We start from the raw sequence: 461373 nt of genomic DNA, 5'->3' as shown, positions 1-461373 counted from the left end.
CGGAATCTTTGGGGGCGGTAAATCCTCAGGTTCCGACCGCGCTGGCGGCGGTGCCAGCGGTGGGCCTGGTGCTGTCGGCGTCGGGCTGATCGCGCTGGTTGCCCTGTTGGTCTGGATCGGTTCCGGCATCTACATTATCGAGCCAGCTGAGCGCGGCGTGGTGTTGCGCTTCGGCGCCTATGCTGATACCACCCAGCCAGGCCCTCACTGGCATCTTCCGTTTCCCATCGAAAATGTCTACAAGGTCAATGTTGATCAGATCTCCTCGTTTCCCCACAAGGCACAGATGCTTACCCGGGATGAGAATATCGTCGATGTGCAGCTGACGGTGCAGTCTCGCATCCAGGATGCTGGGGACTATCTGTTCCAGGATCAGAATCCGGAGAAGACCCTGCGAGATGCGGTTGAGACCGCGGTGCGTGAGATTATCGGTAAAAGTAACCTCGACTTCATTCTCACCGAGGGCCGTAGTGCGATTTCCGACCGTATCAAGAGTGCCGCGCAAGATATGGTCAACAATTATAAGACCGGCCTCGAGATCACCAGTGTCAACATTGAGGCTGCGAAGCCGCCGGAGCAGGTCAAAGCGGCCTTCGATGACGCCATCAAGGCGCGTGAGGACAAGGAGCGTCAAGAGAACCAGGCCGAAGCCTATGCCAACGAGGTGGTGCCGAGGGCGCGTGGTGCGGCAGCCCGTCAGCTGTCGGATGCCCAGGCTTATCGCGAGCGGGTGATTGCCGAGGCGATCGGTGAAAGCAGCCGTTTCCTGGCCGTGCTTGGGGAGTATAAAAAGGCCCCGCAGGTCACCCGTGAACGTCTCTATATCGATGCGGTGGAGCAGATGTTGTCACAGACCAGCAAGGTGATGCTCGACAGTGAAGGGAGTAACAGCCTGATGTATCTGCCGCTCGACAAGATCATCCAGAGTGCTGGCGACGGGGCTGCTGCACCTCAGTACAAGCCTTACAAACCTGCCGCCACACAGGCGCCGCCGGCTAGGCGGGATGTCCGCGAAAACAGCCGTGGCAGGAGGGTCCGCTAGTGAAGAACATCAAGATACTGCTGCCCGCCGCCGCCGGCTTGGCGGTCCTGATCTACGCCTTTACGTTCACTGTCAACCAGTGGGAGATGGCGCTCAAGCTGCGCCTGGGTGAGATCATCGACAGTGATTACGAGCCCGGCCTGCACTGGCGGGTGCCGATTCTCAACGACGTGAAGAAGTACGATGGACGCATCCAGACCCTGGATGCGCGCCCCGAGCGCTTCCTCACCCTTGAGAAAAAGGACGTGATCGTCGACTCTTACGCCAAGTGGCGTATCGCCAACGTGGCACAATTCTATCGCTCCACCGGCGGTAGTGATGCCAAGACCTCGCGGTTACTGGCGGCGCGGATCAATACCAGTCTGCGCAATGAGTTTGGTAAACGCACCATCCAAGAGGTCATCTCCGGTGATCGCACCGAGATCATGTCCCTGCTGACCAAAGATGCCGACGCCAAGGCATCAGAATTGGGTGTCGAGGTAATCGATGTGCGGGTCAAGCAGATTGATCTACCGCCGGAGGTTTCCGAATCGGTTTACGGCCGTATGAGTGCCGAGCGTGAGCGGGTGGCGCGGGACCTGCGTGCCAAAGGCGCTGAGGCGGCGGAGCGGATCCGCGCCGACGCCGATCGCCAGCAAGTAGTCATTCAGGCCGACGCCTATAGAGAGTCGGAGAAGCTGCGAGGCGAGGGCGATGCCAAGGCGGCGCGGATCTACGCCAATGCCTATCAGGCAGACGCTGAGTTCTATGCCTTCTATCGCAGCCTCAACGCCTATCGCAACAGCTTTAATAGCCGTGCTGATGTGATGGTGTTGCAACCTGACTCCGACTTCTTCCGCTATCTGAAGAGTCAAAAGGGGAAATAGACAAGCGTCGGACGCTTTGGGAAAATATGCAGCGGCCCGCCATCTGGCGGGCCTAACACAGGCCGGGAGTACCCGGTTTTTTTATGGGGCCACTGAATCAATCGGCATGAGCTGAATTGTGGAGCCGGATCATCCGCTGCAAGGTGGAAATCGCAGGTAATGGCCGCGCTATTGCCAGGATTTTGCCCCTAGGAAATGCCCTTTGGGTACAACGCAGCAGTGGTTGGTTTGGGAACAAGGCAGCCGCGCGCGATCTGTTCAAAGGTTCCTCGATAAAAGGTGCGACTGTGGATTATTTGTGGCCGGCACTCGCGTTGCTGCTGGTGCTTGAAGGGCTCTGGCCCTCCCTCGCTCCCGCAAGCATGCGCCGGATGTTGTTAAGTATTGCGCAGATGGATGACCGCTCGCTGCGCATCAGCGGCCTGATCAGTATATTCAGTGGTCTGGCCCTCTCTTTCTTCGTGATATGAGCGATCCAATGCAAAACGAAAGCTGGATACTGCCTGACGGCATCGAAGAGGTGCTTCCGCCGGAAGCGGCGCTGGTTGAACGGCGGCGCAGGCAACTGCTGGACCTGTTTGCCAGCTGGGGTTACGACTACGTGATCCCGCCGTTTGTGGAGTTTCTCGATGCCCTGCTCACCGGAACCGGCAGTGACCTCGATCTGCAGACCTTTAAGCTGACCGATCAGCTGAGCGGTCGCACTCTGGGTATCCGTGCCGACATCACCCCCCAGGCGGCGCGCATGGATGCCCACAACATCGGTCGCGATGAACCGACCCGCCTCTGCTATCTCGGCAGCGTGCTGCATACCCGCTCCGACGGTTTTGCCGGCAGCCGCAGTCCGCTGCAGATCGGCGCCGAACTCTATGGCCACGCCGGGGTGGAGAGCGACGTCGAGATTCTGCGTCTGATGATGCAGACCCTCGAGCTGACCGGCCTCGAAGAGGTCTATCTCGACCTGGGGCATGTGGGGATCTACCGTGGATTGGCGCAACAGGCTGGGCTGAGCGAGAGCCAGGAGCGGGCACTGTTTGACGCTCTGCAGCGCAAGGCGCTGCCCGAGGTGGCGGAATTGCTGGCTGATTTCCAGGTGGATGCAGAAGTCGCTGCGATGCTCGCGGCGCTCGGCGAACTGAATGGCGATGTTACCCTCCTGAGTCGCGCCCGGCACCTGCTCAAAGCTGCCGACCAGTCGGTGCAGCAGGCGCTCGACTATCTACAGCGCATGGCCGATCAGATCGCCATCTGGCTGCCGCAACTGCCGATCCATTTCGACTTAGCGGAACTGCGCGGCTACCACTTCCACACTGGGGTGGTATTCGCCGCCTTCGTGCCTGGTAGTGGCAGGGAGATAGCTCGCGGCGGTCGCTACGACCGGATCGGCAAGGTGTTTGGTCGAGCGCGCCCGGCCACCGGCTTCTCCACCGACCTGAAGACCCTGATCCGCCTGGGCAACTCTGCAGATGTGCCACAGCCAGAGGCGATCTTCGCCCCCTGGTCTGATGATCCGGCGCTGGCGGCCGAGGTAGAGCGGTTGCGTGTCGCAGGGCAGCGGGTGATCAGCGGTCTGCCGGGACAACAGGGTGGTGCGCAAGAGATGGGTTGCATCCAAGAGTTGCGGCTCAGTGACGGTCAGTGGCGGCTGGTTAGACTCTAGGCTGGTCCCGCGCAGGGTTAGCGCCAGCTTTCCAAATTTTAACAAAAACGGGTATAAAAGCCCCTCAATCGATCCAATGAGAACTGAGAGCATGGGAAAGAACGTCGTAGTTATCGGTACCCAGTGGGGTGATGAAGGCAAAGGCAAGGTTGTCGACCTACTGACCGACAAGGCATCCGCCGTAGTTCGTTTTCAGGGCGGTCACAATGCGGGCCACACCCTGGTGATCGATGGCGAGCAGACTGTGCTGCACCTGATTCCTTCCGGTGTGCTGCGCGAGGGTGTGCGTTGCCTGATCGGCAACGGTGTGGTGCTCTCACCTGTGGCGCTGCTGGAAGAGCTGGAGATGCTGGAGAAAGCTGGCGTGCCAGCCCGTGAGCGCATGGGTATCTCCGAGTCCTGCCCGCTGATCCTGCCCTACCATATCGCCCTCGACGGTGCCCGTGAAAAGGCCCGCGGCAAGAAGGCGATCGGCACCACCGGGCGTGGTATCGGCCCGGCCTATGAGGACAAGGTCTCGCGCCGCGGTATCCGCCTGGGTGAGATCTTCGACGAGGCGCACATCGCCAGCCGCCTGAAAGAGGTGATGGACTACCATAACTTTGCGCTGAAGAATCTCTTCAACTTCGACACCGTGGACTATCAGCAGGTGCTGGATCAGCTGCTGGCCCAGTCCGAGCAGCTCAAGCCGCTGGTTGAAGATGTCACCGGTACCCTGCATCAGCTGCGCCGCGCGGGCAAGAGCGTGATGTTCGAGGGCGCGCAGGGTGCGCTGCTCGACATCGATCACGGTACCTACCCCTATGTGACCTCCTCCAACACCACCGCCGGCGGCGCTGCTTCCGGTAGCGGTGTCGGGCCACGCTACCTCGATTATGTGCTGGGCATCGTCAAGGCGTACACCACCCGAGTCGGCGCCGGGCCTTTCCCCACCGAGCTGTTCGATGAGGATGGCGAGCACCTGGGGGTCAAGGGCCACGAGTTTGGCGCCACCACCGGCCGCAAGCGCCGTTGTGGCTGGCTCGATGTGGTGGCGCTGAATCGCTCTCTCGATATCAACAGCGTCAGCGGTATCTGTATCACCAAGCTCGACGTGCTCGACGGCATGGAGCGGGTGAAGATCTGTGTTGCCTACAAGCTCGATGGCAAGGAAGTGACTACCCCGCCGGTGGGCGCCGACCGCTTCGAGCAGTGCGAGCCGATCTTCATCGAGATGCCCGGTTGGCAGGAGTCCACGGTTGGTGCCGTCAGCTACGACGCGCTGCCACAGGCGGCTCGCAACTATTTGGCGAAGGTCGAGGAGCTGACCGAGACCCCCATCGACATCATCTCCACCGGACCGGATCGCAACCAGACCATCATCCGTCGTAACCCCTACGAGGTCTGAGTGAGACAGCCTGCCACGGCAGCTTCGGTTGCCGTGGCGATTGGCTAGACCGCAGCTCGGTTTGTCTTACCTCCCCTCTGACAGCCATGTCCCCGCGCCTGCAGCGACTGCCCTACCATCGCGACAGCGCCAAGCTGTTCGCCGAAGTGCGGCATCTGCCCTGGGCGGTGTTTCTCGATAGCGGCCGGCCCATGAGCCAGCAGGGGCGCTACGATATCATCGCGGCAGACCCTTGCCTCACTCTAACCACACGGGGTGGGCAGACTCGGATCAAGGAACGTGACTCGACCCAGACCTCCAACGCTAATCCCCTCGAACTGCTGCGTGAGCAGCTCAACTCCTCTGCCAGCTCGGCCATCGACGGGCTGCCCTTCTGCGGCGGCGCCATTGGCTATTTTGGTTACGATCTGGTGCGACGCTTTGAATCCCTGCCGTCTCTCGCTGAGGATGCGGAGGGGCTGCCGGAGATGCAGATCGGCCTCTACGACTGGGCGCTGGTGGTGGATCATCATGCTGAGTCGAGCTGGCTGCTGGGGCAGGGGCGGGACACGCGGACAGAACAGCGCTGGGATGAACTGGTGGCGTTGTTTTCCAACCCGAAGCCCGCAGAGGCAGGCGGCTTTCAGCTCACCGGCCCACTCAGTTCGAACCTGACTCGGGCGGAGTATCAGCAGCGTTTCGAGCGTATCCAGCGCTACATCCATAATGGCGACTGCTATCAGGTCAATTTTGCGCAGCGTTTCGAGGCGCTAGCCGAGGGCGATCCCTGGGCGCTCTACCTCAGGTTGAGACGCACCAACCCGGCCCCATTCGGCGCCTACCTACAGCTGCCCGACTCGACTCTACTGAGTTCCTCACCGGAGCGCTTCTTACGGCTGCGTAGGGATCGGGTCGAGAGCGCACCGATCAAGGGCACCAGCCCGCGCTTTGCCGACCCTGAGGCGGACCGCCGATCCAGACGGCTGCTGCAGCAGAGTGAGAAAGATCGGGCTGAGAATCTGATGATCGTTGATCTGCTGCGCAATGATCTGGGGCGGGTCTGCCGGCCCGGCAGTATCCGGGTGGAGCGACTGTTCGAGATCGAATCCTTCGCTCGGGTGCATCACCTGGTCAGCCAGATCGAGGGACGGCTGGCAGCAGGCCGGGATGCGCTGGATCTGCTGCAGGCCTCGTTGCCTGGCGGCTCGATCACTGGTGCACCAAAGCTGCGGGCGATGCAGATCATCGAGGAGCTGGAACCGCACCGCCGTGGTGTCTATTGTGGCGCCATCGGCTACCTGGGGTTCGATGGGGCGATGGATACCAATATTGCGATCCGCACCATGGTCTGGTCCGACCAGCGTATCCGCTTCTGGGCCGGTGGTGGTATCGTCGCCGATTCTGAGGTCGATGCGGAGTATCAGGAAACCCTGTACAAGGTCGCGCCGCAGATCGAGTTGCTGCAGGAGCTGAGCTGAAAGAGAGCTTTGCTGCAGTGACAGGATACAGGGAGAGAGTCGAGATGAAATATTTGGCGAGGTGGATGGTGCTCTGGAGCCTCGTTTCGGGGCCACTGCCAGCCGCTGAGCTGTGGGTGACTCTGGAGAATGTGCGCAGCAGCGAGGGCAAGCTGCTGGTGGCGCTGCACAACAATGCGGAGACATACGCCACAGACAGCGACTTTGCCAGCGACGGGTTTCAGGCCTATGCCTGGCAGGTGGTCGAGCCGCGGTCGCCCGAAACGCGGCTGCACTTCGCCGATATACCGGCCGGGCGCTATGCGGTGTCGGGTTTCCATGATGAAAATGGTGACCGCCGGCTTAACCGTCAGATTTTTCCGCTGACCGGTATGCCCAGCGAGCCCTATGTCATCTCCAACAATGGTGTGCTGATGTTTGGCAAAGTGCGTTTCGAGGATGCCCTGTTCGAGATCAGAGAGCCGCGCACCGAGATCCGTATCTCTGTGGCGCAGCATTTGGAGAGGCTTCGCGACGCACTGCTCAAAGAGCGGGAAGAAAATTCTGTCGAACCGTCACAGATTCACTGAAAAATGTGACTATCCCTGAGGATTTTGTGGCTTTGCCGGCTCTCTCTTGAGCTAAGGTCGGCTTGGCAGGATAATGCCGCGCTTTGTGGCCACTCTGGCCGAACCCTGCATGATAAGGGCAGATAATGAAGATTGGTGTTCCAAGAGAGAGCCTGGCCGGGGAGACCCGGGTGGCAATCACCCCCGATGTGGTGAAAAAACTGACTGGCAAGGGTTTTGAGATCCTGATCGAAGCAGGTGCAGGCGAGTCGGCGCATTTCCCAGATGATGAGTACAGCGCTGTCGGCGGCACGCTGGTCTCCAACGCCGAGGCGTTGGCAGCAGAGATCGTGGTCAAGCTGCGCAAACCCTCCGCGAAGGAAGTGGCGGCGATGGCGGATGGCGCCATCTACATCGGCCTCGTCGAGAGCTGTGGCGAGGATGAGAGCATCAAGGCGATGCAGGCGAAGGGGATTCGGGTGCTGGCGATGGAGCGGATTCCCCGCACCTCCCGCGCCCAGTCGATGGATGCGCTCTCTTCCCAGAGCAATATCGCCGGCTATCGGGCGGTGATCGAGGCGGCCGCCCACTACGGCCGCTTCCTGCCGCTGATGATGACCTCTGCCGGCTCCGCCAAGCCCGCCAAGCTGGTGGTGCTGGGGGCCGGTGTGGCCGGCCTGCAGGCGATCGCCACCGCGCGCCGTCTGGGTGCCGATGTGCATGCCTACGATGTGCGTCCCGAGACCAAAGAGCAGATTGAATCCCTCGGCGCCAAGGCGATCGAGCTGGATATCGGTGAGAGCGGCTCCGGTGAGGGCGGCTACGCCAGGGAGCTCTCTGACGAAGCGAAAGCGAAACAGCAGCAGGCACTCGCGGATGCGCTGGCCAAGGCGCATGTGATCATCTCCACGGCGATGATTCCCTGCCGACCGGCGCCGGTGTTGATTACCGAGGAGGTGGTGAAACGGATGCGCGCCGGCTCGGTGATCGTCGATCTGGCCGCTGCTAGCGGTGGCAACTGTCCGCTGAGCGAGGCGGATCAGGTGGTCAAAAAACATGACGTGATCATCGTCGGCCACACCAACTATCCGGCGATGGTGCCCTCCGATGCCAGCGCCTTCTACGCCGGTAATCTCCGCAATCTGTTGGATATCATGGTGGAGCAGGGCGAGGCGGGGCTGCAGCTGAAGGATCTCGATGAGGACGAGATCACCGAGGCGATGCAGCTCCGGGCCGACGCCTGATTCAGTTTTTACCCGCGCCCGGTGGGCGCAGAACGGGAGCACTCCCAATGCCTGATACACTGGTTTCACTCTATATATTCGTACTCTCCTGCTTCATCGGCTACTACGTGATTTGGGGCGTCACCCCGGCACTGCACACCCCGCTGGTGGCGCTGACCAACGCTATCTCCGGCATCATAATTGTCGGTGCGCTGCTGGTCACCGGCCTGGAGAGCGCCAGCACCAGCGCCGAGATTATCGGCTTCTTCGCGGTGCTGCTGGCATCGATCAACGTCTTCGGCGGCTTTCTGGTGACCAACCGGATGCTGGCGATGTTTAAGAAAAAAGATAAGTGAGGCGCTAGATCATGGAACTCTCTGTGGACATTCAGGCGCTGGCCTATCTGATCTCGGCGGTGCTGTTTATCCTCGCCCTGAAGGGGCTGACCCATCCCGCCTCGGCGCGCCGTGGTAACTTCCTCGGCATGGCCGGCATGGCGATCGCCATCGCGGCCACCCTGATGGGCGGCGAGGTGCAATCCTACGGTTTTATCATCGCCGGTGTGGCGGCGGGCGCGCTAATTGGTGGTGTACTGGCGATGCGGGTGGAGATGACCGCGATGCCGCAGTTGGTGGCGGCACTGCACAGCTTTGTCGGTATGGCAGCGGTGCTGGTGGCGATCGGCACCTATCTCAACAAGGCGGCGGCCGGACAGCTCAACCCGGTGCTGATGGGCGAGCTCTCCGCCGGCATCATCATCGGTGCGATCACCTTCTCTGGCTCGGTGGTAGCGTTTGCCAAGCTGCAGGGGCTGGTGAGCGGTGCGCCGGTAATCTTCAAGGGGCAGCACGCGCTGAATGCGCTGCTGGCGATCCTCACCATCGGTTTGGGTATTCACTTCGGCATGACTGAGAGCATGCTCTCGTTGTTCATCATGACCGCGCTGGCTTTCATTCTCGGTTTCACCCTGATCATCCCGATCGGCGGTGCTGACATGCCGGTGATCATCTCGATGCTTAACAGTTACTCGGGATGGGCGGCGGCGGCCACTGGTTTCACCCTGCACAACAATTTGCTGATCATCGTCGGTGCGCTGGTCGGTTTCTCCGGCGCGATCCTCTCTTTCATCATGTGCCGGGCGATGAACCGTTCCATCTTCAACGTCATCTTCGGCGGTTTCGGTTCGGATGACGCTGGCGGCGACAGCGCGGCGGCCCAGGCGGTGCAGAAGGGCGTGAAATCTGCTTCGGTTGAGGATGCGATCTACTGGATGGAGGATGCCAACCGCGTCATCATCATCCCCGGTTACGGCATGGCGGTGGCCCAGGCGCAGCACGCCCTAAAGGAGATGATGGAGCTGCTGGAGGCGAAAGGCGTGGAGGTGAAATTCGGCATCCACCCAGTGGCGGGGCGCATGCCTGGTCACATGAACGTATTGCTGGCCGAGGCCGACATCCCCTACGAAAACGTGCTGGAGATGGACGAGATCAATCCCGAGTTCCCGACCACCGACGTCTGCCTGGTGGTAGGCGCCAATGATGTGGTCAACCCGGCGGCCAAGACTGACTCTTCCAGCCCGATCTACGGCATGCCGATTCTTGATGCCGAGAAGGCGCGTCAGGTCTACTTCCTCAAGCGCTCGATGCGCCCCGGCTACTCCGGTGTCGACAACCTGCTCTTCTACCAGGACAACACCTCGCTGATCTTCGGCGATGCCAAAGACACCATCGAAGGCATGGTTGCGGCGCTGAAAGGGGGTGGGCACTGACCCCCTACGGTCTGTTGGCAGATGAAAAAGCGGGCTTCGGCCCGCTTTTTTTATTGCTATTATTTGACCTGTCGTTAACAGGGAACGCACCTGAACGGGCGCTGCCACAGCGAACATGGATCGATCACTGAGGAGAGGTCATGATGACTGCCCGCACACCCTTTGCCCATACCCACCCCGACCACCCAGAATCGTTTGAGCAGTGGGAGCGATTGTTGGGGGAGGGAGGCCACCTGGAGGCGGTGGCCCAGCGCGCCGAGGCGTTTGCCGCCCAGGCCTTCTCGGAGGGGGCGGCGTTCTGGCCCGTGCTGGCGGCCTTGATGGGCCGCTGGCACGATCTCGGCAAGTTTTCTGACGATTTCCAGGGCTACCTGCGGGCAAGCGCCACCTCGGGCGGTGACAGCCATACCGGTGAGGTCAGAGGCAAAGTCGATCACACCTCGGCGGGTGCGCAGCACGCCATGACGGTGTTGCCACCCCCCCTCAGCGCACTGCTTGCCTATCCCATCGCTGGCCACCACGCTGGGCTGCTCGATGGCCTTGCCACTGGGGCCTGTCTGAAGGCCCGACTGACCAAGAGCGTTCCTGACTGGCGGCACAGCGCCCCGGATGAACTGCTTGAGGCACCCGCGATTGGACTGCCAAAGATTCTCGGAACCACGCGGGAGGAGCTCGCCTTCAATCTCGCTTTTGCCACCCGGATGCTCTTCTCCTGCCTGGTGGATGCCGACTTCCTTGCCACCGAAGCGTTCATGAACCCGCAGCAGGCGGCGCAGCGTCCCAGCGGTCAAATGGATTTCACGGCACTCGATCGACACCTTGCTGATCACATGCGGCAGCGATTCGGTGATGCCAGCGGGATGGTCGCCGAGGCCCGTGCCGAGGTGCTGGCCGCCTGCATCAAAGCAGCCGAGGGCCAACCCGGACTCTACTCGCTGACGGTGCCCACCGGCGGCGGTAAGACCCTCGCATCCCTCGCCTTCGCGCTACGCCACGCCGCGTGCAACGGACTTGGTCGGGTGATCTACGCCATCCCATTCACCAGCATCATCGAACAGAATGCCGAGACCTTCCGGGAAGTCTTTGAGGCATTCGACGCCGACTTGGATGAACTGATCCTCGAGCACCACTCCAACTTCGATCCCGACAGGGAGACCGTCCGTTCCCGTCTGGCCAGTGAGAACTGGGATGCGCCGCTGGTCGTTACCACCAATGTGCAGCTGTTCGAGTCGCTGTTCGCCAACCGCACCTCCCGTTGCCGCAAGCTCCACCGCATCGCCGGTTCGGTGATCATCCTCGACGAGGTGCAGACCCTGCCGGTGACCCTGCTCGAACCCTGTCTCAAGGCGCTGCGGCTGTTGGTGGAGCAGTACGGCTGCACCGTGGTGCTCTGCACCGCCACCCAGCCAGCCATCGAATACCGGGATGAGTTCAAGATCGGCCTGCCCAAGGCGACGCCGATCATCGCTGACGCCCCGGCCCTCTATCGGCGGTTGAAACGGGTCGAGGTGCGGGATGCTGGCACTCTCGATTGCGCCCAACTCGCCGAACGCATGATGAAGAGCGAGCAGGCGCTCGCCATTGTCAGTACCCGCAAGCACGCCGCTGATCTCTACAGCGCATTGAAGGGGATGGCGGATACGGAGGGCTGCTTCCATCTCAGCGCGGCGATGACCCCCAACCACCGTAGTGCCCGACTCGATACCATCCGTCAATGCTTGAAGGAGGGGAGACCTTGCCGGGTGGTCGCCACCCAGCTGATCGAGGCCGGGGTGGATGTGGACTTCCCGGTGGTTTGGCGTTCGCTGGCTGGTCTCGACTCCATCGCCCAGGCCGCCGGACGCTGCAACCGGGAGGGCAAACGGGAAGGTGCTATCACCTGGGTCTTTCGGCCCGATGAATCGGAACCCCGATTCTGCGGTCGGTGATCAGCGTCTGCGTGCGCTAGGTACATATTGAGCGGGTTGCCGTATTTGCCGGAAGACATTCATACAAATATGCCTGACGGAAGAACCAATCATATCATTGAGAGTTGGCAGAATAATTCGATGGATAATAGCCATTCTAACCACAGTCATATCATTGCTCACCGACGCAGCAGCGATGGAAAACTCCAGTTATTAGAGACGCACTTGGAAGAAACTGCTGCCATCGCTGCCAGTATCACCGCGAAGATCGGGCTGTCCGAAGTAGGAGAGTTATTAGGGCTGCTGCACGATGTCGGCAAGTACAGCGCCAAGTTTCAGGGGTATATCCAGTCGGCAACCGGAATGATTGATCCTGATGCCGATTACTTTTCTGACTTTAGAACTCAAAAAGGGAAGATCGACCACTCAACTGCCGGAGCGCAGTGGGTGTGGCAGCGGCTGGGGCGCTATGGGGATCGGGGCAGATTTTGTGCCCAGATATTGGCAACCTGCCTTGCGTCACATCATAGTGGGTTGATCGACTGCCTGAAGCCGGAAGGGGAGGATGGGTTTAAGCGCCGTATCGACAAACCCGACCAGGATACTCATCTGAGTGAATGTCAGAGTAAGGCCGCCACCGACTATCTCAAGCACTTAGAACGCTTGGCAGATAGACCGCTGCTGATGGCAATGCTTGGCAAGTTACAACAATTAGGAGCAGGTAAGCAGCACGGGCAATCGATCTCTGAGACCATCAAACACTTCTATGTTGGCATGTTTACCCGCTTTCTGTTCAGCGCCCTGATTGATGCAGACCGTATCAACAGTGCCGACTTCGAACATCCTGAGAACCAAGGATTACGCAACAACGCCCCCATCGAATGGGAGGTTGCCATCAACCGCACGGAGGCGGCGTTGAATGAATTACCCGTTCGCAACCGGATCGATGAGATCAGGCGGGATATCTCCGACCGTTGTCGTCAACGTGCAGAGGAGCCACAGGGCATCTACAGCCTCACCGTACCGACCGGCGGCGGCAAGACCTACGCCAGCCTCCGCTATGCGCTGCACCACGCCAAAACCCATAAACTGGACCGGATCATCTATGTGATCCCCTACACCTCCATCATTGAACAGAATGCCGAGGCGATTCGTGAGCTAATTGAGTGTGGTAGTGATGCGCGTCCCTGGGTTCTGGAACATCACTCCAATCTGGAACCCGAGCAGCAGACATGGCACAGCAAACTGGCTGCCGAAAACTGGGATGCGCCAATCGTGCTGACGACCATGGTGCAGTTCCTGGAAGCCCTGTTCAGTGGCGGTACCCGTGGGGCGCGCCGCATGCACCAGCTTGCCAACAGCGTTATTGTCTTCGACGAGATCCAAACCCTGCCGGTCAACTGCACCCACCTATTCTGTAATGCAATTAACTTCCTGACCACCTATACCCGCACCACCGCCCTGCTTTGTACCGCCACCCAGCCGCTACTCAATCAGCTGCGTACCCCCGAAAAGGGGGGGCTGTCGATACCGCCGGAAAATGAGCTGGCCGGTGATCTTTCACAACTGTTTGCGGAGTTAAAACGGGTTGATATCAGCAATCGGGTGAGAGACAAGGGCTGGAGCGCCGAAGAGATCAGGGATCTCATTCTAGAACAGTTTTCCGAACAGGGTAACTGTCTGGTGATCGTCAATACCAAGGGGTGGGCAAAACGGCTCTACCAACTGTGCCGTGAGCAGATAAGTGATACCGATACACTCTTTCACCTCAGCACTCACCAGTGTCCTGCCCATCGTAAGGAGCTACTAGGCAAGATCAGAAAACGGCTCGATGATGACAAGCCAGTGGTCTGTATCAGTACCCAGTTGATGGAGGCAGGGGTCGATGTCGATTTTGCCAGTGTGATCCGATTTCTGGCTGGGCTCGACTCTGTTGCCCAGTCTGCCGGTCGCTGTAATCGCAACGGCAGGTTGAAGTCGGCAACGGTTCATGTCATCAACCCCGCTGATGAGCCAATCAACAGGATGGCTGATATCAAGGAGGGACGCGATCAGGCACTGAGGATATTTAATGAATTCAGTAACGATGAGCTGCTCACCCCGCCGGTGATGAGCCAATATTTTTACTACTACTTCTTCAGTCGTGACAAGGTAATGTCCTATCCGCTGACATCCAGGCAAGCGGGGCAACAGGAAAGTCTGCTTAACCTGTTGGCTGACAATAAAAATAACAGTATGGGTGGGCGATTAATAAGGTTAAATCAATCCTTCATGACAGTGGGTAAGGCTTTCAAGGCCATTGATGCCCCGACAGAAGCGATCATTGTCCCCTATGGTGAAGGGGAACTGCTTATCGCTGCTTTGTGCGGTGTCTCAATCGAATACGACCCCAGAGAGTATTATCGACTGTTGAAAGCGGCACAGAAATATAGTGTCAACCTCTTTCCCAATGTTTTACAGAAACTGAGGGAGCAGGAGGCCATTCATGAGATACAGCCAGGTGAAGGGATCTTCTATCTGGACGAGCGGTATTACAGCGAAGCATTTGGGGTGGCAACCGAAGAGGTTGCAGTACTCGGATTTTTGAATGTTTAAGGAGGATCAACTTGGATAACAAGATCAGTTTCAAGGTTCATGGCCGTTATGCGCTATTTACCGATCCCATCACTCGGGTTGGGGGAGAGAAGTGCTCCTATCACCTGCCCACCTATGAGGCCATCAAGGGCATCATCAAGTCGATCTACTGGAAGCCAACCCTGATCTGGGTAGTGGATCGGGTGCGGGTAGTGAAACCGCTCAGAACCCAGACCAAGGGGATGAAGCCGATTCGTTATCATAAATCGGGCAACGACCTCTCTATCTACACCTTCCTGCATGACGTGGAGTATCAGGTTGAAGCCCACTTTGAGTGGAACCGCCACCGTCCCGAACTGGAGGTTGACCGTATAGCCCCAAAGCATTTGGCGATTGCCAAACGGATGATCGAGAAAGGGGGGAGACAAGATATCTTTCTCGGCACCCGCGATTGCCAGGGATATGTGGAGCCATGTGAGTTTGGTGAAGGAGTGGGAGCCTATGATGAGATTGATGAATTGGGATTTGGCCTAATGTTTCACGGTTTCGACTATCCAGACGAGACCGGCAAAGATGAGTTGCATGGTCGTTTTTGGCACGCCACCATGAGACGTGGTGTTATCGACTATCCCGCGCCATCACAATGTGATGTGCGGCGCTTTATTCGCCCCATGCAGGCAAAGACCTTTGTATTAAATGAATCTCACAAGGGGGTTGAGCAAGAGGAGTTGGAACGATGAGCTGGATGGCGAAGTTGTATGAGACTTACGAAGCGGCCATGCAGCTGGATCTGGATGGTGATGCCAAGCTGATGCCCATTAGCCACACCATACAGAATGCCCACATCAAGATAGTGATCGATGGGGAAGGAAACTTTTTACGTGCCGAGGTACTGGAGAAGATCCCCATAATTATACCGGCCACTGAGGCATCTGCCGGAAGAAGTGGAACCAAACCTCCTCCCCATCCTTTGGCAGATAAACTGCAATATGTTGCCAAGGATTATCCAAAATTTGGAGGAAAAAAATGGTTTGATTTTGATAGCTATCAACAACTGCTCTGTGAGTGGTGTGAGTCTGAGTATTCACACCCGAAGTCACAAGCCGTCTACCGTTATATCTCCCAAGGAGAGGTTATTAAAGATTTGATCGAGGCGGCTGTGCTCTTTGTTGATGAAGAGGGCTTGCTGCTTGAGCAGTGGGAAGGAGAAGGAGAGATACCAAAAATATTCAAGGTTCTTCCGAAGACAAAAAAATTGACCGACCAGGGGACTGCCTTAGTGACATGGAGTGTTGAGATTGCAGGAGATGCGCATGCAAATACTTGCGATGATCAGTCACTTCAGCAGAGTTGGATTAACTATGAAACCTCCCGAGGTGGTTTGGAAGGCCTCTGTTTTATCAGTGGAGAGCGGCAATCAGTGGCGTATAGTCATCCAGCAAAGCTCCGCCACTCAGGTGACAACGCCAAACTGATTTCAGCCAATGACCTGACTGGCTTTACTTTTCGTGGGCGGTTTACCGATACAAAAAAGAGTATTGAGCAGCAGGGTAACCAAGCAGCCAGCATCGGCTTTATGCCGACCCAAAAGGCCCACAATGCACTGCGTTGGTTGATCGCGCGTCAAGGATTTCATAACGGAGAGCAAAGGTATGTGACATGGGCAGTATCGGGCAAGCCGATCCCCAAGCCGACTGAGAGTAGCTGGAATTTGATGAGTGAAGAGCTGGTGCTTGAGGATGAGCTACCTCTATCGGAGGCTGATAATGCGCCAGACCATACACGCAACCTTGGCGCAGCCTTCGCGGGCCAACTCAACAAGTACATGGCAGGTTATCGGGCCAGGTTGAATCCCACGGAAGATATCGTAGTGATGGGGATCGACTCTGCCACGCCAGGCCGGATGAGTGTGATCTACTACCGGGAACTGATCGCCAGTGAGTTCCTTGATCGATTAACCCGTTGGCATTCCGAGTTTGCCTGGCATCAGCGCCATAAAAGAGAGCTTCCCGCATCGGGAAATCGAAAGCCAAAGACAGAGACCATCTGGCCCATCTGCTCTCCTGCACCCAGAAATATCGCAGAGACTGCCTATGGGGTCACTCTGACGGATGAACTGAAAAAAAGTGTCGTGGAGCGCATCATGCCCTGCATCATCGATGCGGCACCATTTCCACATGATCTACTGGATAGCTGTGTTCGCCGTGTCAGCAATCGGGTCAGTTACAAGTCCGACGATTTCTGGCGTTGGCAGCAGGATCTGGGTATCACCTGTGCCCTCTATCGCGGCTATTTCATGCGCCATCCAAAACCAAATCTGAGAAAGGAGTACTCCATGTCATTAGAAGAGAACAATCACAGTCGTGATTACCTGTATGGCCGGCTATTGGCGATTGCTGAATGTATCGAAGAGATTGCGCTTTCGGTAGGAGGCGAGAATCGCACCACCACGGTAGCTCGGCTGATGCAGCGGTTTGCCGACCGTCCCTATAGCACCTGGCGCAATATTGAGTTGGCACTACTCCCCTATATGCAGCGACTACAGGTATCCAGAACCGAATTTTTGGTAGATATCAAAAGGGAGCTGGATCGTGTATTGGCTGCCTTTGCAACCGATGACTTTACCAGTGAAAGGCCATTATCAGGTGAGTTCCTGCTGGCCTACCATTGCCAGCGGCTGGAATTTCCCAATAAGCAAACCCAATCAGATTCAAACAAGGAGAGCAACTAAATGAGCAGTCTGACCAAAAAAATAGATTTTGCCGTGATCTTCACTGTCAAAAATGCCAATCCTAATGGCGATCCACTCAATGGTAATCGACCCAGAACCGACTATGAGGGGTATGGCGAGATCACCGATGTCTGTCTCAAACGCAAGATCCGTGACCGCCTCCAGAGTGATGGACAGGCAATCTTTGTGCAGTCGGATGAGAAGAAGACGGATGGAATGCCCAGCCTGAAGGCAAGAGCTGAATCGGATGAACATGGATTAGGGAAGGATAGCTTTAACGTAAAAAAAACCACCCCTGATGAGACTGCGCGTCGCGCATGTGAAAAGTGGCTCGACGTGCGTACCTTTGGACAACTGTTTGCTTTCAAGAGCGATGCCAAGGACGGAGTTTCGATCCCCATTCGTGGCCCGGTATCGATTCAGTCCGCCTTTAGTGTGGAACCCGTCAGTATCACTAGCACCCAGATCACTAAAAGTGTGAGTGGAGAAGGGGATGGCAGCAAGAAATCCTCCGACACCATGGGTATGAAACATCGCGTCGATAGTGCCACTTATGTCGTCTACGGTAGCATGAATCCACAACTGGCCGAGCGCACAGGCTTCAGTACTGAAGATGCTGAGGCCATCAAGACGGTACTACCACGCCTGTTTGAAGGGGATGCCTCCTCCGCCCGGCCCGAAGGGTCGATGGCTGTAGAGAAGCTGATCTGGTGGCAACATAACTGCAAATCGGGTCAATACTCATCGGCAAAGGTACATCGCACCTTGCAAGTCAATTCCGATGCCAGTTATCAGTTGACCAATCTGGAGGGACTGGTTCCCGAGGAGATCGACGGCTTTTGATTGGGACTTAGGAGGTGCTACCGGGTGCTGTTCGATGGCGAACCTATTGACGATGTGGTCAAACCTGGAGGGTTCAAGGATTTGCACTAGCCTGATCTTTGTCGCCGAGTTGTGTTACTGGGCTTGCAAGCGCGGCTTGGAGCGGAAGGTCGGGTTGCTGCTGGGGGCGATAGAAGTTATTTCATTCGAAAAGCCTTGTGATCATATCTAGGCTGTGTTGCGGACAACCCTTGAGCGTAGCAGGTTGTCTATTGGAGAGAACGATATGCTGATTGCTGCCCTGGCGTTGGCACTTGGATTGACCGTCGCCACTTATTACGGCAGGGAATTGAGGCAAGTATCTGGCCTGCAAGTAGAAGCTTTTCTGGAGTAAAGCCCTGTGCGTGATACGGATATCGACCTGCTGCCCCTCTCGGCCTTACAACACCTGGCCTACTGCCCGCGCCAGTGTGCCCTGATCCACCTGGAGCAGAGCTGGCAGGAGAACCGCTTCACCGCTGAGGGGCAGATCCTGCACCAGCGTGCCAACAGCGGTGAGGCGGAGAGCCGGGGTGATCTGCATATTGCCCGTTCGTTGCGTCTCCACTCCCGCCAGTTGGGGCTGAGCGGGATCGCTGATGTGGTGGAGTTTCATCAGGCGGAGGAGGGGGCGAGGCTAGCGGGTCGGAAGGGGTATTGGCGGCCCTGTCCCGTGGAATATAAGCGGGGGCGGCGCAAGCGCGATGACTGGGACCGTATCCAGCTCTGTGCCCAGGCGCTCTGCCTTGAAGAGATGTTTGACACACCGGTTTCAGAAGGGGCGATGTTCTACGGCAAGGCGCGCCGCCGGGAGCGGGTGCCAATCGATGCGCCGTTGCGGGAGCAGACTGCGGCACTCGCTGAGCAGCTGCACACCCTCTGGTCCGCCAGAAAGACCCCACCCCCTGAGCCCGGCCCCAAGTGTGACCACTGTTCGCTGGTTGAGCTCTGTATGCCCCGGCATGGCTCGGCCAGCGTCTATCTGCAACGGATGCTCGATCTGCCATGAAAAAACTGCTCAATACTCTCTATGTCACCACCCAGGGCGCGTGGCTGGCCCGCGAACGGGAGAATGTGCTGGTGCGGATCGAACAGGAGACCCGCCTGCGGTTGCCGATCCACACCCTGGGCGCCATCGTCTGCTTTGGTCAGGTTTCTGCCAGTGCGCCGTTGATGGGGCTCTGCGCTGAACGTGGGGTGGGCTTGGCCTTTCTTACCAAGCGCGGGCGATTTCTGGCGCGGGTGCATGGGCCAGTTTCGGGCAACGTGCTGCTGCGTCGAGAACAGTATCGCCAGGCTGATGATGATGCAGCCACGGCTCGTATTGTCTCGGTGCTGGTCGCCACCAAGATCGCCAACAGTCGGACTGTCTTACAGCGCGCCTTGCGTGATCGTCCAGATGGTGAGGGTGTCGCAGGGTTGCAGGCAGCGGTGACGCATCTGGCCAGCTTACAGCGCAGTGTAGTGGGGCGGGGTGATGGCCTCGACAGCCTGCGTGGCACCGAAGGCGCTGCAGCCCGCGCCTATTTTGGTGTCTTCGATGATCTGATAACCCATTCCGATCCGGCCTTTCGTTTCGATGGGCGCAGCCGGCGGCCGCCCCTCGATCCGCTCAATGCGTTGCTATCGTTCCTCTACACCCTGTTGCGCCATGACATAGCCTCCGCGCTGGAGGTGGTTGGTCTTGATCCGGCCGTTGGCTACCTGCACCGTGATCGACCGGGGCGCCCTGGTCTTGCCCTCGACCTGATGGAGGAGTTGCGCGCCTTTCTTGTCGATCGACTGGTGCTTAGCCTGATCAACCGGCGTCAACTCAAACCGGCAGGCTTCACAACCAGTGAGGATGGGGCGGTGATGATGAACGATGAGACCCGCAAGGCGGTGCTGGTCGCTTACCAGGAGAGAAAGGCCGATCGGTTGCGCCACCCCTTTCTGGATGAGGAGCTTGAGATTGGTCTGATTCCCCATATCCAGGCGCGCCTTTTCGCCCGCTATCTACGTGGTGACCTCGATGCCTATCCCGCCTTCATCTGGCGCTGAAGTGGAGAGCTGTCATGATGGTACTCATCACCTATGATGTTCGCACCGAAACCCCAGATGGCCCCCGTCGCTTGCGCCGGGTTGCCAAGGCTTGTCAGGATTATGGCCAGCGGGTCCAATACTCCGTCTTCGAATGTCTGGTGGACCCGGCCCAGTGGGTGCAGCTCAAACAGCGCTTGATCGAAGAGATCGATACCGACCAGGACAGCCTGCGCTTCTACTATCTCGGTGCCAACTGGAAAAGGCGGGTGGAACATATCGGCGCCAAAGCCGGCTATGATCCAGAAGGCCCCCTGATCATCTGATCCTCCTGCGCGAACCCCAAGCGGACAGATAATGCCTGGCAGGTTCGCGCGGCTCTTTAAACAAAGTGAAAACAGAGCGTTATTGATGATGAGCGGATGCGTGCCTGAGCAAGAGAGTGAGAGTGCACCAGAAAGTAACAGCTTCGCGGAAATGTATGGTAAAAACCTTACTGCTCCAATAGTTACTGTGGAGCAGTCGCCCCCCCTGCGGGGGCGCGGATTGAAACACTCTGCACGATGAGATCAACGTCCCACCGCAGGTCGCCCCCCCTGCGGGGGCGCGGATTGAAACACAATAATTTTAGATTCGATAACCGCATCGCGAAGGTCGCCCCCCCTGCGGGGGCGCGGATTGAAACGCTTTAGTCGGGTCTTGCTCTACCCGCCAAGCACGTCGCCCCCCCTGCGGGGGCGCGGATTGAAACAGGCCTGGTGCATTGGCTATAGGGAGTCTGGGAAAGTCGCCCCCCCTGCGGGGGCGCGGATTGAAACCTTCCCATTCTCCCCCTCTTCTCTCCCATTGTGGGGTCGCCCCCCCTGCGGGGGCGCGGATTGAAACATTGGCCCCGCAAGGCGTGGTGCAGACTGGATTGGTCGCCCCCCCTGCGGGGGCGCGGATTGAAACTTCCCGAAATCCTGGGTCGAAAAAGACCCAAGCGGTCGCCCCCCCTGCGGGGGCGCGGATTGAAACCACGAACATCTCCAACAGGTTTACTCGCCTATTGTCGCCCCCCCTGCGGGGGCGCGGATTGAAACATCACATTCCGCCAATGGTCGAACACTAGGCGCGTCGCCCCCCCTGCGGGGGCGCGGATTGAAACATGATCCGCTGGATCACCTTGCCATTGGCCACCAGTCGCCCCCCCTGCGGGGGCGCGGATTGAAACACGCATCGAGAATATCGATTACAATTCTCCACTAGTCGCCCCCTGTGGAGGCGCGGATTGAAAACCATACAAGGTCCAGTGGGCATGGCGTTATGCGGCATGAAGATTCACGCCAGAATGACTTCGACTAAGGTGAAAAAGTGGTCGCAGCGTGTAACCGAGAGTAGCGATGCTCTCGATCTCGAGCCAGGCGTATTCACGTACGATGACCCGAGGCGGATAGCTGAATCCCTTAAACGCTCCGCTGAGCGCAGTCGACGCCGCAAGGCCGATCCGTTTCGCTCTGCGATGTCGATGCTGGCGTTCTACATCAATCGGGCAGGGGTTAAGCTTCCGACGGTTCAGCGAAATCGACTCGAGGAGGCCAAAGACGAACTGCGGGACCTCTTCGGAAAGCCACGCCAGAGGATCCGAGCATCGCATCGCGAGCGAAGATAAGCTGCGCCGCTTCGAGATCGATGAATGTACATCACCGTAAAAATCCGCCTAACAGGCAAATGCACTCGGACGTCAAAAAGCTCCACTGCGCTCCACTTTTTGACGCCACTGAGCCCAAACGTTAGGCACAAACAATATAATTAATAATATGACATTAGATCCAACGCCATCACTTTTAGAAAATTTATACTGGATAACATTACTTGCAGTTATTGTTTCGTCGGCTTCAGGTGTTCTTAAAGCTGGCTTTAAACAGTTTGACTTATTTGGTGTAATTATTATTGCTATTGCTACAGGATTGGGGGGCGGTTCATTACGTGACATGCTTCTTGGTCGAGATGTATTCTGGATCAATGATCAAATATTTTTTATTGCCTCGCTTGGTAGTGCGGTCACTATTTTTGTGGCGGCCAGACTAATATTGGTGTCGCCTAAATATTTTTTAGTTGCTGATGCTGCAGGCTTAGCTACATTTGGTGTTGCGGGAACGTTGGTTTCACTTATGGTTGGAGCGCCCCCGCTTATTGCAAGTTTTATGGGAGTAATGACAGGAACTATGGGTGGTATTTTTCGTGATGTACTATGTAATGAAACACCCGTCGTATTTCTAAGCCCGCTTTATGCGACAGTATCCTGGGTTGGTTCTTTGTTGTTTATCGGGCTCTTGCATTTCGATCAAGAGATAACGGTAGCAGCAATTATTTCTGGACTAAGTATATTTATATCACGGCTGTTGGCAATGTATTATAAAGTCAGCCTGCCTAGATTTCGCTTCAAGTCTTAAGGTGGATACACAAAAAAGTAAATATTTATTAGAAATGCGCCTAACAAATAGCTCCAGCGGACAATTTAAAGCGGCACTTGTTTTGTTGTCGAAAAAATGTGCCACTTTAAATTGCCGCTGAGCAGGCGTTATGCTGTTTGAGGTTTATGTAGTAACTGAGAGCGAATAAACGGCGCTTGTTTATCATATTTAATTAACTCGATATGCACGGCCAATTTTCAATGGCATAGTGTTGTTTACTGTTCAAGGAAGAAAAGGGTAGTTAAAGGAATAGTGAGTTTCTTTTGTCGTCAAACTCGTGTCATGACGATTATATTCGCCTAAATTAGGCAGCATTCATTAAAACTAATAGGAGATATAAAATGAAGTATGCATTTGTAATGTTATTGGTCATCGGTAGCTTGTCGGTTGCCTCAACATCCTCATATGCTGCAGAGAGAATAAGTGATTTATCAACTAAGCAGATAGAAAAATTTAATGCTCCAACGCAGGCAGCAGAAAAGAAAAAGAAAAAAAAGACTGACCTTAAAAAGAAGTTTTGCTGTAAGAGCCAAAGCGGACATGCTTGTTATGTTTTTGGTAAGGCTAGCTGTTCAGGTTGTATGAGCTTCTGTAGTGGAGATACAGTGATAGACACTAACCCAAAACAAAAAATCTAATTGAGTGGAATAATCTTAGAGGATTAATGTTTCAGCTATGGTCTAGCTAGGCATAACAATGTGGTACAGCCGATCCACCTTTGCGGTGATTTTTTGTGCTATTCAAGCACAAAAAATCACCACTCTGGTAGCCGGCTGAACTATGTTGCTAGGTGAACTGTAAGAGCAGGGGAGAATATTAATGTTAAACGTAAAACTAGACGAAATCGAAAGTATTGCAATTTTCGAACCTGATGGTGAATTGTCTGAAGCAGACTTCAAGTATGCCGCCAGCATAATTGATCCATATCTAGAAAAATCAGGAAAATTAAATGGCATCATTATCCATGTAAGGTCATTCCCCGGTTGGGACTCATTTTCAGCATTGATAACGCATATGAGATTTATAAAGGAGCATCATAAAAAGATATCTCATGTGGCCTTTGTAACGGACTCGCCAATAGGTGTACTTGCCGAGCATATTTCTAGTCACTTTGTCAGTGCGGAAATCAAGAGTTTTACCTTCGGTGAATTAGAAAAATCAGTGAAATGGATATCAGGTGATAATGATGAGTAAATCACCATACAAGCGCATCAGCCGCAAGCGTAGGTCGCGCCCCCCTGCGGGAGCGCGGATTGAAACTCCGCTTTTGTGCCAGGGGCGGAGTCAAACTGCGCAAAAAATGGCGGAAAAGCGATGGGGCTGGGCGACCCCTTCAAAACAAACCTCGGGTAAGAAAGCCATTGACCACCAGCATCAGCAGTATCAGGCCGATGCCGAGCAGGGTGAAGCCGAACAGGTGGGAGACCCGGTTCCAGGTTTTGGAGGGCGGCGCCACCAGGTGTTTCTCTAGTTCGCCTGATGCCTTTAGCCGTTCGTACTCTTCGGGGCGCTCTTCCTTCAACTCTTCCAGATCCCAGGAGCCGGTGAACATCACCGTGTCGAGCGGGAATTTGGCGGGGCGGAAGTGGTTGTTAAAGAAGTGCACCACGAACAGGGTCATCACCGCCAGGAACGCCTCCAGACCGTGGGCCAGGGTGGCGACGTTAAAGATCCAGCCCGGTAGTACCTGGCCGATTGATTCGGCGAACCAGAGCAGGATGCCGGAGACACCGATCACCAAGGCGCCCCAGTAGACCGCCCAGTAGTCGAACTTCTCCCAGTAGGTCCAGCGGTCGAAACGAGGCTGCTTGCCCTTGCCAAAATACCAGCGGAACTGCCCCTTCATATCCTCCCAGTCCCTCCAGCGGGGCAGCAATGAGTCGGGGCCGAACCAGTCAAACTCCTTGTCCTTGAGCAGCCGCATCAAGACCACCGCGGCATGGCCAAAGATGGTCAGCAGGAAGATCACCCCGGCCCAGTGGTGCAGATCGTTGAGCAGCTCGGGGCCGCCGAAGAGTGGCACTACCATCATCGCCCAGCTGGTGTTGGGGTACATCACTACCATGCCGCTGAAGACCAGCGACATTAGCGACAGGGCGAGCATCCAGTGGTTGACCCGCCAGTACCAGCTGAAGCGGCGGAAGTGGACGCCACTGTTCGGCTTTTTGTGCTTCACCCGTACCGGATAACTGAAGGAGCCATCCCGGCGATAGATCACCGGGCGTTCTTTCTTCTCACGCCAGAACCAGAGCACCGAGTGCAGGTAGAAGAAGAGGATGACGATGATGATCAGTGCCCCCATGCCTTTGCCGATGAGCCACATGGCTGGGTATTTCTCGAAGTTGCGGGTGGTGGCGTGGGGGTCGTACTTGGCGAACTGTTCATTGGCCTTTTCGTGGCACTTCTGACAGGTCTTCACGCGATTAGCGGGGTTGACCGGTGATCTTGTCTCGCTGACGTGGGTGATCGTATGGCCCTCATGGCAGTCGACGCACTTAGGCGCATCCTGATTGCCGTGCCAGGCCAGCTGACCGTGAGGGCTGGTCATGTAGCCGTCCAGCTCCGCCGCGTGGCATTCGCCGCAGTTTTCGGTTACCACCCGGTGGGCCGGGGTCTTTTCCATGTCCGATACCTGGTGGGAGGAGTGGCAGTCAGCGCAGGTGGCGGAGTCGCCTTTCCAGGGGGTCTTCAGCGCTGCCCCATGCATCGATTGACGGTACTCTTTCAACTGCTTTTCATGACAGGCGCCGCACATCTCTGGCGAGTTGAGTCGATAGGTGCTGGCGCGACTGTCGTCGGAGGGAAAGACGTAGTGCGCGGTATGGCAGGTGGCGCAGGTGGCATTGTTGGCAATGCTTGTGTCGGCGTGGGCCGAGAGGGTGTATTCGCGGGTATGGGTAACCACGCGGGGTGGTTCGGGAGCGAGCCAGGCAGCCCGCTTGCTGGGAACCCAGTCGCCTTTGATGGTCTGGTGGCAGCTGACACAATCCACCGTCTGCAGGCCATCCTTGCGATGTGGCAGCTTTTCCACATCCGCGTGGCAATCGGTACAGGCGAGATGACCATGCACACTCTCGCCCAGTGCGTCGGGGTCCACATGCAGCAGGCGCTTGCCCGCCGCACCATGGTCGTCCTGGGGTACGCTGTAGCCTTTCTGCGCATGGCACTCTTGGCACTCGGTGTCAGGGAACGGCTTTGCATGCAGGGCAAAACTGCACAGGAACAGCAGCAGCGGGATAAGGCTGGAACTACGCATGGAAGATCTCGATCAAGAAGTGATGATGGGGCTTGTTGCAGGGCCGCTAGCGACCCTCCAATAAACCCTCTCGTCCGCCTCCCGATGGGTGTGCAGACGAGAAGGAAGTGCTTAATGACGCTTACTTCTTCGTGCTCTTGTTGAGCATGAAGCCGTGGTTGTCATCATCGCTAGGACGCCAGAACTTGGGCGGCTGCTTGCCGAGATACCAGCGGTGCAGCTCCGACTCCAGGGTGACATTGAGCAGCTTTTCCACCTCATCGGCCCCCTTGGTATTGCCTTCGGTGCGAGCCTCGCGGATGCGATCCTTGATCTGGGGAACCATCTCGATGTAGAAGCGGTGGGCCATCTCGAACATGCCTTCCCAGTGGGCATAGTCGGGGGCGAACATGGCGGCGCCGTGACGGGCGCGGCGGCCCTCGTGGTGCCACAGGTAGAACCAGGTCCACTCCACCTCTTCGTTGAACTTGGTCTTGTCGAGCAGGCCATGCTTCAGCATTGCAGTCACCAGTGCCTTGCCGGGCTTGGCGAATTTCTCATTGTAGAGTTCGACAAAACTGTCCAGCTGCTCGAAGTGGTTCTCCACGGTGCTGCTGCCGTGGCAGTTGAGGCAGACGTTCTTCATGTCCTTGCGGCGCTGCAGCCAGGGTTTGACCTGCTTGCCCTCTTTGATCGCCTTGGCGTCGATCTTGGTGGAGATGGGGGCGCGCAGGTTCCAGGAGATACGCTCTCCGATGTCGTGGCTGATCGGCAGGTCCGGGGTGGCGGACATGTGGCAGGTGGCGCAGGTGGGGGCGGCGGTGTAGTCCTCGCCGACCACCCACTTGGCGGAATCCATGTTCATCTCATCCTCGTGGGCGCGGAAGGCGACGCCGTGGGCCGACTCCTCATAGATCTCCTTCTGCGGATGGTCGGGACCAAGGTGGCAGCGACCGCAGTTGTCGGGGTGGCGGGCCTGCTCGGAATCGAAATTATGGCGCAGGTGGCAGGCGGAGCAGGAGCCCTTGGAGCCGTCCGGATTGATCCGGCCGATGCCGGTGTTGGGCCAACTGGCGGCGTTGAGGCTGCCGTCGGGATTCACTCGCACGATGGAGCCGTGACAGCCGGCACAGCCGATGGTGGTGACCGGTGAACTGCCATTCAGCAGCGGACCGCCCTCGACCACCTCTGCCAGGCGGTTGTCCAGGGAGCCAAGGATATTGCCGGCGGAGGCGTGGTGACTCTTGCTGAACTCCTCCACCTCCTGTTCGTGGCACTGGCCGCAGTCCTTCGGTGAGACGATCACCGAGATCACAAAATCCTTGTGCATGATGGCATCCTTATCGCCCTTATCGGCCTTGTGGCACTCATAGCAGCCCACATTGGCGCCGTAGTGCTTGGAGTGACCCCACTGGTCGTAGATGCCAGCGGTCTTCTCCTTGTGGCAGGAGGCGCAGGTGGCGCTCTCTTTGCTGAGGTGCTTGAAGCCTTTGGAAATTTTCAGCGGGGCCTCTTCCCTGGGGGCCGTGCCGGTCGCCTTCTGTTGATGTGGTTGAGACTGACGGGCCTGCGCCTGCGCCTGCGCCTGTGGGTAGTAGGGCTGTTGCCAGCCATATTGGGGCTGACCGCCATAGGGTCCGTTCACAGCAAATAGTGTAGGTGCCCAGACAAATAGCAACAGGGGTGTAACTGCCACTATCTGTCTGAGCGCCCGGATCGGGTTTCTGTTCATTGTTTTGATGCCTCCACAGGGCGAAAAAAGATCCTGAAAAAAACTGGATGGGGTTAGCTCCGCAGAGCATATAGCAAAAAATATGCCATTCACTTGATGTCGAGTGACTGCATAACAACCGGCTGGTTTTAAAGGTTTTTTTCGGGGTATTCGATTCACTTAGGAAACGCATCAGCCACAGGATGCCTGATCATGGTGCCGTCTGGTGGCGCATGCCCCATAGCAGGGCAGCATTCGCTGGAGAACAAATGCCGCTCTTTCTGCTGCCCGCGACATTGGGCATCAGGGTGGCCAGCAGCTAATGAAATCAACTGGTGAGGAGGGAAAGCATCGCCTCTGCATGAGCCGGATAGCCCGATTATTGGAATAGCAGGCAACGACCGAGCTAGCCGATTCTCCCTTGAGCTGTCATCCGCAAAAGGAGGCAAAAAGTGGACTAACAGACAGGGGTGCGGCGTGATGCTGTCGAGCGCCTTAGTGCAATGATCGCATTGCCAGATATGACTTATGATCTATACTTGCCGATTTTTTAAGTAGGAATGAAATGATTATTTCGGCGGACTCCAGAAATCAAGCCGAGCTGAAGCAGCGACACACGGTTTTTGTGCATCAACTGGAGCTCTTCTACGATGCGGTGAAGCTTACGCTGACGGCCCACGTGGTGAATGGCACCATGTTGCTGTTGTTTCTCCAGGGTGCCGTGGCGCAGGATCTGCTGCTGGGCTGGTATGCCGGGCTGCTTATGCTGCTGCTCTACCGGGGCTATACGCTTTACGGCTACCGACATGAGACCGACAGGGTGCTGCATGCACGGCGCTGGTATTGGCACGCCATGATCGGCGTGGCGTTGGCAAGTCTTGTCTGGGGGGCAGCGGGTTATTTGCTGTTTACGCCGGGGGATCTCTATCATCAGGCCCTGCTTGCCTTTGTTATTGCCGGCATGACCGCGGGTGGGATCACTGTGCTCGCCTCGTTCAGCGAGGCAGCGTTGCTTTTCATTTCGATCGTCCTGATCCCGTTTGTGTTTCGTCTGTTCCAGGCCGGCACAGAGGATTCGATGCAGATGGGGGCGCTAGTTGCCCTTTTTCTTCTGTTGCTGATGATCTCAGCCAGGCGCATCCATCAGACGGTTGTCGAGGGGCTGAATCTGCACTATCAGCGTCAGCAGGCGGAGGAGACGATCATCCGCCAGGCTTTTTATGATGAGCTGACGGAACTGCCGAATCGCCGCATGCTGCAGGATCGTCTGTACCAGGATGTGGCGCGGGCGATACGGCATGGGGTCAATGGTGCTGTGCTGTTTCTTGATCTGGATAATTTCAAGCATATCAATGATTCACTCGGTCACTCGGTCGGGGATGAACTGCTGATCAAGGTCGCATCCCGCTTGCGACACCATCTCAGGGAGGAGGATACCGCTGCGCGTCTTGGTGGGGATGAGTTTGTGGTGTTGCTGACAGATCTGGAGGGGGATGAGGCGCGTATCTCAAGTCGGGTGATGCAGGTGGCTGATCAGGTGCGGATGGCACTTGCCAACCCCTTCGAGATTGCTGGACATGAATTGCATGTCTCAACCAGCATCGGTGTTGCGATCTATCCGGCGGATGCAAAAAACGTGGATGATCTGCTCAAGCATGCGGATACGGCGATGTATCGTGCCAAGGAACGTGGCCGTAATCTGGTGCAGTTCTTTCTGCCGAGTATGCAGGTGGCGGTGAATGAGCTGCTTGCGTTGGAGCATGACCTGCGCAAGGCAATTAGTAGCAGTGGCCTGTTGCTTTACTATCAGCCTCAGGTGCATCGGGATGGGCGGGTCTTCGGTGCGGAGGCGCTGCTGCGCTGGCAGCGGGAGGATGGCAGTATGGTCTCACCGGCGGAGTTTATTCCGGTAGCGGAGGAGACTGGGCTGATCTATTTGATCGGTGGCTGGGTGCTGGAGGAGGCCTGTCGAAATCTGGCTGAGCTGAGCAGCATGGAAGCGGGGTGTGATCTGGTGAGTATTGCGATCAATGTCAGCCCGAAACAGTTTCGCCAGAGAGACTTTGCCGGTCATGTGGTGGCGACGTTGAAACGGTTTGGAGTCGATCCTGGGCGGCTTGAGCTGGAAGTCACAGAGAGTGTGTTGGTGACCGACTATCAGGATACGGCCGAGAAGATGCGCCAGTTGCGGGAATTGGGAGTGCGCTTTTCGATTGACGACTTTGGCACCGGCTACTCATCTATGGCCTATCTGAAGAATCTGCCGCTGGATGCGATCAAGATCGATCAGTCGTTTGTGCGGGATCTCACCACCGATCCCAGCGATGCCTCGATCGTCGAGACCATCATTGTGATGTCGCGCCATTTGGGACTGAAGGTAATTGCAGAGGGGGTGGAGACAGAGCAGACCCTTGAGGTTCTCAAGGCGTATGGCTGTGACAACTATCAGGGTTATCTGTTTGGACGTCCCATGCCATTCGAAGCATTCAAGCAGCGGCTGACGGAGGAGTCGAATACCTCTGTTGATAGAGGGGGCGGCTAGCGTCCTGTGAGGTGTGTTTCCAGTTAGCTCCGGATGAGCCTGGGTGATTCCAAGTTACAGAAGACCTTTGTTGCGCAGAATGGCATCCAGTTCGCCCTCCACCGGCTCCACTCTGGTGCGCCTTTTTCTTGGTTCCGCGATGATTGCCTGTTTCTGCTCGTTGGTTGGCAGTGGTCCATAGATCATCGGGTCCAGGGTTGAATCTTCGATGAATTCCTGTGAATGCTCTTCCATTGGATACCCCTCGTAAACTTGGAATGTATCTAGATTCTGCTTCCTTGTTCGCTTTGCAACTGCGACGCAGTTCTCCTTCTCTGCCTCTTTACTGAGTCGATTCCATGCACCTGGCTCTAATTCAAGCACCTCTCATATGCCGGATTCCGCACTATTTCAGATCGAAAGCAGTTTGGATTTTTTTCCGGTTTTACTCCTGTGTCGCCAGCTGATGCCGAGAATGGTCAGCAGGACTGCAAAAAAGGCGACCGGCGCAGGTTCGGGAGGACGCGGAGCATAGACGAAGAGGGCTGAATGGGACGTTGCCCCCTCCTGAGTGATGATCACCATCTCTCGCCCCTCTCCAACTATTGCAATCTGTGGCCTAGTGTCGGGATCGTCAGGCATGCGATTATCCGACTGCTGCTGCGAGTATGTTGCTGTTGCCGCCGCTGGGTCGCTCTTCTCCCTGTGCAACGACGACAGACTCGGCTGCTGTGCTCGTGCGATGCCTTGCGGTGTGTTGTTGTCGGCGATCACCTGCCAGGAACTACTCAGTAGCACCAAGATCAGGCCCGTTTTGATTATCTGTTTCATGATTGTCAGAGTTTTTGTTGTATCGATCAGGATGCAGATTTCTAATTCTTTCCAGCTCTGCCCTCTACTCAAATCATTGAGCAAGAAGCGTGCACAAAATCGGAAACCGGTAGAGCACAGGTGATGCGGTGAGGTTAGAGATTTAGTTGAGGGATGGGTTGTAAATTTGATCGACACAAAAACCGAATCGGCTTCGTCTGGCGCAGTCAGTTTGGGGTGGGCTCTATATTTTTATTCCCGTCCTGTCTCCTGGAATTAAGGGCTTACTGAAATAATAGGAATTATTATTTTGATTGATGGGGTGCTCTCATGCTGTAAAGCTAGCCGACAGCATTTATTTCTGGCGGTCAGGCGTGTTGCGGGTCGCCTTGGGGATAAGCGCCCCATCGTTTTCTGCCCGATTGGCGAAGTGGTCAGATAGAGGATCTAGGGCTGGTGCCATGAGTCACACCAATCAGATTTGGATCATGCATGTAGACATGGATGCCTTCTTTGCCGCCGTCGAGCAGCGGGATAATCCCGACTATCGCAATCGTCCGGTAGTGGTCGGTGCGCGTCCCGGCGGGCGCGGCGTGGTGGCGACCTGTTCCTATGAGGCACGGCGTTTTGGCGTCCATTCCGCGATGCCGATCTCCGAGGCTTGGCGGCGCTGCCCAGGGGCTGTCTATCTGCGGCCCGATATGCGCCGTTATGCGGCAGTCTCGCGCCAGATCATGCAGATGCTGGGTGAGATATCACCGCTTGTTGAGCCGGTCTCCATCGATGAGGCCTATCTGGATGTCTCCGGTCAGGAGCGCCTGATCGGCCCGCCCCAGGAGATTGCTCGCCAGGCCAAGGCGAGGATTCTGGAGGCTGTCTCGCTCAGCTGTTCGGTCGGTGTCGGCCCAAACCGGCTGATCGCCAAACTCGCATCCGAGTCCGGTAAGCCCGATGGTTTGACCGTGGTGGGGCCGGGTCAGGTGGAGGCCTTCCTCGATCCACTGCCGGTCTCGGAGTTGCGCGGGGTCGGTAGGCGCACCGGGCGTATCCTTGACAGGCTGGGCATTGCCAAGGTGCGCCAGCTGCGCGGCTATCCGTTACAGATGTTGATCCAGCATTTGGGTGAAAAGGCAGGTAGAAGCCTTTATGCCCAAGCTCGAGGGATGGCGTCGCACCGGGTCGGAGTCCGGTCTGCCAGAAAGTCGATTTCGAAGGAGACAACCTTTGCTGAGGATGTGCGTCAGCAGTCGCTGCTGCGATCACGACTCCAGCGGCTATCGGCAGAGGTAGGGCGGTTGGCTCGCTATAAGGGGTTGTCGGGGCAGGTAGTAACTCTGAAGCTGCGCCTAGCAGGTTTTGAAACCCACACTCGGCAGCGGTGTCTGGTGAGTCCGGTGGACACCGATGACCTGATCTTTGCTACCGCCTGGCAGCTCTATCAGGAGAGTCAACTGGTAGGCAGGCCGGTGCGCCTGATCGGTGTCGGCCTGAGTGACTTCGAGCATGGTCCGCAGAGCGAGGATCTGTTCGAGGCGACGCCGGAGCGTCAGATGGTCCGCCAGCGACGTAAGCAGGTTTTTAAGACCCTGGACGAGGTGGCGGCAAAATTTGATAGCACGTTGCTCACCCGCGGATTTTATGGGAAAGGGAAATGAGCCTGCAGATCGACAGCCATGCCTCGATCGACCAGATCCCGGTGGATGCCTGGAATACGCTGGTAGAGGACAACAACCCCTTTCTGCGGCATGAGTTTCTGGCGGCGCTGGAGCACCATGGCTGTGTCGGCCCCGAGTTTGGTTGGCAACCCGCGCATCTGGCGCTTTGGGATGGGGGATGCCTGATCGGCGCTGCTCCGCTCTATCTGAAGCAGAACTCCTATGGTGAGTTTGTCTTTGATCACGCTTGGGCCGATGCCTACCAGCGCAGTGGCCGGCGCTATTTTCCGAAACTTCTGGGCGCCATCCCCTATACACCGACTGGCGGTCAGCGCCTGCTGATCTCCGCTGAGTGCGATGCGGATATGGTGCGCAGGAGACTGGCAGATAAGCTCGTGGAGCTGGCAGAGCGGGGCGGCAGATCATCCGTCCATTTGCTGTTTCTGCAGGATGCGGACCGGAAGGCACTCGATGGACTGGGCTGGATGGAGCGCCTGGGGGTGCAGTTCCACTGGCACAATCGTGGCTATGCTGAGTTTGAAGATTTTCTTGCCAGCCTCACCTCAAAACGACGCAAGAACATCCGTCGCGAGCGGCGGCTGGTGCAACAGGCTGGCCTGGAGCTTGAGTTGCTACACGGCGATCAGGTCTCTGAGTCGGCCTGGCAGCGCTTTGCCGGTTTCTACGCCAAGACCTTCGAAGACCGCTACAGTCTGCCCACCCTCAATGCCGGCTTTTTTGCAGAGGTGGGGCGCAGCCTGGGACGGCAGGTGGTGCTGGTGCAAGCCTATGAGATGGGGGAATGCATCGCTGCGGCCCTGATGTTTCGCAGTGATTCAACCCTCTACGGTCGGCACTGGGGCAGCATTCGGGATTACGACAGCCTGCACTTTGAGGCCTGTTACTACCAGGGCATCGACTATTGCATTCAAGAGGGGCTGCAGCGATTCGAGCCTGGAGCGCAGGGTGAACATAAGATCTGGCGCGGCTTTCTGCCGACCCTTACCTACTCGAGGCACTGGATCGTCGATCCGGTGTTCCGCGCGGCCATCGAGGATTTCCTGCAGCGTGAGCGGATCACGGTGCTGGATTACAAGCGCAGTCTGGAACAGAGCTCTCCCTACCGGTAATAACGCTTCCTTTCAGGGAACGATTTCAGCCTAAGCAGGGTCGATAGAATATTGATCGGCTCTTAATAGGCCAGATGAAATTGATCTGGATCAAATAAAAGTTGACTATTTCCCTTGGTTACTGCTATCGTCTTTACCAAGCAAATTACTCAGGAATTATCCTTTGTGGATTAGAGGTGAGTGAAATGAGGTTGTCTACTAAAGGCCGTTATGCGGTAACTGCGATGCTGGATCTGGCCCTGCACGGCTCGAATGGTCCGGTAACATTGGCGGAGATCTCTGAGAATCAGGGTATCTCTCTCTCCTATCTTGAACAGCTGTTTGCCGCGTTGCGTGCTAAACAGTTGGTCCGCGGTGTACGTGGTCCGGGGGGCGGCTACTATCTCGGCCGGGAGGCAGACGAGATCTCGATCGCCAACATCATCTGTGCGGTGGATGAGTGGGTCGAATTTACCCGCTGCGGTGGCCGGCAAAACTGCAGCAGTGGCAGCCGTTGCCTGACCCATACCCTGTGGGATGAGTTGAGTAGCGAGATTTTTGATTTTCTGACCAAGATCAGTCTTGGTGATCTGATTCGGCGTGGCACCGAGAAGGATCAGAAGGGCGAAGGCGGACGGAAATTCAGCCTGGTGGATGGGACTGACTCCCAAGCCGCCTGAGACCAGTCGGCATCTTTCTGAAGGTTGGTGAGGCGGGACTCTGCATGGAGTCCTGCCTCGCTTTTTCAGCATACGGAATGGGGATTGGGGATTCCGGCCAAAATCCGCTATCATCCGCCAGCCTATTCAGATAGCCGCCGCTCATGGAATCTCTTCGTACGATCGCTGACTTTATCCGCTGGGGTGCCAGTTGTTTCAACCAGGCCGGATTGTTTTTCGGCCATGGCACCGACAATGCGATCGATGAGTCGGCCGCCCTAGTTCTACATGCCCTGCATCTGCCGGGGGAGTTGTCGGAAATCTGGTTGCAGACACAGCTGACCGCCGAAGAGCGGCAGCGTGTCACTGCGTTGCTGCAGCGGCGCATCGAGGAGCGAATCCCGGCCGCCTATCTGACGGGAGAGGCCTGGTTCGCCGGGCTGCGTTTCCATGTGGACCCGAATGTGCTGGTGCCCCGTTCCCCGGTTGCTGAGTTGATTGAGCAGAGGTTTGCGCCTTGGATCGGAGAGGGGCAGCTGGAGCGACTGCTCGATCTCTGCTGCGGCAGTGGCTGCATCGGCATTGCCAGTGCCGTTTATCTGCCGGATGCCCAAGTCGACCTGGCCGACATCTCAGAAGCGGCGCTGGCCGTCGCCGAGAGAAACCTGCATGAATATGAGCTGGAAGGGCGAGTTCGGACTATTCGCTCCGATCTGTTTAGCGGCCTCAAGGGGCAGCGCTACGACGTGATCGTCAGCAATCCACCCTATGTCAGCAGCGAGGAGATGGTTGGGCTGCCGCCGGAGTACCGGCATGAGCCACATCTTGGCCTGGAGACAGGGGAGGAGGGGCTGGAGATTGTGGCTAAAATATTGCGTGAGGCCTCCAGTCACCTGCAGCCATGGGGTATCATCATAGTCGAGGTGGGCAGCAGCGCAGAGACGCTGATGGCGCGTTTTGTCGATGTTCCGTTTACATGGATCGATTTTGAGCGAGGCGGTGATGGGGTTTTTATCTTTACCGCCGAAGAGCTGGCGCAATATCAAAGCTGCTTCACCTAGGCGTGCAGCCGGATAACAGAACCCGGCATGCGCCGGTCATCCATTATTTTTAAGAGTTGGGGGCTTCAATGGCACTGCAACGTGCGCGCAGCGCAGAAGAGTTCGTCGAGTGGATCAAGCAGGCGATGTTCGAGGTGGAAGACCTGCGTGCCTGCTACGAGTACCAGATGGAGGAGTTGGGTCGCTATCCCGCCTTTCTTGATCCGCTTGAAGAGGGAGTGAAGGGACTCTACCAGCTGATGGTCGACGGAGAGTACCGCTTTGGACGGGAGGATCTTCCATTCATCGAGATTGCCAATAAACATGCGGATGATATCCCCTTCAATACCCTGCTTAGGCAGATCAACGAAACTCACAGAAAAGGTATCGACGTGGATGCCCCCTGAGGGGTGCCATGCATACTGAGACTATGCCGATGGATCAATCAATCATCTTCGACCTGGATTTGATCGCCAAATACGACCAGGCTGGACCGCGTTATACCTCCTACCCCACCGCTGTGCAGTTTCATGAGGGGTTCGGTGAGGCGCAGTACCGGGCGCTTGCACAGGCATCCAACGCCAGTGGCCAGCCGCTCTCACTCTATTTCCACATTCCGTTTTGCGACACTGTCTGTTTCTACTGCGCCTGCAACAAGGTGGCGACCAAAGACCGCAGCCTGCCAGCCCAGTATCTGCAGCGTGTCTATCGCGAACTGGAGATGCAGGGACAGCTGTTCGATCGCTCCCGACCAGTCGAGCAGCTCCATTGGGGCGGTGGCACGCCGACCTTCATCAGCCACGCTGAAATGCGTGAGCTGATGGACGAAACCCGGCGCAATTTCACCCTGCTGGATGATGACAGCGGCGAATATTCCATCGAGATCGATCCCAGGGAGGCGCAGGGCGATACCATCAAGCTGCTGCGTGAACTGGGCTTCAACCGGATGAGCCTCGGTGTGCAGGATTTTGACCCCAAGGTGCAGAAGGCGGTCAACCGGATTCAGTCCAAGCAGGTGACCCTGGACGTGCTACAGGCGGCCCGGGATGAGGGCTTTCGCTCGGTCAGTATTGACCTGATTTACGGTCTGCCTTTCCAGAGTCCGGAGAGTTTTGAGAAGACCCTGGATGAGATCCTGGAGGTCGATCCTGATCGACTCTCGGTCTTCAACTATGCGCATCTGCCGGAACGCTTCAAGCCGCAGCGCCGCATCAACGAGGTGGATCTGCCGCTGCCGCAGGCGAAACTCGACATCATGCAGATGAGCATCGAGAAGCTGACCGCGGCCGGTTATGTCTATGTCGGCATGGATCACTTTGCCAAGCCCGATGATGAACTGGTGATCGCTCAGCAGGATGGCACTCTCTACCGCAATTTTCAGGGCTACTCAACCCATGCGGATTGTGACTTGGTGGCGATTGGTGCGACCTCGATCGGCATGGTGGGGCCAAGCTATGCGCAGAACATGCGCACGCTGGATGAGTACTACGATCGCATTGATCAAGGGCGTCTGGCGGTATTTCGAGGCGTGGAGCTGAGCACGGATGATCAGTTGCGGCGCGATGTGATCACCCGCCTGATCTGCCACTTTACGCTCGATTTTGCGTCAGTGGAGTCCCGCTGGAGGATCCGTTTCAGCGACTACTTTGCGGCCGAAATGACGAATCTGCAGGGCATGGCGAACGATGGATTGCTAGAGATCGCGGCAGATGGTATCCATGTGTTGCCAAAGGGACGGTTGCTGATCCGCAATATATGCATGCGGTTTGATGCCTACCTAAGCTCGAAAGAGTCGATGGGCAGCTTTTCCAAGGTTATCTGATCCCGCTGAAATGACCGGAGGGATTGTGCGTTCCAGGGAGGGAGCAGAGTTGGAGTTGTACGGGAACAAACTTGCCGAGAGAATAAAATATCACCCAGTAAACGGCCCCTGTTCACATTTTTTGTCTATTCTTGTTTGCAGACTTACGCATCTGCGTGGGATCATTGGCGCGCTGCTAATGCGCTAGATTCCTGTTGCGGTCCGTAAGTATCTCAACTCAAGCAGCACATCGGTAAACGGAACTAATAACCATTAAAAAGAGGCCGTATGTTCGACGAGAAATCTCGTGAAATCAGTCGGTTGTTGTTTCTTCTGGACATCCTGCTGACGCTGTTCATTTTTGTTGTTTCGGTCCGGCTTTATCCCCTCATCACTGCAGGCGACACAGTAGACGATATGCGTCACTTTGCCCTGCTGCCGCTTATCTGGGTGCCTCTTCTCTATTCCCTCTCGGTCTTTGGAGCCTATCGCGGTCTGCGGGTGATCTCCATCCCTTCCTATGCATGGAAGGTCATAAAGGCGATGGCAATTAGCCTGGCAGTGCTGTTAGGCATGCTGTTCCTGCTGAAGATGACGTTCGTCAGTCGTCAGGTGATCCTGACCTTTGCCGTGATGAATCTGGTGATGCTGGTGGCGGTTCGGGCCGGGTTGATCTGGTGGTATTTCCGCCATTCGGTGCAGCGGGGAGAAAACTGTCTCAAGGTGCTGATCATCGGCATCGGAGGCCGTGCCCAGCGCTTGACCGAGATGCTCGACCGCCATACGGAGTGGGGTATCGACATCATCGGTTATCTCGACACCGATCCCGACCACGTTGGTAAGGAGATCATGGGCAGCAAGGTGCTTGGCACTGTGGCTCAGGTCGGTGATGTGTTGAACGGCCAGGTGATCGATGAGGTGATCCTGGCGGTGCCGCGCAGCCGCCTCAGCCATATGGAAGAGATCGTCAACGCCTGTGAGGAACAGGGTGTGCGCTTCCGCTTCATGGCCGATGTCTTCGACCTTGAAGTGGCACGCACGCGTCTGGTCGAGCTCGATGGCATCCCACTGCTCACCTTCGATCCGGTGGCGCAGAATGAGGGCATGCTGCTGGCGAAGCGTTTCATGGACCTGCTGCTGGTGCTGGCGGCGATGCCGGTTGTGGCGCCGGTGATGGGCTTGGTGGCCCTCGCCATCAAGCTTGATGATGGCGGTCCGGTGTTTTTCAAGCAGGAGCGGGTAGGGCTGCGCAAGCGCCTGTTTCCTATGTATAAATTCCGTTCGATGGTGGTGGATGCCGAGGCTAAACTGAAAGAGATTGAACACCTGAACGAGGCTGAGGGCCCGATCTTTAAGATCGAGAAAGATCCCCGCATCACCCGGGTCGGGCATTTTATCCGCAAGACGAGTCTCGATGAGCTTCCGCAACTGCTGAATGTACTGCGCGGACATATGAGTCTGGTGGGGCCGCGTCCAATGTCACAGCGCGATGTGGGACTCTTCGAGCGGGGTATTCAACGCAAGCGTTTCAGTGTCAAGCCGGGCCTGACCTGTCTCTGGGCGATCAAGGGCCGCAGCAGGCTGACCTTTGAACAGTGGCTGGTGCTCGACCTGCAGTATATCGATGAGTGGTCCTTGTGGCTCGATCTGAAGATTCTGTTGTTGACTGTGCCCGTGGTCCTGAAGGGTAGTGGTTCAATGTAATGGGCGACCGTTCGGACGCTCCCAATTAATTCTTAACAACCTATATAAACTCTAATGAATGCAGAAGCTACGGTTGATCTTTTTGGAATTCCGGTGGCTACGGTCAATATGTCGCAAGCGCTCGATCGGGTGCATCAGGCGATAGAGACACATCAGCCGCTTCAGATCGGTGTGGTGAACGCGGCCAAAGTGGTCAATATGGGAAAAAATCCCGAGCTGAAAGAAGCGGTGCTTTCGTCCGATGTGATCTTCGCCGATGGTGCGGCGATTGTGCTGGCAGCCAAGGTGCTCGGTCATCCCCTGCCTGAGCGGGTGACCGGTATCGATCTGATGTTTGGCATGTTTGAGCGTGGCAAGGATCTTGGCTACCGGGTCTATTGCCTCGGTGCCACGGAAGAGGTTTCGAAGCAGGTGGAAGAGAACATCGCCCGCGACTACCCGGGATTGATCCTGGCAGGCCGCCATCACGGCTACTACGGCGAGGACGAAGAGCAGGCCATCGCTGAGGATGTTCGTGACTCCAAGGCCGATATCCTGTTGGTGGCCATGACTTCGCCTAAGAAGGAGAAGTTTCTAGCTAAGTGGATGGACTTCATGAATGTGTCTGTCTGCCATGGTGTGGGCGGGTCGTTCGATGTCTATTCCGGCAAGGTGGAGCGGGCGCCGGAGATGTGGCAAAAGTATGGACTTGAGTGGCTCTATCGCGTCAAACAGGAGCCTGGCCGGCTTTGGAAGCGCTACCTCTTCACTAATATCGAGTTTCTGTGGCTGCTGCTTAAAGAGCGGTTGTTTCCCAAAAAGCGGTAGGTGTGAGTGCAGCAGATAATTTCTGCTTGAGGATGGAATCAAAGATCTTGCAAGCGACCAAAGAGGCGTGCAGGGAAGAGAGGCGGTGGATTGCAAAACGGGCCTCTAAGAAACCGATTTAATGTGAGGAGAGAGATACGTGAATTCTGGATCGAACGGTGGGGCTGCCACCGGCAAGCGCAATCTGATCTACATCATGTCACCGAGCTATGCGGGCTCGACCCTGTTGACATTCCTGTTGGCTACCCACCCAAAGATCGCAACCATCGGAGAGCTGAAGGCGACCTCGATGGGCGATCTGGATGTCTACAATTGCTCCTGCGGTAAGCTGATTAAGGCGTGTGGTTTCTGGGGAGACGTGCAGAGAGGCATGGCTGAGCGTGGGCGTTCTTTCTCTCTGGAGCAGTTTGGCACCAGTTTCGAATCCGATTCTGGGCTCTGCAACAAACTGATGCGCGCGGCAGTGCGTGGCGGTCTGTTTGAAACCGCCAGGGACATCGGATTTGGCTTGATGGGTGGTTGTCGTAAGGAGCGGGATGAGATCCTGATGCAGAATCGTGAGATCATCGATCTGGTCATCGATCTTCAGGAGGGAGACACCTTTCTTGATGGTTCGAAAGACCCGGTCCGTCTGAAACTGATGCATCAGAGTGGGCTGTGGAATATCAAGGTGATCAATTTGGTGCGCGACGGCCGGGGAGCCACTAACTCGATCATGAAACACTACGGTGTTGACATGGAAGAGGCAGTCAACTCCTGGGTTTTTACCTCAAAGGAGATGCAGCAGACCGCGGCCCTGTTCAGGGAAGATGAGATCTTCAACATGAAGTATGAAGATCTTTGCCGTGATCCCGACAGGCTGTTGAGCGAGATCTATCGTTTTGTCGGTGTCGATCCGATGCTTGGCAGTGAGGATTTTCGTGGTACCAAGCAGCACATTTTGGGTAACGCCATGCGTCTGAATTCCACTGGCGAGATCCGGCTCGATGAGAAATGGAAGGAAAAACTGACCGAGGCAGAGCTGGAGATCTTCGGGCGTATTGGCGGTGAGATGAACCGCTTCCTGGGATACCAGTAACCCCTTCTGTTTTCCCGGTATGGAACAGCATTCTCTGCTCCATGCCGGGGCCATCAGCGATTCTTCAGTGCCTTGATCGCCTTTGCATGGCCTTGGGCGGCCGCCCGCTGGATCCACTGCATCGCCTGCTGGTCGTCTTTTTCCACCCCAAATCCGTGATGATAGAGATAGCCAAGGGTATATTGGGCGCGGGCGTCACCGGCCACGGCGACCGGGAAGAGCAGATGGAAGGCGCGTTCATACTCCTTCTTTTTATACGCTTCTTCGACCTTCTCCATCACCCAGTCGGGGTTGTTGAGTTGCTCCTCCTGTTGCGTTGTACTGCTGCATCCAGCGAGCAGCAGCAGACTCAGTGGGATTGCAGTGAACAGGCTTGTTGCGTGTGTTGCGCTTTTCATCTTGATTTAAGTGTTAGCCGACAAGTTGGTTGAGGTCAAAGATGGGCAGCAGAATGCCCATGACGATTACAGTTACGATGGCGCCCATTACTAGGATCAGGATCGGCTCGAACAGGCCGAGAAGCGTCGAAATGAGCGACTCGATCTCCTTCTCCTGAATATTCGCTGAGCGCTCGAGCATGCCTTCCAGATTGCCGCTCGATTCGCCACTGGCCAGCAGGCTCAGGGTCAGCGGAGGGAAATAGCCGGTCTTCTCCAGCGCCGTGTGCAGGCTACTGCCCTCACGAACACGTAGCGAGGCCTCTTCGACTGCAGCGCGCATCGGCAGGTTGGTGACTACCTGGGAGGCGATTCGCAGTGCATCCAGAATCGGTACGCTGCTCGCTGCCATGATGCTCAGGGTGCGGGAGAAACGTGCCGCATTGGCGCTGCGTGTCAGCCTGCCGAGCAGGGGGATGTGCAGGATGATCTTGTGCCAGGCGAGACGCGCGGCGGGGCGTTTCAGGGTTATGTTGACCGCCAGTCCAAGCAGTAACAGCAGCACCAGAATGGTGAGTCCATGGTCGCGGAAGATGTCACTGGTGGCGATCAGGAGCTTGGTGATCAGCGGCAGTTCCTGGGCCATATTGTCGAACATGCGGGTGACTTGAGGCACGATGTAGGTGAGCAGACCGGCGACGATCAACACTGCGACGATGGTGAGCAGGGCTGGGTAGAAGAGCGCTAGAACGGTCTTTTGATGCATCTGCTGGCGCATCTCTGTGTAGTCGGCCAGACGCTCTAGCACCAGGTCGAGATGCCCCGACTCCTCACCGGAGGCGACGGTGCGAATATAGAGTTCCGGAAAGATGCGCGGGAATTCACTGAGGCCGTCGGCGAGGCTTCTGCCTTCTAGTACCTTGGCCCGGACCGCGAGCAGAATGTGCGAGATATGGCGTTTCTCCGACTGTTTGGAGACCGTCTTCAATACCTGTTCAACCGGCAGGGCCGCTCTCAGCAGTGTCGCCATCTGCCGCGTCAACAGTGCCAGCTCCATCGGGCTGATGCCCCGCTGCAGGGTAAAACGACGGCTCTGGGTGGCACTGGCACTGGCGCTGGCGGTGCTGACAGAGAGCGGGGTGAGGCCGCTCTCGCGTAGTTGCTGGCGGATCTGGCGTGGGCTATCGCCCTCCAGCATTCCCCGTTTCTCTTTTCCGGATCCATCGAGGGCTATGAATTCAAAGGCATCCAAGATCAGCTCTCCTGGGTGACGCGGATGATCTCGTCGATAGTGGTATCACCTTCGAGTACCCTCCGCATGCCGTCCTGACGGATGCTGGAGCAGGATTTTCGTACGTGCTCGAGCATCTCCTGTTCGCCTTCCCCCTTGTGGATCAGGTGGCGCAGGGTCTCGTCAACCAAGATTAACTCGTAGATGCCGGTGCGCCCCAGATAGCCCTGATTGCGGCAGTGCTCGCAGCCTTCGGCAGTATAGATGGTCGCCTCCTGATCGTCGCTCAGACCGAGCAACTTCCGCTCCTGCTGCGTCGGGGTGCCAGGTTTCTTGCAGTGCTGGCAGAGGGTGCGGACCAGCCGCTGTGAAAGTACTGCCAGTAGGCTGGAGGAGAGCAGAAAGGGCTCCACGCCCATGTCACGTAGCCGGGCGATGCTGCCGATGGCAGTGTTGGTGTGCAGGCTCGACATCACCATGTGACCGGTGAGACTCGCCTGCACTGCAATCTGCGCGGTCTCCAGATCGCGGATCTCACCCACCATCACCACATCGGGGTCCTGGCGCAGAATGGCGCGCAGCCCGCGGGCGAAGGTCAGGTCGACCTTGGTATTGACCTGGGTCTGACCGATGCCATCGAGATTGTACTCGATCGGGTCTTCCACGGTGACGATGTTGCGGGTCTGGGTGTTGAGCCGAGTCAGGGCCGCATACAGGGTGGTGGTTTTACCGGAACCGGTCGGTCCGGTGACCAGGAAGATGCCATGGGGGCGCTTGATTACATCCGGGTCGATCTGCTGCAGCATGGCGGATTGCATGCCTAGCTGGCTGAGATCGAGTTTGCCTGCCTGTTTGTCGAGCAGACGCAACACCACTCGTTCGCCATAGCTGGAGGGCAGGGTGGAGACGCGCACGTCCACCGGACGGTTGCCGACCTTGAGGGAGATGCGGCCATCCTGAGGCACGCGCTTCTCGGCGATATCGAGTTGTGCCATGACCTTGATGCGGGAGATCAGATAGGGGGCGACATTGCGCGGAGGATGCAGCACTTCGCGCAGTAGCCCGTCGACGCGGAAACGCACCACCAGGCGGTGCTCGTAGGGTTCGATATGGATATCCGACGCCTCCTCCTTGATCGCCTCGGTGAATAGCGCGTTGATCAGGCGGATGATCGGCGCGTCATCCTCGCTGTCGAGCAGGTCCTCTGGCTGGTTGAGGGCACGGGCGGCATCGTCCAGATCCAGGTCGTCGCCCATGGTCTCCATGATCTTGGTGGACTGGCCGGAGCCCGATTCGTAGAGCATCGAGAGTTTCTTGTCGAACTCCTCCTCACTGATCTCCTGCATGACAAACGGCTGTCCAAGATAACGGCGCAGCTCGTTGAATATGCTAACCGGGACCCCCGCCTTATGGAGTACCCGGGTCTGCTGCACCAGTGCGTCGACAGTCACCAAAACTCCCTGGCGACGGGCGAAGATGTAGGGGATTTCGTCTGGTCGTTGGGGCGGGGTGGGAATCAGCCGACTGGGTGCGTCGACTGATTCGCTTGCCTCTTCCAGGGGGTGGGTCTCACTCATTATTGCTGAGTCGCCAGTTATTGGGCACTGTCGCTATCCTGATCCCCAAACGGGTAGGGCAGCGCGTTGAAACGGTCAGGCAATACAGGTGCTTCCTGATCCGGCATCAGATTGACCCCCCGTTGACGCAGATCCATCTGCTGGGCGCGGAAATAGTTGTATTTGTCGCTGGTGACCGATGCGTGGGTCGCTGCGTCGCGTACGATTATCGGGCGCAGAAAGACCATCAGGTTGCGTTTCACCTTGATGGTGTTTCTGGCACGGAATAACACACCGACCCCGGGGATATCGCCGAGCAGCGGCACCCGCTCATCGACCTGCTGCAACTGCTCGTCGATCAGGCCGCCGAGCACGATGGTATGGCTGTCTTCCACCATCACCACGGTCTTGATGGTGCGCTTGTTGGTGACGATATCGGTGGTGCCGGCGCTGGTGGTGGGGTCGATGCTCGACACCTCCTGTTCGATGCTCAGCTGAATCGCGTTGCCCTCGTTGATCTGTGGTGTGACTCGTAAGGTGAGGCCCACATCCTGACGCTGGATGGTCTGGAACGGGTTGACCGAGGTGCTGGAGGCGCCGGTGGAGGCATATTGGCCGGTGAGGAAAGGTACGTTCTTGGCGACCACAATCTCGGCCTCCTGGTTGTCCAGGGTCAGGATGCTCGGGGTGGAGAGGATGTTGGATGAGCTGTCACTCTCCAGTGCCCGGATCAGCATGGCGAAATCGACGCCAGAACGGGTGAACTTCCCCAGCCCAATCAAGGTGCCTGAAGGAATGGATGGAAGCACTCCTGCGGCGGCTGCACCTGCGATATCACTGATCTTCGGCGTGCCAAGGTTAATGATGCCCACCGGCGCTGTGTTGCCGGAGGGTGAACCGTCGACGATCCACTGCACGCCCAGATCCTTGGTCTTGTCGAAGGAGACCTCGGCGATGATCGCTTCCACCAGCACCTGGGCGCGGCGGATATCGAGCTTTTTGATGATGCCCTGCAGGCTTCTGAAGATGTCGGGTGGCGCGGAGATGATTAGCGCGTTGGATGACTCGTCGGCCTGGATATTGACCGATGTCTTCTTCGCCTTGGGAGTGCCAGCCTTGCGGTTCTGGTCGATCGAATCGCTAACGCCGGTCAACACGCTCACCATGTCTTTGGCGTTGGCATAACGCAGATAGATGACCTGGGCGTTGCCCTCATTCTCGAACGGGGTGTCGAGGTGTTCGATGACCACCCTGGCGCGCAGCCGGGCAGTGCGCCCACCAGTCAACAGGAGGCTGTTGGTGCGTTCGTCGGCGACCATCTTGATCGGGGTGGCCCCGCCCTTTGCCTGATTGCCCTGCAGGCTGGTGAGAATGCGTACCACCTCGGCGGCCGATGCGTGTTGCAGGGTAATCACCTCCACCGAATTGTCACTTACCTTGTCGATCTGCGAGATGATCTTCAGCAGACGGTCAACGTTCTGGCGGCGGTCGGAGATGATCAACACGTTGGTGGTCGGGTAAGCGGCAAGGTGCCCCTGTTGCGGGATCAACGGGCGCAGGATCGGCACCAGCTGCGCGGCTGCGACATTCTTCACCTGGATGATGCGGGTGACCATCTGGTCACCGGGGAGAACCTCAAGACTCTCGGTCGGGATGCCAACCTGTTTGGCCTTGACGTCGGGTACGATCTTGACGACGCCGCCAGCAGGAACAGTGGAGAAGCCATGTACTTCGAGGATCGAGAGGAAGACTTGATAAAACTCCTCTTTCTCCATCGCGTGGGCAGAGATCACGGTGACTTTGCCTTTGACCCGCGGATCGACGACAAAGTTGGTGCCGGTGTGTTCAGAAACCGTCTTGATTAGCGCATTGATGTCGGCATTGTTGAGGTTGAGCGTGATGCGGTCGGCAAACACGCTGCTGCTTTGCAAAAGCAGTGTCAGTAAGACAAAGCTAAGCAGCCAGCCCAGAGTTCGACTTTTGGGGTTCGGATGTGGTCCCGGAGCATTCATGTTCATGAATCATATCCACTGTGATTGCGGCTCTGAAAGCGCCCGCAAAGGAGCGCGGAATCGATCCGCTCGAGTGTAATAATTCCTTTAATCATCAGTGTGTTATGCATGACGTGTGTAATACTGACAAATGGTAGCAGAAAGCAAAACTGGCGTATATGTCGTGGATGGGATGACGGTCGCGGTTAAGTATGGAGCAGTTACGCATTTCTGGATTCTCTGAATGAATCTGGACAAAACAGATTGGAGGTAAAAATTTGTCACTTTGAGGTGTTAATCGCATCGTCGCTCAACGACATCCTGTCACCGCGACACTTGCCAGCTATTGCGACCGACAGCATGGATGCAGGAGGTAGAGCCACGCATGGAGCGGTTGTCGAGATTAACAACGAAAAAGCGGCAGATTTTGGACCCAAGATGCGAGTTCATGATTCGTTCAGAGGCTCCCTAGAGCTGACCGCTGTATTTTATATTGACGCCGCCGCTGCCGTCTTGCTGGCCCAGCGCCCGGATTGCCTGTACCAGGCCGGGGTCGGCGGAACCCTTGGGTAGCATGCGGACCGATATCTGGTAGTTGCCGTCGGCATTGAGTGCTGCGTTGCCTTTGACACTCAAGGGCCCCCCAAGATCCCGGATGGTGGTTTTGATGTCTCCCTCCCTGGAACTGATGTTGAACTCGATGGAGCCGATCGCGGCCGTGACGGGGCTTTTGACGCCTGCACTTTGCCAGCGGATGGTGCCGGTTACGGCGTTGGGACGGCCCTGCTCAACTCGTACGCCATGCAGGTCGAGATCAACATCCCCGGCTGGCTGAATAAAACGTTGCTGCATCATGCGGGCCACTAGTTCAGCCTTGATCATCCCCTTCAGCTTGCTGATTATCAGGTCGCCATTGATCGCCAGACCAGCGGTGCCGGCCAGTTGTTGACCCTGGCCGCGTAGGTTGAAACGGTAGAGCAGGCTGCCCTGCAGCAATCCCCGTGGTGAGAGGCGCCACTTTACGCCGCCGAGGTTGGCGCCATTGTAGGCGAGCTGGCGGGCCTCTCCCGACCAGATGGTACCGCTGATGCCGCCCATCACCAGTGGCATCTCGGCACTGCTGGCTGCCCAGCCCCAGGCGTGTCTGGCTGGGACGTTGGCCAACAGAAATGCCAGATAACAGAGCAGCCCCAGCAGGATCAGACCGGCCTTGCCCTTCATGGAGCGGACCTCTCCAGGCTGATACGGGCGTTGATCCGTCCTGGTTTATCTTTGCTGTCGATATTCATCGAGACGACCTGAATACGATACTGCTGCTGCAGCAGTCCGAGCCAGCGCAGCATGGCGTCGAAAGCTGCATTCTCCATCCAGACCTGTACCCGGTTGTCACCCTGGGGTTTGATCTGATCGATCTGTTTGCGCAGGCGATTCTGTGTGGCAGTACGGTCGACCAGGGTGAACAGGGATTCGTTGGTCTTCACCGAGGCGTTGGCGGGCTGTGCGGCGCGCAGCTGTGCAACCTCACTGACGGCCGACTGCAGCCAGGCGAGGGTGGCGCGTTGACTCTCGAGCTGGGCCTGTTTGCGCTCTAGCTTGCTGATGAACGGAGTCCAGACGAGCAGATAGATTAGCAGGATCAGCAGCGAGGCGCCTCCTGTCAACAGGGCTAGGCGCTCACGCGGGGGTTTTGCGTAGAACCAGCGGATCATGAGCCACCCCGGGTGATGCGCAGATGGGAGGTTACTTCATTTCCTTTGGCGTTGGCAGAGCGGATCTCTACCGCAAGTCCCTCGTTTTCGAGCCGCTTCTTGAGCGCCTCGATCGCCTGTATTTCCCGGGTCGAGAGCTGAATGTCGAGTTGACCATCACGGTAGCTGATGCCTCGCAGCTTACTGCCGCGGCTCTCTTTGATGGCCGATGCGGGGGCGATGAAGAGACTGAAAAAGTCGGCCTGGTTGGTGCTCTGGGTGGTGCGCAACTCTTTCAGTTTCTGCTCGGTCTGAGCCTTCGCATCTACCAGCCGTTTGGTTTCTGGAAAGGTGGAGTGAAATAGCTGGCTGATCTGTTGTGACAGCTGGCTGTTTTCCTGATCTATCTTGATGAAGTCGAGCACAGAGAGGGTGACCTGGAGCGTAAGAAAAACCATCAGCAGTACGGCGGCTGAGATCCAGGGCTTGAGCAGCTGAACCCCGGCATCCACATGGCGGTATTCGCCCTGCAGCAGATTGAGCAGGCTGCGGGGATCCAACCCCTTGGCCATCAGCTCTATCAGGTTGCCGTCGAAGGCGGTGGTGGTGGCAGGGTAGTCGAGCTTGCTCAGCGCCAGGTCGTAGTAGGGCGCAGAACTCAGATTGGGCGGCTGGATGAATTCGATCTGTTCCGGCGCGGCATCCTGGTGTTCTTCGAGGCTGAGACGCAGTAGCTCAGCAAAGTTGATCGGGTCGGCGCCGAAGCCGGTGTTGAGGCCGGTACGTACCAGCACCTGGTCATCATCGAGATAGACGGTCCAACTGCCAGGCGTGTGGGGTAGGCCGAGGAAATCGGGATAGAGGTAGCTGGGTTCGATGCCCGCGTCTTCGAGACTCTCCAACCAGTAGTCCATCTGCCGCTGGGCCACTACGGCGACCTTGATCTGCTTGCCATCCGCACGAGTATCGATAGCGAAGTGGAGTGTCGCCACATCCTCGATCAGCGCGTTTTCGATGGCATAGGGGACCGCCTGCAGCAGGCGCTGACGATTGCTAGTGGGGGCATCCATCTGCGCTAAGGTGATTTCAGCGGAGGGCACAAAAACGATGACTTGACGGCCTTTGGCCTGAACTGCGGCCTCGGCCAGGCTGCCGTTGCCAGCTGGTCCCTGGGGTTGCTCCTCCCCGGTGTATAGGGGGCGCCAGCTGGCCTGGAGCTCTTCTTGGCCGTGGAGGTGGATGACGAGTGTTTCTGCCACTAGAAAAGCCCGATAGCGCGTTGCAGGACGCGCGTGCCCTGATCGTCCCTAGTAAAAATGGTCTGCAAAGTCTGGCTCGATGTATCCATGCTCACCGTGGTCTTGAGAAGGAAATAATGACTGGAAACATCGACCAGTGAGGCTATTTCTTCAAGTTGATTGTTATTATCGCCCAAAATTGATTTGAGTCTATCTTTGAAAGCCTTGATGGTCGTGAACGGATCCTCTTTTCGCCCTTCGCTCAGGCTCTTGGAGGAGGATTCATCGAGATTGTCGCTCAGGGCACCAAGCAGGATGGGATCAGCGGTGTTGACGTTGAGCTTGCTAGCCGTGGGCAGGGTGGTGACGTAGGGTTCCAGCTTGTCGTAGATCTCCGGAGTGACACCCGCAATCAGACGCAGCTCGGTGACCGAGGCCATCTGGCTGTTGGGAGTGCGGTAGGGGGGCTCTCTGCCGAGATATTCATTGTCTTCGGCACCATCGGGAAAGCTGGGATTGATGTCGGCATCGATCCAGTCGGCAACTGCCTGGGCGATGCCGGGCTCAAGCCCCAGTGCCTGCAGCAGGCGTTTGAAGTAGGCGAGTTGACGGGCGAATTCGGTTTTTGAATCCTCGTTGGCTTCGGCCTCGAGATAGAGGTTGTTGAGGTTGAAGCGCGCCTGCAGGTCGATGATCTTCGCCTCGATCTGTCCGACGTCGATTGCTGTGGCCGGCAGCTCCTTGGCCCAATCCTCATCCAAACCATCATATTTATCGTGTTTGGCATCCTCCTCCTTGTCACGAATCAGCTGCCCCTTGGCCCAGGCCTCGCTGCCGAGGGTTAAGAAGTAGCGCTGATCGGCGTGTAGTACGTTGGCGGTGCGACGGGTGCTGATCTGCATTTTTTCGGTCATGGCGATGGCGGTGATCGAGGCGAGTGAGACAATCACCAGGGCAGTGATCAGCGCCACTCCACGTTGACTGCGGGGGGGTGCAGGAGTGTGTTGCATCACCGACCCTCCGCTGCTGGTTGCTTCGCCGGTAGTTGTTCTGAGATTCGGAACAGCCGGCGGATCGGGCCCCATGCCTCGAGTTCCAGTTTGAGTTCGATGGCCCGTGGGAGTTCGGGGACGGGCTCCGTTCGGGGCAGGTTGCCGGTGTCGGGCCACTCCGTGTGTAGTTTTAGCTGGTGGTCGAGGAACCTGAGTTCGATCTTCTTGACCCCGGAGAGCAGCTCAGTACGCACCGGCTTGTCCTCCTGGGAGCGGTCCAAGGTCAGCCATCTCAGGCGGTAGAGCTTCTCATCCTCCAGTTGATAGGCGATCCGCTGCAGGCTGCTGCGGGGCAGCTTTAATGGGTTGGCAAAGCCGCCGCGGGTGAACTCGACCAGGTTGTTTTCGCCGAGCGAACTGCTGCGTAGGGGAGGCTGGGTATCGCCGTGTTGGTCACGGATGCTGCGCGCCACCACCTGTTCCAGGTCCTGACGAATCAGCGCCAGCGCCAGCTGCGCTTTGGAGAGGCGATCCAGGTGGGCGCGGGTCGACTCCTCGATGTTGAGCACGCTCTTGATGCCGCCGTATGCGATGATCGAGACGAAGGAGAAGACGGCGATGGCGATCAGCAGTTCCAACAGGGTGAAGCCGCGCACTGCGGTTGTCTGGGGCCGGGGGGGCATCTCTGTAGGCTATTCCGGTTGCCCTAGAAAACTGACCAGCCGGGTGACCGGGTTGTCATCCTGCTTGTCGCGGAATACTGAGATCTCCACCAGTCGCACCCGGTCGTCTGGGGTGGCCTTGATGATGCGCTGCCAGTGCCACTCGTGGTGCCCCATCTCCTCGCTGCCGCTTTTTTTGCCATGCGAGGGCCAGGTGCCTGAGATCTGCAGTTCGGTGATCTGGTTGGCAGCTACCCAGTGGGCGAGAGTCTTGTCCCTCAGATGGGTGGTGTTGGCGGCCTGGTTGGCGGCAACCTTGATCGCCGAGCCGAGGGCGATGGCAAGGATTGCCAATGCGATCAGCACCTCGAGCAGAGTAAAGCCTTGCTGAGCTGTCACAAGCCAGCGTCGCTCAGAGCGCGGGGGTGTGCTGGAGATCGATGCTGCCATTTTCGCTGCCCTCGATGTAAAACCTGTCATCGGTTGCTTCAGAGATAAAGGTGATGTGAAACGGGGTGATCTCGCCGCTGGGAAGGATCAGGATGCTCGGTGCCAGTTTCTCCTCCTTTTTTTCTGCTGGGCGATAGTCGCTGTCGAGGGCGATGCGGACCTCATCCGGCAGCGAGCGTTTGCGGAACACGCTCTCGGTGCTGGCCTGCCACTTGTCTTTTTGCCGGCGAAGAAACTGGTAGCCGTCGTGGTCCACCGCGATGCCGATCAGTGCGTTGCTCAGCAGCGCCTCTTCGCTGGCGAGCTGCGCCAGGCTGGCGAAGCGGCGCGCTTCGGTCTTCAGGATCTCTTCTGGAGATTGGCCGCTGAAGGAGATGGTGATCTGGCTGACGATGATGCCGATGATTACGATCACCACCATCACTTCCAGTAGGGTGAAGCCCCTGATAGCGGCTCCGCCCGGCAGGGTGAGGCCGCCTCGCTGGAAGTGGCTGGTGGTCACTGCTCCAGATTCCAGTTTCCTATGTCATCGTCTGTGGACTGCAGATCGAGGCCGGAGGAGTAGATGTCAACCGCGCCATGGGAACCCGGGCTGAGGTAGAAGTAGTCGTTGCCCCAGGGGTCTTTCGGCAGGCGGTCCAGATAGCCGCCTTGCTTCCAGTTGCGCGGCTCAGGCGCGCCGGAGGGTTTGCTGACCAGCGCCTCCAGGCCTTGGTCGGTGCTGGGATAGAGCATATTGTCCAGGCGGTAGAGATTGAGGGCCGCCTCCAGGGCGCGGATGTCATTTTTCGCCTTGGTGACACGCGCCTGCTCCGGGCGATCCATGATTTTGGGGACAACGATCGCAGCCAGGATGCTGAGGATAACCACCACCACCATGACTTCGATCAGGGTGAAGCCAAGACCGGAGCGGATCGGGGTGTTGCCGTGAATCGTGCGTTTAACGGGTGCCAATGTCATGTTCCCTCTATGGGCCAGTTGTGTTGATGATCCATCCCCTGTGGAATGGTTGCGGGATAGAAGCAGGGCCTGCTTTGGAGCGGCATGCCGCTACAGGAGCTGGCTGCAAAGACTAGCAGAGTCAGCAACCCCATTTCCATTGGTGAATTGTGACGGGGTTTTTCCTATAGTTATCCGGGGTTGGGAACTCTTGTAACAGAGCACTGTTTAGGGCTTATTTTTTTGTAAAATCAGTGGCATGGCGGGTCAGTTTCGCTAATCCTGGATGCTGCTGGAGGGTTGTAGGGGATTACGGTTTGCGCGGATGCTGTTTCGAAAGCTTTAGTCTTTGGCTGGGCGGCCGACAGCAGGCGGAGATGCCTGGATAGACGAGATGATGTGAGTCGAGTGTGGATATAGGGACGATCGGATACTCTTTTGCTGCGTTGCTGTTTTTTCTTCTGAGTGTGCTGTTGTTCACCAGTTGGCGTGGCAAGCTAGAAGGCGCGTTCCTGCTCTCTGCGGTTTTTATTACCGCTTTGTGGCATGTTTCGGCGGTGATCTGGCTGCAGCTGGGAGGCGTCTGGTCGAGCAGCGCCTATGTTTTCCTCGAAAATGCGAGGAATATTGCCTGGTTTATCTTTCTCTTCAGACTGCTGGTTCCGTTCAAAATGCAGGCGGGCAGAGACGCCCGGTTGTTCACTTTTCTACCTGGACTGGTTTTGATCGGCGCCAGCCTGATGCTGCTGCTGGAAACAATCAATGTGCTGCTGATTGCCGCGCAACAGGGGCCACTGATCGCCGATTTGGAACTGCCGAATCATCTGGGTCTGGCGATCATTGGCCTGATCTTGATCGAACAGCTGTTCCGCAATACCCGCCTAGAACAGCGCTGGAAGCTGAAGTATCTCTACTTCGGTATCGGTTCGATCTTTGCCTACGATTTCCTGCTCTATGCTGATGCATTCTTGTTTACTCATGTGGACCAGGATCTGTGGAATGCGCGGGGCTATGTCAACGCCCTGGTGGTGCCGATGCTAGCAGTGGCCGCGGCGCGCAATCCCGGTTGGTCGGTCAAAGTGTTTGTCTCCCGCAAGGTGGTGTTTCATACCACCGCCCTGGTCGGGGCCGGCATCTACCTGCTGTTTATGTCGGCGATCGGTTACTACATCCGCTATTATGGCGGGACTTGGGGTAAGGCCGCACAGATGGTCTTCTTCTTCCTGGCGCTGGCGACTCTGGTTGCGCTGCTCTTTTCCAGCCATCTTCGCTCCCGCACTAAGGTCTTCTTGAATAAGCACTTTTTCAGATACAAATACGATTATCGTGAAGAGTGGTTGCGAATCATTCACACCCTTTCGGATGGTGAGCCGGGCACGCAGATCCGTGAGCGGGTGATCAAAGCTCTGGCCGATCTAGTTGACTCCGGAGGCGGACTGCTCTGGATGCGCGATGAGTCGGGTAGTTTTCAGAGTGTCAGTCATTGGCAGGCGGCTGAGTGTCACGCCACTCTCAGCGCTGATAGTTCTCTGGCGAATTTTTTTAAAGACCGCGATTGGATTGTCGATCTTGATGAGTACGCAGGCTATCCCGATCTCTACGAAAATCTGCAGCTGCCGGGCTGGCTTGAAGAGATCCAATATGCCTGGCTGTTACTGCCGATACGCCATCACAGTGAGTTGATCGGATTTATGGTGCTGATCCGGCCACGGGCGCCACGCCAGATCAACTGGGAGGACAGGGATCTTTTGAAGACTGCATCGCAGCAGGCGGCGAGTTATCTCGCATTGCTGAAGGCATCGGAGGATCTGGCTCGGGCGAACCAGTTCGAAGCCTTTAACCGTCTCTCCGCGTTTGTAGTGCATGATTTGAAAAACCTGGTGGCCCAGCTCGACTTGGTGGTTACTAATGCGGCCAGACATAAAAATAACCCGGCCTTTATGGAGGATGCCATCAATACCGTCGATCATGCGGCGACCAAAATGAAACGCCTGCTGGCGCAGTTGCGACAGGGGCGTTTCAGCAAGAGCAGTTCGCGAGTGTTTCCGTTGGCAGAGGCTTTGCAAGAGGCGGTCAGAGGGCACTCCGGCTTTCTGCCCGTGCCTGAATTGCAGGTGAGTGGGGAGGCGGGGCTGGTGGTGGCCGATAAGGATCGGCTGAGTGCGGTGATCGGTCACTTGATCAAAAATGCTCAAGAGGCGACCGCCGATGATGGTTTTGTGCGCCTTGAGATGGACGAAAAGGGTGGAGAACTGTGGGTCACGATCAGTGACAACGGCTCGGGAATGGAGGCCGGTTTCATCCGTGACAGGCTGTTTCAGCCCTTTGAGACGACAAAAGGTAACGCGGGAATGGGCATTGGTGTCTATGAAAGCCGAGAATTTATTCGCAGTTTGGGGGGAGTGATCACAGTTGAGAGTGAGGTGGGAAGAGGAACAGTATTCACGCTTAGGCTTCCTGTGCATAATGTCCAGCCGTCCCCGGACGGCATGCGATCGGGCGCAGTGGCGGAAGTTTAGGGACCTGAAGCGAATAGGGAATCGAGATGTTAAGACCACTTCTAATCGTTGAGGATGATCCGGGTCTGCAGAGTCAGCTGCGCTGGTGTTTTGATGGCTATGACGCCAAGATTGCTGGAGACCGGGAGTCAGCCATTGCGGCGCTGAGGCGTTTCACTCCCCCGGTGGTGACCCTCGATCTGGGGTTGCCGCCCGATCCTGCCAACGTCAGCGAGGGGCTGCTTACACTGAAACAGATCCTCTCCCTCGCACCCCATACTAAGGTTATCGTGGTGACCGGCAACGATGACCGGTTGAATGCGCTGAAGTCACTCGAATTTGGCGCCTATGACTTCTACCAGAAGCCGATTGACCCGGAAGTGCTGAAGGTTATTATCGATCGGGCCTATCAGCTCTATGAGTTGGAAGCGGAGAATCGTGCCTTTTCCGCCCAGCAGAGGATGACCCCACTCGATGGGGTGATTGCATCGAGCACCGAGATGATCTCCGTCTGCCGGGTGATCGAGAGGGTGAGCCCAACCGATGCAACAGTGCTGCTGCTGGGGGAGAGTGGCACCGGCAAAGAGGTGTTGGCGAAGGCGGTCCATGATCTGAGCGACCGTTCGGAGAACAAGTTTGTTGCGATTAACTGCGCCTCGATCCCTGAGACTTTGTTGGAGAGCGAGCTTTTTGGCTACGAGAAGGGCGCCTTCACCGGAGCAGCCAAGCGTACCCTTGGCAAGATAGAGACCGCTACCGGTGGCACCCTGTTTCTGGATGAGATCGGTGACATGCCGATTGGCCTGCAGGCGAAGCTGCTCAGGTTCCTCCAAGAGCGAGTCATCGAACGAGTGGGTGGACGTGAAGTAGTGCCGGTCGACGTGCGCGTAGTCTGTGCCACCAACCGTAATCTGGAGGAGATGATCCAGAGCAGCGAGTTTCGCGAGGATCTCTTCTATCGAGTCAGCGAGATCACCATCAATATCCCGCCGCTGCGTGAGCGTGAGGGGGATGCGGTGATGCTGGCTTGGGCGTTTCTGGCGAAATTTGCATCGCAGAATTCGAGCAAGGTGCGCGGCTTTTCCAAAGAGGCGCTGCAGGCGATCGAGAGCTACTTCTGGCCGGGCAATGTGCGTGAGATGATGAATAAGGTCAAGCGGGCGGTGATCATGGCTGAAGGGTCGCAGATTACCCCAGAGGAGCTGCAGTTGAGTAGTGGCGGTGAGAATCTCCTGCCGTTTAATCTGCGTGAGGTGCGCGAGCGGGCCGAAGCCAAGGCGGTGGAGCGCGCATTGAACTATGTTGAAGGGAATGTCTCGAAGGCGGCCGAGTTGCTTGGGGTGAGTCGGCCGACACTCTATGACCTCGTGAACAAGCATGACCTCAAATAACCTTGCCGAAACCGGTGCGAGGTTTTTTTGGAACGGGCAGGCACTGTTGCTGGTGTCTGCTCTGCTGGTGCCGTTTGTTGCTTATTACCCTTCCCTGGAGCGGCTGGTTGAGCTCTGGTCGGATAAGGGCTCTGTCCTCTCCCACGGCTTTCTGCTGTTTCCCATCTCACTCTATCTCTTCTACCAAGCGCTTCGGCAGACGGCGCCGGGATTGCGCATCCAGCCCAGCCTGCTGGGTATTTCGTTCCTGCTGGGTGCGACATTGCTCTGGCTGCTGGCCGGGCTGGTCTACATCGAGTCGGTGCAGCAGGCGGCGTTCGTGTTGGTTCTGCTCGGGGTTGTTGTGAGTCTGCTGGGGGTGCGGCAGGCGCTCCCGTTCTTCTTTCCGATTCTGCTGCTGCTGAGTGTGGTGCCTGTCTGGCAGGTATTGACCCCCTATCTGCAGACCGCGTCGGCTATTGTCTCGGCACAGCTGCTTGATGTAACTGGTTTCACCACGGTGCGCGAAGGCTATCTGATTCTTATCCCTGACGGTGTTTTCGAAGTGGAAGAGGGGTGCAGTGGACTCAAGTATCAGCTGACGGCGGTTACTATCGCGTTTCTCTATGCCAAAGTGAACGGTTTCAACCTCAGGCAGATGTTGATCTACGCCGTGATCGCCTCGGGGATGGCATTCCTAGCGAATATTGTGCGTATCTATAGCGTGGTGGCAATTGGCTACTTTACTGGCATGCAAAACCCCGTGGTGCAGGATCACGATACCCTGGGGTGGGTCGTGTTCGCCCTCTTCATCTTCGTACTGCTGGTCTATCTGGGACGCCTGTTTCCGCCACAGGCGGAGAAGAAAGCTGTAGATCCAGAGGCTGATGCACCGGTTGCCCTGACGCGATGGCCTGTGCTGGGTGGCGTGGTACTGGTCAGTATGCTCGGACCTCTGCTGGCCTTGGCCTACAGTGTTTCAGCAGAGACTGCGGACAGCCTTCGCTGGCGGCTGCCAGAGCAGGTCGGTGACTGGCAGTTGCAGGCCCGCCGCCTGACTCAGTGGCAACCGAAGTGGCAGCAGGGCGATCTGGTGCTCCAAGGGCGTTATCTGTCGCATCAGGATAGCGTGGATCTGTTTATCACCCACTTTGAAAAGCAGGCACAGGATAAAGAGGCGGTTCACGTCGACAACAAGATTTTCAGTGGAGAAAGGTGGGCCCGTGTGTCACGCCAGCAGCGGCAGGTTGTGCTGGCGGATGGCAGTCACCTGCCAGTGGAGGCGTCGCTGATCAAAGGCGGCGGGCAGGCCTCGCAGCGTCTGGTGTGGCGATGGTATGGTACCGCGGGGCACCGGGTGGCCAGTGGCAGCAGAGCCAAGCTCTGGAATCTCTATGGAACCTTGACCGGGTCGCCGGCTATCTCAGTCGTGCTTGTCAGTACACCGGTGACGTCAGAGCAGCAGGATGCTGAAGCCGTGCTGATGGCGTTTTTGTCGCAGTTTGTGACAGATGTAGAGACAGCACTTTCCCGTTGACCCTGAAGACAGACTCGATTTTGATGGACCCACAATCGCTTTTAGCCAGGGGAAGTTAGCAAGATGAAGTATAAAAACCTCATGCAGATGCGCGGCAGGCCGGTTGCACTGGCGGCTGTGGTTTTGCTGGTTTTTATCACTGGATGTAGCGGTGGAAATGAAACGGAGCGGATGGCAAAGGCTGGTGAGCATCTGCAGAATGATGAGCCTGCCAAAGCGATCATCGAGCTGAAAAATGTCTTGCAGAGCAACGCCTCGAATGATCAGGCGCGCGTTATGTTGGCCGACTCTTATCTCGCAGTCGGGGATGGGAAGTCAGCGGAAAAAGAGCTGAAGAGGGCGGCCGAATTGGGTGTTCCAGAGTCAGATCTACTGTCTCGAAAGGCACAGGCGCTACTCGCGCAGCATCAGTATGACAGAATTCTGGAAGAGCTGGATCCACAGCAGATCTCCGGAAGTGACAGGAAATATCTGTTGGTGGCGTATGCTGAGGCCCGTTTGGCAAAAGGGGAGGAGGCTGAGGCGGCGTCCCTGCTGGAAGCGGCGTTGGGTATCGATCCGGCCTTTCCCAAGGCATTGGTCGGCATGGCGCGGATCAATGTCATGCGGGAGAATCTGGAGACGGCTGTCACACAGTGCCAGAAGGCCGTATTGCAGGATCCAGGCTTCACTGAAGGTTATCTCGTGATGGGGGCGATCCATTTTCAGCGTCAGGAGTTTGATACGGCTGAGATCGCCTTTGAGAAGGCGATGGAGTCGCTGGCGAGCTCATTTTTCTCCAAGCAGCATTTCGCTGCTCATGTCTCGTTGATCCAGACCCTGCTGGCAGAGAAGAGGCTTGAAAAAGCCGCGACGCGGATAGCGGCGTTTCGAAAGATCCTCCCGGAACATCCGATCGGAGCCTATTTTTCCGGCCTTCATCACTTTATGGTGGAAGAGTATGAGGCGGCTGAGGGCGAGTTGAAACAGGTCATAAGCGCTTCGCCAGATCATCTTCCCACCCTGCTGCTGCTTGGCTCTGTTCATTTCGCCAGACAGAACTATGAACAGGCAAATGCCTATCTTAGCCAGTATGTGAATAAAGTCCCCAATCACCTGCAGGCAAGAAAACTGCTGGGTATGACACGCCTGAAACTCAACCAGCACGAGAGTGCTCTGGAGGCACTTGAGCCCGCACTGGATAATGCCGGTGGGGATGTGGAAATCCTGAAACTGATCGGTAATGCCGCCAGCCGTTCGGGGGATCACCTCTCAGGCACCCGGTATCTGGAACAGGCGGTGAAGGCTGATCCGGGAAACAGCGCGATTCGAGAGGAACTTGCCAAGGCCTATCTGCGCAAAGGCTCAATTGACCAGGCGATCGAGGAGTTGGAGACGCTGTCGGATGCCGATCTGCCAAAAAATCGGCTGATGCTGATCTATGCTTATCTGAGAAAAAAAGAATTCAGTGAGGCGATTAAGCTGACCGACGAACTGATCGCTGAAACTCCCAACTCGCCGATGTTGACGACCCTAAAAGGCAGTATTCATGTGATGCAGGGTAAACGGTTGACAGGACGTAGGCAGTTGCTACAGGCCCTGACATTCGAGCCAGGCTATCTTCCAGCCCATTTCGCGCTGGCCCGGTTTGAGCTTGAGGGGGGTAGCTTGGGGAGTGCAAAGAAGCGATTCAAAAAGATTCTTGAGCTGGATGCCAGGAACGTGACTGCCATGCTCGGCCTGTCGCAGATTGCTGATAAGCAGGGAGACCAGCAGCAGGCGGAGCAGTGGGTGGAGCGGGCGAGAGAGGCAGATCAGAACGCAACTTTACCGCGCTATATCCTGGCAAGGCACTATCTAAAACGAGGCGAACGCAGCAAAGCCAATGCGATTCTTGGCGAGCTCGAACGTATCAATCCGGACAACCCTGTCTTCCTCCTGTTGATGGGCAATTCGAAGATGCAGGCCGGTGACTATGCCGGTGCTTCCCATTATCTTTCGATGCTGGTCGATAAGAGCCCACAGTCGATCTCAGGCTATCTGGGGTTGGCCGGGGCGGAGCAGAGGATGGGGCGGCTCTCCAGCGCCAAACACGTACTGGAGAAGCTGCTAGAGATCCAGCCCGACAATGTCAGAGGCAAAGTTATGCTGGTGTCGAATGAGATCAAGGCTGGCAATACTCAAGAGGCGGAACAGCTGGCAAAGTCTCTGCTGCAGAATGAACGCTCCAGATACTGGGGGTACCTGTTGCTGGGTGATCTCTATCTGAAGAATGGTCAATATGAGCAGGCGGAGCTGAATCTAAGCGAGGGACTGGGGCAGTTCAATACCTTTGCAATCGCCGAAAAACTCGCCAAAACTCATCTGTTGCGCAACAACAAACAGAAAGCTATCGATGTGTTGATGAGTTGGAAGAAACAGCATCCTGATGATGTAAAAGGGGAGCTGGGGCTGGCATCCATCTACCAGAGCAGTGGTGATAACGTCAAAGCTCAGGCGATGTATGAAGAGGTTCTTCAGGCCGATGGGAACAATGTGATTGCGCTCAACAATCTGGCATTACTTGTGGCGTCATCCGATCCCCAGAAGGCTCTCAATTTCGCCGAGCGAGCCTATAATGCTGCCTCTGGGAATGAAGCGATTGCGGATACTTATGGCTGGCTGTTGTTCAGGTCGGGAGAGCGGGATAAGGGGAGGGAGATCATTGAGGAGATCGGGAAGGCGACGCAGAATCCCGCTATCCTTTATCATTACGCAGAAATTTTGTATGAATCTGGCAATATCGAGCAGGCAATCCGGGCGTTGAACCGGGCCCTGGATAGTGCCGCTCTGTTTCCGGAACGAGAGACCGCGCTCAAACTGAAACAACGTCTAATGCGGCAATGAGAAAGGATTCGAAGCGTTCGGGAAGAATGGGAGAGCAAGCCCAGCTTCATTGAGTCATGGGGTTGTTAATGCAGCGAAATATGAGAGGCCTTAGCGGGCGGGGGTAGCAAGATGAAAAAAAGTTATCAATATACAAAAAATGTCCTGTCGATGGTGCTGGTTAGCGTATTGGCAGCCATTGTTCTGGCAGGATGTGCGAGTGCCGGCGGAACTGTGCAGAAGGAGGCGCCGGTCAGTATAACCAGGGTGGGTGCGGAGGCGCCGAAATACCTGATTGGTCCGGGCGACAGCCTGAAGGTTTTTGTCTGGGGGGATCCAGAACTATCCTCTGAAGTGATTGTGAGGCCGGATGGCTTGATCACAACGCCTCTGGTCGAAGATATGCAGGCAAGCGGTAAGACGCCAACCGAGTTGGCGCGAAATCTCGAGGGAAATCTCTCAAAATTCATTAAGAATCCGAAGGTTACGGTTACTGTGACTAACTTTGTTGGTCAGTATACAGAACAGATTCGTGTGGTTGGACAGGCTGCCCAGCCGCAATCGCTGCCGTATCGGGAACATATGTCGCTGCTGGATGTGGTTATTGCCGTTGGTGGTTTGACTGAGTTTGCTGCCGGAAACAAGGCAAGTATCGTGCGCAGGATTAATGGCAAAACGGAACAGTTTCAGGTACGACTGGATGATCTGGTGCGGGATGGTGATATTTCAGCAAATGTTGAGATGTTGCCTGGAGATGTACTGATCATTCCAGAAACTTGGTTTTGATCGCAAAATTAGTGGGCCGGCGCGCTGGAAAGGCGCCGGTGCTCCAGCAAAGATAGCGTGAAAAATGGCGTCGGGCTTCTGCAGGTTCTAAAATAGAGGCGTTTTACCGTAAAAAGAGTGAGATGATTAATGGTTAGCAGTATTGAAAAGGCGGTAGAGCGGCTGAATAAGGCCAGGGTTACTGAGGAGGTCGGGGAAAAAGAGCCGACGATCACTACTCTAGCAGAGGACTCCGCTAAATCCACACTGGTTGCGGAGGGTGTCGGAATTGGGGTGGATGGAAAGGATGAGAGTGGTGGCTATGCGGAAGAAGCTTCCTATTTCTCGGAGGTCGGAGCGGATGATGACCCTCTGGCAGCCTCCCAGAGTGAATTGGTTGAGAAGGAGCCGTTCACGATCGATTTTGAGGGCAAGGAGCATCTGGGTTATCTCACCCCGAACAGCGACAACCAGGTTGTCTGGGAGGAGTACCGGGTTATCAAACGTCCCCTGCTGATAAATGCTTTTGGTAAAGGCGCCGCACCGGTTGAGCGGGGTAACATCATCCTGGTGACAAGCTCTGTACCTGGCGAAGGTAAGACCTTCACCTCGTTCAACTTGGCAATGAGTATTGCCACTGAACTTGATTCAACCATCCTGATGGTGGATGGGGATGTGCTGCGTTCTTCACTCAGCAAGCTGGTTGGAGCGGAGGATAAACCGGGCTTGCTGGATGTTCTGGAAGATCCTGACGTTGAGCTGGGCGATGTGATCCTTGGTACTCAGATCCCTAAGTTAAAGATCCTGCCAGCCGGGACCCGCCACAAACACTCAACGGAACTGTTGGCCAGTGACAGCATGGATAAGCTGATTGCGGAACTTGGTGAGCGTTATCCTGACCGAATCGTGCTGATTGATGCTCCTCCGATGCTGGCCACCACCGAGGCGTCAGTTTTGACCATGAAGGTTGGACAGATCGTCATGGTGGTGGAAGCGGGAAGAACTCCGGTAGAAGCGGTGAACGAGTCGATCGAGCGGATCGATGCGAATAAAGTGCTCGGTTTGGTCTTGAACAAAAGCAGAGTAAAATCCGGAAGCCAGTACTACGGTGGTTATTACGGGTCTTACTAGATGCAAGCAGAGCCATGAGAAAAAATAAAATCTTCACAAGAAAGCAACTTGCGGTCCTATGCGGCTTCAGTGCGCTGTTCGCTGAAAATGCGCTGGGGCTGAATTGGGATATCAATCCCGCACTCTCGGTGCGTGGTTCATATACCGACAATATTGCCTTGACCCCCTCCGATCAGGCGGAAAGTGACTTTATTGTTGAAGTGATTCCAGAATTGGCTGTGTCCGGCTTGGGGCGTGCTTTAAGCCTGGATCTCAATTATCGAGCGCAGCTTCTGAAATATATGGACCACACTGACTCGGATACTGTGCGGCATCAGTTGCTGGCAGACGGCACCGCTATGCTGGTTGAGGATCTGTTTTATATCGACGCACGAGGCAGCTACACTCAGAGACCGGAACACTCTGGTCAGGCCTATGATCCGGATAACATAGGCATCAGCCTGGGTAATATCAATGTGGCGACCGTCACCCTCTATCCTTACCTGAAACGCAGATTTGGAAACACGGCCAGCGGACAGATCGGCTACCGCTATCGGCGGGTGGAATACGACAACGATGTGGGAAACGATCAGGATACAAAAGAGATCCTCGCCTCCCTGGAGAGCGGTACCCGCTTTACTAAGCTAAAATGGGGGCTGAATTACAGCCACAGACGCTTTGAGCCCGAAGACCGTGTTCGCTCAAACTTTGAGCGATTTGTAGGCGACATCCGCTATCCGGTGTTCAAACGTATGTATGCTATCGGAAAGTTGGGCTACGAGCAGAATGAATATACGACCCAGAATGCCTCTGACGAGAAGGAGGGGGCATTGTGGGGTGTGGGCTTGGGTTGGGCGCCTTCTGTGCGGACAACCATGGAGTTCATCGCAGGTAGGCGTTATTTCGGTGACACTAAACAGATGATGGTTGTGCATCGGGCAAGACGATTGACCCTATCCGCAAACTACGACGAGGATTTTGATAGCAACGCCACACTGGATGCAGATGCGCCGGTGTTTGATGATCAGGGCAATCCCATTTTCCCCGGCGAAGGTGGCGACCTCAATACAGAGATCTTCTTGAAAAAGACCCTTGCCGCAGAGGCCACCTACTCTTTCCCGCGTTCCTCACTTGGCGGGCGTATCTTCGATCGCAAGCGTGAATACACCGCTGATGGCACTGAACAGGACGTGTATGGTGCCGATGTCTATTATGATTGGGGCTTGGGTGGGCGCACCTCTGGGCGTGTTGGTGTCTATTACCGCTACAATTCATCACGAGTGGATGACAAGTATAATGACTACTACGGCCTGCTATCTGTGGAACATAAGTTCGCGCCTTCGCTTGTTGGAATCGGAGAATATACCTTTCTCAGGCGTGATTCAGACAACCCGCTCGGAAGTTACAAGCGTAATCGCATAGCGGCGACGATGAAGTTCTTGTTTTAAACCCAGCCAGTTTGTAAAGAGGCGATTGAATGATTCGTCTCAGCAGGGGAGGCGTGGGGTCGATATGACTCCACGCCTCTGTCAGTTCAGGGCATCAGATCTTGAATGTTTTCCGAATGGAGTCGACGACCCTCGATGCGGTATTCCCGTCCCAGAGATCAGGAGCTGAGCCTTTCCCCGCCTTGCCAGCAAGGATCTCGTTGGTCTTATCTTCCACCTCCTCAAGTTTGCAGAGCTGATTGGTGCCCTGGGTGATGGTGATCGGTCGTTCGGTATTGGGTCGTACCGTCAGACAGGGAATGCCGAGGTAGCTAGTCTCCTCCTGCAGGCCACCAGAATCGGTAATTGCGATCCGGCAGTTGAATACCAGATTCATGAAGCTGATGTAGTTCTGTGGCTCTAGCAGTTTGACCGCCGGGTTGTTTGAGATGGTCTCGATCAGACCACTGGTTTCAAGGTGTTTGCGAGTGCGGGGGTGGATGGGGAAGACGATTGGCAGTTTCTCCGCCACGTTGTTGATCATGTCGCAGAGTGATTTCAGCGACTCGGGGCTGTCCACATTGGCGGGGCGGTGCAGGGTGATGACCGCATAGTTGCCCTTCTCAAGATCGTGTTTTTCGTATGTTCCATCCGTCTCGATCTTGTCGCGCATCATCTCCAGAGAATCGATCATGATGTTGCCGACCCGTACGATCTTGTGTGCCTCCACGCCTTCGTGTTGGAGGTGTTCGTCGCCATCGGGGGACGGGGTCCAAAGCAGATCGGCGAGCACGTCGGTGGCGAGACGATTAACCTCTTCCGGCATGCTGCGGTCGAAGGAGCGCAGCCCTGCCTCTAGGTGCGCCACCACGGGGCGGTTGAGGCCTGTGACGGAATCGAAATCCGAGAGACTGTAGACCACCTTGGTGGCAGCCAGGGTGCAGGCGATAGTGGAATTGACATCGCCTACCACTACCACCATGTCCGGGCGCTTCTCCATCACCACCTGTTCATAGGCAATCATAACCCGAGCGGTCTGTTCGGCATGGCTACCGCTTCCTGCGCCGAGATGGATGTGGGGCTCAGGCAGACGCAGGTCCTGAAAAAAAGCGTCGGACATATTCAGATCGTAGTGTTGACCTGTATGTACGATAGCTACATCTGCCCAGCTCTCCTTGGACAGCGCATGATAGAGCGGTGCGATCTTCATGAAGTTGGGTCGGGCCGCTGCAATCAGGTGTATGGTCCTTTTCATATGTCTGGATTCTCTGTGTTATCAGGGGGAGCAGCGATTATTGCCAATCGGGCGAAGCGAAAGCAACCGCTTGCAGGGAAGCGTGAAAGGTTTCACAAAAGCAGCTGGCTGCATCTGAACATAGGCTATCCTGCTGTGGGTGGCAGCAGCCTGAATCCGATCAGCTCAGCTGAAAACAGTGGAGGCGTTCAAAGGATCGCGAAAAGCGCCGTTAAGGAGGGTAGAAACAGCATCAGGTGGGAATGGTATCCTAAAATCATCCAATAAAGCAGAGGGATCCCTGTTCGCGTCAATGCAAACAAGAATTATCAAAAAGTGGCGTGAGTTCAACTCATTGGAAAATGAGTGGAACGGAATGCTGAGGTCATCCCAGGCAGACAGCGTTTTTCTGACCTGGGAGTGGCTCACGGCCTGGATAGCCTCAGCCGGCAAAGAGTGCGAGCCATTCATTGTCACAGTGAGGGATCAGGCGGGGCGTCTGGTGGGGGCAGCCCCTCTCTACTGCTCCAGCTCAATCCTTGGTGGTTGCATCCACTATCGCACCCTGTTGCCGATGGCTGATTACGCCACCGGTTTTGAGTATCCCGACTGGATCGTCACCGGCGCTGATCAGGCTGGTGTCAGTCAGGCAATCGCCACTGCACTGAACCAGGCGCGGGCGGACTGGGATCTGCTCTGGATGGCCAGGCTCGCGGGCTGGAGTGGTGCCCTTAAACGCATCACCTCGGCTTGTGAATCGGCAGGACTGCTCTGGCGCTCCAGGGAGCGTGAGTTCAGTCTGATCGATCTTCCCGCCAGTATGGAGGCCTTCGAGCGTTCCCTCTCCAGTAACCGGCGCCAGCAGCTGCGCCGCAAACGCCGGCGTCTGCAGCGTGAGAAGGCGGTGGTGACCACCCGTTGTCAGAGTCACGATGAGCTGCCGGAGTACCTAGAGGCGCTGTTTGCGCTCCACCATCTGCGCTGGGCGCCACTGGGCGATCCCGGATGTTTCATCCGCAAGCCGGCTGAAGCCGCCTTTTATAGTCAGTTTTTGCCGATGGCGCTGGATGCTGGCTGGCTGGCGATGTACGCCCTCAGGCACCAGGGCGAGATCCGGGCTGTGCAGGTAGGATACAATTACGGTGGGATGTTCCACCAGATGCAGGAGGGCTTCGACCCGCAGTTTTACCCCGGCATTGGTAATGTGCTGCGTGCGGAGGTGATTCAGGCTTGCATCGATGAGGGGATCAGTGCCTATGACTTTCTTGGCGGCCACACCGAACATAAAAGGCGTTGGAATGCCCATCTGCGAATCGGTTTCGACCTGCTGATCGGTAACGCTAACCTGAAGAGTCGCCTGCTGCAGACAAACCAGATCTGGCCCACCGGACGCTTTCTGCGGCTGGCTGGACGGGATCGACGCCCTGGAGAGAGATAGGTAGGGGAATGGTGGGCGCAACAGGGATCGAACCTGTGACCTCTGCAATGTGACTGCAGCGCTCTCCCAGCTGAGCTATGCGCCCTCGAACAAGAGCGCGGCATTCTAATCGGCGATGGTTGGGGTGTCAATGCCGCTGCCGATTCGGCTGGTCTCTGGTAGAATCCCCGCTTTTTCCATCTTTGGTTAAAGTGACGAGATGACCATCCGTACCCGATTTGCTCCCAGTCCCACCGGCTACCTCCATGTGGGCGGTGCCCGAACCGCACTCTTCTCCTGGCTCTACGCCCGCAAGCACGGCGGCAAGTTCGTGCTGCGCATCGAAGACACCGATCTTGAACGCTCCACTGCTGAGTCGGTGAACGCAATCCTTGAGGGCATGACCTGGCTCGGGCTTGAGTACGATGAGGGCCCCTTCTACCAGACCCACCGCTTCGAGCGCTACAATGAGGTGATCGGAGAGTTGATGGACAAGGGTTTGGCGTATCGCTGCAACTGCTCCAAAGAGCGCCTCGAGCAGCTGCGCGAAACGGCGATGAAAAACAAGCAGAAGCCTCGTTACGATGGCCACTGTCGGCATCGGGAGGTCTCTGCGGATGAGCCCCATGTGATCCGCTTTCGCAATCCCCTGGAGGGCACCGTGGTGGTCGACGACATGATTCGTGGCCGGGTTGCCTTCAATAATAGTGAGCTGGACGACCTGATCATCCGCCGCACCGATGGCTCCCCCACCTACAATCTTACCGTGGTGGTGGACGACATGGACATGGAGATCACCCACGTGATCCGCGGCGATGACCACCTCAACAACACCCCGCGCCAGATCAACATCCTGCGAGCTCTGGGTAAGGGGTCGCCGAAATATGGCCATGTGCCGATGATCCTCGGTGACGACGGCGCACGCCTCTCAAAACGTCACGGCGCAGTCAGTGTGATGCAGTATCGTGAGGACGGCTTCCTGCCAGAGGCGCTACTCAACTACCTGGTGCGTCTCGGCTGGTCCCACGGCGATCAGGAGATCTTCTCCATCGATGAGATGATCGAGCTATTCGAGATAGACGCGGTCAACAAGGCCGCCTCCAGCTTTAATACCGAAAAGCTGCTCTGGCTCAACCAGCACTACATCAAAGAGGATGACCCCAAGCGGGTCGCCCACCTGCTCAGCTACCATATGGGGGCGTTGGATATCGATCCTACCGAGGGTCCCGACCTGGTGGAGGTGGCCGAGGCCCAGCGGGAGCGCGCCAAGACGCTGGTCGAGATGGCCGAGATCAGCGCCTTCTGCTACAGGGATTTCGACGCCTACGATGAGAAAGCGGCGAAGAAACACCTGCGTCCGGCGGCACAGGAGCCGCTGGAGCGGATGCGCGAGGCGCTGCAGGCTCTGGAAGAGTGGAGCGAAGCAGCACTGCACGAACAGGTCGAGAAGGTCTCCGAGGCGCTCGAGGTGAAGATGGGCAAAGTGGCCCAGCCGCTGCGGGTCGCCCTAGTGGGGCGTGCCGCCTCACCAGGCATCGATGTGACCCTGAAACTGGTGGGCAAAGAGGCGACCCTGCGCCGTATCGATCGGGCGCTGGCCTATATCGCTGAACGGGCTGCCCAGGCCTGATCGGGATTACGGGCAGAGGGTAGCTCCGGCTAAGCCGGAGATGGCTGGCAGAGGCTGGTCCTGTAAGCACAATCAGAGAATTTTCGCTCTATGACTACATCCGAGAACAAAACGCCTACCAACTTCATCCGTCAGATCATCGATGCTGATCTGGAAGCAGGCAAAAACGCAGGCAGGGTACACACTCGCTTTCCCCCAGAGCCCAACGGCTACCTCCATATCGGCCACGCCAAGTCGATCGTGCTCAACTTTGGTATCGCCCAGGACTACCCGGGCGGCCAGTGCAACCTGCGTTTCGATGACACCAATCCGCACAAGGAGAACATTGAGTTCGTCGAGAGCATCCAGCAGGATGTGCGTTGGCTCGGTTTCGACTGGGAAGATCGACTCTTCTACTCTTCGGACTACTTCCAGCAGTTGTATGATTTTGCGGTGGAATTGATCAAGGCGGACAAGGCCTACGTCTGCGACCTGAACGCGGAGCAGATGCGCGACTACCGCGGTACCTTGAAGGAGCCGGGCAGACCCAGTCCCTATCGTGATCGTTCGGTGGAGGAGAACCTGGAGCTGTTTGCGCGCATGAAGGCGGGCGAGTTTGCCGATGGCGAACGGGTGTTGCGGGCGAAGATCGATATGGCATCGCCCAACATGAATATGCGGGATCCGACCCTCTATCGGATCCGCCATGGCGTGGTGCACCACCAGACCGGTGAGGACTGGTGCCTCTACCCGATGTACGACTTTACCCATCCGATCTCCGATGCGTTGGAGGGGATCACCCACTCCCTCTGCACCCTGGAGTTTGAAGATCACCGGCCACTCTACGACTGGGTGCTCGACAACATCACCATCCCCTGTCATCCCCAGCAGATCGAGTTCTCACGACTCAATCTGGAATTCACGGTGATGAGCAAGCGCAAGCTGACCCAACTGGTGGCAGAGGGCCATGTGGAGGGATGGGACGACCCGCGCATGCCCTCCATTGCTGGTTTGCGCCGCCGCGGCTATACCGCCGCCTCGATCCGCGACTTCTGTCATCGTATCGGTGTCACCAAGTCCGACAATAAGGTGGAGATGGGGGTGCTGGAGAACTGCATCCGTGAGGATCTGGACAAAAACGCGCCGCGCCGTTTGGCGGTGATGCATCCACTGAAGCTGGTGCTCGAAAACTACCCGGAAGGGAAGAGTGAGGAGCTGGAGGCGGCCAACCACCCCAAGGATGAGTCGATGGGCAGCCGCATGATCCGTTTTACCCGCGAGATCTACATCGACCAAGCCGATTTCCGTGAGAGTGCCAACAAAAAGTATAAGCGGCTGGTGAGTGGTGGCGAGGTGCGGCTGCGCAACGCCTACGTGATCAAATGCGAAGAGGTGATCAAGAATAATCAGGGCGAGATCGTGGAGTTGCGCTGCAGCTACGACCCCGAGACTCTGGGTAAAAATCCGGAGGGCCGCAAGGTGCGCGGCGTGGTCCACTGGGTCTCCGCCGAATACGGCGTGAAGGCCGAGGTGCGCCTTTACGACCGGCTCTTCAGCAAGGCCAATCCTGACCAGGTAGAGGAGGGCGGGGCGTTCACCGACAGCCTAAACCCCGATTCCCTGCGTACCCTCACCGACTGCTATATCGAGCCGGCTCTGGCGAAGGCAGCTCCGGGTGAGCGCTTCCAGTTTGAGCGTGAGGGCTATTTCTGCCTCGATCGCCAGGATGCCTCAGCAGAGCGGCCGGTATTTAACCGTATTGTCACGCTGCGTGACTCCTGGGCTAAGATTGAGCAGCAGGGTAAAACCTGATTGTTGGTGCACTAGGGGCCGGGACTGCCCACCCACGAGTTAGGGTTTTTACTGACAGTTCGGTGCAGATCGGAGAGAAAATTTGCATTTGTGCCGGAATCTGCTATTTCTAGGCTCCAACGGAAGCGAAGTTTAGTCGGCATCAGACCGATACGTACCGTTTTTTATACCTGTCTCTGTCGGTTGGAGTGGGTCCAAGCGCTGTCGATAGCCGGGCCTTCTCCATCGATTGATAGCATTGAGGAGAATGTTATGAGTGAGAAAAGTGCGCACCTGTTTTCCAATATCTGTACGTCCTGCATGACGGCGGCCTTGATCGCCGTTGCAGCGGTGACTGGGGCTACCCTGCTGTGGGTGATGATGCTCTAGGAGCCAGACCCCGCCAGCCCTTGTATAACGGCCCATCTAAGGGCCGTTTTTCGTTTAAAGAGACAGCTGGATCGGCTCTAATTTTGCAGACTCTATTGGTCTCCAATCAGGCAGAAAAAACAGTAGACAAAACCCGAATCTTCCCCTAATATTCGCACCTCCTTCGGGGCCATAGCTCAGCTGGGAGAGCGCAACACTGGCAGTGTTGAGGTCGGCGGTTCGATCCCGCCTGGCTCCACCAAATTGAATGCGAATGCCCGGATCAATTCCGGGTGTCTCGTTTCAGACTCTCAAAAACGATAGCGATCAATTCGATCCTTCCTCAATTGGCGTTTCTGAATTGCGATGCATTGGATAGACATTCTCATCCTTATTGTTGTCGCCATCTCTGCCATTATCAGCTTGGTGCGCGGTTTCGTCAGCGAAGCGCTCTCTCTTGCCACCTGGGTGGTGGGATTTTGGGTGGCCTGGCTGTTCTTCCGTCCGCTGGCGGTACAACTAGAACCCTGGATTGATGTGCCCTCTCTGCGTTTGGGCGCCGCCTTCGGTCTGCTACTTATCGTCACCCTGCTGCTCGGCGCAATCCTCAATCGATTTCTTGCCTTGTTGGTTGATTCCACTGGTTTGACCGGTACTGATCGTATGATTGGTATGCTTTTCGGTATCGCCCGGGGCGTGCTAATGGTGGCTATCCTGGTGTTGCTGGCCGGCCTGACCCCGCTGCCGGGAGATGGTTGGTGGCATGAGTCGTCGCTGATTCCCTACTTTGAAGAGATGGCGTTGTGGATGAAGCAGAACCTCCCCGACGACATCGCCCGCTATTTTAGTTATTAAAGGGGGCTCCGAGAGGCGCGCAATATCGCTATAATCGGCCCTTCTTGTTTGACGGAGTAAAAGGTATGTGCGGTATCGCCGGGCTTGTCGGTAAATCGGCAGTCAATCAGTCGCTGTACGATGCATTACTGGTCCTGCAACACCGTGGACAAGATGCCGCGGGGATCGTCACCTGTGAAGGCGGCAACCTGCATCTGCGCAAGGCGAACGGATTGGCGCGGGACGTCTTCCATACTCGTCACATGATCGACCTGCGTGGCAACATAGGTATTGGCCATGTGCGTTATCCGACCGCTGGCTGCTCCTCCTCAGCTGAATCCCAACCCTTCTATGTCAACTCCCCTTATGGCATCACCCTGGCCCATAACGGCAATCTGACCAATGCAGAAGAGCTGAAGCAGGAGCTGTTCCGGGATGACCTGCGTCATATCAACACCGACTCCGACTCAGAGATCCTGCTGAATATCTTTGCCCATGAGCTGGAGGCACAGAACACCAGGCGCTTGGCACCTGAACATATCTTTAAGGCGGTGGCCGGCGTGCACCGACGCTGCCGCGGTGGTTATGCGGCGATCTCCATGATCCCCGGGGTGGGTATCCTGGCATTCCGCGATGCCTTCGGTATTCGTCCGGTGGTCTATGGCAAGCGCGAGACTGAGTTGGGCACCGAATATATGATCGCCTCTGAGAGCGTTGCACTGGATGTGCTCGGCTTTGAACGGGTGCGGGATCTGGCTCCGGGCGAGGCGGTCTTCATCAGCAAGGATGGCGAATTGCATACCCAGCAGTGTGCGGAAAACCCGGTAAGCTCGCCCTGCATCTTTGAGTTTGTCTACTTTGCCCGTCCCGATTCAATCATCGACAACGTCTTCGTGCACAAGGCGCGTTCACGTATGGGCAAAAAGCTGGCGAAGAAGATTCAGCGGGAATGGGTGGAGCACGACATCGATGTCGTGATCCCGATCCCGGACACCAGTCGCACCGCAGCGCTGGCGCTGGCCAATGAGCTGAAAGTGCGCTACACCGAGGGCTTCATCAAAAATCGCTATATCGGCCGCACTTTTATCATGCCCGGACAGACGGTGCGCAAAAAATCGGTGCGCCAGAAGCTCAATGCCATCGACCTTGAGTTCGAAGGCAAGAATGTGATGCTGGTGGACGACTCCATCGTGCGCGGTACCACTTCGAAGCAGATCGTGCAGATGGCGCGGGATGCCGGCGCCCGCAAGGTCTATTTTGCCTCGGCAGCGCCGCCGGTGCGTTTCCCCAATGTTTATGGCATCGATATGCCGGCCGCCACCGAGCTGGTGGCCCACGGTCGGACGGTGGAAGAAGTGCGCGACATCATCGGTTGTGACGAGTTGATCTATCAGGATCTGCAGGATCTGATCGAGGCGGTGCAGAAGAAGGGCAAGACTGATATCGAACGCTTCGACACCTCAGTCTTCGACGGGGAGTATGTGACCGGCGACGTATCGAGCAGCTACCTCGATCAGTTGGAGCAGAATCGAAGCGACGGGGCGAAGTCAGAGCGTGAGGATTCAGTCCGTTCGGTCATCGGTCTGCACAACAATGCTTGAGCTTACCGGCTAACGGCCACCCTCGCCGGAGACCTTCTGCAGAACCCAGTCCATCCCCCGGGTTGATAGCAGTCGTTTCAGTGTGCCAAACAGATAGGTGGGGACGGTGACGTAGTAGCGGGGGCGGGGGTGCCGGCTCTCCAAGGCATGAAATACCCGCTTTAGCACCGCCTCCGCCGGTAGAGTGAATGGGGCGGTTGGCCCTTCCTTCAGCAGTCGTGCCTCCATCGCTAGGTAGTTGCTGCGATGAAACGATCTATCGGCATCGATGTTGCGCTGCCATGCCTTGTAGGCATTGTTGCGGAATCGACTCTCGATCGGCCCGGGCTCGATCAGGCTGACCTGGATGCCGCTGCCGCGCAGTTCCAGGCGCAGGGTGTCTGTCAGCCCTTCCAGGGCGAACTTGCTGGCATTGTAGGCGCCACGGTAGGGCAGGGCTATTAGTCCTAAAACCGAGCTGTTCTGGATGATGCGCCCCTCGCCCTGTCTGCGCATCACCGGGATCACCCGGCAGGTCAGTTCATGCCAGCCGAACAGGTTGGTCTCAAACTGTTGGCGCAGCACCTCCCGCGACAGATCCTCCACCGCGCCAGGTTGGCCATAGGCGCCGTTGTTGAACAGCCCGTAGAGTTTGCCGTCGCTGCTCTGTAATAGCTCCTCAAGGGCGTTGGCGATGGAGGCAGAATCATCCAGATCGAGCTGCAGACTCTCCAGCCCCAGCTCTTGCAGACGCGCCACATCCGCTATTTTTCGTGCGCTGGCAAACACTCGATAACCGCGCTGCTGTAGCCCCTGTGCAACACAGAGGCCGATTCCACTGGAGCAGCCGGTGATAAGAACACTCTTTCTTTTCTGCATCTGCAGAGCTTACCGCACTTCGCAGCACTTTCGATGCCTTCACACCCTACTGACCCCAGCTTGCCAGCCGCAGGGAATTAAAGTTTCGGCTGGCCTGTCCGCTACCTGGAACGAACAACAGAGTGCCAATGGCTCTGTGCGAAAAGCCGGGTATCGGCGACAGAAAAGAAGCAGAAATACTGTTTTGACGACATCTTGAGTTGGAGAGTATCAGGTGGATATCGCAACACTTGTTGGTTTACTCGGAGGATTTGGCATCATCATCGCGGCGATTGCTACCGGTGGTGACGTGATGTTGTTTGTCAACGTACCCTCAATTCTGATCGTGGTGGGCGGCACCTTTAGTGTGACGCTGATGCAGGTCTCCCTGGGGGATTTTCTGGGCTCTTTTGCGATCGGAATGAAGGCATTTTTCTACAAAACCGATGATCCCAAAAAGCTGATCGAAGAGGCGGTGCAGCTGGCCGATGTGGCACGCAAAAATGGTCTGCTGGCGCTGGAAGGGCAGGAGATCAGCAACGATTTTCTCAAGCAGGGGATCGGACTCTGTGTCGATGGTCACGATCCCTCCCTGGTCAGCAAACTATTGAGCAAGGATATCGAGTTGACCATTCAGCGCCACGAGGTGGGGCAGACTATGTTTACCAACATGGCGATCATGGCGCCGGCGATGGGCATGATCGGTACCCTGATCGGTCTGGTGCAGATGCTTGCCAATATGTCCGACCCCGCCAGTATCGGCCCGGCAATGGCAGTGGCTCTATTGACGACCCTCTATGGGGCGGTGATCGCCAACGCCTTTGCACAACCAATTGCCGATAAGCTGGCCCGCGCCAGTGCCATGGAGAAGACCAACAAGTCTCTGATCATCGAGACCATCTCCGGGATCCAGGAGGGTATGAACCCGCGGGTGTTGGAGCAATTACTAAGCACCTACCTGCCTTCCAGCAAACGTCCCTCTGGTGACAAGTAGGGCAGGGGAGTATACAGATGGCTGAAGAATGCCCGAAATGTGAAGCCGGCCTGCCTGCCTGGTTGGCCACCTTTGCTGACCTGATGTCGTTGCTGATGTGCTTTTTTGTGTTGTTGTTGTCGTTCGCAACCATTGATGCCGTGCGTTTCAAGAAGATGGCGGAGTCGATGAAGGATGCCTTCGGCGTGCAGCGTGAGATCCCGGCCAATGAGATCGTCAAGGGCGTCAGCGTGATCAAACAGGAGTTCAGCACGGGTAAGCCTGAGCCCACGGTGATCGACGAGATTCGCCAGATCACCACAGATGAGGAGCAGGAGAACCTGGAGGTCAACGAGAGTAAGGAACAGGCCGAAAAGGATGTCGAAGTCGATCAGCAGATGCGTGAAGCGGTGCTGGAGCAGATCGAAGCCGAAGTCAAAGAGCAGGCGGAAGAGCTGAAGATGATGCTGGATAAGGAGATCGATGAGGGGATGCTTGAGGTTGAAACAGAAGCGACCAAGATTATCATTCGAATCCAGGAGAAAGGCTCTTTTGGGTCGGGCAGAGCGACTCTCAACCCTGGATTCTTTGACGTGATCTCGAAGATCACCAAAGTCATCGCCGCCACGCCGGGGAAAGTAGTGGTGGCTGGCCATACTGACGATATCCCCATCTCCACTAAGCGTTTCCGTTCCAACTGGGAACTCTCTTCCGCCCGCGCGGTAACGGTGGTGCATGCGATGTTGAGCAATCACGGCCTCGACCCCTCCAGGGTCTCGGTTGAGGGGCATGCGGATTCGTCCCCCTTGGTCCCCAATGACTCCTGGGCGAATCGGGCCAAGAACCGGCGTGTTGAACTGATCATCGAGCGGGGGAGTGACAGTGATCTTGGCGTGCAGACGATAGATGCCATCCGGTAAGCCGCAAGCCAGTTATGATCGGGGTGCCCATCGAATGGCGGACTATTTCAGCAACCTAACCTAGGTTAAGGGAGTCGATTGATGTCGATTGATGTCGATTGAGAGACAGGGTGGCAGGCCGAGTGAGCGCCGGCGGTTTTTTCGCATTGATGATTCGGTACAGATGAGTTACCGGGTGGTGCAGCAGGGCGAGCTGCAGGGACAGATGAGGGAGCTGGGGCAGCATGTCGACAGCAGTTTCACCGTGATGACCCGGATGCAGGCGATCGATCGGCATCTCTCCGCCGCGCTGCACCGTATCGAACTCAGAGATCCAGATGTGGCCGACTATCTGCGGGCGTTGGATGAGAAGATCGAGTTGCTGGGGCAGAGCTTTCTGGCGGAGGAGACGGAGTTGCTGGAACAGCCGGCCAAGCCGATCAGCCTGAGTGCAGGAGGGATCTCCTTTGGGACCTCAGAAAGCATGGAAATCGGTGCCTTGCTTGAAGTAAAACTGCTGTTACTGCCATCTTTTACCGGGATCATCACCTTTGGTGAGGTGGTTGGCTGCGATGCAGGTGAGGCCAATCAAGACTATGCATTCCTGCTCAGAATAAGCTTTTCCAGCATCCGTGACAGCGACCGTGACGCCTTGATTCGGCATATCCTGCGCCTCCAGAGTCGTATGCTCAGAGAGCGGCGTGAATCGCGGGAGCGGGCGGAAGGGTAGTGTGATGCAGCGGCCATCAAAAGACGAGATCAAGATTGCCTTGCGGATGGCGGAGAAGGTCAGGGAGCGAGAGGGTGTTGGCGCACCGCTTGCCCGCTATCTGCTCTACCTTCATCATCGAAATGAGCGGCTTGAGTCGATCTACGAACACCTTGAGCGCTATCTGCGCTTTGGGCAGCCGGAGAATGAACATGCCAGGTTGATCTGTCTGATCGAAGAACTCAGAGAGGAGTCGCGCAAAGAAACCGAGGAAAATGGAGGGGAATTTGGTCTCGAGTAGCGAGCCTGCTGCTTTCATGTGCTAAAATTTGCCGAATTTTTCGATGTGCAACCCCTCTTGTCGATACAGGTGTTGCCAGTAACTCGGGAGAGAGCAAAATGCCGATCTATGAATATCGTTGCGAAGCCTGCGGCCACGAACTGGAAGCGCTGCAGAAGATGAGCGATGCGCTATTAACCGACTGCCCCGAGTGTGGTCAGCCCGCCCTGAAGAAGCAGCTCTCCGCCGCCGGATTCCGTCTAAAAGGAGGGGGCTGGTACGAGACAGACTTCAAGCAAGGCAGCAAAAAGAACCTCCATGATTCGGGTAAAAAGGAGTCCAAATCCGTCTGTGGCGGCGGTTCCAGCTGCTCCAACTAAGACTTTACTGAGATGCTCTTGCTGCGACGCTATCTGGTAGCGGGCCTGCTGGTCTGGTTGCCGCTGGTGGCCGTGTACCTGGTCGTCCGCACCTTGGTTCGCTGGATGGACAGCAGCCTGCTGCTGCTGCCACTGCAATATCGCCCAGAAACCCTTCTCGGTACGACGATCCCTGGTCTGGGGGTGCTGCTTTCCCTGCTGATCCTATTATTCACCGGGCTGGTGGCGGCAAACCTGTTTGGACGCAAGTTGGTCCGTCTGTGGGAGCGGCTGTTGGCTCGCATTCCTCTGGTCCGCTCAGTCTATTCCGCGGTCAAACAGCTAGTGGAGACCATGTTCTCCGACAATGGCGACTCCTTTCGCAAGGTGGTGTTGGTGGAATTTCCCCGACGCGGTCTCTGGACCCTGGGTTTTCTTACCAGCGCCGATGTGGGGGAGGCGCAGCAGAAGACAGGGTGCGAGGTGCTGAATGTCTATATCCCGACCACGCCCAACCCCACCGGTGGTTACTTCGTGATGGTGCCGAAAGAAGAGGTGCAGGAGCTCGAAATGAGCGTGGATGACGGGCTCAAGATGTTGCTCTCCATGGGAGCAATTGTACCGCCCCCCGCCAAGCCCGAGGACGAGCTTGCACAAGCCGAGGCCAAGCCGTAACATCCCCGCTTTTTACCGGGCACTATTCCCGGATCAAGTCTTTGATTTCAGGAAGGCATTTCATGCGCAGCCACTATTGCGGCGAGCTCAGCAGCTCGCATATCGATCAGGAAGTAGAAATTTGCGGTTGGGTTCATCGTCGCCGCGACCATGGTGGAGTGATCTTCATCGACCTGCGCGACCGGGAGGGGTTGGTGCAGGTAGTCTATGATCCCGACCGCTCGGAGATCTTTTCTATTGCCGAGCATGTGCGCAACGAGTTTGTGTTGCGGGTGAAGGGCCGCGTGCGCCCGCGCCCGGAGGGCACCGTCAATCCCGATCTGCCTACCGGCGAGATTGAAATCCTCGGTCTTGAACTGGAGGTGCTGAATCGCGCTGAGACCCCACCGTTCCAGCTTGATGAGCACGAAAACACTTCCGAAGAGGTGCGCCTGCGCTACCGTTATGTGGACCTGCGTCGCCCTGAGATGCTGGAGAAGATTCGCATTCGCGCCCAGGTCACCCGCTCACTGCGTCGCTTTCTCGATGAGCGGGGCTTTCTCGACATCGAGACCCCAATGCTGACCAAGGCGACCCCTGAGGGTGCCCGCGACTATCTGGTGCCGAGCCGTACCCATCCTGGGCAGTTCTTTGCATTGCCGCAGTCGCCGCAGCTCTTCAAGCAGCTGCTGATGATGTCGGGCATGGATCGTTATTATCAGGTGGTGCGCTGCTTCCGTGATGAGGATCTGCGGGCCGATCGTCAGCCTGAGTTCACCCAGCTCGATATCGAGACCTCCTTCCTCAGCGAAGATCAGATTATGGATCTCAACGAGGAGATGATTCGTCAGCTGTTTAAGGAGGTCCTTGGCACCGATCTGCCTAATCCCTTCCCGCGCATGACCTACGATGAGGCGATGGAGCGCTATGGTTCTGATCGCCCCGACCTGCGAGTGCCGCTGGAGTTGATCGACCTGCGCGATCTGATGCAGGATGTGGAGTTCAAGGTCTTCTCCGCTCCGGCCAAAGATCCCCACGGCCGGGTTGCTGCGCTGCACGTGCCCGGTGGCTGCAAGCTCAGCCGCAAGGAGATCGACGCATACACCAAGTTTGTAGGCATCTATGGCGCCAGGGGTCTTGCCTACATCAAGGTGAACGAGGCGGCCAAAGGCCGAGATGGGTTGCAATCGCCGATCCTTAAGTTCCTCACCGATGCCGCGGTGGAGGGCATCATGCAGCGCACCGGTGCCCAGGATGGCGACCTGATCTTCTTTGGTGCCGACAAGACGAGCGTGGTTAACGAGGCCCTCGGGGCCCTGCGAGTCAAGGTCGGTGAGGATCTGGGCCTGATGGAGGAGGGCTGGCGGCCGCTCTGGGTGGTCGACTTCCCGATGTTCGAGTGGGACGACAACCATGATCGCTGGACCCCGCTACACCACCCCTTCACCTCCCCCAAGCTCGACCAGCTGGAGCTGCTGGAGAGCGATCCAGGTGGTTGCAAATCCCGCGCCTACGACATGGTGCTGAACGGCGTGGAGCTGGGTGGCGGCTCTATCCGTATCCATCTGCAGGAGGTACAGCAGAAAATCTTCAAGTTGTTGGAGATCAGCGATGAAGAGGCAGAAGAGAAATTCGGCTTCCTGCTGACCGCGCTGAAATATGGCTGTCCGCCCCACGGTGGCCTGGCGTTTGGCCTGGATCGGCTGGTGATGCTGCTGACCGGATCCAGCTCGATCCGTGAAGTCATGGCCTTCCCAAAGACCCAAACGGCCGCCTGCATGATGACCTCGGCGCCCTCTGAAGTGGGCATGGACCAGCTGCGGGAGCTCTCGATTCGTGTGCGTAAACCGCAGAGCGAGGATTCTACTGCCTGAGCATCGCTTCAAGCGGCCGGAGTCGGTGCTGGTGGTGGCCTACACTATCGGTGGCGAATTTCTGTTGCTGCGTCGCCGCTCACCGAGTGCTTTCTGGCAGTCGGTGACGGGCAGCCTGCGTTGGGGGGAGTCGCCGCTGCAGGCGGCACGGCGTGAACTCTATGAAGAGACCGGCATCATGGCCGGTTCGCTGTTGAATGATCTGCGGCACACTGAACGATTCTCCATCGTCCCGCCTTGGCGTAGCCGCTATTCAGCCAATGCCCGATTCAACACAGAGCATTGGTTTTCTCTCCTGCTTCCAGCGCGCCGAATGCCCATACTCAGTGCAAATGAGCATGATGACTATGTTTGGTTGCCGGCAAAAAGAGCACAACGCAAGGTCAGTTCCTGGACTAACCGGGCAGCGATTGAAGTGACTGCGGCCAGCCTTTACGCGCAAAACTTCAGGAAGGTTATTTCGGTTTAATACGTGCAGCGGAATGGCAGGGAAGCAGTAAAAGAGGTTATCCGATGAGTTGGGATGAGCAGTCTTACCTCCTTCGGGCCCTTCCTGGCCGTCTGCCAGGTATGAGTCTGTTCAAAGTGAATGCAGTAACACGAGTTCAAGAACCGCGAGGAGAGGCCCATCGCACATCAATGATGCTGCCAAACAAGTGACAGAAGGCTGGCGTAGCAAGCATTACCATGCGTTTACCCGCAATGGGAAGCCACGGCTAGTTTTGATGGTCGATAGAAACTACGGCGGCACAAGTCGGGACCGATCGCCACGCGCTACTCTATTGCGGAACTGCAAAATCTAATCGATACAGCAAATAGCGTGTGCGAAACAGACTTTAGAAAAAGTCCCGCACTGGTGTCCAGAAAAGAGCAAGCGGCTAGCGGATCCTGCTAACTGTTTGCTCTTGCTGCGAAGATATGGCGCGCCCGGAAGGATTCGAACCTCCGACCACCTGGTTCGTAGCCAGGTACTCTATCCAGCTGAGCTACGGGCGCTCTTGGAACAAAGATGGCTTGCACGAATCGCTGCAAAGTCACCTTTAACGGGAGGCGGGATTATGCAAAAATCCTGGCATCTATGCAAGCCTGTTTTGCTTCTCATCGGGCAGGCCTTGTGTTGATCGTCGGTGGGTGACAGTTCGCTCTTTGGAGTGTGCTCCAGCTAAGGACGCCAGTCATGACCTGAACTGGGCGGCGTGAAGGATGACTCTATTCACACCCGTGACCGACCAATGCCGTGGCCAGATTCGTGTAGACGGCAACAGCAAAGGCTGAGTCTGATAATGACGCTCCTATGGTGAGCTGTTGCCGTTCCCCCCTTCCTCATGCCATGGCAAATCTCAGGGTAAGTTATGAAATACAAGGTGATGTCGGGACTGTTGCCGGAAGGGAGGATACCTCCTTTGAATTTGCCGCTTCGATGTCCCTGAAACCGTCATCGTGAGTCCGTTCCAAACTGTTACAGTTGCAAACGATCCAGCGGGCTGTTCACACCCTTTCCACCGCGCCGCAGGACATGGGTGTAGATTTCCGTTGTACTGACATCAGCGTGGCCTAGTAAATCCTGTACGGTTCGGATATCGCTTCCCTGCTCAAGCAGGTGAGTCGCGAAGGAATGCCGGAAGGTGTGGGGTGTTGCCCGCTTGTTGATCCCTGTCTTCAGCAGCGCCTGCCGCACGGCTTTCTGTATAACCGACTCGTGCAGATGATTTCTGCGTGTTACACCGGTTCGCGGGTCAGTTGAGAGTCGGCTGGCGGGAAAAACGTATTGCCAACGCCACTCACTCTCTGCGGATGGATATTTGCGTGCCAGCGCTACGGGCAGAAACACTTTACCGAAACCGTCAGCAAGATCCGACTCATGCAGCTTTTGTACCCTGGCAAGGTGCTGGCGTAACGGATCAACCAATGAAAGCGGCAGGGGGACCGTTCTGTCCTTGCCGCCTTTACCTTGGCGCACGGAAATTTGTGAATAGGCGAAATCAATGTCCATCACACGAAGACGCATGCACTCCATCAGTCGCATACCCGTACCGTAGAGTAAAGCCCCCATCAATCGTGACTTGTCGGGCATGGTGCGTAGCAATTGCTCAACCTCTGAAGTCGTCAGAACCGTGGGTAGGCGACGCTTGGGACGTGCGCGTACAAAACGATCCATCTCGTCCAGTGAACGGCCAAGCACATTTTTGAAAAGAAAGACCAAGGCATTGAGCGCCTGGTTCTGAGTTGAGGCGGCAACACTCCGTCGCACAGCCAGGTAGTCGAGAAAGCGGGCAACAGTATCAGCAGACAACTGATCATCAGCACACCAATCAGAAAAAGCCAAGAAGCGGGCCACCCAATCCGCGTAACTTTGCTCGGTGCGAATCGACAAGCTCCGCACCCTCACCGCCGTGATATAGCGCTCGTAACCCCCTGGATTACGCCTATACCATTCAGCTAAAAGACCTCCCCGCTTGGGTCTTATATCGATCTCTCCGACAGCATCAGTTTGTGACCTCGCCAGTGTTGGGTGATCAGAACTGAGCGATTCAGCTGCTGCAGCCCAATATATCCAATCAACCCCTGCACATAAGCCGTTATTGACTTGACGGCAAAAAAGGATTTTCAAAGCATCGATTATCTGCCGAAATCGAAAGGCCTCAAAGCCTGGTTTACGGCCTACATTTTCGAGATAGGCTGCCACGTGAGACGGATTATGTGTCTTAAGGCGCACATCATGGTGATATCGAATATAATTTTCGACATGCCTCTGATACCAAGGGCGCGCCTTGGGTGATACACCTGCCTTTGTAAGATTTCTCTGATAGTTACGCCAGAAATTCGCATACCGTGAACTGTTGTTCAGCCGGTTTTTATGAGGCATCCTAAGCCCTCCATGGCAAGGATTTTAATTCTATAGACTATAAGCTAGTCTATGGCCACCTATTTCGCAATAGGCTGCCACAGTCCATCTCAGAAAACGCTGCCGCAGCCCATTTCAATGTTAGGCTATAAAAAATAAAATGGCAGAAAAAAACACATCAATATTTTTTAGTATCTTCATACTATCAATAGCTATATTCGCTATTGGTGGCGACCCTTGGAGTTCTGATTTATTAGGCGCCGTATTTGAAAAACAGACAAAAAATTATATTTTAGTAGCATCAGGAATTATATCAGCAATATCTTTTATACTTTACTTGTCAGAAAAAAATAAATTCAAACGCTCAATAAAAAAGATAGGTAATGAATACTATTCAAACACTGTGGCCAGCCATATTGAGAGAGAAAACATTAATCCAGAAGTAATAGAAAAAACCATACAATTTGGTTCATCTATAAAACGGAATGACATTATAAAATACTCTTGGGTAAATCCTGAAGGATCTAAATATTTAGTTATTACAAATCTAAAAGGTGTAATACTAGAAGTATCATGTTAATTTTACAAAAAAGCCTAACAAGTAAATTAACGCTGACCATTTTTTCTTACGGCCTAAAAGGCAGGCCGCAAGAAAAAACGTCAGGTTATTAAAGCGTTAGGGCAATAAATAGAGAGGGAAACATGGCCATAGTAAGAAAATTGGATCCAATTACTCTTGAAAGAGAGTCAAAGCATACGGAAGTTAATGCGACATACACTGTAATACATTCGGAAGATGGCGATTACCTTCAAATCGACACTTACGGGTCGATTGATAGGCAAGAAATTGGAAAAAAGAGTCAATCAATTCGTTTGTCACCGTCAGCATTAAAGCAGCTTGAAGGTATTCTTGAAAAAATAAGGTATTGAAATATCGTGGAACAATTTCTGACGTTGTTAAGAGAAGTTGAAATAAATAGGGGCATCGCAATTCTCGCTGTAGTGGGCTTTGGCGTATATGCTCTTATTAGAGTATTTGGCCATATGAAGGAAGGTTTCGGTATATTCAATGTACGGATTACTGGCATAGTTATTGTTGCAACATTTGCCAGTATTCTTGCTGTCCTTAACCCAGACGCCGGAAGTGCGGCAATCGGAATACTTGGGGCTATAGCGGGGTATCTGTTGGTTATGGTTCCGCCCCAGATGCACCAAAAATAAATAATAATAGCAGTAATGTAAATAGCCCTAACAAGGCAAATTAACACGGACTGCCAAAAGCTGCGTCGCTTCGCTCTGCAACTTTTGGCATCCGGTTATTTGCAACGTTAGAATTTCAAGCACTCAGGAGGATATACATGCAGCCAATCACACAACCTCAAAGCCAAAAATTTCAAGTGGCACTATCTTTTGCTGGAGAGGATCGAGCATTTTCAGAGGCCGTGGCTAAGGGATTAAAAAGGAATGGCATTTCCGTATTCTATGACAATGATTGCCAGGGTGAACTTTGGGGTGCTGATCTTCCAGTTAAACTCAGAGAAATTTACAACAAGGAAAGCCAGTATTGCATGCTATTCTTGTCCGATCATTATAAAAAAAAGATGTGGACTAATTACGAGAGACAACAGGCTCTTGAAAAGGCTATTTCAACATTTGGTTCCGAGTACGTATTACCAATAAGAGTTGATGGGTATGAAGGAGAAATACCTGGGCTATCAAATCATATTGGTTACGTGAATGCTGCCAGTAACGACCCTGAAAAGATTGTCAATCTATTTTTAGAAAAACTTGGGGTTAAAGAAAATAATGAAGAGACGGAAGTTAACAAAGAAAAAGAATGGGTTCTGGTTTTAAGTGGTAAAGTTAGCGACGTAGATAAAACAAAAGCGGAAGCTATTATAAAACACTTACAATCAATCGTCAGTGACTCAGATCTTACATTGGTTAGAATTGAAGAAGGTTCAATTAGGTTAGTGGTAAAAGGTAGCAATCACGGACTGCTCGCAGCGTTAGCATTGTTCAAAAAAGGCTTACTGCAGGATATAGATGGATACAAAGTATTATCAGTTGATAATAATTCAGAAAAAATAAAAACGAGAGAATTGAATGTTAGCGGTAAAAATATCAAAACGGACAGGGATGGGTATATTGTAAACTTAAATGAATGGGTGCCGGGTTTTGCTGAAATTACAGCGCATGAGGATGAATTAGAGTTAACAGACGAGCACTGGGAGGTTATTAACTTTCTGAGGGAGTACTATGAGGAATACCAAATCCCACCAGCTGTTAGTTTTTTGACTAAAGCCATCGATAAAAAGCTATCCGAAAAAGCCAATGATAAAAATGGTCTGTTCCCTAAAGGAGGAGTTGAGCAAGCCTTAAAGTTAGCTGGAATCCCTAAAAAGGAACTTATAAAACATTCTAACAAGTAGCTCCAGCGGACAATTCAAAGCGGCACTTGTTTTGCGTTCGCAAAAACGTGCCACTTTGAATTGCCGCTGAGCAAGGCGTTGGGCAACCAAGGCATCGCCATAGAATAAGCCGTGCAAGGCAACAGAGAATTAAGTTTAAGTTGGGTAGAGTCGGAGAGGTTTTGAGCCCAGACTATTCGGCATCATGGCGGATAGGTGGTTAATAGGGTCTGTCCCTGCCGAAAGATCATCTCGCCTTGCAAGGCTCAGGCCGGATGCGGCTTCGTCGCCATTGCAGAAGTTGGCTGCACGTGCCTACAGGGAAATGATAGGCTTTTGGGTGTGAATAATGGTGCAGGCTGCAAGGAAAGCGGTTCAAACTTTCCACTGGAGAAACGGCACGCCATCAGAGCGGTGGAGCATTGTGAATCATAGACACAGGCCAGCACAGAATTGTGCCCAACAATGGGCTCCAGTGGACGTCAAAAAGCTCCGCTCGTACCTCGCTCCACTTTTTGCCGCCACTGAGCCAAGACGTTAGCTGAAAGACAAATATTGATGATCGATGAACAAACGCATCAGGCACCCCAAGCTCAGTCAATTCAAGTCCATAATTTGTCACGCGCTTATGCGAGAAAATTGGTTGCCAAATCCAAACGGGTGTAGAGTCAAAGTCCGTACCGCGCTGAAGCGGGAAAGTTGATAGCCATCCAAAACAGGTGGTGCATCGAAGGCAACTCAGCCGCTGATGCGGGGCAGAGTTGGTAGCCATCCAAACAGGTGGCAACATCAAAAGCACATCAGCCGCTGATGCGGCCAGAGTTGGTCGCCATCCAAAATAGGTGGCAGATCAAAGTCTGTCATACGCTGAAGCGGGATAACTGGTTGCCAAATTCAGCAGGAGAAGGGCGAGGGATGGCCACACAATTTCAATATCATGGCAAAGAAAGCAGCTAACAAGTGGCTGCAGTGGACGCCAAAAAGCTCCGCTCGTTCCTCGCTCCACTTTTTGCCGCCACTGAGCCAAGACGTTAGCTGTAAGACAAATTTTTAGTGGTGAAGGAACACGTGCATTAGTCAGCCGAAATGTAGTCAATTTAAGCCAAGAATTTTTCATGCGATTATGTTGATAAAGTAAGTCGCAAAACCAAAGCGGGTGTAGAGTCAAAGCTCGTGCCGCGCTGAAGCGGGGCAGAAAGTGCCATCCTGAACAGGTGGAGCATCAAAAGGCACAACAGCCGCTGAAGCGGAGAAAGTTGGTAGCCATTCAAAACAGGTGGCAACATCAAAAGCACATCAGCCGCTGATGCGGGGAGAGTTGGTAGCCGTCCAAAACAGGTGGCGCGCCAAAGGCCCAGCCGCTGAAGCGGGGCAGAGTTGGTAGCCATCCAAAATAGGTGGTAGATCAAAGTCTATCATGCGTTGAAGCGGGATAGCTGGTTGCCAAATTCAGCAGGAGAGGGGCGAGGGATGGCCACACAATTTCAATACCATGGCAAAGCAAGCAGCTAACAAGTGGCTGCAGTGGACGCCAAAAAGCTCCGCTCGTTCCTCGCTCCACTTTTTGCCGCCACTGAGCCAAGACGTTGGGCAACCAAGGCATCGCCATAGAATAAGCCGTGCACGGCAACAAAGAATTAAGTTTAAATCGGGTAGAGTCGGAGAGGCTTGGTGCCCAGACTATTCGGCATCATGGTGGATAGGTGGTTAATAGGGTCTGTCCCTGTCGAAAGATCATCTCGCCTTGCAAGGCTTAGGCAGGATGCGGCTTCGTCGCCATTGCAGAAGTTGGCTGCACGTGCCTACAGGGAAATGATAGGCTTTTGGGTGTGAATAATGGTGCAGGCGGCAAGGAAGCCGAATTGAACCTTCCGCCTCAGAAATTTGGTGGCAAAGTCATGGTGCAAGCTGAAAGGAAATCGGATCAAGCCTTCCGCCTCAAAAAAGTTGAATCCTCAGGGAAGTGGAGAATTTTGAGTTATGGACACAGGCCAGCACAGAATTATGCCCAACAATGGGGCTCCAGTGGACGTCAAAAAGCTCCGCTCGTTCCTCGCTCCACTTTTTGTCGCCACTAAGCCCAAACGTTATGCATTATAAAGATAGACCTCAACATGATTTCGAAAGATATTAGAAGATACACTGACCTACCATCAGTCCTTTACATGCTGAGAAATAAGAAGTTAACCCTGCTGGACCCTTCAAGCTGGGACGACAAAAATGATTCTTATTTTCTAGAGGTCTATAAAAAAAGAAAGAAGCTCTCATCTGTTTATGCACTTTGTTTCACCGAGAAAAATGAGACGTACCATCACTGGAGTGTATTTTGTTCTAGAGAAAATGGCGTTTGTGTCGTATTTGACAGAGATAAGTTAATTGGGCATCTCAACCAACAAGCGGGAATTACCTGTGGGCCGGTTAATTACAGAACAATTGGTGATACTGGTTGGCCAGATTTAGAGATAGATGATTTACCGTTTTTAAAGCGGTGGGCATTCAGGGATGAGTCGGAATTCCGAGCTGTTTACTCTGGAGATGCTGAATCAGAAGAAACAAAAGACATCTCATTACCTCTTTCTTGCATTAAAAAGATATCGGTTAATCCTTGGGTCCCAGATCAGCTATTTTCTGCCATAAAAGAAACAATTAAGGAAATTGAAGGCTGCAGATCTCTTGCTATTGGAAAATCTCAACTTATAAACAATAAGAGCTGGAAGCGTTACGGAAACATAATTGCATAACAATGCAAATTCACTCAGACAGTTTAAAGAGTTGCTTTGTTTTGCGTAAGTCGCTGCGCTCCATCCTACGCAAAACAAGCAACGCTTTAAACTGCTGGTGATTTGCGGCGTTGGGCAACCAAGGCATCGCCATAGAATAAGCCGTGCACGGCAACAAAGAATTAAGTTTAAGTCGGGTAGAGTTGGAGAAGCTTGGAGCCCAGACTATTCGGCATCATGGTAGAGAGTTGGGCAATTTGGTTGGTGTCTTAACGAAAGATCATCTCGCCTTGCAAGGCTCAGGCTAGATGCGGCTTCGTCGCCATTGTAGAAGTTGGCTGCACGTGCCTATCGGGAAATGATAGGCTTTTGGGTGTGAATAAGGATGCAGACTGGAAGGAAATCGAATCAAGCCTTCCGCCTCAGAAAAGTCGAATCCTCAGGGAAGTGGAGTATTTAGAGTTATGGATACAGGCCAGCACAGAATTATGCCCAACAATGGGGCTCCAGTGGACGTCAAAAAGCTCCGCTCGTTCCTCGCTCCACTTTTTGCCGCCACTAAGCCCAAACGTTAGAGGTATGAAGCTATGGAAGAAATTGAGATGAAAGCAAAAAAGGAGTTTGATATTTCTTCTTCTGAGCTTTCAAAAAGTTCACCTATGAAGTCCTTAGATAATTTTTATCAAAGACTTGATGAAATTATTGCCAAGACACTAAATGAATCTCAAAATGGGATAGCTTGTGGAAAAGGATGTATATACTGTTGTTACTATAAAGTAGAGGCCAAACCTGTTGAAATATTTAAAATAGTTCAGTTCGTAAAAAAACGGTTCAAGCCTGAACAGATACAGGCAGCGCTGAAACAAGCCAATAAAAATGTAATAGAAGCTAAGCCACTCACTTATAAAGAGCATTTAGCCACCAATCAGCAATGTCCATTTTTAGTAGATGGTGAGTGCTCAATATACAAAGTAAGGCCATCGAAGTGCAGGAATTTTCATGCTATAAATGTTGAATTATGTAAAGAGTCATATGAAAAACCAACGGATTTAAGCATCCCTAATAGTTATCATGAGCTGCTTCATATGCGTACCAATGGAGCGACTCTTGGGTTTGAAAAAGCTGTAGAGGTAAATGGGTTTGACTCAACTACATATGATTTAAACAGTGCATTAATAGAAGCATTCAGGAATCCAAGCCTTCTAAAGCGTTATGGAAAAGGAAAACGTGCATTCATAAAGGCAAAAAAAGTTGAGTTACCAGAGTAAAACACCTCTAACAATCAAAATTCACACGGACAGCAAAAAGCTCCGCTCGTTCCTCGCTCCACTTTTTGCCGCCACTGAGCCAAGACGTTAGCTGTAAGACAAATTTTTAGTGGTGAAGGAACACGTGCATTAGTCAGCCGAAATGTAGTCAATTTAAGCCAAGAATTTTTCATGCGATTATGTTGATAAAGTAAGTCGCAAAACCCAAGCGGGTGTAGAGTCAAAGCTCGTGCCGCGCTGAAGCGGGGCAGAAAGTGCCATCCTGAACAGGTGGAGCATCAAAAGGCACAACAGCCGCTGAAGCGGAGAAAGTTGGTAGCCATTCAAAACAGGTGGCAACATCAAAAGCACATCAGCCGCTGATGCGGGGAGAGTTGGTAGCCATCCAAAATAGGTGGTAGATCAAAGTCTATCATGCGTTGAAGCGGGATAGCTGGTTGCCAAATTCAGCAGGAGAGGGGCGAGGGATGGCCACACAATTTCAATACCATGGCAAAGCAAGCAGCTAACAAGTGGCTGCAGTGGACGCCAAAAAGCTCCGCTCGTTCCTCGCTCCACTTTTTGCCGCCACTGAGCCAAGACGTTGGGCACATAAATCACGAAAAGGTGAAAGCGCATGGATCTCTTTGGGTTAACTCGAGAATCTAAGATAGAACGGTCTGGAGTTAGGCAGGTATTTACACCTCATCAGCCAATTCAGTCACTCGACTTGTTTTTTGGAAGACAGGAGGTTGTGAAAAAGATTATTGAGCATATAAACACCCCAGGCCAGCATGTACTGCTATATGGTGATAGAGGAGTTGGAAAGAGCTCTCTAGCTAATATATCAACCCAGCTTCTTATTAAAAATCTCATACAAGGTAAGCTATTTACTAAGCGTTGTGATTCAAAAGACTCATTTGCATCAATAGTTGAGCAACCATTAGCGGACCTTGGTGTTGAGGTAAATCTAACCTCCTATTCGAAAAGCCATAGACAAAGTGGAAAGGCAGGCCTCAGCATCCCAATCGCCAGTGCGGGCGTATCTAGCGATAGAACAGAGTCTAAGAACTATATGGTATCTCCATGCACTCCATCAAAAGTAGCCGACTTACTTAAAGACAGTTCTGGATTGCTATATATTGATGAAGCTGACCAGATAGCCAGTGTAGAAGACAAAGTCTCATTGGCAGAACTAATTAAGCTATTAAGTGACCACGGATCAAAATTCAAAATATTCGTTGTCGGGATCGCACAAACTGGCGAGGATCTTACCGGTGCCCATCCATCGGCACAAAGATGCCTGAAAGAAACAAAACTAAGGAAAATGGATGATAGAGAAATTCGGGAAATTATCACCGGCGGCTCAAAAAAGCTATTTATAACATTTGAAAACAACGTCATATCATCGATTGTTAAACTTAGCTCTGGTTACCCACACTTTGCTCATCTGCTGTCATTAAAGTGCGCAGAAGAGGCAATAGCAAAAGACAAGACGACTATAAGCAGGGATGACTTGGCTACAGCAATAAATTCAGCAGTTCAAGATGCTGAAGGTACATTGTCAAGGAAATATGAGGCTGCTATTAGATCCCATTCTACAGACATGTATCGTATTGTGTTATTTGCAGCATCTCGACTAGGAAGAAGAGAGTTTACAGCGGCAATGTGGCGTTCAGAAATCCAGGAATTGACAGGTGATTGTGTTTTACAATCTGAACTGAATAATTATCTAAACCGACTTGTGTCCGATGACGAATCATCAATCATAACTCGCATGGCAAAAGGGGTTTATAAATTCGTAGATCCAAGAATGCCAAGTTACGTGCGAATAGCAAATAAGGATATTGCCCAACAATAAGCTCCAGCGGACACTCGTACCTCGCGCCGCTGAGCTTTGTCGTTAGCTGCACGAGAAATCATAGAACAATGAAAATCTACGGCTATAAAGATGAAGGTCTTGATATTGAGCAAATTGTCCCAGCAGAACTTGCCGAAATTACCTTAGTTGCAAGCCCTGATGAACTAAGAATGATTGCATCATTTTTAAAAACAGCGGCTCAAGAAATGGAAAGAATGGGAGAAGCATATGATCATGAGCATCTCTCTGATAAAAATGAACCTTATTTTGATAATTCACCACATTTTGTAGTTGCTCGTGAAGAGTAATGGTATTTACACCAATTAAATGTCGCTAGTAGTTGGTTGTTACAAAAAAAATGAATTGTATAAAATATAAAAATGGTAACCTTGTAAAAGTTGGTGCATTTGTGCGTGTAATATATATTGATGAATCAATTATTAAGACTTTAGCTGTAGAAGAAAATGAAGATGTAAAATCAATGCAAAATGAAGTCTTAGAAGTTTATGAGATTAATGAATATGGCCAGGCATGGGTAGAGAAATATTGGGATCTAGGCAATGGCAAAACAGAGAGTCATAGTCTTGGTCTTTGTTCGCATGAATTAGAGCTTGCAAGTAAATGCAGCTAACAAGGCCCATCCAGCGGACAGCAAAAAGCGTCACGCCTTTTGCTTGCGCAAAAGCCGCGCCACTTTTTGCTGCCGCTGATGGGCGGCGGTTATGAGCAATACAACTGACATCACAATGGAGCAACTGAATGGAACCGGTCTTTATTGATTTTCATATACATACGTCAGCTAACCCAGAGAATCTGAATGATTCTTATGACCTTGATACTCTGAAATCAAAAATTGAAGAAATAGCTAGTGGTTCCAGCTATTTAATATCTCTTACTGATCACAATACCATCAACAAAACTGCGTACCTAGAAGCAATCCAGAAAATTGAAAACATTCTTCTTGGTGTTGAATTACATGTAAGAAACTATGAAAGCGCCTCCCCATATCATTGCCATATATTGTTCAACCTCGACAGAATCGAATCAGTTGTTATTGATAAGCTGAACGAAAAACTTAATGAACTATATCCTAAAAAAGTTGTTTCTAATAACGACCATACCATCCCAAAACTAGAAGATATAATGAACTCATTTGATGAGTTCGAGTTCATTTTGCTACCACATGGAGGTCAAAATCACGCCACCTTTGATATATCAATTCCATCTGGGGTGCAGTTTGACAAAACCCTTGAGAGGAGCGTCTATTACAATCATTTTGATGGTTTTACCGCGAGAAGTAATAGAAGCCTGGAGAGAACACACGACTATTTTAGCCGCTTAGGTATAAAGGACTTTGTCAACCTTGTTACCGCAACTGATAATTATAACCCTACTATCTATCCGAATTGTAAAGCAGGAAGTGAGGCATCTGAATTTATTCCTACATGGATGTTAGCAAGTCCTACATTTGACGGGCTGCGTATTTCCTTGTCTGAGTCCTCGCGCCTTAAGTATGGCGAAAAGCCTGATTCATGGGCTGAGTGTATTCAACATGTTTCACTAAATAATGAGAATATTGATATTGATGCCAGTCTCACACCAGGGTTAAATGTTGTGATAGGCGGCTCTTCTAGTGGTAAATCGTTGTTTGTGGATTCGGTATATAGAATGATTGTGGGAAGTATTGAAGGAAGTATTTATAAAAATACAAAGTATAGCGTTCGAGATATGACTGTCCATAATCCCGCCGGACAGCATCCGCATTATTTGGATCAAAACTATATTAGCAAAATATGTGACCCTAAAAATGATGAATACAATATTGATGATATATCAATTCTTAAGAGTGTATTTCCATCTGACAGAGATGAAAAGTTGGCAATTGCAAATGGGCTAGCTGAGCTGGGTTCTCAATTAAATAGGCTTGTTCAATCAGTAAAAGAAATTGAAAGCCTTCAGGATTCACTAAAAAGGATTCCAAAGTTATCACACCTGATCGTCACGGAAATAATTCAAGGTAATCCTATACGCCCTATGCTGGCGGATGATAATGTTATTGAGTCAATAGAATATGCAGAAGCTAAGTACATACGAGATATTCGAGACTTGGATAGAATTGATATATTTCTTTCGTCCAACCCTTTAGTGAAACACGACAGCACACTAGTTGATAAATTAAAAGAAGAGCTTTTAGAGGCGCATAAAATTTCAAAGTTTGAGTATCGTGTTCGTAAAGTAATTAACGAGAAAAAGGAAGAGATAGATAACGCCCAAGAACATGAGAATCGAGAAATCGCAATAAAAAGACAGCAGTTTGAGGAGTTATTGGATTCGATTAGAAAGTACATTAGGAACGAGCATGTATTTAGAGAGTCCCTTAATGCGATATCGAAATTCAAGATCATAATTACTACCACAGAAATCGAGTCTATGGGGCACAAACTGTTCATAGATAATGAGTTTGAATTAACCAAAGAGAAATTTCTAGAAGTAATAAATCAAATGCTAAAGCCTGCTTTTTGCCTGACATCATTTGATAAAATTACACCAGAATCGTTATTTGAAAATAGATTCAGAAAAAAATCTCCAAAGGTTATCGATTATGATGACTTTGAGAGACGGGTGAAATCAAAATTCGAAGGGATGAATAAGAAAAAATACAGAATTATAACTAAAGAAGGAAAGGACTTTGATAGCTTAAGTGCTGGTTGGAAGACCTCAGTAATATTGGACCTGATTCTTGGGTGGGGTAGTGACAATGCACCACTTATAATTGATCAGCCAGAGGATAACCTTGCTACAGGATATATAAATCACGGACTCCTTAAGGCCATAAAGGAATGCAAAAGCAGGAAGCAAATTATACTTGTCTCACATAATGCGACAATCCCGATGCTTGGAGACGCTCAAAATATTGTCATGTGTAGAAATGATTGCAATAAAATATCCATCCGTTCTAATCCCTTGGAAGGAAAAATAGAAGGGGTAGGCGTTGTGGATCTGATAGCTGAAACCACTGATGGTGGAAAGGCATCAATAAAAAAGCGAGTAAAAAAATACAACCTTAAGAACTTTAGGGGGTCAAATGAAACTAGTATTCAGTAAGGATGAAGCTCATCAGATTGTAGTATTTAATTGTTTTGATGGTGAGAAAAAGGAATTTTCATATGTTGATATGATTAAGGTGTTAATTCAATCGCAGCATCTAGAGGAGCCAGAAGTATCAGAAGGATTTTCTGAGGCAGAAGTCAATAGCATTAAGTCTATGGTTTCGTTTATCAACAAAGAAGTTTCGTTAATAGATCAAAGTAATGATGCAGAAAGCTCATAACAAAAGCATTGAGAGGGACGCATATTTCTCTCGCTACGCTCGCTACATCTGCGCCCCTCATGCTAAGCGTTATGCACAAAAAATGACAATGAAAGGAGTATAAAAATGGAACGATATAGCGATATAGATCGTGATTCTGGGGTCGTAGCATATGAAAATGGCACGGACTATATTCGCGTGCAATTCAGTGATGGATCTATATATCTTTATACCAATCGAAGCGCTGGACAGAAACACATTGAAGAGAGGAAAGCATTAGCATCTAGCGGAGACGGATTAAATGCCTACATTAATGATCACGCAAGAAAATCATACGAAAGAAAAGAAAGATAAGAGGTGATTTAGCAATGGTAACACGTGAAGACATGATGGATTGGATAGTTGTCTGTTTAAAGTCTAGAGGAGGCAAAGGGTGGCCCAAGGATGTTTCAAAGTACATTTGGGACAACTATGAATCCCAACTAAGAGCTTCAGGTGATCTTCTTTATACTTGGCAGTACGATGTCAGGTGGGCTGCACAAAAGCTACGTAACAGTGGAGTTCTAAAGCCAGTTCATGGCCGTCGTGACCTACCATGGGAATTGGCGTAAAAATGCATAACAAGGCGCTGCACCGGAATTTTGTTACGCTGCGCTTCGCAAAATCCCGTGAGCTGGTCGTTATGTACAAGGATAAAAATGAAAAAGAAAATAATTACAATTCTAGTTTTAACAATATCAGGGTGCGTATCCACTCCAAAAGATCCTCAACGTTCTATGAGTGCTGAATACCATCAGATAAAAGAAAATACATTTCAACTTAAAGCAATTGCACCATTTCCTATTCTTCGAGAATATGCAATTTGCAAAGCTATAAAGTTTGCCGAAATAAAAGATGTAAAAGAGGCTGCTATCGCTCCCCCTACTGAATGGGGAAAGTCACAAGAAGTATTACCTAAGGGTTGGGGGGAGTTTAATACAACAGTTTATTTATCAAAACCCAAAGCCACAACAAATCCATTTCTAAACGTTAAAAAATTAGCCTCTATTTGTAGGAAAAACTGGGAATGGTATCGATAACAATGTACATAACAAGGCGCATTAAGTCGGACATTTTTAAGCCACGCCGCTGCGCTCTGTGGCTTAAAAATCCCGCTTATGCGCGACGTTAGCAATCAATAGGAATCGTGTGCCATATTTAATCGAAGAACATAAGCACAGATACGCTTCTTGGGCTGCTAGCAGAGCATCAAGTGTTAAAGGTTGTCGCTTCACTGTTTTACAGGGGAAAATGTTGCTAGAGAAAATAGGTATGATTTCTTTGGTAAATGATCCCGATAAATTACCAACATCAAATGAAATCGATGAAAAGCATAGAGAATGGCGGCTTTCAATTATTTCCGAAGCTAAAAAAATGGGCTTACTATTTACCCATGGTGTAGCTGCAAAACTAATAAATATGTATTTAAAAACTATTTTTGTGTGCGGGGGCTACAACTCTCATCAAAATGTAATTGCTTTGCATCCTCCTATTGATGCTGTGTTATTAAAATCACTTAGGTTGAATAATATTGGTGGGTATAAGACAGAGTGGAGAAAAGCTGAAAAAGCAAAATGGTCTAAGTTTTCATCAGAAGAATACGAAAGTGTTATAAAGTACATCAAAGAGCACATGAATGAAGAACCTTTGTGGTTAATTGAAGAGTACTGGCAAGGGTATCAATAAAAAATTGCTAACAAATAGCTCCAGCGGACAGTTTAAAGCGTCACTTTTTTTGCATTCGCAAAAACGTGCCACTTTAAACTGCCGCTGAGCAAGGCGTTATGCTCGTAATAAGTAAGGCGCATCAATGTACATAGTGTTAGACAGTAATATATGGTTGTCTGAGCTGGGGCTTAATACAGCCAAAGGAGCTGCAACCAGGTTTTACATAAAGCAAAAGCAAGCCAAGTTAGTGTTGCCGGAAATAGTAAAGGAGGAAGTAGAACGGAATCTTTTTAACTCTCTTGTTGCGTATTCTAATGACATTCAGAAAAACCATAGACAACTTCTTACGGTTTTTGGTCAATTAAAAGAGGTCGTACTTCCAAGTGAGAATGATATTAGAACGAAGGCGAAAGGTTTATTTGATGAAGTGAAGGTTGAATTACATGAGATTCCTTTTACATTAGAAAGCGCGAGGTCATCTCTAAATAAAATAAATGATAAAAAGCCTCCAAGTGACAAGAATCAGCAGTTTAAGGACGGAGTTATTTGGGCAGATTGCATGAGTCTGCTTAATGAAGACGATGTATATTTGGTAACAGAGGATAAAGCGTTTTTTCGTGATAGAAATTATAAAAATGGTCTTGCAGGCAACCTCAGAGAGGAAGCAGATTCATTTCCAAAAGAAATACGAATATACCCATCATTGTCTGGGTTATTAGAGGAGTTAAAGACAGATGTAAATATTGACAATGATGCTTTGGTTTCTTGTTTTACTAAAACAATTGCGGATTCAATGAATTCCATTCTTGATCGCAATGGGTTTTCTATATCATCTGAAGCCACTGTAAATATTTCACCTTTTGTAACTGAAGATCCAGATAAGATATACATCGAATTTGAAATCAGTTTTGAGTGCGCAGATACAAGAGACGAAGTAAGGACGGATGGAATGCTTCTATTAAAAGGGGATGGATATTATATATCTGATAGAAAAGAATTTCATGAGCTCAGAAATAGAGGTGAAGAGTTGAGTTTTAATGATGGGAGCGAAGAGAGAAAAAATGTGAATCATGTAATTCTTGCAGGCTATATTGTTATAGGTCATCGAGATGTGGAACACTCTATCAGATATAAAATTGACCAATAAGCATAACAAGGCAAATGCACTCGGACGGCAAAAAGCGCCGCTCCTTCGTCGCTATGCTTTTTGCCGCCGGTGATTTGCAGCGTTAGCTGAAATAATAAAGGAGTCATTATGAAAAATTATACAGCCATCATGGTCGGAGGTATTTTATTGCTAATCATTTCTAATTCGCTATTTGCCGAGGATAATAAATATATTGAAAAGACAGAAGATAGCATCCATACAATTGAATCAAATAAGCAATCAATAATTCAGCAGGCAAAAATATGCATCATAAAACACGTCAAAAATGATTCTGTTGTACTAATAGGCACTTCAAGTGGAGTGTCTGGCCTATTTGGCGTGGGTAAAAGACGGGAGTCAACAACAGTGATTCCGCAAGGAGAGGTGGTTAAGTTTATAGATAAAGAATCCGGCATAATATTCGCAAATAGTCGTATCAACATTAAGGCAGATATGATTCAGTATTCTGTCCAATCCACAATTAATCTCTATGCAAAAGATAATAAGTTTAAAATTGCACATACTGAAATAATGTATTTGCAAAAAGATGTTGGTTACGGTAGTCCAGACGAATATAAGAAGCTACCAAAGAAAGGACATTGGGGTAGTTCTTTAGTAGAAACGGCAGTTAATGGTCTAAATTCTCTTACAAAAGAAATCGTGTCTTGTATTAAATCACCGGTTAGTACAGATTGGTAAGTAAAGGACAGCTAACAATTGAATTAAGACCGACCCATAAAAGCGCTGGCGCGCTTTTATGGGCGGCTTATTCTTGTCGTTATGCGATATAAGAAATGAGCCCTTATGGATAAAACAGCTTATGTACTAATCGGTGTGGTTCTTGGTGTTTTTCTCAATGCCATTAAAGAATGGTGGTTTAAGAAAGGTACGAACAAAAAAGAACTAGAATATTTGGCTATTCGTATTTCGTGCATTCTTGATACATTCGTAAACGGTTGTGCTGATGTGATAGCTGATGATGGTCTTTGTTATGGTCAACCAGATAAAGATGGATATCGGTCAATACAAACTAAAACGCCAGATTTTGACCCTCTTTCAGTCGAAGTAGAGTGGAAATCGCTAAAAGCCGAAATCATGTATGAGGTGCTTAACTTCCCTAACCAAATACAATCGGCAAATCATAAAATATCTGGTGCCTTTGAATATGCGGCATCGCCTCCAGATTACGAAGAGGGGTTTGAAGAGCGTCAATTGCAATATGCAACACTGGGGTTAAAAGCATATAAACTAGCTACGAAGCTCAGAACCATAGGAAATTTACCTGCACAAGCAACACCCGGCAAAGATGAGTGGAATCCAATTCAATTTATGGAGCAAAAGATCAAAGATATTGAAAAATTACAAAAAGAACGCTCATCACGAAATCAGGCTCTTATGCAAAATTTAAACACAAGCGCATAACAATGGGCTACACCGGACAGTCAAAAGCTACGCGGCTTTCCGCTACACTCCAAGCCACTCCGCTTTTGCCTTCCGGTGAGCCCAAGCGTTAGAAGGAAAAAGGAAATATATGGACTACCGACAGTTATCTAATCTTCTTATTAAAGTCTCTGGAATCGTCATAGTTGTTTTTGCAGTTACAGCGATACCTGGACATATAAATTCATTTTTGCATCAAGGCCAAGATACGTTGGCTAAATTTGCTATGTGGGTAATATTTCCATTAATCGCCCCTGTTATTATCGGGTTATTAATGTGGTCATTTCCAGGAACTATTACAAATAGAGTATTCGATAAAAGTATAGAATCATCAGAATCAAATAGGGCGGCTGAAGAGATTGAACGAATAGCGGTTACTATACTTGGCCTTATCTTGTTGTTTTTTGCATTATCTGATCTGGCTTTCAATTTTACATATGTTTATTTTACAAACAAAGAAAACGCTGGGGTTATAACATCATTCAGAATTAGTCCTGAAGATTGGGGCCATATTGTAGGCACTATAGTAGAAATAGCTTTTGCGCTTACAATTTTACTAAAATCTAAAGGAGTAATTCTATTAATTAAACGGTTGAGGGCGTAGCTGAAATGTCTTCTAACAAATTACTCAACTCGGACGCTTCGCGTCCTCAGCGGCGTTTAAATTTTGCACTTCGATTTAAGGCTGTCATGATTTCTAGGTTCAGTGTCAGCGCCGGTTAGTAAAACGTTAGCTGAAAGACAAATTATTGATGATCGATGAACAAGCGCATCAGGCACCCCAAGCTCAGTCAATTCAAGTCCATAATTTGTCACGCGCTTATGCGAGAAAATTGGTTGCCAAATCCAAACGGGTGTAGAGTCAAAGTCCGTACCACGCTGAAGCGGGAAAGTTGATAGCCATCCAAAACAGGTGGTGCATCGAAGGCAACTCAGCCGCTGATGCGGCCAGAGTTGGTCGCCATCCAAAATAGGTGGCAGATCAAAGTCTGTCATGCGCTGAAGCGGGATAACTGGTTGCCAAATTCAGCAGGAGAAGGGCGAGGGATGGCCACACAATTTCAATATCATGGCAAAGAAAGCAGCTAACAAGTGGCTGCAGTGGACGCCAAAAAGCTCCGCTCGTTCCTCGCTCCACTTTTTGCCGCCACTGAGCCAAGACGTTGGGCAACCAAGGCATCGCCATAGAATAAGCCGTGCACGGCAACAAAGAATTAAGTTTAAATCGGGTAGAGTCGGAGAGGCTTGGAGCCCAGACTATTCGGCATCATGGCGGATAGGTGGTTAATAGGGTTTGTCCCTGTCGAAAGATCATCTCGCCTTGCAAGGCTCAGGCCGGATGCGGCTTCGTCGCCATTGCAGAAGTTGGCTGCACGTGCCTACTGGGAAATGATAGGCTTTTGGTTGTGAATAATGGTGCAGGCTGCAAGGAATTCGAATTGAATCTTCCGGCTCAGAAAATTTGGTGGCAAAGTCATGGTGCAGGCTGAAAGAAAATCGAATCAAGCCTTCCGCCTCAGAAAAGTCGAATCCTCAGGGAAGTGGAGAATTTTGAGTTATGGACACAGGCCAGCACAGAATTATGCCCAACAATGGGGCTCCAGTGGACGTCAAAAAGCTCCGCTCGTTCCTCGCTCCACTTTTTGTCGCCACTAAGCCCAAACGTTGGGCAACCAAGGCATCGCCATAGAATAAGCCGTGCACGGCAACAAAGAATTAAGTTTAAATCGGGTAGGGCCGGAGAGGCTTGGAGCTCAGACTATTCGGCATCATGGCAGAGAGTTGGGCAATTTGGTTGGTGCCTTAACGAAAGATCATCTCGCCCTGCAAGGCTCAGACCGGATGCGGCTTCGTCGCCATTGCAGAAGTTGGCTGCACGTGCCTACTGGAAAAGGATAGGCTTTTGGGTGTGAATAATGGTGCAGACTGCAAGGAAGTCGAATTGAACCTTCCGCCTCAGAAAATGGTGGCAAAGGCATAGTGCAGGCTGAAAGGAAAGCGGATCAAGCCTTCCGCCTTAGAAAAGTCGAATCCTCAGGGAAGTAGAGTATTTTGAGTCATGGATACAGGCCAGCACAGAATTATGTCCAACAATGGGGCTCCAGTGGACGTCAAAAAGCTCCGCTCGTGCCTCGCTACACTTTTTATCGCCACTAAGCCCAAACGTTAGCTGTTAATAAATAGGGGGATTATATATCTCACTTTGTGGATATTGGAAGCTTAAAAGAGAAATTATTTATACTTAATAATCTAGCCTTGTCAGGCGAATTGTTTTCGGTGCGTTATTTTATCGGAGAGAGTGAACTCCAGAGGCATTATTCCGATTTAGACTACCATCACTTTACAAAGTCAATTGTGAGTAATTATGCAATCGAACTTGCCGTTAAGTTGAGAAATGCCGCGGAAATGCTGCAAGAAAGAGGTATATCATACGTAAATGATAAAAACATTATGTGTTACGGAGCTGGGCAGCATGCTTTCTCTAAAAAGAAAGAGCGTGATCTTTTTTGGGTTTGCAACAAAATAATACATGCCAAAATATTTAGAATAGATACGGTTGGATCAAGAAAATATAAAGGTAATTTTAAATGGTGGGGCGGTGATTTAACGTTGGCTGGAACATTGATGGGTAAGAAGCAGACTCCGTGGGAGTTTTTCTTTTCAATACAGAGCTGGTGTGAATCGGCGATAATATTCATTAATTCATGCGAAGCATCTTTGTGTTCTATAAACGAGCAGTCTGAAGATCGTGCAACATACAGCTAACAATCACATTCACACGGACAGCAAAAAGCGCCGCTCGTTCCTCGCTCTGCTTTTTTCTGCCGGTGATGCATGTCGTTAGGGTTCAAAATGAAAGAAAGCATGTGCAAACTAGGAATCATATTGCTTCTTCTGTTACTCGCCTCATTTGCGGTATCGTCAGCAGAGCCACTAGAAACTATTCTTGCTGTCTCTCCAGATAAGGCGGTAGAAAATGCCTTGGCTCGAGGTGATAAGAGCTTAATTAAGGTGCCTAGTTGTTTTGAAATGGTCCCTGGTTATATGGGAGGCCCACCAATCCACCGTGCAAAACTTATATGGGGGTCGTGCGAAGAGTTATTTGGAAAAGAAAATTATAAAAAAATAAAGCTACTGGAGGCCTGGGCAAAAGAGTATAACCAAATATTGTCTAAGCGTTTAGGTGAGTGCAATGAAAAACCCTAACAAAAGCATCGAATTGACGCGGGGTTCTTTGGCTCTTTTTAGTTCGCTGGTTATTTTAAACACATTGCTTAAAACAAGTTTAGTGGTTTATCCCCGCGCAACTCATGCAAAACGTTGGGCAACCAAGGCATCACCATAGAATAAGCTGTGCAAGGCAACAGGGAATTAAGCTTAAATGGGTAGAGTCGGAGAGGCCTGGAGCCCAAACTATTCGGCATCATGGAGGATAGGTGGTTAATAGGGTCGGTCCCTGTCGAAAGATCATCTCGCTTTGCAAGGCTCAGGCAGGATGCGGCTTCGTTGTTAGTGCAGAAGTTGTCTGCACGTGCCTACAGGGAAATGATAGGCTTTTGGGTGTGAATAAGGGTGCAGGCTGCAAGGAAATCGAATTGAACCTTCCGCCACAGAAAATTTGGTGGCAAAGTCATGGTGCAGGCTGGAAGGAAATCGCATCAAGCCTTCTGCCTCAGAAAAGTCGAATCTTCAGGGAAGTGGAGTATTTTGAGTCATGGACACAGGCCAGCATAGAATTATGCCCAACAATGGGCTGCAGTGGACGTCAAAAAGCTCCGCTCGTTCCTCGCTCCACTTTTTGCTGCCACTAAGCCCAAACGTTAGCTGTAAGACAAATTTTTAGTGGTGAAGGAACACGTGCATTAGTCAGCCGAAATGTAGTCAATTTAAGCCAAGAATTTTTCATGCGATTATGTTGATAAAGTAAGTCGCAAAACCCAAGCGGGTGTAGAGTCAAAGCTCGTGCCGCGCTGAAGCGGGGCAGAAAGTGCCATCCTGAACAGGTGGAGCATCAAAAGGCACAACAGCCGCTGAAGCGGAGAAAGTTGGTAGCCATTCAAAACAGGTGGCAACATCAAAAGCACATCAGCCGCTGATGCGGGGAGAGTTGGTAGCCGTCCAAAACAGGTGGCGCGCCAAAGGCCCAGCCGCTGAAGCGGGGCAGAGTTGGTAGCCATCCAAAATAGGTGGTAGATCAAAGTCTATCATGCGTTGAAGCGGGATAGCTGGTTGCCAAATTCAGCAGGAGAGGGGCGAGGGATGGCCACACAATTTCAATACCATGGCAAAGCAAGCAGCTAACAAGTGGCTGCAGTGGACGCCAAAAAGCTCCGCTCGTTCCTCGCTCCACTTTTTGCCGCCACTGAGCCAAGACGTTGGGCAACCAAGGCATCGCCATAGAATAAGCCGTGCACGGCAACAGGGAATTAAGTTTAAATCGGGTAGGGCCGGAGAGGCTTGGAGCCCAGACTATTCGGGATCATGGCAGAGAGTTGGGCAATTTGGTTGGTGCCTTAACGAAAGATCATCTCACCCTGCAAGGCTCAGGCCGGATGCGGCTTCGTCGCTATTGCAGAAGTTGGCTGCAAGGGCATACAGGGAAAGGATAAGCTTTTGGCTGTGAATAATGGTGCAGGCGGCAAGGAAATCGCATTGAACCTTCCGCCTCAGAAAATTTGGTGGCAAAGTCATGGTGCAGGCTGAAAGGAAATCGGATCAAGCCTCCCGCCTCAGAAAAGTCGAATCCTCAGGGAAATAGAGTATTTTGAGTCATGGACACAGGCCAGCACAGAAATATGCCCAACAATGGGGCTCCAGTGGACGGCAAAAAGCTCCGCTCGTTCCTCGCTCCGCTTTTTGTCGCCACTAAGCCCAAACGTTATGCATTAAATTTAAGGAAATAATTTATGAAAAAACTATGCTTTGTGATAATGGGATATGGAAAAAAAACCGATATATATTCTGGTGAAACTTATGACCTGGATAAAACCTATTTGAATATAATAAAGCCAGCAGTTGAAGAATCTGGCTTGGACTGTGTTAGAGGTGATGAAATTCAAGATTCTGGGTTAATAGATAAAAATATGTATGCACTTTTGCTTCAGGCAGAATTAGTAATTGCAGATATAACTACTTACAATCCCAACGCTATTTATGAATTAGGAGTTAGGCATGCTGCTCGACCATTTTCAACAATTATTATAAAAGAGACTCACGATTCAATTCCATTCGATTTGAATCACAACAAGATTTTCCACTATGAACATATGGGAGATGATATTGGGGCGACAGAGGCACAAAGATGTGTAAAAGACTTAAAATTATTAATTGAAAGTGTAGTAAATAATGAAGAAACAGATAGTCCATTTTTTCAATATATTTCTTCAATTAAACCATATGTTTTACCCAGAGAAGAATTCAATTACATAATACAAGAATTAGCAGACAAGGAGAAACATATCTTTGCAATTGTTGAAAAAGCAAAAAATGAAATGGCTTCAAGTAATTTTATTGAAGCAAAGAAATTTTGGTTAAAAGCACTTAACAAAGTTGAAAACGAACCTTATTTTATTCAGCAATATGCTCTTTCAACCTATAAGAGTAAAGAGCCTTCCGAACGAACAGCATTGCAGGACGCTCTCAATATTATTTTCAAACTTGAACCCGATAGCACAAACGATCCTGAAACATTGGGGTTAACTGGAGCAATTTATAAAAGGTTGTGGTTATTAGATAAAGACGTGGAATATTTAAACCGTGCTATTGATTATTATCGCAAAGGGTTTCAAATAAATAATGATTATTACACAGGTGAGAATTATGCACTATGTTTAGATTTTAAGGCGTTATCAGAAAGCAATGATGATGAAAAAATATATTACAAAGTTGAAGCAAAAAAAACTCGTGAGAAAATAATTTTTCTTATAGAAGAAATGTTAGAGCAGGATAATTTTGAACAAAGGAATGATTTAAAATGGATTTATGCTACATATTCGATTTGTTTGCTTGCTCTAGGAAAAGAGCGCGAAGAATATGAAAAATTATTCTATTCGAAACTTGAAGCCGATTGGGAGAGAGAGACATATGAATCATCAAAGAAGCACATTATTAAATTAAATAAATAGGAGGAATTGTTATGGCAAAAACCTATAATGTATTCATTAGTCATTCTTGGGTACATATTGACGATTTAAAAAAATTACGAACACTTCTTAATAATAGAGGCTATTTTGATGTTGAATTTGAAGAAGCCTCACCTGATGAACCAATTGATTCTGAAAACGCGGAATACATCAAAACAAGATTGCGTGAAAAAATCAGAAATGCCAATATTGTATTGGGTATTGCAGGAATTTATGCTTCTCACAGCGATTGGATTGAATGGGAATTAGATACGGCAATAAAAAACGATATTCCAATTGTGGGTGTCATACCAAGAGGGCAAGAAAGAATATCTCAAGTAGTTTATTCTAGGTCGAAAGAAGATGTAAGATGGAATACAGAAAGTATTGTTGCTGCTATAAGAAAATGGGCTAATTAGAAACTATGAAAGCATAACAATCACATGCACTCGGACAGAAAAAAGCTGCGCTCGTTCCTCGCTCTGCTTTTTCTGCCGGTGATGTGAGACGTTATAACCAAAAATGAACATGGATACATTTCTTGAATTACTAAAGTTAGGAATAGTTGGCCTTATTGCCGGTTTATTTTCGGCCTATATTGCAACTCGTGAACACCGCAATAAAAAATGGTGGGAACTGAGAGTTGTAGCATATCAATCTGTAATTGAAGCACTGTTAGATTTAACGCACTACTATAATCGGAAATATAAGGCAGAAATGGAGAATCGAGAGCTAAGTAAAGAATACGAAGCTGAGTTAGATAAATTCTGGGATGAAAGTTATCATAAAATCAGGAAGGCTTCAGACAGCGGTGTATTTCTATTTTCTAATGAAGTAAATCAAGCTTTAAAGGAATTTGTTGATCTAAAAAATATAGATCATCATACTTACTTTGAGTATTTAGATAGCAATCTATCTGTAGCAGAAAAATGCCTAAAAACAGTTGTCTCATCAGCTAATAAAGATCTTAGAGTTAAAGATACATGGTTATAAAAAAGCACTGGAAGTAACTTCATTTATTGGGTAATAGCGAATAGAATGCAAACATTAAGCTGTCAAGCAAGTACTCAATTGTACCCAGTACAGCATCAAATAAATATAGTTATAACAATCAGCTACACGGGACGTGCTGACGCACGCCCGTGAGCTGCACGTTAGGCAATGCATAATATTGTGTTAGATTAATTGTAACTGGAGGTATTGGGATGCTGAGATTGGTCGTACTTGTTTTGTCAGTGATTGTTTCATCGCAAATATATGCAGGAAAAGGATCGGTTGTCGATGAATTAAAGAGTCAAAACGTTTCAATGTTCGATTTGGGGATTGCCAGAGCAAATCTTGTCCTAATGCTTATGGGGCGTGACTACAAAGGGGAGCATATAGGGGATACTAAATTTGATTACTCATCTATCAATTTAATCGGTGATAAAAAGGGTATTAGGCTGGATATTGAAGGGCTAGGTAAATCAAAATATATTGGCAAGAAACAATGCCTGGCTGCAAAAAGTGTTATCGAAAATGAGCAACGGTTAATGAAGATATTGAAGCTTGCATGGCCGTCAATGACTAATGATAAGTATATGGAGCTTTTGAAAACCATCAGTATCAGAGTAAAGCTGATCGCTAAGGAAAATAATGATTTTACTAAAGAGTGTTGATTGGGGTGGCATGAAGGAGAGATTGCATAGCCATTCGGGTAGATTCGCCTAACAATGCGCTTCACTCGGACCCGGCAAAGCGGCGTCCATTTTGTGCCATTCCGCTGCGCTCCATTCTTGCACAAAATGGCCCCCGCTTCGCCGGTCCGGTGAGCTCTGTCGTTGGGCAACCAAGGCATCGCCATAGAATAAGCCGTGCAAGGCAACAGAGGATTAAGTTTAAATCGGGTAGAGTTGGAGAGGCTTGGTGCCCAGACTATTCGGCATCATGGCGGATAGGTGGTTAATAGGGTCTGTCCCTGTCGAAAGATCATCTCGCCTCGCAAGGCTCAGGCTAGATGCGGCTTCGTCGCCATTGTAGAAGTTGGCTGCACGTGCCTACAGGAAAATGATAGGCTTTTGGGTGTGAATAATGGTGCAGGCTGCAAGAAAGTCGAATTAAACCTTTCGCCACAGAAAATTTGGTGGCAAAGGCATGGTGCAGGCTGCAAGGAAAGCGAATCAAGCCTTCCGCCTCAGAAAAGTCGAATCCTCAGGGAAGTAGAGTATTTAGAGTCATGGATACAGGCCAGCACAGAATTATGCCCAACAATGGGGCTCCAGTGGACGTCAAAAAGCTCCGCTCGTGCCTCGCTCCACTTTTTGTCGCCACTAAGCCCAAACGTTAGCTGAAAGACAAATATTGATGATCGATGAACAAACGCATCAGGCACCCCAAGCTCAGTCAATTCAAGTCCATAATTTGTCACGCGCTTATGCGAGAAAATTGGTTGCCAAATCCAAACGGGTGTAGAGTCAAAGTCCGTACCGCGCTGAAGCGGGAAAGTTGATAGCCATCCAAAACAGGTGGTGCATCGAAGGCAACTCAGCCGCTGATGCGGGGCAGAGTTGGTAGCCATCCAAACAGGTGGCAACATCAAAAGCACATCAGCCGCTGATGCGGCCAGAGTTGGTCGCCATCCAAAATAGGTGGCAGATCAAAGTCTGTCATACGCTGAAGCGGGATAACTGGTTGCCAAATTCAGCAGGAGAAGGGCGAGGGATGGCCACACAATTTCAATATCATGGCAAAGAAAGCAGCTAACAAGTGGCTGCAGTGGACGCCAAAAAGCTCCGCTCGTTCCTCGCTCCACTTTTTGCCGCCACTGAGCCAAGACGTTAGCAGCTGAGAATTAAGGTGGGCAGCCAAGGATAGAAATTTGAAGATCGATTATATAGAGGTAAAAAAATTCAGATCAATTGATCAATGCCGCATTACATTTAATTCTGTAAATGCCATTGTTGGCCAAAATAACAGTGGTAAATCTGCTGTCATAAGAGCAATGAACGCATTTTTTAATCCAGAAACGGAAATTGAATATTTCTATCAAGGAAAGCATAGTTACACAAACAACTCTACCCCAAGAATAACATTAGGCTTCTCTGATGTTTCAGGTACTGATAATCTAGATAGATATTCTAAAAATAATGAACTGGAAGTTCAGTTTAGCTTTACAAATAAAAATAAAATCACATACAAATACAAAAATAATAATGCATATTCTGTCGCTCCTGATGGCTTAATAGATGACATTAAAAAGAAGATTGCATTTGTTTACATCCCACCAAACAGAAGCCCAGAACAGCTACGGTGGGAAGAAAATACATTGATAAAAGAGCTTATAGAAGAATATCTTAAAATTGAGACTAAAAAGAGAGACACACTTACTCCAAAATTTAAAAGTGCTGCAAATTACTTGGAGTCAGGTGCGCTTAAGAAAATATCAAGAGATGTTGAGAGCTATTACTCTCTTCGGCATAAATTCAACTTCTCACTAAATTTTGACAGACATGCTAATTTTTTGTCCTTTATAAATGGAATTCAAATGCATGTTAATGAACTTGGCGTCAACCATCATCTGGATGATTGTGGGACAGGGCTTCAAAGCTTAACAATTATTGCATTTCACCGGGTGTTAGCAAATCTAAGGCATAGAAATATAGTTTTAGGGCTTGAGGAACCAGAAACTAATCTTCATCCACAAGCACAGAGAGAATTAATAAACTCAATAATTGAGGACTCAGAGAAAAGTGGAATTGCTCAAATAGTAATAACGACTCATTCAACCGTAATTATCGACAATATTGAACATGAGAGAATTTCACTCGTTAGGAAAATACCGGATGATAGAAGAGGGTTTAAGTCAAAGTTGTTTAAACTTAACGATACATTCTTTCATGATCATGGGCTCGAAGAATTCAAATACTATCAGTTTCATTTGTATCGTAATAGTGACTTTTTTTATGCAAACTATGTGATATTGGTAGAAAGTAAAAACGATGCTGAGGTCATTAAGCATTTGGCTAGAAGGGAGTCAATCAACTTAGATTTGTATGGGATAAGTATAATAAACATAGATGGTGTTAAAAATCTTGCTTATCCATTGTATATAGTTAGAGACTTGGGTATACCATACCTTGCAATTCTTGATAAAGACTACTTCCTACCATACCTGAATGATAAATTGGATTTAAGTAGAAATGTTCAAGGCCTTCCCAAGTACAGGGCAGAGTATAAGAACAATAATCTCCTCGAAGAACTTATTGAAACACAAAGAGCACGAGATCAGATTTTATCTAAACTAAATAGCAATCATACGGCGGCTATGGATCTTCTTTTGAGGTATAAGTTAATATGTATGAATTATAATCTAGAAATGGATTTATTATGCTCTGACAAAGCTGTTGAATTGATGTCCCAATATTTGGGGCTGACGGAAGAGCAAAGTAATCGAAAGTTTTTGTTAGAAGAGCGCAAGAAAACAATTAAGGCTATTGACTCAATGCTCTATGTATTAGAACGATTGGATAATAGAAACCTGCCTAATTCATACAAAAAAATAAAGAAAGAAATTATTGAAATTACGAAGCGCTGCTAACAAGTCGCTCAACCTGACCCAGAATGCGCTGCTCGTTTTTGGATGCTTTCAGCTTACCAAAAACAATCATCCCATCCTGGTCAGGTTAGCTTGGCGTTAGCTGTAAGACTAATTTTTAGTGGTGAAGGAATACGTGCATTAGTCAGCCGAAATGTAGTCAATTTAAGCCAAGAATTTTTCATGCGATTATGTTGATAAAGTAAGTCGCAAAACCCAAGCGGGTGTAGAGTCAAAGCTCGTGCCGCGCTGAAGCGGGGCAGAAAGTGCCATCCTGAACAGGTGGAGCATCAAAAGGCATAACAGCCGCTGAAGCGGAGAAAGTTGGTAGCCATTCAAAACAGGTGGCGTATCGAAGGAAAATCAGCCGCTGAAGCGGGGAGAGTTGGTAGCCGTCCAAAACAGGTGGCGTGCCAAAGGCACCAGCCGCTGAAGCGGGGCAGAGTTGGTAGCTATCCAAAATAGGTGGTAGATCAAAGTCTATCATGCGCTGAAGCGGGATAGTTGGTTACCAAATTCAGCAGGAGAGGGGCGAGGGATGGCCACACAATTTTAATACCATGGTAAAGCAAGCAGCTAACAAGTGGCTGCAGTGGACGCCAAAAAGCTCCGCTCGTTCCTCGCTCCACTTTTTGCCGCCACTGAGCCAAGACGTTAGGCATGTCAAAAATTAGAGAATGATCGTGAATATTATAAAGTCATTAATGATCGGAATCTTGTTGTGCATTTATCAACAACCATATGCAAATGATTTATATAAATGCCCAATATCAATTAAGAATGAAACCACAGTATATTGCGTATCAACATTACAGCTTCTTTCGTCTCCAGGTGATTATCACAATAAATTAGTCAGAGTAACTGGCTTTCTAAATCTTGAATTCGAAGGCAATGCACTTTATCTTCATAAAGAAGATTATGATCAAATGATATTAGAGAATTCAATATGGATTGATAGGTCAGGCATTAAACAACCTTATTTTAATAAGGAATATGCAATAATTGAAGGCAGGTACTTAGCAGGCAAGCGAGGCCACTTTGGCATGTTCTCTGGCGCCATAACTGAAATTACAAGAATTCAAAAAAGTCTTTCTCGTACTGAGATAGAGAGTATGCACAGTGGCAAGTAATTTGCCTAACAAAAAGCTCAACACGGACGCTGCGCGTCCTCAGCGGCGCTTGATTTTCGCGCTTCGTAGAAGGCTCACCTGGCTTTCAAGCTCAGTGTTAGCGCCGGTTAGCTAAACGTTAGAGGTTACAAAGGACGTACATGGCGTCACAGTCGCTCACCAAGTTCTATAGGAACATCTCTGATGTCCATAAGCTTGCTGAAGCGCACAGCAAACTAAATCCGGGTGGTTTAGGCCGCCGATCACTTGGCCATATCACCCGTAGCGGAGTGGTTATGCTTTGTGCTGCGTGGGAAGTATACTTTGAAGATATTGTTACGGAAGCTGTGCGGCATATAACTGGAGCGTTAGATACCCCTTCGCAATTACCACCTTCTGTTCAGAAAAAATTAAGCTCTCAAGTTAAAGCTGACTCACATGAGCTAAAACCTCTTGAATTGGCAGGGGAAGGTTGGAAAGAACTCTTACTCCACTACGCTAGAAAAGAAGCATCAAGTATTAATACACCAAAAAGTCATGTACTTGAGTTATATGCCAAGCATTTTATCGGTACCGACGGTATTTCATCCGCTTGGCATGTCGGCCCGGATCGAGTTAATCATATCGTATCAATCAGGGGCGAAATTGCGCATCGAGGACGTGATGCCGAATACATACCTATTCTTGATTTAAAGCTCTATACCAAAGAAATTGTGCGCACTGCTGTTGAAACGGACAATCATATATGCTTGCACATCAAATCAGCTACAGGAGCAAAAAGCCAGCCATGGCGACGAAAAACTGTCCCAGAGTAAAAACCTCTAACAATGCCGTAAACTCGGACGTATTTTTCGTTCGCTGCGCTCACTATAAATACGCCGGTTACGGCTGGCGTTATACCAAAAAGAAAAAGGAGAAGTGAATGCACAAGTACCTTTGTATTTTATTGTTGATGGTATTGCTATCTGTATCAAATGCATATGCAGGGTTTGGAAGTTATGATAATCCTTATAGCACTGATAGTGTAATAGCCCCAATTCAAATCAAGGGTGAGGGATTATTTAATTTAGTAATTTCGATTCAATTTCTTAATGAGCCATATGAAAAGAAGCCCTATGAATCAGATGAATATAAAAAATTTATTAAAAGGCTAAATATAGAATGGAGTGGTGTAGCATTATCGCAAGCCCTACAAGCCAAAGAGCAAAATATTAATGATCTAGATATATTAAAATCTAATATAGAAGCAGAGATAAATAAGTTAGCCAACAAACTTAAAAGTAAATATTCATTAAATAGTAATGTAGAAGTTGTCTTTTCTCTATCGAGGTTTTATCTTCTAAAGCCAAGAGATAACTAATATCATGGTATAACAAGGTAAATCAACCTGACATTTTGTTCGCTAGCGCTCTCAAAATGACAGGTTATTTACGACGTTGGGCAACCAAGGCATCGCCATAGAATAAGCCGTGCACGGCAACAAAGAATTAAGTTTAAATCGGGTAGAGTCGGAGAGGCTTGGTGCCCAGACTATTCGGCATCATGGTGGATAGGTGGTTAATAGGGTCTGTCCCTGTCGAAAGATCATCTCGCCTTGCAAGGCTTAGGCAGGATGCGGCTTCGTCGCCATTGCAGAAGTTGGCTGCACGTGCCTACAGGGAAATGATAGGCTTTTGGGTGTGAATAATGGTGCAGGCGGCAAGGAAGCCGAATTGAACCTTCCGCCTCAGAAATTTGGTGGCAAAGTCATGGTGCAAGCTGAAAGGAAATCGGATCAAGCCTTCCGCCTCAAAAAAGTTGAATCCTCAGGGAAGTGGAGAATTTTGAGTTATGGACACAGGCCAGCACAGAATTATGCCCAACAATGGGGCTCCAGTGGACGTCAAAAAGCTCCGCTCGTTCCTCGCTCCACTTTTTGTCGCCACTAAGCCCAAACGTTATGCGTAAAAATGAATTAATACAGATAAGGAGAGTGATATGTTTTCATTCTTAAAAAGAAAACGAAAAAAAGATATGGAATTAATGCAATCAATGTTTGCTGATGCCAGTTTTCGCGATTCTCTAGACAAAATTCTTTCCAGCTATCCTGTTGATATTCTAGAAAATAGTGAAGATAAATTGGTTAACGAAGTAATTGCCGTCTCCAAGTTGATCGCGGAAGAGGCAGTTAAACGAAGCGGAAGAACATTATCTAAGCTCACTGATGATGAGATGTATACTTGTATGCTAATCGCATTCGTGGCATCCGATCATGTTTCAAGACTCGCTGAAGTAAGCTTTGAGGTTGTGAGCACAGTTGCATGTGCTGTTCTAGCTGTGCATAGAAGTCCCGAAGAAATAGGGCAATTAACTAATGAAGTAATTAATGGTCATAACCAAATGGCTAGCGACCCAAGTCAAGTCAAAGCTCTCCAAGCTATTGGAAATCAGGTATCAAAGTTTTTCTCTACTGCCGATGAGACTTATTTGAACAAACTAGCCGAACTATATACTTTACTGGTAAAGCATTTAAGCTAAAATGCATAACCAAGCGCTGCACCCGACGCTCCAGTCGCTACCGCTCCTTCTGCTCGGGTGAGCGCAGCCGTTAAGTGCAATAAATATGTAGCCATGTCTGAGAGCAAAAACCAAGACAACGGAGATGTCAAAGCGCTGAAAGTAGCGGCGCCACGGTTCTGCCAGGATTGCGGGTTGTCATTGGTCATGCTTGATACCTGGTGTACTAGTCGTGCTTGTCCCGATTGTGGCAAAGAGGTCTATTTCATCCGTCCAGGTGAAGACGGAGGAATAAAGGTAGAAGCCGGAGAAAAATTCCACGTTCCTCAGTTGACGATGTCGTTAGACCCCACCGCTGGGATGCAGTTTACTCGGTATGGGCTTCAAGGATTTTTGAAGCAACTTTTCTTGGAGCAGAAGATTTCCTCTGAGGCAGAACTCGTTAGGCATTATAAGGATACGGAGCGCAGGCTCGATGCCGATTTGAATGGCTTGGATTGTATTAGTCATTGCGATCTCGAAACCGCCGAGGGAGTAGAGGAAGCGGTAAAAATACTGCAATCAAATGGGTTGATCGAGCATCAATTCAATCTCCTACGATCCGGCTTGCTGAGAGAGGCATACACCGCAGTTGAGGAAGGTGATGCACCACGGGCAGCATTGGCGGCACACCAAGCCAATGTTTTCAAAGAGTACTCCTTATTGGAGCACCATCACTTGAAAGAAATCCTGTGGCTTGGCTACAGATGCTATCAAGACATGGTGAAGAATGAAGGCTTAACGGAAAACGCGGCGAAAGAGCAGAAGCTAATGAATGGTGTGGTCAAGAAGCTCCGCGAATATGGTGACGAGTTTCTTTATGCTCTTAGTCACGATGGTCGAGAAATTGGCCCACGAGTTTCTGTATCCGGAGTTGCAGAGAAGAGCCTCAAAGCTCTCATAGAACACGAGCTTCAGCATCGTGAACAAGAACGCGCAGAAATCCACGCCAAGGAAGAACTCAAAATCAAAAAGATGGCAAACAGTATCAAGCTTTGGGGCTTCCTCTTTACGCTTGCTAATGCTCTCATACTCGCGCAGTATAAGGATTGGCTGGGATAATCAGTGCCCAAAAAGAGCACTTAACAAGGCAAATTCACTCGGACAAAATAAAGCTGCGCCGCTTCGCTCTGCAACTTTATTTTTCCGGTGATTTGCAGCGTTGGGCACAATAGGCATCGCACGGAACAAGCACCGTGCACGGCAACAGGGAATTAAGTTTAAGTCGGGTAGAGCCGGAGAGGCTTGGAGCCCAGACTATTCGGCATCATGGCGGATAGGTGGTTAATAGGGTCGGTCCCTGTCGAAAGATCATCTCGCTTTGCAAGGCTCAGGCAGGATGCGGCTTCGTCGCCATTGCAGAAGTTGGCTGCGCGTGCCTACTGGGAAATGATAGGCTTTTGGGTGTGAATAATGGCGCAGGCTGGAAGAAAGTCGAATTAAACCTTTTGCCACAGAAAATTTGGTGGCAAAGGCATGGTGCAGGCTGAAAGAAAATCGAATCAAGCCTTCCGCCTCAGAAAAGTCGAATCCTCAGGGAAGTGGGGTATTTTGAGTCATGGGTACAGGCCAGCACAGATTATGCCCAACAATGGGGCTCCAGTGGACGTCAAAAAGCTCCGCTCGTACCTCGCTCCACTTTTTGACGCCACTAAGCCCAAACGTTGGGCAACCAAGGCATCGTCATAGAATTAAGCCGTGCAAGGCAACAAAGAATTAAGTTTAAATCGGGTAGAGTCGGATAGGCTTGGATCCCAGGCTATTCGGCATCATGGCGGATAGGTGGTTAATGGGGTCTGTCCCTGTCGAAAGATCATCTCGCCTTGCAAGGCTTAGGCAGGATGCGGCTTCGTCGCCATTGCAGAAGTTGGCTGCACATGCCTACAGGGAAATGATAGGCTTTTGGGTGTGAATAATGGTGCAGGCGGCAAGGAAGCCGAATTGAACCTTCCGCCTCAGAAATTTGGTGGCAAAGTCATGGTGCAAGCTGAAAGGAAATCGGATCAAGCCTTCCGCCTCAGAAAAGTTGAATCCTCAGGGAAGTGGAGAATTTTGAGTTATGGACACAGGCCAGCACAGAATTATGCCCAACAATGGGGCTCCAGTGGACGTCAAAAAGCTCCGCTCGTTCCTCGCTCCACTTTTTGTCGCCACTAAGCCCAAACGTTGGGCAACCAAGGCATCGCCATAGAATAAGCCGTGTACGGCAACAGGGAATTAAGTTTAAATCGGGTAGGGCCGGAGAGGCTTGGAGCCCAGACTATTCGGCATCATGGAGGATAGGTGGTTAATAGGGTCGGTCCCTGTCGAAAGATCATCTCGCTTTGCAAGGCTCAGGCAGGATGCGGCTTCGTTGTTAGTGCAGAAGTTGTCTGCACGTGCCTACAGGGAAATGATTGGCTTTTGGGTGTGAATAAGGGTGCAGGCTGCAAGGAAATCGAATTGAACCTTCCGCCTCAGAAAATTTGGTGGCAAAGGCATGGCGCAGGCTGAAAGGAAATCGAATCAAGCCTTCTGCCTCAGAAAAGTCGAATCCTCAGGGAAGTGGAGTATTTTGAGTTATGGACACAGACCAGCACAGAATTATGCCCAACAATGGGGCTTCAGTGGACGGCAAAAAGCTCCGCTCGTTCCTCGCTCCACTTTTTGTCGCCACTAAGCCCAAATGTTATGTTGCAATAAATACTGGTGTCTAAATGGATGACAACAAAAATGATTGGAGGATGCAGTTAATAACAAGTCTTGCTGAAGACTGGACATCACCTTGGTCAGGTCAAACAGCTCCAAAAGGGAGTCAAATAACTCTTTGCTCGGTTATAAAGCTAAATAAAAAAAAGAATCTAACAATTGCAGTACCGAATGCTACTGCACTATGCCTTAATATATCTAAACGTTCTTGGAAATTATCAAGGGAAATACGTACTAAATCGGGAATTGATAAATCACAAAAATCACAAAAATCACAAAAATCACAAAAATCACAAGTTAGTTTTGAGTCTTATTCTCAGGAATTTGACTATATAGAAAGTGTAATGGAGTCAATTGTAATGGCTTTTACTGCAATGGAAGCTTTTGTAAATGAGGTTATTCCAGATGATTTTAAATATCACACACATAGGAAAAGTGAAATTATTATTGAGGAAATGGATAAAACCCAGATAGAAAGGTGGCTTTCTATAGAAGAAAAATTTTCTACTGTTTTACCTGAAATATTACAAACGCCATCTCCCAAAAAATTGCGGTGCTGGCAGGGATTTAAAAAATTAAAGAAAATTCGAGATAGAATAATTCATATGAAGGCGGCGGATAGAAAATCATCCGGGCCGGAAACACCCACGCTTTGGCATGAGTTATTTAATGTTGAGCCGCTATTTTCTCAAGCAAAAGATATAATTGATTATTTTGTTAAGTCTATGGAGTCAAAGCCAAGATGGCATGGGGAGTATAAATGATCAGCAACATAACAAGCGCATCCAGTGGATCCTCAAAAGGTTCACGATTTTTGCTTACGCAAAAAATCGCGCCCCTTTTTCGTTCCACTGATGCGGACGTTATGTCAATATCGAAATAGAGTACGCACTAGAAGGGGCTAATAGTTTTGAGTAATCTTGATAAACTGAAGAAAATAGATTGGAAAAGCGTTGATTGGCAGAGTGAGCTGAAGCAGAACATAAACTCTATCGACTCATTGAAACATTACATTGACTTGTCAGAAGATGAGGAGGAGATGCTGCGGGAAGTAGTAGGTCAGCATCCAATGAATATTCCTCGATATTACTTGAGCTTGCTCAATGAATATGACACCAATGATCCCATCCGAAAATTGGCACTCCCCAGTGAAGATGAACTGATTGTGGCTGGCTCTATGGGAGAAACAACTAAAGATCCCTATGGTGATGATAAACATAATAAGGGAAATGGTGTTCTACATAAATACCCTTATTCTGCACTGATAGTAGCAACAGATTATTGCTCTATGTATTGCAGGCATTGTTTTAGGAAAGCCATTGTTGGGCTACCTAACGATAAAACGGTTGAGAATTTCCAGCGTGCAGCAACCTATATTCGTGAGCACAAAGAGATAACTAACGTAATTATATCTGGAGGCGACCCCCTTCTAATAAACACGCGAAGGATCAAAAAGATACTAGAAAGTCTAGTAGATATTGATCATGTTAATTACGTTCGTATAGGCACAAGAACACCCGTTGTTTATCCTATGCGATTCTTTGATGACGATCTTCTGAAGTGTTTTGAAGAGTTTAATAAGCATAAGACCCTTTATCTTCCTACACATTTTAATCACGCCAATGAGATTACCAATATAGCTAAGGAAGCTGTATTGCGTATACGTCAAACTGGAGTCACTGTTAATAATCAGGCTGTACTTTTAGAGGGTGTTAACGACAGTGCTAGTGATATTGAGAATTTGATGAATGGTCTAGTTACTATTGGCGTAAACCCTTACTATCTATATCAGTGCATGCCCGTTTCAAGGGTAAGACACCATTTTCAGGTTCCTCTGAAAAAGGGAATCGATATTGTTGATGAAGCCAAGTTGCGGCTTGATGGGTATGCAAAACGATTTAAATTTATTATGGGTCATGACATTGGAAAGATTGAAATATGCGGGCGAATTAGCGATAAGTTGATCTTGAAACAAATTCATTCGAGACCAGAAGAGCCTGAAAATGCTAGCCGCATGATGGTAATGGCCTTAGATGATAAGGTAGGCTGGTTAGATGATATGCGTGAAATTAGTTTATAGCGAATATTTGACATAACAAAAGCAATTAACTCGGACAGTCCTACGCGGTGTTTATTTTGTGCTAAAAGAGGATAGCACAAAATAAACACCACTACGGCCTGCCGGTTATTGCTGGCGTTATGCGCCAATTACATACTTCAGCACCTTCGTGTGGTTGAAGGGTTTGAGGTTATGGCATAAAATGGATACACAACTGTGTATCCAAATGGTGGAATAATGACAAAATCGGCTGCACTTCGGATTAGGATAGAACCCTCACTACATCGACAGTTTATCACGACTTGCAAGGCGCAGGATGTGAAAGCATCTCAGGTGCTAAGGGATTTTATGCGCCAGTTTGTAGCTCAAAACGCTGAAGGAAAGCAAATTCAACTGCTCAAGGAGGATAAAAAGTGAAACTAAAAAAAGAATACTCATTTTACGAATTCTTTGCTGGCGGTGGCATGGCCCGTGCTGGTCTGGGCGACCGGTGGGAGTGTCTTCTTGCAAATGATTTTGATCATAAGAAATGTGCTACATACAGCATTAATTGGGGTGGAGAGCAACTTAAGCCAGGTGATGTCCGTCTATTAAAACCCAGCGATCTCCCTGGAAATGCTGATTTAGTATGGGCGTCATTTCCTTGTCAGGACTTGTCGATCGCTGGAGGTGGTGCTGGACTCAAAGGTGAGCGTTCAGGTACATTCTGGCCCTTCTGGAAACTTATAAAATCTATAGCAAATGAGGGGCGGGCACCAAGTGTTATTGTCCTTGAGAATGTCGCTGGAGCGGTTACTTCACATGGTGGAAAAGACTTTTCAGCAATTTGCAAGGCACTGACGGACGAGGGTTATAGGGTTGGGGCGGTCATTGTTGATGCTGCTCTGTTCGTTCCCCAGTCTAGGCCTAGGCTGTTTATAATTGCTGTTCGATCTGATATAAAAATCCCGAAAGAGATTGTTGGTGATAATCCTATGCCTATGTGGCATACCCGTTCTCTCAAGGTGGCGTATAGTAAACTGACAGCAAGGATAAAGGAGAATTGGATATGGTGGCATTTTGATGCGCCAGCAGAGAGAACAATAACCTTGTCTGATATCATAGAAGAAAACCCATCGGGGGTTATGTGGCACACAAAAGAACAAACATCTCAGCTCATAAACATGATGAGCGATCTAAATTTAGAAAAATTACAGAAAGCTAAGCGGCTTGGGCGTAGAGTGGTCGGTACTGTCTATAAGAGAACTAGGCGAGATGTAGCAGGGATAAAGGTTCAGCGCGCAGAAGTGAGGTTCGATGACGTTGCTGGTTGCCTCAGAACTCCAGCGGGGGGCTCTAGCAGGCAGTTGATTATAGTAGTTGATGGCAGCAAAGTAAGATCGCGCCTAATTTCAAGTCGTGAGACGGCTAGACTTATGGGGCTGCCTGACAGTTACATTCTTCCAGAACGCTATAATGAAGCTTACCACCTTACTGGTGATGGCGTTGTGGTTCCTGTGGTTCGGCACCTTGCTGAGAGGATTATTGAGCCAATAATCAAAAAGCAAATTCGGGCAAGCAAGGAGGCCGCATGAGTGTTATACCGTGTGAGCAGAACAAGGATCTTCGAGAAAAAATTAAAGAATATGCGGAAACTTTAAAAACAGAAGCTCACACGCTCGGAAGCCACGGGTTAACAGAGGCCGAATTTTATAATAGCGGTCTTTTTCGCGGGGCGATTGAGCGAATCCGTGGACAGTTTTCTGCAACGATGCGCGAGAAAAGAGAATTCGTTAAACACATCCTAAATTATATGCAAGACCGTGGCTACATCGCGGACTGGGAATCCGCTGGGGAAGCAAATCGCCACGATTATTCCGTCAGTCTTAACTCTGGAAAGACAGCAATAATTGAACTGAAAGGCTGTCTTGATGGTAATAATACCAATATTTTTGAGCGCCCACCACACGCCAACGAATTTGTTGTTTGGAGTGTTTGCACTAACACAGGTGCAGATCCGAGGCACAATGCTTGGTCAGGAATACATACTCGCCTAGGTGCAGAGATTATATTTAGAGAACAGCGAGTAGATGGTGTTATCATATGGGATATGGTTTGCGGCACTATCGGTCGGCCATGTCCAAAGATAGTAGATGGCAACAGGCAGCCAACAAATGTTGGTCCATTTACACTTCCCCCTCCATGCATTTACCTACTTCCACCAACAATACCAAGCCCGCGAAACAATCCGCACCCACCAGCACAATCAATTAATGATGTAGAAATCCTAACGGCATTTCATAGTTGCTTTGGAGGGAAAAACGAGGAATTGTTCACGGTTACCTTCGACGTCAGCTACCGGGGTACAGATACCGTTCGAACAACAACGATTGAGCAAAACGGTGTTTTGATGAAACAGTCGGAGCCAACTGCTATCCGGCGAGCCTAATGCAGGAAACAGCAGAACAACGTAGCCGTATCATGCGGTGTGTAAAAAGTAAGGATACAAAACCTGAATTAGTTGTACGAAAAATTTCTCATTCATTAGGTTACCGTCATCGCCTCTATCGAAAAGATCTTCCCGGCAAACCGGACCTAGTTTATCCTTCACGAAAGAAAATTATATTTGTGCATGGTTGCTTTTGGCATGGGCATAAGTGCAAAAGAGGGGATAGATTACCTAAAAGTAATCGTGAATACTGGGTAAAAAAGATCAAGTCCAATATGGAAAGGGATAAACTTCATATTGAAGAGCTGAATAATCAAGGGTGGTCTGTATTAATTGTATGGGAGTGTGAAGTGAAAAATCTACAGGTCCTAACACAGAAAATAGCAGAGTTCATTGATGGATGACGCGCATAACAATCACATGCACTCGGACAGCAAAAAGCGCCGCTCGTACCTCGCTTTGCTTTTTGCTGCCGGTGATGTGGGTCGTTATGTTTCAAAATGAGGTAACGAGATGACTATTCCTGATTCTGTATTGGAAGAAATTCGAGCGAGGGCTAAAGAATCCTGGCCTGACGACAAGGACATGCGGGAATATTCTGTAAAAGAGGAAATCGATGGTTATCGACAATTTCAATCGATTGATTTCACGGGTATTACAGAAAAACAAAAAGAACAAATCATCGAATCTGCACAAGAAATGTACGAAGGCTGGGATGAAGTAGCGTCAGAAATAGAAGACGAAATTGAAGCACTGAAAGAGTTAAAGGAATACGAGCATCCCAATATCGCAAAAGAATTGCTCAATCAGTGGAGGAAAGAGGCTGAAGAAGAAAACGAAAGGTACTTCAGACTTCAACTTGAAGAAATAGAGAAAAGAGTACGGCAACACGAATCTATCAAAAACACTAGAAGAGAGATTGATCCATTAAAGCAGATACTAATCGAACTAGAAGATATAGTTGGTAACGAGTGTTACAACGGCAATATACAGAATTATAGTAGTTGGGGTGAACTTGAGAGCGAAGGTCGCTCTTTTCGTTATCCAGTCAAATTCTTTGATGGGAAAAAAGAGCACAAAAAATGGAACGTCACTAAAGATATTCCAAGCGAAGAACTGATAACCGGATACTATCCGTTTGGGGCTAATGAGTTAAACATCTATCGCGCCCTGCATAAAGTATTAAAACATCTTGAGAAGAATTATGGCTTTAAGCTACCAAAAACATAACAAAGGGCTCCAAGGGACGCTCCGCTTCGCTGCGCGCCCCTGAGCCCAAGCGTTATACGTAAAATGCGCATCTGGAAGAATAAAACATGATCTTAGATTGCTCTTCCCCTGAATCAGCTAAAAAGTCACTATGTAAAATATTTGATGTCACAGAGCCGGAATTCTTGACATTAATAAGATCAGTAAAGCCATATGATAGCGATTTCCAGCCCCCACAAGATGTTATCTACGATCAAACCTGTGAACAATTTGGAGCACCCAGTTCCACGCTAAAAGTTGCTTGGTTCCACGGCACAAGAGTAGAAGACCATAACTCATTTTATAAACATGGAATTCTACCTAAGACCGCTGCAATAAAATTCATAGAACCCAGACTTAAGGAATTGGCAGTAGATCTCGAACATTCAGGAAATAATCCATTTTCAACTTCACTTATGGGCAAGCAAGGCGAACATGATGAGGGGCCATTTGCATTTTTGATAAAGGATGTGGCCATTCATGCACCAGGAGCACATCATAGTTACGTTAATGCACCTGAAATGGTCGAAGATATTGCGGGCACATTACTTGGTGAGAACTTTGCTCAATTAGTTGCTAGTTACCAGAAAATTACTACGTCATATGTAGTCACTTTTATTGCTGACTCCAAGGGGTATGAAATACCTTATGCGTTATGGTATCTGAAGCTTATAGAGGATGGAGAATCGGAAATCGAGGCAGCTAACGCTGCAAATACCTGTTTCTGTGGAGATGGAAGCATTATTTCACCCGAGCAAATACAAAATGTCGAGCATATATAAAACGTATAACAAGGCAAATTCACTCAGACTGCAAAAAGCTGCGCCGTTCGTTCCTCACTATGCAGCTTTTTGCATCCGGTGATTTGCGACGTTGGGCAACCAAGGCATCGCCATAGAATAAGTCGTGCACGGCAACAGAGAATTAAGTTTAAATCGGGTAGAGTCGGAGAGGCTTGGAGCCCAGGCTATTCGGCATCATGGCGGATAGGTGGTTAATAGGGTCTGTCCCTGTCGAAAGATCATCTCGCCTTGCAAGGCTTAGGCAGGATGCGGCTTCGTCGCCATTGCAGAAGTTGGCTGCACGTGCCTACAGGGAAATGATAGGCTTTTGGGTGTGAATAATGGTGCAGGTTGCAAGGAAGCCGAATTGAACCTTCCGCCTCAGAAATTTGGTGGCAAAGTCATGGTGCAGGCTGAAAGGAAATCGCATCAAGCCTTCCGCCTCAGAAAAGTTGAATCCTCAGGGAAGTGGAGAATTTTGAGTTATGGACACAGGCCAGCACAGAATTATGCCCAACAATGGGCTGCAGTGGACGTCAAAAAGCTCCGCTCGTTCCTCGCTCCACTTTTTGTCGCCACTAAGCCCAAACGTTAGCTAAATCAGAGAGCAGCTATGCCCATAATAATCAGAACAGCTTTCAATAATCAGGAATGGAGCGGTCATTGCCAACAAGCGGACCGAGACCGAAGACTGTTTCAATGCAAAAATGACGTTGTTAAGACGGGATATAAAATAAATAAAAAAGGCGTATGCCAAGCTACTTGCTGGGAATCAACATTATGTGAGAAATATTGGTGGCAAAGTGCTGTAGGCGAGTTCAGCGATAGGGCCGAAGGAAAAGCATATTTTGTCTATAGAGATACCGACAGTACATTAGTATTGTGGGGGCGTTCAACAATCACGGAAAGAGACGGCAGCTTCATTTACTTCAAGAAATTCAAACCGCTTGACGAACATAAAAAAATCAAAGGTATTACCTATAAAGAACTTGAAAGCATTGGTGTACCAAGCTGGGGGGCTGGAACGTTTAGGTACATTAATGAGAAAACAGCAAGTGTGCTAGACGCAATAATAAAAGAAGGTAGTTACTATTTCGACGATCCGGCAGAGCCATTCTCTGATATTGAAGGCAGAAGAAATCTTAAAAAACATTTGAAGCTAGAAAGGTCATCACGCTTAGTTAAGGAGTTCAAAGCTTCACTATCCAATTACAAATGTGAAGTATGTAAATTCGATTTCGGTGAGAAATATGGTCAGTTAGGTTACGGCTTTATCGAGGCGCATCACAATAAACCATTAGCCTCATTAAAACGACAAACTGTAACAACCATTAATGATTTGTCAGCGGTGTGTTCAAACTGCCATAGAATGCTACATAGAAGTAATCCGCCAATTGGTATCAAAGAGTTGGCGCAACTAATCGAAGAAAATAGCTAACAAAACCATCCAGCGGACGCGCCAAAGGCGCGCGCCGCTGATGGTTGGCGTTATGTGTAAGAAATGAAAATTTACATCGCGCTTGCAACGTTAGCCATTTGCTCATTTTTCGTTGCGTATACTTTGCCAACAGATGAGATGCTAAAAGGCATTTACGCTTCTCCTGGTCTGTTGGCACTTTTTGGCGTGCTTTACCAGGTACTGCGCGATCAAAGTGCGCATGAACGAAACCTAGAAATCCAAAAGCGCCAGCAAGTATTCAATATTGGTGCCACATCCCACATGGCGAATGTCGCGTTTGATAAGCATGTGGAGTTCTGTGAGAAATATATGCAAGAGGTACACGAAACGGTGTCAACGCTGTTTCGTGAAGGGCCAACGGATAAAGCACTAAGCCATGCAGGGAATTTCCATACTCTCAGGCAAGAATATGCAGCTTGGTTAACGGATGATATCAACGAAAACCTTTTTCCATTCGAGCAGGCCCTAAGAAGCCTCGGAGCTGGAGAGCATTTCATTCGCCAAACTACTGGGGCTCCACAATATCAAGAACAACGTTCGAAGCACATCGATAAAGTTTACAAGGACTTTTCGAAAATCTTAACCATCGAGGAAGGCGCAGAGCCAGATCCAGTTGTAGCTACTGAGGTAGTTAAAAAGAAGGTGCGGGATATCCTCGATATTGAACAGCTTGTGCAATTAAGAAAGCGCCTGATCGAAGAGGCCAACAATGCAATCAACACATAACAAGGCAAATTCACTCGGACGCCAAAAAGCACCGCTTCGCTCTGCTTTTTGGCGCCGGTGATTTGCGTCGTTAGCCAATAAAAACCAATGGTCGATGACAAAGATATAGAGCTCCTGTCCTATTACCTTGCGGCTCATGAAAATAAGGCAACAGCAGCAGAAGTGAAGCAACACTTGGGATATAAATCCATAGGTGATGTCAATCTGCATGTTGTCAGGCTGGCAAAAAAGGTTGCTAGTGAATTTTCATACCAGCCCACGATTAGAAAAAATGGACAAAAAAGGTGGTGGCCCTGTTTATTTGAAGGGGAAGATACAAAGCATGGCTTTGTGTGGACATTAAGAGGTGAAATTAAAGAATGGTTTCTATCAAACTACACAGAACAAGTATTTTATAAAAAAGTAAAAGCATCGCTTGATGGTAATAGTAAAGAAAGGAATCAGAGGTTATTAAAGGCAGAAAAGAAACCCAAAAGAATAGAAAAAAAGGTATGGGATTTCATAAGAAACCCTGATGTGGTAGCCGAAGTATTATATTTAGCAAACGGTATATGCCAAGCATGCAAATGCAAAGCGCCATTTCTCAGAAAATCTGATGGCACACCATATTTAGAGGTACATCATAAAATTCCGCTTTCACAGGGTGGCGAAGATACAGTGAAGAATTCAATAGCTTTGTGCCCAAACTGCCATAGGAGAAAACATTTTGGCTAACAAGCGGCTAAACTCGGACCATCAAAAGCGGCGTGGCCTCCGCTGCGCTACAGCCACTCCACTTTTGGTGGCCGGTTAGCCTTATCGTTGAGGCTGTCGGAAAACCCCTACAAATGTAGAATACGAGCATACTAAGTCAAACTGGGAGAAAGGGAGAATGGCTCGTTACAAGGACTACAATTATGATCAAATGAAAATGATCCCGGTCTCCTTTGAGCGTCAGATCCTGCCGGGCAGTTTTGAATATTCCCTCGCTTACCTGATCGATAATGAACTGGATTTATCCGCTTTCGATCAATACTACTGCAATGATGAAAACGGTCGCCCGGCCTATGATCCAAGGGTGCTGTTGAAGATCATCATTCTGGCCTATTCCAAAGGGATTACCAGCAGCCGCCGGATCGAACGGCTGTGCCGTGAGAACATCATCTTCATGGCGCTGTCGGCGGACCTGCAACCCGATCACAGTACACTGGCAGATTTTGTCTCACGTTCCCCCGAGGCCGTTGCTGATCTGTTCAGTCAGATTGTCCTGATGTGTGATCAGCTGGGACTGATCGGCAAAGAGATGTTCGCCATAGATGGCTGCAAACTACCCTCCAATGCCTCAAAGGAGTGGAGCGGCACCCATACGGAGTTAAAGAAAAAGCGGCAGAAAATCGATCGTGCGGTAAGGCGCATGCTGCAACGCCATTGTGAGCAGGACAGCGCAGAGCAATCCCCCGGCATCCAGAGGCATGATGAAGCCGAACAGATCAAGAAACTGCGCGCCGTCTCGCGCAAGATCAAACGCTTTCTGGATACCGAGCCGGAGCGCACAGGGGTGAGTGGACGGGAGGTCAAAAGCAATATAACCGACAACGAAAGCGCCAAGATTAAGACCAGCCATGGCGTGATACAGGGCTACACCGGAGTGGCAGCGGTCGACAGCAAAAACCAGGTTGTCATATACGCCGAAGCGTTTTGGCAGGGCCAGGAGCATGGACTGCTTAAACCTGTTATCGAAGGCATCAGAGATACCTTCAATGACAGCAAATCGAAAAGCACCCTGAAAAAGACAAAAATCACTGCCGACTCCGGCTACCATAACCGCGAGATGCTCGAATACCTCGAAGCCGAAGGCGTCGATGCCTATATCGCCGATACGGGCTTCCGCTCACGCGATCCGCGCTTCAAGGATCATAAGGAACCCAGGGAGAGAAACAGACGCAAGGATAAAGAACGCTTTACGCGGAGTGAATTCATCATTGATCGAAAAAAGCGGACCTGCCGCTGCCCTGCGGGACATGCCCTGTGGCTCAAGGCGAAGCGGGCCCGCATAGGTCATCATCTGTTCATGCAGTTTCAGGCCTATGAAAAGGACTGTAATAATTGCGGACTGAGGAAGCGCTGCCTCAGAAATGAACAACAGCACACCCCGCGACAGATCAATGTTGCACTAGACATTACCCAGGAGCAGAAGGCGGGAGTTATCGAACGGATGAAGCGCAAGATTGACAGCCCAGAGGGACGACATATCTACAGTCAGCGGTTGGGTACTGTAGAACCGGTGTTTGGTCACATCACCGATGCCGTTGGCATCAAGCGATTCAGTCTCCGAAGCAAGCGCAAGGTGGATGGGCAGTGGAAATTGATGATGATGTTACATAACATCCTGAAGATTCACCGATATGGATGGGAATGGGCGTAAACCGAAGGACAGAGTGCGAGATTAATCTGCTCAGAGACAGAATTACGGACTAATCAAAAAAACAATGAATGAGCGCTGTCAGAAATAATCTGAACAAAAGAGTGTTTGTCTGAATTTGGTTTTTCGACAGGCTCGTTGGGCAACCAAGGCATCGCCATAGAATAAGCCGTGCACGGCAACAAAGAATTAAGTTTAAATCGGATAGGGCCGGAGAGGCTTGGAGCTCAGACTATTCGGCATCATGGCAGAGAGTTGGGCAATTTGGTTGGTGCCTTAACGAAAGATCATCTCGCCCTGCAAGGCTCAGGCCGGATGCGGCTTCGTCGCTATTGCAGAAGTTGGCTGCAAGGGCATACAGGGAAAGGATAAGCTTTTGGCTGTGAATAAGGGTGCAGGCGGCAAGGAAATCGCATTGAACCTTCCGCCTCAGAAAATTTGGTTGCAAAATCATGGTGCAGGCTGAAAGGAAATCGGATCAAGCCTCCCGCCTCAGAAAAGTCGAATCATCAGGGAAGGGGAGTATTTTGAGTCATGGACACAGGCCAGCACAGAAATATGCCCAACAATGGGGCTCCAGTGGACGGCAAAAAGCTCCGCTCGTTCCTCGCTCCGCTTTTTGTCGCCACTAAGCCCAAACGTTAGCTGAAAGACAAATATTGATGATCGATGAACAAACGCATCAGGCACCCCAAGCTCAGTCAATTCAAGTCCATAATTTGTCACGCGCTTATGCGAGAAAATTGGTTGCCAAATCCAAACGGGTGTAGAGTCAAAGTCCGTACCGCGCTGAAGCGGGAAAGTTGATAGCCATCCAAAACAGGTGGTGCATCGAAGGCAACTCAGCCGCTGATGCGGGGCAGAGTTGGTAGCCATCCAAACAGGTGGCAACATCAAAAGCACATCAGCCGCTGATGCGGCCAGAGTTGGTCGCCATCCAAAATAGGTGGCAGATCAAAGTCTGTCATACGCTGAAGCGGGATAACTGGTTGCCAAATTCAGCAGGAGAAGGGCGAGGGATGGCCACACAATTTCAATATCATGGCAAAGAAAGCAGCTAACAAGTGGCTGCAGTGGACGCCAAAAAGCTCCGCTCGTTCCTCGCTCCACTTTTTGCCGCCACTGAGCCAAGACGTTATGCCCATAAGGAGAAGTTTCGGTGGAAAAGATAGATTATAAAAAAGAATTCAAGCATCTATACAAGCCGTCAGCTAAAAAAGTTGAAGTTGTAGATGTGCCAACAATGAATTTTCTTATGATTGATGGAGAGGGTGATCCCAATACATCAAAATCATTCCAAGATGCCATTGAGGTTTTATATCCTCTTTCATATACGCTGAAATTCACGGTTAAAAAAGGAAAGATAGGGATTGACTATGGGGTGATGCCCTTGGAAGGGTTGTGGTGGGCAGATGATATGTCTTCTTTCAGTGTAGGCAATAAAGATGAATGGAAATGGACACTTATGATAATGCAGCCTGACCTTATTACAAAAGAAATGGTTCAGGAGGCAATAGAACAAGTGAAAACAAAGAAAGACCCTGTATCTTTGCCCCTAGTAAGGTTTGAGTTCTTTGATGAAGGTAAGGCAGCACAAATAATGCATATAGGTCCATTCTCTGAGGAAGGGCCGACTATAGAAAAAGTACACTCATTTATTGAAGAAAATGGAAGCCAGAGAAGAGGCAGGCATCACGAGATATATTTGAGTGATATTAGGCGTGCGGCCCCTGAAAAATGGAAAACAATTATCAGGCAGCCAATGTCATGAAATGGCATAACAATAGCATCCAACGGACCCGCAAAGCTACGCGCACTTTTTGTGCAAGTCGCTGTCGCTCCATTTTTGCACAAAAAGACGCTCCGCTTCACGGTCCGCTGATGCTAGGCGTTAAGTTTTCGAAAGGAAAGAATTGGAACTGTTTAAATACCTACCCCCTGAACGAATCGATGTATTGGAAAACATCAAAATTCGGTTTACCCAAGCTTATGCATTAAACGATCCTTTTGAATCTTTTCCAGCCATAGTCCAAAAAGACAGGGCGTGGTACAAGCGTCAATTTTTAAAGCGCATTGAAAATGAAGCGAACCAGTATGCTTTTCGTAATAAAGTAAAAAGGAAGCAGTACATTAGAGCCAGAAAAAAAGAATTTGAAAATTTCTATCAATGCTATACAGATGAAAAATGGCTTTTCGAGCAAGCCCAATCAGTGATCCGGTTAGACTCGGTAGTTCAAGGATATCTAAGCCTTAGTGCTACAAATAAGAGTATTCTTATGTGGTCGCATTATGCACAGAATCATGAAGGGTTTGTTATAGGCTTTAGACGTGAGCATGAGTATTTTAACTACGGTCTAATGAAGGTTAAATATAAAGATAAAAGGCCCTTCCTTGACCCAACACAGCCTAAACAGGATGCCAGTCTTTTTTACACAAAAAGTACTGATTGGAAATATGAAGAAGAGTATCGGAAATCTATAGGGTTTGTAACACCTATTGAACTGGAAAACGGTAATACGCTATTGCCATTTCCAGAGGAGCCGCCAGACGTTGGTGACGAGTCACTTCATGCTATAAGGTTATTCGATTTTCCAAAAGATTGCGTGTCATCCATTATTGTCGGATGGAAGTCCAGTCCCAAGCTGCTTTCTGAAATTGAAAAAAATCTTAAAAGGCATCAATTAGAAAGTGTTGCTATATATAGTGCGACGCCTCACAAGTTCCGGTACGAAATGGAAGTGCATGAAATATAAAAACTTAACAAATAGCTCCAGCGGACAATTCAAAGCGGCACTTGTTTTGCTTTCGCAAAAACGCGCCGCTTTGAATTGCCGCTGAGCATGGCGTTGGGCAACCAAGGCATCGCCATAGAATAAGCCGTGCACGGCAACAAAGAATTAAGTTTAAATCGGGTAGAGTCGGAGGGGCTTGGTGCCCAGACTATTCGGCATCATGGGATAGGTGGTTAATAGGGGCTGTCCCTGTCGAAAGATCATCTCGCCCTGCAAGGCTCAGGCCAGATGCGGCTTCGTCGCCATTGTAGAAGTTGGCTGCATGTGCCTATCGGGAAATGATAGGCTTTTGGGTGTGAATAATGGTGCAGGCGGCAAGGAAGTCGAATTGAACCTTCCGCCTCAGAAATTTGGTGGCAAAGTCATAGTGCAGGCTGAAAGGAAATCGGATCAAGCCTTCCGCCTCAGAAAAGTCGAATCCTCAGGGAAGTGGAGTATTTTGAATTATGGACACAGACCAGCACAGAATTATGCCCAACAATGGGGCTCAAGTGGACGGCAAAAAGCTCCGCTCGTTCCTCGCTCCACTTTTTGTCGCCACTAAGCCCAAACGTTAGGCCTTACAAAACAAAAAGTGCAATAGAGTGAGATCAAAATGAATATTGGTTTAGCCCTTGGAGGTGGCTCTTCTCGTGGATGGTCACATATAGGTGTTATTAGCGCACTGGCTGATCAGGGAATTGTGCTCGATATTGTTTGTGGTACTTCCATAGGCTCATTAGTTGGTGCATCTTATGTATCAAATAACCTTGAGAAGTTGGAAGAATGGGCGTGCTCACTGACCAAGTTTGGGACCGCTAGGTTTTTTGAAATTAACACATCACTGAATGGTTTCGTTAATACAAAAAGGCTGCACCATTTTTTAAATGAATATGTGGCTAGTGATAATTCAGTAATAGAGGATCTTGATAAACAATATGCCACTGTGGCAACAGATTTAGAATCTGGCAGAGAGGTGTGGTTTACGAAAGGTTCAGTGTTAGAGGCAGTTTGGTCATCCATTTCACTACCTGGCCTCTTTCCGGCAATTAAAAACAATAATAAGTGGCTTGTAGATGGCGGATTAGTCAATCCAGTTCCTGTTTCAGTCTGTCGAGCATTAGGTGCAGATATTGTTATAGCAGTAAATTTAAATGGTGATATTGTTGGGAAACATTTTCAAAAACCAAAAGATAAAATAAAACAAGATACGGGTGTTGTAGACAAAATCACCGATTTAGTCACAGAATATACAGCTTCGGTATTTTCAACAACAAAAGTTGAAGATAAACCACCGAGCTTGTTTGAAGCTATCGCTGGCTCAGTCAATATTACGCAGGACAGAATTACAAGGAGTCGCATGGCTGGAGACCCTCCAGATATTTTACTTTCTCCAAAGCTGTCACATATTGGTCTATTGGAGTTTTATCGAGCAAATGAAGCTATAAATGAGGGAAAAGAATGTGTCCAAAGAATGCTGCCAGAAATACAGTACGTATTAAGTATGGCCTAACAAGACAATTCAACATGGACGCATTTTTCAGTCGCTTCGCTCCTTACAAATGCACCAGTTAATTGCAACGTTGGGCAACCAAGGCATCGCCATAGAATAAGCCGTGCAAGGCAACAGAGGATTAAGTTTAAATCGGGTAGAGTTGGAGAGGCTTGGAGCCCAGGCTATTCGGCATCATGGAGGATAGCTGGTTAAATAGGGTCGGTCCCTGTCGAAAGATCATCTCGCCTTGCAAGGCTCAGGCAGGATGCGGCTTCGTCGCCATTGCGGAAGTTGGCTGCACGCGCCTACTAGGAAATGATAGGCTTTTGGGTGTGAATAATGGTGCAGGCTGCAAGGAAATCGAATTAAACCTTTCGCCTCAGAAAATTTGGTTGCAAAGTCATGGTGCAGGTTGAAAGGAAATCGAATCAAGCCTTCCGCCTCAGAAAAGTCGAATCCTCAGGGAAGTGGAGTATTTAGAGTTATGGATACAGGCCAGCACAGAATTATGCCCAACAATGGGGCTCCAGTGGACGGCAAAAAGCTCCTCTCGTTCCTCGCTCCACTTTTTGTCGCCACTAAGCCCAAACGTTAGCTGAAAGACAAATTATTGATGATCGATGAACAAACGCATCAGGCACCCCAAGCTCAGTCAATTCAAGTCCATAATTTGTCACGCGCTTATGCGAGAAAATTGGTTGCCAAATCCAAACGGGTGTAGAGTCAAAGTCCGTACCGCGCTGAAGTGGGAAAGTTGATAGCCATCCAAAACAGGTGGTGCATCGAAGGCAACTCAGCCGCTGATGCGGGGCAGAGTTGGTAGCCATCCAAACAGGTGGCAACATCAAAAGCACATCAGCCGCTGATGCGGCCAGAGTTGGTCGCCATCCAAAATAGGTGGCAGATCAAAGTCTGTCATGCGCTGAAGCGGGATAACTGGTTGCCAAATTCAGCAGGAGAAGGGCGAGGGATGGCCACACAATTTCAATATCATGGCAAAGAAAGCAGCTAACAAGTGGCTGCAGTGGACGCCAAAAAGCTCCGCTCGTTCCTCGCTCCACTTTTTGCCGCCACTGAGCCAAGACGTTCAGCGTCAGTATTAGAGTCACAGATTAGGGAATAAAATGAATAGAAAATTATTTGAGTTGGCTTTAGACAAAACAAGATCGTCAGATTGGGAATATTTCGAAGAGCTTAGTTCTGGCTTTCTAGCGTCAGAGTTTACATCTCTTAGGACTATGGCATCTCCAAATGGTGATGGAGGACGAGACTCTGAATTATTTTCGTCGGATGGGGCTACATATGTAGCTGTTCAATATTCAGTGGCTAAAGACTTTGATCCCAAAGTGATGAGGACTATAAAGTGGCTTGAAGAAAATTTCGATCAAATAAGAGTTTTGATCTATTGTACAAACCAACAAATTGGTGCGAAAGGCGATGCATTAAAACAAAAATGTATCGGCAAGGGGGTTTCATTAGATATACGTGATAAAAGTTGGTTTTTGGAAAGGTATGAACTAGATGATAATAAATATAGTTGTGCTTCTCAGCTAGTTGATGTCATTGCAAGGCCATTTTTGGAGTCTGAGTCAATAATTGAGAAATCTAGACCTGCATTAACTTCAATAGAATCTAAAGTAGCCCTAACTTATTTAGGTATGCAGTGGGAAGATGAGAATACTGATAAAGGGTTAACGAAGGTAGCTTTTGAATCACTTGTCAGAGCAGCCTTAAGGAATACAAGTTCAGAGAATAGAATGGCGCGTATAGAAGTGCATAAAAACGTTGTTGAATTTATACCATCAAGTGACCCAGCTGAGATTGAGAAGTGTGTTAATTCTGCACTCAATAAGCTAAACAAAAAAGTTATACGGCATTGGATTAAAGAAGATGAATTCTGTCTTACTTATGAAGAGGTAAATCGAATACAAGAACGAGTTGCAGAGACTGAATGCGAAGAAGTAGAGTTTTCTAATGAAGTTGAGAGGTTGGTTGGAAATGAGAGGGAGGACAGCGACCACATAAATGATGAAAACATTCAGGAAATTTCGAATAGGATATTGAGGATTATTGATCACTATTTAATTAAATCTGGAGAATCATTTGCCTCTTCTGTACTGCATGGTGATATTTGCTTAAATGATCATAATACGCTGAATAATTGTATCTTCTTAGATATAAATGACTTCCCATCATCGGAGAGCTATCTTGTTCATTTTCCTGATATTGCTTTAAATGTAATAGCAAGATTATTAAGCTCTGACTTATCTGCGGTTAAAACACATCTAAAAAAGATATCCGATACATATACCCTTTATTCATTTTTACGAGAAACACCTGACGTTCAGAAAGTAACTAAAAAAATATTTAGTCACGGTAAAATTTGGTTGGATACAACTATCGTATTGTCTTTATTAGTTGAAACATTCTATAGAGATGAGCAACACAAAAAATATTCGGATATTGCCCACTCTTTAATAGAAAGTGGCGTTGAGTTATGCGTTACGGATGGGGTAGTTAGAGAAGTATTGCAACATATTAATATTTCGTTAACTTGCTCAAGAAGAAGTTTAAGTCAGTGGAACGGAAGAATCCCTTTTTTGTATTATCATTATGTTGAGCAGGGGTACTAGCCTCTAAAGTTTGCGTCTTCCATAGAAGTTTTCCATGGGAGATATAGACCAGAGGATGATATTGAAGAGTACCTTAAGAATAATTTTAGTATTGTAGTTGAGCCTTTAGCCGATGCAGTTCAGTTAGTAGATGAAGATACAAGATTTCGTATAGAAACATTATGGTCTGAAGCTCATAAACACAGGCGCAGCGAAGCTAACAATGGCAATTTCGATGACGCCATAACTGAAGCGTTAATAAAACATGATGTTGAGAGTTATGTCGGCGTAATTGGAATGCGACAAAATGAACCAGTATCAGAGCTAGGTTATGAGCACTGGTGGCTTACAATTGATAGCTTAGCTTGGAAAATCAGAAATAAACTCAAAGAAGAGTTTGAACGTCCACCTTCATCCCCATTAATGTCATTGGGTTTTTTAGCTAATAGCCTGTCTTTTGGTCCTTCTAGGAAAAATTTTAGTAGAAATCAAGAACAATTACTTCCTCTTTTTTTGAGGCTGATGCATCAGAATATATGCCTAGAGAATTAATAGAAATAGCAAATAGAGTTCGCGAAAAAAATGAAGATCTGCCTGAACATGTTATTCGAAGAAAGGTGAGAGATACTTGTGATCGTATGAAAAGGCGATACGGGAAAGTAACACAAGGCGCAGTAGACGCTGAACAAGGCGCTGCACACGGATAAATTACTCGCTGCGCTCCTAATTTACCGGTGAGCAAGGCGCTAGCCTCATAAGGAGAAAGAATTGGGCTGGGAAATAATATCAGGTGCCGTTATCGCTCTATTAGCCGTTCTAGACTCACGTCGTGAGAATGAACAGAATAGAGTCAATGAATCTCTACAAGCATTAGGTGATGCATATTATTCCACGGTTACTTACTACGACACCGACTTTACAAACAGCAGCGCTAAACGACACGAGCAGTTGCTGTTAGCGCAAAAATGGGACAGAGTCGCGAATCTAACTAGACAATTCGACAGCAATATCGCAAGCCGCTTCAGCCTTAAAAGTCGTTTTTGGCAAGACGGTGAGGCGTGGAGTAGCTCTAAAATTAAAGGCGCAAAAATAAGCTTAGAAAATATTAGAAGAGATGTAAGATTTTTACTTATACCTAAACAGAAAAAAGGCTAACAAATTCATCCAGCGGACAGTCAAAAGGTTCACGATTTTTGCATCCGCAAAAAATCGCGCCCCTTTCGCCTGTCGCTGATGAGGGCGTTATGTGCAATTGAGGGTTAGTAGTGGTATCTAAGTTGAGCAATATGAACGGATTCAGAGTCAACTTTGTAAATGATTCTGTGTTCATCATTTATCCGCCTAGACCAGTAGCCGGATAAGGCATGCTTAAGTGGCTCTGGTTTACCGATGCCCTCGAAAGGTGAGCGTTGAATATCTTTTATTAGTGAGTTGATGCGCTTAATCATTTTTTTATCGACCTTTTGCCAATATAGGTAGTCATCCCAGGCATGATCGGCAAAAATGAGGTTCATTCGCTTAATTCTCTTGGTTTTCCATTGCCATTCTCAATTTGAGAAATAGATTCGATAAGCCTCTTCATGTTCTTGGGGCTACGAAGAAGGTATGCTGTTTCCTCTAGAGATTCATAATCTTCAAGTGAGAGCATGACAACCGATCGTTCATTTTTCCTAGTAATAACAACAGGTTCGTGGTCATCACATATGCTTTCCATAGTTTTGGCTAGGTTCGAGCGGGCAGCAGTATAGCTAAGGGCTTTCATTGTTACGCATCCTAATGTGGTACATGTACTTAATATTGTACGTCATGGCATTGCACATAACAAGGCAATTTCAGTCGGACGCCAAAAAGCTCCGCTGCGCTCCACTTTTTGTCGCCGCTGAATTGCGACGTTGGGCACAATAGGCATCGCACGGAACAAGCACCGTGCACGGCAACAGGGAATTAAGTTTAAGTCGGGTAGAGCCGGAGAGGCTTGGAGCCCAGACTATTCGGCATCATGGTGGATAGGTGGTTAATAGGGACTGTCCCTGTCGAAAGATCATCTCGCCTTGCAAGGCTCAGGCCAGATGCGGCTTCGTCGCCATTGTAGAAGTTGGCTGCATGTGCCTATCGGGAAATGATAGGCTTTTGGGTGTGAATAATGGTGCAGGCTGGAAGAAAGTCGAATTAAACCTTCCGCCTCGGAAAATTTGGTGGCAAAGGCATGGTGCAGGCTGAAAGGAAATCGAATCAAGCCTTCCGCCTCAGAAAAGTCGAATCATCAGGGAAGGGGAGTATTTTGAGTTATGGACACAGGCCAGCACAGAATTATGCCCAACAATGGGCTGCAGTGGACGTCAAAAAGCTCCGCTCGTTCCTCGCTCCACTTTTTGTCGCCACTAAGCCCAAATGTTATGCTTACAAACATCTCTCTTGCGCCGCAAAGAGCGATGTTGATCTTTCAAGCGGCAATTAAAAAATAGGAGTATCGTCTTGAAACGGACAATTGTTTTCGTTTGCGCAATGGTGGCATCTGGCAGTGTGTTTTCTGAGGGTAAATCACATTGGGGATATTCAGGCCATGAAGGGCCGAATCATTGGGCATCTTTGAGTGCTGACAATTTTGCTTGTTCTGGGAAAAACCAGTCACCGATCAATTTGTCTGGTTTTATTGAATCTGAACTTATACCTATTGCATTTAATTATAGTAATGGTGGCTATGAAATCCTAAATAACGGTCATACTGTTCAGGTTAATTATAAAAAAGGCAGCAGTATTAAAATCGACGGAACCACATTTAATTTATTACAGTTCCATTTTCACGCGCCTAGTGAAAACCATATCAACGGGCATTCCTATCCTTTGGAAGCACATCTTGTTCACGCAGACAATAACGGGAATTTGGCTGTCGTCGCAGTCATGTTTAAAGAAGGTGCGGCAAACAAAGGTTTAACAAAAGCTTGGGCAATGATGCCAAAATATGAAGGAGATAAGCATTTATTGTCCGCAATGGTCCCTGTCGATGATATTCTGCCGAAAGAACGTGATTACTATCGGTTTAACGGCTCTTTGACTACTCCACCATGCTCTGAAGGTGTGCGTTGGCTGGTAATGAAACAAGAAGTCACTGCATCAGAAGAACAAATCAATGCATTCAAGCATGTGCTGCATGAACCAAATAATAGGCCATTGCAAGCCATCAATGCCCGGGCCATACTAAAATAAATTGCATAACAATCACATGCACTCGGACAGCTAAAAGTGTCGCACGGTTTGTGCATTCCGCTACGCTTCATTTTGCACAAAACGTCGCCACTTTCGGCTGCCGGTGATGTGAGTCGTTAGCTGTACTGATACAAGAAGGCATAAATGAGTAACTTAAAAGAATCTGGTTATAAAGTACTGGCAATAGTTGAAGATATAGGTTTATTAATTATTGCTTTATCAACAGTAATTGCTATTGGTTTTGAAGTTATACAAATGTTTGAAGCCATGAAAGTGACACTGGCAGATCTTTTGTTACTTTTTATATATCTTGAAGTTTTAACAATGATTGGTATATACCTTAAAACAGGACAGCTACCTGTCCGTGTTCCACTTTATATTGCTATAGTAGCGATAGCACGATATGTGATTCTTGACATGAAGAACCTTGATACACTAAGAATGCTTGGTCTCGCAGGTGCTGTACTCCTTATTTCTATATCTATATTAGCTATTAGATATGGTCATAATAAGTTTCCATATAATGATAAAAAAGACAGCTAACAATCACATAAACGCTGACCACATTTTCTTACGGCCTAAACAAATAGCTCGTAAGAAAATGTGGCAGGTTATGTAGGCGTTATATGTAGAAAGAAAGCACGAGGGGAATTTTGCGGTTGAAAAAACTAAATCATCTGTTTGACAACAATTTGGCATGGGCAACATCAATCAAAGAGAAAGATCCAGAGTTTTTCACGCGCTTATCAAAGCAGCAGGCCCCCGAGTACCTGTGGATTGGCTGTTCAGATAGTCGAGTCCCAGCCAATCAAATAACAGGTTTACAACCTGGCGAGGTATTTGTTCATCGTAATATTGCAAATGTTGTCGTTCATACAGATTTAAATTGTCTGTCCGTAATACAGTTTGCTGTTGAGGTGCTAAAGGTCAAGCATATTATTATTTGCGGCCACTATGGGTGTGGTGGTGTAAAGGCGGCGCTGGAAAATCACGAGCATGGACTTATCGATAATTGGTTGCGTCATATTAAGGATGTCATACGCTTCAATTCTGGACAATTTGATGGGCTTGAGCATAACGAGAAGTTAGATTTGCTCTGTGAGCTCAATGTAAGAGAGCAAGTTACAAACATTTGTAATACAACTATTGTCCAGAATGCATGGAAACAAGGAAAAGAGCTTTCTATTCATGGTTGGATTTACAGTATTGAAAATGGGATTCTTAAAGATTTAAGTGCCTGCGTTACATCAAAAGACGTATAAGTTTGCATATAACAAGCGACTGTGGTCCAAATTCAACCTATTAATCCATATTTTCATTCCATTTCTGTTGGTCCCGGACCATGGCGTTGAGGATAACGATCAGCTTTCGGATGCAGGCCGTGATGGCGACCTTTTTATGCTTGCCTTGGGCAACCAGGCGGTTATAAAAACGCCGTAGAATGGGATTACACTGAATCGAGGACAGGACGCCCATGTAGAGCACAGTTCGCACACTGGCTCTGCCACCGCGGATACGACGCTTGCCACGCAAACGCCCGCTGTCACGGTTGAAAGGGGCAACGCCAGTCAAGGCAGCTATCTGCTTTGGCTTAAGTCTACCCAGCTCTGGCAGGTCAGCGAGCAGGGTATACAGAGTGGTTGGCCCCACCACTGGCACAGAAAGCAGAATCTCTCGGGTCTTGGCCCACTCAGGCGCCGCCCTGACAGCGGCTTCGAGCGTGGCATCGATTTTTTCGATCTGCCGGTTGAGGTGCTGAAGATGGCGGTGGATATCAGGCAACAGGGCTTTCGGCATGATGGTGAGGCGATTCTTCTCCATCGTGGCCATCGCGACCAGTTGCCGGCGCCGCACCAGCAAATCCTTGATCTCACGACTCTTTGTGTCGACCAGTTGTCGCACAGGCAGTTTTACGATGGCGTCGAAGTCAGCGATAAGGCGAGCATCGAACGCATCGGTCTTGGCCAACAGGCCGATCGCACCGGCATAGCGTCGGACCTGAAGTGGATTGGCGACAACGACAGGCAAGCCGACCGTGCTCGCTGCTTCGACAAAGTGGCGCTCGTAGCGTCCCGTCGCTTCGATGACGCCCGCTCGATCACATCTGATTGCAGCGTTTGAGCGAGACGCTTCGCGCCTTGGGGTGTATTGGGCAAGCTGAAAGCCGTGTCCAGTTTGCGCACATAGACATCGAGCCGGTCTTTACCGACGTCAATACCGACATTGATACCCGAGAGATTGGCTGTGGTCATGGTAGAAACACCTCCGCCTTGCTAAATTCGGGCTATGGGCCCATTCGACTGTTCGAGTTATCGATCGAATCGGAGTCGCGCCACACGCTTGTTAACTGTCTCGGCGAGGCCATCATCGGGCTAGGACTCCGATAACCTGCGGCTACAGGTTATGGGCCTAGTCTAACTCGCTTATAGGGATGTGTTTTAACCATACAAGGTGCATCCAGCGGATTTCCAAAAGCGTCACTTATTTTGCTTACGCAAAAGCGTGCTACTTTTGGCAGTCGCTGATGCACGACGCTAGGTGGCACAAATGGATTCATCGACAGTCTTCCTGCTAGCGGCCGATACAATCCTGCTGCTCCACATGCTAATCGTCGCCTTTATTGTGATTGGTTTGGTTCTTATATTCATCGGTAAGGCTCGTGCATGGTCTTGGATCCGCAATCCTTGGTTTAGGTTAATGCATCTTGTAGTGATTGGTGTGGTCGTCATTCAGTCGTGGCTTGGCGTTATATGTCCGCTCACTACAATTGAAATGGCGCTACGTTCACGGGGCAGCGATACCATATATTCCAGTTCCTTCATGTCATACTGGATAGAAAATATTTTGTACTATCAAGCGCCACCATGGGTCTTTGCCATATGTTATATGATATTCGGTGCTGTAGCCTGTGCTAGTTGGTTTTGGATCCGTCCGCGAGGTTTTACTAAATCTACAAGCCACCATGCCACCTAACAAATCGTTAAATCAGATAGGTGTAAAAACGCGCCTCCTGGTTAACTCAACTGTTAGACGACATTAACAATAAGTTGAAAGAGATAGGTGGATGGCAAATATGAAGCCAGTTAATTCCCTAATAAATGGCCGGTTCGCCTTCTTTCAGGAATTTCTGAAACATCCTCTTCAGGTTGGGTCGATCATTCCCAGCTCTCGTTTCCTTGAGCGGCGTATTTTGGAGGCCGCCGCGATCACTTCAGCTAAGACTATCGTAGAGCTGGGTTCCGGCACAGGAGGTACAACTCGAGCGATACTGCGCGCGATGCCGCAGCATGCCAAGCTCTTGAGCATAGAAATTAACTCGCATTTCCACTCCTTGGTTAGCAGCATTGAGGACGACCGACTCATTGCACACTTGGGTAACGCGTGCGGGCTGAAGGAAATCATTTCGAAGTATGGACTAGGTGCTCCGGAGGCCGTAATTTCTGGTATTCCCTTTTCCACTATGAACCATAGTGAAGGATCTCAAGTTATCGAGGCGATTTCATCTCTGCTCGCCCCAAACGGACGCTTCGTGGCGTATCAGGTAAGCAAGCGTGTCGCCTCCCTGTGTCGGCCCTTTTTAGGATCAGAGCAGATTATGGTGGAACTTCTCAACATCCCGCCAATGCGTGTCTACAAGTGGGAGAAGAGCAGTACCTAACACCTAAAATCAACACGGACGCAAATTTTTCGGGCTCAATTTGCACCGGTTATTTGCTACGTTGAGGCTGTCGGAAAACCCCTACAAATGTAGAATACGAGCATACTAAGTCAAACTGGGAGAAAGGGAGAATGGCTCGTTACAAGGACTACAATTATGATCAAATGAAAATGATCCCGGTCTCCTTTGAGCGTCAGATCCTGCCGGGCAGTTTTGAATATTCCCTCGCTTACCTGATCGATAATGAACTGGATTTATCCGCTTTCGATCAATACTACTGCAATGATGAAAACGGTCGCCCGGCCTATGATCCAAGGGTGCTGTTGAAGATCATCATTCTGGCCTATTCCAAAGGGATTACCAGCAGCCGCCGGATCGAACGGCTGTGCCGTGAGAACATCATCTTCATGGCGCTGTCGGCGGACCTGCAACCCGATCACAGTACACTGGCAGATTTTGTCTCACGTTCCCCCGAGGCCGTTGCTGATCTGTTCAGTCAGATTGTCCTGATGTGTGATCAGCTGGGACTGATCGGCAAAGAGATGTTCGCCATAGATGGCTGCAAACTACCCTCCAATGCCTCAAAGGAGTGGAGCGGCACCCATACGGAGTTAAAGAAAAAGCGGCAGAAAATCGATCGTGCGGTAAGGCGCATGCTGCAACGCCATTGTGAGCAGGACAGCGCAGAGCAATCCCCCGGCATCCAGAGGCATGATGAAGCCGAACAGATCAAGAAACTGCGCGCCGTCTCGCGCAAGATCAAACGCTTTCTGGATACCGAGCCGGAGCGCACAGGGGTGAGTGGACGGGAGGTCAAAAGCAATATAACCGACAACGAAAGCGCCAAGATTAAGACCAGCCATGGCGTGATACAGGGCTACACCGGAGTGGCAGCGGTCGACAGCAAAAACCAGGTTGTCATATACGCCGAAGCGTTTTGGCAGGGCCAGGAGCATGGACTGCTTAAACCTGTTATCGAAGGCATCAGAGATACCTTCAATGACAGCAAATCGAAAAGCACCCTGAAAAAGACAAAAATCACTGCCGACTCCGGCTACCATAACCGCGAGATGCTCGAATACCTCGAAGCCGAAGGCGTCGATGCCTATATCGCCGATACGGGCTTCCGCTCACGCGATCCGCGCTTCAAGGATCATAAGGAACCCAGGGAGAGAAACAGACGCAAGGATAAAGAACGCTTTACGCGGAGTGAATTCATCATTGATCGAAAAAAGCGGACCTGCCGCTGCCCTGCGGGACATGCCCTGTGGCTCAAGGCGAAGCGGGCCCGCATAGGTCATCATCTGTTCATGCAGTTTCAGGCCTATGAAAAGGACTGTAATAATTGCGGACTGAGGAAGCGCTGCCTCAGAAATGAACAACAGCACACCCCGCGACAGATCAATGTTGCACTAGACATTACCCAGGAGCAGAAGGCGGGAGTTATCGAACGGATGAAGCGCAAGATTGACAGCCCAGAGGGACGACATATCTACAGTCAGCGGTTGGGTACTGTAGAACCGGTGTTTGGTCACATCACCGATGCCGTTGGCATCAAGCGATTCAGTCTCCGAAGCAAGCGCAAGGTGGATGGGCAGTGGAAATTGATGATGATGTTACATAACATCCTGAAGATTCACCGATATGGATGGGAATGGGCGTAAACCGAAGGACAGAGTGCGAGATTAATCTGCTCAGAGACAGAATTACGGACTAATCAAAAAAACAATGAATGAGCGCTGTCAGAAATAATCTGAACAAAAGAGTGTTTGTCTGAATTTGGTTTTTCGACAGGCTCGTTAGATTTGGAAGAGATGAAAAAACATACAAAAGCTATCACTGGTGCAGCATTTACATTAATTATGTCTTTTGCATGTTCTGTTATGTCAAATCAAAACAACAAAGAAATGGATAACAAACATAGGCATCAAACTTCAGCCGGCTTTCAAAATTATCCCCCTGTGCAAACAGCCGCACCTAAAGGCACTTTTTTTTATCTGCGTAGATTTTGGGATTCAGTTTTTCTCCCAGATGTCCCAGATGGGCATGTGCTACCTGAATTTGAAGCTTTGCAACTTCTAAATTCTGTTGAAGGCGACCGAGTAACCTGGTTAGGCCAAGCGAGTTTTCTTATTAGAATTGCAGGAAAAACAATCCTGACAGATCCTTTTTTAACGGATTTTGCTAGTCCCATTTCTTGGGCTGGCCCCAGGCGGTTTGTACCGCCTGGGATCCCTTTAGATAAACTTCCATCTATAGATATTGTGATTGTTTCACATAACCATTACGACCATTTAGATGATGAAACCGTTAACTCCTTAGCAAATAAAGATGCAATTCAAGTAGTGGTACCCTTTGGTCTAAAATCGTTTTTTACTGAGAGAGGGTATATAAACGTAACAGAATTAGACTGGAACGATCAGATATCCATTGGCAACATAAAGTTAATTGCTTTACCTGCTGTTCACGATTCCGCGCGAAGTACAGACGATCAAAACAAAACATTATGGGCATCATGGGTAATACTAGGCCCTAAAAATAAAATTTACTTTATTGGTGATACCGGATATTCAAATACTATTTTCAAACAGATTGGCAGCCGATATGGCCCATTTGATTATGCAATTATACCAATAAGCGCTTATGAACCAAGGAAATTGATGTGGATGTCACATGTTACTCCTGAAGAAGCAGTTACAGTGGGGAAGGAAGTTGGCGCAAATACCTTAATAGCATCACATTGGGGGACTATTAATTTATCTGATGAACCGCCGTGGGAACCACCAAGGCGTTTTAGCAGAGCAGGATTGTATAATGGATTCGCCGAGGAAGAACTATGGGTTATGAAAATTGGAGAAACCAGACCTCTTTAACAAAAAATTATACCTTAGCGATCATGGCAAACGAAGCATCTTTCAATCCAAGAAAATAATATTGATAGGCTATTTATTAACAAAAAAATCTAACAATCACATGCAGCGGACAGCAAAAAGCAGCGCTCATCGTACCTCGTCGCTCTGCTTTTTTCTGCCGCTGATGTGAGGCGTTAGGCGGTTAATATGCCTGGCGTCTAGCATGTTATTGAGAGGGCTTTGGGAGAACATAGAATGAAAAATGCAAAGAAGTTAGTTTATGTGGGCATAGCAATGGCCTTGGTGATATTGACTGCAGGGTGCGTGAAATAGTCACGTAAGGGTTATAAAGAAATGCAATTCTCTGCATCATGTAAGTCCTGTGAGAAGCTAGACGGCTTCGTCTCACCAAGTCAGATTAATGATGAAATTCGCAAGATGGTGGGTAAATACAAAGGCGTAGGGGAAGCTGATAATGTTGCTATTCAAAAGTCTAGAGGAGTTGTCGAGACCTATCTGAGGCCAGATTTTATTGATGGAGGAGATTGCCCAGAAATTGATAGTGAAAAATGGGCAATTGACTATTCATACAAACGCAAGCGTCCAGCATTACATAAAGGAATTGATATCCCTCAACCAAGAGGAACACCAGTGAGGGCTATCGCCAACGGTGTTGTTGTGGGTAAATTCTTAAATGAGTTTAATAGAAAAGGTATCGAAATAATTTTGAGGCATACTCCAGAGCAGACAGGTCTGCCATTTTGGACGTATTCACAGTACACTCATCTCCAGGAGATGCCAACGTTGTCAATTGGTACGAATGTCAAGATGGGAGATGAGATTGGAAAAACGGCAAATACTGGAAAGATGGGAAGAAGAGTGCGTCGTGATGCGTTACACTTTGCCGTTCTCTACAGCAAGTACCCAGAATGGTCTAATGATGGAGTAGTGGTAACACCAAAAGACGGATATTTTATGGATCCGAATGCGTTTTATCGTCTTGATCCACCGTATGAATCACTATCCTTGGCAAAGCTACTGGGTGATCAAAAATGGGTACCAATACCTTACATGAATGCTGATGGAATATTGGCACCATCTGACACTAAGCGTATTTGGCCGTATGTTTGTAAATAGTACAAACTTAATAGTTGAATTACGTGGAATGGCCTAACAAGAGAAATAAACTTGAATCACAAAAGGCTGACGTCTTTTGTGATTCGGTTATTTGCAACGTTATGTGTGATTTTAAACTGAGGGTATTTATATGTTCATGATTGAGTATAAAGATATCGGCTGGTGGTATTGGTTGGTAACAGCAGGACTGCTTACATATGGTGTGTTGGGAGAGCCGATAGGATTTATGCTTGCTATAGGCCTTACTGTGTTTCAGTTATTTCACTTCGTGCTTCGAGAACGTAGTATTACCGCCTTTCCTATTCAAGTGCGGTTTTGGTATCTAATTCTTCTTCTTGTTGCGTTACCAGAGCCACTGCAATTGATATATTGGATCCCAACCATAGGTACGTGGGCACAGATAATATTTGGTTATTGTACTATGGCGCGCTGTGTTTCCCTTTTTCCATGGAATCGTAGTGAACAATTTTCACTTGATTTGCTAAAGAAAACATTCTTTTCTCGTCCAGTTCGAGGAAGTATTAAACAAGGTTTTGCAGCCTCTAAGTAAATTATAAGTTACACATAACAAGCAACTGTGGCCCTAAGTCAACCTATTAAGCCATATTTTCATTCCATTTACGTTGGTCCCGGACCATGGCATTGAGGATAACAATCAGCTTCCGAGTGCAGGCTGTGATGGCGATCTTTTTATGCGTGCCTTGGGCAACCAGGCGGTTATAAAAACGCCGTAGGATAGGATTACACTGAATCGAGGAGAGGGCGCCCATGTGCAGCACAGTTCGCACACTGGCTTCTGCCACCACGAATACGACGCTTGCCACGCAAACGCCCGCTGTCACGGTTGAAAGGGGCAACGCCAGTCAAGGCAGCTATCTGCTTTGGCTTGAGTTTACCCAGCTCTGGCAGGTCAGCGAGCAATCGATAATCTTGTCAGCGCCTTTGTCCCATCTGCTTTTCTGCACTCTCCAGCAGCGCTTCATTGAGTTGGATAAATGATTCGTGCTTCAGCTTGCGCCTCGCCTGACAGAAGGCCGATGCCGTGATCCGGGGGAGTGGTTTCCCGTCGCCTATGGTTTCAAAAAACTGGTCCAGCTCGTCTTGGGGTGTGCTCTTTCGAAAGTTCAGCATTAACGGAATCAGATGCTCAAAGGGAAGGGACCGTTTCCGCGTGAAATCTGTTCGGCGCTTCCCGGCGAAACGCATCAGAGCCAATAAGTGTCTTTATCGGCCTATAGATCTTCTCAAATGACCTTCAGGATAATTCTCTTTTCCATTGTCTCCGAGATGGGATTGTGATGCATTTCCAGCTCTCGATTGCTTGTGATAAGTTCGAATTATTATAATAAATACAGTGACTTGCGTGATAATTTAATGGCGCAGATATCTAATCTGTTATCCGTTTTTTCTTCTCCCGCGGTATCCCAAATCGCTGCCGTCTCTCCCATAGCGCCTTGCGACTGATGCCGAGCTGGCGGGCCATCTCGGTCTCGGTCATCTGGTCCTGATTTTCCAGCACGAATTGTCGAAAGTACTGCTCCAGTGAGAGTTGCTCGCCGCGCTGGTCTGACTTGCGCCGCCGGGTGGCGACTTGGTGGTCGATGGCTAGCAGGTCGGGGGTGATGGTCTCCCCATCGCACAGGATTACTGCCCGTTCGATGGCGTTGGCGAGTTCCCGTACATTGCCGGGCCAGTGGTAGCGCTTGATTGATGTCAGTGCGTCCCGGCTGAGGTTGATGCGGGGTTTGTTGAGCTTTTTGCACGTCTTGTCGAGCAGAAAACGGGAGAGCGCCTGGATGTCGTTGCCCCGTTCGCGCAGCGGTGGCAGCACCATCTCGACCACCCGCAGGCGGAAGTAGAGGTCGCTGCGAAAGCTCTGTTCCTGCACCAGTTGGCGCAGATCCTGGTGGGTGGCGGCGACGATGCGCACATCGAGCCGGCTTGTCGGGTCTGACCCGGCGGCGTAGTTGTCACTACTCTGCAGCAGGCGCAGCAGGCGTGCTTGGGCCGTCTGCGGTAGTTCGCCGACCTCATCGAGAAATAGGGTGCCGCCATTGGCCTGCTTCAGCAGCCCGGGTTGACTACCATTACCGCCCTGCAGATGGCCAAATAGTTCACTTTCAATCAGATGTTCGGGGATGGCGGCGCAATTGAAGGCGATGAAGGGGGCCTGGTTGCGTCGACTCTGTTCGTGCAGGGCGCGGGCGACCAGCTCCTTGCCGGTGCCCGACTCACCCAGGATCAGCACCGTGGCATCGGTGGGGGCGACCTTTTCGATGCGCCGGCAGACATCGCGCATTGCATCGCAGCTGCCGACCATCCCTTTTACTGGGTAGTGCTTCTCCATCTCCGACTTGAGGATGGCCTGCTGGCGCTGCTGCTGGGACTGCCGCAACAGCCGGCGCACCAGCAACAGCAATTCGTCATGGTCGAAGGGTTTGGCGATATAGTCGGCAGCGCCCTGTTTCATCGCCTCAACCGCTGAGCGCACGCTGGCGTAGCTGGTCATGATCAGCACCGGCACCTCATCGGCGTGCTGGATGATCTCGGTACCCGCCGCACCGGGCAGGCGCAGGTCGGAGATGATCAGGTCGAAGCCGTTCAGATCAAGGGCCTCGGTCTCCTCCACTGAGCCGGCCTCGGCTATCTGGAAACCGTGGCGCTCCAGCAGGCGTCGCAAGGCAGTGCGGATCACCGCCTCGTCTTCAATGATCAGTATCTGCGGCATGGATACTCTCCGCCTGTTTCGGTAGTTCGATGATCACCCGTGTGCCTACGCCGGGCTGCGAGTCGAGCTCGATGCTACCGTTGTGATCGCTGATGATCTTGTAGGCCATGGCGAGGCCAAGGCCGGTACCTTCGCCGACCGGTTTTGTGGTGAAGAAGGGTTCGAAGATGAAGGCCTGCTGCTGCTCGTCGATACCGCAGCCCTGATCCAGTATCTCGATGATGACGCGTTTACCGTTCTCCCGCGCCAGCAGTTCCACCCGGTCGCCGGGGACGGAGGCATCACAGGCGTTACTGAAGAGATTGACCAGCACCTGGGAGAGGCTCTGGCGGTCGCCAAACAGTGCCAGGCCTGCCGGTGCGGCGTTGAGACACTCCACCTGGCGGCCGTTGCGGGTGAGCCGCACCAGCCGGATCGCCTCATCCACCACCTCGCGCAGTGGAAACTGGTGGAAGTTTTTGCCCAGCGGGTCGCTGCGGCTGAAGTTCATCAGGGTCTGGATGATAGTGCTGATGCGCTGGGTCTGACGCAGGATCTCCTCGATGCTCTCGTCGATCAGCTCGGGCTCCCGCTCGTGGCGCAGATTCTGTGCCAGCGAGGCGATGCCGGTGACCGGGTTGCCGATCTCGTGGGCGACGCCGGCGGCAAGGCGGCCAATGGAGGCGAGTCGGTCGCTGTGCTCCAGCTCCGCCTCCAGGGTCTCCAGATTAGTGAGATCCTCCAGCAGCATCACCTGGCTGGTGCGTGCCTGCTCAACTGGATGATCGGCCGGTACCGGTGAGGGGATGGTCGCCTTGTGCAGGTTGAACCAGCGGGATTTGCCTTGATGTTTCACCTCCATGTGGTGGATGTGCAGATCCTGGGCGCTGGCAAAACCGCTCAGCAGGTTGCCCCAGGGGGCAGGCAGCCGGTGTAGGGTGACACCGACTGCATCCTTGGCGGGCAGGTCGGTCATCACCTCCATCGCCAGGTTCCAGATCACCACACTGTGCTCACGGTCGACGGTGCAGACGCCGAGCGGCAGGTCGAGCAGGATCTGGCGCTGGTAGCGGCGCAGGTTGTCGAGGTCAGCGGTCATGCCCTGCAGGCGGGAGCGCGACTCCTCCAGCCGCTCCTCCACATAGCGCATCGAATCGGCCAGTGCGGTCTTGGCATGGGTATCCAGGCTGAGGCGGCGATTGATGATGATGTGGGCCAGCTGTGGCCCAATCAGACCGGAGAGGTTGCGTTCGATGCGCTCGCGCAGTTGTCGAAGCTCTGCCGGGCGGGTCTCGGTAGGCGACATGCCAAGGTCGCTGAGGGCCTGCTGCACCTCTTTTTCTGCAGCCTCCCAGCCTAGAACCAGGGAGAGTTCCTGGGTGAACTGCTCGGTGCTGCTGGCACTGACCACGCCGCTTAAGGGAGTGAATGACTCGGTACAACAGGCGCCGGCGGCATCGCGTTCACCACGGCTCTGCCGGGTGAGCAGGGAACCGGTGACAAACAGCAGCAGATTGAGACTGATTGAAAAGAAGCTAGAGAACTCCCACTTTGACAGGCCGGTGATTGTCTGCATGGTCGTGATGTCGATCTCGGAACGGATGAAACCGGATGCATCGAGCAACGGCACCAGCAGGGTGATGCCCCATACCAGCATGCCGCCCATCAGACCGGCGATGAAGCCGTTGCGGTTGGCGCGTTTCCAATAGAGCAGGCCGATGATGCCGGGTAAAAACTGGGCCACTGCGACGAACGAGATCAGCCCCAGTTCCACCAGTCGCTGGTTCTGTTGTAAGAGGACGTAGAAGGCGTAGCCGGCGAGGATGATGGCGCCGATTATCACCCGGCGTGAACTCTGCAGCCAGCGGTAGAGATTGACCTGGGGATAGGGGTAGACCCAGGGCAGCAGGATATGGTTGAGCACCATTGAGGAGAGCGCCACAGTGGTGACGATGACCATCGCGCTGGCGGCGGAGACACCGCCGATGAAGGCGAGAGTGGGCAGCCAGCTGGTGCCACTGTCGAGGGTGATGCCGAGTACGAAGTAGTCCGCATCCAGGCTGACGCCAGCGCGGCTGCCAGCCCAGAGGATCGGTGGGATTGCCAGGTTGATCAGGAACAGGTAGAGCGGAAAGGCCCAGCTGGCGGTGCGGATCGCCCTGGGGTCAAGGTTCTCAGCAAACAGCATATGGAACTGGCGTGGCAGCAGGAAGGCGGCGGCGAAGGCGAGAAACAGCAGGGTCAGCCAAGGGCCTTCACGGACCGGCCGGTAGAGGCTGTCGACGGCCTGCGGGTTGGCCGCCAGCCACTGATTGAGCTCACCGGGTCCGGAGAAGATGCCAAACAGAGCGAACAGGCCGATAGTGATCAACGCCAACAGTTTGACCAGTGATTCGAAGGCGATTGCTACTACCAGCCCCTGGTGTTTCTCTCGGGGAGAGACGTGGCGTGCACCGAATAGGATGGCAAACAGGATCAGGGTGAGACAGAAACCAAACGCCAACACCTGGGGGGTGGCCTCCTGAGTCAAGATCCGCATCGACTCGGTCACCGCGCGAATCTGCAGCGCGATGTAGGGCAGGGTGCCGATCAGCATGAACAGGGTGACTAACACGCCGGCCAGCTGGCTGCGGAAGCGGAACGCAAACAGGTCGGCCAGTGAGGTGAGCTGATATTCCCGGGTCAGGCGAAGAATCGGTTGCAGCAGTACCGGCGTCAGGGCAAAGGCAAGGGTGACGCCGATATAGATGGTGAGGAACAGGTAGCCTTCGGACTGGGCAAAACCGACGCTGCCATAGTAGCTCCATGAGGTGGCATAGACACCAAGTGAGAGTGCGTAGACCAGTGGGTGGCGAATCAAGCGCTCCGGGATACGGCCGCTGTCTGCGGCGTAGGCGACCAGGAACAGCAGCAGCAGATAGATGAAACCGGCACCGAACAGGATGCCCAGCTCATGGGTCATCAGGGGTTCGCCTCTGTAGCAGGGCGCCGAACAGGATCACCAGCAGCCAGATCAGATAGGGTATATACCAAGGTGAGTCGCTGCCGGTCCACCAGCTGAGGACCGGACCGCTGAAGAGGGTGCAGGCCAGCAGAAACAGGATCAGGGTTTTATCGTAGCCTGGGCCGGGAGGAGGGCGGATGCTCATCCCGGAAGCCTAGCATTTGTTACCTATAGTAACAACGATCGGAAAATCAGATGCTTTTTGCCTGTGGGGGACTGAATGTTGACTATACATCAGTAATAACCACAATTGTTTGCAGCTTCAATCGGTATGACAATCGGCAGGTCATCCAATCATTCAGAGCGGAAGGGAGTCCGGTGGAGGAGATATGCGCTTGAGTCGTACTGTCCGCTATATCGTTTATGCCGGTTTGCTCTGCTTTGCGACATTTCCAGCTTGCAGCGACACTCTGACCTGGGTTGGTTGTGGCATTACTAAAAAGGCCTTTATGGCCGAGTTGAGCAAAGCCTATCAACGGGAGACTGGAACAGAGATCCAGCTTTCCGGCGGAGGCGCTACAAAGGGCATTCGTCAGGTCGCTGCCAACAAGGTTGATATAGGTGGCAGTTGCCGCAATAAACTGTGGGGGCATCCGGCGGAGAGATCGGTTCAATTCCACCCCGTTGCCTGGGATGCGCTGGTGGTCATCACCCATAAGAAGAACCCGGTGAACGATATATCACTGGAGGATCTGAGAGCAATCTACAAGGGTAAAATCACCAACTGGAAGCAGCTGGGTGGAACTGACCAGCCAATCGAGCTGTTGATTCGGAAGGGCAAGATATCAGGTGTGGGCCACGCTATCCGGGAGTATCTTTTTGCTGCGCCTAACATGGAGTTCGCCTCTGACAACATATTCCCCTCATCAGGTCCGTTGGAACAGGCGGTTGGAAACAATCTCAACAGTCTGGCAATCACCGGTGTCAGTAGCGCCAGGAAACGTAATGTTAAAATCCTCAAACTGGAAGGCAAATTCCCCAGCTATGAAAATATCAAATCGGGAGCCTATTTGCTTTATCGACCGCTCTATCTGGTAACTAATCTCAGGGGCACAAACCGCGCTAAGGTGATGAAGTTTATCCAGTTCGCCAACAGCCCGTTAGGTCGGGAGGTCATCCGGCATAATGGAGTTGTGCCCTACATGGATGGGCTCCACCTGGCCGGCAAACTACACCAGCAGCAACGGGCCAGTCGGAAGATGCGACTTGATAAGCTGAGGCAGGATGAAAACTAGCCCGTTTAGCGGAGGGCCAGGCCTATATGTAGCTTGGGCTGCTTGCGCAGCAGAGGCGAACGGGCTGCGTCCATATAAAGGGGTTTCTTGTGGAGTAAGCGTCAAGCTTTGTTCTTTGCCAGCATCTGGCGTAGCTTGACGGCCAGTTCAGTGGGTTCGAACTTTGGCACATAGGCATCAGCACCGACACCGCGTCCGAGTTCCTGGTTAGCGTCGGCAGAGAGTGACGAGTGCATGATGACCGGAATATCGTTCAATCGGGAGTCCTCCTTGATCTTTTTGGTAAGCACGTAACCATCCATCTCCGGCATCTCGACGTCGGTAAGAATCAACTGGATATAGTCGCTGCTTTTATGCCCCGTTGCCTCTGCCCGATTGGCAATTTCACGTATTCTTGCCCAAGCCTCCGATCCGTTGGCGGTGCTGATGTACTTGATCCCCATATGATCGAGCGTGCGGATGATCTGGTCCCGGGCGACCACCGAGTCATCGGCGAACAGGATGGTAATGCCTTCCTCTTCCATTCTTGGGATGCCTTCGAAGAGCTCTTCGCTCTGACCGAATCCGGAAGTCTGAGCGAGTACCATCTCCACATCCATGATCATCACCAGCCGACCATCCTTCAGCTCGGTAACTGCGGTAACCAGTCCGCCATGCTGCTGTACCATCATCGGCGGCGGTACCCTGACATTCTCCCAGGCGAGTCGTTCGATGGTGTCAACCGAGTGGACCAGAAACCCCTGCACGTTTTTGTTGTATTCGGTGATGATCAGGATGCCGGGTTTCTCGTCAGTCTGTACGCCACAGAATTTTGGCAGGTTGATGACCGGAATCATGTTGCCACGCAGACTGACCATACCTTCTACCGAGGGGGGCATCTCAGGGGCGTGGGTGATCTGAGGTACCAGCATCACCTCGCGAACCTTGAAAACATTGACACCAAATGTCTCTTCGCGTCCGGTGTTTGCGTCGTGCCCGAGGCTGAACAGCAGCACTTCAAGCCGGTTGGTGCCCGCCAAGCGGGTTCTGTCGTCCACGGATTTGATGAATGTTGCCATCTGCGTTCACTCGGTAATGGATGGACCAGTCCTTTGATGCCTGCAATACGGCACCCTCAAAAGACTGCTGATCACCGTTTATAGCGGTCGTTTTTATTCAGGCTTTAGGATATTTTTGACTGATGGAGCAGACTGCGCTCTCCTTGCTGGCGCAGCTATGCTTCAATCTATGTGGTGGTCTGCCCTGACATTTTCTGATTGTAACCAAGGTAAGCAAAGATGAATCCCGAGAAGGTGTTGTTCGGTTTTTTTATCGTTCTTTCGTTGACACTTAATTTCGGTTTTTTTGTTGGGGAAATTGACAATCCCGCCCACCACCATGTCTATGAGCTGTTTGCTGTGATCGTGGTCAACCTGATCGCCACCGTGCTCAAGTTTGGCGACCGTACGCAGATGGGGGCGGTGTTGCTTGCCACAAGTCTGGCGGCGCTGCTGCAGCTGTTTGCAGGGGCGCTGGTCTGGGGGATTGCGGCTCATGTGACTCATGTTGGTTTGACGCCGACGGTAATGGCGAGCATCGTCTCGCTTTCGGGGGGGGCGTTACTGGCAAATGTTGTGTCGGTGGTGCTGTTAGTGATCGAGACGGTAATGCTGCGGCGCTGAGCCCGGGTCTACGCTATGAACAGCATTTTTTTCCTGGTGATGCGGCGCATGCGTGCGCCCTTGCTGGCCCTCATCTTTACCTACTCGGTGGCGGTGTTGGGGCTGGTGCTGATACCTGGCCAGGATGCCGAAGGCAACCTTTGGCATATGGATTTTTTTCATGCCTTCTACTTTGTCAGTTTCATGGCAAGTACTATCGGTTTTGGCGAGATCCCCTACGAATTCACCGATGCGCAACGGCTCTGGGTGACCTTCGCGATATTTTTTACCGTCATCGTCTGGCTCTACTCTATCGGTACCCTGCTCACTCTGTTTCAGGATGCCACTTTCCATCAGGCACTGATTGAACGGCGTTTTGCTCGTCGGCTCCGGCAGATGCGGGAGTCGTTCTATCTGGTGTGCGGTTATGGCGAGACCGGTAGTGCGCTGATCAAGGCATTGACCGAACGAAACCAGCAGGCGGTGGCAATTGACATCAGGCAGGAACGGGTCAACCTGCTGGCGCTGGAGAATCTGCGTCAATATGTGCCCGCCTTGTGTGGCGATGCACGTCTGCCGCTACATCTGACAGAAGCGGGACTTGATCATCCGCTCTGTTCCGGGGTGGTGGCGATTACCAACTCCAATGAAGCCAACCTGAAGATCGCTATCACCGCCAAGTTGCTACACCCTGACATTACCGTCATCTGCCGGGCCGACTCTCACGACATTGAGGCCAACATGGCCAGTTTCGGTACTGATTCCATTATCGACCCGTTCGACACTTTTGCCGTCCACTTTGCCACCGCCCTACAGTCCCCCGCTCTCAACCTGTTACAGGAGTGGCTGACTTCGGTGGCTGATGCCCCGCTTGGGGAGCCGATCTATCCGCCGCGGCATGGGCTCTGGGTGGTGTGCGGGTATGGTCGTTTTGGTAGGGCAGTCTTCGATCAGCTGCGCAAAGAGGGCATGGAAGTGGTGGTGATTGAGGCTACTCCCAAGAAGACCGGGGAGCCGCCAAAGCCCTTCGTGATAGGGCGCGGTACCGAGGAAGAGACTCTGAGAGCGGCGGAGATCGAACGCGCAGTCGGTATCGTTGCCGGTACCGATAACGATGCCAACAACCTGTCGATCATCATGACCGCGCGGGCGCTCAATTCTGATTTGTTTGTCATCCTGCGACAGAATCGCAAGGACAACGAAGCCCTGATCAAGGCGGTGAAGGCCGATATGGTGATGCACTCGAGTGCAATCATCGCCAATCGCATCCGGGTGTTGCTCGGTACCCCGTTGCTCTACGAGTTTGTGCAACTGGTGCTCTACGAAGAGGATAGCTGGGCCTGCGAGCTGGTGAGCCGGATTTCGGCGCTGGTCCAGCATCGGGTGCCGGATGTTTGGGAGTTGGCGATCAACCAGGAGCAGGCCTATGCGGTCGAACTGGCGTTGCGTGAACATCAGCGAGTCAATCTGGCAGAGATCATGCGCGATCCGGGCAAACGTGAACAGAGGCTGAGGTGTATTCCCCTATTGCTCATCAGGAATGATCAAAGGATCATGTTGCCTGCCGAATCACAACGGCTCGAGCCGGGGGACCGCCTGCTGTTTTGTGGCTCGGGAGGTGCCCACGACCGGATGGAGTGGACCCTGCAAAATGAACACGCCCTCAGCTATGTGCGTGTTGGTGAAGCGCCGCTCCAGGGGTGGCTGTGGCGCTGGATCCGCAACAGGAGAGAGGTATGAATCCGCTGCTTGAAAGGCTACTACAGGATCATCGCAACCTGACCCGACTGCTCGATCTGCTGGAGCGCAAACTGGATGCTCTGTCGGACGGTCAGGATTCCAATTTCGATCTGGAGATCGAGCTTCTCGACTACATTGAGCACTACGCCGATTCAGTCCACCATCCAACAGAAGACGTGATCTTCAGGGTGGCCCGAGGGAAGGCGGGCAAGTTGCGCAGTGTATTGGACCGTCTGAGCGAACAGCATGGTGAGCTGGTCGCCTTTACCCACCGTTTTCGGGAGACCCTGGAGGGGGTGATCCAGGGTGAGGTGGTGACGCGCGAAGAGTTGGTGATCCGCGGGCGGGAGTATGTGGCGCTACAGCACCAGCATATCGATCTGGAGGAGCGAGTGGCGTTTCCCGGCCTGGAGGCGTGTATGAACGATGAGGATTGGCAGCGGGCTGCTGCCAGGGCGCTGATTCCGGATGATCCACTGTTTGGCTATCGGGACTACAATCGTTTTCGCAGCCTGATCGATTTCCTGTCGGCGAACGATGTCTCCGGTTGATTTGCATGGCCAACTGGCTCAGGCGGGCGGTTGTCAGTCGTGTTGAGTGACGCCGGGAATCTCCTCCGCCATCAACGGCAGTGAGTAGAGATAGCCCTGTACAATCCGGCAGCCAAACTCCTCTAGCAGGGCCTGTTGCTGCTTTGTCTCCACCCCTTCGGCAACCACCTTAAGATCAAGGATGTTGGCCAGGCTGATGATCGCCTGCACGATGGCCGCGCGGTTCTGCTCGGTCTCCATGCCATGGATGAACGAACGGTCGACCTTTAGAGTCTGCACCGGAAAATTACGTAGATGTTCTAGTGAGGAGTAACCGGTGCCAAAGTCGTCGATGGCGAGTTTGACCCCCATGTCGGCGAGCTGGCCGAGCAGTTCGATGGTGTGCTCCATATCCTCCATCAGGCCGCTTTCGGTGATCTCCAGCTCCAAGCTGCTGGCGGGAAGTTGGTACTCTTTAAGGATTGCAGCGATCGTTTCGGCCAGGTTGGGGGAGACGAACTGGCGCGGCGAGATGTTGACTGCCACCCGCTCTATCCTTACCCCCAGTTGCTGCCAGGCCTTCAATTGCCTGCAGGCCTGACGCAACACCCATTCGCCCACCGGGATGACTAGCCCCGTCTCCTCCAGCACATGCAGAAAAAGATCCGGTTTGAGTATCTCGTGTTCGCTGCGCCTCCAGCGCAGCAGTGCCTCAACTGATTTGAGCCTGCCGGTTTTGATGTCGACCTGGGGCTGATAACGCAGTTCGAAGGCCTGGTTCTCCAGGGCGCGTCGCAGGCCGTGTTCAATGTTCATGAACTCGGTGGCGAGGGTGTTCATGTCGTCGGTATAGAACTCGAAACCGTTTGAGCGGCGCTCTTTTGAGCGGTACATGGCGGTGTCGGCATTGCGAATCAGGGTTTCCGCGTCCGACGCATCATCGGGATAAAGGCTGATGCCGATGCTGGTGCCGGAGAAGAGTTCCAAGCCGCCGATGTTGAAGGGCTGCTGAAACAGGGAGGTGATACGTTCTGCTTGGGTGATGAGGTCATCGGTCTGCTCAATTCGGGGGATGATCAGGGTGAACTCGTCGCCGCCGAAGCGGGCGATGGTGTCCTCCTCCCGTTTGTGGCTCTGCAGCCGCGCCGCTACAGCCTCGAGCATCTGATCGCCAATCTCGTGACCGAGGGTATCGTTGATGTTTTTGAAACGGTCCAGGTCGAGAAAGAACAACGCCATGCGGTTCTGCTCACGCCGCGCGCTACGGATTGCCTGTCTCAGACGGTCGATGAAGAGTGCCCGGTTGGGCAGGCCGGTGACCAGGTCGTAGTAGGCGAGATGATGGATCTGCTGCTGCGCCACACGGTATTCGGTCAAGTCCTGCGCCACCAGCACCATGCCTTGGTGACCGGTGTTGGGGTCGAGCATGGAGGCGGAGAGGAGGATAGGAACCTGTTTGCCATCGCTTGCCTGCAGAGTGCATTCGTGGGCGCTGACTTCGTGCGATTCTTCCAAGTATTCTGTCCAGCTGCTGTGTTTGTCGAGACTATAGGGGATGATTTGCCCGATGGATTGGCCGATGGCCTGCTGGCTGGTGTAACCACTGAGTTGGCTAAAGGCCCGGTTGATGCGGGTGATCCTGCCCGCGAGGTCGGTGACCAGCAGCAGATCCCGCATACTGTGGAGGATCTCATCCATATATTCTTTCGAAATGGTGGTGCTCTGCAGATGCTGCCCCATCTTCTCTAAGGTGCGGGCTAGGCTGCCGATCTCGTCGTTACGATCGATGTGGCTGACGGCGCTATAGTCGCGGGACCCGATACGCTGGGCGAGCTTTTCCAGCCGTCCAATTGGCCGGCTCAGCCGATAGGCTATCAGCAGTCCGGCGAGGATGCTGGCGGCACCTAACAGTAGCAGCAGCATCCAGATAGAGTTGAGGTTACGATCGATATGGGTGCGGCTGATCAGCTCGAGACGGCTCTTCGAATCACGCACCACCTTGAGCATCTGGCTCAGGGAGAGATCGATATAGATGCCGCCCAGCAGCTGGTTTTTCTCCAGGCTGATGGGGGCGGCGATACTCAGGCGGTCCGCCTCTAGGTGGGTCAGCGGCGCCTGCGACTGCAGGGCCTGGAAGGCGAGTGGTTCACTCATCAGCTGGCCGAATCGCGGCAGTGTCTCCTCGCCATCGTGGACGATCCGGCCTTTCTCGTCGAATACCAGGGTCCGGATCACATCGGGCTGGCTGTTTGCAGTCTGCAGGAGCTGACCTATGCCCTCCATATCGAGTTCGTAGAGGGGGTTGATCAGGCTCTGCGCGAGGATTCCGGTGAGGGTCAGCCCCTGGTGTTGCAGTTGTTTGATCTGTGCCCGTTTGAGGGTGGAGGCATTGGCCTCCTGATAGTCACCGATTGCGTCATCGAACTGGTAGAGCAGCACGCTCGAGACTGAGAGTACGACACCGATGACCAGTGCCAGAAGTGTCAGCGAATATTTTGATTGAAGCTGAAGCCCTTTCAATGGAGGTTTCCGCGTGCCACGGCTGAATGTTCTCTGACATGATCCAGTATGGCTTGGGTCTCTGCGCTGATTTCGTCGAATTTGGCGGTTTGCTGGTAGGCATTCAGGACAGCCTCGGCGGCGGCATCCCGGTGGGTATTTTTCAATATCTCAATCAGGCGTTGTTTGATCGATGTGTCCAGACCCGGTCGAACCAGTTCAAAGCCCCGTGGCAGGTCTGATGAGCGATGAAAGATACGCAGATCTTTTTTGAAGACAGGGGGGGTGTGGTCAGGCGTGTTCCAGTCGAGGTTGTTGTAGGCACCCACATCTGCCAGGCCTTTGTGCACCCAGGTGGCGATGTTGATCTCACCTTTGGCGAAGGCGTAGCCAACCTTGTCAGGCGCCGGATGTTGGCGCGGGTTGCTGAGCAGTTCAAGTTCCAGGCCGGCCTCTTGCAGTATGCCTGCGGGAATGTAGAAGGCAGTGGTGGAACCCGGATCTTCCAGCGCCAGACGCTTGCCTTTCAGGTCTTCTAGGTTGTGGATATCGCTCTCTTTGCGGGTGATGAAGACGGTATGGTAGCCGGGCACGCCTTTCTTCCATTTGCGCAGGATGATCTCGGCCCCGGCCTGCTGCTCGAAGAGGATTGAGGAGAAGAGGGTCTCGGTGACCCAGTCGACCTTGCCCTGCTGCAGATAGCGAATCATCTGCGCGTTGTTTTTTGCCATTAATACTCGGGTCCGGGTGATGCCCAGGTCGCGCATCTTTTTGCCGACATAATCGACCATCGGCTTGAGGCGGGTGAAGTGCTTACGCGGGCTGTCGCTGACTTTGCCGATCACCAGGGTCTGTGCCCTCAGGTTCTCTGCCTCTGCGAGCACAGGGGGGGCGGTGGCGCACAACAGCAGAGCCGCCAGAGCGATCACTCTGGCGGCTCTGATGGGTTTGCCTGATGCACTAAAAGTCATACTGGCCCCGTAGCTGGAATATTTTTGGATTGTTGTTGAGTCCACTTGCATCCGGGTCTGTGTCGACAAGTATATAGTTTGCCATGAAGCGGGTGTTGGGATTGATATACCAGTTGAGTCCAAAAGTGGTGTTGGACTGCCGGCCGCCCTGGATGTCTTGATCATCTAGGTCAAGGTAGCTGTGGCGCAGTGCCAGCTCCCAGGCGCCACGGCCTTCCCCCCAACCGAAGTTGCTGCGTGGTGTGATGCGCTCGAAACGGGCCTGCTTGATGTCGTAGTTGCGGGATTCACCGGTGATGAACCAGCTGCCGGCGATGTAGTAGCCGTGGAAGTTGAGTGGCTCAGCGTAGTCTTCAATATTGATACGGGTACGCAGGTATTCACCCTGCAGCGAGAAGGGACCATAGACGGCGGCGGCCTCTAGGGCGAGGCTGTGGCTGTGGTCGATATGTTTGATCTTGCCGGTATCGAGCAGATAGTTCGTTTTATCGACGATGTGAGACTCTGGGTGAGTGCGGATGCGCCAGCTCGCCTCTGTGTCTGAGTCGCCGCCAAAGTTGCGGTAGTCGGCACTGGCACCGAGATGGATCACCCGGCCCTTCTCTGGCAAGGGCGCCCAGACACCGCGCAGGCTGCCGCCCCAGCCCTCGTCATCCAGCTTGTCATCAGCATCGTTGGGGCCCTCGCCGAAGATACCGCCGGCCAGATACCAGTGAGTGTCGTGGCTCTCCATTCCGACGCCAATATTCTTGCCTGGTGCAAGTTCGTTGATCAGGGAACGCTCCATGAAGGTCTGGTGGGCAGAGGGGGTGGCCTCTTCGAGGCTGAAGGGCTGTTTGAACAGGCCGCCTCGGATCAGCGAACGACCGAGGCTGCGGTAGCCGAGCCAGGCGTCTTTTAGACCAATATCCTCGCCGGCAAAGTCGGCCTCCAGCCCATACTCCCAGGCACCATAGAGGCTGCCTTCCAGGCCGATACGGGCGTAGCGGATCTCCGCGCCATCGCCCAGGTCGCTCTGATCTGAGCTGTAGAAGGCGGCATCGGCGGCGATCTGGGCGGTCAGTTCCAGGCTCGATTCGCCGTCATAGGCCTCGGCCTTGATCGATCCGCCGCGGGTGGAGAGCCGGACTTCCCCGGTCTCGCTCGGCGCTGGCTCTGCCATCATCGGGGGTGAGACGGGGGAGGGGCTGCTACTCGGTGTTGCTGGTGGCTCTTCCGCCTCCATGGCGGCCTTGAGTTGCTGAAACTGGGCCTCAGTGAGGCTGCCGTTCTGTTTCAGCATCTCCATCAGCATTAACATCTGTTTTGGGCCGGATAGAGCCGGGTTGGAGAGGGCGAGCCCGAACGCAAGTAGTAACAGGGGGAGGTGTCGTTTCAATTTTTTCATGCGCAGCAAATCTGCAGGAGGATGTGACAATTTTACAAGGATCAACTGGTGATGAAAGGGAATGGAATTCCTTTTGGTTGCTGAGAATCGCCAATCGGGCATAGGTGATGCCCTGGAGGGAGAGGCGTCCATTCTCGACTACCTCAGCGTTGGCTCAGGACCAACCGGGTGGCGGAGAGGTGGTCGTGCCAGGCGAGTTTGTTGGGATCGACAAGAATCCAGAGAAAACCGAGCCCAAACGTGACTAGCGAAAAGAGGGCAGCCAGGTGGCGTCGCAGTGCATCCCGCCAGGTCGGAGGCAGGCCGTCGGAACGCACCAGACGCAGTCGCCAGGCGCGCATGCCCAGGGTCTGTCCGCCATGGACCCAAAATCCAGTGAAGAAGAGGAGGGGGATGATCTCCCATAAAAACAACTGGAAAAACAGTAGTGCATTGCCCTCAGGCATGCCCAGTGGGAGGGTGATCAGGGTGATCGATAGCATGATCAGGGCAAGCAACAGGAGACTGTCGTAAAACATCGCACCGAGACGCCTGAGAAAGCCGGGAAGGATGGCATTCTCGATATCGATGGGGGCTGGGTCAGTCATAGGCATTTCCGGAGAGGATTTGCGGTTAGTTTATCCGATCACCAAATGAAAGGCCCTAGGGAAATGGTGGAAAGCTGGTAAAAACTCTATTTTCGACCATACTCCACTGGAGGATTAGGGGGGTGGTTCCTAGGGAATTCCCTGTAGATTAAAGGCAATCGTCCGAATTTTTTGCCAGTGCCAGCTGCTTGATAATTCTTCACCAGAAATCTGGCCAGCTGACCCATTGCCACCAGGAGGACGTGAAGTGGAGCATCGTTGCAATCAACGTAAACCCATGTCGATTAACGTGGTATTAAACTATCGGAACCTTGGCCTTGTGACCGGAAGGACAAGGAATTTGAGTTTGGGTGGCATGTTCATCGATATTGGTGTTATCAAATTATCCAGAAACGCTGTGGTGGAACTCTCATTTCCAGTGGCTTGTGGTTCTGGTACACAACAATGCAAAGCCAAGGCTCTTGTGGTGCATCATGGGAGCGATGGTGTCGGTCTGATGTTCTGCGAGATGGATTCGAAGGTCAGGCAGATGTTGCGCATGGTTCTGTTTGGTTATGCGACCGTTTCCCAACGCGCCTACCAGACGTCATATGGCACACAGCAGGCTGACAGTGTGACTCGGGCTATCTCCTGAGCAATCAGCACAAAAGTTTTTGAAGCGCTAAGAGTTTTTTCCCAGGGAATCGGCCTGGAATCTCCGGATGAGGCACTCGGCAGTGCCTCTTTTTTTTGCCTTCGAAAACTACTTCTTCCGTCTTGGTCCTATCTCTCTGCGTGATGTTTTATCTTCGTCCGTCTCAATCTAGTAAATGATTGTACGCTCGCTGGCCAGGATACGCGGTTTCTGGGACTATAAGCGGGGAAAATAAGAATATTGTGAGGGTTCTTTTCCTACTTTGATTGACGGGAATGTTAGCTGGACCAATCGAAACCGATGCCCGATAGAACTCCCCGGTGGTACCGTCCCTGGATTGAACGAGTTCCCCTTCCCTGGATGTCAGTTCTGGTGGGACTGCTGTGCGGTTTGATCGTCTGGTTGGTGCTGGATCCACTGCAGAGCCGGGCGCTGGGTGAAATCTTCCAAAAAGAACTGCAGCAGCAGTTAGAGCAACGCGCCAGAGACAGCCGTCATCGCTTTCAGCAATATCTTGGGCAGTGGCGTCTGACGGCGACGGGATTGGCACAGAATTGGCGTCTTGTCGAGTATGTAAAAAGCCCTGCTTGGGCACAGGAAAGGGAGAAGCCGAAAACCTATCTCAACCGGCTGCCCGCCTGGATGGCGCCTGCTCCTGTCTCCTTGGGCGCCGTCACTCCAAGTCAGATTGTACTTCTTGACCAGGATCTCGAACCGCGGGAGATTTTTCACCGGCAAGATCTGCCATTTCCGCTGGAGCGTGCGGCAAGCCGCTATCCGGGTGGTGATGGGGCACTGCTCACCACCTTGTGGAAGGCCCCCTTTCTGCTGGTTTGGGCGGGGGTGGCGCAACCAGTCGAGAGTAAGGCCGCGATCCTGATGTTGATCATCCCCCTCGATACGATCTTTCTGCTCGACTCCCAGCAGGCGGTGGCCGACGATGAGACCGTGGTGGCACTGCTCGAGGGGGACCAGCAGCGGATTCTCGCCTCTAGTGATCAGACAAAAGTGACAGCCAACATGCTTTTGGAGCAGTTGCGTAGCCGCTATCTGATCACCTCGCAGTCGATTACTGATTTTGCCGACTGGGACCAGAACGTGCAGTTCTCTACCTTCGTTTCAAGGAAGCGGGTGGAGGCGACGGCAGAGCGCATCCTCTCTACCGAGCGTCGGGAACGTTTCCTGGGCGCGCTTGCCTTTGTCGGCGTGTTCTCACTGCTCTTTTTTCTCGTCTCAATGCGCCTGCACCGGCTGTTGAATCGAATCGCGAGTTTCGGGCGACGTGCCTTGGGCATCAATCAACCGGTCAGCGAGAAGGGTAATCAGCTGCTGTTGCTGGAGGCCTGGATCCCCGACTTTTTTGCCCTGGTGAGCGAGGCGGTGGAGCAGGCACGGTTGCGCCATGAACTGCAGATTAGGGAGTCTGAAGCGCTCAAGAGCGCTTTGCTCGACTCCTCCCTCGATTCCATCGTGACGGTGGATTGCAGCGGCATGGTGGTGGAGACCAATGGCACTGCAGAGCGCACCTTCGGCTACACTCGTGAACAGATGCTGGGGGAGTCGCTTGGGGTAAAGCTGTTCCACCCGGATGATCGCCAGCAGTTTGGCAAGCTGTTGCAACGCTACAACCAGTCAGCTGAACTGGTGGCGGCGAGCGCCCCATTGCAGTTGCGGGCCTTCGATGCCCAGGGTGATGAGATGCCGGTGGAGACGGTGGTGATGCCGATCCTGCTTGAGCACACTACCTTGTTCACCGTCTATATTCGCGATATCAGCGCCCGCCGCCGGGCCGAGCGGGAGATCGAAAGCCTTGCCACGTTCGCCAGTGACAACCCGAGCCCGGTGTTGCGGGTGAATCGCCGTGGGGTGATCACTTACGCCAATGCCGCCAGCGCACCCTTGCTCGCCTATTGGAGTCTCGAACCACAACAGACCCTGCCGCTCTACTGGCGCAATCTGGTGCTGGAGACGCTTGAAGAGGGAGGGGTGCGGGAGATAGAGCTGAGTGGCGACGAGCAGATCTTCTCGCTGCTGCTGGCACCGTTTAGCGAGCAGGAGTATGTGCATATCTATGGGCGTGACATCACTCAGGTGCGTAATGCGGAACAACAGAGCCGCCAGCATCAGTCGGAACTGGTGCATGTTTGTCGAGTCAGTACCATGGGTGAGATGGCGACTGGCCTGGCCCATGAACTGAATCAGCCTCTCGCCGCCATCGTCAACTTCGCCAGTGGCTGTGTGCGGCGCCTGCAGGCTGGGATAGGTGGTGAGGCGGAGCTGGTGGATGCAATGGCGCAGATTACAGTTCAGGCCGAGCGTGCCGGAGAGATCATCAAACGTCTGCGCAGCCTGGTCGGTAAGAACGCCAGCGAGCACACTCTAGTCAATCTGAATGACCTGGTGATCGAAGTGGCCTCGTTCATCGAGTACGATGCAGCAAAAAAAGGGGTGGATGTGCGACTAGCGCTGGAGCAGGGAGGCCTGCCGGTACGGGTTGATCTGGTGCAGATAGAACAGGTGCTGCTCAATCTGATGCGTAACGCCATGGATGCGATGCAGCAGACAGAGGCTGATCAGCGCATTCTGGTGCTCTCCACGAGCAGGTTGAATGTGCGGGAGGTCGCTGTGATGATCAGCGACACAGGGCCCGGCATTCCTCCGGAGGTTATGGAGAAGCTCTTCGACCCCTTCTTCTCCACCAAACAGAGCGGTATGGGCATGGGGTTGGCGATCAGCTATAGGATTATCGAGGATCATAATGGCAGCATTCGTGTCACCTCTGAAAAGGGTAAGGGAACCCTCTTTTCCGTGCAGCTGCCGAGCAATCCAGATTTAAAGCTTCCGGGGTTATAAGTATGAGTTCTGAGCCGACAGTATTTGTGGTGGACGATGACCAGGCGATGCGTAACTCATTGAAATGGTTAATCGAGTCGGTGGCGATGAAGGTGGAGACCTTCGCCTCGGCCAATGCCTTCATCGAGAGCTACTATCCAGGACGTTCAGGCTGCCTGCTGCTGGATGTGCGCATGCCGGGGATGAGCGGCCTGGAGCTGCAGGAGTATCTGCAACGTAACAGCATTCCGATCCCGGTAATCATCATCACCGGCCATGGCGATGTACCGATGGCAGTGCGGGCGATGAAGGCCGGTGCCCTCGACTTCATCGAAAAGCCCTTTAACGACGAACTGTTGCTGGAAAGCATCCGCCACGCCATCATCTTTGATGAAAAACAGCGTGATATACAGGCGCAGCGATCCGAGGTGGCGGCCCGTCTGGCGCGTCTCACCCCCCGCGAGCACGAAGTGATGGAGATGGTGACAACCGGCAAGGCGAACAAAGAGATCGCCAACGCTCTAGGTGTCAGCGCCAAGACGGTGGAGGCGCATCGCGCCCGGGTGATGGAGAAGATGGCCGCTCGCTCCCTCGCTGAGCTGGTGCGCATGGCGATGATCGCCAGTTTTTCTGCTGCCAACCCGGCGTAGTGAGGCCGGATTTGCAGCAGGCAGAGGCGAAGGCAAAGTTCCACAGCGAACCCCGGCAACAGCTCGCCTGGGGCTTCTACGATTGGGCCAACTCCGCCTTTGCCACCACTGTGATGGCAGGTTTTTTTCCGATTTTTTTCAAGCAGTACTGGGCCTCCGGCCTGAGCGCCACCGACAGCACCTTTCAGCTCGGCATGGCCAACTCCATTGCCAGTCTGCTGGTGGTCTGTATGGCGCCACTGCTTGGCGCCATCGGCGACCAGGCAGGAGCGAAAAAACGTTTCCTGCTCTTCTTTGCCGTCATGGGTATCATCATGACTGGTGCGCTACAGTTGGTGGCGGCGGGTAACTGGGGCATGGCGCTGCTGCTCTATGGGCTCGGCATCCTTGGTTTTTCTGGTGGCAACATCTTCTACGATTCGCTGCTGGTGGCGGTCTCCGATAACCGTGACTACGATCGGGTCTCGGCGCTGGGTTTTGCGTTGGGCTACCTGGGCGGTGGCCTGCTGTTTGCCTTTGATGTGGTGATGACACTCCACCCGGAGTGGTTTGGTCTGGCCGATGCGGCCGAGGCGGTGAAGCTCTCCTTTGTCAGCGTGGCGGTCTGGTGGGCGCTGTTCTCGGTGCCGCTGTTCCTGTTTGTGCCTGAACCGCAGCCCTTGCCGGCCAGCACCAATTCACTGCTGGCTGGCTTCCGCCAGCTGGCAGAGACCGTGCGCAAGCTCCGTCAGCTGCGTATCACCTTTCTCTTCCTGCTCGCCTACTGGTTCTACATTGATGGCGTCGACACCATCGTGCGCATGGCGGTGGACTACGGTCTCTCGGTCGGTTTCGATGCCAACAATCTGATGGTCGCGCTGCTGCTGACCCAGTTTGTTGGCTTTCCAGCGGCGATCCTGTTTGGCCGGATCGGCCAGCGCCATGGTCCTCGCCAGGGCATTCTGATGGCGATTTTTTGCTATCTGTTGATCCTACTTTGGGCCTATCGCATGGATGAGGTGTGGGAGTTCTACGCTCTGGCGGTGGCGATCGGTTTGGTGCAGGGTGGTATCCAGGCGCTCTCACGCTCGCTGTTCGCCCGCTTGATCCCGCCCGGCCAGTCCGGTGAGTTCTTCGGCTTCTTCAACATGCTGGGCAAATTTGCCGCGGTACTAGGGCCACTGCTGATGGGTTGGGTCGGCGTGCTCACGGGTGACCCCCGTCTCGCCATCCTCTCGGTCTCTCTGCTCTTCATCATCGGCGCGCTGCTGCTCAGTAGGGTGGATATCAAAGCCGGAGAGACTGCCGCCCGCAATCTATAACTGCGACCAGAGCCAAAAGGAGTGATCTGCCTGCTATGGTCTTACTCTTCGATTGAAAACTCGATTCGTTCACGCAACTTTTCGAGGGCTTTATGCGCGCAGGCGGCATCTTTTTCGCCACCAGGGGCGCCACTGACACCGATTGCCCCCAGGTTGTATCCACTGGCGGTGATTTTGACGCCGCCCTCCATCACGATCAGCCCCTCGATGTGATTCAGCTCCTGCTGGATGTCACGGCGGGACTCTCTGAAGGGGCCGCTATCAACCCATGCCATAACGCTCAGGTTGGCCTTTCGTTCAGCAATTTCCAAGGTGAATCGTGAAGCAAGGTCATCGCGCAGTGCAGCGCGGATTAAACCAAATCGATCCACAACTACGGCGCTGACATGATAGCCATCAGCCCGGCAGGCCATGATCGCCTGATTCGCCAAATCACGGGCCAACTCCATGCCGATGCTTCGATTGGAGATGATATCAGCAGCCTGTCCGGATTGACTGAGTAGCAGCATCATAAAGAACGCATGGAGTTTCATGGCGCTATCCTCCATTGGAAATCTGATGGATCGACATGACCACCCGTGGGTCGCCAGGTAGATCACCTGTGGCCTGCTGATCCTAACATTTCCAAGATAGCGATACGCTTGGTTTGCCACTGAATCCAAGGGGCAATCGGGCCGACTTCGGGGCTAAAATCGGCGTAAAATAAGCTCTTTTAACAGTCACCTTTGCAACCATGCCGCAGGATCTCTCAACCGACCGCCTCTATGCCAAGCCTCAGCAGGGCAGCGGCGACTTTGTCTTCGACCGCCAGGTAGCACAAGTCTTTCCCGATATGATCAAGCGCTCAGTACCGGGCTACGGGACCATTATCAACATGATCGGCACCCTGGCGGTGAGCTGCGTCAGTGAGGGCAGTCGCTGTTACGATCTGGGCTGTTCGCTGGCGGCGGCGGCGTTGGCGATGCGTTCTGGGACGGCTGGACGTGATTGCCAGGTCATTGCGGTGGACAACTCTGTTGCGATGCTGGAGCGGGCGCAAGAGCTGCTTTCGGCTAGCGAAGAGGGGCGAGACATCGAGCTGGTCTGCGCCGATCTGCGTGATATCGAGGTGCGTGACGCATCGATGGTGGTGCTCAACTTCACCCTGCAGTTTCTTCCTTTGGATGTTCGCGAGGGGCTGCTGCGTTCGATCTGGCAGGGGATGCGGTCGGGTGGTGTGCTGGTGCTGTCAGAGAAGATCGCCCTGGAAGATCCACAGAGCCAGGCGCTGTTTGTCGAGATGCACCACGGCTTCAAGCGTGCTCAGGGCTACTCCGAGCTGGAGATCAGCCAGAAACGCAGTGCGCTGGAGAATGTGCTGATTCCCGAGACGCTGGCGACCCATCGGAAGCGTCTGCAGCAGGTCGGTTTCGAGCGGGTCGAGGTCTGGTTCCAGTGCTTCAACTTCATCTCCCTGCTGGCGGTCAAATGAGGCACGATTGGGCCTGGATCGAACCGCTGCTGGAGACCCCGCTGGGGCGCTGGCTGGCACAATTGCCCGAGCAGGTGGAGGCGGTCTGGCGGGAGCGCTCCCACGGCGATATGGGCCGCTGGCAGCAGGCCATCGCAGAACTGCCCGATCTGAAGCTGTCAGGCTGCGAGCTGGATCGAGCCGCAGTGACGGCGGGCCGACCAGAGGATTGCGACGCGGCCAGCCGCGCGCAGATCGAGCCGCTGTTGCAGCAGCTCCACCCCTGGCGCAAGGGGCCATTCGAGATCTGCGGTCTGCCGATCAACACCGAGTGGCGCTCCGACTGGAAGTGGGATCGGCTCAAGGATCAGATCGAACCGCTGGCCGGGCGACTGGTGCTCGATGTGGGCTGCGGCAACGGCTACCACTGCTGGCGCATGGCTGGGGCGGGCGCACGTCAGGTGATCGGCATCGACCCGACCCAGCTGTTCGTGATGCAGTTCGAGGCGATGCGCCACTTCCTCGGCCGCAGCTATCCGGTCGAGGTTCTGCCCCTGGGAATTGAGGATCTGCCGGCCAATCTGCAGGGGTTTGATACGGTCTTTTCGATGGGGGTGCTCTACCATCGGCGCTCACCGTTCGAACATCTCTCCGAGTTGAAGGGGGCCCTGCGAAAGGACGGCCAGTTGGTGCTGGAGACCCTGGTGATCGAGGGTGGGGCAGGAGAGGTGCTGGTGCCGGAGGGACGTTACGCGAAGATGCGCAACGTCTGGTTCATCCCTTCGCCTGCGACCCTGGAGAGCTGGTTGCGGCGCGTCGGCTTCAGGCAGATCCGCACCCTGGATGTGAGCCCGACCACCACCGAGGAACAGCGCGCTACCGGCTGGATGCGCTTTGAGTCGTTGGCGGATTATCTCGACCCGGCAGATTCAACACGGACCGTCGAGGGGCTGCCAGCGCCGAGACGTGCGGTAATTCTCGCTCTCGCCTAGTCGGATAGTGTCATAATCGCCCATTCTGTGTGCTGTGAGTCACATGCATTCATGCCGATAAAAAAGGAAGATAATGACTACTCGACTGCTGATCACCCTCGATTACGAACTCTTCTTTGGTCAGAGAGTGGGCAGTGTTGAGCACTGCATGATCCAGCCCATCAATAAGCTGATCCAGATACTGGATCAGCACGGCGCCCGTCTCACTCTGTTCGTCGATGCGGGCTATCTCGATCGCCTGCAGCTGTTCTCTGGTGAGTGCCCGGAGCTGCAGCGTGACTACCAGCAGGTCACTGAGCAACTGCGCAGTCTGGTCGAGGCGGGTCACGAGGTGCAGCTGCACATCCATCCTCACTGGGAGGATACCGAGTATCGGGATGGTAATTGGCAGATCGATACCAGTCGCTATCGGCTGCATGACTTCGACCGGGAACAGGCCCACGAGTTGGTGGGGCGCTACAAACAACGGCTGGTAGAGATCGTTGGTGATCGCATCTTTGCTTATCGGGCCGGCGGCTGGTGCATCCAGCCGTTTGCGCCGCTGGCCGACGCGCTGCACCAGCATGGAATCTGGCTCGACAGCACGGTTTACGATGCGGGCTATTCGCCGGATGAGATCCGCGGTTTCGATTTCCGTCAGGCGCCGCAGAAGGAGCAGTGGCGCTTTGATGAAGATCCGGTGGTGGAGGATCCACAGGGCCGGTTCGTTGAGATCCCGATCACCGCCTGCCGGGTGCTGCCGAGCTTCTATTGGAAGATGGTCTATATCAAAAAGTTCGCCAAAGGTGGTGAGTTCAAGAGCTTTGGCGATGGTCAGTCGATGGTCTACAACGCAGCCCACTACTGGAAGCTGCTGAGTCGTAGCAGCAACACCGTAACCTCCATCGACGGCGCCAAAGCGGGCCTGCTGGAGCGGGCCTACCGCTGCCTGAAGGCATCGGGCGCTGCCGACATCTTCAATGTGATGGGACACCCCAAGGCGCTGACCCCCTACTCACTGAAAAAGCTCGATGCCTTTCTCGCGGCCCATCCTGAGCTTGAGGGTTCGACCTTTCAGGATTTCATCCATCTCAAACCCTAAGCGGCCCTGCTCCACATCCCTTCCGACGGGGAGGCTTGGGGCGGTAGTGGGGGAGTTAGAATGGCATGAATTTGCCCATGCTGCCCATGACGGGGGAGATAGTATGGGACATGGCGCCGACATCACGGGTCATGACACCGACGCTGCGGTTGAGGTGGGTCATATTGCCGTTCATGCCCTTGACCTCTTTTTTGATGTCGCCCATCTCACTATTCATGTTGCCCATCTTCTCATCGACGCTACCGATGTTGCCGTTCATGTCGGCCATGTGGTTGTTCATCGTCACCACATTACTCGACATCACACGGGTATCGCCGCTGATGCTGGAGATATAGCCGCGCATGTGGTGCATGTCGTCTGACATGCTGGTCATGGAAGTCTCCATCACGTGCACCACGTAGAAGAGATAGACCATGCAGGCTGTTGCGATGATAGTGCCGGGTACCGAAAGAAACTTGATGCGGCGGATCTTGTACTCCTGCTCCTGCTCGATCGCCTTGAGCTTTTCCTCCAGCAGGCGCTCCCGTTCCTTGGATTCCGCATGCACCTCATTGAAGGCGTCGGTGAGACGGGCGGTGAACTCATGGATGATCTTCTCCTGCGCCTTGCCGCTGTCGCGGTTCTCCTTGTGCATGCGGTCGAAGATGGAGTGGAGCAGACCGGGCAGCAGTCGGCTCTCGCTGCTCTTTTCATTGTTGCTGTCAGCTGCCTCTCTGCTGTCGGAAACGCCTTCTGCCTCGGCAGTCGTCGATTCCTTTGTTTTCTTTGTCATTTCGTTCCCCGATCTCGATGAAAAAGTGTAAGAAAATCCGACATTAAAGTATATACCATTAGAGTATCGAAAAATACTTAAATGATTGTGGAATCGGATTCACAGAAGCAGGGGGTGCTGCAGCGTAAGGGCAAAATTCTGGACGGAGATCCGGTTTTTACTCGGCCAATCTGGTCTTTTTATACCAACTCCCAGGCAACCCTGTAGTGGGATCGAGCGGGAGCAGTCATTAAATCAAGGAGATATTTTTATGCGTATTCAAGCTTTTTCGCGTCATATTTCAGCTTTTGGTCTGCTGACAGCTTGCCTTAGTGGCAGTGTCTATGCCGACTACACCTACAATTGCCAGAATCAGGGGCTGGAGCGGCGTGTGGAAGTGCACTACTTGGAGGAGAAGGGGTATCCGCCCTGTGAGGTACGCTACTATAAAGACAGCGAGGTGCCGGGCGAGATGCAGGTGCTCTGGAGTGCCCAGGCCGAAGGCGGCTATTGCGAGGTGAAGGCCGAGGCCTTCAGTCAGAAGCTCGAAGGCTGGGGTTGGAGCTGCAGCGATAGCGGCGATATCTAAGCGCTGATGGCACTGAACGGCCGGGGGACTCCCCCGGCCGTTTTCTTTTTAGAGCGGATAGAGCTCCTTGATAGCGCCCTCATTCTTCGCCTCTACCTGGGCGTATAGGTTGTTCAGCGCCGCCTGCAGCGCCTCCTCGATCACCGGGTGATAGAAGGGCATGCGGATCAGATCCCCCACAGTGAGTCCTTGGGTGATGGCCCAGTTGAGCAGGTGCGCCAGGTTTTCGCCACGTACCGAGATCATCTCGCTACCCAGCATCTTCCCGCTTGCCTTGTCGGCATAGACCCGGATCACTCCCCGATTCTGCCCCATGATCATGGCGCGGCCCACCGGCGCCAGCTTGACCTCGCCGATGGCGGTAGTCGCCAGATCCAGCTCGTCGTAACGGGCGCCCGCCAGACAGATGTTGGGGTCACAGAAGTTGATCGCCAGCGGCAGCTTGCGCTTGAAGCCCTGCACCGAATCGCTGGCGGCGTTAAAGCCGGCAATCTTGCCCTCGTCTCCTGCCTCGTGGAGGATTGGCCGCTCACCGTTGAGGTCGCCAGCGATGAAGATGTGGGAGTCGCCGCACTGCATGGTGTTGCGGTTGAACAGCGGGATGCCGCGCTCGTCCAATTCCAGGCCGCTGTTCTCCAGCGCCAGCCCCTGCAGGTTGGGGGTACGGCCGATGGCGCAGAGCACTGTGTCGACGACGACAGCATTGTCGCCGGCGCTGACCCGCAGCTTGTCCCCCTCCTCGCTGATCTCCACAGGTTGGCCCAGGTGGATGTCGAAGCTGCGCTGCATGATCTCCAGGGCCGTCTTCACCACCTCGGGATCGGTGGCGCCGCCGATGCTCTCAGCCGCGTCGAAGCCGGTCACTTTCACATCCAGACGCGCCAGCGACTGGCCCAGCTCCAGGCCGATCACGCCGAGTCCGACCACCGCTAGCGATTCCGGCAGGTCCTCCTGCTCGAAGAAGCTGTCAGTGGTGATCACCTTATCGCCGAAGGCCTGCCAGGCCTCGGGTACCACCGGGCGCGAACCGGTGGCGATGACGATCTTGTCGGCTACCACCCGGTCGCCATTGTCCAGTTCCAGGGTGTGGGGATCGACGAATCGGGCATAGGCCTCGATGAACCGCTCGCCCATGTTGTCGGTGCTGTTGGAGAGCACCCGGTCGACAAAGGTGTCGCGCATGTCTTGCACATGCTCCATCGCCTCCGGCAGGTCGATCTTCAACTCCTCGTGGCCGTCCACTCCGTAGCGCCCCAGATGGGTGCGGCGGTGGTAGTCCTCTGCCACCTGGATCAGCGCCTTGGACGGCATGCAGCCGACCCGAGCGCAGGTGGTGCCTGGTTCGCCACCGTTGATCAGGACGAAACTTTTGCCGGCGGGGCCGACCTTGCTGGTTGCGTTGAGACCGGCGGTACCGGACCCGATGATGGCGACATCGACTCTCTTCTCTGCCACTGGGAGACTCCTGAAAAGCTGTGAAAGCGGGAGAGTTTAATGGTTGTAGAGGGGGATTACAGCCTGTCTGCGGGTGCGGTTTCCCGGCAGGGGCCGGAAACGATAACCGTTGATCAGCTCTGGCTCAATTTTTTCGGATGGAGCAGTGGTGGCTGCAGGGCTATTTGCCCAGACCGGCATGACGAGCTGCGGAGGCGGTGGCAGCAGGGGTGGTGGGGGGATGTGCAGCCGCTCAAATATGGATGCCCGGTTGTTGCCAGCGGCCTTGAAGGCGAGACAGAAAAAGGCGTGAGCTTGCAAGGATAGGCTCAGAAGAGCGAGCAGAAGCAGGGTTCTCATGCAGATTATTCTGGTCCGCAATCTGGGATTTCTCAAGAACAGGCCTCTTTCGCTGGTACGCAAGTGGTTAGTTGCGGTAGTGTCTGTGCTCTCCCTGCGGAGACGGAAGAATCTAAAAAACCTATGGAGACCCCCATGAAACTCGTTGCATCGTTGCTGTTCCTGCCAGTTGTGGCCCTGGCTGCGCCGTCGGACCACCAGGCCCAGATGGATCAGATCTTTAAGATGGCAAAGTCACGTATGTTGCCAATGCTGGAGCAGTCGGTGCCCGCCATGGAGCGTACCCGCAACTGTCTGCAGGCGGCAGAGAGCAAGGATGATTTCATTGAGTGCACCACCATCATGCGTGACCTGCAGCAGAAGATGATGCAGAACCTCGCGCCGCAGGGTGCCCCGCATCAAAAGCGGCCGCCGAAAGAGGAGTTTGACGCCTCCAAGATCGAATGGAATGCTGAGACCAAGGCACAGATGCTGACGGACATCACACAGTCGGTCGAACAGGGCAAGGCCACCAAAGGCTGCCTTGAGAGAAGCAATAGCGCCTCCGAGATGGAGAGCTGCATGGAAAAGACGGGCCTCTCCCGTGATCAGAACTAACGCATCGCGTTGACCCCCCACTCATACTGATGGTCGTCGACCTCTTCAACGCCCCTCAACGCCTCCTTTAGCGGGGGCTGCGCGTAGCGGCGCAGGTGTTTGATCACCCCTGCGTCGCTGTCGCCAAAATCCGCCTCAAACCAGTCATAGATGCTGGAGACGACCAGCTTGCCATCGACTACCTCGGCGCCTCGCGGGTGGTTGATAAAGGCCAGCGCGGCCGCATCGAGCAGGCGTTTACTGCTCTCCCTGGTAAACGCTACTGGCTGTAGGTTGGGGCAGCCCAGCGAGGCGCAGTTGAGCGCATAGTGGAGCCGTGGATCGCGCCAGATCGGGCGCAGGATGCGGTGCTCAATGTCGTCCAGTGAGACCTCCTGCCCCTCAATCTTGAGCAACTTCTTACCCCAAGGGCCGTTGCTAAAAAGACCGGGAGAGATGTCGATATTGAGAATGCTCTCCACCGGATAGTGCTCCAGCACCACCGTCACCGTGGTGGCGTTGTAGAGATTGATCCAGTAGGCGCGCTGCGCAGCCCGGCTCAGTTTGGACACCGTGACCTGCTGCAAGCCCTGCAGATAGCCCTTGAGCTGTGCCCGGTCTGCTGCTGTCACCGCCCGGTAATCGAAGCGGTTGATCCCCCCCTCATTGATCTGCAGATAACGTCCCAGCAGCTCATCCCAGGGCTGGTGGTCCAGCGCCTGCTGATTCGACTCATCATGCGCCTGCCAGACTGGCCAAAGCTCCGCGCTGGGCGCGGCAAAGACACTGCCCGTCAGCAACAGAAGGGCAAAAATCAGACTCCGCAGGATCATGCTGTCGTTCCTCAGTTAGCGGGATGGCTCCAGGATACTACGCAAACGGCAAGCCCCTGGATTCATGTGTGGGAGTGCCGATGGCGGCGCGAACAACGAACTTGAGTCGGACATCCCCGCCTAAAGCTGGGCCTACAAGGTGGTGTATCCCGGTGTCGAGTCAATCGTTCGCGCTGCCAGCGGCGCTCCTGTATCTTGGATGATTCTGAACCCACGCCCATCACCATCGTCCTGTTTTCCATGCGTAGATATCCTCTCTGGCCTCTTTTACTATCGCTGTTGCTGATCGCCGTCTCTCCGGCGGCCGGTGCTGATCAGCCAGGGCGGGCCCACGCAGCAGATGCCGACTACCTGCTGGCCCTGAGCTGGCAGCCGGCTTTTTGTGAGACGCATCGAAATAAACAGGAGTGTCGCAGCCAACAGGTTGGCCGCTATGACGCCTCCCATCTCTCTCTGCACGGACTCTGGCCGCAGCCTAAGAGCAAGGTCTACTGTGGTGTCAGCAAAAAACTGCGTAAGCGTGACAAGCGGGGGCGTTGGCAGGGGTTGCCGAGGCTGCAGCTCAGCACGGCGACCCGCGAAACACTTGAACGGGTGATGCCGGGGAGCGCCTCCTTTCTGCATCGTCATGAGTGGATTAAACATGGCAGCTGCTACGGCACGGCGGAACGCTATTTCAAGGATTCCATGGCGCTGCTGAAGGCGATCAACCGATCCCTGGTCGGGCGGCTGTTTCGTGAAAAGATTGGTGATCGGCTCTCGTTGGATCAGTTGCGGCAGGCGTTTGACCGGGCGTTTGGGGCGGGCAGCGGCAGGCGGGTGGTGATGAAGTGCCGCAAGGGGATGATCACTGAGCTGAGGATCGCGCTGCGGGGGGATCCTTCGGCAGGATCTCTGGCTGAGCTGATCCAGGCTGCGCCAGTTTCCAACGGCAAAAGCTGTCGCAAGGGCAGGGTGGATGCGGCGGGGTTCTCCTCTGGTGCCGGCATGGACGCAGCGCATCGTCGTTAAAGGCCTACAGGCTGAGGTCTGGCCACTTTCCAGTCACACGGCTGTGTGAGAGAATTCGGCTCTTTTCAAGAGCCAGACAGACTGCCCGCGTGGCCAACGTGGTGCGTGTCCCCAGATAGCCGCCCATGACACAAGATTTCAGCGCTGATCGTGACGCCCGGCTATTGCTGCTTTGGCTGCTGACTCTGCTGGTCGGCTTTTTTCTCAACCTGCATGCGGTGCCGCTGTTCGATCTCGACGAGGGGGCCTTCAGCGAGGCGACCCGCGAGATGTTCGAGCGGGGGGATTTCCTCTCCACCTACCTCAACGGGGTGCCACGCTACGACAAGCCGATCCTGATCTACTGGCTGCAGGCGGCCAGTGTCTCCCTGTTCGGCCTGAATGAGTTTGCCTTTCGTCTCCCCTCGGCGCTGGCTGCCAGCCTCTGGTCGTTGGCGCTGGTGCTGTTTGGCCGTCGCTATTTCGGTCAAGGCGCAGGTCTTGCTGCCGGCATTCTGCTGGCTGGCTCCATCGGCGTTACGCTGATTGGCAAGGCGGCCACTGCCGATGCGCTGCTCAACCTCTGTCTGACCCTCTCGATGCTCAATCTCTACCGATTTTTTGAGAGCGAACAGCATCGCTATCTGCGTCTTGCTGCGCTTGCTGCAGGGTTGGGGTTTCTTGCCAAGGGACCGGTCTCGCTATTGATCCCCGGTGCGGTGGCGCTGCTATTCAGCCTGTCGAGCGGCCGGCTGCGTCAGCTCGGTGCGATGCTGATCGACTGGCGTGCCTGGGGATTGTTCCTGTTGGTGGCGGCCCCCTGGTATTTGGTGCAGTATCTGCAAAACGGCATGGGCTTTTTCGAGGGCTTCTTCTTCACCCACAACAGTGGCCGTTTCAGCGATGCGATGGAGGGGCACCAAGGCGGGTTCTGGTTCTATCTGCCGGTGCTGCTACTCGCCACCCTGCCGTTTACCCTGCCGATCGCTGGCGGGTTGGGGATGGCGGTTAAGAGGTGGAGTGAGCCACTGCCGCGATTTCTGTTGATCTGGTTTGGCTTTGTCTTCCTCTTCTTTTCCTTTTCCGCGACCAAGCTGCCCCACTACTTGATCTACGGGCTTACGCCGCTGTTTCTGCTTGGCGGGGTCTGGCTGAGCGGCAAGCGCCTCGGCACGGCGGCTTTTCTGCCACTGCTGCTGCTGTTGGGTCTGTTGCTGGCGCTGCCGGGCCTGCTGGATATGGCGCTGCCACAGATCAAAGACCCCTACGCTCAGGCGGCCCTGGCCGAGCCTGAGCGGCACTTCACCAGTGCCTACTATGGCGGGATCGGTCTGGCGTTGGTTGCGGCGATCGGGTTGATGTTGTTTCGCCGCCGTTTAGGCGAGTTGAGCCTGCTCGCCACCGGCCTGCTGGCGGTGTTTGCCCTCTCCGGGGTGTTCCTGCCGGTATTTGGTCAGATCCAGCAGGGGCCGGTGAAACGTGCCGCGGAGCTGGCCCGAGGCCTGCCGGGCGAAGTGATCATGTGGCGCGCTAAACTGCCCAGCTTCAGCGTCTATCGGGAGGCGGTCACGCCCACCCGGGAGCCCAGGGCAGGCGACCTGGTACTGACAAAGCGCCACCATCGTGCCGATCTGCCTCCCCACACTCTGCTGTTTGATGAGGGTGGCATCGTCCTGGTGAAAATCGATCCGGAGATCCCCCATGAGTCGACTCAAGCTGCGCCACCCACTGGTCTGGATGCTGCCTCTACTGAGCGCCGGCGCGGCGCTGCTAGTGTGGCAGGGCCCGCTCAATCGCGAACTGTTGCTGCTGCTGAACCGGCTGGGACAGGGCGACCCGGTGCTCTGGACCTCGATCACCATCCTCGGGGATGGCCTAGTGGGGCTGGCGTTGCTGCTGCCGCTACAGCAGCGCAACCCACGCCTGGCCTGGGTCGCGATCCTGGCGGGGCTGATCGGCGCACTGCTGGTGCATCTGCTGAAGCCGATGCTGGACGCACCGCGGCCACCGGCGTTGCTGTCAGCGTCGGAGCTGCTGACAATCGGTCCTGCGTACCACAGCCACTCCTTTCCGTCGGGTCACAGTGCGACCATCTTCGCCCTGGCCGGCGTGCTGAGCCTGGCGTGGTTAAAGCACCCGCTACGGGTGGTTGCACTGATTGCCCTGGCGACTCTGGTGGGGCTGTCACGCAGCGTGGTTGGGGTGCACTGGCCGGTGGATATCCTGGCTGGCGCCAGTCTGGGATGGATCGCCGCTATCCTGGCTACTCGCCTCGCCGAGCGCTGGCGCTGGGGCGAACAGGAGCCTGGTCGCAGTCGGCTTACCGTTTTCCTGCTGCTGTGCGCCCTTGCACTGCTGCTGATCGACCATACTGGTTACCCTATGGCGCTCGCCTTCCAGCAGGCGATTGCCTTGATCTGCCTGCTCGCCGCGTTGTTGATCGGGGTGCGCGCCGCGCCGCGCGTTGAAGGCGCAGCGGGGGCCGATTGACGAATGACAGGGCAGAGCACAAACGCAGCAACCCGCATGCAGCCGGAGTCTGGCCGCGGCCGCAGCATGCTGCTGTGGGGAGTGCTATTTGCGGTCTTGCTGGCGGCGGTGGAGTACTGGGTCGGTTGGGCACGAATTCTCGCTGCCTGGCGTGCGCTCAGCCCGATCCAAATCCTGCTGGCGGCCGGCTTGGTGGTGATCAGCTACCTGATGCGTACCCTGCGCATCCATCTCCACTTCCTGAGCGCAACCGGCGGGCGTTTCGCACTGAGCCTGCGCATGGTGCTGCTGCACAATCTGTTCAACAATCTGCTGCCGATGCGTGCTGGCGAGCTCTCCCTGCCGCTGCTGATGAAACGCTACTTCGGCGTGCGTCGGGCCGAGACGGTGGGTGCGCTGCTCTGGTTCCGTTTTCTCGATCTGCTCACTCTCAGCCTGATTGGTGTGGCGGCGCTGCTGTTGTGGCTCGACACTGCCTTCGCCCCGGCTTTGCTGATCGCACCGCTGATGGCGTTGCTTGCTCCCTGGCTGGTGCCCCGGTTGATCACCTGGTCGGCGCGGCGGCTGCCGGAGCGTTGGTCGGAGCGGCTACAGGCGCTGCGCAACGGCTTTCCGCAGGCGCGCCGACAGGCGCTGATCAACATCCTCTTCACCCTGCTCAACTGGAGCATCAAGCTGGGGGCCTTCGCCTGGATTCTCTTCAGTCTGGCTGAGACATCTGCAGGTGCCGCCTGGCTGGGGGCCATCGCCGGCGATCTGAGCAGCGTGCTGCCGATGCAGGGGGTTGCCGCTGCCGGTACCTTCGAGGCGGGGGTGATGGCGGTGCTGGTGCCCACCGGCACCGGGGCAGAGCAGGCCCTCAGCGCGGCGATCAACTTGCACCTGTTTCTGCTTGGGCTGTCGCTGCTCTCTGGGGCGCTGGCGCTGCTGTTGGGGAGGGAGCATGTCACCTGATCAGTCGCTGATTATCTGGATCAACCAGGGTTGGGCCAGCCCCTTTCTCGACTGGCTGCTGAGCTGGGTTTCAGATAAATACAGCTTCTCTTTTCCACTGTTGCTGTTGTTGTTGTGGACGGCGGTCAGCCGAGAGCTCTCAGCAGGCTTGCGCTGGTGGCTGGCGTTGATCCTCATGGTTGCCCTGGGGGATGCCCTGGGGGCGCAGCTGAAGGATCTGTTTGCCCAGGCGCGCCCCTGTTTCTCGTTTTTCGAGCCGCTGCGGTTGATCGAGGGGGGGCAGTGCGGAGCGAGCCTGAAGGGGATGCCATCGAACCACGCCCTTAACTCCTTTGCGGCGACGGCATTTCTCTTTGTCACCCGACCCGCCTGGAAGGGGTGGCGTCTGTTTCTGTTAGTGAGCGCAATTCTGGTGGCGTTGTCGCGTATCTATTTGGCGAAGCATTTTCCCAGCCAGGTGGTGATGGGCGCGGCGATTGGTACTCTCTGGGGCCTCGCCGCCGCCTGCCTCTACGACCGCATTCGCTGTCGTGGTTCCGATTGATTTTGACTGTGATGACATTGTGATGAATGAAAAAGAAAAGCAGGGCGATGCCAGTCGGGCACCACGCCTCTCCGTTGTGGTGCCGATGTATAACGAGATCGAAAATGTGGCGCCGTTTTTCAACGACGTGCACAAGGCACTGGAGCACTACTGCGGGGAGTGGGAGCTGGTGCTGGTGGACGACGGCAGTAGCGATGGCACCGGCGAGGCGTTGCGTCAGGAGGCGATTAGCTCCGGGGGCCATGTGCGAGTCATCAGCCTGCAACGTAACTTTGGCCAGACCGCGGCGATGCAGGCGGGTTTCGATGCCGCCAGGGGAGAGGTGATAGCCACTCTCGATGGCGATTTGCAGAACGATCCGGCGGATATCCCGCGGCTGGTGGAGCGGTTGGTGGCGGAGGATCTCGATCTGATCCAGGGCTGGCGGCAGAAGCGCAAGGATGATCTGATTCGTAAGATCCCGTCGCGCATCGCCAACCGGCTGATCGGTCGTATTACCGATGTGACCCTGCACGACTACGGCTGCAGCCTCAAGGTCTATCGTGCCTCGGTGATCAAGGGAGTGCGGCTGTTTGGCGACATGCACCGCTTCATTCCGGCTTGGATGTCGATGTACACCTCCTCGTCGCGCATCACCGAGGAGGTAGTCAACCACCGGGCGCGCATTCATGGCGAATCTAAGTATGGGTTGGGGCGCACTTTCCGGGTGATCATTGACCTGATCTCGGTCTACTTCTTTCTGCGCTTCCTCAGCCGACCTGGCCACTTCTTTGGCCGTATCAGCATGTTTTTCGGTGGTCTGGGCGGGTTGATCCTGGGCTATCTCGGCGTGCTCAAGATCGGTTTTGGGGAAGATATCGGCACCCGGCCGTTGCTGCTGATTGGCATCCTATTCATCCTGGTGGCGGTGCAACTGATGACCACCGGCGTGCTCAGTGAACTCAACTCCCGCACCTACTTCGCCACTGGCGATACCCGCTCCTATACGGTGCGCCGTGACAGCGGGGGCGGGCTGGCGGATAAGCCAAAAGATGACGATTGAGCGACACGATCGCTGGTGGCTGCTACTCCTGGTGGTGGCGCTGGTGCCGCTGCACGCGCTGCTGATCTGGGCTGCCAACATCGAACTGAACTTCGATGAGGCTCACTACTGGGAGTGGTCGCAACATCTCGATTGGAGCTACTACTCGAAGGGTCCGCTGATCGCCCTGGCGATCGCACTGCCAAGCGAACTGTTCGGGCAGGGCGACTGGCAGGTGCGGCAGATGGCCTGGCTCAGCCACGGCCTGTTGCTGGTGCTGTTGTTCCATTTTGCACGGGATCTCTGGCAGAGTCGTGCGGCGGGCTGGTGGGCGGTGCTGCTCGGACTCAGCTCGCCGCTCTTCTTCATGCTCGGCAGCGTGATGACTACCGACAGCCTGCTCTTCCCCTTCTGGACCTGGGCCCTATGGGCGGCGGTGCGCGCCTTGCAGCGGGGGCAGAGCCACGCCTGGTACGAAATGGGGATTGCGGTCGGCATCGGCGCCCTGGCCAAGTTCAGTATCGCGCTGCTGCCGACCCTCATCGCGTTGTTGATGCTGACGCGAGCCGAGTGGCGACAGCAGTTTCTCAAGCCCCACCCTTGGCTTGGTGCGCTGCTGGCGCTGGCCATCGTCTCGCCGGTGCTGATCTGGAACAGCCAGCACGACTGGGTGATGTTCCGCCACGAGCAGGGCCATATGGCGGGCGGGGGCATTGGCAACTTTTTTGAGGTGCTGCTGGGCCAGCCGCTGGCACTCTCACCCCTGCTGGGGCTGGTGATGATTGCCACTCTGGTGCGTCGGCCGCAACAGCCCGAGGCCTGGCTGGTGCGCAGCCTGACGTTGATGCTGATGGTGTTTTTCCTCTGGAAGTCATTCGGCGGCAAGGTGCAGCTCAACTGGCCTGCGCCGATCCACATCGGTGTGATCGTGCTGTTTGCGGGCTATGCGGGGGAGTGGTTTGAGCGCCACCGACGCTTTATGGTCGCGGGGCTGCTGGCCGGCATGCTAGTCTCGATCCTGGTCCCCTTTCCGCAGCTGTTTGGTCTGCCGCTGCACAAGAGCTATCTGAAGAAGACCCAGGCCTGGCGGGAGTCGATAGCGACCCTGGCAGCGCAGGCGGGGCCAGTCGATTTCCTGATCGCCTCCCACTACCACCTGGCCAGTGAACTGGCCTTCTACTGGCCGCAACGGCTGCCGGTCTATCCGCTGCCATCTGGCGGTGGGCGGTTTACCCAGTACCATCTCTGGCCTGGGTTGGAGCGGGAGCAGGGGCGAAGCGCCCTCTATGTCACAGATTATGCGGGCCTGGCGCCTGCACTGCTGCAGGCGTTTGCCGAGTGCAAGTCGGTTGGGAGTGTACCGGCCGTCACCGCTGGAGGTGGCGTGGTGCGCACCCTGCATGGTTGGCGCTGCCGTGACTATCGGCATATCGACTGGCCGCAGCCGAGCCGGTATTAATATTAATCCGGCAACATAAAACAGAGACTTTGGTTTCAAATGTAGATGGGTTGAGCGCGCGAAATCCATCACTGTGTTGCTGGCCAAGCCAGCTGCCAAGCCAGGCGTTTCGCGGTAGTATCGGATGGTCTCCGCGGTTGAGAGACAGCAGTAATACTGGATGCAGCTTATCCATGACACGCCCGACCCTCTCCACCTTCTGTTTGTTGGCCGGCCTGCTGATCGCTGGCCCCGGCCACTGCCTGCCGCCACTGCAGCTGTTCATCGATCTAACCGCCCCCGGCGGCACCCTGCGCCCGCCAGCTGGCACCTATCCTGGTCCGATCGTGATCAACAAGCCGATCACCCTGGATGGCCAGGGCCAGGTCACTATCGATGGTGACGGGCAGGGCACGGTGCTGAGTGTGCAGGCGGACAATACCACCATTCGTGGTCTGCACCTGATCAACTCAGGTGATTCCCACGATGCTATGGACGCCGGCCTGTTGCTGAAGGCGAACCATGTGCGGATCGAGCAGAACCGGATCGATGAGGTGCTGTTTGGCATCGTTGTGCAGCAGGGCAACCACAACACCATCCGCGAGAATCGCATCGCCTCGCTCCCCCGTGAGCCAAGCCTGCGTGGTGAGGGGCTGCGGCTCTGGTACAGCCGTGATAACCTGATCGAGAGCAATCAGTTCAGCCAGGTGCGCGATCTGGTGCTGACCAACTCGCCGGCCAACCGGATCATCGGCAACACCCTGCGCGACAGCCGAATCAGCATGGAGTTTATCTTCTCTCCGGACAACGAGGTGCGGGCCAACCAGATCATTGGTAACGATACCGGCATCGTCGCGATCTACTCGGATCGCCTGAAGATCGAAGAGAACCGCATCGAGCAGATCCGCAACACCGGCAGCTCGGCCCTCGCCATCAAGGAGAGTTCCCAGGTGGTGATCGCCCGCAACCAGATCCTGCACAACGCGGTCGGCCTCACCGCCAACTCCCCCACCGATCCAGAGAACATCCTCTACCTGCGCAACAACCACTTCACCTACAACACGGTGGCGATGTACTTCTATGGCGAGAAGGGGGGGCATCTGATCCACGACAACTACTTTGAAAACAACCTCACCTCGGTGGCGGTGAGCGCCCCGATCAGCGCTCGTTTTAACGACTGGCGGGGCAATCACTGGGAAGGTTATGAAGGCTTCGACCAGGATGATGACGGCTTTGGCGACACGCCCCACGATATCCGCCTCTATTCCGACCGGATCTGGATGGACCGCCCCACCACCGGCTTCTTCCGCGGTTCGCCGGTGATGGAGGTGATCGACTTCATCGAGCGTTTGGCACCGTTTTCCCAGCCGGAGTTGATTCTCAGCGATCCGGCACCGCGGACCCGGTAGGGGGCGCGTATGTTGGGATTCGCGACTGCTCATCCCAACCTACTTGGCTGGCTAGCTATCTGTCGTTTGCCTTCACTACCACCTTACCGCCCTCGCCATTCAGACCGGCAGAAAGGGTGAAATCGACCTGCTCATGGGTCGGTTGCCAGCTCTTGCCGTCGTAGCTGAGCCACTGTTTATAGAGATAGAGTTCTCGCTGCAGGCTGACTTGGGTGTTAGCGCCAGCCTTCTGTTGCAGCATTGAGCCGTCGATCACCAGCTCTACCGGAAAGGTTTGGCCGGCAGGGATGTGCAGCACATAGTCAGGGCTGTCGGGCGTGCCGCTGCCGATCTCTACAACGGGCAGTTTCGCCATCTCGGCGCTGCTGGGCGGTGCCATTGAAGCACAGCCGCTGATTCCCAGTGCCAATAGCATTGTGCTCAGTACCATCTGTTTCATCTGTCATCTCCTGATTTGAGTGGTGTCGATCGGTCTGATCAACGCTGGCAGAGTCCATTCGAAGTTGTGCTCTGTGTTTCAGAGTAATACACTCTGAAACACAGAGCAAGAATCAGATTGGAGGTATCAGTGATGGAGAAACAGAGCCATCCCGAGCAGTTGGATGCGATCTACAGCATGATCTCGAGGGGCCAGCAGAGTGTGCGTATGGACCCCCATACGCTGTTGATCTGGGGGGCGCCGGTGGCTTTCTTGCCATCTTTACCGATCTGCTGATCACCGATGCGCGTTTCCCGGAGCAGTGGTCCCAGGCGCTGGCGGTATTTCTGCTGGTGGGAGGTGTGCTGACCACGGCGGGGCTGTTCGACTATCGTTTCACCCGCAGGCTGCGCTGGCGGCAGGATCGGACCTTATCCTTCGTGCAGCGCCAGCTCACCAAGGTGTGGTGGATTCTGATGGGGCTGGGGGTGCTGATGTCCGTGGCCACCCTGTTCTACGGCGGTGGCTACATGATCTTCGCCGCCTGGATCTTCCTGGTTGGCCTGGCGCTGGTGATCCACGGGCTCTTCTCTGAACAGCCGCTGGAGTGGTATGGGGCCTCGATGATGTTGGCGAGTGTGTTGCTGCTGGCGCTGCGGGTCGACTATCAGCTCACCCAGTGGCTCGCAGCGGCGCTGTTCGGGGTCGGGCTGCCACTACTGGGGCTAATCCTGCGCTATCAGCCGCAGATGCGGCGTCTGATGGCTCTATCGGCCCTGGTGGGGTGGGGGCTGCTGGTGTGTCTGATGGCGGAAGCGGGTTATCAGATGACCCGGGGCTCCTTCGATCCCCAGGCTGAGCCTATCCGGCTGGCCGATTTTGCGGTTGATCAGGTCAGAGGCGAGCAGATTGTTAGCCTGCCGGTTGGCTCTCCGGTGCCGCTCTATCTGATCTGGGAGGGCAACCTGTTGCAGAGCAGTGAGTTGGAGCCGATTCCGCTGCGCTTGAGCCAGCCGCTGGAGATCCTGATGAGAGACGGGGTGCCCGAGGGGCACTACCGGATTGGCGGTGGTGAGTGGAGGGAGATATCGTATAATTTCCGCGTCCCCAGACTGACTATCCAGGCACTCATCGACAAGGAGACAGGGCCGAGAATCGACACCTCTTTGCGGGTCGAGATCGGCGAGTAGCGCTCTGCATGAGCATCCACGAACAGTCTCAACCCGCCCAGCTCGACCGGCTGCTGCATCAGCCGGTGCGCACCCGCATCGCCGCCTATCTGGCCGGGCGTGATGAGGCCAGCTTTACCGAGATTAAGAAGGCGCTTGGCCTTACCGACGGCAATCTGGAGGCGCACATGAAGAAGCTGGTGGCGGCGGAGTACATCCAACCCCACAAGCTGGACGATTCTCCCCGCAGCCAGACCATCTATGCCCTGACTGAAACTGGCCGGGCGGCGTTTCGCCGCTATGTGGAGGCGCTGGAGCAGTTGATCGCTCTGAGTGGTCTGCCAGGGTAGAGGCTCCCTAACATGCGGTTTCAGATAAATTATCCCGATCAATAGCCGCTAACGTGACTAGATCAACTTAGAGGGAGCTACATTTGGTGTCGTACGAGTTTTTGCTGTCCAAAAATCAACTTCGCCAAGCTTATAAAACGATTAAAGGGATGAGCGTCCCGAACATGCCGGACGTTGTGGTTAAGGTCAACCAGGAAATTGGACGGCAAAATACCAGTCCCCATAAGGTGGCGGAACTGATCACGAGCGATATTGCGCTAGCAGGAAACGTTCTAAAATTAGCCAACTCCCCTCTTTATCGCCGCAGGGCGGAGATACAATCAGTTGAGCATGCCACTATGATGCTTGGACTGACGAATCTGAAGAACTTGGTTATCGCTTCGGCCTTCAAACGCGCTTTGGCGAACAACAATGCTGACTATCGACAGATAGAGGAAGACTCACAGATCATTGCACACTGTGCTTCAGGAATTGCGGCTATGGTCGACGATGTCGCACCGGAGGACGCCTACCTTAGTGGTTTGTTTCATGACGCAGGCATGATGCTGCTGGCGCAGAAATTCGGGAATTATCTGGGGTTTATGGAGAAATGGGAGGATGATCCCATCGGAGTGATCGCCGCAGAGGAAGAACAATTCGGAACCAATCACTGTGTTGTGGGATTTATGTTGGCTAAGCACTGGGAACTGCCCGAGTCGGTCTGTTATGCAATTAGCCAACATCACTTGAGATGCTGTGATCACATAGAAGATCCGCACCTGCGTGGGCACATTGCTGTCTTAAAGCTTGCTAACTATCTCCTGGCAAGCACCGTTACTATCAATACTGTTGATGATATGCCGGACAATTGGGTGGTATACCGAGAGACGGCGATCAAGGAACTCGCGCTCGATCACGAATCCGTAAATGAAATACGTTCACTCTGTTCCCTATAGTAGGCTTGGCCTGTGACCTTGAGTTCTGCTAGCAGATGACGTGCCAGCAATGCCGGGAGGCGTTGTAAAATAACCTTTACCCCTTGTGGCAGGCTGATGTCGCGCTCCAGTAAGATCCCGCGGTAGAGTTTGACAAAGGCTGGCGTCACATCTGGACGCTCTCCGTGTCAGAGACTCCTTAACGAATTATTCACATATGTAACGGTAGACTACTGTCCGAATGCTCCGCATCTTTAGGTGTGGTGTATCACGAATAGTGAAGTTGTTGAGAAGGTTATATGACACAAGATTTTGCACACGGCCTTGCCCTGAGGCTGTTTCCGTTCCTGCGCTGGTGGCCGCAGGTTGATTCCACGACGTTGCGCAGCGATCTGCTGGCTGCGCTGACTGGGGCTGTGGTGGTGCTGCCCCAGGGGGTGGCTTTTGCATCCATTGCTGGGATGCCGCTGGAGTATGGCCTCTATGCAGGGATGGTGCCGGCGATTATCGCCGCCCTGTTCGGTTCCTCGCGCCACCTGGTGTCGGGGCCGACCACGGCGGCATCTATCGTTCTCTTCTCTGCCTTGAGTGTCTATGCGGAGCCGGGCAGCGCCGATTATGTCACCCTGGCCCTGACCATGACCCTTATGGTGGGGGTGCTCGAGTTGGTGCTTGGACTGGTTCGTATGGGGGCGCTGGTCAATTTCATCTCCCATTCGGTGATAGTCGGCTTCACTGCCGGCGCGGCGATTCTGATTGCGGCCAAGCAGCTGAAGAATTTCTTTGGGGTGGAGATGCCGAGAGGCGGCCATCTGCATGAGATCCTCTATCACTTCTGGCAGCAGATCCCCTCAATCAATCCCTATGTGCTATCGGTGGCGGTGATCACCCTGCTCTCAGGGCTGGCGGTGAAGCGCTGGTTTCCCCGCTTCCCCTACATGATTGCGGCGATGCTGGCCGGCGGCCTGACGGCAGCATGGTTGAATCAGCTGTTCGGCGCCGATGTTACCGCGATCAAGACGGTGGGCGCCCTGCCGCAGAGCCTGCCGCCTCTCTCTAGCCCCGATCTCTCGTTTCAGACGATCCGTGATCTGGCCCCCTCTGCGCTGGCGGTGACTCTCTTCGCCCTCACTGAAGCGGTCTCCATCGGCCGTTCCATCGCCGCCCGCAGCGGCGACCGTATTGATGGCAACCAGGAGTTTATCGGCCAGGGGTTGTCTAATATCGTGGGCAGCTTCTTCTCGGGCTATGTGGCCACCGGCTCTTTCAACCGTAGTGGCCTCAACTATCAATCGGGCGCGAAGACACCCCTGGCTGCGGTATTTGCTGGCCTGCTGCTGGTAGTGATCGTACTGCTGGTGGCCCCTTATGCGGACTGGCTGCCCAATGCGGCTATGGCCGGCATCTTGTTCATGGTTGCCTGGGGTCTAATCGACTTCAAGGAGATCCGGCATATCCTGAAGGGCAGCCGCCGGGAGACGGCGGTGATGGTGGTTACCTTCTTAGGCGCCCTGTTCCTAGAGCTGGAGCTGGCAATCTTCGCTGGCATCCTGCTGTCGCTGGTGCTCTATCTGGAGCGGGTCTCCCGCCCCCGTATCGTCAGCCGGGCCCCCAATCCCATGCTCTACAAGAATGCCTTCTCTAGTGATCCGGGGCTACCCCAATGCCCTCAGCTGAAGATCCTGCGCATCGACGGCTCGCTCTTTTTCGGTTCGATCAACCATGTGCAGGATGAGTTTGAACGCATTCGTGAACAGTCACCGGCCCAGACTCATCTGGCGATCGTGGCCAACGGCATCAACTTCGTTGATATCAGCGGCGCCCAGGCGCTGGCCGATGAGGCGCGAAAACGGAAGGGGATGGGCGGAGAGTTTTATATGATTCACGTCAAGCAGGGGTTGTGGGATGCTCTGGAGCGCTTTGGTGCTCTCGATGTGATCAATCCGAACCATATCTTCCAGTCCAAGACGGACAGCATTCGCGCCATCTACCAGAAACTGAATCGGGAGATCTGCAGGGGCTGCGACAAGCGGATCTTCCGGGAGTGTAATGATGTCTCAAAGTAGACAAAATGGTGCTGTGCTGGTTGGCGGGATGAACAAGGGGGGGGCTAACTGGCCCGAGGAGGGAAATGTATATTCTGGTGATCGAAGACAATCCGGACCTGGTGGCCAATCTCTACGATTTTCTTGAGCCACGGGGTTATGTGGTAGACGCGGCAGGCAGCGCCAGGGGTGGTTTGCATTTTGTTCAGGAGAAGGTCTACGACGCCATCATACTGGACCTGACGCTGCCGGACATGGATGGCCTGGAGGTCTGTAAGCGTTTGCGCGATTCCGGATGTGACACCCCGGTGTTGATGTTGACCGCCCGCGATACCCTGGATGACAAGCTGGAGGGGTTCGGCAGCGGGGCAGACGATTACCTGGTGAAGCCCTTCGCCATGCAGGAGCTGGATGCCCGCCTGAAGGCCTTGGTGCGGCGGGTGAGCGGTGATCAGTCCCGCGAGTTGCTGCGGCTGGCCGATTTGGCGTTCGATCCTGCCACTCTGCAGCTGGAGCGGGACGGCCGCTCGATCTCCCTGCCGCCGATTCCGCTGAAGATCCTGGCCCTGCTGCTGCGGCAGTCGCCCCGGGTGGTCCCACGGCGTGAGATCGAGCGGCGCATCTGGGGGGATACGCGCCCCGACAGCGATGCCTTGCGCGCCCATATGTCAGTGCTGCGTGCGGCGATCGATAGGCCTTTCGACAAACATTTGTTACGTACGGTACACAGTATCGGCTACCAACTGATCGCACCCGATGAGATTCAGGGCTAGCCTGCGCTATCGTGTCGCCCTGGCCTTTACCCTGCTGGGTATGCTGGTGAGTGTGGGGCTGGCCGGTTCCCTCTATCTACTCGCCATCGATATGGAGGCGCGGCTGATCGCTGAAACGCTCTCTGCGGAACTCGAAGATTACATGGTGCGCTTCGAGGCCGACCCCAGGGCGCTGCCTCCCGCGAGTACGATGATTCATACCTATGTGTTCCTGCCCGGCACGATGGGCGTGCCGGAGGCGTTGCGAGAGCTGCCAGCCGGCCTGCATCAGGTGCATATGGAGGGCAAGGAGTACTACGCAGAGGTGCGGCTCAACGACGAGCGCCATTTCATCGTCTTGTACGATGCCGAACAGATCCGGCATCGGGAGAACCAGTTCGAGCTGTTCCTCGGTATCGGTATGCTGGTCATGACGCTGGCGTCGGCGCTGCTCGGTTTCTGGCTGGCGAGGCGGGTCATCTCTCCTGTGAGGGAGTTGGCGACGCGCGTCTCCACGCTCTGTCCTGAGGCGCATGGCGCGCCACTGGCCGGGGATTTTCCGCATGACGAGGTGGGCACCCTGGCCAGTGAGTTCGACGCCTATCTGCAGCGGTTGGCCGCCTTCATAGAGCGTGAACAGTCGTTTACGGCCGATGTCAGCCATGAACTGCGCACGCCGCTGGCGGTCATTGAAGGCGCGGTCGACGTGCTGCTTGAAGATCCCGGTATGGATGCAGCCCGGCGTTCCCGGGTCGAACGCATCGCCCGCTCTGCTCACGATATGTCTGAACTGGTCACGGTGCTGCTACTGTTGGCCAGGGAAGAACGGGGCGATAGGGTGGCGGAGTATGACTGTGCGGTAGGCGAGATGCTGCAGCAGGTGGTGGAGGAGCATCGGCACCTGTTGCATCGTAAATCGCTGGAGATAAAACTGGATATCCAGGCGCAGATGAGTCTGTCAGTCGCCTGTCCCATGTTGCGTGTGGTACTCGCCAATCTTATCCGCAATGCCATCGCCTATACCGATCGGGGGCAGGTGCATGTCTCTCTGGATGGAGCGGGTATATCGGTGAAGGACACCGGCATTGGCATCTCTGAGCAACAGATGCAGCGGATATTCGACCGCTACTATACCGGTCCGACCGGCGGTGAATGTATCGGGCTCTCCCTGGTGAAACGCATCTGTCGGCGCTACGGCTGGAGTATCGATATAGAGAGCCACGAGGGGCTGGGCACCATCTTCCGGCTCTCGTTCTGAGCCGCATCGAGAGGGTGGAGGGTAGTTTGCCGGGATCGCCGATCGGTCCGGGAATCCGGTGATGCTCTCCGCTTGCCTGCCAGCCTTATCTACCCGCCTATCACGAATCCTTAGCATCCCCTTAGCCTTTTCTTAACGTTCATATAGCTAGCATAAAGTCGTCTTCTTGCCGCTGGTGCGGCGGGATTGAGCGGATTTTTGCTGGGCTGACAAAGGAGGAAAGGTCTTGATCTCACTTGCCGATGAGGAGCGCATGGTCGCGCAGGCCAAGGGCCTGGATCGCAAGCAATGGATTGCGGCCGCGATATTCGCGGTTATTGCCCTCTACATGGCAAAGGTGGTGCCTAGTATCGAGATCGCCTGGGTTAGCGGCCTGCTGCTCTTTACCATCTATCTATTCGCCTTTGAGGTGGTGGGAGTGGATGTGGCCGCCACCACGGTGATGGTGTTATTGGGGCTGACCTCTCTGCTGGCGCCCGTCATGGGGCTGGCACAGGGTCTGGTCGACACCCAGCATCTGTTCGATGGCTTCTCCTCCAATGCGGTGATTTCGATCATCGCGGTTATGATCATCGGCGCCGGTCTCGACAAGACCGGTATCATGAGCCGGGTGGCCAGCTTCATCCTGAAGGTCGGTGGCAGCGGTGAGGCGCGCATCATCCCCATCATCTCCAGCACCGTCGGTGTCATCTCCTCGTTTATGCAGAATGTCGGCGCCGCCGCGCTGTTTCTGCCGGTGGTCTCACGTATCTCTGCCCGTTCCGGGCTGCCGATGTCACGCCTGCTGATGCCGATGGGGTTCTGCGCCATTCTCGGCGGCACCATCACGATGGTGGGATCGAGTCCCCTGATCCTGCTCAACGATCTGATTCTCACCTCCAACCAGGCGCTGCCAGCGGAACAGCAGATGACGACCTGGTCGCTCTTCTCCGTCACCCCGGTGGGGCTGGCCCTGGTGGCGACCGGCATCATCTATTTCGTATTGGCCGGTCGGTTTGTGCTGCCGGCTAGCGGGAACGAGAGCAGCACCAGTGGCTCCGATCCGATGAAGTATTTCCAGGATGTCTACGGCATCAACTATTCCCTATCGGAACTGGTGGTGCCGGACACCAGCCCTCTGGTGGGTAAGCGACTGGATGATGTGGAGACCAAATACCGGGTGCGGGTGATCGCCAGTAAACGTCTTGGCGAGGAGACCCGAGTCGGTCCGGGCACCCTGGCCCGCACCACCGAGATCCAGAGGGGGATGGTGTTGGGGCTGGTGGCCGACCCCTGTGATCTCGACCACTTCATCGAAAAGTATGCTCTGAAACAGCGCCAGGGGCTGCGCAGTTTCGCCGAGGCCCTGGCTCCCACCAAGGCCGGTATCGCTGAGGTGGTGATACCGCCCGGTTCCAGTCTGATCGGCAAGAGTGCCCGTGATGTCTGGATGCGCAAGAGTTATGGCCTGGCGATGGTTGGTCTGCACCGCAACGGCAAGACGCTGCATGAGGGCGATGAGATCCGCAACACCCCCTTTCAGGCCGGCGACACTCTAGTGGTGCATACCGCCTGGGATGCCCTGACCCGCATCGAGAAGGACCGCAACTTTGTGCTGGTGACCACCGAGTATCCCCATGAGGAACTGCGTCCGCAGAAGATCGGCTATGCACTGTTGTTCTTTTCTGTTGCTCTGGGACTGGTGTTGTTCACCGATCTGCGCCTCTCGGTGGCGCTGCTCACCGGCGCTATAGGCATGGTGCTCTGCGGGGTGCTCAGCATCGAAGAGGCCTACGAGGCCGTGAGCTGGAAGACGGTGTTCCTGCTGGCCTCACTGATCCCCCTAGGGTTGGCGGTCGAGACCACCGGTACGGCAAAGTGGATCGCCGAACAGGTGCTTGAGGTGGTGGGGCAGATGCCGACCTGGGTGATCCAGGCGGCAGTGGCGCTGCTGTCGACCTTCTTTACCCTGGTGATGTCGAATGTGGGTGCCACGGTGTTGTTGGTGCCGTTGGCGGTGAATATTGCCATCGGCGCGGATGCCGACCCCGCCGTGTTCGCCCTGACCGTGGCCATCGCCACCTCCAACTCCTTTCTGATCCCGACCCATCAGGTCAATGCCCTGATCATGGGGCCAGGTGGTTACCGTGTGCCAGACTTCATGCGCGCAGGCGGCATCATGACCCTGCTGTTCTTGGTGGTGATGATGCTGATGATGAATGTGGTCTTCTGATGGAGTGGTGGGTTTGGTCTTGAAGTCTCTCATCTTGAAGTCGGCCGGGCGCTCAGTGAGGTATCAAGTATTGTCCACTTCAAGCGGAGTGCATGGGTGATGGACAAGAGATTCAAACGACTACGCAAGCCGTTGATCCTGGCGGCAGTGGTGATCTGGATTGGCTATGTCTTTCTGGCCAATGGTGCAGGAGCGGGTGTTATGACAATGATTTTTCTGCTGCTGATGATCACAGCTATGAACATCGAGTTTTGAGACGGCCGGTACCGGATGATGCGTGCGCAGTGTGCGTGGAACTCGGCAACCGTTCCTGGCAGTGCCGTTGGTGTGCTGCTACTGGTTGATTCATCGGGCCTGTTTTTTTATCGCCGGAATCCGCGGAGAGAAGCATGTTGAAAGGCATCAAAGAGATATTGAAGACGATGGGCGAGGCGTTGACCTATGCGGATGCTGGGGAGATGCTCCTTGCGGAACAGAAGGCCGAGGTGCTGGCCCGTTCCACGCGATTCATTCCGGGCATAGCCGATACAGTGCAGCCCAGTGTGGTCTTGGCCGGCGATGAGGTATTTGGCCCCGTGGCGGTGGAGCGTGCGATTGCCTTGTGTCGTGAGAAAAATGCGATGCTGGATCTTCTTTACGTCTCGCCACAAGGTGGTACGGCAACCATCGGTCTGGCGGAGGTGTTGACTCGCCTGGAAGGGGAGATCGATCTGGATTTCCAGGTGACGCGCCGGCATGGTGATCTGCTCGTCGAGCTAGACAACCATCTTCGCACACGCCAAGCGGTTCATGAGGTCGTGCTTGATGTCAGCGAAGGCCTTCGCTCTCGAGCCGAAACGTACCGGCGCACCGAACAATGGCCTCGAACCTCGAGTCGCCCGGAAGTGGTGCTGACGGACGATGCGGTCCATGTCTGATGGTTGAGGGCGCCGTGAATTCATCCTTGAAGGCTTGATGGCTGCATCCCTGCTGCCGATACCTCGGCAATCAGACAGATCACCACCAATCATTTGGTGGCCGGGTCGATAATCTCCCAGCCAGCGGCTTGTGATGGATGTCACGCCGCCGTACTCAATCCCTGTCAACCGATCTCCTTCAGCTGCGTTGTTCTGACTACAGGCGTCGATCCGGTCGCCTTTGAGTCAGTTCAAACAGAGGAGAACTGTTGTGGATAGCAAAGATTTCAGTGTTTTTAGGGCAGGTGGCGCGGCGTTGCGGCGCTTCCTGCAGTTGGGTTCACTGCTGGCAGCGATCGGCTTTGCCGCACTGCTGGGTGGCTGTGGTGGTGGCTCGGTCGAAGGGGAGAGCGGTGATGTCTGGGTTGGTCTGACCGATGCGGCGGGCGACTTTGCCACCTACACGGTTGATGTCACCGCCATCACCCTGACCAAGGCGAATGGCGAGGTGGTGGAGACCCTGCCGCTACAGACCACTGTTGACTTTGCCCAGTATGTCGATATGACCGAGTTTCTCACCGCCGCCACCGTGCCCTCGGGCTTCTATGTGGCGGGCACCCTGTCGCTCGACTATAGCAACGCAGTGATCCAGGTGGAGAACGCGGCGGGTGAGATCGTTGATGTGGATCGGCTGATCGACAGTGACGGCAACCTGGTTACCAGTCTGGATGTAGAGGTCAAGCTGGAGGAGCACAACCGGCTGCTGATCGCCCCTGGCATCCCCGCCAATCTGACCCTCGACTTCGACCTCAACGCCTCCCACCGCACCGAGTTCGGCAGTGAGGTGGTGACCACCATCGAGCCAGTGCTGATCGCCGAGGTGGATGCCGAGCGGCCCAAGCCCCATCGGGTGCGTGGTCCGCTAAAGCAGGTCAATGAGGCCGCCGGTAGTTACACGGTCGTGATGCGTCCGTTCCATCATCGTCTGACCAATGACGAACGTTTCGGCACCCTGCAGATAGAGACCACCGACACCACCCAGTTCGAGATTGATGGCCAGAGCTATACCGGCACGGCAGGGCTGAGCGCACTGGCGGCGATGCCGACCTTCTCTGCCACCATCGCGGTGGGTGATCTGAAGTTTGGCCCGCGCCGCTTCGAGGCAACCGAGGTCTATGCTGGCTCCAGCGTGCCCGGCGGCGACAGCGACGTGGTCACTGGTGATGTGGTCGCACGTAGCGGCGACATCCTCACTGTCAAAGGTGCAACCCTGGTGCGTAGCGACGGCAGCGTGATCTTCCGCGACCAGGTGAGCGTGACCCTGGGTGACAACACCCAGGTGAAGAAGCAGCTCTCCAGCGGCGACTTCAGCAAGGATGAGATCTCGGTCGGCCAGCGGCTGCGGGTCTTTGGCACTCTTACCGAGACCACCCCCGGCGCCCTGACGATGGATGCCAGCGAGGGTCTGGTACGGATGCACCTGACCACCCTGCGCGGCACTGTTGCCGAGAACAGTGTGGACGGCTTCGCCATGGTGGTGGACCGCTTCAGCCATCGCAAGGCCGAAGCGTTCGACTTCAGCGGCACTGGCATCACAGCGGAGCAGGATGCCGATCCCAACCACTACGAGATTGATACCTCGAGCCTCAACACCTCCAGCTTTGCCATCGCCGCAGCGATGCGGGCACGTGGCTTCGTCACCCCCTTTGGCAGTGCCCCGGCCGACTTCACCGCCCAGACCCTGGAGGATCTCTCGGCCCTGCCGGCGGTACTGGTGGTGAGCTGGGATCCAGCCAGCGCCGCCGGGGTGAGCATTGTCGACCAGAGCCTACTGCTCAACCTGGAAGGGGTGGGGCGTTTCCACCACATCAGCCAGGCCGGTGCGCGCATCGATCTGCTGGGGCTGGAAGGTGACTTCATGGTGGTCCAGGGCTCCAATGAGGTGGGCCTCTACTCGATCGTCCAGCCCGATGGACCGGTGGCACTGCACACCAGCTTTGCCGCGTTCCTCGCTGATCTGCAGTCGCGCCTCGACAACGGTGTCGCAGTGCGGCGGCTGCTGGCCCCTGGCAGCTATGTTGGGGAGATGAGCCATGCAGCGCGGCGGATGATCATCCAGGTCGAATAATCGATTTCATGTTGGGAGTCAGCGGGCGGCTCAGGCCGCTCGTTTTTTCTGCCTATGGAAGACGCGCAGCACCGCCGCATCAAATCCCGCAACCTTTGTTCCGTAATCGTGATTCGAAGCTGGTGAAGAGTCTGCTTCCGGGTTAGATTTGAAGCATGGAGCAGGAGATCAGGCAACAGTTGGAACAGCGCCTTGGCAGGCTGCATGCTCGCCTGCGGCTGGGTATTGAGGAGGAGACCAAGCCCAGGGTCTTCGGCAACGGCATCAACTTTTTCCACCCGGAGAACTGGTATTCGGTCCACTCGCTGATCCGTAACAGCCTGCGCCTGGTGGGGCTCTATCGCCGGGGACTGCGCAACACCCTCGATATCCAAGTGCGCCGTCACGAGGTGACGATCAAGGGACTGTCGCCAGAGTTCGACGGCTACACCCTGCTGCAGCTGAGCGACATCCATGCCGATATCTATCCCCCGGCGGTCCACGCGATGGTTGAGACGGTGCGGGAGCTGGAGTACGACGCCTGCGTGCTCACCGGCGACTACCGGGCCCAGACCCATGGGCCGGTGGAGGCGGCAATCGAGTGGATGGGTGTGCTGATGAGCGGGTTGCGCCAGCCGGTTTACGGGGTGCTGGGAAACCATGACAGTGTCACCATGCTACCGGCGCTGGAGGCGATGGGCATTCGCATGCTGCTCAATGAACATCAGTTCATCGAGCGGGGGGAGGCGCGAATCTATCTGGTGGGAATCGATGACGCTCATTACTTCCGAGTCGACAATATTGAGAAGGCGGCCCACGCGATCCCGCTGGAGGCGGTCTCGATCCTGCTCAGCCACACCCCGGAGATCTATCGTCAGGCAGCCCATGCTGGGTTCAATCTGATGCTCTGCGGCCATACTCATGGTGGCCAGATCTGTCTGCCGGGCGGTATTCCCATCACCCTCGATGCCAAGTGCCCGCGCTACATGGGCTCAGGTCCCTGGGACTACAATGGCATGCGTGGCTACACCTCCGTCGGCACCGGTAGCAGCATAGTCAACGTGCGCCTCAACTGCCCGCCGGAGGTAACCCTGCATCGGCTGCGGGCCGCCCTATAGACAGGTCGGACCGCGTCCGACATCATCCTTCCATTATGCGCGGTGGCCACGGGACGCCCTAATAGGGGTGGCGCCGGATGTGCAACCAGAACAGCACCCTGGAGAGCAGCAACTCGGTGATGAAGAAGAGCACAACCAGTAGCGCCAGCTGTGTCAGCGGTAGCTCGATCAGCAGCCGACAGGCGAGTAGCGGAAGCAGCGATTCGGGGATCTGATCCAGGCCCAGCGCCATGCTGCTCGAGGGCATCCCCAGACGCCGCTTGATGAAACTGGAGCTGATGTCACCGAGCATCGCAAACAGGGCAATGACCAACCCGAGCAGCCAGCCCAGACCGAGCAGCAGTGATACCAGTGGTGTCAGCAGCAGTGCTGCGATGACGCCACGCCAGGTCTTGGAGGGACCGAGCAGGGGTTGGCCGCTGGCGAGCCTGTGGCCTCTATCGATCGGGTGGTTGAAGCCCGAGTGCAACAGCTCCCGCGCCAGCAGCGGGGCACCGTTGGTCGTTAGCAACAGCAGTAGCAGCAGGAGTTGGTCGGTTGTGATCCACATAGGCAGGCTCCTTATGGGACAGTCTAACCGGACGGCCTGACAAGTCTATCGGGACAGGCCCGTCCCCCTGTCTGCTGACTGTAGATAAAACTGATCCTGAACAATGACCTACAGGTGGATTATGTTAGTCTGACTCAGTCATATGCGTGCAGTTGAGGCGGGGCCTGCAAGATGAAAGCTGTTTTCTACCGGATATCGCTGATTGTTTCTCTATTGATCCTTCCGCTGTCGTTGCTGGCTGAGCCCCTACCCTGGGAGGGCCTGATGCAGGATGGCAGCCGAATCTCCATCGACCCGCAAACCAACAAGGCGAGTCGCAGCGCGCAAGGCGAGAGTCAGCCGCTCTGGGACGGGGTGCACCAGCTCGACAACGGTGCGGTGATCATCGTGCGTGACGGGGTGGTGGTGATGGATGCGGAGTTGTTGGAGTCCCATGAGCGACAGCAGCGGGAGATGGAACAGGTGGCCTGCATGCAACTGGTGCGTAAGGTATGCGGGATCCACAATGAGTGCCAGAAGCATCCCGCCTGTGATCCGGCAAGGCAGCTGCTGTCCCTGGAGAAGGAAGAATTACGCAACCGCGGGCTCAACCCGATTTGGCAGGGTGTGGAACTCGACAGCCGTCGCCTCTGTCTGGATGCGCTTAACAACGAGAACTATTTCCAGGTCTGCACCAAGCGGCGCAGTACCAACCGGAAGAGCCCCTGTCAGGCGCTGCAGAAGCAGGTCTGCGGCAGCCGCGGCCAGTGCGCACGCACCCAGGCTTGCGATGCGGCGCGGCAGCTGCTCGGCATGGAGCGGGAAGAGCTGGTACAGGTGCCGAGCGGGTTGACCCAGAGTGGTGCCGAGTGCCGTGAGGCGATGGAGGAGGGGCGTTTCTTCAAACCCTGTGAGTAGCCTCTTTTAGTGTCACAGTTGGCTGCATGGCAAAAAATAAGCCGTGCAGCCGGCGGCAGCTGCTATGCCCTTCGGTAGATGTTGCTTCCCTCTTTGATCGACTCCAGAACCTGAAGCTCTCTGATTTTTACTGGCTCAACGGCCATCGGGTCGGCGGAGAGTGCCGTTATGTCTGCCAGCTTGCCTGCTTCCAGGGTGCCCTTGCGAGCTTCCTGAAATTCTGCCAGGCGGCATCTGCGGTAATCGCACGCATCGCTTCAAACGGTGTAAAGCGCTCTTCCGGCCCCAGCTCCTTAGCGCTGGTAGTGACCCGGTTGACGGCGCTCCAGGCAACATTGCGCATTTCGATGCCGGTGATCGGCGCATCGTGATGCAGGGTGATTTTTAAGTTGCGGTCGAAAGCCGAGCGGGCGGGGTCGATGCGCGCCGCCCCATGCCGAGAAATGCGCCAGCGGCTGCGCTGCCCTTCAGGAATTCACACATTCACGCTGGGTCAACTCCAGCCCCGCGTTATCCAGCATGTCGATGAGAGTCGAGTTACAGGCGCAGCCGTAGTGAATATGCTCAGATATGGGGTTTCCCTTTGTGATTCTTGATTCCAGAGGGCTATTTTACACCTCACCCCGCCTTGATCTCATGCTGGCTGGACGGGGTGGCCTCACCCCCGACCGTAGGCGGCATTCTCCAGGCGGCGGATACGCTCCTCCAGGGGCGGATGGGTGGCGAACAGCTGCGCTAGGTTGCGCCCGCTGAGGGGGTTGACGATGAACAGATGGGCCGAGGCGGGGTGGCTTTCCGCCTCCGGCATCGGGATCCGTTGGCTCGCCTGCCCCAGCTTGCGCAGGGCGCTAGCCAGCCACAATGGGTTGCCGCAGATCGCCGCGCCCTCGGCATCCGCCACATACTCACGGGAGCGGGAGATCGCCATCTGGATCAGCGAGGCGGCGATCGGCGCCAGGATCATCATCAGGATCGCCGCAAACGGGTTGCTGTTCTCCCCGTCGCTACTGCGCATGCCAAACAGCATTGCGAACTGTGCCATGTTGGCCAGCATCGCGATCGCCCCGCCGATGGTGGCGGCAATCGCCATGGTCAGGGTGTCGCGGTGTTTGACATGGGCCAGCTCGTGGGCCATCACCCCAGCCAGCTCCTCGCGGCTCATCATGCGCAGCAGACCGTGGGTGGCGGCCACCGCCGCGTGCTGCGGATCGCGTCCGGTGGCGAAGGCGTTGGGGGCCTGCTCTGGCAGTAGGTAGACCTTGGGCATTGGCATCCCAGCGCGGCTGGAGAGCTCACGCACCACATCATAGAGCACCGGCGCTTCGGCGGGGCTGGCAGGCTGGGCGCGATAGATCTTCAGCACCAGCTGGTCGGAGTACCAGTAGGAGGCGAAGTTCATCACTGCGGCCAGGATCAGGGCGATCACCAGCCCGGTCTGGCCGCCCATTGCCTGTCCGGCCACCAGTAGCAGCCCGGTCAGCGCCGCCAGCAGCAAGGTTGTGCGGATTCCACTCATAATTCTGTGTTTGCTCCATTCGACTGAGGCTTGGATTCGTAATAATGTGGGCCGCCCTAATCCTTTTCAAGTGGGCGACACGGCGAGTTCAGGCCCGGGAGTATGAAGATTCATGAAAGATTCGGTGAAGGCCTATTACGGCCAGGAGCTGCAGGGCAGTCACGATCTCAAGACCAATGCCTGCTGCACCGATGCGCAGATGCCACAGCGGCTGCGCAAGGCGCTGGCGAATGTGCACGACGAGGTGATGGCGCGCTACTACGGTTGCGGCCTGGTGGCGCCCGACCTGCTGCAGGGGATGCGCATCCTCGACCTGGGCAGCGGCTCCGGACGCGACTGTTACGCGCTGGCGCAGATGGTCGGTGAGAGCGGCTATGTGCTGGGGGTCGACATGACTGAGGAGCAGTTGGCGGTGGCGAATCGCCATCTCGACTGGCACCGGGAGCGTTTTGGCTATGCCCGCAGCAATGTGGAATTCCGTCTCGGTCACATTGAACAGCTTGATATGCTGGGTCTGGAGGATGAAAGCTTCGATATCATCGTCTCCAACTGTGTGATCAACCTCTCCCCCGACAAGGAGGCGGTGCTGCGCGAGGCCTACCGGCTGCTCAAGCCTGGCGGCGAACTCTACTTCTCCGATGTCTACGCCGACCGCCGCGTGCCCCAGGCGCTGCTCGAAGACCCAGTGCTCTACGGTGAGTGCCTGAGCGGCGCGCTCTACTGGAACGACTTTCAGAACCTGGCGAAAAAGGTGGGCTTTGCCGACCCGCGGCTGGTGGAAGACAGGCCGATCACCATCGACAACGCCGATATCGAGCAGAAGATCGGCCACATCGGCTTCTGGTCGGCCACCTACCGGCTGTTCAAGCTGGAGGGGCTGGAGCCGGCCTGCGAGGACTACGGCCAGGCGGTGGTCTACAAGGGTGGCATCGAGGGCAGCGAGGAGTCGTTTCTACTCGACGGCCACCATCTGATCCAGAAGGGCAAGATGTTCCTGGTCTGCGGCAACACCTACCGGATGCTCAACGAGACTCGCTTCCGCGATTATTTCGACTTCTATGGGAGTTGGCAAACCCACTTCGGCATCTTTGACGACTGCGGTAGCAGCACCCCCTTCGGTGAAGGAGAGGCGGGTGATGGTGGCTCCGGCGGGGGCAGTTGTTGTTGAGCCGATAGTGAGCCGGGCCTATCTTTGGGCGGCGATCGTTGCGCTGGCGCTGTTTCTGCTGCTGTGCAGTTGGCTGACCTGGCAGCAGGCCCATGCCTACGAACGGGAGACGCTCTATATCGTGCAGCAACTGGAGGCCGGCAACCGGCTGGAGTCGGTGGGACGGGAGTGGCTGGAGACGCTGACCTTGGGACTCTACGACAGCAGCGAAGCGGAGTCGCAGCAGACGCAGGGGTTGTATCAGCACAAGCAACTGCAGCAGGCCTACAAGGAGTCGGTAGAATGGCTACTGGCAGCCTTTGTTCTCACCGCGGCAGGGCTGTTTCTGCTCAGCTGGCTGCTGAATCGGCGTTGGATCGACCTGGGTTACACGATGCTGATAGTGGCGTTGCTCTCGCTGCTGGTCGGACTGACCACACCGATTCTCTCGGTGGAGGCGAGTAAGGAATTGCCACTGCTGGGAGAGACGGTGTTCCAGTTCAAGTCGAAGGGCATCCTTTCCACCATCGGCGCGCTGTGGCAGAACGGCAATCTGTGGTTGGCGTTGCTGCTGTTTCTGTTCAGCGTGGTATTGCCGTTTCTCAAGACCTTGCTGGTGACCATTACCCTAGTGGAATTCAGAGCACCACCTGATCCGTCGCGGCCTGCACTTCAGCCACCAGATCGGTAAATGGTCGATGGCGGATGTCTTCGTGGTGGCGATCCTGGTGGCCTACTTTGCCAACAGCGGCCAGGACCTGACCGAGGCCGAGGTGCAGGTTGGGCTAGTCTACTTTGCCGCCTATGTGGTGTTGTCACTGCTCGGCACCCAGCTGGTGGTGCGACAGCTCGCCGCCACCAAGCTGGGCTGATCCTTGGTGGCTATCAGTCGCCTTGAGATTGGTACAGCGGTTGTGGAACGAGGCTTCGGTTAGTCTGGCCGCTCGCAGCTGGCTTGGTTAAGTCAGCGCATTATCGTGTCCCTGCGTCAACGCTGTTTATGCATTCCGCTCCATGATGTCTTATTCCAATCCCGGCAGTCTATGAAAGGTTTGGATAAACGCATCTAACCTGCGGGTAATCTATTGCCAACGCTCCTGGGAATGCTTCTGAGTTTGATATCGTGGCCTAAATGCGCTAAACTCGCCTAGTTCTGCGGCGTTCTTGCCCTCCTTAATGTTTCTTCCTGCCGATAGTTGCCGCATTCAAGATCAGGTGGCGTAGTTTCCACTGTAATCATCGCGCACCGCCAAATGCGCTAGTTGTTCGATGTGCGGCGAAGTGGCGAATGTCGATATTTCTGCACAAGGATGCAGAGAGAAAAAGCATACGCAACGCTACCGCAACCGGAATGCTAATCGTATGGATTGTGGCGTATCCATATGCAACGGAATTGACCCTTCAACGGATGCTAAACGGAATATCGAACATGTGTAAATGGCTGCAAGGATCCTGAGAAGAATTCGAGTAGTGGATCAGGGAGGCCGCCGGGGCGGACCTTCGCTGGTGCGTTAGCCCACGGGATGCCAAAGCCAACAGGGAGAGGGTTGCCAGCCTCGTTCCGAATGATATCAGAAGTAACGGGGGTATTTTCCCCGATAAAGAATACCTTTATCGAGAGAGCGTGAAGGAGACAAAAAATGATGTGACCAGGATCAAGATTACAGGTGTTTGGCGCCGGAAACTGTGCCCGTTTTTGAACCAGAGATTGCAGTGAACCACTCACTCAGCGAGGGCCGATTATGACTGATTTTAACCGCTCAACCACCGCACTTTTGCTTGCCGCAGGGACGGGAAGCCGCCTGCGGCCATTGACCCAAAATGCGCCAAAGTGCCTCACCGAGGTCGGCGGCCGCCCGATCCTCGATCGTTTGATTCACAACCTGCGGGCAAAGGGGATTGAGCGGCTGGTGGTGGTAGTTGGACACCAGGGCGACCAAATCCGTGAATTTCTGCGTCACAATGCGGGCGGCATACGGGTCGATTACGTTTTCAATGCCGAGTACCGAACCACCAACAACCTCTATTCCCTGTGGCTGGCCCGGCAGCAGGTTCAGGAACCGTTCCTGCTGTTAGAAAGTGATCTGGTTTTTGAGGCTGAGATGCTGGACGGCATGCTCTATCCGGACAGAATCGCAATTTCCCACCTTCGTCCCTGGATGAATGGCACTACGGTGGTACTTGGCTCCGAGAGTCGGGTTACGGCTTTTCGCCCCGACTGCGGCGAATGCGATATGCCCCGGTATAAGACGGTGAACATCTACAGTCTGTCGATGAAGACTTGGCAGACGATGGAAGAAAGGTTGAGTGGCTACGTTTCGGATGGCAGGCTTGGCGTGTATTACGAGACCGTATTCGCGGACATGGTCGCCGACGATTCGCTCGCGTTCGAAGCGGTCTTCTTCAACGCAGACCGGTGGTACGAAATCGATACTCTGGTGGACCTGGACGAAGCGGAAAAGCTGTTTGGCGCTCCCAGTCCCGCTACGGACCGTTCCCTTGTCAGTCTCGAGTCGATGGCCATTCATGCCTGAGATCGACCACGCTGCGGTCAGTCGCTATTGGGCCGGGGTTAGATCATCGATCCTCGGGCCATATAGGATGGATGACTTCGGTTTTCCGGTGGGTGCGGGCCATTTTCGTTTCCGAGCGGAATCTCGGATCGTTTGGCGGCTACTCCAGGGTGTGAATCCGAATGGCACGGTTCTCGACCTTGGATGTGGTGTTGGATATTGGGCCGCAGCATTCGCTCGATGCTTCTCCCGCGTAGTCGCCGTCGAGGGTAGCGGCGCACTCTACCAGGCATTGGAGGCGCGATCCGCCGCCTACCCGAACATTCGTCCGGTACTCGGCAATGTCCTGTCGTTCGAACCCGATGCTCACTACTGCCTGATTTTTCTCGGTGGCCTGCTCATGTACCTTGATGAAGAAGACGTGATCGCCCTGTTGGGGAGGCTGGTTGCAAGCCTCGAGCCGGGTGGGATCATTCTGTGTCGCGAGTCCACTGTCCGGGGGGGAACCGAGACGTATGCGGGTGACTATCCGGTTGTCTACCGATCCATGCAGAATTACAGGCGGATCTTCAGGCAATGCGGATTGACGGTTCGGCATGCCGAACGGAATGAACCTTACGTCCTCATGCAGATGGGGTGTGAACTGATCAAAAAATGGAAGGGACTCGTGCCGGAGTCGGCTCAGATGCTACAGATTGTTGGCCCTTTGACCTATTGGGTGATGCGACTGGGAAATCCCTGGTTGAATCGTTTACCCAAGGCACTGGAAATCCCGTTCCCGAAGCTGGAAAACCATTTTTTCGTACTTGAAACGGAGGCAGCCTGAACATTCATAAGGCGCGGTTATTTTCGCGGCTTGGCGGGCTAACTAAATTCACCCTGATGTGGAGGTAAAGATGGAAAAAATGCAGAAAAACTTCCTTTACCGGAACCTAGCCAATGTGACATCGATTCTCGGTGTACTGCCTCTGGTATTACTGTTCCTTGATGACGGCTACCGTTACGTCATCCCGTTAATCATCTTCAATAATGTCATGGACGACCTCGATGGCGTTCTGGCCGGCAAACTGAATATCCGGAGCCGCTTCGGCGCCGATCTTGATAACGTTTGCGACGCTGTCGCTCACGTTGCCTTGGCGCTGGCGGTTGGCGCGCATTTCGGCGGCATGATCCTGATTGCAAGTGCAATCGCGGCGGGTTCGGTCATCATCCGCGCCACTTCCCGGCTCAATCCCGAAGCTGTCTCCGGGGGAGGGTCGCCGACTAATGAACTCATGCGTCACCTGCTGTTCATTCTGCTGCTTGAACAACCCTTAGGGTTCGAGCCTGGGAGTTTGCTAATCCCGCTGTTTCTGCTGCATACCATATCAATGCTCGTGCCCTACAAGATGCCCGCGCTCATCCGGGGGTGGTCCAAGTCGGTCATTGCGATTGGCACGGTCAATGTGACGCTGATAGCCGCATGGCTCATTCCGTCAGCCACGTTGTTTATCGCGGGGGCCTTCGTCGTGACCTATATGTATTCCTTCATCGTGGAAGGGGCCCGCTGGCTAAGGCGCTCTGAATGAACCTGGGCGAAGCAGATTGGGATTCAGAAAAGTGTCGGATGCTGGACCCAAGGTGCGAGTTTACGATTCGTTCAGATGGCTCCCTAATCCTCTTTTTCCATCAGGGATTTGAGGGCGGCAAACGGATTGTGGCTCGACTCTTTTGCACTACCTGATGAGGACTCACCGCTGCCGTCACTGTCGAGATAGCGGGAGTGTTCGTTGTCGTGGCAGTAGAGGCAGAGCAGCTCCCAGTTGCTGCCGTTCGGTGGGTTATAGTCGTGGTCGTGGTTTCTATGGTGCACGGTCAGCTCATGCACGTTGGCGCGGGTGAATTCGCGCCGGCAGCGGCCGCAGATCCAGGGGTACATCTTCAGCGCTTTTTCCCGGTAGCCCTGCTCGCGCTGTTCGCGGTTGTTGCGGGCCTCGGCGACGATCTGGTCGAGCTTATTGTGGTCTGGAGTCTTGTCTGCCATGGATTGTGGTCCTCCTGTGGCCTCTCTCTTTGTTTATAACGCGGCAATTAAACATGGCACATGTATAGGTCGTGCCGTGCCCGACATTATCCTTGATTGCAATCGATTATACGCGGCGGCCAGGGGGCGCCCTATATCTCTTCCTCGGGGTCGGCCCAAGCCCTGGGTTTGAGGTATTTGGTATAGAGTTCGGCCTCTTCAGTGCCGGGCTCCGGCTGCCAATTGTACCGCCACTTCACTGCGGGCGGCATCGACATCAGGATCGATTCGGTTCGTCCGCCCGACTGCAGTCCGAACAGGGTGCCTCTGTCGTAGAGCAGGTTGAACTCCACATAGCGGCCGCGCCGGTAGAGCTGAAAATCCCGCTGCCGCGGTCCATATTCAGTGGCTTTGCGCCGTTCGACGATGGGCAGATAGGCCTCGATATAACCGTCGCCCACACTTTGCATGAACTGGAAGCATCGTTCAAAGCCCCACGCGTTCAGGTCATCGAAGAAGAGCCCACCGATGCCACGCGGCTCCTGGCGGTGTTTGAGGTAGAAATAGTCGTCGCACTGCTGCTTCAGGTGCGGGTAGAGGTCGCTTCCAAAAGGTTCGCAGATAGCTCTGGCGCTCTGGTGCCAGTGGTGGCAGTCCTCCTCATTGCCGTAGTAGGGGGTCAGGTCAAAACCACCGCCGAACCACCAGACTGGATCGGCGTCTTCGTGCTCCGCGATGAAGAAACGCACATTGGCATGGGAGGTGGGGAGATAGGGGTTCTGCGGATGAATGACGATGGAGAGGCCCATCGCCTCAAAGGCGCGTCCGGTTAGCTCCGGGCGGTGGGTGCTGGCGGAGCCCGGCAGCTGCTTGCCGCTGACATGGGAGAAGTTGACGCCGGCCTGTTCAAACACTGTCCCATCCTGCAGTACACAGCTGATGCCACCGCCCCCCAGCCCGCCATCGCCCTCCCGTTGCCAGGCATCGGGGACAAATCGGGCAGTCTCTCCGGTCTCCTCCAGCGCGCGGCAGATCTTCTGCTGCAGGCGTTTCAGATAGTTGCTGACACTCTCTTTATCGATAATCTCGTGAGGCATACTGGATCTCTTGCTGACAAAATATCTGGATACCCCATCTGTTTCGCCCATGTGCTCTGCTGGAGGGGGTGAGGTTTGAATAGACCATTGTCTTTTATATTCAGGTGCATCCTCCCATCTTTTTTGTGTGGCAGGGCAGATTCGCTAAGCCGCTGCCTGATTCCCGCTGGGATGGAAGGTGAAAGGGGGCGAGGCATTGGGTAAGCTAGGCCGGTTTTTGCATTTGTGGAGAGAATCGATGGCAGAGTTGCAAGCCCTGATCTTTGACGTGGACGGAACCCTGGCCGATACCGAGCGGGATGGCCACCGAGTGGCCTTCAACAAGGCGTTTGCCGATGCTGGGCTCGACTGGGATTGGTCAGTGGAGTTGTATGGTCAGCTGCTGGAGGTTACCGGCGGCAAGGAGCGCATCCGCTTCTATCTGGATCACTTCAACACGGGATTCGAGCGTCCCGATGACCTGGATAGTTTCATTGCCGATCTGCACAAGAAAAAGACCGCTCACTACACCAACATGCTGGCCGAAGGTGCCATTCCCATGCGCAGCGGCGTGAAGCGGCTGCTGCAGGAGGCGCGTGAGGCCGGGCTGCGACTGGCGATCGCCACCACTACCACTCCGGCCAATGTTGGTGCGCTGCTGCAGCACAGCCTGGATGCGGATGCTGAGGGTTGGTTCGAGGTGATCGCCGCTGGTGATATCGTGCCGGCGAAGAAGCCCGCCCCTGATATCTACAGCTGGGCAATGCAGCAGATGGATATCAGCCCGGACGTCTGTGTTGCCTTTGAGGACTCTGAAAACGGCGTCAAATCTGCTGTCGGCGCAGGCATCAACACGGTGCTGGTGACCACCAATGACTACACTGAGGATCACGACTTCAACGGCGCCGAACTGGTGCTGGATCAGCTCGGTGAGCCGGGTGATGGTTTCCGGGTCATCAGCGGCGATGCGGGTGGTGCCGATCATGTCGATCTGGCGCTGCTGCGCCGCTTCCACGCCGGAGCCTGAGCAGTGGTACAGATCGCTGACCGGATGGCACGCATCCAGCCCTTCTATGTAATGGATCTGCTGGCCCGTGCCCGTGGCCTGGAAGCTCAGGGGCGCTCGATCATCCATATGGAGATCGGCGAGCCTGACTTCCCCACTCCGGCACCGATCGTGGCGGCGGGGCAGGCGGCGTTGGCCTCTGGCGAGACCCACTACACCCCGGCCAAGGGATTGCCGGCGCTGCGCGAGGCGATTGCCGGCTTCTACCGTCACCGCTATGGGGTGGAGCTGGATCCACAGCGAGTGATCGTCACCCCTGGCTCCTCAGGTGCCCTGCAGCTGGTGATGAGTGTGCTGGTCAATCCTGGGCAGAGCGTGCTGATGGCCGATCCGGGCTACCCATGTAACCGTCACTTTGTGGAGCTGGTTGAGGGCACGCCGTTGGGCATCCCGGTGGGAGCTGATACCGGCTATCAGCTCACCGCCGAGCTGGTGGAACAACACTGGCGCGAGGATAGCTGCGCGGTGCTGGTCGCCTCACCCGCCAACCCCACCGGCACCCTGTTGTCGCAGTCGCAGCTGAAGGCACTGCACCGTACGGTGCAGCGGCTTGGCGGGGTGTTGATCGTCGATGAGATCTATCAGGGGCTGGTCTACGATGGGGAGGGCGGCACTGCGCTGGCGCTGGCGGACGACCTGTTCGTGCTCAACAGCTTCTCCAAGTTCTTCGGCATGACCGGCTGGCGGCTCGGCTGGCTGGTGGCCCCTGAAGCGGTGGTCGATCCCCTCGACCGGTTGGCGCAGAATATCTTTCTCGCCGCCCCGACCCTCTCGCAACATGCGGCTTTGGTGGCTTTCTCGCCAGAGGTGATGGAGATTCTCGAAGTGCGCCGGCTGGAGTTTCAGCGGCGCCGCGACTTTCTACTACCGGCGCTGCGCGGACTGGGGTTCGACCTGCCAGTGACCCCCCAAGGCGCCTTCTATCTCTACGCCGGCTGTGAGGCGATCAGTGATGACAGTGCCGCGCTGGCGGAGCGACTGCTGGGGGAGGCAGGGGTGGCGGTGACGCCGGGGCTCGACTTTGGCTTCAATCGCCCCGAGAGTCATCTGCGCTTCGCCTACACTACTGGCCTGGAGCGGCTCGAGCAGGGAGTCGAGCGGTTGCATCGGTTCCTGCTATAGGTCGGGCCGCGCCCGACACCATTCTTGTTTTCAATCGACGACAGGCGGCGGCCATGGGCCGCCCTATGTCTTGCCAAGTTCAGATCTCGCGCAGCCCCTCGGAGGGTTCGATGCGTGCCGCCCGGTAGCCGGCGATGGCGGAGGCGAGGATCGCCGTGCCGGCGGTGATGCCCAGGGCGACCAGCAGGTGCTCCGGCAGCAGTCGGCAGACGCTCTCGCCGTTCTGCATCTGTGGCGCGAAGCGGTCGTTGATCAACCAGGCGACGCCGAAGTAGATCAGCACCGCGCTGAGCCAGCCGAGCAGCGCGGTGAAGATCGACTGGAGCATCGGAAACCAGACGATGTCGCCGGTACGAAACCCGACCAGCCGCAGCACGCTCAACTCCTTGCGCTTGCGATCCACATTGGCCCACAGGCTGGCGCTGAGGGAGAAGGCGAAGCCCACCAGGCCGATCACCGCAATTAGCCAGAACACCAGGCTCAGATTCTTGTCCATATCGCGCACGATCTCGATATCTGCGGCGCGGGTGCGAACCTCGATGCCCTGGCTCTGGAAACTGTTGCTGAGTGGCTCCACATCGTAGATCGAGCGGGCATAGAGGCGGAAGCCGGGATAGGTGCGCTGATCGGGGTTGCTTTGGTTACCGGACCAGCCGAGCGCCGGGACCGCATGGCCGTCGCGGAAATCCTCCATTGACTCCAGCAGATAGACTGGGGCAAATGCGCCGTCGCGGCCAAATGCCCCGGCACGGGCGATATCCACCACCGTCAGGTCTACGTGCACTCGCTCGCTCTTGCCACGGAAGCGCCGTGCCAGGCTGCCGCTGATAGTGTCGCCCTTTTTGACCTTGAGCTTGCGCGCCGCCGACTCCGAGAGCACCAGTTGGCGCAGCGTGTCGGGGGTGTCCAGACTCTGTAGCAGTGGGTCGCCGCGCTCGGTGGGGATCATCTCCACGGTGACGATCTGCGGCGCATTCTTGCTCTTCAGCTGCAGGGTGGCGGCAATGGAGCGGGTGCGCGGCACGATGAAGGCGACCTGCGGGCGTTGGCGCAGGGTCTCGATCCAACTGCGATCGTAGTGGCCGCTGCCGATCGGGCGGATCTCGCGGTTGCGTGGGTCATCGATCAGCTGATCGACCATGCTGCCGACGATGCCAAACTTTAGCCCGAACAGCACCAGCATCGGTCCCAGTACGGCGGCCAGGGCGAGGACAAAGAAGCTCGACATCTGCCATTCGTTGCGGTAGTCGCGGCTCGCCAGCCAGAGGATGTTTTTGAAACGTTTCAACATGGCATTAACCAGTGACCACGGTCTCGGTGGTCCTGCCGCTCTTGCTGCGGCGGGTGTGGTGGGAGAGGTGGCGCAGGCCGAGCCGGTTGATATGGCGCCAGGCGTGGCTGGCGACGATCACCGTGATGTGCAGCTCCTCTACCAGTTCGATGAACAGCGACATGATCTTCTCCGCCGCGATTGGGTCGAGAGAGGCGGTGGGTTCGTCGGCGATGACAATGGAGGGGCGATGTGCCAGGGCGCGGCCGATCGCCACCCGCTGACGCTCGCCCACCGAGAGTTGGTGCGGCAGTTTGTTCAGATGGCGCTTGATGCCTAGGTCATGGGCTAGCTCCTCCACCAGGTCGTCATCGGGGAGCTGCAGCAGGCGCCGCGACAGGCCGATGTTGTCGCGCACCGTCAGGTAGGGCAGCAGGCCGCCGGTCTGCATCACGTAGCCGATGCGCTGGCGGCGCAGGTCGCCGAGTTGGTTGAGCTGGTGTTTGCGCCAGTGTTCGGCCACATCCAATGGTGTGCTGCCACGCTCCGCACGGAAGCGGAAGGAGCCGCTCTCGGTTGGTTGCAGGATCATCGCCAGCATGTCGAGCAGGGTGCTTTTGCCGCTGCCGCTCTCGCCGATCACGGCGACCTTTTCACCCAGCGCGATCTGCAGGCTGGGCACCTTGAGCCGGAACCGGCTGCCCTCAACTTCGCGGGTCTTGACCACGTCGCGCAGGTGATAGATCAGGGTTCGCTCGCCGTTCTGGCGGCTGGTCGGGTTGGGGTCTTGTTGTTGATTCACTAAGGGAGCATTTCGATGGCCAGGGGGAACACCGAGTCGCCGTCGATGGGACCGCCGTCTAGGGAGACCCAAAGGTCGGTGTGGTCGTGCAGCACCTGGTAGTAGTTGATCTTCTCTTCCAGCCGGTGGATGAACTCCAGCTGTTGCTGGGCCGGCCAATCCTGCCAGTTCTCCAGCGACAGGTCCATCACCTCGCCGGTGTAGGGCAGATCCTCGATATATTCGCGCATGAAGCCCATGTCGGCAAGGTTGCCGGCGCGGGCGCCACTGACCCGGGTGGTGCTGCCAAGCTGCTGCGGGTCGCGGGCGATGGTGGCGGCCAGGCTCTTCAGGTCGTTGAGGAAGTTGCGTGGCGACAGCAGCCCCTCTTCGGCAGTCTCCAGTACCTGACGCATGATGCTGTGCAGATCGCTGAGCTGATCGCGGCTCAGCAGCACCCGGATATCGAGGGTCTGGCGCGTCGGGTCGCTGAGATCCCGGTCTACCAGCCAGGCGTTGAACAGATTTGGTATCTGCTGTTCCTGATCGCGCTGCAGATAGCGCATGCGCAGCGCATAGCCGAGCTTCGCCACCTTTGCCTGGAATTCGGCCAGCTGGCTCTGATCCTCGTCCGGCTCTGCTCTCTGCGCCATTTCCACAGGGGGCTGGATCGGCTGCAGCTGGCGCCCGGCGGCGGCCATGGCGGCGATCTTTACCTGATCGGTGATTTGGTGGGCGAGGGAGTCCAGCACCCGACCGAAGCGCTGCACATCGCCGGTCTTGACGCCAAAGTAGAAGCTGCCGATGCCGGGGTAGTGGGAGAGGTCGCGGTATTTCTGCTCCGCCTTGGCATGGTTGGCGTAGGGGGTAGGGGTGAGTAGGTGCAGCACCGACAGGGCGATGCCCTTGTTGCGCGCCAGCCGGTTGAGGGACTCGGCGCTGAGGCCGGTGCCGGAGAGCGGGTCGCTGGCTTCACGTGGGCCGGCATCGGTGATCAGTACCACGTAGCGGGCATCCTGACCCCGCCAGTCGATGCTGTCGATGGCGTCGTAGACCCCGGCGTAGCTATCTTCGATGAAGCCCTTGCTGGAGGCGGTGGCCGCCTTCAGCGACTCAACCGCGCCAAAGAAGCCAGCGGCGTCTTTGCCCTGCTCCAGATCGACATAGACTCGCGAACGGTACTCCAGCTCTGGCACCGCATCGGTGCTGTCACGAAACGCCACCAGGCCGAAGCTGACATCGCCGGTGAGTTCCTCGCGGGTGATCACATCGTAGATCTTGCGCACCGCCTTGCGGGTGCGATCGATGTAGGGGTCCATGGAGAGGGTGGAGTCGATGACAAACACCACGCCGGAGCGGAACCGGCGTAGCGGCGCAGCTGGTGTAGCCGGCTGCTGTGGTTTGGGCTGGGCCTGTTTGCGTGACTCCAGGGGCACGCTGGAGACCTGCAGCAGGCGCGCCGGTTCGCTACCCAGGTAGATATCCTCGTGGCTGCGGATCGGCACCAGGTAGAAATCCTGCAGGATGTCCACATGGTTGCTCGGCTGGATCGCGATCACCGGTGAGTCGGCGGGCAGCTGGCCGCTCTCGGCTGCTGAATAGAGTTCGCGATAGACGGCTGGATCGTCCGCTTCGATCAGCTGCTTCAGCTCATTATTGTCGCGAAATAGCAGTACCCGGTCGTGGCCCAGCGGCTCACGGAAGGCAACGGTGAGACCCTGATTCCAGGGGATCAGTTCGTGCTCCCGGATCCAGCCCCGCAGATCGCCGTGGCGGTTGATACCGACCTGCAGCCACTGCTGGCCGGCCTGTTCGCGGCGCTGATAGATGTAGTAGGCAGTGAAAGGTTTGGTGGGCTCGCCGATGTCTGCTCCCGGGCTCTGGAAGATCAACGCGCCGGGTTTGTTGAGCATGCGCTGGTAGAGCGACTGTTTGCCCGGCATCAGCAGCGGGCGGCTGTTCTCCGCAGCGACGTTGGTGACAAACAGGCAGAGGATGAGGACAAACGCACTGAATCGCATAGCTATGGACAGATCCTAACGCCAGTTCAACAGCAGCCGGCGGGCATTGCCATCACCCTCGGCGGCGGCCTGCTCAATGTGTGAGCGCAACACGGCCAGCCGTTCTTCCGCTTGCTCCACGCCGCTCTGCCGTGCAAGCGAGTACCATTTGAATGCCTGTAGCGGGTCGGGTTCCTGGATTGGCGTACTGCCGGTAGTGAAGTGGGCCGGATCGTGAAGTTCGCCGAGCAGCATGGCGGAGGGGCCATGGCCGTTGCGGGCGTTGAAGAAGAGCAACAGATAAGCGTCGGTGACCCGGCCCTGCTGCTGCAGCTCTAGGGCGCGGTTCAGTAAGCTGTCGGCATCCAGCTGCTGTTGGCCATTGCGCAGGGCGGCAATCAACGCCCGGGCGATCTCGCCATCCGCTTGTTGTGCAGGTATTTCGAGACGCGCGGAGGAGACCGCTGGCGTAACCGGCGATGGGGACTCTGCAGTGCCTGATGGGCTGGTTGCGCCCGCCTCACGATGGATCGGAGCGATCGGCGACGGGGGTACGATGCCGCTGTCGGTCTGCTCACTGTCGGGGGTGGAGGTGAGCCAGATCAGCGTTAGCAGGATCACCGCGATACCGATGGCGAGGCGGATGCGCCCATTACCCTTCAAACCCGGGCTGCCCGCAAAATCCTGCGGAATTCTCGATTCGGATGTCGTCATTCTGTGCCGGCGGTAGTGCTGCCGACGGATGCTCAAAGCCGCCGGTAGATCGGGTGGGCAAGCCACTCTTGCTGTCGTCTTGGACGCCCAATTTGACCAGAACGCCCCATGAAAATCCACCACTAAGGCGGGGCTTCCAGACCAAACAGCTGCTCGGTGTTGCACCGGGTCTGCTGTGCGATCTGTTGCGGATCTTCGTTGTTCCTGAGTTGTGCCAGAGTCTGCAGCACCAGCGGCAGGTAGGCGGGTTCGTTGCGCTCGCCACGATGTTGGCTGAGCGGCTGATCGGGGGAGTCGGTCTCCAGCAGGATCGACTCCAGTGGCAGGCTCTGCACCAACCGGCGCAGCTTGTTCGCCCGCTCATAGGTAATAGGCCCGCCGAAGCTGAAGCTGAAGCCCATCTCGATCAGCCGGTGTGCCTGCTGCTTACTGCCGGAGTAGCTGTGGAAGACACCGTGCAGGCCGGGAAATTGCTTAAGGGTGTTGATGCAGGCCTCCACTGCCCGCCGGGCGTGGATGATCACGGGCAGTTGGTAGTGGTGAGCCAGCTCCAGTTGGGCCTCGAAGTAGAACTGCTGCAGCCGGGGCTGCGGATTGTCGATGAAGAGATCGAGGCCGCACTCGCCGATCGCCACCGGCCGTTCCTGTCTGACCCACTCCGCCAGCTGCTCGAGGTGTGACCGCTGATGTTCTGCAACAAACATTGGATGCAGGCCGTAGGCGGGGTGTAGCCCTGGATAGTCGCGGCAGACCTGCAGCTGGCGTGGCCACCACTCGGCCTTGATACCGGCGATGATCTGACTGGTGACGCCGGCAGCGTGGGCGCGCTGCAGTGCTGCCTCCCGATCGCCATCGAAACGCTGGTCGTCGAAGTGGCTGTGGGAATCGATTAGCCGCGGCTGAAGACCCATATATCTCCCTGGGAAAGGGTCTGATTAAAGCGGTAGCCGTCCTGGTCAAACTGCTTGATCGCCTGCGGATCGTGAAGACGATTATCGATGATGTAGCGGCTCATTACACCCCGCGCCCGCTTGGCGTAGACGCCGATCATGCGGTAGCTGCCGTTTTTGTACTCCTTGAACTGCGGGGTGATGATGCGTCCCGCTAGCAGCTGCGGCTTGATCGACTTGAAATATTCGTTGGAGGCGAGATTGATCAGGATATCATCGCCCTGTTCGGCCAGATCCTGGTTGATCGCCTCGGTGATCTTGCTGCCCCAGAAGGCGTAGAGATCCTTGCCGTTTTTGTTGGGTAGTTTGGTACCCATCTCCAGCCGGTAGGGTTGCATTAGGTCGAGCGGGCGTAGCACCCCGTAGAGGCCGGAGAGGATGCGCAGGTGTTGCTGGGCGAAGTCGAGACCAGCCTGTGACATCGACTCCGCATCCAACCCGGTATAGACGTCACCCTTCATCGCCAGCGCCGCCTGTTTGGCATTTTTCGGGGTGAAATCCCTGTGCCACTCGTGGTAGCGCTCGAAGTTGAGATTGGCCAGCTTCATGCTGAGCTTCATCAGCTCCGCCAGATCCAGCGCCGAGTAGTTGCGCAGGATGTTGATCAGCCGCTGCGACTCGTCGAGAAAATGTGGGAGGCTATGGTGTTCGGTTACTGGGGGGGTGGTGTAGTCGAGGGTCTTGGCGGGGGAGATGACAATCAGCATGTTTTATTTTGATTTGGTGATTTTATGCCCCCATGATCGCTATAGCTGTACAGAAAAACAACCGTAATTCTAGCATGGGTATAGTGAGCTAGAGCCTGACCAGACCCCATGCTAGGCTTGCCGCTGTCTTGCAGAACAAGGTGACAGGGTGGACCGGGACAAACGCATACAACAGCTGCTGGATCTGGTGGGGCGGCTCTATGCCGAGACCGGCGAACTGAGCGAGTCCGATGGTGATCTGCAGCTCTGGTACAACCGGGGGTACGCCAATGGCATGATCCAGGTGCTGCGAGAGCTGGGGGCGGCGGATCAGATTGCAGCGCGGGTCGAGGCCGATACCGCCGACCGGCTGGCCGGTCAGGAGTTTCTGCCTTGGGGCAAGGCCTATTTGCATGGCTTCGAGATGGGTGACAGAGAGACCCGGGAAGTTTTGTAGTGCAGGAATCGAAGCGATGAAGATTGTCTCATTCAACACCAACGGCATCCGTACTCGCGAGCACCAGCTGCAGCAGCTGAAACAGCGTCATGATCCGGATGTGATCGGTATCCAGGAGAGCAAGGTCCAAGACCAGGACTTCCCGCTGGAGATGACCAGCGCGCTGGGTTTCAACGCCGCCTACTTTGGCCAGAAGACCCATTACGGCGTGGCGCTGCTCTCGAAGCAGGCGCCGTTGTCGCTGCAGAAGGGCTTCCCCGGCGACCCGGTGGACGCCCAACGGCGCATGATCATCGGCCGTTTTGCCACTGACAAGGGCAATCAGGTGACGGTCATCAATGGTTACTTCCCGCAGGGTGAGAACCAGTCTCACGAGGTCAAATATCCGGCTAAGCGCAAGTTCTACGCCGATCTGCTCGTCTATCTGCAACAGCATCACAGCCCAGACGACAATCTGCTGGTGATCGGCGATATGAACATCGCACCGCTCGACCTCGACATCGGCATCGGTCCGGACAACGCTAAACGCTGGCTGAAGAGCGGCAAGTGCTGTTTTCTGCCAGAGGAGCGGGAGTGGCTGCAGCGGCTCACGGATTGGGGCCTGCACGATACCTTCCGCGGCCACTATCCCGAGGTGGATGACCGCTTCAGTTGGTTCGACTACCGCAGTCGCGGCTTCGACCGCGAACCCAAGCGCGGTCTGCGCATCGATCTAATCCTGGCCAGTGCCAGCCTTAATGCCGCTTGCAGCGATGCCGGCATCGACTATGAGATCCGTGGCATGCAGAAGCCTTCCGACCACTGCCCGATCTGGGCCGAATTTGATATCTGATCCGTGGCGGTTGCGCGCTTCCGTTTCTACGAGGAGCTCAACGACTTTCTGCCGGTGGCCCAGCGCAAACGGGAGATCGAACTCCGATTCGAGCCTCCCGCTCCGGTGCGCCACCTGATCGAGGGGCTGGGGGTGCCCCACACCGAGATCGAGATCATCCTGGTGAATGGTGAGTCGGTGGGGCTGGAGCGGCAGATCGAGGATGGCGACCGGGTCAGTGTCTATCCGGTGTTCGAGGCCCTTGACGTGACGCCGCTGCTGCGGCTGCGCCCGCACCCCCTGCGCGAGCTGCTGTTCTTGGCCGATGCCCATCTCGGCAAGCTGGCTCGCCATCTGCGTATGCTTGGTTTCGATACACTGTTTTTCAACGACCTCGGCGACCGGGAGCTGGCCGAGCTAGCAGGCCGGCAGCGGCGCATCCTGCTGAGCCGGGATCGCGCCCTGCTGATGCGCGGCACGATTAGCCACGGCTCGCTGATCCGCAGTACTGACCCCAGGGAGCAGCTGCGTCAAGTGGTGCAACGCTTCGATCTGGGCCACTGCCTGAAGCCCTTCAGTCGCTGTATGGAGTGCAATGAACTCCTGCGGACAACAGACAAAACGATGGTGCTGAAGCAGCTGCCGCCCGGCGTGGCGGAACGCTATGATGCGTTTTTACAGTGCAGTGGGTGTGGCAAGGTCTTCTGGAAAGGTAGCCACTACCGCGAGATGCGGCGTTTCATCGACGACCTGGTTGACCAGCCGCGAGAGTAGAATGTGGCTCTTTCATGGGCCAACCAGACGACCAACAGAGGAGATCTTATGGATCTGCGACAGTTTCTGATCGTGTTTAGCGTAACCCTGAGCCTGGTGAGCCCGGCCCGGGCTGACCAGGAGTGCGTTCGAAAGGTGTTTCGTGACTTTTGCCTCGGCGGCAGCCTGGCGCAACAGTTGGAGCGTCAGCCGACGAAGAGTCCATTGCGCCGCAAGGGTGAGCGGGCCGGAGCGATCTATACCCAGGAGCGGGAGCGGATCTACGTGATGGCCTACAAGGGGCAGATCTATAAAGTGCTGCGTACCTTCGATCCGGCTACCTACTCCACCTATCGGGATCTGCAGCGGAGCCTCGCAAGGAAATATGGCAAGTCGGAAGAGAAGAGTCAGTTTCCCGCCAGGATTCGTGGCCGGGCGGCCCGCATCGGCGCGGCCCGCCGCGGCGAGGGGGAGTTCCATGAAGTCTGGTCGCCGGCGGGAAAGGCCTGGCGGGTGGAGCTGAGCTGGTCGCGCAAGTTGGGGGTGGCGCTGGCCTATCTGGTCAACGAACTGGACCGTCAGCAGAAGGCTAACCACGAGATCGATCTCTGAGCCTCCAGGGGATCGCACCCCAGGTCATCCCTTGCGAAGTGGATGCGGCACCTTGCGTTCGCCCTCTGGTGCGGCGAGTCACTGGCTGGGGCTGCGGGTAGAAAAGATCTGCACGTACATCTTCGTCACCCTATTTGAACGTTGCAGGATCTTGTCGGTGGTTGCAAAGACGGTGACAGGAAGTCCCCCCTTCTTGATGTCGAGGAAGAAGCCTCTGACAACTTTCCACAGGTTGGTGATGCGCACCAGTTCGGTATTGATCGCCTTGGTGTTCGACTTTTCCACCTTCAAGGCGTGCAGGCTGGCCTCGAACAGATCGACCGCCTTGGTCAGCTGGGTGACCGAATTCACGTCACGAAAACCCAGTTGATAGGCGATGTAGTATTTGGCAATGCGTTGCGAAAGCATGCGTTGCCGACCGGCGAGGTTGACGATCTTGGATGTCTTGATCTTGGATGTCTGCTCGAGTTTCTTTACGATCTCGTTGGAGACCTCCAACAGCGTCTCGCTGAGATCCAACACCAGTGCGCCGTTGTCTTGATTGTAGGGTTGGCTGCAGAGTTCAGCATACTCATCATATGCCAGATCGATATAGGTGAGCAGATCCTGTATGGCTGGATCTTTGATCTCCTTCCTCAGGCTGGCGTGGTTACTCTTGAATAACTTCAGGCTGTCCCGCATCTGTTGCCGCGCCTTATCTGGGCGACTTCCCTTGCCCAGAAAAAAGTAGGCCTTGGCGATCTTCTGCGAGAGCATACGTTGCATCCCCGCTCGATCGATCAGGCTGGTTACTGAGGGTGTCTCCTCCGCGTGCGAGGCAAATGGCAGCGCAAGCAGCAGTACAAGACAAAAGAGAGAGGTGGACTTGAGGTTAGTCTTCATTGTTACTTCCTAATGACGAGACATAGAGCGGGGGTTATTTTTCGGCATACATTTTTGTGGCGTTGTTCATCGCGTCGAGAATTCTGTTCGAAGAGCGCAGGATGAGGGATGGAATGAATTTATCGCTGTTTGTTTTTGCGGATAAATCAAACCATTGGAATGCCTTGTTTGCGATATTGAGCTGTTTCTTGATGTCGGGAGTGGTCAGGCTGGAGTGCTCCAGTTTTGCATGGTTTGCCTTGAATTCATCGACAGCCTGTTTAAATGCGGGGGCGAAATCAAATCCCTCTATTCGCCAGCTGCGCAGCATGTAGAGGCTCGCCATGCGCTGGGAGAGCATGCGTTGGCGGCCGGATCTGTTGACGATCTCTGCGCTCTTGTCTGTCGATGCGGCAGCAATCAGAGAGACAAGCCTGTGCGATGCGTCGAGCAGGCGATCCATCTCATCGCGCAGGCTGGCCGCCTGATTGCGATCGGGGGTTGCAGTGAGTACCGGCTTGAGTGCATGCCACTGTGTGGTGACCGCCTTCAACGCCTTGTTGACTTCATCGTTAACCGGAAAGGCCGTGAGTTCTTGCAGGTGTCGTTCAAAAAGGGCGATGGTCTCTTTCAGATCTGCCCCAGGTTGCTGGTATTTGATGCCCTGACCGATCAATGCGTAATCCATCAGCATGCGTTGAGTGAGCATTCGCTGCATACCGGCCTTGTTGATCGCATCAGTCGAATCCTTAATCGCGGCCTGGGTCGACTGGGTGAAGAGGAGTATGCCGGCGGTGAGCCAGGCCATGAGTAAGAAGGGGCGAGAAAACATGTTGGATGTCATTGGAAATACGCTACCTAGCATTGAAGGGGAGCCACTCATGGACGTTCCCATTGTCCTTTGCAACTCGGCTGGTCATCACTCAGCGGGTGAACTATCGAACGTTAGGGAGATCGATGCTCAGGGACAGGGGTGTTGCGGTTCTGGGGATGGTGAAATTATCAACCTGCTTCCAGTGATATAACCCAGCTCATAGGAAGATGCAGGCCTTGATCAGCAAGAACATCTACGACTACTACGATGCGCGTCCTCTTGGTAAGAGGTTGCTAGCATACGCAGTGCCTAACCTCATCAATGTGACATGGAACCCAAATATCGGTGACGGGAGCGGGTTCAGGCTTGTGGTCTTTGATGTATAAGCGGGAGGAATAGGGCTCTTCTAATTCTTAATGGGTAGGCGTCGATGCATTGTGGGTAGTGGTCCGCAGATGAGGCTGTCGTTTTGCTGACGAGGCTCGATTTACAAAGGTCGTTTTGTCTTGCCCAACAGACGCTCCCCTTCAGCTGACACTGCCTCCAACTTTACCTCGATGATGCGATTCTGCAGCGCTGCATCGGCCGGGGCCTCGATCTCCACCCGTAGGTAGTTGGGGGTATAGCCGAACCAGCCGCGGCTGCCATCCCCCTCCACCAACAGCGGCACCTGCTTGCCAAGCTGCCGTTCCAGCATCTCGCGCTTCATCTGTTCGCCCAGTTGGTGCAGTTGCTCGCTGCGCTGGCGCTTGATCTCCCGCGGCACCGGATTGGGCCGCCCCGCCGCCTTGGTGCCGCTGCGTGGGGAGTAGGCGAAGATGTGCAGATGGCCGAACCCCATCTGCTCGACGAAGCTGAGGCTCTGCTGCCACTCCGCCTCTGTTTCACCGGGGAAGCCGACGATGATGTCACTGGTGATGTTGAGATCGGGCACCTGCTGGCGTCCCTCCTCAACAAGCTGGCGGAACTCGTTGCTCTTGCAGCGGCGCGCCATGCGTCGCAATACAGAGTCGCTGCCGCTCTGCAGCGGCAGGTGCAGGTGGGGCATGAAACGGGGGTTGTCGAAGCGCGACCAGAAGTTGTCGGGCAGATCCCAGGGCTCCAGAGAGCCAACCCGCAGCCGCGGGATCTCACTATCCGCTAGCACCCGGTCGATCAGCTGCCCCAGGTCGGAGTCGATGTCGCTGCCGTAGCCGCCCAAGTGGACGCCGGTCAGCACCACCTCCTGGATCCCCTCGCTGTGCAGCCGGTTGATCTCGGCGATCACCTCTTCGGCGGGGCGGGAGCGCTCCTCGCCGCGGGCCAGGGTGACGATGCAGAAGGTGCAGCGGTAGCGGCAGCCGTCCTGCACCTTGATGAAGGCACGCTGACGACCGCGTGCGAGCAGCCCGCCGGACTCTTCCTCGGTGACGCTCTGCGGCATGATGTTGAGATCCAGCTCGCGTTGCACGATCTGCACCAGCTGCTCCTTGTCCTGGTTCGGCACCACCAGATCGACCCCGTCGGCACTGGCACTGGCGGTGGGATCGAGGGAGGCGTAGCAGCCGGTCACCACCAGCCGCGCCTCGGGATTCTGCCGGTGCGCACGCCCCAGCAGTTTGCGTGACTTGCGCACCGCCTCTTCGGTCACCGCGCAGGTGTTGACCACCAGCAGGTCGGCCTGCTCTGGATCCTGTGTCAGGCTGTGGCCGAGACCACGGAACTCCCGGCTCCAGCTCTCCAGCTCCGCCTCGTTGAGACGGCAGCCCAGGGTTTTTAGATGTACGCGCATGGATTGGTCGTGTCGCAGTCAAAGAGCGGGCAACTTATCGGGCTGACCGGCAGGTTTCAAGTCTAAACGCATTTAATAAGGTATATTCCCCGCCATGGAGACACTGACACAACTTCCCATCTGGCAGCAGGCCGGTCTGGCTCTGGCGCTGCTGTTTCTGTTATTGCTGGCGGTGGCGCTGCGCTGGCTGTGGCGTCTGCTGCAACACCAGCTCGATCTGCTGCACGATCGCGAAGCCCGCGACCGCCAGCTCGATGAGCGGCTGCGCGAGCTGGAGCGATCCTTGTTGCGGGAGCAGAGCCAGCTGGGCCAGCATCTGGCGGAGCGTATCACCAAGGGTGCCCTAGCCCAGCAGCGCACCCTGCATGCCCTGCAGCAGCAGATGCTGGAGCGTACCGACCGTTTCTCCCAGGGCGTAGAGCGGCGTTTCGCCGAGATGCAACAGCGGCTCACCGAGGATGCGGGGCGTCTGCGGGTGGAGCTGCTGGAGCGTTTCGAGGGGCTGCAGACCCAGGTCAACCGGGAGTTGGCAGATGGCCGGCTGGCGCAGCAGGAGAAACTGGGTGAGCTGCGCGAGGCGCTACAGCAGGCGTTGATTCGCCACCGGGAAGCGTTCGACGAACGTCAGCTGGAGGCGATGAAGGCGCAGCAGGAAGCGCTGCAGCGGGGCATGACCGAGCTGCGCAAACAGGTCACCGAGGCGTTGCTGCAGCACGCCGACGACCTGGGCAAACGGGTGCAGGGGCTCACCGAAACCACCGACCAACGTCTCAAGGAGATCAGTGGTCAGGTGGAGAAGCGCCTCAGCGAGGGCTTCGAAAAGACCACCGAGACCTTCAGCCAGGTGCTGATCCATCTGACCCGCATCGACGAGGCGCAGAAGAAGATCACAGAGCTCTCCAGTAGTGTGGTCAGCCTGCAGGAGGTGCTCTCCGACAAGCGCTCACGTGGCGCCTTCGGTGAGGTGCAGCTCAACGCCCTGGTGCGTAACGTGATGCCCGAGTCGGGCTTCTCGCTGCAACATACCCTGAGCAACGGCCGCCGCGCCGATTGCCTGCTGTTCCTGCCAGACCCCACCGGCAATGTGGTGATCGATGCCAAGTTTCCGCTGGAGAGCTACCAGCGCATGGTGGATGACACGCAACCCGAGTCGGAGCGGCTGCAGGCGCAGCGTCAGTTCCGCCAGGACATCAAGAAACACATCGATGACATCGCCAGTAAATACATCATCGAGGGCGAGACCTCCGACGGCGCGGTGATGTTTATCCCCGCCGAGGCGGTGTTCGCCGAGATCCACGCCCACTTCCCTGACCTGGTGGAGGAGGCGTTCCGGCGCCGTGTCTGGCTGGTCTCGCCCACCACCATGATGGCGATCCTCACCACCGCCCGGGCGGTGCTGAAAGACGCCGCCACCCGTGAGCAGGTGCATATCATCCAGGAGCATCTGCGCGAGCTGTCGAAAGACTTCGGCCGTTTCCAGAGCCGCATGGACAAACTGGCGACCCACATCTCCCAGGCCCACACTGACGTCAACAACGTCAACATCTCCGCGCGCAAGATCACCGGTCGTTTTGAGAAGATCGAGCGGGTGGAGCTGCAGGATGAGGCCAAACCGGAGTTGCCGATCTTCAAAGAGTAGTGCTGAAGATGTTCGATATAATCGAGGCCGATCTGGCCGATGCCCACCAGGCTGAGGCCTTTCTGCAGCTGATGAACAGCTATGCTCTCGATCCGATGGGCGGTGGCACACCACTCACCGACTACGCTTGGGAGAATCTGGTGGCGGCGATGCGCGCCCGCAACGACGCGTTGAGCCTGCTTGCCTTTATCGATGATGAACCCATCGGCCTGATTAACGCGTTTGAAGGTTTTTCCACCTTCCAGTGCCGACCACTGCTGAACATCCACGACATCATTGTCATCCCGCGATTTCGCCAGCAGGGGGCCGCCCGTCAGATGCTGCAGAGACTCGAACAGATCGCCATTGAACGGGGGTGCTGCAAACTGACTCTGGAGGTGCTGGAACGCAACCTGGCGGCACGGGCTGTCTACAACAAATTCGGCTTCTCCCCCTACGAACTCGATCCGCAGATGGGCAAGGCGATGTTTTGGGAGAAGCAGTTGTAGTGCGTAGCTGTGTAGGATTGGATGAATGGAGCAGCGGCGATGAGCTCCCTCTCATCGCCGCTGCTATCGCTGTTTCAGCTACTGGTTACGCCAGCCTCTCGGGCAGGGCCCTGGGGCGTTGGGCGCGTTCCCCCAACGGTTGGCCCGCATCTGCGCGCGGTAGCTATCCATTTCCGTCGCACTGATATAGCCGTCGCCATCCTGATCCATCATCTGGAAGGGTGAGGGACGGTTGAGGTTGCGCATCGGATAGCCGAGCTGGGCCCGCTCTGCGCGGCGTTGGGCACGAACCTCTTCGAACTCCTGTTGGCTAACGTAGCCGTCACCATTGAGATCGAAATAGACATAGGGCGGTGGGCCCGGATTGAATGCCAGTGCGCTGCCAATACCGAATACTGCCAGGGCGGATGCTGCTGCTAATTTGGTCACACGCTTCATGACTGCTCTCCTGTGGTACTGCTTGGATCAGCCACCCGGCTTTGCCGGAGTGGCGAGGGGTCCTTTCCCTCTAGCTTTAGTTTCCACAACCGGGATGAATTGAAGCTGAAAATGTGTGTCGGATCAGTGATGCAGGGCGAGGCGCACCAGGATCTGCAGGCCGCCTAGCAGGGAGGAGCGGAGGAAGCGGATCTCGCCGCCGTAGAGCTTGACGATATCGCGCACGATGGCGAGCCCGAGTCCGTGGCCCTCCATGTTTTCGTCGATGCGCACACCGCGCTGGGTGAGCCTGTCCAGGTCGGCAGCGGAGACACCAGGGCCGTCGTCCTCAATGGTGATCTGGAAGATCTCCGTATTGGCGCTGAGCTCGCAGCGGACTTGTTGTCTGGCCCACTTGCAGGCGTTGTCGAGCAGGTTGCCGAGTAGTTCTAAAATGTCCTCGCGGTCTAGCGGCAGCGGCGATTGGAAGGCATGGCTGCAGTGGATATCCAGCCTCTTCGCGGAGTGGAGCAGGCGCAGGCTGGTGATCAGCGCGTCCATCTCAGCCGCCGCATCGAAGCGCTGCCCCGGGGTGCCTGCGCCGGCTAGGCGGGCGCGACGCAGCTCCCGTTCGGTGATGCGCTGGATGCGCTCGGCCTGGGTCTGCAGCTGCTGGCGCTGCGCTTCGAGGCTGGAGAATCGGTTTGATTCGATCTCCCGCTGCAGCAGGCTGAGAGGGGTCTTGATGGCGTGGGCGAGATTGCCCAAGGCATTGCGGGAACGTTCCAGGCGCTGGCCGAGCAGTGCCAGGATGCGATTGAACTCCTGCACCAGGGGCTGCACCTCGTCGGGCACCGACTCATTGAGCTGGCTGATCTCGCCGCGCTCCAGCCGCTTCATGTCCTGCGGCACCTGGTCGAGGCGCTGCAGCGTGTGGCGAACCACCAGGCGCTGCACCAGCAGCAGCAAGGCGATGGCGGTAAGCGCGGCAAACAGGAAGTTGCGCTGGTAGCGGCCGATCTGTTGGTTGATCTCGCTCAGGTCTTCGGCCACTGCCAGGGTCAGCTGCTGACTGCGCTTCTGATAACCGGCCACCCGAACCAATAGCGGCTGTTGCTCTGGCCCGTTGAGATAGAGTATCTGTACTTCACCCTGGGCAAGGTCCGGGATCTCTAGGGTCTGGTCCCACAGAGAGCGGGATCGGATCATCTCTTCGCCCTCGATCTGCACCTGAAAATAATGGCCGGAGAAGGGCTGCAGATAGACCGGGGTGAGGCGGCCCATGCGTATCTTTTTGTGGCGCGAGGGGTGGTTTAATGCGCGCAGCACCGATTCGGCATCATGTTCGAGGCGGGTGCTAACATAGGATTCTGCCACTTGCTGCAAGGCGTAGCCGCCCCCCCAGATCAGGATGCCGGCCAGCAGCAACAGCGAGAGAAATAGCCCGAGTTGCAGGCGCGACTCCAGAGAGTTCATGCCGGATCGTCCACGAAGATATAGCCCTGGCCGCGGCGGGTCTCGATGCGCGCCTTGCCGAGTTTGCTGCGCAGCCGGCGAATATAGACCTCGATCAGGTTGCTATCGCGGTCGAAGTCCTGGTCGTAGACGTGCTCGGTGAGCCGGGTTTTGGAGACGATCTGGCCGGGGTGGAGCATGAAGTAGTGCAGCAGGCGGTACTCGGTGCCGGTGAGGTCGATGCGGCTGCCATCGGCTAGCTGTACCTGCTGCAGCGCTTCATCCAGCAGCAGACCGGCGGCCTTCAGTTGGGGGCCGGGCCGCCCTTCGCTGCGTCTGATCAACGCCTTGATGCGCTCCAGCAGCTCCTCGACGTGGAAGGGTTTGCCGAGGTAGTCGTCAGCGCCGGCCTTGAAGCCGTCCACCCGCTCATGCCAAGCGTCGCGGGCGGTCAGGATCAGCACCGGCACGCTGTTGTCGCGGCTGCGCCAGTTGTGTAGCACCTCCAGCCCCGGCCGCCCTGGTAGGCCCAGGTCGAGCACCACGATGTCGTAGGGCACCTCATCGCCGAGGAACTCGCCATCGATGCCGTCGCGGGCCAGATCCACGGCGAAGCCGGCACGGGAGAGTTCGGGTTGCAGTGTCTCGACCAGTTCGTAATCGTCTTCTACCAGCAGTAGGCGCACGTCTAATTCTCGATCTTTTTCTTGATCATCTCGCCGCTGGCGGCGTCGAAGTAGAACTCCCAGACCCGCCCCTGCTCATCGAGCAGTTCGAGTTCATAGACCAGACGCCCCTGCTTATGTTCGAGTTCCACTTCGAGGATCTGGCCCGGCTGCTGCAGACGTTCAAGGATGGTTTTTAGTGGCAGGATCTCGCCAGCCTGTTTCAGCCGCAGCGCCTCATCGTGGTCGGAAGTGAAGGCAGGGGTGAGTCCGCCAAGCAAGACCAGAAGCAGGAGAGTGCGCGTCATCAATCGTCCCATCGGCCGAAGCCGGGAATATTTACTTGATGTTCGTCGAAGGATCCGCTCTCCGCTCTGGAATGGCAAGCCAGGCAGCTGCCGCAGTGGCTAATGTTTGCCTCTCTGACAATAGCTGCTCTGTTAGTGGTGCTGATCTCATGCCGGTCGTTGAACTGGGTAATGCCGTCGGCCCGGTAGAGATCGATCAACTGCGTCAGCTGATCTGCATGAAGTATCTGGCTCGAGAGCAGTAGGGTCAGGCTGAGAGTGCTCTTTAGCATCAACTGGCCCTTCGCTTGTAGCCGGTGATCATGGCGCGCACCAGATTCTCATTGTGGAGCCGGCTGGCGAACAGCACGCCCGCCAGATGCAATCCGACTAGCAATAACGAGAGGTGGGCGAGGAGTTCGTGCAACTCCTCCAGTGCCTTGGCCAGGAACCCTGGGGTGCCCGCCATCAGGCTGGCGAGCGGTCCGGAAAACTCCGCTGCTCCATACAGCAGCAGGCCGCTGAACGCGGTTCCTGTGAGGCAGAGCAGCAGCGCCACCACCATCGCACCACCAGCCGGATTGTGTCCCAGATAGCGCTTGGCACGCAGTGCCAGCTCATCTTTGAGATAGCGGATCACTATCTCGGGGCGGTGTACAAAGTCGCTGAATCGCGCGTGGCGCGGGCCGATGAAGCCCCATACCAGCCGCACCAGGATTAATCCCAACAGCGTATAGCCGGCCCAGCTGTGGAGGCGCATGAAGTGGTCTTCGGTGATGTAGGCGATGGCGAAGCTGCCCGCCAGGCCCCAGTGGAACAGCCGCACCAGTGGGTCCCACACCTTTATCTCGGGTTCGTTGTTCATGGATCGGATCCCTTCTTGCTATTTGAGATCCAGGGTAGCGGGCAAAGCTGAAATGAAGCTGAATGCGCGCGGGATTACTCCACTCTCACCGTGGCCGGTTGATTTGGGATTGGAAATTGATCCCATCTCCTCTCGTGCAGGGGGGGTAAGGCACGGGAGGGCCGTCCCAATCATGATTTAGTGGGAACGCCTATCCTGTAAGTAGAGAGGGTGGATCTATCTGATGAATGACATCGATAAAGAGGCTTTGACAAGGCAAAAGCTGCTTGGAATGCATCTGCGGATGCCCCCCGTCAGGGTCATGCGGAGTCGTAGAGAGATCGATTAGGGACATCCACAGACAGGGATGTTGAGACAGGGTCGTGAGGAGGGAACACAGAATGACAAATCAACAGCGAAACTTGTTTGGGTTTTCGATGTTCAGTGCTCTGTTGCTTCTTTTGGCCTTGATGCCGACCCAGCCGGTTGGGGCTGCGTGGGAGGTGTGCCGCACAGAGTTCAGCTTTGACTCAGTGCCAGATAAGGTCAAAGCGGGGAGCGCTCTCAGAGTAGTACTCAGGGTGACCAACAAATGTAAACCAGATAATCCAGATCTTAGCTATCTAAGGTTCATCAGGGTTGATGTGGTTGGAAACAGGTGGATCTGGGGGAAGGTCGATCGGGGTTCCAAAACGGTTGAATATGAGATGCTTGCAATCAGAGGCGGCATCAGCAAAAAGTTTGTGGTCGATCTGACCGTTGGGAACGGACCGGGCGGTGAGGCGATGGTGCTAGCCTTTGCCAACGTATACAACAACCGTAGTCCCAGTGAGGGGACGTTGCTGAAAATCGGTACCAAGATCGAGATTATTGGGAAGCCACCCTGGACTGAAAAGATCAAGAAGATTGTCGACTCGATGTTTTAGTCGTCTGGATAAGCAGGATCTCCCGTTACTCTCACAGAGTGTCTGCGAGGGTTATTTCACTTGCCATCGCGCCTGGATGGGCCGGCCCCCTGGCCCATCCAGCGTTCGAGATCATGACTTCTTTGACTTACGAGGTTTTTTGTCGCGGTTGCCCCTCTGATCCTTCCTGATTTTACTGCCACGCTTGAAGTTCGGCTTGGGCTTGCGTGGCGGTTTTTCAGCACCGCCGCCGATTCTGAATGGCGCAATCTCCAGCTTCTGTCCACACACCCGCACCTTGCGCAGCAACTGCAGGATCTCTTTCGGCATCCCCTCCGGTAGGTCGATGGTGGAGAAGTCGTCGTGGATCTCGATATGGCCGATGTAGCTGCTCTCGATGTCGGCTTCGTTGGCGATGGCGCCGACGATGTTGCCGGGTTTGACCTCGTGCTGATAGCCGACCTCGATCCGGTAGCGCACCATCTCGATCTCGGGGAACTCCTTCAGCGGCTTGGGCTCGGCGGAAATGGGTTTTTCGAAGCGGGGCTCGCGCTGGCGTGGTTTGTCGAAGTCCCGTTCCCTCGTATCGCGCTGTCGCTCCGAACGCTCTGGGCGCTCGCGCTTGTGGGGTTTATCCACCAGCAGCAGCGGTTCGTCGCCCTGCAGCAGTCGCGCTACGGCGGCGGCCACATCCAGCGGGTCGGCGTCGGACTCCTGCTGCACCGCGCTGACGATCTGGTAGTAGAGGTCCAGGTCGTCGCCGGCCAGGGCGTCGCTGATGCGATCCTTGAAGCGCTGCATGCGCTTCTCGTTGATGTCGCCGGCGGAGGGCATCTGCATCCGTTCGATGGGCTGGCGGGTGGCCCGCTCGATAGTGCGCAGCAGGCGCCGCTCCTTGGGTGAGACAAACAGGATTGCATCGCCAGTGCGGCCGGCGCGGCCGGTGCGGCCGATGCGGTGCACGTAGGATTCGGTGTCGTAGGGGATGTCGTAGTTGATGACGTGGCTGATGCGCTCCACGTCGAGGCCGCGGGCGGCCACGTCGGTGGCGACCAGGATGTCGAGGCGGCCTGCCTTGAAACGCTCCACCGTGCGTTCGCGCTGTTTCTGCGGGATGTCGCCGTTGAGCGCCTCGCTGGCGTAGCCGCGCGCCTCCAGCTTCTCTGCCAGCTCCACGGTGGCGATCTTGGTGCGCACGAAGACCAGCATCGCGTCGAAGCTCTCGCACTCCAGGATGCGGGTCAGAGCGTCGAGCTTGTGTAGCCCGCTGACCTGCCAGTAGCGCTGGCGGATGGTCGTGGCGGTGGAGGTCTTGGCGGCGATCTTGATCTCCGTCGGGTCGTTCAGATGGCGCTGCGCCACCTTGCGGATGATCGACGGCATGGTGGCGGAGAAGAGCGCGATCTGGCGTGTCTGTGGAGTCTGTTCGAGTATCCACTCGACGTCGTCGATGAAACCCATGCGCAGCATCTCGTCCGCCTCGTCGAGCACCAGGGCGTCGAGATTGTCGAGCTTGAGGGTGCCGCGGCGGATGTGGTCCATGACCCGGCCGGGGGTGCCGACCACCACCTGTACGCCGCGCCTGAGCTGGCGTAGCTGGTGATCGTAGGGCTGGCCGCCGTAGATCGGCAGTACGTGGAAGCCCTTAATGTGGCGGGCGTAGCTCTGCATCGCCTCGGCCACCTGAATCGCCAGTTCGCGGGTCGGCGCCAGCACCAGGAATTGCGGGGTCTTGCGCGACAGATCAATGCGTGACAGCAGCGGCAGGGCGAAGGCGGCGGTCTTGCCGGTGCCGGTCTGTGCCTGACCGAGCAGGTCTTTCCCCTCCAACAGCGGTGGGATGCTCGCCTGCTGGATCGGCGAGGGGGACTCGTAGCCCACGTCGGCCAGGGCCTGCATGATCGGCTCGGAGAGGCCTAAGGAGTCGAAAGGTATGGGGCTGTCAGTGCTCATCGGCGGGGTCACCTAGGAAAAGTGGGCAGGCGACGGTTTGGAGCCGGGCCAGCGGAAAAACGAGCAACTATAGCATAATTTAGTCGTTGCCTGGCCCGGCAGAATTATTTTGTGGGAATCGGGGTCTTCCTGCCGCCATCGTCGAGACAGACAAAGCTGACCTGGGTGGTGAAGACCGGCTGCTCCGAGCCGGTGTCGAGGTCGTCGGCAAAGACCTCCACCCGGTAGCGGCAGGAACTTGTACCGCGCTCCACCTCGGTGGTGTCGAAACGCAGGATGGTGCCCTTGCAGATCGGTTTGTGGAACTCCACCCGGTCCATGCCAATGGTGACAAACTTGCAGCCGGGGTGGTCGAGGGTGGCGGCGATCCAGGCATATTCGTCGACCCACTTCAGCAGGTTGCCGCCGAATAGGTAACCGTAGTGGTTGAGGTGCTCCGGCAGCACCAGCTTGTGGTTCTCCACTGGACCCGGCCTGTTCAGGCTATGTCCGGCTGCATCATCTCCGGCGGTAGCGGGACGGGTGAGTTCTGATGCACCAGGATGCGCCAGCCGTCCGCGCCCTTGCGGTAGGTATTGGTGGCGTAGACCGACTGTTTTTGCGGCTGGCCGGGCATTGCGACCCGTTCTTCGATGAGGTGGATCGCCAGATCGCCGCTCTCGATCCAGCTGAGGTGCTTAACCTCGATGTCGAGTTTCATCCCGTCACCGATGATCGCCTGCCAGGCCTGATGGATGGCGCTGGGGCCGTGCTGGGCTGGCATCATTGGTAGCAGGCAGAGGATCTCCTCCGATGCTTCCCAAACCGCCATCATCGCCTCCAGATCGCCCTCGTCGATGGCGTCATAGTAGGCGTCTTCCGCATCCTGTGGGGTATCGAATGGTGCTGTCATGGTCTCTCTTTCTTAGTGGGTCGGGCGGGGCCGATGATTACATCGGCGGTTTCGCTATTCAAGCGTGTGGTCAGGAAAGTTATGGCGGTTGTTGAGGGGGGGAGTCGTTTAAAGTCTCTGTCTGTCACGCCGATTAGCATGGCTATAGTCATATTACAAAATTATACAGAGGGGCGATCATGCGACAGGTGGGCATAGGCGCGAAGATCGGCGGCGGTTTCCTGGTCGCTGGTCTGATCCTGGCGGCAAGTGGTCTGGTTGGCTACTGGGTAATCAGCAATCTTTCATCAGCGCTGGCTGAGATCACCGGCCCGGTATGGAGTTCGATGGAGAGTGCCAATGGGGCGATCCGCGGTGTGCAGAAGCAGCTGATCGCAGTAGATCAGATTCTGGCGGGCAGGGACTCGGCACAACGTACTGAGATGGCAGAGGCAGAACGGTTGACCCTGGAGGCGATCGTCCGGCTCAAGACCAGCGGGCGGATTGCACCACAGCAGCTTCAGGCTTTGGATGGTGAAATCGAGGTGTTTGTCCAGGCCCGTGAAGAGCTGATCAGGATCCACAACGCCTTTCAGTCCGCAGAGGCGGCGCTGTCTGCCAATGCAGCTGCATTTCAGCGTCTGCTGGTGGATGTGGAGCGGCTTGCCAGCCAGCAGATGCTGGAGCGGGATCTGAACAGCCGCAGCGAAGAGGAGCTGGGCGAGTTTGAGGAGGGAGATGACAGAGCGCCAGATGAGGGGGAGGGAGATCCCAGAGCGGTGGTGAGTGCAGCGGGAGAGGCGCGCCTGGCAGTGCTCTCGCAGCTCGACCTCTATCGTCGGTTCAAACAGAACAGCCCACCGCAGGATCTGGACCGGCAACTCGGTGTGATCGGTGAGGATCTGCTCTATGCGCTGGAGCAGATCAGCGAGGACCAGCTTTTCAGCCAACCGATCAGGAGCGGTGAGAACGTTGGGAAGAGTCACAGCCAGTTGCTGATGGAGCAGCTGCAGGAACACCGGGAGCTACTCTCTGCCTCAATTGAGCGGTATGCGGTACGTCGCCAGGCCCACCGCGACTATACCCAGGTGGCAGAACATTTGATGCAGACGGTGGAGCAGATGACCGCCGACAACCGTGCCCAGGTGGAAGTGGAAACGGGTGAGTTGCAGAGGCTGGTCTCCACCGGCGCAAACAGCATAATCATCGCCATCCTGCTGGGTCTGCTGGTGGCGGTGCTGGCCTTTATGCTCACCCTGCGGGCGATTGTCAGGCCGATCCGGGAGGTGCGGGACCAGCTCGGCAGTCTCTCTCAGGGTGAGGGCGGTCTGAATGTCACCCTGAGCGTCAAAGGCAGTGATGAGACGGCCCAGCTGGCTCAGGGATTCAACGCCTTTACCAGCAAGCTGCGCGATATGATCGCCGGGGTGCAGGAGTCGATGAACCGCCTGGTTAGCACCACCGACGATATCTCCCGGATTGCCGACAAGGCAGGCGAGGCGGTCCGCTACCAGCAACAGGAGGTGGCATCGGTGACCAATGCTGTGGCCGAATTGACGGGCAGTCTGCAGGAGGTGACGGCCAATACCTTCCAGGCCGCTGAGCGTGCTGGTCTGGCCGATAAGGAGACCAGCCAGGGGCGGGCTCTGGTGCAACAGACCCTGTTGTTGATTCAGGTGGTAGCGACAGAGGTGGAGCAGGCGACCCGGGTGGTCAATGAACTGGGTGAAAAGAGCGAGTCGATTGGTGGGGTGCTTGATGTGATTCGCGGCATCTCGGAGCAAACTAACCTGCTGGCGCTGAATGCGGCGATCGAAGCAGCGCGTGCCGGTGAGCAGGGTCGGGGATTCGCTGTGGTCGCCGATGAGGTGCGTGGACTGGCGGCCCGCACCAATGACTCGATCAGCGAGATCCAGGTGATGATCGATCAGCTGCAGCAGGGTACCAGCCAGGCGATCAAGGTTATGACCCAGGCCCGCAGTCAGACCCAGGCCTGCGTTGAACCGGCGAATCAGGCCGATACTCGGCTGGACCAGATCGCCGGCATGGTGCGCTCGATCACTGAACTCAACCGCGGTATCGCCAATGCAGCAGAGGCCCAGCATCTTACGGTGGTCGGAGTGGAGAAGAATCTGGCGGGTATCAACGAGGTGGCTGCCAACACCTCATCCAGTGCAGTGGAGTTGACCACCTCGACCCAAGTATTGAGCCAGCTTGCCGACGAGTTGCAGGCGCTGGTGGGTGAGTTCCGAGTATAGTTTGCGGCTATGAGATTCTATTTCGCCTACGGCTCAAATATGTCGCTGCAGCGGATGACTGCCCGGATCCCCGATGCGCACTCTTTGGGGATTGCATGTCTGCCAAAACACAGCCTCAAATTCCACAAGAGTGGTCGGGACGGCTCCGGCAAGTGCGACGCCTATCATACTGGGGTGGCGTGCGATTATATCCTGGGCCATCTCTATCAAATCAGCCGCGAGGCGGGGCAGACCCTCGATCTGTATGAAGGGCGAGGCAACGGGTATGAGCGGAAATCAGTAAGACTCATCGTTCCGGGAGCTGGTGAGTTGGAGGCCTTCACCTACTACGCAACGCAGATCGATGCAGGACTAGCACCCTTTGACTGGTACAAACACCATGTGGTGATTGGTGCTGAAGAGGCGAGGCTGAGTGAGGATTATCGGCGTGAGATTGCTGTGCTGGCATCTGTGCCTGATCCGGATCTGGAATGCCACCGGCGGGAGATGGCGATCTACGTAGGGTAGCGTGCCTGCCTGGACCGCCGTAAGGTTTCAGCACTGCTCCCAGGCGAGTCCGTGAAAACGCCAGCCGCCGACTGAGCTGCGGTGATGGTGCTCGTCGAGTTCCCCCTCGAACCCTTCCTCGACATGAAACACGCGGCTGAAGCCGCCCTCCAGCAGCGTCTTGCCCGCTTCCAGAGAGCGCTTGCCGCTGCGGCAGATGAGGATCACCGGCGCGCAGCCGTCGTCGATGGTGCAGACGCTGCCACCCAGCAGCAGCTTGCGGATGTCGGTGACGAAGTGGGGGTTCTCAGTCCAGTCCGGCTCGTCGATCCAGGGTACATGAACCGCGCCGACGGGGTGGCCGACAAATAGAAACTCCATGCTGGAGCGGATGTCGACCAGCACCGTGCGGGGATCGTCCTGAATCATCTGCCAGGCTTGTTGAGGGGTGAGGCCGTGTGGGGTATCGCCGGTCACTAGGGGTTCCTCCTGCTGTTTCTGCAGATGCTAGATGGTTATCACATAAATACAACACCAGTTCACTGGCAGCGAAGCTCTGCCTGAGCATTGCAGGCAAAAACCTTTATCAATTTATCTGCGGATTGGCCCTGTCCTTCCCAATTTCACACTGTTTTTCAGTGGCTTCTATTTTCCATGAATTAAAGTGACAAGGCCTCCAGCCGCTCTCTACATCTGTATCAGGCCGATTGGCGGCCTGTTTTGCATAAACCGCCAATCACGGGGTGGGTAGGTATGAAACAACGAGTTGGCTGGGTCTTTCTCATCCTGGTCTCTTTGCTGTTGGGGGCATCTATGGCCCCTGCGGCGGCCAAACAGAAGCCGGGGGAGCAGGCAGATGTGCGCATTCTCATCGATATCTCCGGTAGCATGAAGCAGAACGATCCGCACAATCTGCGTCGTCCGGCACTGCGTATGCTGGTCGGGCTGTTGCCGAAAGAGACCCGTGCCGGTGTCTGGACCTTTGGCCAGTACGTCAATATGCAGATCCCTCTTGGTCAGGCCGATAAAGCCTGGAAGCGGCGGGCCCGCGCGGAGTCGAAAAAGATCGCCTCGCCCGGACAGCGCACCAATATCGAAGAGGCCTTGCACCGGGCCACGGAAGACTGGAGTGGTCCGCCGACTCTGTTTCGACGCAATCTGATCCTGCTCACCGACGGCATGGTTGATATCTCCCGTGACAGTGCGAAAAACCACGCCTCCCGTGAGCGGATCCTGCAAAAAATCGTACCCAGACTACAGCAGCTGAAGGTCAGCATTCACACCATTGCCCTGTCGAAAAACGCCGACCACGAGCTGATGCAGGCGCTGGCCCAGACCACCGGGGGATGGTATGAGCAGGTGGACAATGCAGAGCAGCTGAAGAAGGTCTTTCTGCGTATGTTTGAGAAGGTTGGCAAACCGGATACGGTACCGTTCAAAGACAATAAATTCTCCATCGACGACTCCATTACCGAAGCCACCGTGCTGGTATTTCGTAAACCGGACGCCAAACCAACCCAGGTGATCCCCCCCTCCGGCAAGGCCTTTGGTGCCAGCAATCTGCCCGACTCGGTCAGCTGGCACCAAGATGAGGGCTACGACATGTTCACCATCACTAATCCCGAGGGTGGCGAATGGCGTGTGCGTGCCGAGGTCGATCCCGACAACCGGGTGATGGTGGTGACCGACCTAAAAATGCAAACGAACGAGCTGCCGAATCGACTGGTGCAGGGGGTGACCCTGCCGCTGGAGGTTAGCTTCACCGACCATGATCGTCTAATCAAGAAACAGTCTTTCCTGAAGGTAGTCAACATCAGCGCCATGCAGCGCGATGAAGAGCGTGAACATGAGCCACGCCCACTGTTGGATGATGGCGTAGGAGCAGATAAAACCGCTGCAGATGGCTACTTTTCCCTCGCCTATGGCGGTGAGGATCTGCAGCCAGGGATGGGGGAACTACTTCTGAACGCCAAAGGACGCACCTTCGTGCGTGAAAAACGGATCAGCTACGAGGTGGTGTCACCGCTTGATATCAAAGTCACCAAAGGCGCCGCGCAGGGTGAGATGGAGCTACAGATCCTTCCTGATAAACGGCTGCTCAGGCCGGACGGGGTAGAGATCGAGGCCTGGCTGGAGTCTTCGGAGGGGGAACAACTTCCGCTTGCGCTGACAGACGCCGGTGAGGGGGTTCGCTCAGGCAGTTTCAACATTATGAGTTTCAGCGGCCCCCATAAATTGATGATCAAGCTGAAGGGGCAAACAGTTGCGGGGCATCCAGTGGACTACTTCGATGGGCCGATGGAGGTGGAGGGCATCAAGCCTCCGCCGGCAGAATCCAAGCCCGAACCGGAACCTGAGCCAGAACCCATATCCAACCCTGCACCGGCGCAGATGGAGCAACTAGTTGATGAGCCCGAGCCGGTAGAACCAGCAGAGCCTAGTCATGAGCCGGCCCCGCAGACCCAGGCAGAGCCAGTGGCGCAAGAAGCGGAGGAAGAGGAGGAGACCGACTGGATCTCAAGCTCAATCTGGCTCGCTGTCATCAATCTGCTGGTTCTGGCACTGGGCGGAGGGGCCTTCTGGTGGGTGCGACGTAACAGGCAGGATGAGGTGACGCTGGTTGATGAAGGAGCAGCTGGCGTCTTGCAAGAGTAGGATTCAGGGAGAAATACCTAATGATCGAGTTAAGCGGCCTGACCGTACTCATCCTGGGAGAGGTGCTGCTGGCGCTGTTTATTCTGAGTGGGGTGCTGATCACCCTCACAATTCTCAGACGAAGTCGAATCCGTAAGGCCGTACAGGCACTAGTTGCCAAGGTCACATCTAGCAAGGAACCGCGCCAGAAGCGCCTGCGGGAATTACTTGGCGGCAGCTATCAATATCAGGGCGAGGCGCTGGATCAGACGGTACACGACCTGAGCCGGTATGAGATGCAGCTCTATCAAAATTTGATCAATGGCTACCTGAAGCAAGACAACATAGCGCTTGAACAGATCGATGTGGATGTAGAGAACCTGGTGCTGGGCTACCAGCAACTCAAGCTGCCGAAAAACTTAGTGGCGGGACAAGAGGGCGTGGCTGAGGGTGGCGACTCATTTGACGAAAATGCAGAGATCCATCGTCTGAAAGAGGAAAATGAACGTCTTTCGGCAGAGCTGCGTGTCACCATGGATACCATGGGAAAGATGCTTAGTGAATACTCATCGATGTTTTCCGGTGGGGCTGACAACGCGGTGGACAAGCAGCAGCTGATGAACATGTTCCAGGGGGAGCCGGCGGAGGGCGAGCCGATGGATGAGGCGCCTGCAGCAGATAGTGAAACTGTTGAAGTCGAAGCGGTAGAGGCTGAGTTGCAGGATGAGGAGCTGGCCGTGGAGATTGTCGAACCTGAACTTGAGTCTGAACCTGAGCCCACTGATTTGCCTATTGGTGATGACGGGCCTGTCGAATCGGTTGAGGCAGTCGAGATCGATGTGGCACTGGAGGAGGTGGGCATAGGAGAGGAGGAGAACACCGCCTCCATGGTGGGGGTGATGGGCCATGTCGATATCGAAATCCCGGATGTAGGGGAGACGCTCGAAGATGAGGTGTTTGAAGCCGGCTCACTGGAGGATGAGTGGGCCAAGATGCTGGAGGACGAGGCTAACACGGCCAGCGTTGCTGATCTGGATATCCCGATCGAGGATGAAAAGCCCAAACAGTAGTGGCTCGGCGGCTCTCAGCTAGCCGCTCCGCCAATCCTGGCAGAACGCTGCTGCAGCCGCACGCTATCTTTTAGCGCTGCCAAGCCTTGCCAACACCGGCCGCCCGGCCTTTGCCATAGCCCTTCCCTTTTCCTGCGATGCTGCCTTTGCCGATTGCGATACCGCGGCCGGAAACAGTGCCTGAGCCCTTTTTATGGCGGATAGTGCCATTCTGGTCGCGATAGACGACCACACCTTTACCACTGGCGGTGCCGGTGCCTTTGAATACACCTGAACCCTGTGCGGCACCATAGCCTTTGACCCAGCCTCGGCCTTGAACTTCACCCGCCGTCGCGGTGGTAGTGATCGATAGAGCGGTTAACAGGCTGATGAGAGCGAGTTTTGTAGTCTTCATGTTCATGGTCTTTCCTTTCTGAAATCTGATCTGTTGATTGGGATGGCCGTTTCCGGTCCTCTCAACCTAAACAACGCAGCATTGCTGGATCGGTTGACATCAGATTTGTGGTGAATGAACAAGATTCGCTTAGATAGGGCAGACCAGTTGCCCCAGCTTCTCGGTCAGTTTCATGTTTTCGGAGTAGTCCACCGGCACATCGACCACCACCAGCGTATCGTCGGCAAACGCCTGCTGCAGGGTTGGCAGCAGTGTCTCTGCACTCTCCTCCCGATAACCCTTGGCACCGAACGATTCGGCGTATTTGACGAAGTCGGGATTGTTGAAGCTGATGTGGCCGGTGCGCCCAAAGTGGCGCTGCTGGTGCCATTTGAGCAGCCCATACTCGTTGTCGTGCCAGATCATGATAACGATGGCGATCTGGTGGCGCAGTGCGGTCTCTATCTCCTGGGAGTTCATCATAAAGCCGGCGTCGCCGGTAATCGTTAGCACCCGTTTGTCCGGATGGACCATCTTGGCGGCGATGGCGCCGGGGACACCTATGCCCATGGAGGCAAAGCCGTTGGAGATGATGCAGCGGTTGGGGCGCTCGGTGCGGAACAGCCGCGCTACCCACATTTTGTGTGCGCCGACGTCGGAGATCAGAACATCGTCAGCATCCAGCGCCTGTCGGGTATCGTAGAGGATGCGCTGGGGTTTGAGCGGGAAGCTCTCATCGTCGGCAAAGGCGTCCAGCTCGTTGATGATCATCTGCCGCAGCGTGCCGCTCTGCGGTGATGTCTGGGGCGTCGCCAGTGCGCCGATCCGCTGCAGCGATTCGCCAATATCACCGATCACCCCAGCCTCGAGGATGTAGTGGGCATCCACCTCGGCGGCGCTCTGGTCGATATGGATCAGCTGCTTGTCCGCGTTGGGGTGCCACAGGTGAGGGTGGTACTCTCCACCATGTCAAAGCCGATGCAGATCACCAGATCGGCGCGGGCAAAGCCGCAGGCCACATAGTCGTTGGCTTGCAGACCGACGGTGCCGAGGCTGAGCGGGTGGGAGAAGGGGATCACCCCCTTGGCCATGAAGGTCTGTGCCACCGGGATCTGCAGGGTCTCGACGAATGCCACCAGGGCCGGGCTGGCAGCGGCGCGGATCACCCCGTTGCCGGCCAGGATGATCGGTGCCTTTGCGGCTGAGATCAGGGCGGCGGCCTGTTCGATCTTTGCCTGGGGGGCGATGGCGGCATCGCCGCCTGTACCTTGAGCGGTGCCACCATCTCGCTGCCGGCGATGTTCTCCGGGAAGCTGATAAAGGTGCCGCCGGGTTTCTCCGCCTGGGCCTCCTTGAACGCCTTGCGCACCAGCTCCGGGATGATCTCCGGCTCCTTGATTTCACTCCAACAGCGCATCCATCAGATCCAGATTCTCTTCGCCAGGGATGCCGAAGATCATCTCGACCCCCTCATTCTCCAGGCATTCAACCAGTAGTTGTGCGGCGCTCGGCATAGTGACTCCTGACGTTTTGGTTTTTTCCGTTGCAATGGTGAGTCGAGGCATTTATTGGCACTCCAAGCCTATACGTATCTTTTCCAGCTGTTGGATGCACTTCTCTCCATCAGATGCAATGGGTGTGTAATGAAACCGAATCACCCCATGAACCGTAGCAGCTAAGGTATTTGAATGGTGATATCGATAAGGGGAAAGCGATGACGGCTGACTTCGTCTATTGGCTGTTTACCGGCATGGGCTGGCTGGCGGGGCTGGTGTTTCTGCTACTTGGTGTGATGTTCGTACGTGACCTGACTCAGACCCACAGCAGCGTGCGGCGCAACTTTCCGCTGGTCGGGCGGATGTGCTACTTTTTGGAAGGCCAGGGGGAGTTCTTTCGCCAATACTTCTTTGCCCACGACCGCCAGGAGCTGCCGTTCAACCGCGCCACCCGCAGTTGGGTCTACCGCAAGGCGAAGGGGCTGCCTGGCACCATCGGCTTTGGCTCGACCAACGACCTGCGTGAGCCAGGCTCGATCATCTTCGTCAACTCCCCCTACGCGATCCTCGAATCGGATCTGCACTGCGCCCCGGCGCTGGTGATTGGTCCCCAGTGTCGCCACCCCTTTGTCGTGCAGCATATCGTCAATATCTCCGGGATGAGCTTTGGCGCCCTCTCCAGCCGGGCGGTGGAGGCGCTCTCGATCGGTGCGGCAGAGGCCGGGGTCTGGCTGAACACAGGTGAGGGGGGGCTCTCCCCCTAGCATCTGAAGGGCGGCTGCAGCCTGATCTTTCAGATCGGCACCGCCAAGTTCGGTGTGCGCGACGCCCAAGGGCAGCTCGATGAGGCGCGTCTGCGGGAGCTGGCGGAGCTGCCGTAGGTGCGGGCCTTCGAGCTGAAACTCTCCCAGGGCGCTAAGCCGGGCAAGGGCGGGATACTGCCGGGCAGCAAGGTGACCGCCGAGATCGCGGCGATCCGTGGCATCCCCGAGGGAGAGGATGCGATCAGCCCAAATCGCCACCAGGAGATCAGTAACCCGGATGAGCTGCTGGATGTGATCGAGCGGGTGCGCCGCATCACCGGCAAGCCGGTGGGGATGAAGACGGTGATCGGCAGCGAGATCTATCCGCAGCAGCTGGTGGCGGCGATCTTGCGCCGCGGTGTGGTGAGCGCGCCGGACTTTATCACCCTCGATGGCGGTGAGGGCGGTTCAGGCGCCGCGCCCCAGGCGTTGGCCGACCACGTCGGCTTGTCGCTGAGCGAGTCCCTACCGCTGCTGGTGGATGTGCTCTATCAGGCCGGTTCTGCAGGAGCGGATTCGGATCATCGCCTCGGGCAAGCTGGTGACCTCAGACCGGGCCGCCTGGGCGCTCTGTGCCGGTGCCGATTTTGTCGTCAGTGCGCGGGGGTTTCTATTCTCACTGGGCTGCATCCAGTCGCTGCAGTGTCATCAGAATAGCTGTTCCACCGGCATCACCACCCAGAACCCACGGCTGCAGAAAGGGCTGGTGGTGGCGGAAAAGGCGAAACGGGTCGCCAGCTACGCCACCCAGATCAACCAGGAGCTCGACATGCTGGCCCACTCCTGTGGCCTCAGCTGTGCCCATGAGTTCCAGCGCAACCATGTGCGGATCGTGCAGACTGCTGGCCACAGCATCCCGCTCGACCGGCTCTACCCCTACCCGCAGCCCGATCCTGAACGATTTATTGAGCTGGCTAGTAAATAGATAGCTCTACAGGGGTGGCTTTAGTCGCGACATTTGACTGATTCTGAGGCTGTCTGGTTGCTATCTTTCGATTTGATTTTGGACAGTGCCACTTCGGCCCGGCTCACCTACAATGCCTGAATCCAGTTCAACCCGGCAGTCTCAATGGCAGTGAAAAAAGATCGTGTTTTATGGTTGTCTGTAGGGGTGCTGCTGACCGCGCTGGTCGCAGTGGTGGTCTACAAAGTTTGGCCGATCCTCTACCCTAAGGCTCAGTTCTCTGCGCCGCTCGATCCCGGCTGTGACCTTCGCGCCGGTCCCTGTGTATCCTCCCTGCCTGGCGGCGGTAGCATCAGCTTCGTTATCGAACCCCGTGAGATCCCGCTGGTGCGGCCGCTGCAGCTGCAGGTGACGCTGCAGGGCATCGAGGCGGAGCGGGTCGAGGTTGATTTCAAAGGGGTCGATATGAACATGGGGTTCAACCGTCCACAGCTCAGTCGGGTGGCGGAGGGGCGCTATAGCGGTAAGGGCATACTGCCGGTCTGTGTGCGGGATGCGATGGAGTGGGAGGCCACCGTGCTGGTGACCACCGACGACGGCCTGCTGGCAGCACCCTACCGTTTTATCACAGTCAAACCGGGGCAAATCTTCTGAGATAGAGGCTTCTTAGTCAGATTGCCCCCAAAACCCACATCATGGTAAGAGACCCGGGTTAAAAGCCCCCGCGACCGGGGGGAAAGGGTGCAAACCCGCTGTCCCATTCATCAGGCCAAAAACGATTGTGCGTGATTTGGCAGTCGATTACGCCTTTGCTGCAGAGTGTTCTTCGCCACTCGTATTTTATGAAGTGCTTTTCGCTTGCCTTGGAACGCGGCTTGAAGTGCACGGTTCTGACCGGTGAGTATTCCGACTCGCCAAACCCGGTGCCAGGTGCGGTTTCAAGCGTGTCTGCCCCCGATCTACGAAGCGCGCGGCGCTTCTCCTGTCGGCGGGGATAGTTGTCATATGCAATGTCAGGCTTTTTGCCCTTGAACACGGCAACTGCAATGACGCCCATCGCCGTGCGGTCGCCCCAGGCATCAGCATATGAGTCGTCGATGCTGGTGAAATAGAATCGATTGACCCGTTTTTTACTGGTGCGCCAGCCCTCATACTCTGCCTGTTGATAGGGGCCAAGAACATACATGCGTTCGTGGGGTTTCAGGTTGGATTTTTTCCCGGAGATGATGTTCCTGCCGTCGACCGTAATGACGAGTCCGATGCGTTCATCACTATTGTTGGTGACACGGATAGCGTAATTTTTTCCCTTTCGGGCTTCCAGGTAGGCGCGATGTGTCTTCCCGTCGTCATCAATTTCATATTTAGGGAACTCATGGCCATAATCGGAGACGATCTCAACATCGATCTTGTCATCCTGCCAGACTGGTCGTGCTTCAACAGCAAACGCAAACAGAAAACCAGCCGTTGCGAGCAGTGCTCCACTCAGTTTTTTCATCACTGTCTCCCATTGTCTTATTAAGTTAGTCAGGTTGAGATAACTCATCTTCTGTTTACAGACTAAGGGGGTTTAACTGAATGAAAGCTGAATGCAGGCATGTCGATTTCTGGGGTTGGCACGGGCGCAGGGCGGCCGGGGCACTATAGGCTGTCGCGTTGGCGAGTCGAATTTTGGGGCTGGGATGTCCCAAAATTTTTTACGGGGTAGCGACACGCTCGCTCTGTTGCGAGTCAGCATCATGCTGCAGCTTTTTCAGGCCCTGGGAGATTTTCTCTTGCTGTGCCTGTTCGTTACGGGTGACATACTGCGGTTGCAGGGCATCCAGCATGGTGCGGATGACATAGAGAATAGTCTTGGAGGCGAAACCGGCGGCGAAGGCAACCAGGGCGGTGGTGGCCCCGGTCTCCAGCTTCATAGAGTAGACGGCGATGACCGCAATCACGGGCGCTGAGAGTACCTGCATGATCTCGAATACCCGCTTGTCCCGAACCTGTAGGCAGTGTTCGTCTTCCAGGCGCTTTGCATCGGACTGCAGTTTGCTGGTGTCGGTCTGCTGCAGTTGACTCAATATTCGACTCAGTCTTTGTGCCGCCTCCTGCAACGGCTGCAGGCCTGCAGTACTGCTGTTTTCCGCCACTCTGTCCGCCACTTGCGCGGTTTCCTGTATCCCCTTGCTGTGACGGATCTCAAGTCCGGAAGCCAGGTTCGCCAACTCTTCTGCCTCCTGCTGCAGCGAATCGGGTTCGAGTCTTCCTGCCGCATTGAGCATCGCGGTGTAGTGGTTTGTGGCGTCCGCCAACTTCGAAACAAGCGGATGCTTATTGATGATCGCTGTCACCTCCTGCTCCACCCGCCAGGCGTTGTGCTGGATCTCCGGCACCCGCCGGGTCATGCTCACGGCTCCTCCGATGAGAGCGAAAATCAGCACATAGAGGGGGACCACGATACCGCTTTCGATCTGTGTCCAGCTTGACTCCATCGTGGGTTGAAGGTCGGGCGGCGGATTGCACTGCTCGAACTGATCCTGACACTGCCCCAGTTTTTGCTCTCTTGCAGGCTGTTCGGTAATTCCCTGGGCCACCTCTCTGCATGCCTCTCGCTCCGCCACACACTCTTTACTGAGGGCGAAGTTTTGGCAACCAATGTAATTCTCGACACAGGCACTGGCGGCCTCCTCTGAGAGTGTTGTGTCCTGTACCGGCACGCCCGGCATCGGGGTCATAAAACCGCCGATGTTCAGGACCCATTGACGGTTAAGGCTTCCGACATTTGGCTCTTTCTGGCACTGAACCACCGGCCTGCCTCCCCTCATACGATTTTTATTCCATATCCCCCATGGAAACATGGCAGCTGCTGATGAGATTTCAGCAGGGTGCTGTGTGCCGGTGGGGGAAGCTGGGCATTCTCAGGCTGTGTTGAGAGTCGATGCTGGCTAGCCAGCACCCGGCGCTGGTGCCGGGTGCTGCTTCGGCCGGTCAGGGCGGCACTGGAGTGCCAGCTCAGAGAGCGCGGATCTTCTCTGCCTGTGTTTCTAGATCAGCCAATGCTCTGCGCGCCACCTCGAGTTTATCCCGTTCCTTCTGCACCACCGCCTCTGGTGCCTTGTCGACAAAGTTGGGGTTGGCGAGCTTCTTGTCGGTGCGTTCCAGCTCAGCCTGGAGCTTGCCCATCTCCTTCTCCAAGCGCGCCAGCTCCGCATCCTTGTCGATCAGGCCGGCCAGTGGGATCAGCACCTGCATCTCGCCGACCAGGGCGGTGGCAGACTCAGGGCCGGCATCGCCCTCATCCAACCGGATGATCGACTCGGTCCTGGCCAGAAAATCAAGGTAGGGGCGGGCCGCCTCGGCCCAGGTTGCATCCTGCTCGCTGGCATTGGCCAGCAGCACCGGCACCTTTTTTGAGGGGGCGATGTCCATCTCGCCCTTGATCTTGCGGATGCCGAGGATGAACTGCATCACCCACTCCATCTGCTGCTCCGTCTCAGGGTCGACCAGCGCTTGGCGAAAGCTGGGGTAGGGCTGGAGCATGATGGTCTCTCCATCCTTGCTGGTCAGTGGCGCGACCTGCTGCCAGATCTCTTCGGTGATGAAGGGCATGATCGGATGGGCCAGGCGCAGCAGGGCCTCGAGCACCCGCACCAGGGTGCGGCGAGTGCCGCGCTTGGCGGCCTCCGATGTGGTGTTGCTGTTGAGCACCGGCTTGGTCAGCTCCAGGTACCAGTCGCAGTAGTGGTTCCAGGTGAACTCGTAGATCGCCTGAGCGGCGTGGTCGAAGCGGTAGTTTTCGATCGCCTCGGTGACGCTCTGTTTGGTCTGCTGCAGCCGGGAGAGGATCCAGCGATCGGCCACCGAGCGCTCCAGTTCGCCTCCCGATCGTGGTAAAGACTGGCCACAGTCCTCTCCCTCGGTGTTCATCAGCACGTAGCGGGAGGCATTCCAAAGCTTGTTGCAGAAGTTGCGATAGCCCTCGATGCGCCCCAGGTCGAACTTGATGTCGCGGCCGGTGGCGGCCAGCGCGGCGAAGGTGAATCTCAAAGCATCAGTGCCGAAGCTGGGGATACCGTCGGGGAACTCCTTGCGAGTCTGTTTTTCGATCTTCTTCGCCAGTTTTGGCTGCATCATGCCGCTGGTGCGTTTCTCCACCAGCGCCTCCAGCTCGATGCCATCGATGAGGTCGATCGGGTCGAGTACGTTGCCCTTCGACTTGGACATTTTATCGCCGTGGGAGTCGCGCACCAGACCGTGCACATAGACCTCGTGGAAGGGGACCTGCCCATCCATGAACTTGAGCCCCATCATGATCATCCGCGCCACCCAGAAGAAGATGATGTCGAAGCCGGTGACCAGCACGTTGGTGGGGTAGAATGCCTGCAGGCGCTGGGTATCCTCCGGCCAGCCGAGGGTGGAGAAGGGCCAGAGCGCCGAGCTGAACCAGGTGTCGAGTACGTCCTCATCCTGGCGCAGCGGGTAGTCGGCGTCGAGGCCGTGCTGGTTGCGCACCTCAGCCTCGCTACGGCCAACGTAGACGTTGCCTTCGTCGTCGTACCAGGCGGGGATGCGGTGCCCCCACCAGATCTGGCGGGAGATGCACCAGTCCTGGATGTTGCGCATCCACTCGTAGTAGGTGTTCTTCCAGTTGTCGGGTACGAATTTGATGTCGCCCTTCTCGACGGCCTCGATGGCGGGCTTCGCCAGTGGGCCGACCTTGACGTACCACTGGTCAGTCAAAAAGGGTTCGATCACGGTGCCGGAGCGGTCGCCGCGGGGCACCATCAGCTTGTGGTCGTCGATCCGCTCTAGCAGGCCGCTGGCTTCCAGGTCGGCGACGATCTGTTTGCGCGCCAGGTAGCGGTCCATGCCGATATATTTGGTGGGGATCAGCTCGCCTTCCTCCACCTCATTTTCGCGGATCGCTGCGTCGCTGGTGAAGATATTGATCAGGCCGCCGTGGGGCTGTTCGCTGATCGCGATCTCGTCGCGGTGGCGCAGCCAGACAGCGTAGTCGTTGAAGTCGTGGGCCGGGGTTATCTTCACGCAGCCGGTGCCGAACTCGGGGTCGACGTGCTCCTCGTCGGCGATGATCGGAATCTTGCGCTCGGTCAGCGGCAGCTCCAGCAGCTCGCCGATCATGTGCTTGTAGCGTTCATCGTTGGGGTTCACTGCCACCGCGCAGTCGCCCAGCATGGTCTCGGGGCGGGTGGTGGCGACGATCAGGTGGCCCTGGCCGTTGGAGAGGGGGTAGCGCATATGCCACATGTGGCCGCTCTCCTCCTCATTGAGCACCTCCAGGTCGGAGACTGCGGTGTGCAGCTTGGTGTCCCAGTTGACCAAGCGTTTGCCGCGATAGATCAGCCCCTCTTCATAGAGGCGCACGAAGACTTCTTTGACTGCTTCGGAGAGCCCGTCATCCATGGTGAAGCGCTCATGCTGCCAGTCGAGGGAGGAGCCGAGACGTCGCAGTTGGCGAGTGATGTTGCCGCCGGACTCCTGGCGCCACTCCCAGATACGGTCGATGAAGGCGTCGCGGCCCAGGTCGTGGCGGGTCTTGCCCTGTGCCTCCAGTTGGCGCTCCACTACCATTTGGGTGGCGATGCCGGCGTGGTCGCTGCCGGGCTGCCAGAGGGTCTGGTCCCCCTTCATCCGGTGGAAGCGGATCAGGGTGTCCATGATCGTGTTGTTGAAACCGTGCCCCATATGCAGGCTGCCGGTGACGTTGGGCGGCGGGATCATGATGCAGTAGGCGCTGTCGCCTTCGGCTGCGGGGGCGAAGTAACCGCGCTCTTCCCAGGTCTGGTACCAGCGTTGTTCTATGGCGTGGGGGTCGTAGGTCTTGTCCATGGTGTGTATCAGATGGTTCGGCCAAAAAAGGCGGCTATTATAGCCCCATGAGTTGTGGGAGGGGGGAGAGTAATCTTTATCCGAGATAATGGGTGTCAGATGGATTTGGTTTTCTCTTTAAAAAAGAGCTTGGCTGTTCCGGGACGTCGTCTGGGTTTGTCACTGCTGGCGTTGCAGCTCGCGTTGCTGAGCGGGATTGATTCGACGGTTGCAATGGGTCTGCTTCTGGTTCATCTTGGTTTTTTCCTGCTTTGGCAGCCGCTGTTGCGCCGCGATGTGGATTGGCAACTGCGGGATCTGCTCTATCTGCTACCCATTCTGATCTGCTTTGTTACACCAGCCCGACCTTTCGCGGCAGAGCTGTGGTTATTGTTGCTGATTGGCCTGGTCAGTGGGCGGGTGTTTTCCAGCCGCAGTGAGCGCCTGTTGCTGTCGGCTGCGCTGGTTGTGTTGCTTGTCGATCTGCTGTTGGTGTTGCTGCCACTGACGCTGTTTCCCGCAAATTTTTCAGCTGCTGAGTACCGTCTCTTTATCTTTCTGGGCTTCATTCCGATTGTCTGGATGGTGCTGTCGCCATCGTGGGGTGGGGACAGTGCTGGCCGTACCGACTTTTTCCACTCCATGCTGTTTGTTTTGCTGGTGTTGGCGCTGGGGATGGGGGCGGCGATGGTGCATCTGCTCAGCGGCATCGAATATCACTTTGGGCTGGCCGGTGCGATGCTCGGTATCGGTTTGCTGATGTTTGCGCTTAGCTTCTTCTTGCGCTCGGGTGAGGGGCTCTCCCAGCTCTGGGAGAGCTATATCTTCAATCTTGGAACCCCGTTTGAGTTATGGCTCTCCAACCTGGCCAATATCGCCTCCCGCCCCAATATCGAACCTGAAACCCTGCTCACTGCGGGGGCTGAAGAGGCATTGAAACTCGGTTGGGTGGAGGGTGTGAAAGTCACCCGGGAAAACGGTGATCAGATGGTTGGCAGGGCCACCGATTTTGTTTCAATGGTGGGTGAGCAGGATATTGGCATCCACTTCTTTTTCCATCAGGAGGTCGGACCAGGCCTGCGCTACCATACCCGGCTGTTGCAGAAGGCCCTGATGTTTTTCTATCTGGCCCACTCGCGGGAGAAACGGCTCTCTGAACAGGCGCATCTGCGCGCCATCTACGAGACCGGTGCACGTCTGACCCACGACATAAAGAATATTCTGCAGGCGATGAATACTGTTGCTGCCTTGGCCGAAGAGGCGCGCCATGACTGTGATGGTGAGGCGTTGGCAGTGGTCTCGCGTCAGCTGAAAGCACTTGGAAAAAGACTACATACGACACTGGATAAGCTGCGGGCACCTTTGGTTCAACAAGAAGATTGGGTAGAAATCCAGAGTTGGTGGGAGCGTTTACAGCTGCTCTATACTGGCCGTGATGCCGAATTTTCTGCACATCTGGAAGTGAGGCGCAAGGTGCCCGCCACGGTGTTGACCTCGATCAGCGAGAATCTGCTGGAGAACGCCCGGCTCAAGCGGCTCAGTGAGCCGCAGCTGATGATCCGCATGGAGCTGCACAATACCCGTGACGAGGGGTTTCTGCTCAGAGTCTGTGACAGCGGTGCCGCAGTGCCCGAGGCGGTGGTTGCAAGCCTGTTTAACGGGCCGGTTGCCTCGGACAATGGTTTGGGGGTGGGGCTCTACCAGTCCGCCCGGATCGCTCAGGTCCACGGTTTTAAGCTGGAGTTGGCGGAGAATCGCAACGGACGGGTCTGTTTTACCTTGAAGGGAGCGGCTGAGAAGGGGGAGGCCGGTGGAGATTAGCCTAACAAAAAATAGGGCGGGCCATGCCCGCCAGGTGTAATCGACTGAAATTATGGGTAATGTCGGGTGCGGCCTGACCTATAGATGTGCTGATCTTCCAGACAACGCAAAGCCCGGAGATTCCCGGGCTTTGCGTCTACAATAGGGGATCAAAGGGTGATGAAGACATCGAGCCTCTGGTTTTTGTCATAGCTGCTACCGGAGCCGCCGTAGCGGGCCATATCACCGGAGGTGGCATTGCCATCGTCCAGCTCATCATCCATGCGCTGTGCGATGTCGCCGGGTAGGCTACGCATCAGGATCTTCAGTTCGTTGCGGCCATTCGCCCAGTTACCGGTGGAGATGGCGTCGATCAGGCCTCCGTAGGGGTGTTGACGGCGCAGGGCCTTGCCCTGGGCGCTGACATCACCACCGATCATGCCGGCCAGCATCAGATGCTGCCAGACTAGGCAGGACTCTTCGGTGTTTCTGTCGCACCAGCCACCGCTCACAGTACCATCGCCATTGCCATTTCTTACGGTCACGCCACTGGGTGCCTGAAAACTGGTGGTCGCCTTGTTGAAATCGCCGGGCAGGGCCTTGTAGCGATCCTGAAAGGCGTAGACCGCCGCCCGATAGGAGTCGATCTGCTGCACGAAGTTTTTGTATTTGGCGTTCTGAATCATCTCCTGACCCTTCAGGATGCCGCCGATCAGCAGGCCGATGATGACCAGGACGATGGATATCTCCACCAGGGTAAAGCCGTTCTGTTTTTTCATTTTCTTGGACCTCTCGATTGGTAGTAGTCAAGTGTGTTATTGCAGGCTGCGTGCCAGATGGGCGAGTAGGCGAAATTGGTCATAAAAAAGCTTGAAAACGGGCCTGCACGGGAGATGTCACGGAGTTATCTCTTCGAGGTGCCAACGCAGTGTTGAAATATCGACAATAGGCTGTGCATTCCTCAACAGCTGTTGAGGCTTCAACGTCTGGGATCAGCTCAGGGCAGCTGCCCGGCAGTGACGAGGCGGTGGTAGAGCACTTGGGGCGAGATCCAGAGCAGCAGGTCGTCGAAGCGCTCTGAACTGGTCAGGTCGGCGTAACCGCGGGAGCAGAACTGGCGATCGCTGTTGTCGATGTTCTCGCGCTCATGACGACCGGGGGAGCGGGTGCCGTTTTTACCGATGGAAAAGATCACAAACGGCGCGGTGCTGCTGATCACGCTGCCGGCGGGACAGTTGACCGCCTGACAGATCTGCAGATCGGGATTGAGAAACTGCATCTGCACCGCCCGCATATCGCCGGGGGTGGTGAAGTCCGCACTTGATGCGCCACCGACATCACTCTGGGTGACGCTGTAGCGCAGGGGAGAGTTCCATTGATCCAGCAGCAGACCGTTGCTGTCGACTGTGCCGGAGAGCCCGAGAGTTCTGACCGGCACATAGCCGTGGGATTGGCTGCAGTTGCCGCCGCCGACTGGGGCCTGCTGTCCATTGCTGCCGAGGGTTGCTGGGCAGGGCAGGTAGCCGTTGGCCATGGCAAAACCCACCAGCGCGTCACGCACCGTGAGCAGCTGGTCTTCGGTCTCGTGGCGCGCCTGGGTTTCGCGTTGCGACATCAGTGAGATCAATGCCCCACCCATCAGCAGACCGATGATCACCATGCCGAGAGCCAGTTCGATCAGGGTAAAACCGCGTTGCGCTGAGACCTTCATGGCCGCTCTCCTGATTGCTATGGAAGGATGACACGTAGTGTGTCGTTGCCACCGGGTGGGCGCAGGTCGAAGCGGCGGTTGCCACTCTGGCCATTCTCCCCTTCGAAATAGTCGCTGAGAGTGGCGGAGGGGCGGCGCCCGCTAAGGTCGATACCGGCGAGCAGCAGCAGCCCCTGTTTGTTGTCTCTTCGGCCGGGCAGGTTGGCCACCTCAAGGCAGTCGACGCCGGGGGAGCAATTGGTCGCGGCGCTGGCGAAATAGCTCAGCCAGTGCCAGTTGTTGGCCTGGAACCAGGGTGGCAGGGAGGCGCCGGCGGCGCAGCCACTGCCCCAGTTGGCCGGCAGCACACTGTCGATGGGCAGCAGCCCCTCTGAGGTGCCTGGCTGACTGTCGAACAGCGCCAGCCCGGACGGATCAGTAAATGGCACCGCATCAGGAAAGCGGCTGCAACCGGCTACATAGTCGCGTAGGCGTAGCGCGATCTCTGCGGCCACGCGGCGCTCTACCTCCTGCATCAACTCACGGCGGGTGATGGCGATCAGCCGGTCATTGAGGCCGGTGGAGGCTGGGCGGGCCTGGGTGAAATCGGCGTCGCTGTCGCGGTTCTCCCCCTCCAGGTGAGCGGAGCGGGCCCGATCGGCATTGCCCATTACCGCGCTACTGCGCTGTTGTTGATCCAGCACCGGCCCGGGGGCGATCACCAGCGCAACGATATCCCCCTGGCCATCCAGCCTCAGAGCGCCCGAGGTGTCGCTGTTGAGCGGGACGCTGGCCAGCTCGGTATAGGCCGGACTGGGCAGATACCAGAGAGTGGCGTTGCTGCTATCGATCAGTTGCGCCACCCCCAGCTCCCGCCAAGGTAGCCAACCAGGGCGCATGGTTCCGCCCGATTCACTGCGACAGCGGCTGCCGTTGTGGTCTTCGGGGTTAGTGATGCGGCCGTCGCCGTTGTAGTCGGGGCAGGGCAGGGCGCCGGGACGGCTATGCATCACGGCGTAGCCGATTAGCGCCTGCTTGGCCTGCTGCAGCTGTTCCAGGTTGGTGTTGGCCCGGTGTAGGCGAAACCGGTCGATGGAGAACTTGCCGACTACCGCCATTGCCAGCGCCATGGTCAGGGAGAAGATCAGCAGCAGGAAGGCCGCGCCCTGTTGGGGTCGGCGCAGGTGGTTCATAGTTGGCTACCTGTAGTTTCGGTGGCATCAATGGTGGGGACGGCTTGTGTCTTGCTGTGTTCCATTATGGCGGCCGTTGTCTGTTTCGCGTCTGCCTGCGCTGGCAGTGGTTGCGCTGTCGGCAGATCAATCGCTTCCACCACCCGCTGCTGCTGTAACAGCCACACCTGCCCAGGTTTCAATCGCTTAATCGCTGTGCCGTACTGTAACGGGATAGCGCCCTTATCCCGGTCGGCGTGGCGATCCTGCACATCAATGCCATTTGAGAGCCGACTGGTTTTGAGCGTCGAATGGTCGTTTACCCAACTGATATTGCGCTGATGCGGACGGAATACGGTCCCTTTCAGATGAATCGCCGGAGGGGGTTCAACAGCAGCTTCTGTGAATGGCCCCGCGTTGGGCTGTCGCAGCAGGTTGTCGAGTTGATAGCGTTGCTCCGCTGAGGTGAACAGCCGGCCGAAGCCGTTTTGGCGTTCCTCGGCCCAGCTGGCTGCCGGTGCGGCAAGCAGGAGCAGCAGGATTGTCAATCTAGGGCGCCATGCTCTCATCGACGACTCCAGTTGCTGCTTCAAAGTTGATCGTTAACCACTCCAGATCGCAGGCGGCACGAATATTGATCAGGTCGGTGCGATTGGTTTTGATGGGCCGATCCCGTTCGGCGCGCTGCAACTGACAGCTGCGTACCAGAAAGAGCCCCGTTACCTGCCGCTGCAATCCCTGCAGGAAGCGGAACAGCTGCTCTTCGTGCAACAGGCCGAGTTGCAGTTTCATGCGGCTGCCAAACAGGGGGAGCGACTGGATCAGGTCACTCGCCGATGGTGGCTGGAAGGGGGTGCGGCTTGCCAGTGAGTAGGTGACCTGTGGGATACCCTGGGCGATGGCGGTCTCACGTATCTGTTCGATCCAGGCCAGCCGCTCTTCCTCGCCGATGACTCCCTGCTGCTGCAGGCTGCTATAGCGATCCTGGTAGATAGCGGCCAGCTCCAGATTGCGGCGCGCCTCGCGAATCCTGGCCATCGCCTGATGCAGCGCGGTACGGACCTCAGCGGTCTCGCTGTTGATCTCACTGGCATACCAGATGGATGCGCTGATGATCAGGAATGAGAGTAATACCAGGCTGAGCAGGGCGGCAAAGGAGAGACGGTATCGGCGCAGGTAGTTGGAATGGATCATGACTCCACCTGCTGAGAGAAGCTGATAAGGATCTCGAACTCCCGGTCCTTATCCTGGTCATTGTTGCCTACTGCCTTGACTCCGGCACGGCCGGAGACCTGGCCGCTGGAACTGATGTCAACCGGCAGCTGGCGCACCGCGATATCCTCCACATGGGCCTGGTGGGAGAGTCGGTTACGCAACAGCTCGATCAGATCAAGCTGGCGACGGTAGTTCTCCGCCTCGCTTTTGATGATGCCTCGCATCAGCAGGTTGTGGACCAACCGGCCACTAACCTCTTGCGCCATGCTCTCGTCTGCCATGTCATCCATGCCCATCTCGTCGATCATCCCCAGCATGCCGCCCGGCTGCTGCCTGTTGTCCATATCATCGCCGCCCAGTGAGTTGTCACTACCTGTGGCCTGCGGCACTTCGTCTCCCAGCAGCCAGCGCAGGCTGGTGATCTGGATCTCCTCCAGGTCTGGTCTTTCCAGTACTCTGGAGACGGCTGCCAGCGCCTGACCAGGGAGGGCGGGATAGCTGTGCTGCCGGAAGCTGTCGAACCACTCTACCGAATGGCGCATGCGGGCCGCCTGCCCCAGTTGCTCCTCAATACCGCCATACTGCTTTTTAAAATGGCTATCGGCTTGCTGAGTGCTATGCAGCAACTGCGGAATCTTGGCGTGGTCGATGAGGGCCTCAACTACCTGATACTGGGAGAAGCCGAGGGCGATGCAGAATAGTCCCATGGCAGCCGCTTTGAGCATCTGTCCGGCCTGGTAGCCGTAGTAGTCCTGTAGGCCCGGCGGGTCAAGATAGGGCTGACTGCGTTGGGGAGCACGGGAGCAGAGCCAGGTGAAGAGTACGTTGCACAAAACCGACTCATCGGTGTTGATGCCAAATAACTCATACACTTCGGAGACCGATGCGATCACTGGGTCATGTAGATCAGATGCCTGTATCTCCTCGCGCAAGAGCCTGGCCCACTCGTCGCGTAGTAGTGCCACCGGACGCAGTGGTTCGCCGTTCTTGATGAAGTGCCGCGAGGCGAGAAAGGCACGGGTGTGCTGCAGCTCTTGCTGCAGGAAACGGCGGATCTCTGCTTTCCCACCTCGGGGCACTGCCGCCTGCCGGCTGAAGTAGAGTTTGCCGTTACGGAAGAAGCTCTGGCGCAGGGTTGAGGGGGCCTCCTGGCTGAGCAGCAGCACGTTCTCCCGTTTGAGTTTCAGCTGCTCGATCAGGCCGCGACTGAGTTGCGGCACCGACCAAATCCCCAACAGCGGGGTGGCGGTCTCACGGATCGCCAGCAGCCAGGGGGCCATCAGCTCGGGGTTGGTGAGGCCGGAGTAGAGTACAAAATCCCGTTTGCCGCTGTCGCTGCGGCGCACCTCCAACAGGGAGTGGTGGAGAAAAGGCGATTGGTCGAACATGCGCAGGCCGTTGTTGCGGCAGTAGCGGCGATAGTCCCGCCCCCGCAGATGGGGTTGCTCACGCTGCTGGAACTCCTCCTCGATCAGGTCCACCAGCAGGCGCACTGGCTGACGCCCAAGTCGTTCCAGATAGTCCCGGAAGGCGATTATCCCCTCCGGGGTGGGGGGGAAGGCAAACTGACACAGTTGCCGCGCCCCTTTCCAGTGGAACACTGTCATCATGTAGCCGCTGAAGAAGAGTACCGGGCGCATGCTCATCCTATCTTGGCGATGGTGTCGTAGATCGGGCCGAGCACACTGACCATCACCCAGCCCATGATCGCCGCCATCGCGATGGTCAGCGCCGGGGAGATCGCCGGTTCGATCTTGGCGATGGTCTCGCGGATGTCGCGGGTGTAGAAGTAGCTGACGTTATCCAGTGCCTTGTCGAGCGCGCCGCTGCTCTCGCCAACCCGCAACATGCGCACCACCAGTGGCGGGAAGAGATCCATGCGTTTGTAGCTTTCGGCGATGCCGACCCCCTCGGCGATCTGCTGTCGGGCACCGCGCAGCTTCTCCTCCAGCACCCGGTTCTGTACCAGCGACTCGCTCAGCTGCATCGCCTCCAGTACCGAGATGCCGGAGCTGTACATCAGCGAGAAGCTCTGTGCCAAGCGTCCCAGCTTGATCTTCAGGTTGAGCGGGCCGAATAGCCAGAAGCGCAGTGACAGCAGGGAGAGCAGATAGTCGAAGCGGCGGTTCAGGCGACGGGCTAGGCGCACCGCCAGTGGCAGCCCGAGCAGCAGCCCAAGCAGAAACGGCCAGTTGGCGATGATGAAATCGGAGGTGGCGATCAGTGCTTGCGTGTGGGGCGGCAGTTCACCGCCGATCTCACGGATGAAGGGCACCAGGCGGGGTACCAGATAGCCCATCATAAAGCCGGTCACGCCGAGCAGCACGCTGCCGAGGATCAGCGGATAGATCATGATCTTTTTGGCGTGGGAGGCGAGTTCATCCTGCCACTTGAGCGACTCGGTGATCTGCTCGAGTAGGGTGTCGAGGCGCCCCGACTCCTCGCCGACTCGGATCAGGCTGATAAACACTCGGTCGAACAGCTCCGGGTGCAGCTCGAGTGCCTGGGAGAGGGTGCTGCCGCCCTCGATGGCGTCGATGACATTGCCCAGCACATCCTTGAAGTAGGAGGCGGCAAGGCTGTCACGCACATCGTGGATCCCCTCCAGCAGCGGCACCCCGGCGCGCACCAGCTGTTCCAGGGAGAAGACAAAGTCGATCAGCAGGCGGCGCCGGTTACCGCCCAGGCCAAAGCGTTTGCGCCCGTGGTTGCGGCTGCGCCGGTGGGAGAGCAGCTCCAGGTGCATCTTGCGTACCCGCAGGTCGAGATCCAGCTCGTTGGCGGCGCTGATCCGGCCCTTGTGGATCCTGCCCTGGGGGTCGATGGCGCGGTAGTCGTAGCTCTGCATCGCTCAGCCCGTCTTATGCATGGTGGATCGCGGCTTCTGGCTCCGGGCTGGTGTGGCTGGGCGCTGCTCTGGAGTGAGATCCATAGCTGCTGCTATGGATTGAGTGACGAATCTGTTGGTAGCAGATTTGAACAGCCGCAGGCTGGCCCGAAGGGTGGAGCCCAGGGGTGGGCGGAATAACAGCAAGCCCAGGCGTGCCAGAACAAGCCAGAACCGTGATAGGCCAGAACCGCTCACACCTTGGATGAGGTAATGTAGAGTCGTATTTTCTCCAGTGTTCATAATGTTTTCTCCGGTTCTGGCCGCCACCGTGCATAAGGCGGGCTCACTCCAGCCGCTTGGTGAGGTCGGCAACGCGGGACAGTTCGTCGAGGCTGGTGACGCCTTCGAGAACACGGCGGATACCGTCCTCGGCCAGGGGAATAAAGCCGTGACCGATGGCGTAGCGCTCCACCTCACGGTAGGAGGCGCTGGCTGCGACCAAGTCATCGATCCCATCGTCGAAGCGCAGTACCTCCATCAGTGCCAGGCGTCCCTTGTAGCCGGTGTTGTTGCACTTGTTGCAGCCCGTGGCGCGGTGGATCTGCACCGCCTTATCGCTGCTGATGCCGAGCAGTCGCTGCTCTATCTCGCTGGGTTGGTAGCCCTCCTTGCAATGCTCGCAGAGGCGCCGGATCAGCCGCTGGGCGACGATACCGATCATGTTGCCCGTCATTACCTGGGGGGTGACGCCGATGTCGAGCAGGCGCGGGATCGAGCGGGCGGCGGAGTTGGTGTGCAGGGTGGAGTAGACCTGGTGGCCGGTCATCGCGGCCCTGAACGCCATCTCGGCGGTGTCCTGGTCGCGGATCTCGCCGACCAGGATGATGTCTGGGTCCTGGCGCATCAGCGAACGGATGCCGGAGGCGAAGTCCATCCGCGCCACCTCGTTGACCGAGGTCTGGCGGATCATGCTGATCGGGTACTCCACTGGATCTTCCAGGGTCATGATGTTGACCTCCGGGGAGTTGAGATGATTGAGCATCGAGTAGAGGGTGGTGGTTTTGCCCGAGCCGGTGGGGCCGGTGACCAGGATGATCCCTTCCGGGCGGGCCATCATCAGTTTCAGCGTGGTGTGGCTGTCGTGGCGCAAGCCGAGCTTGTCCAGCGGTACTATGCCCTTGGCCCGGTCGAGGATACGTAGCACAAAGTTTTCGCCGTGGGTGGTGGGCTGGGCGGAGACCCGGAAGTCGATGCGGTGGCCACGGATGGTCATCGAGATGCGGCCGTCCTGGGGGGCGCGGGTCTCAGCGATGTTCATCCCCGATATCACCTTCAGGCGCACGCTGATCGGCGACCAGAAATCCTTGTGCAGGCTGCGGATCTGGTGCAGCACGCCGTCGATACGGTAGCGTAGCCGCAGGAACTTCTCTTCCGGGTTGAAGTGGATGTCTGAGGCCCCGCGTTTCACCGCGTCGGCGATGATCGCATCCACCAGCCGCACCAACGGGTGTTCATACTCCTGCGCCTCCTCGGCCAGTGCCTCGTAGTCCACCGTGCCGGTCTCGATCTCGCGCAGGATGCCGTCCACCGACAGCTCGTGGCCGTAGAACTGGTCGATGGCGAGTAGTATCTCGCGCTTGCCGGCGATCATCGGGGTGATGCGCAGCTGACGGGGGATCTGTACCCGCAGCCGATCGAGCACCACCAGGTTGTTGGGGTCCTCCATCGCCAGGGTGAGTGTGCCGTTCTCCTGGTCCAGAGTGATCGGCAGCACCCGGTTGCGCAGCGCGGTCTCGCGGTCGATCAGCGCCAGCGCCTCGGCGTCGGGGATGATGCTCGAGAGATCGACACTGCGCTCGCCAAAGATCTCGCCGATCACCTCGGTGAGCACCGCCTCGGAGATGAAGCCGAGGGAGATCAGGATCTGTCCGAGAGGCTCGCCGCGGTGTTTTTGCTCCTTGAGGGCGATCTCCACCTGATCGGTGGTCACCAGCCCCTGTTCGACCAGCTGGATGCCGAGAGGCTTGGCCTGTTTTTTCGGCTGGTTGGCGGCCGTTACCATGGCAGCACTCCTGCCGGATCGATCTGTGTCAGACGCTGTTGTGCGGCGGCGTTGGTGAAACTGGCCGGTCGGCTGCGTGCCAGTTCGAGTGCCTTGCGGTAGTAGTTGGCTGCGTGGGTTATTTTTCCCAGATGATCGAGGGCGACCGCGAGATTGAAAGCATAGTCGGGGTTGTCGCGGCTGCGGCTCCAGGCGTCGAAATAGGCCTGCTGGGCGCGCCGCCACTCCTGCCGGGCGGCGTGACGGCTGGCCAGGGCAAAGTGCAGGCGTGGGTTGTCGGGCTGCTGTTCAGCGAGCCGGCGCAGACGTAGCTCCAGGCCCGGGTCTCTGCTGCGTGGTTCCAGCAGGGCCAGTGCGGCCAGCACATCGGCGTCGTGGGGATCGTGGCGCAGCAGCTGCTGGTAGTGGGCCTCGGCGCTCTCCAGGTCTCCCCACTGCAGGGCCAGTGCGGCCAGTCCGAGCAGGGCATCGCGGTTGTGCGGCTCTTTCTGCAGCAGCTTGCGGTAGAGTCTCTCGGCCTGTTTTGTTTGGCCTTGCTGTAGAGCCTGGTAGGCGGAAGCTGCCGGTGAGCGGTGTGCTGTGCGTCGCTGAGTGCGTTTGATGATGATGCGGCTGGGCAGACCAAACCCCGGATCCTCCTCTATTTTCTGTTGGATGGCGGGTGGAGTGGGGCTGGTCTTATTGGGCTGGAGTGTGGCGCTCTCGGGGCTGCTGCTGCCGATGAGATTGGTTGGTTTCACCAGGCTTTTGTTGGTATCGCTTCTGAGGTTGCCGGTGGACAGCGGGTGGCTCTCCTGGCTGGAGCTAATTGGCGGTTCGTCGGCAAGGGGGGAGGTGAGCGCGGCGCTGCTCAGAGGATTATCCTGGAGAGGTTCGGTCAGCGTGGGGGAAAAGGTTCGAACCTCGTTGCTAATCAGCGACTGCTGCAGGTAGTACCAGTAGCCTGCGGCTATCTGCAAGCCAATCACCAGCATCGCGATGAGTATCAGCCAGAGATGGCGATGCTGGCGATTGCGCCGGCAGCCCTGCATCAACTGCTGCAGGCTTTGTGGATCGAGTGGTTCGGTGGTCTCCTTTTTTTCGGCCGGCGCCTCATCAGCTGGCCTGGTTTCGGGGGGCTCGATCTGCTTGTTCTCTTCAGGCTCGATGTTGATCTCTGGTGGTTGGGGCAGTATCAGCTCATCGCTGCCATGGTCGAGCCGATCGGCAAGGGCGTTAGCAAGGTCGTCTTCGGGGGGAGCGGCTGGCGGGAGCTGAGTCTGCTCGGTGGGCTCTAGATCCAGCACCAGTGGCTCGGATTTGGGTACCGCATGGGGCACATCGACGAGCTTTCTGGTGCCCTGGGAGTTCTCTTCGGAGGCCTTGTTGAGCGCGTCGAGCAACAGACTCATAGGGCTTCACCTGGTTCACGGTCGGCAGCCGGCAGCAGGTCTTGGGTCATCGTCCTGAAGGGTTTTAGGTCGCCCTGCAGGCTCGCCTTGTGGATCACTGTGGGGCGGATGAAGACGACCAGTTCGGTCTTTGAGACCTGTTTGTCGTGGTAGGAGAAGAGATCCCCCAGCAGTGGTATCGATGTGACACCGGGCAGGCTGTTCTGTGAGTTGTCGATGGCGTCCTGCATCAGCCCGCCGATGATCGCCGAGTCGCCGCTACTGACACGCAGCACTGTCTCCATCTCGCGCAACTGGATCTCTGGCACACGGTTGATCACATTGGCCTCGTCCAGCTCCTGGTTGCGCATCTCGACGAAGCCCAGGATGCGCGAGATGGTGGGACGGATGTTGAGCATCACGGTGTCGAACTGATCCACATAGGGGGTGACAGTGAGCACCAGCCCCTCTGGCACAGTGTTGACCGTGGTTTCGAAGGTGCGGGTCTTGGTCTTGGTCTCCTGGTCCTCCTCCACCTCCACATCGGTGATCATGTAGACCCGCTGGTCAGTGACGCGCAGCACCGCCGGCTGGTTGTTGAGGGTCATGATCTTGGGGCTGGAGAGCACTTTGACCTTGCCGAAGTTTTCCAGCGCCTTGAGGGTGAGGTTTAACGGGTCACCATTGATATTGCCGCTGAGAGTGAGGCTGGCGAGTGGCGCCTGCAGCAGGTTCTGACCGATCATCGCTGAGTTGATGCCGATGTCGCTGCCGATCAGGCTCCAGTCGACGCCGGCCTGGAAGTGGTCGCTCAGTACCACCTCGGCGATGGTGACCTCAATCAGCACCTGTCGTCTGGCGCTGTCGAGTACCTGGGTCAGGAAGCGCTCGATTTCCTGGTGCTTCTTGGCGGTTGTGCGCACCGCAATCATGCCGGTTTCAGCGTTGATGATGATGTTGGGTGAGCCGAGGCTGACGCCCCCGGATTCGCTACCGCTGCCGCCGGATGGATTTTTATCTCCGATGATGGCGGTGAGGTTGACGAACAGGCTCTGCCAGAATCGATTGCTCACCTCTCCCTTGAGCTGGGTGTTGGAGGTATTGCCTTCGCCTTCGCCGCCCTCGCCCCCGGCCACCTTGCTGGCCACCTTGGTGGAGATCTGGATAGTGTTGCTGCTCTGACGCGACAGGTTGACATAGTCAACGATATAGCTGCGCAGGAAGGGAGTGTCTTGCATCACCCGCAGCACATCGTCGTCTATCTCATAGCGCACCGCGCTGAGGCGGGTGATGCGGTCGAGGATGCGCGGTAGAGTCTGGTCAACTGCGTTGAGGGTGATGTTGCCGGTGATGTTGTTGTCGATGTCAAGGTTAAGACCAGCATCCCGCGCCAGGGTGAACAGCAGCTCGCGCAGGGGCACGTCGCTGACCACCACGGTGTAGCTCTCCAGTGGCGCCTCTGCGCGGGGCTCTGGCAGCAGTGCAGGGCGGGTGACCGGCGGTGGGATCGCCGCGCCCGGCTGGGCCGATGTTGGTTTCGGCAGCAGGTGTCCAGTGGATGGGGTTGGTGCCCGAGTCGGGCCGCAGCCTACCAGTAGCAGGCAGACCGCCAGGAGGATGCCTGCAGGCTGTGGTTTCGGTGTCAGATCAGTGGTTTGCACTGAGACTCTCCTTATCCCTGCCAGGGTTGCGCTTCGTCGCGCATACGGCGCAGGGAGCGTATGTAAGGTCGGCCCTTGGTGAGGGCAGTTGGCAGTGCATTGAGTGCGCTGTCAGCCAGTTTGGGGTCGGCATAGTGGCCATAGAGCACGATGAAATAGTCGCTTCCTTTGGAGTGCAGGGGGTAGATAAAGACCTGCTCAGGATCGAGTTGCTCGCCGTGCTCGGCGAAAAAGTTTTTTAGATAGACCGGCTTCTGCTGAGTGGTAAGCAGCTGGATGCTGTAGCCCCCGGCGCTGTCGTCGGTGAGCAGCTGGCGGGTGGCCCGCAGTCGGCGGTTGATTAATTCGTCACTGTCTCTGGATCTCTTTGATGTCGCCGGAAGGGCAGCTTCTGTGAGTGTGGTGCCTGCCGGCTCTGGTGCGACTGAGACGGTCTGTTCCGATGGTGTCGCGGCGACAACCGGGGAGGGTGGCTGAGCGGCAGGGTATGGTACCCGTTCTGCCTGGGAGAGGGTTAGGCCAGTCAACCCGAGCAACAGACTGGCGGCGGCATAGAGCCAGCGCGGCGTGCCATGCAGTAGCCCCGACTCCTGTGCGGCGAGTCGGATGTGGTGGTGGCGCAGCTGGGAGCTGCCTTCGGAGTAGGCGGCCAGCAGGCTTTTGTCGGCGATGATGTTGATCCGGCGGATCAGTCCCTGGCTGTAGCGGTGCACCCTTCGAGCCAGCGAGCGGGAGAAGAGCTCCACTCCCTGATAGCCTGACTGCTGGAGACGGAAGTTAAGATAGGCATGCACATCCTCGCTGCTCAGGGGGGGCAGTTCGAGGCTGTAGGTGATGCGCTCTCTGAGCTGGCGGATCTCTGGGTCGGCCAGCTTGCGGTTGAGTTCGGGTTGGCCGAACAGCACCATCTGCAGCAGTTTGTGGTCGCGGGTCTCCAGGTTGCTGAGCAGGCGGATCTGCTCCAGGGTCTGTAGCGGCATTGCCTGGGCTTCGTCGATGAAGACCACCACTTGGCGTTGTTCGGCGTGGTGCTGGATCAGGCGGCTCTGCAGCTGCTGCATGACTTCGAAGCGTCGGGCGTCCTGCGCAATATCGAAACCCAGTTCGATGGCGATTGCCCGCAGGATGTCGTCGGCGGTGAGGCTGGGGTTGGCGATGTAGACCAGGTCGACAGAGGCGGGTAGGCGTTCGCCGAGCATGCGGCTGAGCATGGTCTTGCCGCTGCCGACTTCACCGACCAGTTTGACGATGCCTTCACCGTTGGTGATGGCATAGAGCAGGGCGTCGAGCACCGCGCCGCGGCTGGCGCCACTGAAGAAGCGGCGGGTATCGGGGGTGATGGCGAAGGGCTTACGAGTGAGGCCGAACTGTTTCAGGTACATGGGCCTGCTCCGCTTTTTCAAGCTTTTTGACCTTGCTGTAGAGGGTGGTGCGGTTGATATGCAGCAGCCGCGCAGCCTTGCTGAGGCTGCCGCCGGCCATCTCCAGGGCGGCCTGGATATAGTGCTGTTCCAGCTGGTTTAGATATCGGTCGAGTTCAAATCCTTCGCGCTGAAGCAGGCTGGTTGGGGCATCCTGGTGATCTATCGCCGCTGACTCGATCGATGGAGTGCCTTGTGGGTCGATCTCTTGGCGCAGTGCGGTTGCCCCCACCAGCCCATCCGGGTGTTTGGTGCCGAGCCGGATAACAATGTTGCGTAGTTCGCGCACGTTGCCGGGGAAAGGGTAGCTGCGCCACAGTGCCTGTGCTTCGGCCGAGAGGCGGAAAGAGTGGATCGAGTCTGCGAATTTGTTGATGAAGTGAACCAGCAGCTCGTTGCGGTCGTCGCTGCGCTGACGCAATGGTGGCACTTCGATAGTGAGTACGCAGAGACGGTGGTAGAGATCGGCGCGGAAGCGATCCCGCTCAACCGCCTGTTTCAGATTGCGGTTGCTGGCGGCGATGATGCGGGCCTGGGAGTGGCGCGGGCTAGTCTCGCCGATCCGATAGTATTCGCCATCTTCAAGTACTCGTAGCAGTTTGGCCTGCAGGCTGAGTGGCATCTCGCCGATTTCATCGAGGAACAGGGTGCCGCTTTTGGCCTCCTCGAAGAAGCCCTTCTTGCCCTGCTGCGCACCGGTGAAGGCGCCTCTGGCGTGTCCGAACAGCTGAGCTTCCAGCAGGTCAGGGGAGAAGGCGGCACAGTTGAGCGCCAAGTAGGGTTGCTCACGCCGCTCAGCGGCCTGGTGCAGGGCGCGTGCCACCAGCTCTTTGCCGGTCCCCGATTCGCCGGAGATCAGTACCGGGAATTCGCTCGGGGCGAACTGGGCGATCTGCCCGCGCAGGCCCTGCATTGCCTCGCTGGTGCCGATTAGGCCATGTGCCATGCCGCTAGTTGGTGAATGGGTTTCGAGTTCGGCGAGCATCAGCTGGCGTTTGAGGCCGGCCTTCAGCAGCTGTGGCTCACAGGGTTTGGGGAAGAAATCTGCTGCACCGAGGCTGAAGGCGTGGCGGATGTTGTCCTCCTGGGATTGGCCAGAAAGGATCAGGATGCGGATGCTGGCGTCGAATTGCAGCAGGTCGCCGATGATGGCGAACCCCTGATCCGGTCGGTGGGGGGTTGGCGGCAGTCCCAGATCGATCAGTGCCAGTTTCAGGTTTGCCGGGTGCTGGCTGAGCAGCCGGGTAACCTCGGCCCGGTTCGATGCTAGATGCACCTGGTACTCCTTGCGCAGCAGAAAGCCGAGGGCCTCCGCGATCGCGGGGTCATCATCCACCAGTAACAGGGCGGGCCGTGATCTGGGGGCCTGGTTGGCAGAGTCGGTTGGCATCGTCTGTGATTTCGCCATGATTCACTATCGGTTGAAAAGGCTGCTCTGACGCTTGGGTCACCGCTGTTGGTGGGGCTATCGGCACGTTGGGGCTGTGACTTTAATTTCCTAAGGCAAGCAAAGGTGTGCCGTGCGGCGGGCTGGGAGTCGCCGTGGGAGTGCTGAGAGATGCTTTGTGCAAGCGGATAATGATGCTGTATTTGTGATTGACCTCACAAAAGATCATATTATGCTTGATGTGTAGGGGGTTTTGCGGGGAGAGGAGCGCTATCTCCATTATTTTTGGCGAGTCCGCGAGTCGCAGAAAATATCGAGCTAAATCAAGCTGCTGATTGGATGTAGAGGGGAGAGGCCAATGGAGAAGGACGGCAATCATGGCGTGAGTGCCAAGACCAGGTTTTTTTCAATCGTTGCACTTTTGTGCGCACTGCTTTATCTGCCGCAGGCTGGGGCGGCGAGGATTGAAGTGATCAAGGATCAGATCGAGATAGATACCCGCGCTCAGCTCTTCTACTGGGTTGATGGCGCCCGGACAGACCTGATCGCGGAGGATACAGATCGATATCGTGGTTCTATCCATGCCTTGCAAGAGGCAGGGGTTGATGAATTTGAGCTCGGTTCTTGGACTGAATACCATTACACCAACCCGATGACCTATAACGGGATTGAGTATGTTGTCCCCGGAATGTCTCCAGGCCCTCACCTCGGTGCTGACCGCAATTCGCGGGCAACGGTTGAGTACTACTTTGACCGCATAAATCCTAGTATCGAACTGATCTATGAGATATCAGGGTGGAGCTATAATCAGGATCCATACCTAGATGCGGTGAGTGGGTACTACGATTGGTGGTCGGAGGGAAGCATCAAGCTGGACTGGACGTTTCAGGTGACCGGGGAGGACGCTAGTCTGGATGTCTGGAGCCGAATATTCGATTTTTTTCCAGATGTCTACTCCGAATTCTCCCTCTACGACTTGACCCTTGGGTCCCATGTGTCGGGTGGAATATCTGGCGGTGGTAGTTGGTACGATAATAGACTTCGCGGCAGCTACGATCTGCAGGAGGGCCATACCTACGCCCTCTCGTCTTACTCCCATGTCGGATCAGATGGGCAGGATCCTGATCCTGATGCGATAGTGAATCTGTACTTCAACAATGCAGACATCGTCTATGTCGCCGAGCCATCGTCACTCTCCCTGATGCTGTTGGGCATGGTCGGTATGGTGTGGAGTGCCGTGCGCCAGCAGCGGCTTGGCGCCGGCCACAGTCCGTCCTGAATCCGCCACTTGCTTTTGGCAAGGCGAGCGGCCCTCATGCCTTGATGAGGTCTGCTCGTCTCTACCTTATCCTGTCTGAAATCACCCTGCTCCAGCGGTGCAGCTTCTTCTCCTCGTCGCCTATCTATATCGCCACGATTCAATCCACCTGCTGCAAGTCATGGTGCAGTCAGCATAAGGGTCTATTATTCGAGATGGTCCGACCCTGCAAAGCCGAAAACGGCTTTCGTCTCTAACATGAGGAAGTGAAAAGATGAGTGGTAAACGGCACGTCTATGCGTTTCAGGATGGCGATGGAAAGAACAAACATCTGCTGGGTGGCAAGGGGGCCAACCTCTGCGAGATGACTCAGTTTGGGCTCAACGTGCCGCCTGGTTTTGTGATTACTACCGAGACCTGCCTCGAATATCTGGAAGAGACCAGTCGCGGTCTGCCGGAAGGGGTGATGACGCAGGTGCGTGAGCAGATGGCGGCGGTTGAGCAGGCAACTGGAAAAGGCTTTGGGGACGCACAGAATCCGCTGCTGGTGTCGGTGCGCTCTGGCTCGGCGATGTCGATGCCGGGCATGATGGACACCATCCTCAACCTGGGGCTGAATGCCGACACCTTGCAGGGTGTGTTTGAGCAAACTGGCGATGCCCGCTTCGGCTACGATGCCTACCGACGTTTCATCCAGCTGTTCGGCAAAGTGGCGCTGAACGTGCCCGACGAACTATTCGATGCGGAGTTTGATGCAGTCAAGCAGAAGGCCCATGTGACCGCCGATGTGGGGCTTTCCGCAGATGACTTGAAGGAGATCAGCGAACGCTTTCTGCGGGTCTTCGAGGAGCACACCGGTCGGGCTTTCCCTGAAGACCCCTACGATCAGCTGGAGATCGCGATCAAGGCGGTGTTCGGTTCCTGGATGGGTAAGCGGGCAGTGGATTATCGTCGCGAGTTCAACATCACCCCGGAGATGGCCAACGGCACCGCAGTCAACGTCTGCACCATGGTCTTCGGCAACCGCGGTGATGACTCCGCCACCGGCGTCGCCTTCACCCGCAACCCTGGTACTGGTGAGAATAAGCTGTTTGGTGAGTATCTGATCAATGCCCAGGGTGAGGATGTGGTGGCTGGCATCCGCACCCCCAAGCCCATCGACAAACTGGCCGACGAGATGCCGGAGATGGCCCGCCAGCTGGCTGAGCTGCGCGACAAGCTGGAGAGCCACTACAAGGAGGTGCAGGACTTCGAGTTCACCATCGAACGTGGCACTCTCTACTGTCTGCAGACCCGCAACGGTAAGATGAACGCTATCGCGATGGTGCGCACCTCAGTGGAGATGGTGCAGGAGGGGCTGCTCTCCAAGGAGGAGGCGCTGCTGCGCATCGACCCAGCCCATCTGGAGCAGATGCTCTACCCGCGACTCGACCCCAAGGCACGGGTGGAGCCGATTGCCCAGGGATTGCCTGCCTCACCGGGTGCCGCCTCCGGCTTTGCCGTGTTTGATGCCGATCGGGCCGAGATTCAGGGCAAGGATCAGGGGCAGAAGGTGATCCTGCTGCGGGAGGAGACCAAGCCGGAGGATATCCACGGTTTCTTCGCTGCTCAGGGTATACTTACCAGCCGTGGTGGCAAGACCTCCCATGCTGCGGTGGTGGCGCGCGGTATGGGCAAGCCCTGTGTGGCCGGCGCCGAAGGGATCCATGTGGATGTGCAGCGGCGCGAGGCCTATGTGGGCGGTAGGGTGATTCGCGAGGGTGACATGCTCACTATCGACGGCAGTACCGGCAACGTCTTTCTTGGGGAGATCCCGATGGTCGAGCCCGATTTCTCGGCGGAGCTCAACCGGCTGCTACAGTGGGCCGACGAGGTTGCCTACCTGCGGGTGATGGCGAATGCCGACACCCCGAACGATGCGGCCCGGGCGCTCAAATATGGTGCCAAGGGGATCGGCCTGTGCCGCACCGAGCGGATGTTCAATGCGGTGGAGCGGCTGCCGGTGGTAATCGAGATGATCGTCGCCGAGGACCAGGCACAGCGCCAGGCGGCGCTCGATAAGCTGCTGCCGATGCAGCGCGCCGACTTCAAGGGGCTGTTCGAGGTGATGTCGCCGCTGCCGGTGACCATCCGCCTGCTCGACCCGCCAATCCATGAATTTCTGCCGACTGAACGTCAGCTGCAGAGTGATCTGGAGCAGCTCAGTCACCTGCGCCGTTCGGTGCTCGGGATGGAGGTGTTGGCTGGTTCGATGATCCTGCTGCACGACCCCTCCGCGGCGAAGAGCGAGGCCGATTCAATGCGCCATATCGTCGATCTGGAGTTGGTCGAGCAGGCGATCGAGAAGAAGACCCTGATGCTGAAAAAGGTGCGTGCGCTTACCGAGGTGAACCCGATGCTCGGCCATCGTGGCGTACGCCTTGGCATCACCTTTCCTGAGATCTACAAGATGCAGATCCGCGCCACCCTCGAGGCGGAGGCGGAGTGTGCAGCGATCGGCATCGAGGTGCACCCGCAGATGATGGTGCCCCAGGTCTGCACCGCGGAGGAACTGAAGCGGGTACGCGGCTACATGGATGAGATTCGCAGCGATGTAGAACAGAAGAGCGGCCAGCGTCTGAACTGCCGCTTCGGCACAATGATTGAGGTGGTGCGCGCCTGCATGCGTGCCGAGTCCCTGGCCGAGGAGGCGGAGTTCTTCTCGTTTGGCACCAACGATCTGACCCAGGCCACCTTCTCTTTCTCCCGCGAGGATGCGGAGAACAAGTTCCTGCCGATGTACAACCAGGCCGGCATCCTGCAGGACAACCCCTTTGAGGTGTTGGATGCCAAGGGTGTGGGCAAGCTGATGCAGCTGGCGGTGGAGTGGGGGCGTGGTGTCAAGCCGGAACTCTCAGTGGGCATCTGCGGTGAACATGGCGGTCACCCCCAGTCGATCGCCTTCTGCCACCAGGCCGGACTCAACTATGTCTCCTGCTCTGCACCGCGGGTACCGGTGGCGCGTCTGGCAGCGGCTCATGCAGCGCTGAATGCGGTGAAGACCTGATCACCTGTTGGAGCGCCACTGATGGTGCGAAAGATTAGATTCGTGCTGTCGGTGCGCTGCTCCTACCCTGGGTTGGTGATAGATCGCCCTGTTTTCCCGTAAACTCTGTGCCTCTTTGGCAACTCGACAAGGCACAACAATGATCCATGCCTCCGTTCCCCTGCTCGGATTTGCCGCCTACAGCGGCACCGGAAAAACCACCCTGCTGACGCGACTGATCCCGCTGCTGAAGGCGCAAGGGTTGCGGGTTGGCGTGATCAAACACGCCCACCACAAGGTCGATGTGGACAAGCCGGGCAAGGACAGCTACGAGCTGCGCAAGGCGGGTGCGGGGCAGGTGTTGCTGGCCACTGCGCAGCGTTGGGCATTGATGGTGGAGGAGCCGGTGGAGGGGGATCCTGACTTGCAAACCATGCTCGAGCGGCTCGACAGCGCCCAGCTCGATCTGATTCTGGTGGAGGGGTTCCGACACGTCGCCTTTCCCAAGATCGAACTGCACCGGCCGTCGCTGAACAAGCCGCTGCTGTTTACCGAGGACGATTCGATCATCGCCTTTGCCAGTGATGGGCCGGTGGCTCAGTCGGTACCGCTGCCACAGTTCGATCTCAATGATGCAGCGGCGATCTGTGCGTTTATTCTGGAGCAGGTGGTGGGCGCGGTTACTTCTCGGCCGTGATATAGCAGATCCAGCCGGCGTCGGCATCGCCTTCATCGACTGGCTGAAAATCGCCGTCGCCCTCGCCATCCTCATCGAAGCCCTGCCAGTAGAAGGTCACGCGGCTGAAGCCTGCCTCATCGAGCAGTTCGCGGATCTCCGCCAGGGTCCAGAGGCGCCAATCGTAGCTGAAGGCGCGCTCCATGCGTGAGCCGTCGGGGAAGTCGAAATGGATGTGGCAGATCAGGCTGCCGCTGATCGGCTCGTACTTCTCCTGCTCCCAGATATAGGTGAAGCGCAAGCCCTCCGCCTCTATCTCACGCTCCTCAATGATGTCGCGGAAAGAGTCGTAGCCGCCATAGGCGTCCATGAAGAGGATGCCGCCCTCAGCCAGCTGCTGTTGGACCCGCTTGAAGTAGCGCTTGAGCGTCTTGCGCTCCTTGAACAGCCAGTAGCTGAAATTCATTGCGGAGATGATATCGGGCGGTGTGGTCTTTGCCTTGAGCACGTCTTTTTCCAGCAGATCGATGCGTTTTACCTGTGCCGGATTGAGCGCGTCGATGTGGTGTTTTCGCCCCCACTTGAGCACCTCAGGATCGAGGTCGATGCCGATCGCCTGGTTGCTACTGCGCCGTTTTACCCACTCGCAGCAGACGTTGGCGGTGCCGCAGAAGTCCTCACGCAGCAGTTTGGCACGGTGACCTCGCAGCCGTTTGAAGGTGTCGTCGACAAAATCAATCTCCGATTCGGCACACTGTACCGACAGCTCGTAGAGCCGATGTCGGTCCATCTGATCTGCTTGCAGGTGTCGCTGTTTTTTCTTCTGTATCATGCCGTATCCAGTCCGTGGGTGATTCGCCAAAGAGCCAAACTATACTAAAAACAGGAGTGTCGAAGGAGAGGAGGAGACTATGTCAGTTGCCATTACATTCAAAGAGTTCCTGCAAAACAAGGGTATCGAGTTTGATGTGATTGAACATAGCCGAACCGATTCAGCTCTGCGCACCTCGGAGGCGATGCACGTGCCCGGCGACAAGATGGCTAAAAGTGTGCTGGTGGGGGATGATCAGAGCTATCTAATGGTGGTAATCCCCGCTCCCACCGACTGCAGTTCGAGCGACTGAAGCGCCTCACCGGTCGCGAGCTGGAGCTAATTGAAGAGGATGAACTGAGCGATGCGTTTGCCGACTGCGAACCAGGCTCGGTGCCTCCCTCCGGCCAGCCCTATGGCATCGAAACCCTGCTGGATCGTTCACTTGCCGATCAGCCGGAGATCTATTTTGAAGCCGGTGACCATAGCCTGGTGATCCGGGTTTCCCGCCAGCAATTTTTAAGCCTGCTGGGTGATGCGGAGCCGGTCAACGTGAGCGAGCATATCTAAAGCCTGAGCCGTAATGCCTGCGTCTGACAGGACGCGATAGAATTTGCGTGCCGGACCAAACTGGTATAATCTTCGCGCTCCCTTCTGGAGAGGTGTCCGAGCGGCTGAAGGAGCACGCCTGGAAAGTGTGTGTACGTTAATAGCGTACCGAGGGTTCGAATCCCTCCCTCTCCGCCAATTCACGAAAAAACCGGTTCTCTGAAGCCGGTTTTTTTACGTCTGAGCCCCGGTACTCCGGGCCTTCCGGCCGGATCAAGCGTACCGGGCCATTTTAATTCAACCCCGACATTCTCCCTCTCTGGCTCTCTCTTCGGCCGATATTCTCTGTGACTAGCCATCGGAAGCGTACCCATCAAGTGCTGTTGTTACGCTTGCAGGAAGCCAGTAAATCAATGGGTTAGGTTGGTTGCCCGGTTTTTGTTCGATTTCGAAGAGTGGCCCCGGAGAACCGGGGCGAACATCTAGGGTGCTTACTAGCGGGTATCAGTGTCGGGGCAACCAGGGGTATCGCTGATCTGGCCGCATAACTACCGGTCGTGTTATCAGTCAGGTAGACCGAGTGCGCCAGAAGCGGACCGTCTGTTTCTACAACCAAACTTCATCCTGTGCCGCAGGTTAAACTATGCCTTAATCATGAAATTGCCACTTTAATGCGACAGTAAAGCTGTCTATATTATCTGTCATGGAAGAGAAAGAGCGTTTATTCACCCTGGATGAACTCGGTGGTCTCGTGGATCTGCCCAGGCGAACGGTGCGGTACTACATCCAGATCGGACTGGTGGATCGGCCTGATGGGGCTGGCCGCGGAGCACACTACACGACCCGTCACCTCGACCAACTGCTGGAGATTCGAAAGTGGCAACAGGCCGGGCTGTCCCTGGACCGTATCCGGGAGCTGCTCAGTGCAGGTGGAGAAGAGGCCCTGACGCCTCCACTCCGGCCACGACAAAAGGGCTCGGTAGAGGTTTGGAGTCATGTTGTCATCAATGATGGCGTCGAGCTCACTATTGACCCAAAACGAGCAAATCTGGCACCGGAAGAGGTTCGGGAACTCGCTACAGGGGTGATGGACCTTTACGAAAAAATCTGCTCAGGAAAGGAGTAATCATAATGACAATCGCCACCGCCGCTGTACTCGAACCCATAGGTGAGGCTCGCATCGCCCTTGAATCTGTCGATGTTCAGGCAAATTTGCGCGGCTTGTTTGCAGATGTTGTTGTGACCCATGTCTATAGGAATCTGGAGAACGTCAATATCGAGGCGGTCTACACTTTTCCTCTTCCGTTGGATGCTGTGTTATTGGATCTCTCCCTGGAACTCAACGGAAAAAAGCTGCGAGGCGTGGTGCAACCCAAGGGAGAGGCAGAGGAACGCTACGAGGATGCTATCGACAAGGGCGATTCAGCTGTAGTAGTCGCGACCTGATCTGACAGTTACCGGTTCCGATGGCGTGACTGTCAGGTCAAATTCAGCCTACGAACTTTGCCTGCCAGATTTGTTTTCCGTCTTCCAGCGTGGCCAATGGTGTGCGGCCACAGCACATCTGTCCCTGATGTGTCCGCTGCTCATTGTAGTACAGTAGCCACTCGTCGAGATTCTGTTGTAGGCTTTCTAGATCAGCGTACAGATTTTTCCTGAATGTCACCTGGTAAAATTCGTTCAGGATCGTTTTGTGGAAACGCTCGCAGATGCCGTTGGTCTGCGGTGATTTCGCCTTGGTCTTGGTGTGGTCAATATCATTCAGCGCCAGATAGAGTTGATAGTCATGCTGCTCGGCCTTGCCGCAGTATTCAGTGCCCCGGTCGGTCAGGATGCGTAGCATTGGCAGTGCGTGGCGCTCGAAGAACGGTAACACTTGGTCGTTCAGCAGGTCAGCGGCAGTGATCGGCGTCTTGGTCTGATACAGCTTGGCAAAGGCCACCTTCGAATAGGTGTCTACAAACGTCTGCTGGTAGATCCGACCAACCCCCTTCAACGTGCCGACATAGAAGGTATCCTGGGAGCCGAGATAGCCCGGATGGGCCGTTTCGATCTCACCGGTAGCTTCGTCATCGTATTTCTTCTTTTCCAGGGCCGTGACCTGCGCTTCGGTGAGAATCATGCCCTCCTGGGACATCTTCTCCTCCAGGGCGCGCAGGCGGTCCTTAAAACACGCCAGCTTGTGTCGCAGCCAGATGCTGCGCACGCCACTGGGGGAGACAAACACGCCCCGCTTACGCAGCTCATTGCTGGTTCTCATCTGCCCATGCGCCGGAGGGTGGTGTCAGATCAAGTCTGAACTACTACAATCTATGGCTTCAGTAACTCAGCATCTATGCAATTCAATTGCTAAGAGACTCAATACCAGGCCTCGCAAGAGGTTAGGCTTTAAATCACCAGAGTACTGCTATACATCAATATGACTTTTGTTGCACTTCAAACTTGAAGCTAAGAGTCAAATCCCCGTTGATCACTGGCATGAAGTGATTGCTGATCCCGCGCTGGCTGATGCCATTTGGATCATCTTATTCACAACCGTAGATGGTTACCAAAACCCGCACATAATTGGTGAGCACCACCTCATATCCATGCGGGTTTTTAAAGCTCCTCATCTACCGCATCGTCAAATACCGCTCGCCTATATTTTGCCAGAAGCACCAAGTGATACATCAATACCGTTACGTTATGGTTCTTGTGAATATATTCGCTCATTCACGCATATTCACAGCAAGCTGTGGGGAATAGAGCCCCAAGGGATTCAATAATCTGGCTTTTAATGCGCAAGATTTTGGCGACTTCCAGCCCCTTACTGCTGCAGGGTGCGGCCTCCGTCCACTGCGATGATCTGACCTGTCACATAGTCGGCGTCGCGGATGAGAAACAGTAGTGTGCGGGCAATGTCGGTTGGTTGGCCGGGGCGTTTCAGGGCGGTTCGCTGCAGGATCTCTGACTTGGCCAGGTCTGTCATATCCTGCTCAGGCCAGAGGATTGCGCCGGGGGCAATGCCGTTGACGCGTACCTCCGGACCCAGTTCCCGGGCCAGGCTCTTCACCAGCATGGCGTTGCCAGCCTTGGCGATGGAGTAGATCGGATGGTTTTTGAGGGGGCGCTCAGCATGGATGTCGACCAGATTGATGATGTTGCCCCGCTGATCGCGTAGCCAAGGCGCCGCTGCCTTGGAGAGGAATAGGGGGGCCTTTAGATTGCTGCCGATCAGGTCATCCCAGTCGGCCTGGTTTAGGCTCTCCAGTGGGGTGGGGTAGAAGCTTGAGGCGTTGTTGACCAGCAGGTCGAGGCGTCCACGGAATTTAACTGCTTGCTCGATCAGGCCCTCGAGCTGGTCGGTCTGGTGCAGGTCAGCCTGTAGCAGCAGCACCGAGTCAGGGCGTTGTGCCTGCAACGTTGCCTGCAGTTCGGCGGCGGCGACGCTGGAGCTGCGGTAGTGCAGGATCAGGTCCATCCCCTCGGCATGCAGCTGGCGGGCGATTGCCGCGCCGATGCGGTGGACGCCGCCGGTGATCAGTCCCGTTTTGCCTGCTAGGGACGATCCATTTTGCGTCATGCCAATACTCCATGATTGAATGTCGGCCCTACCATATCGTATTGCTCTAGGATTCTGAATTCATGTCCGCTTCATTTCGCCTCCCCGGAAGAGCTCCGGTCTCTGATCTGCCCCCTCCCGATCCTGCCGCCCTAGAACTCAGTGAGCAGTTGCAGACAAGGATTCGTCATGAGATCGAGGCGGCAGGCGGGCGGATTTCCTTCGACCATTTTATGGAACTGGCGCTCTATGCCCCGGGATTGGGTTACTACGTGGCGGGCAGTCGCAAGTTTGGTGAGGCAGGGGATTTTGTTACCGCACCGGAGGTCTCGCCCCTGTTTGCCCAGTGCATCGCACACCAGGCGGCAGAGCTGCTGGGTGAGCTGCCACAGGGCGATATTCTGGAGTTTGGTGCAGGCTCCGGTGTTTTGGCTGTGGATCTACTGGCAGAGCTGGAACGGTTGGGACAATTGCCAAACCGCTATCTGATTCTGGAGCTGAGCCCGGAGCTGCAGCAGCGTCAGCGACAAATCCTGCGGGAGCGGGTGCCCCAGCTGCTGGAGCGGGTGAGCTGGCTGAGTCAGATGCCGTCTCGATTCGAAGGCTTTGTGCTGGCCAACGAACTGTTGGACGCGATGCCTGCCAGCCGTTTCCGTCATTCAGAGGCGGGGATAGAGGAGGGCTTTGTTGTCTGGCAGGAGGAAGGATTTCGCGATCACTTTGCCAGGCCCGAGACAGTAGGTTTCAGCGAACAGGTCAAGCGACGGTTGGCGGGACTGCCGGTGGGTAGCGGTGGATATGTGTCGGAGCTGAATCTGCGATTGGGCCCCTGGTTTGCTGCCCTCGGCGGAGCATTCGAGCGGGGCGCAGTGTTACTCATAGACTACGGCTATCCACGCAGTGAGTATTACCATCCACAACGCAGCGAAGGCACCCTGATGTGTCACTATCGTCATCGTGCCCACGCCGATCCCTATCGTTGGCCTGGGTTGCAGGATATCACCGCGCAGGTGGACTTTACGGCTGTGGCGGAGGCGGCGGAGCAGGCCGGATTTGCGTTGGCGGGCTACACTACTCAGGCCCATTTTCTCATGGCAAGTGGTCTGGACGAGCTGCTCGCCGGATCAGATCCCGACGATATTGCTGCCCACATGGCGCGGGTTCAGGGCGTGAAAAAACTGACACTGCCGTCGGAGATGGGAGAGCGGTTCAAGGTGATCGGTTTTACCAAGCAGATGAAGAACCGAATGCGCGGGTTCGGCCTACTCGATCTGCGAGGTCGTCTGTAGCCGAACCGAGGCAGTTATTGCATCTTCTCCCGGGCGCTGTCGATGGCGCTGGTTAGGTAGAAGTAGAAGAGCTCCACTGTGTTGACGTCAACGATGCGTTTGCTGAGTTCATTGCCGTGGGGGTCGAGAAACAGCAGGGTCGGGGTGAGGTAGACATCATAGCGATGGGCAAATTCGGCGGCATCCTCTGACTTGCCCTCAAAGTTGATCAGGCTCTCCCCCAGGTCGATCAGGATCTCGCGCATCACCACCTTGTCTCGATAGTCCCCACTCAAGGCCATCGGGTTGAGCACCTCCCGCTTCAACAGATCACAGAAAGGGCAGTGCTCCTGGGAAACCACCAGCAGGATGGGTGCATTTAGGCGTTTGGAGAGGGCGGCATCCTTTTGCAGATTGTCGGTAAAAACAATGGTGGAATGCACTTTGTCGGGGGATGCCTGAGCGACGGCCAGTAGAGAGAGGTTAAGTAATACAACTAGGATCAATCTTCGCACGAGTCGCTCCATCAAGTCGAAAAATAGGAGCGGAAGTATAGCCAAAACCGGTGGTCGAGTGCCTACCGCATCTCTGATATGACAGTTTGTCTTGTGAAATGATCAGGGGGTCTGCCCGAAAGCCGGTTACTGAGTACCAGCGAGCACTTTTTCCGGCAGCTCGATATCCTGCATAGCGGTGCGGGATGAGTCGATCGCGTTGTTCAGCAGGATCAGGTATGCATCCTTCGAATTGTAGCCAACAATGGGGGCCGCCAGCTGTTTCCCCTGTGAGTCGAGGATAACCACGGTCGGTGTGGCGAAGACCGTGTAACGGGAGATGAAATTGCGGCCCCGGACCTTGCTGCCGTCAAAATCGATGATTTTGTTGCCTGTGCTGATGTCGAAGGCCTTGATAATGGGCTTGTTTTGCTCGTCTGATGCCTGCAGCGGAATGAGTACATCGTGTGCGAGCTGCTCGCAGTAGCTACAAGCTTCAGCTGTGAAAACCAAGATAATCGGAGACTGGGCCGCTTGTGCCTCAGCAGAAACCTGTGCCCAGTCCTCTGTGGCGGGAATGGCTTCCGAATCGGCAAAGGCAGGAAGAACTTGCGTGATAAGGATAAGTCCGACGAGAATGCGCAGTTGCTTCAACGTTCAAGCCCCCCCTGTCTGATGGCTGAGTCAGTATATCAGTAAATGATAATATATCAATCACTATAAGGGTTTTCCCTGATGCGCGATGTGACAAGAATCAGGTTTTATTGAATCATTAATCCCAATAAAACCTTACTCGGCAGACGAGGCAGGAACCGGAGGATGATACGAACGCAGTGGTACGGGGTGTGACAGCAGGCACATTTTCAAGTCTGATTAGTGGGGTTTTGGTTGATTCTTGGTGTCAGTGATGAATGCCGATGCAGATAGTGTGCTGCCGCATAATCGAGAGGCTGCGTGATGCACTCACCACAGACCAGAGCTGAGTACACCTTGTCGCTCATCTGTCTGCTACTTTTTCTGCCGCTGCTCAGTGGCTGTGAAATGCTCGGCTACTACGCCCAGTCGATCAACGGTCAGCTCGATCTGCTGCAGAAACGTCGCCCGATCGAGTCGTTACTGCTGGACAATGCCATCGACCCCGAGCTTAAGCAGCGGCTGCGGCGGGTCGTGGCGATTCGCGAGTTTGCCAGTCAGCAGCTGGCGCTGCCGGACAACGACAGTTACCTCAGCTACGCGGAGCTGCAGCGGGAGGCGGTGGTCTGGAGCCTGGTGGCGACTCCAGAGTTCTCGGTGGAGCCGATCAGCTGGTGCTATCCGGTAGTGGGCTGTGCCGCCTATCGCGGCTATTTCGACAAGCGAGATGCGGAGGCCCACGGCGAGCAGCTTGCTGCCCAGGGTTACGACCAGGTGGTCAACCCGGCGCCCGCCTATTCGACGCTGGGATGGTTCGATGACCCGATCACCAGCAGCGTGATCCGCTGGTCGGAGCCGCGCCTGGCGGCGTTGATCTTCCACGAGCTGGCCCATCAAAAGCTCTATGTGCAGGGCGACAGCGCCTTCAATGAGGCGTTTGCCACACAGCTGGCACGTATCGGCGTGCAAGCCTGGCTAGAGCAGGAGGCTCCGGAAAAACTTGAGCAGTGGCATCGACAGCGTAGCCGTAGCAGCCAGTTCACTCAGCTACTGTTACAGAGTCGGGCATCCCTCGCAGTGCTCTATGCTGAAGAGTTGCCAGCATCCCAGATGCGCCAGCGCAAACAGGCGCTGTTCGACCAGTTGCGGCGGCGCTATCAGGCCTTGAAGGCGGAGTGGGGCGGTTACAGTGGCTTTGACCATTGGTTCCGACGTCCACTCAACAACGCTCTGCTAGCATCGCTGGCCACCTACGAGTCGCTGGTGCCCGGGTTGGAGGCACTTTATCGGCAACAGAGTGGAGATTTAGAACGCTTTTATGCCGCTTGCGAAGCCTTGGCGGAGCTACCGCTGGAGGCGCGACATGCTCGGCTGCGGCCTTAATCCTTGTTAGTAGTTGAGGGAAACTCCATGCCGATCACCACGCCACTGCAGTCTGGCAGGTTTTCAGCATAGACGTGGCCCTGGTGAAACTCGGCGATCAGCCGCACCAGATAGAGTCCCAGGCCCAGATGTGAGCCGCTGTCCCGATCTCCTCGCAGACTCACCATCGAGTCAAAGAGGTGGCTGGTCATGGTCTCTGGCAGGGTAGGGCCCTGGTTGATCACAGATAGCCGCTGCCGACTGTGCTCCGGCAATGGAGTCAGCTGCAGGCGAATTGGCGTCTGCTCTTGGTGAAAATCGATGGCGTTGCTGACCAGCTTGTCGAGAGCCTGTGCGATCAGCTCGGGTGCGGCGTCGATCGGCGCCAGCCGCGCTGTCTGCAACTCGAATCGAACATCGGGAAAGCTGACCCGATACCCCTCCAGCATGGTCTGCAGCAGCGACTCCAACTGCAGCGGCTCCCGCTCCGCCTGCTGCAGGCTCTGCTCCAGGCGGGTCGCTTCGCGCATCCGCTGCAGGATCAGGCTGAGCCGCCGGCTACCCTCCGTGGCGCGTTCCAGGTAACGGCTTTGCGCCTGCGGGTCCGGGTCGCTGGCTAGATTCTCCAGGGAGGACTGCACCATGGTCAGCGGTGTACGGAACTCATGGGCAAGTCGTGACGCCATCGACTCCAGATAGCGGTTGTATTCGCTGAGGCGTCGCAATACCCGGCCAAAGCTGCGACTGAGTTCACCGATCTCGTCCCGCTCGGAGACCGCAGGGAGGTTGGAGAGGATGCGTCCATCGGGGCTGACCGCCGCCTCCACGCTGCGATTGAGGCGCTGAATCCGGCCTGTAAGGCGACCGGCGTAGCCAAGCAGGGCCAGCACCGAGAGTAGTAGTAGAACTGACCCGGTGGAGAGGATCCGGGCGAAGGCACGTTGCTGCAGGCTGAGGATTTCATGGCTGCTCTTTTCGATCAGCAGGGCGCCGAGCAGAGTGCCGTCGGTGGCGCGGATCGGTACGTCGGCAGAGAGGGTGATCGCCGACTCGAAATGGCTCTGCTGGAGGCTGACCGTGCTCTCCCCCTGCAGGGCGCGGTGGATCGCCGCTGCGTCGAGGCGTCCGGCATGCTGATGCGGCGTCTGGAAGATTCCCGCCGGGCGCGGCAGCAGGCGACGCAGCAGCTGCTCGAAGGGGGAGGCCGGTTTGAGCCAGTGGGGTGGGCTTAGGTTGCCGCTTCTGGCCACGATCATCTGTTGGCGATCCACGACCTGGATGCGTTCACCGTCACTAACCACCCCCTGTAACAGAGACTCTACCGCAGCCAGCGGCAGCACCAGCCGTGCCAGAAGGGCATCATTATCCAACCCTGAGCTTGAGGCGACGACAGGGGGCTGCTGCGCCGCCTGATCGAAGACGGTGACGGAGAGCCCACCCCGCGCCAACTCTACGGGAAAGCCCAGCTCCAGATTGTAGCCGTCAGGTGATTCCTGCCACTCGCCGCGGATCGGCGGCCCCGCCTGCTGTTGCGGGTTGGCTTGAAACCAGCCGGGAGCCGAGGTGGCGATGCGATAACGCCGCAGCACCCCCGTCTCCGAGCGCAGTTGCAGGAGCAGGTGATCCGCTGCCGGACTCAGCAGGTCGTTTGCCGGTGCGTAGCGGATCGTCGAATCACGGATCTGTAGGAACAGCAGCAGCTGCTCAGCATGAATGCCGCTGAGCAGACGAAAGCTGAGTCTGCCGGTGCTGTAGCTGTGCGCCTGGTCCAGCAGCGGCTGCCACTCCTCACCGTAACCGTCCAGATCGATCGGCTGGGCGAGCGGGTGGACGAAGATCGCTGGTGCCTCGCTAAAGCTGCTGCGAAATGCAGGCTCCTGTTGGGTGGCCAGCAGCTGGGCGATCAATTCGGCCTTCTGCTGCAGATTCTGTTCATTGGCGCTGCGCAGAAACTGCTCGGTCTCGACCAGGTAGCGATAGCCTGCCAATGGGATCGCCAGCAGTGAGAGCGAGACCAGCAGTAGCTTGAAGCGGAGGCTTTCGCGGAAGCGGCGCCGGCGTAGCGGAGGCATCAACTCTGCCCATTCTCGAGCCAGCGGTAGCCTGCGCCGTAGACTGCATCGATGGCGCTGAACCCGGCGTCGAGCTGCTGGAACTTCTGGCGGATGCGCTTGATGTGGGTGCTGACGCTGGCCGCGTCCACCAGGATGTTGGCCTCCTCCATCAGCTGATCGCGGCTGCGCACGTGGCCGGGGTGACGGGCCAGCGCATGCACCATCCAGAATTCGGTGAGGGTCAGCTCCACCGGCTGCTCGCGCCAGTGGGCGGTGAGCCGGTCGAGATCGAGACGCAGCGACCCCGGGGTGAGGATGTTGTCGCTACTCTGTTGAGTCTGCAGGGCGTCGAGACGGCGAAACAGGGCGGCGATGCGCGCCGCGATCTGCGGCAGGCTGATCGACTTGGTGAGGTAGTCGTCGGCGCCCAGGCGCAGTCCCGAGACCGTGTCGAACTCGTCGTCACGGGCGGTGAGGAAGATGATCGGTAGATTGGCGGAGCGGCTGCGCAGCTCCCGGCAGAGCTCAAAGCCGGCGTCCGGTTCGCCCAGCAGGCCGATATCTAGAATCACCAGGTCGGGCAGCTGTCTGCCAAAGGCGCTGGAAGCAGCCTGACGGGAGGCATAGCCATTGACCCGATAGCCCTGGCGCGTGAGGTAGTCGGTGTAGTTGTCGCGGATGGCCGGCTCATCCTCGACGATGGCGATCAATTTTGGCATCTGGCTTCCATTGGCTGATTGGTAGGGAGCTAAGGAGCCTCTGATCAAGTCATGAACGCGTATCTTGTGCCCAGAATATCCAGCTTCTGCGTGGCAAATCTTGGCAACGGCTCCATGCGTGACTCTACCTCCTGCATCCATGTAGTCGTTCGCAATAGCCAGCTATTACGTGCGATTTGCGCCTTGAATCTGAGAATTCTGAATCACACTCGATTTCGTCCAGACTTAATCAGAGGCTCTCTAATGTAACCGGCTTTGCCGTGGTGGTAAAAAGCTGCAGCGGTTGCCTGCACCATTGCCACCGTGTTGCCACTTTTTGTCTTCCCTTTGCCCCGATTGGGCAAGCTCCTGCCACCACCGTGCTTTGTAATCTCCTCCACAAGTTAGTTTTTACCGGCGCAGACCAAGGAGAGTCGCCCTTGTCAGGGATGGCGCGCTGGGCCAACCGAGGAGATGAATGATGAAGATGAAACTGATCGCAGCAACCGTTTTGGCACTTTCGACGAGCCTCTCCGCTCAGGCACAGGAGGGCTCTCTGGATCTGCGCGATGATGGGATTGAAACCTTGAAACAGCCGGCCATTGGCATGCTACTGGGTGGGATTCTGGCTGGCCCGCCAGGGATCGTTGTCGGGGCGGTCGGTGGGGCGCTGGTCGCTGATATCGGACGCAGAGATGCGGAGTTGCAGGCCTCCCGCGAGGCGTTGGGTGAGGCGCAGCGGCAGCTGCAGCAGGTTTCTGGGGCAAGGAGCCGGGATCTGGCTGCGCTGGAGCGCATCCGCGGGGAGCAGCACCAGCGCCTGCAGGCGGTGGCGGATGGCTTCTCCTTCTGCCTGCGTTTTCGTACCGACAGCAGTGAACTGGAGCCGCGCCTGCAGCCCCAGCTGGATACTCTGGCAGGCCTGTTGAAGGCGTTTCCTCAGCTCGATATCGAGGTGCGCGCCTCCAGTGATAGGCGTGGCAGCCCCAGCTACAATCAGCAGCTGGCGCAGCTACGAGCGGAATCGGTGGTGCAGCGGCTACTGGCAGCAGGTGTTGATGCAGAGCGGATCCGGCAGCAGCCACAGGGTGAGACGCTGGCCGCCTATGCGGAGAACGACCTGGATGGCATGGCGTTCGATCGCTTTGTGCTGCTCTCGTTTGTTGACCGGGCGGCACAGTGAAGGGCTATCCGCAGCCGCTGTGCGAGGAGTTTATCTACGGCTCGCCTGAGCGGATCAACCCGGCCTCATTTCGTTTGGTGATGCCGATTGCGAGGCTACGCAATGACGGGACTCAGCGATTAAGGGAGAGGGCCTATGCTCACAAAAAGGGGCGATGAGAGGGAATGGGTGGGGTTGGCAGGCGCGATGAGGTCGCGTTCGTTGTTGACTGATCTGCTGCTGACCCTGCTCTCGGCTCTGGCTGCTGGAGTGTTCGGGTCGGTGGCGCTGATGCTACTGCTGCTGTTTGTCGGCGGCGGGATGTAATGGCGGCGGGAGAGGGCGCACCCCAAGTGGGGTGCGCCACAGAGGAGACGACTATTCGACTACCTGGACGACCACATCGTCCATCTGTGAGTCGACGCCGCTATTGCCGACCATGAATACCACCTGGGCGGACTGGATATCGCCGCTGACGTTGATGGTCTTCTCGCCGCTCAGCTCGCTCCAGTTGGTACCGACATCCTGGCGCTTGACGAAGTACCAGCGATAACGGTTGTTGGCGCGAATCAGCAGATAGATGCGACCACGCTGGTTATCCTCAGCTGTCTTGACCTTGGCGGAGATGCTGTAGGTCTTGCCGTTCTCCAGGCTTCCGGTCAGGTCGTAGCTGGCACCACTGTACCAGCGTCGGCGGTTGGTCATGGAAAGGGACTTCATGCTGTCGCCGTAGCCATCCGCCACGGTTGCCAGCTGTGCGCCGTACTTGCCGTTCCAGCCGTCGGCATTGCTCTCGAAGTCGGCATTGGCGACCAGGTTGGTGGGGGTGGTGGGAGTACTGGCAGCGCTGCTGAAGGAGACCTCATCCACCAGGAAGTCGTTGCGGCGGCTGGGGCCCCAGATTAGCAGTTTGGCGCTGCTGAGCGCGATATCGCCGGCAGTGAAGCTGCCCTGCAGTTTGGTCCATTCGTTCTGGACGATGGAGGTCCTGGCCAGACGGTGCCAGCGGCCGCGGTTGTTTGCATCCTTGGTGTAGAGGTAGGCGTAAGCCCGCTGGCGCGAGTAGGTGCCTTCACCCAGCTTAGCCCAGGCGGTGAAGTTGTAGGTGGTGCCGGCCTCGATGTTAGCTACATCTAAGGTCTGGAATGGACCAGCGACGCTGGAGCGGCGACCGCTGACCGCGGCTGCGGCCACGCTGTCAACCAGATCCTCAGTCTGGCTCAGGGTTCCCCAACTGTCGCTGGGGAAGACGCTCCAGCCATCCAGGCTGTCGAAGTTGCCGTTAGTGGCCAATTCGGTTGCGGTGCCGGGTTTGCTACCGCCGCCATCAACGACGGTGGGACGCCAGGTAGCCGCCTGGGGGGCGGCGGCTCTGAGTGAGAAGGATGCGTCTGATGAGCCTGCTTGGTCGTGGGGTACGCCGCAGGGCAGATCCACACAGGTCGAGAGGGCCGGATTGGAGTGCAGCTGTTGCTCGTTGTAGGTGCTGAAGGCCGATTCGTAGGCCATCAGGGTGACAAAGGTATTGTCGACGCCGTAGCCCACACCATGCTCGTAGAGGTTGCCGGTGCTGCCCTGTTTGCGGGAGTGACCAAGGCTCAGGTTGTGGCCCAGTTCGTGGGCGAAGCTGCTGACGCAAGTGTAGCCAGTCACACTGTAGGCGTAGTTCTTGGCGTAGGAGCGGAAGGTGCCGTTGCTATCACCCTGGCCAACCCAGGCGATACCGCAGTAGGGACCGGTGTTGGTGATCATGCTCACCATATCCGCGCCATACTGGTCCCGCAGTGCCGCTACGGCACTATCATTGGTGACAGCGTCCAGCGCATCCCCATCGGTATTGCCATCGTTGACGAGATCGACCTGTTGGGTGTGGACCAACCGGTAGCGCATATCGACCTGGCTGTTCTCCAGTGCTTGATTGGCAAATTCGACCATCGCGGCAAGCCGGGTGGGGCCATCCTTGCCGGCATCGGTGAGGTCTTTGGTGTAGAGACCGAGCACATCGACGGTGATGATCTCTGCCATGGCAGGCATCGATAGAACCGAGGCGAGGGCCGCGGCTGTTAGCTTCAGAGCGGTTGGCTTCATGGTTTTCCCCTAACTTTCCTGGTTGTGTTTATTGGTTCCACTGTAATTTGAGAGCGTGTTTTTCTTGATGGATCAGGCATCCGGCTCGCCTCCTGGGATAGGCGTGGTGGGCTCGGTGGGCTTTACGCTATCGCCAGGGATTTTGAATACCGAGAGTGTCCGGTTGTCGATGACCGCGCCACGGCCGGTGCGGTTGTTGATCTCAATCTGGTAGATGCGGCTGCCGGTGGCGACCATCACTACGGTGCTTTGCTGCCCCTGGGTGAGGGTGAAGTTGCTGAAGTTGCCGCCATTCTCTAACCCGCCAGACCAGACCTGCACCTGGCCATCCAGCTGATTGTGGGTCTCTTCAATGGTTCCGTAGTAGGATTTGGCCTCCTGCGGGATCGGCAACTCCAGTGGCTGCCCCACCTGGAGATTATTGAGCACATCCCGGTTGACCCTAATCGTTTCGTACTCGACCTCGGCAGGGATCGGCAGGCCGGCGGCGGCTCCATTTTTATCGTCCTGCCAGAGCGCGACAGCCTCATCTGGAAGCGCTGGCTCTGCTTCCAGCTCCATTTGTGCAAGCTGTTCCATCATTACCCGCAGGATCTCCTCATCAGTGGCATCTTCTGCGAACTGGTGAGTGTGTGCCGGCAGTGGTTCGTCTGCAGCGAGAGCTTTTGTTGTTTCGGATGAAGGTGCAGGTTCGGCCGGTGTGGGTGGGAAGCTGGCGACGTCGGAGGATTTTTCTGCCAGCGGGGTGGGTGAGGCGGCGGCTAGGTCCTGATCAGTAGATGTAGACTCGCCGCCATATTTGCTGAGGGCGGCGAGCAGCAGGATTGCCGCTGCGGTTCCGGATAGTGCAACTGCCACTGTGGATGGTTTCACTTCTGCGTCCCTTTAGAATCCGAATCTCGTTCCAGTTATGGTAGGAAAAAGGATAGTGTGATGTCTATTGCACTTCTTGTTCGGTTAGATTCAAGGCTGTGATTGGTATCGCAGTTTTTTCGGATTGGTGGCTTGTGAATGTGTTTTCGGTCACGCTGAAGGTGTGAATTATGAGCGTAACTGCATCGCTGACCAGAGAGTTTTCCTGTCGCTCGGGTCGAAGCTAGAATGGTTGCTCTGTTGGAGCGATCCTGGTGATCTATCTTGAAGCCTGTACGTATATTCCGTCATATCGCCTGTGAGGGCCCTGGCTATCTCGGGGAGTTCCTCGATCAGCGCCGGGTTCCCTGGGAACTGGTTTGCATCGATGTGGATCACCCGATACCACCGCAGGTGGAGGATGTGTCGGGGCTGGTGTTTCTCGGTGCAGCAGTGAGTGTGAATGACGACCTGCCCTGGCTGCAGGGTGAGCTGGAGCTGATCCGCACGGCGTTTGCAGCGGGGCTGCCGATGATGGGAGTCTGTTTCGGTGGCCAGCTGATCAGCAAGGCGCTCGGCGGCGAAGTCAGCCGCGGTGAGGGGATGGAGATCGGCTGGTTCCCCTTGCAGCGAGCCAATGGCGCGGATGACCTGAGTTGGCTGGATGGGCTGCCGCAGAGTTTTGATACCTTCCACTGGCACGCCGACACCTTCTCTATGCCGCCGGGCTGCCAGCCCCTGTTGCAGAGTCGTTGCTTCAGGAATCAGGCCTACAGCATCAACGACCATATCGGCATGCAGTTCCATCTCGAAATGACCGCCGAGATGGTGGAGGCCTGGATCGACAAATATGGCAGTGACCTGGAACTCAGCTCGGCCTGCAGCCAGCGTTCCGAAGAGATCACCGTCGGGCTGGATGAGAAGATCACACGTCTGCACCGGATCTCGGATGTGATCTACGGCAACTGGCTGGCGCGGGTCAGGGCGAACGGGAAGGGTGGATGAGGTTCGCTGTCATTCTGCTCTGCTTCACCCTTATCGTAGGCACTCTCCCTGTGGCGGCGAATGAGCCGCTATCGCCCGAGGTGGTGCAGGTGCTGGAGCGGCTGGTGCCACGCCTCGAACTGCAATTGCGACGCCGCTTTGAACAGGCCGGGGTGGAGTATCCGCCAGCGCGACTGCAGCTGATCAGTCTGAAACAGGAGCAGCAGATCGAGGTCTGGGCGGCAGATGCTGGGCCCTGGCGGCATATCCACGACTATCAGGTGCTGGCCGCCAGTGGCGTGGCCGGTCCCAAGCTGCGGGAGGGGGACCGGCAGGTGCCCGAGGGCTTCTACCAGATTGAGGCGCTCAACCCCCACAGCCGCTTTCACCTCTCGATCAAGCTCAACTTTCCCAACAGTTTCGACTGGCTCAACGCCCATGCCGAGGGACGCCGGCAGCCCGGTTCCAATATCTTCATCCACGGCAGCGCTTGGTCGGTGGGCTGTCTGGCGATTGGCGACCAGGCGGTGGAGGAGCTGTTTCTGCTGGTAGCAAGAAGCTGGCAGGAGCCGGCCTCAGTGATGATTCTGCCTTATGACTTCCGGTGCCAAGCCCCGCAACTTCCAGCGGCGGCTCGCCCTTGGGTGGCGGAGCTCTACAGCTACCTGCAGCAAGGGGTGGCGCGATTTCCCCTGGCCGCGAAAGCGGCTCGGTGTGAGTCGGGATGTGGCGCACTGGCCTCAGCCGGCGAAGCCGTGCTCCCGTAGAAACGCCTGGGTGATGCCCGAACCGCTGCGTTCGGCGGCCCGCTCCCCCAGCATCAGCCGCTCCAGGTAACGCGCCAGCAGATCGACCTCCAGATTGACCTGGCTGCCGGTGGCATAGCCGGCCATGATTGTCTCCTGCAGGGTGTGCGGCACGATGTTCAGATCAAAACGGTTGCCGTCCACCGCGTTTACCGTGAGGCTGGCGCCATCCACGCAGATCGAACCCTTGTGGGCGATATACTTCGCTAATTCCGCCGGCGCTTCCAGCGTGAAGCGGATCGAGCGGGCATCCGCGGCGCGATCGATGATGTTGCCGATGCCATCTACATGGCCGCTGACCAGATGACCGCCGAGACGGGTGTTGAGGGTCAGCGCCTTCTCCAGGTTGACCGTGCTGCCGACGCCGAGTTGCGTCAGGGTGGTGTGGGCAAGGGTCTCGCGGGAGACGTCCGCGGTGAAGCCGTCGCCGCTCAGTTCCACCACGGTCAGGCAGACACCGTTGGTAGCGATGCTGTCGCCGAGCGCTACATCGCTTAGGTCGAGCCTGCCGGTGCGCAATTGCAGGCGCAGGTCGCCGCCACGGTTCTGTTTGCCGGCGATAGTGCCGATAGCCTGGATGATTCCGGTGAACATCGAGTCTCTCTCAGGAATAGACCGGGTGGGCGGTGATGCGTAGATCCGGGCCGACCTTGCGCAGATCGCTGATCTGCAGCCCGATGCGCTGTGACATCTGCTTCAGCAGCGGTAGGTGGAACAGGCCGCGGGCGCTGTCACCCATGATGTGGGGCGCCATGTAGATCACCAGTTCGTCGATCAGCTGTTTCTCCAACAGCGCGCCGGCGAGGGTGGCGCCTGACTCCAGTAGCACCTCGTTGAGCTCTTGTTCGGCGAGAACGGTGAGCACCTCGTCGAGGTTGAGGTTGCAGCCGTTGGCTGCCAGCGAGATCACTTGGGCGCCAGCTGCATCCAGGGCGGCCGCGTGCAGCGGTTCATCGTCGCTGCTCAGCAGTAGCGTGGGGCCGGGTAGCTTGAGCATCTTCGCTGTCGGTGGGGTCTTCAGAGCCGGATCGAGCACCACCCGCACCGGCGTTGGCGGCTGTAGATCTGCCTCCAGCCCCAGCTCTTCAGCGGAAAGGCGTACATTCATCGAGGGGTCGTCCGCCAGCAGGGTGCCAATGCCGGTGAGGATCGCGGAGCTGCGTGCGCGCAGCCGCTGTACATCAAGCCGCGCCGCCTCGGAGGTGATCCACTGGCTCTCGCCGCTGGCCATCGCGGTGCGGCCGTCCAGGCTCATCGCCAGCTTGCAGCGGATGTAGGGACGGCCCTCGGCCATGCGTTTGGTGAACCCCGGATTGAGCGCCTCCGCTTGGGCTTGCATCAGGCCATATTCGGTGGCGATGCCAGCGGCCTCCAGCTGTGCCAGCCCCTTGCCGGCAACCAGCGGGTTGGGGTCGCGCATCGCCGCCACTACGCGGCTGACACCGGCCTCGATCAGGGCGTCGCTGCAGGGTGGGGTGCGGCCCTGATGGCAGCAGGGCTCCAGGGTGATATAGGCGGTGGCGCCACGAGCGCGCTCGCCAGCCTGGGCCAGCGCGTTGCGCTCTGCGTGGGGTTCGCCGGCGCGACGATGCCAACCCTCGCCGACTACCTGGTCATCCTTGACCAGCACACAGCCGACCCGGGGATTCGGATGGGTGGTGTAGAGCCCCTTCTCCGCCAGCTGCAGCGCGCGGGCCATCTGGTGGTGATCGGTGTCGCTGCTCATTTTTTCTCCTTGTCGCTGATCGGCAGCTTGAGTTGCTGACGGCGCTGTTCCGGCGTCGGCTGGCGCTCGAGTCGTTCGATCTCCTCACGAAACGCGTTGACGTCCTCGAACTTGCGGTAGACCGAGGCGAAGCGTACGTAGGCGACTTGGTCGAGGCGCTTTAGCTCATCCATCACCAGATCGCCGATCTGCAGTGAGGGGATCTCGCGTTCGCCCTTGGTGGTCAGCTTGCGCGTGATGTGGCTGATTGCCGCATCAACTCGCTCAGCGCTTACTGGACGTTTCTCCAGGGCCCGCTCCATGCCGGCGCGCAACTTATCTTCATCGAAGGGTACGCGGCTGCCATCCTGCTTGACCACCTGTGGCATGTTGAGTTCGGCCGTCTCATAGGTGGTGAAGCGCTCCTTGCAGGTGCTGCACTGGCGGCGGCGACGTATCTGGTCTCCGTCACCGCTGAGGCGGGAGTCGACCACCTTGGTCTCCTGGGCTCCGCAGAAGGGACAACGCATGTTTAAAGGAAACTATGGATTTTGAATTGTAAATTATGAATCGGGTTGGTGTGGGCTACGCTCACAATATTTTCTTTAAAAGCGTGAGCGTAGCGAACACCAAAATTCATAATTATCGCGCGTAGACTGGGTGCTTGGCGCAGATCGCCAGCACCTTGCCCTTGATCTCATCGATCTTGGCCTGCTCGCCACGATTGTCGATGATGTCGCACATCCAGCCGGCCAGTTCGCTGGCCTCGGCCTCGCTGAAGCCACGGGTGGTGATCGCCGGGGTGCCGACGCGGATGCCAGAGGTGACGAAGGGGGATTGCGGGTCGTTCGGCACTGCGTTCATGTTGACGGTGATGTAGGCGGCGCCGAGCCAGGCGTCTACTTCCTTGCCGGTGAGGCCTGCCTCGATGAAGCTGACCAGGAACAGATGGTCGTCGGTGCCTTTGGAGACTACGTCGTAACCGCGATCCATGAAGACCTTAGCCATCGCCTGGGCGTTGGTGATTACCTGCGCCTGATACTCTTTGAACTCGGGCTCCATCGCCTCTTTGAAGGCGACCGCCTTGGCGGCGATGACGTGCATCAGCGGGCCGCCCTGGGTGCCGGGGAAGACCAGTGAGTTGAGCTTCTTCTCGATCTCCGGGTTGGCTTTGGCCAGGATCAGACCACCACGCGGGCCGCGCAGGGTCTTGTGCGTAGTGGTGGTGGTGACGTCGGCGATGGCAACCGGGCTGGGGTAGTGCCCGGCAGCGATCAGGCCGGCGACGTGGGCCATGTCGACAAACAGGTAGGCACCCACCTCGTCGGCGATGTCGCGGAAGCGCTGCCAGTCGACCACCCGGGAGTAGGCGGAGAAGCCGGCGACGATCATCTTTGGCTTGTGTTCCCGGGCTAGACGCTCTACCTCGTCATAGTCGATCTCGCCGGTCGCGGGGTTGAGGCCATACTGTACGGCGTTGTAGATTTTGCCCGAGAAGTTGGGCTTGGCACCGTGGGTGAGGTGGCCACCGTGGGCCAGGCTCATGCCGAGTATGGTATCGCCGGGCTGGCAGAGCGCCATGTAGACGGCGGCGTTGGCCTGGGAGCCGGAGTGGGGCTGCACGTTGGCGTAGTCGGCGTCGAACAGTGCCTTGGCGCGGTCGATGGCGAGTTGCTCTGCCACATCGACATTCTCGCATCCGCCGTAGTATCTTTTGTGCGGGTAGCCTTCGGCATATTTGTTGGTGAGTACGCTGCCCTGAGCCTGCATTACCCGGGGACTGGTATAGTTTTCAGAAGCGATCAGCTCGATGTGCTCCTCCTGGCGGCGTTCTTCTGCCTGGATGGAGGCCCAGAGCTCATCGTCATACCCTTGAATTTGCATACTCTTGTCAAACATGGTGCGCTATCTCTGCCCGATTAAAAACAAGTAAATATACCAAATTCGTTGGGTATAGTCTCGTTTTGCAATGTCGCCATTAGACTGTTTTGAGGGCTGGGTTCAGGCTCGCGCCAGTGGCGCTTTTATGGGTGGTGGTTTTGCTTTACCAAAGGTTAAAAAGACGTTAGGTTCCGCGGTTTTACAGATCTAATTTCATGCCCTGAATCGGGCAACAGGGGGAGGAATGCTTGGAGTAGCGAGAATCTTTTGGCTGGTGTGGCTGGCGGCCTCTCTGCTGCCGCTGTCAACCAGTGCCGCTGAGCTGACGATGGGTGAGGCGATCGATAAAGCGGGGCGGCAGCGCATGTTGACCCAGCGGATCGTCAAGGCCTATGCCATGATGGGCCAGGATATCAGCTATCGGAAGGCGAAGAAGCAGCTGCGCAGTGGAGAGAAGCTGTTTACGAAACAGCTTGCCGAGCTTCAGGCCTTCGAGGTCAATTCGGCAGTCTCGCAGGAGTTGGAGCGTGTAGCTGCGCTCTGGAAGAGTTTCAGGGCGCTGGCAACAAAACGTCCGGAGCGGAAATCGGCTGAGAGGCTGCGTGCCCAGGCCGAGCAGTTGCTGCAGGCCGCACATCAGGTAGTGCTGCATTTGGAAGCAGCCTCGGGAGCCAAGGCAGGGCGGCTGGTCAATCTGTCCGGTCGCCAGCGGATGCTCTCGCAGCGTATGGGCAGTATCTATCTGCTACGCAGTTGGGGCTTCGAGAATCCGATCTATGAGGAGGATTATAAGAAGGCCGTGCGTGAGTTTTCCGAGGCGTTGCAGGTGTTGCTCACCGCACCTGAGAATACGCCGGAAATCGACAAGATGCTGCGTGATGTCGAGGGTAGATGGAAACTGTTCCAGCTAAGCAACAAGATGGATAGCGGCCAGTTTGTGCCGACTTTGGTAACCCGGGCGCTGGATCAGATTCTGGTGAAAATGAACACAGTTACCGGAATGTATGCCGCGTTATTGAAATAGAACCCGTCTGATTCCGCGTTGGCCTGTGTGTTGTCAGGCCAACGCCCCCTCGAATTACTTGCTACCCGCTGAGTGGCTAGCCCGTAGGATGCGCTGAGGCACGAGCCGTATCAACCAGGGCTTTCCCTGAGCTGTTTTCGGGTTATAATCACGCCCCTTTGTGGAGGCTCTGGATGCCAGAGCCCGATTGACAGTTTATGGTGGCTGGCATCGGTCCCCTCGCAACGAGAAGCTGTGAACCCCGTCAGGCCCGGAAGGGAGCAGCGGCAGCAGTGGCATCGTGTGCCGGGGTGTGGCTGGTGTCCGCCGCCACCCAATTTCTCCCATACTCTCCGGGCGCTGCCGGAATTGTGATTCCGCAGCGCCGATGGGGTACACTTCGGCCCTAGTTTCCCCGGCACTATTCGATTCATGTCCTACCAGGTACTTGCCCGAAAATGGCGCCCGCGCCTGTTCAATCAGCTCGTTGGCCAGGAGCATGTGGTCAAGGCGTTGAGCAACGCGTTGGACAACGATCGCCTACACCACGCCTATCTCTTTACCGGCACCCGCGGCGTCGGCAAGACCACCCTGGCACGTATTCTGGCCAAGTCGCTCAACTGTGAGCACGGCGTCAGCTCCACCCCCTGTGGCGTCTGCAATAGCTGTCGGGAGGTGGACGAGGGCCGATTTGTCGATCTGCTGGAGGTGGACGCGGCCTCCCGTACCAAGGTCGATCAGACCCGCGAACTGCTGGAGAATGTCCCCTTCGCGCCGGTCAGGGGCCGTTACAAGGTCTATCTGATCGATGAAGTCCATATGTTTTCCGCAAGTAGTTTCAATGCCTTATTGAAGACACTTGAGGAACCACCTCCGCATGTGAAGTTTGTGCTGGCGACCACCGATCCGCAGAAGGTGCCGGTTACTGTGCTCTCCCGCTGCCTGCAGTTCAACCTCAAGCGACTCACCAATGAACAGATCAGTGGACAGCTGCAGAAGATCCTCGAACAGGAGCAGATCGCCCACGATGCCGAGGCCCTGACCCTGCTGGCGCGGGGCGCCGACGGCAGTATGCGTGATGGCCTCAGTCTGCTCGATCAGGCGATCGCCTTCGGTGGTGGAGAGGTCAAAGGGGCCGAGGTACGCGAGATGCTCGGCACCATCGGTGGCGAGTGGAGCTATGCGCTACTGGATGCGCTGGCCGCCAGTGAAGCGGCGCAATTGCTGCAGGCGGTGGCCTCGATGGCCGAGCTGGCCCCCGACTACGCCACGGCCCTGCAGGATCTGCTGCAACTGTTGCATCAGGTGGCGCTCTGTCAGCTGGTCCCAGGCGTGGCGCCAGCTGAATTGTTTGATGCCGCCAGGGTGAGCGGATTTGCAGAACAGATCCCCCAGGAGGATCTGCAGCTGTTCTATCAGATTGGCCTGAAGGGGCAGGAGGAGCTGCCCTTGGCGCCGACTCCACGTAGCGGGTTCGAGATGGTATTGCTGCGCATGCTCGCCTTTCGGCCGGTGTCGGGGTGCAGGGACAAGGTCGGTGTCAGTGCAAAACCACAGGGAAAAACGGCCGCTGCAGCGCCACGCCCCAAAGTGGTTCAGGCGCAGCCCAAGGCAGCGCGCCCTCAGGCCTCAACTGCGGCGCCAGCTGCCGCTGCGGGTGAGTGTCGTGATCCAAGTCGCTGGGGCGAGTTTGTTGCCACCATGCGGCTCGGTGGTATCGCCAGCCAACTGGCTGGCAACTGCACCTTCGGCTCCTGGGATGGCACGCAACTGACCCTCAAGCTCGATCCGGTCGGTCAACAGTTGCGCGTTGGGCAGTCTGAAAAACGCCTGCAGGAGGGAGTGAAACGCTTGCTTGGTGAGCAGGCTAGACTGGTGATCGTTGTCGAAGCGTCGGAGCAGGAGACCCCCGCCAAAGCCTCGGTTCGGCAGCAGAATGAGCGCCAACAGGATGCCCGAACAGCGATGCAAAACGATCCGTTTGTACGCGAGATGGAGGAGCATTTCGATGCCCAGCTGGTGAACGGGTCAATCCGGCCGGTCGATCCGAAGTGATGCAACAGCGCAGTTCGGGCTAGAATTCCAAGATTACAACCCCTCGAAAATACCATGGGCTATCCGGGTTGGTGGAGGGGTTAAAGTTAGAGTCACCGTTGCAGGCGACGCTGTGAATATGAATCCAAGAGGTTAGAAGATCATGAAGGGTGCGATTGGCAATCTGATGAAGCAGGCGCAGAAAATGCAGGCCGAGATGCAGCAGGCCCAAGAGCGGCTCGCCCAGGAGGAGGTAGCCGGTGAATCGGGTGGCGGCCTGGTCAAGGTGATCATCAACGGCAAGCACGAGGTGCGCCGTGTCACCATCGATGAGAGCCTGTTGAGCGACGATAAGGAGATGCTCGAGGATCTGGTCGCCGCGGCATTCAACGATGCCAGCCAGCGGGTCAGCCAGAAGATGCAGGAGAGCATGGCCGACCTCACCTCCGGCATGGGCCTGCCACCGGGCATGAAACTGCCGTTCTGAGCCGATGGCCGCCTCTCTGCTTGATCAGCTGATGAGTTCGTTGCGCTGCCTGCCTGGTGTCGGCGCCAAGTCGGCACAGCGTATGGCCTACCATCTGCTGGAGCGTGACCGAGAGGGCGGTCGTCGACTCGCCGCGGTGATGGCCAAGGCGATGCAACAGATCGGCCATTGCCAGCGCTGCCGTACCCTGAGCGAGCAGGAGCTTTGCCAGATCTGCAGTAGCAAGAAGCGGGATTCGCACCTGATCTGTGTGGTCGAGACCCCCTCGGAACTGGCGGTGATCGAAAACTCTATCGACTACCGTGGCCACTACTTCGTGTTGGGCGGGCGGCTCTCGCCCATCGATGGCATCGGCCCGCGTGAGTTGGGGCTCGACCTGCTGGCGGTGCGCCTCGAGGAAGGCGAGATCGAAGAGGTGATCCTGGCCACTAACGCTACTGTGGAGGGGGAGGTGACCGCCCGCTACATCCACGACATGGCCGATGCCCGTGGTATCAAAACCACGCGCATCGCCCAGGGTGTGCCGATGGGCGGCGAACTGGAATATATCGACGGCGCAACCTTGGCTCACGCCTTTGCCGGTCGTTCCAATTTCTGAACCCCTCACCAAAAACTCATCTAACACGGTAGGTAGCGCTAATATGCTTTTGTTTAAGAAGGATATTTGGCTTTAAGTTTCCATTTGATTGATCCCGCCCGCGGCGTGGAAATAAGGAGTGACAATGGACAGCTGTCTTTTCTGCAAAATGGTGAAGGGTGAGATCAAGCCCGATACGGTCTACGAAGACGATGAGATACTGGCGTTTCGTGACATCAATCCCCAGGCGCCGCTACACATTCTGGTGATCCCCAAGCGCCACATCGCCACGCTCAATGATCTGACTCCGGCAGATGCCGAGCTGGTGGGCAAGCTGGTGCTGACTGCACAGCAGATTGCGAAGCAAGAGGGTTTTTCAGAGCAGGGCTATCGAACCCTATTTAACTGCAATGCCGATGGTGGACAGGAGGTCTTCCATATCCACCTGCACCTGCTGGGCGGACGTCGGATGAGCTGGCCGCCGGGCTGATTTTCCATATGAGTGAGTCACAGCGAGCGGAATACCGCTCCCAATCCAGCAAGCCGGCCAGTCCGGCCGATACCGGTTCGCGCCCCTATACCCTGAAGATCGAGGAGATGAGCTGCGCCGCCTGCGTGAGTCGGGTGGAGCAGGCGATTCGTTCGGTAGATGGGGTGCAGGATGTGGCGGTGAACCTGCTTGAGGGGCTGGCCCAAGTGGTGGGTGGCGATCCGATTCAGGTGGCCGAGCATGTCAGCGCTCAAGGTTACCCGGCGCAGCCGGATCAAGCGGCAGCACCGTTGGCGGATGTTGGCGAAGAGTACCTGATCGAGATCGAGGATATGAGCTGCTCCGCCTGTGTGGCGGCAGTGGAGCGGGCGGTTGGCGCGGTGAGCGGCGTCGATTCCGTGCAGGTCAATCTGCTGGAGCGCCAGGCGCGGGTCAGTGGTGGCGATCCTGTCGCGGCCGTGCAGGCGGTGATCGAACAGGGTTATCAGGCCAGCCTACAACAGCCGGGGCGTCCGGTTGATCGTTTTCAGTTCCGGTTTGCTGCGCCCTTGAGTGAAGCGCAACAGCAGCAGTTGCAACCACTTCTGCTCGGACTCGATCCGCAATTGACGATGCAAACTCTGCCTCAGGGGATAGCGTTGCAGAGCCGTGCTCATCCGGCGGATCTGCTGCTGGCGGTGCAAAAGATCTGTCCTGACGCTGAACTGGAGGAGCAGTTCGACGACCCGCAGGTGGAACAGGAGCGACGGGCGCGCCGGGAACTGCGGCGTTCGATCTGGCGGGCAGCTCTGGCGGGGAGCGCAGGTATCGGTCTGATGGTCGCCAGTCACGCCGGCTGGCTGCCGCCCCTGGAGGGCAATCGCGGGCTGTGGTTGGGGATTGCGCTGCTGTTTCTCGGCGTGATCGGCTTTAGCGGTGGTCACTACTACCGTGGTGCCTGGAAGCAGGCTCGCCACGCCTCTGCCAATATGGATACCTTGGTGGCGTTGGGGACCGGCGCGGCCTGGATCGCTTCATTGTTGGCGATCGTTGCGCCTGAATGGGTCGTTACCGATGCGCTCTACCTGGATGCCTCGGTGATAATCCTTGCCTTTCTGCAGTTTGGTCATTTGTTGGAGGTGCGGGCCAAACGTACCACTAGCCAGGCGATCGGCAGCTTGCTGGAGTCGGTGCCTAAGCGGGCATCGCTGCTCAGAGGCAGCGAGGAGGTGGTGATCCCGGCCTCGCTGGTACAGATCGGGGATCGCGTGCGGGTGCGCCCGGGGGAGAAGATCCCGGTGGATGGGCAGGTGCTGCAGGGGCATTCCTCGGTGGATGAGTCGATGATCAGTGGCGAGTCGCTGCCCCAGGAGCGGGGGAGTGGTGATAGGGTGATCGGCGGTACGGTCAACGGCAGTGGTGCACTGCTGCTGGAGGTCAGCCGGATCGCCGACCAGACCACCCTGGCCCAGATCATCCGCATGGTGAAACAGGCGCAGATGAGCAAGCCGCCGATCGCCCGGTTGGTTGACCGGGTGGCGGCGGTGTTCGTGCCGGTGGTGGTGACAATTAGTCTGCTGTCCTTCATTTCCTGGATGGTGCTGGCGCCAACTCCGGCGTTGCCGCTGGCCCTGACCGCTGCCATTGCGGTGTTGGTGATCGCCTGCCCCTGCGCATTGGGGCTGGCCACCCCGATCGCGATCATGGTGGGCACCGCACGGGCGGCCCAGTTCAACATCCTGATCCGTAACAGCGAGGCGCTGGACGGGGCGAGCCGCCTGAGCCACCTGGTGGTGGACAAGACCGGCACCCTGACCCAGGGTCGGCCGCTGCTGCACAAGATCTACCCCCAGGATACGGCGACCGAGGATCTCTGCCTGCAACTGGCTGCGGCGCTGGAGCAGGAGTCGGAACACCCGCTGGCTCATGCGATCACCTCGGCAGCGCGGGAGCGTGGCCTGACGATCCCGCCTGCCAGCAAGTTTCAGGCCCTGCCGGGGCAGGGTGGAGAGGCCGAGGTCGCCGGTCAGCCGGTGTTGATCGGCAACCGGCGGCTGATGGCCCAGCGGGGGGTGACGATCCCAACAGCGCTGCTGAAGCAGGCGGAGCAGGAGGCATCGGCGGGGGGCAGCCTGGTCTGGCTGGCCCTCAGCGGGCGGCTGCTGGGGCTGCTGGTGGTGAAGGATCCGATCCGCGCCGATACTCCGGCGGCGGTGCGGCTGCTGCAGCGTCAGGGGATCCAGCTGGTGCTCTGCAGCGGAGACAGCCGTCATACCGCCGAAGCGGTGGCCGCCCAGCTCGGTATCGACGAGGTGCATGCCGAGATGTTACCGGAGGGCAAGCTCAAGGTAGTGCAGATGCTGCAGGCCCAGGGGCATCGGGTCGGCATGGTCGGGGATGGGGTGAACGATGCGCCGGCCCTGGCCCAGGCCGATACCGGCTTTGCCATCGGCAGCGGCACCGATGTGGCGATCGACAACGCCGACGTCACCCTGGCGGGAGACTCCCTGGCCAGTGTCAGCACCGCCATCGCCATCTCCCGCGCCACCCTGCGCAATATCCGCCAGAATCTGTTCGGCGCCTTTATCTACAATCTGATCGGCATCCCGCTGGCGGCCGGTCTGTTCTATCCCGTAACCGGCTGGCTGCTGCCGCCGATGTTCGCTAGCCTGGCGATGGCGCTCTCCTCGGTGACCGTGGTGAGCAACGCCAACCGGTTGCGATTTTTCAAACCCGACCTGGAGGAGGTAACGATGTCTGTGGAACTGAAAGTGACCGGGATGACCTGTCAGCACTGTGTGGCCCATGTGAAGAAGGGGCTGGAGGCGGTGGCCGAGGTGGAGGCCGTGGAGGTCGACCTGGAGTCGGGCACGGCCCGTGTCGAGGGCAGCGCCGATACCGCTGAGCTGCTGGGCGCGGTCAAGCAGGCGGGCTACTCCGCGGAGCTTGTCTAGAGTTGGTGATCGGGGATTTGCCTCTGTGTGGCAGGAAAAGGTCTAAAATGTAGACAATGTCGCACTTCGAGGGATTATTGATCCTGTCATCTGGATTACAATTCCCGGCCAGATAAGCATCGAATTCGATTGAAGGGAGCGGAGTTGGAAATACGGGGTTCAATCATCGCCCTGCCGACACGGCCCGTGCACGAGCGCGAGGTCGATCCCTCCCATATTGCCCCCCGTCCAGAAACCACTGATCCGACCCTGGTGGAGCGGTCGACGCCCCGTCCTGTGGCGACGCCAGAGCGGGCAGAGGCGCTCTTTGCCAGGCGCCATCGCCAGCAGAATCTGGCACAGGACGAGATCGACCAACGTGCCCGCCAGGCCCTGAATGCCTACCAATCTCTCGATCAGATCAATGAGCGGGATTACGTCAGCGCCGTGTTGGGCATCGACGAATACGCCTGATCGGCTGGTATCGCCAGATGATCCTCCAGGATGCAGCTGGCACGACTTCCTTCGCAATCCTTTAACTCCCCCCATGGATAGTCCATCTTGAAGACTCCAATCCGCTCAGGATAGCGCTCCTGCAGGAGCGCTATGGTTGAGTGGCAAGCAGGCGTTACAGGGGGGTTATGCATGGTCTATGCGCTGGTGATATTGGGGGGGCTGCTAGCGATAGCCCTGCTTGGAAGTGAGGGGGCTGTTTTTGGCGCAGTGATTGGCTGGCTTGTGGGCAAGTTGCTCAGGCTGGAGGGCCGACTCTCTCGGCTAGCACACGAGCTGGAACAGTTGCAGAGGGAGAGGTCGGTTGTGCAGCCCGCTGAGTCACTTGACGCGCAACGGGTCAAGCCGCCAGCTGCAGCGCCGGAAGCCTTAGAAGTGATGCCAAAATGGACTCATGAAGCCCCGTCTGAGGTGCTGCGGGCTCCTCCGGAAATCACTGCATCCATGTCCTTTGAGCCGCCTGACCCCTCCCTGAAGAGGCCTGCTCGCAGTGCCTGGTTGGGCAGCTTGATTGAATGGCTCAAAGGCTATCTGAGTGGTGGCAACCTGATCGTGCGTGTCGGCGTCATCGTGCTCTTTTTCGGTGTCGCCTTCCTATTGAAATATGCCGCCGAGCACAGCCAACTGCCGATGGAGTTGCGCCTGGTCGGCGTGGCACTGGGCGGTGTATTGATGCTGGGGTTCGGCTGGCGACTGCGCCACCAGCGAGAGAGCTACGCCCTGGCGCTGCAGGGTGGGGCGGTGGGGCTGCTCTATCTGACCGTGTTCGCCGCGCTGCGCCTCTACAATCTGATTCCCGCCAGCATGGCGTTTGCGCTGCTGTTGCTGTTTGTCGCCTGTTCGGCACTGTTGGCGCTACTGCAGAACTCCCGGGCATTGGCGGTGTTGGGCAGTGCCGGTGGTTTTCTGGCGCCGTTGCTGATCTCCACCGGGGAGGGGAGCCACGTCGCCCTGTTCGGCTACTATCTGCTGCTCAACACCGGCATCCTGGCGATCGCCTGGTTCCGTGCCTGGCGCATCCTCAATCTGCTCGGGTTTGGCTCCACCTTCGTCATTGGCAGCCTCTGGGGCTTTCAGTTCTATCGCTCCGAATTCTTCGCCACCACTGAGCCCTTCCTGATCGCATTCTTTTTGATGTATGTGGCGGTGGCGGTGCTGTTTGCGCTGCGTCAGCCACCCAATCTCAAAGGCTGGGTAGATGGTTCACTGGTGTTTGGCGTGCCGCTGGCGACGGCGGCGCTGCAGGCCGCGCTGGTAAAGGATTTTGAGTATGGGCTGGCGTTCAGTGCCCTGGCCTTGGGCGGTTTCTATATCAGCTTGGCGGCGCTGCTGTTCCGCCGCAGCGGAGAGAGTCTGCGCCTGCTCTGTGAGAGCTTCCTCGCCACCGGTGTGGTGTTCTCCACCTTGGCTATTCCGTTCGCCCTGGAGGGGCGTCTGAGTTCCGCCTTTTGGGCGCTGGAGGGGGGGGCGATGATCTGGATCGGCATCCGTCAGTCACACCTCCTGCCGCGGCTGTTCGGTCTGTTGCTGCAGCTGCTGGCCGGGCTGCTCTATCTCGAAGCGGGGTATCGCATCGATTGGGGGCTGCCGCTGCTCAACAGCCTCTATCTGGGGGCGGCGCTGATTGCCTTTGCCGGCATCTTCAGCGCCTTCTATCTCGATCGCCATTGGCAGCAGAGCCATCCTTTGGAGCGCCGTTTGACGCCGCTGTTTTTTGCCTGGGGGCTGCTCTGGTGGCTCGGCGGGAATTTTCAGGAGATCCTGCACTTTGCTCAGGGGGTCGATGAATCGAGTTGGCTGCTGCTCTTGCTGACGGCCACCGCAGTGGGGGCGGAGCTGCTGCGTCGGCGGCTCGACTGGCCGCGCCTGCGCCTGGTCTCTCTGGGATTGTTGCCGGCACTGTTGCTGATGCTGGTGGCGATGGGGCAGGTCCACGGCCATTACCTGATCGGCTGGGCGAGCTTGGGCTGGGTGCTGATGTTCGCCGCACTCTACTGGATCATACGAGAGCTGGAGTGGGATGAGATGCCGCCCCAACTGCAGCGCTACTGGCATGCCGGCAACTTCTGGGCGCTCTGCTGGCTGTTGAGTCTGGAGACGGCCTGGCGGATCGATTGGCTGATTGCTGGGGGCGCGAGCTGGGAGCTGAGTGGCTGGGGTTTTGTGCCGCTGCTGATGCTGCTGTTGCTGATGCATGGTGGACGCTGGCTGCGCTGGCCGTTGGCGCGTCTGACCGATCTCTACAGCACGATAATTGCCGCGCCGCTGGCCGCCTGGCTGCTGGGTTGGGGGCTGCTGGTCAACTTCACCAGTCCTGGTGATCCTAGCCCGCTGGCCTATCTGCCACTGTTCAACCCGCTCGATCTGACCATGCTGGCGCTGCTGTTGGCGTTGCTGCAGTGGTGGCGGCGGGCCGGTGGTTGGCTGCTGGCGCAGGGGCTGACGGCCCGCCACTGCTTCATGCTGCTGGGGGGGAGTGGATTTCTCTGGCTAAACGGGATGTTGGCGCGCACCGTGCATCACTGGGCAGGGGTGGCGTTCATGCCCGATGCCCTGTTTGGCTCGCAGATCCTGCAGGCGGGGCTGGCGATGCTATGGGCGCTACTCGGCCTGGTCGGAATGGTGGTGGGCCACCGCCGCCGCTATCGTCTGCTCTGGTTGGCTGGCGCCGGGTTGATGGGGCTGGTGGTGGTGAAGCTGTTCCTGATCGATCTCTCCAACACTGCCACCCTGGCGCGTATTGTCGCCTTTCTCGGAGTAGGGGCGCTGCTGTTGCTGGTGGGCTATCTTGCTCCGGTGCCACCCCGCCAGCCCCAGTTAGAGAGCGTGGAGGAGCAGCCATGAAGTCCACGATTCTGTTGTCTCTGCTGCTGCTCTCCACCTTGGCGGTGGCCGATCGAACTGCACTGGCGCCGGCCGATTTCGCCTGGGGGATAAGGCTGCATCCCAGCGGTGAGAGGCCACTCTATGAGTTGTCGGTGCCACTGGCGGTCTACCAGGGGGTTGTGCGCAGTGATCTGGGCGACCTGAGCCTGTTCAACGCCCAAGGGAGCCAAGTGCCCCATGCCCTGCAACGGCTGTCCAGTCAGCAGCCGGCTGAAAAACAGCTGCGGCAGGTCAAGCTTTTCCCGCTCTTCGGTCCCAGCGAGGCCACGCTTCAGCTGATCGCGATGCAGATGAGTCAGCCGGCTGGGGATGGTCAGCTGGCCCTCTACACCCGCGAAATAAAACAGTCTCAGGATGAGGTGCTGCATGGCTATCTGCTGCAACTGTGGGGGGACGATGAACCTCCCGCCGTTGAGGGGCTGATCCTGCAGTGGGCAGCCGGGGAGCGAGGCTTTGTGCAGCGTCTCAGGCTGGAGCAGAGCGACGACCTGAGCCACTGGTCGCTGCTCAGCGACAGTGCGGTGATCGCCGACCTCCAGCACAACGGCGAACGGTTGCAGCGGCAGAGGATCCCGCTCGGTGGGCAGCCGGCCCGCTATTTGCGTCTGACCCCGGCCGATCAGGGCCGACCGATCAGGCTCAGTGGCGTCCAGCTTGAACTTGGCGGGGCCCCGCCTGTGATCGAGCCCGAGTCGATGGTGATCGCCGATCTGCAACGGGTGGCGGCGGGGGAGTACCGCTTCCAGATCCCTGCCAGTCTGCCCCTGAGCGGAGTCGAGATCTTGCCCCAGGAGCCGAATAGCCTGGCGTGGGTCTGGCTCTCATCCCGGGCCGGGCCAAAGCAGGCGTGGCGGCGGCGGGCCGCCGGGCTGATCTACCGCCTGCGGAGTGAGGGCGAGCCGATTGTGCAGACCCGCTTGGCGGTGAAGTCGAACGGTGATCGTGATTGGCGGCTGCAGCTGGACCCGTCGGGCGGTGGCTTCGGCGCTACGCCGCCCCGTATCGTGTTGCGCTGGAATCCCCACCGGCTGCGCTTTGCCGCCCGGGGGGCGGGGCCGTTCCTGCTCGCCTACGGCAGTGTCCGGGTGCGGACCCAACAGAGCAGTGGATTGTGGCAGGAGTTGACCAGCGGGCAGCAGGAGCCGTTGATCGGCCGACAACTTCGGTTGGGCGTCCCCGAACCCCTGGCGGGGGAGGCGGTATTGGCCGCGCCATTGATGGGGGGGCGGAAACGCTGGTTGCTGTGGGGCGTGCTGATCGCCGCCAGCCTGCTGCTGGGGTGGATGGCCTGGTCGACAGCGCGGCAGCTATCTGGAAGGGGCTGACCCAGTAGCTGGAATGGTTGTTATCCTGGCTACTGGGCCGCTCTTGAGGCTGCCCTCTATTGGCCGGTTACAGCCGATGTGAGTGACAGGTTGTTGTGGCCGTCGGCACAGAAGCCGACGGTTGTGTCACCACCGGGGGCGAGGCTTGCGTTCCAGCTTTTGGGGGTGATCAACAGCTGGTTGCCTGACATCTGATAGTAACCTGACCAGCCGACATCCAGCACACTATCCTCCAGGGTAAGGCGCACTTCACTCCACTTCAGGGTGGAGTTGGTCAGATTGGTGATGTTGACGTCCATACAGTAGCTGTTGTCCCAGATCCCGGTGAACCAGGCATCGACAAACAGGCTACCAAAGTTGGCGCGCATCTGGGGCTGGTAGGTATGGCCGGTTGCGTTCTGTACGCTGATCTGGGCCGGGTCGCCGGCGCCACAGCTGTCGAAGGACTTCTGATCACCGGCGAAGATGAGGTGATTCCAGCTGGCCGGGGTGATGTTGAAGCGGTTACTGCCCTGATCACTGCTGTTGACGCCCCAGATGCCAAAGGTGGGTCCGGGCAGTTGCAGGTCAAACTGCCAGTCGTTGATCGATTTGTCGGTGGAGATAGTGACCGCAATGCAGTAGCCATCATCCCATTGGCTGGTTGTAACGATTTCGATGTTAGGTACGATGGTGTCTGGTGGCAGTACGGCCGGTGTGGATGTCCCGGGCGTGGTTGGTTTCTCTGCTACCCCAACCGGTGCATCCACCATGAATTTGGAAATCAGACGGACATAGGGGGCCTGATAGGTGATGGAGTTTTCATTGATCTGCCAGGGGGCTTCATTGCCTGTATTCCAGGCCTTGTAGGTCTTGGAGGTGGGTTGATCAACCAGCAGACTGATGCCGTCGATGGTGACGCTACTGCGTATCCGTTGGGCCGTAGTGCTATCGGTCTCGGGGTATTTGGGGTTGGGGCCGCCAGTCAAGAAGCCGGGGGCCGGGCCAAAGTCGCTGTTGGCGTTGTCCCACTGGCTGTTGTCGGCAAACCACTGGTGGTGGATCTCGGCAACCGAGTTGTCGGCGCCAAATTCACCCATGTTGGTGAGGTAGTTCTGTCCCAGTGGGTTGGTGCCGTGCAGGTAGTGGAGATAGCCAGATGCGGCGTTGTAGTAGGCGTTCTGGTTGCCGGTTTCGGTCTGGTAGACACGGGCGCTCATCAGCATGTTGCCGGCGTGACCTTTGGCGCGATTGCTGCCCCAGTGGTAGTCCTCGGCCCGGTGGTAGGCCTGGTAGGGGTCTTCCTGCTCCTGGAAACGCGCCAGGGGTGAAAATACCTCCCAGCTTATTGGACGCACCATGGCGTCGCTGTAGCTTTGCTTGATCTTTGTCACCAGGGCGCTGTCGCTACCGCTGAGGCTGGTGTAGTAGAGCAAGGCGTCCTGCATCTCGGTGTTGAGTCCATCGACGCGCAGGTAGGCTTGATCCAGGTTGCGCAGAAAGCGAATGTCGGAACTGCCGGGTGCGGTGTGTTGCTGGATGTAGGTGTGGTATTTGGCATTCCCTGTCGCGCCAAACAGATAGATGGCGGCGGCGAGTCGATTGGCCTTTTGTGGGCCGGCACAGTCGCCGCGATGGCAATCCTCTGCGTCGGCGGTGTAAAAACCGGTTCGGCTGCCATTTTCGCCAAAACGGGATGGGATCTTGTCGGGGTTGTCCTCTAGCCATACCCAGGCCTGTTCTGCAGCGGCTAGTAGTTGCTCACCATAGGCCTGCATGGCTGGATCGCTCAGGCCTTTGTAGACCGTCGCAGCATGGGCATAAGCGCCGGCGGCAGAGATGGTGGCCGATGCAGTGGCAGGTGCGTAACGGCGTTGATTGGTGTCGTTACTGGGTTTGAAATCAGGGATTGGATTGCCATTGGCATCGTAACTGGATGCGATGTAGTGGGATAGAGATGAGACCTTATGCAGCACCGATCCGTCGCTATTCTGCATCTTGAGTAGCCAGTCTAGTTCCCACTTGATCTCATCCAGCAGGTCGGGAACACCGTTGCCTGATTCTGGGATGTTGTAATCGTCGCCCCAGACCTGCGAGCTTTCTTGATAGGCAAAGAGCAGATTGTGCAGTGCGCCATCGGCGTAGTTGACATATTTGTTGAAATCTCCCGCATCATACCAGCCGCCAGAGAGGTCACGCTCGGTGCCCGCGATAACCCGCTCTGGGTTGTTGGGATCGATCAGGGTCGCATGGGCGTCGGCGGTGTGGCTGGCTTCATCGCTCCAGCGGGTATCGGCGTAAGGCGGTTGCTTGGCAATGCCACTGCGTTGATAGAAGAAGCTGCGCACCGCCTGCTTCAACACATCGTGGTAGACGTTGCTGTCGATGCGGAAATTTTCCGAACGGGTGCCGTTGAGTGGATCGAGGATATAGTATTCGCCGCTATTGGTGATCTGAGAGAAGTCGAACCACCATGCCTGGTCGCCGGATGTTGCGTCAGTGGCGCCATCCTTCCAGGGGGTGAGATTGGCGCTGAAGATTACGCTGTTATCCGCTGCGCTCCTCAGCTCATAACTCTGATTGGGAGAGAAGGGGGAGGTGTTGTTGAAACCGTTTACCGGGTTGCTGATCACTGCAATCTTCTGCGCGTTTGGCAGATAGCCGAACTGATCGACCTTGATGGGATTGGGTGCAGCGTGCAGGCTGGGGGCCAACAGGCCAAACCCCAAGGCTAGAGTGATTCCTCTGCTTAGAGTGGAGAGTGTGTAGTGCATGTTCAAAACCTCTTTTATATTATTTTGACAGGAAGATAAAGTTGGCATGTCTGTTGCTTAGAAGTGTTAACTGCTTGTTTTTATGTTATTTGCTCCCCATAGAATGAGATGTAATTGCCGCAACCAAGATCAGTGATAGCGGAATCTAATTCTCTAGTAAGGGGGGTAAGATTGGAGTGTGATTTTCAGACAAAAATCTATGCTTTTGGGACATTCTCTGAGGTTGTCGGGTTATGGGGGGCGGGAAAGCGCTCCCTGTTTTTCTGGCACTTCCTTCATCTCTGACGGTTGTAGCAGGCAAGCTGGGAGCGCAAGTCAAAATTTGCCCGATATTGAGGCGGATAGTGGGGTTGCGGAATGAAAAGATGGGGAGCGCTTGGTGACTCTCCAACCGGCGCTCTACCCCATAGATGGGGTAGAGCAAAACAGGCGGGTCTTGCAGCTATATGCTTGCGGGGTGTATTGGGCCTGGCTAGGCAGGTCCTCTATATGGAGGGCGTTGTGAGACTATAGGTCACTGATGGCATAGGTCAGTTGTTTTTTGTAATTGGATGGTGTGATTTTATTGAGTCGCTTAAAGAAATTATGGAAGTAGTCTGGTGAGTTGAAGCCTAACTGGTAAGCGATCTCTTTTACGCTGGTGTCGTTGCTGGCAAAGATCCGCATTGCTTCACTGTTGATGCGATAGTTGATTATATCTTTGGGTGTGATGCCGAGGGTCTCTTTTAGACGGCGGTTGAGGGTTTTTGTGGTGGTTCCGATTTGATCAGCATAGTATTCGACGTTGTGATTATTTCTGAATCCTCTCCCTACTGAGTCAACAAATCTTTTAAGCAACGGATCAGTAAGCTGGCTGATGCTGTTTTCTCCGTCAATAAATAGATCCAAATATTTAATGATCAGTACAGATAGCATGCGTGAGAGTTGTTTGTCGGCGAGGCTTGCCTGTTGTTGGTGTTGAACTAGCTCACTCAGATAAAAGCTGAATTTATTAAAGTTTTCAGCGCTGAGATTAAGCTGAACAATACCGGTAAAAGGACAGAATAGGGGGAACGAGTGGACCAAAAGTTCCTTGCGCTCGCTGTTATTAAATTTTAGCAGCCAGCCAGAAAACGCCTCTGTGGCTTGTGGTAGGTTGATTTTGGCAAACAGCGGTAGGCTGAATAGGTTGCTGGCGTTAATGGAGAGTTGTTGATGATTGATGCTGATGGTGCCTTGACCTGACTGGATAAAGAGTAAACTGCCGGGTAGTGCCTATTCACTTCCTATCTGTTCGAGTAGATCGTTTTTAGATTCAAACTTTAGGCATTGCATAAGACATCTCCATATTGGTTTTTTTGGTTGTTATTAAGGCACCTCTGAGTGAGGTGAGTTGACAGTGACGCCCGGTATCCTACAGTAAGGCGTAAAGCCCGAACAATATCGATATCCACGTTGTACCGCAATAACTCCTGCCGCAGGCTACGCCGAGGCCGGCATATTTGACTTTGCTTTTGCTGGTCATGTTGACAAGATCCTTCTCGGTAGCAAGAACACTTAACAACCACTGGCTAAAAGCCGGTGAGTTAAAATCAAGGACTGAAAGTCCGGATACGGGTCACTGGATTTGGCGCAAAGTGATGCTCCAAGTACCTCTTTGATTGAAGTGGCTAGACTAGCCCGGACACACAACCTCAAGTAATGTTGGGGGCTAACCAGAGAGTGTGTGCCGATGAGTGATCAGAAGAAACAGAACCACTATACAGCGGAGTTCAAAGAGTCAGCGGTTAAACTGGTAATAGAGAGCGATCAACCCGTATCCAAGACTGCATGTCTACTACGATTGGCTGAAGCGGCCTGCGAGCGCCCACACTATCAAAGACAGGCGATTGGCTGAGAAAGTGAAGAAGATCCACGAGAAGAGCCGGGGAACCTATGGTGCCAGGTGTATCCGCCAGGAGCTGGCGGAAGGTGGTGAATCAGTCAGTCATCAACGTATTGGTCGCTTGATGAAGTAGCAAGGGCTATAGAGCAAGAGTCGATGCAAATTCAAGGCGACGACCCACTCTAACCATGGTCGCCCTGTCGCGCCAAATCTTTTGGATCGGCAATTCCTGGTCGCTCAGCCGGATACCGTGTATGTGGGTGATATCACCTCTATTCCGACAGATGAAGGCTGGTTCTACCTCGCGGTTCTGATTGATCTCTACTCCAGGGCCGTTGTGGGCTGGGCAATGTCGGATCGCATGACGGCCCAGCTGGCTAACGACGCCTTGATGATGGCGATCTGGAAGCGCAAGCCAACCCCTGGTTTGATGCTCCATAGTGACCGCGGTAGCCAGTATGCCTCCGGCCTCTACCAGAAAACCATCAAGGATTATGCGTTCGTTTGCAGCATGAGCCGGAAAGGCAACTGCTGGGAGCGCGAAGCCTACCCTTGGGGTGTAATGCCCCGTCAGAGAGCTTCTTCCACACCCTGAAGATGGAGTTTACCCATCACAGGCGCTACCAGACCAGAGAAGAAGCCAAGCAGGAGATTTTTGAATATATCGAGGTGTTTTATAACCGCCAGAAACGCCACTCAACTATCGGCTATCAGACTCCATCGGGCTATGAGAAAGAGAACCGAAAAGTTGTGTGATTTTTTGTCCGGAAAAGTCTCGCAATATCACCACGCGCAGGCCCAGCAGAGTAGAGGGCTTTGGCAAGAGTTGAGTGGGGCGCGGGAGGGGCGGTTGATCAGCCGGCAACTGAGGTTGGACGCCCCTAGGGGCGCCGGCGCTGGCGGCGCCACTGTTGAGGGATTGGAAACAGTGGTTGTTGTGGGGCGCGCTTATCGCTGCCAGCCTGTTGCTGGGGTGGATGGCCTGGTCTACGGCCCGGCAATTCACCCCTCAGGATAGGGATTGAAGCCAAACCTGTTAGAGTGCCAGTGCGCCGATCCATCCTAGTATCAGCACAAAGGCGAGTATCCACATCAGAGTGTGGCGAATGTTGCTTCTACGCATCTCGACCTCCCGGACAGGTCATCTCCTGCCCTCTATCTTCAACATAGTCCCGGATGCTGACAGTGGCAACAGATGCCTCGCCAATCAACTCGCCAGCGCTTTTCCTGTATGATTGCCGACCTGTTTTGATTGACAAGAAAAGGCCAGACGATGCTCATTCTCCGTGGTGCGCCCGCGCTCTCTGATTTTCGCCTGAAGAAACTCGCCCGGCGGCTTGAAACGCTGCTCGGCAGGCCGATCAGTGTCTATGCTGAGTTCATGCATTTTGCCGAGCTGAGCCAGCCCCTGGATGCTGCAGAGGGTGAGGTGTTGCAACAGCTGCTGCGTTATGGTCCGCAGTTGTCAGAGCACGATCCTGAGGGGAGTCTGCTGCTGGTAGTGCCACGGCCCGGCACCATCTCTCCCTGGTCTACAAAGGCGACTGATATCGTCCACCATTGCGGTCTGCAGAAGATCGAGCGGTTGGAACGGGGCATGGCCTACTATCTGCAGCTGGAAGGTGGCGAACTCTCCAATGGCGAAAATAGAGTGCTCGCAGCCCTGCTGCACGACCGCATGACCGAGGTGGTGCTGGCCGGGATGGATGAGGCGGACTGCCTGTTCAGTCATGCTGAGCCCAAGCCATTCACGCGCGTTGATCTACTGGAGGGGGGGCGGCCTGCCCTGGAGCGTGCCAATGGCGAGCTGGGTTTGGCCCTCTCCGACGACGAGATTGATTATCTGCTGGAGAGCTTTCAGGGGCTGGGGCGCAACCCCAGCGACGTCGAGCTGATGATGTTCGCCCAGGCTAACTCCGAGCACTGTCGCCACAAGATCTTCAATGCCGACTGGATCATCGACGGTGAGCCTCAGCAGCGCTCCCTGTTCAAGATGATCCGCAACACCACCGACTGCTCACCGGACGGTGTGCTCTCCGCCTACAAAGACAACGCGGCAGTGATGGCCGGCCCACGCGCTGAACGTTTCTTGCCGGATCCCAAAGATGGGGTTTACGGCTTCGGCGAAGAGGAGATCCACATCCTGATGAAGGTGGAGACCCACAACCACCCCACTGCCATCTCCCCCGATCCTGGCGCGGCCACCGGCTCCGGCGGCGAGATCCGCGACGAGGGCGCCACCGGCAAGGGCTCTAAGCCGAAGGCAGGGTTGAACGGCTTCTCGGTTTCCAACCTGCGCCTGCCCGGCGGCGAAGAGCCCTGGGAGCAGGATAACGGCAAGCCGGGGCGTATCGTCTCGGCCCTCGATATCATGCTCGAAGGGCCGATCGGCGCTGCCTCCTTCAACAACGAGTTTGGTCGGCCCAATCTGTGCGGCTACTTTCGCACCTACGAACAATGGGTGGCAGGGCCGGACGGTGAAGAGCTGCGTGGCTACCACAAGCCGATCATGCTCGCCGGCGGGCTCGGCAACATCCGTGGCGAACATATCGAGAAGACGACCTTCCCAGCGGGCTCGCCGTTGGTGGTGCTGGGTGGCCCGGCGATGCTGATCGGCCTGGGCGGTGGCGCCGCCTCGTCGATGGCCAGCGGCACCTCAGCGGAGGATCTCGACTTCGCCTCGGTGCAGCGCTCTAACCCTGAGATGGAACGTCGCTGCCAGGAGGTGATCGATGCCTGCTGGGCACGAGGCGGCGAGAATCCGATCCTGTTTATCCACGACGTGGGTGCCGGCGGCCTCTCCAACGCCTTGCCGGAGCTGGTCAAGGATGCCGGCCGTGGCGGCAGATTTGAGCTGCGCATGGTGCCCAACGATGACCCCGGCATGGCGCCGATGGAGATCTGGTGTAACGAGTCCCAGGAGCGCTACGTGATGGCGATCGACGTTGAGCGGCTTGACGAGTTCAAGGCGATCTGCGAGCGCGAACGTTGCCCCTACGCGGTGGTGGGTGAGGCCACCGATGAGGAGCACCTGCTGCTGGGCGACGCCCACTTCAACAACAAACCGATCGATCTGCCGATGCCGCTGCTGTTTGGCAAGGCGCCGCGGATGCTGCGTGACGTGCATCATCGGCCCTTCGCTAAGCCGGAACTTGATACCAGCGAGATCGACCTGAAGGAGGCGGCGCTGCGGGTGCTGCGCTTGCCGACGGTGGCGAACAAGACCTTCCTGATCTCCATCGGTGACCGTTCGATCACCGGCATGGTGGCCCGCGACCAGATGGTCGGCCCCTGGCAGGTGCCGGTGGCTGATCTGGCGGTTACTACCTCCGGCTTGATGGGTCACACAGGTGAGGCGATGGCGATGGGCGAGCGCACTCCGCTGGCGTTGCTCGACGCGCCGGCCTCCGGGCGGATGGCAATCGGTGAGGCGATCACCAATATCGCCGCCGCGCAGATCGGCAAGATCGGCGATATCAAGCTCTCCGCTAACTGGATGGCCCCGGCGGGCCACACTGGTGAGGATGCCAGGCTCTACGAGACCGTCAAGGCGGTGGGTATGGAGCTCTGTCCGGCACTCGGCATTGCGATTCCGGTAGGCAAAGACTCGATGTCGATGAAGACGGTCTGGCAGGAGGGGGAGGAGCAGCGCGAGGTAACCGCGCCGCTGTCGCTGATCATCTCCGCCTTCGCCCCGGTGGAGGACGTGCGTGGCACCCTGACACCGCAGCTGCGCAGCGATCAGGGGGATAGCGACCTGATCCTGATCGACCTGGGCAAAGGGCATAATCGGCTCGGCGCCACGGCGCTGGCCCAGGTCTACAAGCAGATCGGCCATGAAGGCGCCGACCTGGATGATGCGGAGACGTTGACGCGTTTCTTCGATGTGATCCAGGAGCTGAATCGGGACGGGCTGCTGCTGGCCTACCATGACCGCTCTGACGGCGGCCTTCTCGCCACCCTTGCTGAGATGGCCTTTGCCGGTCGCACCGGCCTGAACGTCGAGCTGAATGATCTCCCCGGCGAGCCGTTGGCGCTGCTGTTCAACGAGGAGCTGGGCGCGGTGGTGCAGGTGCGCCATACTGATACTGACGATGTGCTGAAGGCGCTGCACGATGCCGGGCTGGGCCACTGTTCGCAAGTGATCGGTGCCCTTAACGACGATCAGCAGATCCGGGTCTCCCGCACGGGCAAGCTGCTGCTGGAGGCAAGTCGGGTGGAACTGCAACAGGCTTGGTCGGAGGTAACCCGGCAGATGCAGGCGCTGCGCGATAATCCCAGCTGTGCCGAGGAGGAGTTCGAGCGCATCGCGGCAGACGATCCGGGCATTCAGGTCTCTCTCAGTTTTGATCCGGCGGAGGATGTGGCGGGGCCAATGATTGCCAGCGGGGTCCATCCGAAGATAGCGATCCTGCGCGAACAGGGGGTCAACGGCCAACTGGAGATGGCAGCATCGTTTCATCGCGCCGGTTTCGAGTGTGTCGATGTGCATATGTCCGACATCATCGAGGGGCGGCACTCGCTGGATGAGTTCAAGGGGCTGGTGGCCTGCGGTGGTTTCTCTTACGGTGATGTGCTCGGCGCCGGCGAGGGCTGGGCCAAGTCGATCCTCTTCAACAGTCGTGCGCGGGATCAGTTTCAGGCCTTCTTCGAGCGTAGCGACAGCTTCTCACTGGGGGTCTGCAACGGCTGCCAGATGCTCTCCAATCTGCATGAGTTGATCCCCGGGGCCGAGAACTGGCCCCATTTTGTGCGCAACCGCTCGGAGCAGTTCGAGGCGCGCTTTGTCAGTGTCGAGGTGGGTGAGACAAACTCGGTTCTGCTGGCAGGCATGGCGGGTTCGCGAATGCCGATCGCGGTGGCGCACGGCGAGGGCAGGGCGGAGTTTCACGATGCAGCGCAGCTAGCCGCAGCCCAGTCGCAGGTGGCGCTGCGCTATGTGGAGAACAGCGGTGGGCCGGCCAGCCGTTATCCGGCCAACCCCAACGGCTCGCCAGAAGGTATCACCGGCCTAACCTCCAGTGATGGCCGGGTCACCATCATGATGCCGCATCCGGAACGGGTAGTTCGCACACTGCAGAACTCCTGGCACCCGGATGAGTGGGGTGGTGATGCCCCCTGGCTGCGGCTGTTCCGGAATGCCCGGGTATGGGTGGGCTGAGCCTCTCCTCTTCTTTAGATAAACGGCTATGCCGGGTTTTGTTGCTGGATTTGGGAACTAATGGATTTATCTGTATCGACGACTATCGATGATCTTATCGAACGTTATGATGGCTTTCTGCTTGATGCCTCTGGTGTTTTGGTCGACCGGCGGGGGGTGCTGCCGGGGGCGGAGGCATTTATCCATCGCCTGAATGCGATGGCCATACCTTATTTAGTGCTGACAAACTCTGCGTCACGGCTACCTTCGACGATGGTAATGGACTATCTGCGTCAGAGGCTGGAGATTGCGGAGTTCTCCATCCTCACCTCCGGTATGTTGCTGGAAGCTTACTTTGTCAAACGCGGCTTGGTCGGTTGCGGCTGCCTGGTGTTGGGCCCTGAAGAGTCAGAGGATTATGTGCGCCGCGCCGGTGGATACCCAGAGCCGTTAAGAGAAGGGGTCGATGCGGATGTGCTGGTGATCGCGGATCAGAAGGGATTCGACTGCGTGGAAGGTATGAACAAGGCGCTGAGCATGGTGATGCGGCGGTTTGATATGGGCCACCCGGTGGAATTGGTGCTGTGTAATCCGGATATTATCTATCCGCTCTCTCCCGGCGAGTATGGTTTTACCTCAGGCGGCCTGGCGGCGATGATCGAAGCGCTGCTGCTGGAACGCTATGGTCAACATGCGCCGCGATTTGCGCGACTCGGCAAGCCCTATGCGCCGATCTTCGATCAGGCACTTCAGTTGCTGAATGTGCAGAAGCCGATAATGATCGGGGACCAACTGGCTACCGATATTGCCGGTGCCAACCGGGCGGGTATCGATTCGGCTTTGGTCTCCACCGGGCTGGGCGGTAGTCATCCGCCGCGAGATGATGTCCGTCCTACCTGGTATCTGCAATCGCTGGTTTCCTTCTGACTGAGACTTGGGCCTCTGGATTGGTCGTTTTGGGAACGAAATAAAGCATTCCACCAGGGTGCCGATATCTGTTTCGGCAGTTACCTAAGGAGAGTGCAACGATGTTAACCGACAACAATAGGCTTCTGTTGGAGATCGACAAGACGATCAGGGAAATCAATCGGGAGACCATAAATCCAGCGATCCCAAAATTGTCGCTGAGTGATTTGAACCCGGTCATGGTGTTGGTTGCGCGGGCGCGTGCCGTCTACCTCAAGGAACTGTTTGATATGGCTGGTGTGGTGGGTAACGGCTTGCCATCTCCCGACCAGATCGATCAGCTAAAAAAACTGCGCGAAACCTATGAAGAACTGGTGAATGGCGCGCAGTCACTTGAGATAGCGATTCAGCGCGGTTATCTCGACGTGATCTCGAAATCGAGCTGAATCGCCGGGTAATCAGCGTCTGTTAAAGCCGGCTGCCAAAAGAGGGGTCAGATGCCCCACTTGGGATGGGAATGCCGGCAATGAAAGAGGCCTGATTGACCGGTCCGCCCGGAAAGCATTGGTAGAGCCATTTACGTCCGCCATCGCCTGCGAACTCCTCCCCCAGGGCTTTCATGACCTCTCGGGCAGAGGCCTCATCCCCACGCCCTCGATAGTAATCTCTGACAAACAGCACGATGTCCCACTGATTATCATTCATGGTGATGCCGATCTCTGCGGCGCGCTCGATGGCCTCATGCTCCGACCAAGGGATTGCGCCAAACAGGTTGCCGTTGGGATCGTTGCGTACCGAGGCGGGGCTGTGGATGCGTTTGAGAATGTCTGACATAGCGGCTTCTCCTCTCTTTGGTGACTGGAAGTATAGGAAGCAGTCACCAATTGCCAGGCTAGCATTTCCATGGAGTTTGTCAGTAATTGTGGCTTTTGCCTGACTAATGATTTTTCAGACAACGGCGAAATTCCATCCTTGCCGGAGTTACCAGGAGATGCCAGCTGTTCAATAATGACATCAATCTGAGCCAGCCTGACAGGCCCTCATGGGGATACCAGGGGGCAATCCTCAGTTGGCCCTCCAGCAGGCTTTTGCCATCCCAGTTGGGTAAGATCATCTCGCTCAGGGCCTCCATCTGCAGCGTACTGTTGTCCTCAAATTTTAGTCCGGCCCCCTCCATGCTCACCCGGATCACCCGACAGTTGAGGCTCAATGCGCCCCGTTCCATCTCCCCCAAGGCGACCTTTAAGCGATCTCCTGGGCGTAGGCAGAGAACGCCCACGGCAAAAAAACCACCTGTGCTGATGTCATGGGTCACACAGTGACGTTGGGATGCGCGCTGCTCACAAAACAGGTTGACTGCTACTTTAAGGGGGGCTCTTGGTGCGGCTCGTGCGTCCATCGGGGCTACTCTGTAAATGGGGGGAGGTGACAGAGAAGCTAGCGTGAAATCAGGTAAATGTTTAGACGGGGTTTTCCCTGCTGTATCAGGGAAAATCCGCAGCTATCCGGGGGAATGGTTGAACGGGAGAGGAGGTTTCTGATTCTCGATGGGGGATGATGAAGTTTGTTGGATTTCTGTAAGAAACAGTCTTGTTACAGTGACTGCCAGATCATCAGCACTCTCAATCAGACCGAGGCGAGTACAGGTATTTGCCACCCGTTGGTTTTGGACTTATAACCATGAGCGGCTGAATATGGCCTTGGGTGGTCTCACCCCGAAACAGAAGTTAGCCTTGGTGGCTAAGGCTCTACTTCTGACTATTAGTCAAACTGCAGAGATTGCCTATGGACTACTATGAAAATAATGCCAAGGCCTTCGTTGAAGCGACCCTTTGGGTCGATATGCAGCTACTCTACCAACGTTTCCTGCCATTGCTGCCTGAACGGGCCCATATCCTGGATGCAGGGTGCGGCTCCGGCCGCGACGCCAAGTCCTTCATCGAACGCGGCTACCAAGTCACCGCCTTCGACGCCTCTGCCGAGATCGCCGCTCTAGCCGAAAAAGAGATCAGGCAACCCGTTCAGGTACAGCGTCTGCAAGATATCCAATACCAACACCAGTTTGACGGTATCTGGGCCTGTGCTTCGCTGCTGCACGTTCCCGCCAAGGAGCTACCGGACGTCTTCCGCCGACTGGCGTGCGCGCTGAAGCCCAATGGCGTGATCTATTGCTCGTTCAAATATGGCCAAGGTGAATATGAAAAACAGGGCCGCCGATTCACCGATATGGATGAAGCAGGGTTAGGGATGTTGGTGGCAGAACTCGAAGTGCTGGCGATAAAGGAGTTGTGGGTCACGGCTGATCGCAGGCCGGGGCGGGAGCATGAACTATGGCTGAATGGAATATTGGTTGGTTGTGTTTGATGTTTTGGCAAATGCATAAGCCGATCATCAAGAGAAATGAGTTTATGCAGTTGCCAATTGCCATGGCCGGGTAGATCTTTTATGCGATAATCGTGCGTCTGTTTTGCGCCAGGATTGAACATCCACATTGCTAGAAGCTGTGGTACGTCCCCTATTATTCTTTGGCCGGATAGGCTGCTAGCCCAACGCCGTTACTATTGTGATTTATGGCAATCGAAGTCACAACCCAGACACTAAAAGGACAAGCACTTTGAGCCAAACTGACTTTTCATCCCTCAAGCTGCATCCCGCCCTGCTTAAGAATCTCTCTACCCTGGGTTATCTGGCCATGACGCCCATACAGGCGCAGAGCTTGCCGCATATTCTGGATGGCAAAGATGTTATCGCGCAGGGGAAAACAGGCTCAGGAAAAACCGCGGCATTCGGTCTGGGTTTATTGGAAAAGCTTGATGTAAAGCGCTTTCGTGTGCAGTCACTGGTACTTTGCCCGACTCGGGAACTGGCCGACCAGGTGGCCAAAGAGGTTCGCAAACTGGCTAGAAGCATCCACAACATCAAGGTTCTCACTCTTTGTGGCGGCATGCCCTTTGGGCCTCAGATTGGCTCACTGGAACACGGTGCGCACATCATTGTAGGGACACCCGGGCGAGTGGAAGAGCACCTGCGAAAAGGTACGCTGAGGCTGGATAGTTTAAACATGCTTGTGTTGGATGAGGCGGATCGCATGCTCGACATGGGCTTCCAGCCAGCTCTGGATGCCATCATCAAGTACACTCCACAGCAGCGACAAACCCTGTTATTCAGCGCAACCTATCCCTCTCAAATAGAGTCTATTGCTCAACGCATCATGATCCACCCGGTAGTGGTGCAAGTTGCTGCTACCCATGACAGCACCAGTATTCAGCAGTACTTCTACAGAGTCGATGCCAATACACAGCGTATGACCATCCTGCAGCTGCTGCTACTGAAATATCGACCTGAATCCGCCCTGGTATTTTGTAATACCAAGCGGGAGACTCAGGAAGTGGCTGACGAGTTACATGACCTTGGCTTTAGTGCGCTGGCATTGCATGGCGACCTGGAACAAAAAGCCCGTGATCAAACCCTAGTGCGCTTTGCCAACAAAAGCGCCTCGATACTGGTTGCCACCGATGTGGCCTCCCGCGGCCTAGACATCGACGCTTTGGACGCCGTCATCAACTACCATCTCTCCCGTGAGTTAGAGGTGCATGTTCACCGTATCGGTCGCACCGGACGCGCAGGCAGCAAAGGCATCGCCTGTACTTTGTATAATGACAAAGAGAGATACAAAGTTGAAGCACTGGAAGAGTACCTAGATCAGCGCATTGTTGCCTCGCCCTTGCCGCCATTCAGCTTGCTGGAGCAACCCACCTATAAGCCACCCATGGTGACCCTACAAATTGATGGTGGCAAAAAGCAGAAAGTGAGACCCGGCGATATTCTCGGCGCACTCACAGGAAAAAACGGCATTGCTGGTAAACAGGTCGGCAAAATTCATATTTTCGATAACTGGGCTTATGTGGCCGTCAGTGGAGATGCGGCTCAAACGGCATTAATAAAATTAGGCGAGGGAAAACTGAAGGGGCGTTCGTTTCGTGTGAGACGGATACGGGGGTAGGGGGCAGAGCTTCCGGGGCAGAGTCGATTGTGATTTCACTGGAGGGTGGCAGGCGACGGGAGAGAGGCGATGCCGTTGGTTTCACTCCGCACTCGGCTCGACTCTCCCCCCTGAAAACTAAACTTATTTCCCGCATGGCCCCCTAACTATTCTTAACTTCTCCCCGACGACGACTATTCCCACGGCGAGTCCTGGAGCCTGGTTTAGCGCTTGTACGATTACGGTTACCCGCATACCTCTTATTCTTCGCACTGGGTTTATGGCCCTGGGTATTTTCTCCCGAGCGCTGTCCATCTTTGTGCTCTGCTTTTGGCTTTTTGGGTTTCTTAGGTTTTTTAGGCCGAATGGGACGAAGATCCAAATGAGATGCTGGTAGATCGTGAACAGGCTCAAAACCATCAATCAACTTGCGCGTTAATAACTGTTTAATAAGTCGTTCAATATCAGAAAGCTGCTTGAACTCATCGGCACTAACCAGAGAGATTGCCTGCCCCCTGGCACCTGCTCGGCCGGTGCGGCCAATGCGGTGTATATAATCTTCCGCCACATGGGGTAGATCAAAGTTGACCACCTGCGGCAGCTGGTCAATATCCAATCCCCGGGCGGCTATATCTGTTGCTACCAGAATTCGAACTGATCCCTCTTTAAAATCGGCCAAGGCTTTTGTCCTCGCCCCCTGACTCTTATTGCCATGAATTGCTTCAGCTTCAATACCTTTGCCTTTCAGATGACGAGTTAATCGATCGGCACCCTGTTTGGTTCGGGTAAAAACCAGCACCTGCCTCCATCTGTTATCGCGAATCAATTGAGTGAGTAGCGCGGGCTTCTGTTTTTTATCCACCGGGCAGATCCACTGCTTTACCGTTTTTGCCGTGGTATTGCGGGGATTGACTGAAATCTCAACCGGTTGTTTGACCAACCCCTTGGCCAGATGGCGAATCTCGTCAGAAAAAGTCGCAGAGAACATCAGGTTCTGGCGCTGCTTGGGCAATACGCTGAGGATCTTGCGAATGTCGTGGATAAAACCCATATCCAGCATTCGGTCGGCCTCGTCCAACACCAGCACTTCCAGCTGTTTGAACTTCACCGCGTTACGGTTGTACAGATCCAGCAAACGCCCCGGCGTTGCGACCAGAACATCGACACCCCGGCGCAGTTTCATCATCTGAGGGTTTATCTTCACCCCGCCATATACCACCGTAGAACGCAGCGGCAGATGTTTGCCATAGGTGGCGACACTCTCCCCAACCTGGACTGCCAACTCACGGGTAGGCGTTAATATGAGGGAGCGCACCTGATTGGCCTGAGCGCGCCCATCTTTCGATAACCGTTCTAATATAGGGAGCGTAAAACCCGCAGTCTTGCCCGTGCCGGTCTGGGCTGCCGCCATCACATCCCTGCCTTTGATTACAGCAGGTATTGCCTGGGCCTGAATGGGCGAAGGAGTTTTGTAGCCCTGCTCGGCTACGGCTTCAAGAAGAGGGGCAGATAAGCCCAAGGAGGCAAAGCCCATAGGATCGTCTCATGCAGCTGCTGTTCATGGCCTGAACCGCCTCATCGGCGGGCGTGCAGATTACAGGAACTCATTGCCAAATTCTATATGACGTGGCCCCTGGAACATTCCTTTACCAGCTCTTTTGGGATCATCACAACGGCAGGAGATCAACACTCATCGCCAGTCAGCTCCTCATCGAGCACTGGCATGACTATAGTGGCGAGACGACCCTAACTGACGCCATTTACAAAAATGTACTCAATTTCTCCCTACATTGTTAAACATCCATTTAGCAACGGTTTTCCGCTCCTCATTGCTTATATTCGCGCCGATATTCGGCATAAGGCCAAATCGGTCGATAACAGCATCCTTTGTTCTTGACCTAATTCTTGTTGGTTTTTTAATGTAATTACTTACAAATTCAACAAACTGTTGTTCATTGTTGTATATTCGCCGAACCATCTTGGTAACGCCTGGAAATGGCGGCGCCTTAAGCGTCGTCTTATCCTTTATTTCCCAGCCCATTTGCATAACATGGCAATGTGAGCAGATCTGCTTGTATATTGATTCACCATCGCTTGCGAGAGCGAACGGAGAAGACAGAATCAATAGAGCTGCTGTTAAGGTGTTTCTCATCATTCACTCCTAAAATTTGTATATGTATGACAATTTCAGTGTTCTTGGTTCTGCAGTCGTATATGTGGTTAAGCCAGTGGTCGCAGAATATGAGGCATCTGTAGCATATCGTTTGTCAAAGAGATTATTCACATTAAACATCAGTTTATGGTTTGGCCATGGTTCCCACCCAAATACCGCATTTGTAACACCACTGTATCCTTTATACGTTCTTGTGTTGTCGTCGTCCGTATAGAAAGAGCCTGATGTTACAATCTCGATTCTTGCGCTCAATTTTTTTACTGGATTCTTAAGTCCCGCATAGAGTGCATATCTATAATCCGGTATCGAACGCAGTGTATTGCCAGAGAAGTCGCCCGTTGATGTCATGTAAGTCACATATTTATAATCCATGTAACTATAGTTAGCGCCAACATAATAGAAGTCATTGAATGAATATTTGAGGCCTAGCTCAAGCCCCTTCTTGTCAACTTTACCCGCATTTTCATAGTACTTCAGGGCAATAGTGGGGTCTTTTACCTCAATAATCTCATCACTGATGATATTACGATAAATCGACACGTCCGCCACCAGGTTATCGCTGCTATGCTTCAGTCCAAATTCATAATTCACCGACTTGGCGGGATCGATATCTGTAGATTTATCATTCTTTATATTGACCAACAGTTGCCTATCATTAATACTTCTTTCGCCCTGAGCAATGGATATATAAGCATTAGTAGTGCTGTTCAGCCCATATATCAGCGCTACCCTTGGAGTAACAAGCGTGTTTCGTTGTGAAACCTGCTGAATATCGCCTGGTAGTGGTGAATATTTCTCTGTTGTACCGTTGTATTTCCAGTATTCTGTGGAATCCACATCAAAATTCACGCTATCGATGCGTAGGCTAGCCTCCAATTTAATTTTATTATTTATTTGCCAATCATCCTTGGCATAGGCTCCAAGCAGATAATTGCTGCTATTAGATACGGAGAGCACATCACCAGGTGTAGTGCCATAAACAGATGTAATTAAGCCCCCTGATCCTGTGGTGATATCAGTATATTTATACTGATAATTATCACGCATCTCATCCTTCTTATACGATAAGCCAAATAGCAATTCATGCGAGCCTATTGCCTTATCGTACTCAACATCTATCCCCGCATTATAGTTATCGTTATTAACATTGATTTTTCCGTTATTGTAATACGTAGAGTTTTTTGTGCTGAAAAAAGCACTTACTTTGAATAGATCATTGTTAATATATTTTCTGTACTTAAAATCAGCGGTCTTTGTCTGCGTGTCTCTGGAATTGAAGACCCATAGACCATCATTCTGGACGGTATTTCCATTCAGGTAATCCATAAAACCCGAATCAGTAATTGACTGTATTTTTTCTTTAAACGAATCATTGTATTTAAAGCTGACTTCAACAGATGAGGTGTCACTTATGATCCGGCCAAATTTTAACGTATAGCGGTTGTCGCGCTGCTGTGAATGATCTTTATAATCATTATCATCCTCCTTCCTTGAGTATGTAAAATTAATCAAACTATCGACATCAAAGTAGGTGTGTGCGTTTAATTTTAGATATTTATATCCATAACTTCCAATAGTGGCCTTGATGTTGTTATCCATTTTAAAAACAGATTTCGATTTCGCCTTTAAGACTCCGCCTGTGCCATTTACAGAGTATATTGATCCAGGACCTTTGTAGACGATGAGCTTTTCAAGTTCACTGGTGTCGATATCGGTAGAAAAAGCACCAGAAACATCTGTCAAACTGACCCCGTCATCAGTGACCGCTATCCCTCGCCCATCACTCCCTACACCACGAACACTTAAGCTTTGGCCATCTGTTTCGACTCCGCTTGTGGTGTCTAAGACATCTTTAATATTTTCAATATTCCGGTTTTTTATTTCTCCTTCATTAATAATAATTTTGTTTGCTGTCTCATCAATAGTGGTTGGCTCATCCGCAAACAACAATGAAGGTGTCAGTGAAGCAGATACAAGTGTTGATATAATCAGTTTTTCTTTCATTGTTTTTGCCTATCGAATCTATTTGTAGCTACCAAGCTGGGCATAACGATTTTCATAGAATCTTCAGGTAACTGGCATAAATAGCCAAGACAACCTGAATTTAACGAATATCTCAATGAAGCCGGCCGATCTTCCGCGGGTGTATTTAAACAGTGCGGTAAGACAACACAGGTCACGGTTCCCTGGGCTCGCCCGCAGAAAGGATTCACCTCGAAGTGCTAGGGTGCCATGTTGTACTGCTTGACCCGATCATGAATGAAGACCACCAAGGCCTGGCACGTCAAAGAGGCTCTGCATGAAAACCTCTCCGCTCCGCTGACGGTGGACGCCGCTGAAACGCTCACTCATCTACCTGCGTCACCTATTCCAAGCGGGGGCATGCGACTGGTCACACACAACAATTCCAGAATAAGCCAAGGAACATCCCCCCTAGAAACGAAAGGGATGTTCTAATAAAAGACCTATAAAATCAATAGGTTATATGCCACACTAAAGTGTGGCAAATCACATATATTTTCCCGACAGAGACCTTAATTCATCTTATCTGTTAACTTGGCCATGACATGTATGGACAAGATAGATGCACGCTAACTGCCGTCTTCTGCCTTGGAAGAGAAACGACGCCAAGCGGTACAGTTTCGGAAAAAAGGAATGACCAGTACGGGATAGGTGAAATCATAAGGGGTATGTTGATACGGTTAGCCGTTGATTAAAGGCCCATCAAGAGCAGGGAGCGAAGGCTTTGAAATTTAAAACGTGCGGTCGACCACACGATGAGGATCAAGAGCGAAAGATCCAATAGCTGCACATAGACACTACTGTTTGGTAAAACCGATGCCACTATCTTGTAAAGAGGTGGCTCCATTTGTTTGAATAGTGATCCGCAATAGATAAGTGAATTCACTGCCTGGATTTAAGCAACCTGCGGTAGGATCGGGTAGCGGTGTTTTTCAAGCTAGTTGTGGTGAATATAAAAAACAGGGCCGCTGATTCACTGATCTAGATGAGACAGAGATAAGGGCGTTGGTGGATGAGGTAGAAAAGTTAGAGATAAAGGATCTGTGGGTTACGGCTGACCGCAGGCCGGGATGGGAGTTGGAACGATGGTTGAATGGAATCCTGGTATCTTAATAAAGGTTGATGATGAATTTCACTCTGGGCGCAATATAAGCTGACTTTCCGCATAGATGACAGCATTAATAAAACAATCAGATGGAGCGTTAGTCACCGGCGGAAAATCAGACCCGTTTCTTCCACAGTTACTTGGTGCCATCAACCAGGCTACGGAGATCGATATCACCGTAGCCTTTATCCGCCAGAGTGGCCTGGAACTTATCTTCGATGCGCTGAAGGATGCGATGGATCGCCGCGCCGTGATCCGGGTACTGACCTCCGACTATCTGGATGTGACCGAGCCCCAGGCGCTGCGGCGATTGATGCTGCTGGCGGAACGTGGCGCGGATGTTCGATTGTTCTCAACGGCTGGCGATCCTAGTTTTCACATCAAGTCCTATATCTTCCTGCGTCGCAACGGTGAAGATCTCTTTGCTGGTTGCGCCTTTGTCGGCTCCAGCAATATCTCCAACATGGCGCTGACCCGTGGTCTGGAGTGGAATCTACGGGTGGATTACCCGGCGGATTCGGCGAAGTTTCTGGAGATCATCGGCAAGTTTGAGTTGCTGTTCTCCGACTCGCGGGTGTTTCCACTCTGTCATGCCTGGATCGACGGCTATGCAGCACGGCGCAAGGTGTCATTGCAGATGGTCAGCGGTGAGCCGGAAGAGGAACCGCTGCCAGCCACGCCAACCGAGATCCAGGCCGAGGCGCTGCTGGCATTACAGGCCACCCGGAGTGCCGGTTATCGGCGCGGGTTGGTGGTGTTGGCCACTGGTCTGGGCAAGACTTGGCTGGCGGCCTTTGATGTGCAGCAGGTGAAGGCCAGGCGGGTGCTATTCGTTGCCCACCGGGAAGAGATTCTGATGCAGTCGGAAGCAACCTTCTCCCGCATTCACCTCGACGCGAGCATCGGTTACTACACCGGCAAGGCGAAGGAGGGGGAGGCAGATTTTGTCTTTGCCTCGGTCCAGACCCTGGGACGGGATGAACACCTGCAGCAGTTTGCGCCGGACTGCTTTGATTATCTCGTGGTGGATGAGTTTCATCATGCCGATTCCACTACCTATCGTCGCTTGATCAACTATTTCCAACCTCGTTTCATGCTCGGCCTGACGGCCACGCCGGAGCGCACAGATCAGGCGGATATCCTTTCGTTGTGTGATGACAATCTGGTGTTTGAGCGGAATTTCGTCGAGGGCATCAACGCAGATCTGCTGTGTCCGTTTCACTACCACGGCATCCATGACCAAGCCGTCGATTATACGGAGATCCCTTGGCGCAACGGGCGCTTTGATCCCAGTGATCTGAGCAACAAACTCGCGACCCGCGCCCGCGCCAAACATGCGCTTTCTGTGTGGCGGGAACTACGCCAGAGTCGCACCCTGGCATTCTGCGTCTCTCGTACTCACGCAGAGTTTATGGCCGACTATTTCTCTCGTGCGGGTATCCGAGCGGCGGCGGTGCACGCCAAGTCGGCAATGCCGCGTAATGCGGCATTAAAGCAACTGGAGGCTGGTAGTCTGGAGGTGATCTTCTCGGTCGATCTGTTCAACGAGGGCACCGACCTGCCCGCTATCGATACGGTGATGATGCTCAGACCGACGGAGTCGAAGATCCTGTTCCTGCAGCAGTTGGGACGCGGCCTGCGGCTGCATCCCGGCAAGGATCATCTGCGGGTACTGGATTTCATCGGTAATCACAAGGCGTTTCTGAACAAGCCGGAGTCCCTATTTGGAGTCTCCTCCCTGCGTGAATTTCTGCGGCGGCAACAGAATGGCAATCTGCCACTGCCCAAGGGCTGTTATGCCAACTATGAGTTGGGTGTGATCGACTTTCTAAACGAAGTGATCAAGACTCTGCCCAAAGGGATTGTTGATATCTACGAGCTGCTGAAGTCAGTGGAGCAGCGGCAGCCGAGTGCGGTTGAGATGTATCGTGCCGGGGTGAACTTTACACACATCAGGAGCAGATTTGGTTCATGGTTTGACTTGGTCGCAGATCGTGGAGGGCTGGACGAAGCACAGCAAAGGGTGCTGCAGCGCCATCGCCCCTACTTCCTTGAAGTCGAAAAGGCCGCCATGGCCAAGTCGTACAAAATGGTACTGCTGGAGGCGCTACTGGAGCTCGATGGCTTCATCCACCCGCAGACCACCCAGAATCTGGCGATCCGTTCCGCCGAGATTCTGTTGCATCGCCCGCCATTGATGAGGAAGGATTTGCCAGCACGTTTTCAGAATCTAGCCGCGGTTCTCGCTTCCAAATCTGGCCAATGGCTGACTTACTGGAACTCCAATCCAGTGAATGCCTTTGTGGGCGGCAATAAGAAACAGGGCAAGCCATTTTTTGAACTGGACGCGGATCGATTGAAGCCTAATTTTGAACTGACGGTCGAAGATCGTGATCTGTTCCACGCCATGGTCCAGGAGTTGGCGAACTACAAGCTGGCCATGTATATGGACCGGGAGCAGGAGGGCGCAAAAGCCAGCGAGGTAAAGACGCCAACTGCCTCTGTGGAGGCCGGTGTGGTCTGGGACGAGCTCCCACTCTTCCCCAGCCTCAAGATCGCCTGCGGCCATTTCAAAGACGCAGATGGCGAAAACGAGACCCTGGTGAAAATCCCCACGCACTATCGTGCCGATCCTTCCCGCCACTTCATCGCCCGCGCCTCGGGTAACTCCATGGACGGCGGCAAGAACCCGATCCGCGATGGCGATTATCTGTTGCTGGAGCTAGTCAGCGCCGACCAAGCTGGCTCGATCAGCAACCAGATCATGGCTGTAGAGCGACAGGATGCGAGCGGCGACGACCAATATGTCCTGCGAGTGGTGCGAAAACGCGGCGATGGTGACTACTATCTTCAGGCGAACAACCCCGACTATGCAGACTTTGATGCCACAGAGGGAATGCGCCCCTTTGCGCGTCTGCGTGGGGTGGTTGCACCGGGAGAAGTGGTAGAAGGATGAGCGGGAAGAAGGGGAGTTTCGAACTTCTGAATCATTGGGCACTGAAAATAAGAGGATAGCGGCAACCTATGGCAGAGATCATCCCCCCGCTGAACCGGCAACTCCTCGGTCGTATGACCTCCGGGGAAAAGCGCGTGGCACGGCGCCTACAGAATCTGCTGGAAGATGATTATCTGGTTTGGTACGACATTCCCGTTGGCAAGAAGCGTCGCTATCCCGATTTCATCATCTTACATCCTTCGCGGGGGTTGTTGTTTCTGGAGGTGAAGGACTGGAAGCCCGCGACCCTGAAGAAGATCAGCAAATCTGATGTGACTTTGCTGACAAACGCTGGTTTGGTTACCAAGCCACATCCTTTGGAACAGGCCCGGCAGTACACTTATAACGTGGTAGCGATGCTGTCGCACGACTCTCAACTCTGTCAGTCATCAGATGCCTATAAGGGCAATCTGATCATGCCTTATGGCTGGGGTGTTGTGTTCACCAATATCACCCGAAGGCAGATCGAGAAGGCAATCCCCGATGATATGCGCGAGGGGCTGTTGCCGGATCATCTGATGATCTACAAGGACGAGATCACCGAAAGCGCCGATGCCGAAAAATTCCAGGAACAGTTATGGGGAATGTTCCACTATCAGTTTGGCGGCACCCTAATCCTGCCGCAGATTGACCGCATCCGCTGGCACCTATTTCCTGAGATCCGTATTGATGACTGTGGCCAGGCTGACCTATTTACCGAAGGGGACGAGGAGTCGCAACCACTGGAACAGACCCTGCCCGATATCGTGAAGATCATGGATATCCAGCAGGAGCAGTTGGCGCGCAGCTTGGGCGAGGGGCACCGGGTGATCCACGGGGTGGCGGGTTCAGGCAAGACCTTAATCCTGGGTTATCGCTGTTTGCACTTGGCGCAGGTGATGAGCAAGCCGATCCTGGTACTTTGCTTCAACATTACCCTCGCAGCCAAATTGAGAGCCTTTATCTCTGCCAAGGGGATTGGCGGGCAGGTGCAGGTCTACCACTTCCATGATTGGTGTGGCCAGCAACTCAAGAGCTACCATGTGGAGCTGCTGGAGTCGGACAGGCCCTTCTGGGAGCGCGAGGTGGAGAGCGTGATCGACGCGGTCGACAAAGGATATATCCCCAGGGGGCAGTACGGTGCCCTGTTGATCGATGAAGGCCACGATTTTGAGGAGGAGTGGCTGAAGCTCGTGGTACAGATGGTCGACCCCGAAAGGAACTCCCTGTTGCTGCTCTACGACGATGCCCAGTCGATCTACAAAAAGGGCTCCGGCCTCGGTTTCAGTCTTTCCAGCGTGGGCATCCAGGCAAAAGGACGCACCACAATTTTACGCCTCAACTACCGCAATACTCGTGAGATTCTCCGCTTTGCTTACGCTTTCGCCAGCCACTACCTCGATCCGAAAAGTGCAGACGATGACCACATCCCCCTGATCGAGCCCGAGGCGGCAGGCAATAGTGGACCGGAGCCGGTGGTGCGCCGGTTCGACAGCCTGCCGGATGAGATCCACTACACGCTCAAGTGTCTGAAAAAATGGCATCAGCAGGGTGTACCCTGGCGCGATATGGCAGTGCTGTATGCTGCGGGGAACCAGGGACATGGGGTGGCGGCACAATTGCGGGTGGCCGACATCCCCCACGTCTGGCTGGGCAGCAAACAGTATAAGAGCACCTACGATCCGGGCGACGACCGGGTTACGGTACTGACCATTCATAGCAGTAAGGGGCTGGAGTTTCCCCGCGTCATCATGTTGGGGATCGGCCAGTTGGGTGACGAACAGGTGGGGCAACCACAGAACGCCCGCCTGCTCTATGTGGGTATGACACGGGCACAAGAGTGTCTGCTAGTGACGACCTCTGCGGATAGTCTCTTTAGCCGCAGGTTACTGGATGTGTCGGCGGCTTAGCATCTGGACGAGATACGCCATCTCGATACCCCCTGCGGTCGTTGCTGCCTTCCAAGTCGGATCGACTGCTACCACGGGTGGTTTCTTCAGCGGCCTTTTTAGCCAGGAACAGGGTCGATTCTTAATAGTCGAAGGCAGCAACAAACCCCGCATGATCCGATTCGGGAAATTTCCTGTCGCTACTGGCTGGCAGGCTCTCGTCATGCAGGTTTTCGTTGTGGATCTCGGTGCCCTGGAAGTGGGGCAGCAGGGACTGGGAGATCAGCATGTGGTCGAGCAGGTTGCCCTGGCCGTGATGGTAGTGGCTGAATCGTACCGAGTCGGGGATCGAGCGGCTGCAGGGTATCAGCACCCGTGAACGCAGCTCGGGGTTGTTGGTGTTCTCCACCCGCCCGGCGATCGCCTCCACTGGCACCTCGCCTGGCTCTGCGTTGAAATCGCCGCAGACCAGGATGTTGGCCGCCGGCTCCTGATCGAACAGCTTGTCGAGCAAGATTCTGGTCTCCAGGGCTTGTCCGACCCGCTTGATCGAGGAGAGGAAGTAGCCCTCGGCCCAGGCGGCTGCGCTCTTCCAGCCGTAGTAGCCTTCTGTCTGATTCGTGATTTTAGTTGCCAGGCGGGATTTCAGATGCAGATTGATCAGGTGCAGCTGGCCCAGTTCGGGCACCTCGATCTGTGCATGTAGGATCGGCCGTTCCCATCGTAGATCCCTGGCCTCTGGTTCGGGGGGTAGGGCAGTGACCTTGCGGTACTGCAGTTTGTCGATGTGGTCGTTGCGATATTGCTGGACCTGGGTGATCGGGAAACGCGACAGGATCACCAGGTTGCGCTTGTTATATGGAGCATCGTTGCTGGTTCGGGTGAAGGCCCGCTCGTAGCCGGCGTAGTCGGTCCCCTCGAGCACTCGGTCGAGGGCGGAGAGGTTGCGTTTTGGATCATGCGCAGTGTGCCCTGGCAGCTCCTGTCCGTGTACCTCCTGCAGGCAGAGGATGTCGGCCTGCAGACGTTTCAGGCTACTCCTCAGGACCGGGATGCGCGCTTCCAGTTGCGGGTTGTGCTGATCCGGGTTGCCATCGAGGTTCTCGATGTTAAAGGTGGCAATTCTGATCATCTTGGTTCCTTCCAAAGTTGGTGGGTGTAGCGCAGCGGTAGGAGCCTACTTTGTGGGTCTGTTTTTCAATCGATCGAGCAACGCTGGCGGCCCTGCAGTGTGGTGCACAGCGGCATCGGGGGTGAGCATAACCGTTAGCGGTGAGTCTGTAACCTGCCACTGCCCCTTGAGGTGATTGTCTGGCGTGCTGCCGGTGAAACCGACGAAGCTGTAGCGGCCGTAGTGGGGCAGCTTGCGGGCTAGACCGGCCAGTGCCTTGCTATTGTCGCTGGCAACCCAGCCGATCGTGCCGCCTTGCGGAGTGGCGCAGGCCAGCGCAAGGCTGCTGCCGGCGCGGGGCAGGCGCTCTGACTGCAGCCGGATTGTGTTATCGCTGAGCTGCGCCTGTCCCGCTGGCAGCAGCGCCTTGAGCTGTGGCAGGAAGCGGTTGTGCCAGCCCAGCAGCCAGACAGGGCGATCCTTAGGCAGAGTGGTGAGTTGCTCGTCAGCAATGATCTCGATGTCGGGATAGCCCGCTGCCCACTGCTGTGCGAGCTGCCGGTAGGCAGATTTGAGCGACTGCGGGGCGTTGGCAGGAAGCACGATCAGAGCCTCCTCACTGCCGAACAGTTTGCTCAGGGTCTGTGGTGCCTCACCGGGTAGGATCTGGCGAAACAGGTCATACCAGGGATCCAGGTCGACCTGCACCGGTGGTTGCCTGAGCTTGAGCTCAAATGCTTGCTCACGCTGTTTCATCAGCAGCCGGGTGCGGCGTGAGCCGCCGTCGGCAAAATGGGTCAGGATAGGTGCCTCTAGGATGAAGAGCGGCTCTGGCTGGGTCTGGACAACCTTCCCCTGGAGAAGGTAGCTACCGTTCTTCTGAGAGCTGAGCTGTAGATCGCGCAGCTCAAGCCGCGGGGCACCGGTACGGCCGGTCCACTGCTCGAAAAACTCCCCCAGATCCCGCTTGCTGACACTCTCGAAGGCCTGTTTTAGCTCTTGGTATCCGGCCTGTTTAAAGCGGTTGTCGGTATAGAAGCGGCGCAGCCCTTCGATGAAGGAGTGGTCACCCAGGCTGCGTCGCAGCATGTGAAACAGCATCAGGCTCTTGTCGTAGCCGACCGCTTGGCTCGCCCCAGAGTGGCGGGAGCGGAACTGGCTGAGCGGGAAGTCGTTGCCGGAACGCACAAAGTCGGCATAGCGCAGCAGCCCCGCGCGGCGGTATTCGGCCCCTTTGCCGTGCAGCTCCTTGAGGGCGTGGTCGGCCAGATAGCTGGTTAGTCCCTCGCTCCAGTTGCCGCCGGCATACTCCACATAGACGCCGTTGCCCCACCAGTTGTGTAGGATCTCGTGGGGGTAGGAGGTGTGGATGATGAACGGCAGGCGGATTACCCGCGGCCCAAGCAGGGTGAACGACGGCATGCCGTAGCCGCTCTCCCAGAAGTTCTCCACCAGGGCGAACTTGCGGTAGGGGTAGGGGCCGAGTAGCTCACTGTAGAGCGCCAGATAGCGATGTGTCGCCTCGAGATAGCGCTGTGCTAGCGCCGCGTTGGGCTGGCGCAGATAGACTTGGGCCTCAACACCCTGCGACTGCTCTCGGTAGAGCTGAAAAGGGGCGGCGATCAGGTAGATGTCGTCTTGCGGTTGGCTGGCCTGCCAGCGGATCTGCCTCTCTGCGTTGGTCTCAGGCCCGTTGCCCTGGCTCACCGCCAGCCAGCCGTCGGGCAGCTCCACCTGGAGGGAAAAGCTCTGCAGTTGATCGCCAAACAGTGGATACCAGGCGACCCCGTTGTCGAGGAAGACTCCGTCCTCGGAGATGGTGCCGCGCATCTGCTGGCGGGAACGCCCTGGGCTCTCCTGCAGCTGGCTGAAGTCGTGCACGATCTTCCCCGAATATTTGAGGGTGAAACGGCGCTGTTTCTCCGGCAGGCTGACCCGGTAGTGGGTCAGCGGCAGCTCGCCCTCTTGGCTGCTGAGCTGGGAGAGTGTCGCGCCGGGGGTTAGAATCTCCACCTGCAACGCCCCATGCAGGATGAATTCGGCGGCGACGCCTGCGGGCAGGGTGATCTGGTCTCTGACTTGCAAGCTGCCGCTTGCCGGATCGAGTTGGATCTCTATCTGATGGTCGATGATAGCGGCCTCAACCCAGCTGGCCGAGAACAGCAGGATAAGCAGGGAACAGAGATGTTTTTTCAAGGTCGGAGAGCCCATGTGGTGAGTCAGGCTTGGAAGATTACCGCGAAACTAAAGGGTTGCAACAGTCGAAGGACAAATGATGTTTATGAAGATGGTGAGAGTGCTGGTGTTCGGTTTGATAGTGATGAGCACTGCTTTGCAGGCACAGGAGAGCAGTGAGAGCGATCAGACAACCAGCGCCGGTGTGCTCGATCTGGCCGCTCTGGATGACATGACGGGGTTGCTGGAGAAGCTGCGGGATCGGCGCGTGGTGTTGGTCGGCGAGACCCACGACCGCTACGATCACCATCTGGCACAGCTGGAGGTGATCAAGGGGATGTATGCGCAGAACCCCGATATGGCGATCGGCCTGGAGTTTTTCCAGCAGCCGTTCCAGGCGGTGCTGGATCGTTTCATCGCTGGCGAGATTGACGAGCAGGGCCTGGTGCGGGAGAGCGAATATTTTGAACGCTGGCGCTACGACTACCGCCTCTACCGACCAATCTTCCAGTTCGCGCGGGAGAAGGGCATCCCGCTGATCGCGCTCAATCTGGAGGCTGAGCTGACCGGCAAGGTCTCCAAAGGCGGCATAGAGAGCCTGGGCGAGGTGGATCGTAGCCGGATTCCACAGCAGATCGACCGCAGCGACGATGCTTACAAGGCTCGCCTGAATGAGATATTCCAGCATCACGCCCATCCCGAAAAGCGCAACTTCGACCACTTCTATGAGGTGCAGCTGTTGTGGGATGAGGGCATGGCCGAGTGCGCAGCTCGCTGGCTCAACGCGCATCCTGGCAGCCGCATGGTGGTGCTGGCGGGGGCCGGGCATATCATCTACGGCTCAGGCATCCCGAATCGTCTGAAGCGACGCATCGACGGCGATTTGGCGCTGGTGCTGCCGCTGGGTGAGGCGGGCGTCGATCCCACAATGGGCGACTACATGCTGGTGACCCGCAAGCAGACCCTGCCGCGCAGTGGTCTGCTGGGTGTCTATCTTGATACCGAGGAGTCACCGGTCAGGATCAGCGGCTTCTCTGATGGCAGCGGCGCAGAGGCGGCGGGTGTGCAAGAGGACGACCGGCTGCTCAGTGTCGCCGGACAGCCGGTGGCGAGCTATGCCGACATTCGCTTTGTGCTGATGGAGCACAGCCCGGGAGAGCGGGTGCAGGTCGAGATTCAGCGGGACAATTTTTTTACCGGCACGATGACCCACTCATTGGAAGTGGAGTTGCATTGAGCCAGGGAGCCTGCCGATCTGGCGCTGTGCTATGCTGCGCCGCTTTATCGGCACGACCCTTTTATCCATGAAGCGACCTGAACTACTCTCCCCGGCGGGGACCATCAAGAACCAGCGCTACGCCTTCGCCTACGGCGCCGATGCGGTTTACGCTGGCCTGCCGCGCTACAGCCTGCGGGTGCGCAACAACGACTTCCGCCCGGAGAATCTGCAGATCGGCATCGACGAGGCTCACGCGTTGGGCAAGCAGTTCTTTCTCGCCGCCAATATCATGCCTCACGGCGCCAAGCTGAAGACCTTCATCGACGACATGGAACCGGTGGTGGCGATGGGGCCAGATGCGCTGATCATGTCCGACCCCGGCTTGATCCTGCTGGTGCGCGAGCGCTGGCCAGAGATGCCGATCCACCTCTCGGTGCAGGCCAACACCATGAATGCAGCGGCGGTGCGCTTCTGGCAGCAGCAGGGGCTGAGCCGGGTGATCCTCTCCCGGGAGCTGTCGCTGGAGGATGTGGCGGAGATCCGCCAGGCGTGCCCCGAGATGGAAATCGAGGTCTTCGTGCATGGCGCGCTCTGCATCGCCTACTCTGGGCGCTGTCTGCTTTCCGGCTACTTCAACCACCGCGATGCCAACCAGGGCACCTGCACCAACGCCTGTCGCTGGGAGTATGGGGTGGGCCAGCCGGTGGCCGCGCCGAGCCTCTCCGATACTAGCCAGCCGCGTCACCCGTCGGCGGATGGCATCTACTATCTGGAGGAGCCGGGCCGCCCCGGCGAGCTGATGCCGGTGTTCGAGGATGAACACGGCACCTACATCATGAACTCCAGGGATCTGCGCGCGGTGGAGCACGTGCAGCGGCTGGTGGAGATCGGTATCGACTGCCTGAAGATCGAGGGGCGCACCAAGTCCCACTACTACACCGCCCGCACTACCCAAGTCTACCGTCAGGCGATCGATGACGCCGTCGCTGGCCGCCCATTCCGCCCTGAGCTGATGGCCGATCTGGAGAGTCTCGCCAACCGTGGCTACACTGACGGCTTCTACCAGCGCCATGAGAGCCAGGAGCTGCAGAACTACCGCTTCGGCAGCTCCCAGACAACGCGCCAGCAGTTTGTCGCCGAGGTGATCGGAGGGGCGACTGATGGTTGGGTCGAGCTCGACATCAAAAATAAACTGCGACTGGGGGATGAGGTGGAGTTGCTCACCCCGCAGGGTAACCAGCGGTTTCGACTCGAGGAGATGACCGACCTGGATGGTGGGCCGATGCAGGAAGCGCCGGGGGGGGGGTACAAGGTGCGGGTACAGCTGCCGCTGGAGGCGGGGCAGGGGGCCGAGCTGGGCCTGCTCTGCCGGTTTCTCGATCAGGAGAGCCGTGCATGAAGATTGGCCTGAGAGTCGAGGTGGCGACCCTGCAGGGCGCGCTGGAGGGTGTGCCACGCCTGCTTAAGTTATTCGATGAGTATCAGCTGCGAGCCAGTTTCTTTTTCTCACTAGGCGCCGACCGTGCGAGTGTTGGAGGGGGTCGGTGGTTCAACCCGCAACAATGGGGGTATCGGCGACGTACCGCCCCGCTCGACCTGCCCAAGGTCGGTTTGGCCCGGCTGTTTACGTCCCCGCCGGTGATTGCCAACAGGGCAGCGGATCTGATCCGTTCTGTCTCTGCGGCGGGGCATGAGGTGGGTATCGCCTGTGATGACCGCTTGGCGTGGCTGGCGGATGCCGCCGATGCGGATGCTGGCTGGACCCGGCAGCAGATGGATCGTGCCGCCAAGGTGTTGCGAGACATCACGGGTGAGGCGGCACAGATCAGCGCCGCGCCGGGCTGGCAGCTCAATCCCCATCTGCTGGCGTGGCAAGCCGGGCAGGGCTTGCGCTTTGCCAGTGACACGCGGGGCCGCTCGGCCTTCCTGCCGGTGCTGCAGGGGGTGGAGAGCGGGGTTGTGCAGCTGCCCACCACCCTGCCGACCGCCGATGAGTTGATCGGCCAGCCCGGCATCAGTCTGGATAATCTGCACGAGTTCATCTTCTCCGAGAGTCGTCACCTGCTGCCCAATGGGCACATCTATTCGTTGCGGGCCGAGTGCGAGGGGCTGAGCCAGCTGTCGCTGATGGAGAAGCTGCTGGTGATGTGGAAAGGCTCTAGTGATGAACCCCTGACGCTGGGGGAGCTCTATGATGCCCTCGATCGGGAAAAGCTGCCGCGCCATCAGGTCGGCTGGGGTGAGGTGACGGGGCGGCCCGGCTATCTGGCGATGCAGAGTCTGCCGCTGGAGTGATCTCGAAATGGGCCTGTAGGAGCGCCGCTAGCGGCGCGATGCTGGGGGTGCCAGCGGATGCTTGCTTCGCACTGCAAGCAGTGCTCCTACGCTTTGATCAGGTGGCGGACCTGTTCCCACAAGTCAGGGAAGCGCTGCCGGATCGCCTCGGCTCGGGCCAGCTCCATGTCGGCATAGTCGAAGCCGGGGGAGACCGCCTCGCTGATCAGGGCGAACTCGCCATCGATCAACTCCGATGCTTTCCAGCAACCACCTTCGACGATTAGCTGCGGTGTTTGACCAGCGCTGACCTCTGTACCCATAATTCGCTGCTCAAGCCGGCCATCCGGCTGGATGAGAGTGTAGCGCAGAGGTGCACCGGCGTGGAAGTAGTGGAGGATGTTGGAGCGATTGCGGTGCAGATGCCCGACAGGGGCGTCGTCGGTGAGCAGGTAGTAGATTGAAGTGAGACGGTGGCGCGGGCCGTTGGGGGTCTGGATCTCACCGGCTGACTGGTAGCTGCGGCGGAAGTAACCACCCTCCAGATGAGGCTCCAGACCGAGGGCGTCGATGATCTCCTGTTTTTTCACGCTGGTCCTGGCTCTGGGGGTCCGGCGAGTCAGATTTTCTCGTCCTCTTCTGGACGACTGAACTGCTCCTCCATCTTCTCTTCGATTAGCTCGCGCAGGCGCTGTTCCAGATTTGTGTCGAGCTCTTCGTGGAGGATGCGTCGCGCCTCTTCCAGCGCCATGTCGATCGACTCGTCGATGGCATTCTGCACAATCGGGCGCAACTCCCGGATCAGCTGTGATGTGACTCCCTCGCGAATGATAGCGACCAGGGTGGGGTTGCCGGGCAGCCCCAGCGGCCCCGCCTCTTCGGCGGTGGTAGCTTTCTGCTCCAGCCGGGGCGGCTCGGTGGGGAGTGTCTCCGGCTCCACCACATCGCTCAGCAGGGGAATATCCTGGTTCTGGTCGTTCATAAGTCGATATTATGGGTGTTCATGGGGTAGCCCCGATTGCGGTAGAAGCGAAATCGCTCCCGGCCACTGCGTTTTACTTCGGGTTCGCGGTCGATCAGCTCGGCAACCCGTGAAAAGCGGCTGAAGAAGTTGGGCACCTCGGGTGCCAGGTTAATCAGCACATCCTGCTCTTCGCCGGCATCGCCGCTGCTGCCGATGATTACCGGCGTGGTGGTGGCATCGGCGCTGCCGAGCAGGCCGTGGGGGATGAAGCTGCCTTGGCGGAAGGTCCAAAGCAGGCGTTCCATGTGGCGTGCCTCGTCGGCTGAAACGGTGTGGATAAAAACCCGGCGCCCCTGATGGTAGATCTTCTCGGTTAGCCGGCAGGCGAGGCTGTAGCGGTTGATGCGCGCCTTGTCGTCGAGGATGTAGAAGTCAACCTGGGTCATGGGCGTGGCCGGATTGGGCAATGCTGCTGTTGTCAGTCACTCAGTTTACACCGGTTGAGCAGAAACTGGCTCAACAGGGGGACCGGGCGACCGGTGGCGCCTTTTTTGGCGCCGCTCAGCCAGGCAGTTCCGGCGATGTCGAGGTGGGCCCACTTGAGTTTTTTGGTGAAGCGCGAGAGAAAGCAGGCGGCGGTGATGGTGCCCGCCTCTTTTCCGCCGATATTGGCCATGTCGGCAAAGTTGCTGTCGAGCTGTGGCTGGTAGTCGTCCCACAGTGGCAGCCGCCAAGCGCGGTCACCGCTATGGGTGCCGGCGGCCAGCACCTCGTCGGCCAGGGCATCGTTGTTGGCCAGCAGTCCTGAGGTGTGTTTGCCCAGGGCAACGATGCAGGCGCCGGTGAGGGTGGCGATGTCGATAATTACCGCCGGCTTGAAGCGTTCGCAGTAAGTGAGGGCGTCGCACAGGATCAGTCTTCCCTCAGCGTCGGTATTGAGCACCTCGATGGTCTGGCCCGACATGCTGGTGACGATGTCGCCGGGTTTGTTGGCGTCGCCGTCGGGCAGGTTCTCGGAGGCCGGCACCACGCCGATTACGTTCAGCGGCAGCTCCATCTCAGCACAGGCTTGCAGGGTGCCGATGACGCTGGCGCCGCCGCACATGTCGTACTTCATCTCATCCATCGCGGCGGCAGGCTTGAGGGAGATGCCGCCGGCGTCGAAGGTGAGCCCTTTGCCGACCAGCACCACCGGCTTGCTGCCGCTCTTGCCGCCCTTATATTCGATGATGATCAGCTTGGCTGGCTGGCGGCTGCCGCGGCTGACCGAGAGCAGCGCCCCCATGCCGAGCGCTTCCATGCGTCTCTCTTCGAGGATCTGCACCTTCAGCTTGGTATTGCCGCGCCCCAGTTTTTGGGCCTGCGCGGCGAGGTGGCTGGGGGTGCAGATGTTGCCGGGGAGGTTCGCCAGATCTTTGGCAAGGGTCATGCCGTTGGCGATGGCTTGGCCGTGGGCCAGGGCCCGCTGGGCTTTTTTGGTGTAGCGCCGGTCGTTGAGGAAGAGGGTGAGGCGTTTCAGCGGGCGGGGGTTCTTTTTGGCGTCGCTTTTGAGTTGGTCGAAGTGGTAGAGGGCCTCCTCTGCAGCGATCACCCCATCGCGCACCGCCTGGTAGAGCGAGGCGTCGTTGAGTGTCAGGTCGCTCAGGCAGCAGATGGCGTTGCTGGCCTGTCCCTTGTCGAGGGTTTTGACCACACCGCTGATCGTCTTGCGGTAGGCCTTCAGGTCGAACTCCCGAGCCTTGCCGAGTCCCACCAACAGCAGACGCTCCGCTTGGATACCGGGTACATCGAACAGCATCAGTTGCTGGCCGGCGTCGCCATCCATCTCGCCCCGTTTCAGCAGCTGGCTGAGATAGCCTTTGCTGGCTTTGTCGATCAGCTTCGCCGGTGGGGTGAGTTGGCGCCGTGAGTGCACCCCGATCACCAGGCAGGCGGTACGCTGTTTGGTGGGGTCTCCCGATTTAATGCTGTATTCCATTCGGATCAGGCCTCTATTTGTTCGTCTTCTGCTCATATCCTGCGGAGGAATCCGGTAGGATAGGCGGCTTGGGGAGCCTCTGGTCTACCCCCTTGAGCATATTGCCCGCGGGGCCAATCCCGGAAAGCCAATATGACGCGTAGTCTACCGAATCATTACCGTTTTACCATCGCCCTGTGATTTCCCGAATCGACCGCTATCTGCTGCTGGAGGTGTTCAAGGCGCTGTTTGCGATCCTGCTGGTGCTGCTGTTGATTATGCTCAGCCAGAGTTTTGTCGCCTTTCTCAAGCAGGTGGCAGTGGGCGAGTTTAATCAGGATGTGGTGTTTAAGCTGCTCGGTCTGCAGATGGTGCGTTTTCAGGCACGGCTGATTCCACCGGCCTTTTTCTTTGCTGTGCTCTATGCGGTGGGACGCATGCATCGGGATAGCGAGATGATCGCGCTGCAGGCCTGCGGTGTGGGTGGCTGGCGGGTGTTTCGACCGATCCTGATGGCGGCGGTGCCGATGGCGCTGCTGGTGGCTTGGTTGTCGATGGTGGTGGAACCTTGGGGGACTCGTCTGAAGGCGGAGATTATTGCGGCCCAAAAAGGACAGACGAGCGCCCTGGCGGGGGTCTCTCCGGGGCGTTTCAATGAGTACAGTCGTGGCAACCTGGTGTTCTATGTGGAGTCATTTTCTGCAGATGGTCGCCGCATGCACAAGATCTTTGCGCAGCACCGCCATAACGGCAATCTTGATGTGATCAGCGCGGCTGAAGGCTATCAACGGGTGGATCCAGAGAGCGGTTTCCGCTATCTGGTGCTGGAGAAGGGCTTTCGCTACCAGGGAGAGCCTGGGCAGGCCGATTACACCGTGAGTGAATTTGCCTCTTATGCTCTGCGTATCGGTGAGGCACCGCCGGCGGTGGGCGTCCGCTCCCGCAGTAGTCTGCCAACGCTGATGTTGCTGGCAGCAGATGAGATTCGTTTTCGTGCCGAATTCCAAAAGCGACTGGCGCCGGTGCTGGCGGTGTTGGTATTTACTCTACTGAGTCTGCCGCTGAGCCGTTCTCTGCCCAGGCAAGGTCCGTCCGGACGGATCCTGCTGGCATTTCTGATCTATGCGCTCTACCTGAGCCTGCAGGGAGCCTCACAAAACTGGATGGTGGATGGCAAGATCCCTAGCTGGCTCGGCATGTGGTGGGTGCACGTCTGCACCGCGCTGCTGGCGCTGGCACTGATGCTGCCGGAGCAGGTTTGGTATCGACGTTGGCGGCGGCGTCTCAGGGGACGTAAGACAGGATGAATCTGCTCGATCGCTACATCGGCCGTGCGGTCGCTTTCGGTATGCTGCTGACACTCAGCCTGGTGTTGGTGCTGATCGCCTTCTTCTCCTTGGTCAATGAGCTCGAGGAGGTGGGCAAGGGAGCCTATACCACCGCCATGGCGTTCAGCTATGTGGGGCTGATCCTGCCGCGTTTTGCCTATGAGGTATTTCCGGTTGCCACCCTGCTTGGCAGTCTGATCGGGTTGGGGTCACTGGCCAGCAGTTCTGAACTGGTCGCGATGCGGGCGGCTGGGGTATCAGTGTCGCGTATCGTCGGCTCGGTGCTGAAGACCGGTCTGGTGTTGCTGGTGGTGGTGGTGGCGGTGGGCGAGATGCTGGCACCGTTGAGCGAGCAACGAGCCCAGCGCATGAAGATGGAAGCGTTGTCGAGCCAGGTCGCGCTGCAGACGCGCTATGGTTTCTGGTCCCGGGATGGGGATACTTATATCAATATCCGCGCTTTTCTGCCCGATTCGAGTCTCGCTGATGTCTATATTTATGAGTACGACCCGGACCACTCGATGCGGCGCATCACCCATGCCAGACGGGCGGTGCTGATCGATGGAGAGTGGGAGTTGCAGGATCTGGCGCAGAGTGACTTCTGGGAGCAGAAGATCTTCAGCCAGAAGCTGGCGGGGCTGCGCTGGCCCGGCCTGTTGGAGCCGGAGTTGTTGGATGTGGTGACGGTGCAACCCCATATGCTGCCGGCCTGGGATCTCTGGGCCTATGTGGCGTTTCTCAAGCAGAACGGCCTGAGTGCGGCCCAGTATGAGGTGGCGTTCTGGAGCAAGCTGGTGGTGCCGCTAGTGACGCTGGTGATGCTGTTTCTCAGCATCCCGTTCGTGTTTGGCCCGCTGCGCAGTGTCGGGATTGGTCAGCGGGTTTTTACTGGTGCGGTGGTCGGTACGCTGTTCTTCATGTTCAACCGAGTCTTCACTTACCTTGGCGTAGTCTACGAGTTCAATGCCCTGTTTACCGCGGCCTTCCCCACGCTGTTGTTCCTGTTGGTGGCGCTGTTGTTTTTCCGCCGCGTCACCTGAGTCTGGCGTACTGGCTGTTTCTCTCTCCCTTCGTGCGAGTTGGTGCCCGGATAAAGAAAGTGCATCCCTAACCGATATAGGTTAGCAGGGCTGGAATGCATGTAAGGTCACCATCAGTTGATGCAACAACGACTAAATTCACTCTACAGATTGTTTCTCCTGATCCTGCTGGTTGCTGTGGTCAGCAGGCCGCATGCCGCGCCGGTAGATGATGTCATCTATATGGCGGAGGTGAACTATGCGGAGTGGGCGTTTGTCAGCAGCCAGATCAGTTGTGAACTGAAACATGAGATCCCTGGGTTTGGAGTTGCACGCTTTCTACAGATTGCCGGTGAGAAGTTCCATTTTTTGATCGACAGCTATCAGCCGGTTCCGAGAAAGGGGAGTGCAGAGATGTGGGAGATCTCCCCCAGCTGGGAGCCGGGCACGCCTGATCCTCTGGTGCAGACACTGCAGATTGAGCCTGGGTTGAGACCGGTGCTACTACAGCGACAGCCAGCTTCCTGGTTGCTTGCATCCCTTGCAAAAGGGCAGATTGGCAGCATTGGTTTCACCGATTGGGATGATAAACGCAAGCAGGTGCAGCTACGGCTCTCACCGGTCAATTTTCAACGTCCCTATCTGGAGTTTCGCAAGTGCTTGAAGGCGTTGCCGGAGAAGGGGTTTGCTGACTATCGCTATAGCGAGGTTCGGTTTGCGCTTAACTTGCACGATCTGGATGCGTCCGCCAAGGCACTACTCAAGGAGCTGGCCGATTACCTTAATCGGGATGAGCGGGTGAAATCGGTGCGCATTGAAGGCCATGCCGATGATCAGGGGCGCAGAAAATATAATCTGAAGCTCTCTGAGCGTCGTGCCATGGCGGTCAAAGCCTATCTGGTCGAACAGGGGGTGGAGCAAGCAAGACTGGCAACCTTCCACTACGGGGAGTCCCGTCCTAAGGTCCGTAGCCGCAGCCAAAAGGCCCGCGCGAAAAACCGCCGGGTGGCGATTCTCCTGAGCAAATAGGGGCGCGGCAGGATAACCTTGCCGGACGGTTTGCATCTGCCGTGTGCTCAAGCACAATGCTCCCTTTTCTGGGAGGTTGACATGGGGAGTCGGTTATTTTGGCTGTTTCCTGCGCAGTCGCGTTATCTGCCGGGACATCGCTGGATCAATATCACGCTGCGTACCCTGCATCTGGTTGGCATTGCCGGTATCGGCGGTGGCTTTTTCTATGCTGCCGAGGGGGATCTATGGAAATCCTTTCTCTGGCTGACCCTGGTCAGCGGCCTGTTGCTCAGTCTGCTCTTCATCTATGCCAACGGCATCTGGCTGCTGCAGTTGCGTGGTCATGTGATCATGCTGAAGCTGTTGTTGCTCTATGGGGCGACGCTCTGGCCTGAGTGGGCACCCTGGCTGGTGGTCCTGGTTGTGATTCTGTCAGGTTGGATCTCCCATGCGACTGGCGATGTTCGCTACTATTCCCTGTTCCATCGCAGACGCCTGGAACGGCTGGACCCTGACGAGTGAGGTTCGCCGACCTTTGCCTGTGTAACCCGGCCCCCTCAGGATTACTGGATGCGGAAGAATCCGATCCGCTGCTGCATATCCAGGGCCTTCTGCTTCATGGCGGCAGAGGCGCTGGATGTCTGTTCCGCTAGCGAGGCGTTCTGTTGGGTCATGGCGTCCATGTTGGTGACAGCATGGTTAATCTGATCGATTCCCGATGCCTGTTGCTGGCTGGCGGTGGCGATCTCCGCAATGATGTCGCCAACCTTTTTTACCCCGCCAAGGATGTCTTCCAGCGTGGAGCCTGAGCGGTTTACCAGTTCAGAACCACTCTGTACTTTTTCGACTGAATCCTGGATCAGCGTCTTGATCTCCTTTGCCGCGGTAGCAGAGCGGGAGGCAAGGTTGCGCACCTCCATAGCGACAACGGCAAATCCTCGGCCCTGTTCTCCAGCGCGGGCTGCCTCCACCGAGGCGTTGAGTGCCAGCAGGTTAGTCTGAAAGGCGATCTCGTCGATCACGCCGATAATCTCTGCAATGCGGTTGGAGGCGGTGTTGATCTCCTGCATCGCCTGAATCGCCTCGCTGACAACCTTTCCTCCCTCTTCAGCGTGTTGCCGGGCGCTGGCAGCCAGCTGGTTGGCCTGTTGTGCATTGTTGGCGTTGTTGCGCACGGTGCTGGTGAGCTCCTCCATGCTGGAGGCGGTCTCTTCCAGGGAGGAGGCCTGCTGTTCGGTGCGGCTCGAAAGTGCCGAGTTGTCACGGGTGATATCAGCCGACTGCGCGGCGATCATGTCGGTGGAGGTGTGGAGTTCCCTGATCACCTGTTGCAGATTGTCCAGGGTCTGGTTTACGTCCTCTTTGACGGTGCCGAATGTGCCCTGGTATTCGCCGTTGATCGAGTGGGTGAGATCGCCCTTGGCCATCTTGCTCATTGCGCGCTCGATGTCGCTGAAAACGTTGGAGAGCTGCTCCATCAGTTTGTTGAAACCGGTGCCGAGTTGCAGCAGGAAACCGCTTTTGCCGGTCAGGTCGATGCGCTGCTGCAGATCGCCGCGACCGGCGGCCTCCACCAGGGCGTCGATCTGCTCTTCGACCAGGATCTGATCGGTTCGGTCCACCCACTGGGTGACCCGGCCGCGATATTCGCCCTGATCATCGTAGACTGGCGAGGCGATCAGGTGCAGCTTGTGGCCGGTGATTTCGGTGTCGTACTGCTGTTGAGTGTCGAGGCGGGATTGATAGGCCTTCACCAGGGCGGAGTCGGTAAACAGACTGCTGAGTGAGCTGCCGATCATCTGTCGATGGTCAAATTCAGGCACTTGCTCTCGCAGCTGAGGCGCCATGGTTTCAAATAGACTGATTGCGGCTTGATTGATGTAGATCAGCTTGTTCTGGTCATTGGAGACGGTGACCGGGCTGGAGACGTGGTCCAGCGCGTAGCGGATGCGCAGATTCTCCGCGGCGATCTGCTGCTCTTGTTCGATCCGCTTGCGCAGATCGGCCTGCATGGTATTGAGGGATTTGAGCAGAGCACCGGTCTCATCCTGCCGGCTGGTATCGATGCGGTTATCGAGATTGCCTTTGGCGATGCCGTTGGCGATCCCGACAGCGCGCATTAGTGGGCGGGTGATGTTGTTGGCAAGCAACCAGGCAAGTAGCGCTACCAAGATTACTACCAGCAGGCCGAGCAGCAGAAAGCTAAGTCGGCTCTCTTCGTAGATCGTGGTGGTCTCCTGCTGGGCCGTGTCGATAGCCTGGCGCTGGTGGGTGATCAGCTGCTCGATCGAGCTGTTGATGTGGTTCAGCAGGGGGGTCAGTTTGGAACGTATCAGGTAGGCATCGGAACGCCAGCGGTCACTGCCGTGGAGTTCCACCAGTTGCTCCAGGTTTTCCAGGAACATTGGCAGACTAGCGCTGAAGTTTGCGTAGGCTTCCTCCTGCTCAAAATTGAGCAGATCTCCTGACTCAGCGAGGGCCTCGGTCTGTTGGAGCACCCTTTCGGTATAGATCTTCAGGTTATCGAGGGCGGACGAGGTGCGGAACGCAAGATAGAGGCGCAGTTCGTTATTCAGGTTGGCCCAGCTGAATCTGAGGGCATTGATTTCGGCCAGGAATGCCTTGCGCTCTTCGCTGGCATCCTCCGACTCTTCGGCAAGGATCATCTGGCCGAGTTGCTGGATCATTTCACGAAATATGGGGTTGATGTGTTCGCTGGCGTAGGCGATGGCCGGGATGTTTTCGTTATCACTCTGGGCCAGGGTGAGCATTCTTTCGCGAAACCCTTTGAATTTGACGATATCCGATGTGATCGCAGCGACCAGCTGGATGCTGGCTGGGTCGTTCTGGATGGCCGGAAGCTTTCGCAGTGCCTGCAATAACTCAGTGACCTTGGTTAGCCCCTCCTGATAGGCGGCCTTGTGTTGGGGCTCTTTGCTCAGCAGGTAGAAGCCTAGAGCTGAGCTGGTGCGCTGCAGGCTGGTGGCGATCTCCATCGAGCGTAGCACGGCGGGCTGGGCATGGTTGACTACCTGGTTGACCTGATCGTGCACGCCCGAAAGGCTGCTGATCGCACTGCTTCCCTGGATTACCAGAACGATAAGGACAAGGCCAAAGGCACTGAAGAGTTTGTGTCGAATGGAGAGGTTGTTGATCACCATTAACATGGTTTTCCCCGCAGTGTTATCACCGCCAGACTCCATGCGGTTTGAGTATATAAGAATGACGCTCTTGCCGTGTATCGACTCCCCTTGATGATTCTTTAATTGGCGTTTTTTGGTTTTTTTGCTTGGGCTGGAGAAGGTGGGCGTTGGATGGTCGGTGCGGTGTCAGGTGTTTTCCTGGCGTCCATAGAGCGAGTAGTAGAGGCCGTCGTTCGCGATAAGCTCCTCGTGGCGGCCCTGTTCTACGATGCATCCATCTTCGAATACCAGTACCCGGTCGGCCTGGCGAACCGCACTCAGACGGTGGGCGATGATGATGGTGGTGCGGCCCTGTAGAAACGCCTGCAGAGCAGCGTGCAACTTGCCCTCGGTGGTGGTATCCAGTGCCGAGGTCGCCTCGTCGAGGATCACCACCTTAGGGTCGCTGAGCACCATGCGGGCGATCGCCAAGCGCTGGCGCTGGCCGCCGGAGAGGCGCACCCCGAAGCGGCCAATCAGGGTGTCGAGCCCCTCATGCATGGCAGTGATGGTCTGATCCAGCTGGGCTACCTTGAGGGCTTGCCAGAGTGCTGGGTCCGATATCTCCCTGCCCAGGGTCAGGTTGAGTCGCACGCTGTCGTTAAGCAGCGCCGGGTGTTGTAGCACGGTGGCGACATTGTCGCGCACCCGATCCATACCAATCTGCTCGACGGGTATGCCGTCAAATAGGATCTGGCCGGAAGAGCTGGGATAGAGCCCGAGCAGGATCTGCACCAGGCTGGTCTTGCCGCCACCACTGGCGCCGACGAAGGCGACCTTCTCACCGGCAGCGATCTTCAGCGAGACATCATGCAGCACCTGTGGGCCATCACCGTAGGCAAAGCCGATTTGTTGAAGTTCCACCGAGACGGTTTGCTTGCCTGTGAACGGATCTTGCTGGTGGGGGAAGCGGGGTTCAAGTTCGACCTGTAACAGGCGATTGATCCGGGTCAGCGCCGCCTGGGCGCTCTGGAAGGCGTATTGCACACTCAATACCTCCTGCACCGGTCCCATCATGAACCAGAGATAGGCGAACACTGCCAGCATCTGGCCGATGCTGAGATCGGAGTAGAGCACCATCAACATGCTCAGGGCGCGAAAAACGTCGAAGCCAAACAGGAAGATGACGAAGGAGAGTCGCCCGGCGGCGTCGCTTTTCCAAGTGAAGGCCGCTGAGTGGTGGCGGATCTGGTCGGCCTTATCGATGATGCGCTGGATGTAGTGGTGCTCGCGGTTGCTGGCGCGGATCTCCTGAATTGCATCGAGGGTCTCCTGGAGTGATTCCTGGAACAGCTGGTAGGCGGAGTTCTCCTGCTTCTTCAGCCGCTTCACTTTGTGCGCGAACAGGGTGGTGAACCAGATCACCAGGGGGTTGAGTAACAGGATAAACAGCGCCAGCTGCCAGTTCATCCAGAGCAGCACCACCGCGGTGCCGAGGATGCTTAGCACCGCCACCAGAAATTTGCTGGTGGTGATGCTGACAAAGTTGTCTACCGCATCCAGATCGGTCACCAGATGCGAGGCGACGGTGCCGCTGCCCAGGGTTTCGTAGGCAGACATGGAGATGCGCTCCAGCCGGCAGAGCAGATCGCGGCGGATATGGAACACCACATCCTTGGCGATACAGGTAAACTGGCGAGTCTGCCAGACTCCCAACAGCAGGGCGATCAGCCGCAGCAGGATGGTCAGCAGCAGAACGGCGCCGATGTAGAGGAACGGCCCATGCCATGCGCTGGGGAAGAGCTGATCCATGATTGCCACTGCCCGGCCTGGCTGGTCTAGCAGTACCTCATCCACCAGCAGCGGGATCAGCAGCGGAATTGGCACCGCGACGATTGCGCCAAGGATGGCGATCAGATTGGCGGCCAGCAGCTCACGCCGGTGGCGAAGCACCATGCTCGTCAGTTCATTCCAGCTGTAGTCGTTACTGCGTAACCGGGGCGGCATGGACATCCGGGATCAATCTTCGTAACAGCGCTGATAGGCCTTCAGTTGCCGTAATACGGCAATGCGGCGGCGCGCTTGCAGAATCCGTTCGTGTTCCTGGTATTCGACATGAGCGGAGTAGGGTAGATAGGCGTAGAGCGCAGGATGGAAGATGCTGCCACCCAGCAGTGAGCCACCATGTAGCGGATCTTCGTAGAACTTTGGCTTGTAGGAGTAGGTGTGGGGCTCGAACAGAGCGATCTCCCGGTCGAGATCGGTGCAGCTGAGTTGTTCGTCCCCTGGCCTGAAGATGAAACCCTCAGGACGGTAGTAGTAGCCTGGCTTACTCTCCTCGGCCAGCAGGGGCGAGAGGTTAAGCAGTAGCAGCAGGACGATCGGTTGTAGCCTGACTCTCATGGTGGGTGTCCCAGGGTGGTTTCAGCTAAACTTGTGTCGCCTGCTCCTGTCAACAGCCTGTTGCCTGTGGGAGAAGAGTCCAACCAAGTGGCAGTCTGGGGCGCAGCTGTCGGATTAGTGGAGCACTGATTCGTTGAAGTCGTAGCTCAGATTGTTTTCCGGGCGCTGCACAAAGTTGCCCTGGACAAAGTCCGCATCGCTGCTCCAGAGCTGCGCGATACTACGTGGATCTTCCACCTGTGGAGCGATTACTTTTATCTTCAGTTCGTGCGCCAGGCTGATCAACTCCTTGAGATTCTCGGCTGAGCCGTCGAGCATGCGGCGGTCGAGTTTGATATAGCGGATGTTGACGTGCTTCATCACTCGCTGACAATCCGGGGTGCCACGCACACCAGTCAGCAATACGCTGATGCCCATCTTGGCCAGGGTATCGATGCAAATCTGGGCGGGTTTGATATTCTGCACCACTGCTGAAACAGGGAATTCAAAGGTCAGATCCCCTTCATGCAGATTGCCGATGCGGTGCTGATCCTGCAGCCATGCCATCCGCTCCATATTTGTCATCAGCTCCACCGATTGCGAGACAAACAGGTGGATAGCCATATTTTTGCGGCGGTGTTCGTGAATCATCCCCAGCGCCTGCTGGGTGGTCCAGTGGTCGAGTTTGCTGATCACCCCTATGCGTTCCGCAGTGGGAATGAATGCGGCGGCGGTAAGCAGCTCACCATCGGGGGCCTGCAGACGGATCAACGTCTGGTAGTGGGGCGCGGCGCTGCCCTGCAGTGCCACCATGGGTTGATAGTAGACCTGGAAATAGCGATTCTTCATCGCCTCCTGGATGAGAACGGCGATTGAGTCGTTCTTGTCCTGGGCGTCCAGTTCAGATTTGGAGGGGGTGTAGAGATGGACCTGATTGCCCCCCTTTTTGAGCGCCTTCCGGCTGGCCCCCAACGCCCTGGAGATGATGGTTTCTGGGTCCATTTTAAAATTGTTGATGGGACAGATGCCAGTGCTCAGGGTGACCCCGAGCGATTTGTTGTCGACCTCGATGATCTGCTCTTCGACCTTGCGGCCGAGCTGTTCGGCCAGTTGCTTCAGCTCGTCTATCGAAGAGCGACTGGCCACCAGAGCGAGGCTGGCATCGCCGAAACGGGCCAGCACATCGTGGGGTTGCAGCTCAATGGAGATGGTTTTTCCAGTGTCTGTAAGCACCGCATCCATGCCGCCGATGCCGACGGCGTCGAGGATCTCTTCTGGAGAATCGATCTCGAGATAGAAGACCGCCGGCACCTCGTTCGAATCTTTTCCTGAGGATTGCAGCGCGGCGATACGTTCAAAAAGATATGAGCGCGAGTAGAGATCGGTGGCAATGTCGCGGCGGCTGGGGGTGCCGCTTTTGCGCAGGATCGCACGTGCCCGCTTGATGCGGTTTCGCACGGTAGAGATGAGGTGTTTGGGGCCGATCGGCTTGGCAAGAAAATCTTCGCCGCCAAAGCTCAGCGCCATCAGTTGTTTATCCAGATCCTGCTCACCGGAGAGGAACACGATAGGGGTGTCGACATACTCCGGTTGTTCACGGATCACAGTGGTCAACTCGGTGCCGCTGGCGCCGGGCATGTAGAGATCCATCAAGATCAGGTCCGGCTTGAAGGTCTGCAGTGCCTCCATGACCCGCAGTGGATCGGTGACGGCGTGGGTTTCAAAGCCCGCTTTTCTGAGGATGGCAACAGCGAAGTCGGCCTGTGCCGGATCGTCATCGACAATCATCACGCGGTCGGCGTTGCTCCGTTTGGGAGCGGCCAATTGCTGCATGCGGTTGGCCACCGCAAGGGGTTCTACCGGGGTCGACCAGAACGCGCTGGCTTCAGTGCGCATCGCCTTGAGGCGGGTCTGCAGGTCACTCGATTCTGCAATAAACGCTACCGGCAGCTGGCGGGAGCCGTCCTCCTGCTTCCACAGGCCGCCACTTTTGGTCTCCGGGTAGAGCTCGTCGAGCCAGTCGATGTGACTGATCAGGACGCAAGGTTCGTGGCGATGGTAGCGCTCGATGGCGCTTCTGGCGTCGATCAGGGACTGCACATTGAACTGGTGACTAGTCAGTGCTTTCTCCAGGCCAGGGACCAAGTTGCTGTCGATCCCAAGAAGATAGGCTTTCTGGGTATCGACCATCCGCTCCATCTCGTTTAATTCCGAGCTGCTGCTCAGGTCATGATTTTGTGAAAGATCACATGCCTGCAGCGCAGCTTGTTTGAATGCGTGGATCAGCCCATCAAGTGCGACGATGTCGTCGTGATGAGGCTTGCTGTTGGTTTCGGCATACTCGCCAAGGTGGGTTTCCAGCGACTGGGCGCTCTGTTTTATCTGGCGTACACCAAACTTGCCGCCGGCTTCGGCCAGGGTATAGATGCGTTCACGCAGGTTGGCCAGGGTGCTGCTATCCCAGTCACTCTGCACCAGACGGTGCCAGTTTTCTAGGATCGCAGCGACTCGTCCCGGCACTTGGCGCAGGAAGGCTTGCAAAAGTTCGGCCTTGCGGGCTTTGACGGCAGCGTTATTGGCGATGGTCATGCAATAGCTTGTTTTCCGTTTGCGGAGTATGGTCATCCGCTCTGTTCCCTTGAGCCGTGGATGATAACCACTTGGTGCGTCAGGCGGAAGGGGGAGCATTGCAAAAATCGGTAACACAGTCTACCGGCTTCAGCCGGGGGGGAGGGTGAAATCCGTCAAAAAGTTGGGCTCAGATTTTTTGTTGCTCACGCAATACTTTGAGCTGAAACAGGGTGTTGCGCTCCTCCTCTTCCAACAGGTTTTCGATGTAGGCGATGGTGTTTTGGTAGCGGGGGATAATGTTGTAGCGCAGCGCATTGACGCGCCTCTGCGCCTTGCGCTGTTCGCTGATTAGCCGTCCCAGCGACAGCTCGGCCTCACCAAGGCGGGCGAGTAGCAGGGCCAGCTCGGCAAACTGCTTGCGGGTCTCGTCAAACGAGGGATCGGTGCCGAACAGGCCGACCGGATTGATCGGCCTGATTTCCCCGCTGACTGAAGGGTATTCGACACCGATGTTGCGACGCGGCAGGATCTTCAGCTCGATGCCTGCTTCCACACCAAGCGCTGCCTGGCGCAAAGCGCGTGCGCCCATGCGCAGCTGAGCCAGGCTAAGCCACTGGTAGGCCTGCTGTACCCGCCGCTGGGCGGAGCGTTTGATATCCCGGTAGTCACCGATCCGCTGATAGACCAGGCGTGTCAACAGCTCGCGCTTGCGCTCCAGCAGGCTGTGGCCCTCTTCCAACAGCCGCAGCCGCTGTTTCAGGTTTAACAGTGTGCTTTTGGTGGGTGGCACTTTGATCAGTGGCTGGTTCATACCGGGCTCCGATGGTACTTTGCCATCTCGGTCTCGCTGACCCGTGTGAGGGCCTCTTGGGGAAACATCGAGAGCAGCTCCCAGGCGAGGTTGAGGGTCTCGATGATGCTGCGGTCCTCCTCCTCACCCTGGCTGACAAAGCGCCGCTCGAAGGCATCGGCCAGCTCCAGATAGCGGCGATCGTGGGAGGAGAGCTCGTCGGCGCCGATGATCGAGGCCAGATTGCGGGTCTCCAGCGCCTTGGCGTAGAGGGCATAGAGTTGACTGGCCACATGAGGGTGGTCTTCGCGGGTGAACTCCTTGCCGACCCCGTCTTTCATCAGGCGTGACAGTGATGGCGAGATATGCACTGGTGGATAGATACCCTGGTTGTGCAGCTCGCGGCTGAGCACGATCTGCCCCTCGGTAATATAGCCGGTCAAGTCTGGGATCGGGTGGGTGATGTCGTCCGATGGCATGCTCAGGATCGGCACCAGGGTGATCGAGCCGTGACGCTCCTTGATGCGCCCAGAGCGCTCGTAGATCTCCGCTAGATCGGAGTAGAGATAGCCCGGATAGCCCTTGCGCGCCGGTACGTCGCCCTTGGCGGTGGCCACCTCGCGCAGCGCCTCGGCGTAGTGGGTCATGTCGGTCATCACCACCAGCACGTGACGGTCGAGATCGAAGGCCAGGTACTCGGCGGCGGTGAGCGCCATGCGCGGCAGGGTGAGGCGCTCCACCGGCGGATCGTCGGCCATGTTGACGAACATCACCACGTTGCCGAGCACTCCGGAAGAGGCGAACTCCTCCTGGAAAAAGCGTGCATCGCTGAATGAGACCCCCATCGCGGCGAAGACGATGGAGAAGCGGCTCTCCTCATCGGGCAGCCTGGCCTGGCGCACGATCTGCGCCGCCAGCCGGTTATGCGGCAGCCCGGAGGCGGAGAAGATCGGCAGCTTCTGCCCGCGCACCAGGGAGTTGAGCCCGTCGATGGTGGAGATGCCGGTCTGGATGAACTCCCGCGGATAGGTGCGCGCCGCCGGGTTGAAGACCGAGGCGTTGATGCCGCGGCGCAGCTCAGAGACGATCGCCGGGCGCTTGTCGCGGGGTTCGCCCAGGCCATTGAAGATGCGCCCGAGGATATCCGGTGAGAGGCTGATCTCCATCGGCTCGTCGAGAAAGCGCACCCAGGTGTTCTGCATATCGATATCGTCGGTGCCCTCGAAGACTTGGATCAGCACCTCATCCATCGAGCTACGGATTACCTGGCCGTTACGCCGACGGCCTTGGCGGTCGGTGATCTGAACTCGGTCGCCGAAGGCCACTTCCGGCACCCCGCTGACGCGTAGCAGCCCGCCTTGGGCGGAGGTGGTGGAACGGTATTCCTTGGCACTCATGGCGCGCTCTTCTCCCGTTGTGCGTATTCGGAACGGATCGCGCTGAAGGCCTCTAGCGCCTGCTGGCGGAATGCCATCAGCTCATCAATCTGCTGTGAATCGTAGAGCGCCTTGCAACGGCGTAGTCTGGAGAGCACCGGCATCTCTCTCAACTCCTCCACCGGTACGCCCAGTTCGATCAGTTCGGCGCCCTGGTCGTAGACGCTGAGGATCAGCTCGAGCAGCAGAAACTGTTTCTTTGGCGAGCAGAAGGTGTCCACCGGGTCGAGTGCGCTCTGCTGCAGCACCCCATCCTTGATCAGCGAGGCCCCCTCCAACACCCAGCGTTGGGCGGAGGAGAGCGCCTCCGGTCCGACCAGATTGACGATGCGTGACAGCTCCGCATCCCGCGCCAGAATCGCCAGCGCCTGGGCGCGGCGTTTCTGCCAGCCGCGGTCGACCTCTCGGTGCCACCACTCGGCGGCCACGCCAACGTCGGCGGAGAAGCTGTCGACCCAGTCGATGGCCGGGTAGTGGCGGGCGTCAGCCAACTCCTTGGAGAGCGCCCAGAAGGTCTGGATGATCTCCTTGGTGTGGCTGGTGACAGGTTCGGAGAAGTCGCCGCCAGGAGGTGAGACGGTGCCGATTAGGGTCACCGAGCCCTGCCCGCAGTCGGCGGTTTCGACTTGTCCGGCGCGCTCATAAAAGGCCGCCAGGCGAGAGGCGAGATAGGCGGGGTAGCCCTCTTCCACCGGCATCTGAGCAAGCCGGCCCGCCACCTCGCGCAGCGCCTCGGCCCAGCGGCTGGTGGAGTCGGCCAGCAGCACCACGTCGTAGCCCATGTCGCGGTAGTACTCGGCGATGGTGATGCCGACATAGATCGATGCCTCGCGGGCCACCACCGGCATGTTGGAGGTATTGGCCACCAGCAGGGTGCGCTCCATCAGCGGCCGGCCGGAGTAGGGGTCCTGCAGCTTGGGGAAGCTGTCGAGCACATCGACCAGTTCGTTGCCGCGCTCGCCGCAGCCTACATAGATCACGATATCGGCATTCGACCAGCGCGCGATCTGTTGTTGTACCACCGTCTTGCCGGCGCCAAACGGGCCGGGCACCGCGCCTTTTCCGCCCTTGAGCAGGGGGAAGAAGGTGTCGAGGATGCGCTGACCGGTGATCAACGGCTCGGAGCCGTGCAGCCGTTGGGTGTAGGGACGGGGGCGGCGCACTGGCCAGCGGTGGTAGAGCTTGAGATGTTTGATCTCGCCGCTCTCGGTGCGCAGCCGGGCAATGGTCTCTTCCAGAGTGTACTCCCCCTCCGGGGCGATCTCGATCAGCTTGCCGCTGACCTCCGGCGGCACCAGGATGCGGTGCTCCACCGTCTCGCTCTCCTGCACACTGCCGAGGCGGGTGCCGCCGCTGATCAGGTTGTTGGATTCGAGGTTTTTCTCCGGCGTGAAGCGCCAGCACCGCTCCCGATCGAGGGCGGGGGGGCTGATGCCGCGCGGGATCATATCGCCGGCCTGCAGGAAGATCTTCTCCAGCGGCCGCTGTACGCCATCGAAGATACTGCCTATCAGTCCTGGGCCAAGTTCCACCGAGAGTGGCTGGCCGAGCCGTTCGGCGGGTTCCCCCGGGCGCACCATCTCGGTCGATTCATAGACCTGTACGGTCGCCTCGTCACCCTGCAGGGCGATCACCTCGCCGTAGAGCTTCAACTTGCCGACCCGCACTTGCTCGCTGGCGCTGACCCCCGGCAGATGGATGGTGACGATCGGGCCGTTGATCTCTTTGATGTGGCCTGTGGTTGTCTGCTTCATCGTGGTTTCCGAGTCAGGGCCTGAGGCCGCTGCTGGTCTGGGGCAGCAGGTTCTCTTCGATCACCTGATAGATCTTGCGTTGCAGGCGCTCCAGCCGGCCTTCAAAACTCTGGTCGAGGCGGATGCGGTTGTTGGGTGTGTGCAGACGCAGACCGCCCTGGATTCTGATCGGTTCTGACGCCAGCCGGAGCTGTTTGTCGGCGGTGGCGTTGTGGCTGAAGGTCTCCCAGATCGGCTGCAGCAGCCGATGGTCCTCCTCGTTGACCTCGACGATCAGTTCGTCGTGCTCGATCATCGCCGCCCCCCTGGCCAGCAAACGTCCCATCAGTTCCAGATAGAGCGGTTCCTCCTGGCGCAGTGCCTGGATGCGCTCCGGGATGCGTTGCAGCACTGTCTGCACCAGATTCCAGCGCAGATGGTCCATGCGGCTCTGCAGCTTCAGCTCATCCGCCTGCACTCTGCGCCGGTAGGCGCGCTCCGCCTGCGCCTTGGCCAGCAGGGTCTCCTTCTCTTCGCGCAGCTGCAGGCGATCGCTCGCCTCGCGCAGGATGTTGGCGCGGCCGTGCTCGGCACGCAGTTTGCACTCGGCGGCCATCTCTTTGGCGCGATCGAGTATCGCCTGTTCCAGGGCTTCAACCTGATTCATGCTGTCGCTCCATAGCGGTGCCGCCAATCAGGCGTCTGAGCTGCTCGTCGAGCGGGCTGTGGAACTCCGTCGCGTTGTTGAGCGAGGGGACTTCAGCGAGCACGATGCGCCCCCCCTCGTGGCGGATCTGTTGCAGCACCGAGGCACCGCTACGGCTGATGTGCTGATCGATCACCACGAAGGCGTGCTGACGTTGCTTAACCAACTCGCCCAACAGACGTTGTGTGGTCTCCAGGTCGGGATCGCTGTGGGTCTCGAAGCCGATCAGCCGAAAGCCGTCGCAGAGTGCGGCCTCTCCCATAAAGATCAGGCGGGTGGTGTGGAATGTCTGTTCGGCCATCAGATCTTGTCCAACAGTAGGATACTCATCACCAGGCCGTAGATGGCGATGCCCTCGGCCAGGCCGAGATAGACCAGGGTGCGGCCGAAGATCTCCGGCTTCTCCGCCAGCACTGCCAGTGAGGCGGCGCCGATGGGCCCCACGGCGATGCCGGCGGCGATGGTGCTGAGCGCGGTGGGGATACCGATGCCGATGATCGCCAGGCCCATGCCGATAGAGATCTCGCCGCCGCTCTCCGCGACTGCCGGGGCCGCCATCACCTCCTGCGCGCCGATGAAAATGAGCGCCGCCTGCGCCACCACAAACAGCAGCAGGTTGCCGACGATGGTTGGCTTGAACCAGCGTTGCCCGGTCCGGGCTGGCCGCATCTCCATCAGGATGCCGGCGACGATGAGGCCAACGATCCCCAGGGTCATCACTCCGATCAGCAGGTACATATGCAGGCTCCTCTCTACTATCTGATGGCAGAAAAATTATGAATTTTGAATTGAATGATTGCGCTGCGAGCACCGAAATCTACTATTCAAAATTCAAAGCGTAAGCGGCTTAAATGCCCTCCCGTCCCCCACGAAAAAGCGTGAAAAACCCTCGTAGTATTCGAGTCTCAAAACCTGGATGGTGACGATCGCCCCCTACAGGATCAGGATGAACAGGTTGCCGAGAACCACCGTCAGCCAGTGGCCAGCACCGTTGCTCATCCCCGCCAGGGTAAACACCGCCAGTGCCAGCGCCACATGGTTGAGGCTGAAGGCGGCGACCCGCAGGAATGAGAGGGTGTTCGACAGATAGCCGGTGACTGCCTCGAAGGTCTCGATGGCGGCCACCAGAATGCGTTCGCCTACCGGTGCCTGACTCTCGATCAGCTGGTAGCCAAACAGGCTGAACAGCGAGGCGATGGCGAGGATCGACCAAGCGGTGCTGACGCTGCCATCCTGATAGTAACGGTAGCTGAGACCGATCAGGCTGATGTAGAGCAGCAGACTGGTGAGACCGTTTGTGCCGAACAGGGCGCCGTTGCGGTCGTTCAGCTTCAAGCGATTGGTGATGTTGATCAGGTTCATGACCAGCAGAAAACCGATGCCCCAGCCGAGCGCCACCGAGAGCATGTAGAGTGGATCGCTGAGCGGTGCGATCCAGATGGCGTGCAGGATATGTTCGTAGCCGAACAGGCTGCCGTAGAGAAAGCCGAACAGGATCGAGGAGAGCCCGGCGATGACGACGAAGGGGGTGAACTCACCGAGCCTGCGGTGCGCCAGCAGTGCGGCGGCGATGAATACTGCGCCGTGGCCCACATCGCCAAACATCATGCCGAACATCAGCATGAAGCTGATGCTGAACAGCCCGGTGGGATTGACCTCGCCATAGCGGGGGGTGCCGTACTGGCGTACCAGCAGGGCGAACGGCCGCAGCAGGCGGTTTTGCACCATCAAGGTTGGCACATGGGCCTGCTCCTGTGGCAGTGGGTCGCGTGCTTCGATGATGAACGGGTTTGTAAGGTGTTTCTCCAGCAGGGCCTGTAGCTCTTCAAGTTGGTGATTCGGCACCCAGCCCTGGATCAGTGACAGGCTGCCGCGGCTGTGGGCGGCAGCGCCGAGCGCCACATAGGGGGCGGCCAGCCGCAGGGTGTGGGCAGCCTGCTGAAGGCGCTGATGACATTCTGCCTGCAGGTTCTGGCAGCGCTGTTCGAGCTGCTGTGACTCGGTGGCGAGCTGCTCACGACGCCGCTGCAGGTCTGCCTGTACCTGTTCCGGTTCAGAGTGGAACTCGGGGGGCAGATCGAGTGGCTGAAAGCCGGCGGTATCGAGTAGCGGCTTGAGCTGTGAGGTCTGGTTGGTGTCGAGGCCGATCACCACCACGCTGGCAGTGCTCTGGCTATGGCTAAAACGGTAGAGCAGATAGCCGGCCAGGCTCACCGCGTCCTCTAGCTGGTTCAGGTTGTCGATTGGCACTCGGCCGATCTGGATGTCGAGAAAGCGCTCGCGCTGCTGCAGCAGGCCGAGGTCGATCTGCAGATCGTGGAAGTCTGCCAGGGTCTCTTTCAGCTGATCGATCTTCTGCAGCGCCTCACGCAGGCGGTGTCGTTCCTCTTCGATGGCTGAGCAGTGCTGCCAGGTCTCCCCCAGCCAGTCGTTGCTCTCAGAGAGCATCGACTGGTCGACAAAGAAGCTGTGTGAATCGACTGTGACAGGCTCCACCGGCAGTTGCTGGCTGATCTTGTCGAGGCGGCTGCGGGCGCGTCGATAGAGCTGACGGTAGCTTTCGCCAGGGATCTCACTGATCGCCTCGGCATCGCTGTCACGTGAGTCGGGGCTGAAACAGGCGCTATCGGCGAGGATCAGCGATGCCAGCGGCAGATCCTCGGTGAGCAGATGGATGCGCAGGTGCTTCATCGGCAGCGGGCTAAACATCGCGTTGACTCCCAGACCGGCGATGTCTCATGACAGGGTCTCCTGACGTGTGGCCAACGGAGGGACGCCGATCGCCTGCCGGATCAGGTCGCCGTTCAGCCCCAGTGCCCGTCCCTGGAGGATCGCCTGCAGCCGCTCCAGATCGAAATGGCGCGCCACCAGATAGGCCAGTGCACGGGTCAGTACCGAGGGGCTGAAGCGGATCAAGCGCTGTGCCTCTGTGCTCATCTGCCGGTCGAGCTGCTGTCGCACCTGCATCGGGTTGATGGATTCGGCCAACAGTGCGCGGATGCGTGCTGGGAGGTTCTCGATGATCTCGCCGAAGCTGCTGAGATTGGCTAGCTGCATCAGCTGCTGGCGGCCGATCTGGCGACCCGCCGGGATCAGCAGGTAGTAGGTTTCGCTGGGGGAGAGGCGATAGCTGAAGCGGTAACGGAACAGCCAGAGAATGTTCTGCCGGTCGATTAGGCTGCCGATCAGTGGTCGCAGACTGTCGCGATGCAGCGGCTCGGTGCGCTGCGCCTGGTGCACCAGCCCGGAGAAGTAGCTGCGATCGATGGCGGCGTCGAGGGAGAAGGGTTCGTTCTTCTCGGCATAGACCTGGCGCGCCTGGTGGGCGATAGGGGCGTAAGGGCCGTGTTCCAGCAGGCGCAGCATCTCGCGAATATTCTCAGTTTGCAGGAGTGCCTCGTGGGGCAGGCTGATGCTCTCCGGCAGCTGGTGGAGTGTCTCCTGGATCTGCTCGATCGGCAGGCCTTTGAGCTTGCTGCGGATCAGCGCCTTCAGGTTGAACAGCTCGAACTTGCGTGACCAGAACAGCAGCAGGGTACGGGCGCTGCCGGTGAGCGGCCGGGTCAGTACCGCGAGTTCCAGCATTAGATTGTTGATGAGGCTGCGTTCGAGGGTGCGGTTGAGCTGCTGTGTGCGGAGGTTCTGGCTGAGGATGCCATTCAGGGCAAGGCGTTGATCCAGCTCTTCTGCGGTTAGGTCGATCAGCTCTGTAGCCTGCTGTGGATCGAGCAGGCGACTCGCCAGAATGCTCACCCGGGTCTTGAGGTAGGTTTGGGTGGCTGCTTGCATGGAGGGCCGCTACTCGTCGATCTCTGGGTTGATCAACAGTGCAAACGCGGCGTCCAATGCCTTCTCTTCGCGGGAGTCGGCATACTCCCAGAGTTGCGCATGGCGCTCTTCAAAACGTCGCTTGAGCTCGGCGACGGTCTGCTCGGCGCGGGCCTCCGCCTTCTCCAGAAAGGCGGCATGCAGCTCCGGGATGCGGGCCTCGAAGCGGCTCTCACGGGCCTGTGCCTCCTGCAGCGCATCCTGAATTGCCTGCTCGCGTCGCTGGTTGGCCTGCTGATGGATGTGCTCCGCTTCCATCTCGGCATCCAGCAGGCGTTGCAGGGTCTTGTCCATTCACGGGCCTCTTTTGGGGAGCCTCTGATTAAGTCATGAACGCGTATCTTGCGCCCAGAATATCCAGCTTCTGCGTTGTAAATCTTGGCAAGCGCTCCATGCGTTGCTCTATCTCCTGCATCCATGCAGTCGTTCGCAATAGCCAACTATTACGTGCGATTTTTGCCTTGAATCTGAATATTCTGAATCACAATCGACTTCGTCCAGACTTAATCAGAGGCTCCCTTGTTCAGCCTTAGTGTAGCCAATGCTCACGCCCTTTCGGGGCTAGCCGAGCGATCCATTGAGCCAGGTCAGCTGACCCGGGCGGGCCATTCAGTGGCTAAGGATCTGTAGCAGCAGTGCCGGTTCCGGCAGCGGCTGGCGGGTCAGGCCGACAGCGATGATATAGAGGTAGCAGGCGATGGCGATGGGGCCGGCGAGGATGCGGATGGTGCGACTCGGGCCGCGCTTCAGGGCGATGCTGCCGATCACGATGTAGGCGAGCAGCGCCAGCAGCTTGGCGGTGAGCCAGTTGGCGCTGAAGGGGTACTGACCGAGGATGGTGGCCATGGTCAGCCCGCTGGCCAGAAGCAGGCTATCGTTGATGTGGGGCAGGGTGCGCACCCAGCGGCCGCGTTGCTGCAGCCTGCCCTGGATCATCCAGATGAAGCGCAGCAGAAACAGCAGGCCGGTGATGGTCACCGTGGTCAGGTGAATATGTTTGATGTAGGGGTAGAGGTCGCTCATGGGTGGGTGGTTGTGGTCATTTCGGGTCGGCTGGCATAGCTTGTCTGAAGGCGTCCGGATGTTGCCTTGTCGCAGATCAAACTGGCTCTTCCTGAAATGCTTCGATCCGGGTCAAGGTGACAGTCTCTGCATCTACCTGCCAACGGATGTTGAAGTCGTAGAGGCGCATGCCGTAGTCGCGTCGTTTGACGCTGTTGCGATGGTAGGCGGGGCGGGGGTCGATCTCCAGGATGCGCTGGATCAGCCGGCGCAGCTGTTCAGCCTGCTGTGGCGGCAGCTGAGCCAGGGTGGCCTCAGCCTGGGGGGCGAATGTCAGCTCAATGGGGGCGCCGGGTGGCTCCGGGGCGAAACCACTGCGGGCCCCGGGGATGGCGTCGCAGTAGGGAACGTAGGGTTTGATATCGATCACCGGGGTGCCGTCAAGCAGATCGATGCCGCCCAGCTGCAGTACGATCTGTTCCCCCTGCTGTTCGACCCCCTGCAGCTCCACCACTGAGAGTCCCAGTGGATTAGGGCGAAACGGGCTGCGGCTGGCGAATACTCCGACTCGCCGGTTGCCCCCCAGCCGCGGTGGGCGCACGCTGGGGCGCCACGCGTCGCGCATCGCCTGGTGGAAGATGAAGCTGATCCAGAGGTGGGAGTAGCTCTGCAGCTCGACAAATGCCTCGGGCCGGTTGTAGGGGGGGAGTATCTCTAGTTGTCCCTCTGCCTCCGGGATCAACCCGGACTGGCGTGGAATACCGAATTTCTCTTTGAAACAACTATGGATGATGCCGATCGGCTCGAAGGTGAAACTCATGGTCGCTTTTTGAACTGGATGACCTTATGCAGTGGGTTGAGCACGATCTCGTCGAACACCGTGCCGGCGGGGGCGCTGAGTACGGTCCAGAGGGCGTCGGCGATATCGCTGGGGCGCAGGTGTTGGGAGGGCTCCTGCCCCGGTGCGAACTCCAGTTCATCGAAGAAGCCGGTATCGACCATGCCGGGATTAATCAGGCTGACCCTCAGGCCACTGTTGGCCGTCTCTTGGCGTAACGACTGGGCGAAGCCGCGCAGTGCGAACTTGCAGGCGGAGTAGACTGCACCGCGCCGTCCGCCTGCCAGCGCCGCCTCGGAGCCGATGATCACTAGGTCGCCAAAACCATGCTGTTTGATATGCGGCAGAAAGGCGCGGGCGACAAACAGGTGTTGCAGCAGATTCATATTGACCATCTCCACGATCTGCCGATAGGAGAACTCCTCCAGGGAGCCGAAGCGGCCGTAGCCGGCGTTCAGCACCAGGCCGTCGATGGCCGGGTGGAGGCGGGCGATCTCGCCGAGTTGATGGGGCAGCTTGTCGAGATCGGCCAGGTCGAGGGCGATCGGCATGAAGCGTTCTTCTGTTGCATCCCAGTCGGCGAAGTCCCGGGCGATGCCGACCACCTCGCAGCCCTCCGTTAGCAAGCGCCGGCTGATCGCTGCGCCGATGCCGCGGCTGGCGCCGGTTACCAGAATTCTTCGTCTACTCGGCATAGGACTCCGCTCTCTGTCTCTCCTGCTGGCATTGTAGCTGCTGCAGCAGATTGCGGATCAACGGCAAGTTCTGCTCGATCAGGCTCGAGACCATCTTGCCATTGATCTGTTGCGCAGGCTGGCTGTGGTTGTCGGAAACCACCTTGAGGATCTGAATCCGGTCGAGGGGGAGGCTCGGGGTGAGCACATCCAGCAGGGCCGCTGCCTCCATCTCGTAGAGACGTGTTGCGGGGTAGTGGAACTCCGGCTGGGCGACGCTCTCCAGCGGGCAGTAGTCGATCAGGCGGCTGGCGGGGCTGAGTTGCCAGCTGCGGCCGCTGTTGCGTTCGATGACGCTTTCGGCGCAGAACAGGCTCCCCCGACTGTGGCTGGGGTGGCCGGCGATGCCGATGTTGATCCATTGATCGGCCGGGTGGTTGTGCAGTAGCCAGCGGCAGGCTACCTGTATCGCGGCGTGGCCTGGGCCGCTGATTGCCAGGCTGATACCACCATCTATATAGATGGGACAGGGGCCCGCATCGGGCTGCTGGCGCTTCAGGCCGAGGCCGCGGATCAGCGGCTTGGCTTCGGCTGGCAGGGCGACCAGCAGGTTGATTCGGACTAGACTCATTGGGAATAGATTCCCATCTTCTGGTGGTGTCGTGCTATTCCTCGATAGTGTTCGGCGCGTTCGTGATGGCCGCGTTTTTCCGCACCATGGGCGAAAATGAGCGCCTTTTGCACGAGGATCTCCACCGCGGCCTGGCGATCCTCTGCCGAGAGCTGGCCCGAGTCGATGATCTTCTGCAGCGCCTGGATGCGGAAGCGGTCCATACCCCAGTGTCGGCGTGAGAGCTGGTCCGCATGGCCACCATACTTGATGATTAGCGGCTGTTCGAGAAACAGCACCGCTTCGCGGGCGCAGATTCTCAGCCAGAGATCGTAGTCTTCGCAGGCGGGCAGTGTTTCGTCGAACAGTCCCACCTCATCGAATAGGGAGCGGTGCAGCAGTGCCGATGAGGGGGAGATGACGCACATCGGCAGACAGTTGCCAAAGATCCGCCCTCCCTGTTTTTGGTGTTTTTTCATGGCATTGACCCGCACGCCATTGCGTATCCAGACCTCCTCTGTATGGCAGAGGCGTTTTCCCTCCTGCGCCTCCACCCGTGCCAGTTGCTGCTCGAGTTTCTGCGGCAGCCAGGCGTCGTCGGAGTCGAGCAGGGCGATCCACTCTCCTTTACTGGCGCTGATCCCCAGGTTACGGGCGCTGCTGACCCCCCGGTTCTGCTGATGCAGATAGCGGCACTGGGGGAACTGTTGGGTGACTAAAGCGCGGCTATCGTCGTCGGAGCCGTCGTCGACGATGAGGATCTCGTCGGCCGGATGGCTCTGCTGCAGCACAGATTCGATCGCCCTGGGCAGGGTGGCTGCACGATTGTGAGTGGGAATGATGACGGAGACCTGCATCGGCGAAGCATAGCGGTTTGGTAACAGACGGCAAACCAGCGAGGAGGTATTGGTGGAGAAAGATGAGGCTCCTCAGCGGCGAAAAAATCGTTTTAGTCTTGGAAAATGAGAATTATTTCTCATTGGTGGGTGTAAAGTTACCCGACAGAATGTGTAAAATAATCCGACATCAGCTGTAAGAAAATTCGACACTAAGCGGCTGTTTTTTGGTTGGCAATCGTAGATCAAAATAAAAAGGGATGAATATGACAAAGCGCCGATTTGACACAGAAGTCTTACTAGAACAAATGCTTGCAGGTAGTGAGGAGGCGATCCAGTCCTTCTATGAGCGCTACCGGGGGCGCATCTACCGGTTTATCGCACGCCAATGTGGTGCCGACAACTATGGAAGCCAGGTCTATCGGGCAGTCTGGAGCCGTTTCATCGCGGCCCGCCGACGCTGCTCGACCATCCGGCAGTATAAGGTGGAGCTCTACCGGGAGTTGCATGAGGCACTGTGGGAGTTCGGTGGTGGCTGTGACGGCATGCTCTACACCAGTCCGGAGCTGATATTGAAGGTCGATGACGATACCAAATGGGGTGTGTTGTTGCTGGAAGAGGTGCGCTGCCTGCCAAAGCATCTGCGGGAGTGTTTTCTGTTTCGTTACGAGATCGGCCTGACCCCCACCGCGATCGGTGCGGTACTGGGCAAGCCGACGGCGCAGGTCAGCGATCAGCTGGCGCAGGCCGAGGAAGATCTGCTGACCTCGCTGGAGGTGAGTGGGTTCTCTAAACATCTGGAGTTGAAGGCGGTCTATCAGTTAACCCGTCAGATCAAGCCGCCGGCGCTGTGGGATATGGCGGTGCTTGGCTCCGTGCCAGAGTGGCTCGAATGGGGTGGGGAGTACACGATGGCGCAGCCAACGATCTCGCCACCCGGAGTCTCCGGGATGAAACAGATCGCCAGCTCCCTCTCGACAACCCGTAAATCGATGCACCGGCACGAGCTCTTCTACAACGTCATCGAATACCGGAACTAATGCCTGAGGGGGGCTCTTCAGTGGAGTTTGTTTGAAGAGTCCCTTCTCCTAGCGCCAAGGATGGCGCGCCCTCCCCAGCTTATCCCACCTGATCGCCCGACTTCCTCTCCGGGTTTATTGCGCTGCACGGCTCGTGTAACATGATGGGTTTTTCCGCGAGCGCCCAGGCAATGCAAGAAATCAACCCGATCACCAATAAAATCAATGAGCTGAAGGGGCGTTGTGAGTCCCTTAGGGGGTATCTTTGACTATGCCGAGAAGCAGGAACGGTTAGTCGAGGTACTGCGAGAGCTGGAAGATCCGGGGGTCTGGAGCGACCAGGCGCGGGCCCAGGCGCTGGGCCGGGAGCGCGCCAGCCTGGAGGCAGTGGTGGAGACTATCGATGCCCTGGATGTTGGTCTCGCAGACGCTGTCGATCTGTTGGAGATGGCGGTTGAAGAGGCGGATGATGAGGCGCTCGATGCGGTGGTCGCCGATCTGGACGCGTTCGAGCAGCGCATCGCAGAGCTGGAGTTTCGCCGCATGTTCTCCGGTGAGATGGACCCGAGCAACGCCTTTCTCGATATCCAGGCCGGCTCAGGCGGTACCGAGGCGCAGGATTGGGCCGAGATGCTACTGCGCATGTATCTGCGGTGGGGTGAGGCGCACGGCTTTAAGACCGAGCTGATGGAGGCCTCGCCAGGAGAGGTAGCCGGTATCAAGTCGGCCACCATCCGGTTTGAAGGGGAGTACGCCTTTGGCTGGCTGCGTACCGAGACCGGCGTGCACCGGCTGGTGCGCAAGTCGCCGTTTGACTCAGGCAATCGGCGCCATACCTCCTTCTCGGCAGTGTTTGTCTCGCCGGAAATCGACGACTCGATCGAGATCGAGATCAACCCTGCGGATCTGCGGATCGACGTCTACCGTGCCTCTGGTGCTGGCGGTCAGCACGTCAACCGTACTGAATCAGCAGTGCGCATCACACACAACCCCACCGGCATCGTGGTGCAGTGCCAAAACGACCGTTCCCAGCACAAGAACAAGGATCAAGCGATGAAGCAGCTCAAGGCGAAGCTCTATGAGCTGGAGATCCAGAAGCAGCGTGAGACCCAGCAGGCGGTGGAAGATACCAAATCCGACATCGGTTGGGGCAGCCAGATCCGCTCCTATGTGCTCGACGCCTCACGGATCAAGGATCTGCGCACCAACGTCGAGACTGGCAACACTCAGGCGGTACTCGACGGCGGACTCGACATATTTATCGAGGCGAGTCTGAAGAGCGGTTTGTGATTTTTCACCACATAGAACACGAAGTTCACAAAGGTTGTCTTGAGTCTTTGGTGGCGGGGCAAGCTTTGGCTGATAAGGTAGTAGATACTTCGTACTCTTTGTGACCTTAGTAGTTACAAGTAAAAAGTTTGAATAAAACGATGAACGATCAGGTACAGGACGAAAACAAGCTCATTGCCCAGCGGCGGGAAAAACTGGCCAAACTGCGGGAGAACGGCATCGCCTTTCCCAACGACTTCCGGCGCGACGGCATGGCTGGTGAACTCCATGCCGAGTATGACGACAAGAGCGAGGAAGAGCTGGAGTCGATGGGCCTGCGGGTGCGCATCGCCGGCCGCTTGATGAGCCGCCGGGTGATGGGCAAAGCCAGCTTCGCCCACGTCCAGGACATGACCGGTCGGATGCAGCTCTTCGTGCAGCGCGACGCCTTGGAAGAGGGGTTCTACAACACCCAGTTCAAGAAGTGGGACATCGGTGACATCATCGGCGCCGAGGGGGTGCTGTTCAAAACCAAGACTGGAGAACTCTCGGTCAAGGTCGAGAGTATTCGCCTGCTGACCAAGTCGCTGCGGCCCCTGCCGGAGAAGTTTCACGGCATTACGGATCAGGAGTTGCGCTACCGCCAGCGTTATGTCGACCTGATCATGAACGAGGATTCGCGGCGGACCTTCCGTATCCGTACCCAGGTGGTGCAGTTCATCCGCAACTACCTCAACGGCCGCGGCTTCATGGAGGTGGAGACGCCAATGATGCAGGTGATCCCCGGCGGTGCCACGGCACGCCCCTTCACCACCCAGCACAATGCCCTCAACATGGAACTGTTCCTGCGCATCGCGCCGGAACTCTATCTCAAACGCCTGGTGGTGGGCGGTTTCGAGCGAGTCTACGAGATCAACCGCAACTTCCGCAACGAGGGGCTCTCCACCCGCCACAATCCCGAATTCACCATGCTGGAGTTCTACGAGGCTTACACTGATTACCACGGCCTGATGGACCTCACCGAAGATATGCTGCGCCACCTCTGCGAGGAGGTGCTCGGCTCCACTAGCGTGACCTACCAGGGCGAGAGTTACGACTTCGGCAGCCCCTTCCGCCGCATGACGGTGAAGGACTCTATTCTCCACTTCAACGATGATATCAGCGCAGAAGAGCTGGATGACCTGGATAGAGCCCGGGCCATCGCCGAACGGCTGGAGATCCCGCTGAAGGCGTCCTACGGCCTGGGTAAGGTACAGATCGAGATCTTCGAGAAGACCGTGGAGCACCAGCTGATGGACCCGACCTTCATTACCGCCTATCCAACCGAGGTCTCACCCCTGGCGCGGCGCAACGACGACGACCCCTTCGTCACCGACCGCTTCGAGTTCTTCGTCGGCGGCCGCGAGATCGCCAACGGCTTCTCCGAGCTCAACGACGCCGAGGACCAGGCCGAGCGCTTCCGCAAACAGGTGGAGGAGAAGGATGCCGGCGATGACGAGGCGATGCACTTCGACGAGGACTATGTGCGTGCTCTGGAGCACGGCATGCCGCCCACTGCCGGCGAGGGCATCGGCATCGATCGGCTGGTGATGCTGCTCACCGACTCCCCCTCGATCCGCGACGTGCTGCTGTTTCCGCACATGCGCCCGGAGGGTTGATCAGCCTTTCTATTTCGTAGGAGCGCCGTTTGCGGCGCTCCTACCAGCCCAAAAAAGCCCCAGCGGCAGCAACCGCTGGGGCTTTTTTGTTGCCGGGGCCGGTGTTAAGGAGCCTGCTGGCGCTTACCAGTTCTCGGTGCTGCCCGGCACTTCCAGTGCGCCGTCACCATCAGTGTCCACTTCCAGGAAATATTGGGTGTTGCTGATGATGGTGACGCGGGCCATGGTGCCCAAGGCGCCGCCCAGCTGGATAATGCCTGAGGAGGGGTATTCGTCACCGTTGTTGATCAGGATGGGGCTGAGGGTAGTGATCTCCACAAAACCGTAGTCCGGATGGTAGTAACGGCCGGAGATAGTCAGGCTGGCGTAGGAGTAGTTGTTGGTGTAGGTGATGAGGTAGTTCTCGACCTTTTCGACCTGCCCGGTGCCATCGTTGAGCATCGCTACATTCATGACGATGGTGATCTGGTTGCCGGAGTAGCTGGCTTCGAGAGTGCCATTGAGGGTGACGCTGGTGCTGCCGATACTAGTGGCCAGGCTGCTGAAGGTCATCGCCACCTGCTGGAAGTTACCAGAAAAATCGACCGTGCCGGTGATTGAGAGTAGCCCATCGATGACGATGCCGTCCTGGTTGCAGGCTATGAAGTTGAAGTCACCCGAGACCGCGTTGGTGCTGTCGTCGATAATGAGGTTGTAGTTGATCGAGCCTTCATCTGTGCCTTCTTCGTTCTTACAAAAAACGGTAGCCGCGTCGGAGCGGGCCTGACGTTCGCTGCGCATCACCTGCTGCTGTCTGGCTGCTTCCAGGCCCCTCAGCAGGCTGCGGCTGACGCTCAGGTTGAGCGGAGCGCTGTCGCCTTGGCGAGAAGCAAAGCCAGTGCCGGTGCCTGCGCCTATTTGGGCGTTGCCAACGGTGCCTTCGACGATGGGTTTGGCGTTGTAGGTGTCCAGGGTTGCCTGACTCTCGTTCCCGGCATAGGCAATATCGGTTGTGGTGGAGCCGCCTCCGCCACAGCCTGCCAGCATGCTGATAAAAAGAGCGCTGGTGATCAGGGTAAAAATCTTATTCATCGCTCTGTCCTTGGGACGAATGGAGCTAAAATCTGGGGGAATTTTATGGTGGTTTTGTGAATTGCATCAAACACAAGTGGTAAAAATGTGAACCTCAACGCGCTCGCTTGAGGCTGTTTTTACCGAAGTCACTTGGCTTCAGGCCGCTGCGGAACTGGTACTTCTGCCAGGTCAGCAAGGTGCTCTTACCGGTCTGGTGGTTCTGCATGAACATCTCGTCGGCGCGCCAAAACTGTCCCAGATACTGTTGATAACCACGGAACTCTAAGGTCTTTAGCCGGCTGTTTTTACGGTCGTAGAAGTCGATCTTGAGCGGGATCATGCGTGCCTTGTCGATCCACACCTCCTGACGGGTATAGCCAGAGTTGGGATCCACCGGATCACGCTCGTTGACCAGGGTGTCGATATCCCCGAGCCGCTCCTCCCGCAGGAACTTGTAGCTGTACTTTTCCACCTCCTGAGAGGCAAGGTCTTCATAGGCAAACTCGCTACCCATGAAGGGGCCGGACTTGTTGCGCGAGTTGATCCGTTTGACCCGCTTCAGCGCTGGCAGGTAGAGCCATTGGTCATCCTGACCGGTTTTGTGGGAGTAGGTGAGTAGGGCAGTGCCTTTGACGTCCCGCGGGCGGTCGAAGATGATCAGAGTCTTGTCGCCATCGCCATCCACCTCCAGCACTTTGGTGCTCATGTGGCGCAGACTCTCCTCGCCGTGACGGTTGCGCAGTAGCATCGTCATGTCGGCGCGGAAGTCGTGAAAGCCGGTATCCCGTCGATCGACCTCAGTGGCGATCTCCAGGCCCTGCTGCTCCGGGGTCAGGGCAAAACCGCTTAGCGGTATCACCAGTAGTGGTAGCAGCAGGAGTATCGAGCGCTTCATGGTTTTTTACCTCCAAATAGCATCAATAAAGGGGGGAGAAAGAAAAAATCGGCGAGCAGGGCGAGGCCGATGGTGATCGCGGTCAGCAGCCCCATGCCGGAGTTCAGCTTGAAGTGGGAGAGGGCGAGGATGGAGAAGCCGATCATCAGCACCAGCGAGGTCACCCACAGGGCGGTGCCGACGGTGGCGAAGGCATGGCGCACTGCATCCTCGCTGTTCATGCCCTTCTCGCGGCGGGCGCGCAGAAACTTGCTGAGAAAGTGCACCGTGTCGTCGACCACTATACCGAGGGTCATGCCGCTGACCACCGACAGCGCCAGCCCCACTTCGCCCACCATCATCCCCCAGAGGCCGAAGGCCATGCCGATCGGCACCAGGTTGGGCAGCAGGCTGAGGACGCCAATGCGCAGCGAGCGTAGCGCGATGATCAGGATCGCAGAGATCAGCACCAGGGCGATGGTGGTGCCCTTTAGCATCGCCTTGATGTTGCGGTTGCCGATGTGGGCAAACATCATGGTGGGACTGGCGCCGTCGCTCTGCATCTCGGGGGCGTTTTCTGTCAACCACTGCTGGGCCCGTGCCTCTAGATCCAGCAACTCCTGGGTGGAGATGCTCTGCAGGGTGACGCTGAAGCGGGTGGCCGATTTTTTGACGTTGATTTGGTTGTTCAGGTCGAGGCCGAACGGCAGTGAGAACTCGTACAGCAGTAGATACTGGGCGGAGAGATCGCGCTGCTCGGGCAACCGGTACCAGCTGTCGTCATCCCCGTGCATGTTGCGGTTGAGGCGCTTCATGATGTCGGTGATGGTGTTGACGTGCAGCACCTCGGGCTGGGCGCGATACCAGTCGGCGAAGGCCTCCACCCGGCGCAGAAAAGTTGGGTCGCTGACGCCGCCGTTCTCCCCCGAGTCGAGGGAGTACTCGATCAGGTAGATGCCGGTGAGGTTTTCAACAGTGTAGTCGGTGGCGGCGCGGAACTCGATCGATTCGTCGAAGTAGCGTACAAAGCGGTCATCGAGCCGGTTGTTGGGGATCTGCGAGATCAGCAGCAGGACCAGGCCACCCATCAGCCACAGCAGCATCTGCTTGTGGCGGATGACGAACTCCGCCAATTTCAGCATCGCAACCCCACCGCGGGTCTCCTGACGAACTGCCCGGGTTGGCAGGATCATCACCATCGCCGGCAGCAGTGTAATCGAGAGCAGAAAGGCGAGTGTCACGCCCATTGCCGCCATGTTGCCGAGGTCGCGGAACGGCGGCGCATCGCTGAAATTGAGGCTCATGAAGCCGATGGCGGTGGTCAGCGAGGTGAGAAATATCGGTCCGAGGTTGATGCGCAGGCTCTCCAGTAGCGCGGCGCGTTTCTCCATCCCCTCGCGCATGCCGTGCAAGAAATTGACCAGGATATGCACGCAGTCGGCGATTGCCAGGGTCATGATGACCACCGGCACTGCGGTGGTGGGAGGCGACATGCGGATGCCGATCCAGCCGGTCAGCCCCATGGTACCGATGATGGTAAAGAGGATCACTAGCAGGGTCGAGAGGGTGCCCGGTACGGAATGGAGCATCAGCACCAGGGTGATAATGACCACCCCAAACATCAGCGGATAGAGTTGTTTGACATCGTTTTTCGAGGCGGTTGGAAAGGCGTTGTTCATGATCACCATGCCGGTGAGATCGATGCGGATGTCGGGAAATTTTGCCTCGATCTCCTGCTTCAGCACCTCAGCCGCCTGCGCCACCTCCGGCACCTCTGAGAGCTTCTTGCCGGGCAGCTGGATGGTGACGTTGACGCCGGTGACATGGGCGCTGGGGGAGATCAGCCGGTTTACCAGCAGCGGATCGCTGACTGCAATCTGACGCTTCTGCTCGAGCGCTGCATCGGAGAGGTTTGCTGCATCGAGCACCAGATCCTCCACCACCAGGTCGTCGCCCTCGGCAAAGGTATGTTGAAAGTTGGTGATCGAATCGACCCGCAGCGAGTAGGGGATCTGCCAGGCCTGGGTGGTCAGTTCCTGCACCGCCGCCAGGGTCTCACGGGAGAAGACCCGGCCATCTGTCGGGGTGACTACAAACAGTACGTTGTCATTTTTTGCGTAGGTGTTCTGCAGCTTCTCGAAGGCCTGCAGCTGCGGATTATCCTCGCTGAAAAACATCCGGTAGTCGTTGCTGAACTCAAGCTGTCGAACCCCCGCACCGAGCAGCAGGAGAGACAGCAGGGTGAGCAGGACCACCAGATATTTGTTTGTCAGAACCCACTGAAAGAGTCGTTCGTACATGCTGTTGTTTATTCCTTGTTCTTGGTTGAGTGGCGGACGCTTCGCGCTGTAACACCGCATCTCTGCGTGATTGCGTCCGGACCACCGCAGGCGCCGGCCTGTCGGCCATAGGGTTTGCCACCCCTGTTGTTGTGCCTGTGTCCGGACTGGCGCCGGAGGAATCAACGCCACGCAGACTAAACCAATCTTCCTAAAGATGCAGCAGGATGAGGAAAAATCCTACAAAGAAACGAGAGGTTCTCACCCTTGTCGCTGTTAGGGGATTGTCTCCGCCAGCGATTGCTGATCTCTATAACTTTCGGAATGGTGACCTGCATCACATTAGACCCTATACTGACGCATCATTTTTAGCCCAGCGGAGAAATGCATGTCCTTGCCCGATCAGATGGACGCGCTCGAGCGCGGTGATCATGGCAACTCCACCAAGGAGTTTTTGGCCTACTGTGAAGCGGAGCGAGAGCGCCGCATCAACTCCGGCAAGGAGTTTGATGAAGAGAGTTTCAACCAAGCGATGGATCTGGTGCTGCGCAAACTTAAGGTGCTGGAAGAGGAGGGCTGGACATGATCATCCACGCTATCTCCGCCAGAAACGTACTCAAATATGCCAGCCTTGAGCTGAAGGACCTGCCGGCCAACGGTCTGATCGCGATCACCGGGTCCAACGAATCGGGTAAGAGCACGATCGGTGAGACAGTCTGTTTCGCCCTGTTCGGACGCACCTTCTCCCTCGAAAGCGACGATCTCGGCAAGGTCATCCGCTGGGGGCAGACGCACTGTTCGGCAGAACTGGAGTTTAGCGTAAAAGATGGCGTGCGCTACCGCATCTCGCGTTTTCTCGATGACAAGGGCAACCACAGCGCGCGGTTGAAGCGGGCCGAGGCGGGCGACGATGAAGAACCGCTGGCGCTGGGAATGGAGGCGGTTGCCGACCGACTCTACGGACTGATCGGCTACGAATACGACGAGTTCATCGAATCCTTCTATCTTGCCCAGCGCGAGATCACCACGCCTCACCCACACAGCCACGCGCTCAAGACCATGGCCGGCCTGGTGACCCTGGAATATTGTGTCGAAAGCTTCAACAGTGACATCGAGCAGGGGGCGGTGCTGGTCAAAGAGACCGGCGAGGAGATAGCACAGCTTCAGGAGCAGATCGACGAAGTCGGGCTTGACCGTGCTGTCCTCCCCGGCCTGGAACTGCATCGCAGCGAACTGCTGCAACAGGTGGAGCAGCGCAACCAGGCACTTGAATCCCTCGACCAGGCATCCATCGAGTACCAGGAGGCCTATACCCAACGACAAAAGGCCATCGGCAGTCGTGGTCGGGCCGGTTTTCTGCGTCTATTGTCGCTGCTCGCAGCGCTACTCGCCGGAGGCCTCTGGTGGCTGCTGGTGCAGCAGCCTGAACTGGCAATCTCACAACAGATTGCTGAGTTGATCGCCAGTAACAGTCCGCTGCACGATACCGGGATGATGGCCTATGCCCACTACGTCGGCGTCGGTTTTGCGCTGCTGTTTCTGCTCTTTTGGGTGCGTCGCAGCAGTCTGAACAGACGCATCCAGTCACTGCAACAGGCGGCGGAGGTACTCTCCGATAAGCTGCACGGGCTCGATGATTTGCCCCTTTTGAGCAGACTGACGGACGCGCATGAAGAAGGGGATCCCGCTATCCCAGCGATTGAGCCGGGGGATAGAGAGTCTCTTGCTCGGCGGGTGCGTGGATTCGAGGCGGATATCGCCGAGGCGCGCGACGGGGTTGCTGTAGAGCAGGCCCAGCTACGCAGCGAGATCGAGCTGGCCCAGCTCGATATTCAGCGGCTCGATACAGATATCGCCGCTGAGCAGGAGCGTCTCGACAAGGCTGATGGGCTGGAGTCGATCCGCGAGAGTCTGCAGGTAAAGGTCGAGGATAATCAGCGCAATATGGACCTTTGCGAGTTGGCCAATGGGCTGCTCTCCGGCGCGATTCGCGAGGTCTCCTATCATTTCAATCTCAAGCTTCGCCAGCTGGTGGGCAAGAGCCTGCCACTGTTCACTGAAAACCGCTACGAACACCTCAAGATCGACGATGATCTGACGGTGCGTGCTTTCTCCAGCGAGAAGGCCGACTTCATGGACCTGGATGAGATCTCCAGTGGCACCCAGCGGCAGATTATGCTGGCGGTGCGGTTGGCGCTCTCCCAGGAGTTGGTCGAGCGGGCGGTGGGCGCGGAGCAGTTCCTGTTCCTCGACGAGCCCTTCGCCTTCTTCGATCAGCGCCGTACCCGCAGTGCGATGACGGTGCTGCCGACGGTGAGCAACGACCTGACCCAAATCTGGATCATCGGTCAGGAGTTTCCAAAGGATGTGCATTTTGACCTGCACATCGAGTGCGACAGGGAGTTTCAGACTATCCCGGCTGCGGCCGAATGAGTTGCGTTCGTCCCCATCGCTGGAGCAACTAGAGGAGCAACAGTGCGCCGACTCTTCTTTCTGATGCCGAACCTGGAGTCCTGCCGCCAAGTGGTTGCGGAACTCGAAGATGAGGGGGTGCCAGAGCATCATCTGCATGCCATCGCCAGTCTCGATCAGTCCCTTGATGGGCTACCGGAGGCTGGAGTGCTGCAGAAGACCGAGCTGGCTCACGGTCTGGAGTGGGGTGCCGGATTGGGCGGAGTCGCCGGCATGCTCGGCGGTCTGTTGGCGGTGAGTTTTCCGCCGGCTGGACTGGTGTTGGGTGGCGGTGCCCTGCTGGTAGGGGCGGCGGCTGGCGCCGGTTTTGGCGCAGTGGTTTCGGCGCTGCTCTCCAGTCACGAACACAATCACGATCTGGATGCCTTTCAGCGGGCCATCGAAGCAGGAGAGATCCTGTTGATGGTGGATATCCCCAGGCAACGTGTCGACAAGATCAGGGAGCTGATACTCAACCATCACCCCGAGGCACACATCGGGGTTGCCAAGCTCCCCGCTTGATGAACGGTAGGTGGTTTTGCTGCCCGCAGAGCACTGACGGCTGCGAGCATTCGCCTGATGTCTGAACTCCCCATAGAAAGCGTGATCGATGCTCTGCAGTGCTGCCTCGCCGATGGCAGTCGCGCAGTCCTCTCCGCTCCACCCGGTTCCGGCAAGACTACCCTGGTGCCGCTGCGCCTGCTCGACGAGCCCTGGCTGGCGGGGCAGAAGATCCTGTTGCTCGAACCCCGCCGTCTGGCCGCCCGGGCTGCCGCCGCGCGGATGGCGGATCTGCTGGGGGAGCGAGTCGGTGAGACGGTCGGATACCGCATCCACCTCGATACCAAGGTATCGCGCCGAACTCGCATCGAGGTGGTCACCGAAGGGGTGCTGACCCGCCTGCTGCAGCGTGACCCCGAGCTGTCGGGGATCGGACTGCTGATCTTCGATGAATTCCATGAACGCAGCCTGCATGCGGATCTCTCTCTGGCGCTGGCGCTGGATGTGCAAGGGGCGCTACGGGAAGAACTGCGGCTGCTGGTGATGTCGGCCACCCTCGATGCGACGGCGGTCTCGGAACTACTCGAGGGCGCGCCGCTGGTGGTCGGCGAAGGAACCTGCTACCCGGTAGAGCTCCACTATCTTGGCGATCCTCCCCGTGGCCGTCGCATTGCGGAGGCGGTTGCCGCCGCAGTGCTGCAGCTGTTGCCGCAGGAGTCGGGTGACCTGCTGCTGTTTCTGCCTGGTATCGGTGAGATTCGCCGGACCCTTTTGCTACTGCAGCAGCGCTTGGGAAGTGACTCTGAGGTGATGCTCTGTCCCCTCTATGGTGATCTCGATCGCGCCGCCCAGGATCGGGCGATCCAGCCGGATCCAGGGGGACGTCAGCGGGTTGTGCTGGCTACCTCCATTGCCGAGACCTCACTCACCATCGAGGGGGTCAGCGCGGTGCTCGACAGTGGTTACTCGCGGCGGCCGCGGTTCCTGCCAGGGCTGGGTCTGACCCGGCTGGAGACCCTGCCGGTCTCCCGCGCGGCGGCGGATCAGCGTGCCGGGCGGGCAGGGCGGCTTGGGCCGGGGCGCTGCTATCGGCTGTGGAGCGAGTCACGCCACGCCAGCCTGCCGGCGCAGCATCTGGCAGAGATCCGCGAGGCTGATCTGGCACCGCTGGCAATGGAGCTGGCGCAGTGGGGCATACAGGCCCCAGACGATCTGCGCTGGCTCGATCCGCCTCCGGCTGCGGCTTATGCTCAGGCCCGCGATCTGCTGATCCGGCTAGGGGTGCTGGACCGGCAAGGTCGTCTGACTGCGATCGGCAAGCAGATGGCAGCCCTGCCATTGCACCCGCGCCTCGCCCATATGGTGCTCTGTGCGGGTTCGCCGGCGGATCGCAGTCTTGCCTGTGATCTGGCGGCGTTGTTGAGCGAGCGGGATCTGCTGCGTACCGGGGCCGGGGCGCGCCAGGTGGATGTGGATCTGCGTCTGGCACTGCTCGAACAGTGGCGTCGACGGCATCGGAAAGGGGCAGAGCTGGACGTGGCGGCCAGCAGTCGGGTCGACCGGAGCAGCCGCCATTGGCAGCGGTTGTTGGGTGAGTGGCGCGGCATGCAGAGCGCCGGGGTGAGCGGCACTGCCGCACTGCTGGCGATGGCCTATCCTGACCGGATTGCGCAACGCACCGCTCATGGGCGCTTCCGGCTGACATCTGGGCGTGGCGCGCTGCTGAGTGAGAATGATCCGCTGGCCGCTGCCCCGTTTATTGTGGCGGCACAGCTCGATGCTGGTCGAACCGAGGGGCGGGTGATGCTGGCCGCGGAGATTGCTGAGGCGAAGATCCGCGCCCTTCCCGGTGTTGAGCTGGAGCTGCGGGAACGGATCGAGTGGGATGCCGCGCAGCAGGCGGTTGTCTGCACAGAGGAGGAGTGTCTGGGGGCGCTGGTGCTCTCTATGCGGGTGCTGGAACGGCCCGATGCCGAGGCGGTGCGCCGCGCGATGCTGGAGGGGATCCGTCAGCTGGGATTGGCTGCGTTACCCTGGAATGACAAGTTGCGGCAGTGGCTGGCCAGGGTCGACTGCCTGCGTGCTGCTGCGCCGAATCAAGAGTGGCCCGACCTCTCGGAAGCCCGGCTTGTTGCGACCCTTGAAGTCTGGCTGGCGCCCTGGCTGGATGGGATCTCACGGCGTTCTCAGCTGCAAAAGATCGATCTGCACGGGGCCCTGTTGAGCCTGCTCAGTTGGGATCAGCAGAGGGAACTCGATCGGTTGGCACCAACCCACCTCCAGGTGCCGAGTGGTTCGCGTATTCCGCTGTACTACGAGGTGGGAAAGGCGCCGGTGTTGGCGGTGCGTCTGCAGGAGATGTTTGGGCTGGGTGAAACGCCGTCACTCTGTGGTGGGCGGGTTCAGCTGATGCTGCATCTGCTCTCGCCCGCGCAGCGTCCGATTCAGGTAACCCAGGATCTGCGGGGCTTCTGGGAACGTACCTATGCCGAGGTCAAGAAGGAGTTGAAGGGACGCTACCCGAAACACTACTGGCCCGATGATCCCTGGTCGGCAGCAGCAACAGCGCGTGCGAAACCGCGGCGTAGTCGCTAATCGCCAGGGTTCTGACGGCTGAGTTGCTGCTCCAGCTGGCGCAGTTGCGCATGGGTGTTGACGTTGGTGAAACGCTTAGGGCAGTCGGAGAAGTCGGCCTGAGCCAGCTTCTGGGTTTTGAACCAGCGGTAGACGGCACGTCCGCCCTGATTGAAGTAGTCGGCCATGGCCGGCTGGACTCTGCGCCTGATCAGTGAGATGACCGGGTGCAGACGCTCGCCATCATGCGGGCAACAAAGATCGGCAGTTTGCGCCTCGAGGCATTGTAGCAGGCGCGTGGCAAGATCCCGGGGCAGCAGGGGAGTGTCGCAGGGGACAGTCAGGATCATTTCGCTGTCACAGGCATCGAAGGCGGCCAGCATGCCAGCAAGTGGCCCTGCATAGTCCTGGATTGAGTCGGGGAAGACCGGGAAGCCGAGCGCGCGGTAGTGCTCTAGATTGCGGTTGGCGCTGATGATCAGGTGATCGGCCTGCTGCTCGATAGCTTCGATGACGTGGTCGATCAGGCGTTGGCCATGCATCATTTGCAGGCCTTTGTCATTGCCGCCCATGCGGCTTGCCTGGCCGCCGGCGAGAATAACGGCTGTGATGGCGTAAGTGTTACCCATTTTTTTTAATTTGGCTATGCGGCGCTGGCGTGATGGTACTGGGTTTGTGTGAATAGATGATACATGTTCCAGAAATCCATTTTGATTCGAGTTCGCGTATAAATAATTGTTTTATTCCGCCGCCATAGTGGGGTAATGAATCTAGCATCGGTTGACCTACTATTCGTAGGTGCTTTGGCAAAGGTAAATTTTTAACAAACGGCAGCAGACTGCCATATAGAGACCAAAAAGGAGAGATCACAATGAGCAATGTTGTACCGGTACGTCGTTTCAACACCACCTTCGATCATGTCAATGTCGATTACGACTGGGAGTATAAGGCGGTCTGGGTCAATCTGAAATATCCTGGCCGTCCCTGCATGACCCGTGCCCTTTTGCACGATGTGGATCAGGTACAGCGAGAGGTCAAAGAGCTGGCTGAGCAGGGATATAAAAACGGTGACGAAAACCGGATGCGCTATCAGGTGCTAACCTCTTCACTGCCAGGGGTGTTCAATCTCGGCGGCGATCTGGCTCATTTTATCGATCTGATCAAGCGCAGAGATCGTCAGGGACTGCTCGACTACGCAACCTCCTGCATCGATATCCTCTTCCCCTCTTCGCAGGGCTACGGCATCCCCTTTACCACCATCACGCTGGTTCAGGGGGAGGCGCTGGGCGGTGGCTTTGAAGCAGCCCTCTCAAGCAATGTGTTGGTGGCTGAGGAGGGAGCCACTTTTGGATTCCCCGAGACGGTGTTCGGCATGTTTCCGGGAATGGGGGCGCTCAGTTTTCTCTCCCGTAAACTGGCACCAGCCTTGGCGAAGCGGATTGTTGCCTCCGGCAAGGTCTATTCGGCTGCCGAACTCTATGAAATGGGGGTGGTGGATGTGTTGGCCCCGGCGGGTGAGGGGCGTCAGGCAGTGATCAACTATATCCGCCATCAGCAGACCCGGGAGAATGGCTTTGTCTGCCTCGACAAGGTGATGGACCAGATCAATCCGGTGACCTACCAGGAGTTGATGAACATCACTACCCTGTGGGTTGATGCTGCACTGGATCTGACTGATAAAAACCTGCGCCTGATGAGCTATCTGGTGAATGCTCAGGAGCGTCGCTGGAATGCCGAGGAGGAGACAACCCAGCAGGTGGCGGGTTAAGGGGTGTTGCTTTTGCGGGCCTGTTTTTCGATCTGCTTCTGCAGTGCGGAGAGGGCTTCCTGGAAGTTCGCTTCGATATCAGCGAGGTAGTTTGTGCCCCAGTGCTCGAAGGCGTTGGCTTCGATCTTGTTGGCCCGGCTTGCTGTTGTCATCAGTTTGATCAGGCCGAGGTTGGCGGCGCTACCTTTTAATGCATGGGCCTGATCACGGTAGAGCTCGATATCGTTGTTGGTCAGGGCTCCGTGCATGAGCTGAATGATCTCCGCACCGTCGCGTTTGAAGTTGTCGAGCAGTCGTTGCAGAAAGCTGCCATCGGTATTCAGCGCGATGAGCTCCTGCAGGATCTGCTGATCGACCAGCGGTGTATGGCTGCCTATGTTTTTTTTATCAACTCGTGTCAACATGTCGGTGCTGCGCTGCTCATTGCTTTGTATAGTGGTGGCGCTGCGTATGGTATTGAGGAGTTTGGCTGATGAGATGGGTTTGGTGAGGAAGAATCTGATCCCAGCCTCACTGCACTTCTCTCGGGCCTCGGGAGTTGCATCGGCGGTAAGCATGATGAATGGGGGTTCGTTTGCAGAAGCATGGGCAAAACGGTAGAGCTTGAAGGCTTCAAGCCCACTCAGGACGGGCATGTTCATATCGAGGATAACAACATCAAATGACTCTTTTTCGAGGGCCTCGAGCACTTTCGCGCCATTGGTGACCAGCTCGCAATCGTGTCCGGCGTTCTCCAGCATGCGCCCTATCACCATGCGATTGGTCGCTTTGTCCTCTCCGACCAGTATGCGGACACGCGGATTGAGCGCGTTTTCGTTTGAGACCTGATTGGCCAGATGAATGACATCTTCACTGCCATACTGCTCGGTTTGTGAGGCGTGCAGGGCGTTAAACAGGAGCGCCTTGTCGAGGGGCGAGCCCAGGGTGTAGATCTGGTTGTCCTTGTCGCCGAGTGGATTGAGTGGTGCATTGGGGGGGTAGATCACAAGAATGGTGAGCGCGGACAGGGCAAACTTTTCGCGCAATGATTCGAGTACGATCCGTACATGTCGGGTGATGCTTACCTGATCAATGATCAGTACCTCAAACGTTTCATTCTTCTCAAAACTGTCACTCAGATGCTGGATTAGTTCCGAAGTGGTGTAGACATCCTGATAAGCGATGGACCATTCGTCGAGATACTGGGCAACTTCAGTGTGAGTGGCTTGATGCGGGCACATGCGCAGGACGTTGCAGCTTGCGAGGCTCTTATCCTGCACCTCGATTATGCTTTGGGAATCCTCTTTGAACTCGATGTCAAACCAGAAAACAGAGCCGAGCCCAGGGGTGCTTTGCACCCCGATTCGCCCCCCCATCAACTCAACCAACTGTTTGGCGATTGAGGTTCCAAGGCCGGTGCCGCCGAAGCGTCGCGTAGTGCTTTCGTCCGCCTGACTAAATTTTTGGAAGATGGCGTCCTGTTTCTCCTTCGGGATACCGATGCCGCTGTCGATGACTTCAAAACGAATCAGTGCCCGTCCCTGCTGGCTGCGCAGCAGATTGCAGTGTAATTCGATACTTCCTTTGGGAGTGAATTTGATGGCATTGCCAAGCAGGTTGATTAGTATCTGTCGCAAGTGGTGTGGATCGCCGATCAGTTTGTAGGGAGTATCCAGACCGATCTGGCTGTTCAGCCGTAGGGATTTCTGCGTGGCATGGGACTTGAGCATGCGTAGGGTGCCGTGGATCAGGGCATAGAGATCGAAGGGCGTACGCTCGATGGTTAGTTTGCCGGCCTCGATCTTGGATATGTCGAGGATGTCCTCAATCAGATGGAGTAGGGTCTCGCCGGATGTCTGAATGGTTTCAACATACTCTTTGGCGGCGCTATCCAGATCGCAGGTGCGCAGCAGCTCGCCGGTACCGATGATGCCGTTGAGAGGTGTCCTTATCTCATGGCTCATGCGGGCGAGGAAATCACTCTTTGCGCGATTGGCGTCCTCGGCCCTTTTCTGTTCCTGTTTGAAGCGGCGGATGAATACAGTGGCGTATCCTGGGAGAATGAAAAACGAGAGCAGCAGTCCGACACCAAAGAGGGGGTGTTCAAGCCAGAATGTGTTGTTTGCTAGGACATAGCCGAAGCCGGTAACCGAAAGGACAACTGACAGGTAGAGATAGCGCTCGCCATAGCGGAAGGCGTTGCCGAAAGTAACCCAGAGATAAACCCATACCCATGGGGCCAGCAGGTTGCCGGTGAAAGATGAGACCAGGCTGAAACCCCAGATATCACTGATGATACCGATAATGCGTCTGGGCTGGGAGATCCGGGAGGAGACCCTGATCGACAGGTAGATCAGCGAGGAGAAGACGAGAAACCCGGCAACCAGCTGGATGGTAAGTGCACCTGGATCGCCAACGGAGAGATCAGACGGAGAAGTCAGCAGCAGATAGAAGAGAACGGCGGCAGAGAGTACAATTCTGACAAGCGCCTGTTCGCGCTCGGAGATGAGCGACTTTTCCAAATCATCAGGCATTTTTCCTTGTTGGCGCATCGCTTGATGTCATCTGGTTTGATATCTAAACATGCAGATAGGTCCCCTCTGGAGCCGGTCTTTCCACCCCGATCGCTGGATTTTCGGCACCTTGGGCGAAAAAGACAAAAAACTGCCGCGTCATGATAGCTGAAATTCTGACTCCATTGTGAGAAGGGGGGCGAGTTTTGCTTTCTGGTTCACAGGTTCTTGCCTATAATCCCTCTCCGTCAGACATTGTGAGTCTGGGAAAGGTCGGGTCAACAAATAACAAAAGGTGTTCAGCCTCATGTCAATCGAGTCCGTTGTTATCGAAGCCATCGCAAAACAGAAACAGCTGAGTCTGGATGCGATTTCGCTGGATTCAAAACTGCAGGATCTTGGTGTCTCCTCTCTGGACGCGATTACAATCGTCTACGAAGTTGAAGAGGCCTTCGATGTCGAGGTGCCTAATGATGCGCTCGAGCGTCTGGATCGCGTTAAGGATATTGTAGAAGGTGTTAGTCGGTTGCTGTCCAAAGATACGGTAGGTTGATGAGGCGGGTTCTCATAACCGGCCTGGGAGTGGTCTCCCCGCTGGGAAACGATATTGGATCTGTGAGTGCCAGTTTGCGCAGTGGCGCCAGCGGCATTCACAGGCTGAGACGTATTGACACTGCAGATCTTAAGGTGCAGATCGGTGCGGAGGTAGATGATACAGTCTTTGCCGATCCTGACAGTGACCTGAATTATTCGCATCTGGACAGATTTTCCAAATTTGCCGTCAAGGCGGCTGCTGAGGCACTGCTCGATTCAAAACTGCCCCCGGAGGCGTTTGAGAGGATGGTGGCAATCATCGGTACCGGTTGCGGCGGCAAGGAGACCGATGAGGAGACATACTGCAGACTCTACAAGGAGGGTAAGTTACGGGCCCATCCGATTACCATTCCCAAAGGGATGCCGAGCGCTGCGGCCAGCCAGGTGAGCATGCAGTTTGGTATCCGTGGTCCAGTCTTTTCCGTGACCAGTGCCTGCTCTTCTTCAGCCCATGCCATCGCCCAGGGGGTGATGATGATCCGCTCAGGGATGGCCGATGTGGTGATTGCTGGTGGAACCGACGCCCCCTTTACCTTCGGTCTGCTGAAAGCGTGGGAGGCCCTGCGCGTGCTTTCCCGGGATACCTGCCGTCCATTTTCTGAAGATCGTTCAGGACTGGTGCTTGGAGAGGGGGTCGGCATGTTGGTGCTGGAGTCTGAATCCCATGCGCTGGCCCGGGGGGCACAGGTACATGCAGAGCTTGCTGGTATCGGGATGAGCTCCGATGCCTCCCATATCACTGATCCTTCTGTGGACGGGGCAGTACGGGCAATGCGGCTGTGTTTACAGGATGCTGGAGTTTCTGCCGATCAGGTGGACTATATCAACGCCCATGGCACCGCGACCAAGGCCAATGATGTGAGTGAAACTGCGGCAATTCGCAAGGTGTTTGGCGCGCATGCAGAGAAGCTCAAAGTCAGTTCGACCAAGTCGATGCATGGCCATGCGCTGGGTGCTGCCGGAGGGATTGAGCTGGTCTCGACAGTGCTGGCTATGCAGCAGGGGTTTGTACCTCCAACGATCAATTTTACCCGGCCAGGAGAGGGGTGTGACCTCGACTATGTGGTGAATGCTGCTGAGCCGATGGAGTTCGACTTGGCCCTATCTAACTCCTTTGCCTTTGGTGGATTGAATGCTGTATTGGCAGTTCGCCGGTTTCAGGATTAAAGCCTTGTCTGGAACTGTAGGATGCGGCCCTGATCTCTTTTTCTCGGATCAGTCTGGCGCATCCGGCTTGCGATAGAGAAACTGACCGTTGCCGAATATTTCGCCATTCATCGGGGCGAAACAGGCCTTGCTCAGAGAAAAATAGTCGTTCCAGTAGCGGATCGCTTCCGCATCGAACCCATCCTGCTGTAACACATCGATATGTTCCCAGAAGCGGCGGTGCCACTCGTCGAGGGTATGCCAGTAGTTCATGCCATTGATGAACCAATGGTTTTCCAAGTTTAGATGTTCTGTCTGCTGGGCCAGGACCTGATAGGGCCAGATACGCCCTCCTGGAAAATATTTATCAATCAGGGTGTTGCTGGATGAGAGAAAACGTGTGATTGGTTGCTTTGATACGATCAGATGGTGGAAGCTTGCACCGCCGGGTTTTAGGAAGCGGGTGATGCGGGCAAACAGTTGCTGCAGATTTTTAGCATGCTCCAGCACACCGATCGAAGTAACGAGGTCGTACTCAGCGATGCCCAGCTCTTCATCGGAGAGCTGATCGAGTTCCGCATTGATCAGCTTGAGCCCTGCCGCAGCAAAGGGATGATCGGGATTGCCGGCCTGCCGTCGGATATAGTCGGCTTGGGTTCGGCTCGCCGTCACTGATGTAATGTTGAGCTTTGGAAATCGCTCCAGCAGGTAGTGTTCAAAAGAACCAAAGCCGCAGCCGATGTTGAGGACTCGCTCGTCGCCCTGGATATTACATCGCTCACAGATCCGCTTAAATTTCTGCGTCTGGGCCTCCTCCAGAGATAACTGGCTTGCCTGTGCTGCGTCACCCGTCTCATCGAAATAGGCCATGGAATAGGCGAGATATTTCCGGTCCAGGAAATTGCTGAAGAGGGTCTCTGATTCGTTGTAGTGCTGCTCCATCAGTTGCTCGGTGACCTCCCAGGTGGGGCCTTCACTGGCGCACTGAATGAACGGCTCAAGTGCATCGGGGGATGTCGGCTGTTGAGCATATTCTCGAGAGAAGAAGCGGGTGAGGCGGGACTCGAGGGTAGCAAGCTCCTCTGATCCATAAGGGTGTATCGGAGTGTCGATGTGGAAGCCTTCCGTGTGAGTTGGATTTAGCTGGTACGCACCGTTCAGGAGCGCCGGGAAGCCGAATTCTCTCTCTCCGAGAGGTACTCTGTAAAGCGTGTACTGGTGAGCGCATAAACAGATTTCATCTGCTCCAGTAGTCCGGGGGCCTTTTCATCAAAACTCTTGTCGTCGATTCGTGTGGCACTGAGGCTCATCTCATAGAGCGCAAAGGCTCCTAAATGGCCTGCGCTATCAACTAGCAGATGGGCATGGTAGCGAAATGCGGGGGCGTCGCCTGTATTGAGGGTCGTCTCCATCTGCTCCAGAATCTGGTTGCTTTCGAGGGTAAAGCGGTTTACCAGATCGGCAATAAAATCGGGCGCATTGCCAAGATTTTCCAAGTTGTCGAGGACCAGAGTGTCCAGGATCTCCGGATTGTGAAAACGGGTTGTGGCCTGACCTGGCCGCTCCTCGATGAGTGCTGAGTTGTCTGACTCCGGTTCTCCGGCAAGGATGGTCTCAGTGAGCACTTTGAGAAATTCATGGGACTCGATGGGCTTGAACATACAGGCGTCAGCTCTGACCTGTTCACACTCTCTTACAGTATCTGGAGTGTTCTGTTCACTGATGACGATGAACGGCATCCAGCGGGTGACAGAGCGGGTGAAGTGGTGGAGTTTGATGACCTGGATGCCGCTCATTACGGGCATTGCCATATTGACTATGGCCAGGTCAAAGTGGTGGCTCTCGAGAGCATCGAGCGCCTGTTCCCCATTCTCCACTGTATAAACTTTATGACCGGCGCGTTTCAGGATGCGCTCCATCAGATTGCGGTCACTGGCGTTGCTTTCAGCCAGGAGAATGTCTTGTGGTGGCAGCACGGGCTGTTGTTGTTTGTGCAGTCGCCCCAGCAGGCTGGTGATCTGTGTGCGTTCGTCGCTGATACCGTGTTGCGAGCGTATTGCTGCAAACAGCAATGATTTGTTCAGTGGTGTCTCCAGGATATGGGTGTAGCCGGAGGCGGAGAGACGTTCCCGGTAGCTTTCAGGTTGACGGGGGCCGATATAGATCAGAATTAGTCCAAAAAGCCTGGGTTCCTGGTCGATCGCTGTAGAGATCTGGATCGGGTCCACATCAAGATGGCGTTGGTCGACGATCATTACGCTGAAAGGGGTCTCGTCAGGATTTTCCAGTGCGCCGAAGATGGTGGCGAAAGCGCGTATGCTGTTGGGTACAATGCGGAAATCGTGGTTCCATTCGCCGAGAAACTCACCCAGGCGCTCGGCATGGGTTGAGTCATGGGAGAGCACCAATACCCGCTGTTTGCCCTGCGGAGTTGCCAGTATTTCATCACTGTTATTGGTGTTGGATTCAGGGCGTCCATCTTCTGCGTTGGATGCCGCGCGCTCCTGCATTCCTGGCAGGTCAGTGAGCGGAGTGCCGGTTGAGGTGCGATCATCTAGATCGTCGTAGGTGTCGAGTTCGTTGAGCGCCGAGGGCGTTAAATTGTTAAGGATCGAGGCGAAGAATGTGCTGAAACCGATAAAAGCAAGGATCACCCCAATGCCCTGCGCAAGATGAGCGCCATCAAACGGAATGTTGATGAATGCAGCGGCGACTCCAAGGATTGTGGTAGCCAGTGTGAAATAGAGATAGGAGGTGCCGAAGTGGTAACCATTGCTAGCAATGAACAGAGGGTAGAGCGCGACGAGAAAAAGCCCCTGATCACCGGAAAAACGCAGTAGCAGAGAGATTGAGGCGATGTCGACGAGTATCCCAAACAGTCGTCGCGGCTTGGATGGAACCGGTGAGTTGATGATTCTGACTAGTAGCGCTGCTGAGATCAGGATATAACCACAAGCAACGAGAAAGGGGACTTTTGTCAGACTGAAGTCAAAAAATAGATAACTTTGAGCCGCAAACCACACAAAAAGTGGCACAGAGATCAACAGGCGAATACCTGCATGCTCTATCTCCAGGTCGGGGAATTGATTCAACCCGGGTAGGACATTGTGTTGTGATTGGCTCCGTTTATCCATCAGGCGTCCTTGGTAGTCAGTTACTGTTTACCTTTGGTTCTTTGGGAAGGTCTTTGAGGATATCGCTAATGTCACCTAAGCGTCGCAGGAAGGCATCGGCACAATCCGGATCGAAATGCCGGCCTCTTTCGTGAGCCAGATATTCTAACGCCTCAGATTTAGACCAGGCGGGCTTGTAAGGGCGTTTCGAGACAAGTGCGTCGAATACGTCTGCAACCGCTACAATTCTTGCCTCTAGAGGGATACTGAAACCACGAAGTCCCATCGGATAACCGCTGCCATCGAAGCGTTCGTGGTGGTGAAGCGCGATGATTGCCCCGGTTTGCAGATAGCTTGACGGGCTATCTTTGAGAATGCTGTGGCCATATTCGGAATGGCGTTTCATTACATCCCACTCTTCTGGCGTCAGTTTTCCTGGCTTCAGCAGGATATGATCCGGGATGGCAATCTTGCCAAGATCGTGCATCGGCGCGGAGTGACGGATCAGCTCTTGCTGTTCCTGGGAGAGGCCGATCTCTTCGGCGATGAGTGCACTGTAGCGGGATATTCTGAGGATGTGATTGCCGGTATCCTCATCACGAAACTCGCCTGCCTTGGCGAGTCGAAAAATGGTCTCTTTTTCTCTGCGCTCCAGCTCCCGGGTTGTCTCCTTCACCTCCTTCTCCAGCCAGCAGGCGCGATCCTTGATGATCTGCTGTTGGCGACGCATGGTCAGCAGGTTTTTGCAGCGGGTACGGCACTCCGGGTGGTCTATGGGCTTAGCGAGAAAATCAGTAGCACCAGACTCTAACGCCTTGTATCGGATCGATTTATCCTCGACACAGGTGATGATGACTACAGGCACGTCGCTGCAGCTGGGGATTTTTCGCAGCCATTGGATGAATTCGACCCCATCCATGTTGGGCATCTTGAAATCGGTAATGACCAGGTCGACCGGATTCTCTTTGGCCCAGCTGAGGGCACTGATCGGATCTTCGAAGGCCCGCGTGATGATGGTGGCGCCTATTTCGATGGAGCCGATGAGCTCCTCAAGGATCATCCGACTTATCGCTTGATCATCGATGATGAGAACCTGGGGCATAGTAGATTCCAGCTGTTTCCCTTTTATCCGTTCCGCTTGTGAGTGTATTTCTGGCTCATTTCGGCAATGACTAGCTAATGATAACAGATGCCCTGTTTGAGTTAGCACCCATACCTATCGGAATTGTGAAATTGTCACAAATCAGAATTAGACTAATTCCCTGCTTTATGTGTTTGCTTCCTGGTATCAGGCTTCACGCAGCACCTCCTCTAGCAGGCGCTTCAGAGTGTTGGGTTCAAAGGGCTTTCCCGTGATTGCGGAGACGCCGGCCTCGCGCGCCATGGCGAGGCGGTGTTCATTAGACTCACTGGTCAACATGATGACCGGCAAGCTTGGCTGATCACTGCTGTTGCGGATGAAGTGCGCCAGCTCCTGGCCATCCATGCGTGGCATATTGTAGTCGGTAATCACCAGATCGAAATAGTGCTCCCTGACCTGATAGGCTCCCTCTTCGCCGTCTCTGGCCTCGGTGATCTGTTCGACTCCCATCGCTTCCAACACCCGACGGGCATGTTTTCGCGCCATATCGCTATCATCCACCAACAACACCTGCAGTGACTCGGGTTCGAGGTTCTCAAGGGTAATGTCAGGGCTGTCGATGAAGTCGAGGGTCGCCTGGAGCGCGATCTGCAAATCATCCTGGCTGAAAGGCTTTGGGATGATTGCCACCGCGCCCGCCTGCTTGATTGGGTCGAGATAGCGGAAGCAGGTCTCGCTGGAGATCAGGATGAAAGCGATATCGGCCAGTTGGCTCTCTTTTCGCATGCTGTGCACCAGATCGGTGCCGGTCATATCGGAGAGGTAGAGGGCGCTGATCACCAGGTCGGGAGGGGTGCGGCGCATCTCCTCGAGGGCGCTGGCGCCGTTTTTCAGCATATCGATGGTGCGCACCCCCAGATTGTGCAGATAACGCTCGACGATGTGGCTCTGGGTAACTGAGGGTTCGATCACGATGACAGACAGCTCATTCATCTCGATTCTGTGCATCGCACGCGCTCCTTGCTTGAAAACATAATTATCAACATCTCGGCATATTCGACAGGCTGGAATTCTCTCCAGTAGATTACGGCAGGCGAGGCGTTTTCTTCAGGTCGCAGAATAGTCGGCTTTGCACGGCCGGCATTGGCCCGTAAAATCGGCGCTTCCGATAAATCGAGGGCCTCACGGTGCGATTGAGTGTTGATCAGTTCCGCAAATGGAACAATAAGTGCGTCACCCTGATGGGGATGTCCGGGGTGGGCAAGACCCGCCTCTCCAATATCCTGCGCAACAGCAACTGGTTCCACTATTCCGGTGACTACCGCATCGGTACCCGCTATCTGGATGAGGCGATCCTGGACGAGATCAAGGCCCAGGCGATGCAGATCCCGGCCCTGCGAGATCTGCTGCTCTCCGACTCCATCTTCATTAACCACAATCTCACTGTGGATCACTTGAAGCCGGTCTCCGCCTTTCTCGGCATGCTCGGCAACCCGGAACTCGGCGGTATGCCCCTGAATGAGTTCAAACGCCGCCAGCGACTGCATCGCGAGGCGGAGATCGCGGCGATGCGGGATGTGCCCGCCTTCATCCACAAAGCCAACAAGATCTACGGCTACAGCCACTTCATCAACGATGTTGGCGGCAGCCTCTGTGAGCTGGACGAGCCCGGGGTGATCGAAGGCATCGCCGAGCACACCCTGATCCTCTACATTCAGGCCACCGAACGGGATGAGACTAACCTGATCGCGCGTGCCGAGAAGGCTCCCAAGCCACTCTATTATCGGGAGGAGTTCCTCAATGAACAGCTGCAGATCTTTATGCAAGAGCAGGACCTCTCCTATGTGGCGATGATCGAACCGCTGGAGTTTGTGCGCTGGGTGTTTCCACGCCTGTTCCGTGCGCGTATCCCCCGCTACGAACAGATCGCCCGGGAGTTTGGCTATACCGTCTCCACCGATGAGATCAGCCTGGTGCAGAATGTGAATGACTTCCTCGCCCTGATCGAGCGGGTGATCGCCCGTGAGTCGAACACTGAAAATGAGCAGGAATAGCGCATGCCTTTAGTTGCCCACTCGAAACTTCCCACCTTTGAACGACTGCGCGAGGAGGGACAGAATATCCTGCCGCCGGGGCGGGCCATCGAACAGCACATCCGTGAGTTGCATATCGGTCTGCTCAACATGATGCCCGACAAGGCTCTGGAGGCTACTGAGCGGCAGTTTTTCCATCTGGTAGGGGAGGCCAACCAGATTGCACAGATCTACATCTACCCATTTACCCTGAATGAACTGCCGCGGGGAGCGAAGGCCCAAGCGCATATCGAGCAGCACTACAGCGCGTTTGAAGAACTGAAGGAGAAGGGACTGGATGCCCTGATCATCACCGGTGCCAATGTTACCCACCCGAACCTCTCCGAAGAGCCCTTCTGGGGGCCGCTCAACCAGGTGGTCGACTGGGCGCTGGAGAATGTCACCTCGGTGCTCTGCTCCTGCCTGGCGACCCACGCGGTGATGCAGTTTCACCACAACCAGCGACGCACTCCAATGCAGGGCAAGTTGTGGGGAGTCTTCAACCACCATGTGGTGGATCGCCACCATCCGCTGGTCAATGACATCAACACCCGTTTCGATGTGCCGCACTCCCGCTTCAACCAGATCAGCCGGGAGCAGTTTGATCAGGCGGGCCTGAAGGTGTTGGTAGAGAGTGCAGAGGCGGGGGTGCATCTGGCGGTGAGCGCCGACGGCCTGCGGGTGGTCTACTTCCAGGGGCATCCGGAGTACGACACTATCAGCCTGCTGAAGGAGTACAAACGCGAAGTGATGCTCTACTGGGAGGGGCACAGGTCCGAGTATCCGCCATTTCCCGACAACTACTTTCGGCTGCGTGACCAGGCGATCCTCGACGAGTACCAGGATCATCTGTTCAGTGCGAAAACGGCAGGCGGGCCAATGCCAGAGTTTCCCGAGGCGCTGGTTACCGCCTCTTTGCAAAACACCTGGCACGATACAGCCGAGGCGGTACTCGGCAACTGGATCGGCACCGTCTATCAAGTGACCCACCAGGATCGCCGGCTCCCCTTCATGGAAGGGGTCGATCCAGAAGATCCGTTGGGCCTGCGAGGCGCGTGAGCGCGGCCGGCCGGATCGATGCCGTCCTGCTCGACATGGACGGCGTGCTCTACCACGGTGAACGGGCGCTGCCCGATGCGGCCAGCTTTATGCGGCGTATCGCCTTTCTGCCGCACGCCTTCATCACCAACAACCCGATCCTGCCGCCAGCTGCGGTGGCGGAGAAGCTGGCCCGGCTCGGCTTCGAGCGCCCTGATCCGGCACAGATCATCACCTCGGCCCAGGCCACCGCCCTCCATCTGGCCGAACAACAGCCCGGCTTTCGCTACTTTGCAGTGGGTGCCGCTGGATTGCACCAGGCGCTGGCCGAGGTGGGCACTGCCGATCAGCAGGCGGCAGATTTTGTCGTGGTGGGGGAGGGCGCCGGGCTCGACTATGAGAGCCTCACCACCGGTATCAATCTGATCCTCAAACAGGGCGCCCGTCTGATTGGTACCAATCCCGATACCACGGTGGACGCAACCATTGATGGTTGCCATCGTATCCTGCCCGGTGGGGGTGCCCTGCTGGCGCCATTTGCGATAGCCACCGGAGTGGAGCCGTTGATCATCGGCAAGCCGCAACCCTTGCTGTTTGAGATTGCTCTGCAACGGCTGGGAATTGAGACGGAGCACTGCCTGATGGTGGGGGATCGTCCCGACACCGATATTGCCGGTGCGGCGCGCTTGGGAATGCGAACAGCACTGGTCAGAACCGGTCGCTTTGCTCCGGGGAAGCCCTGGCCTGAAGGTTTGCCGCGCGCGGATTGGGACTGCGATAATCTGGAGCAACTGAGCGACGCTCTGACGTTGCTGCGGTCAGGCTAGAGGGTGAAATGGTGCTAAGAGCCGGGCTTTGTCAGAGCCCTTTTGCGCAAAGAATTATGCAGGGAAGATGGCGGAGCGGACGGGACTCGAACCCGCGACCCCCGGCGTGACAGGCCGGTATTCTAACCAACTGAACTACCGCTCCACTGGAAGAAGCGCGGCAGTATACGGCTTTTTTTTGGCAGGTCAACAGTCATCACAGAAAAACCCTTAACTATTTTTTGTTCGCCGTATCTAGCCAACTGCTCCACAGCTCAAACAGATGGCGATTGGTGGCTGCGATCGCGATTTTGGGGTGCAGGCTTTGGTTGTCGTCAGCGTTGGCCATGAAGCTCTCCTGCAGGCGGCTGATGCCGCCTGCTTCGCTGAAGATCAACCGTCCCGCCGCATAATCCCAGAGGCGTGAGCTGCCGTGCAGGTAGAGCTGCAGTCGGCCCGCCGCCAACCAGCACCAGTCGAGTGCGACACTGCCGATGCTGCGTTGAGAGCGATAGGGCGGCTCGCTGACCAGGCGGCATCCCAGCTCCGGGGGCAGGCGCTTGAGATCCACCATGGCAATGCAGTCGCCCAGGGTCGAACGTCTCTCGTTCAACTGCAGCGGGGTTCCGTTGAGCCAGGCACCTTGGCCGGCGATGGCGTGAAAACACTCACCCCGGAGTGGATCGTAGATCAGCCCCAGTTCGGTGTGATTGTTGTGAATCAGCGCCAGGGAGACGGCGAAACAGGGCATGCCGGTGGCGAAGTTGGTGGTGCCATCGAGCGGGTCGAGCACCCAGAGTCCCTGAGTGGTGTCTGCCAGCAGGGCGTTCTGTTCGTCGCTTGGCATCTCCTCGCCGAGGACGGGGATCTGCGGGTGGAGCTGCATTAGCTGCTGTTGTAGCTGCTGCTGCATCGCCAAATCCGCCTCGGTGACCAGTGAGCCATCCGTCTTGGTTTTGATGCGGCTGTGCTGGAAGCGGGGCAGCAACTCTGCATCAGCGATCCGGGTGAGCAGCGACCTGATCTCGGTGAGGTTGATTGAGCTGGATATCGACATGGAGAGAGGGCCAATAATTTGCGTAATCGCAACGACGGGGTGGGAATCCAAGGCTATTCTTAGCTCGATTCGGGCCATTAACCATACCTTTTGTTGGGAGCCAATACATGCTATTTGATGTCGATGAGGCCACACGGAAGCGGGCCAAGGCCCCGCATGAGATCTTCATGCTGAATCTAGCAGGGTTTCATCTGATGATGGCCCCGGCGGCGATCGTCATGGATGTGGGGTATCTGGGGTTTCTGATCCCCCTGGCCCTCTCGCTCTGCATCATCGCTTTACTTTGGATTCGCGCCACCACGATGACTGAGGATGTGTCCTGGTTTGTGCGCATGCATTGGCGCCTGGCGGCGAATCGTACACGCATCCTGCTGGTGGGTTATCTGATCAGCGGTACTATCATCGGCCTGGCGCTGCTGGCGACCTCCGGCAGCGACAAGGGCGGAATCATGATGGTGGCTCTCTCCCGGGTTGCGATTGTGCCGGTGCTGTTGACGGTGATGGCCTGCTTTGTGCTCGAATCGAGCGGCATCTACCAAGCGCAGCGTTTCGAGGTGCCGGATGGGCTAGTGAAGCGTTTCCCGCCACCGGATGATCTGCCACGGTGGGAGGCGCCGGAGGCGGTTGGTAGCTCCCCAAAAGATGCCGGTGTAGGCTGACTCAGCCCGACTGTTTTTTGTCTGAATTGCAATGGCGGTATCCCCGGATTGGGAGGTCGTTATGGGGTTCCCATTCGGCATTTGCTTAAGAGGATCTGATTTGCGGCCGCTAACTCTGCATTAAGAGTGCATCGAGTAGAGGGACGCATGCCGCGACTGACAAAAAAAGTATTTGCCGACCTGGCCATCTGGATGCTCGGTTTCGGCATCGTCGTTGGCATCATATTTCCGTTTCTGCTGCTGATGCTGGAGTTTCCCGAGGCCGAGGTGATTCGCCCCGGTTTTTTCGCCATCACCCTGGCGGCTGGGGTGCTGCTGGCCATGGTCAACTATCTGCTGGTCTATGGTGTGGTTCAGCCGCGCTTGAATCTGCTGGTGGAGCATATGCAGTCCACCGAAGGGATGATCCACAATGCGACGCGACAGCAAAGCTGGGGCCACTGCGATGCCAAGAGTTGTTTTGTCCCCCAGGATTCTGACGATGAGATCGGCGCGACGGCCGCCGCCTTCAATCAGCTAGTCGCGGAGCTGATGCGTTCGCGCAAGCTGGACAACGCGGCCAGTGAGTTCTCCCATGCCCTCTCATCAAAGCTGGATCTGGACGAACTCAATCAACACGCCCTTGATCTGTTGATCGAGCATACCGAAGCTGCGGCTGGTGCGGTGTTTGTGGAGATGCAGGGCGAACTGCAGGTCGCGGCGAACCGTGGATTGGAGCGGGTGGAGTCGATCGCACAGAGCAATCATCTGCTGAACGCATTGAACAGCGGTGAGATCCGGCAACTCGATCTGCCGAAAGAGGTGATGGTCGAAGGGGTGTTGACCAGCTTTCGACCGAGTCAGATCCTGTTGATCCCGGTCAGTTTCAAGCAGCAGAGTCAGGGGGTGGTAGTGCTGGCCACAGGTACGGCCTTTCCCCGGGATGCCCTGTGGTTATTGGGACTGGTCCGGCAGGGCTACGGTCTGGCCCTGAATAATGCCCTTACCCACAGCCAATTGCAGCATATCGCTGCCATCGATCCATTAACCGATGTCTACAATCGCCGCTTCGGCCTGGCGCGTCTGCATGAAGAGTTTGGACGAAGCCGACGCTCTGGCAGTCCGTTCGGGCTCTGTATTTTTGATATCGACCACTTCAAATCGGTAAACGATACTTATGGCCACTTGAGCGGAGACAAAGTGTTGGCCGGTGTGGCGGAACAGGCACGTGAAGCACTGCGCAGCGAAGATATCCTGATCCGTTATGGCGGTGAGGAGTTTCTCATGGTGTTGCCGGGCGCTGCTACATCCCAGGTGGCAGAAGTGGGGGAGCGCATCCGCAAACGGATCGAGGAGATGCGGGTGGAAAACAACGGCACCTCGCTGAGCGTCACTGTCAGTGTTGGTTGCAGCGCCTATCCCGACGATCAGGTAGAGGATGAGCAGACACTGATCGGCCACGCGGACGAGGCGCTCTATCAGGCAAAAGCGGGGGGACGCAACAGGGTAGTGCGTTATCGCCCCGCCACATCCTCAGAATAGGTGGCTGCCCGGGCGCTTTGGTGTCAAATATTTGCTCGGTCACGTCAGGCTGAAACCTCGCAGGGAGAAGAAGAGCAGGTGCGGATGCTCCCGACTGCATACTCACCGCCAACTCACTTACTACCCGCTAAGTGGGTAGTTTGATGAAGGCTCATGGATGGGGCCGGCAAACCTTTCCGCCGTTTACCTCGGATAAGCCCGTGTACTAACCAGCCCTGCTAAAAGAATGATCCACAAATAACGCAAACAATACGGCTATTGTGCAAATCCAGTGACGCCACTTTAGTTCGTTGTCAGAAAGGCTTATGTGCGTTTTTTGCGGACTGAATCCCTGCCTTTATCGATATCTATGCTCACCCGGACTTCTTCCATAATAATTAAGCAGGCTTCAACGGCAGAGCCTTTTCGAGTCGCATCGCCTGAGGCGGTGATTTACCCAAATTGAATAAGTTGATGTCCATGGAGCCCTCAGCGGGGTGGAGTGAAAGTGGCGGTTGGCCGATGAAGTGGGTTTATCCCTGCTGCAGGCTGTCGATGAAGCGGTTGGAGCGTTCGATGGAGCGGTTCATGCGTTCGAGTAGTTGGTCGATCTCCCGTTTCAGGGCGCTGAACTCACCACGCAGGGTGCCGATCGCCTGGGCGTTGAGGTTGTGTTTGAGAAACAGCACGTTGTCGCGAAAGGTGTTCAGTACCGGTTGCATCGCACGTTCCGCTTTGAGCATCGACTGCAACATGCTGGCGTAGCGTTTGCGGGTCTGCTGCAGTTTTTTCCGGCTCGCCGCCTTCATGCTCTGGTTGTTGTAGAGCCCCAACTCCTCCTGCCACTCGTCGAACAGTGCATCGGCCACCGATTTGACCTTGTCAATACGCTCGGATACCGTGTCCGCCGCTGACTGGCTCTCTTCGTATTCGTCATTGAGAGCCGCATAGGCCTGTTTGAGATCCGTATTCTTCAGCTCGATCACCGCGGCAAACTGTTCCAGGGCCGACCTGAATTGCTGCTGGGCTTCGCTCTGGGCGTCGCGGGTTGCCTCCACCCTGTCTGCCAGGATATCGCGCTTGTGGTAGCCGACCTTCTCCATGGTGTCGTAGTAGAGCGTGGAGCAGCCTGTGAGCAGGAGTAGTAGAAGTGGGAGGAGTCGTGTATTGAGCATGGTGCATGGGTGTCCTGGATGGTTTCGTTTGCGACCATTCTGCCATAGTGGGCCGCCCGCTGGCATTGGTGCCGGGGGGCGCTGGAGCGTTGCTGATTGCGCTGGCTGGTGCGCTTCCGCCACAGGCCTAAGGCAGAAGGTAAGGCTGGCACGGCACTGGGATCTCCTACGGTGGTTGCCGCGACGGCTCGGGATGGGGTGATGCAGAGCGGCCTCGATTTGGGGTAAGGTCAGCGCTCACAATAGGGAGGCCGGCATAGTGGTGAATCGTGACTGTTTTTGTATCCCCAGGGATGCGCTTGGGGTACTGCTGGTAACCGCCTCGAATCAGTTTCATCTCACCTATAAGCGCTATGTCGAGCGCTGTCCGCGTGATCTCGGCTACGACGTGATCGGTTGGGACTAGCTGATGACGATGCAGTGGCAGCGGCTGCTCTCCCGCAAGCGGCTGGGTTCCAGCCAGAAACCTTCGGAGATCACCGCGCGTACCGACTTTCAGCGTGATTTTGATCGCGTCGTCTTCTCATCGGCGTTCCGCCGCATGCAGGACAAGACGCAGATCTTCCCCCTCACCAAGATCGATTATGTGCGTACCCGCCTGACCCACAGTCTAGAGTCCTCCAGCGTGGGACGCTCACTGGGTACCCTGGTAGGGGAGCAGATCATCGCCCGGCATCGCCTGGTGGCGAGCGAGGCGTCGGACTTCGGTGATATCTGTGCCGCCGCCTGCCTCGCCCACGATATCGGCAATCCGCCATTTGGCCACTCCGGAGAGGATGCGATCCGCCTCTGGGCAGAGACCTCCGCCTACGGCAGCCAACGGGTGGGGGTGCTGCGTGACAGTCAGCGCGAAGACTTTCTCAATTTTGAAGGTAACGCTCAGGGGTTTCGGGTACTCACCCGTCTGCAGAACCGCGACAACCCTGGCGGTCTACAACTCACCGCCGCCACTTTGGCGGCCTTCACAAAGTATCCGCGGGAGTCCTGCATCGGATCCGGGCGGTTTGATGGGGTCAGTGCTAAAAAACCGGGCTTTACTGCCGAGGACCGGGAGCACTTTGAGATGGTGGCGCAGAGTGTCGGGCTGATCCGGCGCGATCCGATGTTGGGCATCTGGTACCGTCATCCGCTAGCCTTCTTGGTGGAGGCTGCGGATGATATCTGCTACCGGGTGATCGATATCGAGGATGGCTATCGGGTAGGCCATCTGAGTTTTGAGAGCGCACTGGATCTCTATCTTTCTGTACTAAATCAGCCGGACAAGTTGAAACAGCGGCTCAACGGGATCATCGGTGATAAGGAGAAGATTGAGTTTTTGCGTGCCAAGGTGATCAATCAGACGATCATCGAGTGCAAGGCCTGCTTCCTCGACAATGAGGCCGATATCCTGGCGGGTCGTTTCGACCAGCCGTTGATGTCGCATATCCCACACCAACAGGAGATGAACCAGTTGATCGAGGTGGCGCGGGAGAAACTCTATTGTGCCCGTGAGGTGGTGGAGATAGAGACCGCCGGTTTCCAGGTGATCAGTGAGCTGCTGGAGCGTTTTGTGCGGGTGCTTGATGATGTTGCTGTGCGGGGCGAACGAGCCAGTCCACGCAGCCTGATGATGATCCGTCTGATCCCGGAGCAGTTTATCGGTCTGGGGCGGCGTCCGGTGGCGGATGACTACGCCCGGTTACTCAAACTCACCGATTTTGTCGCAGGCATGACCGACTCCTATGCGGTCTCCCTCTACAAAAAGGTCACCGGCATCTCTCTGCCTGGAGGCTGAGTGCTGGTAAGCTTTTTCGCATAGTGTGAACCTGTTTTATCTTCCCGTGGGTAGCCCTGGTTTGTAGTTGACGAGTGGCAAACGGACGCTGAAAATAGCTTCCGAATAGCTGGAGCGCTGTGCAGAGAGGATAGATGTAGCGGCATGCGCGTAGCCATGTAACAGTAGCCCTCACCACGCTTTTTGAATCTGTATGATATAAAGAGCGGTCAAGCGTAATGGGTATGGTGATCTATTCTCGTTAACCCAAGGTAATCACAAAAAGAACAATGCTCCGAATCTCATCTCATCCCATCTCCAATGCTGGCTTGATGAAGTCAGTTTATGGCGCGAACAAGAACATAGTTGTCTGTGAAAAATAAGTTAACCTCAGTCGTCGTTCTCGATATCAATTTCGCCGGCTATGGTATCCTGCGCTCGCTGGCCCCCTATGGTATCCCGTTGATTGGATTCTATCCTGATGCGTCGGTTCCGGAGGCCAAGACCAGGCTGTGCAGTCGGAAGTATCACTTCAAGGATGATGAAGAGCTGTTGGCGTTGCTGACCAGTCTGCCCGAGCTGCAGAGTGAACGGCCTGTGCTGATGCTGACAGCCGATGCCCATGTCACCTTCTACATAGAACATCGGGAGCTGCTGGATCCCCTCTATCTGATCGATATGCCGGATGCGGCGATGATCGATCTGCTGTTGGATAAAGAAAAGTTCTCGGCCTATGCGCTCGAGCACGAGATTCTGATTCCAAAGACGCTGGTGATCGACAAGACAACAGATCTGCAGCAGGTTGCCGCTAGCTACCGTTTTCCTGCGATCCTCAAGCCGAGTTCAAAGAGTTCCCTGTGGCGGGAGTCCGGCCTGGCGAAGGCATTTCATCTTGCCGATGCAGAAGAGTTCCTCTCAGTGTGCAGCATGGCTCTGTCGTATAGCGACAGCCTGATCGTGCAAGAGTGGATCGCCGGCAATGACAGCAACGTGCATTACTGTTTGGGCTATTTCGGCGAGACAGGGGATGACATTGTGCTGTTTACCGGTTATAAGCTGCGGCAGTGGCCCGTGGGTACTGGTAGTACCGCAACCACCGTGGTCGTCGATAACAAGTGGATCGAGGAAGAGACCAAAAAGATATTCAAGAAAGTAGGCTTCAAAGGCTTTGGTTCGGTAGAGTTCAAACGCCATGAGCTGGATGGACACTACTACGTAATGGAGCCGACAGCCGGTCGCCTGAATCAGCAGGAGTATGTGGCGACCTTGAATGGGGTGAATATACCGTTGGCGGCATACAACTATATAACCGGTATGGAGATCGTAGCGGAGCCGCCGAAAAAACTGCCGGTTATCTATATCGACGAAAGGGCAGAGATTGCCAGTACCTATGTCCATTTCAAAAGGAAACTACTGAGCTTCGCTGAGTGGCGGAAAAGCCTTCAAGGCAATCGAGCCTATCGTTACTGGACCCCTAAGGATCCTGTCGTCTTTTTCAGTTTTGTGCTCAAACATGTCGGGGATGTGCTGCGCAAGGTCGTCAGTTTTATCATCAGACGCTGATTAAATGTACTTCCCTGCATCTGCATACAGCAGGGGAGAGCCCGAACCTCTTCTACAAGTATCAACTGCTGATCCCCCTTATTGTGTCTGCATGGCTGCCTGAGATCCTCTCCCACTACCGGGGCGTTATCAGTAGCAAAAAAAATGGCCTCCTCGGAGGCCATATGGGCGTCATGGGCTGATCACCGATACCTACGTCACCCCCAGGCAAGATCAACAATGCGCGCCCCTATCTGGCGCGACTGGATCGGCAGTGTGAACGCTTCAAATTCAAACTCCTGGTGGTGGGGTTGGATGCCGGTTACAACACGACGGCGGTCTGTCACGGACTGGTGGAACGGGGCATTGGCGGGGTGGTGGGCAACAAGCGCCCGCACACTCCCAAAGGCTGGCTAAAACGGTGGGACTTCAGCTACGACGCCCGGCAGGATGTGTACCATTGCCCCGAGGGCCAGCGGCTGCGCTACAGCACCACCAACCGGACAGGTTATCGGGAAGACAAGTCTGCCCCCGCCTTTTGCAAGGACTGCCCCCTACTTGATCGATGTACCCGCAGCCAGAACACCCAGAAGGTGGTCATCCGCCATATGTGGGAAGAGGATCGAAAGAAAGTCAATCAGAAGCGGCTAACGGACTGGGGCCGGCGTGTGTCCGAGCGGCGTCGGGAGACGGTGGGGCGCAGTTTCGCCGATGCTAAGCCGCTGCATGGGCACCGCTATGCCCGTTTCCGGGGGCTGACCCAATATCTGCTGGCTGCAGCCTGTCAGAACATGAAAAAGATCGCGCTGCTGTTGGCCCGATTTATGGCGCCACTGCCCAGTCTCTTAACGTCCAGGCTGCGCTTAGCCTTCCGTTTGGGCTATTCGATTGCCTTGTGCCTGTGCTGCTGCTGAATCAGCCAGCCTGACTTCTGCGGCCCTCTCAAAAACAAACCCCGGTATTTTTGCCGGGGTTTGTCATCAATCTGACGGCCTCCGAGGAGGCCGTCTTGTCACTGCAAGATCAATGAAGGTTAGTAGAGATAGACCGCGCCTATATCCTCTATAGCAGATGCATCGACCCCTGGTGCTGGATTGATTCCGGTTGCTGCGCTGTCCTCCCAATACGCGCCGACTGCCAAGGTAGAGCCATCGCCGCTGATCGAGAGCCCATAGCCAAATTTATCGCTAGCGCCAGTGTTGGAGGCTTTGACATAGCTCTGACTACTCCAATTGCTGCCGCTGCGTCCGTAGACAAACACCGCGCCAGAATCTGTGCTGGTTGTGAAGTTCGGGTCGTTGACGCCCTTGCTTGACCTGTCCTCCCAGGGCATGCCTACCGCTAGCAGGGCGCCGTCGCTACTCAGGTCCAGCGCATAGCCAAACTTGTCTTGCTGCCGGCTGGCTGTGGAGGCCTTGATATAGGCCTGTTGGGTCCAGGCTCCACCGGTGAGCGGACGGGTAAAGGTATAGGCGGCACCGGCATTGCTGGCGGCTGGATTGGGAATCGAGTCGACGCCAATGGTGTCACTATCCTCACCTGTAGCTCCCACTGCCAGAGTGTGGTTGGTGCTGTCGCTGCCCAGGGCGACCGCTGAGCCAAAGAGGTGGTCACTGCCAGCATTTGCTGCCTTGACCATCGCATCCAGGCTCCAGGTGCCTGCGGCACGAGTATAGACAAACACTGCACCTGAGTTTCCGACCGCATTAATAGTGCCGGCGGCATCGGCGTCTTCATGGATGGCGCCCACTGCCAGGATGTTGCCATCATCACTCAGAGCGATCGAGGTGCCGAACAGATCTCCGCCGTATGTAGTGTTGCCTTTGGAGTGGTCCGATTTGATGTAGGCCTGCTGGCTCCAGGTGGTGGCGCTGCGGGTGAACACATAGGCGGCACCCGCGCTGTCTGCAGCATTGTCTGCCTCGCCGGCGTTTATTACATCGCTATCACTATCCTCCAGGGTGGCTCCCACCGCCAGGGTGTTGCCATCGGCGCTGAGTGCCACGGATGCTCCAAACGCATCACCGGCCTCGGTATTGGATGCCTTGATGTAGGCCTGCTCACTCCAGGTAGTGCCTGAACGGGTGAAGAGATAGACGGCACCGGCATCGACTGCCAACTCATCCGCAGCGCTGCTGTCGACACTGACACCAGTAGTCCCGCTGTCCTCTTTGATGGTGCCAACCGCCAGGGTGTTGCCATCGGCACTGAGTGCCAGGGAGGTTCCGAACTCGTCGCCCGCGCCGGTGTTGGATGCCTTGATATAGGCCTGCTGGCTCCAGCTGCCGGCGGAGAAGACGTAGACATAGACGGCACCGGCATCGGCGGCTGCCTCGTCCGGGGTGGAGTTAACACCAGTGGTGGCGCTGTCCTCCAGCGGGGCGCCAACGGCCATGGTGGAGCCATCCGCGCTGATCGCCACGCTCAGGCCGAAGTTGTCGCCAAGGCCTGCATTACCGGCCTTGAAATAGCCGATGCTGCTGATAGAGTCGATCACGCTGGTGGCCTGCTCGGCAGAGCCGCTGCAGGCGGTGTCGCCGGCGTTACAGGCCTCTACCATGTAGCGGGCATTGGCCCAATCCTGCAGATGGGTGGCAATGTCGATGGTATGGCTGGTGCCGGCGATCGCCTCTGCACCGGAGACCACGCTGAAGCCGGAGGCCCCATCCGGGTTGACCATCAGACGATAGTGATCAGCACCGGCCGAGGCGTCCCAGCTGAAGCTGATCTGCTTAAAGCTGAAGCTCATGCTCACATTGATTGGTGCATCCGGGGCGGGTGCTGTCACCTGAACCGTTCGGGTCAGTTGAGTCGCGGCATTGCCGCTGGCATCGGTGACATCGTAGGTCACGCTATAGCTGCCGATGGTGTTGGTATCGACTGTATCGCCGCCGATCACTAGGCTGCCGGAGAGATCCCCATCCACCGTGTCGCTGGCGGTTGCGCCCGGTTCACTATAGGTGTCGACATTGACGGTGAGTACCATCGGGTTAGCGCCGATGAGGGTGATCACCGGTATGGTGGTATCGACCACGTTGACGGTGCGGGTGGCCGTGGTGGTGTTACCAGCACTGTCGGTGACGTTGTAGGTCAAGGTGTAGCTGCCCACCACAGCGTTATTCACACTACCGGTGACCACCACATTGGCGGAGATGTCACCGTCCACATCATCGGTGGCGGTGCTGCCCGGATCGGTGAAGGGGGTGCCCCCCTCAAGGGTGAAGGGGTTGTCTCCGATCAATACCAGGGTAGGGGGCTGGTCAGCCACTACCACCGTGCGATCGAGGGTGGAGCTGTTGCCAGCCGCATCGGTGACGCTGTAGGTCAGGGTGTAGATGCCAGCGACCGCGGTGTTGACACTACCGCTGGCCGTGATGCTGCCTGAGAGATCCCCGTCCACGTTATCGATAGCGGTTGCCCCCGGGTCACTGTAGGTCGCACCCACTGAGACGGTCTGTGGGTTGTCACCGTTGAGGGTGATGACCGGCCCGGTGAGATCTTTGACCTCGACGGTACGTGTCACTGGCGTTGCTGCATTGCCTCCAGAGTCGGAGACGTTGTAGGTCAGAGTGTAGCTGCCCAGGGTGTTGGTATCGACGGTGCCACTGACTGTGACATTGGCTGAGATATCGCCGTCGATGGCGTCACTGGCAGAGGCACCAGGGTCGGTAAAGGTGCCGCCCAAGGCCACCCCCATCGGGTTGTCGCCACTCAGCGTGATCGTTGGTGCGGTCTGATCGGTGACGTTGACGGTGCGGGTCACCGCAGTGGCGGCGTTACCAGCACTGTCGGAGACGTTGTAGGTCAGAGTATAGCTGCCCACTGCCGCGGTATTGACGCTGCCGGTGGTGACGATGCTGGCGCTCAGGTCACCCTCGACGATGTCACTGGCGCTGGCGCCGGGATCAGTAAAGACTGAACCTGCAGCGACCGTCATCGGGTCGCTGCCGCTGAGGGTGATCACCGGCGCGCTCAGGTCGGCAACGGTGACCGTGCGGTTGACTGCGGTGGCTGCATTGCCAGCGGCGTCGGAGACATTGTAGGTCAGGGTGTAGTTGCCCAGTACGGCAGTGTTGACGCTGCCGCTGACACTGATGTTGGCGGAGATGTCGCCGTCGATGTTGTCGCTGGCGCTGGCGCCTGGGTCACTATAACTGGAACCTGCGTCGACAGTCTGTGGGTTGTCGCCGGCGAGGACGATTACCGGTGCAGTCTGGTCGGTAACACTGACGGTGCGGCTCTGAGTGCTGGTGTTGCCGGCCGCATCCGTGACCTGGTAGGTCAGGGTGTAGTCGCCGAGGGTGTTGGTGTCGACCGTACCGCTGATGGTCACACTGCCCGAAACATCGCCATCGAAGTTGTCGTTGGCGCTGGCGCCTGGGTCGGTGAAGCTGGCGCCCACGGCTATCGTCATCGGGTTGTCGCCGCTCAGGGTGATTACCGGTGCGGTGGCGGCCGAGATGTTGACCGTGCGGGTCGAGGTGGCCGTGTTGCCGGCTGCATCGTTGACTGTGTAGGTGATGGTATATGTGCCGGCAGTGGTTCTGTCGACGCTGCCGCTGGTGGTGATGTTGCCGGTGATATCGCCGTCGACATTATCATTGGCGCTGGCGCCTGGGTCGCTATAGGCGGTAGTGCCAGCCTCCAGGGCGAGCGGATTGTCACCCGTGATGGTGATGACCGGGGCGGTGGTCTCGGTGACGTTGACGGTGCGAGTCTGGGTGGCGCTGTTGCCAGCCGCATCGGTAACCGTGTAGGTGAGGGTGTAGCTGCCGACGGTGGAGGTGTCGACCGTGCCGCTGACGCTGATACTGCCGGAGAGATCGCCATCGACATTATCAATGGCGGATGCGCCGGGGTCGCTGAAGGTATCACCCGCCCGGACTGAGAGCGGGTTGTCGCCGCTCAGTGTGATTACCGGTGCGGCTGCGGTATTGACCGTCACGCTGCGGGTGGCGCTGGCGTTGTTGCCGGCCGCATCGGAGACGCTGTAGGTCAGGCTGTAGACACCGACAACCGCCCGGTTGACCGAGCCGCTGACAGTGATGTTGGCGCTGATATTGCCGTCCACATTATCTGTGGCGATGGCGCCAGGATCGCTGAACGGGGTGGTGCCGGCCTCCAGCACCAGGGGACTGCCGCCATTCAGGGCGATCACGGGGGCGGTAGTATCGACAACGTTGACCGTGCGGGTGACTGTTGTTGCTGCATTGCCGGCGGCGTCGGAAACGTTATAGCTCAGGCTGTAGCTGCCGACCAGGCTGCTGTTGACGCTGCCGCTGACCGAAATGTTGGCGCTGATGTCGCCATCCCGGTCATCATTCGCAGTGGCGCCGGGATCACTGTAGCTGGTGCCGACCGAAACTGTCTGTGGACTGGCGCCGTTCAGGGTGATCACCGGCGGGATGCTATCGAGACCGACCACCAGGACGACGTTGACCGTGCGGGTGACTGCCGTGGCGGCATTGCCGGCGGCGTCAGCGACGTTGTAGGTGAGGGTGTAGGTTCCTACCGCACTGGTGTTGACGGTGCCGGAAACCACGATACTGGAAGAGATGTCGCCATCCAGTGAGTCAGTGGCGCTGGCCCCGGGGTCGCTGTAGCTGCTACCTAGATTGATCGTCTGGGTAGCGTCGCCGGTGAGGCTGATGACCGGTGCGGTAGTATCGGCCACCACCACGGTGCGGGTCACTGCAGCGGCGTTGTTGCCGGCAGCGTCAGCGACGTTATAGGTGAGGATGTAACTACCGGGGGTGGTGGTATCGACACTGCCGCTGAGCACGATGTTGGCGCTGATGTCGCCATCTTTGGCGTCATTGGCAGTGGCGCCCGAGTCAATGTAGTTGTTGCCTGCCTCCACCGTGAGCGGCGTGGCGCCGAGCAAGGTAATAGCAGGTGGATCGTTATCTGGGGCCGTTGCTGCGGTGTTGGTGGCAAGATCGTCGGTCAAGCTGAGGTCACAGCCTGACAGCAGAGTGCTGAGCAGCAGAGCCAAAGGATAGAGTGGCTTGGTGCGCTTTGTCATAAACATTGATACATCCCCCCATTTTTGTTGGCTTTTCTTGCCTCTACTAACAGGGGGGCTGAAGGATGTCGCTTATCCGTCTGATCTTAAAGACGGATTCCTTGCTCACAGAGTCCAGCTGAAACTGGATGCCTGCTCCCCTGTTGCCCGGGCAACAGCAAGAAACTAATGGCTCCATTCTCTTGCTTCCTATGGGGTGATCAATATCGTGGACGAGGACTGCTGGGGGGAGTGTGACTTCTGTCACGCAACATTTGGCACTGGTGTGTGTTTTGTGAGGAACCTCAATCCTTAAACATAAATAGATGATTTGAAAGGGGAATTAAGTTAAGACTTTACTTCGTCTGTGCACAAATGACGCACTCTTATCAGCACTGTATTCCACATTGAGTTGCTGCTATAGGGGAGGCTTTTAAGTATAATCCCCATAAAAACAAGAAGATAGCAGTGGCATCTCATCTGTCTTTGAGCTTATCCGCTAGCAGTTTTTTGCATCAATAGGATGCACGTAAATGGCCACTAACTTTTTTCGTCTGATCTCTCGGATGTAGACTTCTTCCCTGAATGCCCAATCTGTGAACCAGGTTCCTTAAAGCTATTTATCCCACTCCAGCTGTAGTTGCGCCGGCAAAAGAGTACGGCTTGGTGTTCGGCGGGTAAGTTTGGTATTCATTTCCCAATCTTGTCGCCCTGCAGGCATCGGACGGTCTACCGGTCGCTCCGCTTGCGGGAGAGTTCGACCTGAAGCGGGTGGTTGGTGTCGAGATGAATGTCTCTCTGCGGAAAGGCGATATTAATCCCGGCCTGGGTGAGTTTGTGGTTGATCGCCTTGTGCAGGGCGCTCATGGTGCAGACTCGGTTCTCCATCGAGCCCAGATAGGCACGCAGCATTAGTGTCAATGCGTTATCGCCAAAGCTTTCGAAGGTACAGAAAGGTTTGGGATCGTTTAATACATCCTCATTCTCTTGTGCGGCTTCGGTCATCAAGGCCATGGCACGATCCACATCGGAACCGTAAGCGACCCCGAGCGTGATGATAATTCGGTTGATCTTATCGCTGAGGGTCCAGTTGATCAGACGCCCGGTGATGAACTCCTTGTTGGGGACCAGGAACTCTTGCTTGTCGTAGTTGGTGATAGTGGTGGCACGGATGCGGATGCGCGAGACTACACCGGTGGTCTCGTCGATGGTCACTACATCGCCGACACGGATCGGTCGCTCAAACAGCAGGATGAGGCCGCTAATGAAATTGGCGACGATCTCTTGCAGGCCAAAACCGAGGCCGACACCCATTGCGGCCACCAGCCACTGGATGCTCGACCACTGCAGGCCGATGGTGCTGAAGGCAGAGAAGATGCCGATGCCGGCGATGGTGTACTGGGAGAGCGCGGTGATCGCATAGCGGGCACCCGGGTCGAGGGGCAGCCGCTGCAGCAGGGTGATCTCCAGCACGCCAGGCAGGTTCTTCGCCGCCATCACCGTGATCACCAGGATGATCAAGCCGATCACCAGATCCCCCAGGGTGACCGGTACTTCTTTACTGATGCCGTCGATCAAACGGCTGGCCTGAAACGGCAGCTCCACCGAGTCGAGAAAGTTGAGCGCCGGCAGCAGCTCGCTCCATATAATCAGTGTGCCGATCACTGCACCGAAGAGAAAACCTGCCCGCAGCAGCCGCTTTGCCTGCTCCCCCAGCTGATCGAAATCGACCTCCGGGATCTCCAGTGAGATCAGTGGGCTCTCCTCTTCCTCACCATTCCGCTCCCGCTGGCTGCGCAGTTCCTCACGGCGGCGCAGCGCATCCTCGAAGCGCAGCCGACGCTCGGCGATGTAGAGCGAGCGCAACAGCAACTCTTTGATGATGAACAGGCCGAGGAAGAACCAGAAGGTCATCTCCAGCCGCGCCGCCAGATGCACCGCGGTGTAATGGTAGCCGCTGGCGGAGAGCAGCAGCAATGCCAGTGGCAGCAGCAGGAAGAGCGGAAACCAGAGGAAGTGGAGCTGTGCTAGCAGGCTCTTATTGTTGTTCAGATTGCTGATGAGCGGGCTGTTGCGGCTCAGGCTGTGAAAGACAAAAGCGAAAGCACTCAGCATCAGCAGCAGGAAGGCAATCTGGCTTAGCTCCTGGGCCGGTTGTGAGGGATTGGTTCGGACACTCAGCTCAACCAGAAAGATCAGCGGCAGGATGAGCGGCACAAGCCAGCGGAGCTCGCTGACCAGTGTGCTGCGCACGCTCGGGTTCCATCGCAGATGCCGGTCACCCAGGCCATCGGTGAGGCAGATCTGTCTGAGCAGGCTCAGCCCGCCCAAGGTCAGGCCTGCCTGGATCATTCCATTTGCCAGCGACAGGGTGAAGGGCGAGGCGGTAGTGAGGTGGGAGAGGAGCCAGCCGCCACCGACCATCAGCAATGTCGGTCCGCCAACGATCAGCAGGGTCAGAGCAATGGCTTGCAGTGTAAGGTGGAAGGCGTCAGTGCGGATCTTGCGGGTCTTGGCGGCCAGCAGTGGCAGTTGCCGCTGCGCGCTGCGCCGGTAGATCAGCAACAGCAGGCTACTGCCCAGCAACAGCAGCAGCCTGCCCGGTTGTTGTTGCCAGAGTTCTTGCAGATCCCGGCTCAGTTCGAGCCAGTGGCTTGGGGTGAGCGGCCAGAGCAGCGCATGAGCGAGTCTCTCCACCTCGAATAGATTGCCGAGTCGGGTGCTGGGGATCCACAGCAGCTGATCGTCGATATAATCGACAAATGCCCGGGCGACATCGACCTGCTGCCGCTCCGCTAGGTCGAGGGTGGTGAGCTGGCCGATGTAGCGGCCATATATGGTCTGCAGTCTGTTCAGCGCGTCACGCCGATTCTGGGTCAGGGTGTAGAGTTGTTTGCGGAAGCGTTTCTGCTGGGCGGGAGAGAGATCCTGCTGCACTCCCTGCAGCATTAGCGTCACCAGCCCTTCAACGTCGCTGCGCTCTCTCAGCAGTTCGTCGATCTCGATCTGGCGGTCGGTGGCGCGATTGATCTCCTCGCTGCGACTGGCAGAGGTACGGCGATAACTCTGGAATGAAGGCAGGGCATCCTGGCGACGGCGCAGCATCTTGCCGATCGCCTTGCTTGAGCCGACCACATCGACCCGCTGGCGGGTCCGCTCATAATCATTCCTGATCTCGTCTAGGCTGCGCTGCGTCCGTTCGAGTTGCTCCGAGACCGATTTCTCCTTCTGGATCAGCGCCTCCAGCTCCTGATGATAGCGCGCATTCTCCTGGGCTATGGTCTGGATTTCAGGTGGCAGTTCGGCGCTCTTCTCGCGCAGCGCCTCGGCCTCCTGGAGCGCCTCGCGGGCGCTGTTTTCGCGCAGTTCATAGGCGCTCGATCAAGTCTGTCCTGACGCAGCGCGACGGTGGCCAGCAGCAGATCTCTCTGCACCTGGGCGAGGTTGGTGAGCAGATTCAGGTTGCCGAGCTGCAGCTGTAGTGAGCTGACTTCGGTCTGGCGAATCTGCTTGCGTGCATTCAGTGCGGCAATCCGTGCCTCGGTCAGTGCGGCGGGTTCATCACTGGCCGGCCCCCTGAGATCCTCCTCGATCTCGGCAATCGAGTTGTTGCTGGTGACTATCTCTTCACTGATCCCCTTGGCGCCAACCAGCAGGCGCGCCAGCTCCTCCTCCTGTTGCCTCAGCTCTTCGCGCTTCTGGTTGAGAGTCTGCTGCTCCTGACTGATCGCAAAGTCGAGTTGCTCCAGAGTGGCACGGCGGGTGATGGAGCGGACCGAGGGGGTGTTCTGCAGCGGATGCGACAGCTGCGCCCGGGTCTTTTTGATCAGTTTTGGGGCCTGCTGAACCCGTTGTTCCAGCTGTTTGAGATCGGCCTTGGCCCGGGCCCCCTCCTGAAGCCATTTTACAGTCTGACTGTAGAACTCCTGGATCCGTTGTTTGATTCCTTCTGACAGGCTGGGGTCAGACTCAGCGGCCTGGCGGGCGGACTCAAGCCGTTCTGGCAGAGTAAAACCGTTCTGCTCGAGGCTTGCGGCCCAGAGCGGCGCTATGGCGCTCCCCGTGAGCAGGAACAGGCCTATCAGGTTGAATAGAAGGTGTCTCGTCTGGCGCATCTTCAGGCGATTATTAGGGTCGTGTTGATGGCATCAATGTGGGGGAGGCCCCCAGCCAGTGGTCTTCGCTGAGCATTGTCAAGAATAGCTGCGAGCCGGGGAAAGTTTTCTGTTGAGCGGATCGATCATAACCCAGATCGTCCGGCCATGGTTGAGGCAGCGACGATTCTGTGATTCGAAGCCAGGGGGCTCAGTACCCTCTGCGGGGTCTGGCCAGGTGAACGTTTCAATTGGTGTGGAGGATTAGGGAGCCTCTGATTATTCGGCGGAGGAGATGAAGCATGGGCATTCCTCATCAATCAACACCGTTACCTGTATCTATTGGATCAGCCGAATAAATTCTGGCCAGTCAACGGCTGGAGGATGGTAGTAGCCAGAGACAATGGGGGAAAGAAGATAGGAAGTAAATGTCTATGTTTCGAGAGGTTAATAATTATGCCTGAATTTTATTAAATGTCTTCTGATTTTATCTTCTTACCTCTGCTTTGCGTGAACTGAGTCACGAGCCGAAATTCTTTACAGTTGCAGGTCTTGATCATCATCAAGAAAGAAAGAGAATTAATTTCACGAAAAGAACATCAGCTTCGATCGAAACTGAAAACAAGGAAGAATAAATGGCGTTGCGAATCCTGTGTAGGCAAAAAACAAAAGGAATAGTTTCCCTAATTTTATTGCTACTTGTTTCCTTTGACCTCCATGCCACCACCATGGCGGCGATGACCGGCCCTTTGGGACCTGGACTGACCTATACCGACAGTTCCACGCCGGTCATCGTCAAGGCCGCCCAGGGGCAGCAGCCCAATACCATGATCTACATGCCACCGGGCAGCATTGCCCGTGGCAGCAAGTTCGGGAAGTTTGCCTACGAACACGGCTTCATTTGTGTCGGTCCTCCGGTTGACGGGCCGAGGCAGTTCCACTCCTGCCTGAACGATGCTGGCCTCACCTGGAACACCCAAAATGCCGGTGGCACTGGCGGCCCGGACGACCGTGAGGTGCGTGAGCACGCCGTTGCTCTGGGTTCCGACTTCGAGGAAATGGCGGAGCTGATCGCGCCGGAAGCGATCCCCAACACGGTGTTGGTAACCGGACCTTCTCGCAACGGCGGGATGCGCACTGCCTACATCCGCAGCAACGGTATCAATGAGTTGGGTCCGGATGACCCCTTCTACCTGGTGGGTTTTAAGGAGATCGGCTTCTGGAGCGAGGCCCGCAATATGGACAACTGGAGTCGAGGTGATCCGAATCTGTTCGAGATCCGCGACCTCGCCTACATCTGGCACATGCACAATCCGACCTCGATCTGGGGCAGTATGACGGTGCCTAACTACCGGCTGATCTGGATCACTGTCGGCCCGAGTAACTACGGGCCGTTCATCCCGTTCAGCATTGATGATCCCTACATCCATGAAGCCTTTCAGGATGGCAGCTACGAAAAATCGATCATCAGCAACCCCTACAGCCATGCCGAAATCGCGGCCATCGAAGATGCGATCATGGCCGCCGACGGCAATGTCAAAGGTGACATCCGGGAGATCCAGCGGCGCATCGTGGAGCGGCTGGAGATCACCCCATCCGGTGTTGGTGTTACCACCAACAGTTTGCCCGATGGGGATACCAGTCAGCCCTACAGCACCACACTCACCGCCTATGGTCAGGCGGTCCCTTTTACCTGGCGTCTACTCTCCGGCACCCTGCCGAATGGCCTGACACTCTCAGCATCTGGCGTGATCAGTGGCACCCCGACCGGTAATGATTCGCAAAGCTTTACTGTTGAAGTCAGCGATGCGGATGGCAACAAGGCCACCAAAAGTCTGACTATCAGCGTCATCGATAGTGCCTCGATCCTCTTCGATGCTGATTTCGACAGCAATGAGGATGGTTTCAGCTATCTCGATGATGGGTTCCGTGGCACCAGCCAAGCCAGATATGCGAGCGGATCACGCCAGCCCTCAGCAGGGTTTGCCGGCAGTGGTGCGCTGGAAGTCAAACTCGGTGGCATCGATGCAGACGACATCTTTGGCATGTCGGGTGGCTGGCAGCGCAGTTTTACCCTGAGCGCACCTACCGAAGTTGAACTGAACTTCAGATACCGTCTTGATCACGCTGCCTTTTATGAGAGTGATGAACTGAGCCAGGTGCTGTTCAGCCTCGACAACGTACTGTTTGGAGTCAGCCCCAACGACTATGTCGCTGAGATCGTCGGCGATGGCAATGGTGGCTCGATCCAGACCACCAACTGGCAGACCTTCCAGATCAACCTCGGCACCCTGGCCGCGGGCGAACACACCCTGATGATAGGTGCTTATAACAACAAAAAGACTGCCGCCAATGAGACTACCAGCGTCTATGTGGATGACCTATTGCTGCGTGTGGTCGGCGAGATCAATCAGGTTCCCAGTGCCGTGGCGGTGGCTGATACCCAGCTTGGCGCAGCGCCACTGACAGTCAGTTTCACTGGCAGCAACTCATCCGACTCCGATGGCAGCATCGCCTCCTACGCCTGGGGCTTCGGGGATGGCAACAACTCAGGTTCGGCTGATCCAAGCCATACCTACACATCACAGGGTGTCTACACAGCTACCCTGACGGTGACCGACGATGGCGGTGCCAGCAGTAGTGCCAGTCTCACCATCACTGTCACCGAGACCCCCGACACAGAGGCCCCAAGTGTGCCCGAAGGGCTGATTGTCAGCGCCGAAGGCACTGACAAGATCAACCTCAGCTGGCAGCCTGCCAGCGATAATGTGGCGGTGACCGGTTATCGCATCTTTCGCGATGGGAATGAGCTTGCCACCACCAGCGAGACGAGTTATCAGGATAGTGGCCTGAGCGCGTCGACCAGTTACGAATACCGGGTCAGTGCATTTGATAACTGGGAGAATGAGAGTGACCCTAGCGATAGCGACTCAGCCACCACCGGCGCGGCGCCGGTGATGACCAGCCTGACCCTGGACCCTAGCTTTCTCCGACTGGAGATCGGCGGCACTCGCCAGTTCGATGCGGTTGGATTGGATCAGTATGGCAACCCCATCACCGCCAGCCAGGTCTGGTCGGTGGATGGCGGCGGAAGCCTCACCGACGGTGGCTACTTCCGGGCTGATACGGTTGGCGGCCCCTATACTGTGACGGTCGAGACTGGTGGTCTGACGGCCACCGCTACAGTTGTCGTCGCCCCCACATCGACTCTGATCGAGACCTACTTCAGCAGCGATACCGAAGGCTTCAGCTATCGTGATGATAGCTTCCGGGGCACCAGTGCACCGGGCTATGCTGACGGCTTCTGGCAGTCAGAGGGTGGCCATGCGGGAGGGGCCCTGGAGGTGCTGCTGGGCGGCATCGATGGCAAGGATATCCCCGGTATGTCGGGCGGATGGGAGCGTGAGTTCAACCTCAGCGGCCCCACCGAGCTGATCTTGTCGTTCCGCTACCTGGTCAGCCAAGCGCCGCACTATGAGTCCCATGAATACAGCGAGCTGTTGCTCAGCCTCGACGGTGAACTGGTAGGTGAGAACGCCGGTATTCGTGTGTACGGCAACGGCAATGGTGGTCCCGATGAGACCACCGGCTGGCAGAGTCTCGAGATCAACCTCGGCACTTTGGGCATCGGCAGTCATACACTAACCATCGGTGGCTACAATAATCTAAAAACCGCTACCAACGAGAGCACCCGGATCCTGATCGACGATCTGTTGATGCGTGCCTCGGGCGTGCTCAATATCGCCCCTAATGCAGTTGCAACGGTGGATCAGAACAGCGGTGTGGTGCCGTTTAGCGCCAACTTCACCGGCAGCAACTCCAGCGACCCCGATGGCGTGATCGCCGCCTGGAGCTGGGGTTTCGGTGACGGCAGCAGCTCCAGCGAGGCCGACCCAAGCCACAGCTACACCGCCGCCGGCAGCTACACCGCAACCCTGACCGTCACCGATGATGTGGGTGCGACCGATTCGGCGAGTGTCGTGATCACGGTAGTGGATCTGCCCGACACCAACGCGCCCTCTATACCACAGAGCCTACTGGCGAACGCCACTGGCACCACGACTATCGATCTCAGCTGGCAGGCTGCGAGCGACAATGTCGCAGTGACTGGTTACCGTATCTTCCGCGACGGTAGTGAGATTGCTACCACCACGGCGACCAGTTTCCAGGATAGCAGTCTGGATGCTTCCACCAGCTACTCCTACGCGGTCAGTGCCTATGACGCGGCTGGCAACGAGAGTAGTCGCAGCAGCGCAGACTCTGCCACCACCCTGGATGCAGCGGTGCTGAGCAGCCTCAACTTGACTCCATCTGCGGCCCAGGTCGAGGTCGGTGGTAGCCAGCAGTTCACCGCCACTGGCGAGGATCAGTACGGCAATCCGATCTTGGTTGCACCGGTCTGGTCGGTGAGCGGGGGAGGGAGCATCAGCCAGAGCGGCCTGTTCAGTGCTACTAGTGTCGGTGGTCCGTTTACCATCACCGCCGTGAATGGCGCACTCTCTGCCACCGCCTCGGTCAGTGTGGCACTGCCATCTAACATCATCGATACCCACTTTGATGGTGATGCCAGCGGCTTCACCTATCTGGATGATGCCTTCCGCGGCACCACCCAGCCTGGCTATGCCGATGGCAGCTGGAGCGCCGATCAGGGCTTCTCCGGGGGTGCGCTCCAGGTCATCCTGGGTGGGATAGATAGCAGGGACATCGTCGGCATGTCCGGTGGTTGGCAGCGCAACTTCAGCCTGGGGGTGCCCACTGAACTGGTGCTCTCCTTCCGCTATCAGCTGAGCCAGAGTCCACACTACGAATCGAACGAACAGAGCCAGATGCTGCTCAGCATCGACGGTGTGCTGGTCGGCCTGTCAAGCGACGACTTCATCGCCCAGATCGCCGGCAACGGCAATGGCGGTCCCGATGAGACTACCGGCTGGCAGAGCGTCGAGATCAACCTCGGCAGCCTGCCCACGGGTGAGCACAGCCTGATAATTGGTGGCCACAATAATCTAAAAACCTCTGCCAATGAGAGCACCCGGATTCTGATTGACGATCTGCAGCTGCGCTCCGCCGGCGTGATAAACCTGGCGCCCAACGCTGTGGCCAGGGTCCTCGAAAGCACTGGTGTGGTGCCGTTCACCGCGGTCTTTGATGCCAGCGGCTCAAACGATCCGAATGGCAGCATCGTCGATTACAGTTGGGATTTTGGGGACGGCAACAGCGCTACTGGCGCCACGCCCAGCCATATCTACACCTCGGCAGGAACCTACACGGTTACCCTGACGGTGACCGACGATGGCGGGGCGACCGCCAGTGACAGTCTCACTATTGAGGTCAATGAGACGCTGGATGAGGAGGCGCCCAGTGTACCGCAGAGCCTGAGCGCAACCTCGGTCGATTCAACCAGCATCAACCTTGTTTGGCAGTCATCGACGGATAACGTCGCGGTGACCGGCTATCGCATCTTCCGTGATGGGACGGAGATCGCCACCAGCGAATCTCCAAGCTTCCAGGACAACAGCCTTTCTTCAGCCACCGCCTACAGCTACCAGGTCAGCGCCTTTGATGCCTGGGGCAACGAGAGCGAGCGCAGCGATGCGACATCGGCCACCACCGGTGAGGCGCCGCTACTGACATCCATGTCAGTCAACCCAACGGGGGTGACGATTGGTGTTGGCAATTCGCTGCAGTTCACTATCGACAGCCAGGATCAGTTCGGCAACCCAATCGAAGTCACCCCGGTCTGGAGCATCAACGCCGGTGGCAGCATCTCCGAGACCGGCCTGTTTACCGCGGTCAGCGTGGGCGGACCCTTTACGGTGCGGGCTGAGGCGGATGGGATCGTCGCCACTGCAACGGTCAGCGTGAACCAGTCACTGCCGCTGTTCCAGGAGGGCTTCGACAGCGGCGCCAACGGTTTTGTCTACCTGGATGATGCCTTCCGCGGCACCACTCAGCCCGACTACGCAGATGGTCGCTGGCAGGCCAATGGCGGCTTCTCTGGCGCTGGGCTGGAGGTGATCCTGGGTGGCATCGATACCATCGACACCTTCGGCCAGTCAGGTGGCTGGCAGCACAATTTTAACTTGGCTGAACCGGCCGAGGTCAGCCTGTCATTCCGCTATAACCTGAGTCAGTCACCTCACTATGAGGCGAATGAGCAGAGCCAGATGCTGGTCAGCCTGGATGGGGTGCTGTTTGGCTTGGATCCCAACGACTACATCGCGCAACTTGCAGGTAACGGCAACGGTGGCCTGGACGAGACGACTGGTTGGCAACTGTTTGAGGTCAACTTTGGGACTCTCCCGGCAGGTGATCACTCGATAGTTATCGGTGGTTTCAATAACCAGAAAACTGCGGCCAATGAGATCACCACGGCACAGATCGATGATGTGGAACTGATGGCGACAGGCTCACCCGTACCTTCAGACACCACCCCGCCAGTGATCACCCTGCTGGGCGCCAATCCGATCAGCATCGAAGCGGGTAGCGCCTTCACCGATCCCGGCGCCACGGCCAGTGACGCCTTCGACGGCGACCTGACGGCCAGCATTCAGGTGAGCGGCAGCGTGGCCCCGGCCACTGCGGGCAGCTATACGCTGACCTACAGCGTCACCGACGCCGCTGGTAACAGCGCCACAGCGACCCGCACCGTCACGGTGGCAGCTGCCTCCAATCCGGTGATCACTCTGCTGGGCGCCAATCCGCTCAGCATCGAGGCGGGTAGCGCCTTCACCGACCCTGGTGCCACGGCCAGTGACGCCTTCGACGGTGACCTGACGGCCAGCATTCAGATGAGCGGCAGCGTGGACCCGGCTACTGCGGGCAGCTATACGCTGACCTACAGCGTGACCGATACGGCGGGCCACACCACCAGCGTCACTCGCACGGTGACGGTGGTCGCCGCCTCCAATCCGGTGATCACCCTGCTGGGCGCCAATCCGCTCAGCATCGAGGCGGGTAGCGCCTTCACCGACCCCGGTGCCACGGCCAGTGACACCTTCGACGGTGACCTGACGGTCAGCCTCCAGGTGAGCGGCAGCGTGGACCCGGCTACTGCGGGCAGCTATACGCTGACCTACAGCGTGACCGATACGGCGGGCCACACCACCAGCGTCACTCGCACGGTGACGGTGGTCGCCGCCTCCAATCCGGTGATCACTCTGCTGGGCGCCAATCCGCTCAGCATCGAGGCGGGTAGCGCCTTCACCGACCCCGGTGCCACGGCCAGTGACGCCTTCGATGGCGACCTGACGGCCAGCATTCAGATGAGCGGCAGCGTGGACCCGGCCACGGCGGGCAGCTACACCCTGACCTACAGCGTCACCGACGCCGCTGGTAACAGTGCCACAGCGACCCGCACCGTCACGGTGGTCGCTGCCTCCAATCCGGTGATCACCCTGCTGGGCGCGAATCCGATCACCCTTGAGGCGGGCAGCAGCTTCACCGATCCCGGTGCCACGGCCAGTGACGCCTTCGACGGCGACCTGACGGCCAGCCTCCAGGTGACGGGCAGCGTGGACCCGGCCACTGCGGGCAGCTATACGCTGACCTACAGTGTCACCGACGCCGCTGGTAACAGCGCCACAGCGACCCGCACCGTCACGGTGGTCGCTGCCTCCAATCCGGTGATCACTCTGCTGGGCGCCAATCCACTCAGCATCGAGGCGGGTAGCGCCTTCACCGACCCCGGTGCCACGGCCAGTGACACCTTCGACGGCGACCTGACGGCCAGCATTCAGATGAGCGGCAGCGTGGCCCCGGCCACTGCGGGCAGCTATACGCTGACCTACAGCGTCACCGACGCCGCTGGTAACAGCGCCACAGCGACCCGCACCGTCACGGTGGCAGCTGCCTCCAATCCGGTGATCACTCTGCTGGGCGCCAATCCGCTCAGCATCGAGGCGGGTAGCGCCTTCACCGACCCTGGTGCCACGGCCAGTGACGCCTTCGACGGTGACCTGACGGCCAGCATTCAGATGAGCGGCAGCGTGGACCCGGCTACTGCGGGCAGCTATACGCTGACCTACAGCGTGACCGATACGGCGGGCCACACCACCAGCGTCACTCGCACGGTGACGGTGGTCGCCGCCTCCAATCCGGTGATCACCCTGCTGGGCGCCAATCCGCTCAGCATCGAGGCGGGTAGCGCCTTCACCGACCCCGGTGCCACGGCCAGTGACACCTTCGACGGTGACCTGACGGTCAGCCTCCAGGTGAGCGGCAGCGTGGACCCGGCTACTGCGGGCAGCTATACGCTGACCTACAGCGTGACCGATACGGCGGGCCACACCACCAGCGTCACTCGCACGGTGACGGTGGTCGCCGCCTCCAATCCGGTGATCACTCTGCTGGGCGCCAATCCGCTCAGCATCGAGGCGGGTAGCGCCTTCACCGACCCCGGTGCCACGGCCAGTGACGCCTTCGATGGCGACCTGACGGCCAGCATTCAGATGAGCGGCAGCGTGGACCCGGCCACGGCGGGCAGCTACACCCTGACCTACAGCGTCACCGACGCCGCTGGTAACAGTGCCACAGCGACCCGCACCGTCACGGTGGTCGCTGCCTCCAATCCGGTGATCACCCTGCTGGGCGCGAATCCGATCACCCTTGAGGCGGGCAGCAGCTTCACCGATCCCGGTGCCACGGCCAGTGACACCTTTGACGGTGACCTGACGGCCAGCATTCAGGTGACGGGCAGTGTCGATACGACGGTCGTTGGCAGCTACACCCGGACCTACAGCGTCACCGACGCAGCGGGGCATATTGCCAGTGTCGTGCGGCAGGTTGAGGTTGTCGCGCTGGGTCCAGTTGATACCGATGGCGATGGTATTCCCGATAGTGAGGATCTGGACGATGACAACGACGGGATGACTGACCTATGGGAGCTCCAATATGGTTTGGATCCATTGTATGCCGCAGATGCCGGTCTCGATGCGGATGGTGATGGCTTTTACAACCTGAGCGAGTTCTATGCCGCCACTAGTCCATTGGATGCCACGGTATTTCCAGGGCAGGGGGCGAGTGGCACTACATTGCTGGGCGTCTACCACGGTAATCAGGGCTGGGCGATTCCGGACTTGCAGGCTATGGAAGCCTGGCAGAACAACAAACAGCATGCGGTGGTGACTCTCTTTACCAGTTTTGGCGAGTCGCAGCGCAACAATCTGGTGACCTACCAACTGCCCAATATCTGGAACAATGGCAATGTGCCGCTGATCAGCTGGGAGCCCTATCTGGATGGGGTCGATCCGGAGAGCATCGAGGCGGATATCGCCAATGGTGACCATGATGCCTACCTCACCAGTTGGATGGATGGGCTAAAGGGCTTTCTCAGTGGTCCGGATGGACAGTTTGGCACGACGGATGACCGGCGGGTCTATATACGCCTGGCCCATGAGATGAATGGCAACTGGTATCCCTGGTCGGCCCGCTCTGTGGGTGAGAACCCGGCCGACTATATCGCTATGTGGCGGCATGTCCACGATGCGGCAACGGCGATCGGCCTGGGCCGGGAACATGTGCAGTGGGTCTGGTCGGTCAATGCCAGTGATCACGGCAGCTATGGCTGGATTGCGGAAGACTACTATCCGGGAGATGCCTATGTAGATTGGCTCGGCATCGACGGTTACAACTGGGCCAGTCGTGCCGCCGATCAGACCTGGCGCACACCGGCCCAGGTGTTCGATGCGATGCTGGCGCGTCTGCGTGCCCTTGCAGACAAACCCGTAGCGATCAATGAGGTGGCGACCCAGACCAATGCAGGGGCCAATCTGGTGGAAAAGAATAGCTGGATCCAGTTGTTGTTCGCCTATCTGAGCCAAAACAATATCGGCATGCTCTCCTGGTTCAACGAGGACAAGGAGTACGACTGGGCCATCTTTGCAGGCAGCTATGGTGATGAGGCGGTGGCCACGGGTGAGAAGGGCTACTCCGCCTACAGAACAGCCGTACAGAGTGATCGGTTGATCCCTGCCGATAGCGGCAACCCGAGGCTGCTGACCCAGGCCCAGTTCGAGGGGCGGTTGGCGGCGGCCGAGAGCCGCCCGGGAATCCTGTTGCCGCTCTATAGCTATCCGAGCCACTGGGATGCCGCTAGCTACCTCTGGGATGATGTGGCCGCCGCACAGAGCCGGGTCGATATCACCGCGATCATCAATCCGGCCAACGGTCCCGGCACAACCCCGACCAGCCTGGGCACACCAAACGCAGACTATCAGATCGGACTGGCCGAACTACGCGACGCTGGGGTGCGCATCATCGGCTACGTGCCCACCTGCTGGGCCAATTCAGTCGCTTCGGCAGGCTGTTACAACAGCCGCACCCTGGACGATATAAAGCGCGATATCCTCAGCTATGCGCAGAACTTCGACATCCACGGCATCTTCTTCGATGAGGCGGCAACAGGCGCAGAACAAGCCGCCATCTATCAAGATCTGACCGCCTATGCCCGTGGGCTTGGGCTGAACTTCATTGTGGCCAACCCTGGCACGGCGACCGATCAGGCCTATGTGACGGGTGACAATGGTGTCGATAATGCGGTGACCTTTGAGTCAGATTATGCGCACTGGCTCAGTGCAAGCCAGCCGAGCGACTGGACCCAGACAGCGGCGCCAGGGCAGACCACTGCACTGATCTATGATGTGCCGGATGCGGCGCAGATGCAGGCGATGGCTAACCGGGCCGTGCAGTGGAACTTCGGCTATCTCTACATCACCGATGACAGCCTGGACAACCCCTGGGACAGCCTGCCCAGCTATTGGAACGATCTGGTCGACACCCTCAGTGGCCTGCAGGCGGGGGATGACTACGATGGCGATGGGATGCTCAATGCCGAGGATTCCTGTCCGCTGGTCAGCAATATTGGGGACATCGACTCAGATGGCGATGGCCTGGGGGATCTCTGCGATGCAGGCCCATAACGCCGCTACCGCCTGCGCCACCACACCCTCTCTCTGGCCGGTGCATGATTCGGAATAGGCTGAGATAACCCTTTGAGTTTGCGCCACCGCGTGAGAAATGGGTCACGTTCCTGGCAGATGCAGCAGAATTGTATTGATCGCATTCACAAAAAATTGACAATCAGTAGCAAGAAGTAAAATCCACTTCCGCTTTAAGGGCATAAAAAAATGGTAAGGAAACACCCCCTCAACTGGCTCGGATCCGCTGAACTGCTCTTCATCGTCATCCTGTTTTTGAGCCTCAATGCCTTTGCCGAGCCTCTGATCCAGACTGGCTTTGACAGCGGTGCGGATGGCTTCAGCTATCAGGACGATAGCTTCCGCAGCACCAGCGCACCCGCCTATGCGGATGGTAGCTGGAACCCCACCGAGGCGGCCCTGCAGATTGATCTGGGTGGTATCGACAAAAGCGACATCTTCGGCATGTCTGGCGGCTGGCAGCGTGACTTCGAGCTCGGCGGCCTGAGCGAGGTGGTGCTGAGTTTTCGCTACAATCTGACTCAGAGCGCCTGGTACGAAAGCAACGAGCAGAGCCAGATACTGGTGAGCATCGACGGCGTGCTGATCGGCGTCTCGCCCAACGACTACATCGATCAGGTGACCGGCAACGGCAACGGTGGCCCGGACGAAACCACCGGCTGGCAGAGTGTTGAGCTCAACCTCGGCAGCCTGTCCGCCGGCAGCCACCGCCTGACCCTGGGTGGCTACAACAACCAGAAGACCCACTACACCGAATACACCACCCTGCTGATCGACGACCTGAGCCTCAACGCCCTCAGCAGCAACCAGCCGCCCACCGCGGTGGCCAGCGCCACCCCGGACAACGGTGTGGCCCCCCTCGAGGTGAGCTTCAGCAGCGCCGGCTCAACTGATGCCGACGGCAGCATCCAGAGCTACAGCTGGCGCTTCGGCGATGGCAGCAGCGCCACCGACGCCAACCCGAGCCACAGCTACACCAGCCCCGGCAGCTACACGGCGACCCTGACCGTCACCGACGACCAGGGCGGCACCGGCAGCGCCAGCGTGACGATCAGCGTCAGTGATGTGCCCGACACCGAGGCGCCCGGGACCCCCACCGGCCTCAGCGCCAGCGCGAACGGTCCCGCCACCATCAATCTGAGCTGGTCGGCAGCGACCGACAACGTCGGCGTCACCGGCTATCGGATCTTCCGCGACGAGACCGAGATCGCCACCGCAACCACCACCAGCTACAGTGATAGCGGCCTCGATCCCGAGACGACCTACAGCTACAGCGTGACCGCCTACGATGCGGCGGGCAACGAGAGTGCGCCCGGCGAGGCTGCCGAGGCGACCAGCGGCGCACTGCCGGTGCTGACCAGCCTCAGCCTGAACCCGAGCAGCGCCGCGCTCAGCGTCGGCACCAGCCAGCAGTTCAGCGCCAGCGGCCTCGACCAGTACGGCAACGCCATCGCCACCAGCCCGGTGTGGAGCGTCAGCGGCGGCGGGACCATCGACCAGACCGGCCGGTTCACCGCCAGCAGCGCCGGTGGCCCGTTCACCGTCCTGGCCGATGACGGTGGCATCAGCGCCAGCGCGACGGTCACCATCACGCAAAACACCACCCTGATCGAGACCGGCTTCGACAGCGACTCGGACGGCTTCAGCTATGTCGACGACGCCTATCGCGGCACCAGCGCCCCGGGCTTCGCCGACGGCAGCCACCAGCCCGCTGGCGGTTTTAGCGGCGGCGGTCTCGAAGTGGTGCTGGGCGGCATCAACGGCGACGACATCTTTGGCATGTCCGGCGGCTGGCAGCGTGACTTTGAACTCGGCGGCCTCAGCGAGGTCACCCTCAGCTTCCGCTACAACCTGACCCAGAGCCCGTTCTACGAAGACAACGAGTTTGGCCAGATCCTAGTCAGCCTCGACGGCGTGCTGATCGGCGTCTCGCCCAACGACCACATCGATCAGATCAGTGGCAACGGTAACGGTGGCCCGGACGAGACCACCGGTTGGCAGCAGGTTGAGCTCAACCTCGGCAGCCTGTCCGCCGGGACACACACGCTGATCCTGGGCGGCTACAACAATCAGAAGACCGCGGCCAACGAGTCGACCCGGATTCAGCTCGATGACCTGCTGCTGCGCACCACCAGCAGCAACCAGCCGCCCACCGCGGTGGCCAGCGCCACCCCGGACAACGGTGTGGCCCCCCTCGAGGTGAGCTTCAGCAGCGCCGGCTCAACTGATGCCGACGGCAGCATCCAGAGCTACAGCTGGCGCTTCGGCGATGGCAGCAGCGCGAGTGAGGCCAACCCGAGCCACAGCTACACTAGCCCCGGCAGCTACACGGCGACCCTCACCGTCACCGACGACCAGGGCGGCACCGGCAGCGCCAGCGTGACGATCAGCGTCAGTGATGTGCCCGACACCGAGGCGCCCGGGACCCCCACCGGCCTCAGCGCCAGCGCGAACGGTCCCGCCACCATCAATCTGAGCTGGTCGGCAGCGACCGACAACGTCGGCGTCACCGGCTATCGGATCTTCCGCGACGAGACCGAGATCGCCACCGCAACCACCACCAGCTACAGTGATAGCGGCCTCGATCCCGAGACGACCTACAGCTACAGCGTGACCGCCTACGATGCGGCGGGCAACGAGAGTGCGCCCGGCGAGGCTGCCGAGGCGACCACCGGCGCACTGCCGGTGCTGACCAGCCTCAGCCTGAACCCGAGCAGCGCCGCGCTCAGCGTCGGCACCAGCCAGCAGTTCAGCGCCAGCGGCCTCGACCAGTACGGCAACGCCATCGCCACCAGCCCGGTGTGGAGCGTCAGCGGCGGCGGGACCATCGACCAGACCGGCCGGTTCACCGCCAGCAGCGCCGGTGGCCCGTTCACCGTCCTGGCCGATGACGGTGGCATCAGCGCCAGCGCGACGGTCACCATCACGCAAAACACCACCCTGATCGAGACCGGCTTCGACAGCGACTCGGACGGCTTCAGCTATGTCGACGACGCCTATCGCGGCACCAGCGCCCCGGGCTTCGCCGACGGCAGCCACCAGCCCGCTGGCGGTTTTAGCGGCGGCGGTCTCGAAGTGGTGCTGGGCGGCATCAACGGCGACGACATCTTTGGCATGTCCGGCGGCTGGCAGCGTGACTTTGAACTCGGCGGCCTCAGCGAGGTCACCCTCAGCTTCCGCTACAACCTGACCCAGAGCCCGTTCTACGAAGACAACGAGTTTGGCCAGATCCTAGTCAGCCTCGACGGCGTGCTGATCGGCGTCTCGCCCAACGACCACATCGATCAGATCAGTGGCAACGGTAACGGTGGCCCGGACGAGACCACCGGTTGGCAGCAGGTTGAGCTCAACCTCGGCAGCCTGTCCGCCGGGACACACACGCTGATCCTGGGCGGCTACAACAATCAGAAGACCGCGGCCAACGAGTCGACCCGGATTCAGCTCGATGACCTGCTGCTGCGCACCACCAGCAGCAACCAGCCGCCCACCGCGGTGGCCAGCGCCACCCCGGACAACGGTGTGGCCCCCCTCGAGGTGAGCTTCAGCAGCGCCGGCTCAACTGATGCCGACGGCAGCATCCAGAGCTACAGCTGGCGCTTCGGCGATGGCAGCAGCGCGAGTGAGGCCAACCCGAGCCACAGCTACACTAGCCCCGGCAGCTACACGGCGACCCTGACCGTCACCGACGACCAGGGCGGCACCGGCAGCGCCAGCGTGACGATCAGCGTCAGTGATGTGCCCGACACCGAGGCGCCCGGGACCCCCACCGGCCTCAGCGCCAGCGCGAACGGTCCCGCCACCATCAGTCTGAGCTGGTCGGCAGCGACCGACAACGTCGGCGTCACCGGCTATCGGATCTTCCGCGACGAGACCGAGATCGCCACCGCAACCACCACCAGCTACAGTGATAGCGGCCTCGATCCCGAGACGACCTACAGCTACAGCGTGACCGCCTACGATGCGGCGGGCAACGAGAGTGCGCCCGGCGAGGCTGCCGAGGCGACCACCGGCGCACTGCCGGTGCTGACCAGCCTCAGCCTGAACCCGAGCAGCGCCGCGCTCAGCGTCGGCACCAGCCAGCAGTTCAGCGCCAGCGGCCTCGACCAGTACGGCAACGCCATCGCCACCAGCCCGGTGTGGAGCGTCAGCGGCGGCGGGCCCATCGACCAGACCGGCCGGTTCACCGCCAGCAGCGCCGGTGGCCCGTTCACCGTCCTGGCCGATGACGGTGGCATCAGCGCCAGCGCGACGGTCACCATCACGCAAAACACCATCCTGATCGAGACCGGCTTCGACAGCGACTCGGACGGCTTCAGCTATGTCGACGACGCCTATCGCGGCACCAGCGCCCCGGGCTTCGCCGACGGCAGCCACCAGCCCGCTGGCGGTTTTAGCGGCGGCGGCCTCGAAGTGGTGCTGGGCGGCATCAACGGCGACGACATCTTCGGCATGTCCGGCGGTTGGCAGCGTGACTTTGAACTCGGCGGCCTCAGCGAGGTCACCCTCAGCTTCCGCTACAACCTGACCCAGAGCCCGTTCTACGAAGACAATGAGCTCAGCCAGATCCTGATCAGCCTCGACGGCGTGCTGATCGGCGTCTCGCCCAACGACCACATCGACCAGATCAGTGGCAACGGTAACGGCGGCCCGGACGAGACCACCGGTTGGCAGCAGGTTGAGCTCAACCTCGGCAGCCTGTCCGCCGGGACACACACGCTGATCCTGGGCGGCTACAACAACCAGAAGACCGCAGCCAACGAGTCGACCCGGATTAGCTTGATGACCTGCTGCTGCGCACCACCAGCAGCAACCAGCCGCCCACCGCGGTGGCCAGCGCCACCCCGGACAATGGTGTCGCGCCGCTTGAGGTGAGCTTCAGCAGCGCCGGTTCAACTGATGCCGACGGCAGCATCCAGAGCTACAGTTGGCGCTTCGGCGATGGCAGCAGCGCGAGTGAGGCCAACCCGAGCCACAGCTACACCAGCCCCGGCAGCTACACGGCGACCCTGACCGTCACCGACGACCAGGGGGGTAGTGACAGCAGCAGTCTGATGATTGTGGTCGCCGAAGCACCAGATACGGTGGCGCCAGTGATTACTTTGAATGGTGGTAGCAGTGTGACCCGTGAAGCTGGTCCGGTCGCTTATAGTGATCCAGGCGCGACGGCCAGTGATGATCGGGATGGGGATCTGAGTGCCAATCTTCAGGCCAGCGGCTCGGTTGATCATACGACCGCCGGCACCTACACCCTGACTTATCAGGTTGCGGATGCAGCGGGCAATCAGGCGACTGTGACCCGCACTGTAATCGTGGTTGCGGGCAGCGCGCCGGTCATCACCCTGCTGGGTGACAACCCGATGATCCTGCAGGCCGGTGATACCTTCGTCGATCCGGGGGCCACCGCCAACGATACCTTTGATGGTGATCTGAGTGGCTCGATTGTGGTAAGCGGAGTGATCGATTCTAGTACCGCTGGCAGCTATACCGTCACCTATAGCGTCACTGATGCCGCGGGCAATAGCGCCAGCGCCAGCCGTAGCGTGGAGGTGGTCGATTCGTCCGACCCGGTCATCACCTTGGAAGGTGATAACCCAGTTGCGATCGAGGCGGGCACTCCTTTCATCGATCCCGGTGCCAGCGCAGAGGATGATGTGGATGGTGATATCACCGATCGCATCCTGGTCGATGGTGAGGTGGATATCGAGGCCGCAGGCAGCTATCAGCTGACCTACACGGTCTCCGATAGTGCCGGTAACACAGCGACCGTCATCCGCACTGTGAACGTGGTAGCGGCCAGTGCGCCGATCATCGTGTTGCTCGGCGACAACCCCTACGAGGTGGAGCTGGGGGTGGAGTTCAGCGATCCGGGTGCTACCGCCAACGATGCGTTCGATGGCGATATCAGCGATCGTATCGAGGTCACTGGCTCTGTGGATAGCGGGAGCGTTGGCAGCTACATGCTGGTCTACAGCGTCAGCGACAATGCCGGCAACTCTACCGAAGAGATGCGCACTGTACTGGTGGTGGAGAACCCGCCGGTGGAGTTCAACGTCTCGAACAATATCCATGTCGACCAGTTTGGCTATCTGCCCGATGGGGAGAAGGTGGCGGTGATTGCTGCTCCGCAGGAGGGCTTCAACAGCGCTGATACCTTTGCCCCTGGCAGCGACTATCAGGTGCGTCGCACCGCTGATGATAGCATTGCCTTCATCGGGGCTTTGACCCAGTGGAATGAGGGTGCTACCAACGATCAGTCGGGAGACAAGGCCTGGTGGTTCGACTTCTCTGAACTCACCGAAACAGGCGAATTCTACGTCTACGATCCGGAGAATGAGGCCGCCTCACATCCCTTTGATATCCGCGCAGATGTCTATACCGATGTACTGAAACAGGCGGTGCGCAGCTACTTCTACCAGCGGGTGAACTTCGCCAAGCAGGAGCCCTATGCTGATCCCCGCTGGGTGGACAGCGCCTCCCACGGTGGTGCGGAGCAGGACTATGATGTACGGGCAATGATCCCGGAGGATCCGGAGAGTTCCGATCCGGCCACTGGGCGTGACCTGCATGGCGGCTGGTATGACGCTGGTGATTACAATAAGTACATCAACTATGCCGATGGCACAGTGCACAATCTGCTCTATGCCTATCAGGAGCGCCCTGCAGTCTGGGGGGATGACTATCAGATCCCTGAGTCGGGCAATGGTGTGCCGGATCTGCTCGATGAGGTCCGCTGGGAGATGGAGTGGATGCTGCGTATGCAGATCGAGGATGGCTCGGTGCTGCACAAGCTTGCCTCCATCAACTGGAACGGTGGCAGCCCGCCAAGCAGCGACGTGACGCCACGTCGTTATGCACCGCCGACTGCCTCGGCAACCATTTCGGCTGCTGGTGCCTATGCTCATGCTGCATTGGTCTACAGTGACTTCAATGCTGAGTTTGCTGGTACCCTGCGCCAGGCAGCACTCGATGCCTGGGATTGGCTGGAAGAGAATCCTGAGTCAATTCCGTCAAACTTCGACAATGCTGGGTTTGTGAATGCGGCAGCGGAGGATTGTGGTTACGATGACGCTCGTTGTGAGTCCCATCAGTTGGCCAACCGCCTCAACGCGGCGATTCATCTGTTTGCTCTGACCGGTGAGCAGCGTTTCCAGGATTACATCCTGGCCCATGCAGAGAGTGACGCGCTGCTGCTCGGGGAGGGGGGGTATCTGGTCTTCGATGGTATGCAGCAGGAGGTCCAGGATGCCCTGATCTACTATGCTGGGCTCGACGGCGCCGATGCTGGCTTGGTTGAAACCATCCAGGCCCAGCTGTTGCGTGCCATGAGCTTGCCGGAAGAGTGGGTACCTTTCTCACCACTGGCACGCTTCCAGGAGCAGAAGGATCCCTACCGGGCCTATCTCGATGAGCACCATTGGGGTAGTAATAGGGGCAAGGGTAATGCTGGCAACCTGATGTTCTCCACTGCTGAATCTGGCTTTGATCCGGGAAACAGTGGCGACTATGGCTCAGCGGCACAGGGCTATCTGCACTATCTGCATGGTGTGAACCCGCACAACATCGCCTATCTCTCCAATATGGATGAGTTTGGTGCGGATAACTCGGTGCCTGAGTTTTACCATCTTTGGTTCAACGATGGCTCTGAGCTGTGGGATGGCGTGGAGAACTCGCTCTATGGACCTGCGCCGGGATATCTGGTGGGCGGTCCCAACGAGCACTACTGGAGGGATGGTGTCTACATCGATGACATCGAGGACGCTGCCCATCGCCTCAACAACCAGCCGTCGATGAAGCGTTACTGGTCCTGGAATGGCTCGGAGAACTCCTACGAGATCACCGAGAACTCTATCACCTATCAGGCGCCCTACATCCGGCTGTTGTCGAAATATCTGCCCGGATCATCGAACGAGATCTGGCGGCCGGCGCCGGGCACCAGCTGGCAGTGGCAGATCAACAGCGGTGAGGTGGATACCTCCTTCAATGTCGATATGTACGATGTGGATCTGTTCGAGGCCTCAGGGGAGCTGATCGCATCGCTCAAGGCCCAGGGCAGGGTGGTGATCTGCTACTTCAGTGCAGGCAGCTTTGAGGATTGGCGCTCCGATGCGGAGGATTTCCCGGCATCAGTGATCGGTAATCAGCTGGATGAGTGGCCTGGAGAATCCTGGCTTGATATCAGAGACATTGATCAGTTGGGGCCGATCATGGCGGCGCGTCTTGATCTTGCTGTTGCCAAAGGATGCGATGGTGTGGAGCCCGATAATGTGGATGGCTACACCAACAGTAGTGGCTTTGAACTGACAGGAGAGGATCAGCTTGCCTACAATCGCTGGCTGGCCGCCCAAGCGCACCAGCGCGGGCTCTCCATCGGGCTAAAGAATGATCTGAACCAGATCGAAGCCCTGCTGGACGATTTTGACTGGGCTCTTAACGAGCAGTGTTTCGAGTATGAGGAGTGTGACCTTCTTATGCCATTCATTGAGGCGGGTAAAGCGGTGTTTGGAGTGACCTACGGAGATGCTGCTGATGCAATCTGTCCTGTAGCCAATGAGATGGGGTTCTCCTGGCTGATGAAGAACTGGGATCTGGATGCCTGGCGGATCGACTGTCTGGAGTATGGTGGTGGTGAGTAACCAACCCCAATCATGGATGCTTATGAATTTCCTGTGATGCAAGGATGGGGCCTTTCCTGGCCCGATTTCCGGATAATCGTGGAGATTGTTCTATGATTTGTGATGGGCGTCAAAATAAATAAGGCTCTTCAGAGTAGGAGAAGAGCGGGAGAAAATCATGCAGAACGCTAATTATTACGAGAGCAAGGCGCCGCAGCCAAACAGGTGGTCTGGCGGGGTTGTTGAAGAATCGCGGCTCTATTTATCAGAGGAAGGTGAGATGGACGACTGTCTGCGCTATGGTCACTGTCTTCAGGAACAACTTACCCAGAATGACTTCCCCTTTAACTGGTGGGAGTTTTATTGAGCCAAATCGTCATCGTCTTATGACGCTTTAGCTCAGTATTGATGCGTTATAGCTTTTCAGCTTGGGCATCAAATGCTTGCCCCGTGACACCAGCGCTGTCTGGCCCCATTAGGTAGAGAAAGGGGCGCATGAAGGCCTCGGGGAGCGGCCGCTCCTGTGGATCTTCGCCGGGATAGGCCCAAGCGCGGAGAGCGGTCCGGGCTGCTCCTGGCGCAATCGAGTTGACTCGTAGCGGGCTGTCCTCGGTTTCTTCGGCGAGTATCTGCATCAATCCTTCGACTCCAAACTTCGAAACCCCGTAGGCGCCCCAGTAGGCTTTGCCTTTGCGCCCGACTTGATCGGATGTGAAGATAATCGAGGCGTCATCCGCCCGTTTCAGTAGTGGCAGACAGACCTGGGTCAGCATGAATGGGGCCGTCAGATTGACCTGCATTACCTTGTTCCATGTCTCCAGATCATAATCATCGATGCGGCTAAGCAATGCCAGTTGTGCGGCGCAGTGCAGCAGGCCGTCGAGACGATTGAACTCCTTATAGATGGTCTCGCTGAGAGCGTAATACTCCTGTTCGGTCAGGCTCTCCAGGTTGATGGGGAAGATTGCCGGTTGCGCTCCGCCAGCGGCCTCGATGGCATCATAGGTCTCTTCCAGTTTGCTTAAAGTTCGGCCCAGTAGGATGACAGTGGCACCATGGGCGGCATAGGCTTTGGCGGCAGCTTGTCCAAAGCCACTCCCCGCGCCAGTGACTGCAATAACTCTCTCTTTCAGAAGATCAGGGGCTGGGGAGTAGTCTGCTTGCATGAAAAAATCTCTTATGCGGGGTACAACGTGAGAGCTGATTATAACCGAGATGGAGGGGAGGGGATTAACGAACCATCAACTCCTGCATGGCATCACTCCCCTTTTTCTTGGCCGACTCATACTGTTCTGAAGCGCTGTCACCGATCGATCGGCCAACTTCTGCTGCTTTCTCTTTGGTTGATTCATAAACATCTCTGCTCTTGTCGGCAATGGAGTCCCCAATATCGGATGCGCCTTGTTTGGCCGATTCGTAGATCTCACTACCACTATCGACGGCTGCATCATAGACTTTTTGACTGTACTCCTTGGTGGTTTGCCAGGCTGACTCACCGATTGCCTTGGTCTGCTTGGTCAGGGAGGGGGAGCCCTTGGATTGCTGCTCCGTGCTCAATTGACTTGGGGCATCCATGGAACGTTCCTGCACAGGTGCGCCGGCTTGGGCGGCCCCCTCCTGCGAACAGGCGACGAGCAGGGTGACTAGCGGTAACAGAGTGGAGGCCGGTTTGATCTTCATCGGATATTCCTGGTTTTCCTGAGGAGGTTGGGAGCGTTGGATCTGCACAAAGGATTGTTTTTGTCGGCTCAAATGCCAGCGGTTGCTGCTGGCTGCAGTTCCATGGTGCTGTCGATCCTGGAACGGCTAAGGGGCAATCGAGTCGAGCAGCTGATGGGCGGCATCGACATAGTTGCGGCGTCTCCAGATCAGATGGAGGCGTCGGCCACCCAGTTGCCGCCAGAGCATGGCAGCCCGGATGCCCGCCAGCAGCAGCGCTCGGATTCGGTTGGCATTATCTGGATTCTGCAGGTAGACCGGCTCTCCACTTACCATGATACGCGGCTTTTGGGTGCTGACATTCTGCGCATAGATCTCTGCTATTGCGGCAATAATGTTGGAGTGGATCAGCGGGAAGTGCTCGAGACGCCCCTCGATCTCAGCAATGCTGGAGGCGATCTGCTGAAGTCGCTCAGGCTGCTTGGCCAGACGGCGCTCTAGCTGAATGATACCGATAATGTAGCCGGTAATCTCAGCGTCACGCTTCCCGCCACCCTGCAGCTGGCGGTGCAGTTGGCGCAGCCCCAGTGCCACCCCGCCACGGTTGTGAAACACCGACGGCACATCGACAGGGTTAGTCTGGAACAAGCTGTAGATGCTGCTCTCGAGCGAATCGGAGTCGGCCAGCCCGTGGCGGGCGATCTTCTGTACCAGACTGGCTGCCTGGAATACGCCGGCCAGTGCTAGACAGAGATCCTGATCACTGTATTTCATTGCAGAGGATTACCTTTCACTTGATTCGATAATGGCGCCGCCAAGACAGTTCGGGCCGCTGTAGAAGACGATCGATTGGCCTGGAGTGACGGCCCGCTGTGGAGTGTCGAAGTGGACCCGGCAACCATCCTTTCCCTGGGCTTCAATCCAGCAGCTCTGAAGTGGTTGGCGATGGCGAATGCGGGCCTTGCAGCTGAGCGGTAGCTGTGGTGTCCTCGCACCAATCCAGTGTAGTTGTCCGGCGACCAGGGATCGGCTCATCAGCAGCGGGTGCTGATGTCCCTGAGCAACGATTAACAGGTTGCGCTGCAGATCCTTGGCGACCACAAACCAGGGTGCTTCAGCTGTGCCTTTGATGCCACCGATCCCTAAGCCCTGCCGTTGTCCCAAGGTGTAGTACATCAGTCCGCTGTGTTGGCCAATGGTCTCACCCTCTGGAGTTTGGATTGCTCCCGGGTTGGCCGGCAGGTAGCGGCTGAGAAAGTCGCGAAACTTGCGTTCGCCAATGAAGCAGATGCCGGTGCTGTCCTTCTTCTTATGGTTGGAAAATCCTGCCTTTTCAGCTAGTTCGCGTACCTGTGTCTTGGCCAGCGAACCGAGCGGAAAATAGCTGCGGCTGAGCTGTGGTTGGCCCAGCATGTAGAGGAAATAGGTTTGATCCTTGTTCTCATCTACTGCGCGCTGCAGTTGATATTCACCATTTGACTCGATGAGTCTGGCGTAGTGGCCGGTGGCGATGCGGCTGGCACCGAGGGTGCTCAGCGCATAGTCAAGGAACGCCTTGAACTTGATCTCACGGTTACAGAGCACGTCGGGGTTGGGGGTGCGACCGGCGCGGTATTCGTCCAGGAAGTAGGCGAACACCCGCTCCCAGTAGTCGGCGGAGAAGTTGACACTGTGGAGCGGGATGCCCAGTTGATCGGCAACCGAGCTGGCATCGGCAAGGTCAGTCGCAGCTGAGCAGTACTCTTTGGTGTCATCCTCTTCCCAGTTTTTCATGAACAGTCCTTCGACCTGGTAACCCTGCTCGAGCAACAGCAGGGCCGCCACCGAGGAGTCCACCCCGCCAGACATGCCGACGATAATCTTCTCTCGTGGATGATTCATCGTGAAGTGAGATTGGGTTTGCGTTGGGGCTGACCCAGTTTGCGCCACTGGCCGGGTTGAAGGTTCCCCAAGCGCCACGGACCAACCTCGGTACGCACCAGCCGCAGGGTCGGGTGCCCGACTGCAGCCGTCATGCGGCGTACCTGACGGTTACGCCCCTCGCGAATTCTGATTTCAAGCCAACAGGTTGGAATGGCGGCGCGGTAACGCACTGGCGGGTCGCGATCCCAGAGTGGAGGCGGGTCGATACGGCGCGCCTCTGCCGGCAGGGTCGGGCCATCTTTCAGCTCAACGCCTCTGCGCAGTTGTTCCAGCGGCTCTTCCTCAGGAATTCCCTCAACCTGCACCAGATAACGTTTCCACTGTTTTTTACGGGGATTGGCCAGTTGGTGCTGCAGCTTTCCATCATCGGTCAGCACCAACAGTCCCTCGCTGTCCCGGTCGAGTCGACCAGCGGCGTAGACACCCTTGACCGGGATGAAGTCCGCCAAGGTGGCGCGTGAATCCTGATCGGTAAACTGGCTCAGAACGCCATAGGGCTTGTTGAAGAGGATGAGCATTGGAGGCAGAGCAGTACGTCAGAGTGAAGGCGCTAATCTTACCGCAAGTTAGCGATCAAAGGTGATAGCGGGGGTAGTGGCGTCAAGGGGATGACGAACCAGAATGATTGGGGCGGTCATCGTTGCGATCTGAATGCCAGGCATGAAGAGACCCGATGGAAGTGAGCATTCCATCGGGTCTCTATTTGGCTCGGTTTGGAGGTGCTAGTCTATTGAGATACGTGCTGGATATTGACAGCGTGCAGACCTTTTGGTCCCTGATTGATCTCAAATTCGACCTTCTGGCCTTCCTTAAGCGTTTTGTATCCCTCCATCGTAATGGATGAAAAGTGGACAAAAATATCCACATCACCATCGTCTGGGGTTACAAAACCATATCCTTTTGCGTTGTTAAACCATTTAACGACTCCAGTGGACATATCAAAACTCCTCACATTTTTCCCGGAAATCAGACAGTTATTTGTTGTTTGCAAGCTCCGACATGAAAGCCGGGAAGCGTCTGACGGCTCGGGTTACAACCTGGTACATCAATCTCCGATAGCCACTCTCTCTGACGGAGAGTTTATCGACCACCGTGAGGTTAAGTATAGTGTTGTGAAATTACTGGTCAACTTATTACCATCTGGGCTATTCCGGCACACTTTTGGACAAAATTGCACTCCGCTTTCAGATTCGGTTAGCGCTATGTTAAAACCGGTGAGAGGTAATGTTTTTTGCCCACCGGGCCCTGCTAGAATCACTGTTATGACTGAGAGAAAACAAAATCAATCTGATGACGGTTTGGCTGTTGAAGAAAGCAAACCAAAGCTCAAGCAGCCAGCGCTGTTCCGGGTGATACTGCTGAATGACGACTACACGCCAATGGAGTTCGTGGTACAGGTATTAGAGTCGTTCTTCAAGATGGATCGGGAGAAAGCCACTCGGGTGATGCTGCATGTGCATACCCGTGGGGTAGGAGTTTGCGGTGTCTTCACTCGGGATGTGGCCGAGACCAAGATAACACAGGTCAACGACTACGCCCGTAGCAACCAGCATCCACTGCTCTGCACCATGGAGCAGATATAGCAGCCACCAGATCAAGGCCAAAAGATGTTAAGTAAAGAACTCGAATTTACGTTAAATCAGGCATTTATTCGTGCAAAAGAGAAACGGCATGAATTTATAACCGTAGATCACCTGCTGCTGGCGTTGCTGGAGAATCCTGCGGCTTGTGAGGTTCTGCGGGCCTGTGATGCGGATCTGGAGCAACTGCGCGAAGAGATCAGCGCCTTTGTGGACGGTTCAACGCCGCTTATCCCTGAGGGAGAGGAGCGTGATACCCAGCCTACCCTCGGCTTCCAACGGGTGCTGCAGCGGGCCGTATTCCACGTTCAGTCCTCGGGCAAAAAAGAGGTCAGTGGCGCCAATGTGCTGGTTGCCCTCTTCAGCGAGCAGGACTCCCAGGCCCTGTTCTTCCTCGATCAGCAGGACATTACCCGTCTCGACGTCATCAACTATATCTCTCACGGCCTCTCCAAGCAGGATGAAGAGGAGCATGACGACTCACTCGACCTTACAGAGCAGCCACAGGCTGATTCTCAGCCGAGCGCTCTGGAAACTTATGCCACCAATCTCAACAAGCTGGCAGAAGCGGGCAAGATCGATCCGCTGATCGGGCGGCGGGCAGAGATCGAACGTACCATCCAGATCCTCTGCCGACGGCGCAAAAACAATCCGCTGCTGGTGGGCGAAGCCGGTGTCGGCAAGACGGCGATTGCCGAGGGGCTGGCGAAGATGATCGTCGAGGAGCAGGTGCCGGAGGTACTGGCTGATGCGACGATCTATGCACTCGATCTTGGCAGTCTGGTGGCGGGCACCAAATATCGCGGCGATTTCGAGAAGCGGCTCAAGGCAGTGCTGGCGGAGTTTCGCAAGCAGCCCGATTCGATTCTCTTTATTGACGAGATCCATACCATCATCGGCGCCGGTTCTGCCTCCGGGGGGGTGATGGATGCCTCTAACCTGATCAAGCCTGTGCTTGCCTCGGGTGAGCTGCGCTGCATCGGCTCAACCACCTATCAGGAGTTTCGCGGCATCTTTGAAAAAGATCGGGCCCTGGCACGACGCTTCCAGAAGATCGATGTGGAAGAACCCTCAGTGGAGGAGACAGTGGAGATCCTCAAGGGGCTGAAGTCCCGTTTCGAGGAGCACCACGAGATCGAATACACGCAGGGGGCCCTGCAGAGCGCCGCGACGCTCTCAGAAAAATACATCAACGATCGACACCTGCCGGACAAAGCGATTGATGTGATCGACGAGGCGGGGGCCAATGTGCATCTGCAACCGCCTGAGGAGCGCAAGAAGTTGATCGGTGTGGATGAGATTGAAGCGATCGTCGCCAAGATTGCGCGGATCCCTCCTAAAAAGGTCTCTGCCAGCGATACTGAAGCGCTGCGCAATCTCTCGCGGGATCTGCAGATGGTAGTCTATGGCCAGGATGACGCAATCGAGGCGCTGACCGCCGCAATCCGCATGAACCGCTCCGGGCTCCTGCGGGAGGGGCGTCCGGTGGGTTCATTCTTGTTTGCTGGCCCCACCGGCGTCGGCAAGACCGAGGTGACACGCCAGCTGGCGCGCATCATGGGCATGGAACTGATTCGTTTTGACATGTCGGAGTATATGGAACGGCATGCGGTCTCGCGTCTGATTGGCGCACCTCCCGGCTATGTCGGTTTTGATCAGGGTGGGCTGCTCACTGAAGAGATCAATAAACACCCCCACTCGGTACTACTGCTGGATGAGATCGAAAAGGCACACCCAGATATCTTCAACCTGCTGTTGCAGGTGATGGACCACGGTACCCTGACCGACAACAATGGCCGCAAAGCTGACTTCCGCAACGTGGTGATCGTGCTGACCACCAACGCGGGTGCCTCGGATATGAGCCGGCGGTCGATCGGCTTCACTCGACAGGATCACTCCAGTGACGGTTTGGAGGCGATCAAGAAGCAGTTCACGCCGGAGTTCCGCAACCGTCTCGACAGCATCATTCAGTTTTCAGCACTGTTGCCAGAGCATATTGTCAAGGTGGTCGACAAGTTCATCTTCGAGCTGGAGGGGCAGCTACAAGAGAAAGGGGTGGCGCTGCAGGTCGACGTCGAGGCACGCGCCTGGCTAGCAGAGCGTGGTTACGATGAGAAGATGGGCGCACGGCCGATGGCGCGGTTGATCCAGGATGAGATCAAAAAACCACTAGCAGAGGAGCTTCTGTTTGGTTCCCTCGCCACAGGCGGCACAGTCACCATCGAGCTAGTCGATGGAGAGCTGAGTCTCAAAGTGCTGGAGGAGGCGGTGCACTGATTCCAGTGCTCCACCTGAGGCGGGAGCGGCTTAGCGGGCGCGGTAGGTGATGCGGCCTTTGCTCAGGTCGTAAGGGGTTAGCTGAACGGTAACCTTGTCGCCGGTGAGGATGCGGATATAGTGTTTGCGCATCTTGCCCGAGATATGAGCGGTGACCACATGGCCATTCTCCAGCTCGACGCGGAACATTGTGTTGGGCAGGGTCTCGGTCACCGTGCCTTCCATCTCGATAAAGTCTTCTTTCGCCATTCTGCTACCTGAAAATTATCCCGGTCTGACCTGACTACAGCGTATCTGCTGAAGTCGCCGGTTTGTTGAAGCCGGGGATTGTACCACAGCATCTGCAGCAGAAAAGGGCCCATTCATAGGAGATTGAACGGCAGTGGGTTAATCTGCCAGTAAGGGCTCACCAGGTGCGAAGCGAACCCAGCCCTGGCCAGACCAGGCCTCCAGGGGGCGAAACTCCGATTTGTAGCGCATCTTTCGGCAATCTCTGATCCAAAAGCCGGGATAGACCCACTTCAACCCCAGTTGGCGAGCATGCTCGATCTGCCAGAGCAGGGCGAAGATGCCGATACCGTCCGCCTGCAGATCAGGGTCGAAGAAAGTGTAGACGGAGGAGAGTCCGTCAGGCAGATGATCAGTGACGACCACAGCGGCAAGCTGGTCACCAAGACGAAACTCGTAAAAGCGGGTCTCACCCCACTCGCTGTGGAGAAACTCGATATATTGATCCGGATTGCTGTAGTCCATACTGCTGCCTGGATGCCGCTGCGCGAGATACTTTTGGTAGAGGACGAACTGCTCACTCTCCAGCTGTGGCGGGCGGGCAGTGATACAAAACCGTCCTGCATTGCGTTTCCAGCAGCGGCGCTGGCTGCGGGTTGGCTGAAAGTCCCTGACCGGAAGCCGCAGCGAGATGCAGGCAGAGCAGTCGGGGCAGGCTGGCTGATAGAGAAAGCGGCCGCTGCGCCGGTACCCCCGATCGATAAGAGCCTGATAGATCGGCTGATCGATCTGCGCTGCCGGGTCCAAAAAAAGCGTGCGGGTTTGCCGACCCGGCAGATAGGAGCAGTCATGGGGCTGACTCAGATAGAGTGCCAGTGCCGGGTTAGAGGGGAATGTTGGATCGTCTATCATAGCTGAGTCCGCGGAAAGAACATGGGAACATTAGCCCAACTTTCCGCTCGGTCAGGCAGTATGCAGCCCTGATCCAGTGCTTGACTGAAGCGCTTGCGGGGGATCGTCTCCGCCCCCAGTGAGGCCAGATGGGAAGTGTAGACCTGGCAATCGATCAACTCGAACCCCCAGGCTGTCAGCTGCTGGGTAAGCCCCACCAGGGCGCACTTGGATGCATCGGAGACCCGGCTGAACATCGACTCTCCGAAGAAGACCGCACCGATGGCGATACCATAGAGTCCACCGACCAGCATCTCTCCCTGCCATACTTCTACGGAGTGGGCCAGTGCCCGCCGGTGACACTCGATATAGGCCTGAATCATCTCCTCGGCCAGCCAGGTACCGGGCGATGTGGTGCGGGGTTCAGCACAGGCGCGGATGACCGCCTCAAACTGTCGGTCGAAGCTGATCTGGAACTCTTTTCTGGCGAGCCGCTTGCGCAGGCTGCGAGAGATCTTCAGCTTCTCCGGGTAGAGCACCATACGCGGGTCGGGGGACCACCAGAGGATCGGGTCGTCTGGACCATACCAGGGAAATATACCGCTTCGATAGGCGTTCATCAGACGTTCGGGGGAGAGATCCCCGCCCAGCGCGAGCAGACCATCCGGTTCTGTCTCTGCCAGCGAGACATCGGGGAAAGGTGCGTAAGAATTGTTATCCAGCTTAAAGATCATCAGTAGTAGTTGAGCGCTCAGATCTCAATGCAACAGTAACTCAGCAGTGAAATTTTCTCTTGTGTATGTAGGGAAAAATTCGCATCATCTGCTGCCGTAAAGACCCTGTTTCCCCTTGACTATCGGGCCCAACAACAGAGAAAAAGGCCCTCAATCTGGTGCTTGGAGAGAACCCTTGTCTGACATTATCAGAACCCTGCAGATTGGCGATACGCTGCAGCTTCAGCATGCACCACCTAGTGATATCCCCGACCGATATGGGGTGAAGCTGATTGGTTATCTTCCCAATGAATCTTTGGTTATCACTACCCCTAGAAAACAGGGAAAGGCGATCCTGGTTCGGGAGGGGCAGAATTTTACCGTCCGTGTGCTTCAGGGCAGCAATGTCTTTGGCTTCGTCTCACGGGTTATGCACGCAGCGGCACGGCCCTATCCGCATCTGCATCTCGCCTATCCGGAAGATGTGGCAAGTGCCGTGGTGCGCAATGCGCCAAGAGTTTCGACGACCTTGGATACCAAGGTCCGCAACACCAATGTGGCTGACACGTCAGAGAACCATCTAGCCGCAAAGATTGCCGATCTTAGCAATAGTGGGGCGCGTTTGATTACCAAGAAACCTATTGGATCGATAGGGGATATGATCCAGATCCAGCTAAATATCGATGTCTGCAATGGTTCGGACAGCATGCAGATCATGGGCGAGATAAAAAACCTGCGAGAGTTTGAGTTGGAGGGGCAGGGTAGTCAGTTTGTGCATGGTGTGCAGTTCAAGGGAGTGAACCGCTTTCAGCAGCTGTTGCTCTGCGCATACGTCCTGAGTCAAATCACTACTGAACGATAACAAAGGCCGTAATTACAGCAGGTTATACAGCCTTTGTTATCTGCTTTCGATCAGCCCTTTTCGGCCTCCAACGCATCCAGGAAGCGCTCGGCATCGAGCGCCGCCATACAGCCGGTGCCGGCAGAGGTGATTGCCTGGCGATAGACATGATCCTGCACGTCCCCAGCAGCAAACACGCCGGAAATACTGCACTGGGTGGCATTGCCCTCCATGCCGCCTTCGACCTTGAGGTAGCCATTGGTCATATCAAGCTGGCCATCGAATAGGGTGGTGTTGGGGCTGTGGCCGATGGCGATGAAGACACCCTGCAGGTCGATATCCTTGGTGCTGCCATCCTTTACGTTCTTAATGCGCATGCCGGTAACGCCGGTCTGATCGCCCAGTACCTCATCGAGAACAGCATTCAGCTCGAGGGTGACATTGCCATCTTCCGCCTTCTTGCGTAGTTGATCGGAGAGGATCTTCTCGGAGCGGAACTGCTCGCGCCGGTGCACCACCACCACTTCAGAGGCGATGTTGGAGAGGTAGAGCGCCTCTTCCACCGCGGTATTACCACCGCCGATTACCGCCACCTTCTGATTTTTGTAGAAGAAGCCGTCGCAGGTGGCGCAGGCGGAGACGCCGCGGCCGCGAAATGCTTGTTCCGACTCCAGACCTAGGTAACGGGCTGAGGCGCCGGTAGAGATGATCAGGGCGTCACAGGTGTAGGTGGCCTGATCACCAGTCAGTTCGAAGGGGCGCTTGCTTAGGTCGGCCTTGTTGATGTGATCGAAGATGATCTCGGTGTCGAATCGCTCCGCATGCTGGCGCATGCGATCCATCAGATCCGGACCCTGCACGCCGGCATGATCGCCGGGCCAGTTGTCGACCTCAGTGGTAGTCATCAGCTGGCCACCCTGTTCCATGCCGGTTACCAGTACCGGCTGCAGATTGGCGCGGGCGGCATAGACTGCGGCCGTATAACCCGCAGGGCCAGATCCCAGAATCAACAGGCGACAATGCTTGGTTTCGCTCATGTATACTTACTCCAGATTTTGACCCGGACATTGCCGGGGTATCGGAATGGATCGTGAGCCGCCCAAGGATTTGCTCTCATCAGCATGGGACAAAGTGCGGCGTTTCAACCCGACGAAGATAATTGATGGATGTTACGTAATGATCTGCGGTGGGTAAAGGATCGTGCATGAGAAAAATACTCACAAGTTATCTGTGAATTGGCCTCAAAAATCTGTTTCACTTGCGCGGGTTATGTTCGCAAGTTCAAGTTAGTATTGAATTACCATGCGCATTGCAATACCTACAGAAATAAAGCCACTTGAAGGCCGAGTTGGTCTAATTCCGGAGGCCTGTGCCGACTTGATCGCGGTCGGCCACCAGGTCCGCGTGCAGCAGGGGGCAGGGGAGGCGAGCGGCTATCCTGACAGCGCCTATACCAAGCTTGGGGTCGGGATCCTGCCCGATGCAGTAGCGATCTACGACTGGGCGGAACTGGTGATCAAGGTCAAGGAGCCCTATGGCCCCGAACCGCAGATGTTGCGTGCAGATCAGACCCTGTTCTGTTTCCTCCATCTTGCAGCCAATGAAGCGCTGACCCACAGCTTGCTGGCCTCTGGGGTGACCGCTATTGCTTTCGAAACCCTCGCCGATGGTGGTGGTTTGCCGATTCTGGCACCGATGAGTGACATCGCCGGCCGCATCGCGGTGCAGGCGGGCAGCCATCTGTTGTGGCGACCAGAAGGAGGCAAAGGGCTGCTGCTCGGCGGCCTGCCGGCGGCGCAGCGAGGCCGGGTGGTGATCCTCGGTGCCGGACAGGCCGGTGGCAACGCCGCCCGTATGGCGGCGGCACTGGGGGCAGAAGTCACCATCTTCGACACCCAGCGCACGCGGATGGAGGCGATGCGTGAGCTGGGAGCGAATGTCACCGCACTCTATCCTTATCAGGAGAGCCTGGCCGAAGCGGTTGCGACGGCCGATCTGTTGATCGGAGCGGTGTTGATCCCGGGCGCACAGACACCACACTTGGTCTCGCGGGAGCTGGTGGGGCAGATGCAGCCGGGTAGCGTAGTGGTCGATATCTCGGTGGACCAGGGCGGCTGTATCGAGACGATTCGTCCCACCACCTATGAGGAACCGACCTATGTAGAGGAGGGGGTGACCCACTTTGGTGTCGCCAACATGCCGGGGGCAGTGCCGAAGAGCGCCTCCCAGGCCCTCTCAGCGGCGATGATCCCCTACCTGCAGCGTCTAGCAAGCGGCCAATGGCGTGACGATCCGGTTCTTGGCGAGGCACTCAATCTGAGTGGCGGTGAACTAATCTATCCTGTGTTGCGCGATCAGTATCTTAGAAAACAAACTAAAAAAATCGTATAAAATCATAATTATCCTGGTTAATTGGGGGAATCGTGCAGGCAAAGCCACAGGGGGCGAGTGATCGTTCGGCCTTCTCTGAACATATGCATCGGGCGCTTCGTGAGGCGGCTCTGTGGGGGCTGATCTGCCTGAGCGGCTATCTGCTGCTCTCTCTGGGAAGCTACGATTCGAGCGATCCCGGCTGGTCTTATATCGGCCCCTCAAATCAGGTGAAAAACTCCGGTGGCCCGGTGGGGGCCTGGTTTGCTGATGTCTTCTTCTATCTATTTGGTTTCTTTGCCTATCTGTTTCCGCTGATGCTCGCCTGGAGTGCGGTCTGGATTTTCCGCAAACGGGATCTGGACGCCAAACCCAATCTCAACCTACTGGCGTTCCGTTGGATTGGCTTTCTGATCACCCTGGCGGCGGGTAGTGCCCTGACACAACTCCATGCCGCCCATCTGGGGCAGTGGTTGCCCTCCGGAACCGGCGGGGTGCTGGGCAATTCTCTCGGCCACTATTTCGAGGCGGTATTCAGCCGCTCCGGCAGCAGTCTGTTGCTGCTGGCACTGTTTCTCAGCGGTTTTACCCTCTTCACCGGTCTCTCCTGGCTGACGGTAATGGAGTGGATCGGCGCACTGGTACTCGATGGGCTGCAGCGTATTCTCAGCAGTCTGTCGGGTTGGCGTGAGCGGCGTGCGGCCAAGCGGCTGCGCAAGGAGCGGTCAAAGAGCGTTAAAAAGGAGAAGAAGCGGACTGAGAAACGCAAGCTGCCGAAGATCGAGCCGGTGATCAAATCCGTGAAGATCAGTGCGCGGGCTGAGAAGGAGCGGCAGGTGCCGCTGTTCGATGTAGACCCGAACAGCGAACTGCCGCCGTTGTCGCTGCTCGAGCCGGCCAAGCACTCAGAGCAAGGTTACTCCAAGGAGGCGCTGCAGCTGCTATCGCGCCAGGTGGAGCTGAAGCTTCGCGATTTCAGTGTCGAGGCGGAGGTGGTGGCGGTCCATCCAGGACCGGTGGTCACCCTGTTCGAGCTGCAACTGGCGCCGGGCACCAAGGCGAGCAAAATCACCGGGCTGTCGAAAGATCTGGCCCGCGCCCTCTCACTGATCTCGGTGCGGGTGGTGGAGGTGATCCCCGGCAAGTCGGTAGTCGGTCTGGAGATTCCTAACGAAAACCGCGAGACAGTCTTCCTCAGCGAGGTGCTGCGCTCCGAGGTCTACGAGAAGAGCAAGTCGAAGCTGACCCTGGCGCTGGGCAAGGATATCGCCGGCCATCCGATGGTGGCCGATCTGGGCAAGATGCCCCATGCCCTGATCGCCGGCACCACCGGCTCGGGCAAATCGGTGGCGATCAACGCGATGATCCTGAGCCTGCTCTACAAGGCCAAGCCGAGCGAAGTACGCATGATTATGGTCGATCCGAAGATGCTCGAGCTGTCGGTCTACGAGGGCATCCCCCATCTGCTGACCCCGGTGGTCACCGACATGCAGGAGGCGGGCAATGCGCTGCGCTGGTGTGTCGGTGAGATGGAGCGGCGCTACCGGCTGATGGCGGCGCTTGGGGTGCGCAATATCACCGGCTTCAACCGCAAGGCCAGCGAGGCGATCAAGAAGGGTGAGCCGCTCAAAGATCCGCTGTTCCAGCCCAAGTCTGACGCAGTGATCGAGGCGATGGCCCACCCGACCCTGGAACCCTTGCCCTACATCGTGGTCATTATCGACGAGTTGGCCGACATGATGATGGTGGCACGCAAGAAGGTCGAGGAGCTGATCGCACGGCTGGCGCAGAAGGCGCGGGCCTCCGGCATCCACCTGGTGCTGGCCACCCAGCGCCCCTCGGTGGACGTGATCACCGGCCTGATCAAGGCCAACATCCCGACCCGGGTAGCGTTTCAGGTCTCCTCACGGATCGATTCGCGCACCATCCTCGACCAGATGGGGGCGGAACATTTACTGGGTTATGGTGACATGCTCTATATGGGCCCCGGCAGCAACATTCCGCAGCGCATGCATGGCGCGTTTGTGGATGACAATGAGGTGCATCGGGTGGTCGATCATCTGAAGGCGAACGGTGCCCCCGAATATTTGGAGGAGATCCTGCAGGAGCCGACCGAATCGGTACCTGGCTTCCCGGCTGAGGGTAATGGCGATGTCGAGAGTTCTGATCCACTCTTCGACGAGGCGGTGAAGATCGTCACCGAGACCCGCCGCGCCTCCATCTCCGGGGTGCAACGGCGCCTGAAGATCGGCTATAACCGGGCGGCGCGAATGATCGAAGAGATGGAGCGCATCGGTATCATCAGCCCAGCCGAGACCAACGGCAGTCGCGAAGTGATCGCGCCGCCACCCGTGGAGGATTGAGATGACCCGATTTTTTAGCCTGCTGCTGATGCTCCTGCTGAGTGGATTCGCTCAGCCTTCATTGGCAACAGAAGCCGATGGCGCTACCGGCGTGAAACAGCTGCGGCAGTTTCTGTCCAATCTGATTACCCTGCAAGCGGAGTTCGTACAGACTCTGCGCCAGCCCGATAGCGACCAGATCTATATCACCAGTGGCATCCTCTATCTGCAGCGTCCCGGGCGCTTCCGCTGGCAGTATGACGCGCCAAGCCGCCAGCTGATCATTGCTGACGGCAACCGCATCTGGCTGCACGACAGGGAGTTGGAGCAGGTCTCCCACCGGGATCAGCAGGCGGCGCTGAAGGGCACGCCGGCGCAGCTGCTCAGCGATACCGGGCCGATCGAGCGGCACTTTGCCATCACGGAGCTGGGCCAAAAAGACGGCATCGACTGGCTTAGCCTGAAGCCGAAACAGAAGGATGTGGAGATCGATCAGGTCAAACTGGGGCTGAAACAGAACCAGCTGGTGCAGATGGAAATGATCGACAGCTTTGGTCAGATCACCCGCTTCCGTTTCTCCAATCTGCAGCGTAACCCCGCCCTGGAACATGAGTTGTTTGTCTTTGATCCACCGGATGGGATCGACATGATCGGCGACCTATGAGCCAGTCAGCGGATCTGTTTCAGGCCGGGGCGATCGCCGGCCGGCCGCTGGCGGACCGGATGCGGCCGCGTTCTCTGGCGGAATTCAGCGGCCAGCAACATATCGTCGGCACAGGCAAGCCGCTGCAGCGGGCAATCGAGTCCGACCACCTCCACTCGATGATCTTCTGGGGTCCGCCGGGCACCGGCAAGACCACCCTGGCGCGGCTCATCGCACGTCACTCCGGGGTGCAGTTTCTCAGCCTCTCGGCAGTGCTTTCCGGGGTCAAGGAGATCCGTGCCGCGGTGGAGCAGGCAAGGCTCGCACGACAGCAGGAGAGCCGCCCGACGCTGCTCTTCATCGACGAGGTGCACCGCTTCAACAAGTCCCAGCAGGATGCCTTTCTGCCGCATGTGGAGGATGGCACCCTAGTGTTCATCGGTGCCACCACCGAGAACCCCTCCTTCGAGCTCAACAACGCGTTGCTCTCCCGCGCCCGCACCTATGTGCTGAGGGCGTTAGCGGGAGAGGAGCTCGAACAGATCATCGAGCAGGCGCTGCAGGATAGTGAGCGGGGGCTCGGCGGGAGCGGCCTCGGCATCACTCCTGAAGCACGTAGATTGCTGGCCGAGGCGGCGGATGGCGATGCGCGGCGTGCTCTCAACCTGCTGGAGATTGCCGCCGATCTGGCAGAGCAAGGGGAGATCGGCGTCGAGCTGATCGGCGAAGTGGCCAGCGGCACCCTGCGTCGCTTCGACAAGGGTGGTGAGGCCTTCTACGATCAGATCTCGGCACTACACAAATCGGTGCGCGGCTCGGCCCCCGATGCGGCCCTCTACTGGCTGGCGCGAATGATCGACGGTGGCTGCGATCCACTCTACATCGCCCGGCGGGTGGTGCGCATGGCCTCGGAGGATATAGGTAACGCCGACCCGCGCGCGCTGGAGATCGCGCTCAACGCCTGGCAGGCCCAGGAGCGCCTCGGCAGCCCGGAGGGGGAGCTGGTGATCGCCCAGGCGGTGGTCTACCTGGCTTGTGCCCCCAAGAGCAATGCGGTCTACATGGCCTGGAAGCAGGCCCTGTCGGTGGCGAAGAAGTCAGGCTCTCTGGAGGTACCGCTGCATCTGCGTAACGCCCCCACCAAACTGATGAAGGAACTCGATTACGGCAAGGCCTACCGCTATGCCCACGATGAACCCCACGCCTACGCCGCCGCTGAAAACTACTTTCCGGAGAGGCTGGAAGGAAGCTGCTTCTACCGTCCAGTCGATCGCGGCATGGAGATCAAGATTGGTGAGAAGCTCGAATTCCTCAAGCGACTCGACCGGGAGCAGGGCGCTGGTTGAGTGACAAGTGGATCGAAAGAGGATGGGGCGTCTGTCTGTCGTTCAGCCTGACCTGTCCGTCTGAAGGCGGGCTACAACCTGCCTGTTCGAAGCTGGCCAACGAAGGCCCCGTTATCATTCACAGCAGGCTATTTCAATCGTTGTGGGCTGCAGCGATTTCACTGCATCCTGCCGCGTTTCACGGCCCGCTGCGATGGGTGTAGAATGCGGCGGTTTATCATTCTAGAGACTCGGAATTCTGATGCAGATGATCGCCATCGCAGCCGGAGGCGCAGTAGGAGCGCTGTTCCGGTTCTGGGTCTCCAGCGGGGTTTATGGGCTGCTTGGCCGGGCTTTTCCCTTCGGCACCCTGGCGGTGAATCTCATCGGCTCGCTGTTGATGGGCTTTCTCTACGTCTACCTGCTGGAGCGTGCTAGTGTCGGGCCGGAGCTGCGTGCGGCGCTACTGGTCGGTCTGCTCGGCGCCTTTACCACCTTCTCCACCTTCTCCATCGAGACCCTCAATCTGCTGGAGCAGGCGGACTATCTGAAGGCGATGTTGAATGTGCTGATCAGCGTTATCGCCTGTCTCGCAGCCTGCTGGCTGGGATTGACCCTGGGAAGACAGTTATGAAACAAGAGAGCGTTACCATGGTGCGGGTCTACCTCACCGAGGGTGATCACCAGATGCAGCGGCTGATGCACTTTCTGCATGCGGAGGAGAAGGTGCGCGGTATCACTGCGTTTCGTGGTATCGCTGGTATCGGTGCCTCGGGGCGCATGCATACTTCATCACTGATCGATGTCTCATTGGATCTGCCGCTGGTGGTGGAGTTCTTTGACCGCACGGACAAGGTGGAGGGGATCCTCGAGGATCTCAACAAGATTGTGGAACCGGGCCATGTGGTGAGCTGGCCCGCAAGTTTGAATATGGGTGAATAAACGATGCTGGACCCTCGTCTGTTAAGAAACGATCTGGAGAGTGTCGCGGCGCAACTGGCGCGACGCGGCTTTCAACTCGACACGGATAAGATCACTACGCTGGAGGCGCAGCGTAAGTCGCTGCAGGTTGCAGCCCAGGAGCTGCAGAATCAGCGCAACAGCCACTCCAAGTCGATCGGCAAGGCGAAGGCGGCAGGCGAGGATATCCAGCCGCTACTGGCCGAGGTGGCGTCACTGGGAGACCGGCTGAAGCAGACCCAGGAGGCGCTGAACCAGGTCCAGGCTGAGCTGGGCGCGATCACCCTCGGCATCCCCAATATCCCCCATGAGTCGGTGCCCGATGGCAAAGATGAGGAGGATAATCGAGAGGAGCGTCGCTGGGGTGAGCCGCCACAGTTCGACTTCGAAGCAAAAGATCATGTGGATCTAGGCATCGAAAACGGGCTGCTGGATGCAGAGGCGGCGGCCAAGCTGACCGGCTCGCGCTTCACCGTGATGTCAGGCCCGCTGGCGCGCATGCACCGGGCGCTGATCCAACTGATGCTCGATACCCACATCCAGCACGGCTACACCGAGGCCTATGTGCCCTATCTGGTCAATAGCGACAGCCTGCGTGGCACCGGTCAGCTGCCCAAGTTCGAAGAGGAGCTGTTTAAGCTGCAGGGCGAGCATGAGTACTATCTGATCCCCACCGCCGAGGTACCGCTCACCAACCTGGTGCGTGATGTAATCATCGACGCCGACGAGATGCCACGCCGCTATGTGGCCCACACGCCTTGTTTCCGCTCCGAGGCGGGCTCCTACGGCAAGGACACCCGTGGCATGATCCGCCAGCATCAGTTTGAGAAGGTAGAGCTGGTGCAGATAGTCCGGGCCGAAGATTCCTTCGATGCGCTGGAGCAGCTCACCTCGCATGCCGAGGCGATCCTGCAGAAGCTGGAGCTGCCCTACCGGGTAGTGACCCTCTGTACCGGGGATATCGGTTTCTCCGCCACCAAGACCTACGATCTGGAAGTTTGGCTGCCGGGGCAGGGCAAATATCGGGAGATCTCCTCCTGCTCCAATTTCGTGGATTTTCAGGCACGCCGGCTGCAGGCGCGCTGGCGCAATCCCGAAACTGGCAAGCCGGAACTAGTACACACTGTAAACGGCTCCGGCCTGGCGGTCGGTCGTACCCTGGTGGCGGTGATGGAGAACTATCAGGATGCGGAAGGCAGGGTCAGGGTACCCGAGGCGTTACGTCCCTACATGGGCGGCATCGAGGTAATCTGATCAGGGGAAAGCGGTCCCGGCACTGGCGGGGCCGCTAGGCTTCAGACTATCGCCATCAGCAGGATCACAAAGCCAATCACGGCACCGATCGGCAGCAGCACCGCCATCCAGTCGCCTTTCTCTGCCTTGGGGCCGTTCTGGCTCCAGTGTTTGTAGGCGGGCCACATCGCAAACAGCATCATCACCATTGCAGCGGCGGCCAGAATCTTCATCCAGTCCATCGATCTTTCTCCTCAGCAGATATAAAAAAACCCCGGCATCAGGCCGGGGTTTGCCGTCAGACAAGGGTCTGATCAGTCATCACTCATCACGCCGAGCAGATGCAGCAGGCTAATGAAGATGTTGAAGATGCTGATGTAGATGCCATAGGTGGCCATGATGTAGTTGGTCTCACCGCCGTGGATGATGCGGCTGGTGTCGAACAGGATGAAACCGCTCATCAGCAGGATGATACCGGCAGAGAGCGCCAGCGAGAGGGCAGGCATCGCGAGGAAGATATTGGCCAGCATTGCGATCACCACAACCATCATGCCGGCAAACAGGAAGCCCCCCATGAAGCTGAAGTTCTTGCGGGTGGTCAGTGCATAGCCGGAGAGACCGAGGAAGATCACGCCGGTGCCGCCGAAAGCGGTGGTGATGATTTCAGGGCCTTTTGGCAGTGCGGCGTAGATGGAGAGGATGGCGCCCAGTCCAAAACCCATCAGACCGGTGATCACAAAGATTACGCCGATACCGGCGGAGGAGTTGGCGGTACGGGGCAGCACGAAGATGCCGAGCACCATGGCGACGATGACAGAGACCATGTAGGTCATCGGCGGCATCGCGATGAACATCGAGATGCCGGCCATGACTGCGCTGAATGCCAGTGTGGCAGAGAGCAGCATATAGGTGTTCTTCAGCACCTTATTACTCGCCAGTACCGATTCCTGGGTACGGGTAGAGGTGAAATCAATCTGGTTCATGTCGGCTTTGCCTCCTGGGTAAATGCCAGCAAATCAATAGGTTGTATATAAGACACTGGATATCCGTTTCGGTTCCGCAAGGATACATCTATCCAGCCAAAGATCAACACGATGAAAATAGAGTTTCGACTGGCATTTTCAAGTCGATTTCAGGTATCCTAGCGCGCTCTTGGAGAGGTGGCAGAGCGGTTGAATGCACCGGTCTTGAAAACCGGCGTGGGTTTGTAGCCCACCCAGGGTTCGAATCCCTGCCTCTCCGCCACTCAATAAGCATAACTCATTAGTGCGTGATGATGTGTTATTTGGTAACACTTAGCACCGTTTACTGGAAGTTTGTCTGAGCATTTTCTGAAAGTCTGCCGGCCTTGCGATGTAACAGCACACTGTGGTGTAGCGCAATGATGTGGTCGGCCAGAGCATGGTTACCCGCATACAACAGCCCGCGATGGTTCATGAAGGTGGAATCCGGTCGGTTGAGATCCATGGGTCGGCCGTATATGTCGGAGGCCACGGCCCCAGCCTCATGGAACAGGCAGGCGGTAGCAGCATAGTCCCATAAACTGCCACCGCTATTGTCGCTGCGGGGGTATTTAAAGTAGCAGATATTGGGGTCTTCGAGGATGCCGCAGGCATTCATTACACCACCAGTGCGAAACTGAATATCGGAGCCGTTCAGGCCCAGTTGCCGGGCGATGTCATGTAAACCAGTCCGGGTATGTTCCAGCCAGGGATGTGACTGAAAACTGAAGTCGATACTCAGGATTAGGGGCTGTTTCGGGTCCAGGTCAGGGATCTGTATGGGGTGTCCATTTTTGTATGCCCCCTGGCCACGGATGGCATGAAACAGGGCTTGCTCCACCGGGTCATACGCCACACCGATCAGCGGGTCGCCATTCCGAGCCACCAGGGCAATAGAGACGGAAAAGCCGGGGGTGTTGTTGATGAAGGCCAGCGTGCCGTCCAGGGGATCGATACACCAGAAAGCGGGTTTTTTCTGGCGTTGACCGTCATCGGGGGATTCCTCCGTGAGCAAAGCGAGATCATATTCAGCACAGCTGGGTTCTAGTATCTCCAAAATAGCGGCTTGAGCCTTGTGGTCCACTTCAGTGACCACCTGACCAGCGGTGCTGGTGCCAGTCTCTTTGTGGTGAACCTGGATCTCGGTTTGTCGGTGGGTTTTGATGATATGACCTGCGGCATGGGCTGCGCTGAAGGCCAGTTGGCTCAGTTCGTAGAGTTGATCATTGCTGAAGAGCATGGGGTGTCCTGTAATTGGCTCACCACCTCATGGGCGAGGCGTTCGCTGTAACTGTGAATTTTCCAGTGGCCGGGACTCCAGCCTTTGAGGAAACGATAGAAATCGGTCCAGGCCACGCTATACAAGGGCCGCCAGACCGCTTCCACAGCCGCAGCATCGATCCGGGGATGGTGCAGAGCCAGGGCCTGTTTCAGGACAGCGAAGTAGGCGTTGAGCAGGGATTCCTCCCTGTGTTCGCATTCGTGTTCGTTAAGGCAGCTACCGATGAAATAGGCTACATCTTTCATGCCACAACCGCTGCCCACGTATTGAAAGTCCACTGCCGCGACCTGGGTTCCGTCCGGCGAGAAACAGAAATTGGCCAGCTTGGCATCGCCATGCACAAAGGTTTGGAAGGGGGCCTCGTTCAGGGTCCGGTCCAGAACCTCTGCAGCTTGCTTTAGTTCACCCTCCTCCATGGTGGCCAGTTCATCGGGGCGGGTGTCCAGGTGCCAATAGGTGCCTATGTCCCACAGCCCTTCCGGTTTCTCGTCCATGAAGGTGGCATGGAAGTGGGCAAGCCAGCTCAGGCAGCGGATCATTTCGGCCTCGGTAACGCTGCCCTTGCGGGCCGGGTAACCGCTGCCGTCCAGATCTTCCAGCACCATCAACACTTCATCGTCGTGATGTTCCAGGGCCAGACAATGGGGGATACGGCAGTGATCATCACAGCGTGCGGCCCAATGTTCGTACCAGGCGGTTTCTACCTGATAGGAGTGCAGTTTGCGTTGGTGGGATCGATCGGTATTCCAGCCACGCGGGTGTCTGCTCTGATCCGGTAACCGTACGTGTTTGACCACCACGGTGTTCAGTTTCGAACCGATCAGGCCGTAGCGGTCGATACTACCGTAACCACTCCACAGACTTTGAATTGAACCGCCTTCGAACAGATCATCGGCGCTGGTGGCATTGAGGATGATGCGGCGTACGTATGAATCCATGAATTAACGCTAATTAGGGAATATGGGCAATCATACCCTGAGCGGATACGGCTTCAATCAATGGTTACATTGGAATTCCGGGTGAAATTCCGGGGACAGTATACTTATTTCCCATTCACTGCAGCGGAATGGCTCCCCGGTTTTCTACCCGGCTTTTGTGGCGTCAAAATCCGGCAAGTCAGTGACTCAGCTGCCTGGATAAACGGCGCGTCACCCAGTGGGCGGCCGGTGCGTGTATGAACCCGGATGTATTCCACGTCATCCTGAGCAGGCTCGGTGGGTAATTTGCCCAGTCCGGACACAATCGCACGCACGGGGTTCAACTCGACATATCGAATCGCCGCCGCAAGATGCGTTTCATTCATGGGGAAAGAGTGGAACCGCTTCTGCCAGAGGTGACCCCGCCAGCCATATCGAAAATTGACACGCCGGGTGTAACGGCGATGGGCCTCAGCCAAAGCGGTTCGCAAGCCGCTCTCTGTGTTTGGGGTCAACACGAGGTGGACATGGTTGGGCATCAGACAATACCACTCGGGCAATCCTTGCCATGCTGTTCCTCCCTGAATGGCCTGTAAAAAATCGGTGGTCTATGCTACTGCATCAGCGTCTTCTGGGAATAGGTATACTGTCCCCGGAATTCCACCCCGGAATTCGAATTCCGTCAGGGCAGCGTCCTGGGAGAGTAGTTGTCTGGGATCAGCACTGTCGGATGGCGTTGGGCCAGGTCGTCGGTGCGCGGAAAGTCGAGAGTGTAGTGGAGGCCACGGCTTTCGCGGCGCATCTGCGCCGAGCGGATGATCAGATCGGCCACTTCCACCAGGTTGCGCAGCTCCAGCAGGTCATTGGTAACACGAAAGTTGCTGTAGTATTCACCAATCTCCATGCGCAACATGTCGACCCGACGTTTGGCTCGCTCCAGGCGCTTGTTGGAGCGGACTATGCCCACGTAGTCCCACATGAAGCGGCGCAGTTCATCCCAGTTATGGGCCACCACCACCTCTTCATCAGAGTCGGTCACCCGGCTCTCGTCCCAGTGAGGCAACTCACCGGGTATCTCTACCTGGTCTGCCTGTTCGCTAATATCTTTGGCGGCCTGCCCGGCAAACACTAGGCACTCAAGCAGCGAGTTGCTGGCCATCCGATTAGCGCCATGCAGGCCGGTGTAGGCAGTTTCACCGATAGCGTAGAGCCCCGGCAGATCGGTCTGCGCGTGATGATCGGTGTAGATGCCACCGCAGGTGTAGTGGGCGGCGGGCACCACCGGAATCGGTTCGCGGGTGATGTCGATCCCCAAGTCGCGGCAGCGCTGGTAGATGGTGGGGAAGTGTTCGGTGATGAACTCAGCCGGCTTGTGGCTGATATCGAGGAACAGGCATTCGGCGCCGATACGTTTCATCTCATGGTCGATGGCGCGGGCGACGATATCTCGCGGGGCGAGTTCTCCGCGCCGGTCGAAGCGCTGCATGAAACGCTCCCCGTTGGGCAGCAACAGCCGGCCCCCTTCACCGCGCACCGCCTCGCTGATCAGAAAGTTACGTGCCTCGGGATGGTAGAGGCAGGTGGGGTGAAACTGGATGAACTCCATGTTGGCGACCCGACAGCCAGCGCGCCAGGCCATGGCGATGCCGTCGCCGGTAGAGACGTCCGGATTACTGGTGTAGAGGTAGACCTTGCTCGCGCCACCGGAGGCGATCACTACAAAACGGGCGCGGAAGGTCTTAACCCGGCCCTGTTTCTGGTTAAGAATGTAGGCTCCCACACAGCGGTTGACGCCGCTCTGGCGGCGCTTGCGGTTGGTGATCAGGTCGATGGCGATATGGTATTCGAACAGCTCCACGTTGGCGCGCGCCATCACCTGGGCCTCGAGGGTGGTCTCCACCTCGCGGCCGGTGGCATCTGCGGCGTGGATCACCCGCCGGTGGGAGTGCCCCCCTTCACGAGTCAGATGGTAGCCGCCGCTACTGGCCGAGTTGTCGTCACGGGTGAACTTGGCACCGTTTTCCATCAGCCAGCGGATATTCTCCGGGCCCTGTTCCACCACCAGTTGAACCGTCTTCTCTTCGCAGAGCCCGGCGCCGGCGTTAAGGGTGTCCTCCACATGGGAGGAGAGGGTATCCTCCTCGTCTAGCACCGCAGAGATGCCCCCCTGGGCATAGAATGTGCTGCCCTCTTCGAGTTGGCGTTTGGAGATTACCGCGACTTTCAGATCAGGGTGCAGACGCAGCGCCAGGGAAAGACCGGCAGCACCGCTGCCGATGATCAAAACGTCGTGCTGATGGTCGGTGGACATGATTGCGGAGGCCTACTATTACAGCGATAATGCGACTCGCATTGCATCGCCGCATCCTAGCCTAAATCAAGGGCTTGTAGAACAGAATTAATCTACCGGTAGATGCGGCGAACTATTCAGAATCTGGAGTGTCAATCAGACTGAGCGCAGGGACGTGTCAGGTCATGAGGGAGGGTAGGGCCCGGATGGGCGAGCGACAAGTGGATCAGGAACTGGTCATCCGTGTGCAGAAGGGCGACAAAAAGGCATTTGACCTGTTGGTGCTCAAGTATCAGCAGAAGATCGCGAATCTGATCTCCCGTTACATTCGGGATCCACACGAGGTGCTGGACGTTACCCAGGAGGCTTTTATTAAGGCCTACCGGGCGCTCCCTAGATTTCGTGGTGACAGCGCTTTCTACACTTGGCTGTACCGGATTGCGATTAATACCGCAAAGAACCACCTCGTTGCCCAGAGTCGTCGCCCGCCGAGTGGGGATGTGGAGCCCGAGATCGCCGAACAGCTGGATGAGGGGCATCGTCTGAAAGAGTACGGCACACCGGAAAATCATCTGCTCAGCAGCGAGATCAGTGCCGCCGTTCAGGATGCCATCGACGCGCTTCCGCAAGACCTGCGCACTGCCATCATCCTGCGTGAACTGGAAGGCATGAGTTACGAGGAGATCGCTGAGGCGATGTCCTGCCCGGTGGGAACTGTGAGATCCCGTATCTTCCGGGCGCGAGAGGCGATAGACAAACGGTTACAACCGTTGATTAACCCATAAGCACGGGTGGTGAGATGAGCGAACAAGAACGCGAAAAAGTATCTGCACTGGTGGATGACGAGCTAAGCGAACACGAAATCAGCCGGCACATCGGTCGGCTGCTTGAAACACCGTCAGAGCAACAGGCCTGGGCCCGTTATCATCTAATAGGCGATGCGATGCGTCAGGAACTGGGTTCGCTGGTGCAGCCGGATCTGGCAAGCGCCATCAGCGCCAGCCTGGAGCGTGAACCTACCATCATTGCGCCGGGAATGGTCAAACGCCGCCCGGCGTCCTGGCTGAAACCGGTGGCAGGTACTGCCATCGCCGCCTCAGTGGCGCTGGTTGCGGTCACTATGGTCCCACAGCTGATCAATGATGATCCGGTCGCCACACTCTCCCCCACGGTGGCGGTGAAAAAGCCACCGGTAGAGACCATCTATAGCCAATCTGGGGGCACCCGCTGGGAGCTGCTGGCCCGCCCCGACGTTGAGACCAAACTCAATAGTTATCTGGTCAATCATCAGGAGTACGCTCCGGCCAACACCATGAAAGGCATCATGCCTTACGCCACCTTTGTCAGTTATGACGTGGCCAAATGATCAACCGTTATTCGACAGGTTTGTCGTGTTGGAGTGGAGAGGCATGCAGATAGGTCGTCCAGCGGGCATCGCTGCACAGATTTTTTTTGGTGTCCTGCTGGCGCTGAACCTGACCACAGGATTGGCCGCAACGGCCGAGAAAGAGCGGGAGGCCGCCCGATGGCTGGAACGGATGATGACCGCGGTACGCGCTCTGAACTATCAGGGCACATTCATCTATTTGCACGACAACCAGCTGGAGAGTATCCGGGTGGTGCATGCAGTAGAGGATGGCCAGATCAGGGAGCATCTGATCTCACTCAACGGTGCCCCGCGGGAGGTGATTCGCGATAAACGCTCAATCACCTGCGTTCGCCCCGAGAGCCAGCAAATCTCCATCGATAAGCGCCCACCCAGCAACAAGTTTCTCGATCTGCTACCCCAAGACCTCGACAAACTCACCCCTCACTACGCATTTCGTACCCTCGGCACGGCCCGGATTGCGGGCCATCAGTCGAAGGTGGTGGCGATCATCCCACGGGATGACTACCGCTACGGCTATCGTTTCTATCTCGATCAGGAGAGCGCCCTGCCACTCAAGTCGGACCTGATGGATGAGCAGGGGCAGGCGCTGGAACAGACCATGTTCACCAGCCTCGAGATCGGTGTCGCCGAGTGGAACATCGACGAATCCAACAAACAGCGTGGCATCACCATCCGTAAATCAGACCTGCCACGGAGTGAAATAGAGTCGGACAGGCCTCAGTGGCACTTTGAATCCTTGCCCGCCGGTTTTGTGGTGACCAGCCGTTCCAGGGTGCCAGACACCGCTAATGGCGGTGTAATCGACCACTATGTGTTAAGTGACGGGCTAGCCTCTCTCTCCATCTTCATCGAAGCGGCAGGCGAGGGGGGGGCGCTGGAGGGCGCATCACGTCTGGGTGCGATCAACGCTTGGGGTGGGCGGCGTGCTGATCACCAGATCACCGCAGTGGGCGAAGTGCCGGCGATCACCCTGTTGAGTGTGGTCGAGGCGATGCGCTACAACGCTGCCGAATCGCCATGATCGAGGAGTCTGCCAGAGTCATCACCTGTGATGGCGACTATGCTCTGGTGGAGACCCAGCAGCAGGCGGCTTGCGGGAACTGCCAGGCCGGATCGAGTTGTGGCACCTCGGTGATCGCTGGCTTCTTCAAACGTCGTCATCCGCAGCTTCGGGTGCGCAATCCAATCGAGGCAAAGGCAGGCCAGCAGGTGGTGATCGGTCTCGATGAGCGGGCTCTGCTCCGTGCCTCTTTGGTCTCCTACCTGCTGCCGATATTTACACTCATCCTGTGTGCCATTGCGGGCCTGGAACTGGTTCGCTGGATGGAAATAGGTCAAGGGGAACTCGGCAGCATTATCGGCGGTCTACTGGGACTGATAGCCGGGTTGATCGGTGCAAGAGGCTTCGCCAGTCGGCATCGAACTGACGCACTGTATGAGCCGGAGATCTTGCGTTCAGCGTATTCCCATCCGATCAGATTGGGCTGAGCCCCACGATCCGAATCGAATAACCTCCAGGAGTTACCAATGAGTTTTATGCAGCGAACGGTATCCACAGTTCCGTTTCTTCTCCTTGTATTGCTCTTTACCGCCCCGCTACAGGCGAGAAGCCTGCCTGACTTTACCGAGCTTGTTGAGCAGAATGCGCCGGCGGTGGTCAACATCAGCACTCGTCAGCAGCAGAGCATCCGGCGGCAGATGGAGCGCTTCAACATCCCTGATATTCCAGAGAACAGTCCTTTTGGTGAGCTGCTGCGACGTTTCTTCGGTGAACATGGCTTCGACCTGCCGGATCAGGAGCGGGAGCAGCAGTCGCTGGGCTCGGGTTTCATTATCTCCCCCGATGGTTTCATCCTCACCAACAATCATGTGGTCGCCGGTGCGGATGAGATCATCGTGCGTATGAATGACCGCCGTGAGTTCAGCGCGCGGGTGATCGGCAGCGACGAGCGCAGCGATATCGCACTGATCAAGATCGAGGCGGAGGATCTGCCGGTGGTGAAGACCGGCAGTGCCGAAAAGCTCAAAGTAGGCGAGTGGGTGCTGGCGATCGGCACACCGTTTGGCTTCGATCACTCGGTCACCGCCGGCATCGTCAGCGCTAAGGGGCGCAACCTGCCGAGCGAGAACTATGTACCTTTTATCCAGACCGACGTGGCGATCAATCCGGGTAACTCCGGCGGCCCGCTGATCAACCTGGATGGCGAGGTGGTGGGGGTCAACTCACAGATCTACAGCCGCTCTGGTGGTTTCATGGGACTGTCTTTTGCCATCCCCATCGAGGTGGCGATGAACGTAGCCGAGCAGCTGAAGAGCAAAGGTCGGGTCAGTCGCGGCTGGCTCGGGGTGTTGATCCAGGATGTTACCCGCGATCTGGCCGAGAGCTTTGGCATGCAACACCCCCAAGGCGCTCTGGTTGCACGGGTACTGCCCGGCAGCCCCGCTTCCAAAGCGGGCCTGCAGGTGGGCGACGTGATCCTCAGCTATAACGGCACCAAGCTGAAGAGCTCCTCAGATCTGCCGCCGCTGGTGGGCGCTAGCCCGATTGATCGCCCTGTGGCTGTGACCGTGCAGCGCGGCGGTCGCACCCTCGAGGTAATGGTCCAGATCGGTGAGCTGCCCGCGGAAGATGCGATCGAGCTGGCCGAGACCCATGCGCCCAAGGTGATGTCGAATCGTCTCGGGCTGATGGTCTCCGATCTGAGCCGTGAGCAGCGCAGTGAGCTGGCAGTACCGCCCTATCAGGGGGTGATGGTCGATTCGGTAACTGGCGAGGCCGCTCGGGTTGCCGGTATTCAGGAGGGGGATGTGATCCTGATGATCAACGAGCGCAAGGTCGAGAGTGTACAGCAGTTCAACCAGCTGGTGGCAGAACTGCCAGCCAACAAGACCGTGGCAGTGCTGGTTCACCGCCGTAGCGGACCGATCTTTTTGGCGCTACGCATGCCGGCGGAATGAGGCAGCTGACCCTTTATATCCGCCCCGGCTGTCATCTGTGTGAGGATATGCTGACACAGCTACAGTCCATAGATGGGGCGGATAGCTTTCAGCTGCAGCTGGTGGAGATCGATGCCGATGCTGCCCTCCGTGCCCGCTATGACACGCGTGTACCAGTGCTGGAGGGAAGCGATGGTGAACTGCTCAGTGAGTACTTTCTGGATGAAATAGGGTTGCGGAACTATTTGAATGGCGGTTGATTTGGTATGATCGACCGCTTCGGCGTTGTACGCCGACAGACGGAACTTGCCTAATCAGGCAAGTTCCGTTTTTTCCGCGCCAAGGTAACACTGAGCCAATGACAGATTTGCGTCACATCCGTAACTTTTCCATCATCGCCCATATCGATCACGGCAAGTCAACGATTGCCGACCGCTTTATCCAGGCTTGCGGTGGTCTGAGCGATCGCGAGATGGAGGCGCAGGTGCTCGATTCGATGGAGCTGGAGCGGGAACGCGGTATCACCATCAAAGCGCAGAGTGTCACCCTCGACTACCAGGCGCGGGATGGCCAGATCTACCAACTCAATTTTATCGACACCCCTGGCCATGTGGACTTCTCCTACGAGGTCTCCCGCTCTCTAGCCGCCTGCGAGGGTGCGCTGCTGGTGGTGGACGCGGCCCAGGGCGTAGAGGCGCAGAGTGTCGCCAACTGCTACACCGCCATCGAGCAGGGGCTGGAGGTGTTGCCAGTGCTGAACAAGATCGACCTGCCCTCGGCGGAGCCGGAGCGGGTGATCAGCGAGATCGAGGAGATCATTGGCATCGACGCCACCGATGCCACCAAGGTCAGCGCCAAGACCGGTCTCGGCATTCCCGATCTGTTGGAAGACCTGGTGGCCACAATTCCGCCGCCGGAGGGAGACAGGGAGGCACCACTGCAGGCGTTGATTATCGACTCCTGGTTTGACCCCTATGTGGGCGTGATTTCACTGATCCGGGTGATGAACGGCGAGATCCGCCGCAAGGACAAGATGCACATTATGTCCACCGGACGCAGCTATCAGGTGGAGAAGGTGGGTGTGTTCACCCCCAAGCGGCTCGACAAGCAGCTGCTCTCCAGCGGCGAGGTAGGTTTTGTCATCGCCGGCATCAAGGAGATCGACGGCGCACCCGTGGGCGACACCATCACTTTGGAGAACCGCAAGGCAGAGCAGGCGCTGCCGGGCTTCGAGGAGATGCATCCGCGGGTCTTCTCCGGGCTCTATCCGGTCAGCTCCGACGACTACGAAAACCTGCGCGATGCGCTGCAGAAACTGCGCCTCAACGATGCCGCCCTGCACTATGAGCCGGAGACATCCCAGGCGCTGGGCTTCGGTTTCCGCTGCGGCTTTCTCGGCATGCTGCACATGGAGATCATCCAGGAGCGGCTGGAGCGGGAGTATAACCTCGACCTGATCACTACTGCGCCTTCGGTGGTCTATGAGGTGCTGTTGAATAACGGCAGCACAATCCAGATCGAGAACCCCTCCGACCTGCCCGATCCCGGTAAGTTCGAGGCAGTGCGTGAGCCGCTGATCAACGCCACCATCCTGGTGCCGCAGGCGCATCTGGGCAATGTGATCAGCCTCTGTATCGAAAAGCGCGGCACACAGAAGAATATGCAGTACCTGGGTGGCCAGGTGCAGCTCAGTTACGAACTGCCACTAAACGAGGTGGTGCTCGACTTCTTCGACCGGCTGAAGTCGGTGAGCCGCGGTTACGCCTCGTTTGAGTATGAGTTTGCCCGCTTTCAGACGGCACCGCTGGTCAAGCTCGATATCCTGATCAACGGTGAGAAGGTTGATGCACTCTCCATCATCGTGCACAGGAGCCAGGCCGACTCCCGTGGCCGGGATCTGACTGCGAAGATGAAGGAGATCATTCCTAGGCAGATGTTCGAGGTGGCGATCCAGGCCGCCATCGGCAGCAAGATTATCGCCCGCACCACGGTCAAGGCACTGCGCAAAAATGTCACCGCTAAATGTTACGGCGGTGATATCACCCGCAAGCGCAAGTTGCTGGAGAAACAGAAGGCGGGCAAGAAACGTATGAAACAGGTGGGCAGGGTGGAGATCCCGCAGGAAGCCTTTCTCGCCGTGTTGAAGGTCGGCAAGGATTGAGTCGGCCTGCAGCGGTTTTCTTGAAAAGATTCAGCTGAGTGTAGATGACCAGTCTAGCCAGCGATTTCGGCAACTCGATATTGGAGTAGATAGACGCTTATGAACTTCGATTTCCCCACATTCCTGGTGGTGGCGAGCGCCATCACTGGCGGCATCTGGTTGATCGATGCGCTCTTCTTTGCGCCAGCGAGAAACGAACGGGCCGTAGGCGCACCGCGCGATCCCCTGATGGTGGAGTATGCGCGCTCCTTCTTCCCGGTGATATTCGCGGTGCTGGTGTTGCGCTCGTTTCTGGTGGAGCCCTTCCGCATCCCCTCCGGCTCGATGATGCCGACGCTGCTGGTGGGGGACTTCATCCTGGTTAACAAGTTCAGCTACGGTATCCGCCTGCCGGTGCTGAACAAAAAGGTTATCGATATCGATCTACCGCAGCGCGGCGATGTGGCGGTCTTCCGCTATCCCAAACAACCCTGGATCGACTATATCAAACGTATCGTGGCGGTACCCGGTGATACCATCCACTACCGCGGCAAGGTCCTCTATATTAATGGTAAACCGATGCAACAGACCCCGGTGGGGATCTACAACGGTACTGGCGGTGGTGCCAGGATCAGCGGTTATCTCAGGGCGGTGGAAGATTTGAATGGGGTTGAGCACGAGATCCTGATGCACCCCATGGCGCCCGATCTCGCTATGGGATGTAATGTGCTGTCACGTGGCCCCTTCACGATACCGGAGGGCCACTACTTTGTGATGGGGGACAATCGGGACAACAGCAACGACAGTCGCTGCTGGGGACTGGTGCCTGAAGAGAATCTGATCGGAGAAGCATTTGCCATCTGGATGAACTGGGATGGTGAGAAAACGGGTTTCCCGATCTCATGGGAACGAATTGGGCGGGCAATAAATTAATAATATCAATAGCATAGGAAAGGTATTTGATAATGTATAGCACGCACAGAGAGAGTGGCATGACAGCTATCAGCATGCTGCTGGTATTTGTCATGGTAGGCGCGGTTGCGCTGATGGCGATCAAGATCATACCGGTCTACACGGAGCATTTTACCGTCAGGTCAGCGCTGGAATCGCTGCAGGCCGAGTCCCTCATCGGGCGTAAATCACTGTCCGAGATTCGTAAGGCGTTCCTGCGCCGGATGGAAGTCAACTACATCAGTACAGTGAAGAAAGAGCACGTCAAGGTGGAGCGCCAAGGGAGTACCACCATCGTCAGGGTATCCTATGAGGTACGCATCCCCCTGATGGGGAATCTGGACGCCATCGTCTCCTTTAATGACACTGTCGAATTAGCCGCCAATTGACCCCTCCACTCAGTAGCCTCTGCCGGGCCCTCGGCTATGAATTCCACAATCCAGCGCTGCTGCAGCAAGCGCTGACCCACCGCAGTGTCGGTGGCAAAAACAACGAGCGTTTCGAGTTCCTGGGCGATGCTATCCTCGGCTTTGTCATCGCCGATGCCCTGTTTGAGCAATTCGAGCGCGCCAGCGAAGGACAACTCAGCCGGTTGCGCTCATCGCTGGTCAAACGCGAAACCCTGGCCAAGATCGCCCGCGGGCTGAAACTTGGCGACCATCTGCGACTCGGGCCCGGTGAGTTGCGCAGTGGTGGTCAGACTCGGGATTCAATACTGGCCGACGCGGTGGAGGCGATCCTGGCAGCCATCTACCTCGACAGCGACTACTCAACTACCCGTCGGGTTATCCTGCAGATATTCGAGTCACTGCTCACCGGGCTTGATCTGAATACGCAACAGAAGGATCCGAAGACCCGCCTTCAGGAGCACCTGCAGGCGCGCAAGATCGGACTACCGAGCTACCAAGTGATCGACATCACCGGTGATCAACACGCCCAGACCTTCACGGTGAAGTGCCGGAGCGAGGCCCTTGAACAGGAGAGCGATGGCTCAGGTTCGAGCCGTCGTCGTGCCGAACAGGCCGCTGCGGCAGCTATGTTACAGAGACTGGAAGATGAGTGAGCTGAACAACCATTGCGGCTATGCTGCCATCGCTGGACGTCCCAACGTAGGCAAATCGACCCTGCTCAACCGGATCATCGGTATGAAGCTGGCCATCACCTCGCACAAGGCGCAGACCACCCGACACAGCATTCTCGGCATCAAGACCCTCGAGCAGGGGCAAGTGATCTATGTGGATACCCCTGGCATCCACGAGCGGGCGGACCATGCCATGAATCGCTATCTCAACCGCACTGCAAAGACGGTGGTAGTGGATGTGGATGTGGTGATCTTCGTGGTGGAGGCGCTGCGCTGGACCAGAGAGGATGCCAAGGTATTAGGACTGCTGCAGGAACGTACCATGCCGGTGATTCTGGCGGTCAACAAGGTCGACCAGGTGAACCAGAAAGAGGCGCTGTTGCCGTTTCTGGCTGAGATGGCTGAGCGCTATGATTTTGCTGAGATCATCCCGATCTCGGCGAGCAACGGTCACAATGTCGATGCGCTGGAGAAGCTGGTGCTCGAGCGTCTGCCGCTGGCGGATAACTTCTACCCTGAAGAGCAGCTAACCGACCGGCCGGAGAAGTTTTTCGCCGCCGAGATGGTGCGCGAACAGATTACCCGTCGCTACGCCAAAGAGCTCCCCTATGCGGTCTCGGTGGAGATCGAACGGTTCGAGGAGAAGGGTGGCATCTACCGCATCAACGCGGTGATCTGGGTGGAGAAGCCGGGGCAGAAGGCTATCATCATCGGCAAGCAGGGTGGGGCGCTGAAGATCGTTGCCAGCCAGGCACGCAAGGCGATGGAACAGTTCTTTGGCTGCAAGGTGTATCTCGAGGTCTGGGTCAAGGTGAAAAAGAGCTGGTCTGACGACGAGGCCTCGCTGGCGCGGCTCGGATATAGCGATTAGTGGTCGATAACGCGCTGCAACCCTGCTTTATTCTGCACCGCCGGGAGTACCGGAACACCAGCCTGTTGCTGGAGCTCTTCACCCCGGAGCAGGGACGGCTGCCGGCGATTGCGCGAGGCGCGCGCTCGGGGCGCTCGATGCTGGGAGCGCTACTGCAGCCCTTCAGACCGCTGCTGGTCTCTCTCAAAGGGCGGGGCGAGGTCAAGACCCTGAGTAAATCGGAACCGGAGGGGCGCGCACTGCTACTGCAGGGCAACCACCTCTACTGTGGCTTCTATCTGAACGAATTGCTGACCCGCCTGCTGCAGCGGGAAGATCCCCATCCCCAGCTGTTTCTCCACTACAGCAATACCCTGGCCGCACTGGCGACAGCAGAGCCGATGGAAGCGGTTCTGCGCCACTTCGAGCTGGAGTTACTGGATGAGCTTGGCTATGGACTGCTGCTGGACCAGGAGGCCGATAACGGCGACAAAATCGAGGCAGAGCGGCTCTATGAGTTCCATATCGAACATGGGCCTGTGGTGTTTGAGACGGGACGTACGCGCTCACCGATGGTGGTGCATGGCGCCACTATGCTCGGAATGCATCGACGCGACTTCAGCGAGCGCCGCACCATTCAGGAGGCACGTGGCTTGATGCGCCGAGTGTTGGCCTTCTATCTTGGCAATAAACCGCTGAAGAGCCGTGAATTGTTCCGCAGCACACCCTGAACCGGGAAAACCACACCACTACATTTTGAAGGACTGGGAATGAGCAGAGAGCGAGAGATTTTGCTGGGGGTCAATATCGATCATGTGGCGACCCTGCGTCAGGCCCGAGGCACCCGCTATCCGGAGCCAGTGCAGGCGGCGCTGGTGGCCGAGCAGGCAGGGGCTGATGCCATTACCCTGCATCTGCGGGAGGATCGGCGCCACATCCAAGACCGGGATGTGGAGATCCTCTCAGGCATGCTGCAGACCCGCATGAACCTGGAGATGGCGGCCACCGCCGAAATGGCGGCAATTGCCTCCCGATTTCGTCCCGCCGACTGCTGCCTGGTGCCGGAACGTCGCGAGGAGTTGACCACGGAGGGGGGGCTTGAGGTCGCTGCAAACCAGGATTACATGACCGATTACTGCGCAGAACTAAAGGAGGCGGGGATCCGTGTCTCTCTGTTTATCGATGCAGACCCCAGTCAGCTCGATGCAGCCGTGGCGGTGGGTGCGCCGGTGGTGGAGATCCATACCGGGCACTATGCGGACGCCGCCAACCCCCAGCAACGTCAGACAGAGCTGGAGCGAATTATCCAGGCAGTGGAGTATGGCAACAGCCTGGGTCTGCAGGTCAACGCCGGACATGGCCTCGACTACCATAACGTCAAGCCGATTCTGGCGATCGAGCAGATCCGGGAGTTGAACATCGGTCACTCGATCATCAGCCGTGCGGTATTCAGCGGCCTGGCCGCGGCGGTGGCCGAGATGAAACAGCTGTTGCTGCAGAGGCCCTGAATCGAGCTCAGCTCTGCTGCGTCATGCGCAGGATCAGCGCATCCAGCTCACCAAGCAGCTCAGTGGTGCGGGTGGCCGAGTCGGCATCCGCCGCCAGTTCCAGCCTGGTCAGCAGCTGATCAAGGGCCACCGCTGCACAGTATCGTGCCGAGCCGCGGGTCTTGTGGGCGCTCTCTCGCAACCCCATCCAGTCCCGTGCAGCGACTTTTTGACTGAGTTCCTGCTGTGCCCCTGGTAGCTCTTTGAGCAGGGACGCATACATCTCCTGAGCCAGCTCCGGATTGCCTCCGGCGATGGAGAGGGCGCGCTCAGTGTCCCGCAGCGGACTCTCCTTTTGATCGTGCACCTCAGGCGGTTGGCTGACCAGTAACGGGCGTTCGGGCAGGGTATGGCTGGTGATCTGATCGATCAGCTCCCACAGACGTAGCTCTTCCAGCGGCTTCATCAGACAGGCATCCATCCCCGACTCAAGGGCGTGGTTGAAGTTCTGTGGCAACACGTCGGCAGTCAGACCGACGATTGGCAGATGGCTATCTTCCGACTCCTGCTGTCGCAAGCGGATCGTGGCCTCCACTCCATCGATCTTTGGCATGTGGATATCCATCAGAATCAGGTCAAAGGCGGCCTGGCAGGCTACGATCTCCAGTACCTCTTCGCCATCGTGGGCTAGCACCACCTCGGCACCGGTGCGCTTCAACAGCTCTTCGATCAAGTGGAGGTTGATCTCATTGTCGTCTGCCACAAGCGCCCGCAGGCCAGGGTAGCTGGGGATGGCCATTGGTTCCGTCTCGACGGCCAGGCTCGGATAACCTGAGTGGATCGGGAGTTGCAGCAGTTTGCGAAAACTGCGCTGCAGCAGTTGGATTGGGGTTGGTTTTGACAGACACTCGTCGCTCCCAAGGGCGCGAATCTCATCCAATACCGCCTGGTCCGACGAACTGATCAGCGTGATCATCGGGATGTTGGCAATATTGCGTAGCCGCAGCACCAGCGCCTTTACACTCTCATCCAGTAAATCCCGACGGGAGAATCCGAGCAGGATCGCATCCAGCAGCAGGGGCTGGGCCTGGATCGCCGCCAGCAGTTCATCCGCGGTATAGAAACGCTCGACACTGGCACCCAGTAGAGTCAGACGGTGCTGATTGGCGGTGCCCGCCAGTTTATGGCTGTCGTAGCAGGCGATGCGTTTTCCCTGTAGCAACTGGGGATAGCGGGTTGACTGGCCATCTGCCTCATAGGGCAGGCTTAGCTGCACCGTGAAAGTGGAGCCCTTGCCCTGCTCGCTCTGCATGGAGATGGAGCCGTTCATGACCTTCACCAGACGGTTGCAGATGGAGAGACCGAGGCCGGTACCTCCATAGATGCGTGAGGCGGACAACATGCCCTGATTGAAGGGTTCAAAGAGCTGTGGTTGTAACTCGTCGGGAATGCCGATGCCGCTGTCCTGTACCGAGATCGCGAGGGTGCACTGTTGATCGTCTTCATCCTCCAACATCACACGTACAATGATCTCTCCGTGGGAGGTGAATTTGATCGCATTTCCCACCAGGTTAATCAGGATCTGGCGGATCCGTGAGATGTCGCCAATCAGCAGATCGGGCACATCATTGTAGACCAGTATCACGATCTCAAGCCCCTTTTCATGGGCTCCTGGGGCGAGCAGCGCCACACAATCCTCGATATTCTCGCGCAGTCTAAAGTTGGCTACCTCCAGTGAAAACTGGCGGGTCTCGAGACGGGAGAAGTCGAGGATGTCATTGATGATCTGCAGCAGACTCGAGGCCGAGCGATGGATAGTATTGGTGTAGTCGAGCTGCAGCTCGTTGAGCCCTGAGTTCTTCAGCAGGTTCACAAATCCCAGGATGCCGTTCATCGGCGTGCGGATCTCATGACTCATGTTAGCCAGGAACTCGGACTTTACCTGGTTCGCCTCCAGCGCCCGTTTGCGTGCCAGATCGAGCTCCACATTGCGCACCTCCAGCGCCTCCATGGTCTGCATCAGGTCTGAGGTGGCCTGCTCGACCTGCTGCTGTAGATCCGCCTGACTGGTCTTCAAGTGTGCGATCATCTGATTGAAGACGACCTCGAGACGCCCCAACTCACCGGTTGAGCGTTCCACTACACTGCTGGAGAGGTCGCCCTTTTCGATCCGATTGACCACCTCCATCATTCCCTCGATGGGGCGGGTTACCCCCCTGCCCAGGACGATGGCGAGCAGGATGGCCGACAGCAGTCCAACCAGGCTCAGGCCAAAGCCATTGATCAGAAGATGGGCCTTTTTCAGGGTGGAGGGGCCTGGATCGAACAACAGCCGCACCTCACCGATATCTGTGTCGGCACTGGTTATCGGTGCGCTGAATCGGCTCGGATGCTGGGAGAAGAAAAAATTCTCGATGGTGTTGAAATGGCGAGCGGGCTCCAGCTCGCGAATCTTGATGCGTCCATTGCGATCGCCGATAATCACCCCAACCACTTCATGGTGCTGCAGGAATTGCTGTGCCAGTTGTTGCAGGCGATCCACATCCTGTTGTCTTAACGGCATGATGCTCAGCGCCGCAAGCTCTTGGGTCATCGACCCGGCCCGCTGCTTGAAATCCGCCTCGATCTCGTTGAAGCGGGTTTCAAGTAGATACCAGCCCAATAGCAGGGAGAGCATGACAACAGGGATGACCGCTAGAGCAAAGATCCGTCGGCGAATCCATGAAAATTTTTGGTTTATCAAGCCTCGAACGCCTCCACGCCCTAAACGGTTGTTAATCCACTCATCAAAATACTCGCATCTGACCCGCTTTGATTGTAACTTGAACGGCTAAATCTAGCGTCACTGGTTTCTGTCTCTGTTCCCTGGAAAGGGTAGAATTTCCAACCAGCTAACATTCTGACACGCAGCTATCTAATCCCGACATGCTCTACAAAACCATCGAAGATTTCATCGGCAACACTCCGCTGGTGCG

General features: G+C 56.3%; 404 protein-coding genes, 6 tRNA genes, 1 other RNA gene, 7 pseudogenes and 1 CRISPR repeat array (2 of these 419 only partly in view). Of the genes and pseudogenes, 259 read left to right on the top strand and 159 right to left on the bottom strand.

The features are described from left to right. The 22 genes from hflK to L0Y14_RS09975 all read left to right on the top strand — a co-directional run. A protein-coding gene (gene hflK, locus L0Y14_RS10080; protein WP_005961350.1) for an FtsH protease activity modulator HflK crosses the window boundary here: on the top strand, positions 1–1042 show its 3' portion. The gene continues 116 nt to the left of window position 1, outside the view; the window shows 1042 of its 1158 coding nt (coding positions 117–1158); its start codon lies off the left edge, out of view; its stop codon occupies positions 1040–1042. After that, complete coding sequence (gene hflC, locus L0Y14_RS10075) at positions 1042–1908, top strand: protease modulator HflC (RefSeq protein ID WP_005961349.1); 867 nt, start codon at positions 1042–1044, stop codon at positions 1906–1908. The genes hflK and hflC overlap by 1 nt, the downstream gene beginning before the upstream one ends. A 116-nt stretch (positions 1909–2024) precedes the next feature. Next, positions 2025–2378 carry a DUF2065 domain-containing protein gene (locus L0Y14_RS16490; RefSeq protein WP_305790602.1) on the top strand — a complete coding sequence of 118 codons (354 nt, stop codon included), beginning with the start codon at positions 2025–2027 and terminating at the stop codon, positions 2376–2378. A gap of 8 nt (positions 2379–2386) precedes the next feature. Next, the gene (locus tag L0Y14_RS10065; RefSeq protein WP_006475681.1) at positions 2387–3568 is read left to right on the top strand and encodes an ATP phosphoribosyltransferase regulatory subunit; all 1182 of its coding nucleotides are present in this window, start codon (positions 2387–2389) and stop codon (positions 3566–3568) included. 91 nt (positions 3569–3659) lie between these two features. Next, entirely contained in the window at positions 3660–4955 is a 1296-nt protein-coding gene (locus L0Y14_RS10060) for an adenylosuccinate synthase (protein ID WP_006475680.1), read from the top strand. An 86-nt stretch (positions 4956–5041) separates the two neighbouring features. Continuing rightward, complete coding sequence (gene pabB, locus L0Y14_RS10055; protein ID WP_005961344.1) at positions 5042–6412, top strand: aminodeoxychorismate synthase component I; 1371 nt, start codon at positions 5042–5044, stop codon at positions 6410–6412. A 44-nt stretch (positions 6413–6456) separates the two neighbouring features. Then, the gene (locus L0Y14_RS10050) at positions 6457–6981 is read left to right on the top strand and encodes a DUF2141 domain-containing protein (RefSeq protein WP_138921928.1); all 525 of its coding nucleotides are present in this window, start codon (positions 6457–6459) and stop codon (positions 6979–6981) included. A gap of 125 nt (positions 6982–7106) precedes the next feature. Further along, positions 7107–8204, top strand: coding sequence for a Re/Si-specific NAD(P)(+) transhydrogenase subunit alpha (locus L0Y14_RS10045; RefSeq protein WP_005961342.1), 1098 nt, complete (start codon positions 7107–7109; stop codon positions 8202–8204). Between the two features lie 47 nt (positions 8205–8251). Further along, a complete protein-coding gene (locus L0Y14_RS10040; RefSeq protein WP_005961341.1) occupies positions 8252–8539 on the top strand; it encodes a proton-translocating transhydrogenase family protein in 288 nt (95 codons plus the stop codon). 11 nt (positions 8540–8550) lie between these two features. Further along, positions 8551–9951 carry an NAD(P)(+) transhydrogenase (Re/Si-specific) subunit beta gene (locus L0Y14_RS10035; protein WP_005961340.1) on the top strand — a complete coding sequence of 467 codons (1401 nt, stop codon included), beginning with the start codon at positions 8551–8553 and terminating at the stop codon, positions 9949–9951. A gap of 140 nt (positions 9952–10091) precedes the next feature. After that, positions 10092–11879 (top strand): CRISPR-associated helicase/endonuclease Cas3, encoded by a 1788-nt coding sequence (locus tag L0Y14_RS10030; RefSeq protein ID WP_006475677.1) that lies wholly within the window; start codon positions 10092–10094, stop codon positions 11877–11879. A gap of 204 nt (positions 11880–12083) precedes the next feature. Then, positions 12084–14453, top strand: a complete 2370-nt coding sequence (gene cas3, locus L0Y14_RS10025) for a CRISPR-associated helicase Cas3' (RefSeq protein ID WP_305790601.1) — start codon at positions 12084–12086, stop codon at positions 14451–14453. A gap of 11 nt (positions 14454–14464) precedes the next feature. Beyond that, a complete protein-coding gene (gene cas5c / locus L0Y14_RS10020; protein ID WP_005966191.1) occupies positions 14465–15172 on the top strand; it encodes a type I-C CRISPR-associated protein Cas5c in 708 nt (235 codons plus the stop codon). Beyond that, on the top strand, positions 15169–17163 hold the full coding sequence (cas8c, locus tag L0Y14_RS10015; protein WP_005966190.1) for a type I-C CRISPR-associated protein Cas8c/Csd1: 1995 nt from the start codon (positions 15169–15171) through the stop codon (positions 17161–17163). The genes cas5c and cas8c overlap by 4 nt, the downstream gene beginning before the upstream one ends. Next, positions 17164–18006: a type I-C CRISPR-associated protein Cas7/Csd2 gene (gene cas7c, locus L0Y14_RS10010; protein WP_005966189.1), complete on the top strand. Its 843-nt coding sequence runs from the start codon at positions 17164–17166 to the stop codon at positions 18004–18006. Between the two features lie 379 nt (positions 18007–18385). After that, a complete protein-coding gene (gene cas4 / locus L0Y14_RS10005; protein ID WP_006475673.1) occupies positions 18386–19033 on the top strand; it encodes a CRISPR-associated protein Cas4 in 648 nt (215 codons plus the stop codon). Beyond that, positions 19030–20064 carry a type I-C CRISPR-associated endonuclease Cas1c gene (gene cas1c / locus L0Y14_RS10000; RefSeq protein ID WP_005966186.1) on the top strand — a complete coding sequence of 345 codons (1035 nt, stop codon included), beginning with the start codon at positions 19030–19032 and terminating at the stop codon, positions 20062–20064. The genes cas4 and cas1c overlap by 4 nt, the downstream gene beginning before the upstream one ends. A gap of 14 nt (positions 20065–20078) precedes the next feature. Then, entirely contained in the window at positions 20079–20369 is a 291-nt protein-coding gene (gene cas2, locus L0Y14_RS09995) for a CRISPR-associated endonuclease Cas2 (RefSeq protein WP_005966185.1), read from the top strand. A 195-nt stretch (positions 20370–20564) separates the two neighbouring features. After that, a CRISPR array of direct repeats spans positions 20565–21256; the repeat unit is 32 nt; unit sequence GTCGCCCCCCCTGCGGGGGCGCGGATTGAAAC. Between the two features lie 84 nt (positions 21257–21340). Next, complete coding sequence (locus L0Y14_RS09990; RefSeq protein ID WP_050799397.1) at positions 21341–21694, top strand: DUF3175 domain-containing protein; 354 nt, start codon at positions 21341–21343, stop codon at positions 21692–21694. A gap of 148 nt (positions 21695–21842) precedes the next feature. After that, entirely contained in the window at positions 21843–22478 is a 636-nt protein-coding gene (locus L0Y14_RS09985; RefSeq protein WP_083825171.1) for a trimeric intracellular cation channel family protein, read from the top strand. A 362-nt stretch (positions 22479–22840) separates the two neighbouring features. Then, positions 22841–23137, top strand: a complete 297-nt coding sequence (locus tag L0Y14_RS09980; protein WP_251859184.1) for a hypothetical protein — start codon at positions 22841–22843, stop codon at positions 23135–23137. A gap of 181 nt (positions 23138–23318) precedes the next feature. Further along, on the top strand, positions 23319–23693 hold the full coding sequence (locus L0Y14_RS09975) for a SpoIIAA family protein (RefSeq protein ID WP_039960307.1): 375 nt from the start codon (positions 23319–23321) through the stop codon (positions 23691–23693). A 139-nt stretch (positions 23694–23832) separates the two neighbouring features. On the opposite strand, the gene L0Y14_RS09970 is transcribed toward L0Y14_RS09975, so the two are convergent. After that, positions 23833–25755 carry a cytochrome b/b6 domain-containing protein gene (locus L0Y14_RS09970; protein ID WP_005964090.1) on the bottom strand — a complete coding sequence of 641 codons (1923 nt, stop codon included), beginning with the start codon at positions 25753–25755 and terminating at the stop codon, positions 23833–23835. A 121-nt stretch (positions 25756–25876) separates the two neighbouring features. Next, positions 25877–27466: a multiheme c-type cytochrome gene (locus tag L0Y14_RS09965; RefSeq protein WP_083825170.1), complete on the bottom strand. Its 1590-nt coding sequence runs from the start codon at positions 27464–27466 to the stop codon at positions 25877–25879. Positions 27467–28010: 544 nt separating this feature from the next. Here L0Y14_RS09965 and L0Y14_RS09960 point away from each other — a divergent pair. After that, complete coding sequence (locus L0Y14_RS09960) at positions 28011–29987, top strand: putative bifunctional diguanylate cyclase/phosphodiesterase (protein WP_040819789.1); 1977 nt, start codon at positions 28011–28013, stop codon at positions 29985–29987. Between the two features lie 54 nt (positions 29988–30041). On the opposite strand, the gene L0Y14_RS09955 is transcribed toward L0Y14_RS09960, so the two are convergent. Together L0Y14_RS09955 and L0Y14_RS09950 are read right to left on the bottom strand one after the other, a co-directional pair. Continuing rightward, on the bottom strand, positions 30042–30350 hold the full coding sequence (locus tag L0Y14_RS09955; RefSeq protein ID WP_005964084.1) for a hypothetical protein: 309 nt from the start codon (positions 30348–30350) through the stop codon (positions 30042–30044). A gap of 27 nt (positions 30351–30377) precedes the next feature. After that, a complete protein-coding gene (locus L0Y14_RS09950; RefSeq protein WP_005964082.1) occupies positions 30378–30974 on the bottom strand; it encodes a hypothetical protein in 597 nt (198 codons plus the stop codon). Positions 30975–31237: 263 nt separating this feature from the next. Between L0Y14_RS09950 and dinB the strand changes: the two genes are divergently transcribed. From dinB to L0Y14_RS09905, 9 genes are all read left to right on the top strand, one after another. Next, positions 31238–32431, top strand: a complete 1194-nt coding sequence (gene dinB / locus L0Y14_RS09945; protein ID WP_040819788.1) for a DNA polymerase IV — start codon at positions 31238–31240, stop codon at positions 32429–32431. After that, positions 32428–33561, top strand: a complete 1134-nt coding sequence (locus tag L0Y14_RS09940; protein ID WP_006475255.1) for a GNAT family N-acetyltransferase — start codon at positions 32428–32430, stop codon at positions 33559–33561. The genes dinB and L0Y14_RS09940 overlap by 4 nt, the downstream gene beginning before the upstream one ends. Before the next feature lie 185 nt (positions 33562–33746). After that, complete coding sequence (locus L0Y14_RS09935) at positions 33747–34220, top strand: Rrf2 family transcriptional regulator (protein WP_039960304.1); 474 nt, start codon at positions 33747–33749, stop codon at positions 34218–34220. A gap of 143 nt (positions 34221–34363) precedes the next feature. After that, positions 34364–35260, top strand: a complete 897-nt coding sequence (prmB, locus tag L0Y14_RS09930; protein WP_006475253.1) for a 50S ribosomal protein L3 N(5)-glutamine methyltransferase — start codon at positions 34364–34366, stop codon at positions 35258–35260. 68 nt (positions 35261–35328) lie between these two features. Next, positions 35329–35646 carry a hypothetical protein gene (locus tag L0Y14_RS09925; protein WP_006475252.1) on the top strand — a complete coding sequence of 106 codons (318 nt, stop codon included), beginning with the start codon at positions 35329–35331 and terminating at the stop codon, positions 35644–35646. A 29-nt stretch (positions 35647–35675) separates the two neighbouring features. After that, positions 35676–37061: an oxygen-independent coproporphyrinogen III oxidase gene (gene hemN / locus L0Y14_RS09920; protein WP_039960303.1), complete on the top strand. Its 1386-nt coding sequence runs from the start codon at positions 35676–35678 to the stop codon at positions 37059–37061. 267 nt (positions 37062–37328) lie between these two features. After that, complete coding sequence (locus L0Y14_RS09915; RefSeq protein ID WP_005964060.1) at positions 37329–38744, top strand: sugar transferase; 1416 nt, start codon at positions 37329–37331, stop codon at positions 38742–38744. 93 nt (positions 38745–38837) lie between these two features. After that, positions 38838–39551, top strand: coding sequence for a WecB/TagA/CpsF family glycosyltransferase (locus L0Y14_RS09910; protein WP_006475250.1), 714 nt, complete (start codon positions 38838–38840; stop codon positions 39549–39551). A gap of 139 nt (positions 39552–39690) precedes the next feature. Continuing rightward, positions 39691–40629: a sulfotransferase gene (locus L0Y14_RS09905; RefSeq protein ID WP_005964054.1), complete on the top strand. Its 939-nt coding sequence runs from the start codon at positions 39691–39693 to the stop codon at positions 40627–40629. Between the two features lie 53 nt (positions 40630–40682). Here the strand turns inward: L0Y14_RS09905 and L0Y14_RS09900 are convergent, their stop codons facing one another. The 12 genes from L0Y14_RS09900 to gspG all read right to left on the bottom strand — a co-directional run bounded on the left by L0Y14_RS09900 (position 40683) and on the right by gspG (position 51774). Next, positions 40683–41027, bottom strand: coding sequence for a tetratricopeptide repeat protein (locus tag L0Y14_RS09900; RefSeq protein ID WP_005964050.1), 345 nt, complete (start codon positions 41025–41027; stop codon positions 40683–40685). 13 nt (positions 41028–41040) lie between these two features. Next, on the bottom strand, positions 41041–42258 hold the full coding sequence (gene gspF / locus L0Y14_RS09895) for a type II secretion system inner membrane protein GspF (protein ID WP_005964049.1): 1218 nt from the start codon (positions 42256–42258) through the stop codon (positions 41041–41043). Between the two features lie 2 nt (positions 42259–42260). Beyond that, positions 42261–43814: a type II secretion system ATPase GspE gene (gene gspE / locus L0Y14_RS09890; protein WP_005964045.1), complete on the bottom strand. Its 1554-nt coding sequence runs from the start codon at positions 43812–43814 to the stop codon at positions 42261–42263. A gap of 17 nt (positions 43815–43831) precedes the next feature. Continuing rightward, entirely contained in the window at positions 43832–45811 is a 1980-nt protein-coding gene (gene gspD / locus L0Y14_RS09885) for a type II secretion system secretin GspD (protein ID WP_006475249.1), read from the bottom strand. A gap of 441 nt (positions 45812–46252) precedes the next feature. Further along, entirely contained in the window at positions 46253–47005 is a 753-nt protein-coding gene (locus L0Y14_RS09880; protein ID WP_005960098.1) for a type II secretion system protein N, read from the bottom strand. Next, positions 47002–47493, bottom strand: coding sequence for a type II secretion system protein GspM (gspM, locus tag L0Y14_RS09875; protein WP_006475248.1), 492 nt, complete (start codon positions 47491–47493; stop codon positions 47002–47004). Before gspM ends, L0Y14_RS09880 begins: the two co-directional genes overlap by 4 nt. Continuing rightward, positions 47490–48731 (bottom strand): type II secretion system protein GspL, encoded by a 1242-nt coding sequence (gene gspL / locus L0Y14_RS09870; RefSeq protein WP_040819785.1) that lies wholly within the window; start codon positions 48729–48731, stop codon positions 47490–47492. Before gspL ends, gspM begins: the two co-directional genes overlap by 4 nt. Further along, the gene (gene gspK, locus L0Y14_RS09865) at positions 48731–49720 is read right to left on the bottom strand and encodes a type II secretion system minor pseudopilin GspK (RefSeq protein WP_240991686.1); all 990 of its coding nucleotides are present in this window, start codon (positions 49718–49720) and stop codon (positions 48731–48733) included. The genes gspL and gspK overlap by 1 nt, the downstream gene beginning before the upstream one ends. Next, positions 49720–50385 (bottom strand): type II secretion system minor pseudopilin GspJ, encoded by a 666-nt coding sequence (gspJ, locus tag L0Y14_RS09860; protein WP_005960107.1) that lies wholly within the window; start codon positions 50383–50385, stop codon positions 49720–49722. The genes gspK and gspJ overlap by 1 nt, the downstream gene beginning before the upstream one ends. 9 nt (positions 50386–50394) lie before the next feature. After that, the gene (gene gspI, locus L0Y14_RS09855) at positions 50395–50763 is read right to left on the bottom strand and encodes a type II secretion system minor pseudopilin GspI (protein WP_006475245.1); all 369 of its coding nucleotides are present in this window, start codon (positions 50761–50763) and stop codon (positions 50395–50397) included. Positions 50764–50776: 13 nt separating this feature from the next. Next, positions 50777–51316 carry a type II secretion system minor pseudopilin GspH gene (gspH, locus tag L0Y14_RS09850; protein ID WP_006475244.1) on the bottom strand — a complete coding sequence of 180 codons (540 nt, stop codon included), beginning with the start codon at positions 51314–51316 and terminating at the stop codon, positions 50777–50779. Continuing rightward, positions 51313–51774: a type II secretion system major pseudopilin GspG gene (gene gspG, locus L0Y14_RS09845; protein ID WP_005960113.1), complete on the bottom strand. Its 462-nt coding sequence runs from the start codon at positions 51772–51774 to the stop codon at positions 51313–51315. The genes gspH and gspG overlap by 4 nt, the downstream gene beginning before the upstream one ends. A 425-nt stretch (positions 51775–52199) precedes the next feature. Here gspG and prsK point away from each other — a divergent pair, with 425 nt between their 5' ends. The 7 genes from prsK (at position 52200) to L0Y14_RS09810 (ending at position 63325) form a co-directional block, all read left to right on the top strand. Beyond that, positions 52200–54272, top strand: a complete 2073-nt coding sequence (gene prsK, locus L0Y14_RS09840; RefSeq protein WP_240991685.1) for an XrtA/PEP-CTERM system histidine kinase PrsK — start codon at positions 52200–52202, stop codon at positions 54270–54272. Between the two features lie 26 nt (positions 54273–54298). Continuing rightward, positions 54299–55642, top strand: coding sequence for a PEP-CTERM-box response regulator transcription factor (gene prsR / locus L0Y14_RS09835; protein WP_005960117.1), 1344 nt, complete (start codon positions 54299–54301; stop codon positions 55640–55642). Between the two features lie 52 nt (positions 55643–55694). Then, positions 55695–57158, top strand: a complete 1464-nt coding sequence (locus L0Y14_RS09830) for an exosortase C-terminal domain/associated protein EpsI (RefSeq protein WP_240991688.1) — start codon at positions 55695–55697, stop codon at positions 57156–57158. 63 nt (positions 57159–57221) lie between these two features. After that, on the top strand, positions 57222–60023 hold the full coding sequence (prsT, locus tag L0Y14_RS09825) for an XrtA/PEP-CTERM system TPR-repeat protein PrsT (RefSeq protein ID WP_006475242.1): 2802 nt from the start codon (positions 57222–57224) through the stop codon (positions 60021–60023). A gap of 111 nt (positions 60024–60134) precedes the next feature. Beyond that, positions 60135–60788 carry an XrtA/PEP-CTERM system exopolysaccharide export protein gene (locus L0Y14_RS09820; RefSeq protein ID WP_005960122.1) on the top strand — a complete coding sequence of 218 codons (654 nt, stop codon included), beginning with the start codon at positions 60135–60137 and terminating at the stop codon, positions 60786–60788. A 129-nt stretch (positions 60789–60917) separates the two neighbouring features. Beyond that, positions 60918–61898, top strand: coding sequence for an XrtA-associated tyrosine autokinase (locus L0Y14_RS09815; protein ID WP_005960125.1), 981 nt, complete (start codon positions 60918–60920; stop codon positions 61896–61898). 14 nt (positions 61899–61912) lie between these two features. Next, a complete protein-coding gene (locus L0Y14_RS09810; RefSeq protein ID WP_005960126.1) occupies positions 61913–63325 on the top strand; it encodes a TIGR03016 family PEP-CTERM system-associated outer membrane protein in 1413 nt (470 codons plus the stop codon). A gap of 94 nt (positions 63326–63419) precedes the next feature. Here L0Y14_RS09810 and wecB read toward each other — a convergent pair whose 3' ends face one another. Further along, complete coding sequence (gene wecB / locus L0Y14_RS09805; RefSeq protein WP_005960128.1) at positions 63420–64559, bottom strand: non-hydrolyzing UDP-N-acetylglucosamine 2-epimerase; 1140 nt, start codon at positions 64557–64559, stop codon at positions 63420–63422. A 355-nt stretch (positions 64560–64914) separates the two neighbouring features. Here wecB and L0Y14_RS09800 point away from each other — a divergent pair, with 355 nt between their 5' ends. Further along, on the top strand, positions 64915–65976 hold the full coding sequence (locus L0Y14_RS09800; protein WP_240991684.1) for a GNAT family N-acetyltransferase: 1062 nt from the start codon (positions 64915–64917) through the stop codon (positions 65974–65976). 9 nt (positions 65977–65985) lie between these two features. Here L0Y14_RS09800 and L0Y14_RS09795 read toward each other — a convergent pair. Further along, positions 65986–66061 (bottom strand) — tRNA-Val (locus L0Y14_RS09795). 114 nt (positions 66062–66175) lie between these two features. Here L0Y14_RS09795 and gltX point away from each other — a divergent pair. The 5 genes from gltX (at position 66176) to purF (ending at position 72159) form a co-directional block, all read left to right on the top strand. Further along, the gene (gene gltX / locus L0Y14_RS09790; protein WP_006475239.1) at positions 66176–67585 is read left to right on the top strand and encodes a glutamate--tRNA ligase; all 1410 of its coding nucleotides are present in this window, start codon (positions 66176–66178) and stop codon (positions 67583–67585) included. 90 nt (positions 67586–67675) lie between these two features. Further along, positions 67676–69376, top strand: a complete 1701-nt coding sequence (locus L0Y14_RS09785) for a glutamine--tRNA ligase/YqeY domain fusion protein (RefSeq protein ID WP_005960133.1) — start codon at positions 67676–67678, stop codon at positions 69374–69376. Between the two features lie 534 nt (positions 69377–69910). Beyond that, positions 69911–69986 (top strand) — tRNA-Ala (locus L0Y14_RS09780). 104 nt (positions 69987–70090) lie between these two features. Further along, positions 70091–70579 carry a CvpA family protein gene (locus L0Y14_RS09775; protein WP_005960134.1) on the top strand — a complete coding sequence of 163 codons (489 nt, stop codon included), beginning with the start codon at positions 70091–70093 and terminating at the stop codon, positions 70577–70579. A gap of 65 nt (positions 70580–70644) precedes the next feature. Next, positions 70645–72159, top strand: coding sequence for an amidophosphoribosyltransferase (purF, locus tag L0Y14_RS09770; RefSeq protein WP_006475237.1), 1515 nt, complete (start codon positions 70645–70647; stop codon positions 72157–72159). 9 nt (positions 72160–72168) lie between these two features. On the opposite strand, the gene L0Y14_RS09765 is transcribed toward purF, so the two are convergent. Next, positions 72169–73017: an SDR family oxidoreductase gene (locus L0Y14_RS09765; protein ID WP_040819782.1), complete on the bottom strand. Its 849-nt coding sequence runs from the start codon at positions 73015–73017 to the stop codon at positions 72169–72171. A 214-nt stretch (positions 73018–73231) separates the two neighbouring features. On the opposite strand from L0Y14_RS09765, the gene pomA reads away from it, so the two are divergent. The 8 genes from pomA (at position 73232) to nudB (ending at position 79213) form a co-directional block, all read left to right on the top strand. Beyond that, a complete protein-coding gene (gene pomA / locus L0Y14_RS09760) occupies positions 73232–73990 on the top strand; it encodes a flagellar motor protein PomA (protein WP_005960140.1) in 759 nt (252 codons plus the stop codon). A 17-nt stretch (positions 73991–74007) separates the two neighbouring features. Further along, positions 74008–74889 carry a type VI secretion system protein TssL, long form gene (gene tssL, locus L0Y14_RS09755; RefSeq protein WP_005960141.1) on the top strand — a complete coding sequence of 294 codons (882 nt, stop codon included), beginning with the start codon at positions 74008–74010 and terminating at the stop codon, positions 74887–74889. Positions 74890–74980: 91 nt separating this feature from the next. Continuing rightward, positions 74981–75598, top strand: coding sequence for a PilZ domain-containing protein (locus tag L0Y14_RS09750; protein WP_040819780.1), 618 nt, complete (start codon positions 74981–74983; stop codon positions 75596–75598). Between the two features lie 4 nt (positions 75599–75602). Further along, complete coding sequence (locus L0Y14_RS09745; protein WP_006475233.1) at positions 75603–75878, top strand: hypothetical protein; 276 nt, start codon at positions 75603–75605, stop codon at positions 75876–75878. 98 nt (positions 75879–75976) lie between these two features. After that, entirely contained in the window at positions 75977–76237 is a 261-nt protein-coding gene (locus L0Y14_RS09740) for an FmdB family zinc ribbon protein (RefSeq protein WP_006475232.1), read from the top strand. Positions 76238–76249: 12 nt separating this feature from the next. Continuing rightward, entirely contained in the window at positions 76250–76891 is a 642-nt protein-coding gene (locus L0Y14_RS09735; RefSeq protein ID WP_040819776.1) for a DUF502 domain-containing protein, read from the top strand. A gap of 62 nt (positions 76892–76953) precedes the next feature. Continuing rightward, positions 76954–78744 (top strand): aspartate--tRNA ligase, encoded by a 1791-nt coding sequence (aspS, locus tag L0Y14_RS09730; protein ID WP_006475230.1) that lies wholly within the window; start codon positions 76954–76956, stop codon positions 78742–78744. A 31-nt stretch (positions 78745–78775) separates the two neighbouring features. Continuing rightward, positions 78776–79213 (top strand): dihydroneopterin triphosphate diphosphatase, encoded by a 438-nt coding sequence (gene nudB, locus L0Y14_RS09725; RefSeq protein ID WP_251859183.1) that lies wholly within the window; start codon positions 78776–78778, stop codon positions 79211–79213. 450 nt (positions 79214–79663) lie between these two features. Here the strand turns inward: nudB and L0Y14_RS09720 are convergent. Together L0Y14_RS09720 and L0Y14_RS09715 are read right to left on the bottom strand one after the other, a co-directional pair. Next, positions 79664–79740: transfer RNA gene (locus L0Y14_RS09720), tRNA-Arg, on the bottom strand. A 463-nt stretch (positions 79741–80203) separates the two neighbouring features. Continuing rightward, positions 80204–81610 (bottom strand): integron integrase, encoded by a 1407-nt coding sequence (locus L0Y14_RS09715; protein ID WP_006475228.1) that lies wholly within the window; start codon positions 81608–81610, stop codon positions 80204–80206. A gap of 139 nt (positions 81611–81749) precedes the next feature. Here L0Y14_RS09715 and L0Y14_RS09710 point away from each other — a divergent pair, with 139 nt between their 5' ends. The 49 genes and pseudogenes from L0Y14_RS09710 to L0Y14_RS09470 all read left to right on the top strand — a co-directional run bounded on the left by L0Y14_RS09710 (position 81750) and on the right by L0Y14_RS09470 (position 133595). After that, positions 81750–82169: a hypothetical protein gene (locus L0Y14_RS09710; protein WP_138921886.1), complete on the top strand. Its 420-nt coding sequence runs from the start codon at positions 81750–81752 to the stop codon at positions 82167–82169. Between the two features lie 122 nt (positions 82170–82291). Beyond that, a complete protein-coding gene (locus L0Y14_RS09705) occupies positions 82292–82519 on the top strand; it encodes a methionyl-tRNA formyltransferase (RefSeq protein ID WP_251859182.1) in 228 nt (75 codons plus the stop codon). A gap of 6 nt (positions 82520–82525) precedes the next feature. Then, entirely contained in the window at positions 82526–82810 is a 285-nt protein-coding gene (locus tag L0Y14_RS09700) for a hypothetical protein (protein ID WP_040819774.1), read from the top strand. Positions 82811–82947: 137 nt separating this feature from the next. After that, positions 82948–83580: pseudogene (locus L0Y14_RS16550) on the top strand (TIR domain-containing protein); the annotation flags it as partial. Between the two features lie 111 nt (positions 83581–83691). Then, positions 83692–84021, top strand: a complete 330-nt coding sequence (locus L0Y14_RS16520) for a TusE/DsrC/DsvC family sulfur relay protein (RefSeq protein WP_040819791.1) — start codon at positions 83692–83694, stop codon at positions 84019–84021. Positions 84022–86165: 2144 nt separating this feature from the next. Next, on the top strand, positions 86166–86741 hold the full coding sequence (locus L0Y14_RS09685) for a DUF2971 domain-containing protein (RefSeq protein WP_138921964.1): 576 nt from the start codon (positions 86166–86168) through the stop codon (positions 86739–86741). A gap of 566 nt (positions 86742–87307) precedes the next feature. Then, on the top strand, positions 87308–87988 hold the full coding sequence (locus L0Y14_RS09680; RefSeq protein WP_083825219.1) for a YkgJ family cysteine cluster protein: 681 nt from the start codon (positions 87308–87310) through the stop codon (positions 87986–87988). Between the two features lie 733 nt (positions 87989–88721). Further along, positions 88722–89828, top strand: coding sequence for an AAA family ATPase (locus L0Y14_RS09675; protein WP_251859181.1), 1107 nt, complete (start codon positions 88722–88724; stop codon positions 89826–89828). Positions 89829–89896: 68 nt separating this feature from the next. Beyond that, positions 89897–90136 (top strand): Imm32 family immunity protein, encoded by a 240-nt coding sequence (locus L0Y14_RS09670; RefSeq protein ID WP_138921945.1) that lies wholly within the window; start codon positions 89897–89899, stop codon positions 90134–90136. A gap of 50 nt (positions 90137–90186) precedes the next feature. Continuing rightward, positions 90187–90459, top strand: a complete 273-nt coding sequence (locus L0Y14_RS09665; RefSeq protein ID WP_138921946.1) for a hypothetical protein — start codon at positions 90187–90189, stop codon at positions 90457–90459. A gap of 128 nt (positions 90460–90587) precedes the next feature. After that, positions 90588–92933, top strand: a complete 2346-nt coding sequence (locus L0Y14_RS09660) for a hypothetical protein (protein WP_006475810.1) — start codon at positions 90588–90590, stop codon at positions 92931–92933. After that, complete coding sequence (locus L0Y14_RS09655) at positions 92914–93159, top strand: hypothetical protein (RefSeq protein ID WP_138921947.1); 246 nt, start codon at positions 92914–92916, stop codon at positions 93157–93159. Before L0Y14_RS09660 ends, L0Y14_RS09655 begins: the two co-directional genes overlap by 20 nt. A 105-nt stretch (positions 93160–93264) precedes the next feature. After that, entirely contained in the window at positions 93265–93492 is a 228-nt protein-coding gene (locus L0Y14_RS09650; RefSeq protein ID WP_083825199.1) for a hypothetical protein, read from the top strand. A 344-nt stretch (positions 93493–93836) separates the two neighbouring features. Continuing rightward, positions 93837–94217 (top strand): hypothetical protein, encoded by a 381-nt coding sequence (locus tag L0Y14_RS09640; RefSeq protein ID WP_138921948.1) that lies wholly within the window; start codon positions 93837–93839, stop codon positions 94215–94217. A 109-nt stretch (positions 94218–94326) separates the two neighbouring features. Continuing rightward, entirely contained in the window at positions 94327–94863 is a 537-nt protein-coding gene (locus L0Y14_RS09635) for a hypothetical protein (RefSeq protein ID WP_040820222.1), read from the top strand. Positions 94864–94987: 124 nt separating this feature from the next. Next, a complete protein-coding gene (locus tag L0Y14_RS09630) occupies positions 94988–95992 on the top strand; it encodes a PIN domain-containing protein (protein ID WP_006475811.1) in 1005 nt (334 codons plus the stop codon). A gap of 108 nt (positions 95993–96100) precedes the next feature. Next, positions 96101–96691 carry a hypothetical protein gene (locus L0Y14_RS09625; protein ID WP_040820223.1) on the top strand — a complete coding sequence of 197 codons (591 nt, stop codon included), beginning with the start codon at positions 96101–96103 and terminating at the stop codon, positions 96689–96691. Positions 96692–96796: 105 nt separating this feature from the next. Beyond that, positions 96797–97414 (top strand): hypothetical protein, encoded by a 618-nt coding sequence (locus L0Y14_RS09620; RefSeq protein WP_040820226.1) that lies wholly within the window; start codon positions 96797–96799, stop codon positions 97412–97414. Between the two features lie 109 nt (positions 97415–97523). Beyond that, the gene (locus L0Y14_RS09615) at positions 97524–98036 is read left to right on the top strand and encodes a hypothetical protein (RefSeq protein WP_138921950.1); all 513 of its coding nucleotides are present in this window, start codon (positions 97524–97526) and stop codon (positions 98034–98036) included. A gap of 1601 nt (positions 98037–99637) precedes the next feature. Further along, entirely contained in the window at positions 99638–100198 is a 561-nt protein-coding gene (locus L0Y14_RS09610; RefSeq protein WP_138921965.1) for a hypothetical protein, read from the top strand. 87 nt (positions 100199–100285) lie between these two features. Beyond that, positions 100286–100639 (top strand): hypothetical protein, encoded by a 354-nt coding sequence (locus L0Y14_RS09605; RefSeq protein ID WP_251859180.1) that lies wholly within the window; start codon positions 100286–100288, stop codon positions 100637–100639. Between the two features lie 1700 nt (positions 100640–102339). Beyond that, complete coding sequence (locus L0Y14_RS09600) at positions 102340–103557, top strand: TRAFs-binding domain-containing protein (RefSeq protein ID WP_251859179.1); 1218 nt, start codon at positions 102340–102342, stop codon at positions 103555–103557. An 11-nt stretch (positions 103558–103568) separates the two neighbouring features. Then, positions 103569–103973, top strand: coding sequence for a TIR domain-containing protein (locus L0Y14_RS09595; RefSeq protein WP_083825215.1), 405 nt, complete (start codon positions 103569–103571; stop codon positions 103971–103973). A 109-nt stretch (positions 103974–104082) separates the two neighbouring features. Further along, positions 104083–104547, top strand: a complete 465-nt coding sequence (locus tag L0Y14_RS09590; RefSeq protein ID WP_138921960.1) for a hypothetical protein — start codon at positions 104083–104085, stop codon at positions 104545–104547. Between the two features lie 212 nt (positions 104548–104759). Continuing rightward, the gene (locus L0Y14_RS09585; RefSeq protein WP_040820364.1) at positions 104760–105212 is read left to right on the top strand and encodes a hypothetical protein; all 453 of its coding nucleotides are present in this window, start codon (positions 104760–104762) and stop codon (positions 105210–105212) included. Between the two features lie 1199 nt (positions 105213–106411). Beyond that, positions 106412–108130, top strand: coding sequence for an ATP-dependent nuclease (locus tag L0Y14_RS09580; RefSeq protein WP_251859178.1), 1719 nt, complete (start codon positions 106412–106414; stop codon positions 108128–108130). Positions 108131–108810: 680 nt separating this feature from the next. Next, positions 108811–109257: a hypothetical protein gene (locus tag L0Y14_RS09575; protein WP_138921955.1), complete on the top strand. Its 447-nt coding sequence runs from the start codon at positions 108811–108813 to the stop codon at positions 109255–109257. Positions 109258–109397: 140 nt separating this feature from the next. Further along, positions 109398–110051, top strand: coding sequence for a HEPN domain-containing protein (locus L0Y14_RS09570; protein ID WP_138921956.1), 654 nt, complete (start codon positions 109398–109400; stop codon positions 110049–110051). 107 nt (positions 110052–110158) lie between these two features. Continuing rightward, positions 110159–110596 carry a hypothetical protein gene (locus L0Y14_RS09565; protein WP_138921957.1) on the top strand — a complete coding sequence of 146 codons (438 nt, stop codon included), beginning with the start codon at positions 110159–110161 and terminating at the stop codon, positions 110594–110596. 617 nt (positions 110597–111213) lie between these two features. After that, the gene (locus L0Y14_RS09560) at positions 111214–111753 is read left to right on the top strand and encodes a hypothetical protein (protein WP_251859177.1); all 540 of its coding nucleotides are present in this window, start codon (positions 111214–111216) and stop codon (positions 111751–111753) included. 93 nt (positions 111754–111846) lie between these two features. Then, positions 111847–112833: a hypothetical protein gene (locus L0Y14_RS09555; RefSeq protein WP_240991761.1), complete on the top strand. Its 987-nt coding sequence runs from the start codon at positions 111847–111849 to the stop codon at positions 112831–112833. Between the two features lie 1634 nt (positions 112834–114467). Beyond that, the gene (locus L0Y14_RS09550) at positions 114468–115223 is read left to right on the top strand and encodes a hypothetical protein (protein WP_251859176.1); all 756 of its coding nucleotides are present in this window, start codon (positions 114468–114470) and stop codon (positions 115221–115223) included. A gap of 146 nt (positions 115224–115369) precedes the next feature. Then, positions 115370–116539, top strand: a complete 1170-nt coding sequence (locus tag L0Y14_RS09545) for a KamA family radical SAM protein (RefSeq protein WP_006475838.1) — start codon at positions 115370–115372, stop codon at positions 116537–116539. 216 nt (positions 116540–116755) lie between these two features. Then, positions 116756–116935: a hypothetical protein gene (locus tag L0Y14_RS16710; RefSeq protein WP_040820285.1), complete on the top strand. Its 180-nt coding sequence runs from the start codon at positions 116756–116758 to the stop codon at positions 116933–116935. Beyond that, entirely contained in the window at positions 116932–118092 is a 1161-nt protein-coding gene (locus L0Y14_RS09540) for a DNA cytosine methyltransferase (protein ID WP_305790599.1), read from the top strand. The genes L0Y14_RS16710 and L0Y14_RS09540 overlap by 4 nt, the downstream gene beginning before the upstream one ends. Continuing rightward, positions 118089–118946, top strand: coding sequence for an uS8 family ribosomal protein (locus L0Y14_RS09535; RefSeq protein ID WP_083825204.1), 858 nt, complete (start codon positions 118089–118091; stop codon positions 118944–118946). Before L0Y14_RS09540 ends, L0Y14_RS09535 begins: the two co-directional genes overlap by 4 nt. Then, entirely contained in the window at positions 118946–119350 is a 405-nt protein-coding gene (locus L0Y14_RS09530) for a very short patch repair endonuclease (protein ID WP_006475836.1), read from the top strand. The genes L0Y14_RS09535 and L0Y14_RS09530 overlap by 1 nt, the downstream gene beginning before the upstream one ends. Before the next feature lie 109 nt (positions 119351–119459). Then, positions 119460–120176 carry a DUF3450 domain-containing protein gene (locus L0Y14_RS09525; protein ID WP_040820279.1) on the top strand — a complete coding sequence of 239 codons (717 nt, stop codon included), beginning with the start codon at positions 119460–119462 and terminating at the stop codon, positions 120174–120176. Between the two features lie 86 nt (positions 120177–120262). Beyond that, the gene (locus L0Y14_RS09520) at positions 120263–120976 is read left to right on the top strand and encodes a hypothetical protein (protein ID WP_138921951.1); all 714 of its coding nucleotides are present in this window, start codon (positions 120263–120265) and stop codon (positions 120974–120976) included. 613 nt (positions 120977–121589) lie between these two features. Next, on the top strand, positions 121590–122414 hold the full coding sequence (locus tag L0Y14_RS09515) for an HNH endonuclease (RefSeq protein WP_083825218.1): 825 nt from the start codon (positions 121590–121592) through the stop codon (positions 122412–122414). Positions 122415–122477: 63 nt separating this feature from the next. Continuing rightward, positions 122478–123161 carry a hypothetical protein gene (locus L0Y14_RS09510; protein WP_040820392.1) on the top strand — a complete coding sequence of 228 codons (684 nt, stop codon included), beginning with the start codon at positions 122478–122480 and terminating at the stop codon, positions 123159–123161. Positions 123162–123248: 87 nt separating this feature from the next. Continuing rightward, a complete protein-coding gene (locus tag L0Y14_RS09505; protein ID WP_083825217.1) occupies positions 123249–123875 on the top strand; it encodes an HNH endonuclease in 627 nt (208 codons plus the stop codon). A gap of 157 nt (positions 123876–124032) precedes the next feature. Then, complete coding sequence (locus L0Y14_RS09500) at positions 124033–125565, top strand: IS1182 family transposase (protein WP_006475872.1); 1533 nt, start codon at positions 124033–124035, stop codon at positions 125563–125565. A 1156-nt stretch (positions 125566–126721) separates the two neighbouring features. After that, positions 126722–127333, top strand: coding sequence for a GyrI-like domain-containing protein (locus L0Y14_RS09495; RefSeq protein WP_251859175.1), 612 nt, complete (start codon positions 126722–126724; stop codon positions 127331–127333). Positions 127334–127475: 142 nt separating this feature from the next. Next, positions 127476–128315 carry a DUF2971 domain-containing protein gene (locus L0Y14_RS09490; RefSeq protein ID WP_251859174.1) on the top strand — a complete coding sequence of 280 codons (840 nt, stop codon included), beginning with the start codon at positions 127476–127478 and terminating at the stop codon, positions 128313–128315. Between the two features lie 634 nt (positions 128316–128949). Next, positions 128950–129846: a patatin-like phospholipase family protein gene (locus L0Y14_RS09485; RefSeq protein ID WP_083825220.1), complete on the top strand. Its 897-nt coding sequence runs from the start codon at positions 128950–128952 to the stop codon at positions 129844–129846. A 1106-nt stretch (positions 129847–130952) separates the two neighbouring features. Beyond that, positions 130953–132461, top strand: coding sequence for a hypothetical protein (locus L0Y14_RS09480; RefSeq protein WP_240991758.1), 1509 nt, complete (start codon positions 130953–130955; stop codon positions 132459–132461). 276 nt (positions 132462–132737) lie between these two features. Further along, positions 132738–132992: a hypothetical protein gene (locus L0Y14_RS09475; protein ID WP_240991757.1), complete on the top strand. Its 255-nt coding sequence runs from the start codon at positions 132738–132740 to the stop codon at positions 132990–132992. 216 nt (positions 132993–133208) lie between these two features. After that, the gene (locus L0Y14_RS09470; protein WP_138921959.1) at positions 133209–133595 is read left to right on the top strand and encodes a hypothetical protein; all 387 of its coding nucleotides are present in this window, start codon (positions 133209–133211) and stop codon (positions 133593–133595) included. A gap of 104 nt (positions 133596–133699) precedes the next feature. Here the strand turns inward: L0Y14_RS09470 and L0Y14_RS09465 are convergent, their stop codons facing one another. Then, positions 133700–133954, bottom strand: coding sequence for a Txe/YoeB family addiction module toxin (locus L0Y14_RS09465; protein ID WP_039960868.1), 255 nt, complete (start codon positions 133952–133954; stop codon positions 133700–133702). Continuing rightward, positions 133951–134202: a type II toxin-antitoxin system Phd/YefM family antitoxin gene (locus tag L0Y14_RS09460; protein ID WP_081417794.1), complete on the bottom strand. Its 252-nt coding sequence runs from the start codon at positions 134200–134202 to the stop codon at positions 133951–133953. Before L0Y14_RS09460 ends, L0Y14_RS09465 begins: the two co-directional genes overlap by 4 nt. Before the next feature lie 713 nt (positions 134203–134915). Here L0Y14_RS09460 and L0Y14_RS09455 point away from each other — a divergent pair. The 3 genes from L0Y14_RS09455 (at position 134916) to can (ending at position 136909) form a co-directional block, all read left to right on the top strand. Further along, positions 134916–135647, top strand: a complete 732-nt coding sequence (locus tag L0Y14_RS09455) for a carbonic anhydrase (RefSeq protein ID WP_005965199.1) — start codon at positions 134916–134918, stop codon at positions 135645–135647. 144 nt (positions 135648–135791) lie between these two features. After that, positions 135792–136190 (top strand): phosphate-starvation-inducible protein PsiE, encoded by a 399-nt coding sequence (locus L0Y14_RS09450; protein ID WP_039960438.1) that lies wholly within the window; start codon positions 135792–135794, stop codon positions 136188–136190. Between the two features lie 116 nt (positions 136191–136306). After that, entirely contained in the window at positions 136307–136909 is a 603-nt protein-coding gene (gene can, locus L0Y14_RS09445) for a carbonate dehydratase (protein WP_006475862.1), read from the top strand. A 40-nt stretch (positions 136910–136949) separates the two neighbouring features. On the opposite strand, the gene L0Y14_RS09440 is transcribed toward can, so the two are convergent. Next, positions 136950–137675 carry an IS110 family transposase gene (locus tag L0Y14_RS09440; protein ID WP_006475861.1) on the bottom strand — a complete coding sequence of 242 codons (726 nt, stop codon included), beginning with the start codon at positions 137673–137675 and terminating at the stop codon, positions 136950–136952. Positions 137676–138194: 519 nt separating this feature from the next. Between L0Y14_RS09440 and L0Y14_RS09435 the strand changes: the two genes are divergently transcribed. The 6 genes from L0Y14_RS09435 (at position 138195) to L0Y14_RS09410 (ending at position 143844) form a co-directional block, all read left to right on the top strand. Further along, positions 138195–138620, top strand: coding sequence for a DUF2784 domain-containing protein (locus L0Y14_RS09435; RefSeq protein WP_081417759.1), 426 nt, complete (start codon positions 138195–138197; stop codon positions 138618–138620). Positions 138621–138711: 91 nt separating this feature from the next. Then, positions 138712–139305 carry a class I SAM-dependent methyltransferase gene (locus L0Y14_RS09430; RefSeq protein WP_083825207.1) on the top strand — a complete coding sequence of 198 codons (594 nt, stop codon included), beginning with the start codon at positions 138712–138714 and terminating at the stop codon, positions 139303–139305. Between the two features lie 131 nt (positions 139306–139436). Then, positions 139437–140969, top strand: a complete 1533-nt coding sequence (locus tag L0Y14_RS09425; protein ID WP_006475872.1) for an IS1182 family transposase — start codon at positions 139437–139439, stop codon at positions 140967–140969. 150 nt (positions 140970–141119) lie between these two features. Then, on the top strand, positions 141120–142178 hold the full coding sequence (locus tag L0Y14_RS09420; RefSeq protein WP_081417757.1) for an MBL fold metallo-hydrolase: 1059 nt from the start codon (positions 141120–141122) through the stop codon (positions 142176–142178). Between the two features lie 333 nt (positions 142179–142511). Further along, positions 142512–143294, top strand: a complete 783-nt coding sequence (locus L0Y14_RS09415) for a M23 family metallopeptidase (protein ID WP_083825092.1) — start codon at positions 142512–142514, stop codon at positions 143292–143294. A 130-nt stretch (positions 143295–143424) separates the two neighbouring features. Next, positions 143425–143844 (top strand): hypothetical protein, encoded by a 420-nt coding sequence (locus L0Y14_RS09410; RefSeq protein ID WP_081417755.1) that lies wholly within the window; start codon positions 143425–143427, stop codon positions 143842–143844. 191 nt (positions 143845–144035) lie between these two features. Here the strand turns inward: L0Y14_RS09410 and L0Y14_RS16705 are convergent, their stop codons facing one another. From L0Y14_RS16705 to L0Y14_RS09385, 5 genes are all read right to left on the bottom strand, one after another. Next, entirely contained in the window at positions 144036–144161 is a 126-nt protein-coding gene (locus L0Y14_RS16705; RefSeq protein WP_338063179.1) for a hypothetical protein, read from the bottom strand. Positions 144162–144227: 66 nt separating this feature from the next. Further along, the gene (locus L0Y14_RS16700; RefSeq protein ID WP_138921701.1) at positions 144228–144509 is read right to left on the bottom strand and encodes a hypothetical protein; all 282 of its coding nucleotides are present in this window, start codon (positions 144507–144509) and stop codon (positions 144228–144230) included. Between the two features lie 172 nt (positions 144510–144681). Then, positions 144682–146022: a sigma-54-dependent transcriptional regulator gene (locus tag L0Y14_RS09395; RefSeq protein WP_005965193.1), complete on the bottom strand. Its 1341-nt coding sequence runs from the start codon at positions 146020–146022 to the stop codon at positions 144682–144684. Then, entirely contained in the window at positions 146000–148963 is a 2964-nt protein-coding gene (locus L0Y14_RS09390; protein WP_006473688.1) for a sensor histidine kinase, read from the bottom strand. The genes L0Y14_RS09395 and L0Y14_RS09390 overlap by 23 nt, the downstream gene beginning before the upstream one ends. Next, positions 148953–149150, bottom strand: a complete 198-nt coding sequence (locus L0Y14_RS09385; RefSeq protein ID WP_005965191.1) for a hypothetical protein — start codon at positions 149148–149150, stop codon at positions 148953–148955. The genes L0Y14_RS09390 and L0Y14_RS09385 overlap by 11 nt, the downstream gene beginning before the upstream one ends. A 190-nt stretch (positions 149151–149340) precedes the next feature. On the opposite strand from L0Y14_RS09385, the gene L0Y14_RS09380 reads away from it, so the two are divergent. Further along, the gene (locus L0Y14_RS09380) at positions 149341–150240 is read left to right on the top strand and encodes a phosphate ABC transporter substrate-binding protein (RefSeq protein WP_240991559.1); all 900 of its coding nucleotides are present in this window, start codon (positions 149341–149343) and stop codon (positions 150238–150240) included. Between the two features lie 101 nt (positions 150241–150341). On the opposite strand, the gene L0Y14_RS09375 is transcribed toward L0Y14_RS09380, so the two are convergent. Continuing rightward, positions 150342–151298, bottom strand: coding sequence for a chemotaxis protein (locus tag L0Y14_RS09375; protein WP_005965188.1), 957 nt, complete (start codon positions 151296–151298; stop codon positions 150342–150344). A 219-nt stretch (positions 151299–151517) separates the two neighbouring features. On the opposite strand from L0Y14_RS09375, the gene L0Y14_RS09370 reads away from it, so the two are divergent. From L0Y14_RS09370 to L0Y14_RS09360, 3 genes are read left to right on the top strand one after another with little or no spacing between them, the layout of a single operon-like run. Further along, the gene (locus L0Y14_RS09370; RefSeq protein WP_006473694.1) at positions 151518–151901 is read left to right on the top strand and encodes a DUF6394 family protein; all 384 of its coding nucleotides are present in this window, start codon (positions 151518–151520) and stop codon (positions 151899–151901) included. Positions 151902–151916: 15 nt separating this feature from the next. Further along, positions 151917–153620 carry a potassium channel family protein gene (locus L0Y14_RS09365; protein WP_006473695.1) on the top strand — a complete coding sequence of 568 codons (1704 nt, stop codon included), beginning with the start codon at positions 151917–151919 and terminating at the stop codon, positions 153618–153620. After that, on the top strand, positions 153617–154171 hold the full coding sequence (locus L0Y14_RS09360; RefSeq protein ID WP_006473696.1) for a hemerythrin domain-containing protein: 555 nt from the start codon (positions 153617–153619) through the stop codon (positions 154169–154171). The genes L0Y14_RS09365 and L0Y14_RS09360 overlap by 4 nt, the downstream gene beginning before the upstream one ends. Positions 154172–154204: 33 nt before the next feature. On the opposite strand, the gene L0Y14_RS09355 is transcribed toward L0Y14_RS09360, so the two are convergent. The 4 genes from L0Y14_RS09355 to L0Y14_RS09340 all read right to left on the bottom strand — a co-directional run bounded on the left by L0Y14_RS09355 (position 154205) and on the right by L0Y14_RS09340 (position 159594). After that, entirely contained in the window at positions 154205–156670 is a 2466-nt protein-coding gene (locus L0Y14_RS09355; RefSeq protein WP_083825093.1) for a putative bifunctional diguanylate cyclase/phosphodiesterase, read from the bottom strand. Beyond that, positions 156667–157620 (bottom strand): phosphate/phosphite/phosphonate ABC transporter substrate-binding protein, encoded by a 954-nt coding sequence (locus tag L0Y14_RS09350; RefSeq protein ID WP_240991560.1) that lies wholly within the window; start codon positions 157618–157620, stop codon positions 156667–156669. Before L0Y14_RS09350 ends, L0Y14_RS09355 begins: the two co-directional genes overlap by 4 nt. Continuing rightward, entirely contained in the window at positions 157610–159007 is a 1398-nt protein-coding gene (locus tag L0Y14_RS09345; protein ID WP_006473699.1) for an OprO/OprP family phosphate-selective porin, read from the bottom strand. The genes L0Y14_RS09350 and L0Y14_RS09345 overlap by 11 nt, the downstream gene beginning before the upstream one ends. A gap of 143 nt (positions 159008–159150) precedes the next feature. Next, on the bottom strand, positions 159151–159594 hold the full coding sequence (locus L0Y14_RS09340) for an RDD family protein (RefSeq protein WP_006473700.1): 444 nt from the start codon (positions 159592–159594) through the stop codon (positions 159151–159153). A 247-nt stretch (positions 159595–159841) separates the two neighbouring features. Between L0Y14_RS09340 and L0Y14_RS09335 the strand changes: the two genes are divergently transcribed. The 4 genes from L0Y14_RS09335 (at position 159842) to L0Y14_RS09320 (ending at position 165011) form a co-directional block, all read left to right on the top strand. Further along, positions 159842–160228, top strand: a complete 387-nt coding sequence (locus L0Y14_RS09335) for a PilZ domain-containing protein (RefSeq protein WP_138921702.1) — start codon at positions 159842–159844, stop codon at positions 160226–160228. A gap of 360 nt (positions 160229–160588) precedes the next feature. Then, positions 160589–163081: a PAS domain-containing sensor histidine kinase gene (locus L0Y14_RS09330; RefSeq protein WP_240991561.1), complete on the top strand. Its 2493-nt coding sequence runs from the start codon at positions 160589–160591 to the stop codon at positions 163079–163081. A gap of 2 nt (positions 163082–163083) precedes the next feature. Beyond that, positions 163084–163710: a response regulator transcription factor gene (locus tag L0Y14_RS09325; RefSeq protein ID WP_005963726.1), complete on the top strand. Its 627-nt coding sequence runs from the start codon at positions 163084–163086 to the stop codon at positions 163708–163710. Beyond that, positions 163710–165011 (top strand): MFS transporter, encoded by a 1302-nt coding sequence (locus tag L0Y14_RS09320; protein WP_251859173.1) that lies wholly within the window; start codon positions 163710–163712, stop codon positions 165009–165011. The genes L0Y14_RS09325 and L0Y14_RS09320 overlap by 1 nt, the downstream gene beginning before the upstream one ends. Positions 165012–165052: 41 nt before the next feature. Here the strand turns inward: L0Y14_RS09320 and L0Y14_RS09315 are convergent, their stop codons facing one another. Further along, complete coding sequence (locus L0Y14_RS09315; RefSeq protein ID WP_006473705.1) at positions 165053–165559, bottom strand: GlcG/HbpS family heme-binding protein; 507 nt, start codon at positions 165557–165559, stop codon at positions 165053–165055. A gap of 185 nt (positions 165560–165744) precedes the next feature. On the opposite strand from L0Y14_RS09315, the gene cmoA reads away from it, so the two are divergent. The 3 genes from cmoA (at position 165745) to L0Y14_RS09300 (ending at position 168534) form a co-directional block, all read left to right on the top strand. Continuing rightward, positions 165745–166482, top strand: coding sequence for a carboxy-S-adenosyl-L-methionine synthase CmoA (cmoA, locus tag L0Y14_RS09310; RefSeq protein WP_006473706.1), 738 nt, complete (start codon positions 165745–165747; stop codon positions 166480–166482). After that, positions 166479–167453 (top strand): tRNA 5-methoxyuridine(34)/uridine 5-oxyacetic acid(34) synthase CmoB, encoded by a 975-nt coding sequence (cmoB, locus tag L0Y14_RS09305; RefSeq protein WP_006473707.1) that lies wholly within the window; start codon positions 166479–166481, stop codon positions 167451–167453. The genes cmoA and cmoB overlap by 4 nt, the downstream gene beginning before the upstream one ends. Before the next feature lie 73 nt (positions 167454–167526). Next, positions 167527–168534: a polysaccharide deacetylase family protein gene (locus tag L0Y14_RS09300; RefSeq protein ID WP_006473708.1), complete on the top strand. Its 1008-nt coding sequence runs from the start codon at positions 167527–167529 to the stop codon at positions 168532–168534. A 55-nt stretch (positions 168535–168589) separates the two neighbouring features. Here L0Y14_RS09300 and L0Y14_RS09295 read toward each other — a convergent pair whose 3' ends face one another. Continuing rightward, positions 168590–169306: a hypothetical protein gene (locus L0Y14_RS09295; protein WP_006473709.1), complete on the bottom strand. Its 717-nt coding sequence runs from the start codon at positions 169304–169306 to the stop codon at positions 168590–168592. Between the two features lie 250 nt (positions 169307–169556). Between L0Y14_RS09295 and L0Y14_RS09290 the strand changes: the two genes are divergently transcribed. Further along, positions 169557–169874, top strand: a complete 318-nt coding sequence (locus tag L0Y14_RS09290; RefSeq protein ID WP_006473710.1) for a hypothetical protein — start codon at positions 169557–169559, stop codon at positions 169872–169874. Positions 169875–169922: 48 nt separating this feature from the next. On the opposite strand, the gene L0Y14_RS09285 is transcribed toward L0Y14_RS09290, so the two are convergent. Then, on the bottom strand, positions 169923–171329 hold the full coding sequence (locus tag L0Y14_RS09285; RefSeq protein WP_006473711.1) for a dihydrolipoyl dehydrogenase: 1407 nt from the start codon (positions 171327–171329) through the stop codon (positions 169923–169925). 474 nt (positions 171330–171803) lie between these two features. Here L0Y14_RS09285 and L0Y14_RS09280 point away from each other — a divergent pair, with 474 nt between their 5' ends. Then, the gene (locus L0Y14_RS09280) at positions 171804–172265 is read left to right on the top strand and encodes a hypothetical protein (protein ID WP_006473713.1); all 462 of its coding nucleotides are present in this window, start codon (positions 171804–171806) and stop codon (positions 172263–172265) included. Here the strand turns inward: L0Y14_RS09280 and L0Y14_RS09275 are convergent. Beyond that, positions 172262–173077: a DUF547 domain-containing protein gene (locus tag L0Y14_RS09275; protein ID WP_006473714.1), complete on the bottom strand. Its 816-nt coding sequence runs from the start codon at positions 173075–173077 to the stop codon at positions 172262–172264. The genes L0Y14_RS09280 and L0Y14_RS09275 overlap by 4 nt on opposite strands. 240 nt (positions 173078–173317) lie before the next feature. On the opposite strand from L0Y14_RS09275, the gene L0Y14_RS09270 reads away from it, so the two are divergent. From L0Y14_RS09270 to L0Y14_RS09235, 8 genes and pseudogenes are all read left to right on the top strand, one after another. Continuing rightward, the gene (locus L0Y14_RS09270; RefSeq protein ID WP_251859172.1) at positions 173318–174088 is read left to right on the top strand and encodes a ribonuclease T2 family protein; all 771 of its coding nucleotides are present in this window, start codon (positions 173318–173320) and stop codon (positions 174086–174088) included. Between the two features lie 125 nt (positions 174089–174213). Beyond that, positions 174214–174831 (top strand): annotated as a pseudogene (locus L0Y14_RS16695) (ArnT family glycosyltransferase); the annotation flags it as partial. 937 nt (positions 174832–175768) lie between these two features. After that, complete coding sequence (locus L0Y14_RS16690) at positions 175769–176557, top strand: phosphatase PAP2 family protein (RefSeq protein ID WP_420887022.1); 789 nt, start codon at positions 175769–175771, stop codon at positions 176555–176557. Positions 176558–176593: 36 nt separating this feature from the next. After that, entirely contained in the window at positions 176594–177511 is a 918-nt protein-coding gene (locus tag L0Y14_RS09255) for a lysylphosphatidylglycerol synthase transmembrane domain-containing protein (RefSeq protein WP_006473717.1), read from the top strand. Then, complete coding sequence (locus tag L0Y14_RS09250) at positions 177501–178055, top strand: phosphatase PAP2 family protein (protein ID WP_006473718.1); 555 nt, start codon at positions 177501–177503, stop codon at positions 178053–178055. Before L0Y14_RS09255 ends, L0Y14_RS09250 begins: the two co-directional genes overlap by 11 nt. Positions 178056–178077: 22 nt before the next feature. Further along, on the top strand, positions 178078–179097 hold the full coding sequence (locus L0Y14_RS09245; RefSeq protein ID WP_006473719.1) for a glycosyltransferase family 2 protein: 1020 nt from the start codon (positions 178078–178080) through the stop codon (positions 179095–179097). Continuing rightward, on the top strand, positions 179087–180535 hold the full coding sequence (locus L0Y14_RS09240) for an ArnT family glycosyltransferase (RefSeq protein ID WP_006473720.1): 1449 nt from the start codon (positions 179087–179089) through the stop codon (positions 180533–180535). Before L0Y14_RS09245 ends, L0Y14_RS09240 begins: the two co-directional genes overlap by 11 nt. 173 nt (positions 180536–180708) lie before the next feature. Then, a complete protein-coding gene (locus L0Y14_RS09235; RefSeq protein ID WP_006473721.1) occupies positions 180709–181923 on the top strand; it encodes a right-handed parallel beta-helix repeat-containing protein in 1215 nt (404 codons plus the stop codon). A gap of 55 nt (positions 181924–181978) precedes the next feature. Here the strand turns inward: L0Y14_RS09235 and L0Y14_RS09230 are convergent, their stop codons facing one another. After that, positions 181979–182362, bottom strand: coding sequence for a hypothetical protein (locus L0Y14_RS09230; protein WP_040818626.1), 384 nt, complete (start codon positions 182360–182362; stop codon positions 181979–181981). A 132-nt stretch (positions 182363–182494) separates the two neighbouring features. Here L0Y14_RS09230 and L0Y14_RS09225 point away from each other — a divergent pair, with 132 nt between their 5' ends. From L0Y14_RS09225 to L0Y14_RS09170, 12 genes are all read left to right on the top strand, one after another. Continuing rightward, positions 182495–182638, top strand: coding sequence for a hypothetical protein (locus tag L0Y14_RS09225; protein WP_006473724.1), 144 nt, complete (start codon positions 182495–182497; stop codon positions 182636–182638). Between the two features lie 65 nt (positions 182639–182703). Next, positions 182704–183531: a hypothetical protein gene (locus L0Y14_RS09220; RefSeq protein ID WP_138921703.1), complete on the top strand. Its 828-nt coding sequence runs from the start codon at positions 182704–182706 to the stop codon at positions 183529–183531. 8 nt (positions 183532–183539) lie between these two features. Further along, on the top strand, positions 183540–183860 hold the full coding sequence (locus L0Y14_RS09215) for a winged helix-turn-helix domain-containing protein (protein ID WP_005958754.1): 321 nt from the start codon (positions 183540–183542) through the stop codon (positions 183858–183860). An 86-nt stretch (positions 183861–183946) separates the two neighbouring features. Continuing rightward, the gene (locus L0Y14_RS09210) at positions 183947–184795 is read left to right on the top strand and encodes an HDOD domain-containing protein (RefSeq protein ID WP_138921704.1); all 849 of its coding nucleotides are present in this window, start codon (positions 183947–183949) and stop codon (positions 184793–184795) included. 278 nt (positions 184796–185073) lie between these two features. Then, positions 185074–186840 (top strand): SulP family inorganic anion transporter, encoded by a 1767-nt coding sequence (locus L0Y14_RS09205; RefSeq protein WP_005958751.1) that lies wholly within the window; start codon positions 185074–185076, stop codon positions 186838–186840. Positions 186841–186905: 65 nt separating this feature from the next. Next, complete coding sequence (locus tag L0Y14_RS09200; protein WP_005958750.1) at positions 186906–187592, top strand: response regulator transcription factor; 687 nt, start codon at positions 186906–186908, stop codon at positions 187590–187592. Then, positions 187576–188829 (top strand): sensor histidine kinase, encoded by a 1254-nt coding sequence (locus L0Y14_RS09195; RefSeq protein ID WP_040818629.1) that lies wholly within the window; start codon positions 187576–187578, stop codon positions 188827–188829. Before L0Y14_RS09200 ends, L0Y14_RS09195 begins: the two co-directional genes overlap by 17 nt. A gap of 226 nt (positions 188830–189055) precedes the next feature. Next, complete coding sequence (locus L0Y14_RS09190; protein ID WP_005958747.1) at positions 189056–191041, top strand: SLC13 family permease; 1986 nt, start codon at positions 189056–189058, stop codon at positions 191039–191041. A 99-nt stretch (positions 191042–191140) separates the two neighbouring features. Continuing rightward, positions 191141–191296: a hypothetical protein gene (locus L0Y14_RS09185; RefSeq protein WP_006473727.1), complete on the top strand. Its 156-nt coding sequence runs from the start codon at positions 191141–191143 to the stop codon at positions 191294–191296. Between the two features lie 134 nt (positions 191297–191430). Next, positions 191431–191958: a hypothetical protein gene (locus L0Y14_RS09180; RefSeq protein WP_005958745.1), complete on the top strand. Its 528-nt coding sequence runs from the start codon at positions 191431–191433 to the stop codon at positions 191956–191958. A gap of 250 nt (positions 191959–192208) precedes the next feature. Beyond that, positions 192209–194065, top strand: coding sequence for a DUF4382 domain-containing protein (locus tag L0Y14_RS09175; protein WP_006473728.1), 1857 nt, complete (start codon positions 192209–192211; stop codon positions 194063–194065). A gap of 155 nt (positions 194066–194220) precedes the next feature. Continuing rightward, positions 194221–195162, top strand: coding sequence for a metallophosphoesterase (locus L0Y14_RS09170; protein ID WP_005958743.1), 942 nt, complete (start codon positions 194221–194223; stop codon positions 195160–195162). A gap of 58 nt (positions 195163–195220) precedes the next feature. Here L0Y14_RS09170 and L0Y14_RS09165 read toward each other — a convergent pair whose 3' ends face one another. Continuing rightward, a complete protein-coding gene (locus L0Y14_RS09165) occupies positions 195221–195712 on the bottom strand; it encodes a CDP-archaeol synthase (protein WP_005958742.1) in 492 nt (163 codons plus the stop codon). 171 nt (positions 195713–195883) lie between these two features. Between L0Y14_RS09165 and L0Y14_RS09160 the strand changes: the two genes are divergently transcribed. Both L0Y14_RS09160 and L0Y14_RS16750 read left to right on the top strand, forming a co-directional pair. Further along, positions 195884–196609, top strand: coding sequence for a hypothetical protein (locus L0Y14_RS09160; RefSeq protein ID WP_005958741.1), 726 nt, complete (start codon positions 195884–195886; stop codon positions 196607–196609). Between the two features lie 26 nt (positions 196610–196635). Next, on the top strand, positions 196636–196980 hold the full coding sequence (locus L0Y14_RS16750) for a hypothetical protein (protein WP_005958740.1): 345 nt from the start codon (positions 196636–196638) through the stop codon (positions 196978–196980). A gap of 287 nt (positions 196981–197267) precedes the next feature. Here L0Y14_RS16750 and htpX read toward each other — a convergent pair whose 3' ends face one another. Further along, positions 197268–198125, bottom strand: a complete 858-nt coding sequence (gene htpX / locus L0Y14_RS09150) for a zinc metalloprotease HtpX (RefSeq protein ID WP_005958739.1) — start codon at positions 198123–198125, stop codon at positions 197268–197270. A gap of 112 nt (positions 198126–198237) precedes the next feature. Between htpX and L0Y14_RS09145 the strand changes: the two genes are divergently transcribed. The 6 genes from L0Y14_RS09145 (at position 198238) to L0Y14_RS09120 (ending at position 203353) form a co-directional block, all read left to right on the top strand. Next, entirely contained in the window at positions 198238–199293 is a 1056-nt protein-coding gene (locus L0Y14_RS09145; RefSeq protein ID WP_005958738.1) for a methyltransferase domain-containing protein, read from the top strand. After that, a complete protein-coding gene (locus tag L0Y14_RS09140; RefSeq protein WP_006473731.1) occupies positions 199262–199963 on the top strand; it encodes a paraquat-inducible protein A in 702 nt (233 codons plus the stop codon). Before L0Y14_RS09145 ends, L0Y14_RS09140 begins: the two co-directional genes overlap by 32 nt. Positions 199964–199970: 7 nt before the next feature. Further along, positions 199971–200144 (top strand): paraquat-inducible protein A, encoded by a 174-nt coding sequence (locus tag L0Y14_RS09135; RefSeq protein WP_005958736.1) that lies wholly within the window; start codon positions 199971–199973, stop codon positions 200142–200144. Between the two features lie 870 nt (positions 200145–201014). After that, positions 201015–201806 carry a phosphocholine cytidylyltransferase family protein gene (locus L0Y14_RS09130; protein WP_005958735.1) on the top strand — a complete coding sequence of 264 codons (792 nt, stop codon included), beginning with the start codon at positions 201015–201017 and terminating at the stop codon, positions 201804–201806. A gap of 67 nt (positions 201807–201873) precedes the next feature. Further along, positions 201874–202611: a class I SAM-dependent methyltransferase gene (locus tag L0Y14_RS09125; RefSeq protein ID WP_240991562.1), complete on the top strand. Its 738-nt coding sequence runs from the start codon at positions 201874–201876 to the stop codon at positions 202609–202611. Between the two features lie 70 nt (positions 202612–202681). Beyond that, positions 202682–203353, top strand: a complete 672-nt coding sequence (locus L0Y14_RS09120) for a CDP-alcohol phosphatidyltransferase family protein (RefSeq protein ID WP_039959515.1) — start codon at positions 202682–202684, stop codon at positions 203351–203353. 83 nt (positions 203354–203436) lie between these two features. Here the strand turns inward: L0Y14_RS09120 and L0Y14_RS09115 are convergent, their stop codons facing one another. Both L0Y14_RS09115 and hemF read right to left on the bottom strand, forming a co-directional pair. Continuing rightward, the gene (locus tag L0Y14_RS09115) at positions 203437–203808 is read right to left on the bottom strand and encodes a YajD family HNH nuclease (RefSeq protein WP_005958733.1); all 372 of its coding nucleotides are present in this window, start codon (positions 203806–203808) and stop codon (positions 203437–203439) included. A gap of 131 nt (positions 203809–203939) precedes the next feature. After that, the gene (hemF, locus tag L0Y14_RS09110) at positions 203940–204884 is read right to left on the bottom strand and encodes an oxygen-dependent coproporphyrinogen oxidase (protein ID WP_006473735.1); all 945 of its coding nucleotides are present in this window, start codon (positions 204882–204884) and stop codon (positions 203940–203942) included. A 238-nt stretch (positions 204885–205122) separates the two neighbouring features. Between hemF and L0Y14_RS09105 the strand changes: the two genes are divergently transcribed. Then, positions 205123–205890: an HAD family hydrolase gene (locus L0Y14_RS09105; protein ID WP_006473736.1), complete on the top strand. Its 768-nt coding sequence runs from the start codon at positions 205123–205125 to the stop codon at positions 205888–205890. Between the two features lie 24 nt (positions 205891–205914). Continuing rightward, positions 205915–207051, top strand: coding sequence for a pyridoxal phosphate-dependent aminotransferase (locus tag L0Y14_RS09100; protein WP_039959511.1), 1137 nt, complete (start codon positions 205915–205917; stop codon positions 207049–207051). A 79-nt stretch (positions 207052–207130) separates the two neighbouring features. Here L0Y14_RS09100 and L0Y14_RS09095 read toward each other — a convergent pair whose 3' ends face one another. The 6 genes from L0Y14_RS09095 to yaaA all read right to left on the bottom strand — a co-directional run bounded on the left by L0Y14_RS09095 (position 207131) and on the right by yaaA (position 213473). Continuing rightward, positions 207131–208342 carry an ABC transporter permease gene (locus L0Y14_RS09095; RefSeq protein ID WP_005958729.1) on the bottom strand — a complete coding sequence of 404 codons (1212 nt, stop codon included), beginning with the start codon at positions 208340–208342 and terminating at the stop codon, positions 207131–207133. Positions 208343–208346: 4 nt separating this feature from the next. Beyond that, complete coding sequence (locus L0Y14_RS09090) at positions 208347–209123, bottom strand: ABC transporter ATP-binding protein (RefSeq protein WP_006473737.1); 777 nt, start codon at positions 209121–209123, stop codon at positions 208347–208349. Continuing rightward, positions 209123–211123, bottom strand: coding sequence for a vWA domain-containing protein (locus tag L0Y14_RS09085; protein ID WP_005958727.1), 2001 nt, complete (start codon positions 211121–211123; stop codon positions 209123–209125). The genes L0Y14_RS09090 and L0Y14_RS09085 overlap by 1 nt, the downstream gene beginning before the upstream one ends. A 15-nt stretch (positions 211124–211138) precedes the next feature. Continuing rightward, the gene (locus L0Y14_RS09080) at positions 211139–211765 is read right to left on the bottom strand and encodes a hypothetical protein (protein WP_006473738.1); all 627 of its coding nucleotides are present in this window, start codon (positions 211763–211765) and stop codon (positions 211139–211141) included. 173 nt (positions 211766–211938) lie between these two features. Next, positions 211939–212727 carry a TatD family hydrolase gene (locus L0Y14_RS09075; protein WP_005958725.1) on the bottom strand — a complete coding sequence of 263 codons (789 nt, stop codon included), beginning with the start codon at positions 212725–212727 and terminating at the stop codon, positions 211939–211941. Next, complete coding sequence (gene yaaA, locus L0Y14_RS09070; RefSeq protein ID WP_005958723.1) at positions 212706–213473, bottom strand: peroxide stress protein YaaA; 768 nt, start codon at positions 213471–213473, stop codon at positions 212706–212708. The genes L0Y14_RS09075 and yaaA overlap by 22 nt, the downstream gene beginning before the upstream one ends. A 148-nt stretch (positions 213474–213621) precedes the next feature. Here yaaA and L0Y14_RS09065 point away from each other — a divergent pair, with 148 nt between their 5' ends. From L0Y14_RS09065 to L0Y14_RS09050, 4 genes are read left to right on the top strand one after another with little or no spacing between them, the layout of a single operon-like run. Then, on the top strand, positions 213622–213909 hold the full coding sequence (locus L0Y14_RS09065; RefSeq protein ID WP_006473739.1) for a hypothetical protein: 288 nt from the start codon (positions 213622–213624) through the stop codon (positions 213907–213909). A 16-nt stretch (positions 213910–213925) separates the two neighbouring features. Next, entirely contained in the window at positions 213926–214741 is an 816-nt protein-coding gene (xthA, locus tag L0Y14_RS09060) for an exodeoxyribonuclease III (protein WP_005958719.1), read from the top strand. 3 nt (positions 214742–214744) lie between these two features. Then, the gene (locus tag L0Y14_RS09055) at positions 214745–215494 is read left to right on the top strand and encodes a Mut7-C RNAse domain-containing protein (protein ID WP_005958717.1); all 750 of its coding nucleotides are present in this window, start codon (positions 214745–214747) and stop codon (positions 215492–215494) included. Positions 215495–215542: 48 nt separating this feature from the next. Continuing rightward, complete coding sequence (locus tag L0Y14_RS09050) at positions 215543–216085, top strand: hypothetical protein (RefSeq protein WP_006473740.1); 543 nt, start codon at positions 215543–215545, stop codon at positions 216083–216085. Between the two features lie 78 nt (positions 216086–216163). Here the strand turns inward: L0Y14_RS09050 and L0Y14_RS09045 are convergent, their stop codons facing one another. From L0Y14_RS09045 to mtaB, 3 genes are all read right to left on the bottom strand, one after another. Continuing rightward, complete coding sequence (locus tag L0Y14_RS09045; protein ID WP_005958712.1) at positions 216164–216967, bottom strand: type IV pili methyl-accepting chemotaxis transducer N-terminal domain-containing protein; 804 nt, start codon at positions 216965–216967, stop codon at positions 216164–216166. A gap of 34 nt (positions 216968–217001) precedes the next feature. Beyond that, entirely contained in the window at positions 217002–217829 is an 828-nt protein-coding gene (locus tag L0Y14_RS09040; RefSeq protein ID WP_240991563.1) for a type IV pili methyl-accepting chemotaxis transducer N-terminal domain-containing protein, read from the bottom strand. 418 nt (positions 217830–218247) lie between these two features. Further along, positions 218248–219531, bottom strand: a complete 1284-nt coding sequence (gene mtaB / locus L0Y14_RS09035; RefSeq protein WP_005958709.1) for a tRNA (N(6)-L-threonylcarbamoyladenosine(37)-C(2))-methylthiotransferase MtaB — start codon at positions 219529–219531, stop codon at positions 218248–218250. A gap of 94 nt (positions 219532–219625) precedes the next feature. Between mtaB and L0Y14_RS09030 the strand changes: the two genes are divergently transcribed. Together L0Y14_RS09030 and L0Y14_RS09025 are read left to right on the top strand one after the other, a co-directional pair. Then, positions 219626–221170: a DNA recombination protein RmuC gene (locus L0Y14_RS09030; protein ID WP_005958707.1), complete on the top strand. Its 1545-nt coding sequence runs from the start codon at positions 219626–219628 to the stop codon at positions 221168–221170. Between the two features lie 8 nt (positions 221171–221178). Then, positions 221179–221658 carry a GNAT family N-acetyltransferase gene (locus L0Y14_RS09025; RefSeq protein WP_006473742.1) on the top strand — a complete coding sequence of 160 codons (480 nt, stop codon included), beginning with the start codon at positions 221179–221181 and terminating at the stop codon, positions 221656–221658. A 78-nt stretch (positions 221659–221736) separates the two neighbouring features. Here L0Y14_RS09025 and L0Y14_RS09020 read toward each other — a convergent pair whose 3' ends face one another. The 6 genes from L0Y14_RS09020 to L0Y14_RS08995 form a co-directional block, all read right to left on the bottom strand. Continuing rightward, positions 221737–222096 carry an EF-hand domain-containing protein gene (locus L0Y14_RS09020; RefSeq protein ID WP_005958702.1) on the bottom strand — a complete coding sequence of 120 codons (360 nt, stop codon included), beginning with the start codon at positions 222094–222096 and terminating at the stop codon, positions 221737–221739. A gap of 123 nt (positions 222097–222219) precedes the next feature. Then, the gene (locus tag L0Y14_RS09015) at positions 222220–223551 is read right to left on the bottom strand and encodes a sensor histidine kinase (protein WP_006473743.1); all 1332 of its coding nucleotides are present in this window, start codon (positions 223549–223551) and stop codon (positions 222220–222222) included. Next, positions 223548–224216: a response regulator transcription factor gene (locus L0Y14_RS09010; protein WP_005958694.1), complete on the bottom strand. Its 669-nt coding sequence runs from the start codon at positions 224214–224216 to the stop codon at positions 223548–223550. Before L0Y14_RS09010 ends, L0Y14_RS09015 begins: the two co-directional genes overlap by 4 nt. A 2-nt stretch (positions 224217–224218) precedes the next feature. Continuing rightward, positions 224219–224503 carry a PepSY domain-containing protein gene (locus L0Y14_RS09005; protein ID WP_138921710.1) on the bottom strand — a complete coding sequence of 95 codons (285 nt, stop codon included), beginning with the start codon at positions 224501–224503 and terminating at the stop codon, positions 224219–224221. Then, the gene (locus tag L0Y14_RS09000; RefSeq protein WP_006473745.1) at positions 224503–224775 is read right to left on the bottom strand and encodes a hypothetical protein; all 273 of its coding nucleotides are present in this window, start codon (positions 224773–224775) and stop codon (positions 224503–224505) included. The genes L0Y14_RS09005 and L0Y14_RS09000 overlap by 1 nt, the downstream gene beginning before the upstream one ends. Beyond that, positions 224775–225347, bottom strand: a complete 573-nt coding sequence (locus L0Y14_RS08995; protein WP_005958688.1) for a cytochrome b/b6 domain-containing protein — start codon at positions 225345–225347, stop codon at positions 224775–224777. Before L0Y14_RS08995 ends, L0Y14_RS09000 begins: the two co-directional genes overlap by 1 nt. 380 nt (positions 225348–225727) lie before the next feature. Here L0Y14_RS08995 and L0Y14_RS08990 point away from each other — a divergent pair, with 380 nt between their 5' ends. After that, positions 225728–226252: a hypothetical protein gene (locus L0Y14_RS08990; protein WP_039959507.1), complete on the top strand. Its 525-nt coding sequence runs from the start codon at positions 225728–225730 to the stop codon at positions 226250–226252. Positions 226253–226363: 111 nt separating this feature from the next. Here L0Y14_RS08990 and L0Y14_RS08985 read toward each other — a convergent pair whose 3' ends face one another. From L0Y14_RS08985 to L0Y14_RS08975, 3 genes are all read right to left on the bottom strand, one after another. Further along, complete coding sequence (locus L0Y14_RS08985) at positions 226364–228184, bottom strand: DEAD/DEAH box helicase (protein WP_006473747.1); 1821 nt, start codon at positions 228182–228184, stop codon at positions 226364–226366. A gap of 104 nt (positions 228185–228288) precedes the next feature. Continuing rightward, positions 228289–228648, bottom strand: a complete 360-nt coding sequence (locus L0Y14_RS08980; RefSeq protein ID WP_006473748.1) for an acyl-CoA thioesterase — start codon at positions 228646–228648, stop codon at positions 228289–228291. Between the two features lie 14 nt (positions 228649–228662). After that, entirely contained in the window at positions 228663–229076 is a 414-nt protein-coding gene (locus L0Y14_RS08975; RefSeq protein WP_006473749.1) for a YybH family protein, read from the bottom strand. 179 nt (positions 229077–229255) lie between these two features. Between L0Y14_RS08975 and L0Y14_RS08970 the strand changes: the two genes are divergently transcribed. Both L0Y14_RS08970 and L0Y14_RS08965 read left to right on the top strand, forming a co-directional pair. Further along, on the top strand, positions 229256–231313 hold the full coding sequence (locus L0Y14_RS08970) for a methyl-accepting chemotaxis protein (RefSeq protein ID WP_006473750.1): 2058 nt from the start codon (positions 229256–229258) through the stop codon (positions 231311–231313). A 9-nt stretch (positions 231314–231322) separates the two neighbouring features. Further along, entirely contained in the window at positions 231323–231820 is a 498-nt protein-coding gene (locus L0Y14_RS08965) for a gamma-glutamylcyclotransferase family protein (RefSeq protein WP_005958676.1), read from the top strand. Between the two features lie 27 nt (positions 231821–231847). On the opposite strand, the gene L0Y14_RS08960 is transcribed toward L0Y14_RS08965, so the two are convergent. Next, the gene (locus L0Y14_RS08960; RefSeq protein ID WP_005958674.1) at positions 231848–232276 is read right to left on the bottom strand and encodes a rhodanese-like domain-containing protein; all 429 of its coding nucleotides are present in this window, start codon (positions 232274–232276) and stop codon (positions 231848–231850) included. A gap of 276 nt (positions 232277–232552) precedes the next feature. Here L0Y14_RS08960 and L0Y14_RS08955 point away from each other — a divergent pair, with 276 nt between their 5' ends. Then, positions 232553–234454: a vWA domain-containing protein gene (locus L0Y14_RS08955; RefSeq protein WP_050799308.1), complete on the top strand. Its 1902-nt coding sequence runs from the start codon at positions 232553–232555 to the stop codon at positions 234452–234454. 20 nt (positions 234455–234474) lie between these two features. Then, the gene (locus L0Y14_RS08950) at positions 234475–235503 is read left to right on the top strand and encodes a hypothetical protein (protein WP_006473753.1); all 1029 of its coding nucleotides are present in this window, start codon (positions 234475–234477) and stop codon (positions 235501–235503) included. Positions 235504–235573: 70 nt separating this feature from the next. Here the strand turns inward: L0Y14_RS08950 and L0Y14_RS08945 are convergent, their stop codons facing one another. The 5 genes from L0Y14_RS08945 to L0Y14_RS16665 form a co-directional block, all read right to left on the bottom strand. Then, the gene (locus L0Y14_RS08945; protein WP_040818632.1) at positions 235574–235903 is read right to left on the bottom strand and encodes a hypothetical protein; all 330 of its coding nucleotides are present in this window, start codon (positions 235901–235903) and stop codon (positions 235574–235576) included. Between the two features lie 123 nt (positions 235904–236026). Further along, positions 236027–236764 (bottom strand): thiamine pyrophosphate-dependent enzyme, encoded by a 738-nt coding sequence (locus L0Y14_RS16680; RefSeq protein WP_006473755.1) that lies wholly within the window; start codon positions 236762–236764, stop codon positions 236027–236029. 26 nt (positions 236765–236790) lie between these two features. Next, the gene (locus L0Y14_RS16675) at positions 236791–237057 is read right to left on the bottom strand and encodes a hypothetical protein (protein ID WP_305790640.1); all 267 of its coding nucleotides are present in this window, start codon (positions 237055–237057) and stop codon (positions 236791–236793) included. 26 nt (positions 237058–237083) lie between these two features. Beyond that, positions 237084–237293, bottom strand: a complete 210-nt coding sequence (locus L0Y14_RS16670; protein WP_006473757.1) for a hypothetical protein — start codon at positions 237291–237293, stop codon at positions 237084–237086. Beyond that, positions 237277–237390 carry a thiamine pyrophosphate-binding protein gene (locus L0Y14_RS16665; protein ID WP_006473758.1) on the bottom strand — a complete coding sequence of 38 codons (114 nt, stop codon included), beginning with the start codon at positions 237388–237390 and terminating at the stop codon, positions 237277–237279. The genes L0Y14_RS16670 and L0Y14_RS16665 overlap by 17 nt, the downstream gene beginning before the upstream one ends. 200 nt (positions 237391–237590) lie before the next feature. Here L0Y14_RS16665 and L0Y14_RS16510 point away from each other — a divergent pair. The 3 genes and pseudogenes from L0Y14_RS16510 to L0Y14_RS08930 all read left to right on the top strand — a co-directional run bounded on the left by L0Y14_RS16510 (position 237591) and on the right by L0Y14_RS08930 (position 239733). Then, a pseudogene (locus tag L0Y14_RS16510) lies at positions 237591–238832 on the top strand (glutamate synthase-related protein). Next, the gene (locus L0Y14_RS16445; RefSeq protein ID WP_305790597.1) at positions 238717–239100 is read left to right on the top strand and encodes a glutamate synthase-related protein; all 384 of its coding nucleotides are present in this window, start codon (positions 238717–238719) and stop codon (positions 239098–239100) included. Before L0Y14_RS16510 ends, L0Y14_RS16445 begins: the two are co-directional and overlap by 116 nt. Before the next feature lie 144 nt (positions 239101–239244). After that, positions 239245–239733, top strand: a complete 489-nt coding sequence (locus L0Y14_RS08930) for a hypothetical protein (RefSeq protein WP_005965462.1) — start codon at positions 239245–239247, stop codon at positions 239731–239733. 58 nt (positions 239734–239791) lie between these two features. Here the strand turns inward: L0Y14_RS08930 and L0Y14_RS08925 are convergent, their stop codons facing one another. The 3 genes from L0Y14_RS08925 to L0Y14_RS08915 all read right to left on the bottom strand — a co-directional run bounded on the left by L0Y14_RS08925 (position 239792) and on the right by L0Y14_RS08915 (position 244914). Next, positions 239792–240574 (bottom strand): hypothetical protein, encoded by a 783-nt coding sequence (locus L0Y14_RS08925; protein ID WP_006473763.1) that lies wholly within the window; start codon positions 240572–240574, stop codon positions 239792–239794. 199 nt (positions 240575–240773) lie between these two features. After that, the gene (locus L0Y14_RS08920; RefSeq protein WP_138921711.1) at positions 240774–241799 is read right to left on the bottom strand and encodes an AAA family ATPase; all 1026 of its coding nucleotides are present in this window, start codon (positions 241797–241799) and stop codon (positions 240774–240776) included. 277 nt (positions 241800–242076) lie between these two features. After that, positions 242077–244914, bottom strand: coding sequence for a valine--tRNA ligase (locus L0Y14_RS08915; protein ID WP_006473765.1), 2838 nt, complete (start codon positions 244912–244914; stop codon positions 242077–242079). A 99-nt stretch (positions 244915–245013) separates the two neighbouring features. On the opposite strand from L0Y14_RS08915, the gene L0Y14_RS08910 reads away from it, so the two are divergent. Continuing rightward, the gene (locus L0Y14_RS08910; protein WP_240991564.1) at positions 245014–246714 is read left to right on the top strand and encodes an ATP-binding protein; all 1701 of its coding nucleotides are present in this window, start codon (positions 245014–245016) and stop codon (positions 246712–246714) included. Positions 246715–246863: 149 nt separating this feature from the next. Here the strand turns inward: L0Y14_RS08910 and L0Y14_RS08905 are convergent, their stop codons facing one another. The 12 genes from L0Y14_RS08905 to L0Y14_RS08850 all read right to left on the bottom strand — a co-directional run bounded on the left by L0Y14_RS08905 (position 246864) and on the right by L0Y14_RS08850 (position 261522). Further along, the gene (locus L0Y14_RS08905) at positions 246864–247472 is read right to left on the bottom strand and encodes a prepilin-type N-terminal cleavage/methylation domain-containing protein (protein WP_006473768.1); all 609 of its coding nucleotides are present in this window, start codon (positions 247470–247472) and stop codon (positions 246864–246866) included. Between the two features lie 218 nt (positions 247473–247690). Further along, a complete protein-coding gene (locus L0Y14_RS08900; RefSeq protein ID WP_006473769.1) occupies positions 247691–248404 on the bottom strand; it encodes a type II secretion system protein in 714 nt (237 codons plus the stop codon). A 17-nt stretch (positions 248405–248421) separates the two neighbouring features. Beyond that, positions 248422–249576 (bottom strand): hypothetical protein, encoded by a 1155-nt coding sequence (locus tag L0Y14_RS08895; RefSeq protein WP_006473770.1) that lies wholly within the window; start codon positions 249574–249576, stop codon positions 248422–248424. Continuing rightward, positions 249573–250124: a hypothetical protein gene (locus L0Y14_RS08890; protein WP_240991565.1), complete on the bottom strand. Its 552-nt coding sequence runs from the start codon at positions 250122–250124 to the stop codon at positions 249573–249575. The genes L0Y14_RS08895 and L0Y14_RS08890 overlap by 4 nt, the downstream gene beginning before the upstream one ends. Further along, a complete protein-coding gene (locus L0Y14_RS08885) occupies positions 250105–250749 on the bottom strand; it encodes a hypothetical protein (RefSeq protein ID WP_005965442.1) in 645 nt (214 codons plus the stop codon). Before L0Y14_RS08885 ends, L0Y14_RS08890 begins: the two co-directional genes overlap by 20 nt. Next, positions 250746–252410 (bottom strand): hypothetical protein, encoded by a 1665-nt coding sequence (locus L0Y14_RS08880; protein WP_006473772.1) that lies wholly within the window; start codon positions 252408–252410, stop codon positions 250746–250748. Before L0Y14_RS08880 ends, L0Y14_RS08885 begins: the two co-directional genes overlap by 4 nt. Positions 252411–252412: 2 nt before the next feature. Then, positions 252413–253618, bottom strand: coding sequence for a type II secretion system F family protein (locus L0Y14_RS08875; protein WP_005965955.1), 1206 nt, complete (start codon positions 253616–253618; stop codon positions 252413–252415). Between the two features lie 325 nt (positions 253619–253943). Next, positions 253944–255662 (bottom strand): GspE/PulE family protein, encoded by a 1719-nt coding sequence (locus tag L0Y14_RS08870; RefSeq protein WP_251859171.1) that lies wholly within the window; start codon positions 255660–255662, stop codon positions 253944–253946. Then, positions 255656–257053 carry a tetratricopeptide repeat protein gene (locus L0Y14_RS08865; protein ID WP_006473778.1) on the bottom strand — a complete coding sequence of 466 codons (1398 nt, stop codon included), beginning with the start codon at positions 257051–257053 and terminating at the stop codon, positions 255656–255658. Before L0Y14_RS08865 ends, L0Y14_RS08870 begins: the two co-directional genes overlap by 7 nt. Next, positions 257050–258693 (bottom strand): type II secretory pathway protein, encoded by a 1644-nt coding sequence (locus L0Y14_RS08860; protein WP_006473779.1) that lies wholly within the window; start codon positions 258691–258693, stop codon positions 257050–257052. The genes L0Y14_RS08865 and L0Y14_RS08860 overlap by 4 nt, the downstream gene beginning before the upstream one ends. An 11-nt stretch (positions 258694–258704) precedes the next feature. Further along, on the bottom strand, positions 258705–260075 hold the full coding sequence (locus L0Y14_RS08855; protein WP_006473780.1) for an ExeA family protein: 1371 nt from the start codon (positions 260073–260075) through the stop codon (positions 258705–258707). Next, positions 260044–261522, bottom strand: a complete 1479-nt coding sequence (locus L0Y14_RS08850) for a sigma-54-dependent transcriptional regulator (protein ID WP_005965969.1) — start codon at positions 261520–261522, stop codon at positions 260044–260046. The genes L0Y14_RS08855 and L0Y14_RS08850 overlap by 32 nt, the downstream gene beginning before the upstream one ends. Before the next feature lie 337 nt (positions 261523–261859). Between L0Y14_RS08850 and L0Y14_RS08845 the strand changes: the two genes are divergently transcribed. The 3 genes from L0Y14_RS08845 (at position 261860) to mobB (ending at position 266481) form a co-directional block, all read left to right on the top strand. Further along, complete coding sequence (locus L0Y14_RS08845; protein WP_040818641.1) at positions 261860–262780, top strand: PEP-CTERM domain protein; 921 nt, start codon at positions 261860–261862, stop codon at positions 262778–262780. Between the two features lie 253 nt (positions 262781–263033). Next, on the top strand, positions 263034–265805 hold the full coding sequence (ppdK, locus tag L0Y14_RS08840; protein WP_006473784.1) for a pyruvate, phosphate dikinase: 2772 nt from the start codon (positions 263034–263036) through the stop codon (positions 265803–265805). Between the two features lie 139 nt (positions 265806–265944). Then, complete coding sequence (gene mobB, locus L0Y14_RS08835) at positions 265945–266481, top strand: molybdopterin-guanine dinucleotide biosynthesis protein MobB (protein WP_006473785.1); 537 nt, start codon at positions 265945–265947, stop codon at positions 266479–266481. On the opposite strand, the gene L0Y14_RS08830 is transcribed toward mobB, so the two are convergent. Then, positions 266465–267292 (bottom strand): class I SAM-dependent methyltransferase, encoded by an 828-nt coding sequence (locus tag L0Y14_RS08830; protein WP_006473786.1) that lies wholly within the window; start codon positions 267290–267292, stop codon positions 266465–266467. The genes mobB and L0Y14_RS08830 overlap by 17 nt on opposite strands. Before the next feature lie 79 nt (positions 267293–267371). Between L0Y14_RS08830 and L0Y14_RS08825 the strand changes: the two genes are divergently transcribed. The 5 genes from L0Y14_RS08825 to L0Y14_RS08805 all read left to right on the top strand — a co-directional run bounded on the left by L0Y14_RS08825 (position 267372) and on the right by L0Y14_RS08805 (position 269266). Beyond that, positions 267372–267584: a hypothetical protein gene (locus L0Y14_RS08825; protein WP_006473787.1), complete on the top strand. Its 213-nt coding sequence runs from the start codon at positions 267372–267374 to the stop codon at positions 267582–267584. Next, positions 267566–267841, top strand: a complete 276-nt coding sequence (locus tag L0Y14_RS08820; RefSeq protein WP_083825096.1) for a YbaK/EbsC family protein — start codon at positions 267566–267568, stop codon at positions 267839–267841. Before L0Y14_RS08825 ends, L0Y14_RS08820 begins: the two co-directional genes overlap by 19 nt. Before the next feature lie 86 nt (positions 267842–267927). After that, a tRNA-Ser gene (locus L0Y14_RS08815) sits at positions 267928–268018 on the top strand. Positions 268019–268523: 505 nt separating this feature from the next. Further along, entirely contained in the window at positions 268524–268946 is a 423-nt protein-coding gene (locus tag L0Y14_RS08810; protein WP_040818644.1) for a MerR family transcriptional regulator, read from the top strand. Positions 268947–268951: 5 nt separating this feature from the next. Next, positions 268952–269266 (top strand): VIT domain-containing protein, encoded by a 315-nt coding sequence (locus L0Y14_RS08805; RefSeq protein ID WP_040818647.1) that lies wholly within the window; start codon positions 268952–268954, stop codon positions 269264–269266. 43 nt (positions 269267–269309) lie between these two features. Here L0Y14_RS08805 and L0Y14_RS08800 read toward each other — a convergent pair. Beyond that, a pseudogene (locus tag L0Y14_RS08800) lies at positions 269310–270095 on the bottom strand (integrase core domain-containing protein); the annotation flags it as partial. Positions 270096–270129: 34 nt separating this feature from the next. On the opposite strand from L0Y14_RS08800, the pseudogene L0Y14_RS08795 reads away from it, so the two are divergent. Then, positions 270130–270243, top strand: a pseudogene (locus L0Y14_RS08795) (IS30 family transposase); the annotation flags it as partial. Positions 270244–270421: 178 nt separating this feature from the next. Here the strand turns inward: L0Y14_RS08795 and L0Y14_RS08790 are convergent. Together L0Y14_RS08790 and L0Y14_RS08785 are read right to left on the bottom strand one after the other, a co-directional pair. After that, positions 270422–270532, bottom strand: a pseudogene (locus tag L0Y14_RS08790) (IS200/IS605 family transposase); the annotation flags it as partial. Between the two features lie 94 nt (positions 270533–270626). Beyond that, positions 270627–271382 carry a pteridine reductase gene (locus L0Y14_RS08785; protein WP_006473793.1) on the bottom strand — a complete coding sequence of 252 codons (756 nt, stop codon included), beginning with the start codon at positions 271380–271382 and terminating at the stop codon, positions 270627–270629. A gap of 62 nt (positions 271383–271444) precedes the next feature. On the opposite strand from L0Y14_RS08785, the gene L0Y14_RS08780 reads away from it, so the two are divergent. Further along, positions 271445–272650: a class I SAM-dependent methyltransferase gene (locus L0Y14_RS08780; RefSeq protein ID WP_006473794.1), complete on the top strand. Its 1206-nt coding sequence runs from the start codon at positions 271445–271447 to the stop codon at positions 272648–272650. 14 nt (positions 272651–272664) lie between these two features. Here the strand turns inward: L0Y14_RS08780 and L0Y14_RS08775 are convergent, their stop codons facing one another. Both L0Y14_RS08775 and L0Y14_RS08770 read right to left on the bottom strand, forming a co-directional pair. After that, positions 272665–273144, bottom strand: a complete 480-nt coding sequence (locus L0Y14_RS08775) for a thioredoxin family protein (protein ID WP_240991566.1) — start codon at positions 273142–273144, stop codon at positions 272665–272667. A 126-nt stretch (positions 273145–273270) separates the two neighbouring features. Beyond that, complete coding sequence (locus L0Y14_RS08770) at positions 273271–273777, bottom strand: thioredoxin family protein (protein WP_040818649.1); 507 nt, start codon at positions 273775–273777, stop codon at positions 273271–273273. 303 nt (positions 273778–274080) lie between these two features. Here L0Y14_RS08770 and L0Y14_RS08765 point away from each other — a divergent pair, with 303 nt between their 5' ends. After that, positions 274081–275139 carry an aminopeptidase gene (locus L0Y14_RS08765; RefSeq protein ID WP_240991567.1) on the top strand — a complete coding sequence of 353 codons (1059 nt, stop codon included), beginning with the start codon at positions 274081–274083 and terminating at the stop codon, positions 275137–275139. Here L0Y14_RS08765 and L0Y14_RS08760 read toward each other — a convergent pair. After that, entirely contained in the window at positions 275136–277190 is a 2055-nt protein-coding gene (locus tag L0Y14_RS08760) for an ATP-binding protein (protein ID WP_006473798.1), read from the bottom strand. The genes L0Y14_RS08765 and L0Y14_RS08760 overlap by 4 nt on opposite strands. Next, a complete protein-coding gene (pdsR, locus tag L0Y14_RS08755) occupies positions 277190–277891 on the bottom strand; it encodes a proteobacterial dedicated sortase system response regulator (protein WP_006473799.1) in 702 nt (233 codons plus the stop codon). Before pdsR ends, L0Y14_RS08760 begins: the two co-directional genes overlap by 1 nt. Before the next feature lie 457 nt (positions 277892–278348). Between pdsR and L0Y14_RS08750 the strand changes: the two genes are divergently transcribed. Both L0Y14_RS08750 and L0Y14_RS08745 read left to right on the top strand, forming a co-directional pair. Further along, on the top strand, positions 278349–279053 hold the full coding sequence (locus tag L0Y14_RS08750; RefSeq protein ID WP_083825098.1) for an OmpA family protein: 705 nt from the start codon (positions 278349–278351) through the stop codon (positions 279051–279053). A 135-nt stretch (positions 279054–279188) separates the two neighbouring features. Beyond that, complete coding sequence (locus tag L0Y14_RS08745; RefSeq protein ID WP_005960893.1) at positions 279189–279359, top strand: hypothetical protein; 171 nt, start codon at positions 279189–279191, stop codon at positions 279357–279359. A 51-nt stretch (positions 279360–279410) separates the two neighbouring features. On the opposite strand, the gene L0Y14_RS08740 is transcribed toward L0Y14_RS08745, so the two are convergent. After that, positions 279411–281120: a carbohydrate binding domain-containing protein gene (locus tag L0Y14_RS08740; protein ID WP_138921714.1), complete on the bottom strand. Its 1710-nt coding sequence runs from the start codon at positions 281118–281120 to the stop codon at positions 279411–279413. A gap of 72 nt (positions 281121–281192) precedes the next feature. Continuing rightward, complete coding sequence (locus L0Y14_RS08735; RefSeq protein WP_040818662.1) at positions 281193–281993, bottom strand: hypothetical protein; 801 nt, start codon at positions 281991–281993, stop codon at positions 281193–281195. 264 nt (positions 281994–282257) lie between these two features. On the opposite strand from L0Y14_RS08735, the gene L0Y14_RS08730 reads away from it, so the two are divergent. Both L0Y14_RS08730 and L0Y14_RS08725 read left to right on the top strand, forming a co-directional pair. Continuing rightward, positions 282258–282977: a type 1 glutamine amidotransferase gene (locus L0Y14_RS08730; RefSeq protein ID WP_005960890.1), complete on the top strand. Its 720-nt coding sequence runs from the start codon at positions 282258–282260 to the stop codon at positions 282975–282977. After that, positions 282974–283723 carry a L,D-transpeptidase family protein gene (locus L0Y14_RS08725; RefSeq protein WP_040818665.1) on the top strand — a complete coding sequence of 250 codons (750 nt, stop codon included), beginning with the start codon at positions 282974–282976 and terminating at the stop codon, positions 283721–283723. Before L0Y14_RS08730 ends, L0Y14_RS08725 begins: the two co-directional genes overlap by 4 nt. On the opposite strand, the gene L0Y14_RS08720 is transcribed toward L0Y14_RS08725, so the two are convergent. The 4 genes from L0Y14_RS08720 to glyA form a co-directional block, all read right to left on the bottom strand. Beyond that, positions 283697–284356 (bottom strand): riboflavin synthase, encoded by a 660-nt coding sequence (locus L0Y14_RS08720; protein ID WP_006473804.1) that lies wholly within the window; start codon positions 284354–284356, stop codon positions 283697–283699. The two genes, L0Y14_RS08725 and L0Y14_RS08720, sit on opposite strands and share 27 nt — an antisense overlap. 10 nt (positions 284357–284366) lie before the next feature. Beyond that, on the bottom strand, positions 284367–285488 hold the full coding sequence (ribD, locus tag L0Y14_RS08715) for a bifunctional diaminohydroxyphosphoribosylaminopyrimidine deaminase/5-amino-6-(5-phosphoribosylamino)uracil reductase RibD (protein WP_005960887.1): 1122 nt from the start codon (positions 285486–285488) through the stop codon (positions 284367–284369). Continuing rightward, positions 285485–285997, bottom strand: coding sequence for a transcriptional regulator NrdR (gene nrdR / locus L0Y14_RS08710; RefSeq protein ID WP_005960886.1), 513 nt, complete (start codon positions 285995–285997; stop codon positions 285485–285487). The genes ribD and nrdR overlap by 4 nt, the downstream gene beginning before the upstream one ends. Positions 285998–286109: 112 nt before the next feature. Then, a complete protein-coding gene (glyA, locus tag L0Y14_RS08705) occupies positions 286110–287366 on the bottom strand; it encodes a serine hydroxymethyltransferase (protein WP_005960885.1) in 1257 nt (418 codons plus the stop codon). A gap of 226 nt (positions 287367–287592) precedes the next feature. On the opposite strand from glyA, the gene L0Y14_RS08700 reads away from it, so the two are divergent. From L0Y14_RS08700 to L0Y14_RS08655, 10 genes are all read left to right on the top strand, one after another. After that, positions 287593–288372, top strand: coding sequence for a type IV pili methyl-accepting chemotaxis transducer N-terminal domain-containing protein (locus L0Y14_RS08700; protein WP_005960884.1), 780 nt, complete (start codon positions 287593–287595; stop codon positions 288370–288372). Positions 288373–288580: 208 nt separating this feature from the next. Next, positions 288581–288677: signal recognition particle sRNA small type (gene ffs / locus L0Y14_RS08695), an RNA gene on the top strand. Positions 288678–288783: 106 nt separating this feature from the next. After that, positions 288784–290406: a DNA polymerase III subunit gamma/tau gene (gene dnaX / locus L0Y14_RS08690; protein ID WP_006473808.1), complete on the top strand. Its 1623-nt coding sequence runs from the start codon at positions 288784–288786 to the stop codon at positions 290404–290406. Positions 290407–290548: 142 nt separating this feature from the next. Beyond that, positions 290549–290872, top strand: coding sequence for a YbaB/EbfC family nucleoid-associated protein (locus tag L0Y14_RS08685; protein ID WP_005960882.1), 324 nt, complete (start codon positions 290549–290551; stop codon positions 290870–290872). Positions 290873–290876: 4 nt separating this feature from the next. Further along, positions 290877–291470, top strand: coding sequence for a recombination mediator RecR (gene recR, locus L0Y14_RS08680; protein ID WP_006473809.1), 594 nt, complete (start codon positions 290877–290879; stop codon positions 291468–291470). Positions 291471–291594: 124 nt separating this feature from the next. Next, on the top strand, positions 291595–291939 hold the full coding sequence (locus tag L0Y14_RS08675) for a histidine triad nucleotide-binding protein (protein WP_006473810.1): 345 nt from the start codon (positions 291595–291597) through the stop codon (positions 291937–291939). A gap of 8 nt (positions 291940–291947) precedes the next feature. Then, positions 291948–294872, top strand: coding sequence for a heavy metal translocating P-type ATPase (locus L0Y14_RS08670; RefSeq protein ID WP_006473811.1), 2925 nt, complete (start codon positions 291948–291950; stop codon positions 294870–294872). A 144-nt stretch (positions 294873–295016) separates the two neighbouring features. Further along, positions 295017–295325 (top strand): endoglucanase, encoded by a 309-nt coding sequence (locus tag L0Y14_RS08665; protein WP_138921715.1) that lies wholly within the window; start codon positions 295017–295019, stop codon positions 295323–295325. A gap of 483 nt (positions 295326–295808) precedes the next feature. After that, positions 295809–298208 (top strand): DUF2339 domain-containing protein, encoded by a 2400-nt coding sequence (locus tag L0Y14_RS08660; protein ID WP_251859170.1) that lies wholly within the window; start codon positions 295809–295811, stop codon positions 298206–298208. Beyond that, the gene (locus L0Y14_RS08655) at positions 298205–299575 is read left to right on the top strand and encodes a DUF3999 domain-containing protein (protein WP_005960874.1); all 1371 of its coding nucleotides are present in this window, start codon (positions 298205–298207) and stop codon (positions 299573–299575) included. The genes L0Y14_RS08660 and L0Y14_RS08655 overlap by 4 nt, the downstream gene beginning before the upstream one ends. A 56-nt stretch (positions 299576–299631) precedes the next feature. Here the strand turns inward: L0Y14_RS08655 and L0Y14_RS08650 are convergent, their stop codons facing one another. Then, positions 299632–302328: a glycoside hydrolase family 9 protein gene (locus L0Y14_RS08650; RefSeq protein ID WP_240991568.1), complete on the bottom strand. Its 2697-nt coding sequence runs from the start codon at positions 302326–302328 to the stop codon at positions 299632–299634. 507 nt (positions 302329–302835) lie between these two features. After that, positions 302836–303393: a helix-turn-helix domain-containing protein gene (locus tag L0Y14_RS08645; RefSeq protein ID WP_050799315.1), complete on the bottom strand. Its 558-nt coding sequence runs from the start codon at positions 303391–303393 to the stop codon at positions 302836–302838. A gap of 803 nt (positions 303394–304196) precedes the next feature. Between L0Y14_RS08645 and L0Y14_RS08640 the strand changes: the two genes are divergently transcribed. The 6 genes and pseudogenes from L0Y14_RS08640 to L0Y14_RS08620 all read left to right on the top strand — a co-directional run bounded on the left by L0Y14_RS08640 (position 304197) and on the right by L0Y14_RS08620 (position 310684). After that, on the top strand, positions 304197–304325 hold the full coding sequence (locus L0Y14_RS08640) for an IS3 family transposase (protein WP_083825101.1): 129 nt from the start codon (positions 304197–304199) through the stop codon (positions 304323–304325). A gap of 78 nt (positions 304326–304403) precedes the next feature. Next, positions 304404–304787: pseudogene (locus L0Y14_RS08635) on the top strand (DDE-type integrase/transposase/recombinase); the annotation flags it as partial. Between the two features lie 2 nt (positions 304788–304789). After that, on the top strand, positions 304790–304948 hold the full coding sequence (locus tag L0Y14_RS16660) for an IS3 family transposase (protein WP_010085204.1): 159 nt from the start codon (positions 304790–304792) through the stop codon (positions 304946–304948). Positions 304949–305465: 517 nt separating this feature from the next. Continuing rightward, a complete protein-coding gene (gene purL, locus L0Y14_RS08630; protein ID WP_006473822.1) occupies positions 305466–309353 on the top strand; it encodes a phosphoribosylformylglycinamidine synthase in 3888 nt (1295 codons plus the stop codon). Positions 309354–309413: 60 nt separating this feature from the next. After that, complete coding sequence (locus L0Y14_RS08625; protein ID WP_005960867.1) at positions 309414–310259, top strand: HAD-IIA family hydrolase; 846 nt, start codon at positions 309414–309416, stop codon at positions 310257–310259. Between the two features lie 101 nt (positions 310260–310360). Next, on the top strand, positions 310361–310684 hold the full coding sequence (locus tag L0Y14_RS08620) for a hypothetical protein (RefSeq protein ID WP_005960866.1): 324 nt from the start codon (positions 310361–310363) through the stop codon (positions 310682–310684). Between the two features lie 22 nt (positions 310685–310706). On the opposite strand, the gene L0Y14_RS08615 is transcribed toward L0Y14_RS08620, so the two are convergent. After that, the gene (locus L0Y14_RS08615; RefSeq protein WP_005960865.1) at positions 310707–311072 is read right to left on the bottom strand and encodes a TusE/DsrC/DsvC family sulfur relay protein; all 366 of its coding nucleotides are present in this window, start codon (positions 311070–311072) and stop codon (positions 310707–310709) included. A 103-nt stretch (positions 311073–311175) separates the two neighbouring features. Further along, positions 311176–311637, bottom strand: coding sequence for a PilZ domain-containing protein (locus L0Y14_RS08610; RefSeq protein WP_083825102.1), 462 nt, complete (start codon positions 311635–311637; stop codon positions 311176–311178). Between the two features lie 386 nt (positions 311638–312023). Here L0Y14_RS08610 and L0Y14_RS08605 point away from each other — a divergent pair, with 386 nt between their 5' ends. Further along, positions 312024–312602: a class I SAM-dependent methyltransferase gene (locus L0Y14_RS08605; protein WP_006473825.1), complete on the top strand. Its 579-nt coding sequence runs from the start codon at positions 312024–312026 to the stop codon at positions 312600–312602. 250 nt (positions 312603–312852) lie between these two features. Then, a complete protein-coding gene (gene dbpA / locus L0Y14_RS08600) occupies positions 312853–314241 on the top strand; it encodes an ATP-dependent RNA helicase DbpA (protein ID WP_006473826.1) in 1389 nt (462 codons plus the stop codon). A 142-nt stretch (positions 314242–314383) separates the two neighbouring features. Here dbpA and L0Y14_RS08595 read toward each other — a convergent pair whose 3' ends face one another. The 3 genes from L0Y14_RS08595 to L0Y14_RS08585 all read right to left on the bottom strand — a co-directional run bounded on the left by L0Y14_RS08595 (position 314384) and on the right by L0Y14_RS08585 (position 318397). Then, the gene (locus L0Y14_RS08595) at positions 314384–315754 is read right to left on the bottom strand and encodes a DEAD/DEAH box helicase (RefSeq protein ID WP_006473827.1); all 1371 of its coding nucleotides are present in this window, start codon (positions 315752–315754) and stop codon (positions 314384–314386) included. A 240-nt stretch (positions 315755–315994) separates the two neighbouring features. Beyond that, positions 315995–316375 (bottom strand): c-type cytochrome, encoded by a 381-nt coding sequence (locus L0Y14_RS08590; RefSeq protein ID WP_083825103.1) that lies wholly within the window; start codon positions 316373–316375, stop codon positions 315995–315997. A 6-nt stretch (positions 316376–316381) separates the two neighbouring features. Continuing rightward, positions 316382–318397, bottom strand: a complete 2016-nt coding sequence (locus L0Y14_RS08585; protein WP_251859169.1) for a TonB-dependent receptor — start codon at positions 318395–318397, stop codon at positions 316382–316384. 1187 nt (positions 318398–319584) lie between these two features. On the opposite strand from L0Y14_RS08585, the gene L0Y14_RS08580 reads away from it, so the two are divergent. Both L0Y14_RS08580 and L0Y14_RS08575 read left to right on the top strand, forming a co-directional pair. Next, the gene (locus tag L0Y14_RS08580; RefSeq protein WP_006473829.1) at positions 319585–322476 is read left to right on the top strand and encodes a DEAD/DEAH box helicase family protein; all 2892 of its coding nucleotides are present in this window, start codon (positions 319585–319587) and stop codon (positions 322474–322476) included. 68 nt (positions 322477–322544) lie between these two features. Next, positions 322545–324404 carry a 3'-5' exonuclease gene (locus tag L0Y14_RS08575; protein ID WP_005959948.1) on the top strand — a complete coding sequence of 620 codons (1860 nt, stop codon included), beginning with the start codon at positions 322545–322547 and terminating at the stop codon, positions 324402–324404. A gap of 121 nt (positions 324405–324525) precedes the next feature. On the opposite strand, the gene L0Y14_RS08570 is transcribed toward L0Y14_RS08575, so the two are convergent. Continuing rightward, positions 324526–325515, bottom strand: a complete 990-nt coding sequence (locus L0Y14_RS08570) for an endonuclease/exonuclease/phosphatase family protein (protein WP_006473831.1) — start codon at positions 325513–325515, stop codon at positions 324526–324528. Between the two features lie 45 nt (positions 325516–325560). Next, on the bottom strand, positions 325561–327690 hold the full coding sequence (locus L0Y14_RS08565; protein WP_240991569.1) for a M1 family metallopeptidase: 2130 nt from the start codon (positions 327688–327690) through the stop codon (positions 325561–325563). An 85-nt stretch (positions 327691–327775) separates the two neighbouring features. Between L0Y14_RS08565 and L0Y14_RS08560 the strand changes: the two genes are divergently transcribed. The 3 genes from L0Y14_RS08560 to L0Y14_RS08550 all read left to right on the top strand — a co-directional run bounded on the left by L0Y14_RS08560 (position 327776) and on the right by L0Y14_RS08550 (position 331183). Next, positions 327776–328906: a ChaN family lipoprotein gene (locus L0Y14_RS08560; protein ID WP_240991570.1), complete on the top strand. Its 1131-nt coding sequence runs from the start codon at positions 327776–327778 to the stop codon at positions 328904–328906. A gap of 67 nt (positions 328907–328973) precedes the next feature. Then, positions 328974–330287 (top strand): prephenate-dependent tRNA uridine(34) hydroxylase TrhP, encoded by a 1314-nt coding sequence (trhP, locus tag L0Y14_RS08555; RefSeq protein ID WP_039959720.1) that lies wholly within the window; start codon positions 328974–328976, stop codon positions 330285–330287. Next, positions 330284–331183, top strand: coding sequence for a polysaccharide deacetylase family protein (locus L0Y14_RS08550; RefSeq protein ID WP_040818682.1), 900 nt, complete (start codon positions 330284–330286; stop codon positions 331181–331183). The genes trhP and L0Y14_RS08550 overlap by 4 nt, the downstream gene beginning before the upstream one ends. Positions 331184–331269: 86 nt before the next feature. Here L0Y14_RS08550 and L0Y14_RS08545 read toward each other — a convergent pair whose 3' ends face one another. The 4 genes from L0Y14_RS08545 to L0Y14_RS08530 are packed head-to-tail and all read right to left on the bottom strand — an operon-like array spanning position 331270 to position 334104. Then, positions 331270–331752 carry a cupin domain-containing protein gene (locus L0Y14_RS08545; protein WP_005959939.1) on the bottom strand — a complete coding sequence of 161 codons (483 nt, stop codon included), beginning with the start codon at positions 331750–331752 and terminating at the stop codon, positions 331270–331272. A gap of 29 nt (positions 331753–331781) precedes the next feature. After that, on the bottom strand, positions 331782–332144 hold the full coding sequence (locus tag L0Y14_RS08540) for a hypothetical protein (protein ID WP_006473836.1): 363 nt from the start codon (positions 332142–332144) through the stop codon (positions 331782–331784). Then, complete coding sequence (locus tag L0Y14_RS08535) at positions 332141–332572, bottom strand: DNA polymerase III subunit chi (RefSeq protein ID WP_006473837.1); 432 nt, start codon at positions 332570–332572, stop codon at positions 332141–332143. The genes L0Y14_RS08540 and L0Y14_RS08535 overlap by 4 nt, the downstream gene beginning before the upstream one ends. 32 nt (positions 332573–332604) lie before the next feature. Continuing rightward, positions 332605–334104 carry a leucyl aminopeptidase gene (locus L0Y14_RS08530; RefSeq protein WP_006473838.1) on the bottom strand — a complete coding sequence of 500 codons (1500 nt, stop codon included), beginning with the start codon at positions 334102–334104 and terminating at the stop codon, positions 332605–332607. Positions 334105–334280: 176 nt separating this feature from the next. Here L0Y14_RS08530 and lptF point away from each other — a divergent pair, with 176 nt between their 5' ends. The 4 genes from lptF (at position 334281) to L0Y14_RS08510 (ending at position 337963) form a co-directional block, all read left to right on the top strand. Next, positions 334281–335390: an LPS export ABC transporter permease LptF gene (lptF, locus tag L0Y14_RS08525; protein ID WP_006473839.1), complete on the top strand. Its 1110-nt coding sequence runs from the start codon at positions 334281–334283 to the stop codon at positions 335388–335390. After that, positions 335387–336451, top strand: a complete 1065-nt coding sequence (gene lptG, locus L0Y14_RS08520; RefSeq protein ID WP_006473840.1) for an LPS export ABC transporter permease LptG — start codon at positions 335387–335389, stop codon at positions 336449–336451. Before lptF ends, lptG begins: the two co-directional genes overlap by 4 nt. A gap of 120 nt (positions 336452–336571) precedes the next feature. Then, positions 336572–337459 carry a MotY family protein gene (locus L0Y14_RS08515; protein ID WP_006473841.1) on the top strand — a complete coding sequence of 296 codons (888 nt, stop codon included), beginning with the start codon at positions 336572–336574 and terminating at the stop codon, positions 337457–337459. Between the two features lie 81 nt (positions 337460–337540). Next, entirely contained in the window at positions 337541–337963 is a 423-nt protein-coding gene (locus L0Y14_RS08510) for a hypothetical protein (RefSeq protein ID WP_006473842.1), read from the top strand. A gap of 41 nt (positions 337964–338004) precedes the next feature. On the opposite strand, the gene L0Y14_RS08505 is transcribed toward L0Y14_RS08510, so the two are convergent. The 18 genes from L0Y14_RS08505 to L0Y14_RS08420 all read right to left on the bottom strand — a co-directional run bounded on the left by L0Y14_RS08505 (position 338005) and on the right by L0Y14_RS08420 (position 357990). Beyond that, positions 338005–340608: a methyl-accepting chemotaxis protein gene (locus tag L0Y14_RS08505; RefSeq protein WP_240991571.1), complete on the bottom strand. Its 2604-nt coding sequence runs from the start codon at positions 340606–340608 to the stop codon at positions 338005–338007. 162 nt (positions 340609–340770) lie between these two features. Next, positions 340771–342576: an ABC transporter ATP-binding protein gene (locus L0Y14_RS08500; protein ID WP_040818688.1), complete on the bottom strand. Its 1806-nt coding sequence runs from the start codon at positions 342574–342576 to the stop codon at positions 340771–340773. A gap of 6 nt (positions 342577–342582) precedes the next feature. Then, positions 342583–342966, bottom strand: a complete 384-nt coding sequence (locus tag L0Y14_RS08495; protein ID WP_005959929.1) for a hypothetical protein — start codon at positions 342964–342966, stop codon at positions 342583–342585. Positions 342967–343080: 114 nt separating this feature from the next. Continuing rightward, positions 343081–345534 carry a GGDEF/EAL domain-containing response regulator gene (locus tag L0Y14_RS08490; protein ID WP_006473845.1) on the bottom strand — a complete coding sequence of 818 codons (2454 nt, stop codon included), beginning with the start codon at positions 345532–345534 and terminating at the stop codon, positions 343081–343083. A 169-nt stretch (positions 345535–345703) separates the two neighbouring features. Continuing rightward, positions 345704–346327 carry a V-type ATP synthase subunit D gene (locus L0Y14_RS08485; RefSeq protein WP_005959927.1) on the bottom strand — a complete coding sequence of 208 codons (624 nt, stop codon included), beginning with the start codon at positions 346325–346327 and terminating at the stop codon, positions 345704–345706. Next, complete coding sequence (locus L0Y14_RS08480; RefSeq protein ID WP_005959926.1) at positions 346324–347703, bottom strand: V-type ATP synthase subunit B; 1380 nt, start codon at positions 347701–347703, stop codon at positions 346324–346326. The genes L0Y14_RS08485 and L0Y14_RS08480 overlap by 4 nt, the downstream gene beginning before the upstream one ends. Beyond that, positions 347700–349496 (bottom strand): V-type ATP synthase subunit A, encoded by a 1797-nt coding sequence (locus L0Y14_RS08475; protein WP_006473846.1) that lies wholly within the window; start codon positions 349494–349496, stop codon positions 347700–347702. The genes L0Y14_RS08480 and L0Y14_RS08475 overlap by 4 nt, the downstream gene beginning before the upstream one ends. 13 nt (positions 349497–349509) lie before the next feature. Beyond that, positions 349510–350142, bottom strand: coding sequence for a V-type ATP synthase subunit E (locus L0Y14_RS08470; RefSeq protein ID WP_006473847.1), 633 nt, complete (start codon positions 350140–350142; stop codon positions 349510–349512). After that, positions 350129–350482 carry a V-type ATP synthase subunit F gene (locus L0Y14_RS08465; RefSeq protein ID WP_006473848.1) on the bottom strand — a complete coding sequence of 118 codons (354 nt, stop codon included), beginning with the start codon at positions 350480–350482 and terminating at the stop codon, positions 350129–350131. The genes L0Y14_RS08470 and L0Y14_RS08465 overlap by 14 nt, the downstream gene beginning before the upstream one ends. After that, on the bottom strand, positions 350482–350919 hold the full coding sequence (locus tag L0Y14_RS08460) for an ATP synthase subunit C (RefSeq protein WP_005959923.1): 438 nt from the start codon (positions 350917–350919) through the stop codon (positions 350482–350484). The genes L0Y14_RS08465 and L0Y14_RS08460 overlap by 1 nt, the downstream gene beginning before the upstream one ends. A 195-nt stretch (positions 350920–351114) precedes the next feature. Continuing rightward, the gene (locus tag L0Y14_RS08455; RefSeq protein ID WP_006473849.1) at positions 351115–352890 is read right to left on the bottom strand and encodes a V-type ATP synthase subunit I; all 1776 of its coding nucleotides are present in this window, start codon (positions 352888–352890) and stop codon (positions 351115–351117) included. 27 nt (positions 352891–352917) lie between these two features. Beyond that, positions 352918–353970 carry a V-type ATPase subunit gene (locus tag L0Y14_RS08450; protein ID WP_005959921.1) on the bottom strand — a complete coding sequence of 351 codons (1053 nt, stop codon included), beginning with the start codon at positions 353968–353970 and terminating at the stop codon, positions 352918–352920. Between the two features lie 9 nt (positions 353971–353979). Continuing rightward, positions 353980–354303 (bottom strand): ATPase, encoded by a 324-nt coding sequence (locus L0Y14_RS08445; RefSeq protein WP_006473850.1) that lies wholly within the window; start codon positions 354301–354303, stop codon positions 353980–353982. A gap of 315 nt (positions 354304–354618) precedes the next feature. Next, positions 354619–355032, bottom strand: coding sequence for a SirB2 family protein (locus L0Y14_RS08440; protein WP_005959919.1), 414 nt, complete (start codon positions 355030–355032; stop codon positions 354619–354621). A 76-nt stretch (positions 355033–355108) separates the two neighbouring features. Beyond that, the gene (gene tsaA, locus L0Y14_RS08435; RefSeq protein WP_005959918.1) at positions 355109–355831 is read right to left on the bottom strand and encodes a tRNA (N6-threonylcarbamoyladenosine(37)-N6)-methyltransferase TrmO; all 723 of its coding nucleotides are present in this window, start codon (positions 355829–355831) and stop codon (positions 355109–355111) included. Beyond that, on the bottom strand, positions 355828–356544 hold the full coding sequence (locus L0Y14_RS08430; RefSeq protein ID WP_005959917.1) for an SDR family oxidoreductase: 717 nt from the start codon (positions 356542–356544) through the stop codon (positions 355828–355830). Before L0Y14_RS08430 ends, tsaA begins: the two co-directional genes overlap by 4 nt. Next, positions 356534–357154, bottom strand: coding sequence for a nucleoside phosphorylase-I family protein (locus L0Y14_RS08425; protein WP_006473852.1), 621 nt, complete (start codon positions 357152–357154; stop codon positions 356534–356536). The genes L0Y14_RS08430 and L0Y14_RS08425 overlap by 11 nt, the downstream gene beginning before the upstream one ends. Further along, positions 357151–357990: a glycosyltransferase family 2 protein gene (locus tag L0Y14_RS08420; RefSeq protein WP_006473853.1), complete on the bottom strand. Its 840-nt coding sequence runs from the start codon at positions 357988–357990 to the stop codon at positions 357151–357153. Before L0Y14_RS08420 ends, L0Y14_RS08425 begins: the two co-directional genes overlap by 4 nt. A gap of 287 nt (positions 357991–358277) precedes the next feature. Between L0Y14_RS08420 and L0Y14_RS08415 the strand changes: the two genes are divergently transcribed. The 3 genes from L0Y14_RS08415 (at position 358278) to lysS (ending at position 361915) form a co-directional block, all read left to right on the top strand. Further along, positions 358278–359009: an RNA polymerase sigma factor gene (locus tag L0Y14_RS08415; RefSeq protein ID WP_006473854.1), complete on the top strand. Its 732-nt coding sequence runs from the start codon at positions 358278–358280 to the stop codon at positions 359007–359009. Between the two features lie 170 nt (positions 359010–359179). Continuing rightward, positions 359180–360278, top strand: a protein-coding gene (gene prfB / locus L0Y14_RS08410; protein WP_138921726.1) for a peptide chain release factor 2 whose coding sequence is annotated in 2 segments (ribosomal slippage) — positions 359180–359254 and positions 359256–360278 — 1098 coding nt in all. Because the reading frame shifts where the segments join, the coding sequence is not laid out codon by codon here. Between the two features lie 140 nt (positions 360279–360418). Further along, entirely contained in the window at positions 360419–361915 is a 1497-nt protein-coding gene (gene lysS / locus L0Y14_RS08405) for a lysine--tRNA ligase (RefSeq protein WP_006473855.1), read from the top strand. A gap of 123 nt (positions 361916–362038) precedes the next feature. Here the strand turns inward: lysS and L0Y14_RS08400 are convergent, their stop codons facing one another. The 3 genes from L0Y14_RS08400 to L0Y14_RS08390 form a co-directional block, all read right to left on the bottom strand. Continuing rightward, positions 362039–362986, bottom strand: a complete 948-nt coding sequence (locus tag L0Y14_RS08400) for a hypothetical protein (protein WP_005964816.1) — start codon at positions 362984–362986, stop codon at positions 362039–362041. A gap of 94 nt (positions 362987–363080) precedes the next feature. Beyond that, positions 363081–363863 (bottom strand): outer membrane lipoprotein-sorting protein, encoded by a 783-nt coding sequence (locus L0Y14_RS08395; protein WP_005964814.1) that lies wholly within the window; start codon positions 363861–363863, stop codon positions 363081–363083. Next, positions 363860–366142 carry an efflux RND transporter permease subunit gene (locus tag L0Y14_RS08390; RefSeq protein WP_305790596.1) on the bottom strand — a complete coding sequence of 761 codons (2283 nt, stop codon included), beginning with the start codon at positions 366140–366142 and terminating at the stop codon, positions 363860–363862. The genes L0Y14_RS08395 and L0Y14_RS08390 overlap by 4 nt, the downstream gene beginning before the upstream one ends. Positions 366143–366509: 367 nt before the next feature. Here L0Y14_RS08390 and L0Y14_RS08385 point away from each other — a divergent pair, with 367 nt between their 5' ends. Genes L0Y14_RS08385 through hrpB form a run of 4 tightly spaced genes read left to right on the top strand, consistent with a single transcriptional unit; the run spans position 366510 to position 371668 of the window. Further along, complete coding sequence (locus L0Y14_RS08385) at positions 366510–366707, top strand: hypothetical protein (RefSeq protein WP_005964809.1); 198 nt, start codon at positions 366510–366512, stop codon at positions 366705–366707. Continuing rightward, positions 366704–368554: an AAA family ATPase gene (locus tag L0Y14_RS08380; protein WP_006475825.1), complete on the top strand. Its 1851-nt coding sequence runs from the start codon at positions 366704–366706 to the stop codon at positions 368552–368554. The genes L0Y14_RS08385 and L0Y14_RS08380 overlap by 4 nt, the downstream gene beginning before the upstream one ends. 42 nt (positions 368555–368596) lie before the next feature. Further along, on the top strand, positions 368597–369094 hold the full coding sequence (locus L0Y14_RS08375; protein ID WP_005964805.1) for a hypothetical protein: 498 nt from the start codon (positions 368597–368599) through the stop codon (positions 369092–369094). A gap of 57 nt (positions 369095–369151) precedes the next feature. After that, positions 369152–371668 (top strand): ATP-dependent helicase HrpB, encoded by a 2517-nt coding sequence (gene hrpB / locus L0Y14_RS08370; protein ID WP_005964803.1) that lies wholly within the window; start codon positions 369152–369154, stop codon positions 371666–371668. Here hrpB and mobA read toward each other — a convergent pair. Next, positions 371665–372276 carry a molybdenum cofactor guanylyltransferase MobA gene (gene mobA / locus L0Y14_RS08365; RefSeq protein WP_006475543.1) on the bottom strand — a complete coding sequence of 204 codons (612 nt, stop codon included), beginning with the start codon at positions 372274–372276 and terminating at the stop codon, positions 371665–371667. The two genes, hrpB and mobA, sit on opposite strands and share 4 nt — an antisense overlap. A gap of 242 nt (positions 372277–372518) precedes the next feature. On the opposite strand from mobA, the gene L0Y14_RS08360 reads away from it, so the two are divergent. After that, positions 372519–373415, top strand: coding sequence for a crotonase/enoyl-CoA hydratase family protein (locus L0Y14_RS08360; RefSeq protein ID WP_005964794.1), 897 nt, complete (start codon positions 372519–372521; stop codon positions 373413–373415). On the opposite strand, the gene L0Y14_RS08355 is transcribed toward L0Y14_RS08360, so the two are convergent. Further along, the gene (locus L0Y14_RS08355) at positions 373412–375928 is read right to left on the bottom strand and encodes a hybrid sensor histidine kinase/response regulator (protein WP_240991717.1); all 2517 of its coding nucleotides are present in this window, start codon (positions 375926–375928) and stop codon (positions 373412–373414) included. The two genes, L0Y14_RS08360 and L0Y14_RS08355, sit on opposite strands and share 4 nt — an antisense overlap. Before the next feature lie 286 nt (positions 375929–376214). Here L0Y14_RS08355 and L0Y14_RS08350 point away from each other — a divergent pair, with 286 nt between their 5' ends. Together L0Y14_RS08350 and L0Y14_RS08345 are read left to right on the top strand one after the other, a co-directional pair. Further along, a complete protein-coding gene (locus L0Y14_RS08350) occupies positions 376215–376460 on the top strand; it encodes an acyl carrier protein (RefSeq protein WP_006475544.1) in 246 nt (81 codons plus the stop codon). Further along, positions 376460–377668 carry a beta-ketoacyl-[acyl-carrier-protein] synthase family protein gene (locus tag L0Y14_RS08345; protein WP_083825182.1) on the top strand — a complete coding sequence of 403 codons (1209 nt, stop codon included), beginning with the start codon at positions 376460–376462 and terminating at the stop codon, positions 377666–377668. Before L0Y14_RS08350 ends, L0Y14_RS08345 begins: the two co-directional genes overlap by 1 nt. A gap of 48 nt (positions 377669–377716) precedes the next feature. Here the strand turns inward: L0Y14_RS08345 and L0Y14_RS08340 are convergent, their stop codons facing one another. The 4 genes from L0Y14_RS08340 to L0Y14_RS08325 form a co-directional block, all read right to left on the bottom strand. Then, positions 377717–378589 (bottom strand): class I SAM-dependent methyltransferase, encoded by an 873-nt coding sequence (locus L0Y14_RS08340; protein ID WP_005964788.1) that lies wholly within the window; start codon positions 378587–378589, stop codon positions 377717–377719. Positions 378590–378804: 215 nt separating this feature from the next. Continuing rightward, positions 378805–380781 carry a response regulator gene (locus tag L0Y14_RS08335; protein WP_005964786.1) on the bottom strand — a complete coding sequence of 659 codons (1977 nt, stop codon included), beginning with the start codon at positions 380779–380781 and terminating at the stop codon, positions 378805–378807. 16 nt (positions 380782–380797) lie between these two features. Beyond that, complete coding sequence (locus tag L0Y14_RS08330) at positions 380798–381862, bottom strand: response regulator (protein ID WP_083825183.1); 1065 nt, start codon at positions 381860–381862, stop codon at positions 380798–380800. Between the two features lie 186 nt (positions 381863–382048). After that, on the bottom strand, positions 382049–382849 hold the full coding sequence (locus tag L0Y14_RS08325) for a response regulator (RefSeq protein WP_006475548.1): 801 nt from the start codon (positions 382847–382849) through the stop codon (positions 382049–382051). A gap of 179 nt (positions 382850–383028) precedes the next feature. Here L0Y14_RS08325 and L0Y14_RS08320 point away from each other — a divergent pair, with 179 nt between their 5' ends. The 3 genes from L0Y14_RS08320 to L0Y14_RS08310 are packed head-to-tail and all read left to right on the top strand — an operon-like array spanning position 383029 to position 385778. Then, positions 383029–383895, top strand: a complete 867-nt coding sequence (locus L0Y14_RS08320; protein ID WP_040819986.1) for a hypothetical protein — start codon at positions 383029–383031, stop codon at positions 383893–383895. A gap of 3 nt (positions 383896–383898) precedes the next feature. Next, positions 383899–384972 (top strand): homoserine O-succinyltransferase MetA, encoded by a 1074-nt coding sequence (gene metA / locus L0Y14_RS08315; RefSeq protein WP_006475550.1) that lies wholly within the window; start codon positions 383899–383901, stop codon positions 384970–384972. Then, on the top strand, positions 384969–385778 hold the full coding sequence (locus L0Y14_RS08310; protein WP_006475551.1) for an HAD-IIA family hydrolase: 810 nt from the start codon (positions 384969–384971) through the stop codon (positions 385776–385778). The genes metA and L0Y14_RS08310 overlap by 4 nt, the downstream gene beginning before the upstream one ends. A gap of 68 nt (positions 385779–385846) precedes the next feature. Here the strand turns inward: L0Y14_RS08310 and L0Y14_RS08305 are convergent. Further along, positions 385847–385923 (bottom strand) — tRNA-Asp (locus L0Y14_RS08305). Between the two features lie 69 nt (positions 385924–385992). After that, on the bottom strand, positions 385993–386814 hold the full coding sequence (locus tag L0Y14_RS08300) for an inositol monophosphatase family protein (protein ID WP_006475552.1): 822 nt from the start codon (positions 386812–386814) through the stop codon (positions 385993–385995). A 107-nt stretch (positions 386815–386921) separates the two neighbouring features. Here L0Y14_RS08300 and L0Y14_RS08295 point away from each other — a divergent pair, with 107 nt between their 5' ends. After that, complete coding sequence (locus L0Y14_RS08295) at positions 386922–387473, top strand: hypothetical protein (protein ID WP_006475553.1); 552 nt, start codon at positions 386922–386924, stop codon at positions 387471–387473. 147 nt (positions 387474–387620) lie between these two features. Further along, positions 387621–388994: a sensor domain-containing diguanylate cyclase gene (locus tag L0Y14_RS08290; protein ID WP_006475554.1), complete on the top strand. Its 1374-nt coding sequence runs from the start codon at positions 387621–387623 to the stop codon at positions 388992–388994. 512 nt (positions 388995–389506) lie between these two features. Here L0Y14_RS08290 and L0Y14_RS08285 read toward each other — a convergent pair. After that, positions 389507–390148: a DUF2959 domain-containing protein gene (locus L0Y14_RS08285; RefSeq protein ID WP_050798727.1), complete on the bottom strand. Its 642-nt coding sequence runs from the start codon at positions 390146–390148 to the stop codon at positions 389507–389509. A 262-nt stretch (positions 390149–390410) separates the two neighbouring features. Between L0Y14_RS08285 and L0Y14_RS08280 the strand changes: the two genes are divergently transcribed. The 4 genes from L0Y14_RS08280 to L0Y14_RS08265 all read left to right on the top strand — a co-directional run bounded on the left by L0Y14_RS08280 (position 390411) and on the right by L0Y14_RS08265 (position 394357). Further along, positions 390411–390554: a diguanylate cyclase gene (locus L0Y14_RS08280; RefSeq protein WP_240991718.1), complete on the top strand. Its 144-nt coding sequence runs from the start codon at positions 390411–390413 to the stop codon at positions 390552–390554. Between the two features lie 3 nt (positions 390555–390557). Continuing rightward, positions 390558–391922: a dGTP triphosphohydrolase gene (dgt, locus tag L0Y14_RS08275; protein WP_005961054.1), complete on the top strand. Its 1365-nt coding sequence runs from the start codon at positions 390558–390560 to the stop codon at positions 391920–391922. Positions 391923–392273: 351 nt separating this feature from the next. Then, a complete protein-coding gene (locus L0Y14_RS08270; RefSeq protein ID WP_006475558.1) occupies positions 392274–393464 on the top strand; it encodes a carboxylate--amine ligase in 1191 nt (396 codons plus the stop codon). Between the two features lie 290 nt (positions 393465–393754). Next, a complete protein-coding gene (locus tag L0Y14_RS08265; protein ID WP_240991719.1) occupies positions 393755–394357 on the top strand; it encodes a transposase in 603 nt (200 codons plus the stop codon). Between the two features lie 119 nt (positions 394358–394476). On the opposite strand, the gene L0Y14_RS08260 is transcribed toward L0Y14_RS08265, so the two are convergent. The 3 genes from L0Y14_RS08260 to L0Y14_RS08250 all read right to left on the bottom strand — a co-directional run bounded on the left by L0Y14_RS08260 (position 394477) and on the right by L0Y14_RS08250 (position 403562). After that, on the bottom strand, positions 394477–399474 hold the full coding sequence (locus L0Y14_RS08260) for a beta strand repeat-containing protein (protein ID WP_006475559.1): 4998 nt from the start codon (positions 399472–399474) through the stop codon (positions 394477–394479). A gap of 702 nt (positions 399475–400176) precedes the next feature. Then, positions 400177–402582: a mechanosensitive ion channel domain-containing protein gene (locus tag L0Y14_RS08255; protein ID WP_006475560.1), complete on the bottom strand. Its 2406-nt coding sequence runs from the start codon at positions 402580–402582 to the stop codon at positions 400177–400179. Between the two features lie 140 nt (positions 402583–402722). Continuing rightward, a complete protein-coding gene (locus L0Y14_RS08250; RefSeq protein ID WP_006475561.1) occupies positions 402723–403562 on the bottom strand; it encodes a small-conductance mechanosensitive channel in 840 nt (279 codons plus the stop codon). A gap of 716 nt (positions 403563–404278) precedes the next feature. Between L0Y14_RS08250 and L0Y14_RS08245 the strand changes: the two genes are divergently transcribed. The 4 genes from L0Y14_RS08245 to L0Y14_RS08225 all read left to right on the top strand — a co-directional run bounded on the left by L0Y14_RS08245 (position 404279) and on the right by L0Y14_RS08225 (position 423454). Further along, positions 404279–414457 carry an immunoglobulin-like domain-containing protein gene (locus L0Y14_RS08245; RefSeq protein WP_251859168.1) on the top strand — a complete coding sequence of 3393 codons (10179 nt, stop codon included), beginning with the start codon at positions 404279–404281 and terminating at the stop codon, positions 414455–414457. Between the two features lie 207 nt (positions 414458–414664). Then, a complete protein-coding gene (locus L0Y14_RS08240) occupies positions 414665–419347 on the top strand; it encodes a PKD domain-containing protein (RefSeq protein WP_270104644.1) in 4683 nt (1560 codons plus the stop codon). After that, on the top strand, positions 419302–423108 hold the full coding sequence (locus L0Y14_RS08230; protein WP_006474395.1) for an immunoglobulin-like domain-containing protein: 3807 nt from the start codon (positions 419302–419304) through the stop codon (positions 423106–423108). Before L0Y14_RS08240 ends, L0Y14_RS08230 begins: the two co-directional genes overlap by 46 nt. Before the next feature lie 157 nt (positions 423109–423265). Beyond that, positions 423266–423454 carry a hypothetical protein gene (locus L0Y14_RS08225; RefSeq protein ID WP_039960835.1) on the top strand — a complete coding sequence of 63 codons (189 nt, stop codon included), beginning with the start codon at positions 423266–423268 and terminating at the stop codon, positions 423452–423454. A 46-nt stretch (positions 423455–423500) separates the two neighbouring features. Here the strand turns inward: L0Y14_RS08225 and L0Y14_RS08220 are convergent, their stop codons facing one another. The 6 genes from L0Y14_RS08220 to L0Y14_RS08195 all read right to left on the bottom strand — a co-directional run bounded on the left by L0Y14_RS08220 (position 423501) and on the right by L0Y14_RS08195 (position 427606). After that, the gene (locus L0Y14_RS08220; RefSeq protein WP_006474396.1) at positions 423501–424253 is read right to left on the bottom strand and encodes a YciK family oxidoreductase; all 753 of its coding nucleotides are present in this window, start codon (positions 424251–424253) and stop codon (positions 423501–423503) included. Positions 424254–424317: 64 nt separating this feature from the next. Continuing rightward, on the bottom strand, positions 424318–424767 hold the full coding sequence (locus L0Y14_RS08215) for a hypothetical protein (RefSeq protein ID WP_006474397.1): 450 nt from the start codon (positions 424765–424767) through the stop codon (positions 424318–424320). A gap of 126 nt (positions 424768–424893) precedes the next feature. Next, on the bottom strand, positions 424894–425520 hold the full coding sequence (hflD, locus tag L0Y14_RS08210; protein WP_005959034.1) for a high frequency lysogenization protein HflD: 627 nt from the start codon (positions 425518–425520) through the stop codon (positions 424894–424896). A 9-nt stretch (positions 425521–425529) separates the two neighbouring features. After that, entirely contained in the window at positions 425530–426627 is a 1098-nt protein-coding gene (gene mnmA / locus L0Y14_RS08205; protein WP_006474398.1) for a tRNA 2-thiouridine(34) synthase MnmA, read from the bottom strand. Further along, positions 426624–427187: a pseudouridine synthase gene (locus L0Y14_RS08200; RefSeq protein ID WP_005959036.1), complete on the bottom strand. Its 564-nt coding sequence runs from the start codon at positions 427185–427187 to the stop codon at positions 426624–426626. The genes mnmA and L0Y14_RS08200 overlap by 4 nt, the downstream gene beginning before the upstream one ends. Before the next feature lie 209 nt (positions 427188–427396). Then, entirely contained in the window at positions 427397–427606 is a 210-nt protein-coding gene (locus L0Y14_RS08195; protein ID WP_006474401.1) for a cold-shock protein, read from the bottom strand. Positions 427607–427931: 325 nt separating this feature from the next. Here L0Y14_RS08195 and clpS point away from each other — a divergent pair, with 325 nt between their 5' ends. Both clpS and clpA read left to right on the top strand, forming a co-directional pair. Continuing rightward, complete coding sequence (gene clpS, locus L0Y14_RS08190; RefSeq protein ID WP_006474402.1) at positions 427932–428252, top strand: ATP-dependent Clp protease adapter ClpS; 321 nt, start codon at positions 427932–427934, stop codon at positions 428250–428252. A 24-nt stretch (positions 428253–428276) separates the two neighbouring features. Further along, the gene (gene clpA, locus L0Y14_RS08185; RefSeq protein ID WP_005959038.1) at positions 428277–430526 is read left to right on the top strand and encodes an ATP-dependent Clp protease ATP-binding subunit ClpA; all 2250 of its coding nucleotides are present in this window, start codon (positions 428277–428279) and stop codon (positions 430524–430526) included. A 30-nt stretch (positions 430527–430556) separates the two neighbouring features. Here clpA and infA read toward each other — a convergent pair whose 3' ends face one another. The 3 genes from infA to aat all read right to left on the bottom strand — a co-directional run bounded on the left by infA (position 430557) and on the right by aat (position 432379). After that, positions 430557–430775, bottom strand: a complete 219-nt coding sequence (infA, locus tag L0Y14_RS08180; RefSeq protein ID WP_005959039.1) for a translation initiation factor IF-1 — start codon at positions 430773–430775, stop codon at positions 430557–430559. 138 nt (positions 430776–430913) lie between these two features. Then, positions 430914–431666, bottom strand: coding sequence for an arginyltransferase (locus tag L0Y14_RS08175; protein ID WP_005959040.1), 753 nt, complete (start codon positions 431664–431666; stop codon positions 430914–430916). Continuing rightward, positions 431663–432379, bottom strand: a complete 717-nt coding sequence (gene aat, locus L0Y14_RS08170; RefSeq protein ID WP_005959041.1) for a leucyl/phenylalanyl-tRNA--protein transferase — start codon at positions 432377–432379, stop codon at positions 431663–431665. The genes L0Y14_RS08175 and aat overlap by 4 nt, the downstream gene beginning before the upstream one ends. 175 nt (positions 432380–432554) lie before the next feature. On the opposite strand from aat, the gene L0Y14_RS08165 reads away from it, so the two are divergent. Continuing rightward, entirely contained in the window at positions 432555–433220 is a 666-nt protein-coding gene (locus tag L0Y14_RS08165) for a flagellar brake protein (RefSeq protein ID WP_050799358.1), read from the top strand. Positions 433221–433270: 50 nt separating this feature from the next. Here the strand turns inward: L0Y14_RS08165 and trxB are convergent, their stop codons facing one another. Beyond that, complete coding sequence (gene trxB, locus L0Y14_RS08160; RefSeq protein WP_005959043.1) at positions 433271–434236, bottom strand: thioredoxin-disulfide reductase; 966 nt, start codon at positions 434234–434236, stop codon at positions 433271–433273. Positions 434237–434501: 265 nt separating this feature from the next. Here trxB and ald point away from each other — a divergent pair, with 265 nt between their 5' ends. The 7 genes from ald to serS all read left to right on the top strand — a co-directional run bounded on the left by ald (position 434502) and on the right by serS (position 442093). After that, the gene (gene ald / locus L0Y14_RS08155) at positions 434502–435590 is read left to right on the top strand and encodes an alanine dehydrogenase (RefSeq protein ID WP_251859167.1); all 1089 of its coding nucleotides are present in this window, start codon (positions 434502–434504) and stop codon (positions 435588–435590) included. A gap of 83 nt (positions 435591–435673) precedes the next feature. Then, positions 435674–437932, top strand: a complete 2259-nt coding sequence (locus L0Y14_RS08150; RefSeq protein ID WP_240991621.1) for a DNA translocase FtsK — start codon at positions 435674–435676, stop codon at positions 437930–437932. Between the two features lies 1 nt (position 437933). Continuing rightward, positions 437934–438575: an outer membrane lipoprotein periplasmic chaperone LolA gene (gene lolA / locus L0Y14_RS08145; protein ID WP_006474408.1), complete on the top strand. Its 642-nt coding sequence runs from the start codon at positions 437934–437936 to the stop codon at positions 438573–438575. Further along, on the top strand, positions 438572–439900 hold the full coding sequence (locus L0Y14_RS08140; protein WP_005959047.1) for a replication-associated recombination protein A: 1329 nt from the start codon (positions 438572–438574) through the stop codon (positions 439898–439900). Before lolA ends, L0Y14_RS08140 begins: the two co-directional genes overlap by 4 nt. Before the next feature lie 241 nt (positions 439901–440141). Continuing rightward, the gene (gene crcB / locus L0Y14_RS08135) at positions 440142–440513 is read left to right on the top strand and encodes a fluoride efflux transporter CrcB (RefSeq protein ID WP_005959048.1); all 372 of its coding nucleotides are present in this window, start codon (positions 440142–440144) and stop codon (positions 440511–440513) included. Next, a complete protein-coding gene (locus L0Y14_RS08130; protein WP_005959049.1) occupies positions 440510–440821 on the top strand; it encodes a DUF190 domain-containing protein in 312 nt (103 codons plus the stop codon). Before crcB ends, L0Y14_RS08130 begins: the two co-directional genes overlap by 4 nt. A gap of 3 nt (positions 440822–440824) precedes the next feature. Continuing rightward, positions 440825–442093 (top strand): serine--tRNA ligase, encoded by a 1269-nt coding sequence (gene serS, locus L0Y14_RS08125; protein WP_005959050.1) that lies wholly within the window; start codon positions 440825–440827, stop codon positions 442091–442093. 41 nt (positions 442094–442134) lie between these two features. On the opposite strand, the gene L0Y14_RS08120 is transcribed toward serS, so the two are convergent. Together L0Y14_RS08120 and L0Y14_RS08115 are read right to left on the bottom strand one after the other, a co-directional pair. Further along, positions 442135–442314 carry a hypothetical protein gene (locus L0Y14_RS08120; RefSeq protein ID WP_005959051.1) on the bottom strand — a complete coding sequence of 60 codons (180 nt, stop codon included), beginning with the start codon at positions 442312–442314 and terminating at the stop codon, positions 442135–442137. A gap of 72 nt (positions 442315–442386) precedes the next feature. Continuing rightward, on the bottom strand, positions 442387–443055 hold the full coding sequence (locus L0Y14_RS08115; RefSeq protein WP_005959052.1) for a Bax inhibitor-1/YccA family protein: 669 nt from the start codon (positions 443053–443055) through the stop codon (positions 442387–442389). A 171-nt stretch (positions 443056–443226) separates the two neighbouring features. Here L0Y14_RS08115 and L0Y14_RS08110 point away from each other — a divergent pair. After that, positions 443227–443317, top strand: a tRNA-Ser gene (locus L0Y14_RS08110). 60 nt (positions 443318–443377) lie between these two features. Here L0Y14_RS08110 and L0Y14_RS08105 read toward each other — a convergent pair. From L0Y14_RS08105 to nadB, 4 genes are all read right to left on the bottom strand, one after another. After that, positions 443378–444313, bottom strand: coding sequence for a 3'(2'),5'-bisphosphate nucleotidase CysQ family protein (locus tag L0Y14_RS08105; RefSeq protein WP_005959053.1), 936 nt, complete (start codon positions 444311–444313; stop codon positions 443378–443380). After that, the gene (locus tag L0Y14_RS08100) at positions 444280–445293 is read right to left on the bottom strand and encodes a phosphotransferase (protein ID WP_006474410.1); all 1014 of its coding nucleotides are present in this window, start codon (positions 445291–445293) and stop codon (positions 444280–444282) included. The genes L0Y14_RS08105 and L0Y14_RS08100 overlap by 34 nt, the downstream gene beginning before the upstream one ends. A 104-nt stretch (positions 445294–445397) precedes the next feature. Beyond that, the gene (locus tag L0Y14_RS08095; RefSeq protein WP_081417688.1) at positions 445398–445811 is read right to left on the bottom strand and encodes a transposase; all 414 of its coding nucleotides are present in this window, start codon (positions 445809–445811) and stop codon (positions 445398–445400) included. Between the two features lie 143 nt (positions 445812–445954). After that, positions 445955–447583: an L-aspartate oxidase gene (gene nadB, locus L0Y14_RS08090; protein ID WP_005959055.1), complete on the bottom strand. Its 1629-nt coding sequence runs from the start codon at positions 447581–447583 to the stop codon at positions 445955–445957. A 185-nt stretch (positions 447584–447768) separates the two neighbouring features. Between nadB and rpoE the strand changes: the two genes are divergently transcribed. The 13 genes from rpoE (at position 447769) to pdxJ (ending at position 458419) form a co-directional block, all read left to right on the top strand. Beyond that, the gene (gene rpoE / locus L0Y14_RS08085) at positions 447769–448347 is read left to right on the top strand and encodes an RNA polymerase sigma factor RpoE (RefSeq protein ID WP_006474411.1); all 579 of its coding nucleotides are present in this window, start codon (positions 447769–447771) and stop codon (positions 448345–448347) included. A gap of 14 nt (positions 448348–448361) precedes the next feature. Further along, positions 448362–448928 carry a sigma-E factor negative regulatory protein gene (locus L0Y14_RS08080; protein ID WP_006474412.1) on the top strand — a complete coding sequence of 189 codons (567 nt, stop codon included), beginning with the start codon at positions 448362–448364 and terminating at the stop codon, positions 448926–448928. Between the two features lie 43 nt (positions 448929–448971). Next, complete coding sequence (locus L0Y14_RS08075) at positions 448972–449973, top strand: MucB/RseB C-terminal domain-containing protein (RefSeq protein ID WP_006474413.1); 1002 nt, start codon at positions 448972–448974, stop codon at positions 449971–449973. Next, complete coding sequence (locus tag L0Y14_RS08070; RefSeq protein WP_005959060.1) at positions 449970–450440, top strand: SoxR reducing system RseC family protein; 471 nt, start codon at positions 449970–449972, stop codon at positions 450438–450440. Before L0Y14_RS08075 ends, L0Y14_RS08070 begins: the two co-directional genes overlap by 4 nt. A gap of 39 nt (positions 450441–450479) precedes the next feature. Beyond that, positions 450480–451910, top strand: a complete 1431-nt coding sequence (locus L0Y14_RS08065; protein ID WP_005959061.1) for a DegQ family serine endoprotease — start codon at positions 450480–450482, stop codon at positions 451908–451910. Then, positions 451907–452149: a glutaredoxin family protein gene (locus L0Y14_RS08060; RefSeq protein WP_040819266.1), complete on the top strand. Its 243-nt coding sequence runs from the start codon at positions 451907–451909 to the stop codon at positions 452147–452149. The genes L0Y14_RS08065 and L0Y14_RS08060 overlap by 4 nt, the downstream gene beginning before the upstream one ends. A gap of 98 nt (positions 452150–452247) precedes the next feature. Then, positions 452248–454050 carry a translation elongation factor 4 gene (gene lepA / locus L0Y14_RS08055; protein ID WP_006474415.1) on the top strand — a complete coding sequence of 601 codons (1803 nt, stop codon included), beginning with the start codon at positions 452248–452250 and terminating at the stop codon, positions 454048–454050. 99 nt (positions 454051–454149) lie between these two features. After that, entirely contained in the window at positions 454150–454962 is an 813-nt protein-coding gene (gene lepB / locus L0Y14_RS08050; protein WP_006474416.1) for a signal peptidase I, read from the top strand. Positions 454963–455021: 59 nt separating this feature from the next. Next, positions 455022–455369 carry a DUF4845 domain-containing protein gene (locus tag L0Y14_RS08045; RefSeq protein WP_006474417.1) on the top strand — a complete coding sequence of 116 codons (348 nt, stop codon included), beginning with the start codon at positions 455022–455024 and terminating at the stop codon, positions 455367–455369. Continuing rightward, positions 455366–456043: a ribonuclease III gene (gene rnc / locus L0Y14_RS08040; protein WP_006474418.1), complete on the top strand. Its 678-nt coding sequence runs from the start codon at positions 455366–455368 to the stop codon at positions 456041–456043. Before L0Y14_RS08045 ends, rnc begins: the two co-directional genes overlap by 4 nt. Then, positions 456036–456932, top strand: a complete 897-nt coding sequence (era, locus tag L0Y14_RS08035) for a GTPase Era (protein WP_006474419.1) — start codon at positions 456036–456038, stop codon at positions 456930–456932. The genes rnc and era overlap by 8 nt, the downstream gene beginning before the upstream one ends. Continuing rightward, positions 456932–457642: a DNA repair protein RecO gene (gene recO, locus L0Y14_RS08030; RefSeq protein ID WP_006474420.1), complete on the top strand. Its 711-nt coding sequence runs from the start codon at positions 456932–456934 to the stop codon at positions 457640–457642. The genes era and recO overlap by 1 nt, the downstream gene beginning before the upstream one ends. A 39-nt stretch (positions 457643–457681) precedes the next feature. Beyond that, a complete protein-coding gene (gene pdxJ / locus L0Y14_RS08025) occupies positions 457682–458419 on the top strand; it encodes a pyridoxine 5'-phosphate synthase (RefSeq protein ID WP_005959070.1) in 738 nt (245 codons plus the stop codon). Between the two features lie 7 nt (positions 458420–458426). Here pdxJ and L0Y14_RS08020 read toward each other — a convergent pair whose 3' ends face one another. Next, positions 458427–461141 (bottom strand): ATP-binding protein, encoded by a 2715-nt coding sequence (locus L0Y14_RS08020; RefSeq protein ID WP_005959071.1) that lies wholly within the window; start codon positions 461139–461141, stop codon positions 458427–458429. Positions 461142–461323: 182 nt separating this feature from the next. On the opposite strand from L0Y14_RS08020, the gene cysM reads away from it, so the two are divergent. Then, a protein-coding gene (gene cysM, locus L0Y14_RS08015) for a cysteine synthase CysM (protein ID WP_006474422.1) crosses the window boundary here: on the top strand, positions 461324–461373 show its beginning. 844 nt of this gene lie beyond the right edge of the window; 50 of the gene's 894 nt are visible here — the first part of the coding sequence; the start codon lies at positions 461324–461326; its stop codon lies beyond the right edge, outside the window.

The organism is Candidatus Endoriftia persephonae (genome assembly GCF_023733635.1).
GTDB lineage: Bacteria > Pseudomonadota > Gammaproteobacteria > Chromatiales > Chromatiaceae > Endoriftia > Endoriftia persephonae.
The sequence above is the reverse complement of the archived record's forward strand: the minus strand, read 5'-3'. Positions and strand labels throughout refer to the sequence as shown.

Excerpts from the sequence above, each read along its gene's own strand:
- L0Y14_RS08830 (WP_006473786.1), bottom strand. The coding sequence starts at position 267,292 with ATGATACAGAAGAAAAAACAGCGACACCTGCAAGCAGATCAGATGGAC.
- nrdR (WP_005960886.1), bottom strand. The coding sequence starts at position 285,997 with ATGCGTTGTCCCTTCTGCGGAGCCCAGGAGACCAAGGTGGTCGACTCC.
- yaaA (WP_005958723.1), bottom strand. The coding sequence starts at position 213,473 with ATGCTGATTGTCATCTCCCCCGCCAAGACCCTCGACTACACCACCCCC.
- ppdK (WP_006473784.1), top strand. The coding sequence starts at position 263,034 with ATGAGTGGTAAACGGCACGTCTATGCGTTTCAGGATGGCGATGGAAAG.
- L0Y14_RS09135 (WP_005958736.1), top strand. The coding sequence starts at position 199,971 with ATGGCGGATGTCTTCGTGGTGGCGATCCTGGTGGCCTACTTTGCCAAC.
- glyA (WP_005960885.1), bottom strand. The coding sequence starts at position 287,366 with ATGTTTGACAAGAGTATGCAAATTCAAGGGTATGACGATGAGCTCTGG.
- L0Y14_RS09820 (WP_005960122.1), top strand. The coding sequence starts at position 60,135 with ATGAAAAAAAGTTATCAATATACAAAAAATGTCCTGTCGATGGTGCTG.
- L0Y14_RS09525 (WP_040820279.1), top strand. The coding sequence starts at position 119,460 with ATGACTATTCCTGATTCTGTATTGGAAGAAATTCGAGCGAGGGCTAAA.
- L0Y14_RS09205 (WP_005958751.1), top strand. The coding sequence starts at position 185,074 with ATGACACAAGATTTTGCACACGGCCTTGCCCTGAGGCTGTTTCCGTTC.
- L0Y14_RS08500 (WP_040818688.1), bottom strand. The coding sequence starts at position 342,576 with ATGTCCATGCCGCCCCGGTTACGCAGTAACGACTACAGCTGGAATGAA.
- L0Y14_RS09280 (WP_006473713.1), top strand. The coding sequence starts at position 171,804 with ATGAAACTCGTTGCATCGTTGCTGTTCCTGCCAGTTGTGGCCCTGGCT.
- L0Y14_RS08450 (WP_005959921.1), bottom strand. The coding sequence starts at position 353,970 with ATGCAAGCAGCCACCCAAACCTACCTCAAGACCCGGGTGAGCATTCTG.
- L0Y14_RS08200 (WP_005959036.1), bottom strand. The coding sequence starts at position 427,187 with ATGCTCATCCTCTTCAACAAGCCCTATGGCGTTCTGAGCCAGTTTACC.
- L0Y14_RS09395 (WP_005965193.1), bottom strand. The coding sequence starts at position 146,022 with ATGCCGCAGATACTGATCATTGAAGACGAGGCGGTGATCCGCACTGCC.
- L0Y14_RS08195 (WP_006474401.1), bottom strand. The coding sequence starts at position 427,606 with ATGTCCACTGGAGTCGTTAAATGGTTTAACAACGCAAAAGGATATGGT.
- hemN (WP_039960303.1), top strand. The coding sequence starts at position 35,676 with ATGGATCAATCAATCATCTTCGACCTGGATTTGATCGCCAAATACGAC.
- L0Y14_RS08720 (WP_006473804.1), bottom strand. The coding sequence starts at position 284,356 with ATGTTCACCGGAATCATCCAGGCTATCGGCACTATCGCCGGCAAACAG.
- L0Y14_RS08780 (WP_006473794.1), top strand. The coding sequence starts at position 271,445 with ATGTCCGCTTCATTTCGCCTCCCCGGAAGAGCTCCGGTCTCTGATCTG.
- L0Y14_RS09465 (WP_039960868.1), bottom strand. The coding sequence starts at position 133,954 with ATGAACCTCATTTTTGCCGATCATGCCTGGGATGACTACCTATATTGG.
- L0Y14_RS08250 (WP_006475561.1), bottom strand. The coding sequence starts at position 403,562 with ATGCGCCAGACGAGACACCTTCTATTCAACCTGATAGGCCTGTTCCTG.
- L0Y14_RS09350 (WP_240991560.1), bottom strand. The coding sequence starts at position 157,620 with ATGACTTTTAGTGCATCAGGCAAACCCATCAGAGCCGCCAGAGTGATC.
- L0Y14_RS08850 (WP_005965969.1), bottom strand. The coding sequence starts at position 261,522 with ATGGCGAAATCACAGACGATGCCAACCGACTCTGCCAACCAGGCCCCC.
- L0Y14_RS08925 (WP_006473763.1), bottom strand. The coding sequence starts at position 240,574 with ATGAAAAAACTGAGTGGAGCACTGCTCGCAACGGCTGGTTTTCTGTTT.
- L0Y14_RS09360 (WP_006473696.1), top strand. The coding sequence starts at position 153,617 with ATGAATCCGCTGCTTGAAAGGCTACTACAGGATCATCGCAACCTGACC.
- L0Y14_RS08530 (WP_006473838.1), bottom strand. The coding sequence starts at position 334,104 with ATGGAATACAGCATTAAATCGGGAGACCCCACCAAACAGCGTACCGCC.
- L0Y14_RS09900 (WP_005964050.1), bottom strand. The coding sequence starts at position 41,027 with ATGAAAAGCGCAACACACGCAACAAGCCTGTTCACTGCAATCCCACTG.
- L0Y14_RS09960 (WP_040819789.1), top strand. The coding sequence starts at position 28,011 with ATGATTATTTCGGCGGACTCCAGAAATCAAGCCGAGCTGAAGCAGCGA.
- L0Y14_RS08585 (WP_251859169.1), bottom strand. The coding sequence starts at position 318,397 with ATGAAAGAAAAACTGATTATATCAACACTTGTATCTGCTTCACTGACA.
- L0Y14_RS08970 (WP_006473750.1), top strand. The coding sequence starts at position 229,256 with ATGCGACAGGTGGGCATAGGCGCGAAGATCGGCGGCGGTTTCCTGGTC.
- mnmA (WP_006474398.1), bottom strand. The coding sequence starts at position 426,627 with ATGAATCATCCACGAGAGAAGATTATCGTCGGCATGTCTGGCGGGGTG.
- L0Y14_RS09665 (WP_138921946.1), top strand. The coding sequence starts at position 90,187 with ATGAATTGTATAAAATATAAAAATGGTAACCTTGTAAAAGTTGGTGCA.
- L0Y14_RS09530 (WP_006475836.1), top strand. The coding sequence starts at position 118,946 with ATGCAGGAAACAGCAGAACAACGTAGCCGTATCATGCGGTGTGTAAAA.
- gspD (WP_006475249.1), bottom strand. The coding sequence starts at position 45,811 with ATGAACATGAATGCTCCGGGACCACATCCGAACCCCAAAAGTCGAACT.
- L0Y14_RS09765 (WP_040819782.1), bottom strand. The coding sequence starts at position 73,017 with ATGCAGAAAAGAAAGAGTGTTCTTATCACCGGCTGCTCCAGTGGAATC.
- L0Y14_RS09975 (WP_039960307.1), top strand. The coding sequence starts at position 23,319 with ATGTTAAACGTAAAACTAGACGAAATCGAAAGTATTGCAATTTTCGAA.
- L0Y14_RS09115 (WP_005958733.1), bottom strand. The coding sequence starts at position 203,808 with ATGGCAGACAAGACTCCAGACCACAATAAGCTCGACCAGATCGTCGCC.
- era (WP_006474419.1), top strand. The coding sequence starts at position 456,036 with ATGAGTGAGCTGAACAACCATTGCGGCTATGCTGCCATCGCTGGACGT.
- L0Y14_RS08540 (WP_006473836.1), bottom strand. The coding sequence starts at position 332,144 with ATGAACGACCAGAACCAGGATATTCCCCTGCTGAGCGATGTGGTGGAG.
- L0Y14_RS16750 (WP_005958740.1), top strand. The coding sequence starts at position 196,636 with ATGGCAAAAAATAAGCCGTGCAGCCGGCGGCAGCTGCTATGCCCTTCG.
- L0Y14_RS08875 (WP_005965955.1), bottom strand. The coding sequence starts at position 253,618 with ATGCAGAGCTACGACTACCGCGCCATCGACCCCCAGGGCAGGATCCAC.
- L0Y14_RS08955 (WP_050799308.1), top strand. The coding sequence starts at position 232,553 with ATGAAACAACGAGTTGGCTGGGTCTTTCTCATCCTGGTCTCTTTGCTG.
- L0Y14_RS08395 (WP_005964814.1), bottom strand. The coding sequence starts at position 363,863 with ATGAAGCGCTCGATACTCCTGCTGCTACCACTACTGGTGATACCGCTA.
- L0Y14_RS08550 (WP_040818682.1), top strand. The coding sequence starts at position 330,284 with ATGAAGATTGGCCTGAGAGTCGAGGTGGCGACCCTGCAGGGCGCGCTG.
- L0Y14_RS09550 (WP_251859176.1), top strand. The coding sequence starts at position 114,468 with ATGGATGACAACAAAAATGATTGGAGGATGCAGTTAATAACAAGTCTT.
- L0Y14_RS09105 (WP_006473736.1), top strand. The coding sequence starts at position 205,123 with ATGGCAGAGTTGCAAGCCCTGATCTTTGACGTGGACGGAACCCTGGCC.
- recR (WP_006473809.1), top strand. The coding sequence starts at position 290,877 with ATGGCCGCCTCTCTGCTTGATCAGCTGATGAGTTCGTTGCGCTGCCTG.
- L0Y14_RS08785 (WP_006473793.1), bottom strand. The coding sequence starts at position 271,382 with ATGACGCAAAATGGATCGTCCCTAGCAGGCAAAACGGGACTGATCACC.
- L0Y14_RS09965 (WP_083825170.1), bottom strand. The coding sequence starts at position 27,466 with ATGAACAGAAACCCGATCCGGGCGCTCAGACAGATAGTGGCAGTTACA.
- L0Y14_RS09555 (WP_240991761.1), top strand. The coding sequence starts at position 111,847 with ATGTCTGAGAGCAAAAACCAAGACAACGGAGATGTCAAAGCGCTGAAA.
- L0Y14_RS09240 (WP_006473720.1), top strand. The coding sequence starts at position 179,087 with ATGACGATTGAGCGACACGATCGCTGGTGGCTGCTACTCCTGGTGGTG.
- L0Y14_RS09500 (WP_006475872.1), top strand. The coding sequence starts at position 124,033 with ATGGCTCGTTACAAGGACTACAATTATGATCAAATGAAAATGATCCCG.
- L0Y14_RS08465 (WP_006473848.1), bottom strand. The coding sequence starts at position 350,482 with ATGGCCGAACAGACATTCCACACCACCCGCCTGATCTTTATGGGAGAG.
- tssL (WP_005960141.1), top strand. The coding sequence starts at position 74,008 with ATGGCTGAAGAATGCCCGAAATGTGAAGCCGGCCTGCCTGCCTGGTTG.
- L0Y14_RS09785 (WP_005960133.1), top strand. The coding sequence starts at position 67,676 with ATGACTACATCCGAGAACAAAACGCCTACCAACTTCATCCGTCAGATC.
- L0Y14_RS08590 (WP_083825103.1), bottom strand. The coding sequence starts at position 316,375 with ATGATGAGAAACACCTTAACAGCAGCTCTATTGATTCTGTCTTCTCCG.
- L0Y14_RS09315 (WP_006473705.1), bottom strand. The coding sequence starts at position 165,559 with ATGGAGGATAGCGCCATGAAACTCCATGCGTTCTTTATGATGCTGCTA.
- L0Y14_RS09325 (WP_005963726.1), top strand. The coding sequence starts at position 163,084 with ATGAGTTCTGAGCCGACAGTATTTGTGGTGGACGATGACCAGGCGATG.
- L0Y14_RS09590 (WP_138921960.1), top strand. The coding sequence starts at position 104,083 with ATGGATACATTTCTTGAATTACTAAAGTTAGGAATAGTTGGCCTTATT.
- L0Y14_RS09345 (WP_006473699.1), bottom strand. The coding sequence starts at position 159,007 with ATGAAAAAATTGAAACGACACCTCCCCCTGTTACTACTTGCGTTCGGG.
- L0Y14_RS08610 (WP_083825102.1), bottom strand. The coding sequence starts at position 311,637 with ATGGACGCACGAGCCGCACCAAGAGCCCCCCTTAAAGTAGCAGTCAAC.
- L0Y14_RS10040 (WP_005961341.1), top strand. The coding sequence starts at position 8,252 with ATGCCTGATACACTGGTTTCACTCTATATATTCGTACTCTCCTGCTTC.
- gspM (WP_006475248.1), bottom strand. The coding sequence starts at position 47,493 with ATGATCCGCTGGTTCTACGCAAAACCCCCGCGTGAGCGCCTAGCCCTG.
- L0Y14_RS09985 (WP_083825171.1), top strand. The coding sequence starts at position 21,843 with ATGACATTAGATCCAACGCCATCACTTTTAGAAAATTTATACTGGATA.
- L0Y14_RS08225 (WP_039960835.1), top strand. The coding sequence starts at position 423,266 with ATGCAGAACGCTAATTATTACGAGAGCAAGGCGCCGCAGCCAAACAGG.
- L0Y14_RS08480 (WP_005959926.1), bottom strand. The coding sequence starts at position 347,703 with ATGAGTGCCAAGGAATACCGTTCCACCACCTCCGCCCAAGGCGGGCTG.
- L0Y14_RS09450 (WP_039960438.1), top strand. The coding sequence starts at position 135,792 with ATGAGTAACTTAAAAGAATCTGGTTATAAAGTACTGGCAATAGTTGAA.
- L0Y14_RS08805 (WP_040818647.1), top strand. The coding sequence starts at position 268,952 with ATGACAATCGCCACCGCCGCTGTACTCGAACCCATAGGTGAGGCTCGC.
- L0Y14_RS09615 (WP_138921950.1), top strand. The coding sequence starts at position 97,524 with ATGGACTACCGACAGTTATCTAATCTTCTTATTAAAGTCTCTGGAATC.
- L0Y14_RS09705 (WP_251859182.1), top strand. The coding sequence starts at position 82,292 with ATGGCCATAGTAAGAAAATTGGATCCAATTACTCTTGAAAGAGAGTCA.
- L0Y14_RS08765 (WP_240991567.1), top strand. The coding sequence starts at position 274,081 with ATGCACTCACCACAGACCAGAGCTGAGTACACCTTGTCGCTCATCTGT.
- lepA (WP_006474415.1), top strand. The coding sequence starts at position 452,248 with ATGACAGATTTGCGTCACATCCGTAACTTTTCCATCATCGCCCATATC.
- ald (WP_251859167.1), top strand. The coding sequence starts at position 434,502 with ATGCGCATTGCAATACCTACAGAAATAAAGCCACTTGAAGGCCGAGTT.
- L0Y14_RS08120 (WP_005959051.1), bottom strand. The coding sequence starts at position 442,314 with ATGGACTGGATGAAGATTCTGGCCGCCGCTGCAATGGTGATGATGCTG.
- L0Y14_RS09605 (WP_251859180.1), top strand. The coding sequence starts at position 100,286 with ATGAAAGAAAGCATGTGCAAACTAGGAATCATATTGCTTCTTCTGTTA.
- L0Y14_RS08495 (WP_005959929.1), bottom strand. The coding sequence starts at position 342,966 with ATGAGAGTCAGGCTACAACCGATCGTCCTGCTGCTACTGCTTAACCTC.
- L0Y14_RS09680 (WP_083825219.1), top strand. The coding sequence starts at position 87,308 with ATGGAAGAAATTGAGATGAAAGCAAAAAAGGAGTTTGATATTTCTTCT.
- L0Y14_RS08985 (WP_006473747.1), bottom strand. The coding sequence starts at position 228,184 with ATGAGCACTGACAGCCCCATACCTTTCGACTCCTTAGGCCTCTCCGAG.
- L0Y14_RS09330 (WP_240991561.1), top strand. The coding sequence starts at position 160,589 with ATGTCAGTTCTGGTGGGACTGCTGTGCGGTTTGATCGTCTGGTTGGTG.
- L0Y14_RS08900 (WP_006473769.1), bottom strand. The coding sequence starts at position 248,404 with ATGAAGGTCTCAGCGCAACGCGGTTTTACCCTGATCGAACTGGCTCTC.
- htpX (WP_005958739.1), bottom strand. The coding sequence starts at position 198,125 with ATGAGTGGAATCCGCACAACCTTGCTGCTGGCGGCGCTGACCGGGCTG.
- L0Y14_RS09915 (WP_005964060.1), top strand. The coding sequence starts at position 37,329 with ATGTTCGACGAGAAATCTCGTGAAATCAGTCGGTTGTTGTTTCTTCTG.
- dgt (WP_005961054.1), top strand. The coding sequence starts at position 390,558 with ATGACGATGCAGTGGCAGCGGCTGCTCTCCCGCAAGCGGCTGGGTTCC.
- cas8c (WP_005966190.1), top strand. The coding sequence starts at position 15,169 with ATGAGCTGGATGGCGAAGTTGTATGAGACTTACGAAGCGGCCATGCAG.
- cmoA (WP_006473706.1), top strand. The coding sequence starts at position 165,745 with ATGCCGCAGGATCTCTCAACCGACCGCCTCTATGCCAAGCCTCAGCAG.
- L0Y14_RS16670 (WP_006473757.1), bottom strand. The coding sequence starts at position 237,293 with ATGCGCTGTTGGAGTGAAATCAAGGAGCCGGAGATCATCCCGGAGCTG.
- L0Y14_RS08505 (WP_240991571.1), bottom strand. The coding sequence starts at position 340,608 with ATGTTAATGGTGATCAACAACCTCTCCATTCGACACAAACTCTTCAGT.
- L0Y14_RS09000 (WP_006473745.1), bottom strand. The coding sequence starts at position 224,775 with ATGCTAAAGAGCACTCTCAGCCTGACCCTACTGCTCTCGAGCCAGATA.
- L0Y14_RS16690 (WP_420887022.1), top strand. The coding sequence starts at position 175,769 with ATGAGTCGACTCAAGCTGCGCCACCCACTGGTCTGGATGCTGCCTCTA.
- L0Y14_RS08385 (WP_005964809.1), top strand. The coding sequence starts at position 366,510 with ATGTCCTTGCCCGATCAGATGGACGCGCTCGAGCGCGGTGATCATGGC.
- L0Y14_RS09170 (WP_005958743.1), top strand. The coding sequence starts at position 194,221 with ATGGAGCAGGAGATCAGGCAACAGTTGGAACAGCGCCTTGGCAGGCTG.
- L0Y14_RS09420 (WP_081417757.1), top strand. The coding sequence starts at position 141,120 with ATGAAAAAACATACAAAAGCTATCACTGGTGCAGCATTTACATTAATT.
- L0Y14_RS08700 (WP_005960884.1), top strand. The coding sequence starts at position 287,593 with ATGCTTGGAGTAGCGAGAATCTTTTGGCTGGTGTGGCTGGCGGCCTCT.
- L0Y14_RS08105 (WP_005959053.1), bottom strand. The coding sequence starts at position 444,313 with ATGCTCTTCAGCAATGATCAACTCTACGAACTGAGCCAACTGGCCTTC.
- L0Y14_RS08060 (WP_040819266.1), top strand. The coding sequence starts at position 451,907 with ATGAGGCAGCTGACCCTTTATATCCGCCCCGGCTGTCATCTGTGTGAG.
- L0Y14_RS09075 (WP_005958725.1), bottom strand. The coding sequence starts at position 212,727 with ATGGGTCTTCAGCCGCGGCTAATCGATTCCCACAGCCACTTCGACGAC.
- L0Y14_RS09410 (WP_081417755.1), top strand. The coding sequence starts at position 143,425 with ATGTTCATGATTGAGTATAAAGATATCGGCTGGTGGTATTGGTTGGTA.
- L0Y14_RS08220 (WP_006474396.1), bottom strand. The coding sequence starts at position 424,253 with ATGCAAGCAGACTACTCCCCAGCCCCTGATCTTCTGAAAGAGAGAGTT.
- L0Y14_RS09185 (WP_006473727.1), top strand. The coding sequence starts at position 191,141 with ATGGACAAGAGATTCAAACGACTACGCAAGCCGTTGATCCTGGCGGCA.
- cmoB (WP_006473707.1), top strand. The coding sequence starts at position 166,479 with ATGAGGCACGATTGGGCCTGGATCGAACCGCTGCTGGAGACCCCGCTG.
- L0Y14_RS09980 (WP_251859184.1), top strand. The coding sequence starts at position 22,841 with ATGAAGTATGCATTTGTAATGTTATTGGTCATCGGTAGCTTGTCGGTT.
- L0Y14_RS09030 (WP_005958707.1), top strand. The coding sequence starts at position 219,626 with ATGGAGACACTGACACAACTTCCCATCTGGCAGCAGGCCGGTCTGGCT.
- cas7c (WP_005966189.1), top strand. The coding sequence starts at position 17,164 with ATGAGCAGTCTGACCAAAAAAATAGATTTTGCCGTGATCTTCACTGTC.
- L0Y14_RS10030 (WP_006475677.1), top strand. The coding sequence starts at position 10,092 with ATGATGACTGCCCGCACACCCTTTGCCCATACCCACCCCGACCACCCA.
- L0Y14_RS08425 (WP_006473852.1), bottom strand. The coding sequence starts at position 357,154 with ATGAGTCTAGTCCGAATCAACCTGCTGGTCGCCCTGCCAGCCGAAGCC.
- serS (WP_005959050.1), top strand. The coding sequence starts at position 440,825 with ATGCTGGACCCTCGTCTGTTAAGAAACGATCTGGAGAGTGTCGCGGCG.
- L0Y14_RS16665 (WP_006473758.1), bottom strand. The coding sequence starts at position 237,390 with ATGCCGAGCGCCGCACAACTACTGGTTGAATGCCTGGAGAATGAGGGG.
- L0Y14_RS09535 (WP_083825204.1), top strand. The coding sequence starts at position 118,089 with ATGAGTGTTATACCGTGTGAGCAGAACAAGGATCTTCGAGAAAAAATT.
- L0Y14_RS08575 (WP_005959948.1), top strand. The coding sequence starts at position 322,545 with ATGGCAGAGATCATCCCCCCGCTGAACCGGCAACTCCTCGGTCGTATG.
- L0Y14_RS08625 (WP_005960867.1), top strand. The coding sequence starts at position 309,414 with ATGGATTTATCTGTATCGACGACTATCGATGATCTTATCGAACGTTAT.
- L0Y14_RS08075 (WP_006474413.1), top strand. The coding sequence starts at position 448,972 with ATGCAGATAGGTCGTCCAGCGGGCATCGCTGCACAGATTTTTTTTGGT.
- L0Y14_RS08430 (WP_005959917.1), bottom strand. The coding sequence starts at position 356,544 with ATGCCGAGTAGACGAAGAATTCTGGTAACCGGCGCCAGCCGCGGCATC.
- L0Y14_RS08675 (WP_006473810.1), top strand. The coding sequence starts at position 291,595 with ATGGACAGCTGTCTTTTCTGCAAAATGGTGAAGGGTGAGATCAAGCCC.
- L0Y14_RS09430 (WP_083825207.1), top strand. The coding sequence starts at position 138,712 with ATGGCAAATATGAAGCCAGTTAATTCCCTAATAAATGGCCGGTTCGCC.
- L0Y14_RS10050 (WP_138921928.1), top strand. The coding sequence starts at position 6,457 with ATGAAATATTTGGCGAGGTGGATGGTGCTCTGGAGCCTCGTTTCGGGG.
- L0Y14_RS09275 (WP_006473714.1), bottom strand. The coding sequence starts at position 173,077 with ATGATCCTGCGGAGTCTGATTTTTGCCCTTCTGTTGCTGACGGGCAGT.
- gspE (WP_005964045.1), bottom strand. The coding sequence starts at position 43,814 with ATGAGTGAGACCCACCCCCTGGAAGAGGCAAGCGAATCAGTCGACGCA.
- L0Y14_RS09040 (WP_240991563.1), bottom strand. The coding sequence starts at position 217,829 with ATGAGTGGCTCCCCTTCAATGCTAGGTAGCGTATTTCCAATGACATCC.
- L0Y14_RS08240 (WP_270104644.1), top strand. The coding sequence starts at position 414,665 with ATGGTAAGGAAACACCCCCTCAACTGGCTCGGATCCGCTGAACTGCTC.
- L0Y14_RS09095 (WP_005958729.1), bottom strand. The coding sequence starts at position 208,342 with ATGTTGAAACGTTTCAAAAACATCCTCTGGCTGGCGAGCCGCGACTAC.
- L0Y14_RS09475 (WP_240991757.1), top strand. The coding sequence starts at position 132,738 with ATGCGACAAAATGAACCAGTATCAGAGCTAGGTTATGAGCACTGGTGG.
- L0Y14_RS08350 (WP_006475544.1), top strand. The coding sequence starts at position 376,215 with ATGTCAATCGAGTCCGTTGTTATCGAAGCCATCGCAAAACAGAAACAG.
- tsaA (WP_005959918.1), bottom strand. The coding sequence starts at position 355,831 with ATGAGTTTCACCTTCGAGCCGATCGGCATCATCCATAGTTGTTTCAAA.
- L0Y14_RS09435 (WP_081417759.1), top strand. The coding sequence starts at position 138,195 with ATGGATTCATCGACAGTCTTCCTGCTAGCGGCCGATACAATCCTGCTG.
- L0Y14_RS08360 (WP_005964794.1), top strand. The coding sequence starts at position 372,519 with ATGAGCAATGTTGTACCGGTACGTCGTTTCAACACCACCTTCGATCAT.
- metA (WP_006475550.1), top strand. The coding sequence starts at position 383,899 with ATGCCTTTAGTTGCCCACTCGAAACTTCCCACCTTTGAACGACTGCGC.
- L0Y14_RS08380 (WP_006475825.1), top strand. The coding sequence starts at position 366,704 with ATGATCATCCACGCTATCTCCGCCAGAAACGTACTCAAATATGCCAGC.
- L0Y14_RS09660 (WP_006475810.1), top strand. The coding sequence starts at position 90,588 with ATGGAACCGGTCTTTATTGATTTTCATATACATACGTCAGCTAACCCA.
- hemF (WP_006473735.1), bottom strand. The coding sequence starts at position 204,884 with ATGCCTCACGAGATTATCGATAAAGAGAGTGTCAGCAACTATCTGAAA.
- L0Y14_RS08890 (WP_240991565.1), bottom strand. The coding sequence starts at position 250,124 with ATGAGAGCATGGCGCCCTAGATTGACAATCCTGCTGCTCCTGCTTGCC.
- L0Y14_RS09375 (WP_005965188.1), bottom strand. The coding sequence starts at position 151,298 with ATGGCAACATTCATCAAATCCGTGGACGACAGAACCCGCTTGGCGGGC.
- lolA (WP_006474408.1), top strand. The coding sequence starts at position 437,934 with ATGACCCGATTTTTTAGCCTGCTGCTGATGCTCCTGCTGAGTGGATTC.
- L0Y14_RS08920 (WP_138921711.1), bottom strand. The coding sequence starts at position 241,799 with ATGACCCCGATGCCGGGCGTGCCGGTACAGGACACAACACTCTCAGAG.
- L0Y14_RS08335 (WP_005964786.1), bottom strand. The coding sequence starts at position 380,781 with ATGGATAAACGGAGCCAATCACAACACAATGTCCTACCCGGGTTGAAT.
- L0Y14_RS16660 (WP_010085204.1), top strand. The coding sequence starts at position 304,790 with ATGGAGTTTACCCATCACAGGCGCTACCAGACCAGAGAAGAAGCCAAG.
- L0Y14_RS09650 (WP_083825199.1), top strand. The coding sequence starts at position 93,265 with ATGGAACGATATAGCGATATAGATCGTGATTCTGGGGTCGTAGCATAT.
- L0Y14_RS08355 (WP_240991717.1), bottom strand. The coding sequence starts at position 375,928 with ATGCCTGATGATTTGGAAAAGTCGCTCATCTCCGAGCGCGAACAGGCG.
- L0Y14_RS08725 (WP_040818665.1), top strand. The coding sequence starts at position 282,974 with ATGAGGTTCGCTGTCATTCTGCTCTGCTTCACCCTTATCGTAGGCACT.
- L0Y14_RS09015 (WP_006473743.1), bottom strand. The coding sequence starts at position 223,551 with ATGAACTCTCTGGAGTCGCGCCTGCAACTCGGGCTATTTCTCTCGCTG.
- L0Y14_RS09775 (WP_005960134.1), top strand. The coding sequence starts at position 70,091 with ATGCATTGGATAGACATTCTCATCCTTATTGTTGTCGCCATCTCTGCC.
- L0Y14_RS09235 (WP_006473721.1), top strand. The coding sequence starts at position 180,709 with ATGACACGCCCGACCCTCTCCACCTTCTGTTTGTTGGCCGGCCTGCTG.
- L0Y14_RS08660 (WP_251859170.1), top strand. The coding sequence starts at position 295,809 with ATGTCCTTTGAGCCGCCTGACCCCTCCCTGAAGAGGCCTGCTCGCAGT.
- L0Y14_RS08535 (WP_006473837.1), bottom strand. The coding sequence starts at position 332,572 with ATGACCCAGGTTGACTTCTACATCCTCGACGACAAGGCGCGCATCAAC.
- L0Y14_RS09505 (WP_083825217.1), top strand. The coding sequence starts at position 123,249 with ATGGTCGATGACAAAGATATAGAGCTCCTGTCCTATTACCTTGCGGCT.
- L0Y14_RS09715 (WP_006475228.1), bottom strand. The coding sequence starts at position 81,610 with ATGCCTCATAAAAACCGGCTGAACAACAGTTCACGGTATGCGAATTTC.
- L0Y14_RS09160 (WP_005958741.1), top strand. The coding sequence starts at position 195,884 with ATGAAAGCTGTTTTCTACCGGATATCGCTGATTGTTTCTCTATTGATC.
- L0Y14_RS09425 (WP_006475872.1), top strand. The coding sequence starts at position 139,437 with ATGGCTCGTTACAAGGACTACAATTATGATCAAATGAAAATGATCCCG.
- L0Y14_RS08080 (WP_006474412.1), top strand. The coding sequence starts at position 448,362 with ATGAGCGAACAAGAACGCGAAAAAGTATCTGCACTGGTGGATGACGAG.
- L0Y14_RS08560 (WP_240991570.1), top strand. The coding sequence starts at position 327,776 with ATGAAGATGGTGAGAGTGCTGGTGTTCGGTTTGATAGTGATGAGCACT.
- gspK (WP_240991686.1), bottom strand. The coding sequence starts at position 49,720 with ATGCAACACACTCCTGCACCCCCCCGCAGTCAACGTGGAGTGGCGCTG.
- L0Y14_RS09365 (WP_006473695.1), top strand. The coding sequence starts at position 151,917 with ATGAACAGCATTTTTTTCCTGGTGATGCGGCGCATGCGTGCGCCCTTG.
- L0Y14_RS09810 (WP_005960126.1), top strand. The coding sequence starts at position 61,913 with ATGAGAAAAAATAAAATCTTCACAAGAAAGCAACTTGCGGTCCTATGC.
- L0Y14_RS09935 (WP_039960304.1), top strand. The coding sequence starts at position 33,747 with ATGAGGTTGTCTACTAAAGGCCGTTATGCGGTAACTGCGATGCTGGAT.
- L0Y14_RS09120 (WP_039959515.1), top strand. The coding sequence starts at position 202,682 with ATGGAAAAAATGCAGAAAAACTTCCTTTACCGGAACCTAGCCAATGTG.
- L0Y14_RS09510 (WP_040820392.1), top strand. The coding sequence starts at position 122,478 with ATGAAAATTTACATCGCGCTTGCAACGTTAGCCATTTGCTCATTTTTC.
- lepB (WP_006474416.1), top strand. The coding sequence starts at position 454,150 with ATGAACTTCGATTTCCCCACATTCCTGGTGGTGGCGAGCGCCATCACT.
- L0Y14_RS09565 (WP_138921957.1), top strand. The coding sequence starts at position 110,159 with ATGCACAAGTACCTTTGTATTTTATTGTTGATGGTATTGCTATCTGTA.
- cas2 (WP_005966185.1), top strand. The coding sequence starts at position 20,079 with ATGATGGTACTCATCACCTATGATGTTCGCACCGAAACCCCAGATGGC.
- L0Y14_RS10060 (WP_006475680.1), top strand. The coding sequence starts at position 3,660 with ATGGGAAAGAACGTCGTAGTTATCGGTACCCAGTGGGGTGATGAAGGC.
- L0Y14_RS09585 (WP_040820364.1), top strand. The coding sequence starts at position 104,760 with ATGCTGAGATTGGTCGTACTTGTTTTGTCAGTGATTGTTTCATCGCAA.
- L0Y14_RS08510 (WP_006473842.1), top strand. The coding sequence starts at position 337,541 with ATGGGGAGTCGGTTATTTTGGCTGTTTCCTGCGCAGTCGCGTTATCTG.
- L0Y14_RS09340 (WP_006473700.1), bottom strand. The coding sequence starts at position 159,594 with ATGACTGACCCAGCCCCCATCGATATCGAGAATGCCATCCTTCCCGGC.
- L0Y14_RS08910 (WP_240991564.1), top strand. The coding sequence starts at position 245,014 with ATGGATTTGGTTTTCTCTTTAAAAAAGAGCTTGGCTGTTCCGGGACGT.
- L0Y14_RS09570 (WP_138921956.1), top strand. The coding sequence starts at position 109,398 with ATGGCGTCACAGTCGCTCACCAAGTTCTATAGGAACATCTCTGATGTC.
- L0Y14_RS08175 (WP_005959040.1), bottom strand. The coding sequence starts at position 431,666 with ATGATAGACGATCCAACATTCCCCTCTAACCCGGCACTGGCACTCTAT.
- L0Y14_RS08905 (WP_006473768.1), bottom strand. The coding sequence starts at position 247,472 with ATGAAAAAACAGAACGGCTTTACCCTGGTGGAGATATCCATCGTCCTG.
- L0Y14_RS10065 (WP_006475681.1), top strand. The coding sequence starts at position 2,387 with ATGCAAAACGAAAGCTGGATACTGCCTGACGGCATCGAAGAGGTGCTT.
- L0Y14_RS08605 (WP_006473825.1), top strand. The coding sequence starts at position 312,024 with ATGGACTACTATGAAAATAATGCCAAGGCCTTCGTTGAAGCGACCCTT.
- L0Y14_RS08065 (WP_005959061.1), top strand. The coding sequence starts at position 450,480 with ATGAGTTTTATGCAGCGAACGGTATCCACAGTTCCGTTTCTTCTCCTT.
- L0Y14_RS10035 (WP_005961340.1), top strand. The coding sequence starts at position 8,551 with ATGGAACTCTCTGTGGACATTCAGGCGCTGGCCTATCTGATCTCGGCG.
- L0Y14_RS08140 (WP_005959047.1), top strand. The coding sequence starts at position 438,572 with ATGAGCCAGTCAGCGGATCTGTTTCAGGCCGGGGCGATCGCCGGCCGG.
- cas1c (WP_005966186.1), top strand. The coding sequence starts at position 19,030 with ATGAAAAAACTGCTCAATACTCTCTATGTCACCACCCAGGGCGCGTGG.
- L0Y14_RS09195 (WP_040818629.1), top strand. The coding sequence starts at position 187,576 with ATGAGATTCAGGGCTAGCCTGCGCTATCGTGTCGCCCTGGCCTTTACC.
- L0Y14_RS09515 (WP_083825218.1), top strand. The coding sequence starts at position 121,590 with ATGCCCATAATAATCAGAACAGCTTTCAATAATCAGGAATGGAGCGGT.
- L0Y14_RS09300 (WP_006473708.1), top strand. The coding sequence starts at position 167,527 with ATGACTACTCGACTGCTGATCACCCTCGATTACGAACTCTTCTTTGGT.
- L0Y14_RS08615 (WP_005960865.1), bottom strand. The coding sequence starts at position 311,072 with ATGTCAGACATTCTCAAACGCATCCACAGCCCCGCCTCGGTACGCAAC.
- L0Y14_RS08880 (WP_006473772.1), bottom strand. The coding sequence starts at position 252,410 with ATGCGCCCGGTACTCTTCTTCAGCGGCTACATGATGACAGTGTTCCAC.
- rpoE (WP_006474411.1), top strand. The coding sequence starts at position 447,769 with ATGGGCGAGCGACAAGTGGATCAGGAACTGGTCATCCGTGTGCAGAAG.
- L0Y14_RS09085 (WP_005958727.1), bottom strand. The coding sequence starts at position 211,123 with ATGCGATTCAGTGCGTTTGTCCTCATCCTCTGCCTGTTTGTCACCAAC.
- L0Y14_RS08415 (WP_006473854.1), top strand. The coding sequence starts at position 358,278 with ATGCTTGCAGGTAGTGAGGAGGCGATCCAGTCCTTCTATGAGCGCTAC.
- L0Y14_RS08400 (WP_005964816.1), bottom strand. The coding sequence starts at position 362,986 with ATGAATAAGATTTTTACCCTGATCACCAGCGCTCTTTTTATCAGCATG.
- L0Y14_RS09255 (WP_006473717.1), top strand. The coding sequence starts at position 176,594 with ATGCAGCCGGAGTCTGGCCGCGGCCGCAGCATGCTGCTGTGGGGAGTG.
- L0Y14_RS09655 (WP_138921947.1), top strand. The coding sequence starts at position 92,914 with ATGAAACTAGTATTCAGTAAGGATGAAGCTCATCAGATTGTAGTATTT.
- L0Y14_RS09390 (WP_006473688.1), bottom strand. The coding sequence starts at position 148,963 with ATGACCCATGAGCTGGGCATCCTGTTCGGTGCCGGTTTCATCTATCTG.
- L0Y14_RS08325 (WP_006475548.1), bottom strand. The coding sequence starts at position 382,849 with ATGCACAGAATCGAGATGAATGAGCTGTCTGTCATCGTGATCGAACCC.
- L0Y14_RS08930 (WP_005965462.1), top strand. The coding sequence starts at position 239,245 with ATGGCAGTGAAAAAAGATCGTGTTTTATGGTTGTCTGTAGGGGTGCTG.
- L0Y14_RS08045 (WP_006474417.1), top strand. The coding sequence starts at position 455,022 with ATGACAGCTATCAGCATGCTGCTGGTATTTGTCATGGTAGGCGCGGTT.
- L0Y14_RS16710 (WP_040820285.1), top strand. The coding sequence starts at position 116,756 with ATGACAAAATCGGCTGCACTTCGGATTAGGATAGAACCCTCACTACAT.
- nadB (WP_005959055.1), bottom strand. The coding sequence starts at position 447,583 with ATGTCCACCGACCATCAGCACGACGTTTTGATCATCGGCAGCGGTGCT.
- L0Y14_RS08070 (WP_005959060.1), top strand. The coding sequence starts at position 449,970 with ATGATCGAGGAGTCTGCCAGAGTCATCACCTGTGATGGCGACTATGCT.
- gspJ (WP_005960107.1), bottom strand. The coding sequence starts at position 50,385 with ATGCCCCCCCGGCCCCAGACAACCGCAGTGCGCGGCTTCACCCTGTTG.
- L0Y14_RS08300 (WP_006475552.1), bottom strand. The coding sequence starts at position 386,814 with ATGTCGATATCCAGCTCAATCAACCTCACCGAGATCAGGTCGCTGCTC.
- L0Y14_RS08420 (WP_006473853.1), bottom strand. The coding sequence starts at position 357,990 with ATGCAGGTCTCCGTCATCATTCCCACTCACAATCGTGCAGCCACCCTG.
- L0Y14_RS08470 (WP_006473847.1), bottom strand. The coding sequence starts at position 350,142 with ATGAATCAGGTTGAAGCCCTGGAACAGGCGATACTCGATCGCGCCAAA.
- L0Y14_RS08100 (WP_006474410.1), bottom strand. The coding sequence starts at position 445,293 with ATGGATTCATACGTACGCCGCATCATCCTCAATGCCACCAGCGCCGAT.
- L0Y14_RS08340 (WP_005964788.1), bottom strand. The coding sequence starts at position 378,589 with ATGGAGCAGCACTACAACGAATCAGAGACCCTCTTCAGCAATTTCCTG.
- L0Y14_RS09815 (WP_005960125.1), top strand. The coding sequence starts at position 60,918 with ATGGTTAGCAGTATTGAAAAGGCGGTAGAGCGGCTGAATAAGGCCAGG.
- dnaX (WP_006473808.1), top strand. The coding sequence starts at position 288,784 with ATGTCCTACCAGGTACTTGCCCGAAAATGGCGCCCGCGCCTGTTCAAT.
- L0Y14_RS08595 (WP_006473827.1), bottom strand. The coding sequence starts at position 315,754 with ATGGGCTTTGCCTCCTTGGGCTTATCTGCCCCTCTTCTTGAAGCCGTA.
- L0Y14_RS08215 (WP_006474397.1), bottom strand. The coding sequence starts at position 424,767 with ATGAAGATCAAACCGGCCTCCACTCTGTTACCGCTAGTCACCCTGCTC.
- L0Y14_RS09020 (WP_005958702.1), bottom strand. The coding sequence starts at position 222,096 with ATGAAGCGTGTGACCAAATTAGCAGCAGCATCCGCCCTGGCAGTATTC.
- L0Y14_RS08260 (WP_006475559.1), bottom strand. The coding sequence starts at position 399,474 with ATGTTTATGACAAAGCGCACCAAGCCACTCTATCCTTTGGCTCTGCTG.
- L0Y14_RS08845 (WP_040818641.1), top strand. The coding sequence starts at position 261,860 with ATGGAGAAGGACGGCAATCATGGCGTGAGTGCCAAGACCAGGTTTTTT.
- L0Y14_RS08390 (WP_305790596.1), bottom strand. The coding sequence starts at position 366,142 with ATGTACGAACGACTCTTTCAGTGGGTTCTGACAAACAAATATCTGGTG.
- L0Y14_RS09100 (WP_039959511.1), top strand. The coding sequence starts at position 205,915 with ATGGCACGCATCCAGCCCTTCTATGTAATGGATCTGCTGGCCCGTGCC.
- L0Y14_RS09415 (WP_083825092.1), top strand. The coding sequence starts at position 142,512 with ATGCAATTCTCTGCATCATGTAAGTCCTGTGAGAAGCTAGACGGCTTC.
- L0Y14_RS08995 (WP_005958688.1), bottom strand. The coding sequence starts at position 225,347 with ATGAACAACGAACCCGAGATAAAGGTGTGGGACCCACTGGTGCGGCTG.
- prmB (WP_006475253.1), top strand. The coding sequence starts at position 34,364 with ATGGAATCTCTTCGTACGATCGCTGACTTTATCCGCTGGGGTGCCAGT.
- L0Y14_RS09940 (WP_006475255.1), top strand. The coding sequence starts at position 32,428 with ATGAGCCTGCAGATCGACAGCCATGCCTCGATCGACCAGATCCCGGTG.
- L0Y14_RS09245 (WP_006473719.1), top strand. The coding sequence starts at position 178,078 with ATGAATGAAAAAGAAAAGCAGGGCGATGCCAGTCGGGCACCACGCCTC.
- L0Y14_RS08855 (WP_006473780.1), bottom strand. The coding sequence starts at position 260,075 with ATGTACCTGAAACAGTTCGGCCTCACTCGTAAGCCCTTCGCCATCACC.
- L0Y14_RS08445 (WP_006473850.1), bottom strand. The coding sequence starts at position 354,303 with ATGGACAAGACCCTGCAACGCCTGCTGGATGCCGAGATGGAAGCGGAG.
- L0Y14_RS08975 (WP_006473749.1), bottom strand. The coding sequence starts at position 229,076 with ATGACAGCACCATTCGATACCCCACAGGATGCGGAAGACGCCTACTAT.
- lysS (WP_006473855.1), top strand. The coding sequence starts at position 360,419 with ATGAACGATCAGGTACAGGACGAAAACAAGCTCATTGCCCAGCGGCGG.
- L0Y14_RS09290 (WP_006473710.1), top strand. The coding sequence starts at position 169,557 with ATGCGTATTCAAGCTTTTTCGCGTCATATTTCAGCTTTTGGTCTGCTG.
- L0Y14_RS09250 (WP_006473718.1), top strand. The coding sequence starts at position 177,501 with ATGTCACCTGATCAGTCGCTGATTATCTGGATCAACCAGGGTTGGGCC.
- L0Y14_RS09595 (WP_083825215.1), top strand. The coding sequence starts at position 103,569 with ATGGCAAAAACCTATAATGTATTCATTAGTCATTCTTGGGTACATATT.
- L0Y14_RS08475 (WP_006473846.1), bottom strand. The coding sequence starts at position 349,496 with ATGAAGCAGACAACCACAGGCCACATCAAAGAGATCAACGGCCCGATC.
- L0Y14_RS08965 (WP_005958676.1), top strand. The coding sequence starts at position 231,323 with ATGAGATTCTATTTCGCCTACGGCTCAAATATGTCGCTGCAGCGGATG.
- L0Y14_RS08460 (WP_005959923.1), bottom strand. The coding sequence starts at position 350,919 with ATGTACCTGCTGATCGGAGTGATGACCCTGGGGATCGTTGGCCTCATC.
- L0Y14_RS08745 (WP_005960893.1), top strand. The coding sequence starts at position 279,189 with ATGCTCACAAAAAGGGGCGATGAGAGGGAATGGGTGGGGTTGGCAGGC.
- L0Y14_RS08655 (WP_005960874.1), top strand. The coding sequence starts at position 298,205 with ATGAAGTCCACGATTCTGTTGTCTCTGCTGCTGCTCTCCACCTTGGCG.
- aat (WP_005959041.1), bottom strand. The coding sequence starts at position 432,379 with ATGATCTTTAAGCTGGATAACAATTCTTACGCACCTTTCCCCGATGTC.
- L0Y14_RS09045 (WP_005958712.1), bottom strand. The coding sequence starts at position 216,967 with ATGAAGACTAACCTCAAGTCCACCTCTCTCTTTTGTCTTGTACTGCTG.
- L0Y14_RS09970 (WP_005964090.1), bottom strand. The coding sequence starts at position 25,755 with ATGCGTAGTTCCAGCCTTATCCCGCTGCTGCTGTTCCTGTGCAGTTTT.
- L0Y14_RS09125 (WP_240991562.1), top strand. The coding sequence starts at position 201,874 with ATGGATGACTTCGGTTTTCCGGTGGGTGCGGGCCATTTTCGTTTCCGA.
- L0Y14_RS09520 (WP_138921951.1), top strand. The coding sequence starts at position 120,263 with ATGATCTTAGATTGCTCTTCCCCTGAATCAGCTAAAAAGTCACTATGT.
- L0Y14_RS08490 (WP_006473845.1), bottom strand. The coding sequence starts at position 345,534 with ATGACCATCGCCAATAACGCTGCCGTCAAAGCCCGCAAGGCCGAACTT.
- L0Y14_RS09270 (WP_251859172.1), top strand. The coding sequence starts at position 173,318 with ATGCGTAGATATCCTCTCTGGCCTCTTTTACTATCGCTGTTGCTGATC.
- L0Y14_RS09880 (WP_005960098.1), bottom strand. The coding sequence starts at position 47,005 with ATGAAGGGCAAGGCCGGTCTGATCCTGCTGGGGCTGCTCTGTTATCTG.
- pdsR (WP_006473799.1), bottom strand. The coding sequence starts at position 277,891 with ATGCCAAAATTGATCGCCATCGTCGAGGATGAGCCGGCCATCCGCGAC.
- L0Y14_RS08620 (WP_005960866.1), top strand. The coding sequence starts at position 310,361 with ATGTTAACCGACAACAATAGGCTTCTGTTGGAGATCGACAAGACGATC.
- L0Y14_RS09180 (WP_005958745.1), top strand. The coding sequence starts at position 191,431 with ATGTTGAAAGGCATCAAAGAGATATTGAAGACGATGGGCGAGGCGTTG.
- L0Y14_RS08515 (WP_006473841.1), top strand. The coding sequence starts at position 336,572 with ATGCAACAACGACTAAATTCACTCTACAGATTGTTTCTCCTGATCCTG.
- L0Y14_RS08295 (WP_006475553.1), top strand. The coding sequence starts at position 386,922 with ATGCTATTTGATGTCGATGAGGCCACACGGAAGCGGGCCAAGGCCCCG.
- L0Y14_RS09225 (WP_006473724.1), top strand. The coding sequence starts at position 182,495 with ATGGAGAAACAGAGCCATCCCGAGCAGTTGGATGCGATCTACAGCATG.
- L0Y14_RS09140 (WP_006473731.1), top strand. The coding sequence starts at position 199,262 with ATGGTGGCTCCGGCGGGGGCAGTTGTTGTTGAGCCGATAGTGAGCCGG.
- prsR (WP_005960117.1), top strand. The coding sequence starts at position 54,299 with ATGTTAAGACCACTTCTAATCGTTGAGGATGATCCGGGTCTGCAGAGT.
- L0Y14_RS08650 (WP_240991568.1), bottom strand. The coding sequence starts at position 302,328 with ATGCACTACACACTCTCCACTCTAAGCAGAGGAATCACTCTAGCCTTG.
- xthA (WP_005958719.1), top strand. The coding sequence starts at position 213,926 with ATGAAGATTGTCTCATTCAACACCAACGGCATCCGTACTCGCGAGCAC.
- L0Y14_RS08870 (WP_251859171.1), bottom strand. The coding sequence starts at position 255,662 with ATGGTAACGGCCGCCAACCAGCCGAAAAAACAGGCCAAGCCTCTCGGC.
- L0Y14_RS08895 (WP_006473770.1), bottom strand. The coding sequence starts at position 249,576 with ATGAACCACCTGCGCCGACCCCAACAGGGCGCGGCCTTCCTGCTGCTG.
- L0Y14_RS09370 (WP_006473694.1), top strand. The coding sequence starts at position 151,518 with ATGAATCCCGAGAAGGTGTTGTTCGGTTTTTTTATCGTTCTTTCGTTG.
- L0Y14_RS08245 (WP_251859168.1), top strand. The coding sequence starts at position 404,279 with ATGACCGGCCCTTTGGGACCTGGACTGACCTATACCGACAGTTCCACG.
- L0Y14_RS09560 (WP_251859177.1), top strand. The coding sequence starts at position 111,214 with ATGTTTTCATTCTTAAAAAGAAAACGAAAAAAAGATATGGAATTAATG.
- L0Y14_RS08915 (WP_006473765.1), bottom strand. The coding sequence starts at position 244,914 with ATGGACAAGACCTACGACCCCCACGCCATAGAACAACGCTGGTACCAG.
- L0Y14_RS09165 (WP_005958742.1), bottom strand. The coding sequence starts at position 195,712 with ATGTGGATCACAACCGACCAACTCCTGCTGCTACTGCTGTTGCTAACG.
- clpS (WP_006474402.1), top strand. The coding sequence starts at position 427,932 with ATGACTGAGAGAAAACAAAATCAATCTGATGACGGTTTGGCTGTTGAA.
- L0Y14_RS08570 (WP_006473831.1), bottom strand. The coding sequence starts at position 325,515 with ATGATCAGAATTGCCACCTTTAACATCGAGAACCTCGATGGCAACCCG.
- crcB (WP_005959048.1), top strand. The coding sequence starts at position 440,142 with ATGCAGATGATCGCCATCGCAGCCGGAGGCGCAGTAGGAGCGCTGTTC.
- L0Y14_RS09230 (WP_040818626.1), bottom strand. The coding sequence starts at position 182,362 with ATGAAACAGATGGTACTGAGCACAATGCTATTGGCACTGGGAATCAGC.
- L0Y14_RS08810 (WP_040818644.1), top strand. The coding sequence starts at position 268,524 with ATGGAAGAGAAAGAGCGTTTATTCACCCTGGATGAACTCGGTGGTCTC.
- mobA (WP_006475543.1), bottom strand. The coding sequence starts at position 372,276 with ATGGGTAACACTTACGCCATCACAGCCGTTATTCTCGCCGGCGGCCAG.
- L0Y14_RS09480 (WP_240991758.1), top strand. The coding sequence starts at position 130,953 with ATGAATAGAAAATTATTTGAGTTGGCTTTAGACAAAACAAGATCGTCA.
- gspG (WP_005960113.1), bottom strand. The coding sequence starts at position 51,774 with ATGACATTGGCACCCGTTAAACGCACGATTCACGGCAACACCCCGATC.
- L0Y14_RS08290 (WP_006475554.1), top strand. The coding sequence starts at position 387,621 with ATGCCGCGACTGACAAAAAAAGTATTTGCCGACCTGGCCATCTGGATG.
- L0Y14_RS08095 (WP_081417688.1), bottom strand. The coding sequence starts at position 445,811 with ATGCCCAACCATGTCCACCTCGTGTTGACCCCAAACACAGAGAGCGGC.
- L0Y14_RS08885 (WP_005965442.1), bottom strand. The coding sequence starts at position 250,749 with ATGATCCATTCCAACTACCTGCGCCGATACCGTCTCTCCTTTGCCGCC.
- L0Y14_RS08760 (WP_006473798.1), bottom strand. The coding sequence starts at position 277,190 with ATGCCTCCGCTACGCCGGCGCCGCTTCCGCGAAAGCCTCCGCTTCAAG.
- L0Y14_RS08455 (WP_006473849.1), bottom strand. The coding sequence starts at position 352,890 with ATGTTTAGCCCGCTGCCGATGAAGCACCTGCGCATCCATCTGCTCACC.
- L0Y14_RS09025 (WP_006473742.1), top strand. The coding sequence starts at position 221,179 with ATGTTCGATATAATCGAGGCCGATCTGGCCGATGCCCACCAGGCTGAG.
- L0Y14_RS09925 (WP_006475252.1), top strand. The coding sequence starts at position 35,329 with ATGGCACTGCAACGTGCGCGCAGCGCAGAAGAGTTCGTCGAGTGGATC.
- L0Y14_RS09200 (WP_005958750.1), top strand. The coding sequence starts at position 186,906 with ATGTATATTCTGGTGATCGAAGACAATCCGGACCTGGTGGCCAATCTC.
- L0Y14_RS09145 (WP_005958738.1), top strand. The coding sequence starts at position 198,238 with ATGAAAGATTCGGTGAAGGCCTATTACGGCCAGGAGCTGCAGGGCAGT.
- ribD (WP_005960887.1), bottom strand. The coding sequence starts at position 285,488 with ATGAGCAGCGACACCGATCACCACCAGATGGCCCGCGCGCTGCAGCTG.
- L0Y14_RS08330 (WP_083825183.1), bottom strand. The coding sequence starts at position 381,862 with ATGCCCCAGGTTCTCATCATCGATGATCAAGCGATAAGTCGGATGATC.
- L0Y14_RS09710 (WP_138921886.1), top strand. The coding sequence starts at position 81,750 with ATGGCAGAAAAAAACACATCAATATTTTTTAGTATCTTCATACTATCA.
- L0Y14_RS08285 (WP_050798727.1), bottom strand. The coding sequence starts at position 390,148 with ATGCTCAATACACGACTCCTCCCACTTCTACTACTCCTGCTCACAGGC.
- L0Y14_RS09735 (WP_040819776.1), top strand. The coding sequence starts at position 76,250 with ATGCTCTTGCTGCGACGCTATCTGGTAGCGGGCCTGCTGGTCTGGTTG.
- L0Y14_RS09685 (WP_138921964.1), top strand. The coding sequence starts at position 86,166 with ATGCTGAGAAATAAGAAGTTAACCCTGCTGGACCCTTCAAGCTGGGAC.
- L0Y14_RS09670 (WP_138921945.1), top strand. The coding sequence starts at position 89,897 with ATGAAAATCTACGGCTATAAAGATGAAGGTCTTGATATTGAGCAAATT.
- L0Y14_RS09630 (WP_006475811.1), top strand. The coding sequence starts at position 94,988 with ATGTACATAGTGTTAGACAGTAATATATGGTTGTCTGAGCTGGGGCTT.
- L0Y14_RS09625 (WP_040820223.1), top strand. The coding sequence starts at position 96,101 with ATGAAAAATTATACAGCCATCATGGTCGGAGGTATTTTATTGCTAATC.
- pdxJ (WP_005959070.1), top strand. The coding sequence starts at position 457,682 with ATGAGCAGAGAGCGAGAGATTTTGCTGGGGGTCAATATCGATCATGTG.
- aspS (WP_006475230.1), top strand. The coding sequence starts at position 76,954 with ATGCGCAGCCACTATTGCGGCGAGCTCAGCAGCTCGCATATCGATCAG.
- hflD (WP_005959034.1), bottom strand. The coding sequence starts at position 425,520 with ATGAAATACAGTGATCAGGATCTCTGTCTAGCACTGGCCGGCGTATTC.
- L0Y14_RS08950 (WP_006473753.1), top strand. The coding sequence starts at position 234,475 with ATGATCGAGTTAAGCGGCCTGACCGTACTCATCCTGGGAGAGGTGCTG.
- L0Y14_RS08945 (WP_040818632.1), bottom strand. The coding sequence starts at position 235,903 with ATGAACATGAAGACTACAAAACTCGCTCTCATCAGCCTGTTAACCGCT.
- gltX (WP_006475239.1), top strand. The coding sequence starts at position 66,176 with ATGACCATCCGTACCCGATTTGCTCCCAGTCCCACCGGCTACCTCCAT.
- L0Y14_RS09990 (WP_050799397.1), top strand. The coding sequence starts at position 21,341 with ATGGCGTTATGCGGCATGAAGATTCACGCCAGAATGACTTCGACTAAG.
- L0Y14_RS09640 (WP_138921948.1), top strand. The coding sequence starts at position 93,837 with ATGAAAAAGAAAATAATTACAATTCTAGTTTTAACAATATCAGGGTGC.
- trxB (WP_005959043.1), bottom strand. The coding sequence starts at position 434,236 with ATGAGCGAAACCAAGCATTGTCGCCTGTTGATTCTGGGATCTGGCCCT.
- clpA (WP_005959038.1), top strand. The coding sequence starts at position 428,277 with ATGTTAAGTAAAGAACTCGAATTTACGTTAAATCAGGCATTTATTCGT.
- L0Y14_RS08990 (WP_039959507.1), top strand. The coding sequence starts at position 225,728 with ATGACAAATCAACAGCGAAACTTGTTTGGGTTTTCGATGTTCAGTGCT.
- L0Y14_RS09215 (WP_005958754.1), top strand. The coding sequence starts at position 183,540 with ATGAGCATCCACGAACAGTCTCAACCCGCCCAGCTCGACCGGCTGCTG.
- L0Y14_RS08825 (WP_006473787.1), top strand. The coding sequence starts at position 267,372 with ATGTCAGTTGCCATTACATTCAAAGAGTTCCTGCAAAACAAGGGTATC.
- L0Y14_RS09050 (WP_006473740.1), top strand. The coding sequence starts at position 215,543 with ATGGATCTGCGACAGTTTCTGATCGTGTTTAGCGTAACCCTGAGCCTG.
- L0Y14_RS09600 (WP_251859179.1), top strand. The coding sequence starts at position 102,340 with ATGAAAAAACTATGCTTTGTGATAATGGGATATGGAAAAAAAACCGAT.
- L0Y14_RS09005 (WP_138921710.1), bottom strand. The coding sequence starts at position 224,503 with ATGACGCGCACTCTCCTGCTTCTGGTCTTGCTTGGCGGACTCACCCCT.
- L0Y14_RS09745 (WP_006475233.1), top strand. The coding sequence starts at position 75,603 with ATGCAGCGGCCATCAAAAGACGAGATCAAGATTGCCTTGCGGATGGCG.
- L0Y14_RS08865 (WP_006473778.1), bottom strand. The coding sequence starts at position 257,053 with ATGAGTCTGTTGCTCGACGCGCTCAACAAGGCCTCCGAAGAGAACTCC.
- purF (WP_006475237.1), top strand. The coding sequence starts at position 70,645 with ATGTGCGGTATCGCCGGGCTTGTCGGTAAATCGGCAGTCAATCAGTCG.
- L0Y14_RS08740 (WP_138921714.1), bottom strand. The coding sequence starts at position 281,120 with ATGAAGCCAACCGCTCTGAAGCTAACAGCCGCGGCCCTCGCCTCGGTT.
- prsT (WP_006475242.1), top strand. The coding sequence starts at position 57,222 with ATGAAGTATAAAAACCTCATGCAGATGCGCGGCAGGCCGGTTGCACTG.
- mobB (WP_006473785.1), top strand. The coding sequence starts at position 265,945 with ATGATCCATGCCTCCGTTCCCCTGCTCGGATTTGCCGCCTACAGCGGC.
- wecB (WP_005960128.1), bottom strand. The coding sequence starts at position 64,559 with ATGAAAAGGACCATACACCTGATTGCAGCGGCCCGACCCAACTTCATG.
- L0Y14_RS09740 (WP_006475232.1), top strand. The coding sequence starts at position 75,977 with ATGCCGATCTATGAATATCGTTGCGAAGCCTGCGGCCACGAACTGGAA.
- L0Y14_RS09800 (WP_240991684.1), top strand. The coding sequence starts at position 64,915 with ATGCTGAGGTCATCCCAGGCAGACAGCGTTTTTCTGACCTGGGAGTGG.
- L0Y14_RS08485 (WP_005959927.1), bottom strand. The coding sequence starts at position 346,327 with ATGAACCAGCCACTGATCAAAGTGCCACCCACCAAAAGCACACTGTTA.
- infA (WP_005959039.1), bottom strand. The coding sequence starts at position 430,775 with ATGGCGAAAGAAGACTTTATCGAGATGGAAGGCACGGTGACCGAGACC.
- L0Y14_RS08685 (WP_005960882.1), top strand. The coding sequence starts at position 290,549 with ATGAAGGGTGCGATTGGCAATCTGATGAAGCAGGCGCAGAAAATGCAG.
- L0Y14_RS09485 (WP_083825220.1), top strand. The coding sequence starts at position 128,950 with ATGAATATTGGTTTAGCCCTTGGAGGTGGCTCTTCTCGTGGATGGTCA.
- trhP (WP_039959720.1), top strand. The coding sequence starts at position 328,974 with ATGAAGCGACCTGAACTACTCTCCCCGGCGGGGACCATCAAGAACCAG.
- L0Y14_RS08115 (WP_005959052.1), bottom strand. The coding sequence starts at position 443,055 with ATGAACCAGATTGATTTCACCTCTACCCGTACCCAGGAATCGGTACTG.
- L0Y14_RS09130 (WP_005958735.1), top strand. The coding sequence starts at position 201,015 with ATGACTGATTTTAACCGCTCAACCACCGCACTTTTGCTTGCCGCAGGG.
- pabB (WP_005961344.1), top strand. The coding sequence starts at position 5,042 with ATGTCCCCGCGCCTGCAGCGACTGCCCTACCATCGCGACAGCGCCAAG.
- L0Y14_RS09385 (WP_005965191.1), bottom strand. The coding sequence starts at position 149,150 with ATGAGCATCCGCCCTCCTCCCGGCCCAGGCTACGATAAAACCCTGATC.
- lptG (WP_006473840.1), top strand. The coding sequence starts at position 335,387 with ATGAATCTGCTCGATCGCTACATCGGCCGTGCGGTCGCTTTCGGTATG.
- L0Y14_RS08580 (WP_006473829.1), top strand. The coding sequence starts at position 319,585 with ATGACAGCATTAATAAAACAATCAGATGGAGCGTTAGTCACCGGCGGA.
- L0Y14_RS09295 (WP_006473709.1), bottom strand. The coding sequence starts at position 169,306 with ATGACAAAGAAAACAAAGGAATCGACGACTGCCGAGGCAGAAGGCGTT.
- L0Y14_RS08440 (WP_005959919.1), bottom strand. The coding sequence starts at position 355,032 with ATGAGCGACCTCTACCCCTACATCAAACATATTCACCTGACCACGGTG.
- L0Y14_RS08345 (WP_083825182.1), top strand. The coding sequence starts at position 376,460 with ATGAGGCGGGTTCTCATAACCGGCCTGGGAGTGGTCTCCCCGCTGGGA.
- L0Y14_RS08130 (WP_005959049.1), top strand. The coding sequence starts at position 440,510 with ATGAAACAAGAGAGCGTTACCATGGTGCGGGTCTACCTCACCGAGGGT.
- purL (WP_006473822.1), top strand. The coding sequence starts at position 305,466 with ATGCTCATTCTCCGTGGTGCGCCCGCGCTCTCTGATTTTCGCCTGAAG.
- L0Y14_RS08750 (WP_083825098.1), top strand. The coding sequence starts at position 278,349 with ATGATGAAGATGAAACTGATCGCAGCAACCGTTTTGGCACTTTCGACG.
- dinB (WP_040819788.1), top strand. The coding sequence starts at position 31,238 with ATGAGTCACACCAATCAGATTTGGATCATGCATGTAGACATGGATGCC.
- mtaB (WP_005958709.1), bottom strand. The coding sequence starts at position 219,531 with ATGCGCGTACATCTAAAAACCCTGGGCTGCCGTCTCAACGAGGCGGAG.
- L0Y14_RS09460 (WP_081417794.1), bottom strand. The coding sequence starts at position 134,202 with ATGAAAGCCCTTAGCTATACTGCTGCCCGCTCGAACCTAGCCAAAACT.
- L0Y14_RS08670 (WP_006473811.1), top strand. The coding sequence starts at position 291,948 with ATGAGTGAGTCACAGCGAGCGGAATACCGCTCCCAATCCAGCAAGCCG.
- L0Y14_RS09620 (WP_040820226.1), top strand. The coding sequence starts at position 96,797 with ATGGATAAAACAGCTTATGTACTAATCGGTGTGGTTCTTGGTGTTTTT.
- L0Y14_RS09750 (WP_040819780.1), top strand. The coding sequence starts at position 74,981 with ATGTCGATTGAGAGACAGGGTGGCAGGCCGAGTGAGCGCCGGCGGTTT.
- L0Y14_RS08150 (WP_240991621.1), top strand. The coding sequence starts at position 435,674 with ATGCATCGGGCGCTTCGTGAGGCGGCTCTGTGGGGGCTGATCTGCCTG.
- L0Y14_RS10045 (WP_005961342.1), top strand. The coding sequence starts at position 7,107 with ATGAAGATTGGTGTTCCAAGAGAGAGCCTGGCCGGGGAGACCCGGGTG.
- hrpB (WP_005964803.1), top strand. The coding sequence starts at position 369,152 with ATGTCTGAACTCCCCATAGAAAGCGTGATCGATGCTCTGCAGTGCTGC.